420 protein-coding genes, 2 tRNA genes, 2 pseudogenes and 3 riboswitches (2 of these 427 only partly in view) are annotated in these 456608 nt (G+C 73.5%); of the genes and pseudogenes, 251 read left to right on the top strand and 173 right to left on the bottom strand.

The features are described from left to right. The 5 genes from HNR21_RS29295 to HNR21_RS29275 form a co-directional block, all read left to right on the top strand. Positions 1–535 carry the final stretch of a polyribonucleotide nucleotidyltransferase gene (locus HNR21_RS29295; protein ID WP_182708891.1) on the top strand. It extends 1784 nt beyond the left edge of the window, so the window shows 535 of its 2319 coding nt (coding positions 1785–2319); its start codon lies off the left edge, out of view; the stop codon is at positions 533–535. Positions 536–646: 111 nt separating this feature from the next. Beyond that, positions 647–1972, top strand: coding sequence for a M16 family metallopeptidase (locus HNR21_RS29290; RefSeq protein ID WP_182707716.1), 1326 nt, complete (start codon positions 647–649; stop codon positions 1970–1972). A gap of 261 nt (positions 1973–2233) precedes the next feature. Then, the gene (locus tag HNR21_RS29285) at positions 2234–2608 is read left to right on the top strand and encodes a phage holin family protein (protein WP_182707715.1); all 375 of its coding nucleotides are present in this window, start codon (positions 2234–2236) and stop codon (positions 2606–2608) included. A 78-nt stretch (positions 2609–2686) separates the two neighbouring features. Continuing rightward, the gene (dapB, locus tag HNR21_RS29280) at positions 2687–3427 is read left to right on the top strand and encodes a 4-hydroxy-tetrahydrodipicolinate reductase (protein WP_182707714.1); all 741 of its coding nucleotides are present in this window, start codon (positions 2687–2689) and stop codon (positions 3425–3427) included. After that, the gene (locus HNR21_RS29275) at positions 3424–4020 is read left to right on the top strand and encodes a transglutaminase-like domain-containing protein (RefSeq protein ID WP_312881397.1); all 597 of its coding nucleotides are present in this window, start codon (positions 3424–3426) and stop codon (positions 4018–4020) included. The genes dapB and HNR21_RS29275 overlap by 4 nt, the downstream gene beginning before the upstream one ends. A gap of 111 nt (positions 4021–4131) precedes the next feature. On the opposite strand, the gene modA is transcribed toward HNR21_RS29275, so the two are convergent. After that, a complete protein-coding gene (gene modA, locus HNR21_RS29270; RefSeq protein WP_182707713.1) occupies positions 4132–4887 on the bottom strand; it encodes a molybdate ABC transporter substrate-binding protein in 756 nt (251 codons plus the stop codon). A 100-nt stretch (positions 4888–4987) separates the two neighbouring features. Here modA and HNR21_RS29265 point away from each other — a divergent pair, with 100 nt between their 5' ends. Together HNR21_RS29265 and HNR21_RS29260 are read left to right on the top strand one after the other, a co-directional pair. Then, on the top strand, positions 4988–5668 hold the full coding sequence (locus tag HNR21_RS29265; RefSeq protein ID WP_182708889.1) for a uracil-DNA glycosylase: 681 nt from the start codon (positions 4988–4990) through the stop codon (positions 5666–5668). 297 nt (positions 5669–5965) lie between these two features. Further along, positions 5966–6988 (top strand): hypothetical protein, encoded by a 1023-nt coding sequence (locus tag HNR21_RS29260; protein WP_182707712.1) that lies wholly within the window; start codon positions 5966–5968, stop codon positions 6986–6988. On the opposite strand, the gene HNR21_RS29255 is transcribed toward HNR21_RS29260, so the two are convergent. Together HNR21_RS29255 and HNR21_RS29250 are read right to left on the bottom strand one after the other, a co-directional pair. Continuing rightward, on the bottom strand, positions 6952–7818 hold the full coding sequence (locus HNR21_RS29255) for a 1,4-dihydroxy-2-naphthoate polyprenyltransferase (RefSeq protein ID WP_182707711.1): 867 nt from the start codon (positions 7816–7818) through the stop codon (positions 6952–6954). The two genes, HNR21_RS29260 and HNR21_RS29255, sit on opposite strands and share 37 nt — an antisense overlap. A gap of 4 nt (positions 7819–7822) precedes the next feature. After that, on the bottom strand, positions 7823–9484 hold the full coding sequence (locus HNR21_RS29250) for an MFS transporter (protein ID WP_246442361.1): 1662 nt from the start codon (positions 9482–9484) through the stop codon (positions 7823–7825). Between the two features lie 254 nt (positions 9485–9738). Between HNR21_RS29250 and HNR21_RS29245 the strand changes: the two genes are divergently transcribed. Continuing rightward, positions 9739–10761 carry an RICIN domain-containing protein gene (locus tag HNR21_RS29245; protein ID WP_182707709.1) on the top strand — a complete coding sequence of 341 codons (1023 nt, stop codon included), beginning with the start codon at positions 9739–9741 and terminating at the stop codon, positions 10759–10761. 54 nt (positions 10762–10815) lie between these two features. On the opposite strand, the gene HNR21_RS29240 is transcribed toward HNR21_RS29245, so the two are convergent. The 3 genes from HNR21_RS29240 to HNR21_RS29230 all read right to left on the bottom strand — a co-directional run bounded on the left by HNR21_RS29240 (position 10816) and on the right by HNR21_RS29230 (position 13435). Beyond that, the gene (locus tag HNR21_RS29240) at positions 10816–11331 is read right to left on the bottom strand and encodes a hypothetical protein (protein ID WP_182707708.1); all 516 of its coding nucleotides are present in this window, start codon (positions 11329–11331) and stop codon (positions 10816–10818) included. Positions 11332–11461: 130 nt separating this feature from the next. After that, positions 11462–12016, bottom strand: a complete 555-nt coding sequence (locus tag HNR21_RS29235; protein ID WP_119729397.1) for a GNAT family N-acetyltransferase — start codon at positions 12014–12016, stop codon at positions 11462–11464. 18 nt (positions 12017–12034) lie between these two features. Then, positions 12035–13435, bottom strand: coding sequence for an aminotransferase-like domain-containing protein (locus HNR21_RS29230; RefSeq protein WP_312881588.1), 1401 nt, complete (start codon positions 13433–13435; stop codon positions 12035–12037). A gap of 16 nt (positions 13436–13451) precedes the next feature. On the opposite strand from HNR21_RS29230, the gene HNR21_RS29225 reads away from it, so the two are divergent. The 12 genes from HNR21_RS29225 (at position 13452) to HNR21_RS29170 (ending at position 27051) form a co-directional block, all read left to right on the top strand. After that, positions 13452–14402: a DMT family transporter gene (locus tag HNR21_RS29225; protein ID WP_182707706.1), complete on the top strand. Its 951-nt coding sequence runs from the start codon at positions 13452–13454 to the stop codon at positions 14400–14402. 60 nt (positions 14403–14462) lie between these two features. Then, on the top strand, positions 14463–15488 hold the full coding sequence (locus HNR21_RS29220; protein WP_182707705.1) for a glycoside hydrolase family 18 protein: 1026 nt from the start codon (positions 14463–14465) through the stop codon (positions 15486–15488). Positions 15489–15686: 198 nt separating this feature from the next. After that, on the top strand, positions 15687–15869 hold the full coding sequence (locus tag HNR21_RS29215) for a hypothetical protein (RefSeq protein ID WP_119729400.1): 183 nt from the start codon (positions 15687–15689) through the stop codon (positions 15867–15869). A 332-nt stretch (positions 15870–16201) separates the two neighbouring features. Further along, positions 16202–17122, top strand: a complete 921-nt coding sequence (gene dapA, locus HNR21_RS29210; RefSeq protein ID WP_182707704.1) for a 4-hydroxy-tetrahydrodipicolinate synthase — start codon at positions 16202–16204, stop codon at positions 17120–17122. 37 nt (positions 17123–17159) lie between these two features. After that, a complete protein-coding gene (locus HNR21_RS29205; RefSeq protein WP_119731947.1) occupies positions 17160–18845 on the top strand; it encodes a ribonuclease J in 1686 nt (561 codons plus the stop codon). 85 nt (positions 18846–18930) lie between these two features. Continuing rightward, positions 18931–21561 (top strand): DNA translocase FtsK 4TM domain-containing protein, encoded by a 2631-nt coding sequence (locus tag HNR21_RS29200; protein WP_182707703.1) that lies wholly within the window; start codon positions 18931–18933, stop codon positions 21559–21561. 216 nt (positions 21562–21777) lie between these two features. Further along, positions 21778–22542: a helix-turn-helix domain-containing protein gene (locus HNR21_RS29195; RefSeq protein WP_182707702.1), complete on the top strand. Its 765-nt coding sequence runs from the start codon at positions 21778–21780 to the stop codon at positions 22540–22542. Between the two features lie 51 nt (positions 22543–22593). Next, the gene (rimO, locus tag HNR21_RS29190) at positions 22594–24021 is read left to right on the top strand and encodes a 30S ribosomal protein S12 methylthiotransferase RimO (RefSeq protein ID WP_182707701.1); all 1428 of its coding nucleotides are present in this window, start codon (positions 22594–22596) and stop codon (positions 24019–24021) included. Next, positions 24018–24608, top strand: a complete 591-nt coding sequence (gene pgsA / locus HNR21_RS29185; RefSeq protein ID WP_182707700.1) for a CDP-diacylglycerol--glycerol-3-phosphate 3-phosphatidyltransferase — start codon at positions 24018–24020, stop codon at positions 24606–24608. The genes rimO and pgsA overlap by 4 nt, the downstream gene beginning before the upstream one ends. A gap of 68 nt (positions 24609–24676) precedes the next feature. Then, positions 24677–25972: a CinA family nicotinamide mononucleotide deamidase-related protein gene (locus tag HNR21_RS29180; protein WP_182707699.1), complete on the top strand. Its 1296-nt coding sequence runs from the start codon at positions 24677–24679 to the stop codon at positions 25970–25972. Positions 25973–26082: 110 nt separating this feature from the next. Next, the gene (locus HNR21_RS29175) at positions 26083–26466 is read left to right on the top strand and encodes a helix-turn-helix domain-containing protein (protein ID WP_119729407.1); all 384 of its coding nucleotides are present in this window, start codon (positions 26083–26085) and stop codon (positions 26464–26466) included. Positions 26467–26577: 111 nt separating this feature from the next. Continuing rightward, positions 26578–27051 carry a Dps family protein gene (locus HNR21_RS29170; protein WP_119729408.1) on the top strand — a complete coding sequence of 158 codons (474 nt, stop codon included), beginning with the start codon at positions 26578–26580 and terminating at the stop codon, positions 27049–27051. A 147-nt stretch (positions 27052–27198) separates the two neighbouring features. Here the strand turns inward: HNR21_RS29170 and HNR21_RS29165 are convergent, their stop codons facing one another. Genes HNR21_RS29165 through HNR21_RS29155 form a run of 3 tightly spaced genes read right to left on the bottom strand, consistent with a single transcriptional unit; the run spans position 27199 to position 29965 of the window. Next, a complete protein-coding gene (locus HNR21_RS29165; RefSeq protein ID WP_119729409.1) occupies positions 27199–27978 on the bottom strand; it encodes a DNA-formamidopyrimidine glycosylase family protein in 780 nt (259 codons plus the stop codon). Positions 27979–27988: 10 nt separating this feature from the next. Further along, positions 27989–28453: an RrF2 family transcriptional regulator gene (locus HNR21_RS29160; RefSeq protein ID WP_119729410.1), complete on the bottom strand. Its 465-nt coding sequence runs from the start codon at positions 28451–28453 to the stop codon at positions 27989–27991. Positions 28454–28492: 39 nt separating this feature from the next. After that, a complete protein-coding gene (locus tag HNR21_RS29155; RefSeq protein WP_182707698.1) occupies positions 28493–29965 on the bottom strand; it encodes a glycoside hydrolase family 3 protein in 1473 nt (490 codons plus the stop codon). 118 nt (positions 29966–30083) lie between these two features. Here HNR21_RS29155 and HNR21_RS29150 point away from each other — a divergent pair. After that, positions 30084–31297 (top strand): annotated as a pseudogene (locus HNR21_RS29150) (RNA-guided endonuclease InsQ/TnpB family protein). Positions 31298–31311: 14 nt separating this feature from the next. Here the strand turns inward: HNR21_RS29150 and HNR21_RS29145 are convergent. Genes HNR21_RS29145 through HNR21_RS29135 form a run of 3 tightly spaced genes read right to left on the bottom strand, consistent with a single transcriptional unit; the run spans position 31312 to position 34401 of the window. Then, positions 31312–32148, bottom strand: a complete 837-nt coding sequence (locus HNR21_RS29145) for a carbohydrate ABC transporter permease (RefSeq protein WP_182707697.1) — start codon at positions 32146–32148, stop codon at positions 31312–31314. Next, positions 32145–33122, bottom strand: coding sequence for a carbohydrate ABC transporter permease (locus HNR21_RS29140; protein WP_119729413.1), 978 nt, complete (start codon positions 33120–33122; stop codon positions 32145–32147). Before HNR21_RS29140 ends, HNR21_RS29145 begins: the two co-directional genes overlap by 4 nt. 16 nt (positions 33123–33138) lie before the next feature. After that, complete coding sequence (locus tag HNR21_RS29135; protein ID WP_182707696.1) at positions 33139–34401, bottom strand: extracellular solute-binding protein; 1263 nt, start codon at positions 34399–34401, stop codon at positions 33139–33141. Between the two features lie 203 nt (positions 34402–34604). Between HNR21_RS29135 and HNR21_RS29130 the strand changes: the two genes are divergently transcribed. After that, positions 34605–35795, top strand: a complete 1191-nt coding sequence (locus tag HNR21_RS29130; protein WP_119729415.1) for an ROK family transcriptional regulator — start codon at positions 34605–34607, stop codon at positions 35793–35795. Positions 35796–37693: 1898 nt separating this feature from the next. Here the strand turns inward: HNR21_RS29130 and HNR21_RS29125 are convergent. Then, positions 37694–42316, bottom strand: a complete 4623-nt coding sequence (locus HNR21_RS29125) for an ATP-dependent helicase (RefSeq protein ID WP_182707695.1) — start codon at positions 42314–42316, stop codon at positions 37694–37696. Positions 42317–42412: 96 nt separating this feature from the next. On the opposite strand from HNR21_RS29125, the gene HNR21_RS29120 reads away from it, so the two are divergent. Continuing rightward, entirely contained in the window at positions 42413–42607 is a 195-nt protein-coding gene (locus HNR21_RS29120) for a DUF3046 domain-containing protein (protein WP_119729417.1), read from the top strand. Between the two features lie 6 nt (positions 42608–42613). Here HNR21_RS29120 and HNR21_RS29115 read toward each other — a convergent pair whose 3' ends face one another. Continuing rightward, positions 42614–43471: an ATP-grasp domain-containing protein gene (locus HNR21_RS29115; protein WP_182707694.1), complete on the bottom strand. Its 858-nt coding sequence runs from the start codon at positions 43469–43471 to the stop codon at positions 42614–42616. Between the two features lie 260 nt (positions 43472–43731). Between HNR21_RS29115 and recA the strand changes: the two genes are divergently transcribed. The 3 genes from recA (at position 43732) to rny (ending at position 48993) form a co-directional block, all read left to right on the top strand. Next, entirely contained in the window at positions 43732–44847 is a 1116-nt protein-coding gene (gene recA / locus HNR21_RS29110) for a recombinase RecA (protein ID WP_119729419.1), read from the top strand. A 1262-nt stretch (positions 44848–46109) separates the two neighbouring features. Beyond that, positions 46110–46601 carry a regulatory protein RecX gene (locus HNR21_RS29105; RefSeq protein WP_182707693.1) on the top strand — a complete coding sequence of 164 codons (492 nt, stop codon included), beginning with the start codon at positions 46110–46112 and terminating at the stop codon, positions 46599–46601. A gap of 820 nt (positions 46602–47421) precedes the next feature. Beyond that, positions 47422–48993, top strand: a complete 1572-nt coding sequence (rny, locus tag HNR21_RS29100) for a ribonuclease Y (RefSeq protein WP_119729421.1) — start codon at positions 47422–47424, stop codon at positions 48991–48993. Between the two features lie 33 nt (positions 48994–49026). Here the strand turns inward: rny and HNR21_RS29095 are convergent, their stop codons facing one another. The 5 genes from HNR21_RS29095 to HNR21_RS29075 form a co-directional block, all read right to left on the bottom strand. Continuing rightward, positions 49027–51036 carry a S9 family peptidase gene (locus HNR21_RS29095; RefSeq protein WP_182707692.1) on the bottom strand — a complete coding sequence of 670 codons (2010 nt, stop codon included), beginning with the start codon at positions 51034–51036 and terminating at the stop codon, positions 49027–49029. Positions 51037–51218: 182 nt separating this feature from the next. Beyond that, positions 51219–52232 (bottom strand): amino acid ABC transporter permease, encoded by a 1014-nt coding sequence (locus HNR21_RS29090; RefSeq protein ID WP_182707691.1) that lies wholly within the window; start codon positions 52230–52232, stop codon positions 51219–51221. Continuing rightward, complete coding sequence (locus HNR21_RS29085) at positions 52229–52915, bottom strand: amino acid ABC transporter permease (protein ID WP_182707690.1); 687 nt, start codon at positions 52913–52915, stop codon at positions 52229–52231. Before HNR21_RS29085 ends, HNR21_RS29090 begins: the two co-directional genes overlap by 4 nt. A gap of 77 nt (positions 52916–52992) precedes the next feature. Further along, a complete protein-coding gene (locus tag HNR21_RS29080) occupies positions 52993–53862 on the bottom strand; it encodes a glutamate ABC transporter substrate-binding protein (protein WP_182707689.1) in 870 nt (289 codons plus the stop codon). Between the two features lie 49 nt (positions 53863–53911). Continuing rightward, positions 53912–54736, bottom strand: coding sequence for an amino acid ABC transporter ATP-binding protein (locus tag HNR21_RS29075; protein WP_119729426.1), 825 nt, complete (start codon positions 54734–54736; stop codon positions 53912–53914). Positions 54737–55004: 268 nt separating this feature from the next. Here HNR21_RS29075 and miaB point away from each other — a divergent pair, with 268 nt between their 5' ends. Both miaB and HNR21_RS29065 read left to right on the top strand, forming a co-directional pair. Further along, positions 55005–56510, top strand: coding sequence for a tRNA (N6-isopentenyl adenosine(37)-C2)-methylthiotransferase MiaB (gene miaB, locus HNR21_RS29070; protein ID WP_182707688.1), 1506 nt, complete (start codon positions 55005–55007; stop codon positions 56508–56510). Then, a complete protein-coding gene (locus tag HNR21_RS29065; protein WP_182707687.1) occupies positions 56504–57208 on the top strand; it encodes a class III extradiol ring-cleavage dioxygenase family protein in 705 nt (234 codons plus the stop codon). Before miaB ends, HNR21_RS29065 begins: the two co-directional genes overlap by 7 nt. Here HNR21_RS29065 and HNR21_RS29060 read toward each other — a convergent pair. Further along, positions 57205–57423, bottom strand: coding sequence for an antitoxin (locus HNR21_RS29060; RefSeq protein WP_182707686.1), 219 nt, complete (start codon positions 57421–57423; stop codon positions 57205–57207). The two genes, HNR21_RS29065 and HNR21_RS29060, sit on opposite strands and share 4 nt — an antisense overlap. 85 nt (positions 57424–57508) lie before the next feature. On the opposite strand from HNR21_RS29060, the gene miaA reads away from it, so the two are divergent. Next, complete coding sequence (gene miaA / locus HNR21_RS29055) at positions 57509–58420, top strand: tRNA (adenosine(37)-N6)-dimethylallyltransferase MiaA (RefSeq protein ID WP_119729430.1); 912 nt, start codon at positions 57509–57511, stop codon at positions 58418–58420. Between the two features lie 10 nt (positions 58421–58430). Further along, positions 58431–59249: a diaminopimelate epimerase gene (gene dapF, locus HNR21_RS29050; protein ID WP_182707685.1), complete on the top strand. Its 819-nt coding sequence runs from the start codon at positions 58431–58433 to the stop codon at positions 59247–59249. Between the two features lie 353 nt (positions 59250–59602). On the opposite strand, the gene HNR21_RS29045 is transcribed toward dapF, so the two are convergent. Continuing rightward, positions 59603–61624, bottom strand: coding sequence for a sensor histidine kinase (locus HNR21_RS29045; protein WP_182707684.1), 2022 nt, complete (start codon positions 61622–61624; stop codon positions 59603–59605). 176 nt (positions 61625–61800) lie between these two features. On the opposite strand from HNR21_RS29045, the gene HNR21_RS29040 reads away from it, so the two are divergent. Further along, positions 61801–63414 carry a trypsin-like peptidase domain-containing protein gene (locus HNR21_RS29040; protein WP_182707683.1) on the top strand — a complete coding sequence of 538 codons (1614 nt, stop codon included), beginning with the start codon at positions 61801–61803 and terminating at the stop codon, positions 63412–63414. Positions 63415–63532: 118 nt separating this feature from the next. Here HNR21_RS29040 and HNR21_RS29035 read toward each other — a convergent pair whose 3' ends face one another. Next, on the bottom strand, positions 63533–64141 hold the full coding sequence (locus HNR21_RS29035; protein WP_182707682.1) for a TetR/AcrR family transcriptional regulator: 609 nt from the start codon (positions 64139–64141) through the stop codon (positions 63533–63535). A gap of 98 nt (positions 64142–64239) precedes the next feature. On the opposite strand from HNR21_RS29035, the gene HNR21_RS29030 reads away from it, so the two are divergent. From HNR21_RS29030 to HNR21_RS29010, 5 genes are all read left to right on the top strand, one after another. Beyond that, a complete protein-coding gene (locus HNR21_RS29030; RefSeq protein WP_182707681.1) occupies positions 64240–65205 on the top strand; it encodes an ABC transporter permease in 966 nt (321 codons plus the stop codon). Positions 65206–65278: 73 nt separating this feature from the next. Further along, a complete protein-coding gene (locus tag HNR21_RS29025; protein ID WP_182707680.1) occupies positions 65279–66253 on the top strand; it encodes an ABC transporter permease in 975 nt (324 codons plus the stop codon). Positions 66254–66279: 26 nt separating this feature from the next. After that, complete coding sequence (locus HNR21_RS29020) at positions 66280–67131, top strand: ABC transporter permease (protein WP_182708888.1); 852 nt, start codon at positions 66280–66282, stop codon at positions 67129–67131. Then, positions 67128–69179 (top strand): dipeptide ABC transporter ATP-binding protein, encoded by a 2052-nt coding sequence (locus HNR21_RS29015; protein ID WP_182707679.1) that lies wholly within the window; start codon positions 67128–67130, stop codon positions 69177–69179. The genes HNR21_RS29020 and HNR21_RS29015 overlap by 4 nt, the downstream gene beginning before the upstream one ends. Then, positions 69176–70864, top strand: coding sequence for an ABC transporter family substrate-binding protein (locus tag HNR21_RS29010; protein ID WP_182707678.1), 1689 nt, complete (start codon positions 69176–69178; stop codon positions 70862–70864). The genes HNR21_RS29015 and HNR21_RS29010 overlap by 4 nt, the downstream gene beginning before the upstream one ends. A 22-nt stretch (positions 70865–70886) precedes the next feature. Here the strand turns inward: HNR21_RS29010 and HNR21_RS29005 are convergent, their stop codons facing one another. From HNR21_RS29005 to aceB, 5 genes are all read right to left on the bottom strand, one after another. Beyond that, a complete protein-coding gene (locus HNR21_RS29005) occupies positions 70887–71588 on the bottom strand; it encodes a hypothetical protein (protein WP_182707677.1) in 702 nt (233 codons plus the stop codon). 115 nt (positions 71589–71703) lie between these two features. Beyond that, the gene (locus HNR21_RS29000) at positions 71704–72978 is read right to left on the bottom strand and encodes a (Fe-S)-binding protein (protein WP_182707676.1); all 1275 of its coding nucleotides are present in this window, start codon (positions 72976–72978) and stop codon (positions 71704–71706) included. A 1-nt stretch (position 72979) separates the two neighbouring features. Further along, entirely contained in the window at positions 72980–74182 is a 1203-nt protein-coding gene (locus HNR21_RS28995) for an FAD-binding oxidoreductase (RefSeq protein WP_182707675.1), read from the bottom strand. Continuing rightward, positions 74182–75630, bottom strand: coding sequence for an FAD-linked oxidase C-terminal domain-containing protein (locus tag HNR21_RS28990; protein ID WP_119729442.1), 1449 nt, complete (start codon positions 75628–75630; stop codon positions 74182–74184). The genes HNR21_RS28995 and HNR21_RS28990 overlap by 1 nt, the downstream gene beginning before the upstream one ends. Positions 75631–75834: 204 nt before the next feature. After that, positions 75835–77442, bottom strand: coding sequence for a malate synthase A (gene aceB / locus HNR21_RS28985; RefSeq protein WP_182707674.1), 1608 nt, complete (start codon positions 77440–77442; stop codon positions 75835–75837). Between the two features lie 285 nt (positions 77443–77727). Between aceB and hflX the strand changes: the two genes are divergently transcribed. The 7 genes from hflX to HNR21_RS28950 all read left to right on the top strand — a co-directional run bounded on the left by hflX (position 77728) and on the right by HNR21_RS28950 (position 88412). Continuing rightward, positions 77728–79188 (top strand): GTPase HflX, encoded by a 1461-nt coding sequence (hflX, locus tag HNR21_RS28980; protein ID WP_119729444.1) that lies wholly within the window; start codon positions 77728–77730, stop codon positions 79186–79188. Between the two features lie 617 nt (positions 79189–79805). Then, positions 79806–81020 carry an imidazolonepropionase gene (gene hutI / locus HNR21_RS28975; protein WP_182707673.1) on the top strand — a complete coding sequence of 405 codons (1215 nt, stop codon included), beginning with the start codon at positions 79806–79808 and terminating at the stop codon, positions 81018–81020. 191 nt (positions 81021–81211) lie between these two features. After that, positions 81212–82060 (top strand): DegV family protein, encoded by an 849-nt coding sequence (locus HNR21_RS28970; RefSeq protein WP_182707672.1) that lies wholly within the window; start codon positions 81212–81214, stop codon positions 82058–82060. A gap of 473 nt (positions 82061–82533) precedes the next feature. Next, positions 82534–83490, top strand: a complete 957-nt coding sequence (locus tag HNR21_RS28965; protein WP_182707671.1) for a ComEA family DNA-binding protein — start codon at positions 82534–82536, stop codon at positions 83488–83490. Between the two features lie 632 nt (positions 83491–84122). Then, on the top strand, positions 84123–86285 hold the full coding sequence (locus HNR21_RS28960) for a ComEC/Rec2 family competence protein (RefSeq protein WP_312881394.1): 2163 nt from the start codon (positions 84123–84125) through the stop codon (positions 86283–86285). A 420-nt stretch (positions 86286–86705) separates the two neighbouring features. Then, positions 86706–87665: a DNA polymerase III subunit delta gene (gene holA / locus HNR21_RS28955; protein ID WP_119729448.1), complete on the top strand. Its 960-nt coding sequence runs from the start codon at positions 86706–86708 to the stop codon at positions 87663–87665. A gap of 270 nt (positions 87666–87935) precedes the next feature. Continuing rightward, positions 87936–88412 carry a hypothetical protein gene (locus tag HNR21_RS28950; RefSeq protein WP_312881393.1) on the top strand — a complete coding sequence of 159 codons (477 nt, stop codon included), beginning with the start codon at positions 87936–87938 and terminating at the stop codon, positions 88410–88412. 85 nt (positions 88413–88497) lie between these two features. Here HNR21_RS28950 and rpsT read toward each other — a convergent pair whose 3' ends face one another. Continuing rightward, positions 88498–88773: a 30S ribosomal protein S20 gene (gene rpsT / locus HNR21_RS28945; protein ID WP_119729450.1), complete on the bottom strand. Its 276-nt coding sequence runs from the start codon at positions 88771–88773 to the stop codon at positions 88498–88500. A 460-nt stretch (positions 88774–89233) separates the two neighbouring features. Here rpsT and lepA point away from each other — a divergent pair, with 460 nt between their 5' ends. The 3 genes from lepA (at position 89234) to HNR21_RS28930 (ending at position 93875) form a co-directional block, all read left to right on the top strand. Further along, positions 89234–91078 (top strand): translation elongation factor 4, encoded by a 1845-nt coding sequence (lepA, locus tag HNR21_RS28940; RefSeq protein ID WP_119729451.1) that lies wholly within the window; start codon positions 89234–89236, stop codon positions 91076–91078. 291 nt (positions 91079–91369) lie between these two features. Next, entirely contained in the window at positions 91370–93076 is a 1707-nt protein-coding gene (locus HNR21_RS28935) for a hypothetical protein (RefSeq protein ID WP_182707669.1), read from the top strand. A 67-nt stretch (positions 93077–93143) separates the two neighbouring features. Next, the gene (locus HNR21_RS28930; protein ID WP_182707668.1) at positions 93144–93875 is read left to right on the top strand and encodes a Uma2 family endonuclease; all 732 of its coding nucleotides are present in this window, start codon (positions 93144–93146) and stop codon (positions 93873–93875) included. A gap of 10 nt (positions 93876–93885) precedes the next feature. On the opposite strand, the gene HNR21_RS28925 is transcribed toward HNR21_RS28930, so the two are convergent. After that, positions 93886–94371 (bottom strand): DUF4870 domain-containing protein, encoded by a 486-nt coding sequence (locus tag HNR21_RS28925; protein WP_182707667.1) that lies wholly within the window; start codon positions 94369–94371, stop codon positions 93886–93888. A gap of 102 nt (positions 94372–94473) precedes the next feature. Continuing rightward, a complete protein-coding gene (locus tag HNR21_RS28920) occupies positions 94474–95304 on the bottom strand; it encodes a hypothetical protein (protein WP_312881391.1) in 831 nt (276 codons plus the stop codon). Positions 95305–95527: 223 nt separating this feature from the next. Here HNR21_RS28920 and HNR21_RS28915 point away from each other — a divergent pair, with 223 nt between their 5' ends. Continuing rightward, on the top strand, positions 95528–95983 hold the full coding sequence (locus tag HNR21_RS28915; RefSeq protein ID WP_182707665.1) for an antitoxin YezG family protein: 456 nt from the start codon (positions 95528–95530) through the stop codon (positions 95981–95983). Between the two features lie 35 nt (positions 95984–96018). Continuing rightward, positions 96019–97227 carry a radical SAM family heme chaperone HemW gene (gene hemW / locus HNR21_RS28910; protein WP_182707664.1) on the top strand — a complete coding sequence of 403 codons (1209 nt, stop codon included), beginning with the start codon at positions 96019–96021 and terminating at the stop codon, positions 97225–97227. 64 nt (positions 97228–97291) lie between these two features. Here the strand turns inward: hemW and HNR21_RS28905 are convergent, their stop codons facing one another. Next, the gene (locus HNR21_RS28905; protein ID WP_182707663.1) at positions 97292–98125 is read right to left on the bottom strand and encodes a DUF3097 domain-containing protein; all 834 of its coding nucleotides are present in this window, start codon (positions 98123–98125) and stop codon (positions 97292–97294) included. Positions 98126–98304: 179 nt separating this feature from the next. Between HNR21_RS28905 and hrcA the strand changes: the two genes are divergently transcribed. From hrcA to HNR21_RS28890, 3 genes are all read left to right on the top strand, one after another. Then, entirely contained in the window at positions 98305–99318 is a 1014-nt protein-coding gene (gene hrcA, locus HNR21_RS28900; RefSeq protein ID WP_119729459.1) for a heat-inducible transcriptional repressor HrcA, read from the top strand. Next, positions 99319–100455, top strand: coding sequence for a molecular chaperone DnaJ (gene dnaJ, locus HNR21_RS28895; protein ID WP_119729460.1), 1137 nt, complete (start codon positions 99319–99321; stop codon positions 100453–100455). Positions 100456–100606: 151 nt separating this feature from the next. After that, entirely contained in the window at positions 100607–101341 is a 735-nt protein-coding gene (locus HNR21_RS28890) for a 16S rRNA (uracil(1498)-N(3))-methyltransferase (RefSeq protein ID WP_119729461.1), read from the top strand. A gap of 44 nt (positions 101342–101385) precedes the next feature. Here the strand turns inward: HNR21_RS28890 and HNR21_RS36175 are convergent, their stop codons facing one another. Together HNR21_RS36175 and HNR21_RS28880 are read right to left on the bottom strand one after the other, a co-directional pair. Further along, entirely contained in the window at positions 101386–102054 is a 669-nt protein-coding gene (locus tag HNR21_RS36175; RefSeq protein ID WP_182707662.1) for a hypothetical protein, read from the bottom strand. Then, on the bottom strand, positions 102051–102638 hold the full coding sequence (locus tag HNR21_RS28880; protein WP_182707661.1) for a SigE family RNA polymerase sigma factor: 588 nt from the start codon (positions 102636–102638) through the stop codon (positions 102051–102053). The genes HNR21_RS36175 and HNR21_RS28880 overlap by 4 nt, the downstream gene beginning before the upstream one ends. A gap of 389 nt (positions 102639–103027) precedes the next feature. On the opposite strand from HNR21_RS28880, the gene HNR21_RS28875 reads away from it, so the two are divergent. The 6 genes from HNR21_RS28875 (at position 103028) to era (ending at position 107822) form a co-directional block, all read left to right on the top strand. After that, positions 103028–103378, top strand: a complete 351-nt coding sequence (locus HNR21_RS28875) for a histidine triad nucleotide-binding protein (protein ID WP_119729464.1) — start codon at positions 103028–103030, stop codon at positions 103376–103378. A 124-nt stretch (positions 103379–103502) separates the two neighbouring features. After that, positions 103503–104549 (top strand): PhoH family protein, encoded by a 1047-nt coding sequence (locus tag HNR21_RS28870; RefSeq protein WP_119729465.1) that lies wholly within the window; start codon positions 103503–103505, stop codon positions 104547–104549. Between the two features lie 4 nt (positions 104550–104553). After that, complete coding sequence (gene ybeY / locus HNR21_RS28865) at positions 104554–105030, top strand: rRNA maturation RNase YbeY (RefSeq protein ID WP_119729466.1); 477 nt, start codon at positions 104554–104556, stop codon at positions 105028–105030. Positions 105031–105115: 85 nt separating this feature from the next. Continuing rightward, positions 105116–106432, top strand: coding sequence for a hemolysin family protein (locus HNR21_RS28860; protein WP_182707660.1), 1317 nt, complete (start codon positions 105116–105118; stop codon positions 106430–106432). Between the two features lie 31 nt (positions 106433–106463). Then, positions 106464–106802: a cytidine deaminase-like protein gene (locus HNR21_RS28855; protein ID WP_119731950.1), complete on the top strand. Its 339-nt coding sequence runs from the start codon at positions 106464–106466 to the stop codon at positions 106800–106802. Positions 106803–106889: 87 nt separating this feature from the next. Further along, positions 106890–107822 (top strand): GTPase Era, encoded by a 933-nt coding sequence (gene era, locus HNR21_RS28850; RefSeq protein ID WP_182707659.1) that lies wholly within the window; start codon positions 106890–106892, stop codon positions 107820–107822. A gap of 39 nt (positions 107823–107861) precedes the next feature. Here the strand turns inward: era and HNR21_RS28845 are convergent, their stop codons facing one another. Continuing rightward, the gene (locus tag HNR21_RS28845; RefSeq protein ID WP_182707658.1) at positions 107862–108449 is read right to left on the bottom strand and encodes a hypothetical protein; all 588 of its coding nucleotides are present in this window, start codon (positions 108447–108449) and stop codon (positions 107862–107864) included. Between the two features lie 91 nt (positions 108450–108540). On the opposite strand from HNR21_RS28845, the gene ddaH reads away from it, so the two are divergent. The 7 genes from ddaH (at position 108541) to HNR21_RS28810 (ending at position 115593) form a co-directional block, all read left to right on the top strand. After that, positions 108541–109338 carry a dimethylargininase gene (gene ddaH / locus HNR21_RS28840; protein ID WP_182707657.1) on the top strand — a complete coding sequence of 266 codons (798 nt, stop codon included), beginning with the start codon at positions 108541–108543 and terminating at the stop codon, positions 109336–109338. A 209-nt stretch (positions 109339–109547) separates the two neighbouring features. Further along, positions 109548–111254 carry a 2-isopropylmalate synthase gene (leuA, locus tag HNR21_RS28835; RefSeq protein ID WP_182707656.1) on the top strand — a complete coding sequence of 569 codons (1707 nt, stop codon included), beginning with the start codon at positions 109548–109550 and terminating at the stop codon, positions 111252–111254. Positions 111255–111576: 322 nt separating this feature from the next. Further along, complete coding sequence (locus tag HNR21_RS28830) at positions 111577–112851, top strand: ATP-binding protein (RefSeq protein WP_182707655.1); 1275 nt, start codon at positions 111577–111579, stop codon at positions 112849–112851. After that, positions 112848–113282 carry a roadblock/LC7 domain-containing protein gene (locus HNR21_RS28825; protein WP_233358601.1) on the top strand — a complete coding sequence of 145 codons (435 nt, stop codon included), beginning with the start codon at positions 112848–112850 and terminating at the stop codon, positions 113280–113282. Before HNR21_RS28830 ends, HNR21_RS28825 begins: the two co-directional genes overlap by 4 nt. Next, complete coding sequence (locus tag HNR21_RS28820; RefSeq protein WP_182707654.1) at positions 113282–113644, top strand: DUF742 domain-containing protein; 363 nt, start codon at positions 113282–113284, stop codon at positions 113642–113644. The genes HNR21_RS28825 and HNR21_RS28820 overlap by 1 nt, the downstream gene beginning before the upstream one ends. Beyond that, on the top strand, positions 113622–114245 hold the full coding sequence (locus tag HNR21_RS28815; protein WP_119729474.1) for a GTP-binding protein: 624 nt from the start codon (positions 113622–113624) through the stop codon (positions 114243–114245). The genes HNR21_RS28820 and HNR21_RS28815 overlap by 23 nt, the downstream gene beginning before the upstream one ends. Continuing rightward, entirely contained in the window at positions 114235–115593 is a 1359-nt protein-coding gene (locus HNR21_RS28810) for a cytochrome P450 (RefSeq protein ID WP_182707653.1), read from the top strand. Before HNR21_RS28815 ends, HNR21_RS28810 begins: the two co-directional genes overlap by 11 nt. Before the next feature lie 82 nt (positions 115594–115675). On the opposite strand, the gene HNR21_RS28805 is transcribed toward HNR21_RS28810, so the two are convergent. Together HNR21_RS28805 and HNR21_RS28800 are read right to left on the bottom strand one after the other, a co-directional pair. Next, entirely contained in the window at positions 115676–115930 is a 255-nt protein-coding gene (locus HNR21_RS28805) for a protealysin inhibitor emfourin (RefSeq protein WP_246442357.1), read from the bottom strand. Further along, positions 115927–116955 carry a M4 family metallopeptidase gene (locus HNR21_RS28800; RefSeq protein WP_182707651.1) on the bottom strand — a complete coding sequence of 343 codons (1029 nt, stop codon included), beginning with the start codon at positions 116953–116955 and terminating at the stop codon, positions 115927–115929. Before HNR21_RS28800 ends, HNR21_RS28805 begins: the two co-directional genes overlap by 4 nt. Before the next feature lie 140 nt (positions 116956–117095). Between HNR21_RS28800 and recO the strand changes: the two genes are divergently transcribed. Together recO and HNR21_RS28790 are read left to right on the top strand one after the other, a co-directional pair. Beyond that, positions 117096–117872 carry a DNA repair protein RecO gene (gene recO, locus HNR21_RS28795; RefSeq protein WP_182707650.1) on the top strand — a complete coding sequence of 259 codons (777 nt, stop codon included), beginning with the start codon at positions 117096–117098 and terminating at the stop codon, positions 117870–117872. Beyond that, positions 117869–118672: an isoprenyl transferase gene (locus HNR21_RS28790; protein ID WP_182707649.1), complete on the top strand. Its 804-nt coding sequence runs from the start codon at positions 117869–117871 to the stop codon at positions 118670–118672. The genes recO and HNR21_RS28790 overlap by 4 nt, the downstream gene beginning before the upstream one ends. A 5-nt stretch (positions 118673–118677) precedes the next feature. On the opposite strand, the gene HNR21_RS28785 is transcribed toward HNR21_RS28790, so the two are convergent. From HNR21_RS28785 to HNR21_RS28765, 5 genes are all read right to left on the bottom strand, one after another. Beyond that, on the bottom strand, positions 118678–119052 hold the full coding sequence (locus HNR21_RS28785; RefSeq protein ID WP_119729479.1) for a Fur family transcriptional regulator: 375 nt from the start codon (positions 119050–119052) through the stop codon (positions 118678–118680). Next, positions 119049–119930 (bottom strand): metal ABC transporter permease, encoded by an 882-nt coding sequence (locus HNR21_RS28780; protein WP_182707648.1) that lies wholly within the window; start codon positions 119928–119930, stop codon positions 119049–119051. Before HNR21_RS28780 ends, HNR21_RS28785 begins: the two co-directional genes overlap by 4 nt. Further along, complete coding sequence (locus tag HNR21_RS28775; protein WP_182707647.1) at positions 119927–120709, bottom strand: metal ABC transporter ATP-binding protein; 783 nt, start codon at positions 120707–120709, stop codon at positions 119927–119929. The genes HNR21_RS28780 and HNR21_RS28775 overlap by 4 nt, the downstream gene beginning before the upstream one ends. Before the next feature lie 47 nt (positions 120710–120756). Next, positions 120757–121674, bottom strand: a complete 918-nt coding sequence (locus HNR21_RS28770; RefSeq protein ID WP_182708886.1) for a metal ABC transporter solute-binding protein, Zn/Mn family — start codon at positions 121672–121674, stop codon at positions 120757–120759. Positions 121675–121762: 88 nt separating this feature from the next. Next, entirely contained in the window at positions 121763–122068 is a 306-nt protein-coding gene (locus HNR21_RS28765; RefSeq protein WP_182707646.1) for a DUF6703 family protein, read from the bottom strand. Positions 122069–122103: 35 nt separating this feature from the next. Between HNR21_RS28765 and HNR21_RS28760 the strand changes: the two genes are divergently transcribed. The 4 genes from HNR21_RS28760 to secD all read left to right on the top strand — a co-directional run bounded on the left by HNR21_RS28760 (position 122104) and on the right by secD (position 126911). After that, positions 122104–122388 (top strand): antibiotic biosynthesis monooxygenase family protein, encoded by a 285-nt coding sequence (locus tag HNR21_RS28760; protein WP_119729483.1) that lies wholly within the window; start codon positions 122104–122106, stop codon positions 122386–122388. A 209-nt stretch (positions 122389–122597) separates the two neighbouring features. Continuing rightward, positions 122598–123986 carry a glycine--tRNA ligase gene (locus tag HNR21_RS28755; RefSeq protein WP_182707645.1) on the top strand — a complete coding sequence of 463 codons (1389 nt, stop codon included), beginning with the start codon at positions 122598–122600 and terminating at the stop codon, positions 123984–123986. Positions 123987–124096: 110 nt separating this feature from the next. Beyond that, positions 124097–124537 carry a hypothetical protein gene (locus HNR21_RS28750; RefSeq protein ID WP_182707644.1) on the top strand — a complete coding sequence of 147 codons (441 nt, stop codon included), beginning with the start codon at positions 124097–124099 and terminating at the stop codon, positions 124535–124537. Between the two features lie 94 nt (positions 124538–124631). Next, positions 124632–126911, top strand: coding sequence for a protein translocase subunit SecD (gene secD, locus HNR21_RS28745; RefSeq protein ID WP_220500339.1), 2280 nt, complete (start codon positions 124632–124634; stop codon positions 126909–126911). A 58-nt stretch (positions 126912–126969) separates the two neighbouring features. Here secD and HNR21_RS28740 read toward each other — a convergent pair whose 3' ends face one another. From HNR21_RS28740 to HNR21_RS28725, 4 genes are all read right to left on the bottom strand, one after another. Next, positions 126970–127290 carry a hypothetical protein gene (locus tag HNR21_RS28740; protein WP_182707643.1) on the bottom strand — a complete coding sequence of 107 codons (321 nt, stop codon included), beginning with the start codon at positions 127288–127290 and terminating at the stop codon, positions 126970–126972. Between the two features lie 222 nt (positions 127291–127512). Further along, positions 127513–128358: a septum formation family protein gene (locus tag HNR21_RS28735; protein ID WP_182707642.1), complete on the bottom strand. Its 846-nt coding sequence runs from the start codon at positions 128356–128358 to the stop codon at positions 127513–127515. Then, a complete protein-coding gene (locus tag HNR21_RS28730; RefSeq protein ID WP_182707641.1) occupies positions 128355–129449 on the bottom strand; it encodes a DUF4190 domain-containing protein in 1095 nt (364 codons plus the stop codon). Before HNR21_RS28730 ends, HNR21_RS28735 begins: the two co-directional genes overlap by 4 nt. A 153-nt stretch (positions 129450–129602) precedes the next feature. After that, complete coding sequence (locus HNR21_RS28725; RefSeq protein ID WP_119729490.1) at positions 129603–131483, bottom strand: glycoside hydrolase family 15 protein; 1881 nt, start codon at positions 131481–131483, stop codon at positions 129603–129605. Positions 131484–131719: 236 nt separating this feature from the next. On the opposite strand from HNR21_RS28725, the gene ppdK reads away from it, so the two are divergent. The 7 genes from ppdK (at position 131720) to sigJ (ending at position 140616) form a co-directional block, all read left to right on the top strand. Next, positions 131720–134422 (top strand): pyruvate, phosphate dikinase, encoded by a 2703-nt coding sequence (gene ppdK / locus HNR21_RS28720; RefSeq protein WP_182707640.1) that lies wholly within the window; start codon positions 131720–131722, stop codon positions 134420–134422. A gap of 213 nt (positions 134423–134635) precedes the next feature. Then, positions 134636–135373: a YdcF family protein gene (locus tag HNR21_RS28715; RefSeq protein WP_182707639.1), complete on the top strand. Its 738-nt coding sequence runs from the start codon at positions 134636–134638 to the stop codon at positions 135371–135373. 127 nt (positions 135374–135500) lie between these two features. Then, positions 135501–136748, top strand: coding sequence for a deoxyguanosinetriphosphate triphosphohydrolase (locus HNR21_RS28710; protein WP_182707638.1), 1248 nt, complete (start codon positions 135501–135503; stop codon positions 136746–136748). Positions 136749–136894: 146 nt separating this feature from the next. Beyond that, positions 136895–137953 carry an outer membrane protein assembly factor BamB family protein gene (locus HNR21_RS28705; RefSeq protein WP_182707637.1) on the top strand — a complete coding sequence of 353 codons (1059 nt, stop codon included), beginning with the start codon at positions 136895–136897 and terminating at the stop codon, positions 137951–137953. Between the two features lie 46 nt (positions 137954–137999). Next, on the top strand, positions 138000–139190 hold the full coding sequence (locus tag HNR21_RS28700) for an MFS transporter (RefSeq protein ID WP_182707636.1): 1191 nt from the start codon (positions 138000–138002) through the stop codon (positions 139188–139190). Between the two features lie 57 nt (positions 139191–139247). Continuing rightward, a complete protein-coding gene (locus HNR21_RS28695) occupies positions 139248–139697 on the top strand; it encodes a GtrA family protein (protein WP_182707635.1) in 450 nt (149 codons plus the stop codon). Next, entirely contained in the window at positions 139690–140616 is a 927-nt protein-coding gene (gene sigJ, locus HNR21_RS28690) for an RNA polymerase sigma factor SigJ (protein ID WP_182707634.1), read from the top strand. The genes HNR21_RS28695 and sigJ overlap by 8 nt, the downstream gene beginning before the upstream one ends. Positions 140617–140700: 84 nt before the next feature. On the opposite strand, the gene HNR21_RS28685 is transcribed toward sigJ, so the two are convergent. Both HNR21_RS28685 and HNR21_RS28680 read right to left on the bottom strand, forming a co-directional pair. After that, on the bottom strand, positions 140701–142137 hold the full coding sequence (locus tag HNR21_RS28685) for an LVIVD repeat-containing protein (RefSeq protein WP_312881376.1): 1437 nt from the start codon (positions 142135–142137) through the stop codon (positions 140701–140703). A gap of 188 nt (positions 142138–142325) precedes the next feature. Further along, positions 142326–143753: an LVIVD repeat-containing protein gene (locus HNR21_RS28680; RefSeq protein WP_312881375.1), complete on the bottom strand. Its 1428-nt coding sequence runs from the start codon at positions 143751–143753 to the stop codon at positions 142326–142328. Positions 143754–144151: 398 nt separating this feature from the next. On the opposite strand from HNR21_RS28680, the gene HNR21_RS28675 reads away from it, so the two are divergent. Next, positions 144152–144805: a DUF305 domain-containing protein gene (locus tag HNR21_RS28675; protein WP_312881374.1), complete on the top strand. Its 654-nt coding sequence runs from the start codon at positions 144152–144154 to the stop codon at positions 144803–144805. On the opposite strand, the gene HNR21_RS28670 is transcribed toward HNR21_RS28675, so the two are convergent. Beyond that, positions 144806–145648, bottom strand: a complete 843-nt coding sequence (locus HNR21_RS28670) for an LLM class F420-dependent oxidoreductase (RefSeq protein WP_182707632.1) — start codon at positions 145646–145648, stop codon at positions 144806–144808. A 331-nt stretch (positions 145649–145979) separates the two neighbouring features. Between HNR21_RS28670 and HNR21_RS28665 the strand changes: the two genes are divergently transcribed. Both HNR21_RS28665 and HNR21_RS36680 read left to right on the top strand, forming a co-directional pair. Further along, positions 145980–147194 (top strand): RNA-guided endonuclease InsQ/TnpB family protein, encoded by a 1215-nt coding sequence (locus HNR21_RS28665; protein WP_182707631.1) that lies wholly within the window; start codon positions 145980–145982, stop codon positions 147192–147194. Continuing rightward, on the top strand, positions 147148–147474 hold the full coding sequence (locus HNR21_RS36680; protein WP_376766607.1) for a MerR family DNA-binding protein: 327 nt from the start codon (positions 147148–147150) through the stop codon (positions 147472–147474). The genes HNR21_RS28665 and HNR21_RS36680 overlap by 47 nt, the downstream gene beginning before the upstream one ends. A 92-nt stretch (positions 147475–147566) precedes the next feature. Here the strand turns inward: HNR21_RS36680 and HNR21_RS28655 are convergent, their stop codons facing one another. Further along, on the bottom strand, positions 147567–148184 hold the full coding sequence (locus HNR21_RS28655; RefSeq protein WP_312881373.1) for a putative glycolipid-binding domain-containing protein: 618 nt from the start codon (positions 148182–148184) through the stop codon (positions 147567–147569). Positions 148185–148275: 91 nt separating this feature from the next. Between HNR21_RS28655 and dnaG the strand changes: the two genes are divergently transcribed. The 4 genes from dnaG to HNR21_RS28635 all read left to right on the top strand — a co-directional run bounded on the left by dnaG (position 148276) and on the right by HNR21_RS28635 (position 152352). Beyond that, a complete protein-coding gene (dnaG, locus tag HNR21_RS28650; RefSeq protein WP_119729506.1) occupies positions 148276–150171 on the top strand; it encodes a DNA primase in 1896 nt (631 codons plus the stop codon). 71 nt (positions 150172–150242) lie between these two features. After that, positions 150243–151388: an RNA polymerase sigma factor RpoD gene (gene rpoD / locus HNR21_RS28645; RefSeq protein WP_198679134.1), complete on the top strand. Its 1146-nt coding sequence runs from the start codon at positions 150243–150245 to the stop codon at positions 151386–151388. A 103-nt stretch (positions 151389–151491) separates the two neighbouring features. Further along, positions 151492–151842: an avidin-fold protein gene (locus HNR21_RS28640; RefSeq protein WP_182707629.1), complete on the top strand. Its 351-nt coding sequence runs from the start codon at positions 151492–151494 to the stop codon at positions 151840–151842. 27 nt (positions 151843–151869) lie between these two features. After that, complete coding sequence (locus HNR21_RS28635) at positions 151870–152352, top strand: YbjQ family protein (protein ID WP_119729509.1); 483 nt, start codon at positions 151870–151872, stop codon at positions 152350–152352. A 121-nt stretch (positions 152353–152473) separates the two neighbouring features. Here the strand turns inward: HNR21_RS28635 and HNR21_RS28630 are convergent, their stop codons facing one another. Continuing rightward, a complete protein-coding gene (locus tag HNR21_RS28630) occupies positions 152474–153739 on the bottom strand; it encodes a coiled-coil domain-containing protein (RefSeq protein ID WP_182707628.1) in 1266 nt (421 codons plus the stop codon). Between the two features lie 231 nt (positions 153740–153970). Here HNR21_RS28630 and HNR21_RS28625 point away from each other — a divergent pair, with 231 nt between their 5' ends. From HNR21_RS28625 to HNR21_RS28585, 9 genes are all read left to right on the top strand, one after another. Then, positions 153971–154546 carry a TerD family protein gene (locus HNR21_RS28625; protein WP_119729511.1) on the top strand — a complete coding sequence of 192 codons (576 nt, stop codon included), beginning with the start codon at positions 153971–153973 and terminating at the stop codon, positions 154544–154546. Positions 154547–154615: 69 nt separating this feature from the next. Continuing rightward, complete coding sequence (locus HNR21_RS28620; protein WP_119729512.1) at positions 154616–155194, top strand: TerD family protein; 579 nt, start codon at positions 154616–154618, stop codon at positions 155192–155194. A 36-nt stretch (positions 155195–155230) separates the two neighbouring features. Continuing rightward, positions 155231–156352 (top strand): DUF475 domain-containing protein, encoded by a 1122-nt coding sequence (locus HNR21_RS28615; protein ID WP_182707627.1) that lies wholly within the window; start codon positions 155231–155233, stop codon positions 156350–156352. A gap of 105 nt (positions 156353–156457) precedes the next feature. Then, positions 156458–157036 carry a TerD family protein gene (locus tag HNR21_RS28610; protein ID WP_182707626.1) on the top strand — a complete coding sequence of 193 codons (579 nt, stop codon included), beginning with the start codon at positions 156458–156460 and terminating at the stop codon, positions 157034–157036. Positions 157037–157219: 183 nt separating this feature from the next. After that, complete coding sequence (locus HNR21_RS28605) at positions 157220–158377, top strand: HpcH/HpaI aldolase/citrate lyase family protein (RefSeq protein ID WP_119729515.1); 1158 nt, start codon at positions 157220–157222, stop codon at positions 158375–158377. 73 nt (positions 158378–158450) lie between these two features. Next, complete coding sequence (locus HNR21_RS35620) at positions 158451–161075, top strand: phosphoribosyltransferase (protein ID WP_182707625.1); 2625 nt, start codon at positions 158451–158453, stop codon at positions 161073–161075. Beyond that, positions 161072–161920 (top strand): HAD family hydrolase, encoded by an 849-nt coding sequence (locus HNR21_RS28595; protein WP_182707624.1) that lies wholly within the window; start codon positions 161072–161074, stop codon positions 161918–161920. The genes HNR21_RS35620 and HNR21_RS28595 overlap by 4 nt, the downstream gene beginning before the upstream one ends. 51 nt (positions 161921–161971) lie before the next feature. After that, positions 161972–163294 carry an MGH1-like glycoside hydrolase domain-containing protein gene (locus tag HNR21_RS28590; protein ID WP_182707623.1) on the top strand — a complete coding sequence of 441 codons (1323 nt, stop codon included), beginning with the start codon at positions 161972–161974 and terminating at the stop codon, positions 163292–163294. Between the two features lie 17 nt (positions 163295–163311). Then, on the top strand, positions 163312–163809 hold the full coding sequence (locus tag HNR21_RS28585) for a hypothetical protein (RefSeq protein WP_182707622.1): 498 nt from the start codon (positions 163312–163314) through the stop codon (positions 163807–163809). Between the two features lie 7 nt (positions 163810–163816). Here HNR21_RS28585 and HNR21_RS28580 read toward each other — a convergent pair whose 3' ends face one another. After that, on the bottom strand, positions 163817–164224 hold the full coding sequence (locus tag HNR21_RS28580; RefSeq protein WP_182707621.1) for a YtxH domain-containing protein: 408 nt from the start codon (positions 164222–164224) through the stop codon (positions 163817–163819). Positions 164225–164378: 154 nt separating this feature from the next. Here HNR21_RS28580 and HNR21_RS28575 point away from each other — a divergent pair. From HNR21_RS28575 to HNR21_RS28560, 4 genes are all read left to right on the top strand, one after another. Further along, positions 164379–164451, top strand: a tRNA-Asn gene (locus HNR21_RS28575). A gap of 246 nt (positions 164452–164697) precedes the next feature. Further along, the gene (locus HNR21_RS28570; protein WP_182707620.1) at positions 164698–165381 is read left to right on the top strand and encodes an HAD family hydrolase; all 684 of its coding nucleotides are present in this window, start codon (positions 164698–164700) and stop codon (positions 165379–165381) included. Continuing rightward, entirely contained in the window at positions 165381–165818 is a 438-nt protein-coding gene (locus tag HNR21_RS28565) for an NUDIX domain-containing protein (RefSeq protein WP_182707619.1), read from the top strand. Before HNR21_RS28570 ends, HNR21_RS28565 begins: the two co-directional genes overlap by 1 nt. A gap of 228 nt (positions 165819–166046) precedes the next feature. Next, positions 166047–166616, top strand: coding sequence for a hypothetical protein (locus HNR21_RS28560; protein ID WP_182707618.1), 570 nt, complete (start codon positions 166047–166049; stop codon positions 166614–166616). 58 nt (positions 166617–166674) lie between these two features. Here HNR21_RS28560 and HNR21_RS28555 read toward each other — a convergent pair whose 3' ends face one another. Then, complete coding sequence (locus tag HNR21_RS28555; RefSeq protein ID WP_182707617.1) at positions 166675–167643, bottom strand: GlxA family transcriptional regulator; 969 nt, start codon at positions 167641–167643, stop codon at positions 166675–166677. Between the two features lie 97 nt (positions 167644–167740). On the opposite strand from HNR21_RS28555, the gene HNR21_RS28550 reads away from it, so the two are divergent. Next, positions 167741–168151: a hypothetical protein gene (locus HNR21_RS28550; RefSeq protein ID WP_182707616.1), complete on the top strand. Its 411-nt coding sequence runs from the start codon at positions 167741–167743 to the stop codon at positions 168149–168151. A 66-nt stretch (positions 168152–168217) separates the two neighbouring features. Next, positions 168218–171316, top strand: coding sequence for a DEAD/DEAH box helicase (locus tag HNR21_RS28545; protein WP_182707615.1), 3099 nt, complete (start codon positions 168218–168220; stop codon positions 171314–171316). A gap of 93 nt (positions 171317–171409) precedes the next feature. Here the strand turns inward: HNR21_RS28545 and HNR21_RS28540 are convergent, their stop codons facing one another. Further along, positions 171410–172156 (bottom strand): sporulation protein, encoded by a 747-nt coding sequence (locus HNR21_RS28540; RefSeq protein ID WP_182707614.1) that lies wholly within the window; start codon positions 172154–172156, stop codon positions 171410–171412. Between the two features lie 149 nt (positions 172157–172305). On the opposite strand from HNR21_RS28540, the gene HNR21_RS28535 reads away from it, so the two are divergent. The 3 genes from HNR21_RS28535 to HNR21_RS28525 all read left to right on the top strand — a co-directional run bounded on the left by HNR21_RS28535 (position 172306) and on the right by HNR21_RS28525 (position 174507). Further along, complete coding sequence (locus HNR21_RS28535) at positions 172306–173043, top strand: VOC family protein (RefSeq protein WP_182707613.1); 738 nt, start codon at positions 172306–172308, stop codon at positions 173041–173043. A gap of 87 nt (positions 173044–173130) precedes the next feature. Beyond that, positions 173131–173892 carry a VOC family protein gene (locus HNR21_RS28530; protein WP_220500335.1) on the top strand — a complete coding sequence of 254 codons (762 nt, stop codon included), beginning with the start codon at positions 173131–173133 and terminating at the stop codon, positions 173890–173892. A gap of 135 nt (positions 173893–174027) precedes the next feature. Then, positions 174028–174507 (top strand): cupin domain-containing protein, encoded by a 480-nt coding sequence (locus tag HNR21_RS28525; protein ID WP_182707612.1) that lies wholly within the window; start codon positions 174028–174030, stop codon positions 174505–174507. Here the strand turns inward: HNR21_RS28525 and HNR21_RS28520 are convergent, their stop codons facing one another. Further along, positions 174508–175350: an SMP-30/gluconolactonase/LRE family protein gene (locus tag HNR21_RS28520; RefSeq protein WP_182707611.1), complete on the bottom strand. Its 843-nt coding sequence runs from the start codon at positions 175348–175350 to the stop codon at positions 174508–174510. A gap of 25 nt (positions 175351–175375) precedes the next feature. Further along, positions 175376–176470, bottom strand: a complete 1095-nt coding sequence (locus HNR21_RS28515) for an aldose epimerase family protein (RefSeq protein ID WP_182707610.1) — start codon at positions 176468–176470, stop codon at positions 175376–175378. Positions 176471–176712: 242 nt separating this feature from the next. Between HNR21_RS28515 and HNR21_RS28510 the strand changes: the two genes are divergently transcribed. Continuing rightward, positions 176713–177327, top strand: a complete 615-nt coding sequence (locus tag HNR21_RS28510; protein ID WP_119729535.1) for a LysE family translocator — start codon at positions 176713–176715, stop codon at positions 177325–177327. A gap of 9 nt (positions 177328–177336) precedes the next feature. Further along, positions 177337–178032: a B3/B4 domain-containing protein gene (locus HNR21_RS28505; protein ID WP_182707609.1), complete on the top strand. Its 696-nt coding sequence runs from the start codon at positions 177337–177339 to the stop codon at positions 178030–178032. Here the strand turns inward: HNR21_RS28505 and HNR21_RS28500 are convergent. Continuing rightward, positions 177995–180559, bottom strand: coding sequence for an MXAN_6230/SCO0854 family RING domain-containing protein (locus HNR21_RS28500; RefSeq protein ID WP_312881369.1), 2565 nt, complete (start codon positions 180557–180559; stop codon positions 177995–177997). The two genes, HNR21_RS28505 and HNR21_RS28500, sit on opposite strands and share 38 nt — an antisense overlap. A gap of 226 nt (positions 180560–180785) precedes the next feature. Between HNR21_RS28500 and HNR21_RS28495 the strand changes: the two genes are divergently transcribed. The 6 genes from HNR21_RS28495 (at position 180786) to HNR21_RS28470 (ending at position 188364) form a co-directional block, all read left to right on the top strand. Next, positions 180786–181748: a zinc-binding dehydrogenase gene (locus HNR21_RS28495; protein ID WP_182707608.1), complete on the top strand. Its 963-nt coding sequence runs from the start codon at positions 180786–180788 to the stop codon at positions 181746–181748. Between the two features lie 127 nt (positions 181749–181875). Beyond that, on the top strand, positions 181876–184113 hold the full coding sequence (locus HNR21_RS28490; RefSeq protein WP_220500333.1) for an N-acetylmuramoyl-L-alanine amidase: 2238 nt from the start codon (positions 181876–181878) through the stop codon (positions 184111–184113). 30 nt (positions 184114–184143) lie between these two features. Further along, positions 184144–185346: a sensor histidine kinase gene (locus tag HNR21_RS28485; protein WP_182707607.1), complete on the top strand. Its 1203-nt coding sequence runs from the start codon at positions 184144–184146 to the stop codon at positions 185344–185346. Between the two features lie 70 nt (positions 185347–185416). Beyond that, positions 185417–186187 carry a LytR/AlgR family response regulator transcription factor gene (locus tag HNR21_RS28480; protein ID WP_182707606.1) on the top strand — a complete coding sequence of 257 codons (771 nt, stop codon included), beginning with the start codon at positions 185417–185419 and terminating at the stop codon, positions 186185–186187. After that, positions 186184–186558 carry a hypothetical protein gene (locus HNR21_RS28475; RefSeq protein ID WP_182707605.1) on the top strand — a complete coding sequence of 125 codons (375 nt, stop codon included), beginning with the start codon at positions 186184–186186 and terminating at the stop codon, positions 186556–186558. Before HNR21_RS28480 ends, HNR21_RS28475 begins: the two co-directional genes overlap by 4 nt. 78 nt (positions 186559–186636) lie before the next feature. Further along, on the top strand, positions 186637–188364 hold the full coding sequence (locus HNR21_RS28470) for a sodium/solute symporter (protein WP_182707604.1): 1728 nt from the start codon (positions 186637–186639) through the stop codon (positions 188362–188364). 73 nt (positions 188365–188437) lie between these two features. Here HNR21_RS28470 and HNR21_RS28465 read toward each other — a convergent pair whose 3' ends face one another. Next, the gene (locus tag HNR21_RS28465; protein WP_220500332.1) at positions 188438–189805 is read right to left on the bottom strand and encodes an NsdA family TPR-like regulatory protein; all 1368 of its coding nucleotides are present in this window, start codon (positions 189803–189805) and stop codon (positions 188438–188440) included. Between the two features lie 177 nt (positions 189806–189982). Between HNR21_RS28465 and HNR21_RS28460 the strand changes: the two genes are divergently transcribed. From HNR21_RS28460 to HNR21_RS28445, 4 genes are all read left to right on the top strand, one after another. Further along, a complete protein-coding gene (locus tag HNR21_RS28460) occupies positions 189983–190369 on the top strand; it encodes a hypothetical protein (protein ID WP_182707603.1) in 387 nt (128 codons plus the stop codon). A gap of 1 nt (position 190370) precedes the next feature. Further along, on the top strand, positions 190371–190520 hold the full coding sequence (locus HNR21_RS28455; RefSeq protein WP_182707602.1) for a hypothetical protein: 150 nt from the start codon (positions 190371–190373) through the stop codon (positions 190518–190520). A gap of 460 nt (positions 190521–190980) precedes the next feature. Then, complete coding sequence (locus HNR21_RS28450; protein WP_119729544.1) at positions 190981–191412, top strand: glycine-rich domain-containing protein; 432 nt, start codon at positions 190981–190983, stop codon at positions 191410–191412. Between the two features lie 104 nt (positions 191413–191516). Further along, the gene (locus HNR21_RS28445; protein WP_157995971.1) at positions 191517–191957 is read left to right on the top strand and encodes a hypothetical protein; all 441 of its coding nucleotides are present in this window, start codon (positions 191517–191519) and stop codon (positions 191955–191957) included. 83 nt (positions 191958–192040) lie between these two features. Here HNR21_RS28445 and HNR21_RS28440 read toward each other — a convergent pair whose 3' ends face one another. Then, entirely contained in the window at positions 192041–192967 is a 927-nt protein-coding gene (locus HNR21_RS28440; protein ID WP_182707601.1) for an RDD family protein, read from the bottom strand. A gap of 285 nt (positions 192968–193252) precedes the next feature. Here HNR21_RS28440 and HNR21_RS28435 point away from each other — a divergent pair, with 285 nt between their 5' ends. Beyond that, a complete protein-coding gene (locus tag HNR21_RS28435) occupies positions 193253–193591 on the top strand; it encodes a DUF485 domain-containing protein (protein ID WP_182707600.1) in 339 nt (112 codons plus the stop codon). Continuing rightward, positions 193588–195198, top strand: coding sequence for a monocarboxylic acid transporter (locus HNR21_RS28430; RefSeq protein WP_182707599.1), 1611 nt, complete (start codon positions 193588–193590; stop codon positions 195196–195198). Before HNR21_RS28435 ends, HNR21_RS28430 begins: the two co-directional genes overlap by 4 nt. A gap of 427 nt (positions 195199–195625) precedes the next feature. Here the strand turns inward: HNR21_RS28430 and HNR21_RS28425 are convergent, their stop codons facing one another. The 5 genes from HNR21_RS28425 to HNR21_RS28405 all read right to left on the bottom strand — a co-directional run bounded on the left by HNR21_RS28425 (position 195626) and on the right by HNR21_RS28405 (position 200605). Beyond that, entirely contained in the window at positions 195626–196897 is a 1272-nt protein-coding gene (locus tag HNR21_RS28425; protein WP_182707598.1) for an ABC transporter substrate-binding protein, read from the bottom strand. Further along, positions 196894–197943, bottom strand: coding sequence for a branched-chain amino acid ABC transporter permease (locus HNR21_RS28420; RefSeq protein WP_182708878.1), 1050 nt, complete (start codon positions 197941–197943; stop codon positions 196894–196896). Before HNR21_RS28420 ends, HNR21_RS28425 begins: the two co-directional genes overlap by 4 nt. Positions 197944–198007: 64 nt before the next feature. Continuing rightward, positions 198008–198898: a branched-chain amino acid ABC transporter permease gene (locus HNR21_RS28415; protein ID WP_182707597.1), complete on the bottom strand. Its 891-nt coding sequence runs from the start codon at positions 198896–198898 to the stop codon at positions 198008–198010. 118 nt (positions 198899–199016) lie between these two features. Continuing rightward, positions 199017–199811, bottom strand: a complete 795-nt coding sequence (locus HNR21_RS28410) for an ABC transporter ATP-binding protein (protein ID WP_119731965.1) — start codon at positions 199809–199811, stop codon at positions 199017–199019. Further along, entirely contained in the window at positions 199808–200605 is a 798-nt protein-coding gene (locus HNR21_RS28405; protein ID WP_198679138.1) for an ABC transporter ATP-binding protein, read from the bottom strand. The genes HNR21_RS28410 and HNR21_RS28405 overlap by 4 nt, the downstream gene beginning before the upstream one ends. A gap of 218 nt (positions 200606–200823) precedes the next feature. On the opposite strand from HNR21_RS28405, the gene HNR21_RS28400 reads away from it, so the two are divergent. Continuing rightward, complete coding sequence (locus HNR21_RS28400) at positions 200824–202038, top strand: PucR family transcriptional regulator (RefSeq protein WP_182707596.1); 1215 nt, start codon at positions 200824–200826, stop codon at positions 202036–202038. A gap of 15 nt (positions 202039–202053) precedes the next feature. On the opposite strand, the gene HNR21_RS28395 is transcribed toward HNR21_RS28400, so the two are convergent. Genes HNR21_RS28395 through HNR21_RS28385 form a run of 3 tightly spaced genes read right to left on the bottom strand, consistent with a single transcriptional unit; the run spans position 202054 to position 205018 of the window. Continuing rightward, entirely contained in the window at positions 202054–202650 is a 597-nt protein-coding gene (locus tag HNR21_RS28395; RefSeq protein WP_182707595.1) for an Rv1733c family protein, read from the bottom strand. Between the two features lie 55 nt (positions 202651–202705). Next, positions 202706–204310, bottom strand: a complete 1605-nt coding sequence (locus tag HNR21_RS28390; RefSeq protein ID WP_182707594.1) for an MFS transporter — start codon at positions 204308–204310, stop codon at positions 202706–202708. 3 nt (positions 204311–204313) lie between these two features. After that, positions 204314–205018, bottom strand: coding sequence for an LppX_LprAFG lipoprotein (locus HNR21_RS28385; RefSeq protein WP_182707593.1), 705 nt, complete (start codon positions 205016–205018; stop codon positions 204314–204316). Between the two features lie 161 nt (positions 205019–205179). Between HNR21_RS28385 and HNR21_RS28380 the strand changes: the two genes are divergently transcribed. From HNR21_RS28380 to HNR21_RS28345, 8 genes are all read left to right on the top strand, one after another. Further along, a tRNA-Ile gene (locus HNR21_RS28380) sits at positions 205180–205253 on the top strand. Between the two features lie 346 nt (positions 205254–205599). Further along, entirely contained in the window at positions 205600–206562 is a 963-nt protein-coding gene (locus HNR21_RS28375) for a fumarylacetoacetate hydrolase family protein (protein WP_182707592.1), read from the top strand. Further along, positions 206559–207554 carry a cyclase family protein gene (locus HNR21_RS28370; protein WP_182707591.1) on the top strand — a complete coding sequence of 332 codons (996 nt, stop codon included), beginning with the start codon at positions 206559–206561 and terminating at the stop codon, positions 207552–207554. The genes HNR21_RS28375 and HNR21_RS28370 overlap by 4 nt, the downstream gene beginning before the upstream one ends. A 14-nt stretch (positions 207555–207568) precedes the next feature. Beyond that, the gene (locus HNR21_RS28365) at positions 207569–208708 is read left to right on the top strand and encodes an FAD-dependent oxidoreductase (protein WP_182707590.1); all 1140 of its coding nucleotides are present in this window, start codon (positions 207569–207571) and stop codon (positions 208706–208708) included. Further along, the gene (locus tag HNR21_RS28360) at positions 208705–209721 is read left to right on the top strand and encodes an amidohydrolase family protein (RefSeq protein ID WP_182707589.1); all 1017 of its coding nucleotides are present in this window, start codon (positions 208705–208707) and stop codon (positions 209719–209721) included. The genes HNR21_RS28365 and HNR21_RS28360 overlap by 4 nt, the downstream gene beginning before the upstream one ends. Then, positions 209714–210652 (top strand): VOC family protein, encoded by a 939-nt coding sequence (locus HNR21_RS28355; protein ID WP_182707588.1) that lies wholly within the window; start codon positions 209714–209716, stop codon positions 210650–210652. The genes HNR21_RS28360 and HNR21_RS28355 overlap by 8 nt, the downstream gene beginning before the upstream one ends. Before the next feature lie 16 nt (positions 210653–210668). Further along, complete coding sequence (locus tag HNR21_RS28350; protein ID WP_182707587.1) at positions 210669–211604, top strand: fumarylacetoacetate hydrolase family protein; 936 nt, start codon at positions 210669–210671, stop codon at positions 211602–211604. Between the two features lie 114 nt (positions 211605–211718). Continuing rightward, positions 211719–213155 carry a S28 family serine protease gene (locus HNR21_RS28345; protein WP_246442353.1) on the top strand — a complete coding sequence of 479 codons (1437 nt, stop codon included), beginning with the start codon at positions 211719–211721 and terminating at the stop codon, positions 213153–213155. Between the two features lie 83 nt (positions 213156–213238). Here the strand turns inward: HNR21_RS28345 and HNR21_RS28340 are convergent, their stop codons facing one another. After that, positions 213239–214435 carry a L,D-transpeptidase gene (locus HNR21_RS28340; protein WP_182707586.1) on the bottom strand — a complete coding sequence of 399 codons (1197 nt, stop codon included), beginning with the start codon at positions 214433–214435 and terminating at the stop codon, positions 213239–213241. 195 nt (positions 214436–214630) lie between these two features. Here HNR21_RS28340 and HNR21_RS28335 point away from each other — a divergent pair, with 195 nt between their 5' ends. Genes HNR21_RS28335 through HNR21_RS28325 form a run of 3 tightly spaced genes read left to right on the top strand, consistent with a single transcriptional unit; the run spans position 214631 to position 217492 of the window. Beyond that, entirely contained in the window at positions 214631–215848 is a 1218-nt protein-coding gene (locus tag HNR21_RS28335) for a zinc-dependent alcohol dehydrogenase (RefSeq protein ID WP_119729557.1), read from the top strand. After that, positions 215845–216708, top strand: a complete 864-nt coding sequence (locus HNR21_RS28330) for a glycosyltransferase family 2 protein (protein ID WP_312881366.1) — start codon at positions 215845–215847, stop codon at positions 216706–216708. Before HNR21_RS28335 ends, HNR21_RS28330 begins: the two co-directional genes overlap by 4 nt. A gap of 16 nt (positions 216709–216724) precedes the next feature. Next, positions 216725–217492 (top strand): sulfotransferase family protein, encoded by a 768-nt coding sequence (locus tag HNR21_RS28325; protein ID WP_220500331.1) that lies wholly within the window; start codon positions 216725–216727, stop codon positions 217490–217492. Positions 217493–217664: 172 nt separating this feature from the next. Here the strand turns inward: HNR21_RS28325 and HNR21_RS28320 are convergent, their stop codons facing one another. Further along, positions 217665–218117, bottom strand: a complete 453-nt coding sequence (locus HNR21_RS28320; protein ID WP_119731968.1) for a YbhB/YbcL family Raf kinase inhibitor-like protein — start codon at positions 218115–218117, stop codon at positions 217665–217667. Between the two features lie 129 nt (positions 218118–218246). Between HNR21_RS28320 and HNR21_RS28315 the strand changes: the two genes are divergently transcribed. Together HNR21_RS28315 and HNR21_RS28310 are read left to right on the top strand one after the other, a co-directional pair. Continuing rightward, the gene (locus tag HNR21_RS28315) at positions 218247–218429 is read left to right on the top strand and encodes a hypothetical protein (protein WP_182707585.1); all 183 of its coding nucleotides are present in this window, start codon (positions 218247–218249) and stop codon (positions 218427–218429) included. A gap of 15 nt (positions 218430–218444) precedes the next feature. Continuing rightward, positions 218445–219752 carry an erythromycin esterase family protein gene (locus HNR21_RS28310; RefSeq protein ID WP_182707584.1) on the top strand — a complete coding sequence of 436 codons (1308 nt, stop codon included), beginning with the start codon at positions 218445–218447 and terminating at the stop codon, positions 219750–219752. A 24-nt stretch (positions 219753–219776) separates the two neighbouring features. Here the strand turns inward: HNR21_RS28310 and HNR21_RS28305 are convergent, their stop codons facing one another. From HNR21_RS28305 to HNR21_RS28255, 11 genes are all read right to left on the bottom strand, one after another. Next, on the bottom strand, positions 219777–222260 hold the full coding sequence (locus HNR21_RS28305) for an AAA family ATPase (RefSeq protein ID WP_182707583.1): 2484 nt from the start codon (positions 222258–222260) through the stop codon (positions 219777–219779). Between the two features lie 427 nt (positions 222261–222687). After that, the gene (locus HNR21_RS28300) at positions 222688–224397 is read right to left on the bottom strand and encodes an AMP-binding protein (protein ID WP_182707582.1); all 1710 of its coding nucleotides are present in this window, start codon (positions 224395–224397) and stop codon (positions 222688–222690) included. Between the two features lie 31 nt (positions 224398–224428). Continuing rightward, positions 224429–224998 carry a methyltransferase family protein gene (locus HNR21_RS28295; protein ID WP_119729561.1) on the bottom strand — a complete coding sequence of 190 codons (570 nt, stop codon included), beginning with the start codon at positions 224996–224998 and terminating at the stop codon, positions 224429–224431. A gap of 12 nt (positions 224999–225010) precedes the next feature. Continuing rightward, positions 225011–227293: an MMPL family transporter gene (locus HNR21_RS28290; protein ID WP_182707581.1), complete on the bottom strand. Its 2283-nt coding sequence runs from the start codon at positions 227291–227293 to the stop codon at positions 225011–225013. A gap of 39 nt (positions 227294–227332) precedes the next feature. After that, entirely contained in the window at positions 227333–228208 is an 876-nt protein-coding gene (locus HNR21_RS28285; RefSeq protein WP_182707580.1) for a 4'-phosphopantetheinyl transferase superfamily protein, read from the bottom strand. Beyond that, positions 228208–228804 carry a ferritin-like domain-containing protein gene (locus tag HNR21_RS28280; RefSeq protein ID WP_182707579.1) on the bottom strand — a complete coding sequence of 199 codons (597 nt, stop codon included), beginning with the start codon at positions 228802–228804 and terminating at the stop codon, positions 228208–228210. The genes HNR21_RS28285 and HNR21_RS28280 overlap by 1 nt, the downstream gene beginning before the upstream one ends. Continuing rightward, positions 228801–229904 carry an SDR family oxidoreductase gene (locus tag HNR21_RS28275; RefSeq protein ID WP_182707578.1) on the bottom strand — a complete coding sequence of 368 codons (1104 nt, stop codon included), beginning with the start codon at positions 229902–229904 and terminating at the stop codon, positions 228801–228803. The genes HNR21_RS28280 and HNR21_RS28275 overlap by 4 nt, the downstream gene beginning before the upstream one ends. After that, positions 229901–230821: an aminoacyl--tRNA ligase-related protein gene (locus tag HNR21_RS28270; RefSeq protein ID WP_182707577.1), complete on the bottom strand. Its 921-nt coding sequence runs from the start codon at positions 230819–230821 to the stop codon at positions 229901–229903. The genes HNR21_RS28275 and HNR21_RS28270 overlap by 4 nt, the downstream gene beginning before the upstream one ends. 11 nt (positions 230822–230832) lie before the next feature. Continuing rightward, complete coding sequence (locus tag HNR21_RS28265; RefSeq protein WP_182707576.1) at positions 230833–231090, bottom strand: acyl carrier protein; 258 nt, start codon at positions 231088–231090, stop codon at positions 230833–230835. Further along, a complete protein-coding gene (locus HNR21_RS28260; protein ID WP_182707575.1) occupies positions 231080–231985 on the bottom strand; it encodes a diiron oxygenase in 906 nt (301 codons plus the stop codon). Before HNR21_RS28260 ends, HNR21_RS28265 begins: the two co-directional genes overlap by 11 nt. Continuing rightward, positions 231982–232977, bottom strand: coding sequence for a 3-oxoacyl-ACP synthase III family protein (locus tag HNR21_RS28255; protein ID WP_182707574.1), 996 nt, complete (start codon positions 232975–232977; stop codon positions 231982–231984). The genes HNR21_RS28260 and HNR21_RS28255 overlap by 4 nt, the downstream gene beginning before the upstream one ends. Positions 232978–233242: 265 nt before the next feature. Between HNR21_RS28255 and HNR21_RS28250 the strand changes: the two genes are divergently transcribed. After that, a complete protein-coding gene (locus HNR21_RS28250) occupies positions 233243–233560 on the top strand; it encodes an MTH1187 family thiamine-binding protein (protein ID WP_182707573.1) in 318 nt (105 codons plus the stop codon). A gap of 68 nt (positions 233561–233628) precedes the next feature. Here the strand turns inward: HNR21_RS28250 and HNR21_RS28245 are convergent, their stop codons facing one another. The 3 genes from HNR21_RS28245 to HNR21_RS28235 form a co-directional block, all read right to left on the bottom strand. Then, positions 233629–234399, bottom strand: a complete 771-nt coding sequence (locus HNR21_RS28245; RefSeq protein WP_182707572.1) for a neutral zinc metallopeptidase — start codon at positions 234397–234399, stop codon at positions 233629–233631. A 183-nt stretch (positions 234400–234582) separates the two neighbouring features. Then, entirely contained in the window at positions 234583–234999 is a 417-nt protein-coding gene (locus tag HNR21_RS28240) for an STAS domain-containing protein (protein WP_119729572.1), read from the bottom strand. A gap of 89 nt (positions 235000–235088) precedes the next feature. Further along, positions 235089–235817: a 3-keto-5-aminohexanoate cleavage protein gene (locus tag HNR21_RS28235; RefSeq protein ID WP_182707571.1), complete on the bottom strand. Its 729-nt coding sequence runs from the start codon at positions 235815–235817 to the stop codon at positions 235089–235091. 151 nt (positions 235818–235968) lie between these two features. Here HNR21_RS28235 and HNR21_RS28230 point away from each other — a divergent pair, with 151 nt between their 5' ends. Next, positions 235969–236874: a polysaccharide pyruvyl transferase family protein gene (locus HNR21_RS28230; RefSeq protein ID WP_182707570.1), complete on the top strand. Its 906-nt coding sequence runs from the start codon at positions 235969–235971 to the stop codon at positions 236872–236874. On the opposite strand, the gene HNR21_RS28225 is transcribed toward HNR21_RS28230, so the two are convergent. The 5 genes from HNR21_RS28225 to HNR21_RS28205 form a co-directional block, all read right to left on the bottom strand. Then, positions 236822–238126 (bottom strand): adenylosuccinate synthetase, encoded by a 1305-nt coding sequence (locus HNR21_RS28225; protein WP_182707569.1) that lies wholly within the window; start codon positions 238124–238126, stop codon positions 236822–236824. The genes HNR21_RS28230 and HNR21_RS28225 overlap by 53 nt on opposite strands. Next, on the bottom strand, positions 238126–239097 hold the full coding sequence (locus HNR21_RS28220; protein WP_182707568.1) for a hypothetical protein: 972 nt from the start codon (positions 239095–239097) through the stop codon (positions 238126–238128). The genes HNR21_RS28225 and HNR21_RS28220 overlap by 1 nt, the downstream gene beginning before the upstream one ends. 17 nt (positions 239098–239114) lie before the next feature. Further along, positions 239115–240137, bottom strand: coding sequence for a lipopolysaccharide kinase InaA family protein (locus HNR21_RS28215; RefSeq protein WP_182707567.1), 1023 nt, complete (start codon positions 240135–240137; stop codon positions 239115–239117). After that, the gene (locus HNR21_RS28210) at positions 240134–240943 is read right to left on the bottom strand and encodes an NUDIX hydrolase (protein WP_119729578.1); all 810 of its coding nucleotides are present in this window, start codon (positions 240941–240943) and stop codon (positions 240134–240136) included. The genes HNR21_RS28215 and HNR21_RS28210 overlap by 4 nt, the downstream gene beginning before the upstream one ends. Positions 240944–241029: 86 nt before the next feature. Next, positions 241030–242640 carry an APC family permease gene (locus HNR21_RS28205; RefSeq protein ID WP_182707566.1) on the bottom strand — a complete coding sequence of 537 codons (1611 nt, stop codon included), beginning with the start codon at positions 242638–242640 and terminating at the stop codon, positions 241030–241032. 257 nt (positions 242641–242897) lie between these two features. Between HNR21_RS28205 and ggt the strand changes: the two genes are divergently transcribed. The 3 genes from ggt (at position 242898) to HNR21_RS28190 (ending at position 246203) form a co-directional block, all read left to right on the top strand. Further along, a complete protein-coding gene (ggt, locus tag HNR21_RS28200) occupies positions 242898–244754 on the top strand; it encodes a gamma-glutamyltransferase (RefSeq protein ID WP_312881364.1) in 1857 nt (618 codons plus the stop codon). 44 nt (positions 244755–244798) lie between these two features. Beyond that, a complete protein-coding gene (gene cutA, locus HNR21_RS28195) occupies positions 244799–245167 on the top strand; it encodes a divalent-cation tolerance protein CutA (RefSeq protein WP_119729581.1) in 369 nt (122 codons plus the stop codon). A gap of 130 nt (positions 245168–245297) precedes the next feature. Beyond that, positions 245298–246203, top strand: a complete 906-nt coding sequence (locus HNR21_RS28190; RefSeq protein WP_312881363.1) for an oxygenase MpaB family protein — start codon at positions 245298–245300, stop codon at positions 246201–246203. Between the two features lie 30 nt (positions 246204–246233). Here HNR21_RS28190 and HNR21_RS28185 read toward each other — a convergent pair whose 3' ends face one another. From HNR21_RS28185 to uraD, 9 genes are all read right to left on the bottom strand, one after another. Continuing rightward, entirely contained in the window at positions 246234–246551 is a 318-nt protein-coding gene (locus HNR21_RS28185; protein ID WP_376766606.1) for a metal-sensitive transcriptional regulator, read from the bottom strand. Positions 246552–246637: 86 nt separating this feature from the next. Continuing rightward, positions 246638–247225, bottom strand: coding sequence for a histidine phosphatase family protein (locus HNR21_RS28180; RefSeq protein WP_182707564.1), 588 nt, complete (start codon positions 247223–247225; stop codon positions 246638–246640). A gap of 140 nt (positions 247226–247365) precedes the next feature. Then, positions 247366–248481, bottom strand: a complete 1116-nt coding sequence (gene ald, locus HNR21_RS28175) for an alanine dehydrogenase (RefSeq protein WP_119729584.1) — start codon at positions 248479–248481, stop codon at positions 247366–247368. Positions 248482–248680: 199 nt separating this feature from the next. After that, complete coding sequence (gene allB, locus HNR21_RS28170; protein WP_182707563.1) at positions 248681–249997, bottom strand: allantoinase AllB; 1317 nt, start codon at positions 249995–249997, stop codon at positions 248681–248683. Next, on the bottom strand, positions 249994–251145 hold the full coding sequence (locus HNR21_RS28165; RefSeq protein WP_182707562.1) for a glycerate kinase: 1152 nt from the start codon (positions 251143–251145) through the stop codon (positions 249994–249996). The genes allB and HNR21_RS28165 overlap by 4 nt, the downstream gene beginning before the upstream one ends. 224 nt (positions 251146–251369) lie before the next feature. Then, a complete protein-coding gene (gene pucD, locus HNR21_RS28160; protein WP_182707561.1) occupies positions 251370–253685 on the bottom strand; it encodes a xanthine dehydrogenase subunit D in 2316 nt (771 codons plus the stop codon). Further along, positions 253682–254545 carry a factor-independent urate hydroxylase gene (pucL, locus tag HNR21_RS28155; RefSeq protein WP_182707560.1) on the bottom strand — a complete coding sequence of 288 codons (864 nt, stop codon included), beginning with the start codon at positions 254543–254545 and terminating at the stop codon, positions 253682–253684. The genes pucD and pucL overlap by 4 nt, the downstream gene beginning before the upstream one ends. Next, on the bottom strand, positions 254546–254884 hold the full coding sequence (gene uraH / locus HNR21_RS28150) for a hydroxyisourate hydrolase (RefSeq protein WP_182707559.1): 339 nt from the start codon (positions 254882–254884) through the stop codon (positions 254546–254548). Beyond that, positions 254881–255396 (bottom strand): 2-oxo-4-hydroxy-4-carboxy-5-ureidoimidazoline decarboxylase, encoded by a 516-nt coding sequence (gene uraD, locus HNR21_RS28145; RefSeq protein ID WP_182707558.1) that lies wholly within the window; start codon positions 255394–255396, stop codon positions 254881–254883. Before uraD ends, uraH begins: the two co-directional genes overlap by 4 nt. Positions 255397–255666: 270 nt before the next feature. On the opposite strand from uraD, the gene HNR21_RS28140 reads away from it, so the two are divergent. The 9 genes from HNR21_RS28140 to HNR21_RS28100 all read left to right on the top strand — a co-directional run bounded on the left by HNR21_RS28140 (position 255667) and on the right by HNR21_RS28100 (position 266861). After that, complete coding sequence (locus HNR21_RS28140) at positions 255667–256968, top strand: helix-turn-helix domain-containing protein (RefSeq protein ID WP_233358615.1); 1302 nt, start codon at positions 255667–255669, stop codon at positions 256966–256968. Positions 256969–257095: 127 nt separating this feature from the next. Next, positions 257096–258250, top strand: a complete 1155-nt coding sequence (locus HNR21_RS28135; protein ID WP_182707557.1) for a DUF5685 family protein — start codon at positions 257096–257098, stop codon at positions 258248–258250. A 36-nt stretch (positions 258251–258286) separates the two neighbouring features. Beyond that, positions 258287–259495, top strand: a complete 1209-nt coding sequence (locus tag HNR21_RS28130; protein WP_182707556.1) for a DUF5685 family protein — start codon at positions 258287–258289, stop codon at positions 259493–259495. Positions 259496–259583: 88 nt separating this feature from the next. After that, positions 259584–259883, top strand: coding sequence for a hypothetical protein (locus HNR21_RS28125; protein ID WP_182707555.1), 300 nt, complete (start codon positions 259584–259586; stop codon positions 259881–259883). Further along, on the top strand, positions 259876–261975 hold the full coding sequence (locus HNR21_RS28120; RefSeq protein WP_182707554.1) for a bifunctional copper resistance protein CopD/cytochrome c oxidase assembly protein: 2100 nt from the start codon (positions 259876–259878) through the stop codon (positions 261973–261975). The genes HNR21_RS28125 and HNR21_RS28120 overlap by 8 nt, the downstream gene beginning before the upstream one ends. Before the next feature lie 75 nt (positions 261976–262050). Beyond that, positions 262051–263298 carry a sensor histidine kinase gene (locus HNR21_RS28115; protein ID WP_312881361.1) on the top strand — a complete coding sequence of 416 codons (1248 nt, stop codon included), beginning with the start codon at positions 262051–262053 and terminating at the stop codon, positions 263296–263298. Further along, complete coding sequence (locus tag HNR21_RS28110) at positions 263295–263945, top strand: response regulator (RefSeq protein WP_182707553.1); 651 nt, start codon at positions 263295–263297, stop codon at positions 263943–263945. The genes HNR21_RS28115 and HNR21_RS28110 overlap by 4 nt, the downstream gene beginning before the upstream one ends. Positions 263946–264033: 88 nt before the next feature. Next, the gene (locus tag HNR21_RS28105) at positions 264034–264972 is read left to right on the top strand and encodes an LLM class F420-dependent oxidoreductase (protein ID WP_119729595.1); all 939 of its coding nucleotides are present in this window, start codon (positions 264034–264036) and stop codon (positions 264970–264972) included. Positions 264973–265139: 167 nt separating this feature from the next. Beyond that, complete coding sequence (locus HNR21_RS28100) at positions 265140–266861, top strand: class I adenylate-forming enzyme family protein (protein ID WP_182707552.1); 1722 nt, start codon at positions 265140–265142, stop codon at positions 266859–266861. On the opposite strand, the gene HNR21_RS28095 is transcribed toward HNR21_RS28100, so the two are convergent. Continuing rightward, positions 266833–267747: a LysR family transcriptional regulator gene (locus HNR21_RS28095; RefSeq protein WP_182707551.1), complete on the bottom strand. Its 915-nt coding sequence runs from the start codon at positions 267745–267747 to the stop codon at positions 266833–266835. The two genes, HNR21_RS28100 and HNR21_RS28095, sit on opposite strands and share 29 nt — an antisense overlap. A gap of 61 nt (positions 267748–267808) precedes the next feature. Between HNR21_RS28095 and HNR21_RS28090 the strand changes: the two genes are divergently transcribed. Both HNR21_RS28090 and HNR21_RS28085 read left to right on the top strand, forming a co-directional pair. Next, a complete protein-coding gene (locus HNR21_RS28090; protein WP_182707550.1) occupies positions 267809–268825 on the top strand; it encodes an aldo/keto reductase in 1017 nt (338 codons plus the stop codon). A 104-nt stretch (positions 268826–268929) separates the two neighbouring features. Then, a complete protein-coding gene (locus HNR21_RS28085; protein WP_182707549.1) occupies positions 268930–269376 on the top strand; it encodes a nuclear transport factor 2 family protein in 447 nt (148 codons plus the stop codon). A 48-nt stretch (positions 269377–269424) separates the two neighbouring features. Here the strand turns inward: HNR21_RS28085 and HNR21_RS28080 are convergent, their stop codons facing one another. Next, positions 269425–270498 carry a S1C family serine protease gene (locus HNR21_RS28080; RefSeq protein WP_182707548.1) on the bottom strand — a complete coding sequence of 358 codons (1074 nt, stop codon included), beginning with the start codon at positions 270496–270498 and terminating at the stop codon, positions 269425–269427. A 167-nt stretch (positions 270499–270665) separates the two neighbouring features. Between HNR21_RS28080 and HNR21_RS36170 the strand changes: the two genes are divergently transcribed. Next, positions 270666–271694, top strand: coding sequence for a baeRF3 domain-containing protein (locus HNR21_RS36170; protein WP_182707547.1), 1029 nt, complete (start codon positions 270666–270668; stop codon positions 271692–271694). A gap of 221 nt (positions 271695–271915) precedes the next feature. Here the strand turns inward: HNR21_RS36170 and HNR21_RS28070 are convergent, their stop codons facing one another. The 3 genes from HNR21_RS28070 to map form a co-directional block, all read right to left on the bottom strand. After that, on the bottom strand, positions 271916–272632 hold the full coding sequence (locus tag HNR21_RS28070; RefSeq protein WP_182707546.1) for a metal-dependent hydrolase: 717 nt from the start codon (positions 272630–272632) through the stop codon (positions 271916–271918). 157 nt (positions 272633–272789) lie between these two features. Continuing rightward, positions 272790–273482 carry a ComEA family DNA-binding protein gene (locus HNR21_RS28065; protein WP_119729601.1) on the bottom strand — a complete coding sequence of 231 codons (693 nt, stop codon included), beginning with the start codon at positions 273480–273482 and terminating at the stop codon, positions 272790–272792. A 57-nt stretch (positions 273483–273539) separates the two neighbouring features. After that, on the bottom strand, positions 273540–274388 hold the full coding sequence (gene map, locus HNR21_RS28060) for a type I methionyl aminopeptidase (protein ID WP_182707545.1): 849 nt from the start codon (positions 274386–274388) through the stop codon (positions 273540–273542). A 68-nt stretch (positions 274389–274456) separates the two neighbouring features. Between map and HNR21_RS28055 the strand changes: the two genes are divergently transcribed. Then, complete coding sequence (locus HNR21_RS28055) at positions 274457–274636, top strand: hypothetical protein (RefSeq protein ID WP_233358618.1); 180 nt, start codon at positions 274457–274459, stop codon at positions 274634–274636. A gap of 32 nt (positions 274637–274668) precedes the next feature. On the opposite strand, the gene HNR21_RS28050 is transcribed toward HNR21_RS28055, so the two are convergent. After that, positions 274669–275256 (bottom strand): hypothetical protein, encoded by a 588-nt coding sequence (locus tag HNR21_RS28050; RefSeq protein WP_182707544.1) that lies wholly within the window; start codon positions 275254–275256, stop codon positions 274669–274671. 91 nt (positions 275257–275347) lie between these two features. On the opposite strand from HNR21_RS28050, the gene npdG reads away from it, so the two are divergent. Then, positions 275348–276028 (top strand): NADPH-dependent F420 reductase, encoded by a 681-nt coding sequence (gene npdG, locus HNR21_RS28045; protein ID WP_182707543.1) that lies wholly within the window; start codon positions 275348–275350, stop codon positions 276026–276028. Between the two features lie 66 nt (positions 276029–276094). Here npdG and panB read toward each other — a convergent pair whose 3' ends face one another. Beyond that, positions 276095–276952, bottom strand: coding sequence for a 3-methyl-2-oxobutanoate hydroxymethyltransferase (gene panB / locus HNR21_RS28040; RefSeq protein ID WP_119729605.1), 858 nt, complete (start codon positions 276950–276952; stop codon positions 276095–276097). Positions 276953–277152: 200 nt separating this feature from the next. On the opposite strand from panB, the gene HNR21_RS28035 reads away from it, so the two are divergent. The 3 genes from HNR21_RS28035 (at position 277153) to HNR21_RS28025 (ending at position 281642) form a co-directional block, all read left to right on the top strand. Then, complete coding sequence (locus HNR21_RS28035) at positions 277153–278748, top strand: MFS transporter (RefSeq protein WP_182707542.1); 1596 nt, start codon at positions 277153–277155, stop codon at positions 278746–278748. A 7-nt stretch (positions 278749–278755) separates the two neighbouring features. Next, complete coding sequence (locus tag HNR21_RS28030) at positions 278756–279376, top strand: TetR/AcrR family transcriptional regulator (protein ID WP_182707541.1); 621 nt, start codon at positions 278756–278758, stop codon at positions 279374–279376. A 181-nt stretch (positions 279377–279557) separates the two neighbouring features. Beyond that, the gene (locus HNR21_RS28025; RefSeq protein WP_182707540.1) at positions 279558–281642 is read left to right on the top strand and encodes a SpoIIE family protein phosphatase; all 2085 of its coding nucleotides are present in this window, start codon (positions 279558–279560) and stop codon (positions 281640–281642) included. A 154-nt stretch (positions 281643–281796) separates the two neighbouring features. Here the strand turns inward: HNR21_RS28025 and HNR21_RS28020 are convergent, their stop codons facing one another. The 5 genes from HNR21_RS28020 to eccCa all read right to left on the bottom strand — a co-directional run bounded on the left by HNR21_RS28020 (position 281797) and on the right by eccCa (position 289501). Continuing rightward, positions 281797–283119 carry an SGNH/GDSL hydrolase family protein gene (locus HNR21_RS28020; protein ID WP_182707539.1) on the bottom strand — a complete coding sequence of 441 codons (1323 nt, stop codon included), beginning with the start codon at positions 283117–283119 and terminating at the stop codon, positions 281797–281799. Between the two features lie 10 nt (positions 283120–283129). Next, positions 283130–283861, bottom strand: a complete 732-nt coding sequence (locus HNR21_RS28015) for a polysaccharide deacetylase family protein (protein WP_220500327.1) — start codon at positions 283859–283861, stop codon at positions 283130–283132. Between the two features lie 221 nt (positions 283862–284082). Beyond that, positions 284083–285093: a DUF6177 family protein gene (locus HNR21_RS28010; protein ID WP_182707538.1), complete on the bottom strand. Its 1011-nt coding sequence runs from the start codon at positions 285091–285093 to the stop codon at positions 284083–284085. Beyond that, the gene (locus HNR21_RS28005) at positions 285090–285488 is read right to left on the bottom strand and encodes a hypothetical protein (RefSeq protein WP_119729611.1); all 399 of its coding nucleotides are present in this window, start codon (positions 285486–285488) and stop codon (positions 285090–285092) included. The genes HNR21_RS28010 and HNR21_RS28005 overlap by 4 nt, the downstream gene beginning before the upstream one ends. Then, positions 285485–289501: a type VII secretion protein EccCa gene (eccCa, locus tag HNR21_RS28000; RefSeq protein WP_182707537.1), complete on the bottom strand. Its 4017-nt coding sequence runs from the start codon at positions 289499–289501 to the stop codon at positions 285485–285487. Before eccCa ends, HNR21_RS28005 begins: the two co-directional genes overlap by 4 nt. Before the next feature lie 91 nt (positions 289502–289592). Between eccCa and HNR21_RS27995 the strand changes: the two genes are divergently transcribed. Next, entirely contained in the window at positions 289593–290447 is an 855-nt protein-coding gene (locus HNR21_RS27995) for a hypothetical protein (protein WP_182707536.1), read from the top strand. A gap of 7 nt (positions 290448–290454) precedes the next feature. Here the strand turns inward: HNR21_RS27995 and HNR21_RS36460 are convergent, their stop codons facing one another. From HNR21_RS36460 to HNR21_RS27970, 5 genes are all read right to left on the bottom strand, one after another. Further along, on the bottom strand, positions 290455–291468 hold the full coding sequence (locus HNR21_RS36460) for a CpaE/TadZ family protein (protein WP_182707535.1): 1014 nt from the start codon (positions 291466–291468) through the stop codon (positions 290455–290457). Positions 291469–292271: 803 nt separating this feature from the next. Continuing rightward, complete coding sequence (gene eccD, locus HNR21_RS27985) at positions 292272–293597, bottom strand: type VII secretion integral membrane protein EccD (RefSeq protein WP_182707534.1); 1326 nt, start codon at positions 293595–293597, stop codon at positions 292272–292274. Between the two features lie 51 nt (positions 293598–293648). Then, on the bottom strand, positions 293649–294632 hold the full coding sequence (locus HNR21_RS27980) for a TNT domain-containing protein (RefSeq protein WP_119729615.1): 984 nt from the start codon (positions 294630–294632) through the stop codon (positions 293649–293651). Between the two features lie 115 nt (positions 294633–294747). Beyond that, positions 294748–295050 carry a pore-forming ESAT-6 family protein gene (locus tag HNR21_RS27975; RefSeq protein WP_182707533.1) on the bottom strand — a complete coding sequence of 101 codons (303 nt, stop codon included), beginning with the start codon at positions 295048–295050 and terminating at the stop codon, positions 294748–294750. Positions 295051–295105: 55 nt separating this feature from the next. Further along, positions 295106–295438, bottom strand: coding sequence for a hypothetical protein (locus HNR21_RS27970; protein ID WP_119729617.1), 333 nt, complete (start codon positions 295436–295438; stop codon positions 295106–295108). A 674-nt stretch (positions 295439–296112) separates the two neighbouring features. On the opposite strand from HNR21_RS27970, the gene HNR21_RS27965 reads away from it, so the two are divergent. From HNR21_RS27965 to HNR21_RS27945, 5 genes are all read left to right on the top strand, one after another. After that, positions 296113–296436, top strand: coding sequence for a hypothetical protein (locus tag HNR21_RS27965; protein ID WP_182707532.1), 324 nt, complete (start codon positions 296113–296115; stop codon positions 296434–296436). An 18-nt stretch (positions 296437–296454) separates the two neighbouring features. After that, the gene (locus HNR21_RS27960; RefSeq protein WP_182707531.1) at positions 296455–296802 is read left to right on the top strand and encodes a DUF6507 family protein; all 348 of its coding nucleotides are present in this window, start codon (positions 296455–296457) and stop codon (positions 296800–296802) included. A 133-nt stretch (positions 296803–296935) separates the two neighbouring features. Next, positions 296936–299458, top strand: coding sequence for a hypothetical protein (locus HNR21_RS27955; RefSeq protein ID WP_182707530.1), 2523 nt, complete (start codon positions 296936–296938; stop codon positions 299456–299458). A 28-nt stretch (positions 299459–299486) separates the two neighbouring features. Beyond that, positions 299487–300086 carry a hypothetical protein gene (locus HNR21_RS27950; RefSeq protein WP_182707529.1) on the top strand — a complete coding sequence of 200 codons (600 nt, stop codon included), beginning with the start codon at positions 299487–299489 and terminating at the stop codon, positions 300084–300086. A gap of 44 nt (positions 300087–300130) precedes the next feature. Beyond that, entirely contained in the window at positions 300131–301063 is a 933-nt protein-coding gene (locus tag HNR21_RS27945) for an aldo-keto reductase family protein (protein WP_182707528.1), read from the top strand. Positions 301064–301100: 37 nt separating this feature from the next. Here HNR21_RS27945 and HNR21_RS27940 read toward each other — a convergent pair whose 3' ends face one another. Next, positions 301101–302864, bottom strand: coding sequence for an NAD+ synthase (locus HNR21_RS27940; RefSeq protein ID WP_182707527.1), 1764 nt, complete (start codon positions 302862–302864; stop codon positions 301101–301103). A 43-nt stretch (positions 302865–302907) separates the two neighbouring features. Further along, positions 302908–304137 (bottom strand): MDR family MFS transporter, encoded by a 1230-nt coding sequence (locus tag HNR21_RS27935; RefSeq protein WP_182707526.1) that lies wholly within the window; start codon positions 304135–304137, stop codon positions 302908–302910. A 55-nt stretch (positions 304138–304192) separates the two neighbouring features. Between HNR21_RS27935 and HNR21_RS27930 the strand changes: the two genes are divergently transcribed. Next, positions 304193–305197, top strand: a complete 1005-nt coding sequence (locus HNR21_RS27930; RefSeq protein WP_182707525.1) for an ArsR/SmtB family transcription factor — start codon at positions 304193–304195, stop codon at positions 305195–305197. A 10-nt stretch (positions 305198–305207) separates the two neighbouring features. Here HNR21_RS27930 and HNR21_RS27925 read toward each other — a convergent pair whose 3' ends face one another. Continuing rightward, a complete protein-coding gene (locus tag HNR21_RS27925) occupies positions 305208–306275 on the bottom strand; it encodes a terpene synthase family protein (RefSeq protein WP_182707524.1) in 1068 nt (355 codons plus the stop codon). Positions 306276–306604: 329 nt separating this feature from the next. Here HNR21_RS27925 and glnA2 point away from each other — a divergent pair, with 329 nt between their 5' ends. Further along, on the top strand, positions 306605–307966 hold the full coding sequence (glnA2, locus tag HNR21_RS27920; RefSeq protein ID WP_119729626.1) for a gamma-glutamylpolyamine synthetase GlnA2: 1362 nt from the start codon (positions 306605–306607) through the stop codon (positions 307964–307966). A 122-nt stretch (positions 307967–308088) separates the two neighbouring features. Continuing rightward, a complete protein-coding gene (locus HNR21_RS27915) occupies positions 308089–311121 on the top strand; it encodes a bifunctional [glutamine synthetase] adenylyltransferase/[glutamine synthetase]-adenylyl-L-tyrosine phosphorylase (protein ID WP_182707523.1) in 3033 nt (1010 codons plus the stop codon). Between the two features lie 5 nt (positions 311122–311126). Here HNR21_RS27915 and HNR21_RS27910 read toward each other — a convergent pair whose 3' ends face one another. The 4 genes from HNR21_RS27910 to glnA form a co-directional block, all read right to left on the bottom strand. Beyond that, complete coding sequence (locus HNR21_RS27910; RefSeq protein WP_182707522.1) at positions 311127–311939, bottom strand: phosphatase PAP2 family protein; 813 nt, start codon at positions 311937–311939, stop codon at positions 311127–311129. Positions 311940–311951: 12 nt separating this feature from the next. Continuing rightward, positions 311952–312890: a phosphatase PAP2 family protein gene (locus HNR21_RS27905; RefSeq protein WP_220500324.1), complete on the bottom strand. Its 939-nt coding sequence runs from the start codon at positions 312888–312890 to the stop codon at positions 311952–311954. A gap of 163 nt (positions 312891–313053) precedes the next feature. Continuing rightward, a complete protein-coding gene (locus HNR21_RS27900; RefSeq protein ID WP_182707521.1) occupies positions 313054–313869 on the bottom strand; it encodes a class I SAM-dependent methyltransferase in 816 nt (271 codons plus the stop codon). A 98-nt stretch (positions 313870–313967) separates the two neighbouring features. Beyond that, positions 313968–315392 carry a type I glutamate--ammonia ligase gene (gene glnA / locus HNR21_RS27895; RefSeq protein ID WP_119729630.1) on the bottom strand — a complete coding sequence of 475 codons (1425 nt, stop codon included), beginning with the start codon at positions 315390–315392 and terminating at the stop codon, positions 313968–313970. Positions 315393–315598: 206 nt separating this feature from the next. Between glnA and HNR21_RS27890 the strand changes: the two genes are divergently transcribed. Further along, positions 315599–316081, top strand: a complete 483-nt coding sequence (locus HNR21_RS27890) for an RDD family protein (RefSeq protein WP_119729631.1) — start codon at positions 315599–315601, stop codon at positions 316079–316081. 82 nt (positions 316082–316163) lie between these two features. Here the strand turns inward: HNR21_RS27890 and HNR21_RS27885 are convergent, their stop codons facing one another. Together HNR21_RS27885 and lipA are read right to left on the bottom strand one after the other, a co-directional pair. Continuing rightward, positions 316164–316856 (bottom strand): DUF4191 domain-containing protein, encoded by a 693-nt coding sequence (locus HNR21_RS27885; protein WP_119729632.1) that lies wholly within the window; start codon positions 316854–316856, stop codon positions 316164–316166. 52 nt (positions 316857–316908) lie between these two features. Then, positions 316909–317835 carry a lipoyl synthase gene (lipA, locus tag HNR21_RS27880; RefSeq protein ID WP_182707520.1) on the bottom strand — a complete coding sequence of 309 codons (927 nt, stop codon included), beginning with the start codon at positions 317833–317835 and terminating at the stop codon, positions 316909–316911. A gap of 211 nt (positions 317836–318046) precedes the next feature. Here lipA and HNR21_RS27875 point away from each other — a divergent pair, with 211 nt between their 5' ends. Beyond that, complete coding sequence (locus HNR21_RS27875) at positions 318047–318559, top strand: YfbM family protein (protein ID WP_182707519.1); 513 nt, start codon at positions 318047–318049, stop codon at positions 318557–318559. Positions 318560–318566: 7 nt separating this feature from the next. On the opposite strand, the gene lipB is transcribed toward HNR21_RS27875, so the two are convergent. The 8 genes from lipB to HNR21_RS27835 form a co-directional block, all read right to left on the bottom strand. Further along, entirely contained in the window at positions 318567–319280 is a 714-nt protein-coding gene (gene lipB / locus HNR21_RS27870) for a lipoyl(octanoyl) transferase LipB (RefSeq protein WP_233358620.1), read from the bottom strand. Between the two features lie 50 nt (positions 319281–319330). Next, complete coding sequence (locus HNR21_RS27865) at positions 319331–320068, bottom strand: Type 1 glutamine amidotransferase-like domain-containing protein (protein ID WP_182707518.1); 738 nt, start codon at positions 320066–320068, stop codon at positions 319331–319333. Positions 320069–320165: 97 nt separating this feature from the next. Beyond that, complete coding sequence (locus HNR21_RS27860; protein ID WP_182707517.1) at positions 320166–321062, bottom strand: TIGR01777 family oxidoreductase; 897 nt, start codon at positions 321060–321062, stop codon at positions 320166–320168. Positions 321063–321162: 100 nt separating this feature from the next. Then, complete coding sequence (gene sucB / locus HNR21_RS27855; RefSeq protein WP_182707516.1) at positions 321163–322629, bottom strand: 2-oxoglutarate dehydrogenase, E2 component, dihydrolipoamide succinyltransferase; 1467 nt, start codon at positions 322627–322629, stop codon at positions 321163–321165. A 36-nt stretch (positions 322630–322665) separates the two neighbouring features. Continuing rightward, positions 322666–324042 (bottom strand): dihydrolipoyl dehydrogenase, encoded by a 1377-nt coding sequence (gene lpdA / locus HNR21_RS27850; RefSeq protein WP_182707515.1) that lies wholly within the window; start codon positions 324040–324042, stop codon positions 322666–322668. Positions 324043–324149: 107 nt separating this feature from the next. Continuing rightward, on the bottom strand, positions 324150–325646 hold the full coding sequence (locus HNR21_RS27845) for a leucyl aminopeptidase (protein ID WP_182707514.1): 1497 nt from the start codon (positions 325644–325646) through the stop codon (positions 324150–324152). A gap of 85 nt (positions 325647–325731) precedes the next feature. Then, positions 325732–326487: an adenosylcobinamide-GDP ribazoletransferase gene (locus HNR21_RS27840; RefSeq protein ID WP_182707513.1), complete on the bottom strand. Its 756-nt coding sequence runs from the start codon at positions 326485–326487 to the stop codon at positions 325732–325734. Beyond that, on the bottom strand, positions 326484–327440 hold the full coding sequence (locus tag HNR21_RS27835) for a bifunctional adenosylcobinamide kinase/adenosylcobinamide-phosphate guanylyltransferase (protein ID WP_312881349.1): 957 nt from the start codon (positions 327438–327440) through the stop codon (positions 326484–326486). Before HNR21_RS27835 ends, HNR21_RS27840 begins: the two co-directional genes overlap by 4 nt. A 70-nt stretch (positions 327441–327510) precedes the next feature. Between HNR21_RS27835 and HNR21_RS27830 the strand changes: the two genes are divergently transcribed. Continuing rightward, on the top strand, positions 327511–327726 hold the full coding sequence (locus tag HNR21_RS27830) for a hypothetical protein (RefSeq protein ID WP_312881347.1): 216 nt from the start codon (positions 327511–327513) through the stop codon (positions 327724–327726). An 18-nt stretch (positions 327727–327744) separates the two neighbouring features. Here the strand turns inward: HNR21_RS27830 and HNR21_RS27825 are convergent, their stop codons facing one another. Together HNR21_RS27825 and HNR21_RS27820 are read right to left on the bottom strand one after the other, a co-directional pair. Next, positions 327745–328746, bottom strand: coding sequence for an aldo/keto reductase family protein (locus tag HNR21_RS27825; RefSeq protein WP_182707512.1), 1002 nt, complete (start codon positions 328744–328746; stop codon positions 327745–327747). 54 nt (positions 328747–328800) lie between these two features. Continuing rightward, positions 328801–329397 carry a DUF3043 domain-containing protein gene (locus HNR21_RS27820; protein WP_182707511.1) on the bottom strand — a complete coding sequence of 199 codons (597 nt, stop codon included), beginning with the start codon at positions 329395–329397 and terminating at the stop codon, positions 328801–328803. Positions 329398–329569: 172 nt separating this feature from the next. Here HNR21_RS27820 and HNR21_RS27815 point away from each other — a divergent pair, with 172 nt between their 5' ends. Further along, positions 329570–330403 (top strand): PspA/IM30 family protein, encoded by an 834-nt coding sequence (locus HNR21_RS27815; RefSeq protein ID WP_198679146.1) that lies wholly within the window; start codon positions 329570–329572, stop codon positions 330401–330403. Continuing rightward, positions 330400–330678 (top strand): PspA-associated protein PspAA, encoded by a 279-nt coding sequence (gene pspAA / locus HNR21_RS27810; RefSeq protein ID WP_119729643.1) that lies wholly within the window; start codon positions 330400–330402, stop codon positions 330676–330678. The genes HNR21_RS27815 and pspAA overlap by 4 nt, the downstream gene beginning before the upstream one ends. Before the next feature lie 78 nt (positions 330679–330756). On the opposite strand, the gene nadA is transcribed toward pspAA, so the two are convergent. After that, positions 330757–331938, bottom strand: a complete 1182-nt coding sequence (gene nadA, locus HNR21_RS27805; protein WP_182707510.1) for a quinolinate synthase NadA — start codon at positions 331936–331938, stop codon at positions 330757–330759. Positions 331939–332238: 300 nt separating this feature from the next. On the opposite strand from nadA, the gene HNR21_RS27800 reads away from it, so the two are divergent. Both HNR21_RS27800 and HNR21_RS27795 read left to right on the top strand, forming a co-directional pair. Beyond that, positions 332239–332601: a HesB/IscA family protein gene (locus tag HNR21_RS27800; protein WP_119729645.1), complete on the top strand. Its 363-nt coding sequence runs from the start codon at positions 332239–332241 to the stop codon at positions 332599–332601. 229 nt (positions 332602–332830) lie between these two features. Beyond that, the gene (locus tag HNR21_RS27795) at positions 332831–333805 is read left to right on the top strand and encodes a carbohydrate kinase family protein (RefSeq protein WP_182707509.1); all 975 of its coding nucleotides are present in this window, start codon (positions 332831–332833) and stop codon (positions 333803–333805) included. 69 nt (positions 333806–333874) lie between these two features. Here the strand turns inward: HNR21_RS27795 and HNR21_RS35605 are convergent, their stop codons facing one another. Together HNR21_RS35605 and HNR21_RS27785 are read right to left on the bottom strand one after the other, a co-directional pair. Beyond that, positions 333875–334093 carry a sulfurtransferase TusA family protein gene (locus HNR21_RS35605; RefSeq protein ID WP_246445702.1) on the bottom strand — a complete coding sequence of 73 codons (219 nt, stop codon included), beginning with the start codon at positions 334091–334093 and terminating at the stop codon, positions 333875–333877. A gap of 148 nt (positions 334094–334241) precedes the next feature. Beyond that, a complete protein-coding gene (locus HNR21_RS27785) occupies positions 334242–335393 on the bottom strand; it encodes a cysteine desulfurase family protein (RefSeq protein WP_182707507.1) in 1152 nt (383 codons plus the stop codon). 144 nt (positions 335394–335537) lie between these two features. Here HNR21_RS27785 and ctaC point away from each other — a divergent pair, with 144 nt between their 5' ends. From ctaC to HNR21_RS27765, 4 genes are all read left to right on the top strand, one after another. Further along, the gene (gene ctaC / locus HNR21_RS27780) at positions 335538–336359 is read left to right on the top strand and encodes an aa3-type cytochrome oxidase subunit II (protein WP_312881345.1); all 822 of its coding nucleotides are present in this window, start codon (positions 335538–335540) and stop codon (positions 336357–336359) included. After that, positions 336356–338038: an aa3-type cytochrome oxidase subunit I gene (gene ctaD / locus HNR21_RS27775; RefSeq protein WP_446697337.1), complete on the top strand. Its 1683-nt coding sequence runs from the start codon at positions 336356–336358 to the stop codon at positions 338036–338038. Before ctaC ends, ctaD begins: the two co-directional genes overlap by 4 nt. Before the next feature lie 3 nt (positions 338039–338041). Then, the gene (locus HNR21_RS27770; protein ID WP_119729651.1) at positions 338042–338452 is read left to right on the top strand and encodes a cytochrome c oxidase subunit 4; all 411 of its coding nucleotides are present in this window, start codon (positions 338042–338044) and stop codon (positions 338450–338452) included. A gap of 188 nt (positions 338453–338640) precedes the next feature. Further along, positions 338641–339957 (top strand): L,D-transpeptidase, encoded by a 1317-nt coding sequence (locus HNR21_RS27765; RefSeq protein WP_312881344.1) that lies wholly within the window; start codon positions 338641–338643, stop codon positions 339955–339957. Positions 339958–339966: 9 nt separating this feature from the next. Here the strand turns inward: HNR21_RS27765 and HNR21_RS27760 are convergent, their stop codons facing one another. The 5 genes from HNR21_RS27760 to HNR21_RS27740 all read right to left on the bottom strand — a co-directional run bounded on the left by HNR21_RS27760 (position 339967) and on the right by HNR21_RS27740 (position 347002). After that, complete coding sequence (locus HNR21_RS27760; RefSeq protein ID WP_182707506.1) at positions 339967–341271, bottom strand: M48 family metallopeptidase; 1305 nt, start codon at positions 341269–341271, stop codon at positions 339967–339969. Continuing rightward, on the bottom strand, positions 341268–342527 hold the full coding sequence (locus HNR21_RS27755; RefSeq protein ID WP_182707505.1) for a hypothetical protein: 1260 nt from the start codon (positions 342525–342527) through the stop codon (positions 341268–341270). The genes HNR21_RS27760 and HNR21_RS27755 overlap by 4 nt, the downstream gene beginning before the upstream one ends. A gap of 51 nt (positions 342528–342578) precedes the next feature. Further along, a complete protein-coding gene (locus HNR21_RS36160) occupies positions 342579–343343 on the bottom strand; it encodes a CHAP domain-containing protein (protein ID WP_119729655.1) in 765 nt (254 codons plus the stop codon). Positions 343344–343352: 9 nt separating this feature from the next. Then, a riboswitch (cyclic di-AMP (ydaO/yuaA leader) is annotated at positions 343353–343504 on the bottom strand. Positions 343505–343887: 383 nt separating this feature from the next. After that, positions 343888–344054, bottom strand: a riboswitch (cyclic di-AMP (ydaO/yuaA leader). 405 nt (positions 344055–344459) lie between these two features. Continuing rightward, positions 344460–345437 carry a C40 family peptidase gene (locus HNR21_RS36455; RefSeq protein ID WP_312881342.1) on the bottom strand — a complete coding sequence of 326 codons (978 nt, stop codon included), beginning with the start codon at positions 345435–345437 and terminating at the stop codon, positions 344460–344462. Positions 345438–345598: 161 nt separating this feature from the next. After that, the gene (locus tag HNR21_RS27740) at positions 345599–347002 is read right to left on the bottom strand and encodes an NYN domain-containing protein (protein ID WP_119729656.1); all 1404 of its coding nucleotides are present in this window, start codon (positions 347000–347002) and stop codon (positions 345599–345601) included. A gap of 126 nt (positions 347003–347128) precedes the next feature. Between HNR21_RS27740 and HNR21_RS27735 the strand changes: the two genes are divergently transcribed. The 3 genes from HNR21_RS27735 to HNR21_RS27725 all read left to right on the top strand — a co-directional run bounded on the left by HNR21_RS27735 (position 347129) and on the right by HNR21_RS27725 (position 350002). Further along, positions 347129–348904 (top strand): DEDD exonuclease domain-containing protein, encoded by a 1776-nt coding sequence (locus tag HNR21_RS27735; RefSeq protein WP_220500320.1) that lies wholly within the window; start codon positions 347129–347131, stop codon positions 348902–348904. A 4-nt stretch (positions 348905–348908) separates the two neighbouring features. Beyond that, complete coding sequence (locus HNR21_RS27730) at positions 348909–349655, top strand: rhomboid family intramembrane serine protease (protein WP_119729658.1); 747 nt, start codon at positions 348909–348911, stop codon at positions 349653–349655. A 62-nt stretch (positions 349656–349717) separates the two neighbouring features. Continuing rightward, positions 349718–350002, top strand: a complete 285-nt coding sequence (locus HNR21_RS27725; RefSeq protein ID WP_119729659.1) for an Lrp/AsnC family transcriptional regulator — start codon at positions 349718–349720, stop codon at positions 350000–350002. A gap of 19 nt (positions 350003–350021) precedes the next feature. Here HNR21_RS27725 and trpD read toward each other — a convergent pair whose 3' ends face one another. Together trpD and HNR21_RS27715 are read right to left on the bottom strand one after the other, a co-directional pair. Then, a complete protein-coding gene (gene trpD, locus HNR21_RS27720) occupies positions 350022–351083 on the bottom strand; it encodes an anthranilate phosphoribosyltransferase (RefSeq protein WP_119729660.1) in 1062 nt (353 codons plus the stop codon). 76 nt (positions 351084–351159) lie between these two features. Then, positions 351160–351606: a type 2 periplasmic-binding domain-containing protein gene (locus HNR21_RS27715; protein ID WP_246442348.1), complete on the bottom strand. Its 447-nt coding sequence runs from the start codon at positions 351604–351606 to the stop codon at positions 351160–351162. A gap of 82 nt (positions 351607–351688) precedes the next feature. Between HNR21_RS27715 and ctaE the strand changes: the two genes are divergently transcribed. The 5 genes from ctaE (at position 351689) to HNR21_RS27690 (ending at position 357256) form a co-directional block, all read left to right on the top strand. Beyond that, a complete protein-coding gene (ctaE, locus tag HNR21_RS27710) occupies positions 351689–352348 on the top strand; it encodes an aa3-type cytochrome oxidase subunit III (RefSeq protein ID WP_119729662.1) in 660 nt (219 codons plus the stop codon). 43 nt (positions 352349–352391) lie between these two features. Beyond that, positions 352392–353303, top strand: coding sequence for a cytochrome bc1 complex diheme cytochrome c subunit (gene qcrC, locus HNR21_RS27705; RefSeq protein ID WP_119729663.1), 912 nt, complete (start codon positions 352392–352394; stop codon positions 353301–353303). After that, positions 353300–354421: a cytochrome bc1 complex Rieske iron-sulfur subunit gene (gene qcrA / locus HNR21_RS27700; protein WP_119729664.1), complete on the top strand. Its 1122-nt coding sequence runs from the start codon at positions 353300–353302 to the stop codon at positions 354419–354421. The genes qcrC and qcrA overlap by 4 nt, the downstream gene beginning before the upstream one ends. Next, a complete protein-coding gene (gene qcrB / locus HNR21_RS27695) occupies positions 354418–356064 on the top strand; it encodes a cytochrome bc1 complex cytochrome b subunit (protein WP_119729665.1) in 1647 nt (548 codons plus the stop codon). The genes qcrA and qcrB overlap by 4 nt, the downstream gene beginning before the upstream one ends. A gap of 67 nt (positions 356065–356131) precedes the next feature. Then, entirely contained in the window at positions 356132–357256 is a 1125-nt protein-coding gene (locus HNR21_RS27690; RefSeq protein WP_182707503.1) for a glycosyltransferase family 4 protein, read from the top strand. Between the two features lie 40 nt (positions 357257–357296). Here HNR21_RS27690 and HNR21_RS27685 read toward each other — a convergent pair whose 3' ends face one another. Then, positions 357297–358232 (bottom strand): lytic polysaccharide monooxygenase auxiliary activity family 9 protein, encoded by a 936-nt coding sequence (locus HNR21_RS27685; protein WP_119729667.1) that lies wholly within the window; start codon positions 358230–358232, stop codon positions 357297–357299. A 104-nt stretch (positions 358233–358336) separates the two neighbouring features. Continuing rightward, positions 358337–358744, bottom strand: a complete 408-nt coding sequence (locus HNR21_RS27680; protein ID WP_157995975.1) for an ATP-binding protein — start codon at positions 358742–358744, stop codon at positions 358337–358339. 331 nt (positions 358745–359075) lie between these two features. On the opposite strand from HNR21_RS27680, the gene HNR21_RS27675 reads away from it, so the two are divergent. Continuing rightward, on the top strand, positions 359076–359582 hold the full coding sequence (locus tag HNR21_RS27675; RefSeq protein WP_119729669.1) for a DUF6624 domain-containing protein: 507 nt from the start codon (positions 359076–359078) through the stop codon (positions 359580–359582). 231 nt (positions 359583–359813) lie between these two features. Beyond that, a complete protein-coding gene (gene ybiA / locus HNR21_RS27670) occupies positions 359814–360377 on the top strand; it encodes a riboflavin biosynthesis intermediates N-glycosidase (protein ID WP_182707502.1) in 564 nt (187 codons plus the stop codon). Positions 360378–360755: 378 nt separating this feature from the next. Here the strand turns inward: ybiA and HNR21_RS27665 are convergent, their stop codons facing one another. Continuing rightward, positions 360756–361166 carry an ATP-binding protein gene (locus HNR21_RS27665; protein ID WP_119729670.1) on the bottom strand — a complete coding sequence of 137 codons (411 nt, stop codon included), beginning with the start codon at positions 361164–361166 and terminating at the stop codon, positions 360756–360758. A 340-nt stretch (positions 361167–361506) separates the two neighbouring features. Here HNR21_RS27665 and HNR21_RS27660 point away from each other — a divergent pair, with 340 nt between their 5' ends. From HNR21_RS27660 to HNR21_RS27640, 5 genes are all read left to right on the top strand, one after another. Next, on the top strand, positions 361507–362913 hold the full coding sequence (locus HNR21_RS27660; protein WP_182707501.1) for a M23 family metallopeptidase: 1407 nt from the start codon (positions 361507–361509) through the stop codon (positions 362911–362913). Then, positions 362900–363619, top strand: a complete 720-nt coding sequence (locus HNR21_RS27655) for a hypothetical protein (RefSeq protein ID WP_182707500.1) — start codon at positions 362900–362902, stop codon at positions 363617–363619. Before HNR21_RS27660 ends, HNR21_RS27655 begins: the two co-directional genes overlap by 14 nt. Positions 363620–363812: 193 nt before the next feature. Next, complete coding sequence (locus HNR21_RS27650; RefSeq protein ID WP_119729673.1) at positions 363813–364454, top strand: DUF4142 domain-containing protein; 642 nt, start codon at positions 363813–363815, stop codon at positions 364452–364454. Positions 364455–364475: 21 nt separating this feature from the next. After that, a complete protein-coding gene (locus HNR21_RS27645) occupies positions 364476–365690 on the top strand; it encodes a DUF1996 domain-containing protein (RefSeq protein WP_182707499.1) in 1215 nt (404 codons plus the stop codon). 136 nt (positions 365691–365826) lie between these two features. Further along, the gene (locus HNR21_RS27640) at positions 365827–366480 is read left to right on the top strand and encodes an NAD(P)H-binding protein (RefSeq protein ID WP_119729675.1); all 654 of its coding nucleotides are present in this window, start codon (positions 365827–365829) and stop codon (positions 366478–366480) included. Between the two features lie 21 nt (positions 366481–366501). Here HNR21_RS27640 and HNR21_RS27635 read toward each other — a convergent pair whose 3' ends face one another. Continuing rightward, the gene (locus HNR21_RS27635; RefSeq protein ID WP_182707498.1) at positions 366502–368292 is read right to left on the bottom strand and encodes an AMP-dependent synthetase/ligase; all 1791 of its coding nucleotides are present in this window, start codon (positions 368290–368292) and stop codon (positions 366502–366504) included. Positions 368293–368564: 272 nt separating this feature from the next. Between HNR21_RS27635 and HNR21_RS27630 the strand changes: the two genes are divergently transcribed. The 5 genes from HNR21_RS27630 to HNR21_RS27610 all read left to right on the top strand — a co-directional run bounded on the left by HNR21_RS27630 (position 368565) and on the right by HNR21_RS27610 (position 372404). Next, positions 368565–369263 carry a copper homeostasis protein CutC gene (locus HNR21_RS27630; RefSeq protein ID WP_119729677.1) on the top strand — a complete coding sequence of 233 codons (699 nt, stop codon included), beginning with the start codon at positions 368565–368567 and terminating at the stop codon, positions 369261–369263. A gap of 74 nt (positions 369264–369337) precedes the next feature. Continuing rightward, positions 369338–370105 carry a metallophosphoesterase family protein gene (locus tag HNR21_RS27625; protein WP_182707497.1) on the top strand — a complete coding sequence of 256 codons (768 nt, stop codon included), beginning with the start codon at positions 369338–369340 and terminating at the stop codon, positions 370103–370105. 62 nt (positions 370106–370167) lie between these two features. After that, on the top strand, positions 370168–370599 hold the full coding sequence (locus HNR21_RS27620) for an SRPBCC family protein (RefSeq protein ID WP_119729679.1): 432 nt from the start codon (positions 370168–370170) through the stop codon (positions 370597–370599). A 136-nt stretch (positions 370600–370735) separates the two neighbouring features. Continuing rightward, complete coding sequence (locus tag HNR21_RS27615) at positions 370736–371683, top strand: ROK family glucokinase (RefSeq protein ID WP_182707496.1); 948 nt, start codon at positions 370736–370738, stop codon at positions 371681–371683. A 19-nt stretch (positions 371684–371702) separates the two neighbouring features. Continuing rightward, a complete protein-coding gene (locus tag HNR21_RS27610) occupies positions 371703–372404 on the top strand; it encodes an endonuclease/exonuclease/phosphatase family protein (RefSeq protein WP_182707495.1) in 702 nt (233 codons plus the stop codon). 29 nt (positions 372405–372433) lie between these two features. On the opposite strand, the gene HNR21_RS27605 is transcribed toward HNR21_RS27610, so the two are convergent. After that, positions 372434–373225 carry a hypothetical protein gene (locus HNR21_RS27605; RefSeq protein ID WP_119729682.1) on the bottom strand — a complete coding sequence of 264 codons (792 nt, stop codon included), beginning with the start codon at positions 373223–373225 and terminating at the stop codon, positions 372434–372436. A gap of 370 nt (positions 373226–373595) precedes the next feature. Here HNR21_RS27605 and HNR21_RS27600 point away from each other — a divergent pair, with 370 nt between their 5' ends. The 10 genes from HNR21_RS27600 to thiI all read left to right on the top strand — a co-directional run bounded on the left by HNR21_RS27600 (position 373596) and on the right by thiI (position 382565). Next, complete coding sequence (locus HNR21_RS27600) at positions 373596–374312, top strand: lysophospholipid acyltransferase family protein (protein WP_182707494.1); 717 nt, start codon at positions 373596–373598, stop codon at positions 374310–374312. 5 nt (positions 374313–374317) lie between these two features. Next, positions 374318–375472 (top strand): MacS family sensor histidine kinase, encoded by a 1155-nt coding sequence (macS, locus tag HNR21_RS27595; RefSeq protein ID WP_182707493.1) that lies wholly within the window; start codon positions 374318–374320, stop codon positions 375470–375472. A 47-nt stretch (positions 375473–375519) separates the two neighbouring features. Continuing rightward, complete coding sequence (locus tag HNR21_RS27590) at positions 375520–375966, top strand: hypothetical protein (RefSeq protein ID WP_182707492.1); 447 nt, start codon at positions 375520–375522, stop codon at positions 375964–375966. A 49-nt stretch (positions 375967–376015) separates the two neighbouring features. After that, complete coding sequence (locus tag HNR21_RS27585) at positions 376016–376702, top strand: response regulator (protein ID WP_119731984.1); 687 nt, start codon at positions 376016–376018, stop codon at positions 376700–376702. A gap of 113 nt (positions 376703–376815) precedes the next feature. Then, a complete protein-coding gene (locus HNR21_RS27580) occupies positions 376816–377739 on the top strand; it encodes a TIGR04222 domain-containing membrane protein (RefSeq protein ID WP_182707491.1) in 924 nt (307 codons plus the stop codon). A gap of 94 nt (positions 377740–377833) precedes the next feature. Further along, on the top strand, positions 377834–378781 hold the full coding sequence (locus tag HNR21_RS27575; RefSeq protein WP_182707490.1) for a TIGR04222 domain-containing membrane protein: 948 nt from the start codon (positions 377834–377836) through the stop codon (positions 378779–378781). Further along, entirely contained in the window at positions 378778–379602 is an 825-nt protein-coding gene (locus tag HNR21_RS27570; RefSeq protein ID WP_182707489.1) for an MbnB/TglH/ChrH family RiPP precursor modification enzyme, read from the top strand. Before HNR21_RS27575 ends, HNR21_RS27570 begins: the two co-directional genes overlap by 4 nt. Continuing rightward, positions 379599–380045 carry an SCO6045 C-terminal-like domain-containing protein gene (locus HNR21_RS27565; protein WP_182707488.1) on the top strand — a complete coding sequence of 149 codons (447 nt, stop codon included), beginning with the start codon at positions 379599–379601 and terminating at the stop codon, positions 380043–380045. The genes HNR21_RS27570 and HNR21_RS27565 overlap by 4 nt, the downstream gene beginning before the upstream one ends. A 113-nt stretch (positions 380046–380158) precedes the next feature. Beyond that, positions 380159–381184, top strand: a complete 1026-nt coding sequence (locus tag HNR21_RS27560; RefSeq protein WP_182707487.1) for a 6-phosphofructokinase — start codon at positions 380159–380161, stop codon at positions 381182–381184. A 142-nt stretch (positions 381185–381326) separates the two neighbouring features. Beyond that, on the top strand, positions 381327–382565 hold the full coding sequence (gene thiI / locus HNR21_RS27555; protein WP_182707486.1) for a tRNA uracil 4-sulfurtransferase ThiI: 1239 nt from the start codon (positions 381327–381329) through the stop codon (positions 382563–382565). 22 nt (positions 382566–382587) lie between these two features. On the opposite strand, the gene HNR21_RS27550 is transcribed toward thiI, so the two are convergent. The 3 genes from HNR21_RS27550 to aroF all read right to left on the bottom strand — a co-directional run bounded on the left by HNR21_RS27550 (position 382588) and on the right by aroF (position 385929). Further along, positions 382588–383484, bottom strand: coding sequence for a DUF5954 family protein (locus HNR21_RS27550; protein ID WP_182707485.1), 897 nt, complete (start codon positions 383482–383484; stop codon positions 382588–382590). 115 nt (positions 383485–383599) lie between these two features. Beyond that, positions 383600–384526: a DMT family transporter gene (locus HNR21_RS27545; protein WP_182707484.1), complete on the bottom strand. Its 927-nt coding sequence runs from the start codon at positions 384524–384526 to the stop codon at positions 383600–383602. Between the two features lie 356 nt (positions 384527–384882). Then, positions 384883–385929, bottom strand: coding sequence for a 3-deoxy-7-phosphoheptulonate synthase (aroF, locus tag HNR21_RS27540; RefSeq protein WP_182707483.1), 1047 nt, complete (start codon positions 385927–385929; stop codon positions 384883–384885). Positions 385930–386186: 257 nt separating this feature from the next. Here aroF and HNR21_RS27535 point away from each other — a divergent pair, with 257 nt between their 5' ends. After that, positions 386187–386810 carry a sulfite oxidase-like oxidoreductase gene (locus HNR21_RS27535; RefSeq protein ID WP_182707482.1) on the top strand — a complete coding sequence of 208 codons (624 nt, stop codon included), beginning with the start codon at positions 386187–386189 and terminating at the stop codon, positions 386808–386810. 92 nt (positions 386811–386902) lie between these two features. Then, entirely contained in the window at positions 386903–387703 is an 801-nt protein-coding gene (locus HNR21_RS27530; protein ID WP_182707481.1) for a LytR/AlgR family response regulator transcription factor, read from the top strand. A gap of 578 nt (positions 387704–388281) precedes the next feature. Here the strand turns inward: HNR21_RS27530 and HNR21_RS27525 are convergent. The 5 genes from HNR21_RS27525 to thiO form a co-directional block, all read right to left on the bottom strand. Then, a complete protein-coding gene (locus HNR21_RS27525) occupies positions 388282–389142 on the bottom strand; it encodes a deoxyribonuclease IV (RefSeq protein WP_182707480.1) in 861 nt (286 codons plus the stop codon). A gap of 78 nt (positions 389143–389220) precedes the next feature. After that, the gene (gene pknB / locus HNR21_RS27520; protein WP_182707479.1) at positions 389221–391206 is read right to left on the bottom strand and encodes a Stk1 family PASTA domain-containing Ser/Thr kinase; all 1986 of its coding nucleotides are present in this window, start codon (positions 391204–391206) and stop codon (positions 389221–389223) included. An 85-nt stretch (positions 391207–391291) separates the two neighbouring features. Further along, positions 391292–392086: a thiazole synthase gene (locus HNR21_RS27515; RefSeq protein ID WP_312881338.1), complete on the bottom strand. Its 795-nt coding sequence runs from the start codon at positions 392084–392086 to the stop codon at positions 391292–391294. A gap of 2 nt (positions 392087–392088) precedes the next feature. Beyond that, positions 392089–392289 carry a sulfur carrier protein ThiS gene (gene thiS, locus HNR21_RS27510; protein ID WP_119729696.1) on the bottom strand — a complete coding sequence of 67 codons (201 nt, stop codon included), beginning with the start codon at positions 392287–392289 and terminating at the stop codon, positions 392089–392091. After that, the gene (thiO, locus tag HNR21_RS27505; RefSeq protein WP_182707477.1) at positions 392286–393446 is read right to left on the bottom strand and encodes a glycine oxidase ThiO; all 1161 of its coding nucleotides are present in this window, start codon (positions 393444–393446) and stop codon (positions 392286–392288) included. The genes thiS and thiO overlap by 4 nt, the downstream gene beginning before the upstream one ends. Before the next feature lie 194 nt (positions 393447–393640). Here thiO and HNR21_RS27500 point away from each other — a divergent pair, with 194 nt between their 5' ends. From HNR21_RS27500 to HNR21_RS27485, 4 genes are read left to right on the top strand one after another with little or no spacing between them, the layout of a single operon-like run. Then, positions 393641–394831 (top strand): NAD(P)/FAD-dependent oxidoreductase, encoded by a 1191-nt coding sequence (locus HNR21_RS27500; protein WP_119729697.1) that lies wholly within the window; start codon positions 393641–393643, stop codon positions 394829–394831. Positions 394832–394877: 46 nt separating this feature from the next. Beyond that, the gene (locus HNR21_RS27495; RefSeq protein ID WP_119731985.1) at positions 394878–395252 is read left to right on the top strand and encodes an Rv2175c family DNA-binding protein; all 375 of its coding nucleotides are present in this window, start codon (positions 394878–394880) and stop codon (positions 395250–395252) included. A gap of 47 nt (positions 395253–395299) precedes the next feature. After that, on the top strand, positions 395300–395980 hold the full coding sequence (thiE, locus tag HNR21_RS27490; RefSeq protein ID WP_182707476.1) for a thiamine phosphate synthase: 681 nt from the start codon (positions 395300–395302) through the stop codon (positions 395978–395980). Between the two features lie 45 nt (positions 395981–396025). Beyond that, positions 396026–396184, top strand: a complete 159-nt coding sequence (locus HNR21_RS27485) for a hypothetical protein (protein ID WP_182707475.1) — start codon at positions 396026–396028, stop codon at positions 396182–396184. Positions 396185–396202: 18 nt separating this feature from the next. Here HNR21_RS27485 and HNR21_RS27480 read toward each other — a convergent pair whose 3' ends face one another. Further along, positions 396203–397129: a serine/threonine-protein kinase gene (locus HNR21_RS27480; RefSeq protein ID WP_119729699.1), complete on the bottom strand. Its 927-nt coding sequence runs from the start codon at positions 397127–397129 to the stop codon at positions 396203–396205. A gap of 79 nt (positions 397130–397208) precedes the next feature. Further along, a complete protein-coding gene (locus HNR21_RS27475) occupies positions 397209–398270 on the bottom strand; it encodes a polyprenyl synthetase family protein (RefSeq protein ID WP_182707474.1) in 1062 nt (353 codons plus the stop codon). A gap of 101 nt (positions 398271–398371) precedes the next feature. Between HNR21_RS27475 and HNR21_RS27470 the strand changes: the two genes are divergently transcribed. Together HNR21_RS27470 and metF are read left to right on the top strand one after the other, a co-directional pair. Then, positions 398372–399757 carry an acyltransferase family protein gene (locus HNR21_RS27470; protein WP_182707473.1) on the top strand — a complete coding sequence of 462 codons (1386 nt, stop codon included), beginning with the start codon at positions 398372–398374 and terminating at the stop codon, positions 399755–399757. A gap of 9 nt (positions 399758–399766) precedes the next feature. Continuing rightward, complete coding sequence (metF, locus tag HNR21_RS27465; RefSeq protein ID WP_182707472.1) at positions 399767–400708, top strand: methylenetetrahydrofolate reductase [NAD(P)H]; 942 nt, start codon at positions 399767–399769, stop codon at positions 400706–400708. Here metF and HNR21_RS27460 read toward each other — a convergent pair. The 5 genes from HNR21_RS27460 to HNR21_RS27440 are packed head-to-tail and all read right to left on the bottom strand — an operon-like array spanning position 400694 to position 403376. Then, positions 400694–401290 (bottom strand): GNAT family N-acetyltransferase, encoded by a 597-nt coding sequence (locus tag HNR21_RS27460; protein WP_233358626.1) that lies wholly within the window; start codon positions 401288–401290, stop codon positions 400694–400696. The genes metF and HNR21_RS27460 overlap by 15 nt on opposite strands. A 9-nt stretch (positions 401291–401299) precedes the next feature. After that, the gene (locus HNR21_RS27455) at positions 401300–401629 is read right to left on the bottom strand and encodes a hypothetical protein (RefSeq protein ID WP_119729701.1); all 330 of its coding nucleotides are present in this window, start codon (positions 401627–401629) and stop codon (positions 401300–401302) included. Beyond that, complete coding sequence (locus HNR21_RS27450; protein ID WP_182707471.1) at positions 401626–402489, bottom strand: hypothetical protein; 864 nt, start codon at positions 402487–402489, stop codon at positions 401626–401628. Before HNR21_RS27450 ends, HNR21_RS27455 begins: the two co-directional genes overlap by 4 nt. Before the next feature lie 50 nt (positions 402490–402539). Next, a complete protein-coding gene (locus HNR21_RS27445; protein WP_119729703.1) occupies positions 402540–402890 on the bottom strand; it encodes an arsenate reductase family protein in 351 nt (116 codons plus the stop codon). A gap of 18 nt (positions 402891–402908) precedes the next feature. Next, on the bottom strand, positions 402909–403376 hold the full coding sequence (locus HNR21_RS27440) for a YbaK/EbsC family protein (RefSeq protein WP_182707470.1): 468 nt from the start codon (positions 403374–403376) through the stop codon (positions 402909–402911). A 77-nt stretch (positions 403377–403453) separates the two neighbouring features. Here HNR21_RS27440 and HNR21_RS27435 point away from each other — a divergent pair, with 77 nt between their 5' ends. The 3 genes from HNR21_RS27435 to HNR21_RS27425 all read left to right on the top strand — a co-directional run bounded on the left by HNR21_RS27435 (position 403454) and on the right by HNR21_RS27425 (position 407021). Next, positions 403454–404239, top strand: coding sequence for a L,D-transpeptidase family protein (locus HNR21_RS27435; protein WP_182707469.1), 786 nt, complete (start codon positions 403454–403456; stop codon positions 404237–404239). A gap of 294 nt (positions 404240–404533) precedes the next feature. Beyond that, on the top strand, positions 404534–405037 hold the full coding sequence (locus tag HNR21_RS27430; RefSeq protein WP_119729706.1) for an SAV_6107 family HEPN domain-containing protein: 504 nt from the start codon (positions 404534–404536) through the stop codon (positions 405035–405037). Between the two features lie 565 nt (positions 405038–405602). Next, positions 405603–407021, top strand: coding sequence for an MFS transporter (locus HNR21_RS27425; protein ID WP_182707468.1), 1419 nt, complete (start codon positions 405603–405605; stop codon positions 407019–407021). A 119-nt stretch (positions 407022–407140) separates the two neighbouring features. Here the strand turns inward: HNR21_RS27425 and bldD are convergent, their stop codons facing one another. Next, positions 407141–407635, bottom strand: a complete 495-nt coding sequence (gene bldD / locus HNR21_RS27420; RefSeq protein WP_119729708.1) for a transcriptional regulator BldD — start codon at positions 407633–407635, stop codon at positions 407141–407143. Positions 407636–408107: 472 nt separating this feature from the next. On the opposite strand from bldD, the gene pyrR reads away from it, so the two are divergent. The 22 genes from pyrR to HNR21_RS27310 all read left to right on the top strand — a co-directional run bounded on the left by pyrR (position 408108) and on the right by HNR21_RS27310 (position 432346). Beyond that, positions 408108–408728, top strand: a complete 621-nt coding sequence (gene pyrR / locus HNR21_RS27415; protein ID WP_233359187.1) for a bifunctional pyr operon transcriptional regulator/uracil phosphoribosyltransferase PyrR — start codon at positions 408108–408110, stop codon at positions 408726–408728. Between the two features lie 12 nt (positions 408729–408740). Beyond that, positions 408741–409691, top strand: a complete 951-nt coding sequence (locus HNR21_RS27410) for an aspartate carbamoyltransferase catalytic subunit (RefSeq protein ID WP_182707467.1) — start codon at positions 408741–408743, stop codon at positions 409689–409691. A gap of 79 nt (positions 409692–409770) precedes the next feature. Beyond that, positions 409771–411060: a dihydroorotase gene (locus HNR21_RS27405; RefSeq protein WP_182707466.1), complete on the top strand. Its 1290-nt coding sequence runs from the start codon at positions 409771–409773 to the stop codon at positions 411058–411060. Continuing rightward, positions 411057–412175 carry a glutamine-hydrolyzing carbamoyl-phosphate synthase small subunit gene (gene carA / locus HNR21_RS27400; RefSeq protein ID WP_119729712.1) on the top strand — a complete coding sequence of 373 codons (1119 nt, stop codon included), beginning with the start codon at positions 411057–411059 and terminating at the stop codon, positions 412173–412175. Before HNR21_RS27405 ends, carA begins: the two co-directional genes overlap by 4 nt. Positions 412176–412254: 79 nt before the next feature. Further along, positions 412255–415578, top strand: coding sequence for a carbamoyl-phosphate synthase large subunit (gene carB / locus HNR21_RS27395; RefSeq protein ID WP_182707465.1), 3324 nt, complete (start codon positions 412255–412257; stop codon positions 415576–415578). 21 nt (positions 415579–415599) lie between these two features. After that, positions 415600–416499, top strand: coding sequence for a dihydroorotate dehydrogenase electron transfer subunit (locus HNR21_RS27390; protein WP_182707464.1), 900 nt, complete (start codon positions 415600–415602; stop codon positions 416497–416499). Then, positions 416496–417503 carry a dihydroorotate dehydrogenase gene (locus HNR21_RS27385; RefSeq protein ID WP_119729715.1) on the top strand — a complete coding sequence of 336 codons (1008 nt, stop codon included), beginning with the start codon at positions 416496–416498 and terminating at the stop codon, positions 417501–417503. The genes HNR21_RS27390 and HNR21_RS27385 overlap by 4 nt, the downstream gene beginning before the upstream one ends. Then, entirely contained in the window at positions 417500–418195 is a 696-nt protein-coding gene (gene pyrF / locus HNR21_RS27380) for an orotidine-5'-phosphate decarboxylase (RefSeq protein WP_119729716.1), read from the top strand. The genes HNR21_RS27385 and pyrF overlap by 4 nt, the downstream gene beginning before the upstream one ends. Positions 418196–418492: 297 nt before the next feature. Beyond that, positions 418493–418819 carry an integration host factor, actinobacterial type gene (mihF, locus tag HNR21_RS27375; RefSeq protein WP_119729717.1) on the top strand — a complete coding sequence of 109 codons (327 nt, stop codon included), beginning with the start codon at positions 418493–418495 and terminating at the stop codon, positions 418817–418819. Between the two features lie 154 nt (positions 418820–418973). After that, positions 418974–419537, top strand: a complete 564-nt coding sequence (gmk, locus tag HNR21_RS27370; protein ID WP_119731988.1) for a guanylate kinase — start codon at positions 418974–418976, stop codon at positions 419535–419537. Continuing rightward, positions 419533–419808 (top strand): DNA-directed RNA polymerase subunit omega, encoded by a 276-nt coding sequence (gene rpoZ, locus HNR21_RS27365; protein WP_119729718.1) that lies wholly within the window; start codon positions 419533–419535, stop codon positions 419806–419808. Before gmk ends, rpoZ begins: the two co-directional genes overlap by 5 nt. Positions 419809–419818: 10 nt before the next feature. After that, positions 419819–421024, top strand: a complete 1206-nt coding sequence (gene coaBC / locus HNR21_RS27360) for a bifunctional phosphopantothenoylcysteine decarboxylase/phosphopantothenate--cysteine ligase CoaBC (protein ID WP_119729719.1) — start codon at positions 419819–419821, stop codon at positions 421022–421024. A 172-nt stretch (positions 421025–421196) separates the two neighbouring features. Next, positions 421197–422390 (top strand): methionine adenosyltransferase, encoded by a 1194-nt coding sequence (gene metK, locus HNR21_RS27355; RefSeq protein WP_119729720.1) that lies wholly within the window; start codon positions 421197–421199, stop codon positions 422388–422390. Between the two features lie 181 nt (positions 422391–422571). Next, entirely contained in the window at positions 422572–424605 is a 2034-nt protein-coding gene (locus tag HNR21_RS27350; RefSeq protein WP_182708866.1) for a primosomal protein N', read from the top strand. 16 nt (positions 424606–424621) lie between these two features. After that, entirely contained in the window at positions 424622–426394 is a 1773-nt protein-coding gene (locus HNR21_RS27345) for a hypothetical protein (protein ID WP_182707463.1), read from the top strand. Positions 426395–426455: 61 nt separating this feature from the next. Then, entirely contained in the window at positions 426456–427001 is a 546-nt protein-coding gene (gene def / locus HNR21_RS27340) for a peptide deformylase (protein WP_182707462.1), read from the top strand. Between the two features lie 53 nt (positions 427002–427054). Further along, the gene (gene fmt, locus HNR21_RS27335; RefSeq protein WP_182708865.1) at positions 427055–427981 is read left to right on the top strand and encodes a methionyl-tRNA formyltransferase; all 927 of its coding nucleotides are present in this window, start codon (positions 427055–427057) and stop codon (positions 427979–427981) included. Next, the gene (locus HNR21_RS27330; protein WP_182707461.1) at positions 427981–429390 is read left to right on the top strand and encodes an RsmB/NOP family class I SAM-dependent RNA methyltransferase; all 1410 of its coding nucleotides are present in this window, start codon (positions 427981–427983) and stop codon (positions 429388–429390) included. The genes fmt and HNR21_RS27330 overlap by 1 nt, the downstream gene beginning before the upstream one ends. 28 nt (positions 429391–429418) lie before the next feature. Then, on the top strand, positions 429419–430369 hold the full coding sequence (locus HNR21_RS27325) for a phosphatase PAP2 family protein (RefSeq protein ID WP_182707460.1): 951 nt from the start codon (positions 429419–429421) through the stop codon (positions 430367–430369). An 11-nt stretch (positions 430370–430380) separates the two neighbouring features. Then, positions 430381–431049, top strand: a complete 669-nt coding sequence (gene rpe, locus HNR21_RS27320; RefSeq protein ID WP_182707459.1) for a ribulose-phosphate 3-epimerase — start codon at positions 430381–430383, stop codon at positions 431047–431049. 56 nt (positions 431050–431105) lie between these two features. Continuing rightward, complete coding sequence (locus HNR21_RS27315) at positions 431106–431666, top strand: MFS transporter (RefSeq protein ID WP_182707458.1); 561 nt, start codon at positions 431106–431108, stop codon at positions 431664–431666. A gap of 32 nt (positions 431667–431698) precedes the next feature. After that, complete coding sequence (locus HNR21_RS27310) at positions 431699–432346, top strand: HAD-IA family hydrolase (protein ID WP_182707457.1); 648 nt, start codon at positions 431699–431701, stop codon at positions 432344–432346. On the opposite strand, the gene HNR21_RS27305 is transcribed toward HNR21_RS27310, so the two are convergent. Continuing rightward, positions 432343–432750 (bottom strand): DoxX family protein, encoded by a 408-nt coding sequence (locus HNR21_RS27305; protein WP_182707456.1) that lies wholly within the window; start codon positions 432748–432750, stop codon positions 432343–432345. The genes HNR21_RS27310 and HNR21_RS27305 overlap by 4 nt on opposite strands. 138 nt (positions 432751–432888) lie before the next feature. After that, positions 432889–433019, top strand: a riboswitch (FMN riboswitch). Positions 433020–433310: 291 nt separating this feature from the next. Between HNR21_RS27305 and HNR21_RS27300 the strand changes: the two genes are divergently transcribed. The 9 genes and pseudogenes from HNR21_RS27300 to HNR21_RS27260 all read left to right on the top strand — a co-directional run bounded on the left by HNR21_RS27300 (position 433311) and on the right by HNR21_RS27260 (position 441040). Next, positions 433311–433916, top strand: a complete 606-nt coding sequence (locus HNR21_RS27300; RefSeq protein ID WP_182708864.1) for a riboflavin synthase — start codon at positions 433311–433313, stop codon at positions 433914–433916. Next, positions 433913–434659, top strand: coding sequence for a nicotinamide mononucleotide transporter family protein (locus HNR21_RS27295; RefSeq protein WP_182707455.1), 747 nt, complete (start codon positions 433913–433915; stop codon positions 434657–434659). The genes HNR21_RS27300 and HNR21_RS27295 overlap by 4 nt, the downstream gene beginning before the upstream one ends. A gap of 65 nt (positions 434660–434724) precedes the next feature. Then, positions 434725–435945, top strand: coding sequence for a bifunctional 3,4-dihydroxy-2-butanone-4-phosphate synthase/GTP cyclohydrolase II (locus HNR21_RS27290; protein ID WP_119729731.1), 1221 nt, complete (start codon positions 434725–434727; stop codon positions 435943–435945). 34 nt (positions 435946–435979) lie between these two features. After that, complete coding sequence (ribH, locus tag HNR21_RS27285; RefSeq protein WP_119729732.1) at positions 435980–436492, top strand: 6,7-dimethyl-8-ribityllumazine synthase; 513 nt, start codon at positions 435980–435982, stop codon at positions 436490–436492. A 49-nt stretch (positions 436493–436541) separates the two neighbouring features. After that, entirely contained in the window at positions 436542–437417 is an 876-nt protein-coding gene (hisG, locus tag HNR21_RS27280; RefSeq protein ID WP_182707454.1) for an ATP phosphoribosyltransferase, read from the top strand. 56 nt (positions 437418–437473) lie between these two features. Further along, positions 437474–437920 (top strand): PH domain-containing protein, encoded by a 447-nt coding sequence (locus tag HNR21_RS27275; protein ID WP_246442344.1) that lies wholly within the window; start codon positions 437474–437476, stop codon positions 437918–437920. Between the two features lie 221 nt (positions 437921–438141). Continuing rightward, positions 438142–438276: pseudogene (locus HNR21_RS27270) on the top strand (Uma2 family endonuclease); the annotation flags it as partial. Positions 438277–438416: 140 nt separating this feature from the next. Then, positions 438417–440015: a SpoIIE family protein phosphatase gene (locus HNR21_RS27265; RefSeq protein ID WP_182707453.1), complete on the top strand. Its 1599-nt coding sequence runs from the start codon at positions 438417–438419 to the stop codon at positions 440013–440015. After that, the gene (locus HNR21_RS27260) at positions 440012–441040 is read left to right on the top strand and encodes a cobalamin-dependent protein (protein WP_220500318.1); all 1029 of its coding nucleotides are present in this window, start codon (positions 440012–440014) and stop codon (positions 441038–441040) included. The genes HNR21_RS27265 and HNR21_RS27260 overlap by 4 nt, the downstream gene beginning before the upstream one ends. 42 nt (positions 441041–441082) lie before the next feature. Here the strand turns inward: HNR21_RS27260 and HNR21_RS27255 are convergent, their stop codons facing one another. The 7 genes from HNR21_RS27255 to HNR21_RS27225 form a co-directional block, all read right to left on the bottom strand. Continuing rightward, positions 441083–442276: a Dyp-type peroxidase gene (locus HNR21_RS27255; RefSeq protein ID WP_182707452.1), complete on the bottom strand. Its 1194-nt coding sequence runs from the start codon at positions 442274–442276 to the stop codon at positions 441083–441085. After that, positions 442269–442799, bottom strand: a complete 531-nt coding sequence (locus HNR21_RS27250; RefSeq protein WP_182707451.1) for a copper chaperone PCu(A)C — start codon at positions 442797–442799, stop codon at positions 442269–442271. Before HNR21_RS27250 ends, HNR21_RS27255 begins: the two co-directional genes overlap by 8 nt. Positions 442800–442927: 128 nt before the next feature. Beyond that, positions 442928–443485, bottom strand: coding sequence for an MFS transporter (locus HNR21_RS27245; RefSeq protein ID WP_182707450.1), 558 nt, complete (start codon positions 443483–443485; stop codon positions 442928–442930). Between the two features lie 34 nt (positions 443486–443519). After that, positions 443520–444881, bottom strand: a complete 1362-nt coding sequence (locus HNR21_RS27240) for a CoA transferase (protein ID WP_312881335.1) — start codon at positions 444879–444881, stop codon at positions 443520–443522. A 101-nt stretch (positions 444882–444982) separates the two neighbouring features. Continuing rightward, positions 444983–445621, bottom strand: a complete 639-nt coding sequence (locus HNR21_RS27235; RefSeq protein WP_182707449.1) for a hypothetical protein — start codon at positions 445619–445621, stop codon at positions 444983–444985. Continuing rightward, on the bottom strand, positions 445618–447024 hold the full coding sequence (locus HNR21_RS27230; protein ID WP_182707448.1) for a selenium-binding protein SBP56-related protein: 1407 nt from the start codon (positions 447022–447024) through the stop codon (positions 445618–445620). The genes HNR21_RS27235 and HNR21_RS27230 overlap by 4 nt, the downstream gene beginning before the upstream one ends. A gap of 65 nt (positions 447025–447089) precedes the next feature. Further along, on the bottom strand, positions 447090–448343 hold the full coding sequence (locus HNR21_RS27225) for a sulfite oxidase (RefSeq protein WP_182707447.1): 1254 nt from the start codon (positions 448341–448343) through the stop codon (positions 447090–447092). A gap of 98 nt (positions 448344–448441) precedes the next feature. On the opposite strand from HNR21_RS27225, the gene HNR21_RS27220 reads away from it, so the two are divergent. Genes HNR21_RS27220 through HNR21_RS27210 form a run of 3 tightly spaced genes read left to right on the top strand, consistent with a single transcriptional unit; the run spans position 448442 to position 451560 of the window. Next, complete coding sequence (locus HNR21_RS27220) at positions 448442–449332, top strand: AAA family ATPase (RefSeq protein WP_119729743.1); 891 nt, start codon at positions 448442–448444, stop codon at positions 449330–449332. Between the two features lie 7 nt (positions 449333–449339). Next, a complete protein-coding gene (locus tag HNR21_RS27215) occupies positions 449340–450452 on the top strand; it encodes a vWA domain-containing protein (RefSeq protein ID WP_182707446.1) in 1113 nt (370 codons plus the stop codon). Then, on the top strand, positions 450445–451560 hold the full coding sequence (locus HNR21_RS27210; RefSeq protein WP_119729746.1) for an XdhC family protein: 1116 nt from the start codon (positions 450445–450447) through the stop codon (positions 451558–451560). The genes HNR21_RS27215 and HNR21_RS27210 overlap by 8 nt, the downstream gene beginning before the upstream one ends. Positions 451561–451604: 44 nt before the next feature. On the opposite strand, the gene HNR21_RS27205 is transcribed toward HNR21_RS27210, so the two are convergent. Continuing rightward, entirely contained in the window at positions 451605–452381 is a 777-nt protein-coding gene (locus HNR21_RS27205; RefSeq protein ID WP_182707445.1) for an ABC transporter permease, read from the bottom strand. Continuing rightward, a complete protein-coding gene (locus HNR21_RS27200; protein WP_182707444.1) occupies positions 452378–453292 on the bottom strand; it encodes an ABC transporter ATP-binding protein in 915 nt (304 codons plus the stop codon). Before HNR21_RS27200 ends, HNR21_RS27205 begins: the two co-directional genes overlap by 4 nt. Positions 453293–453390: 98 nt before the next feature. On the opposite strand from HNR21_RS27200, the gene HNR21_RS27195 reads away from it, so the two are divergent. The 4 genes in view from HNR21_RS27195 to HNR21_RS27180 are tightly spaced (at most 43 nt apart) and all read left to right on the top strand, a layout consistent with a single transcriptional unit that may run on beyond the window. Continuing rightward, entirely contained in the window at positions 453391–454947 is a 1557-nt protein-coding gene (locus tag HNR21_RS27195; RefSeq protein WP_182707443.1) for a sensor histidine kinase, read from the top strand. Continuing rightward, positions 454944–455594, top strand: a complete 651-nt coding sequence (locus tag HNR21_RS27190) for a response regulator transcription factor (RefSeq protein WP_182707442.1) — start codon at positions 454944–454946, stop codon at positions 455592–455594. The genes HNR21_RS27195 and HNR21_RS27190 overlap by 4 nt, the downstream gene beginning before the upstream one ends. After that, complete coding sequence (locus HNR21_RS27185; RefSeq protein ID WP_182707441.1) at positions 455591–456154, top strand: nucleotidyltransferase family protein; 564 nt, start codon at positions 455591–455593, stop codon at positions 456152–456154. The genes HNR21_RS27190 and HNR21_RS27185 overlap by 4 nt, the downstream gene beginning before the upstream one ends. Positions 456155–456197: 43 nt before the next feature. Next, positions 456198–456608, top strand: partial view of a nitroreductase family deazaflavin-dependent oxidoreductase gene (locus HNR21_RS27180; RefSeq protein ID WP_182707440.1) — the 5' portion only. The gene runs 132 nt beyond the window's last position; 411 of the gene's 543 nt are visible here — the first part of the coding sequence; the start codon lies at positions 456198–456200; the stop codon falls past the right edge of the window.

The raw sequence follows: 456608 nt of genomic DNA, 5'->3' as shown, positions 1-456608 counted from the left end.
CAAGATGATCAACTCGATCCAGGACGACACCGGCGCCGACATCACCATCGAGGACGACGGCACCATCTACGTCGGCGCGGTGGACGGCCCGTCGGCCGAGGCGGCCCGGCAGGCGATCAACCAGATCGCCAACCCGCACATGCCCGAGGTCGGCGAGCGGTACCTGGGCACCGTCGTCAAGACCACCACCTTCGGCGCGTTCGTGTCGCTGCTGCCCGGCAAGGACGGCCTGCTGCACGTCTCGCAGATCCGCAAGCTGCACGGCGGCGCCCGGATCGAGAACGTCGAGGACTACGTCAAGGTCGGCGACAAGATCCAGGTGGAGATCACCGAGATCGACCCGCGCGGCAAGCTGTCGCTGGTGCCGGTCGAGGTGATCGAGCGCGAGCAGGCCCAGCAGGCCGAGCGGGCGCCCGAGCCCGCGGGCGGCGGCGAGGACGCCGAGGAGCCCGCCGAGGGCGACGCCGGCGAGCGGGGCGACCGGCCGCGCCGCCGCCGCACCCGCAGCCGTTCGAGCGGCCAGCGCAACACCTGATCCGCATGACGCACCCGACGGCCGGCCGGCGTACCCGCGAGGGCACGCCGGTCGGCCGTCGCATGACCCCACCATCGAGCCCATCGAGACGACGACGAAGGTGAGCACGGCGTGACGCTGTCGGCGAGGGCACAGGAGCCCGGCACCACCCACACGGTCCACCCCGGCACGGACGGTGCGGGCACCGTCCGGCGCACCGTGCTGCCCGGAGGGCTGAGGATCATCACCGAGACCATGCCGACGGTCCGGTCGGCGGCGTTCGGGATCTGGGCGGGCGTCGGCTCCCGCGACGAGGAGGCCGCCGACGCCGGGGCCTCCCACTACCTGGAGCACACCCTGTTCAAGGGCACCCGGCGGCGTTCGGCGCTGGAGATCTCCGCGGCGCTGGACGCGGTCGGCGGCGACCTGAACGCCTTCACCGCCAAGGAGTACACCTGCTACTACGCGCGGGTGCTGGACAGCGACCTGCCGCTGGCGGTGGACGTGGTCTGCGACATGGTGATCGACTCGCTCAACCGGCCCGAGGACGTGGAGGCCGAGCGCGGGGTGATCCTCGAGGAGATCGCCATGCGCGACGACGACCCCGGCGACCTGGTGCACGACGAGTTCTCGCTGGCGCTGTACGGGGACGTGCCGCTGGGCCGGCCGATCCTGGGCACCGTCGAGACGATCAACGCGCTGTCCAGGGACGTCATCGACCGCTACTACCGCGAGCACTACCGCGTGCCCAACCTGGTGGTGTCGGTGGCCGGCAACATCGACCACGACGACGTGGTGCGCCGGGTGAGCGAGGCGTTCGCCGGGCGGCTGGACGGCGACCGGCCCCCCGCCCCGCCGCGGATCGGCGGCGAGGGCGCCCCGGGCCGGCCCGGCGTCCGGGTGATCGACAAGGACACCGAGCAGGCCAACCTGGTGCTCGGCGGGGTGGGGGTGTCCCGCACCGACGACCGCCGGTGGGCGCTCGGCGTGCTGAACGCGGCGCTCGGCGGGGGCATGTCGTCCCGGCTGTTCCAGGAGGTCCGGGAGAAGCGCGGCCTGGCCTACTCGGTCTACAGCTACACCGCCCAGTACGCCGACACCGGCACGTTCGGGGTGTACGCCGGATGCCAGCCCGGCAAGGTCGACGAGGTGCTGTCGATCTGCCGCGACGAGGTCGCCAAGCTCGCCGAGCACGGCCTGGACACCGAGGAGCTGGAGCGCGGCAAGGGCCAGTTGCGCGGGTCGATGGTGCTGGGCCTGGAGGACACCGGCTCCCGGATGAGCCGGATCGGCAAGAGCGAGCTGGTCTACGACTCGCTGCTGTCGGTCGACGAGGTCCTGGCGAAGATCGAGGCGGTCACCGTCGACGACGTGCGCGAGGTGGCCCGCGAGGTGCTCGGCCAGGTCGGCACCCTCACCGTGATCGGCCCCTTCGGCGACCGCGAGTTCACGCTCTAGTCATTGTGGGGGGGCGACCCCCCACGCCCCCCGCGGCGGTCCGGGCATCCTCGCCGACCCGCTTGCGCTCGCCCTGGGGGGCTCGCTCCAGCGGGTCGGCTGCGGTGCCCGGCCCGCCCAGGTGAACCGGAGCTCCGCTGGAGCTCCGCTCCGGTTCACCTGGGCTGCCGCGCTTCAGCTGCGGTGGAAGTTCTGGGGGCTCCGCCCCCAGACCCCCGCGGGGCTGGTTGGTCGGTCCGGGGGATCGGGTAGGGACCGCTCATGTACGTGCTGATTCGGGTGCTGAGCACCGCGGTGGCACTGTGGGTGGCGACCGCGCTGGTCGACGGGGTCGACGTGGAGACCGGCACCGGGCTGGAGAAGGCCGCCACGCTGCTGGCCGTCGCGGTGATCGTCGGCCTGGTCAACGTGCTGATCAAGCCGGTGGTCAAGGTGCTCGGCTGCGCGTTCTACGTGCTGACGCTGGGCCTGTTCGCGCTGGTGGTGAACGCGGCGCTGCTGGTGCTGGCCGGCTGGATCGCCGGGGAACTGGACCTGCCGTTCCACGTGGAGTGGTTCTGGCCGGCGTTCTGGGGCGCGCTCATCGTCGGGGTGGTGAGCTGGCTGCTGACCTGGCTCCTGGAAGGGGTGGACTGAGCGCGGGGACGGCTCCCGTTCCCCCCGCGCGGTGGCGATAGGCTCGTGCGACGCACCGACGAAGCGGAGGAGCGAAACGTGATCAAGGTTGGGGTGCTGGGCGCGCGCGGCCGGATGGGAGCCGAGGTGTGCCGGGCCGTGGAGGGCGCCGACGACCTGGAACTGGTCGCCGCCGTCGACCAGGGCGACGCGCGGGAGGCGCTGACCGCCGCCGACGTCGTCGTGGACTTCACCCACCCGGACGTGGTCATGGACAACCTGCGCTGGTGCGTCGAGCAGGGGCTGCACGCCGTCGTGGGCACCAGCGGGTTCGGGCCCGAGCGGATCGCGCAGGTCCGCCGGTGGCAGGCCGGGCAGCCGCGCGGCAACGTGCTGATCGGGCCGAACTTCGGGATCGGCGCGGTGCTGATGATGGACTTCGCCCGCCGGGCGGCCCCGTTCTTCGAGTCCGTCGAGATCGTCGAGCTGCACCACCCGAACAAGGCCGACGCCCCCAGCGGCACCGCGTACCGCACCGCCGAGCTGGTCGCCGAGGCCCGCGCCAAGGCCGGGACGGGCGCGTCGCCGGACGCCACCACCTCCGAGATCGCCGGGGCGCGCGGCGCCGACGTGGAGGGCGTGCGGGTGCACGCGGTCCGGCTGGCGGGCCTGATCGCCCACCAGGAGGTGCTGCTGGGCGGGCACGGCGAGGTCTTCACCATCCGGCACGACTCGATGAACCGGGAGTCGTTCATGCCGGGCGTGCTGCTGGCGGTGCGCCGGGTGGCGGACCTGCCGGACCGCCTCACCGTCGGCATCGAGTCCCTGCTGGGCCTGTGACGCCGCTGCGGCTGGCCGCCGAGCCGTGGGAGTACCTCGGCTCGGACGAGGCGATCGACGTCGAGCACGACCGGATCGTGGCGACCGCCGCGAGCATGCGGACCGGCGACGACGTGGCGTTCGCGCGGACGGCGTTCGAGTTCGTCCGCGACGAGGTGACGCACTCGCTGGACGCCCGCGACCGCCGGGTCACCTGGCGCGCCTCCGACGTGCTCCGCACCCGCACCGGCCTGTGCTTCGCCAAGTCCCACCTGCTGGTGGCGCTGCTGCGGGCCGGGGGCGTAGAGGCGGGCCTGTGCTACCAGCGGCTGTCCGATGACGCCGGGGGGTTCGTGCTGCACGGGCTGGCCGCCGTCCTGCTGGAGGACCACTGGGTACGGCTGGACCCGCGCGGCAACAAGCCCGGCATCGAGGTGGAGTTCTCCGCCACGGAGGACCGGCTGGCCTACCGGGTGCGACCGGAGCTGGGAGAGGCCGACTACCTGACCGTCTACCCGTCCCCCCACCCGGTGGTCCTGCGCGCCCTGCAGTCCCACGACGACTGCATCGCGATGTGCGAGCAGGGCGGCCTGCCCTCCTCCCTGGAGGACTGACCCGGTCGCCCGCCGCGCCCTCCGGCGCACCGGGCGACCTACGGTGATCACGACCGCTCCGGCCGGACGTTCGCCGAAGCGGGCTGCGGGGGCGTGTGCGGCGCTGAGCGGTCAGGGGAGGGCGAAACCGTGCCGGTGCAGGACGGAACGGGCCGGGGCGGAGGTCAGCCAGGCCACGAACGCCTCGGCGGCCTCCGGGTGGTCGCTTTCGCGGACGGGAGCGGCCGGGTACTCCACGGTGACGTTCTGGTCGGCGGGGATCGGGACGCTCCCGGCGGCGACGCCCGCCGCGCGCATGTCGGTGACGTAGACGATGCCCGCGTCGGCCTCACCGGTACGGACCTTGGTGAGCACCGCCCGCGAGCTGATCTCCTCCGACGCCGTGCGCACCGGCACCCTCTCCTTGGCCAGGACGCTCCGGGCGTACCGGCCCACCGGGACCAGGGACGCGCCGAGCACCACCCGCAGCCCCGGGCGGGCCAGGTCGGTGACGCCGCGGATGCCCTTGGGGTTGCCGGGCGCCACGGCGATCGTCAGCGAGGTGCGCGCGATCACCCGGGTGTCCCCGAGCAGTTCGGCCACGTCCTCCAGGGCCGTGCGGTCCCCGGCGATCAGGACGTCGGCCTCCGGGCGGTCCTCCAGGCGTTCCACCAGGTCCAGCGAGGAGCTGAACACCGGCCGTATCCGCACGCCGGCGTCGCGCTCGTAGTCGGCCGCCAGTTCGGTGAACGCCTCGGTCAGCGAGGACGGGACGAACACCGTCAGCCGCGGCGGCCCGGCCGGTTCCCCGCACGCCGCGACCGGGACGAGCAGGACGAGAAGGGCGGCGGACGCGGCGAGTCGGCGCAACAGCGGGCGAGCGGCCATATGTGGTGATCTTAGGGGCGCCCGCGCGTTCCCCCGGCGGTTTGTCGGTGCCGCCCACTAGGGTCCTGGGTGTTCGATGAATCCCCCGGAGGCCAAGACCATGTCCCTCGACCTGTTGGAACTGCTGCCCGGCGACTGGCATGAGCGGATGGAGCCGCGGCTGGATCCGCTGGCCACCGCCGCGCTCGGCGCGTTCGTGGCCGGGGAGTACGAGCGGGAGACGGTCTATCCGGTGCGGGAGGACCTGTTCAACGCGTTCCGGCTGTGCACCTACGACCGCGCCCGGGTGCTGATCCTGGGTCAGGACCCCTACCACGGGCCCGGGCAGGCCCACGGGCTGAGCTTCAGCGTCCGCGAGGGCGTCCGGCTGCCTCCGTCGCTCCGCAACATCTACAAGGAACTGGAGGCCGACCTGGGGGTCCCGCCGGCCAGGAGCGGCGACCTGACGCCGTGGGCCGCGCAGGGCGTGCTGCTGCTGAACGCGGTGCTGACCGTCCGGGCGGGCGAGGCGGGCTCCCACGCCGGCAAGGGCTGGGAGGAGTTCACCGACGCCGCCATCGCCGCGCTCAACGACAAGAACGAGCGGGTGGTGTTCGTGCTGTGGGGGGCCTACGCCCGCAAGAAGGCCCGGCTGGTGACCAACCCCGCCCACGTGGTGATCGAGTCGGCGCACCCCAGCCCGCTCAGCGCCAAGAAGTTCTTCGGCAGCCGCCCGTTCAGCGCCGTCAACAAGGCGCTCGCCGACGCCGGCCTCCCCGAGATCGACTGGCGACTGAGCTGACCGTCCGGGCGGCGGCGCACTCTCCTGGCACCCGGCTCGCGCGGCGAGCGGAGGCCGCCGACCGGATCCACCCCGCCGAGCACCCGGCGGTTCCGGTGGAGTCTCCTCCGTCCGGGGTCCGGCGGCCTCGTGACGGGAGGCCTCGTCCTGCGACCGCGGCTCGCGCGGTGAGCAGAGGGCGCCCAGGCGGTGTGAGGTGTGATCCGGCGGGTGTCCGGCGGCTTCTCCCCCGTCCGGGGGAGCGGACCGCCCCTGTGGCGGGAGGTTCCACACCGTCCGGGTGACCAGGCTGGGACCATGACCGCTACCGCGCTTTCCGCGCCGCCGTCCGCCATGCCTCGCCCGGGGCGGGTCCGGGCGCTGCGGCGGGCCGTCTGCTTCACGACCATCGCCGCCTGCGCGCCCTACCTGGCCCTCAAGATCGCCTGGCTGTGCGGCTCCACCGTCGGCTGGAAGGTCCCCGCGGACGCCGAGGGGTCCGCCCTGTACGTGGCCAACGCCATCACGCTGGGCCTGGACGCCGTGGCCGTCGTCGTGGCGTCGGCGTTCACCTACCGGTGGGGGCTGCGCCTGCCGGCCTGGCTGGTCCTGCCGCCCATCTGGATCGGGACCGGGCTGCTGGTCCCGATCGCCCTGGCCGCTCCGATCGCCCTGTCGGTCGAGGCGGCCTCCGGCCCGGCCGCCACGGACACCGGGTCGTCGCTGTACGGCTGGGTGTACCTGATGGTGTACGGCGGTTTCACCCTGCAGGCCGTCGGGCTGACGGCGGCGTTCGTGTTCTACGCCCGGGAGCGCTGGTCCGAGGTGTTCCGGATCCGGACCGCCGAGCTTCCCACCGGGCCGACCAGGCCGCTGCAGACCGCGCTGGCCGGCACCGGGACCGTCCTCGCCGTCGTGTACGCGGCCGCACAGCTGTACTGGGCGTTCGGTGGCACCCTGGGCCAGGACGGGGAACGGACGGGTCCTTCCGTGGCCGTGAGCGCCGTGTGGGCGGTCCTGGCGCTCGCCGGTGCCGGCGGGCTGCTGACGATGGTGCACCGCCTGGGCGGCGGGCCGTTGTGGAGGCCGCTGGGCATCGCCTGGGTCGGCGCCGGATCCCTGTTCGCCCAGTCGCTCTACCTGCTGCTGGTCGCCATCGGGCGGCCGGGCGGCATGGGGGAGGACGCCACCGCGGCGAGCGCCTGCGTGTTCCTGGCCGGAGTGCTCGGCGGCCTGCTGCTGGGGGTGACCGGGATGATGCGGCTCGCCGAGCGGGCCGCGCCGAACGGGCCCGCCCGGCGGCCTCAGAGCGCGAGCCCGACGGCCAGCAGCGCGCCGTAGGCGACCTGCAGGCGGCCGGTCTCGCCGAGCACCGGGATCAGCTCGGGCCCCTTGGCCCCCTGCATCACCTTCTGGACGGGCGGCAGCGACAGCGGCGCGGCCAGCAGGGTGAGCAGCGCCCACGGATGGGGGGCCGACACCGCCAGCGCGATCGGGAACGGCAGCGACGCGCAGGCCGCGTACAGGATCCGGGTGCGCGGCCCGCCGAGCAGCACCGCCAGGGTCCGCTTGCCGGACTCGGTGTCGGTCGGGATGTCCCGCAGGTTGTTGGCGACCAGCAGCGCGCAGGCCAGCAGCCCGACCGGCACCGCCGCCGCCCACGCCTCCCACGGCACGCCCTCGACCTGGACGTACACGGTGCCGACCACGGCCACCAGCCCGAAGAACACGAACACCGAGACCTCGCCCAGCGCCCGGTAGCCGTACGGGTTCGGGCCGCCGGTGTAGAACCAGGCCGCCACGATCGCCACGGCCCCCACCAGCAGCAGCCACCAGGTGGTCACGGCCGCCAGCACCAGCCCGGCGACGGCGGCGACGAGGAAGCAGCCCAGCGCGGCGGCCAGCACCTGCCTCGGCGGGGCCGCCCCCGAGCCGACCAGCCGCATCGGGCCGACCCGCTCGTCGTCGGTGCCGCGGACGCCGTCGCTGTAGTCGTTGGAGTAGTTCACCCCGATCTGCAGCGCCAGGGCCACCACACCGGCGAGGAGGGCGCGCCACCAGACGGCCTGGCCCTCGCCGACGGCCACGCCGGTGCCGACGATGACCGGGACGAGCGATGCGGGGAGGGTTCGGGGGCGGGATCCGGCGATCCACTGGGACGCTGTCGCCACCGGATCAGACCTCGATCTTCTGCGTCGTCATGGATGCTGATTGTTCCGGAACCGGCGGGCCGCCGGGCCGCAGCCGCATCCCGGCCGCCAGGCCGAGCGCCAGGATGGCCGCGGTGGCGAGCACGGCCTGCCGGGCGGCGGCGGCCAGGGCGTGGTCCGCCGCCTGCGCCGCGGCCCGCATGCCGGGGGCCCGGTCCAGGTCGCGGGCGTACGTGCCGGCGCTGTCGCGCATCTCGTGCACGACGGCGGCCTGCCGTTCGGGCGGCAGCGACGTGCCGGCCAGCCGGTGGGTCATCTCCCGGCCCAGGCCGGTGGCGAACACCGCGCCGACGATCGCGATGCCCAGCGCCGCGCCCACCTGCCGGGACGTGGACTGGATGCCGGAGGCCTGCCCGGCCCGCGCGGGCGGGACCTCGGCCAGGCACACGCCGGTGAGCTGCGCGGAGGTCAGGCCCAGCCCGACGCCGTAGAGCAGCATCCACGGGGCCAGCCCCCAGCCGCCGGTGGTCGCGCCGAGCGTCAGCCCCAGGCCCAGCACCGCGCCGACCTCCAGCGCCAGGCCCAGCCGCACGACCCGGTGCGGGCCCGCCCGCCCGGCCAGCCGCCCGGCGAAGGGGCCGGCCAGGAACGCGCCGACGGCCAGCGGCAGCACCGCCAGGCTGATCTGCAGCGGGTCGTCGCCGTGCACGCCCGCCAGGAACAGCGGCAGCACGAACAGCAGCCCCAGTTCGCCCACGCTGATCAGCGCGGCGACCGCGTTGCCCTGCCGGAAGCTCGGGATCCGCAGCAGCGCCGGGTCCAGCATCACCGGGCGCCCGGCCGCGCCGCGCGCCTTCTCCACCACCGCCAGGGCGACCAGCAGCGCCGCGGCCAGCGCCAGCAGCACCGGCACCGGCGACAGGCCCTGCGGCCAGTCGTAGGGGCCGAAGGAGAACGGCCGCAGCGGCGTCCACCAGCCGTAGTAGGGGCCCTCGATGAGCCCGCAGACCAGCGCGCCCAGGCCCAGCGTCGCCAGCACCGCGCCGGGCACGTCGACGCCGCGTTCGGCGGGCCGCCGGGTCTCCGGCATCAGGGCCAGCGCCCCGGCGATCAGCGCCAGGCCCAGCGGCAGGTTGATCCCGAACGCCCAGCGCCAGCCCAGCGAGGCCGCCAGCGCGCCGCCGAGCAGCGGGCCGAGCGCGGCCATCCCGCCGATCAGCGACCCCCAGATCCCGAACGCCACGGCCCGCTGGCGGCCGGTGAAGATCGCGTTCACGGTGGCCAGCGTGGCCGGCATGACCAGCGACGCCCCGACGCCCTGCAGGGCGCGGGCGGCGATCAGCACGCTGGCGTCGCCGGCCGCCGCGGCCAGCAGGCTCGCCGCCACGAACACCGCGGTGCCCAGCACGAACGTCCGGCGCCGCCCGGCCAGGTCGCCCGCCCGGCCGCAGGGGATCAGCAGCGCGGCGAAGACCATCGGGTAGATCGAGGTGATCCACTCGGCCTGGCCGGTGGTGGCGCCCAGTCCGTCGACGATCCGCGGGAGCATGACCCCGACGATGGTGGCGTCCACCACGATCAGGGAGACGCCCAGGCTCATCACGACCAGCGCCAGGTGACGCCGGCGTCTGGAGAGGGCGCCGTCCGCGGCGGGGGAGGAATCGGTGACGGTCGCGGCGGCGCTCAATCGATCATCCTGGCTCGGGTGGGGTCCTGACGTGCGCCTCAAACATAACCGCAGGGGTGGCAGGGTCCGTCCGGACCCCTCCCCCCGAAGACCCGGTCTGGGGATCTTCCTCGCAAAAGCGGATAACCGGGTCATGGCGCAAATTGTACCGGGCGGGCATGGGGAATGACCCGGACCGGCGACACCAGTGCCGGACCGTCGGAGGAGCGCCCCACAGGGTGCCCTTCGTTCCATCGAACTCGGGGGGCCCGGAAATGACCCAGTCACCGCCGAGTCCGCGGGACGCGCGGACCGCCGCCGAATACGTCGGCAGGGCACGCTGCCTCAAGGCCTGGTCCGGATTCTCCTACCGGGAACTGAGCCGCCGCGCCGCCGCCAACGGCGACCACCTCCCTCCGAGCACCCTGGCCACGGCCCTGCGCCGCACCTCTCTCCCGGCCGAGCCCCTGATCGCCGCGTTCGTCCGCGCCTGCGGCTGCGATCCCGCCACCGTCGCCGAATGGACCGCGGCCCGTCGCCGCATAGCCATGGCCGCAGAGAACGCCCTCACTCACCACCCGGCCGCCCAGCACGACGAGACGGCACGCACGGCCGCCCATCCGCCGCAGCCGGTCCGGCCCGGTGACGAGGACGCGGTGAACGTTCACCGGCGCCATGAGGCGGGCTGGAACGGGCTCGGAGGCCCGGCGTTACCGTCTGCGGCCCGGCGTCGGTCGTTCCGGGTCAGGGGACGGGCACGGTTGGTCGGGGCGGTGGCGGTCGGAGTCGTCACCGTGCTCGGGGCCACGGGGAGTTCGCCGGCGGACCGGGACGGCCGTTCGGGCGCCCGGATCGCGGGTGCGTCCGCCGCCGGCCCGCTGGCGGACGGGTGGTATCGCATCCACACGGCCGGGGACGGGCGTTGCCTGGGAGTCGCGGACGGGGACGGGGAGCCGCCGGTCGTGCGCCAGGACTGCCGGGCCGCCTCCGGCCAGCGGTTCCACTTCCGGCATGTCGGGCGGGCGGCGTACCGGATCCGGGGCCAGCGGCCACGGGGCGGGAGCGGCTGCCTCTCGGTGGACGGGGCACCGGATGCGGGCGGGCTGCGGCTGCGGGAGTGCTCGGCCGCCGATCCCGGGCAGTTGCTGACGGTCCGGGTGCTGCCGGGGGAGGACGCCGGTCGGCTGCGCGTGCGGGGCATGGCGGGCCTGGCCGTTCCGGTGCTCGTCCGGGCAGCCGAGGGCGATGGCCTGCGCTTCTACCTGTCCGCGCTGGACGGCGACGGCACCGTGCGCTAGCCGGGGCGGCGACGGTCCCTTCCCGTCTGATGCCCGGGAAGGGACCGCGGTGCCTCAGTGATGATGACGGTGGCACCGGTGGATGTAGACGGTGTCACTCCAGACGGTGATCGAGCGGTGCCGCGGGTGGAACCCGCGCGGGAAGGTCACGTGGGCGTGCACCCGGCCCTTGTAGTGCTCGCGGCCGTGGCACTTGCGGGCGACCGTCAGCGCGATGCCGCGCCGGTCGTGGTCGGACTTCCAGCCGCTCTCGTAGACCCGGCGGTCCTTGTAGAGCGTGACCCTGACGCGCAGCCGGTCGACCCGGTGGTTGCACCAGACCCGCCCGGTGACCTTGACCAGGCGACGGTGGTGGTGGCGGGTCCGCTCCGGGTCGCTGATCCGGACACGGCACCTGATCCTGGCCTTGGACTCGGCCTCGGGACCGCGGGCGGCCAGGGTGACCACCTGGTCGGCTCGTTGGCCACGGGGCGGGCTCTGGGCGGCCGACGCGGCGGGGACGACCGTCACGGCCGTCGCGGCGGCGGTCAGGCCCGCCAGCAGGCCCCGGCGAATGGTTTTCGGTGCCAAGGAATCCCTCCAGATGTCGAGGTTTCGATCCCGTTGTCGGGACCGGCGGGGTACGGCCCGTCCATTCCCGGATGGCACCGTTAGGGGAACGGATGACCCCGTTCGACATCGTTCGGAGGTGTTCGAGGGATTAGTTCCGGGCGTCCTCGGAGGAGATGTCGGTGTGCATGCGGATCATCGCCACCGGCTCGCCCATGTCCAGCACGCGCCGCGCCCCGTCCGGGGCCCAGCCCGCCGACTCCAGGAAGCGGCGCATCACCCGGTCGCCCTCGAACACCCAGCACACCACCGTGCCGAAGCCGTCCTCGCGGAGCAGGTCGACGCAGGCGGCCAGCAGCCGGCTGCCGTGCCCGGCCCGGCCGTGCAGCGGGTCGACCAGCAGCGTCACCAGCTCGGCGGCGGACGCCGGGTCCAGGTCGGGGTCCTCGGCGGGCGCGGTCGCGGCGAACCCCACCACCAGCTCCGACGACACCGCCACCAGCAGGCGGTGCCGGGCGCTCGGCGGGGCGACGGCCGCCTCGGTCCAGCGTTCCCGCCACACCGCCACGGCGTCCGGCTCGGTCACGCGGGCCAGCGCCTCGGCCGGCAGCAGGTCGCGGTAGCCCTCCCGCCACGCGCGGACCTGGATGTCGGTGACCGCGGCGGCATCCGCCCGCCGGGCGGGCCGTACGCCGACGTCAGCCATGGGCCGTCCCCTCCTTGATCACCGCCGTGCGCCCAGGCTATAGCCGTCCAGGGCCCGGGCGAGCCTGCGGACGCCCTCGGCCAGCTCGGCGACGGAGGCCGCCATCGCGTACCCGATCCGCAGGTACGCGCCGTCCGGTTCGGCGGGGAAGTACGGCCGCCCGGCGTTGACCACCACGCCCTCGCACAGCGCCGCGTCGGCCAGCGCGACGTCGTCCACCCCGTCCGGCAGCCGGGCCCACAGGTGCTGCCCTCCCCGAGGGGACTCGAACGCCAGGCCGGGCAGCTCCCGGGCCAGCGCGGCGGCCAGCGCGTCCCGGCGCTCGCGCAGCGCGGCGCGGACCGTCCGCCGGTGCCGCTCCCACGCCGGGGAGCTGACCAGGTCCAGCGCCGTCTCCTGCAGGTGCCGGGCCGGGAAGAACGAGTCCACCACCTGCAGGGCGCGCAGCCGTTCGGCGACCGGGCCGCGCGCGATCAGCGCCGCGATCCGCAGGCTCGGCGCAGCCGCCTTGGTCAGCGAGGAGATGTGCACCACCCGCCCGTCGGGGTCGTCGGCGGCCAGCGGCGGGGGAGCGGGCTCGATCGCCAGATGCCGCGCGAAGTCGTCCTCGATGACGAACGCCCCGGCGGCCCGCGCCACCGACAGCACCTGCTCGCGCCGGTCGGGGGACAGCACCGCGCCGGTCGGGTTGTGGAACGTCGGCTGGCAGTAGAACGCCCGCGCGCCCGTCATCGCGAACGCGTCCGCCAGCAGGTCCGGCCGCACTCCCGAGCCGTCCACCGGCACCGGGACCGTGTGCAGGCCCGCCGCCCGCGCCGCCGACAGCACCCCCTGGTAGGTCGGCGACTCCACCAGCAGCGGGGCGCCGGGCGCCAGCATGGCGCGCAGCGCGATGCCGATCGCCTGCTGCCCGCCGCCGGTGATCAGCACGTCGGCCGGGGTGATCTCGCCGCCGACCGCACGGGCGAACCACGCCCGCAATCCGCCGATCCCGGCGAGCGGCGGGCGTTCCCAGGCGTCCGGGCGGCGCGCGGCGCGGGCCGCGGCGGTCGCCAGCGCCTGCAGCGGCTGCAGGGACGCGGGCAGATATCCGCCGCCCATCGCGATCACGCCCTCCGGGGGAGGGGTGAGCAGCGCGGCGACCCCGCCGGGGTCCACCGCGCGGTCGCCCAGCGCGACCGCCTGCCAGCCGTGGTCGGCCGGCCGCCGGGCCCGCACCCCGCGGGGGCGCTCGGCCACGAACGTGCCGCTGCCCGGCCGGGTGACCACCAGGCCCTCGGCGGCCAGCCGCGCCAGCGCCCGCGACACGGTCACCGGGCTCACCCCCAGCCGGGCCACCAGCGCCCGGCTGGACGGCAGCCGGTCCCCGGGCCGCAGCCGGGCCGCCTCGGTGCGCAGCAGATCGGCCACGGAGGCGATACTGCTATCCTGTTGCATGAGAAACAACGATAGCGCTACTACTCCCCGGTCGATAGCGCTGGGCGGCGGCCTGGCCGGTCTCGGCGTGCTGGTCTTCTCGTTCTCGCTGCCCGCCACCGTGCTCGCGCTGGACGGCCTGGACCCGTACCTGATCGGCATCGGACGGGCCGCGGTGGCCGCCCTGCTCGCCGCCGCCGCGCTGGCCGCCGCGGTGGCGCGCCCACCGTCCCGGCGGGACGTCCCGGGGCTGCTGGCGGTCGGCCTCGGCGTGATCTTCGGCTTCCCCGTGCTGTCCACCCTGGCCCTCGACGCGGGCGCCTCCGCCGCGCACGGCGGGGTGGTGATCGGGCTGCTGCCCGCCGCCACCGCCGTCTTCGCCGCACTGCGGGTCAGCGAACGCCCCTCCCCGTCGTTCTGGCTCGGCAGCGCGACGGGAGCGCTGGCGATCACGGCGTTCACCGTGGCCGAGGGCGGCGGCACGGTCACCGCGGCCGACCTGCTGCTGGTCGGGGCGCTGATCGCCGGAGGGTACGGCTACGCCGAGGGCGGGCGGCTGGCCCGTCACATGCCCGGCTGGCAGATCATCTCCTGGGCGCTGGTGCTGATGGCGCCGATCACCGTCCCGGTGACGATCGCGCTGCTGGCCGCCACCCCGCCGGTGTGGACGGCCGAGGCGGCGATCGGCTTCGGCTACGTGACGGCGTTCTCGATGTACCTGGGCTTCTTCGCCTGGTACGCGGGCATGGGGCGGCTCGGTGTGGCCAAGGCCGGCCAGTTCCAGCTCGCCCAGCCGATCCTCACCCTGGTCTGGTCGGCGCTGCTGCTCGGCGAGCACCTCACCCCCGCCACCTGGGTCGCCGCGATCGCCGTCGTGGCCTGCGTCGCCTGGACCCAGCGGGCCCGCGTCCGCACCGCCCCGCCGGCCGCCGCGCTCCGCCGCCCGGGGGTGCACCAGCCGACCGCGTGAACGCGACCGCCTCCCCGTGCGTTCTAAGATCACGTGTCGATCTTTCGGAGGTGGCCGCGCATGCGGTGGATCCGCCGGGCGGGGCGGGCGCTGGCCTGGGCCGCGGGCTACGCGCTGGCCCTGCTCGGCCTCTTCCTGGCGCACGCGTGGGCGGGACTGCAGACCGAGCCGTGGTCCGGCGGCACCACGGTCAACGCCCTGTGGGCGAGGCACCAGTGGGTGGGCGAGCCGCACACCGAGCAGGAGTACCGGGCGCTGGCGGACCTGCTGCGCCGCAACCGCATCACCGACGTGTTCTTCCACGCCGGCCCGTTCGAGGCGGACGGCAGCGTCCCGCCCGCCAAGTACGTCAACGCCCGCAGGCTGGTCGAGGCGATGCGCGCGCACGCCCCGGGAGTCCGGGTGCAGGCGTACCTGGGCCAGATCCGCAAGGTGGACGGGCACGGCCTGGTCGACCTGGACGACCCGGCCGTCCGCGCCCGGGTGCTGGAGACCGACCGGATCTTCCTGGACCTGGGCTTCGAGGGGATCCACTACGACTTCGAGCCGATCTACCCCGACGACCAGGCGTTCCTGGACCTGCTCGGCCGCACCCGCGACCTGACCCGCTCCAGGGGCGCCGTGCTGTCGGTCGCCATCGAGCAGCTCACCCTCGTCGACCGGGCGCAGCCGATCTACCGGGCCTTCATCCCCCGCGGCTGGAACCAGAGCGTCCACTACCCGCCCCGCCCCACCCGGGACTACCTGCGCCGCGTCGCCGACCTGTCCGACCAGGTCGCGATCATGACCTACGACGTGAGCCTGCCGACGAAGGCCATGGTCAACTGGCACTTCGCCTGGCACACCGAGCAGACGCTGCGGCTCATCGGCGACCGCACCACGGTGTTCATGGGCGTCCCCACGTACCGTCCGCTGATGGACTGGGCGGAAGATCTACCTACGGCCCTGCGCGGCGTCCGTCGCGGCCTGGACGCCCTGGACCGCCCGCCCGCCATGCCCTTCGGCGTCGGCGTCTACGCCGAGTGGACCACCGACGCCGGCGACTGGGCCCGTTACAGGGCCGACTGGCTGACCGTCCGGGAATAAAAGCTTGGCCTGCTCGTTACCCCCTTTGTAACGTTCCCGAACGCCCGTCTTCGCAGGTAAAAGCAGTGTCATGAAGACGCCTGCACGGGGGTAGGCAACGGTGCGGACCAGCGGCCGGTGGGGGTCGGCGGCCGGTCGACAGGAGGGTGCAGTCGTCGACTGCTGGGAGTGAGGTCGATGAAGATGGAGGAGACCGCAATGGTGACCCACCGCCTCGGTGAGCTGGCGGCGGAGTTCTCCGGCTGGCGCTTCGGCCGCGGAGGCTCGGGGTACTGGTGGGCCGTCCGCGGCAACGAACTGGTGCGCACGCTCAGCCTCGACGAACTGCGCGCGCGCCTGAACGAGCTGTCGTCCACCACCGCGGCCAACGGCGCGAGCTGACTCCCGGCGGGCATCTCACCTCCACCCCGTGAGCCCGACCGTCCCGACCCGCACGGCCCGCCCGGCCCCCGGGCGGGCCGCGCCCGCCCGCGTTACTCAATCGAGGCCGGAAAACCTCCGCGAATCCTGCCGTAACGACTCTTTTCCGTGCCACGATGTCGGTGTAGACGCCGCGGCTGTACGTACCCCCGAGCGCACAGCCGCGGCGTCTCCCCATGCCGGTCCCGGGCCGGGCGCGGGCGTCGCCCCCCGGGGCGCCGCGGCGGTCCCCGCCCAGGTCGGATCGGCCCTGCAGGCGCATCTTGACCGGTTGGACCGGTACCGTTCGGGTCATGGCACCCAGCACTACTAGTGACGCCCCGTTCGGGCGGATGTTGACCGCGATGGTCACGCCGTTCGCCCCCGACGGCTCCGTGGACTACGACGGCGCCGCGCGGCTGGCCGCCCACCTGGTCGACGAGCAGCGCAACGACGGCCTGGTCGTCAGCGGCACCACCGGCGAGTCCCCGACCACCAGCGACGAGGAGAAGGACCGCCTGCTGCGGGCGGTGATCGAGGCGGTCGGCGACCGCGCGATGGTGGTGGCCGGGGTGGGCACCAACGACACCGCCCACACGCTGGAGCTGGCCCGGGCTGCGGAGCGGGCGGGTGCGCACGGCCTGCTGGTCGTCACCCCGTACTACAACAAGCCGCCGCAGGAGGGCCTGCTGGCGCACTTCCGGGCGGTGGCCGACGCCACCGGGCTGCCCAACATGCTGTACGACATCCCGGGCCGCACCGGCACGCCGATCCACTCCGAGACGCTGCTGAGGCTGGCCGAGCACCCGCGGATCACCGCGGTCAAGGACGCCAAGGGCGACCTGTTCGCCGCCTCGAAGGTGATGGCGGCCACCGACCTGGCGTTCTACTCCGGCGACGACAACCTCAACCTGCCGTGGCTGTCGGTGGGCGCCGCCGGGTTCGTCAGCGTCGTCGGCCATGTCGTCGGGGCCGACCTGCATGAGATGATCGAGGCGTACCGGGCCGGCGACGTCGGCCGGGCGCTGGCGATCCACCGCCGGCTGCTGCCGGTGGTCACCGCGATCATGACCCGCACGCAGGGCGCCATCGCCGTCAAGGCGGCGCTGGACCTGCTGGGCCGCCCCGGCGGCACGGTGCGCCCGCCGCTGGTTCCGGCCTCGCCCGAATTCATCGCGGGCCTGCGGGAAGACCTCGGACAAGGTGGAGTCAAGGTGCCGGAGGTGCATTCGTGAACGGCACGTACCGGACGTGCGGACGGGTGGGATGCCGGTGAGCCATCCGCATCCGGAGTTGTCCGCCCCGCCCGCCCTCGCGCCCGACGGGATGCGCATCGTCGCGCTCGGCGGCCTCGGCGAGATCGGCCGCAACATGACGGTGTTCGAGTTCGGCGGCCGGCTGCTGATCGTGGACTGCGGGGTGCTGTTCCCCGAGGAGGAGCAGCCGGGGATCGACCTGATCCTGCCGGACTTCGAGTACATCAGGGACCGGCTCGACGACGTGGAGGCGGTGGTCCTTACCCACGGGCACGAGGACCACATCGGCGGGGTGCCGTTCCTGCTGAAGGAACGGGCCGACATCCCGCTGGTCGGCTCCACGCTGACGCTGGCGCTGATCGAGGCCAAGCTGACCGAGCACCGCATCAGGCCGGTGACGGTGCGGGTGACGGAGAACGAGCGGCACCGGTTCGGCCCGTTCGAGTGCGAGTTCCTGGCGGTCAACCACTCGATCCCGGACGCGCTGGCGGTGGCGATCCGCACGCCAGCCGGGCTGGTGCTGCACACCGGCGACTTCAAGATGGACCAGCTCCCGCTGGACGGCCGGCTGACCGACCTCGGGGCGTTCGCCCGGCTCGGCGCCGAGGGCATCGACCTGCTGCTGTGCGACTCGACGAACGCCGAGGTGCCCGGGTTCGTCACCAGCGAGCGGGAGATCGGCCCGGTCATCGACGAGGTGTTCCGCACCGCGCAGGAGCGGATCATCGTGGCCTGCTTCGCCTCGCACATCCACCGGGTGCAGCAGGTGCTGGACGCCGCCGCCGCCAACGGGCGCAAGGTGTGCTTCGTGGGCCGTTCGATGGTCCGCAACATGGGCGTGGCGGGCGAGCTGGGCTACCTGCGGGTGCCGGACGGCATCCTGATCGAGCAGCGGCAGATCGAGGACGTCCCGCCGGACCGGCTGGTGCTGGTGTGCACCGGGTCGCAGGGCGAGCCGATGTCGGCGCTGTCGCGGATGGCCAACCGCGACCACCAGATCCGCATCACCGAGCGCGACACGGTGATGCTGGCCTCCTCGCTGATCCCCGGCAACGAGAACGCCGTCAACCGGGTCATCAACGGCCTGACCCGCTGGGGCGCCCGCGTCGTGCACAAGGGCAACGCGCTGGTGCACGTGTCCGGGCACGCCTCGGCCGGCGAGCTGCTGTACGTGCTCAACCTGACCAGGCCCGGCAACTTCATGCCGGTGCACGGCGAGTGGCGGCACCTGAAGGCCAACGCCCGGCTGGCCGAGCTGACCGGCGTGCCCAGGGAGAACATCGTCATCGCCGAGGACGGCGTGGTGGTGGACCTGGTCGGCGGGCAGGCGAAGATCGTCGGCGCGGTCCCGGCCGGCTACGTGTACGTCGACGGCCTGTCGGTGGGCGAGATCACCGAGACGTCGCTGAAGGACCGCCGGATCCTCGGCGAGGAGGGCTTCGTGTCGGTCGTGGTCGGCGTGGACTCCTCCTCCGGCAAGCTGGTGGCCGGCCCGGAGATCCACGCCCGCGGCGCGGGCATCGCCGACGAGGACTTCGACGAGGTCATCGAGCGGATCGAGGCGGTGCTGCGGGAGGCCGCCGCCGACGGCGTCAGCGACCTGCCCCAGCTCAGCCAGCTGATCCGCCGCACCGTGGGCCGCTGGGTGAACGAGAACTACCGCCGCCGCCCGATGATCGTCCCGGTGGTGGTGGAGGTCTGACCGGCGCCGCGGCCGGCGCCGCGGCCCGACACGCGGACCGGACATTGCCGGGGTTTCGGCCGGGCTCCTCGTTACCCTCGTCATCATGGCCACACGTGCGTCTGGAGGAGCCCGGGGCTCCTCGCGTACGCGCGCGAGCGCGGCGAAGAAGCCCGCGGGCAAGGCGGGTGCCGAGCCGCGCAGGCGCCCGGCCGGCGGCGGGCCGGCATCCCGCAGGGGCGGTACGCCGCCGAAGGGCTCCGGCCGCCGGCCGGCCAAGGGCAGGGCGCCGCAGCGCCGGCCCGACCCGCTCGGCGCGCTGATCCGCGGCTGCTTCCGGCTGGTGTTCCGGCTGTACCTGGTGCTGGCCGCCGGGGTGGGATCGATCTTCCGGGCGTACGGCCGGGGCGCCCGCGACCTGGACGCCGAGCACCGCCGCGACGGGCTGGGGCTGGCGCTGCTCGGCGCGGCGATCGTGCTGGCCTCGGTCACCTGGTTCCGTCCCGAGGGCGTCGTCACCCGGGCCCTGGAGCAGGTCGTCCGCGGCTCCCTCGGCAAGCTGGCGATGGCGCTGCCGATCATGGTGGCCGCGCTGGCCTGGCGGACGCTGCGCCACCCGGAGCGCAACGAGGACACCGGCCGTGTGGTCATCGGCGCCAGCGCCCTCGTGGTCGGGATCCTCGGCATCGTCCACATCGGCGCCGGCACCCCGTACCCGGGGAACGGCATGGGCCCGGTCCGCAAGGCCGGCGGTGTCGTGGGCTGGCTGGTGTCGGCCCCGCTGGAGACCGCGCTCAGCGCCTGGGTCGCCGTTCCGCTGCTGCTGCTGGTGACCGGCTTCGGGCTGCTGGTGGTCACCGCCACCCCGGTGCACCGGGTGCCCGAACGCCTCCGCGACCTGCGGGACATGGTGATGCTCCGCGAGCGCGGCACCGTCGAGGACTACCTGGAGGACGCCGAGCCGCCCGCGGAGGAGCCCCCCAAGCCCAAGCGGCGGCGCACGACCAAGGCCCGCAAGGGGGCCGACGAGCCCGCCGACGACGACCTGGAGATCGGCGAGCACTCCCGGCCGTACGACACCCCCGTGCTGGAGGAGGGCGACACCAAGCCGGAGCCGCTGCGCGACCTGGCCGACGATCTCTTCGAGCCGGAGGCCGCGCCCGAGCCCGAGCCCGCGCCGGAGCCCGCGCCGCCCGCCCCGGTCCGGGAGCTGCCCGAGCCGTCCCCGCCGCCCCGCCAGATCGAGCAGCTTCCGCTGTCGTCGTCCGGGGAGATCTACCAGCTCCCCGACCCGTCGGCGCTGCGGCCCGGCAGCGTCGCCAAGCCGCGCACCAAGGCCAACGACGTGGTGGTGGCGGCGCTGACCGGGGTGCTGGAGCAGTTCGACATCGACGCGCAGGTCACCGGGTTCACCCGGGGGCCGACGATCACCCGCTACGAGATCGAGCTGGGCCCGGCGGTGAAGGTGGAGAAGGTCACCGCCCTCACCAAGAACATCGCCTACGCGGTCAAGAGCCCCGACGTGCGGATCATCTCCCCGATCCCCGGCAAGTCCGCGATCGGCGTGGAGATCCCCAACGTCGACAAGGACATCGTCAGCCTCGGCGACGTGCTGCGCTCCCCGGCGGCCACCAACGAGCACCATCCGATGGTGGTGGGGCTCGGCAAGGACGTCGAGGGCCGCACCGTGGTGGCCAACCTGGCCAAGATGCCGCACATCCTGATCGCCGGCGCCACCGGCGCGGGCAAGTCGACCTGCATCAACGGGCTGATCACCTCGGTGCTGATGCGGGCCACGCCGGACGAGGTGCGGATGGTGCTGGTGGACCCCAAGCGGGTCGAGCTGACCATGTACCAGGGGATCCCGCACCTGATCACCCCGATCATCACCGACCCCAAGAAGGCCGCCGAGGCGCTGCAGTGGGTCGTGGGGGAGATGGACCGCCGCTACGACGACCTGGCTGCCTCGGGCTTCCGGCACATCGACGACTTCAACAAGGCGGTGCGGGCCGGGCACCTCAAGCCCCCGCCCGGCAGCGAGCGGGTCTACCAGCCGTACCCGTACCTGCTGGTGATCGTCGACGAGCTGGCCGACCTGATGATGGTCGCGCCGCGCGACGTGGAGGACTCGGTCGTGCGCATCACCCAGCTCGCCCGCGCCGCCGGCATCCACCTGGTGCTGGCCACCCAGCGGCCCAGCGTCGACGTGGTCACCGGCCTGATCAAGGCGAACGTGCCGTCCCGGCTGGCGTTCGCCACCTCCTCGCTGGCCGACAGCCGGGTCATCCTGGACCAGCCGGGCGCCGAGAAGCTGGTCGGCCAGGGCGACGCGCTGTTCCTGCCGATGGGCGCCAGCAAGCCGATGCGGATCCAGAACGCCTACGTGTCGGAAAAGGAGATCCAGGCGGTGGTGGCGCACTGCAAAGCGCAGATGCAGCCGGTCTACCGCGAGGACGTCACCGAATCCGCGGCGCCCAAGAAGGAGATCGACGAGGACATCGGCGACGACATGGATCTGCTGCTGCAGGCCATCGAACTCGTCGTCACCACGCAGTTCGGATCCACCTCGATGCTGCAGCGCAAACTGCGCGTCGGGTTCGCCAAGGCGGGCCGGTTGATGGATCTGATGGAAAGTCGCGACATCGTCGGGCCCAGCGAGGGCTCCAAGGCCAGGGACGTGCTGGTCAAGCCGGACGACCTGCCCGAAGTGCTGGACCGCGTGCGGAGCGGGCGGTAGCGGCCCGTACGGGGTGGGACGGGGGTTACCGGGCGATCGCCGGGATGTTCCCCGAATGATGCGAAATCTTGCCCTGTTTCGAACGCGTCGCGTATCGCCGAGCGGGCATGTGGCTTCCTAGACTGGACCGCGCGGGAGCGGTTCAGGCGAAGAAGCTCTCATGTTCGCCCTGGTCGGTCGTGGGAACGGCCGATCTGACAAATTCAGGAGGCTCGCGTGAGCATCGGTGAGACCCTGGCGGTGGCCCGTCGAGAAGCCGGTCTCACCGTTGATCAGGTGAGCGAGCGGACCCGGATCCGGGCCGCCGTGGTGCGCGCCATCGAGCACGACGACTTCGCCCCCTGCGGGGGCGACTTCTACGCCCGCGGCCATATCCGCAGCATCGCCAAGGTGGTCGGCGCCGACCCCGGCCCGCTGATCGAGGAGTACGACGCCGCGCACGGCTCGCCGCAGCCGGTGTCGGCGGTGGCGGCGTTCGAACCGGAGATGCCGGTCAAGATCAGGGAGCGCCGGTCGCCCAACTGGAGCGCCGCGATGGCCGCCGCCCTGGTGCTGGTGCTGCTGTACGGGGTGGTCCGGGCGATCAGCGGGGCGCAGGATCCGCAGACCGCCCGCCCCGTCGCCGTCCCCACCGAGGTGCGGCCCGGCACGGCCGCGCCGGCGACGCCCCGGCCGCCGGACCGGGACGCGGTGGCGGCGGTGCCCGAAAAGCCGCGCAGGGACGACACCGTCGAGGTGCTGGTCAGGGCCAAGCGGTCCAGCTGGCTGAACGTCCGCGACGACAAGGGCAAGCAGTTGTTCAGCGGGCTGCTGGCCAAGGGCGAGACCATGCAGTGGAGCGCCCGCAAGCAGATCCGGATCCTGATCGGCAACGGCGGCGGCGTCGAGCTCACCGTCAACGGCAAGAACCTGGGCGTCCCCGGCACCGACGGCCAGGTGCTGCGGCTCAGCTTCGGCCCGGACGATCCGGACGGCGCCTGAGCTCCCGCGTCCGAGTGTCGGGCGGTGCGCGGAGCCCACTACCTTTAGACCATGTCCACGCCCCGCACTGTCTCCCTGGTGACGCTCGGATGCGCGCGCAACGAGGTCGACTCCGAAGAGCTCGCCGCGCGCCTGGAGAACGCCGGCTGGAAGCTGGTCGACGACACCGGCGAGGCCGGCGTGGTGGTGGTCAACACCTGCGGCTTCATCGACGCCGCCAAGAAGGACTCCATCGACACCCTGCTGGCCGCGCACGACTCCGGCGCCAAGGTGGTCGCGGCCGGCTGCCTGGCCGAACGGTACGGCGCCGAGCTGGCCGAGTCGCTGCCCGAGGCGGACGCCGTGCTGGGGTTCGACGACTACGCCGAGATCGGCGACCGGCTCGAGGACGTGCTGGCCGGGGTGCGCCGCCCCGCGCACGCCCCCCGGGACCGCCGCACCCTGCTGCCGATCACCCCGGTGCGGCGCCGGGAGTCGGCCCGGCGGGTGGCGATCCCGGGGCACGGCGACGAGCTGCCGGAGGGCGTCGCGCCCGCGTCCGGCCCGCGGGTGCTGCGGCGGCGGCTGGGCGGCGGTCCGGTCGCCCCGCTCAAGCTGGCCTCCGGCTGCGACCGGCGCTGCACGTTCTGCGCCATCCCGGCGTTCCGCGGCGCCTACGTCTCCCGCGACCCGGCCGAGGTGCTGGAGGAGGCCGGCTGGCTGGCCGGGCACGGCGTCCGGGAGCTGGTGCTGGTCAGCGAGAACTCCACCTCCTACGGCAAGGACCTGGGGGACCTGCGGGCCCTGGAGGCGCTGCTGCCGAGGCTGGCGGCGGTGCAGGGCATCGAGCGGGTCCGCCTGAGCTACCTGCAACCGGCCGAGCTGCGGCCGGGGCTGATCGAGGTGCTGGCCGGCACGCCCGGTGTGGCGCCGTACTTCGACCTGTCGTTCCAGCACGCCAGCGGGCCGGTGCTGCGCCGGATGCGGCGGTTCGGGGACCGCGAGTCGTTCCTGGAGCTGCTGGCCCGCATCCGGGACCTGGCCCCCGAGGCGGGCGTGCGGTCCAACTTCATCGTGGGCTTCCCGGGGGAGACCGAGGACGACCTGGAGGAGCTGATCTCCTTCCTGTCCGAGGCCCGGCTGGATGCGATCGGCGTGTTCGGGTACTCCGACGAGGACGGCACGGAGGCGGCCTCGTTCGACGGGAAGCTGGACGAGGCGGAGATCGCACGGCGGGTGACGGAGGTGTCCGAACTGGCCGAGGAGCTGACCGCGCAGCGCGCCGAGGACCGGATCGGCACCGAGCTGTCGGTGCTGATCGAGGAGCAGGCGGCGCCGGACGAGTGGGAGGGCCGCGCCGCGCACCAGGCCCCCGAGGTGGACGGCATCGTCCTGGTCCGCGGCACGGACCTGGCGGTGGGCGACCTGGTCACCGCGACCGCGGTGGACAGCGACGGCGTCGACCTGATCGCGGAGGTCTCCGGGACGGACGTCCCATGAGCGCGGCCGCGCCGGATCCGGTGGCCGGGCGGGGGCCGGGGTCGGCCTCCGCCAGCGTCTACAACGTCGCCAACCTGCTGACGCTGATCCGGATCCTGCTGGTGCCGGTGTTCGCCTGGCTGCTGCTGCAGGACGGCACCGGCTGGCGGCTCGCGGCGTTCGCGGTGTTCGCGCTGGCCTCGGTGACCGACAAGATCGACGGGGATCTGGCCCGCAAGTACGACCTGGTCACCGACTTCGGCAAGATCGCCGACCCGATCGCCGACAAGGCGCTGACCGGCGCGGCGCTGGTCGGCCTGTCGGTCCTGGGGGAGCTGTGGTGGTGGGTCACCGCGGTGATCCTGGTCCGCGAGCTGGGCATCACGGTGCTGCGGTTCGTGGTGATCCGGCACGGGGTGATCCCGGCCAGCAAGGGCGGCAAGCTCAAGACGCTGCTGCAGATCGTGGCGATCGGGCTGTTCATCCTGCCCGGCCCGCTGGACCCGCTGCGCTGGGCCGCGATGGGCGGCGCGCTGGTGGTCACCGTGGTGACCGGGGTGGACTACGTCGTGCAGGCCTGGCGGCTGCGCCGTACCGCGGCGCCGTAGCCCGCGGCCGCCCGCCGGCCGTGAGATCATGACCGCCGTCCGGTCGGGCCTGCGGCGAGGGGGTACGGATGCGCGTCGAGCTGGTGACGGTGGGCGACGAACTGCTGCTCGGCGACACCGTGAACGGGAACGCGGCCTGGCTGGGGCGGCGGCTGGCCGAGGCCGGCGTGGAGGTCACCCGCAGCGTGGTGGTCGGCGACCTGCTGGCGGAGATCGTCGAGGCGGTCACCGCCGCGCTCGGCCGTGCCGACGCCGTGATCGTCACCGGCGGGCTCGGCCCCACCTACGACGACCTGACCCGGGACGCGCTGGCCGCGGCGGCGGGCGTGCCGCTGGTCCTGGACAAGGACCTGGAACGGCGGCTGCGCGACCGGGTGGCCGCCGCCGGGCGGACGCTGGTGCCGATGGCGCTGCGGATGGCCGAGGTGCCGGAGGGCGCCCGCGTCCTGCCCAACCCGGTGGGCAGCGCGCCGGGCCTGCGGGTGAAGCTGCCCGGCGGGGTGGCGTACGCGCTGCCCGGGGTGCCCCGCGAGATGCGCGCCATCATGACCGGGACGGTGCTGCCGGAGCTGCGCGCGGCCATCTCGGGGACGCCTGCGGTGCGGCGGATCCTGCGCACCGCCGGAGTGTGGGAGTCGGAGCTGGCCGACCGGCTGGCCCCCGTCGAGGCGCTGGAGGGGGTGCGGCTGGCGTACCTGCCCGACCCGGCCGAGGTCAGGGTGCGCATCACCGCGACCGGCCCGGACGCCGAGGCGCTGGCCGGCCGCGCCGAACGGATGGCCCGTGAGCTGCTGGGCCCGGCCGTGTACGGGGAGGACGCCGACACCCTCGACCGGGTGGTGCACCGGCTGCTGGCGGAACGGTCGGCGACCGTGGCCACCGCCGAGTCGCTGACCGGCGGACTGCTCGGCGCCGAGCTGACCGCCATGCCGGGCTCGTCGGCCACCTACGCCGGCGGCGTCGTGGCCTACGCCACCCGGCTCAAGCACGAGCTGCTGGGCGTTCCGCGGGAACTGCTGGACGCCGAGGGGGCCGTGCACCCCGACGTGGCCGCCGCCATGGCCGCCGGGGTGCGGGACCGGCTCGGCGCGACCTACGGCCTGGCGGTGACGGGGGTGGCCGGTCCGGAGCCGCAGGACGGGCGTCCGGTGGGCACGGTGTACATCGCGGTGGCCGGACCCGGCTGTGACCCGAGGGTGACAGCTCCGGACCTGCCGGTGCCCTCCGACGCCGCCGCGGCCCGCGCCCCGGTCCGCCGGATGACCGTGGTTCACGCTCTTGACCTGCTGCGACGTACCCTGCTCGGGGTGGCCGGGGAAACCGGCCGCGATGATCTACCCGCCCATCGGGAAGAGCGGGGCTGATTACAGCGTTACGTTCGGAGCGAACACGAAATCTGCGATCTGCCATGGTCGCCTGGTAGACAGGTACGGTGGAGACATTCGAGGGCCGAAACTCGGGGAGGGAGCGAGCGATGGTACTGCTTCGCCAGCTGCTCGGTGACGTACTGCGGCGGCTGCGGCTGCGCCAGGGTCGCACCCTTCGCGAGGTGTCCGCGGCGGCGAGAGTGTCCCTGGGTTACCTGTCGGAGGTCGAGCGAGGGCAGAAGGAGGCCTCCTCGGAGCTGCTCGCCTCGATCTGCAAGGCGCTGGGGGTGCCGCTGTCGCACGTGCTGCGCGAGGTCGCCGACCAGCTCGCGCTGGCCGAACTGCAGCAGGAGCCGGTGATGGCGGGGGCGCCGCCCGAGCACGAGCGGCTCGGGGAGGAGTTGGACCGCGAGTCCATCTCCGCGGACCAGATCCCGGCCACCCCGGAGGAGATCACCGGCGAGTTCCGCGCCGACATGGTCGCCGCCTGAGGCCGCGGGCGGGGCGTATTCCCCGTCCGGTGGTGAGCTAGTTCGCGATTGGGGCCGGTCATTGCGGGGATGCCGGGTCAGGTAAGGCAGCTGACTCGGAAGGAGCCGACGATGGCGACGGTCAATAGCCCCCTCAAGGACGAGACCGCCCTGCGCACCACCGCTGACGCGTTGCAGGGCGCGCTGGTGGACCTGATCGACCTCTCGCTGGTGGCCAAGCAGGCGCACTGGAACCTGACCGGCCGCAGCTTCCGGTCGGTGCACCTGCAGCTCGACGAGGTCGTGGCGCTGGCCCGCCAGTACACCGACACGGTGGCCGAACGTGCGGTGGCGCTCGGCATCAACCCCGACGGGCGGGTGCGCACGGTGGCCGACCACACCAAGATCCGCCAGCCGGACGGCGGCTACCAGTCCGACGACAAGGTCATCGCCTCGATGACCGACACGCTGGCCCAGGTCATCGCCCGTTTCCGGGAGCGGATCAAGGCCACCGAGGAGACCGACCTGGTCACCCAGGACATCTTCATCAACCTCACCGCCGGGCTGGAGAAGCAGCACTGGATGTTCGAGGTCCAGACCCAGTGACGCTCCCGGCCTCCGCCGCATCGGCGGACGACGGGAACGGGGCCCCGGTCCGATGTCGGACCGGGGCCCCGTGGCGTTCACGCGTCTCCCACCAGCCGGTCCCGCCGGACGGACCGGACCGGCGGTGTCACCGGCGCACGGACGGGGTCAGGGGCGGGGCTGGCAGCGGGGGCACCAGAAGGTGATCCGTTTGCGGTCGTCCGGGCCCTGGTAGGCGCGTTCGACGCGGGTGCCGCAGCGGCGGCAGGGACGGCCGGCGCGCCCGTACACCCAGTGCTCGTGGCCCGGCCGCAGGTCACCGGTGGTGATGTGGCCGTGCCGCCGCTTGTTGGCCTCCAGCAGCCGGTGCGCCAGGTCCACCAGGCCCGGCAGGTCCGCCACCTCGCCGACCGGACGCCACGGGTGCACGCCGCGCAGGAAGCACAGCTCGCTCTTGTAGACGTTGCCGATGCCCGCCAGCCTGCTCTGGTCCAGCAGGGCCTCGCCGATCGGGCGCCCGGGACGCTGGAGCAGCCGGCGGACGGCCTCGGCCGGATCCCAGTCCGGCCCGAGCAGGTCCGGCCCCAGATGGCCGACCGCGCGGTGCTCCTCGCCGGTGCGCAGCAGTTCCACGACGCCCAGCGAGTAGCCCAGCGCCAGCCACTCGGCGTTGCCCAGCGCCAGCCGGATCCGGGGGTCGCGGGGCGGCCGACCGGCGCGGCGGATCCGCCAGACGCCGTCCATCATCAGGTGGGTGTGCACGGTCACCGCCCCGTCCACCCTGATCAGCAGGTGCTTGCCGCGGGACCGGGCCTCGCGCACGGTACGGCCGCGCAGGTCGGCGGTGGCCAGCCGGGGCACCCGGAAGTCGCTGACGGTCAGCGGCCGCCCCGCCAGCGCCTCGTGCAGCCGGTCGGCGGCCAGCCAGACGGTGTCGCCCTCCGGCATCGCCGCGCCCTCAGATCAGCGAGGGGCTCTGCCAGGCCGCCGGGTCCTTGGTCAGCTCGGCCACGTCCGGGGGCAGCTCACCGGACGCGATGTGCTCCAGGGTGACCGACTCCAGGATGTGGCGTTCGCTGGCGCGCAGCGCGATCCACACCTCCTGCAGCGAGCGGGCCGCCCCCTGGTAGCCGACGTGCTCGGGGCGCTCCCCGCGCACGCCGAGCAGCGGCCCGTCGATGGCGCGGATGATGTCGGCCAGCGAGATCCCGCCGGGCGGCCTGGCCAGCCAGTAGCCGCCGTCCGGTCCGCGCTGGCTGCGCACCAGCCCGGACCGGCGGAGCTGGCCGAGGATGTTCTCCAGGAACTTGGGCGGGATCTGCTGGGCCTCGGCGAGCTGGACCGCGGTCACCGGGCTGCTCCCGGCCACCGCCAGCTCCGCGGCGGCACGCAGTGCGTAGTCGACCCGGGCGGACAATCGCATGTCTCCAGTATCCCTTGTCGATCACACTGGTTTGGTTGGTCATCCTCCGTGACCGCCGCCGGCCGCGTCCGCCGCGGCCAGGCCCAGCAGCTCGGCGGCGGCGCGGGCGTTGGCCAGGGTGGCGCCGTACGTGGCCAGATAGGCCAGCCGGCCCTCCGGCCGCCACACCGGCAGACCCATCTCCACCAGCACCGCGTCCGGACGCGCCGCCAGCAGGGCGTTGACGAGCCTGCGCTGGCCGGCGTGCCGGTGGGCGTCGCGCACCACGATCACCAGCCCGCGGCCGGCCGCCCGTTCCAGCAGGGGACCGGGCGCGGCGGCCTCCCCGTCCACCCGGACCATGTCGGACGCCCACGGCCCCAGGCCCCAGGGGGTCGGGCCGACCGCGATGTTGCCGGGCGCCTCCAGCTCCACCACCAGCGGGTCGGGCAGGTCGGGCAGCTCGCCGGAGAACGTCAGCGCCCGCCGCGCCGCCTCCAGGGCCGCCGGCCGGTCCGTCCCGGCCGACGGCGCCCCGGCCAGCCAGGCCCGCAGCGCCCGGCCGCGTTCGGCCGCGTCCTCCAGCCGTTCGGCGGCCAGCCGCCCGTCCCGGACGGCCGCCACGATCGCCGCGACCGTCGCCCGGGTGGTGTCCTCCTGCTCCCGCGGGCCCAGGCACAGCAGGTCCGCGCCCGCCGCCAGCGCCCGCACCGACGCCTCGGGGATGCCGATCGACCCGCTGGCGCCCTTCATGTCCAGGGCGTCGGTGACGACGACGCCGTCGAACCCGAGCCTTCCGCGCAGCAGCCCGGTGATCACCGCGTGCGACAGCGTGGCGGGCTCCCCGCCGGTGAGCGCCGGGACGTTCAGATGCCCGGTCATGACCGCCCGCACGTCGGCCTTGAGCGCCGCCCGGAACGGCACCAGCTCGCGTCGTTCCAGCAGGTCGACGTCGGCGTCCACCAGGGGCACGCCCAGGTGCGAGTCCTCCACGGTGGCCCCGTGGCCGGGGAAGTGCTTGGCGCAGGCGGCCACCCCGGCCTCCTGCGTCCCGGTCACCGCGGCGGCGGCGTGCCGGGCCACCAGCTCCGGATCCGCCCCGAACGCCCGGACCCCGATGATCGGGTTGTCGTCGGCGGCGTTCACGTCCACCGAGGGCGCGAAGTTGAGGTTCACCCCCACCTCGGCCAGCTCCGCCGCCAGCGACCGGTACACCCGCCGGGTCAGCTCCACGTCGTCGACGGCCCCGAGCGCGGCGTTCCCCGGATAGGGGCTGGCGGTGCGGTGCCCGCCCAGCCGGGTGACGTCGCCGCCCTCCTCGTCGATGGTCACGATCGGGTCGGCGACCCGGCGCAGGTCGGCGGTCAGCCGGGCCAGCTCCGCGGTGCCGGAGACGTTCCCGTTCAGCGCGAACAGCGTGACCCCGCCGAGCCCCCGTTCCAGTTCCTCCAGCAGCCACCGCGGCGCGGTGTCCCCGGCGAAGGCGGGCAGCAGCACCGCCCGGGCGAGGCGGGAGAGAGTGTCGTCGATCATCAATCCCCTTAGTGTGGAGACCCAGCCTTCAGGCGGGGTGGGAAACGCGGCGCGCGATCGCACGATGGATTGGAGCGAACGGGCCATCCGTAACCGCTGGTGCGGTGATAATGCGGGCATGGCGCAAACGGTGAAGCGGGCCTACAAGTACCGCTTCTATCCCACCCCCGAGCAGGCCGAGCAGCTTGCTCGGACGTTCGGGTGTGTGCGCCTGGTCTACAACAAGGCGCTGGAAGAGCGCACCCGTGCCTACCGGTTGCAGGGCCGCCGGATCTCCTATGGGGAGACCTCCGCATGGCTGACGGCGTGGAAACGCACCGAAGAGCTGGGTTTTCTGGCGGAGGTGTCCAGCGTTCCGTTGCAGCAGGCGCTGCGACACCTGCAGGCGGCGTTCAAGAATTTCTTCGCCAAGCGAGCCGGGTATCCGTCGTTCAAGTCCCGGAAGAAGTCGCGGTCCAGCGCGGAGTACACCCATTCGGCGTTCACCTTCCGCGACGGGCGTCTCACGCTGGCGAAAATGGACGCCCCGTTGGACATCGTGTGGTCGCGGCCGTTGCCCGAGGGAGTGCAGCCCTCCACGGTGACCGTGAGCAGGGATGCGGCCGGTCGGTGGTTCGTGTCCATCTTGGTCGAGGAGACGATCCGGCCCCTGGCCCCGGTCAGGGGAGCGGTGGGCGTCGACGCCGGGTTGACGTCCCTGGTCGCCCTGTCGAGCGGGGAGAAGATCCCCAACCCTCGGCATGAGCGTCGGGACCGGCGGCGCCTGGCCCGGGCGCAGCGGGCGCTGTCCCGCAAACAGAAGGGATCGGCGAATCGGGCCAAGGCCCGTCTCAAGGTCGCCCGCGTGCACGCCCGGATCACCGACCGGCGCCGGGATTTCCTGCACAAGCTGTCCACTCGACTCGTCCGTGAGAACCAAACGGTCGTGATCGAAGACCTCACCGCCTCCAACATGCTCGGCAACCACCGCCTGGCCCGCGCGATCTCGGATGCGGCCTGGCGGGAATTGCGGACGATGCTGGAGTACAAGGCGCAGTGGTACGGGCGCCACCTGGTCGCCGTGGACCGGTGGTTTCCCTCCAGCCGATTGTGCGGCGTGTGCGGCATGCTCGCCGAGCGGATGCCGTTGAACGTCCGGGCGTGGACGTGCCGATCCTGCGGCACTGGCCATGACCGGGATGTGAATGCCGCGCGCAACATCCTCGCCGCTGGGCTGGCGGAGAGGCGAAACGCCTGTGGAGCTGATGTAAGACCTCAACGGGAGACCTCCCGGGCGGGCAGTCGGCGATGAAGCAGGAAAACCGGTGGGCGACCGCTGGGCCCCCGCCGTGAGGCGGGGGAGGAGGTCAACCCTTGACGGCTCCGGTGGTCAGGCCGGAGACCATCCGGCGTTGGACGAGGAGGAAGAAGGCGATCACCGGCAGGGTCAGCAGGGTGGAGGCGGCCATGATCGGGCCCCATTCGTTGCTGGCGTTGCCGAAGAAGTACTGCATCATCACCGGGAGGGTGTATTTGTCCTGTTCGTCCAGGAACGTGAAGGCGAAGATGAACTCGTTCCAGGCGGTGATGAACGAGAAGATGCTGGTGGCGACCAGGCCCGGCGCGATCAGCGGGAGCAGCACGGTCCAGAACGTGCGGACCGGGCTGGCCCCGTCGATGGCGGCGGCCTCCTCCAGCTCGCGGGGGATCGCGGCGACGAAGCCGCGCAGCATCCAGATCGAGAACGGCAGCGCGAAGCCGACGTAGACCACCACCAGGCCGGCCAGGTTGTCGATCATGCCGAGCCGCTTGAGGTCCAGGAACAGCGGCAGCACCAGCGCCTCGCACGGCACCATCTGCACCACCAGCAGCATGACCAGGAAGGTGGTGCGGAACCGGAACCGGAAGCGGGCCACCGCGGTCGCCGCCAGCACCGCCAGCACCCCGGACACCAGCACGGTCACGATCGCCAGCAGCGCGCTGTTGCGCAGGTACGTCCAGAACGAGACCTCGGCGATCCCGCTGTTCAGCACGAAGTCGAAGTGCTCCAGGGTGGGGTCGCCCGGCAGCGGCCGCGGCGTGGTGCTGAAGATCTCCTCGTTCGGCTTGAACGCGGTGGAGACCATCCACACCACCGGGAAGATCGCCACCGCGAACACCGCCAGCCCGAGCGCGTTGAGCCCGAAGGCGCGCAGCCGTCTCATGAGGTCTCCCCCTGCCTGACCATGATCCGTACGTACACGGCGGTGACCGCCAGCAGCAGCAGGGTGAGGATCGCGGCGATCGCCGAGCCGAGGCCCAGCTTGGCGTTCATCCCGCCGAACGCCTCCGAGTAGGAGTACAGGAGCAGGTTGAAGGCGTCCCGGTTGGCCATCCCGGACATGATGAACAGCTGGGTGAAGACCTTGAAGTCCCAGATGATGCTGAGCACCAGCAGCACCAGGAAGATCGGCCGCAGGATCGGGAAGGTGATCGTCCAGAACGCCCGCCAGGCCGACGCCCCGTCCACCCGCGCGGCCTCCAGCAGCTCGCCCGGCAGGCTCTTGAGCCCGGCCAGCACGCTGACCGCCACGAACGGGAACGACTGCCACACCACGCACACGGTCAGCACGGTGTAGGTGCGCAGCGGGGTGGCGAACCAGTTGTGGTCCAGCCAGCCGCCGCCGACCAGCGCGTCGGGCAGCAGGTCCAGGAACCAGTTGACGACGCCGCCGGTGGTGCCGAACAGCCAGGTGAAGATGATCGCGGCGGTGATCGGCGGGGTGGCCCAGGCGACCATCACCCCGGCCGACACCAGCGCCGCCATGCGCCTGCCCAGCCGGTTCAGCAGCAGGCCGACCAGCGTTCCCAGCACCAGCGTCAGGGTGACCGCCACGACGGCGAACAGCACGGTGCTGCGCAGGCTCTGCCAGAACAGCTCGTCGGACAGGACGGTGCGGTAGTTCTCGGTGCCGACCGACTCGGCGGGCGCGCCGGCCAGCTGCCGGTTGCCGACCTTCTGGAACGACATGATCGCGATCTGGATCATCGGCCAGAACATCAGCAGCGCGATGACCACCAGGGTCGGCGCGATCAGCAGATAGGGCCACGGGCGGTGGCGGCGGGGCCGCGCCGGGCCGGAGGATCTCCGGCCCGGGCGGCCCCGCGCGGCCCGCACGGCGGGAGCGGTGTCCAGCATGAAGGGGTCCGTCCGCTCAGGGGTTGAGCAGCTCGTCGGCCTGCTCGTTGGCCTTCTTGAGCTCCTCGGCGCTGGATCCGCCCTGCATGATCGCCTTGACGGCGTTCGGGATGACCTTCTTGGTCTGCTCGAAGTCGCCCCAGCCGGCGCTGAGCGGGGCCATCTTGGTGTTGGCGGCGATGGTGGTGAACGGGGCCAGCTTGGGGTCGGTGAACTTCACGTCGGTGAACATCGACGAGAAGCCGCTGTAGTCGGCCCACTTGGCGGCGTTGGCCTTGTTGTTGAGCACGGTGATGTAGTCGAACGCGACGTCCTTGGCCTTGCTGTTCTCCCACACGGCCAGGTCGGAGCCGCCGGCCATCACGGGGGCGTTGCCGCCGTTCTTGGCCGGGATGGGGAAGACGCCCCACTTGTCGGCGTCCTTGTCGGAGACCTTCTTCATCTCCTTGAGCGCCCAGCTGCCGTCGATGTACATGCCGAGCTTGCCGAGCGCGAAGTCCTGCTGGGGGCCCTGCAGCTCGTTCTTGCCGATGTACTTCTCGGGGGCGACCTTCTCGGTGGTGACCAGGCCGGCGTAGAAGTCGATCGCCTCCTTGGCCTGCGGCTGGTCGAGCCTGCCGGCCCACTTGTCGCCCTCCTTGACGGCGACCTCGCCGCCGTTGCCCCAGATGAAGCTGAGGATGGCGTTGGTCTGGTCGCTGGGGGCGCCGATGCCGGGCACGCCCTTCTCGTCCTGGATCTTCTTGGCCGCCGCGACCAGTTCCGCCCAGGTCTTGGGCGGCGTGATGCCCAGCTCGGTGAACCAGTCGGTGCGGTACCAGACGCCGCGGACGCCGCCGTACCAGGGCACGGCGTAGGTCTTGCCGCCGGACTGGTCGTTGGCGAGCGCGGTCTTGTTGAGGGTCGCGGCCTCGCTCCAGCCCTTGACCTCGTCGGTGATGTCGGCGAGGTTGCCCTGCGAGATGTGGGACTGGACGTCGGTGTTGCCGATCTCGGTGACGTCCGGCCCCTCGCCGCCGGCGACGGCCTTCTGGAACGTGGTGGCGACCTGCGGCCACGGCACGTACTTGATGACCACGTCGGTGTTCGGGTGCTTCTTGCGGAACTCGGCCTCGACCCCGTCCAGGAACGCGGTCTGCTCCGGGGTCCCCTCGCCCATCATCCACACGTTGAGCTTGGCCGGAGCCTCACCGGCCGTGTCCTCACCGCCGTCTCCGCCACAGGCCGTGACGGCCAGGGCGACCGCGGCCGCCGTGGCCGCGAACTTGAAGAACTTCACCTGCGTTCCTTTCCGGCGAGCCCTCGCCTGGGTGCGTCGTTGGCGGGACGGGCCGGACCTGTGCCGGACCCCGTAGGGTTCGGCCATGCCCTGCTCGTCGTCGCACCGGCGCGCGCCGGCGCGTCGGTTGGCGGTAAACTAACAAGAAACTTTCCTAAAAAATACTGCTCGTTAGCGGATTGAGACGTGAGGGGACGCTTGGGATGGCCAACCGCCCGGGGACGCCGCGGCTGCTGCGTGAGCTCAACGACCGCGCGGCCCTGGAACTGCTGATCGCGCAGGGTCCGCTGACCCGCGCCCAGATCGGCGCGCTGACCGGCCTGTCCAGGGTCACGGCCTCCCAGTTGCTGGCCAGGCTGGAGGAGCGGGGCCTGGTCGAGGTGGTGGGGGAGCAGGCCGGCGGTCGCGGGCCCAACGCCGCCCTGTACGCCGTCGTCCCCACCAGCGCCTACGCCGCCGGGCTGGAGGTCGGCCCGCACGGCGTCACCGCCGGGATCACCGACATCACCGGACGGCAGGTCGCCCAGGTCACCGTGGATCCCGACGGCGCCGACGACCCCGTCCGGCTGGTGCACGGCGCGGTCGTCAAGGCATGCCGCACCGCGCGGGTGGCGCTGCGCCGGCTGAACGCGTTCGTCATCGGCAGCCCCGGCGTCGTCGACCCGCGCACCGGCGACGTGCGGTTCGCGTTCGACCTGCCGGCCTGGCACGAGGGCGTGCTGGCGGGCCTGCGCACCGACCTGCGCCGTCCGGTGGTCATCGAGAACGACGTGAACCTGGCCGCCGTCGCCGAACGCGCCTACGGGGCGGCCCGCGACACCGACGACTTCGCGCTCATGTGGCTGGACCGGGGCGTGGGCCTGTCGGTGATGCTCGGCGGCCGGCTGTACCGCGGGGTCTCCGGCGGCGCGGGCGAGATCGGCTACCTCCCCGTTCCCGGCGTGCCGCTCCCCGAGGGCGTCACCGAGTCCGCCACCTGGGGCAAGCCCGCCCTGGCCGGCGGTTTCGGCTCGCTGGTCGGCGCGGACGCCGTGCTGGGCCTGGCCCGGGAGCACGGGCTGACCGAACCCACCGCCGTCGACTGCGTCCGCGCCGCCGCGGCCGAGGCGGATCGCGGCGGTCCCTTCCTGGACGCCCTGGCCGCCCGCATCTCCTACGGCGCCGCCGCCGTCAACATCGTCCTGGACCCCGGCCTCATCGTCCTGTCCGGCCGGCTCGGCACCGCCGGCGGCGCCGCTCTGGCCGAACGCGTCGAACGGGCCGTGGCCCGCATCAGCCCCACCCGCCCCCGCGTCACGATCACCGAGGTGGACGGCAACCCCGTTCTGCGCGGCGCCCTCCACGCCGCCCTGGAACAGGCCCGCGAAGAGGTCTTCTCCACCACGACCGCCTGACCGCGCGATCGTGCGCGCCGGGTGCCGCACGGAGCCGTGCCCGGCGGCGGACACGGCGGTGAGGACGCGCGTGGCGCCAGAGCCCCGCCCCACGTGCCGGGGCTCTGGCATGCCACAGGCGCGAGCAAGGGGCCGGCCGTCCCGGGTCCGGTCGTCCGCCGATGCGGTGCGCGGCCGCTCCGTTGCGGTTTCCACGCTCTACCCGATCACCGGCCCGACGCCCCGTCCCGGACGGCGCCCGTGCTCGGCTGCCCTCATCGTGACCGCGCCGCGTTGACTGGTCGTCAAATCACGATGAACGCCTTGTTACCGAGCAAAAGAGCCCCCGCCGCCCCGCCGGAACCGCACGCACCAACTCGTCCGGCCGCCCATCCAAGGCATCTGCGACGGGGGCTCACCCTCCCGTACGCACTCCACCCCCACCCGGTTCAACCCCCAGCCGCTCCGGCGCCCGGTCTCCCCGCTCGGAGTACTGGACCGTCAGAGAACGCAGATCGCCCCGGCCGGTCCGGCGCCCTGCTTGCACCGCTCCAGAACACCGGATCGTCCCGGAGCACGGATTGCCCCCATGCGGTTCGGCCTTGGACGGACTGGTGCCCTGCCTCGCCGCTCCGGGACACCCGGCCGTCCGGGAACGCGGAACGCCCCGGGGTCGTCTCGCGGACCCCGGGGCGTTGCGGCGGGTGCGGCCTACTTCGTGGTGGTGACCTGCTTGGCTGTGGCGGGCTCCCGCCGGCGTGGATCGTGCATGGCCCGGTCACGGACCGTCCGGGTGATGACCTGGCGCTTGCGTCGCTGTGCGATGGTCCACCGTGCTGTCGGTGTCATGTTGCTCCCCGTTCTGCGGTGACCTTTCCCCCGATCACCGCTGACCCCGTAGTGAATCGATGTTCCCAGAACGGCCACCCTTTTGTATCCCCCGACAGGAGGATTCCTGTTCCCTACCAAGGTGCCGCTCCACCCTGGACGCTTCCTGTGCATCACCTGACATTCATCCCGACGTCACCCTCGTCCCTGCGGGTGTACGCACTGGTGCAGCGGATGGCCCGGCAACTCCTCGGGAGTTCGGGGCGCCAAGGCGGGAGTCGTCGGCCGCGGCGGCGAGGCGGGGACGGCCGGGCGACGCCCTCCGCACGGTTGACGGCTTCTGCATCTGGTGAACGGGGTGGTCATGGGCGTCCGCGTGGCCGGGATGGGATGTACGGCGGCTGAGCCGAGGAGACGTTGCGTGGGGCAACGGCGGCTTGAGCCGAGGAGACCTCGCGCGAGGCATCGGTCGTGGCTACGGCAGGTCTGGGCGATTGGCGGTGTTCTGCGCAGGCCGATGGCCAGGTGCTCGTACGGCCGAGGTATGGAGGCTCTCTGGGTTGGGGTGCGGTGCGGGCCGGGCGGAGTGGTGTAGGAGATCGGCGCGGGTGGCGGCTTCTGAGGTTGGGAGGCGGTGTGGCGCGGGTCGCTGGCCTGTGGCTATCGGTGGTGCGGGTGGCGGGCCGGCACACCGTCCCGGTGCCGGTGGACGGCTCGGGGTCGGGTGCCTGACTCGCCGGCGACCTCTGGGCGGATGCGGGTGGGACGGGCCGCCGGCGTATATCGGGATGGAGCGGGATTCGGGTGATTTAAGAGCGTGCTCGAAAAAGCGTTGAGATGTTCGGTGGTGGGTCGCCGTGGAGGTCTTTCTGGGCGGGCTGGTGTGTTGATGGTGGGCTTTTGCCGGAGGGGCCGCTCGGGACGATCCGGTGTTCCGGGCGAATGAGCGGGCGGCGGTCGGTGGCGTTTTATGCGGAACGACCCCCGCTCAGGGGATGGGCAGGGCGCTCATGGTGGATTTGTACAGGTTGTTGTGGGGTGTGGGCGGGTGGCGGAGGGGCTTTGGGCGGGACTCCTGCGGTCGGACGGGGTCAGGAGCGCAGGCGGAGACCTCGGGGAGTGGGGTGGAAACCGGCGGCTTCGAGGGCCTGGGCCAGGGGAGAGGAGGTGATGGCCTCGCCGTCGGCGCGTTCGACGGTGAGTTTGCCCAGGGCGCCCTCTCGTACGGCGAGGGCCAGGGCGTCAACGGCGGGCTGGAGGGCGCCGGGGTCGTCGGTCCACGACAGGAGGGTGCGGCCGCCTCGTTCGACGTACAGGACCAGGGCGCCGTCGACCAGGACGACCAGGGCGCCGGCCTTGCGGCCCGGTTTGTGGCCGCCGGCGGTCTCGCCCTCGCGTTCCGGCCAGGGGAGGGCGGCGCCGTAGGGGTTGGCGGGGTCGGCGGCGGCGAGCACCAGGGCCGGTGGGCGGTCCGGGGTGCTCCGGTGGGCCGGGGCGGGCGTCAGCCACAGCTCGTCCGGATCGTCCTTCGGGCGGGACGGCTCCCGCAGTGCGCGGAGACGATCCACGGCACCCGGGACGGCGAACTGGGCCGCTCCCAGGCCCTCCACGAAGTAGCCCCGCCGGCAGCGGCCGGTCTCCTCCAGGCCGCGCAGGACCGGGTACACGGCGGCGAACCCGCCGGGGGCGCGCTCGGCGGCCACCGCCCCGCGGATGACGACGCCGTGGCGTTCCAGCAGGACCTCCGCGAGCGCGTGCGAACGCCGGGTCGTGTCGGGTTCCCGCTCCGGCAGCAGCCACCAGCGTCCCGCCACGGTCGGCGGCCCGGTCCGCGACGGCAGCACCGGACGGCCGCGCCGCGACGTCCGGGGACGGTGCGCCGGGCGGCCGGATCCGAGCGTGGCGCGCAGCGGGGCGAGGGTGTCGTTGGTCAGCCGGCCCGCCCACACCAGATCCCACAGGACCGCCACCAGATCCTGGTCGGCGACCTGCAGGCCGGCGGCGTTCACCCGGTCCGACAGGTTCCGGAAGAACAGCGCGCCGCCGTCCGACAGCGTCTCCAGCACCGCCTCGTGCGCCGGGGTCGTGGTGATCTCGGCCGGCTCCGGCAACAGCAGCGGCGCGGTGTCGGCCAGGTACAGCGACACCCAGCCGTCACCGCCCGGCAGCCCGCCCTGCCCGGCCCACACCACCTCGCCCGCCGACGTCAGCTCGTCCAGCAGCGCCGGCGAGTAGCCCGGCACCCGTGCGGGCAGCACCAGCGACTCCAGCGCCGAGGCCGGCACCGCCGCGCCCTGCAACTGCTCGACGGCCTGCACCAGCGCGTCCATTCCGCGCAGCCGGCCCGCCGTGATGCCGTGCCAGGCGGGCAGGAAACGCCCCAGCGCCTCCGGCGGCGACGGCTCCACCTCGGCCCGCAGCCGGGCCAGGCACCGCCGCCGGAGCATCCGCAGCACCCCGGTCTCGCACCATTCGCTCGCGACGGGCCCGGACAGCGCCTCCACCGGCAGGAACTCGCCCTCCGTCACCCGGCCGGCGGCCGCCTGCCGGCGCAGCGCGTCCAGCACCACCGCCGGTCCCAGCCCGAACCGCGCCGCCACGTCGCCCGCCCGGAACGGCCCGTGCGTCCGCGCGTACCGCAGCACCAGGTCGCCCAGCGGATCGTCGACGATCTCCAGGAACGCCTCCGGCACCCCCACCGGCAACGGCACGCCCAGCGCGTCCCGCAACCGCCCGGCGTCCTCCACCGCGGCCCACCGCTCGGCGCCCGCGATCCGCACCCGGATGACCCGCCGCGTCCCCTCCAGCTCCGCCAGCCACTCCCCGGCCGTCCGCCGGGCCTCCGGCGAGACGCCCTCGCGTGCCCCCGGCGGGGTGATGCGGGCGGCGACCTCGCCGGTGGACAGGGGGCCGAGGACGCGCAGCAGGTCGGCCACGCCCTCGGCGTCCTTGGCGCGCCGGTCGGGGGTGAGCCGCTGGAGCTCGCGTTCGGTCTCGGCGACGATCTCCGGGTCGAGCAGCTCGCGCAGGTCCGCCTGGCCCAGCAGCTCGGCCAGCAGCGAGGAGTCCAGCGCCAGTGCCTGGGCGCGGCGTTCGGCCAGGGGCGCGTCGCCCTCGTACATGAACGCGCCCACGTAGTGGAACAGCAGCGACCGGGCGAACGGCGACGGCGCGGGGGTCTCCACCTCCACCATCCGGGTCCTGCGCCCGGCCAGGTCCCGCATCAGCCGCACCAGTCCCGGCACGTCGAACACGTCCTGCAGGCACTCCCGCATCGTCTCCAGCACGATCGGGAACGAGGAGTACCTGCTCGCCACCGACAGCAACTGGGCCGCCCGCTGACGCTGCTGCCACAGCGGCATCCGCCGGTCCGGACGGCGGCGCGGCAGCAGCAGCGAACGCGCCGCGCACTCCCGGAACCGGGCCGCGAACAGCGCCGAGGACCCCAGCTCGTCGACCACGATCCGTTCGATGTCGTCGGGGTCGAACAGCGCCAGGTCCATCCGCGGCGGCTCGTCGGAGTCCGGGATCCGCAGCACGATCCCGTCGTCGGCGTGCATCGCCTGCGCGTCCACCCCGTGCCGTTCGCGCAGCCTGCCCGCGATCGCCAGTGCCCACGGCGCGTGCACCCGGGCCCCGAACGGCGAGTGCACCACCAGCCGCCAGTCGCCCAGCTCGTCGCGGAACCGCTCCACCACCAGCGTCCGGTCGTCGGGCACGTACCCGGTGGACTCCCGCTGCTCCTCCAGGTAGGAGACCAGGTTGCCGGCCGCCCACTCGTCCAGCCCCGCCGCCCGCACCCGTTCGGCCGCCCGCTCGCGCGGCAGCCGCGACAGCTCCCGGGCGAACGTCCCCAGCGCCCGGCCCAGCTCGGCCGGCCGCCCGGGACTGTCCCCGTGCCAGAACGGCAGCTTGCCCGGCTGGCCCGGGGCCGGGGACACCAGCACCCGGTCCGGGGTGATGTCCTCGATCCGCCATGACGAGGCGCCCAGCACGAACACGTCGCCGACCCGCGACTCGTACACCATCTCCTCGTCCAGCTCGCCCACCCGCGAGGACCTCTCGCCGACGAGGAACACCCCGAACAGCCCGCGGTCGGGGATCGTGCCGCCGCTGGTCACCGCGAGCCGCTGCGCCCCCGGCCGGCCGCGCAGGACCCCCGCCACCCGGTCCCACACCAGCCGGGGCCGCAGCTCCCCGAACTCCTCGCTCGGATAGCGGCCCGCCAGCATGTCCAGCGTCGCCTCCAGCGCCGAACGCGGCAGCGAGGCGAACGGGGCGGCCCGCCGGACGACGGTCTCCAGGTCGTCGACCGTCCACTCGTCCATCGCCGCCATCGCGACGATCTGCTGCGCCAGCACGTCCAGCGGGTTGCGGGGGTAGCGCAGCTCCTCGATCTCCCCGCGGCCCATCCGTTCGGCCACCACCGCCGTCTGCAGCAGGTCACCGCGGTACTTGGGGAAGATCACGCCTTTGGACACCGCCCCCACCTGGTGCCCGGCCCGGCCCACCCGCTGCAGGCCGCCCGCCACCGACGGCGGGGCCCCCACCTGGACGACCAGGTCCACCGCCCCCATGTCGATGCCCAGCTCGAGGCTGGAGGTGGCCACGACCGCGGGCAGCCGCCCCTGCTTGAGGGAGTCCTCGATCCCGGCCCGCTCCTCCTTGGACACCGACCCGTGATGGGCGCGCGCCACCTCGGCCGGGGCGCCTTTCCCTGCCCCGGCCTGCGCCATCATCTCCGCCGGAACGGGGGCGTCCGGGAGGCTCGGGCCGTACCGGCGTTCGTAGGCGAGCTCGTTCAGCCGCCCGCACAGCCGCTCGGCCTGCCGCCGGGAGTTGGCGAACACGATCGTGGACCGGTGGGACTCGATCAGGTCCAGCACCCGTTCCTCGACGTGCGGCCAGATGGATCTGCGCGCGGGGTCGTCGGCCGGGCCGTCCGGCGTCACGCCCGGCTCGCCCATGTCCTCGACCGGGACGACGATCCGCAGGTCCAGCCGCGGATCGTCACCGTCGCCGAGGGCCGCCGCCTGCACGATCTCCGCTCGGCGCGACCCGGCGAGGAACGTGGCGACCTCCTCTGCGGGCCGCACCGTCGCCGACAGCCCGATCCGCTGGGCGGGCCGTTCCAGCAGCACGTCCAGGCGTTCCAGGGACAGCGCCAGATGCGCGCCGCGCTTGGTCCCGGCGACCGCGTGCACCTCGTCCACGATCACCGTCTCCACGCCCCGCAGCATCTGCCGCGCCTGCGAGGTCAGCATCAGGAACAGCGACTCGGGAGTGGTGATCAGGATGTCCGGCGGCCGGGTGACCAGACGGCGGCGGTCGTCGGCGGGGGTGTCGCCGGACCGCACCCCCACCCGCACGTCCGGCTCCGGCAGGCCCAGCCGGCGCGCCGCCTGGCGGATGCCGGTCAGCGGGGCCCGCAGGTTGCGCTCGACGTCGACGGCCAGGGCCTTCAGCGGCGAGACGTACAGCACCCGGCAGCGCCGCTCCCGGTCGTCCGGCGGCGGCGCGGCGGCCAGCCGGTCCAGCGACCACAGGAACGCCGCCAGCGTCTTGCCCGAACCGGTCGGGGCGACCACCAGCGTGTGGTCGCCGCGCGCGATCGACTCCCACGCCCCCGCCTGCGCGGGCGTGGGCGCGGCGAACGCCCCGCGGAACCAGGCGCGGGTCGCCGGGGAGAAGCGTTCGAGCACGTCGTCGGGCATGTTCTTCATACTGCCCCGCGCCTGTGACAAAACCGGCCGCGGTCCCGCCGCGTCCGCGCCGTCGTGGCCGCGGCGCCGCGGCGGTACGGTGGCGGAGTGCGGCTATCGGTGTTCTGGGATCGGATGAACCAGCAGTTCGGCGAGGTCTACGCGCAGAGCGTGGCCAAGGACTACGTGATCGCCGAACTCGGCGGCCGCACCATCGAGCAGGCCCTGGCGGACGGCGAGGACGCCAAGACGGTCTGGGAGGCGGTCTGCGCCACCTTCGACGTCCCGCAGCGCCTGCACTAGCCGGCGCTAGTCCGGAACGGGCAGGTGGGCGTACAGGTCCATCGGGTCCATCGAGGCCGGCAGGTCGCTGACCTGGCCGTCGCCGACCTCCACCACCCGCCACCGGCCGTCGGTCCGGCGCGCCAGGTCGGTGGTGATGAACCGGCAGCCCAGCGCCCGCACCGCGGTGGCCACCGTGTCCAGCTCCGGCTCGGGGTAGTGGTCGGGCTCGTCGGGGTGCGGGCCGATCAGCGCCGGCTCGCCGTCCACCCACCACACCCGCGCCTCGCCGGCGTCGTACGGCTCGTACTCGCGGACCACCAGCCCGCCGGTCAGGAACTCGTCCTGCAGCGCCACCATCTTGGCCACCACGCCGCGCAACTGGGTGGTGTTCTTGACGTCCGGGACGAAGCAGGCCTCCTCCCACTCGTGCTTGCGGGACTTCACGTAGTCCTTGACCACCGCGGGCCCGGGCGGCAGCGGCCGCACCAGCTCGGCCAGGTCGTCGGGAACGGTGCGGGGCGGCAGCGGGCGCCACACGCTGTGCGGGGTCAGCCCCGCGAACGTGTCGTGCCAGCCCGGCAGCTCGTGCGCCCGCCGGTAGTCCTCCGGGTGGGTGAGCAGGGGAGTGCCGCGTTCCTTGAGGGCGGCGGCCAGCGCGGTGTACTCGGCCGCGGTCAGCATCCAGCCGCGGTACCAGGCCGGGCCCAGGTCGCGGGGCACCCGGCGGATCGCGGTGAGCACGTCGCCCCGCCGCAGCGCGTCGTGGTCGATCAGCACGACGTTGCCATAGTGGTCGCGCACCGCAGCCGCCTCGCGCGCGAAGTGCGGCTCGACGCGCCGGGGGTTGAGTGGATCGGCGCAGAAGACGACGGTCAGCGTCATGGTGGCCCCCTCCGACGCGGCCAGCGTACGGGCACCGCCCGCCGCCGCGCACGGGGATCGCGCGGGGATTCGGGGACGGACCGCGGCGAGTCGGGCCATGATCGAACGGATGTTCGGTAGAGTGGGGAACGCACACGACGTTCGTCCACAGCGGCGGCAGGGACTCGAAAACTGTCGGTGGGCCGCCGTAACGTCGCTTCCGACCGAAAGCGAAGTCTCCAGGGCCGGTCGTACGGCCTGGGATTGAACAGGGGCATCTCATGGCAGCTAGCGACCGCGACAAGGCGCTCGAGACCGCGCTCGCCCAGATCGAGCGGCAGTTCGGCAAGGGCTCGGTGATGCGGCTGGGCGACGAGGCCCGCGCACCCGTCGAGGTGATCCCCACCGGATCCATCTCGCTGGACATCGCGCTGGGCATCGGCGGCCTGCCGCGCGGCCGGGTGATCGAGGTGTACGGCCCCGAGGGCAGCGGCAAGACCTCCATCGCCCTGCACGCCGTGGCCAACGTGCAGAAGAAGGGCGGCATCGCCGCGTTCGTCGACGCCGAGCACGCCCTCGACCCCGACTACGCCAAGAAGCTCGGCGTGGACACCGACGCGCTGCTGGTGTCCCAGCCCGACACCGGCGAGCAGGCCCTGGAGATCGCCGACATGCTGGTGCGCTCGGGGGCCATCGACATCATCGTCATCGACTCCGTCGCCGCCCTGGTGCCGCGCGCCGAGATCGAGGGCGAGATGGGCGACAGCCACGTCGGCCTGCAGGCCCGGCTGATGTCCCAGGCGCTGCGCAAGATGACCGGTGCGATCAACCAGACCAAGACCACCGCCATCTTCATCAACCAGCTCCGCGAGAAGATCGGCGTGATGTTCGGCAGCCCGGAGACCACGACCGGCGGCCGGGCGCTGAAGTTCTACGCCTCCGTGCGGCTGGACGTGCGGCGGATCGAGACCCTCAAGGACGGCACCGAGCCCGTCGGCAACCGGGTCCGGGTCAAGGTCGTCAAGAACAAGGTCTCCCCGCCGTTCAAGACCGCCGACTTCGACCTGCTGTACGGGCAGGGCATCAGCCGCGAGGGCGGCCTGATCGACCTCGGCGTCGAGCACGGCTTCGTCCGCAAGGCCGGCGCCTGGTACACCTACGAGGGCGACCAGCTCGGGCAGGGCAAGGAGAACGCCCGCAACTTCCTCAAGAACAACCCCGACATCGCCGACGAGATCGAGAAGAAGATCAAGGAGAAGCTCGGCGTGGGCCCGCGCCTGGACGCCGACGCCACCGCCGCGGCCCCGGCGGACCCCGCCGCCCCGGCGCCCGCCCCCGCGGCGGCCCCGGCCGGACGCAAGACCGGCGCCAAGGCGGCCAAGCCCGCAGATTCCTGACCGTGCATCCGCGGATCAGGGTGACTGTTGACGAACCGTGAGGAATGATCTTCCATGAAGGGCGGCGGCGTCCCGTCCCGCACCGGCCTGCCGGCAAGCGGGCCTTCCCCGAAGACGCCGCCGCTCACGTTCCTCGCCCTCGTCCGGTCGCCCTCCGCCGATAGCGCCCGCCTCCCGGTGCCCTCATGAACGACCGGCACACCGACCCCACCTGGCCCGTGGCGGACACCTGGCCTCTCCCGCCAAAGTCTCCGCCGCCACCCCAGGACACCCCCGTTCTCTGGAACACCCCCGAAGAACCCCGGGACGCCGTCACCTCCGAGAGCGCCGCCCAGGGGCCGGAGGACCCCGGCCCTTCCGGATCCACCGTCCCCTCCCAGGACCCCGCCGGCCTCGAGGAAGGCGAGCCCTCGGAGCAGCCCACCCCTGAGGAGGGTCCTGTTCCGCCCTGGGCCACGGCCTCCTCGGACGTCATCGTCAGCTGGGACGTCCCCGAGGACCCGGAACACGGCGTCCCCTCGGGGAACGACGTCGTGGCCGACGATGACCCGCGGCCGGAGAACACCCCCTCACCCGAGCCCGCCGCAGGCCGGGACGCCCAGCGAGACGCACAGGGCACCGTCTCGGCAGAGCACCCGACCCCGCCCGGCCGGGTTCCGCCCTGGGACACCACCTCATCGGACGCCGCCGTCGTATGGGACGTCGCGGACGAGCCAGAGGAGACCGTCCCCCCTGCGAAGGCCACCGAGGGCGACCCGCTCCCCGCCGAAAGCCCCGCCCCACCCGGGGACACCGTCACCCGCCCTTCCGCCGAGAACCCGGAGAACGTCCCCTCCGCAGGGACCGCCGGGCCCGGACGCTTTTCCTCCCAGGACGCTGTCTCACCCTGGGAGGTCGGCGAGGACTCAGACGATCCGGCCTCCCGCGAGGATGCCGATGAGTCCAGACGCTCTTCCTCCCGGGGCGATGTCCCGTTCGGGGACACCGGTGAAGGCTCGGAGGCCGCGGTTTCGGCCGAGGAGGCTCCAGAGCTCGGACGTGTTTCGCCCCGGGACGCCGCCTCGTCCGAGAGCACTGGGGAGGGCTCGGAGAGCGTCGTCACTCCCGAGGGAACTGCCGAGCCCCGGCGCGTTCCCTCCCGAAAGGATGTCTCGTCCGCGGGCGCCGGTGAGGGCTCTGACGATGTGCCCTCCTTTGAGGAGCCTGGGCGTGTTTCGTCTCGGGGGGATGACTCGTCCGGTGGGGCGGTCGAAGGGGAGGGGGTGGCACGGGAGATCTGTCTGCGGTTGCTGGCGGCGGCGCCGCGGACTCGGGCGCAACTGGCGGACGCGCTGCGGCGCAAGGGGGTTCCGGAGGAGGCGGCGGAGCGTGTGCTGGGGCGGTTCTCCGAGGTCGGGCTGATCGATGACGAGGCGTTCGCACGGGCCTGGGTGCAGTCCCGGCACGCCGGTCGGGGGCTGGCGCGCCGAGCGCTGGCCAGCGAGCTGCGGCGGCGCGGCGTCGCCGACGAGACGGTCAGCGAGGCGGTGGAGTCCCTGGATCCCGAGCGGGAGGAGCGCACCGCCCGGGAACTCGTCGCCCGCAGGCTGCCGGGCACCCGTACGCTGCCTCCCGACAAGCGCATGCGCCGGCTGGTCGGCATGCTCGCCCGCAAGGGCTATCCCCCCGGCCTGTGCTACCGCGTGGTCAAGGAGGCGCTCGAAGCAGAGGGCGACGAGCTCGACGCCCACGAGCCTCCCGACTTCGACGACTGATCGGCCCATCCTCCACAAAGCCCGCCTTCCCACCGAGGCATGCCCCGACGGGAGATGGCCGGAGTACGACGACGCCACCAAGATCCCCCGTCCCGCCCCGTCCCGATGACCGTGGACACCGGCTGAGCAGGGGCCTCGGCGGGGCGTACTCGCAACGGCCGCGGACACGGCTTCGGGTGGACGTGCGGTTCCGCCTCCTTCGAGTCGTTCGGGCCATGCGACGGGCGCACGGCGGCCTGTGCCGTTCCGTGCCCGGCACGGCGGCCGGAGATGAAGGATCCGGAGGCGGACGGACACCGCACCGTCCGGTCCGCGGTCTCCGTCCGCCCGCATGGTTACGGACGGTGCGCGACACGCCCGGGATTACTGGGATTTTCTCCGGGTTGTCGACTCCCGCGGCGGACGCGGAGAGGGGCGGTGAAGTCGGTATTCTCGGCGGGAACGGGTGGTAAGCAACTCCTCACGCCCACGTACGGTTAGTCCGGAATGCCCTGGGTTTGCTTGCTCATTACCTGATAGCCGCTTACCGTTACGGCAGTGAGGAGTTACTCCGCGCACTGCGGATTGCCATACGACCCTGCACGTTCGAACACCTGAGAGTGGACGGGCGCGTTGCGGGCCTGCCGTCGTTCGCGGCGGCGCCGGGATCCCCCCGGTCTGTCATGGTGACGGCCCGTGTTCGGCCTGGCGCCTGGGCGTCCGGCGGTCTCCGGGGTGCGGATAGGTCCTCGCACCGCAGGCTCTCCACACCGCGTGGAGCCCGCACCGAGACGAGCCGGCCCGGGGGGAGACCCCCGGCACCCCTGGAAGGGTCTGCGCCATGGTGAGCGTCCTGCTGGGTGCCGCATTGCTGGTGACCCTGGTCGCTCTGGTCATCGTGCTGCGCCGCCCCACCGGTCCGCCGCCCCCCACGGAGGACGAGCTCGCCGCGGTGCGCCGGGAGGCCGAGCAGATCCGCGCCCAGGCCCGTACGGACGCCCAGGAGCTCCTGCACAAGGCCGAGGCCCAGGCGCAGCATCTCGCCGAGACCGCGCGCGCCGACCTGGAGGGCGAGGCCAAGGCGCTCAAGCAGGAGCTGCGCACCCTCCGGGACGACCTGGAACGCCGCGAGGCCCGGCTGGCCGAACGCGAGCAGCGGCTGGACGCCGAGGCGCGCCGGCTGGAGGAACGCGGACGGCGGCTGTCGGAGGCCAAGCGGGCGCTCGAGGAACGGCAGGCCGAGCTGGACCGGCTCGACGAGGACCGGCGGCGGGTGCTGGAGCAGGCCGCCGGGCTGACCGCCGAGCAGGCCCGCGGCGAGCTGGTCGCCATGATCGAGAACCAGGCCAAGCGCGAGGCCGCCCTGATCACCCGGGAGATCGAGAGCGCCGCCCGGGCCGAGGGGGACAAGCGCGCCCGCAAGATCGTGACGCTGGCGATCCAGCGGGTGGCCAGCGAGCAGACCGCCGAGTCGGTGGTGTCGGTGCTGCACCTGCCCAGCGACGAGATGAAGGGCCGGATCATCGGCCGCGAGGGCCGCAACATCCGGGCGTTCGAGACCACCACCGGGGTCAACCTGATCATCGACGACACCCCCGAGGCGGTGCTGCTGAGCTGCTTCGACCCGGTGCGCCGCGAGGTCGGCCGGCTCACCCTCGAAAAGCTCGTGCTGGACGGGCGCATCCACCCCCAGCGCATCGAGGAGGTCTACGAGCGCAGCAAGGCCGACGTCGAGCAGCTGTGCGTGCGGGCGGGCGAGGACGCGCTGGTGGAGCTCGGCATCACCGACATGCACCCCGAGCTGATCGCCCTGCTCGGCCAGCTGCGCTACCGCACCTCCTACGGCCAGAACGTCCTCAAGCACCTCATCGAGTCCGCCCACATCGCCGGGATCATGGCCGCCGAGCTCCGCCTCCCGGTCGAACTGGCCAAGCGCTGCACCCTCCTGCACGACATCGGCAAGGCCCTGACCCACGAGGTCGAGGGCAGCCACGCCCTGATCGGCGCCGAGATCGCCCGCCGCTACGGCGAGCACGAGGACGTCGTCCACGCCATCGAGGCCCACCACAACGAGGTCGAGGTCCGCACCGTCGAGGCCGTCCTGACCCAGGCCGCCGACGCCATCAGCGGCAGCCGCCCCGGCGCCCGCCGCGAGTCCCTCGAGGCCTACGTCAAGCGCCTGGAACGCCTCGAGCAGATCGCCCGCGACAAGCACGAGGGCGTCGACAAGGTCTACGCCATGCAGGCCGGCCGCGAGATCCGCGTCATGGTCAAGCCCGACGCCGTCGACGACATCCAGGCCCAGGTCATCGCCCGCGACATCGCCAAGCAGGTGGAGGACGAGCTCACCTACCCCGGCCAGATCCGCGTCACCGTCGTCCGCGAGTCCCGCGCCACCGAGTTCGCCCGCTGACCCGCAGACGAACGCCCTCGGCCCGTTGCAGGGTCAGGGGTGGGCGGGAGGTTCGTCGGCGGGGGCCGGGGCGGGCGGCTCGCCCACGGTCAGGGCGATCTCGGGGATGTTGTGCGGGGTGAAGCCCAGGGTCTGGCCGTAGAAGGCGAGTTCGGACTCCAGGCAGGTGACGACGGTTTCGGCGCGGCGGAAGCCGTGGGACTCGCCCTGGAAGGCGAGGTAGGCGTACGGGGTCTGCTTGGCGGCCAGGGCGGCGGCGAACTTCTCCGACTGGGACGGGGGGACGACGGGGTCGTCGGTGCCCTGCAGGAGGAGGACGGGGCAGGCGGTCTGGTCGGCCCGGGTCAGCGGGGAGCGTTCGCGGTAGGCGCGTTCGAAGCCCGGCATGGGACCGATCAGGCCGAACAGGTAGCGGGACTCGAAGTCGTGGGTCTCGTCCAGGAGGGTCTGCAGGTCGCTGACGCCGTAGTAGGAGGCGGCGGCGCGGAACACGGCGCTCTGGGTGACGGTGGCCAGGGTGGTCCAGCCGCCGGCGCTGTGACCGCGGATGGCCAGCCGGTCCGGGTCGGCGATGCCGCGTTCGGCGAGGGCGCGTCCGGCGGCGATGGCGTCCTCCACGTCCACGACGCCCCACTGGCGGCGCAGCCGCTCACGGTAGGCGCGGCCGTAGCCCGAGGAGCCGCCGTAGTTGACCTCCACCACGCCGATCCCGCGGCTGGTGAAGTAGGCGCGTTCCAGGCTGAGCACGCTGGAGGCGCGCGACGTGGGGCCGCCGTGCACGAACACCACGTACGGGGGCAGCTCGTCCTCCGGCCCCTCGACGGTCGGGTTGGCGGGCGGGAACAGGTAGGCGTGCACCGGCCGCCCGAACGGCCCCTCCAGGCGCTCCTCGCGGGGCGTGGGCAGGTACGCGGGGTCCGGCACCTCGGCGGGCTCGCGGCGCAGGACCTCGTAGGCCCCGGTGGTGACGTCCAGCCGCACCACGGCGCTGGTCTCGGTGGCGCTGCCCGCGATGCCGACGACGGTGGAGCCGTCCGCCGACAGGGCCGCCTGCCAGTCGTCGTACGGCAGGTCCAGGTCGATCAGGTCCAGCGTCTCCGGGTCGTAGATCCCCAGCCGCTGGTCGCCCTCCCCGTGCAGCACCGCCAGCCGTCCGTCGCCCAGCGCCGCGTACGGCATGCCGCCGAGCTGCCACAGGGGCGTGGCGAACTCCTCCTCGGCCGGGTACAGCGCCTGCGGGGACTCCCCGTACAGGCCGACCTGGTAGATGTTCCACCAGCCGGGCCAGTCGGAGATCACGTACAGGCTGCCGGCGTCCCGCCACACCGGGGCCAGCGCCGACTCGGTCAGCCCGCCCTTGACGGTGCGCGGCGAGGTCGCCCTGCCGTCCTCCAGGGCTGCCACCCGCACCTCGGTGCCGTCCCACGGCATCCGGGGATGGCTCCACTGCACCCACGCCAGGTACTCCCCGTCCGGCGAGGGAACGGGGGAGGCGTAGAAGTCACTGCCGCTGACCAGCTCGCGGATGGCCGACGCGTCGCCGGCCGCACGACCGTCCAGGGGGACCGCCACGATCGCCCGCCGCACCCCGTCGGAGGTGTGCCCCTCGCAGACGCACCAGATCTCCTCGCCGTCCGGCGACAGCGTGAAGTCGGCGTACCGCAGGCCGCCCGGCAGCGCCGGCTCGGGGGTCAGCGGCCGGGGCTTGGGGTCGCCCGGGTCGAGCCGGTGCAGCCGCTGGTCCTCGAAGTTGGCGAAGACCAGCGCGTGCCCGTCGCCCGCCGGGACCGGCAGGTAGGACCGGCCGCCGTACTCGTGCACCCGGGTCCGCGCGTCCCACGGCGCCTGCAGCAGCTCGGTCCGGACGCCGCCGGAGTGCCGCACGACCGTGGTGCGCCCGCCCTCCTCGGGCCGGGATTCCTGCCACCACACATCGCCGCCGACGACGGTGGGGAAGCTGAGGCGCAGCCGGGCGCGGGCGACGTCGGCGGCGGATATCGGCGAGGGCCAGGAGCCGTAGGGGAGGGTCACACGAGCGGTCATAACGCCAATCGTTCCGCAAACGCGGACTCATTGGGGCCTGACTGGCCAGTTGAGTTCGGAAAGATATCGGCCCGGCGACCTCGTCGGATCGACGCATCGTGACCGGGTCGCTGCGCGTCGGCCCGCAACGCGAAGGGGCGCCGCCGGATCGCCCGGCGACGCCCCTCGGCAGGACGGCGGGATCAGTCCCCGCCGGTGGCCATCTCGCTCTTGCCCGCGCCGGCGGCCTGCCCCATGCCGGCGGCGGCCGGTGTCCCGGTGCCCGTGCCGAGCGTGGCCGCCGCGGTCTTGCGGCTGCGCCGGCTGCGTCCCTCCAGCCAGGTCGCGAAGCGGCTGAGGGCCATGTTCATCCCGATGTAGATGACCGAGACGATGATCGCCGCCGGGACCAGGTTGTGGTAGTTGGCCGGGACGATCCGGAACCCGGCGCTCAGCAGGTCCTGGAAGGCGATGATGAACCCCAGGGCGGTGTCCTTGAGCAGCACCACCAGCTGGCTGACCACCGCGGGCAGCATCGCGGTGACCGCCTGCGGCAGCAGCACCAGCCGCATCACGCCGCTCTTGCGCAGGCCGAGCGCGTAGGCCGCCTCCGACTGGCCGCGCGGCACCGCGAGCACGCCCGCCCGCACCACCTCGGCCAGCACCGACCCGTTGTACATGACCAGGCCGAACACCAGCGCGGCGAACGCCGGCACGGTCACGTTCCCGGCGTTGATCTCCACGCCGAACACGAACAGCACGTTCTCGACGATGATCCGCTGCGCGTTGCCGAACGGCCCGTCGGCGATGATCGGGCTGATCGCCGGCGGCACGAAGAACGCCAGGAAGATCAGGATCAGCAGCGGCATGGCCCGGAAGAACTCCACCACCGCGCCCGCCGGGACCCGGATCCACCAGTGGTCCGACAGCCGCGCCAGCCCGAACACCACGCCGAACAGCAGCGCCAGCACCGAGGCCACCGCCGCGGCGCCGAGGGTGTTCTTCAGGCCGGGCAGGATGAGGTTCTCCCAGACCTGGGGTTCCACGAACGGCTTCCACAGCTCGCCCGCGAACTGGCCGCGCTCGTCCAGCCTGGCGTACACGACGTAGGCGACGGCGAGCAGCACCACGACCGCGACGGCGGTCAGGATGTTGTGCCGCAGCCGCGCCCGGGGGCCGGGCGCGTCGAACAGAACGGACGCTTCCTGCCGGCTCATCGCGCCACCGCCATTCGCTTGGCCAGCCAGCCGAAGAAGAACCCGGTCGGCAGGGTCAGGACGAGGTACCCGGCCGCGATGCCGAGGAAGACCGGGATGGAGGCGCCCATGTCGTCGAACATTTCCTTCATCACCGCCGCGGCCTCATAGCCGTAGGCGACCGCGCCGACCACCGTGGTGTTCTTGATCATGGCGATCATCACGCTGCCCAGCGGGGCGATGACCGCCCGGAACGCCTGCGGCAGGATGATCATGCGCAGCGACTGCATGAAGGTCAGCCCGATGGAGCGGGCCGCCTCGGCCTGCCCGATCGGCACCGTGTTGATGCCGGACCGCAGCGCCTCGGAGACGAACGCGCCGGTGTAGATCGACAGCCCGAGCACGCCCCACCAGTACCGGTTGACCGTCTCGGTGTCGGACAGGGTGACCTTCAGCTCGTCGTTGATCGCCAGGATGCAGATCGCCAGCAGCAGCGTCAGCGGCGTGTTGCGCAGCAGGTTCACCACGAACGAGCCGGTGCGCGCCAGCACCGCGACCGGCGAGACGCGCAGCGCGGTCAGGAACGTGCCGAAGATCAGCGACAGGATCGCGGTCACCGCGGCGAGCCGCACCGTCGCCCAGAAGCCGGCGAGGATCAGGTCGAGGTTGTCGAAGACCGGGCTGAAGTCCAGAAGTTGGTCCATGAGGATCCACGAGGTCAGGGTCGTGCCGGTGCCCCGGCCGGGACACCGGCACGACCTGCAGGGTGAGGATCAGCGGATCAGGCGCAACCCTCGAACTGCGGGACGGTGTAGTTCAGCTTCAGCCCGGTGCCGGCGAAGTGCTTGTCCAGCAGCGTCTTGGCGGTGCCGTCGGAGTACATCTTGGTGATCGCCTTGTTGACGGCCTCGCAGGTCTCGATGTCGCCCTTCTTGATGCCGACGCCGTACTTCTCGTCGGTGAAGGGGTCGTTGATGACCTTGAACTTGCCCTTCTGCTGGTTGGCGAACCCGGCCAGGATCAGGTCGTCGGTGGTCACCGCGTCCAGCGCGCCGGAGGCCAGCTTGGCGGTGCAGTCGGCGTAACCGGTGGCGTCGACCAGGACGGCCGGGATGTTCAGCTTGCCGTCCGGCGGGCCCTCGGTGACCCGGCGCCAGGAGTTGGACCCGGCCGCCTTGCAGAGCTTCTTGTCCTTGAGGTCGGTGGCCTTCTTGATGTCGTTGTTGTCGGCCAGCACCATCGTGTCCTGGTGCGCCACGTAGTACGGGCCGCCGAACGTCACCTTGGGCTTGCGGGCCTCGGTGATGGAGTAGGTGGCCACCACGATGTCGACCTGGTTGCTGGCCAGGAACGACTCGCGGTTCTCCGAGCGGGTCTCCTTGAAGGTGATGCCGCTCTCGGGGACGCCGAGCTCCTTGGCGATGTACTTGGCCACGTCGACGTCGAAGCCCTCGAAGGTGCCGTCGGGCTTCTTGAGGCCGAGCGCCGGCTGGTCGTACTTGATGCCGACGACCAGCTTGCCGCTCTCCTTGGCCCGCTGCGCGACCGACTTGCTCTCGGCCTCCTGCTTCTCGGTGTCGCTGCCGCAGGCCGCGGTGCCCAGGGCCAGCGCCGCCGCCGCCGCGATCGCGGCGATCTGACGTACTCGCATTGTCTGTCTACCTTCGCTTCCTGCCGAATGCGCGGCTCGGTCGGGGGCTTCAGTGGGTGATGATCTTGGAGAGGAAGTCCTTGGCGCGCTCGGTGCGCGTGTTGTCGAAGAACTCGTCCGGGGTGTTCTCCTCGACGATCTCGCCGTCGGCCATGAAGACCACCTTGTCGGCGGCGCGCCGGGCGAAGCCCATCTCGTGGGTGACCACGATCATGGTCATCCCCTCGCGGGCCAGCTCGGTCATCACCTCGAGGACCTCGTTGACCATCTCCGGGTCCAGCGCCGAGGTGGGCTCGTCGAACAGCATGACCTTCGGCTTCATCGCCAGCGCCCGGGCGATGGCGGCGCGCTGCTGCTGGCCGCCGGACAGCTGGGCGGGGTACTTGGCGGCCTGGTGGCCGATGCCGACCCGCTCCAGCAGGGCCATGGCCTGCTCCTCGGCCTCGGCCTTGCCCATCTTGCGCACCTTGATCGGGCCCAGCGTGACGTTCTGCAGGATCGTCTTGTGCGCGAAGAGGTTGAACGACTGGAAGACCATCCCCACGTCGGCGCGCAGCCGGGCCAGCTCCTTGCCCTCCTCGGGCAGCCGCTGCCCGTCGATCTCGATGGTCCCGCTGTCGATCGGCTCCAGCCGGTTGATCGCGCGGCACAGCGTGGACTTGCCGCTTCCGGACGGCCCGATCACCACGACGACCTCGCCGCGGCGGATGTCCAGGTCGATGTCCCGCAGCACGTGCAGCTGGCCGAAGTGCTTGTTGACCTTCTCCAGGCGGACGAGTGGACGGCCGTCCCCCGTGCCCGCCGCCGACCCGGTGTCCCCGGGCAGGCCCTTGCGCAGGTCCGCCCCACCGGCCTCGATGCCGCTGTCCGTCATGGCTTGGGACTTTAAGGCATCTTGGACCCCCGGACACTCACCGTGCGGTACCGATAGGATCACAAGTTCGTACGTCTGCCCGCAAAACGCCCGCTCGGCGGCCGATTCAGGCCAACCGGGGCACGGCCCCTTCCGCCCCGCGGTCACTTGGGGTAATCGACTTGGCCCCCACCTGCGGGCAGCGCCTACCCTACAGAGAGATCCGAGCGGCACCGTGCCGCGTTCCTCCCCGCCCCGGCGCGGGGTCCGCACGCGTTGAGGGAGTCCGATGAGCGCGCCCACGATTCATCCCGGCGGCGAGCCCCGTACGTACGAGATCCGTACGTACGGCTGCCAGATGAACGTGCACGACTCCGAGCGCCTGGCCGGGCTGCTGGAGGCGGCCGGCTACGTGCGCGACGAGGCCGGCGAGCCGGACGTGGTCGTGTTCAACACCTGCGCGGTCCGGGAGAACGCCGACAACCGCCTGTACGGCAACCTGGGGCACCTGCGCCCCGTCAAGGACGGCCGGCCCGGCATGCAGATCGCGGTCGGCGGCTGCCTGGCGCAGAAGGACCGGGACGCCATCGTGCGCCGCGCCCCCTGGGTGGACGTGGTGTTCGGCACCCACAACATCGGCTCGCTGCCGGTGCTGCTGGAGCGCGCCCGCGTGCAGCGGGAGGCGCAGGTGGAGATCAAGGAGTCGCTGGAGACCTTCCCCTCCACGCTGCCGACCCGCCGCGAGTCCCCGTACGCCGCCTGGGTGTCGATCTCGGTGGGCTGCAACAACACCTGCACCTTCTGCATCGTCCCGGCGCTGCGCGGCAGGGAGAAGGACCGCCGTCCCGGCGAGATCCTGGCCGAGGTCGAGGCGCTGGTGGCCGAGGGCGTGCTGGAGGTGACGCTGCTCGGGCAGAACGTCAACGCCTACGGCAGCGAGTTCGGCGACCGGCAGGCGTTCGCCAAGCTGCTGCGGGCCTGCGGCGGGATCGAGGGGCTGGAGCGGGTCCGGTTCACCTCGCCGCATCCGCGCGACTTCACCGACGACGTGATCACCGCGATGGCCGAGACCCCGAACGTGATGCCGTCGCTGCACATGCCGCTGCAGTCCGGGTCGGACCGGATCCTGCGGGCGATGCGCCGCTCGTACCGGCAGGAGCGGTTCCTGGGGATCATCGAGCGGGTCCGCGCCGCGATGCCGGACGCCGCCATCACCACCGACATCATCGTGGGCTTCCCCGGCGAGACCGAGGCGGACTTCGAGCAGACCCTGCACGTGGTGCGCGAGGCCCGGTTCTCGGGCGCGTTCACCTTCCAGTACTCCAAGCGGCCCGGCACCCCCGCCGCCACCATGGACGGCCAGGTGCCCAAGGAGGTCGTGCAGGAGCGGTACGAGCGGCTGGTCGCCCTCCAGGAGGAGATCTCCTGGTCGGAGAACAAGAAGCAGCTCGGCCGGACCCTGGAGGTGCTGGTCGCCGAGGGCGAGGGCCGCAAGGACGACGCCACCCACCGGCTGTCCGGGCGCGCCCCCGACAACCGGCTGGTGCACTTCCGCAAGCCCGACGAGCCGGTGCGCCCCGGCGACATGGTCACCGTCGAGGTCACCTACGCCGCCCCGCACCACCTGGTCGCCGACGGGCCGGTCAAGGCGGTCCGCCGGACCCGGGCGGGCGACGCGTGGGAGGCCCGGCAGGCCGCGCCCAAGGGCGTGTCGCTGGGCATGCCCGGCATCGGCCGTCCCGCCGCACCGGCGGTGCCCGTCTCCGCCTGCTCGGCGGACCACGGCGGATGCTGATCGCCGCGGCGGTCTGCCCGCATCCGCCGCTGCTGGTCCCGGAGATGGCCGGAGCGGCCGCCGGCGAACTGGACGATCTGCGCGCCGCCTGCGACACGGCCGTCCGCCGGCTGGTCCGGGCGGAGCCGGAGCTGATCCTGGTCGTCGGCGGCGCGGACCGGGCGGCGGAGTACGGCCCCGACGGCCGCTGCGACCTGCGGCCGTACGGGCTGGACCTGGTGTGCGGCGGACGTCCGGGAGGGCCGTCGCTGCCGCTGTCGCTGTCGATCGGCGCGTGGCTGCTGTCCCGCCGCACCGCGGACCTCGACCCGGACCGCGTCCGCTACCGGGCGCTGGCGTTCGACGCCCCGGCCGGTGAGTGCGCCCGGCTCGGCGAGCGGGCGGCCGGTCGGGCCGGGCGGGTCGGGATGCTGGTCATGGGCGACGGGTCCGCCTGCCGGAGCGAGAAGGCCCCCGGCTATCTGGACGAGCGGGCCGAGCCGTACGACGCCGGGGTGGCGCGGGCCCTCGGGCGTGCCGACGCCGCGGCGCTGGCCGCCCTGGACCCCGGCCTGTCGGCCGAACTCGGGGCGGCCGGGCGCGCGGCGTGGCAGTTCCTCGCCGGAGCGGCCGGTGACGCCGCCTACGACGCCGAACTGCTGGCGCACCAGGCGCCCTACGGCGTCGGCTACTTCGTGGCGGGCTGGGCGCGGGCCTAGGCGTTCGGCGGTGTGGTCGGCGGGGTCTGCGGCGGCCGCTGCCCGCCGCCCTCACGGTCGATGTACTCGCCGGCCCGCTGCTGGCCCTTGTCGACGTGCTCGGCGTACTTGCCGCCGGTGCGCCGGTCGAACATGTCCCCGGCCTTCTCCACGCCCTTCTTGGCCTGGTCGGGGTGCTGGCCCAGCATCTGCTTGACCTTGCTGACGATCGACATGGTGACCCCCGATTCACGGTCGGCGGCGCCGGGCGGGCGCCCGGCGCCCGAACACTCCACCCATACCCCCCCGGATGGCAGAGTTATGCGCGTGACCTTCCCCGATGTGCTCGCGGTGGTCGGCCCGACTGCGGCCGGCAAGTCCGATCTGGCGGTGGAGCTGGCGCTGGCGCTGGACGGCGAGGCGGTCAACGCCGACTCGATGCAGCTCTACCGCGGCATGGACGTCGGCACCGCCAAGCTGACCCCCGGGCAGATGCGCGGCGTGCCGCACCACCTGCTGGACGTGTGGGAGGTGACCAAGACCGCCAGCGTCGCCGAGTACCAGGAGCTCAGCGACCGGGCGATCGCCGAGATCCGCGGGCGGGGACGGACGCCGATCCTGGTCGGCGGGTCCGGCCTGTACGTGCGGGCGGCGCTGGACGAGATGGAGTTCCCCGGCACCGATCCCGGGGTCCGCGCCCGGCTGGAGAAGGAGCTGGAGGCCGTGGGATCCGGCGTCCTCCACCGGCGGCTGCGGGAACGCGACCCGCGGGCCGCCGAGGCGATCCTGCCCAGCAACGGGCGGCGGATCGTGCGCGCCCTGGAGGTCATCGAGATCACCGGCCGCCCGTTCACCGCGACGCTGCCCGAGCACCGCTACCGTTACGACGCCGTGCAGATCGGGCTGAGCGTCCCCCGCCCGGAGCTGGACGAGCGGATCGCGCTGCGGGTCGAGCGGATGTGGGAGGCGGGGCTGGTCGACGAGGTGCGCCGGCTGGAGCGGGCGGGCCTGCGGGACGGGCTGACCGCCGGGCGCGCCCTCGGGTACGCCCAGGTGCTGCGGTTCCTGGCCGGGGAGTGGACCGAGGAGCAGGCCAAGCAGGAGACGATCCGGGCCACCCGCCGGTTCGCCCGCCGCCAGGAGTCGTGGTTCCGCCGCGACCCCCGGGTGCACTGGCTGCCCTACGATGCGCCGGACCTCGTGGAACGCGCGCTCGCCCTGGTCGCCGAATAGGATCGGGCGCATGCGTTTCGTGAAGGGGCACGGCACCGAGAACGACTTCGTGATCCTGCCGGACCCCGACGGCTCCCTCGACCTGCGGCCCGCGACCGTGGCCGCGCTGTGCGACCGCCGGGCCGGCGTCGGGGCGGACGGCGTGCTGCGGGTGGTGCGCGCCAAGGCGGCCGGTGACCCGGTGGCCGATGAGCTGGCCGGCGAGGCCGAGTGGTTCATGGACTACCGCAACGCCGACGGCAGCGTCGCGGAGATGTGCGGCAACGGGGTGCGGGTCTTCGCCCGCTACCTGGTGGACGCGGGCCTGGCCGAGCCGGGGGAGTGGGACGTGGCGACGCGGGCGGGCCTCAAGCGGGTGACGCTGGGGCCGTCCGGGGACGTCAGCGTGGACATGGGCCCGCCGGTCGTGCAGGGCGACGGCCGCGCGACCGTCGCCGGGACCGAGTACACGGGCCTGCGGGTCTCGATGGGCAACCCGCACCTGGCCTGCCCGGTCGACCGGCCGGTACGGGACCTGGACCTGACCCGCCCGCCGGTGGTGGATCCGGCCGTCTTCCCCGAGGGCGTCAACGTGGAACTGTTCCGCCCCCTCGGCGAGCGGCACGTGGAGATGCGCGTGCACGAGCGCGGCTCGGGCGAGACCCGCTCGTGCGGGACGGGCGCGGTGGCCACCGCGGTGGCGGCCGCGGGCCCCGGGCGGACCGGCGAATGGACGGTGGACGTGCCCGGCGGCCGGGTCACCGTGACCCTGGACGGCCGCACCAGCCACCTGCGCGGCCCCGCCGTCCTCGTCGCCGAGGGCCACATCCGCGACGACCTGCTGCGCTGACCCGTCCCTCCAAGGACGACCCCGGATCCTCGGACGTTCGTGTCGAGCGCCCTCGCTCCGCAGATCCGCGCCGCAGTCGCCTGACATGTCGGTCTGGGCGGCCCCGACCTTCGAAAGGGGCGGGGCAAGCGGTCCTCGTTCCGCAGGACCGCGCTGGGGACGCCCGGCCGGGGGCCTGGTCCGGGCGTCTGGAGCGTCCTGCTCGGATCGGGACGGCGGTCCCTCGGCGGCGGGACCCCCGGGCGCCTAGTTTCGAACGTGCACACCCTGTGGGAGTCGCACGGACAGGGATGGGAGCCCCGAGGTCCGTGCGGCGAGGCGGGGCCGGTGACATCCACCATGGCGGGGGGCGGTCACCGGCCCCGCACTGTGTTCTCCTCCGGATGCTCCAGGTCGTCCGGCATGAGCCCGCCGTGGATCGGCAGCCGGGCCTGGACCAGCGTCCCGCCTCCCGGGCCGGGCCCGATGGAACACGATCCGCCCAGCTCGGCGGCCCGTTCCCGCATCGAGGACATGCCCACCCCGGCACGGCCGTGCGGCGGCAGTCCCACCCCGTCGTCGGTGATGCTGACCTGCAGCTCGCTGGATCGCTCCAGGCGGACCAGGACCGTCCGGGCGCCGGAGTGCCGCCGCACGTTGGTCAGCGCCTCCTGCACGATCCGGTAGGCGGCGACCTCCACCGCGGCCGGGAGCCTTTCCAGGTCGCCGTCGATCCGCACGTGCACCCGCAGCGCCTGCTGGTCTCCGGCCGGGCCGGACGCCCCGTCGGCCAGCGCCTGCACCGCGCCCGCCAGGCCCAGGTCGTCCAGCGCGGGCGGGCGCAGCCCGTACACCAGCTCGCGGATGTCGCCGATGGTCTGGCTCATGGTGGTGCGCAGCTTCTCCAGCAGCGGGTCCACCGCCGCCGGGTCGCGGTGCAGGTTGATCCGGGCGGCGTCCACCGTCATCGCCAGGCTGGCCAGCGTCGGGCCGAGCCCGTCGTGCAGGTCGCGGCGCAGCCGCCGGCGCTCCTCCTCGCGGGTGGCCAGGATCCGTTCCCGGGACCGCTGCACGTCGGCGGTCAGCCGCACCGCGTTGGCCAGTTCGGCCAGGTTGCGGGCCATGATCGCGGCGACCCGCCGGTCGGCGTTCTCCGGGCGGCTGAACAGCAGCCGGCCCACCGGGCGGCCGTGCCAGATCAGCGGGATCGACTCCGGATCGGGGCCCAGGTCGCCGTCCTCGGCCATCGCGGTGCGGCCCTCCCGGCCGGTGACCTCGACCATCACCCCGGTGGCGCGCAGCGCCTCGCGGACCGCCGACGCCGCCACCGCCAGCGCCGCGGCCGGATCGGAGGCGGTCTGCAGCCGCTGGTTGAGCCGGTCGGCGATCCGGTACGGGTCCCGTTCGCCGTGCACCAGCCGGTCCACGGTGCGCTGCAGCCGCCGCCGGACCGGCTCGAACACCGCGCCCGCGGCGATCGCGCCGACCAGCCCGGCCATCGGCCCGCGCCCGGCGAACAGCACGCTGGCCGCGCCGACCAGGGCGAAGTACACCCCGGTGATCACCACCACCAGCCCGGCGTACACCAGGGTGCGGCTGATCACCAGATCGATGTCGTACAGCCGGTAGCGGGTGATGGCGATGGCGATGCAGATCGGCACGGTGGCGATGGTCAGGTTGCGCAGCGGGTCCCCGATCGGCCAGGACTCGCCCACGAAGATGACGGTCTGGGCGAACACCCCGGGGTAGATGACCCAGGCGATCTGCCGCCGCACGTCGGGCGTGGACCGCCAGAACCGCAGCACCACCGACACCAGCCCGCCCACCAGCGCCCCGAGGATGGTCACGCTGATCGGCCACGGGATCTCCTGGAACGGGTAGACCGACACCCCGTTGTGGAACCGGCGCGCGTCCGGGTCGAGGGTCAGGTGCACGCACACGATCAGCGGCACCGCCAGCGCCACCGCCAGCACCGGCCGGAACCACCGGGACACCAGCCGCCCGTCCGGGAAGATCAGCGGCAGCACCAGGGTCAGCGCGAAGGTGTCGACCGCCCAGAACCAGTAGCCGAGCCAGCGGAAGAGCCCGTCCAGCGGCCAGTCCCGGATCTGCAGCCAGGGGCCCAGGTTGAGGGACAGCACGTACACCGCGGCGCAGAACCCGGCCACCAGCATCAGCCAGCCCACCCGCAGCCCGGGCCGGTGCCGCACCAGCAGCACCGCCACGGGCGTCCAGGTCAGGGCCAGGACGATCTCCGGATGCCACCACACCATCCGGCGTTCGACCGGAACCCCCGGGCCCAGCAGCAGGGATGTGAACACCAGCGACACGGCGGCCAGCGAAAGCGCGAACGCCGCACGCACCGCCCGGCGATCCCGCTGCTCGGTCCTCACCATGTGGAGCTTTCTTTCCCGGAGGAATGGGTCAAGGCATCGTAAATCGTCCCGGGCGCTGTCCTGCAGAGAACCGGGGCGGACGTCTCATGACGCCGGGACAACGGGACTCCCACACTGAGCGGGCCGAAGCCGGACAGACCGGCCGGCCGGACGACAGGTGAGGGGATGCGGCGAAGATGCGCAGGCTGATCGGTGCGCTGGTCGCGGTGGGGCTGCTGGCGGTGGCCACACCGGGGACGGCGTGGGCGGAGGACGAGAAGGAGACGCCGCTGGCCACGCGGCTGGCGGCCAAGTCGCACCCGGCCGTCCAGCTGCTGGCGACCACGTACTCGGCGACACTGGCGGTGCCGACCATGGCGGCCAACGACAAGGAGGTCGAGAAGCTCGTCCAGGAGACCGTCCGCAAGGTGGTCAACGGGGAACTCCCGCAGGACGAGCAGAGCCTCTACAAGTACATCCTGGAGCAGTGGGCCGCCGACGTGGACCGGTTCCTGCGCCCGGTGGGGCCGGACCGGACGGTCGAGGCCAAGGTCACCGGGACCTGCACCGGCTGGTGGGTGACGCCCGACGGCTACATGGTGACCGGCGCGCACTGCGTCAAGCCGGACACCACCGAGCTCAGCCAGACGTTCGCCAAGCAGGCCCTGGACCAGATCAACAAGCAGGACGTGGCCGAGCTGATCGAGGCGATCGCGCAGGAGGGCCAGGCCAGCGACGACAACATCGAGAAGGCCACCGAGATCGTCGTCGAGTTCAACGCCAAGCACCTGAAGATCGGCCAGATCAGCCAGTCCACCACGGTGCTGCAGAGCGTGCAGGGCGGCGGGGTCGACAAGAACGCCAAGGAGCTGCCGGCCGAGATCGTCTCCGCGGGCGAGAGCTACCCGGGCAAGGACGTGGCCATCCTCAAGGTCAACGGCCAGCAGAACCTGCCCACCCTGGAGCTGGGCGCCGACGACGACGTGCAGGTCGGCGACACCTTCTACATCGACGGCTTCCCCGGCACGGTGACCAACAACGGGTCGCTGAGCCTGGAGAGCCGGCTGCAGCCGACGTTCACCCAGGGCCCCTACAACGCGCAGCGCAGCACCCAGACCGGGGTGCCGTACTTCCAGACCCAGGCGCCGGCCTACGGCGGCAACTCCGGCGGCCCGGTGTTCAGCGACTCCGGCAAGGTCGTGGGCATCCTGATCGCGGGCCTGAACGACTCCGACGGCCAGTCCGCGCAGAACCAGCAGCTGGTGCTGCCGGTCAGCGTGGTCAAGGAGAAGCTGAACGAGAAGAACGTCAAGCCGGTCACCTCGAACACGACCGTCGCCTACAACGCGGCCCTGGACTCGTACTTCAAGCGCCACTACAAGCGGGCGCTGCCGAAGTTCCGCGAGGTGCAGGCGCTGAACCCGGGCCACCCGTACGTCGCCAAGTACATCAGCGACTCGCAGTCGGCCATCAACGCCGGCAAGGACGAGACCCCGCCGGGCCTGGGCTTCTGGCTGGCGGTCGTCGGCGCCGCGGTGGTCGTGGCGATCATCGCGGTGGTGCTGATCATGGTGCTCCGGCGGCGCTCGCGGCGCGGCTCGGGCCCCGGCCAGGGCCTGCCGGGTCAGCTGCCCGGCCAGAACCTGCCCGGCCCCGGCATGGCTGGTGTCCCGTACGGCGCGGGACAGCCCGCCCCGCCGGTCGGACCCCCGCCGGTCCAGCCCACCTACCCGGGCGGCCCGGGCGCGCCGGTGCCGCCCGCCCAGCCCGGCGCGGGCGGCTACCAGCCCCCGTGGCCCGGCGCCCACTAGAGGAACGCACACCCGGCCCCGTGCGGGCGGACGACGACCGTCGTCCGCCCGCACGGGCTTTTCGCGGGTCAGGCGATCGCAGCGGAGCTCCGCAGAGCGGAGATCCCCTGTCCCGCGGTCAGGGCAGGCTCCCGGACAGGTCCCGCAGTCCCCGTCGCAGGGTGTCCGGGTCGACGTCACCGAGGATCAGGCGCTGCAGGACGAATCCGGGCATGATGCCGAACAGGGCCTTGCCGACCGCCTCGGTGTCGGCGTCGGCCGGCAGCCGGCCGGCGTCGCGCATGCGCTCGGCGTACTGGATCCACACGCCGCGGATGTGGGCCATCACCCGGCGCACCACGGGGGAGACCTGCGGGTCGTGCAGGGCCAGCGCCCATGCCTGGGGGGCGACGCGGAGCGGGTCGGCCTCGCCGTCCCCGGCGCTCTGGATCCCGACCAGCTCCTCGGCCATCCGCCCGGCGACCTCGTCGATGCCGGGCAGCGGGTCCTGCTCGACGATGCGGGCCAGCGGGTCGGCGATCCGCTCGACGGTGTCGGTGCAGATGGCCTCGACGATCTCGTTCTTGCTCTTGAAGTAACGGTAGACCGCGCCGGCCGACAGTCCGCTGGCGGCGAAGATGTCCTGCATCGACGTCTCGTGGAAGCCCTTGCGGACGAAGCAGAGGCGGGCGGCGTCGAGGATCTGGTTCCGGCGTCGCTGCAGGTGCTCCTCGCTGACCTTCGGCATGTCCTCAAACTAAAACGAATGCTCGTTCTTGACAACCGGGCGCCGCGGGAGGACGCTCGAATAAAGAGAACGATCATCCGATTTTTTGAGGAGTCGTCATGCAGGCATCCTCCGGCCGCCGGGCGCTCGGCATCGCCCTGGCGGTCGCCGCGCTCCAGATGGTCATGCTGGTCGCGTTCGCCTGGCCGGCCGCCCGCTCCGCCCCGCACGACCTGCCGATCGCGGTGACCGGGCCGCAGGCCGCCGCGGTGGCCGACCGGCTGGCCGGCCAGGGCGGATTCGCCGTCGAGACGCTGCCCGACGAGGCCGCCGCCCGGCAGGCGCTGCGGGACCGCGAGGTCTACGGCGCCATCGTGACCGCCCCGGCCGGACCGAAGGTCCTGGTCGCCTCGGGGGCGAGCCCCGCGGTCGCGCAGCAGATCGGCCAGTACGCCGCCACCCTGTCGGGCGCCCCGGCGCCGCCCGTGACCGACGTGGTGCCCGCCGGCGAGCACGGCGCGGCGTTCGCCAGCCTGGCCCTGCCGCTGGTGATGTCGGGCATCGCCGGCGGTGCGCTGCTCGCCCTGCTGGTCCGCGGGACGGGCCCGCGGCTGGCCGGGCTGGCCGGGGTCGCCGTGCTCGGCGGACTGGGGTCGGCCGCGCTCGCCCAGGGCTGGCTCGGCATCCTCGACGGCTCGTACCTGGCGGTCTCCGGGGCCATCGCGCTGGCCGTCGCGGCGATCAGCGGCACCGTCCTGGGCCTGGCCGCGCTCATCGGCCCGCCCGGCGTCGTGGTGGGCGCGCTGACCATGCTGCTGCTCGGCAACCCCCTGTCGGCCGCCGCGACCGCGCCGGAACTGCTGCCCGAGCCGTGGGGCGACCTCGGCCAGCTGCTGCCCCCGGGCGCGGCGGCGACGCTGCTGCGCTCGGCCGGCTACTTCGACGGCGCCGCCGCCGCGCGCCCGCTCACCGTCCTGGCGGTGTGGGCGCTGGCCGGAACGGCCCTGGTCGTCCTGGGCGGTCTGCGCCGGCCCGGCGGCCGGACCCGGGACAACGGCGCGCCCGCCGCGCCCGCAGGGGCCTGAACCACCGTTTTCCAGCGCGGCGCGTGATCAATCAGTAGCATTCCGTACTGCCGTGTTGACGGAGGGGGGTGGCATGGCGGGCTTCCTGATCCGCAGGCTGGTGAACCACGCCGTCCTCGTCATGCTGGCCGCCAGCCTGGCCTACCTGCTCGCCGCCGCCACCCTCGCCCCGCGCGCCGCCTTCGCCGGACAGCACCCCCCGCCCCCCGCCGCCGTGATCGACGCCGAGCTCACCCGGCTCAACCTCAACGACCGCACCCCGCTGCCGCAGCGGTACGCCACCTGGGCGGGCGGGGTGCTGCGCGGCGACCTCGGCCGCACCCTGAACGGCGAGCCGGTGGCCCCGGAACTGTGGAACCGCGCCCTGGTCAGCCTCCGGCTGCTGGCGGTGGGCACGGTGCTGGGGGCGGTGCTGGGGGTGCTGGCCGGCGCGTACGCGGCGGTCCGGCAGTACCGTCCCGCCGACCGGCTGATCACCGTGGGCTCGTTCGCGGTGCTGTCCACGCCGGTGTTCGTGCTGGCGGTGCTGCTGCAACTGGGCGCCGAGCGGATCAACGAGATCACCGGCGTGCGGATCTTCGAGTGGGTGGGGGAGTACACCCCCGGCGCCCGCGAGGGAATGACCGGGCGGCTGCAGCACCTGGTGCTGCCGACGCTGACCATCGTGCTGGTGCAGGCCGCCGTGTTCAGCCGCTACCAGCGCCACCTGATGCTCGACGTGCTGAACGCCGACTTCGTGCGCACCGCCATGGCCCGCGGGCTGACCCGCCGCCGGGCGCTGCTGCGGCACGGGCTGCGCACCGCGCTGGTCCCGGCCACCACCTACTTCGCCTACACGTTCGGCTTCGTGCTGCTCGGCGCCATGTTCACCGAGAAGATCTTCGGCTGGCACGGGATGGGCGAGTGGCTGATCGACTCCGTCCACCGCGGCGACGTCAACGCGGTCGCCGCGATCACCCTGCTGGCCGCGGTGCTGGTGCTGCTGGCCGGGCTGGCCGCCGACACCGCGCACGCGGTCCTGGATCCACGGGTCAGGACCGGCCGGTGAGCGCCCCGCCCGACCCGCTGGAGGCGATGCCCGCCCGGGGCTCCGCGCTGGCCCGCCGGCTGCTGGCGCAGCCCCGCGCGGTGCTCGGCCTGGCGCTGCTGGCCGCGCTGTTCCTGCTGGCGTTCGCCGGGCCGCAGCTGGCCCGGTGGGACTGGCAGCAGACCGACTTCACCGCGCTGCGCGAGCCGCCCTCGGCCGAGCACTGGTTCGGCACCACCGCCAGCGGCCGGGACGTCTTCGCGCTCACCCTGCGCGGCATGCAGAAGTCGCTGCTCATCGGGCTGTCCGTGGCGGTGCTGTCGACCGGGCTGGCCGCGCTGGTCGGCATGGTCGCCGGATACGCCGGGGGCTGGGCGGACCGGGTGCTGATGTGGGCGGCCGACCTGCTGCTGGTGCTGCCGGCGTTCCTGGTGCTGGCGGTGCTCGACCCGGCGCTGGGATCGGCCTGGCCGCTGCTGGTGCTGGTGCTGGCCGCGTTCATGTGGATGGTCACCGCGCGGATGGTGCGGCAGACGACGATCTCGCTGAAGGAGCGCGAGTTCGTGCTGGCCGCCCGGTGCATGGGCGTCTCCCCGGCGCGCGTGCTGGCCCGGCACGTGCTGCCCAACCTGGGCTCGCTGCTGATCATCGACGGGACCCTGCACGTCAGCGTGGCCGTCATCGCCGAGAGCGGGCTGTCGTACTTCGGGTTCGGGGTGCATCCGCCCGACAGCTCGCTGGGCACCGTGATCGCCGAGGGCGCCGCCGCGGCCACCACCTTCCCCTGGCTGTTCGGGTTCGCCGCGGGACTGCTGGTGCTGCTGGTGCTGGCGGTCAACCTGGTGGGCGACGGGCTGCGCGACGCCCTGGACCCGGCCGGAGGGGGCGGCGTGCGGTGACGGTGCTGCGGGTCGCCGACCTCCGGGTGACCTTCCGGAACGCCACGGCCCCCGCCGTGCGCGGGATGCGCCTGACCGTCGGCCGCGGCGAGGTGCACGCGGTCGTCGGCGAGTCCGGCTGCGGCAAGACCACCACTGCCCTGGCCCTGCTCGGCCTGCTGCCGCCCGGCACCGAGGTCACCGGCTCGGTCCGGCTGCACGGGCGGGAGCTGGTCGGCCGCTCCGACGCCGAACTGGCCCGGGTGCGCGGCCGGGACATCGCCATGGTGTTCGCCGACCCGATGTCGGCGCTGACCCCCGTGCGCACGGTGGGCGACCAGATCGCCGAGACGGTCCGCGTCCACCAGGGCGTCTCCCGGGCCGCCGCCCGCGCCCGCGCGGCGGAGCTGCTGGAGCTGGTGGGGATCCCCGACCCGGCCCGCCGCGCCCGCGCCTACCCGCACGAGCTGTCGGGCGGGATGCGGCAGCGCGTCATGATCGCCATGGCGGTCGCCAACGACCCGGCGGTGATCGTCGCCGACGAGCCCACCGCCGCCCTGGACGGCACCGTCCAGGCCCAGGTGATGCAGGTGTTACGGACCGCCGGGGAGGCGACCGGCGCGGCGATCGTGCTGATCACCCACGATCTGGGGGTGGCGGCCGAGATCGCCGACCGGGTCACCGTCGTGTACGCCGGCCGCCCCGTCGAGACCGGGCCGATCGACGAGGTGTACGCCCGGCCGCGGATGCCGTACACGATCGGGCTGCTGCAGTCGGTGCCCCGCCTGGACGGCCGGCGGCCGTTCGGCCCGCCGGTGCCCGCCGCCCGCAGGCCCGTGCTGGTGCCGATCGACGGCGTCCCGCCGCAGCGGCCCGGCCCCGGCTGCTCGTTCGCCCCGCGCTGCCCGATGGCCGGGCCGCGCTGCGCGAGCGAGGAACCGCAGCTGCGGCCGGTGCCGGGCGACGGCGGCCATGCCGTCGCCTGCCTGCAGGACGTCACCGACCCGGCGGCCGTCTACCCGCCGCCCGACCCCGGCCCGGAACCGGTCCGCGACCACGTCGAACGGCCGGTCGTGCTGGACGTCGCCGGGCTGGTCCGCCACCACGCGCGGCGGGGGGGAGGGCCGCTGCGCCGCCGCGACGGCACGGTGCGCGCGGTCGACGGCGTCGACTTCGACGTCCGCCGGGGCCAGACCCTGGCCCTGGTCGGCGAGTCCGGCAGCGGCAAGACCAGCACGCTGATGGAGATCCTGCGGCTGCGCGCCCCCCAGGCCGGGCGGATCACCGTGCTCGGGCGGGACACCGCGACCCTGGACCGGTCGGCCCGCCGGGCGCTGCGCCGCGACGTGCAGGTGGTGTTCCAGGATCCGCAGGCGTCGCTGGACCCCCGGATGCGGGTCGCCGAGATCGTCGCCGAGCCGCTCATCGCCCACGGTCACCGCCGCCGCGAGGTCGCCGGACCGGTCCGCGAGCTGCTGGCGATGGTCGGGCTCTCCCCGGAGCTGGCGTGGCGCCACCCCGGCGCCCTGTCGGGCGGGCAGCGGCAGCGGGTCGCCATCGCCCGGGCGCTGGCGCTGCGGCCCCGGCTGCTGCTGCTGGACGAGCCGGTCTCCGCCCTGGACGTCTCCGTGCAGGCCGGGATCTGCAACCTGCTGACCCGCCTGCAGGACCGGCTCGGCCTGGCGTACCTGCTGGTGACCCACGACCTGGCCGTCGCGCGGCACGTCGCCGACCGGATCGCGGTGATGTACCTGGGGCGGATCGTGGAGCTCGGCGACGTGCGGCGGGTCTACCAGGACCCCGCCCACCCCTACACCCGGGCGCTGCTGTCGGCGGTCCCGGTGCCCGACCCTCCGCGCGCACGGCGCCGCCCCCGGGTGGTGCTGCCCGGAGACCCGCCAGATCCGGCCGACCCGCCGCCCGGCTGCCGGTTCCGACCCCGCTGCCCCCGCTACCCGGTCCTGGAGCCCGGCCGGGCGCGGCGCTGCGAGGAGGAGGACCCCCGGCCGGTGGAGGTGGCCGCCGGCCGGTACGCGGCCTGCCACTATCCGGAGACGACCAGCCCATGAGATCACTGCTCGCGTCCCTGCTCCTGCTCGCCGTGCCGCTCGCCGCGGCCGGATGCACCGCGCACCGCCCGCAGGGGCCGGAGATTCCCGGCGACATGTCCGCGCTGCCCGCCTACGACATCAACCCGATGCCCCGCGAACGGCTGCGCGCCGGCGGGATCCTGCGCTGGCCGATGCCCGAGTTCCCGGTCCAGTGGAACTTCCATCACGTCCAGGGGTCCAAGGGCGTGGTGAACGAGGTGCTCCAGGGCGTCATGCCGTACCTGATGCGGTCCGACGAGAAGGGGATCTCCCGCCCCGTCCCCGAGTACCTCGACGAGGTGAAGGTCGTCACCAGGCCCCGCCAGGTGGTCACCTACACCATCGACCCGCGGGCCCGGTGGTCGGACGGCACCCCCATCACCTACCGGGACTTCGCCGCCCAGGCCCGCGCCCTGTCCGGCCGCGACCAGCGGTACCGGGTCGCCGCGGTCACCGGCTACGACCGGATCGCCAAGGTCGAACGGGGCCGCCACGACCGGCAGGCGGTGGTGACGTTCGCCCGGCCGTTCGCCGACTGGCGGTCGCTGTTCAACCCGCTGTACCCGGCGGACACCTGCGACGACCCCCGCACCTTCAACGAGGGCTGGCTGAACAGGCTGCCGGTCGGCGCCGGGCCGTTCCGGGTGGAGTCGGTCGACCGGACCGCCAAGACCGTCACCATCGCCCGCGACCCGCGCTGGTGGGGGCGGCCGGCCCTGCTGGACCGCATCGTGTTCCGGGTGATGGACCCCGGCGCCGCGCCCGGGGCGTTCGCCAACGGGGAGGTGGACGTGCTGGACGCCGGGGGCGACGCCAACGCCTACCGGCGGGCGCTGGCGGTGGAGGGGACGGTGATCCGCCGCGCGGCCGGACCGGACTGGCGGCATCTGACGTTCAACGCGGCGAGCCCGGCGCTGGCGGACGTGCGGGTCAGGCAGGCGATCATGGCGGGGATCGACCGGCGGGCGCTGGCCGAGGCCGACCTGAAGGACCTGGACTGGCCGATCCAGGTGCTCGGCAACCACTTCTTCATGCACACCCAGGCCGGGTACCGGGACAACTCCGGGCAGGTCGGCCGCTACGACCCGGCCCGGGCGCAGCGGCTGCTGGACGCGGCGGGCTGGCGGCGGTCGGGGCGGTACCGGGTCCGCGACGGCCGCACCCTGAGCCTGCGGTTCGTGGTCCCCGCCACCCAGCAGATCAGCAAGCGCGAGGGCGAGCTGGTGCAGGCCATGCTGGCGCGGATCGGGGTGCGGGTCGACATCGTGCCGGTGCCGACCGACGACCTGTTCGACGGGTACGTGCTGCCGGGGAACTTCGACGTCGTGCCGTTCTCCTGGCTGGGCACCCCGTTCCCGGTCTCCTCCAACCGGGCGGTGTTCGCCCGGCCGAGGGGCGGCAACATCCAGCAGAACTACTCGCGGACCGGGTCGGCCGAGCTGGACCGCGCGATGGACCGCGCCGCCGCCGAGCTCGACCCCGCCAGGGCCCGCGACCTGATCAACGAGGCCGACCGGCTGGCGTGGGAGCAGGCCGCGGTGCTGCCCCTCTACCAGCGTCCGCAACTGCTGGCGGTCCGCGCCGACCTGGCCAACTTCGGCGCTCGCGGCTTCTACGACCTGGCGTACGAGGACATCGGGTTCGTGGCGCGGACCGGCCGCTGACCGGGGTGCGGTCAGCCGGTGATCAGGGCAGCCGCACCTCGATGCCCTTGCGGTCGGCGGTGAAGCGGGCGTGCCACACGTACAGCCGGACCGTGCCGTCGGCGATCCCCGCCTCCAGCGGCGCCTCGGTGGCGATCCGCACCAGGTACGACGCCCCGGGCGGCATGAGCTTGTCGCCGTTCTCGTCGATCGGGGGCTCGGAGCCGTTCAGCCGCGCCACGACCTCGCTGTGGGTGGGCGGCGTGCACAGGTCGTCGGGGACGCCGGGCTGCGGCGCGCACCGGTCCTGCAGTTCGTCGGGGACGTACTCGCGGGACAGGTACAGGTCGGCCGGGAAGTCCAGGAGGATCGGCTGCTGCATGGTGTTGGTCAGCACGTACTCGCCGTAGGCGTAGGTCTGCCCGGACGGCGGGGGAGTGCTCCGCGACAGCGGCCGGTCCTCCGCGCCGGTCCGGACCGCGCCCAGCGAGTAGGTGTAGCCCTCGGGGGTGGTGACGCTCAGCGCCGGTCCGGTCGTGGGGGAGGGCGCGGCGGTGATGGACCCGTCCTGCACGGCCTTCTGCGGGCGGGCCTGGGCGTCCTCCCCGGGCTCCGGGCGCAGCGCCACGTAGCCGACCACGATGGCCCCGGCGCCCAGGACTCCGGTGAGCACCCCGGCCAGGCCGATCTTCCCGGCGTTGCTCTTCTTGCGGCGGCGGCGGTGCGAGCGGTGGCTTCGTGACATCGGAGGTTCCTGGTCCGTGGACGCGTCAGGTCGTGACGCCCGTGTTCTGGGGGATCCGCCCCGGCGGTGCACCGGAGGCGATAGATGATGGTGGTAGACGATATCGGACAGACCGTTATAGACGGAACGCGGACCGTCCCAGCCCGCGCAGCGAGGCGTCCAGCACCTCGGCGGTGTGCGCCACGGCGATCTCCTCGCCCCGGCGGCGCAGCGCGGTGGCGATCTGCATCGAGCAGCCCGGGTTGGCGGCGACCAGCAGCTCGGCCCTGGTGCCGGAGACGTTCGCCGCCTTGCGGTCGCCCAGCTCCGCGGCAGCCTCGGGCTGCAGCAGGTTGTAGGTGCCGGCCGACCCGCAGCAGATGTCGGGGTCGGCGATCTCCCTGACCGTCAGCTCGGGGATCTGGGCCAGCAGCGCGCGCGGCTGGGAACGGATGCCCTGGGCGTGGGACAGGTGGCAGGCGTCGTGGTAGGCGACCGTGACCGGCAGCGGATGCCGCTCGGCCCGCGGTCCCAGCTCCACCAGGAACTCGGCCAGGTCACGGGTCTTGGCGCCGACCGCCTCGGCCCGCCCGGACCACACCGGGTCGTCGGCCAGCAGCCTGCGGTACTCCTTCATCGCCGAGCCGCAGCCCGCCGCGTTCACCACCACCACGTCCACGCCCTCGAACGCGGCGATGGTGCGGCGCGCGAACTCCCGGCCCTCCTCCTCGCGGCCCGCGTGCACCGACAGGGCGCCGCAGCACCCCTGGTCGCGGGGGATCACCACATCGCAGCCCTCCAGCGCCAGCACCCGGGCGGTGGCGGCGTTCACGCCGGGGAAGAACTCCCGCTGCACGCAGCCGGTCAGCATGCCCACCGTGGCCCGGTGGCCGCCCCGCGCGGCGACCCGTTCCGGCAGCCGCCGGGCGGGGCCGAGGGGAGGGGCGAGCCGTTCCATCGCCGCCAGGGTGGGGGACAGGCGCTCCAGCACGCCGGTGCGCCGGACCAGCCGGTCCAGCCCGCTGCGCTGGTAGAGCCGCAGGGGTCCGCGCAGCGCGTGCAGCCTGCGCGGGTACGGGAACAGCCGGAAGATCAGCTCGCGGATCGCCCGGTCCTTGACCGTCCGCGGATGCTCCCGCTCCACCTCGGCGCGGGTGAGCTCGATCAGCCGGTCGTACTGCACCCCGGACGGGCACGCCGTCACGCACGCCATGCAGCCCAGGCACCGGTCGAAGTGCTCGACCATCGGCGGGCCCAGCGGCTCGCCCTCCACATGCTGGCCCATCAGGTGGATCCGGCCGCGCGGGGAGTCCATCTCCTCGCCCCACAGCACGTACGTCGGGCAGGTGGGCAGGCAGAACCCGCAGTGCACGCAGTCGTCGATCAGCGGACGCAGCTCTTCGGACGCCATCTCAGATGCCTCCCACGAAGCGGCCGGGGCTCAGGCGGTGCCCGGGGTCGAACTGGTCCTTGACCCGGCGCATCAGCGTCAGCGCCGGGACCGGCCCCCACAGGTCGACCTCGTCCCGGACCGCCTGCGGGGCGTACCGGACCACGGCGGTGCTCACCGCGCGCAGGGCGTCGAGCAGCGCCTTGACCGGGGCGGGATCGGTGGTGTCCAGGCCGACGTGCAGGCCGCCCAGGCCCGCCGAGCCGCGCAGCCGCGCCCCGGGGACCGCGCCGAGCGCGTCGGCGATCCGGGGGAGCGCGGCAGGCAGCGCGGTGACCTCGATCAGCGTGCTGCCGTCCGGGTACGCGCCCCACCACCCAGGTGCAGTGTCGGCGATCTCCGCGCCGGGGCCGATCAGCCCGGCCACGGCCTCGGCCCGTGCCGCGACGCCCTCCGGAACGCCCTCGACCAGGACTCCGACGGTGACGGGACCGCCGGCCGTCATGTCGATCTCGATCGCGGCGGCCACGTGGTGGGAGTGCAGGACGTTCCGCACCGCCTGCCCGGCCCGCTCCGCGTTCCCGACGCGGCCGGTGACGTACGCGCGGGCCTGCGGCAGCGGATGCAGCCGGAACGCCGCCTCCACGATCAGGCCCAGGGTGCCGAACGACCCGGTGAGCAGCTTGCCCAGGTCGTATCCGGCGACGTTCTTGACGACCTTGCCGCCCGCCTTGGCGATCTGGCCGTCCGCCCGGATCATCGTGACGCCGATCAGCAGGTCGCGGGCCGCCCCGTACAGCAGGCGCAGCGGGCCGCCCGCCGCCGTGGCGAGGGTGCCGCCCACCGTCGATCCGGGCAGCGGGCGGTCCAGCGCCAGCCGCTGCCCGCGGGCGGCCAGCACCTCGGCCAGCCGTTCCAGGGTCAGCCCGGCCTCCACCTTGACCACCAGGTCGCCGGCCGCGTACTCGATCACCCGGTCCAGCCGGGCGGTGTCCACCAGCAGGTCGCAGCGGGTCGGGGGCATGCCCCAGTCCAGCCGGGTCTCGTTGCCGCGCGGGACCACCGCCAGGTCCCGTTCGGCGGCCACCCGCATGACCGCGCTCGCCTCCTCGACCGTGCGGGGCGCGGCGACGACCGAGGGCACGACCCCGAGCACGCCCTCCTCGGGCAGTCCCTCCCGGACGTCGTCGCAGACCCGGCCGAGGGCCTCCAGCACGTCGCCCATCAGAACAGCTCCGCCTTTCCGTCCCGCACCAGCGGGTGGGGCTCCTTGCGGACCCCCGGGACCTCGCCGCACAGCCTGGGCGTGGGGAAGACCTTGCCGGGGTTGCACACCCCGGCCGGGTCGAACGCGCACCGCACCATCTGCATCGTGTCCAGGTCGGCCTCGGTGAACATCCGGGGCATGTGCTTGGTCTTGTCGACGCCCACCCCGTGCTCCCCGGTGATCGACCCGCCGTGCTCGATGCACAGGTCGAGGATCCGGCCGGAGACCTCCTCGGCGCGCTCGCCCGCCCCCGGCTCGGAGTCGTCGAACAGCACCAGCGGATGCAGGTTGCCGTCCCCGGCGTGGAAGACGTTGGCGACCCGCACCCCCGACTCGCGGGACAGGTCGTCGATGCGCGCCAGCACCTGCGGCAGCGCCGTCCGCGGGATCACCCCGTCCTGCACCAGATAGGCGGGGCTGATCCGGCCGACCGCGGCGAACGCCGACTTGCGCCCCCGCCAGATCAGGCCGCGTTCGGCGTCGTCGGCGGCGATCCGGATCTCGAACGCGCCCGCCTGGCGGCACATCCGCTGCACCTCGGCGAACTCCCGTTCCACCTCGGCCGCCGGCCCGTCCAGCTCCACGATCAGCACCGCCCCGGCGCCCGGCGGGTATCCGCAGGCCACCGCCGCCTCGGCGGCCTCGATCGACAACGCGTCCATCATCTCGATCGCGGCCGGCACCACCCCGGCGCCGATGATCGCCGACACCGCGGCCCCGCCCGCCTCGATCGTCTCGAACGCCGCCAGCAGCGTCTGCACGGTCTCGGGCACCCGGGTCAGCCGCACCGTGATCTTGGTGGTGATGCCGAGCGTGCCCTCCGACCCGACGAACGCGCCGAGCAGGTCATAGCCCCCGTCCCCGCGCGAGATCGTGGTGATCTCCCCGTCCGGGGTGACGATCTCGCAGGCCAGCACATGGTGCGCGGTGAACCCGTACTTCAGGCAGTGCGCCCCGCCGGAGTTCTCCGCCACGTTCCCGCCGATCGAGCAGATCTGCTGGCTGGAGGGGTCCGGCGCGAAGTAGTACCCGTACGGCCGGGCCGCCCGCGTCAGCTCCAGGTTGATCACTCCCGGCTCCACCACGGCCCGCTGGTTGTCGGGGTCGATCTCCAGGATCCGCCGCATCCGCGCCGTCACGATCAGCACCCCGTCCGTCCGCGGCAGCGCCCCTCCGGACAACCCCGTCCCGGACCCGCGCGCCACGTACGGCACCCCCGCCGCCGCGCACTCCCGCACCACCGCCGCGATCTGCTCGGCCGTGTCCGGCAGCACCACGACCCCCGGAGTCGCCCGGTGATGCGTCAGCCCGTCGCACTCGTACGTCCGCAACCGCACCGGATCGGTGATGACCCGCTCATCCCCGAGCACCTCGGCGAACCGCCGGGCCAACGCCGCCAACCCCATAGCTCCGCTCCCGTCGAACCCTGCCCACCAGGGGACAACCGCCGCTCGGTGCCCTTCGTCGCGCCGCCTACCCGCTAACGGTAACTCCGTCCCTCTTCGTCCCAAGCCCTGCCGACCCACCATCCCGCGTCCTTGCACCCGCCTCGCGGTGGCCCTGCACCCGAAGGCGCTCAGGGCCACCGCGAGCGGAGCGAGCGCAATGAATCAGGGCATGCGCTCGTAGGCGGGGGTGGTGAGGAACTCGGCGTACTCGTCGGCCAGGGTGACCTCCTTGAAGAGGGCGACGGCCTGGTTGTAGCGGGGCTCGTCGTAGGCCTGGCCCAGCTCGGCGCGGATCGTGGCGAGCTCCTCGTCCATGATCTGCCCGACGAGCTCCTTGGTGACCTGCTGGCCCTCCTTGAGGGTGACGCCGTTGTAGATCCACTGCCACACCTGGGAGCGGGAGATCTCGGCGGTGGCGGCGTCCTCCATCAGGTTGTGGATGGCGACCGCGCCGTTCCCGCCCAGCCAGGTGGCCAGGTAGCGGAGCGCCACGTCGATGTTGTTGCGCAGGCCGGCCTCGGTGATCTCGCCGGGGGTCTTGTCCACGGCGAGCAGGTCGGCGGCCGAGACCTGGACGTCCTCGCGGAGCCGGTCGCGCTGGTTGGGCTTGTCGCCGAGCACGCCGTCGAAGACCTCGCGGCACACCGGGACCAGGTCCGGGTGGGCGACCCAGGAGCCGTCGAACCCGTCGTTGGCCTCACGGGTCTTGTCGGCCCGCACCTTCTCCAGGGCGTTCTTGTTGACCTCGGGGTCCTTGCGGGACGGGATGAACGCGGCCATGCCGCCGATGGCGTGCGCGCCGCGCTTGTGGCAGGTGCGCACCAGCAGTTCGGTGTAGGCCCGCATGAACGGCGCGGTCATGGTGATCGCGTTCCGCTCGGGCAGCACGAACTCCGCGCCCCGGGAGCGGAACTTCTTGATCACCGAGAACAGGTAGTCCCAGCGGCCGGCGTTCAGCCCGGCGGAGTGGTCGCGCAGCTCGTAGAGGATCTCCTCCATCTCGAACGCGGCCGGGATGGTCTCGATCAGCACGGTGGCGCGGATGGTGCCGCGCGGGATCTCCAGGGTGTCCTGCGCCAGGTTGAAGGCGTCGTTCCAGAGGCGGGCCTCCAGGTGGCTCTCCATCTTGGGCAGGTAGAAGTACGGGCCCCTGCCCTTGGCGAGCTGCCGGCGCGCGCAGTGGAAGAAGTACAGCCCGAAGTCGAACAGCGAGCCGGACATCGGCTGCCCGTCGACCAGGACGTGCTTCTCCTCCATGTGCCAGCCGCGCGGGCGGACCACGATGGTGGCCAGCTCCTCGTCGGCCTTGAGCGCGTAGGACTTGCCGGTCTTGGGGTCGGTGAAGTCGATCGTGCGGTCGAGGGCGTCGCGCAGGTTGAGCTGGCCCCCGATCATGTTCTCCCACAGCGGGGTGTTGGCGTCCTCGAAGTCGGCCAGCCAGACCTTGGCGCCGGAGTTCAGGGCGTTGATCGTCATCTTCCGGTCGGTGGGGCCGGTGATCTCCACCCGCCGGTCCTCCAGCCCGGGCGCCGGCTCGGCCACCCGCCAGGAGTCGTCGGAACGGACCCCCGCGGTCTCCGGCAGGAAGTCCAGGGTGCCCCCGGCGGCCAGCTTCCTCTCCCGCTCGGCGCGGGCGGCCAGCAGCTCCTTGCGCCGCGCCCCGAACTCGCGCTGCAGGGTGGCCAGGAAGGACAGCGCCTCGGGCGTCAGGATCTCGTCGTACCGCTCGTGGAGGGGGCCGGTGACCTCCACGCCTTCGGGTGCAGCCATCTGCCTTCCCTTTCGTATCGTGAAAACCAACTTCTGTGTAGTGGAACGCTACTCGCCGGTTCTCATCCGGGTCAAAGCGGCCCCCCACCCTGTGCCCGCCGCCCTTCCGCCGGGTCCGCTGAGCCTCATACCGCGTCGCCACCTCCTCTAACTCGGCTGCGGCGGGATGCCGCGACGCCCGGGTGAGCCGGGCCGGAACGGGGAGAAAACACATGGCCACGGGGACCGCGGCGTGGCACGATCGTCGGGAAGAACCGGTCGCCGCACGGCGTTGCTAGAGGACGTATGACTTCTGCCTTCTTTGAAGACCCGCAGGTCCGCCGCGAGGACGCCGCCGACCTGACCGCCGAGGACCGGTTCGCCGAGGACGAGCCGCTCACCGGAGAGCTCGACCTGGCCGACCGCCAGGCGCTGCGCCGCGTCGCCGGGCTGTCCACCGAGCTGACCGACATCACCGAGGTCGAGTACCGGGCGCTGCGGCTGGAACGCGTGGTGCTGGTCGGGGTGTGGACCGAGGGCACCGCCGAGCAGGCCGAGGCGTCGCTGCGCGAGCTGGCCGCGCTCGCCGAGACCGCCGGCTCCCAGGTGCTGGAGGGACTGATCCAGCGCCGCGGCAGGCCCGACGTGGCCACCTACATCGGCTCCGGCAAGGCCGACGAGCTGGCCGAGATCGTCCGCGCCACCGGCGCCGACACCGTCATCTGCGACGGCGAGCTGTCGCCCAGCCAGCTGCGCCATCTGGAGGAGGTCGTCAAGGTCAAGGTCATCGACCGGACCGCGCTGATCCTGGACATCTTCGCCCAGCACGCCCGCAGCCGCGAGGGCAAGGCCCAGGTCGAGCTGGCCCAGCTGGACTACCTGCTGCCCCGCCTGCGCGGCTGGGGCGGCAACCTGTCCCGCCAGGTCGGCGGCCGGGCGGCCGGCGGCGTCGGGATCGGCGGCCGCGGCCCCGGTGAGACCAAGATCGAGCTGGACCGGCGCCGGATCCGCGCCCGGATGGCCAAGCTGCGCCGCCAGATCGCGGAGATGTCCAAGGCCCGCGACACCATGCGCAGCGCCCGCCGGCAGAACCGGATCCCGTCGGTGGCGATCGCCGGGTACACCAACGCCGGCAAGTCCTCGCTGCTCAACCGGCTGACCGGGGCGGGCGTCCTGGTCGAGGACGCGCTGTTCGCGACCCTGGACCCGACCGTGCGCAGGGCCGCCACGCCCGGCGGCCGCCCGTTCACCCTGGCCGACACGGTCGGGTTCGTCCGGCACCTGCCGCACCAGCTGGTCGAGGCGTTCCGCTCCACCCTGGAGGAGGTCGCCGACGCCGACCTGATCCTGCACGTGGTGGACGGCTCCGACGCCGACCCCGAGGCCCAGATCGACGCGGTCCGCGAGGTGCTGCGCGAGATCGGCGCCGACCGGGTGACCGAACTGGTGGTCATCAACAAGGCCGACGCCGCCGACCCGCTCACCCTCGCCCGGCTGCGGCGGCGGGAGAAGAACAGCGTCGTCGTCTCGGCCCGCACCGGCGCCGGCATCGACGACCTCCTCGCCGCCATCGAGGCCGACCTGCCCGGCCTGGACCGCGAGGTGCGCGTCCTCCTCCCGTACGACCGCGGCGACCTGGTGACCCGCGTCCACGATCTGGGCGAGGTGCTCTCCCAGGAGCACACCGGCGAGGGCACCCTGCTGCACGCCCGGGTCCCCGCTGCGCTGGCGGGCGAGCTGGAGGCGTACGCCACCGCCCAGGTCTGATCGCCGCCTCGAGCGGGGCCGTGCGGAGCGGCCCCGCCGAAATTGCCCGCCGACGGCCCCGGCATGGGGACTTCCAGGGTGAACGCAGTCGGTGTCAGGGGAAATACCGGTCGCCACATGGTTACACCTTGGGCATTCGCCTTGACGGATGCGGAGGAATCCGTACGGTCTGAATGACCGAGGGGTGGGAGGGCCGCGCACCGCTGTGTGTCCAGGTATTTTATGCGGTTTCCTGCGCTCTGTGGGAGAATTGTCGGGTTCTACGGGCGAGTCGGGTAAAATGTGCGGTACTGGCGGGCATGAGAACCGGTCGGCGGGTGTCCCGGCCCGGGCGCTCCCGGCGCGTTCGCCCCGCTCGCCGCGTTCCTTCCGGTCCCGCGCGGCGAGGGCGCGATACACCCGGAAAGGTTGTCGCCCGGGCATCGCGTGGACTACCGTGTCGAAACCGATATCTCCGGTCTCGTCGCTCCAGGTGATCACCAGATCACCGCACACCCAGGCGGTGATCCGCCGGCATCCAGTCGGCGGATCCGATCGAGAGCAGGTGACCCACTGCATGGCGTCCGGTTCAGCGCCTGGCGGCGCCGCGTTGCCGTACCCGGGTCGGCGGTGACCCCATGACGGTACGGCTGCTCACCAACATCGGCAGACTCTGGACGGGTACCGACGTCGCCGGCAACGCCGCCATCCTCATCCACGACGACCGCATCGTGTGGGCCGGTCCCGCGGCCGACCTGCCCTCCAGCGTGCCCGGCGTCATCGACGACATCGTCGACGTCGACCACGTGGAGAACCTCGGCGGCGGCCTGGTCACCCCCGGCCTGATCGACGCCCACGCGCACCCGGTGTACGCCGGCAACCGGTGGGCCGAGCTGGCCATGCGCACCAGCGGCTCGACGTACTCGGAGATCGCCGCCGCCGGCGGCGGGGTGAACTCCACCGTCACCGTCACCCGCGGCACCGACCCCTGGACGCTGTGCAACGGCGTGCGGGAACGGCTGCGCCGCTGGATCGAGAGCGGCACCACCACGGTGGAGGCCAAGACCGGCTACCACCTGACCCGCGACGGCGAGCTGGCCGACATCCGGATGCTGCGCTCCCTGGAGAGCGAGCCGGCCATGCCGCGCATCCACCCCACCTTCCTGGCCGCCCACATCCTGCCCCCGGAGTACTTCGGCCGCCGCCGCGACTACATCGAGGCGGTGCGGCAGTGGGCCGGCGACGCGGTCGCGGCGGGCGCCGACAGCATGGACGTCTACTGCGACGAGGGCCACTTCACGCCCGAGGAGGCCCGCGTCCTGCTGTACGCCGGCAAGCGCGCCGGGCTGAAGGCCCGCATGCACGCCTGCGCCAACGAGCGCACCGGCGCCGCCCAGGTCGCCGCCGAGCTCGGCTGCGCCTCCGCCGACATCCTCACCCACGCCAACGACGAGGACATCAAGGCCCTCGCGCACGCCGGCGTCACCGCCACGGTCTGCCCCGGCAGCGCCCTCAACAGCGACCGCCCGCTCGCCCCGGTCCGCAAGATGCTCGACCGCGGCGTCACCCTCGCCCTCGGCACCGACCACAACCCGGGCCAGTGCGGCATCACCTCGATGCCCCTGGTCATCGGGCTGGCGGTCGCCATGTTCGGCCTCAGCGTCACCGAGGCCCTGCGCGCCGCCACCCTCGGCGGGGCCGCCGCCCTCCGCGTCGGCGACCGCGGCACGCTGGCCCCGGGGATGCTCGCCGACATCGTCCTGTGGGACGCCGACCACGAGGGTGCCTTCGCCTGGGCCTTCGGCCTGCGCGCGCAGCGGGTCTGGCGCGGCGGCGTCCCCGTCAACCACTGACCCCTCGCCCCCGAGCGGTCCCGCGGCGCCCGCCCTCGGCCGGGACGCGCCGCGTACGCCGTCCGTTCCGCGCGGCCGTGCGATGCCTTGTCGGCACGGCGGGCGGGTCCGTAGCGGTGTGGTCATGATGCCGTTACACGGCGATACGTTGGTTTCACCTTTATCGGCGGGCCCGGGGGTAGTCTCCGTGCATGGGCAGTTCGGTCGCGGTCGTCACGGATTCGTCGGCATACCTTCCGGCGGAACTGTCGGCACGGCATGGGCTGATCACCGTTCCGCTGCAGATCGCGGTCGGCGGTGAAGTCCGGGACGAGACCGAGTTCACCGTCGCCCAGACCGCCCAGGCGCTGAAGGAATGGCGCCCGGTCACCACATCACGGCCCGCCCCCGAACGCTTCGCCCACGCCTACAAGGCGGCCGCCGGTGCGGGCGCCTCGGCCATCGTGTCGGTCCACCTGTCGGCCGCCATGTCCGGCACCGTGGAGGCCGCCCGCCTGGCCGCCGAGGACGCTCCGGTCCCCGTGCACGTCGTCGACACCGGCACCATCGGCATGGGCCTGGGATTCGCCGCCCTGTCGGCCGCCGCCGTGGCCCGCGACGGGGGAGACGCCGCCACGGCGGCGGCCGCGGCCCTGCGGCGCGCCGAACTGTCGCACTCGCTGTTCTACGTCGACACCCTCGAGCACCTCCGCCGCGGCGGCCGGATCGGCGGCGCCGCCACCCTGCTGGGCTCCGCCCTGATGGTCAAGCCGCTGCTCAACATCGTCGACGGCCGCATCGCCCCGCTGGACAAGGTCCGCACCGCCTCACGCGCCCTGGCCAGAATGGCGGAACTGGCGGCCGAGGCCGCCGGCGACCGCGAGGTGGACCTCGGCGTCCAGCACCTGGCCGCCGCCTCCCGAGCCGAATCCCTGGCCGCTCACCTGCGTGAACGCATCCCCCACGTCCGCGACGTCCACATCGGCGAGGTCGGCCCGGTCATCGGCGCCCATGTGGGCCCCGGCATGCTGGGCGTCGTCGTGGCCCCCAGGCTGCCCTGACCCCACTCTCCCGGCATCACCGCCGTCCCGAGCCGGTTATCCACAATCGCCGCGCCCCCTGCTCCCCGCGCGCCCCGGTGCCTATCGTCGCCCGCATGAGACGCATTCTCCGCCGCCCCCAGACCCCTGACCTGTCCCGCCTGGAGAATCTCCTCCCAAACCCCCGTCCGTCCTCGGCCTCTTTACGGCCCGCTCCGCATCCCTCCGGCCACCCCGCCAAGGCGAGACCATCCCCACCGGCAGAGCCATTCCGGGACCACCCGGCCCCGCCTCACCTCGAGGACCGGCTCACCACCGAGGCCACAGCCCGATTGATCGAGTGGCTGGACGATGCAGCGGACCCCCGGCCGCCCACCCCGGCACCAGGCGCTGCATTCTCTTCGGCAGACGCCGCAGAACGCCCCGAGCCCGCCCCCGCCCGGGAGATTCCCGGATCCGACCGGCCGGACGGCGGCCCCACGGATGCACGGAGCATGCCGTCGACGATCGAGGCGGCCCGTTCGGATATCGCACGGCGGTCGGAGGCCGAGGAGATCCCGCAGGCCGTGCATCGGACCGCCCGGGAGGTCGTCATTCCCTCTGGGAATGGACTCGCTGGAGATCTTGGGGGTGGCGCCACGGACGATCCGGCTCATGGGCGTTCTTTCAGGGGGCCGAGCGGGGGAGGCCGTGAAGAGACGCCATGGATCGAGGTGGAGGATTCCCTCCCAGAGGTGTCCGGGGTCGGGCGGAAAGGTGAGCAGGAAAAGGCGGCGGGTGGCGGCGAACGCTTCGCAGGGCGCCGCCGGATGGCGGACCTGCTGGGCGAACGGCTGGGACGGCTGAACCCCGGTCAGCCGGGTGCCAGAGCCCTTGCCGTGGTCGGCCTCGTCGCCGCCCTGATCGCGGGCGGCTACCTCTGGCAGTCACGGCCTCGACCGCAGCCGGTGGCCGATGTCATCGCCCCGACCCCCATGACCCCTGTGGCATCATCGACCGCCCTCGCCGGACCCACACCCGCCGGCGTCACCGTTCACGTCGCAGGCAAGGTGCGAAGACCCGGCGTGGTCACCCTCCCCGCCGGCGCTCGAGTCGCGGACGCCATCCGGGCCGCCGGAGGACTGCGCCCCGGAGCGGGAACGGGCTCCCTCAACCTCGCCCGTCGCGTGGTCGACGGCGAGCAGATCGCGGTGGGCGTCCCCGCCGCCCCCCAACCAGGAGCCGCACCACCCGGCACCTCCGGCGTCCCCGCGCCCGGTCAACCCCTCGACCTGAACACCGCCACCGTCGAGCAGTTCGACGCCCTCCCCGGCGTGGGCCCGGTCCTCGCCCAGCGCATCGTCGAATACCGCACCCGGAACGGCGGCTTCCGCTCGGTCGAGCAACTGCAGGAAGTGACCGGCATAGGCGAACGCCGATACGCCGAACTCAAAGACCTCGTACGCGTATGAACGAGACCCCAACGATTCGGCGGTTCGACGCTGTCGTGGGGTGACGCCGGTCAGGCGGTGCCATTGCCGGGGCGCATGGTCGCTCCGGATCCCGTGAGGTCGCGGCGTTGCCGCCTCGCGTTCTTCGGTCACGTCGAACGCTCGGGCCGCATGGATGCGAGGCGGACTTCGGGGCTGTGCGGCGGTGGGCCTGATGCGGAGGGCCGTATGGGTGTGGGCGGGTTTCGGGGTCATCTGGACGGCGGCTGTGAGGGGTGATGTGCAGTGGTGGCGATTCGGCTTGTTGCGTGTGGGAGTTGAGCGAGCGGTGTTGCTGATGTGGCGTATGGCCGCCCTTGGGGTTGCAAGAGGGCGGTCGTGTTGGGCGGTGCCTGGAAGGAGGGTCGGCGTTGGTCGGTACGGACGGGGCGCATGGTGGCCGAGGGCATGACCTGCGGCTGGTGGCTCCCGCGCTGGGGGCGTGGGGGTCGGCGTGGGTGCTGCTGGACACCGGGCCGGCGGTCGCGTACGCGGTGGCGCTTGTGGGTGCCTCGGTCGGAGTGCCGCTGGTCCTTGGCTTCTTACCCGGTCGCCGGAGGGGTGGCTTTTCGCGAGCGGGCCGAGGCGGCGTGTCCTGGGCGGCTGGAGGGCTCGTGGGTGCGGTGCTGGTGTGCGTGGCCGCTTCGGCGGCCGGGACGGGGCTGCGGCTGTCGGCGGTGAGTTCCGGACCGGTGCGGGACCTCGCCGAGGCGGACGCGCGCGTGTCGCTGGAGGCGGTCGTCACCGGGGATCCCCAGGTCAGGCAGTCGGAGGAGCGCACGATGGCGCTGGTGCGGGCGAGGGCCGAACGGGTGCGCGCCGCGGGCCGACCGATCACGGTGCGGGTGCCCGTTCTGCTGATCGGCATGGATCCCGCATGGCGGAGCCTGGTGCCGGGCCAGCGGGTGCGGGCGAACGCACGGCTGGCCCCGCCGCGGCACGCCGAGCTTCTCGCCGCGGTCGGGATCGTACGCGGTCCGCCGCAGCCGCTCGGCGAGCCGCCGGCCGTGCAGCGTGCCGCGGAGACGGTACGGGCCAGGTTGCGCGAGGCCGCCGCCGTTCTCCCGGCCGACCAGGGCGCGGTGCTGCCCGGCATGGTCGTCGGGGACACGTCACGGCTGCCTCCGGAACTCGCCGAGGACTTCGCCGCCGCGGGACTCACGCACCTGCTGGTCGTCTCGGGCGCGAACCTGGCCATCGTGGCCGGGGCCGTGCTGGCGATCTGCCGGTTCACCGGGCTCGGCCGCAGGCGCGCGCCCGTTCCGGCCGCCCTGGCGCTGCTGGCGTTCGTCGTCGTCGCCCGGCCGGAGCCCAGTGTGCTGCGTGCGACGGTGATGGCGCTGATCGGCCTGCTGGCGTTCATGTCCGGCCGGGAACGCCAGGGATTACCGGCGTTGAGCGCGGCGGTGCTGCTGCTCGTCCTCCTCGATCCCGGGCTGGCGCGTTCGTACGGGTTCGCGCTGTCCGTGCTGGCCACCGGAGGGCTGCTGGTCCTGGCCCCGCGCTGGCGGGAACGGCTGCGCCGCCGGCTGCCCGGTCCGGTGGCGGAGGGACTGGCCGTCACGGCCGCCGCCCAGCTGGCCTGCCTGCCGGTCCTGGTGATGCTCACCGGCGAGATCGCAGCGGCGTCCATCGCCGCCAACATGCTGGCCATGCCCGCGGTGCCGGTGGCCACCCTGCTCGGCGCCCTGACGGCGGCGATCGCCCCCGTGGCGATGCCCGTGGCACGGCTGACGGTGTGGCCCGCCGGGCTGGCGGTCGGCTGGATCATCGGCGTCGCACGCGTCACCGCCGGGATCCCGTACGCCACCCTGCCCTGGCGGGAGGGCACCGCCGGAGCGGCCGCCGTGCTGCTCGCCGGGGCGGTGGGCTACCTGCTCTGGCGTTGTCGCCCGCTGCTCGCCCTGGCGGCGGCGGTCCTGTCCGGGGTGATCGCGGCAGGCGTGCTCATGCGGGTCACCGCACCGGACTGGCCTCCGGCGGGCTGGCAGTACGTGGCCTGCGACGTGGGGCAGGGCGACGCCGGGGTGCTGGCCACAGGCCCGGGTCAGGCGGTCGTCGTGGACACCGGCCCGGACCCCGATCTCGTCGACTCCTGCCTGGACGGGCTCGGCGTCCGTTCGATCCCGCTGCTCGTCCTCACCCATCCGCATGCGGACCACATCGACGGCACACCGGGCGTTCGGCGCGGGCGCTCCGTCGGAACGGTCGTCACCAGCGCCCGTACCAACGGCAAGGAGGACCGCCACCTGGCCGAGCTGGCGGTCCGCCCGGCCACGGCCGGCCACCGATGGCGCATCGGCGATCTGACCCTGGAGATCCTCGCTCCGGCGACCACCGGACCCGCCCTGCTCTCCGACGCCGACGGCGAGGCCGTCAACAACACCAGCGTCGTACTGCTCGCGCGCCGGCCGGGCTTCAGCGCCCTGCTGACCGGCGACATAGAGATCGACGCCCAGCGCGCCCTCCTGCCACGCGTTCCGCACGTCCAGCTCCTCAAGGTCCCGCACCACGGCGCCAGGTACCAGGACCCCGCCTTCCTGGCCGCCACCCGGGCCACGATCTCCATAACCTCCGTGGGCGAGGGCAACGACTACGGTCACCCCGCCCCCAGCACCCTCGCCCTCCTGCAACGCCTCGGCATGCGCGTCTACCGCACCGACCTGCACGGCGACATCGCCGTCGTCCCCACCCGCCGCGGCCTCACCGTCATCACACGGCAGCCCCGTCCCGGCGGGAAGATCATGCGGGCTTGCTGCCGGACGGAAGGACGGTGAGCGCCCGGAGGACCGGCCCGCACAGGGCGACGGAACGTCCCGGAAAGCCCCCGGGGAACATCGGACATCCCGCCACCCCACCCGAAACCATTTCTCAGATTCCGAACATGTGCATTTTGAAACCATTTGCGTTCCCGGGTGGCCGGAATTAATGAATCGGCGCTCCAATACCGATCTTTGACCAACCAGCCCGGAGGAGTTGATGTCTAACCGTGACGGTGGGGTTGGCCACTCTCCCCTCCCTCCGTGGTCAACCCCACCCCGGCCCCCGCCATCACCCCGTCCTGCGCGGACCGCCCTGGAAGCGGTGGCCGATTGCGGCCGGGGCGGGCGACGGGGGCGGTGGTCGGTCGCTCTCGGGACTCGGCCGACTGATCACGGGCGGACGTGGGCGCGGGCGGGGCGTGGCATGCTGCTGGGGTGCCTGCGGATGCGTTGACGCTGATCGTCGGGGATGAGGAACTGCTCGCCGAGCGGGCGGTCGGTGAGGTGGTCGCCGCCGCGCGGGCGGAGGATCCGGAGACCGAGGTCATCGAGCTGGAGCCCGGGAGCCTGGAGCCGGGGCGGCTGGCCGAGCTGACCTCGCCGTCGTTGTTCGGCGGCGGGAAGGTGCTGGTGCTGCGTTCGGCGCAGGACCTGGGCAAGGAGCTGATCGCCGAGGTGGTCGCCTATGCCAAGCGGCCGGCCGACGATGTCGCGCTGGTGGCGCTGCATCCGGGGGGTGCCAAGGGCAAGGCGCTGGTCGACGGGCTGACCAAGGCGGGCGCGCGCAAGGTGGTCTGCTCCAAGATCACGAAAGTGGCGGAACGGGTCGCGTTCGTCCGGGCCGAGGTCCGGCGGTGCGGCGGGACGATCGGCGAGGACGCGGCGCGGAACCTGATCGAGGCGGTCGGGAGCGATCTGCGGGAGCTGGCCGGCGCCTGCAGCCAGCTCGTCGCCGACACCGGCGGGAAGATCGACGACGGCGCGGTGGCCCGGTACTACCGGGGACGCGCCGAGGTGAGCGGCTTCACCGTGGCCGACAAGGCCGTGGAGGGCAGGCTCGCCGAGGCGCTGGAACAGCTCCGGTGGGCGCTGGTGACCGGAACCCCTCCGGTGCTGATCGTCAGCGCGCTGGCACAGGGGGTCCGGGGCCTGGCGAAGGTCGGCGGCGCCCCGCGGGGCGCGCGCGGGGCCGGGCTGGCCAAGGAGCTCGGCATGCCGCCGTGGAAGATCGAACGTCTCCAGCGGCAGCTCCGCGGCTGGTCGGCGGACGGCGTGGCGCAGGCCCTCAGCGTGGTCGCCGAGGCCGACGCGCAGGTCAAGGGCGGCGCGACCGATCCCGCCTACGCGCTGGAGAAGGCGATCGCCCAGATCGTCGCCGCCCGCGGATCCCGCTGACCCGTCCGCCCGCGCACCGGGTGTCCCACGGCGCCTTCGGACCGACCGCCCAAGTAGTGCCGAGAGGCGGGGCTGCGGTGGAGTCTCTCGCGGACAAAGCGGAGCCGGTGGTTCGCGCCGCGATCGCCGGCCGGCATCCCTCCGGCTTCCGGCGTACGGAGGTCACTGTCGGCCGGTGCCCGAAAAAATCGGTTTTCCCGGGAAAGGCGCTCGGGCCACCCTGGGGGAATGAATGCAACAGAACCACGACTGGGGGTGGATTTCGGTCGTGTGATCCAGGGCGGAGGGCTTGCGGACGGCGCTCAGGACACCGTCTTCCTGGGCGGTGATCTCGAGCAGGCGCTGCGCACCCCGGCCACGGAAGGCGCCTTCGAGGTGCTCGGCCGGCTGTCGGAGCTGTTCGAGAGGCGCGTGTGGGTCATCTCGAAGTGCGGCCCGGTCACCGAGCGGAAGACGCGCCTGTGGCTCGACCGGCACGAGTTCTGGGAGCGCACCGGCACTCCGGCGGGCAACATCCGCTTCTGCCGCAAGCGGGCGGAGAAGGCCGTTCACTGCGCCGAACTCGGGATCACCCACATGATCGACGACCGCCTGGACGTCCACCGGGCGCTCCGCGACGTCGTCGGGCACCGGTACCTCTTCGGCCCCCAGCCCGAACCCCCGCCCGCATGGGTCACCCACACCCCCACCTGGGCGGACGTCGAGGCCGCCGTGACGGCCGACCTCGACCCCACGCCCATCGCCTGAGGTCGCCCGAGGACCGGCGGGCCGCATGGCAAAGCGAAGACGCCGCAGCCCTCGGGGGCGTGCGGCGTCCGGAGCCGTGCGGGTGTTACCGGCCGGCGGTCTGCAGGGCGGCGGCGCGCTTGGCGATGGCCGACTTGCGGTTGGCGGCCTGGTTCTTGTGGATGACGCCCTTGCTGGCGGCCTTGTCGAGCTTGCGGGCGGCGTGGCGCTGAGCGGCGATGGCCGCCTCGACGTCGCCGGCCTCCGCGGCCTCACGGAACTTGCGGATGGCCGTCTTCAGCTCGGACTTCACCGCCTTGTTGCGCAGCCGAGCCTTCTCGTTCTGCTTGTTCCGCTTGATCTGGGACTTGATGTTCGCCACGTCGTAGTGCCTCAGCTTGGTCGCAATCCACGCCCGCCTCGGGCGGCGGGCTCCAACGGGAAAAACGTGGCGGCGGTGCTCGCGGCACGGCGCTACGCCACACGCAGTCGCACAGCCTACCAACCTGCGGGCCCGTATCCCAAACCGGAGCGGGCGCCGCGGTCGTTCAACGATAGCGCTCGGGCGGTGGCGCCATCGAAGGCGCCACCGCCCGCGCCCCGCATCCCGGGCGGCGTTCCAGGACGCGGGGCATGAGGAAAAGGTAGGAGGCCGGCCATCCCGCCCGCATGGGACATGCGTCCCGTTCCGCATGGGATCCGCCCAGGGACACGCGGAACGACGTGCGGATCCGGCCGCGCACGGGCGCACGGGCGCGGGCGGGGACGGAGCACGGCGGGGGACATGGGACTATGGGAGACGGCAGGAATCCATCCCTTTGTGAGTTGTCGAACGGACCCCGGTGCCCAGGCCTGAGCCCAACAAGACCGATCCCGCGATCATCCGCAACTTCTGCATCATCGCGCACATCGACCATGGCAAGTCGACCCTGGCCGACCGGATGCTGCAGCTCACCGGAGTGGTCGAGGAGCGCCAGATGCGGGCGCAGTACCTCGACCGGATGGACATCGAGCGCGAGCGCGGCATCACCATCAAGAGCCAGGCGGTGCGGCTGCCGTGGCAGGGCCCCGACGGGCGCGACTACGTGCTCAACCTGATCGACACCCCGGGGCACGTGGACTTCTCCTACGAGGTGTCCCGTTCGCTGGCGGCCTGCGAGGGCGCGGTGCTGCTGGTGGACGCCGCGCAGGGGATCGAGGCGCAGACGCTGGCCAACCTGTACCTGGCGCTGGACGCCGACCTGCACCTGATCCCGGTGCTCAACAAGATCGACCTGCCCGCCGCCCAGCCCGACAAGTACGCCGAGGAGCTGGCCGGGATCATCGGCTGCGACCCGTCGGACGTGCTGCGGGTGTCCGGCAAGACCGGCGAGGGCGTGCCCGAGCTGCTCAACCGCATCGTGGAGACGGTCCCGCCGCCCAGCGGCGACCCCGACGGCCCGGCCCGGGCGCTGATCTTCGACTCGGTGTACGACACCTACCGCGGCGTGGTGACGTACGTGCGGATCGTGGACGGTCATCTGTCCAGCCGCGAGAAGAGCCTGATGATGTCCACCGGCGCCGCCCACGAGACCCTCGAGGTCGGGGTGATCTCGCCGGAGCCCAAGCCGGTCGACGGGCTCGGCGTGGGCGAGGTCGGCTACCTGATCACCGGGGTGAAGGACGTCCGGCAGGCCCGGGTCGGCGACACCGTCACCACCGCCTCCAAGCCGGCGCCCGAGCCGCTCGGCGGCTACCAGGATCCCAAGCCGATGGTGTTCTCCGGGCTCTACCCGGTGGACGGCGACCAGTACCCCGAGCTCCGCGACGCCCTGGACAAGCTGCGGCTGAACGACGCCGCGCTGGTGTACGAGCCGGAGACCTCGGCGGCGCTGGGCTTCGGCTTCCGCTGCGGCTTCCTGGGCCTGCTGCACATGGAGATCGTGCGGGAGCGGCTGGAGCGGGAGTTCGACCTGGCGCTGATCGCCACCGCCCCGAACGTGATCTACCGGGTGATCATGGAGGACGGCACCGAGCACGTCGTCACCAACCCCAGCGAGTTCCCGGCCGGCAAGATCGGCGCGGTGTACGAGCCGGTGGTCAAGGCCACCATCCTGACCCCCAGCGAGCACATCGGCGCGATCATGGAGCTGTGCCAGGGCCGCCGCGGCACCCTGCAGGGCATGGACTACCTGTCGGAGGACCGCGTCGAGATCCGCTACACCATGCCGCTCGGCGAGATCATCTTCGACTTCTTCGACCAGTTGAAGTCCCGCACCCGCGGCTACGCCTCGCTGGACTACGAGCCCAGCGGCGAGCAGGAGGCCGACCTGGTCAAGGTGGACATCCTGCTGCAGGGCGAGTCGGTGGACGCCTTCAGCCAGATCGTGCACAAGGACAAGGCCCGCGAGTACGGCCTGATGATGACGGCCAAGCTCAAGGAGCTGATCCCGCGGCAGCAGTTCGAGGTGCCCATCCAGGCGGCGATCGGCGCCCGCGTCATCGCCCGCGAGAACATCCGCGCCATCCGCAAGGACGTGCTCGCCAAGTGCTACGGCGGCGACATCTCCCGCAAGCGCAAGCTGCTGGAGAAGCAGAAGGAGGGCAAGAAGCGGATGAAGACCATCGGCCGGGTCGACGTCCCCCAGGAGGCCTTCGTCGCCGCCCTGTCCACCGGCGGCCCCGCCGCCGACAAGGCCAAGAAGTGACCCGCCCGGCCGCCCGCCGCCGGACGGCCCCCGAGCCCGTCCGGTAGGTCCCGGCGGCGGCCGGAACATCGCACGCGTGCGGGATCGGATTCATCCGGCAGGGAAGGGTCTGGGCGGATCCGTCCGCAAAGGTGACAAAAGGCTGTCTTCCGGCAACCGCCGTCCCCGCTCCGCGGTCAAAGAGCACACGAGTCTTTCCGGTGCTCCCGACGGCCGGGCCGGGGGATGCGTCCACCCGGCACCACGGCCGCGGAGCCCGGTGCGCGGGCCGGGACGGCGGGGTGATCGCGGATGGGCGGGCGCTGGGCGACGGCGGTCTTGCGGCTGCTGATGATCTGGCTGGCGGTGCCGGCCCTGTGCTGGCTGACCCTGCTGCTCCTGCGGTGGCTGACGCCGGGGTTCAGGTACAACCAGACCCTGCCCATGCTGATCCAGCGCCACCTCTTCCCGGACGGGGACCTCACCGCCCTCACCCCGCTGGGCTGGCTGCTGGTCGCGGTCGGCCTGTTCGTCTCGATCGCCGCGTTCTCCGACGGGTACGAGACCTTCGGAGGCTGGGCGGGCGGCGTCTGCGGGCTCCTCGGCCTGGCGGTGCTGTTGTGGGCGTTCCCGGTGGCGCTGTGGGACAACGACAAGGACGCCGGCCGCTACTACAGCTCGCAGACCGTGTTCCACGTGCCCGACCTCAACCGCCCGCCGGGCTCGATGACGGACGTGCTGGACGGCGCGCGGTCCGGCGACGGCCGCGCCTGCGACCGCGTCGGCGCCCACGACGTCCGCTCGTGCGTCGTCCAGGGCACCTCGATCCGGAACGTCCGCTGGGAGGCCCGTACGTCGTCGCTGGCGGCGGCGCGCACGGCCATGAACAACGCCGCCTCGACCGTCCAGCGGGTCGACATCATGGAGGAGACCCTCACCTACCTGTGGGGCGCGCAGCCCGACACCGGCCGCTGGTCGGCCGTCCTCGACGGGTCCGAGATCCGGCAGCCCATGTACGGGGTGGCCGAGTGGGACGGCACCACCAACACCGCCCGCGTGTGCCGCTTCGAGGGGACGTACCGGATGAACCGCGCGTTCGGCGGCGGGCGCAAGAACAACCTGCGCAACCTGCTGGCCGAACGCCACCGGCGGCTCGTGTACGACGACACCGACATCTGGGGGTACTGCGACGACGGCCGCCCCGTCATCGTCATCCCGGTGAAGCGGCAGATCGGCCACGGCTCCCGCACCGTCCACACCGCCGGGGGAGTGCTGGTCCTGCGCGGCTCGCCCACCGGCAGCCCGGTCACCTCCCACCGGGCCCAGGTCAGGCCCGGGGAGCTGCCCGGCCCCGTCTATCCCATCTCCCTGGTCCGGGCGCAGCGCGACGCCACCCAGTGGTCCGCGGGCCGGGAGCACCGTCAGCGCTCGTCGTTCGGTTTCGAGCCCAGCGACGACGACGCCCAGGAGGAGAACTCCGGCGAGTACCTGCTGCGCGGGCCGGACCGGCGCCTGTACTACGTCACGCCGCTGACCCCGCGCGACAGCGAGTCCGAGGCGCTGGTGGCCTACGGCGTCGCCCCCGCCGACCAGACCGCCGCCGGCCGGCTGAACCGCTACGACGTGCACGTGCTGGCGGACGGCGACCCGATGGTGACGGACGTCGCCAGGCTCAGGGCCCGGGCCGTGGCGCACATCTCCGGCCCGTCCAGCCCGTACCCCAACTTCGTCAACTCCGGCGGCGAGCTGCAGGAGTTCACCCCGCTGGGCGGCGAGTCCTGGCGGGTGTACGGGGTGCAGAACGGCCAGACCGCGTTCTACATCGACCTGAGCGCCAGCGGCCGGGTCACTCCGCGCACCGTCACCCCCGGCGGGAACGCGCCGCAACCGGTTCCGCCGGGGAACAAGGAGCAGGAGGACGACTGCGGCGGCCCGGTGCGGGAGATGACCGACCGGCGGCTCGCCGACTGCCTCGGGAGGTTCGCCGACGAGCTGCGCCGCCGTTCCGGCGGGGAGTGAGCCCGCTCCGTGCCAAGGATCGGTAAATCTCCGCCTACGCGCCGTTGTGGGCACGACACTGTGCGTCGTGGGTCATTCACTTCTGCATCAGATCCTCGTCTCCAACCTCGTCGTCCCCGTGGCCGTCGCCGAGACCGCCGGGATCCGGTCGCTGACCGGCTGCGGCGTCAGGCTGGCCGACGACACCTGGCTGCGCGCCGACCTGGCGGTCTGCCGCGGCGAGCAGTGCGACGGCGAGCGCTGGTGCGTGCAGGGGCCGCCACTGCTGGCGGTGGAGGTGGCCTCCCCCGCCTCGCGGGCCCGTGACCTGGGCGCCAAGAAGGACGCCTACCAGCGGTTCGGGGTCCCGCACTACTGGGTGGTCGACCCGGGCGGGGACGAGCCCACGGTGCGCGTCCACGAACTCCTCGACGGCGTCTACGCCGAACGCGTCCGGATCGGACCGGGCGGGCGCCACGAGGTGACCGCGCCGCTGCCGATCGAGCTGGCGCACGAGGCGATCTTCGACGAGTCGTCCCGCTGGGCGGGGCACTGGAGGGGGAACAGCATGGAGCACACCGGACCCGACCTGCCGTCGTGCGAGGAGCCGATCCTCGTCGACGCGTTCGGGCATCGCTGGCCGACCGGCGCGGAGAAGGTGGAACTGGAGGACGGCTGCCCGATCTTCTACGGGGAGTGGGACGAACGGGACGTGGCGATCGCCGAACGCACCTATCCCGGCCGGGTGGTGCGCCTGGACCAGCCCGCCGGCCGGCCCGGCACCATCACGATCCTGCCCGGCCCCGAGCCCGCCGCCTGATCGGGCGGGCCTACTTCAGCAGCGGCCAGGCCACGAACGCGGGCACCGTGACGTCCTGCCCGCGGTTCACCGCGATCGACGCGCGGACCAGGAAGAACATGACCACGCCGGTGTAGGCCAGCGGGATGAACGCCAGGACGTCCGCCGCCTGGATGAGCAGGATCCCCACGATCCACACCGCCAGGGCGCCGATCGCGATGTTCAGGGCCTGCCGGGCGTGCCTGCGCACGTACGGCGACCGGCCCTTCAGCAGCAGGATCAGCAGCGGGGCGACGGCCGAGGTCAGGAACTGCGCCAGGTAGGCCATCAGCGCCCAGTTCTGCTCGTCGGGCGTGGGCGGGCCGAGCGGCGCCCGCGGCGCCGGTCCGCCCACGGGCCCGGGAACGGGCGGCGGCGCGTACGGGCCGGGGGGCGGTGGCTGCTGCCACGGCGCCTGCTGCCCGTAGCCCGGCTGTGGGCCGGGACCCGGAGCCGGCGGGGGAGGGCCGTAGGCCATGGCGGACTCCTCTCACAGGGTCCACAAAGGAAGTTCTGTCGCAGTCTATGAGTGTCCGGACGGCTACGCGGTTCACCGATCCGGCCACTTCGTGCGGAAAAGTCAGCCCGCCGGCGGGGTCAGCGACGCCCCGGCGAACCGCCCGTCCGCCGCGTCCCGCGGGCGGCGTTCGTGCAGCACCAGCCCGAGCCCGGGGACCCGCCGGCGGCCGGGCAGCGCGACCACCTCGTGGCCGAGGCCGCGCAGCAGTTCCACCACGTCCCCGGCCGGTTCGTCCAGCAGGTCGATGCCGTCCAGCCGCAGCCGCAGCGGCGGGTTGCCGCCCCACCCGGGCGGGCGTTCGGCGAACACCTCGCCGATCCGCTCGCTGCCGTCCGGATGCCGTTCGGTGGAGACCGCCAGCCGGCCCCGCCCCACCCGCACCGAACGATGACCGGTCCACCCGCACAGGAACCGGTCCTGCGGCGGGGGAGTGCCGCAGGACCGCGCCACCGCCTCCAGGGTGCTCCAGGCGTCCGCCGCGACCGTGTCGAACAGCAGGGACGCCCGGGGCAGCAGCGCCCCGCGCCCGGGGACCAGCGTGACCACGAACGGGGCCACCCGGCCGGGGAACCGCGCCGGGTCCGGCTCCCGCAGGGTCACCAGCCCCTCCCAGCAGGTCGGCCCGTCGACCTCCAGCCAGACGATGTCGGCCTCCCCGCCGAACGTCTCGAAGCACCGGTCGGTCAGCAGCATCCCGACGCGCTCGCGCAGCGACTCGGCGATCTCGCCCAGCCTCCGCCGCCACCAGGCGGGCTCGCCGTCCCGGCGTCCCCCCGACTGCCAGTGCACCCCGCCGCCGCCCAGCGGGATGCGCTCCTCGACCCCGTCGCCGCTGACGACGACGCACCGCCAGCCCTCGTCGTCGCCCTGCAGCACGACCCGCACGGGCACGCGCGCGTCCCCACTCCACATGTCGCCCCCGCCTTCATCGCGCCGACCGGCACTCTACGCAGACCGGTCCTCGCCGAGCGCCCTACAGTTCACAAAAGGTACGCACACACCGCAGGGCCGGGGGAGCGCGGGAGCCCCGTCCGGGATCATCGAGTGCGGCTCCCACAACGCGGCGGTAAGGGGCGATAGCGTCGGACCCAAGCTCGCCGCCCAGGAGGTTCCAGTGACCCAGCCTGACCAGGTCTTGCGCTCGCCCAAGGAGCGGCGGACCGTGGAGAGCGCGGTGCGGGCGCTGTCCGCCGTCGCGCCCCCGGGATGGCGGCGGCTGAGCTTCGCCTTCTACGCCACGGTCGGGATCGACAGCGCCTGCCTGGAGGCGGTCTGCATGGACGGCACCGTCCGCCCGCTCGTACCGCCGGGCCGCGCCGTCAAGTACATGGACGAGCTGCGCGCCGACACCTACCGCCGGGACAAGGGCGCCTGGTTCACCGCCCGGCTCGACATCGAACGGTCGGGGCGCTACAGCGTGGAGTTCGACTACGACAGCGAGCCCGACTTCCGGCCCCGGCTGACCGCGTCCGCGTACGCCCTGGACCTGGACCGCTTCCCCCGTTCCCGCGAGCACACCCCCGACTGGCTGCGCGCCAAGCTCCGCGAGGCGGCCGGCGGGACCGGCTGACCGGGGCACTCCCGCGCAGCGGGCAGACTGGACGGGTGCCCGCGATCCTGCCCGATGGCGACCCCGTGCCCGCCGACGGCGCGCTGCCCGCAAGCGCCCTGGACGGGCTGGGCGAGCGCCCGTTCGCGTTCTACGTGCACGTGCCGTTCTGCGTGACCCGCTGCGGCTACTGCGACTTCAACACCTACACGGCCACCGAGCTGGGGCCGGGCGCCGGCCGCGAGTCCTACGCCGACACCGCCATCGCCGAGGTCCGGCTGGCCCGGCGGGTGCTGGGCGACGCCGAGCTGCCGGTGCGGACGGTGTTCTTCGGCGGGGGGACGCCCACCCTGCTGCCGCCCGACGACCTGGGGCGGATCCTGGGCGCGATCGACGCCGAGTTCGGCCTGGCCGCCGACGCCGAGGTCACCACGGAGGCCAACCCCGAGACCGTCGACGAGGGCTACCTGGGCAAGCTGCGCGCCGCCGGGTTCACCCGCATCTCGTACGGGATGCAGAGCGCCCGCGAGCACGTGCTGGCGGTGCTGGACCGCGTGCACACCCCCGGGCGCGTCCCCCAGGTCGTGCGGTGGGCGCGGCAGGCCGGGTTCGAGCACGTCAACCTGGACCTGATCTACGGAACGCCGGGGGAGAGCGACGACGACTGGCGGGCCTCGCTGGAGGCCGCGCTGGACGCCGGTCCCGACCACGTGTCCGCGTACGCGCTCATCGTGGAGGAGGGCACCCGGCTGGCCGCCCGGGTGCGGCGCGGGGAGCTGGCCACCCCGGACGACGACGCGATGGCCGACCGCTACCTGATGGCCGACGAACTGCTCGGCGCCCACGGCCTGCACTGGTACGAGATCTCCAACTGGGCGAGCGGCCCGCGGGCCGCCTGCCGCCACAACCTGCTGTACTGGACCGGCGCCGACTGGTGGGGCGTGGGCCCGGGCGCGCACAGCCACGTCGGCGGCACCCGCTGGTGGAACGTCAAGCATCCCGCCGCGTACGCCGCCCGCCTGGCCGAACGCCGCAGTCCCGCGCACGCCCGCGAGGTCCTCGACGCCGAGGACCGCCGCATCGAACGCATCATGCTGGAACTGCGGCTGGCCGAGGGCTGTCCGCTGGAACTGCTGGACGACGCGGCGGTACGGCGGGCCATCGCCGACGGCCTGCTCGAGCCCGCCGCCTACGAGCGGGGCCGGGCGGTCCTCACCCTGCGCGGCCGGCTGCTGGCCGACGCCGTCGTCCGCGACCTGACCTGACCCGCCGGTCCGGGCCGCCCGGGACGCGCGTCACTTCACGATCGGCCCGTGCGCCTTGCGAGCGTCAGGCGGGGGGCTCGGGAGCGGTGACGAAGTCGATGATCTCTTCGACACGCCCGAGCAGTTCCGGTTCCAGGTCCCGGAAACTGCGCACCGAATCGTGGATCCGCCGCCAGGCCGCCCCCACGTCCACGGGCCAGCCGATCGCCTCCAGCACCCCTTCCTTCCAGGGCACCCCGCGCGGCACGTCGGGCCACGCCGCCAAGCCCAGCACCGACGGCTTGACCCCCTGCCAGATGTCGACGAACGGGTGCCCGGTCACCAGCACGTACGGGGAGGTGACCCGGGCGGCGATGCGGCTCTCCTTGGACCCGGGGACCAGGTGGTCCACCAGCACGCCCAGCCTGCGGCCCGGTCCGGGGGCGAACTCCTCCACCACCGCCGGGAGGTCGTCCACCCCTTCCAGGTACTCCACCACCACGCCCTCGACGCGCAGGTCGTGGCCCCAGATCTTCTCCACCAGCTCCGCGTCGTGCAGGCCCTCGACGTAGATCCGGCTCTCCCTGGCCACCCGGGCGCGCAGGCCGCCGACCGCGATCGAGCCGGACGCCGACCGGACCGGGCGGCCGCTCTGCGGCGCGCGCTGCGGCCGGACCAGCGTCACCGGTTCGCCGTCCAGCAGGAACCCCGCCTTGGCCAGCGGGAACACCCGGCGTTCGCCGAACCTGTCCTCCAGCGTCACGCCATACTTGTCACAGCCGACCACCGCTCCGCAGAACCCGCTGTCGGGGTCCTCCACCACCAGGCCGCGTTCGGCCGGGACCTCGGGGATCCGCCCTTTGCGGGGCCTGCGCCAGTCCCCGGCCAGCACGTCGTCGCCATAATCCTTGCTGCGCACGGACCGGACTCTAACCACGCGGCCCGGCGTCCGGCCGGACCCGGCGCGTCGTCGCCGGTGGGGCGGCGTGGCGGGGGCGAAGGATACCGCGCCGGGCCCTCCGGCAGCAGCCGAATCGCCGTAGACTTGGCACTCGAGGGCAAGGAGTGCCAGTATGCGGGCCGCAAGGAGGTGACCACGTGCTCGACGACCGCAAACTCGCGGTGCTGCGCGCCATCGTCGAGGACTACGTCTCCACCAACGAGCCGGTGGGCTCGAAGGCGTTGGTGGAGCGGCACAGCCTGGGCGTCTCGCCGGCGACCATCCGCAATGACATGGCCGTGCTGGAGGAGCAGGGCTACATCACCCAGCCGCACACCAGCGCCGGCCGGGTCCCCACGGACAAGGGGTACCGGCTGTTCGTGGACCGGTTGTCGACGATCAAGCCCCTGTCGGCCGCCGAACGGCGGGCCATCGAGACGTTCCTGAACGGCGCCTACGACCTCGACGACGTGGTCGGCCGGACGGTGCGGCTGCTGGCGCAGCTGACCCGCCAGGTGGCGGTGGTGCAGTACCCGTCGCTGTCGCGTTCCTCGGTCCGGCACGTGGAACTGGTGCCGGTGGCCGAGCAGCGGCTGCTGCTGGTGCTGATCACCAACACCGGGCGGGTGGAGCAGCGGGTGATCGAGACCCCCGCCGAGGTCTCCGACGAGTCGGTGGCGCACCTGCGCGCCCTGCTCAACGCCTGCCTGGACGGCTGCCTGCTGGCCGACGCCCCGACCGCGGTGGCCGACCTGCCCGAGCAGGTCGCGCCCGACGACCGGCCGGTCGCCGCCACCGTGCTGTCGGTGCTGCTGGAGACCCTGGTCGACAAGCACGAGGAGAAGATCGTCTTCGCCGGCGCGGCCAACCTGGCGCACGTGGACTTCTCGCAGAGCCTGCGCGACGTGCTGGAGGCCCTGGAGGAGCAGGTGGTGCTGATGCGCCTGCTCGGGGAGGCCGGCGATTCGTCTAGTCTGACGGTACGGATCGGCACCGAGAATCCACACGAGCGTCTGCGGTCCACCTCCGTGGTGGCCGCCGGTTACGGCGTCGGCGACCAGGCACTGGCCCGGCTGGGCGTGCTGGGGCCGACGCGGATGGACTACCCCAGCACGATGGGAGCGGTACGGGCAGTGGCACGTTACGTCGGACAGATCCTCGCGGGGTCGTAAGTGGCACGCGACTACTACGCGATCCTGGGGGTGCGCCGCGACGCGAGCCCGGACGAGATCAAGAAGGCCTACCGGCGGCTCGCGCGCGAACTCCACCCGGACGTCAATCCGGACCCGGAGACCCAGGAGCGCTTCAAGGAGATCACCCAGGCCTACGAGGTGCTCTCCGATCCGAAGAAGCGGGAGATGTACGACCTGGGCGCGGACCCGTTCGCACCGGGCGGGGCCGCCGGGGCGGGCGCCGGCTTCGGCGCGGCCGGGTTCCCGTTCAGCGACATCATGGACGCCTTCTTCGGGACCGCGACCTCGCGGGGGCCGCGCAGCCGTGCCCGGCGCGGCCGCAACGCCACGCTGCGGGTGGAGCTGGACCTGGCCGAGACCGCGTTCGGCACCACCCGCGAGCTGGCCATCGACACCGCCGTGGTGTGCACCACCTGCTCCGGCGCCGGCACCGCGCCCGGCACCCACCCGGAGACCTGCGAGACCTGCCACGGCCGCGGTGAGGTGCAGCAGGTCACCCGGTCGTTCCTGGGCCAGGTGATGACCGCCCGGCCGTGCCCGCACTGCGGCGGCTACGGCAGCGTGATCCGGCACCCGTGCCCGGAGTGCTCCGGCGACGGCCGGGTCCGCACCCGCCGCACCATCAAGGTGCGGATCCCCGCCGGCGTGGAGAGCGGCACGCACATCCAGCTGGCCGGCGAGGGCGAGGTCGGCCCCGGCGGCGGCCCGGCCGGCGACCTGTTCCTGGAGATCGTCGAACGCCCGCACCCGATCTTCGAACGGGAGGGCGACGACCTGCACTGCACCGTGCAGATCCCGATGACGGCGGCGGCGCTGGGCACCCAGGTGATCATCGAGACCCTGGACGGCCCCGAGGAGGTCGACATCCGGCCCGGCACCCAGTCCGGGCAGGTGATCCCGCTGTACGGGCGGGGCGTGCGGCACCTCAACGAGTCCGGCCGCGGCGACCTGATGATCCATGTGAACGTCGAGACGCCCACCAAGCTGGACGAGGAGCAGGAGGAGCTGCTGCGCCGGCTGGCCAAGCTGCGCGGCGAGGAACGCCCGCCCGGCAAGTTCGCCCCCGGCCAGCAGGGCTTCTTCTCCCGCCTGCGGGACGTCTTCAACAGCCACTAGTGGACCTTCGTCGCTTCCGGCGCCGTCCCGGCCCGGCGTCCCCGCCGGTGAGCCGGGACGGCGCGCGCCCGCGCCCGGCCGGGCCCGTTCTCCACGGTGCGGTGAACGGGCTGCGCACGCCCGGCGGCGGTCCGCATGCGTGGAGGCGGATGTGAGCGCCCCCGTCTTCCTGATCGAGGCCGCCCGCCTGACCGCCGACCGGGTCGTCCTGGACGGCCCGGAGGGCAGGCACGCGGTCACCGTCCGCCGCCTGCGCCCCGGTGAGCGGGTGGACCTCACCGACGGCGCCGGCCTGCTCGCCGAGGGCGTCGTCGCCGCGGTCGAGGGCAAGGACCGCCTGGTGGTGGACGTGCTGGCGCGCCACCGTCACGACCCGCCCAGCCCCCGGCTGGTGGTCGTGCAGGCCCTGCCCAAGGGCGACCGCGGGGAACTGGCCGTGGAGACCATGACCGAGGTCGGGGTCGACGAGATCGTCCCCTGGCAGGCCGCCCGTTCCATCACCCGCTGGCGCGCCGACCGCAAGGACAAGGCCCTGGCCCGCTGGCGCTCGACCGCCCGCGAGGCGGCCAAGCAGTCCCGCCGCAGCCGCCTGCCCGAGGTCGCCGACCTGGCCGACACCGCCCGGGTCGCCGCCCGGCTGTCCGCCGCCGCCCGCGCCCTCGTCCTGCACGAGCAGGCGAGCGTTCCCCTGCGCGCCGTCGACCTGCCCGCCACGGGCGACATCGTCGTCGTGGTCGGCCCCGAGGGCGGCATCACCGACGAGGAACTCGACCTGTTCACCGAGTCCGGCGCCGTGCCCGTCCGCCTGGGACCCACCGTCCTGCGCACCTCCACCGCCGGCGTCGCCGCCGCGGCCGTCCTCCTCAGCGCCACCGGCCGCTGGTGACCCGCACGCCGTTCACGGCGTGCTCCAGCGCCCCGCCGTCCGGGTCAGGGGGCGCTGGTCTCGCCCGGGGCGGGGGTCTGCGGGACGCCGGTCGGGCTTTCGGGGGAGGACGTGGGGGAGTCCGGGTCGCCGGTGGGGGTGCCGGGGTCGTCGCCGCCGGGCTGCGGGTCGGTGGGACCGGAGCACGGGACCGCCGACGCGGTGGGAGCCGGGGTGGTGGGAGAGGGTGTGGCGGCGATGCCGGGGAGGTCCTCGGGGGCGCAGGCGACGTTCCCCGGTGCGCCGGGGGACGCGGTGGGCGCGGGGGAGGCGGGGGCTCCGGTGGGACGGTCGGGGTCCACCGGGGAGACGGGCGCGCCGGGGTACTGCCGGGATCCGGAGCCGGAGGCGGCGACCGCCGGGTCTTCCCGGCTCTCGGAGGGGCCGCGGTCGCCGACGGAGGCGATGCGGTCGATGGTCTGCGGCGCCGACACTCCCAGCGCCACGGCCAGCATGACGCCGGCCACGGCCAGCACCGGGCGGGCCCAGCCGCCGGACGGCCGCAGCCACTCGGGCAGCCACAGCGCCGGGTCCCACGTCCGGCCGCCCGAGCGCCGCTCGATACCGGCCCGGATGCGTTCCAGGCCGTCCGGAGCGGGCTCGACCTTCTCCGCCTCCGCGTGCAGCGCACGGCGCAGGATCTCGCCGTACTCGTCGTGGGGGTCGGTGGTCATGACAGTTGCTCCAGGACGTTGCGCAGGGCGGCCATGCCGCGGGCGGTGTGGCTCTTGACCGCGCCGCGGCTGATGCCCATCGCACGGGCGATCTCGGCTTCGGACAGGTCTGCGTAGTAGCGCAGGACGAGCGCCTCGCGCTGCCGGGTGGGCAGCTTGGCCAGGGCGTCGACCACCGCGCTGCGCTCCAGCTCGACGATGGCGCCGAGCTCGGCGCTGGGCGCGTCGGGGAGTCCCTTGGGGGCGTACTTCTCCACCACGGCCCGGTGCCGCAGCACCGAGCGCGAGCGGTTCACCACCGCCTGGCGCAGGTACGACAGCGCCTTGTCGGGATCGCGCAGCCGCCGCCACCCGCCGTGCATGGCGATGAACGCCTCCTGGACGACCTCCTCCGCGGTGGCGACGTCGCGCACCAGCATGGCGGCCAGCCGCACCAGCGGGCGGTAGTTGGACGCGTACAGCGCGGTCACGGCTTGGTCGGCGTCCCAGGCGACGGACATCGCCCCGGCCGTGCCCCTGGCCACGAGGGTCTCGGTCACATCCGTGGGACGCGTTCCCTCGTCGTCCGGTTTACGAAAGGGCATGTTCTGTAGTGCCTCGGTCATGTATCCGCCGCCTTTGCCGACCCCCGCGTCCATCGCTGGACACTCCGGTACGGCGTGGACAGGCGAACCCCGCCCTTTCGCGATGCGCGGATCGCCCGCGAGCCGGGGGGTTCGTCGCCCTGCAACCTTAGCCAGCCCGCGCCGTTCCCGCCGCCCGCAACGGGCATTCGCGTCGTTGTCCGCCGTTGTCCGACGTCCCGCCGGGACCGTGCGGGGCGGGCGGGACGCGGGAGTTGCGGCGGGCGCCGCGAGGGAAAGGCCGGTGCCGCCGCCCCGCGGCCGCCGGGCGGCTCGATAGGATGCCCACCGGCCGAACGGTCCAGCGGTGCGGCGTCACGCCGCCTCGGCGAGCCCCAAGGAGCCTGCCCGTGTCCACCTCGGACTGCCTGTTCTGCAAGATCGTCTCCGGTGAGGTGCCGGCCCAGATCGTCCGGGAGTCGGAGCGCGTCGTGGCGTTCCGCGACATCAACCCGCAGGCGCCCACCCACGTGCTGGTCATCCCGCGCGAGCACCACGTCAACGTGGCCGCGCTGGCCGGCGCCGACGCCGCCCTGCTCGGCGAGGTGCTGGCCGAGGCGCATCGGGTCGCCGTGGACGAGGGCGTCGCCGACTCCGGCTACCGGGTGGTGTTCAACACCGGCCCGGGGGCCGGGCAGACGGTCTTCCACGTGCACGCGCACGTGCTCGGCGGCCGCGGCCTGAACTGGCCGCCGGGCTGAGCGGCCCGCGGCCGGCCGGCCCGCGGAAATGACCGAGCGCGATGTCCTCGCCCGTCGGTACCATGGAGGCGAGCACCGGATCAATCGCGACAGAGAGCAGGTCAAAAGGCCACAAGGCCGGCTGATGGTGGAAATCACTCACGCGGGAGCCGCGGGCCGCGGTGGCGGCCGGGTCTCCCAGGTCAAGATCGTGGTGCCGGACGACCACTCCATGGTGAGCCTGCTGGGTTCCCGTGACGAGTTGCTGCACGTCATCGAGCGCGCCTTCCACAGCGACATCCATGTCCGGGGCAACGAGATCACCGTGACCGGCCCCGAGGACGAGGGCGAGCTGGTCTCCCGGCTGTTCACGGAGCTGATCGCGCTGCTCACCAGCGGCGCCCAGCTCACCCCCGACGCGGTGGAGCGGAGCCTGGCGATGCTGCGCGCCGAGACCGCCGAGTCGCCCGCCGAGGTCCTCACCCTGGACATCCTGTCCGGACGGGGCCGCACGATCCGCCCCAAGACGCTCAACCAGAAGCGCTACGTCGACGCCATCGACAGACACACGATCGTGTTCGGCATCGGCCCGGCCGGGACCGGCAAGACGTACCTGGCCATGGCCAAGGCGGTCAAGGCGCTGCAGGACAAGAAGGTCAACCGGATCATCCTCACCCGTCCCGCGGTGGAGGCGGGGGAGCGGCTGGGCTTCCTGCCCGGCACGCTGTACGAGAAGATCGACCCGTACCTGCGGCCGCTGTACGACGCGCTGCACGACATGGTCGACCCCGACTCGATCCCCCGGCTGATCAGCGCGGGCACCATCGAGGTGGCGCCGCTGGCCTACATGCGCGGGCGCACCCTGAACGACTCGTTCATCATCCTGGACGAGGCGCAGAACACCTCGCCCGAGCAGATGAAGATGTTCCTGACCCGGCTGGGCTTCGGCTCCAAGGTCGTGGTCACCGGCGACGTCACCCAGGTGGACCTGCCCAGCGGCCAGCACAGCGGCCTGCATGTGGTGCAGGAGATCCTCGAGGGCATCGACGACATCCACTTCTGCAGGCTGACCAGCAACGACGTGGTGCGCCACAAGCTGGTCACGCAGATCGTGGACGCCTACGACCGGTTCGACCGGCAGTCCCCCACCGAGGTCAAGCCGGCCCGCGGCGGCCCCCGCAAGCGGCGGTGAGCCGATGAGCATCGAGGTCCTCAACGAGTCCGGCGTCGAGGTCGACGAGGAGCGGCTGGCCCGGCTGGCCCGGCACGTGCTGGACGGGCTGCGGGTGCATCCGCTGGCGGAGCTGTCGGTGCTGCTGGTGGACGAGCCGGCGATGAGCGAGCTGCACGAGAAGTGGATGGGCGAGCCCGGCCCCACCGACGTGCTGGCGTTCCCCATGGACGAGCTGCGGCCCGGCCACCAGCCCGGCGGTTCCGACGACGACGCGGCCGACCCGGCGCTGCTCGGCGACGTGGTGCTGTGCCCGGCGGTGGCCGCCCGCCAGGGCGCCGAGGCCGGCCACGGCACCCTCGCCGAGCTGGAGCTGCTGTGCACCCACGGCATCCTCCACCTGCTGGGGTACGACCACGCCGAGCCCGAGGAGCACAAGGAGATGTTCGACCTGCAGGCGCGGCTGCTGCGCTCCTGGCGGGACGAACGCTCCCGGACATGAAACGCCCCGCCGCCCCGGCGGGCGGCCACGGCCCGGGGCCGGTCCCGTGCCCGGCGGGCCGCGGACGGGTGAACGGGGTGGAGCGATGAGCACGGCGCACGGCTGGCTGGTGACCATCGCGGCCGGGCTGGTCGTGGTGGCGGGGCTGCTGGCCAGCGTGGAGGCCGCGCTGACCACGGTGTCGCGGGTCCGGGTGGAGGAACTGGTCCGCCAGGGCCGGCGGGGCGCCGACCTGCTGGCCGAGGTGGTCGCGGACCCGGCCCGGTACCTCAACCTGGTGCTGCTGCTGCGGATCAGCTGCGAGCTGGCCGCCACCGTGATCGTGGCGGACCTGTGCATCTCCTGGCTGGCCGAGGGCTGGCGGGCGTACGCGGCCGCCGCCCTGGTCATGATCGTGGTGATCTACGTGGTGGTGGGGGTGGGGCCGCGCACCCTGGGCCGCCAGCACGCCGACCGGATCGCGCTGGCCGGGGCGGCGGCGATCCATCCGCTGACCCGGGTGCTGGGGCCGCTGCCGAGGCTGCTGATCCTGGTGGGCAACGCGCTGACCCCGGGCAAGGGGTTCCGGGAGGGGCCGTTCGCCACCGAGGCGGAGCTGCGCGACCTGGTCGACCTGGCCGAGCAGCGCAGCCTGATCGAGCCGGACGAGCGCGAGATGATCCACTCGGTGTTCGAGCTGGGCGACACGCTGGTCCGCGAGGTGATGGTGCCGCGCACCGACATCGTGTTCATCGAGCGCGGCAAGACCCTGCGGCAGGTGCTGTCGCTGGCGCTGCGCAGCGGGTTCTCCCGGATCCCGGTGGTGGGCGAGAACGAGGACGACGTGGTCGGCATCGCCTACCTCAAGGACGTCGTGCGGCGCGCCCACGAGCATCCCGGCGGCGAGTCGGTGGAACTGGTGGAGTCGGTGATGCGCCCGGCCACCTACGTGCCCGACAGCAAGCCCATCGACGAGCTGCTGCGCGAGATGCAGGCGCAGCAGACCCACGTGGCCATCGTGATCGACGAGTACGGCGGCACCGCCGGGCTGGTCACCATCGAGGACATCCTGGAGGAGATCGTCGGGGAGATCGCCGACGAGTACGACCGGGAGATCCCGCGGGTGGAGTGGCTGGAGGAGGGCGAGCGGGCGCGGGTCACCGCCCGGCTGCCGGCCGACGAGCTGGGGGAGCTGTTCGGCGTGGAGATCGACGTGGAGGAGGTGGACACGGTCGGCGGGCTGCTGGCGTACGCGCTGGGCCGGGTGCCGATCGAGGGGTCCACCGCCACCGTGGCGGGCCTGGAGCTGACCGCCGAGAGCATCGCCGGCCGCCGCAACCGGATCGGGACCGTGCTGGTGCGCCGGGCGCCCGGCGAGGAGCCCGCCGGCCGGGACGCCGGCTCGGCGCGGGCCCGCGGCTGAGCCGGGCGGCGCGGCCTCTAGGCTGGTGGCCGTGAGCGAGATCAGTGCCGAGGACGCGAAGATCATCACGCTGGCCCGTTCCTCCCGGGCCCGCAACGGCGCCGCCGAGGGCGCGGCCGTGCGTGACGAGACCGGCCGGACCTACGCGGCGACCAGCGTGGACCTGCCCTCGCTGAAGCTGTCGGCGCTGCAGGTGGCGGTGGCCATGGCGGTGTCCAGCGGCGCCGAGGACCTGGAGGCCGCCGCCGTCGTCACCGCCGCCGAGCAGGTCCCGGACGCCGATGTCGCGGCGGTCCGCGCGCTGGGCGGCAAGGCGCCGATCCTGCTCGCCGCCCCCGACGGGTCGCTGCGCGCCACGCTGGCGCCCTGACCGGCCCCGCGCCCGGGCCGTTCGCGCCGGGCGCGCCGGGCATGTTCGGCGGACCGGCCAGGCGGCCGGGTAGGCGACAATCGAGGGGTGACATCGCCGCAGACCACGACCGACACGACCGCCGGTGGCTTCAAGTCCGGGTTCGCCTGTTTCATCGGACGCCCCAACGTGGGCAAGTCGACCCTGATGAACGCCCTGGTCGGCACCAAGGTGGCGATCACCAGCAGCCGTCCGCAGACCACCCGGCGGGCCATCCGCGGCATCGTGCACCGGCCCGACGCCCAGCTGATCGTGGTGGACACCCCGGGTCTGCACAAGCCGCGCACCCTGCTGGGCGAGCGGCTGGACAGCCTGGTGCGCTCCACCCTCACCGAGGTGGACGTGATCGGGTTCTGCGTGCCGGCCGACGAGAAGGTGGGCCCCGGCGACCGGTTCATCGCCCGGGAGCTGGCCAACGTGCGCGGGACCCCGGTGGTGGCCATCGTCACCAAGACCGACCTGGCCGACCGCGGGCAGGTCGCCGAGCAGCTGCTGCGGGTGGAACGGCTCGGCGACTTCACCGACATCGTGCCGGTCTCCGCGGCCCGTGGCTTCCAGGTGGACCTGCTCGCCGACCTGCTGATCTCGCACCTGCCGGAGGGCATGGCGCTGTACCCGGAGGGCGACCTCACCGACGAGCCCGAGCACGTGCTGGTGGCCGAGCTGATCCGGGAGGCGGCGCTGGAGGGCGTCCGCGACGAGCTGCCGCACTCCATCGCCGTCGTGGTGGACGAGATGTCGCCCCGGGAGGGCCGCGACGACCTGGTCGACGTGTACGCCCACCTGTTCGTGGAGCGCCCCAGCCAGAAGGCCATCGTGATCGGCCGCAAGGGCTCCCGGCTCCGCGAGGTGGGCACCGCCGCCCGCAAGCAGATCGAGGCGCTGCTGGGCGTCCGGATCTATCTGGACCTGCGGATCAGCGTCGCCAAGGACTGGCAGCGCGACCCCAAGCAGCTGCGCCGTCTCGGCTTCGACGCGTGAGGCGCGCGACGCCGGCGCGGCGGCGCGGCGCGCGGGCGTTCAGCGGCGGGCCAGGGCCAGGCCGGTGAGCAGGAGCGCGGCGGCCAGGGACAGGTACCAGCCGTAGTCGGCGGTCAGTTCCAGGCCGGCCGACCACCGCCGGGTCAGGCCGTACTCGGTGCGGATCCGCTCCAGCCGCAGCACGAAGATCAGGCAGGCCAGCAGGGACAGCGCGGCCGGCACGGCGGCCAGCGCGCCGATCCGCGGATCCGCGGCCCAAAGGCCCCAGCCGAGCATGACGATCGCCACCACGGCGAGCACCGGGACGACCTGCCCGGTGCCGTCCAGGTTGACCCCCTCCACGGAGACCAGGTCATGGTCCAGCGCCGCGCCGAACCCCTCCAGGCGGATCCGCATCCTGGCCCACGGCAGGAACGGCGACACCAGCAGGATCACGGCGGTGAGCAGGCGGGCCGCCGCCCAGGCCGGCGCGGCGGAGGCCCGGGTCCGCGGGGCGGCCGCCCCGGGGGCCTCGACCGGCTCTACCGGCTCTACCGGCTCGGGCGGCTCGGGCGGCAGGAAGTCGGGCCGGGGCCGGGGCTCGCCCTGCGGTCGGCGGCCGCCGTCCTGGCCGTGGTCACCTGGCATGTGCTCAGCGTAGAAGGCGATCATCCGAGCGGCGTACGCGACGGGGCACGGGTACGTTGGGGCGGACACCGAGATCTCACCTGGAGCGGCCGTGCCCGAGAACGTCACCGCAGCCCCCGGCCGGCCGGGAGTCGCGCTGGTCCGCCCGCCGGGGCCGCGCCTGGCGGAGGGGCTGGTCACCCACATCGACCGGCGGCCGATCGACCTGGAGCTGGCCCGGCGGCAGCACGAGGGCTACACGGCGGCGCTGGCCGCGGCGGGCTGGCGGATCCGGCAGGTGCCGCCCGCCGACGACCTGCCCGACGCGGTGTTCGTGGAGGACACCGTGATCGTGGTGGACGGGCTGGCGGTGCTGGGCCGTTCCGGCGCCCCGGAGCGCCGCGCCGAGACCGCCGGGACGGAGCGGGCCGTACGGGAGCTCGGGCTGCGGGTCGCGCGGATCGAGGAGCCCGGCACGCTGGACGGCGGGGACGTCCTCCAGGTCGGCGACACGGTCTACGTGGGGCTGTCCGGCCGCACCGACGAGGAGGCGATCCGCCGGCTGTCGGCGATGCTGGGGGCGCTGGGCCGGCGGGTGGTGCCGGTACGGGTCGCCGGCGCCCTGCACCTGAAGTCCGCGATGACGGCGCTGCCGGACGGCACGCTGATCGGCATGCCGGACCTGGTGGACGTCTCGGTGCTGCCGGGCCTGCGGGTCGCGCCCGAGCCCGCGGGCTCGCACGTGGTGGTGCTGGGGGAGGACCACGTCCTGCTGGCCGCGTCCGCGCCCCGCACCGCCGAGATGCTGCGCGCCGACGGGCTGCGGGTCACCGTGGTGGACATCGGCGAGTTCGAGGCGCTGGAGGGCTGTGTGACCTGCCTGTCCGTGCTCGTTCACGATCACCGGTGACGCGGCCGGCGGGTGTGCTGTCTCACATCGCGAACGGGCGGCGCCCGTAACACGGGCGCCATCCGGTACCGTAGGCATCGTGTCGCGTGGCCTGCTCCTCCTTAGCGGCCGCAGCGGGGGCCTGTGAGATAAAGGTCGGCTCCCTCGCTGCGGGACTTTGACGTGACGTCGGCCGCGAGGAATCCGAGCAGAGGGAACTTCACCAGCCCATGTACCCGCAGCAGCAGCCCAGCGGCATGCCCTTCGAACGCTACCGCCCGTTCACCCCGATCCGGCTGACCGACCGCACCTGGCCCGACAAGGTCATCACCAGGGCCCCGCAGTGGTGCGCGGTGGACCTGCGCGACGGCAACCAGGCGCTGATCGACCCGATGGACCCGCACCGCAAGCTGAAGATGTTCGAGCTGCTGGTGCGGATGGGCTACAAGGAGATCGAGGTCGGCTTCCCGGCGGCCAGCCAGACCGACTACGACTTCGTCCGCAAGATCATCGAAGAGGACCGGATCCCCGACGACGTGGTGATCCAGGTGCTGACCCAGTCGCGGCCCGAGCTGATCGAGCGGACCTTCGAGTCGGTGCGCGGCGCCAGGCAGGCCATCGTCCACCTGTACAACTCCACCAGCACGCTGCAGCGGCGGGTGGTGTTCGAGCAGGACAGGGACGGCATCACGCAGATCGCGGTGCAGGGCGCCGAGCTGTGCGCCAAGCTGGCCGAGGACATGGGCGACACCCGGATCTTCTTCCAGTACTCGCCGGAGTCGTTCACCGGCACCGAGCTGGAGTACGCCGTCGAGGTCTGCAACGCCGTCAACGAGGTGTGGCAGCCCACCCCCGACCGCAAGGTCATCGTCAACCTGCCGGCCACCGTCGAGATGGCCACCCCGAACGTGTACGCCGACCAGATCGAGTGGATGCACCGCAACCTGGCGTTCCGCGACTCGATCGTGCTGTCGCTGCACCCGCACAACGACCGGGGCACCGCGGTGGCCGCCGCCGAGCTGGGCTACATGGCCGGGGCCGACCGGATCGAGGGCTGCCTGTTCGGCAACGGCGAGCGCACCGGCAACGTATGCCTGGTCACCCTGGGGATGAACCTGTTCTCCCAGGGCATCGACCCGATGATCGACTTCTCCGACATCGACGAGATCCGCCGCACCGTGGAGTACTGCAACCAGATCCCGGTGCACGAGCGGCACCCCTACGGCGGCGATCTGGTCTACACCGCCTTCTCCGGCTCCCACCAGGACGCCATCAAGAAGGGCTTCCACCACCTGGAGAAGGACGCGGCCGAGGCCGGCGTGCCGGTGGACGGGTTCCGCTGGGAGGTGCCGTACCTGCCGATCGACCCCAAGGACGTCGGCCGCACCTACGAGGCCGTGATCCGGGTCAACAGCCAGTCCGGCAAGGGCGGCGTGGCCTACATCATGAAGACCGAGCACTCGCTGGACCTGCCGCGCCGGCTGCAGATCGAGTTCTCCCGGGTGGTGCAGGAGCGCACCGACGCCGAGGGCGGCGAGGTCACCCCGGACGAGATGTGGCAGATCTTCGAGCGCGAGTACCTGTCCGGCGGGCCGCGCATCGGGCTGCTGGCGCACCGCGCCTCCTCCCGGGTGGACGAGAAGGACCAGCTCACCTGCGACGTGCGGGTGGACGGGGAGATCCGCGAGATCGAGGGCATCGGCAACGGCCCGATCTCGGCGTTCGTGGACGCCCTGGCCACGGTCGGCGTGCGCGTCCGGGTCCTGGACTACGTCGAGCACTCGCTGAGCGCGGGCACCGACGCCAGGGCCGCCGCCTACATCGAGTGCGAGGTGGACGGCGAGGTGCTGTGGGGCGTGGGCATCGACGCCAACACCGTCACCGCCGCGCTCAAGGGCGTGCTGTCGGCGGTCAACCGCGCGGCGCGGCGCGGCTGACGCCGCCGGGCCGCATTTTCGGGCTCGTCTCCCGGCCGTCGGCGGGGAGACGTCGGGGACCCGATCACACCGTGCGCACACACAGGTGATCAGTCCGTCAACGGGTCCCGGCCGGGACGATCTTCCGGTCGGGGCCCGTTGCGCATTTCTCGTCCGGTTTGTCGGTATTCCGGCATGGGGAATTCGTGGTGCGCTGACAGTCGGGTCGCGGTCGCACTGTCGTTTGGTCCATAATCTCCGGACTGCCGTCCGTAACCGATTCGTCGCGCGGATGTGTCGTCCGCCGACAGATCGGTTCCCCCGCCGAACATCCGAGGATGCGATGGAGCGAATCCTGCTGTCCCTGACGCTGGCGGGCCTGCTCGTCGGCCTGGTCGCCCTCGCCGTCCTGCTCGTGCGTCAGCGGCACGTCACCGACCGGCTGCGCCGGCGCAACCAGGAGCTCGCCCAGGAACTGCGCCACCACGAGGCCGAGGTGCGCCATCTGGCCGCCACCCGGCTGCCGCAGCTGCGCGAACGGCTCGCGGGCAGGCCGGTGGCCGTGGCCGGGCCGCTGGACCCGCAGCGGACGAACCGGTCCGCGCTGGGCCCCGCCCTGGCGGCCGTGCTGGAGACGTTCACCGACGCCGTCGAGCAGACCCGCGAGCAGGCCGACCGGTCGGCCAAGGGCGCGCTCAAGGCCATGATGCGCACCGTGCAGAGCCTGGCCAACGAGCAGCAGCTGGCCATCTCCGAGATGCAGGACCGGCACGACGACCCCGAGGTGCTGGCCGACCTGCTGCGCATCGACCACATGAACGCCCAGCTCGGCCGGCGCGCGCAGGCCACCGCCGTGCTGTTCGGCTCCTGGCCGGGCCAGCAGCGCTCGGCCGCGCCGCTGGTGGACGTGGTCCGCGGGGCCACCTCCCGGATCCGCGACTACCTGCGGGTGCGGATCACCTCGGAGGTGAACGTGGCGGTGACCGGCCGGGCGGTGGAGCCGGTGGTGCTGGCCCTGGCCGAGCTGCTGGACAACGCCGCCCGCCACTCCCAGCCCAACACCCCGGTCGAGGTCAACTTCCAGATGGCGCACAACGGTGTGGCCGTCATGATCGACGACGCCGGGGTGGCGATGAACGCCGAGGAGATCGCCCGGGCCACGGATCTGCTGTCCGGCCGGCACCAGGCCGACATCGGCGCGCTCGGCGACCCGCCGCAGATCGGGTTCGCCGCCGTCGGCGTGCTGGCCGCCCGGTACGGATTCACCGTCTCGGTGGACACCCGCTCGCCCTACGGCGGGGTCCGCGCGGTGGTGTTCCTGCCGAACACCCTGCTGACCTCCATCACCGAGGAATCGGAGGCGCCTGTGGGAGACCAGCCGGGCACCGTCACGCAGGCGGCCGCGCCCGCCCCGGTGGCCGGCGCGACCGCCAGCGGCCTGCCCAAGCGGCGCCGCGCCACCACCGCCGTCGCGGCCGCCGACGACGACACCGCGGTCGCCGCCCGGCCGCCCCGCCCCGCGCGGGAACGCGCCGCCGGACTGGGGGCCTGGCAACGAGGCACCCGTTCCGGCCGCGCCGCAGCCTCGTCCGACACCGAAGGGAACCCCCGGTCATGACCGATGTGCCGATGAACGCCGCGATGGCCGACCCCACCGAGAACCGGCTCGGCTGGATGCTCGACGAGGCGCTGCGGATGCCCGAGGCCCGGCACGCCATCCTGCTGTCGGCCGACGGGCTGCTGATGGCCCACTCGCAGCGGATCAGCCGGGACGAGGCCGAACGGCAGGCGGCCGGCATGTCCGGGCTGCAGTCCCTGGCCCGCGCCACCGCCGAGTTCTGCGGCGACGACCCCGACACCACCTGGCGGCAGACCGTCACCGAGTTCGACGACGGCTACGTGTTCCTGGTCGCCGCCGGTGAGGGCGCCTACCTGGCGGTCTCGGCCAGCCCCCAGGTCGACATGGAGGCGGTCTCGTTCCGGCTCCAGGAACTGGTGCAGCGGCTCGGCAAGGAGCTGTCCACCCCGCCGCGCCGCACGCTGGCATGATGCCGCCGCACAACAGGAAGGCGCTGGTCCGCCCGCACGTGGTGACCGGCGGCCGGGCGCATCCCACACGGAACATCTTCGACCTGGTCACCCTGGTGATCGCCGCCCCCGGCGACCCGGCCGCCCAGCTCACCCCCGAGCAGCGCCGGATCGTGCGGCTGTGCCAGGGCGGGGCGCTGTCGGTGGCCGAGGTCGCCGGGCATCTGTCCCTTCCGGTCAGCGTCGTCAAGGTGCTGCTGTCGGACCTGGTGGACAGCGGCCACATCACCACCCGGGCGGCCGGCCCGTCCGGCGGCATGGACGGCCTGGACCGCGAGCGGATTCTGCGGGAGGTGCTGGATGGACTCCGCGCCCGTCTTTGAACACACCGGCGCGACCGCCGGGCGCTACCTGGGCGAGTCGGTGCGCACCGCGGTCAAGCTGCTGGTCGTGGGTCACTTCGCGGTCGGCAAGACCACGTTCGTCAGCACCCTGTCGGAGATCCGCCCGCTGCACACCGAGGAGCGGATGACCCAGGCCGGGGCGCTGGTCGACGACCTGGCCGGGATCGAGGACAAGACGCACACCACGGTGGCGATGGACTTCGGCCGGCTGACGCTCAGCGACCGGCTGGTGCTGTACCTGTTCGGCACCCCCGGCCAGCACCGCTTCAAGCGGCTGTGGAGCGACCTGGCCCGCGGCGCGCTCGGCGCGCTGGTGCTGGTCGACCCGTCCCGCCTGCAGGAGTCGTTCGAGGTGATGGACACGGTCGAACGGCACGGCCTGACCTACGCGGTGGCGGTCAACCAGTTCGCGGGCGCCCCGGTCTTCCCGCTGGAGGAGATCCGCGAGGCTCTGGACCTGCTGCCCGACACCCCGCTGGTGACCTGCGACGCCAGGGATCCGGCGTCCTCGACCCGGGCGCTGATCGCCCTGGTCGACCATCTGCTCACCGCCTCCCGGGAGCCCGAGCATGAGCACTGAGAGCGCAGGCGGCGCGCGGCCGGGCGGCTGCCCGGCGCACGGCCGCATCAGGATGTACGACGAGCAGTTCGCCGTCGACCCGCACGGCGCGTACGCGCGGATGCGCCCGCACGGGGCGTTCGCGCCGGTCGAGATCGCCCCGGGCGTGCCCGCCACGCTGGCGATCGGCTACGACGCCGTGCTGGAGGTGATGCGCGACGACCGCACGTTCTCCCGCAACCCGAGCACCTGGCAGCAGACCGTCCCGCCGGACTGCCCGGTGCTGCCGATGATGGGCTACCGCCCCAACGTCCTGTTCACCGACGGGGCGGTGCACGCCCGGCTGCGCGGCACCATCACCGACGCGTTCGCCCGGCTGGACCCGGGCGTGCTGCGCGGCCAGGTCGAACGGCACGCCGACGCGCTGGTGCGGGCGCTCGGCCCGCTCGGCGAGGCCGACCTGATGTCCGGGTACGTCCAGCCGCTGCCGATGCTGGTCTACATGGACATGTTCGGCTGCCCGCCCGCCATCGCCGAGCGGCTGGTGTTCGGGATGGCCGGGATCTTCGAGGCGACCACGCCGGCGGAGGCGGAGAAGGCCAACAACGAGCTGAACGAGGGCATCTACGAGCTGATCGCCCTCAAGCGGAGCCACCCCGGCGAGGACGTCACCTCCTGGCTGCTGGCGCATCCGGCCGAGCTGACCGACGACGAGGTGCACAGCCAGCTGGTGCTGCTGATGGGCGCGGGCACCGAGCCGGAGCAGAACCTGATCGGCAACGCGCTGCGGCTGCTGCTGTCGGACGACCGGTTCGCCGGCGACCTGTCCGGCGGCAGCCTGCCGATCGAGGACGCCCTGGACGAGGTGCTGTGGACCGACCCGCCGCTGGCCAACTACGGGGCGCGGTTCCCGCTGCGGGACGTGGAGATGGCCGGGCACCGGCTCCCGGCGCACCAGCCGGTGGTGATGAGCTACGCCGCCGCCAACACCGACCCGGCCAAGACCAGCGACCAGCGCACGGGCAACCGCGCCCACCTGGCCTGGGGCGCCGGTCCGCACGCCTGCCCGGCGCGCAACCACGCCCGGCTGATCGCCTCCATCGCCATCGAACGGCTGCTGGACGGCCTGCCGGACATGACGCTGGCCGTTCCGGTGGAGGAGCTGCGCTGGCGGATCGGGATGTTCCACCGCGGCCTGGTGTCGCTGCCGGTCCGCTACCCGCCGGTCCACTTCCCCGCGCCGGCCACCGACACCGGCGCCCAGCGCCGCCCCGCGCCCGCCCTCACCGCCCCGGCGCCCCCGGCCGAGCGGCCCGCCGAGGGACGCGGGTTGATGGCCGCGCTACGGCGCTGGTGGAACGGCGAATGACCGATCGCCCCGCCGCCCGTCCGAACGCGGGCGGCGGGGCTCGCTTCTCCGGGGTCTCGGGGCCGTCCCCCGGGCGAACAGGTCAGCCGGGGTCGCCCAGCACGTGCCGTACCAGCGCGCGCAACGGCCCGGTCAGCTCCGCCTCGCCGACCGTGGTGACCCGCCCGTCGACGTCGATCTCGTAGACGAACCGGTCGGGAACGCGGCCCGGCGGCGGTATGCCGTCCAGGTCCACCCGGTCGAGCAGGTCCCGCAGCGCCGGATCCGAGGCGGTGTCGCACTCGCCGCGGCGTTCGACGCCGGCGAAGCCCCCGCTGCGGATCACGCTCACTCTCACGGTTCCACGCCTACCCCGCTCCACGCCTTCTGCACGGCCCGCACCTCGGCTCCGCCCGCGCCGTACAGGCGCCCGGCGGTGTCGATGGTGGCGGCGGCGAACGCGGCGAACTCGATCGCCGGTTTCATCGCGTCCCCGGTCAGCGTGTCGTACCAGATTCGCCCGGCCTTCTCCCAGGCGTGCCCGCCCAGCGCGGTGGCCGCCAGGTAGAAGGCGCGGTTGGGGATGCCGGAGTTGATGTGGACGCCGCCGTTGTCGCGGTAGGTCTCCACGTAGTCGTCCATGTGACCGGGCTGCGGGTCCCTGCCCAGCCGCGGGTCGTCGTAGGCGGTGCCCGGCTCCTTCATCGACCGCAGGCCGACCCCGTTCACGTCCGGGCCGAGCAGGCCGGCGCCGATGATCCAGTCGGCCTCGTCGGCGGTCTGGCGCAGATGCCACTGCCTGACCAGGGAGCCGAACACGTCGGAGACGGACTCGTTCAGCGCCCCGGACTGGCCGTAGTACTCCAGGGCGGCGGTGTGCTGGGTGACGCCGTGCACCAGTTCGTGCCCGGTGACCTCCAGCGGCCCGGTGAACGACAGGAACAGCTCGCCGTCGCCGTCCCCGTAGACCATCTGCCGGCCGTTCCAGAAGGCGTTGGCGTACTCGCGGCCGTAGTGCACGGTGGAGACCAGTTTCAGCCCGGCCCCGTCGATGGAGTTGCGCCGGTACGCCTGCTCGAAGAAGTCGAACGTCACCCCGAGCCATTCGTAGGCCTGGTCGACGGTCTCGTCCCCGGTGGAGTCCTGTCCCTCGGTGCGCACGGGGTCGCCGGGGAGCTGTTCGCGGTGGCGGGCGTCGTGGACGGCGCGGTTCGGGACGAAGTCCTCGCTGGGCGCGGCGGGGGCGACCGTGGTGACGCGCCGTTCCACACGCTGGGTCGCGCTCATCACCAGGGTGCGGCGGGCCATCTCGCGCAGCGCCCGGTCATCGGTCGCGTCGGCGAGGTGCTCCAGCATGTGCGGCGGGAGGATCGTGCATCTCATGGCGCCACGCTGACAGTCGAACCCGATTCGGGACGCGCCCTTTACCGTAACTTACGGTGACCACATGGTCATTCTCCGGTGGCGACGCGTGATCGCCGTCCGTTTTCGTCCCGCCCCGCCGGATGCGGGAGAATGTGCGGGTGACCCTCTACCGTGACGAAGGAATCGTGCTGCGCACCCAGAAGCTGGGTGAGGCGGACCGCATCGTCACGGTGCTGACCCGCCGCGGCGGCCGGATCCGGGCGGCGGCCAAGGGGGTGCGCCGGACCAAGTCCCGGTTCGGGGCCAGGCTGGAGCCGTTCACCCATGTGGACCTGCAGTTCTACGAGCGGCGCTCGCTGGACCTGATCACCCAGGCCGAGACGCTGCGGCCGTACGGCGAGCCGCTGGTGGCCGACTACCCGCGCTACACCGCCGGGACGGCGATGCTGGAGACCGCCGAGAAGCTCACCGCCGAGGAGAAGGAGCCCGCGCTGCGGCAGTTCCTGCTGCTCCTCGGCGGGCTGCGCACCCTGGTGGAGGGCTCGCACGACCCCCGGCTGGTGCTGGACGCGTTCCTGCTGCGGTCGCTGTCGGTGGCCGGCTGGGCCCCGGCGCTGGACGAGTGCGCCCGCTGCGGGGCGCGCGGCCGGCTGCGGGCGTTCGCCATCGCGGCGGGCGGGGCGATGTGCGCGGCCTGCCGGCCGCCCGGCGCGGCCTCCCCCGCGCCCGCCACCCTGGAGCTGATGCTGGCGCTGCTGCGCGGGGACTGGGCGCACGCCGACGCCAGCGAGGCGCGCCACCGGACCGAGTGCAGCGGGCTGGTGGCCGCCTACCTGCAGTGGCATCTGGAACACGGGATCAGGTCGCTGCGGCACGTGGAACGCGCGCCGCACGAGCCGACCACCACCGAGAACATCACCGAGGAGCCAGCGTGAAAAGGGCCGTCCAGCCGCCGTACCCCCACCCCAGCGGCGCCCGCCCCCCGGCCATCCCCAAGGAGTTCGTCCCCCGGCACGTGGCCATCGTGATGGACGGCAACGGGCGCTGGGCCAAGGAGCGCGGCCTGCCCCGCACCGAGGGGCACAAGATGGGGGAGCACTCCCTCTTCGACGTGATCATGGGCGCGATCGAGCTGGGCATCCCGTACCTGTCGGCGTACGCGTTCTCCACCGAGAACTGGAAGCGCTCCCCGGAGGAGGTGCGCTTCCTGATGGGCTTCAACCGGGACGTGATCCGCCGCCGCCGCGACCAGCTGCACTCCATGGGGGTGCGGGTCCGCTGGGCCGGGCGGCGGCCCAGGCTGTGGCGCAGCGTGATCAAGGAGCTGGAGGACGCCGAGCGGCTGACCCGCGACAACGACGTGCTCACCCTGCAGTTCTGCGTCAACTACGGCGGGCGGGCGGAGATCACCGACGCCGCCGCCGCGATCGCCCGGGACGTGGCGGCCGGCAGGCTCGACCCCGACAAGATCACCGAGAAGGTGTTCGCCCGCTACCTGTACCGGCCCGAGGTGCCCGACGTGGACCTGTTCCTGCGGCCGTCGGGGGAGCAGCGCACCTCCAACTTCCTGCTGTGGCAGTCGGCGTACGCCGAGTTCGTCTTCCAGGACGTGCTGTGGCCCGACTTCGACCGGCGGCACCTGTGGCACGCCTGCGAGGTCTACGCCACCCGGGACCGCCGGTACGGCGGCGCGGAGCCCAACCCGGTGCCCGCGAGCGGACCCGTGCGGAGCTAGGCGATTCAGCCCGCGCAGTCCGGACAGGTGCCGAAGACCTCGACGGTGTGGGTCACGTCGGTGAAGCCGTGCTCGGCGCCGATGGCCTCCGCCCAGCGCTCCACGGCCGGGCCCTCCACCTCGACCGTCCGGCCGCACTGGCGGCACACCAGGTGGTGGTGGTGCTCGTCGGTGCGGCAGGCCCGGTAGACGGCCTCGCCGTCGTCGGTGCGCAGCACGTCCACCTGGCCCGCCTCGCTCATCGCCTGCAGCGCCCGGTAGACGGTGGTCAGGCCGATCTTCGAGCCGCCGGCCCGCAGGGCAGCGTAGATGTCCTGCGCGCTGCGGAAGCCCTCGCTGCGTGCCAGCGCCTCCCGCACCGCGTCCCGGCGGGCCGTCATGTGTGCACCTCCGCCTCGGCTGTCGCCTCGTCCGCGCCGGAAGGCAGTGTACGACCGGGGCGCCTGCGCCGGGAGAGCGAACCTCCGATCGAGCGCACCAGCACCAGCGCCACGAACACCGCCAGCGCCAGCAGCACGATGGACGGTCCGGGCGGCAGGTCGGACTCGAACGAGGCCACCAGCCCCGCCACCGCCGACAGCACCCCGATCCCCATCGCCGCCAGCATGGTGTCCCTAAAACCCCTGGTGACCTGCTGGGCGGCCGCCACCGGCACCACCATCAGCGCGCTGACCAGCAGCAGCCCGATGGCCCGCATGGCGATCACCACGGTCACCGCGGCGGTGACCGCGATCAGCAGGGACAGCAGCCGGGTCGGCAGCCCGCTGGCCCGGGCCACCTCCTCGTCCTGGCACAGCAGGAACAGCTCCCGGCCGAACAGCACCACCACCGCCAGCACCGCGACCGACAGCGCCGCCACCACGTACAGGTCCTCGAGGGTGACGCTGACGATGGAGCCGAACAGGTAGGACTGCAGGTTCGCCCCGCCGCCCTGCATGTTGGTCAGCAGCACGCCCCCGGCCAGCCCGCCGTAGAACAGCAGCGCCAGCGCCACGTCGCCGCCGGTGCGGCTGCGGGCGCGCAGCACCTCGATGACCACCGCGCCCAGCACCGACACCACCAGCGCGCCCAGCACCGGGGAGGTGCTGGTGAGCAGCCCGAGGCCGATGCCGGTGAGGGCGATGTGGCCGATGCCGTCGCCGAGCAGCGCCAGCCGGCGCTGCACGATGAACGTGCCGACCGCCGGGGCGGTCAGGCCGATCAGCACCGCCAGCGCCAGGGCGATGCGCATGAAGTCGAACTGCAGCAGGTCGGTCACGCCGGATTCCAGTGGGTCAGCGAGCCGGAGGCGGTCTCGGCGGCATGCGGGTGCTGGTGCTGGTGGCCGGGCCGGGCGCAGTCGCCCTCGGGCGCCGGCGGGGCCCCGGTGTGCGCGATGCGGCCCTCCTCCAGCACCACCGCCCGGGTGATCAGCGGCTCCAGCGGGCCTAGCTCGTGCGCCACCAGCACGATGGTGCGGCCCTGGCGGACCAGGTCGTGCAGGGTGGCGGCGAGGGCGGCCTGGCTGGCGGCGTCCACCCCCGCGGTGGGCTCGTCCATGACGAACACGTCGGGCTCCCCGGCCAGCGCCCGGGCGATCAGCACCCGCTGCTGCTGCCCGCCGGACAGCCGCTGGGCGGGCTGCCCGGCCCGGTCGGCCAGCCCCATCTGCTCCAGCGCCCGCTGCACGGCGGCGCGGTCGGCGGCCGTGGCGAACGGGCGCAGCCGGGACCGGCGGGCGATCCGGCCGGAGGCCACCACCTCGCGGACCGTCGCGGGCACCCCGCCGCCCACGGTCAGGCGCTGCGGGACGTACCCGATCCGGTGCCAGGCGCGGAACCGGGCGGGCGGCGAGCCGTAGATCTCGGTCCGGCCGCCGGACAGCGGCACCAGCCCCAGCAGCGCCCGGACCAGGGTGGACTTGCCGGATCCGTTGGCGCCGAGCAGGGCCAGCACCTCACCGGCCTCGACCCGCAGGTCGATCCCGCGCAGCACTTCCCGCCCGTCCAGCCGGACCCGGCCCCCGGTCATCGCCAGCGGCGGAGCCCCGGCGCTCATGCGCGCCCCCCGCTCGCCTGCGGCGTCCCTTTGAGGCGTTGGCGCGCTCATGCGCAGTCCAGGGCGGTGCGCAGGGTCTGCAGGTTCTTGCGCATGATCGAAACGTAGTCGTCGCGGGAGCCGTCGGCCAAACCCTCCACCGGATCCAGGGTGGCCGTGCGCACCCCGGCCTCGCGGGCCAGCGCCTGGGCGACCTTCGGGCTCACCAGCGTCTCGGTGAACACGGTGGTGGCCCCGTTCTCCCGGATCTCATGGGTCAGCTCGGCCAGCCGCTGCGGCGACGGCTCGGCGGTGGGGTCGACGCCGGCGATGGGCACCTGCTCCAGGCCGTACCGGTCGGCGAGGTAGCCGAACGCGGCGTGCGCGGTGACCATCGTCCGCCGCTCGCAGTTCTTCAGCCCGGCCTGGAACTCCCCGTCGAGCGCGGTCAGCCGGCCGGCCACGGTCCTGGCGCCGGCCCGGTAGGCGGCGGCGTTCGCCGGGTCGGCCTTGGCCAGCCGTTCGCCGAGCGCGGTGGCGATGGTCGCCATCCGGCTGGGGTCCAGCCAGATGTGCGGGTCGTAGGAGCCCTCGTCGTGCCCGTGGCCGTGCTCGTCCTCATGTTCGTGGCCGTGCCCGTCCTCGGCGGGCGGCGGCAGGGTCCGCACGGCGGAGGCCGCGTCCAGGCCGCGGTCCTTGGCACGTTCCGACACCGCCTGGTCCACGGCGGGCTGCAGGCCCTTGACGTACACCACCAGGTCGGCCTCCCCGAGCTCGGCGATCTGCCGCGGGGACAGCTCCAGGTCGTGCGGCTCGGCGCCCGGACGGGCCAGCGTGTCGACCGACACCGCGGTCCCGCCGACCTGTTCGCTCAGCCAGGCCATCGGGTAGAACCCGGCGATCACCCGGGTGCCGGACCCGGATCCGGCCTCGGAGCCGCCGCCGCACGCGGTGGCGGCGAGCAGCGCGGCGGACAGCACGGTCATCGGCAGTGCGGACCGGGGCGAAATGCGGCGCAGGGCACGGAAGGTGAACACCCCTCCATACTGGGCAAAATGAAAACGGTTGTCAAAATCAGCCCAGCAGCCGGCCCGCCGCCGACACCACCAGCACCGTGATCGCGGCGACCCGCAGCGTCCGCCCGCCGATCCGCAGGGCGGGCCAGTTCAGGTAGGCGAACCAGGCCAGCAGCAGCGCCAGCACGCCCAGCGCGGCCGCGGCGACCCACCCGGTGCCCGCCATGCCCACCGCCAGCAGCGCGAAGACCGCCAGCAGCGGCACCCACACCGGCAGCCGGTGCAGGAACACCACCGGCACCGCGCTGCGCCGCTCGATCGCCCCCCGCAGCCCGGGGGCGTGGGGATCGGGTCGTGTGCTCACCCGCCCACGGTAGCGCCGCTCACTAGGATGGCCGGGTGATCGCGATTACCCGGTACCGGGTCCCCGAGGAGGAGACCGAACGGTTCGCCGCCGAGCTCGGCGCCGTCCTGGAGGCGCTGGCCGCCGCGCCCGGGTACCGCGGGGGCCGGATCGGCCGGACGGTCGACGACCCCACCCTGTGGGCGCTGGTCACCGAGTGGGACGGCGCCGGCCACTACCGGCGCGGGATCGGCCTGTACGACGTGCGGATGCGGCTGATCCCGCTGTCGGCGCTGGCGATCGACGAACCCGGCGCCTACGAGGTCGTCGCCGCCCGCTGAACGGCCCCGCCGAAAGGCCCGGCCCGCGCGCGGGTCGCGTCACGCCACCGGCGGCGTTGCCCTAAGCTGGAAGACCTTGAGGGGCACCGGAGCCTGGGGACCGCGGAGCGCGGAGGCCCGGCGTCCCCGCACCGGGGATGAAAATCGCTTCGGCGCGCTGCCGGGCGTACGAGACAATCCCACCGACCGCCAGCCGGATGGAGAATTCAATGGCCCGCCGACCCGACGTGATGGACACCATCGTCAGCCTCGCCAAGCGGCGGGGCCTGGTCTACCCGTCGAGCGAGATCTACGGCGGACTGCGCGCATCCTGGGACTACGGCCCGCTCGGCGTCGAGCTGAAGAACAACGTCAAGCGCCAGTGGTGGAAGGCCATGGTGCAGGGCCGCGAGGACGTCGTCGGCCTGGACTCGTGCGTCATCCTGGCCCGCGAGGTCTGGGAGGCCAGCGGCCACGTGCAGGCGTTCGTGGACCCGCTCACCGAGTGCCAGTCCTGTCACAAGCGCTTCCGCGCCGACCACCTGGAAGAGGCCTACGAGGCCAAGCACGGCCACCCGCCGGCCGGCGGCCTGGCCGAGGTCAACTGCCCCAACTGCGGCACCAAGGGCGCCTTCACCGAGCCGCGGATGTTCAACGGCCTGCTCAAGACCTTCCTCGGCCCGGTCGAGGACGAGTCCGGCCTGGCCTACCTGCGGCCGGAGACCGCGCAGGGCATCTTCATCAACTACATGAACGTCCAGCAGTCGGCGCGCCGCAAGATCCCGTTCGGCATCGGCCAGATCGGCAAGTCGTTCCGCAACGAGATCACCCCCGGCAACTTCATCTTCCGGACCCGCGAGTTCGAGCAGATGGAGATGGAGTTCTTCGTCGAGCCCGGCACCGACGAGGAATGGCACCAGTACTGGATCGACGAGCGGATGCAGTGGTACGTCGACCTGGGCATCCGCAAGGAGAACCTGCGGCTGTACGAGCACCCGGCCGAGAAGCTGTCGCACTACTCCAAGCGCACCGTCGACATCGAGTACCGGTTCAACTTCGCCGGCGGCGAGTGGGGCGAGCTGGAGGGCATCGCCAACCGCACCGACTACGACCTGTCCACCCACGCCAAGGCCAGCGGCCAGGACCTGTCGTTCTTCGACCAGGACAAGGGCGAGCGGTACGTGCCGTACGTCATCGAGCCCGCGGCCGGCGTGGACCGCTGCGTGCTGACCTTCATGCTGGACGCCTACGCCGAGGACGAGGCGCCCAACGCCAAGGGCCAGCTGGAGAAGCGCACGGTGATGCGGCTCGACCCCCGGCTCGCGCCGGTCAAGGCCGCGGTGCTGCCGCTGTCGCGCAACGCCGACCTGTCCCCGAAGGCCCGCGACCTGGCTGCCGCGCTGCGCAGGCACTGGAACGTCGAGTTCGACGACGCCGGCGCGATCGGCCGCCGCTACCGCCGCCAGGACGAGATCGGCACCCCGTACTGCATCACCGTCGACTTCGACACCCTGAACGACGACGCCGTCACCATCCGGGAGCGCGACTCCATGAAGCAGGATCGCGTGGCGATCTCCCAGGTGGAGTCCTACCTGGCGGCCCGGCTGCCGGGCTGCTGAGCCCGTTCGCCGCGGGTGTCCGCCCGGACGCCCGCGGCGGAACCTCTCCCCGGGGGCCCGCGTTCCGGTAGCGTGGCGGAGACCCATAGGCCACCGACGGAGGGACGCACATGAGCGACCACCGTCGCAGCCATGCCCCGGCCGACGGCGAGGCCGGCCGCCTCGCCCGCCTGCTGGTGCTGGCGCTGGGCCTGCTGGGCTTCGTGATGTTCCCCGGCGCCGGGCTCCCCTCCGCGGGGTCGGGCATCGGGATCCGCACCGGCGCCGCGCAGCAGCCGCCCGCGCACCAGGCGCCCGGCCGCGGCCGGGCCGGCGCCACCGTCCTGCAGAACGCCCCCACCGGGCAGCTCACCGAGACCGGGCCCGCCTCGGCGGCCCCGCCGCCGCACGCGGTCGCGCCCGCCGACCCGGCCCTGCCCGCACGCGACGTCCGCGCGCCCGCACCGGCCCCGCTCGGCGCCGCCGCGGCCGGTCACGGCCCGCTCGCCGCGGACGGCGTGCGGACGGCCCCGCCGCGCGGCCGTGCGCCGCCGGCCTCCACGGGTTCCTGAGGTCCCTGTCCGACCGGTGCCGCCGGGCCGTCGCGCCCGCCGCCGGTGTTCCGTGGCCCGCCGGCCGGCGGGCCGCCGTTCCCGTGGAGGTCTTTTGTCCAGCCCCTTGGCGTGGCGGGCGATAGTCGCGCTCGCCATCATCGCCGGATCGATATACGTCACGCTCACCCAGCCCGCCAAACTCGGGCTGGACCTGCGCGGCGGCACGCAGATCGTGCTGGAGACCAAGGACGGCCAGAACGTCAAGGCCAACCGAGAGTCCACCGACCGTGCCCTGGAGGTGCTGCGCAAGCGGGTCGACGCCCTGGGGGTGTCGGAGTCGTCCATCACCCGCTCGGGCGACCGGCGCATCATCGTCGAACTGCCCGACGTGCAGGATCCCAAGCAGGCCGCCGACGCCATCGGCCGCACCGCCCAGCTCACCGCGCACCCGGTGCGCACCAACGACGGCAAGCCCGGCAAGGGCGAGAAGATGCTGCCGGACGAGGACGGCAGGCCGATCATGCTGCGCCCGGCCGCGCTGTCCGGCGCCCAGATCGGCTCGGCCAACGCCTCCTTCGACCAGCAGAACGGCCTGGGCTGGTACCTGACCGTCGACTTCCGCGGCAACGGCGGCAAGATCTGGGAGAAGATCACCGCCGAGGCCGCCTGCAAGGTCGGCGACGACCGGCGGATCGCGTTCGTGCTGGACGGCGAGGTGATCTCCTCGCCGGCCGTGCAGGAGACGGTGCCCTGCAACGTGGGCATCGGCGGCGGCTCCACCCAGATCACCGGCCAGTTCACCGCCGAGGAGGCCAGGGACCTGGCGGCGCTGATCCAGGGCGGCGCGCTGCCGGTGCCGGTGGAGATCATCGAGCAGCGGGTGGTCGGCCCGACCCTGGGCGACGAGGCCATCGAGGCCAGCTGGAAGGCCGCCGTCATCGGCGTCATCCTCACCGGCCTGTTCATCGTCTGGATGTACCGCCTGGTCGGGTTCCTGGCCGCCGTCGCGCTGGTCTCCTACGGCGTGATCTCCTACGCCGCGCTGGTGGCGATGGGCGCCACGCTGACGCTGCCCGGCCTGGCCGGTTTCGTGCTGGCCATCGGCATGGCGGTGGACGCCAACGTGCTGGTGTTCGAACGGGCCCGCGAGGAGTACGCCCACGCGCCGCGGCGCGGGGCGCGGCCGGCGCTGGTCGTCGGGTTCCAGAAGGCCTGGACGGCGATCGCCGACTCCAACATCACCACCCTGCTGGCGGCGGGCCTGCTGTTCTTCCTGGCCGCCGGTCCGGTGCGCGGCTTCGGCGTCACGCTGACCATCGGTGTGCTGGCCTCGCTGATCTCCGCGCTGCTGGTCACCCGGGTGCTGGCCGAATGGGCCGTCTCCCGGCGGCCGATCGCCAAGCGCCCGGCCCTGACCGGTTTCGGCAGCACCGGCCGGATCCGCGACTGGCTGGACCGCAGGCAGCCCGACCTGATGTCGCGCCGGAAGATCTGGCTGGCGCTGTCCGGCGGGATGGTGGTGCTCGCCCTGGCCGGGATCTTCACCCAGGGCCTGAACTTCGGCGTCGAGTTCACCGGCGGCCGGCAGGTCGTCTACGACACCAGCCAGCGGATGGACATCGACGACGCCCGGCAGGCCGTCGCCGACGCCGGCTTCCCGCGCGCGGTGGTGCAGACCGCCGGCCGGGAGGGCGACGACGTCTCCGTCCGCACCGAGAAGCTCACCAACACCGAGGTCGACAAGCTGCAGAAGGCGCTGGCCGACGCCGGCGGCGGCACCGTCACCAAGGAGCGCGACGAGCTGATCGGGCCCAGCCTGGGCAGCGAGCTGCGGCAGAAGGCGCTGATCGCGCTCGGCGTGGCGCTGGCGGCGCAGCTGGCCTATCTGGCGTTCCGGTTCCGGTTCACCTTCGGCGCCGGCGCGGTGCTGGCGATGTTCCACGACGTGATCATCGTCACCGGCGTGTTCGCCTGGCTGGGCAAGCCCATCGACGGGGTGTTCCTGGCGGCGCTGCTGACCATCATCGGTTACTCGGTGAACGACTCGGTGGTGGTGTTCGACCGGATCCGGGAGCTGTGGCGGGCCGAGCCGGACAAGCCGTTCGCCGGAATCGCCAACCGGGGCGCCCTGCAGACCGTGCCGCGTACCGTCAACACCGGTATGGGGGCGCTCTTCATCCTGGCGGCGCTGGCGCTGCTGGGCGGCGACTCGCTGACCGACTTCGCCATCGCGCTGCTGCTGGGCATCACGGTCGGCACCTACTCCAGCGTGTTCACCGCGACCCCGATCACGGTCGTGCTGCAGGCGCGCAGCAAGACCCAGGCGCCCAAGCCCAAGCCCGTCAAGCGGCCGGCCCAGCGCCAGCCGGGAGACTCGGGCGCGGTCGTCTGACCCCTCGCCTCCGGAGCATCGACGAACGGGCGGGGTCCGCTTGGGCCCCGCCCGTTCGTCACTCCGCCTCGATCTGCAGGGCGGCCACCCGTGAGCGGGCCTGGGCCATCGCCTCGTGGTACCTGGTCTCCCAGTCCGGGTCGTCGTCGGGGATGGACGCGATCGACTGCCGCCCGTACTCCACCGGTCCCCGGGGAGTCCGGGCCACCTTCCGGACGACCACCGTGGTGACGCCGTCGGCGGAGGAGGTGTAGGTCTCCCAGCGGGCGTCGGCCTCCAGGGCCCGCCCGCGGCCGCCGTCCTGCCGGAACGCGTTCACCACGAGCATGACGGCCAGGACGATCAGCAGCACCACGGCGAGCAGTATCAGCAGTCTCATCGGTCCCTCCTGCCGGGCCGGTGCGTCAGTTCCGGGGGAGCAGAGCCCCACCGGGGTTGCCCGGTGCATAGACCGTGATGCCCTGCGGAAGCGCCTTCAGCTTCGCGATCTCGGCGCAGGCCGGTCACGTGTGGCGGCCGTTGTCGCCGATCACCGGACCAGACGCGCCACGGGCGTGCGGGAATCCCGCACGCCCGTGGTTTCCGGCGGTCCCGCCGGGGGTCAGTCCTTCGCGTCCACCAGCGAGCGCTTCAGCTCGCCGCCGTCGGCGGTGATGTAGCAGATCACGGTGCGTTCCCCGGCGTTCCACGACTCCTTGCTCGGAGGCTTTCGCCAGTGCATGAGCTCGGAGGACTCGCGGAGCCTCTTGGGCGTCGCGGCGTCACAGGCGTCGCCGGCCAGCCGCTCGACGACGTCGTCACCCGGGTACAGGCCGTTCTCCAGTTCGGGCAGGGCGGTCACCTGCCCGGTGTGCGGCTCGGAGCAGTCGGTGAGCACCGTTGTGATCGTCGCTTTCCGGTGGTCGGAGGAGAAGCAGTCGCCGACCTTGAGTTCCATCCATTCCCGGACGCCGATGTCCTTCTCCGGCAGGGGCCGGCTCAGTTGCCCGTCGCCCGCTCCGACGATCGCGCAGTGCGCCGTGCGGTCCCCGGTCAGCCATCCCTCCTCCCTCGGGGTGTAGGTCTCCAGCACGCCCTCCTCCACCGGCGTCAGGGTCCCGAACCGCTGCTGCAGGTACTTCTCGCACTCGGTCCTGGCGCGGGCGAAGATCTCCGCCTGCCCCGGCCACGTCCCGCCGTCCAGCTCGAACCTCTTGATGATCTCGCCGTAGTGCGGTCCATCACAGGACGTGATCTGGGGGATCATGTCCTGCTCGCTCAGACGCCCGTTGTAGCACTGGCCGACCTCGGGGATGTACCCGTGGACACTGCCGTCGCCCTGTTCGGCCGGGTCGTTGTGGAAGAACAGCCTGGGGACCAGGGCGAGGGCGGCGAGCAGGGCGGCGATGGCGGCCAGCAAGCCGATCACCGATCCGAGGTTGGCCGTCCGCTCGTCGCCGAACGTCATGAGGTCACCACCGATCGGGTCAGGTCACCGTACTCGCCGGTGACGTAGCAGAGCACGGTGCGTTCTCCGGAGTTCCACTGGTTCTTGCTCGGGGGCCACGGCCACAGCTGGATCGGCTCGCGCGATGTGCGGGCGGCCTTGGGCAGCTTGGCGTTGCAGAGGTCCCATGCCTGCCGCCGGACGGCGTCGTGGCCCGGGTAGAGGCCGTCCCCCAGCTCGAGGTAGGCGGTCACCTGCCCGGTGTGGGGCTTGGCGCAGTCGGTGAGCGTCACCGTACGGCTCGGCCGCGGGTGACCGGGGGCGGAGAAGCAGTCGCCGACCTTGAGCTCCCACCATTCCCTGACCCCGGTGTCCTTGGCGGGCAGCGGGCGGTCCAGCGTCAGGCCGGGGCGCGCGGTGATCGCGCAGTGCGCCGTCCGCCTCCCGAGCCGCCAGGCCATGGACCGGGGCGTGGTGATCTCCAGCTCTCCCTCCTCGACCGGCCGCACGGTGCCGAAGCGCTGCCGCAGGTGCCGCTCGCATTCGGCGATGACGCGGCGTTCGAGTTCCGCGTCGCCGGGCCACGGCCCGTCCGGGAGCTCGATCTGCTGGACCATCTCGCCGTCGTGCGGCAGGTCGCAGGGCGCGATCTCGGTCTCCACGCCGTACTCGTTCTGCTTGACATGGAAGCACTGGCCGACCTTGGGCATGGCTCCCAGGGCGGCGTCGCCCTCCGGCTCGGGGAGAGCGATCAGCACGATCGTGCCCAGCACGGTCCACACCACGGCGGCGGCGATGCCGCCGAGGGCGAATCCGCGGCCGCGTTCGCCGCGCCGGGCGATCTGCACCAGCGCGATGATCGCGACGATCAGCGCCGGCACGACCAGCCCGAGCAGCCCGATGACCAGCGCGACCACGGCGGGGCGGTTGGTCCGCGGGGCGGCGGGCCACGGCGCGGCGGCCGGTCCCGGCGGCGGGGGGAGGGGCGCGCCCGCCGCGCCGGGCGGCGGGGGCGGCCAGACGCCGGGCTCCGGCGGCCCGGCGGGTCCGGGCGGGGGGTCGCCGCCCGGGGCGACCCAGCCGTCCGGGTCGCCGTCACGAGGGGTCGTCATGGCGGCAGACTTTAGGGGGCGAGTGCGACAAATCCCCCGGTCGGGCCGCAGGTCGTTGCCAAAGGGTGATCATGTGGGCGGTGCCGGCCGGCCCACATGATCCGCGACGGGTCGCGTTCCCGTCCGGGGAGGGGGGCCCGGACGGGAGATGCGTCAGGCGAAGGCCCCCGGCGGGGCCTCGGGACGCTCGGCCTGGATCACCTGCATCACCGCGTTGATCAGCGCCAGATGGGTGAAGGCCTGCGGGAAGTTGCCCAGGTGACGGCCGGTGTGCGGGTCGATCTCCTCGGCGTACAGCTGCAGCGGGCTGGCGTACGACAGCAGCTTCTCGCACAGCCGCTTGGCACGGTCCAGCTCACCGATCATCACCAGCGAGCTCACCAGCCAGAACGAGCAGATCGTGAAGGTGCCCTCCTCGGAGGAGAACCCGTCGTCGGTCTGCTCCGGCCGGTACCGCAGCACCAGGTCGTCCTCGGTCAGCTCGTCGGCGATGGCCAGCACCGTCTCGCGCACCCGCTTGTCGTCGGCGGGCAGAAAGCCCAGCAGCGGGATCAGCAGCACCGAGGCGTCCAGCGAGGTGGCCCCGTAGTGGGCGACGAACACCCCGCGCTCGTCCAGCGCGTTGGCCAGCACGTCGGCGTGGATCTCGTCGGCCGCCCGCTGCCAGCGCTCGGCCAGCTCGAAGTTGCCGCGGATGCGGGCCAGCCGGGCGCCCCGGTCGGCGGCCACCCAGCAGAACACCTTGGAGGAGGTGAAGTGCTGCGGCTCGCCGCGCACCTCCCACATCCCGCAGTCCGGGTTGCGCCAGTTGGCCAGCGCCTCCTCGACCTGCTTGACGATGATCTTCCACAACCGGTCGTCGAGCCGGTCCCGGCGCCGCACGAACAGGTAGATGGAGCCGATGATGGCCCCCCACACGTCGTGCTGCGCCTGGGTGTAGGCGTCGTTGCCGATCCGCACCGGCCGCGCCCCGTCGTACCCGCTCAGATGGTCCAGCGTGGTCTCCGGCAGCTCCTCCCGGCCGTCCACCCCGTACATGATCTGCAACTGCCCGTCGGCCGCCTCGGCCACGTCGGTGATGAAGTAGAAGAAGTCGTTGGCCTCCCAGTCGAACCCGAGCGTGTAGAACGCCCACAGCGCCATCGTGGAGTCGCGGATCCACGTGTAGCGGTAGTCCCAGTTGCGTTCGCCCTGCGGGGTCTCCGGCAGCGAGGTGGTGGCCGCCGCCGCCACCGCCCCGGTGGGCGCGAACGTCAGGCCCTTGAGGGTGAGCGCGCTGCGCTGCAGATGGCTGCGCCACGGGTGGTCGGGGAACTTGCCGCGTTCCAGCCAGTGCTGCCAGTGGTGCACGGTCCAGACCAGCCGCTGGTGCGCCTCCTCGTAGGTCTGCGGCGGCCGGTGCTCGCTCCACGACAGCGCCACGAACCGGGACTCGCCCTGCTTGAGCAGGGTGCGACCGGTGGCCAGCGACCCCTCGAACCCGATGTTCATGTCGGTGGTCAGCCGCAGTTGCAGGCCGTTGCCCTGGCACATCGCCTCGTGGTAGCCCTCCCCGGTGTGCTCCCAGCGGGCCGGCTTGCGGCCGTAGTCGAACACCGGCATGCAGTCCAGCCGGACCTGCACCTGGCCGTTCACGCAGCGGACCATGCGCAGCAGCACGTGGTCGGCGTCGTAGTCGGTCGGCGCCCGGCGGTGGGTGTTGGAGCGCTCGTTCTCGTGGTGCCAGGGGCCCATGAGCAGCGCGTCGGTCACCACCAGCCAGCCGCCGTGGGTCCACCAGGTGGTCTCCATCACCATGGTCCCCGGGATGTAGCGCTGGGCCGCGGGAACCTCCACCCCCGCCGGGCCGACCCGGAAGTACCCGGCGTCACGGTCCAGGATCGACCCGAAGACGCTGGGCGAGTCCATCCGCGGCAGGCACATCCACTCCACGTTCCCGCTCGGGGCCACCAGCGCGGTGGTCTCGCAGTCCGAGAGGAAACCGTAGTCGGCGATGGGGGCGAACGGTTCTCCCGCCCTGCCTCCGGCGACCATCGGTCTCACAGCCTCACCTCCTGTTTCCATCATTGCCTCCCTTGCACGGTGCTCGGGATCACCTCGTGCACCGTTGACCGTGTGCGACGGATGTCTGGAATGTCCGATTGGAATAGACCACTAACACCGGGTTGACCTGCGGAAACGCTAAGTCGGCGCAGGGGTGCCGAACGATGTTCGACATGGCGGGTACAGTCCCCGCACAAGCGTGGAATCGGAGCGTGAAGGAGCTCCTCGTGCCGAAGTACGTATACGACTTCACCGAAGGCAACAAGGACCTCAAGGACCTGTTGGGGGGCAAAGGGGCCAATCTCGCCGAGATGACCAACCTCGGGCTTCCGGTGCCTCCCGGGTTCACCATCACGACGGAGGCCTGCCGCCACTACCTGGCGCACGGCACCGTCCCCGAGGGCCTGGCCGCCGAGATCGACGAGCACCTGGCCGCGCTCGAGAAGCAGATGGGCAAGCGCCTCGGGCAGCCCGACGACCCGCTGCTGGTCAGCGTGCGGTCGGGGGCCAAGTTCAGCATGCCCGGCATGATGGAGACCGTCCTCAACATCGGACTGAACGACGAGTCGGTCCGCGGACTGGCCGCGGTGGCCGGCGGGGACGCCGCCGGCGAGCGGTTCGCCTGGGACTCCTACCGGCGGCTCGTCCAGATGTTCGGCAAGACCGTGCTCGGCATCGACGGCGAACTGTTCGAGGACGCCCTGGAGGACCTCAAGCGCTCCAAGGGTACCGACAGTGACCTGGCACTTGACGCGTCGGACTTCCAGGAGCTGGTCGGCACCTACAAGCGGATCGTGCGCGAGCACGCCGGCCGGGAGTTCCCCACCGATCCACGCGAGCAGATGGACCTGGCCGTCAAGGCCGTGTTCGACTCCTGGAACGCCCCCCGGGCGATCCTGTACCGCCGGCAGGAGCGCATCCCCGCGGATCTCGGCACGGCCGTGAACGTGTGCTCCATGGTCTTCGGCAACCTCGGCATGGACTCCGGCACCGGGGTGGCCTTCACCCGGGACCCGGCCACCGGCCGCCAGGGCGTCTACGGCGACTACCTGCAGAACGCCCAGGGCGAGGACGTGGTCGCCGGCATCCGCAACACCGTCCCGCTGGCCGAGCTGGAGCGGATCGACAAGAAGTCCTACGACGAACTCCTGTCGATCATGGAGACCCTGGAGAACCACTACCGGGACCTGTGCGACATCGAGTTCACCATCGAGCGCGGCAAGCTGTGGATGCTGCAGACCCGGGTCGGCAAGCGCACCGCCGCCGCCGCGTTCTGCATCGCCACCCAGCTCGTCGACCAGGGCCTGATCACCCAGGACGAGGCGGTCACCCGGGTCACCGGCGCCCAGCTCGCCCAGCTGATGTTCCCGCGCTTCGACGACTCCCGCGCCGCCGACTCCACGCTGCTGACCAAGGGCATGAACGCCTCGCCCGGCGCCGCGGTCGGCAAGGCGGTGTTCACCTCCGAGCGGGCCGTCGAGCTGGCCGGCGAGGGCGAGGACGTCATCCTGGTGCGCCGCGAGACCAACCCCGACGACCTGGCCGGCATGGTCGCCGCCCGCGGCATCCTCACCTCCCGGGGCGGCAAGACCTCGCACGCCGCCGTGGTCGCCCGCGGCATGGGCAAGACCTGCGTGTGCGGCGCCGAGGAACTGGAGGTGGACGTCAAGGCCGGGAAGTTCACCGCGCCCGGCGGCGTGGTCGTCAGCGAGGGCGACGTGATCTCCATCGACGGCTCCACCGGGGCGGTCTACCTCGGCGAGGTGCCGGTGGTGAACTCCCCGGTGGTGGACTACTTCGAGGGGAACCTGGCCGCCGCCGACGGCGACGAGCTGGTCAGGGCCGTGGACCGGATCATGGCCTGCGCCGACGAGAAGCGGGCGCTGCGGGTGCGCGCCAACGCCGACAACCCCGAGGACGCCGCCCGGGCCCGCCGGTTCGGCGCCCAGGGCATCGGGCTGTGCCGCACCGAGCACATGTTCCTCGGCGACCGCCGCCGGCTGGTGGAGAACCTGGTGCTGGCCGAGACCGACGAGGAACGGCAGGCGGCGCTGGACGCCCTGGAGCCCCTGCAGCGGCAGGACTTCACCGGGATCCTCGAGGCCATGGACGGCCTGCCGGTGACCATCAGGCTGATCGACCCCCCGCTGCACGAGTTCCTTCCCGATCTGACCGAGCTGTCGGTCAAGGTCGCCACCGCCGGCCGGGACGCCGATCCCAAGGACGTCCGCCTGCTGGAGGCGGTGCGCCGGCTGCACGAGCAGAACCCTATGCTCGGGCTGCGCGGAGTGCGGCTCGGTTTGGTGATTCCGGGACTTTTCGCCATGCAGGTGCGGGCGATCGCCGAGGCCGCCGCCGAGCGCCGCAGGGCCGGCGGGGACCCCCGGCCGGAGATCATGATCCCGTTGGTCGGCGCGGTGCAGGAGCTGGAGGCCGTCCGCGAGGAGGCCCGCGGCATCCTGGCCGAGGTCGCCGCGGCCACCGGGGTGGACGTGCCCGCCATGATCGGCACCATGATCGAGCTGCCCCGGGCCGCGCTGACCGCCGGGCAGATCGCCGAGGCCGCGGAGTTCTTCTCCTTCGGCACCAACGACCTCACCCAGACCACCTGGGGCTTCTCCCGCGACGACGTGGAGGCGGCGTTCTTCGGCCGGTACCTGGAGCTGGGGATCTTCGGGGTGTCGCCGTTCGAGACGCTGGACCGCGACGGCGTGGGCCGGCTGATCCGCATCGCCGCCGAGGAGGGCCGCCGCACCCGCCCGGACATCAAGCTGGGCATCTGCGGCGAGCACGGCGGCGACCCCGACTCGGTGCACTTCTGCCACGAGGTCGGCCTGGACTACGTGTCCTGCTCGCCGTTCCGGATCCCGGTGGCCCGGCTGGAGGCCGGCCGCGCGGCGATCGCGGGGGAGGGCTCCGACAGCCGCTGACGACGGACGGGAGGGGGCGCACCAGATCGCGAGGAACGAGTGATCTTGTGCGCCCCTCGGGGGTGTAGGGGGTCGTCCCCCACAGGCAGATCGCGAGGAACGAGCGGTCTCGTGCGCCCCCTCCGCAAGCGGGCGGTCCCCGTTCCCCGAACGGCGGAAAACGGGCTGAACCAGGCACGTTGCGCCGACCATCCAACTAATGTGGTCAGCCCGATGACGTTGGAACGTGAACTGCCCGGCGCCGAGCCCGACGCCGACGAGCCGCAGGACGCCCCGGCCGAGGAGGCCCCCGCACGACGGCCGCGACGGCCCTGGCTGTTCTGGCCCACCGCGATCCTGGCCGGCCTGCTGGCGATCGCGGTGCTCACCCCCCTCGGCGTGGGCGCCCGGGTGTGGCACCAGGCCCGCCAGGACGAACGGCCCAGGTCGGACGCCATCCTGGTGCTGGGCGCCGCGCAGTACAACGGCGTTCCCTCACCCACCCTGCGCTGGCGGCTGGAGCACGCCGTCCGGCTCTACCGGGAGGGCGTCGCCCCGGCGATCGTCACCGTGGGCGGCAAGATGCCCGGCGACAACTACACCGAGGCCGAGGCCGGCCGCCGGTGGCTGATCAACGAACGCGGGGTCCCGGCGAACCGCGTCGTGGCCGTGCCCACCGGCGCCGACACGCTGGAGAGCATGCGCGCGGTGGGCCGGCGGTTCCGGCGGCTCGGCTGGGACTCGGTGGTGATCGTCACCGACCCGTGGCACAGCCTGCGGTCCAAGAAGATGGCCGCCGACCAGGGCCTGGCGGCCGCGGCCTCGCCGACCCGCAGCGGCCCCAGCGTGCAGACCCGCGACACCCAGATCAACTACATCGTCCGCGAGACCGGCGGCTACCTGTCGTACGTGCTGTTCGGCCGCAGCGTGCGGTCCCCGGCGGAACTGCGCCCCTCGAACACACCGGGCTGACACGCCGCGTTGACCGCGATGTCACAGGCCGGGCCTACCCTGGCCGGCCCCGCCGATTCCACGCAGATGAGGGTCGGCTCACCCCGTTCGGTGGGTATGAGTCGTTCCCCGGGATGGACAGGACCCTATGAGCGACTACACCGACTTCGACCGGGCGCGATGGGCGCCGGAACCGCCCAAGCGCCGTGACCGCACCGCCTTCGAGCGGGACAGGGCGCGGGTGCTGCACAGCGCCGCGCTGCGCCGGCTGGCCGCCAAGACCCAGGTGGCGGCCCCCGGCACCGACGACTTCCTGCGCACCCGGCTGACCCACTCGCTGGAGTGCGCCCAGGTCGGCCGGGAACTGGGCAAGTCGCTGGGCTGCGACCCCGACCTGGTGGAGACCGCCTGCCTGTCGCACGACATCGGCCACCCGCCGTTCGGGCACAACGGCGAGTCGGCGCTGGACGTCGTCGCCCGCCCCTGCGGCGGGTTCGAGGGCAACGCGCAGAGCCTGCGGATCCTCACCCGGCTGGAGCCCAAGTCGTTCGCGCCCGGCGGCCGCAGCGTCGGCCTCAACCTGACCCGCGCCTCGCTGGACGCGGTGATGAAGTACCCGTGGCGCAAGGCCGCCCAGCCGGTGGACCTGCCGCGCGGCGGGTCCGGCGGGCCGTACGGCATCTACGAGGAGGACGCCGACGTGGCCGCCTGGGTCCGCCAGGGCGCCCCCGAACGCCGGCTGTGCCTGGAGGCCCAGGTCATGGACTGGTCCGACGACGTCGCCTACTCGGTGCACGACCTGGAGGACGCGCTGGTGGCCGGGCACGTGGACTTCGCCCGGCTGGCCGACCCCACCGAGCGGCGCGCCGTCGCCCGGACCGCCCGGCGGCTGTACTGCCCCGACGCCGACCTGGCCGAGCTGGAGGAGGTGTTCGCCGAGCTGATGGCCGAGCCGTACTGGCCGGACCGCTACGACGGCACCCCGCGCACGCTGGCCGCGCTGAAGAACCTCACCAGCACCCTGATCGGCCGGTTCTGCCTGGCCGCCGAGCAGGCCACCCGCGCCCGGTACGGTCCGGGCCGGCTCACCCGCTACGCCGCCGACCTGATCGTCCCCCGGCGGCAGCGGCTGGAGTGCGCGCTGCTCAAGGGGGTCACCGCGCACTACGTGTGGATCAGCCACCGGGCCGTGCGGGCCCGCCAGCGGGAACTGATCATGGAGCTGGCCGAGCTGGTGGCCGCCGGCGCCCCCGCCACCCTGGAGGTCCCGTTCCGGGCGGCCTGGCGGGAGGCCGCGGGCGACGCCGCCCGGTGGCGGGTGATCGTCGACCAGATCGCCTCGCTGACCGACACCTCCGCGATCGCCCTGCACCACAGGCTGCGCGCCGCCGCCTGAGCCCGCCGGCCCGGGGCCCGCGGACCTGCGAGGCCGGACGGCCGGGTGCGGAATCCGCAGGTACCTACCCAAAAGGCGGGAGAGGGCTCTACCCTGTGGCGCACCCTGGTGCACGCTCTGTGGTTGCGAGGACTGCGAGGACTGAGGTGACGGATCCGGTGGCGTGGCGGGCCGAGGTCGACGGCACCGTCATCCGGTTGGCGGCGGCGGACGGGACGGTCTTCGCCGGGTGCGGACCCCAGATCTACGCGTTCGACGCGGCGACCGGCGCCGAGCTGTGGCGCATCGACACCGGCACCCCGGGGCCGTTCCGGGCCGCCGAGGGCGTCGTCTACGCCACCGGCGGCGGGCACGTGCGGGCGGTCGACGCGCGGACCGGCGAGGAGCACTGGCGGTTCCGCGGCGCGATCCCGGTGCGCCCGGCGGTCGGCGGCGGCCGGGTCTGCGTGATCGGCGACAGCCCCCGCTGGGGCCGCACCCTGCACGTGCTGAACGCCCGCAACGGGGCGGAGAAGTGGCGGATGGAGGCCGACCCGAAGCTGTCGGCGCCCGCCTGCGACGGCGACCTGATCTACGTGGGCTGCGCCGACGGGGCGCTGCTGGCGCTGCGCGCCCGCAACGGCCGGGAGCGCTGGCGGATCGAGCCGGACCAGTGGCACCCCGACTGGCCCGAACGCGGCGGCGGGATCGAGCCGCTCGGGCTGGCCGGCGGGACGCTGCTGGTGGCCGGGCTGCCGCACGACCCGCCGCCGCTGGGGTTCGTGGCCGCCGTCGACACCCGCACCGGCCGGGAGCTGTGGCAGCAGCCGGCCGGCTACGACCCGGGGGAGGGACGGCCCGACGAGGGCGACCCCCCGGCCGCCCTGGTGCCGGGCGGGGTCTGCGTCACCGAGCCGGGGCTGCTGACGTACCTGGCGGGCGAGTCCGGGCTGGCCACCCGGTTCCGGTGCACCGAGCAGACCCGCTGCTCGCCGCCCGTCATGATCGGCGGGCTGGTCTGCGCGGGCACCGCCGGGCAGCTGATCGAGGCGTTCGACGCGGTCACCGGCCGCCGCGAATGGGTCGTCAAGGACGTGCAGCGGCCCCCCGCCTCCGGCCCGCCCCCGCTGGTGGCGGTGCACGGGCGGCTGGTGGTCGGCGGTCACCGCCGCGTCTACCAGATCGACCCCCGCACCGGGGCGGCCTACCCCTCCTCGGCCCTGTGACCGGCGAAACGTTCATGACGGACAACCGGCCGGTAGATTCGGCCGGATGGTGAGCGACGCGATCGGTCGGCGGTGGACCGCCCGCGCCGCGGTCCGGACGACGTTCTGCGTGCACGGCCTGGTCAGCGCGGCCTGGGTGGCCCGGATCCCGCAGATCAAGGCGGAGCTGGGACTGACCGAGGGGGCGCTCGGGCTGGCGCTGCTGGGCAGCCCGGTCGGGGTGGTGATCGCGGTCCGCTTCACCGGCCGGATCGCGGCGCGCTGGGGGAGCGGGCCGGCCACCCGGGCGTCCGGGGTGGCGGCGGCGCTCGCGCTGGTGCCGCTGGGCCTGGCGGGGAACCTCGGCGCGCTGACCGCCGCCCTGGCGGTGCTGGGACTGGCGCTCGGCGTGCTGGACGTGGCGATGAACGCCCAGGCCGTGGCGGTGGAGCGGCGGGAGGGCCGCCCGCTGATGTCGGGGATGCACGGGGCCTGGAGCATCGGCGCGCTCTGCGGGGCGCTCACCGGATCCTGGGCGGCGCACCTGCACGTGCCGGTGCCGGTCCACCTCGGCGGGGCCGGAGCGGCGCTGGCCCTGGCCGCCCTGCTGTGCACCCGCGGGCTGCTGGACGGGGCCGCGGAGAGGCAGGCCTTCGCCGACGACGCGGACGAGGGCGAGGGCGGACGCGACGGCGGCGCGCTGCGGTCGGCCCGGTGGTCGCTGCTCCTGCTGGGCGTGATCGGGCTGTGCTCGTTCCTCGGCGAGGGCGCGATGGCCGACTGGACCGCCGTCTACCTGCGGGAGACGCTCGGCACCGGGGCGGGCTTCGCCGGGCTGGGCTATGCGGGCTGCGCGGTGGCGATGGCGGCGGCGCGGCTCGCCGGGGACCGGGTCATCGCCGCGGTCGGCCCGGTGCGGGTGCTGCGCACCGGGGGACTGCTCGCCGCGGCGGCGCTGGGCGCCGGGCTGCTCAGCGGCGATCCGGTGATGTCGGTGATCGGATTCACACTGTACGGGCTGGGCGTCGCGGTGGTGGCCCCGGTGACCTTCGGCGCGGCCGGCAACCTGCCCGGGGTCCCCGCCGCCACCGGCATCTCCTGGGTCACCTCGATCGGATACACCGGCTTCCTGGCCGGGCCTCCCCTCATCGGGTTCGTGGCCCAGGGCGTCGGCCTGACCTGGGCGCTGGCCGTCCCGGTGGCGCTGGCGCTGCTGATCACCGCGCTGGCCGGGGCCGCGCGGACCGCCCGGCGCTGATCACAGTTCGGTGGTAGGGGTCATGCCATATCGCCTGCTCCGGTATGGTCTGGCGGAGTGAGCACCTTGCAGCGGTCCCGGCCGGCGGTGGCTTCGCGCCCGCATCCCGTGCGCGAGCTGCTGCGGTTCGGCACCGTCGGCACCATCGGCACCGTGATCTCGATCGGCGGGGCCAACTTGATGCGCGTCCTGCTGTTCGTCGGCCCGGTCACCACCGTGCTCATCCCCACGATGCTGTCCACCCTGTTCTCCTACCTGGCCAACCGGCACTGGACGTTCCGGCACCGGCACACCGACGGCTCCGGGCGCGAGGTGGCGCTGTTCTTCGGCCTCAACGGGGTCGGGATCCTGATCCAGGCGCTGTGCACCGCGTTCACCCACTACACGCTGGGGCTGCACGACGCGCTGTCCTACAACGTCGCCCTGCTGACCGGCCTGGGCCTGGCCTCGGCCTGGCGCTACTGGTCGTACAAGAAGTGGGTCTTCCGGCGCACCGCCCGTGCCTGACCGGCTCGCCGAGGAGTGGGAGCGGCACCGTCCCGCGGTGTTCGGCGCGGCCTACCGGATCCTCGGCGGCGTCGCCGACGCCGAGGACGTGGTCCAGGACGTGTGGCTGCGCGCCGCGGACGCGGACCTGGACCGGGTGCGGGACCTGCGCGCCTGGCTGGTCACCGTGGCGGCGCGGCGGGCCTACGACATGGCGACCTCGGCCCGCGCCCGGCGGGAGGGCTACGTCGGCCCCTGGCTGCCCGAGCCGCTGCTGACCGGACCGGACGCCGCCGAGCCGGTGCTGCTGGACGACACCGTGAGCACCGCGATGCTGCTGGTGCTGGAGGAGCTGTCGACGCCGGAACGGGTGGCGTTCGTGCTGCACCACGCCTTCGAGGTGCCCTACGAGCGGATCGCCGAGGTCCTGGACCGTTCCCCGGCGGCCTGCCGGCAACTGGTGTCGCGGGCCCGCCGCCGCATCGCCGCCCGCCGCGACCAGGACGGCCCGCGCGCCACCAGGGCCGAGCGCGAACGGGTGATGGCGGCGTTCCGCGACGCCTACGTCAGGGGGGACACCGCGGCGCTGGCGGAACTGCTGGACCCGGACGCGGTCTATCTCACCGACGGCGGCGGGCAGGTGTTCGCCGCCCGCAGGCCGATCCGCGGCGGCCTGCGGATCGCCGAGGTGATGACGCGGGTGGGGCGGCGCACCCTGCGGGCGCGCCCCGTGCCGGCCGAGATCAACGGCGTCCCCGGCCTGCTGCTGTACCGGGACGGCGTGCTCGCCGCCGTCGACACCGCCGAGATCTCCGGCGGCCGGATCGTCGCCTACCACCGGGTCCTCAATCCGGCCAAGCTGCGGGGCGTACGCCGAGCGCCCCGGCCGCCGGGGGACGGCGGCCGGGGCGCGACGGGTCTCGGCCCGGGGAACGGGTGACCGTGTCAGACGACCGCGGCGAAGCGAGGACCGTCTGACACGGCTCCTCGCCGGTCCGGGGGACGCCCCCGGACCGGCCCGGGCTCAGTCGAAGTAGTCCGGCTGCATGTGGACGTTCAGCTCGTCCATCCGGATCTTCTCGGCCTTGTCGGTGCGCCTGTCCTCGATCTTGAGGACGTCCAGGCCCTTCTGGATGTCGTTGGAGTAGATGTAGCCGTTGTAGTAGTACGCCGACCACGATCCGCCGAGCGGGCTGAGCGTGTCGCCGAACGGGCCGCGCTCGAACCAGCCGATCTCCTTGGGGTTGCGGGAGTCGGTGAAGTCCCACACCGAGATGCCGCCCTGGTACCAGGCCTGGACCATGATGTCCTTGCCCTTGACGGGGATCAGCGAGCCGTTGTGGGCCACGCAGTTCTCGGTGTCGGCGTTCGCCCGCGGGATCTTGTAGTAGCTGCGGAAGACCAGCTTGGCCTTGCGGCCCTTGCCGACGATGTCGTAGATGGCGTCGGCGCCCTTGTTCGGGCCGATCGTGGCGTTGCAGGTGGCGGTGCCGCCGCCGCCCAGCTCGTCGGTGAACACGATCTTGTCGGCGTCGTTGTTGAAGGTGGCCGAGTGCCAGAACGAGAAGTTCTCGTCGTCGCGGACGATGTCCACGATCCTCGGCTCCTCGGGGTCCGACACGTCGAACAGCACGCCGTCGCCCATGCACGCCCCGGCCATCAGGTCCTTGTCCGGGTAGGTGGTCAGGTCGTGGCAGCCGCTGGTGGCCCGGGTGACCTCGGGGTAGGGCAGCCCGTCACCGGGGTTGCCGCCGTCGGGGAACAGCACCGGCTCGGCCACCACCGCGGCGGCCTGCGGCCGCTTCAGCGGGACCTTGATCACCGAGATCTTGTCGTGCGGCTCCCGGCAGTCCGGACCCGTGCCGGTGGAGGGGACGGCCGGCAGGTAGGAGGAGACGTAGACGTACATCTCGCCGCGCCTGCCGGGCAGCAGGGTGTGGGTGTGCGAGCCGCACTCGGTCTCGATCGACTTGACGTAGCGCGGGTTGCGCACGTCGCTGATGTCGAAGATCTTGATGCCCTCCCAGGCGGTCGGGTCGGTGACCGGCTTGGAGGTGCTCTGGCAGGAGTCGTCGCTGCGCGAGGAGTCGGTGGACAGGAACAGCAGGTTCCCCGCGACCGACACGTCGTTCTGCGAGCCGGGGCAGTGCACCTGGCTGACGATCTCCGGCTGCTCGGGCCTGCTGATGTCGTAGACGACGAAGCCCTCGTAGTTGCCGGCGAACGCGTACCGGCCCTGGAATGCGAGGTCGGAGTTGTAGGCGCTGGCGGCGGCGAACGGTCCCTGCTTGGGGACGTTCGTCACCAGGCGCATGTTCGGGCTCATCGCGATCTCGTCCTTGCCGGGGATGTCGGCCGAGGACGCGGCGGGGGCGCCGAGCCCCGACAGCGTCAGCACGAGGGCGGTGAGCGATCCGAACAGTGCGCCGCGCGCCGTTCTCTTGGTGAGGACAGACGCCACTGGCTGCTCCTTAGTGTGTCTCCCCGCGGGGGGCGGTGATCATGAGGAGTATCACTCGCGACATGGGGGTTGGAAAGGCCCGAATCGTTTCGTGAGCGCACCGAGACCCGGCCCCGACGCCACAGGGGCCCCCGCGTCCGCGGAGGCCCCTGCGCCGATCGGTCGATCAGGTGTCGCGTCGTGTCAGATCAGTCGAAGTAGTCCGGCTGGGTCTGCACGTTGAGGATGTCCAGCTCCACCCGCTCGGCCTTGTCGGTGCGCCTGTCGTCGATGCGCAGGACGTCCAGGCCCTTCTGGATGTCACTGGAGTAGATGTGGCCGTTGTAGTAGTAGGACGACCACGGGCCGCCGATGATCATGCGCTCGTTGGACAGCGGGCCGCGCTCGAACCAGCCGATCTCCTTGGGGTTGCGGGAGTCGGTGAAGTCCCACACCGAGATGCCGCCCTGGTACCAGGCCTGGACCATGATGTCCTTGCCCTTGACGGGGATCAGCGAGCCGTTGTGGGCCACGCAGTTCTCGGTGTCGGCGTTCGCCCGCGGGATCTTGTAGTAGCTGCGGAAGACCAGCTTGCGCTTGTCGCCCTTGCCGACGATGTCGTAGATCGCGTTCGCGCCCTTCTTCGGGCCGACGGTCGGGTTGCAGGTGGCCGCGCCGCCGCCGCCCAGCTCGTCGGTGAACACGACCTTGGTGGCCGAGTTGTTGAAGGTGGCCGAGTGCCAGAACGCGAAGTTCTCGATGTCGCGGACGACGTGGAGGACCTTCGGCGCCACCGGGTTGGAGATGTTCATCAGCACGCCGTCGCCCATGCAGGCGCCCGCGGCCAGGTCCTTCTCCGGGTACACGGTGATGTCGTGGCAGCCGGTGGTCGGGTAGGAGGTGTCACCGCCGCCCGGGTTGCCGCCGTCGGGGAACAGCACCGGCTCGGCCACGACCTTGGCCTCGGTCGGGGCCTTCAGCGGAACCTTGATGATGGAGATCTGGTCGAACTCGTACTGGCAGTCCGGACCCACCGAGCTCTGGCCCAGCAGGTAGGACGACACGTACACGTAGACCGAACCCCGGTCCCTGCCCTTGCCCGGCACCAGCGTGTGGGTGTGCGACCCGCAGTCGGTCTCCACCGACTTGACGTAGCGCGGGTTGCGCACGTCGCTGATGTCGAAGATCTTGATGCCCTCCCAGGCGGTCTTGTCGGTGACCGGCTTGGAGGTGCTCTGGCAGGAGTCGTCGCTGCGCGAGGAGTCGGTGGACAGGAACAGCAGGTTCCCCGCGATGGACACGTCGTTCTGGGCGCCGACGCAGCTGACCTGGCTGACGATCCTGGGCTGGGCGGGCTTGCTGATGTCGTAGACGACGAACCCGTTGTAGTTGCCCGCGATCGCGTAGTTGTCCTTGAACGCCAGGTCGGTGCCGAGGGCGGCCTCGGCGGCGAAGTCCCCCTGCTTGGGAACGTTCGCCAGGTGCTTCATGTTGGGAGTCTTGACGATCTCGTCGACCCCGGGCACGTCGGCCGAGGAGGCCGGGACGGCCGCCACGCCCGACAGGGCGAGCGCGAGGCCGCCCAGCGCGCCGAGGGCGATCCGTCGCGCGGATCCCCGTCTGTGAGCAGAAGCCACGTTGCGTGCTCCTTTGGTGAGATTCCCCCGATTCCAGTGACGCACGGAGTATCGCCCGACGTATACGCAGATTCCAGACCTTTGATGACTTGTGAGGATCTCGAGATCGGCCGGAAGAGGCCACGACCCGGCGATTTTCCGGCGCGGACCTCGATGAGGTGCCGGGCGGCGACACCATGATCGCCATCCGTGACGGGACCGGAAGGGGCGTTCACAGGTGCGGGGACTGGGGCGGTCGGCCGCGCCCGCGCCCCCGCCTCCCGGCCCCTACGGGCCGCCCCCGCCCCCGCCGCCGTACGGCTGACCGTTCTGTGAGCATCTCGAGATCGGGGACGCCTTCCGTGACGGTCCGCCCGGTGGGTACCGTCCCGTGCGTCGGCATGCGAAGGAGTGGCAAGGTGAGCGGAGTGCGATGGGCGGGCTGCGTCGCGGCGGCGGTCCTGGCCGCGGGGCTGGCGACCGGCTGCAGCGGTGACGAGCCGGAGCAGGCGGCGCCCAAGGCCACGGTGCTGGCACCGGGCAGGCCCGGCGAGCCCAACAAGACGATGACGGTCGGGCCCACCTCGCCCAAGCCGCCGACCGCGGCCGACATCGCGTTCGTGCAGATGATGATCCCGCACCACCAGCAGGCGCTGGAGATGTCGGTGCTGGCCCCGAAGCAGGCGTCCGACCCCAAGGTCAAGGCGCTGGCCGAACGGATCGACGTCTCCCAGGGCGCGGAGATCTCGGCCATGCAGTCCTGGCTGAAGCAGCACGGCCGGAGCGCGGGCGGCGGCCATGGCGGGCACGGCGGCCCGGCGGCGTCGCCGTCGCACGCCGGCATGCCCGGCATGGCCACCCCCCAGGAGATGGCCCGGCTCCAGGCGGCCCGGGGCGAGGAGTTCGACCGGCTCTACCTGAACCTGATGATCAAGCACCACGAGGGCGCCGTCACCATGGTCCGCGAGGTGCTGTCCAAGAGCACCAACGTGCAGATCCAGGAGATGGCCAAGGAGATCCTCACCGGCCAGAACGCCGAGATCGTCCGGATGCGCGACCTGCTGAACCAGTGATCACAGCCGCCGGTTGACCTCGGCGACCAGGTCGGTGACCCTGTGCGCCTCGCGGGCGGAGAAGATCACCTGGTCGATGCCCAGCGCGCCGAGCCGGCCGATCTCGTCCAGGGTCTCCTCCACCGACGCGCCCGCGTCCAGGGTCGCCAGCACGGTCTTCTCGATCTCCTCGTACGGGCGGCCCTCCCGGTCGCAGTGCTCCCGCAGCACCTCCAGCTTGCGCTCCAGGTCGGGCGCGCCCGCGAAGAGGTTGCAGGCGTCGGCGTACCTGGCCACGAACCGCAGCGTCTTCTTCTCACCGCCGCCGCCGACCAGGATCGGCGGACGGCGCAGCGGCTGCGGCGAGTTGAGCGGCCGCTCGAAGGTGAAGTGCCTGCCGTGGACGGGGCTTTCGTCGCCCTTCCACATCCGGTCGGCGAGCCGCAGCGTCTCCTCCAGCCACTCGAACCGCTCGCCCAGCGGAGGGAACGGCAGGCCCAGCCCCCGCGCCTCCTCCTCGAACCAGCCCGCGCCGATCCCCAGCCAGGCCCGCCCGCCCGACAGCACGTCCAGCGTGGTCACGGTCTTGATCAGCACTCCGGGGTGCCGGTAGTTCACCCCGGTGACCATGGTGCCCAGGGTGATCCGCTCGGTGACCGCCGCCGCGTAGGCGAGCGTGGTGTACGCCTCCAGCATCGGCTCCTCGGCCTCCCCGACGCTGGGGATCTGGAAGAAGTGGTCCATCACCCACAGGCTCGCCAGCCCGGCCTGGTCGGCCTCGCGGGCGATCCGGGCGAACTCGGGAGCGATCCGCTCCGTGCCGCCGGGGAAGTTGAACGCGGGAACCTGCAATCCGATGCGCATGCGATGTCCTCACCGTCGAAGTGCCGTGACGTTCTCGCCCGCCAGCCTGCTACCTGGAGCGCACTCCAGGTCAAATCCGCCGCCGCCCCCGTGGGGAGGCCCCCGCGCGGTGCGCGCCGGGGCCGGTGCGGTGCATGCTGGGGGCGTGGCAGCCTTCTATACCCCCGCAGAGGTCTCCGAACGTTCCGGCTTCAGCCTCGACACCTTGCGCTACCGGATGTCGGCCGGTGCTGCGACATAAAGGCCTGGGGAAGGCCGACGCGTGGGAACGCTCGCAGGACGCGAATGAGTTCTTGGGCGTTCTGTCGGAGGGTGGCGTTATGGTCGCGGTGTGCAGTTGCGGTACAACTTCCGTCTCTACCCGACCGCCGGTCAGCGTGCGGCGCTGGCCAGGGCGTTCGGGTGTGCGCGGGTGGTGTACAACGACGGGCTGCGCTTGAGGGCCGAGGCCCATGAGCGGGGGTTGCCGTACATCCCGGACGGCGAGTTGTCCCGGCGGGTCATCACGGAGGCGAAGAAGACCCCGCAGCGCGCGTGGCTGGGTGAGGTGTCGGCGGTGGTGCTGCAGCAGGCGCTGGCCGACCTGAACACCGCCTACCGCAACTTCTTCGCCTCGCTCACCGGCAGGCGCACGGGGCCGAAGATCGCCGAGCCCCGGTTCCGGTCCCGTAAGGACTCCCGGCAGTCGATCCGGTTCACCCGCAACGCCCGGTTCACGGTCACGGCGGGTGGGCGGTTGCGGCTGCCGAAGATCGGGGATGTGCCGGTGCGCTGGTCGCGGTCCCTGCCGTCGGAGCCGTCCAGCGTGACGGTGGTCAAGGACGCGGCCGGGCGGTACTTCGCCTCGTTCGTGGTCGAGGTCGACACTGAGCCGTTGCCGAAGGCGGCCGGTGAGGTGGGCATCGATCTGGGGTTGACGCATTTCGCGGTGCTGTCGGACGGACGGAAGATCACCAATCCGCGGTGGCTGCGCCGGGCCGAGCGGCGGCTGCGCAAGGCCCAGCGGGCCCTGTGCCGCACGGCGAAGGGATCGGCCAACCAGGCCAAGGCCCAGGTGAGGGTCGCCCGGGCGCACGCCCGGGTGGCCGACGCGCGCCGGGACTGGGCGCACAAGCTCTCCACACAGATCATTCGCGACAACCAAGCGGTGTACGTGGAGGACCTGTGCGTGAAGGGCCTGGCGCGGACCCGGCTGGCCAAGAGCGTGCACGACGCCGGCTGGGCGCAGTTCACCGCGATGCTGGCCTACAAGGCCGCTCGGCACGGGCGCACTTTCGCCAAGGTGGACCGCTGGTTGCCCTCATCGAGGACATGCTCGGCCTGCGGGGCGCTGGCCGACTCCATGCCGCTGCACGTCCGAACGTGGGCCTGCTCATGCGGCGCGGGCCATGACCGGGACGTCAACGCCGCCAAGAACATCCTGGCCGCCGGGCGGGCGGACAGGCTAAACGCCTGCGGAGGGACCGTAAGACCCACCGCCCAGCGGAGGGCAGGACCCGGTGAAACAGGAAGCCACCAGAGGTGCCGCACCCACGGCACGGACTGAATCCCGGCCTGAAGGCCGGGGAGCACGTCAATACGAGAAGATCGGGCTGCTGCGGTGCCTGCGCGACACCGGCATGCCGATCGCGGAGATGCTGCGGTACGCCGAACTGGTGCGGGAGGGCGAGCACACCGTCGCCGAACGGCGGGCCCTCCTGGAGGAGCACGACCGGCGGGTGAGCGAGCGCATCGACCTGTTGCGCCGCCAGCGTGAGCGGATCCAGCGCAAGATCGGCCTCTACCGGGACGCCGCCGACTTCGCCGGGGAGCCGGTGTCGGCCTGACGCTCCGCGTGCTCAAGGCGGCGCAGGCCCGCCGAGCCGTCCCCGAACGCGGTGATCAGCACCCCCGGACCGGCCGGCAGCGGACGGCCGGTTCAGGGGGCGCCGGCCCGGCGGGCGATCGCCGGGTAGTCCACCACCAGGCCGTCGCGGTCGAAGACGATGTCGTTCACGAAACCCGGCTCCGAGAACCTGACCACCGAGTGCTCCCCGTCCCGGCGGACGAAGGCGTACGTCTGCCGGGACGGGCGCACCGCCAGGTCGGGCACCGACACCCACGCCATCAGGAACTCGGCCGGCCCGCCGCCGTCCAGCAGCCCCGACCGCAGCACCGGCATCGTGTTGGTCAGCGGCGACAGGCCCAGATCACAGTCCAGCGCCCCGGTCAGCCCGGCGGCGTCACCGCCCGGCGGTGGCAGCGCCGCGTGCCCCTCCGCCTTGGCCCTGACCGACCAGACCTCACCCGGCCCGTTGACCAGCTCCAGCGAACGCCGCCACGGCCCGCCGTCCGGATCGACGCCCTCGGCCCGCACCAGCAGCCGCGCCGTCACGTACCGGTCGCCGGTGGACAGCTCGTATTCCAGCCGGTACGGCAGCGGGTCACCGCCGATCGCCCATCCGGAGGCGGTCAGCGTCCCCGCGCCGAGCCGGCCGAGCCGCACCTCGGCCAGCTCGGCGCCCTCCGGCTTCACCCACACCACGGATCTGGTCACGATGACCACCATGCCCCGCCGGCCGGTGCGCCACCATGAGGCCGGTGGTGAGAAGGCCCGAGATGTCGGAGGGCGGGACTAGACTCGCGGCGTGGCAGGCCGGATTCGCAACGAGGACATCGCGCTCGTCCGTGAGCGGTCGCCGATCGCCGACGTGGTGGGGGAGTACCTCCAGCTTCGCAACGCGGGCGGGGGCGACCTGAAGGGCCTGTGCCCCTTCCACGACGAGAAGTCGCCGTCGTTCAACGTGACCCCCTCACGGGGGCTGTACTGGTGCTTCGGCTGCGGTGAGGGCGGGGACGTCATCACCTTCGTGCAGAAGATGGAGCACCTGACGTTCGCCGAGGCGGTGCAGCGGCTCGCCGCCAAGGCCGGCGTCGAGCTGCGCTACGAGGAGGGCGGCTACGGCCCCCGCCGCCAGGACGGGCAGCGCGCCCGGCTGGTGGAGGCGCACCGGCTCGCCGCCGAGTTCTACGCCGAACGGCTGTCGTCCGACGAGGCGATGATCGGGCGGCGCTTCCTGGCCGAGCGGGGCTTCGAGGCCGCGCACGCCGAGCACTTCGGGGTGGGCTACGCCCCCCGCGAGTGGGAGGCGCTGGTCCGGCATCTGCGCGGGCGCGGGTTCAGCGACACCGAGCTGATCACGGCCGGGCTGGCGCGGGAGGGCCGCCGGGGGCCGGTGGACCGGTTCCGGGGGCGGCTGATGTGGCCGATCCGGGACATGACCGGGGACGTCATCGGGTTCGGGGCGCGCCGGCTCTACGACAACGACGACGGGCCGAAGTACCTCAACACCCCCGAGACGCCGCTGTTCAAGAAGGGCTCGGTGCTGTACGGGGCGGACCTGGCCAAGAAGGAGATGGCCCGGCGCCGCCAGGCGGTGATCGTCGAGGGCTACACCGACGTGATGGCCTGCCATCTGGCCGGGGTGCCGACCGCGGTGGCGACCTGCGGGACCTCGTTCGGCGAGGAGCACGCCAAGCTGCTGCGCCGGCTGCTGATGGACCAGCCGGACGCCCGCGCCGAGATCATCTTCACCTTCGACGGGGACGCCGCCGGGCAGCGCGCCGCGCTGCGCGCCTACGCCCAGGACCAGCGGTTCGCCTCGCAGACCTTCGTGGCGGTGCAGCCGGACGGCCTGGACCCGTGCGACCTGCGGCTCAAGCACGGCGACGCGGCGGTGCGCGATCTGATCGCCTCCCGCACCCAGCTGTTCGAGTTCGTCATCCGCGCCACCATCGAGCGCTACGACGTCAGCACCAACGAGGGCCGGCTGGCCGCGCTGGACGCCGCCGCCCCGGTGGTGGCGGAGATCAAGGACGCCGGGCTGCGCAAGATGTACGCCGCCAGCCTGGACCGCTGGCTGGGGATCATGGACGAGGAGCTGGTGCTGCGCCGGGTCCGCGAGCAGGGGGCGCGGGCCCGCTCCGCCGCCGACGGCCGCACGGCGCGGCCCGCCGGCGAGCGGCCGGGCGGCGGCCGGGCGGCCGCCGGTGAGCAGCCCGCCCACGACCCGAACGACCCGGACGTGCAGCGCGAGTGGGAGCTGCTGAAGTTCGCCGTGCAGCGTCCGGCGACCGTCGGCCCGGCGTTCGACGAGGTGCCGCCCGCCGCGTTCACCGCCCCGCCGCACGCCGCGGTGCGGGAGCTGATCGCGCAGGCCGGCGGGGTGGCCGCGGCCACCGGGGCGGACTGGGCGGTGCGGCTGCGCGAGGCCGCGCCCAACGAGCAGGTCGCCGGGCTGGTCACCCGGCTGGCGGTGGAACCGCTGCGGTTCACCGGTGAAACGGACGACCGATACGCGGCCGAGTTGCTCGCCCGGATCGCGGAACGCCAGCTCACGAGCGAGATCGCCGCCCTCAAGGTCAAACTGGAACGGCTGAATCCGGTCGAGCGCCCCGACGACTACGCCCGGCTGTTCGGTGACCTGGTGGCGCTTGAGCAGCGCAGACGCGTGATGCGGGAGCGTGCTCTCGGGGCCCTATAGCACATTTTCCGTGAAATTGGGTGCTGTGATCTAGGCCTCGGTTGACGCACACTGTCACTGTGGGCCCTTCGGTGCTGCCAAGCGAAGCGCCATCGGTTGACCAGGTGGCGGACCTTGTCGCGCGTGGGAGAGAACGCGGCGGTGTGACCGTCGACGACGTCGCCGCCGCGATCGATCGTTCGGAGTTGCCGGCAGACTCGCTTGACAGGGTCGTCTGGATGCTCGCCGAGCAGGGGGTGGAGGTCCTGGAGTCTCCCAGCGAGACCGAGGACCTCACGCGAGCGGACGAGACCGACCTCGGCAAGCGGGCGCCGACGAGCGACCTGGTCCGGATCTACCTGCGGGAGATCGGGCGCGTACCGCTGCTGACGGCAGAAGATGAAGTCGAACTCGCCAAATCGATAGAGGCGGGCCTGTTCGCCGAGGAGAAGCTGGCCCGGGCGGCCGTGCTCTCCCCGGTGGAGCGGCTCGACCTCGAACTGCTCGCGCGGGACGGGGTCCGTGCGAAGCAACGTCTCATCGAGGCCAACCTGCGCCTGGTGGTCTCGATCGCCAAACGCTACGTGGGCCGGGGAATGCTGTTCCTCGACCTCATCCAGGAGGGGAATCTCGGACTGATCCGCGCCGTCGAGAAATTCGACTACACCAAAGGTTTCAAGTTCTCCACCTACGCCACCTGGTGGATCCGGCAGGCGATCACGCGGGCGATCGCCGACCAGGCGCGCACCATCCGCATCCCGGTGCACATGGTGGAGACCATCAACAAGCTGGTGCGGGTGCAGCGGCAGCTGCACCAGGACCTGGGCCGGGAGCCGACCCCGGAGGAGATCGGCAAGGAGATGGGGCTGACCGCCGAACGGGTCACCGAGATCCAGCGGATCGCCCAGGAGCCGGTGTCGCTGCAGTCGCCGATCGGCGAGGAGGACTCCGACCTCGGCGACTTCATCGAGGACGCCGACGCGGTGGTCCCGATGGAGGCCGCGGCGTTCATCCTGCTGCAGGACCAGCTCGAGGACATCCTGTGCACGCTGTCGGAACGGGAGCAGCGCATCATCCAGCTGCGCTTCGGCCTGACCGACGGCCATCCCCGCACCCTCGAGGAGGTCGGCCGCGAGTTCGGGGTGACCCGGGAGCGGATCCGCCAGATCGAGTCCAAGACCCTGGCCAAGCTCCGCCACCCGTCCCGCGCGCAGATGCTCCGCGAGTACCTGGAGTAGGCGCCGTCCGCAGATTCAGGTCAGGCGACCGCGGGACGCCGCGGTCGCCTGACCTGTTCCCGCGGCCGGGTCCGGACGCCGCGCCCCGGTAGGATCGCCGCCCATGGCGGCACCCTCCCTGGACGGCCGGCGGTTTCGCGCGGTCGCCGACGTGACCGGCGGCGAGGTCGGCACCGAGACGACGTTCACCTACCACGAGCGCGACGGCGAGATCTGGGCGTCGTACGAGGGCGGTGCGATCCGCCGCGGCTTCCTGGTGGGCGTCCGCGACGGCGACCGCCTCGACTTCCGCTACAGCCAGCTGAACGTGCACGGCGAGACGGCCAACGGGCACTGCACCTCCCGGGTGCTGGTGCTGCCCGACGGCAGGCTGCGCCTGGAGGAGAGCTGGGAGTGGGAGTCGCGCTCCGGCACCGGCACCAGCGCGGTGGAAGAGGTCGTTACCGGGGCATAACCCCCGTTCGTCGTCTACGGTGGGGTCATGCTGATCGTCACGACTGATGGCCTGCCGGGGTACGAGATCCGCAGGGTGCTCGGCGAGGTGTTCGGGGTGGCCGTCCAGACCGATCAGGGCGCTGCGGCCCCGACGGGGGCCTCTCCCAGCAGCGGAACCTTCCGGGTGACCGGTGAACAGCCGGGCCTCGGCCTGTCCCAGGCCCGCCGGGAGGCCGTGCAGCGGCTCGCCGAGGAGGCCCGCCGGATGGGGGCCACCGCCGTGGTGGGCATGACGTTCGACAACGCCTTCGTCAGCAGCGGCTCCGGCCGCGGCGGCCACGAGGTGTGCGCCTACGGCACCGCCGTCGTCGCCGAACCCGCCGCCCCCCAGCCCCAGCACCCCTCCGGCGGCTACGCCAAGCCCGCCGCCCCCCAGCCCCCGGTCCCCCCGTACGTGGACCAGCCGGGCCGCCCGCCCATGGTGGCCCGCAACCTCACCATCGGCCTCCACGGCGAGAACCCGCGCTAGTTGCTTGTGGGGGGACGACCCCCCACGCCCCCCGCGGGCGGATCAGGTGAACCGCCGCTCCGCTGGAGCTCCGCGGCGGTTCACCTGTGGTGCCGCCGTAGGGCCGCTTTGAGGACACGCACTAGCCGCCGTGGTGGCGGGCGAGTTCGGAGCGGACCTGGTCCACGACGTCCCTGGCGGCGGTCTTGATGGACTCCAGTTCCTGGAGGTAGGACCAGTAGTCGGGGTGCGGGCCGGTGAGACGGTCCGGGGCGGCCTCCAGGCGTTCGGCCAGGGTGTCCAGGGTGCGGGCGTGGCGGGGGGAGATCTCCCGGGACGCGCCGACGACGAGTCTCTGGGCGTCGCGGACGACGAAGCGGGCGGCCTCGGCGGGGGCGCCGGGATCGGCGGCGGTCGCGTTCAGGTCCGCCAGGCGGTCGGTGACCTGGCGGGCGCGGCGGTCGGCGGCGGTGAGCTCGGTGCGGGCGGCGGTCACGGCGCGCCGGGCCTGGCGCCATTCGCCGCGGCCGGCGTGCGCCTCGGCCTCCGCGATCCGCTCCCGGGCGCGGGCGAGGCCCTCCTCGACGGCCTCGGGGGCGTTCTTGAGGTCCTGCCAGCAGGCCAGCGCGTAGCCGCGCAGCAGGTCGCGCATCGCGGCGCGGACCGGATCGAGGCGGCCGGCCACGACCTCGACCCGGGTGCGCACGGCGGTCAGCGAGTTGCGGACCTTCTCGGCCTCCCTGGGCAGCTCCTCGGCCCGCTCGCGGGCGGCGTCGGCGACGCGGCGGACCTCCTCGGCGGCCTCCAGCGCGCCGGACAGGCCCAGGCCGCCGAGCCCGGCGGCCGACAGGCGGTCCAGCGTCCGGCGGGCCTGCGCCAGCTCCGTCTCGGGGTCGGTGGCGTCCAGGCCGGCCGCGCGGGCCCGTTCGACGGCGGCCTCGGCGGCGGCGACGGCGTCGCGGGCGGCGGCCAGCCGGGGCGGCAACCGCTCCAGCGCGGCCTCCAGGCCGGCCATGCGGTCGGCCAGGCGGGCGGCGAAGCCGTTCAGCTCGGCGGTGACCCCGGCCAGGCCCCCGGCCGCCGACTCCAGGGCGCGGCGGGCGGCCTCGTACTCGGCGGCCGAGCGGTCCAGGTCGTCCAGGTCGTGAGCGTCCAGCACGGCGATGTAGGCGGCGGCGGTGGCGTTGGCGCGCTCGTTCAGCGCCGCCATCTCCCGCCGCGCGGAGGCCGCGGCGGCGGGATCCAGGTCGGCGAACAGGGTGACCCTCCCGCCGACGTACTTCTGCGCCTGGTCCATGTCGTAGAACGCGGTGGCGGCCTGTTCCCGCGCGGCGACCGCCGCGTTCCACGCCGCCTCGGCCGACCCGCCGCGGCGTCCGCGACGGCGCTGGTCACCCGCTCCCCGCAATGCGACTCCGCCGTTCCGCCGTGCTGACTCGACGCGAGCGCCCCGCCGTGCCCGCGCCCCCGATACGTCCCCCCAGTGTGACCTACTCCGGGCGTCGTGTTCACCGGCCGGAGCCCACCGGATCCCGCAGTTTGGGGGCCGACCGACGGAATGGGAACGGATAGCATCGCCCCGACGTCTTACGCAGTGACGTCGGTCGACGAGGACACGAAGAGCGATCATGGAGGCACTGTGGGTGTCAGTCTGAGCAAGGGTGGCAACGTCTCGCTCACCAAGCAGGCGCCGGGGCTGACCGCGGTCATCGTGGGACTCGGCTGGGACGTGCGGACCACGACGGGCACCGACTTCGACCTGGACGCCTCCGCGATCGTGCTGGACGCCGGCGGCAAGGTGCTGTCGGACCAGCACTTCGTGTTCTTCAACAACCTGCGCACCCCCGACGGGACGGTGGAGCACTCGGGGGACAACCTGACCGGCGCCGGCGAGGGCGACGACGAGCAGATCAGGGTGAACCTGGCGGGGATGCCCGCCGAGGCGCAGCGGGTGGCGTTCGCGGTCTCGATCTACGAGGCCGACCAGCGCGGGCAGAACTTCGGCCAGGTCCGCAACGCCTTCATCCGGGTGGTCAACCAGGCCGACGGCAACGAGCTGGCCCGCTACGACCTGTCCGAGGACGCCTCCACCGAGACCGCCATGGTGTTCGGTGAGCTGTATCGCAACGGCGCGGAATGGAAATTCCGGGCGGTCGGCCAGGGTTATGCCTCGGGGCTGGCCGGGATCGCGATGGACTTCGGGGTCAACGTCTGACGACCTGCGGTATCGGGGACATCTCAAGGCACTGCCGGCAACTCGAACGGAGTAGGAGCACACCCGACGATGGGAGTTTCCCTCGCCAAGGGCGGCAACGTCTCGCTGACCAAGGCCGCGCCCAACCTCACCGCCGTCGCCGTCGGCCTGGGCTGGGACGTGCGCGCGACCACCGGAGCCGACTTCGACCTGGACGCCTCGGCGCTGCTGCTGGGGGCCAACGGCAAGGTGCTGTCGGACCAGCACTTCGTGTTCTTCAACAACCTGCGCAGCCCCGACGGCTCGGTCGAGCACACCGGCGACAACCTGACCGGTGAGGGCGAGGGCGACGACGAGGTCATCAACGTGGACCTGACCCGGGTCCCGGCCGAGTGCGACCGGATCGTCTTCCCGGTGTCGATCTACGACGCCGACAAGCGCGGGCAGAGCTTCGGCCAGGTCCGCAACGCCTTCATCCGCATCGTCAACCGGGCCGACGGCAACGAGCTGGCCCGGTTCGACCTGACCGAGGACGCTTCGACGGAGACCGCGATGGTCTTCGGCGAGCTGTACCGCTACAACAACGAGTGGAAGTTCCGTGCGGTCGGCCAGGGGTACGCCTCGGGTCTGGCCGGGATCGCCATGGACTTCGGCGTCAACGTGGGCTGACGCGTTGACGTTCCCCCGCCTAGCAGAAACGCATCCATGATTCTTCGCACGTTCGGGTGGTCGTTCGCCATCACCGCCCTTGGCCTGGTCGCCGCGCTGCTGTACGGCGGCCCGGCGGTGTTCGCGCTGGTGGCCGTCCTCGCCGTTCTGGAGATCTCGCTGTCGTTCGACAACGCCGTGGTGAACGCCAAGGTGTTGGACCGGATGAGCCCGTTCTGGCAGAAGATCTTCCTGACCATCGGCATCGCGATCGCGGTGTTCGGCATGCGGCTGGTGTTCCCGCTCCTGATCGTGGGGATCACCGCCCAGCTCAACCCGATCGAGGCCATCGACCTGGCGTTCAACGACCACGACGCGTACGCCGACCGGATGCACGAGGCGTATCCGATGATCGCGGCGTTCGGCGGCATGTTCCTTCTGATGCTGTTCCTGGACTTCGTGTTCGAGGAACGCGCCGACAAGTGGCTGCCGTGGCTGGAGCGCCCGCTGGCCCGGATCGGCAAGCTGGACCAGCTGTCGGTGGTGGTGGCCGGCGCCGCGCTGGCGTTCGTGGCCGGCAACTACGCCGACGACCCCGGCCAGGTCATGATCGCCGGTGTGCTCGGCATGGTGACCTACATCCTGGTCAACGGGCTGGGCGAGCTGTTCGCCGAGAGCGGCGGGATCGACGAGGACGACGAGGACGGCGACGCCCCCACGCCGACCCGCACCGGCCCCAACGGGCTGGTGCTGGCCACCGGCAAGGCCGGCTTCTTCCTGTTCCTGTACCTGGAGGTGCTGGACGCCTCGTTCTCCTTCGACGGCGTCATCGGCGCCTTCGCGATCAGCACCGACCCGGTCGTCATCATGCTGGGCCTGGGCATCGGCGCCATGTACATCCGGTCGCTGACGGTGTTCCTGGTCCGCAAGGGCACCCTGCACGAGTACGTCTACCTCGAGCACGGGGCGCACTGGGCGATCGGCGCGCTGGCGGTCTGCATGCTGATCGGGATCGGCGCCCACGTGCCGGAGTGGATCACCGGCGGTCTGGGGGCCGCGTTGATCATCGCCGCGTTCCTGTCCTCGGTGCTGCGCAACCGGCGGGAGGACGGCGAGGAGAACGCCGCCGGCTCCGGCGAGAAGTCCGAACTGGAGTCCACGGGTGTGTCGGGCGGTTAGCTAGCCGGACCCCTTCGTCATGTGTCATGTGTCCGCCGGGGCGCCCGCCCCGGCGGACACATGCGTCGGGCAGGGGGTTCGCCGACGGAAGGGACGCATCCGACCATGTCCGTCTCACTGCAGAAGGGGCAGAAGGTCCCGCTGGCCAAGCCGGGCGGCGGCGCGCTCAGCCGGGTCAGGATGGGCCTGGGCTGGGACGCGGTCGTCAGGAAGGGCCTGCTGCGCCGGGCCAGGCCGCAGTCGATCGACCTGGACGCCTCGTGCCTGCTGTTCGACGTCTCCGGCAACCTGGTGGACGCGGTCTGGTTCCGCCAGCTGCGCAGCAAGGACGGCGCCGTCCGGCACACCGGGGACAACCTGACCGGCGCCGGCGAGGGCGACGACGAGTCGATCACCGTGGACCTGGTCGCGCTGCCGGTCAACGTCGCCCAGCTGGTGTTCACCGTCAACTCCTTCACCGGGCAGGACTTCTCGCAGATCGCGAACGCGTTCTGCCGGCTGGTGGACGAGACCACCGGACGGGAGCTGGCCCGCTACGACCTGTCCGGGTCGGGGCCGCACACCGCGCAGATCATGGCGAAGGTCAGCCGGGACGGACGGGGCTGGTCGATGACCGCGATCGGGGCGACCGCCACCGGGCGCACCTTCCAGCACCTGCTGCCGGCGGTGACGGCCCACCTGTGATCGCCGGTCACGGGGCCGGTGGGAGCCGACTCCCGCCGGCCCCTCGGCATGGGTGAGCAGCCGCACACCCGGCTTCGGACCTGCCATAGGGCACAAAAGGTCACAAGTCCGTATATCGTCGGCGGTGCGCCGCGCGGTGCCGTCGAGATGTGGCCCGTTCGACCATGGAAAGGAATCGCTTCCATGCGACACTTCGACCACGTCTCCGCGGCCCGGCGCAAGCGCCTGTTCTATCGGCACCCCAGGTCGTTCGGGCGGGACGCCGACCCGCAGGTGCTGGCGGTGGCGCTGGGCGCCACCCTCTACAGTCCCGCCACCCGTCCCACGCTGGTCGACGACATCGCCAAGGCGGCCCGGCGCGGCGTGATGAGCATGGTGGTGTGCCTGGAGGACGCCATCCCCGACGACGAGGTGCCCGTCGCCGAGGACAACCTGGTCGCGCAGGTGCACCGGGTGCACCGCACCGGGATCCCCGCCCCGCTGCTGTTCATCCGGGTGCGCAGGCCCGAGCAGATCGGCGACCTGACCCGGCGGCTGGGCGACGCGATCGAGCTGGTCAGCGGGTTCGTGCTGCCGAAGTTCACCGCCGTCGCCGGGGAGGCGTTCCTGGACGCGCTGCGGGAGGCGTCCGCGCAGGCGCCGCGCCCGCTGCTGGCCATGCCGGTGATCGAGAGCCGGGAGGCGGTGTACCGGGAGACCCGCACCGAGATGCTGCACGACGTGGCGCGGCTGCTGGCCAAGCACGCCGACCTGGTGCTGGCGGTCCGGCTGGGGGCCACCGACATGTGCGCCGCCTACGGCCTGCGCCGCCCGCCCGACCTGACCATCTACGACATCCACCCGGTGGCCAGCGTGATCGCCGACGTGGTGAACGTGCTGGGCCGCGCCGACGGCAGCGGCTTCGTGGTCACCGGCCCGGTCTGGGAGTACTTCTCGGCCGGGGAGCGGCTGTTCAAGCCCCAGCTCCGGCAGGCCCCGTTCGAACGCCGCCACGCCACGGGGCTGCGCCAGCACATCATCAGCGCCGAACTCGACGGGCTGATCCGCGAGGTCCATCTGGACAAGGCCAACGGGCTGATCGGCAAGACCGTGATCCATCCGTCCCACGTCCCGGCGGTGCACGCGCTGTCGGTGGTGACCCACGAGGAGTACTGCGACGCCGCCGACATCCTCGGGGTGACCGGCGGGGGCGCGATGGCCAGCAGCTACGCCAACAAGATGAACGAGGCCAAACCGCACCGCGCGTGGGCCGAACGGCTGATGCTGCGCGCCCAGGTGTTCGGGGTGGCCGCCGAGGACGTCACGTTCGTGGAACTGCTCGAAGCGGCGGGCACCGCGTGAGCGAGGAACGAGTGAGCACGCGACGAGGAAGGCCGGCGCCTTCGGGCGCGCCGCAGGCGAGCGGGGAGCAGGTGTGAGCGGCTGGACCGGGGCCTGGGTGACCGAACGCCTGGGGGTGCGGCTGGCCGACGCCGACCGTCCGTTCGGCGTCGGGCTGGCGGATCTGGTGGGCCTGGCGGTCCGCCGCAATCCCCGCCGCGCCCACCTGCTGGTGTCCACCGTTCTGGGCAAGCACGTGCCCACCGACCCGCGCCTGGTGTACGGCGCGGGCCTGCTGCTGGGCCGCCGGATCGCGGGCCTGCCCGCCGCCACGGAGACCACCGTCGGCGACGCCCTGCGCCACGCCCTGTCGCCCGCCCACCCCACACCGTCGGGTGCGGCGTCCGGCGGTGACGACACGGCCCGGACGGATGCGGCGGCTCGGCTGCGGGACGCGTTGACCGGTGCGCCGGGGGCGGAGGTGCCCGCGCTGGTGATCGGGTACGCGGAGACGGCGACGGCGCTGGGGCACGCGGTGGCCGACGCGCTGGGGGACGCCGTCTACCTGCATTCGACCCGTCGTCCGGTGGACGGGGTCGCGCCGTACGGGGGGTTCGAGGAGGAGCACAGCCACGCCACCAGTCATCTGCTGCTCCCCGCCGACCGGACGCTGGTGGAACGGGACGGCCCGGTGGTGCTGGTCGACGACGAGCTGTCCACGGGCAACACGGTGCTCAACACGATCCGGGCGCTGCACGCCGTCCGCCCGCGCGACCACTACGTGGTGGCGGCGCTGGTGGACGTACGGGGGCCTCGGGACCGGGCGCGGATGGCGGCGTTCGCCGACGGGCTGGGGGCGCGGATCGACGCGGTGGCGCTGGCGTCCGGCCGGGTGGAGCTGCCGCCGGACATCTTGGCCAGGGGACAGGCGCTGGTGGCCGGGATGACCGCAGCGCCGGAGCACGCGGCCGGGGACTTCCCGGTCGTGCGGGTGGATCCGGGGTGGCCGGAGGGGCTGCCCGAGGGCGGCCGGCACGGGTTCACGCCCGATCACCGGGAACGGCTGGACAAGGAGCTGCCGGCGATGGCCGCCCGGCTCGCCGACGCGCTGCCCGGTGGGGCGCGGCGGGTGCTGGTGCTGGGGTTCGAGGAGCTGATGTACGCGCCGCTGCGGCTGGCCGAGGCGCTGGCGGACCAGCTCCCCGGAGCGGACGTGCGGTACTCGACCACCACCCGGTCCCCGGTGCTGGCCGTGGACGATCCCGGCTACGCCATCCGGACGCGGATCGCGTTCCCCGCCCACGACGACCCGGCGGACGGGCCGGGGGAGCGGTACGCCTACAACGTGGCGGGCGGGGGCTTCGACGCGATCGTGCTGATCGTGGACGCGGCCGGGGACACGCCGGGGCTGGCGTCGGGACTGCTGACACGGCTGCGCGGCATCGCCCCGGTGGTGCTCGCGACACTGCCCGCCTGGGGGCCGGCGCTCGGCCCGCAGAAGGAGCAGGCCGGGCGACCGCGGCGGAGCTCTGCGGAGCGGGGGTCGTCCGGCCGGTCCGCGGACGGAACGGGCCCGGCGATGCCGAAGCCGCTGTACGGGCCGGACTTCGGCAGCTACCCCGCCGAGGACGTGGCCTGGCTGCTCAAGGACCTGTCGCACGCGAAGCTGGAGGCGCCCACCGAGGAACGGGAGGCGGCGATCCAGGCGGGCCGGGCGCACTACGCCGAGTCGCTGCCGGTCGAGTACCAGCCCGGCCCCGAGTACCAGCGGCTGTTCCACCAGGCGCTGGAGGTCTCGGCGTCCCGGCTGGCGTACGCGGTCGGCCTGATCACCGAGCTGATCCTGGCCGAACGGGGCCGGGGCGCGGTGCTGGTGTCGCTGGCGCGGGCGGGCACGCCGGTGGGGGTGCTGGTCCGCCGCTGGGCGCGGGCGATCCACGGACTGGACCTGCCGCACTACACGATGAGCATCGTGCGGGGCCGGGGCATCGACCGGGTGGCGCTGCGCTACCTGACCGAGCACCACGACCCGGCGTCGGTGATGTTCGTGGACGGCTGGACCGGCAAGGGCGCGATCACCAAGGAGCTGACCGCGGCGCTGGAGGAGCACTTCCGCGACACGGGGGTGCGGTTCCCCGGCGATCTGGCGGTGCTGGCGGACCCGGGGCGCTGCACGCACCTGTACGGGACCCGCGAGGACTTCCTGATCCCGTCGGCCTGCCTCAACTCGACGGTGTCCGGGCTGGTCAGCCGTACCGTGTTGAACGACGCGCTGATCGGGCCGGGCGACTTCCACGGCGCCAAGTTCTATGCCGAGCTGGCCTCCTCGGACGTGTCGGCGGTGTTCCTGGACGCGGTGTGCGCCCGCTTCGGCGAGGTCGCCGGGCGGGTCGCGCGGGACTGGCCGGCGCTGCGGGACGCCGACCGCACGCCGGACTGGTCGGGCTGGGCGGCGGTCCGCCGGATCGGCGAACGGCACGGCATCGACGATCTCAACCTGATCAAGCCGGGAGTGGGGGAGACGACCCGGGTGCTGCTGCGCCGCGTTCCCTGGAAGGTGCTGGCCCGTTCCGACGCCCTGGCCTCGGGCGACCTGGCGCACATCAGGCTGCTGGCGGCCGAACGCGGCGTCCCGGTGGTCGAGGTGGAGCCGGACGCGTTCCCGTACGCCTGTGCGGGGCTGATCCACCCGAGGTTCGGGCAGGGGGCCGCCCAGTGAAGGCCGTCGTGTGCAGCGACCTGGACCGTACGCTGATCTACTCGGCGGCCGCGCTGGACCTGGCGGGCCCGGACGAGACACTGCCCCGGCTGCTGTGCGTGGAGCACTACCAGGCCAAGCCGCTGTCCTACGTCACCGAGACCGCCGCCCGGCTGCTGGAACGCCTCGCCGACGCGGCGGTGCTCGTACCGACCACGACGCGGACCCCCGAGCAGTACCGCCGGGTGCGCCTGCTCGAGAAGCCCCCGCCGTACGCGATCTGCGCCAACGGGGGGCACATCCTGGTCGACGGGGTGGAGGACCCCGAATGGGCGGCGCGGGTCCGTTCCCGCCTCACCGGGGCGGCCGAGCTGGCGGAGGTCCACGAGCATCTGGGCCGTGTGGGCGGGGAGTTCGTGCTCAAGCTGCGGGTGGCGTCCGACCTGTTCGGCTACGCGGTGGTGGACCGGGCGGCGCTCCCGGACGGGTGGCTGGCCGACCTAACGGGGTGGTGCGCAGAACGCGGCTGGCGGACCTCGCTGCAGGGCCGCAAGGTCTACTGCATCCCGGACGGGCTGACCAAGGCCGCCGCCGCGGCCGAGGTGGCGCGCCGGGCCGGGGCCGACCGGATGCTGGCCGCCGGGGACTCGCTGCTGGACGTCGACCTGCTGGAGGCCGCCGACGCCGCGCTGCGGCCCGCGCACGGGGAACTGGCGGTCGCCGGCTGGACCGCTCCCAACACCGCCGTCACCGCGACCCGGGGCGTCGCGGCGGGGGAGGAGATCGCGGGAAGGCTGCTGGCGCTGGCCCTCGACCCGGGCGCGGTGCCCGCCGCCGGGACCTGGCGTGCCGTTTCCGGACGGTGACGATCCGCCATCACCCTAGGCAGAACGGGGCGGGCGGGTCACTCTGGGAGGATGAGCTCCCGGCTGACGGGCGACGAGACGGCGCTGTGGCAGGCCGCGGCGCGGGTGCTGGACGCCAACTGGACCGGCTGCGGGACCGTGCCCTCGCCCGGTCTGTACCCGCACCTGTGGAGCTGGGACTCGGCGTTCATCAGCATGGGGCTGGCCCGGCACCGCCGGTCCCGCGCCGAACGGGAACTGCTGTCGGTCTTCCGCGGGCAGTGGGAGCGCGGGCTGGTCCCGCACATCGTGTTCAACTCCGAACTGCCGCGCTTCGGCTACTTCCCGGGGCCGGACCTGTGGCGCAGCCGTTCCGTGCCCGGCACGCCGCGCGACCTGGACACCTCGGGGCTGACCGGGCCGCCGTTGCAGGCGCTGGCGGCGCTGCGGCTGCACCAGTGCGCGGACGCGGGCGAGGCCGAGCACAGCCGCGCGTTCCTCGCCCGGCTGTATCCGCTGCTGGTGGCGCAGCACCGCCATCTGGCCGAGGAACGCGACATCGGGGGAGAGGGGCTGGCGGCCATCTGCCACCCGTGGGAGTCGGGGATGGACGACAGCCCGTCCTGGGACCGGCCGCTGTCGGCCCTGGACCTGCCGCCGTCCCGGTACGCGCCGCTGCGCACGGCGGGCGGGGGCGCATCGGCCGGGGAGGACCACGACCGGTACGTACGGCTGGTGACGCTGCTGCGGGACGCCCGCTACGGGACGGGGCAGCTGCGGGACGAACATCCGTTCCTCGTCGAGGACCCGCTGTTCAACGCCGCGTACCTGGCCTCGACGCACGCCCTGGCGGAGATCGCCCGGCTCGTCGGGCGCGACCCCGCGCCGCATCTGGAGGACGCCGCCCGCATCCATCGGGCGCTGCTGGACCGGCTGTGGGACGGCGAGTGCTTCCGGGCGCTGGATCTGCGCGCCGGAGCCCTGATCCCCGTGGTCACGGTGGCCTCGTTCGGGCCTCTGCTGGATCCCGACCTGCCGCCGCCCGCGCTGCGGACGCTGGCGGAACTGCTGCTGTCGGCACGTTTCGGCGGCGCCGCGGGCTATCCGGTGCCCTCTTGCGACCTGCAGTCGACGAGCTTCGACCGCACCCGCTACTGGCGCGGCCCCACCTGGATCAACACCAACTGGCTGCTGTGGCTGGGGACGTCCGCGCACGGCCTGACGGTGATCGCCGACCTGCTGTACGGGGCCACGCTGCGGCTGGTGCGCCAGTCGGGATTCCGTGAGTACTTCGACCCGTTCGACGGGAGCGGGCGCGGCAGTCACGACTACAGCTGGTCCGCCGCCCTGGTGATGGACCTGCTCGCCGCCCGCCGCGCCTCCCACGCCGCGTGATCGGTACGGTGAGGCCCATGCTGCCGTCGTTCCAGCGCAACCGCCTCCCCCGGGACGTGCGGGACGCCCTCGACCTGGCCCGCGGCGAGCGCCCGCTGGCCCACGCCCCCACCCGCGGCGGCTCCCGCGTCGTCGCCACCGGTGTCGCGCTCCACCTGCCCACCGGCGACGGCGGGTTCCTCCGGCTGCCGTGGGAGCAGATCGACCGCGCCTCGTGGGACGGCCGCGTCCTGCACGTTCACCAGACCGGCGGGCAGGCCCACCGCATCGGGCTCACCGACCCGGGCTCGGTGCCCGAGATCATCCGCGAACGGGTCACCTCGACCATCGTGGTCAACCATCCGGCGACCCTGCCCGGCGGCGGGAAGGTCCGGATCACCGGCCGTCGCTCGCCCGCCACCGGCCGGGTGCGCTGGGCGCTGGTGTTCGAGGCCGGGCTCGACCCGGACGACCCGGGGCTGCGCGCCCAGGCCGAGCAGATCCTCGAGGACCTCCGCCGCCAGACGGGCCTGTGACCGCACCTCAGCGGGAGCCGCCCGAAGTGGGCCGAGTGGTCCCGGACGGCGCTCCGGCCGGCGACCCCGTGGAGGGCTTGCCGCTGGTGGTGGAGGTGCTCCCCGGCGTTCCGGCGCCGGCGGTCGTGCCGGAAAAGCGGCCCGAGGGCTCACCGCCCACCTCGGCCAGCGGCTCCCGCTCCGTCGTCTCCGCCTTCTGCCTGGCGCCGCCGGTCCGCTCGGCGATCCGGTTCTTGGCCGTGCCCGCCAGCGTCCCCGACTTGGCGCGCAGCGTCTCGGCCGTCTCCTGCACCTTGGGGTTCTCGGCCAGCCTGCGGGACTGCTGCACGATCTGCTCGTAGCGCTCGCGACCGGCCTTGGTCCCCAGCACGTAACCGACCGCGGCGCCGACGAGGAACGGAATCCTGATCTTCATGGCATACCTCCGTGCCGTTGGGTGCCACCCCCATACCCACGAAGGCCGCGGCCAGTCCCGCCCCCCGATATACGTGCGCGAGCACCCTCCCGGATGCGCTAATCTGGTTCCGCCGCGGTGCGGGGGAGCCCCCTCTCACCAGGCCGAGCACCGATCCCGCGTAGCTCAATTGGCAGAGCAGCCGGCTGTTAACCGGCAGGTTATTGGTTCGAGTCCAATCGCGGGAGCAGATCGTCTCCCAGCAGACACACAGGTCAGGCCCCACTCCGATCCGGAGCAGGGGCCTGAAATCGTTCAGGGGAGCCTTACCCCTCGTGCCGCCCCGGTGATCCTGCGGAAGCCCCGCAGGACACGCATGGCGTCGAGGTGCGAGCCGTCCTCCCGGCAGAAGACGAGCGGCATCAGCGTCCCCCATGATCACGTAGGCTGCCTGCCGCAACCTGTTCGCGGTGCGACGAGAGAGGCGACGGCCCATGGACTCGATGCTGGTGTTCGACGCCGACGACACGCTGTGGGAGAACAACGTCCGCTTCAACCGGGTGGTCGATGACTTCGTCGCCTGGCTCGCCCATCCCACGCTGGACGAGGCCGCGATCCGGTCGGTCCTGCGCGATGTCGAGGCGGCCAACACCGTGGCGTACGGCTACGGCAGCCGGGTGTTCCTGCGCACCCTGCGGGACTGCTTCGAACGGCTGCACGCCAGGCCGGCGAGCCGAGAGGAGCGTCGGCGGATCGACGAGCTGGCGGCGGCGCTGGTGGAGCACCGCGTCGAACTGGTCCCGCAGGTCGCCGAGACCCTGCAGCAGCTCGGCCGGCGGCACGAGCTGGCGCTGTTGACCAAAGGGGTGCCCGAAGAGCAGCAGGCCAAGCTCGACGTCTCCGGACTCGCCGGCCACTTCGGCAGCATCCACATCGTGGCCGAGAAGAACGTCGACACCTACCGGCGGCTGACCGCGGAGCTGGGGCTGAACCCCGAGACGACCTGGATGATCGGCAACTCCCCGAAGTCCGACATCATTCCGGCCCGGCAGGCGGGCTGGAACGCCGTGTTCATTCCCAACGAGCACACCTGGGAGCTGGAGCACGCCGAGTTCGACCTCGACGACGACAAGGTCCTGCACCTGCGGACCTTCACCGAACTGCTGGAGCACTTCTGATGACCGGGCACAACGGCGGGGACCGCGCTCCGGCGGTGTCGTGCGTGTTCGTCTGCCACGACGGCACGGGACGGGTGCTGCTCGCCCGGCGCGGCGCCGGCGCGCGCGACGAGCCCGGAACGTGGGACACCGGTGCCGGGGCGCTGGAGTTCGGCGAGACCTTCGAGGCCGCCGTCACCCGGGAAGTCCGCGAGGAGTACTCCGCGCAGCCGCTCGAGATCACCCTTCTCGGGATCCGCAACGTGCTGCGGGACGAACCTCCCTCGCACTGGGTCGCCGTGGTCTTCGCGGTACGCGTGGATCCGGCCGCGGTCGCCATCGGCGAACCGCACAAGTTCGACCGGCTCGGCTGGTTCAGCCCCGACGCCCTTCCCGAGCCGGCGCATTCCCAGCTACGACCCACACTGGCGTTGTTCAGCGAGCAGATGAAGGCATAGCGCGACGCAACCGCCTGCTCCCGACCAGCGAGCCCGAACTTCGGCCAGTTCTCCACGACCTGGGCGACGGTGCGGCGGGTGTCCTCGCGTCGCAGGGCCCGGACGGCGCCGTCCGCGCGGGAAGGTGGTCCCCGGGCGGGAGGCGGCCCCCTCCCGCGGGGGAGGAGTCCGGCCGCCGGATCCAGGAGGTTGGTCGGCAACCGACCAGAACACCTTCCGGGAGTCCACATGAACACTTCCACCGTCCGGAAAGCCGCCGCTTCGGCGCTGGCCGTCGCCGCGCTCGTCACCGTGGGCGCCTCAGCCGCGTCGGCCGAACCGGCGGAGGCCGCGAAGCCGCCGCGGGTCAGCCTGACGGGTTCGGCCCGCCTGCATTACGCCGCCGCCCCGCGGGACGACGTCCGCGTCTCCTTCGACACGCACGCCACGTACCCGGAGTGGGGGCAGAACCCCGTGCCCGGCGCGGTTCGCGGCACCATGCGGATCTCGCACGAGTTCGCCGGCCACGGCATCACCGGATGGGCGGAGGCCAGGGTGGACTGCGTCGTCGCGACCGGCGGCGTCGCGCTCGTGACGGGTGACGTGATCCGCCACTCGGACACCTTCGCGGGCTGGGAGGGTAAGCGGATCGGTTTCACCGTCGTCGACGCGGGCCCGCGCGACCAGGTGGGCTTCACCGGCCCCGTGGACGACCTCGGCGCCTGCTTCGGCGAGATGCCGAAGCAGAGCCCGGCTCCGGTCATGGTGGCCCAGCAGGGCGGGTTCAAGCTGAAGCACGACCTGCCACCCGTCTACTAGCCCCACGATCACCCCGACGTACGCGACCGGCCCGGCACCTGGCGGGCGTTCGGTGGGGTCAGGTGGCGGTGGTGGACTGGGTCGCCCGGTAGTGCGAGGGCGGGATGCCGTAGCGGGCCACGAACGCCTGGCGGAGTGTTTCGGCCGTTCCGAAGCCGCAGCGGGCGGCCACGGCGGTCATGGGCAGGGTGGTGGTGGCCAGCAGGTGCGCGGCGGCCTCGACACGGGCCTGGCGTATGAAACGGCCGGGCGTCTGGCCCAGGTGCTTGAGGAACAGGCGGGTCAGGTGGCGTTCGCTGACGCCCGCGCGGGCCGCGAGGGCGGCGGCGGACAGGTCGTCGTCCAGGTGGGCGGTGACGTGGTCGACCACCTGCCTGACCAGCTCGTCGGCCGGGGGCGGCGCGCTGGTGAACATGCTCATCTGCGCCTGGTTGCCCGGCCGCTGCAGGTAGGTCACCAGATAGCGGGCCACGCTCCGGGCCAGGGCGGCGCCGTGGTCCTCCTCGACGAAGGACAGGGTGAGGTCCAGGGCGCTGGTGACGCCGGCCGCCGTGCACAGCCGGCCGTCCCGGATGAAGATCGGGTCCGGGTCGACGATGACCTCGGGATAGCGGGAGGCCAGGTTCGACGCCCATCCCCAGTGGGTGGTCGCGCGCCGGCCGTCCAGCAGGCCGGCGGCGGCCAGGACGCTCGTCCCGGTGCACACCGAGGCGATCCGGCGGCTCTCGCGGGCCAGCCGGCGGACGTGGGCGACGATCGACCGGTCGGCGGCCGCCTTGCCGTGCCCGAGCCCTCCCGACACGATGAGGGTGTCGAGCGGTCCGGTGACCCGTTCGAGCGTCTCGTGGGCCATGAGCGTCAGGCCGGTGGCGCATGTGACGGGGCGTCCGCCGGGGCTGGCCAGCCGCACCTGGTAGGCGGGCGTGGCGCCGTGCAGGTTGGTGATCTCCAGGGTCGACGTGATGCACGCGATGTCGAGCAACTCCGCCGCGTCGTAGCCGACCACGAGCACACGTCGTTCGTCCATGAACCGACCCTATGTCCTGAGGACAGGCATCCCAAGTTTCCGGACCGGTGCACCGCCCTTCCTCGACCCCCGGCCGCCGCGGCGACACGGTGGATCCATGACTGAGACCGCATCGACCTCCCGCCGCAGTCCGTGGCTCCGGTTCACCTGGCACTACATCGAGATGATCATCGCGATGTTCGTGGGGATGGGCGTCCTGGGGCTGCTCCAGGCCGCCGTCGGGCTCGACCTCTCCTACGAGCGCGACCCCGAACTCGCCTACCTGCTGATGGCGTTCAACATGTCCGTGGGCATGGCCGCGATCATGCGCTACCGCGGCCACCGCTGGCCCGTCACCCTGGAGATGTGCGGCACCATGTTCGCCCCCGTGCTGCCGCTGTTCCCGCTGCTGTGGCTGGACGTCATCGACGGCGAGACCCTGATGATCATCGCCCACGTGGCGATGTTCCCCCTCATGCTCGCCGTGATGCTGTGGCGCCGCACCGAGTACACCCACCACGCGCACTGAACCACCCCGGCGCGTGTGGCGCCTGTTGCGGTGCGGTTCGTATGTGAATGCCATACAGTGCCGGCCATGACGGAGCCCGCCCCCGGGGTGTACGAGCACGTGGTGACGACCGAGCTGCGGCGGCGGCTGGAGGAGGTGGACGGCGAGCTCGTACAGCAGGGCGGGCTGGACGCCGTGGACGCCGAGGAGGTGCTGGTCCGGCATCTGGCGCGGATGACGCGCCGGGCGTTGCGGGCGGCCCGGCAGGGCGGCGGCGACGCCGCGGAGAAACTGGCCCGCCAGGTCGCGGCGGCCAACGCGATCGGCCGGGCGATCGCCGGGATCGTCCCGGACGCCGGGATCGACGGCGAGCTCGTCGCGGACGGCCATCGGATGCTGCTGGGCATCGCGGACGGGCGGCTGCCGGACGGGTCGGTGGCGTTCCCGCCCCGGCCCGACATCCCGCTGTCGATGAGCGCGCTGCTGGTGAACGGGCGGGACCAGCCGCAGATCGGCCGTGAGGTGATCAAGGAACTGGCCACCGCCGACCAGGTCGACCTGTTGTGCGCGTTCATCAAATGGCGCGGGCTGCGGCTGCTGGAGGACGCGCTGCGCGACTTCTTCCGGCGGGGCGGCAGGCTCCGGGTCATCACCACGACCTACATGGGGGCGACGGACCACGGGGCCGTCGAACGGCTGGCCGCCATGGGCGCCGAGGTCAAGGTCTCCTACGACACCCAGCGCACCCGGCTGCACGCCAAGGCCTGGCTGTTCCACCGCAGATCCCGGCTGGACACCGCGTACGTCGGCTCCTCCAACCTGTCCCACACCGCCCTGCTGGACGGCGTCGAATGGAACGTGCGGATCGCCCGGGCCGAGCAGCCGCACCTGATCGACACGTTCGCGGCGACCTTCGAGGACTACTGGAACGACCCGTCGTTCGAGCCCTACGAGGACTCCGGCCGGCTGGCCCGCGCGCTGACGGCGGAACGCGGCGGCCCGGCCGCCGATCCGCCGCCGATCACCCGGATCGACGTCCAGCCCTACCCGTACCAGCGGGAGATCCTCGAGGAACTGGACGCCGCACGCCTGGTGCACGGCCACTGGCGCAACCTCGTCGTCATGGCCACGGGGACGGGCAAGACCATCGTGGCGGCGCTGGACTACCGGCGGCTGCGCGAGCGGCGGATCGTCGACTCGCTGCTGTTCGTCGCGCACCGCAAGGAGATCCTGCAGCAGAGCCTCGGCACGTTCCGGCACGTGCTCCGGGACGGGGCGTTCGGCGAGCTGCTGGTCGACGGCCACCGGCCGGGCGAGTGGCGGCACGTGTTCGGTTCCATCCAGTCGCTGTCGCAGCTGCCGGAGCTGGAACCCGGACGGTTCGACATGGTCGTGGTGGACGAGTTCCACCACGCGGCGGCCGCCTCCTACGCCAGGCTGCTGGACCGGCTGCGGCCGAAGATCCTGCTGGGCCTGACCGCGACGCCGGAACGGGCCGACGGCGAGGACATCCTGCACTGGTTCGACGGTGGGCGGCCCACCGTCGAACTCCGGCTCTGGGAGGCGCTCGAACGGGGCCTGCTCGTTCCGTTCCACTACTTCGGCGTCCACGACGACACCGACCTGTCGCAGGTCGACTGGCGGCGCGGCGCCGGATACGACGTGGCCCAGCTGACCAACCTCTACACCGGCCTGGACGCCCGCGTCGCCATGATCGTCGAGGCGCTGGAGGACAAGCTCGGCGACCTCGGCGGCATGCGGGCGGTCGGGTTCTGCGTGAGCATCGACCACGCCGAGTACATGGAGCGGGAGTTCGAGCGCCGTGGCATCCGGGCGCGGGCGGTCACCTCGCGGACCTCGCGGCAGGACCGGGAGGCGGCGCTGCGCGGCCTGCGGGACGGGCGGATCAAGGCGATCTTCACCGTCGACCTGTTCAACGAGGGCGTGGACGTCCCCGAGATCGACACGGTGCTGTTCCTGCGGCCGACCGAGAGCGCCACCGTGTTCCTCCAGCAGCTCGGCCGGGGGCTGCGGCTCACCAGGGACAAGGCCGTGCTCACCGTGCTGGACTTCGTCGGCCGCCAGCGCAGGGAGTTCCGCTTCGACAAGCGGTTCAAGGCGCTGACCGGCATCGAGCGCGGCCGGCTCGAACGCGAGATCAAGGCCGGCTTCCCCACCCTGCCGCCGGGCTGCGCCATCGACCTCGACCGCGAGGTCAGCGGGATCGTTCTCGCCAACATCAGGCAGGCCCTCAACGTCCGCTGGCCCGACCTGGCCGCCGAACTCCGCGCGATGGGCGACGTGACGCTGCCGGAGTTCCTGGACGCGACCGGCCTGGAGCTGGAGGACCTGTACCGGAGCACGCGCGGCGGCTGGGCGAGGCTGCGGCGGGCGGCGGGCCTGGACACCCGCCCCGTGACCTCGGAGAAGGCGGACGAGGAGATCCGCAAGGCGATCGGCCGGCTGCTGCACGTGGACGATCCGGACCGGCTGACGTTCCTGCGGGATCTCCTCCGTCGACCCCGGGCGCCGCGCCTGGCCGACTTCGACCCCGCACAGCGCCGCCTGCTGGCGATGCTGAACTCGGCGTTCCACGCCGGCAAGCCGCTCAGCGCCCTGGAGACCCACCTCGCCCGGCTGTGGGACCTCCCGGGGCGGCGGGAGGAACTGCTCGCCGTCACCGACATCCTGTACGACCGCATCCACCGGGTGACGCCGGTCGTTCCCGAGGTGAGCCACCTGCCGCTGCGGCTGCACGCCCGGTACACCCGGGGCGAGGCGCTCGCCGCGTTCGGCCAGGAGGTGTCGGCCTACTTCCGGGAGGGCGTGAAGTGGTTCGCCGAGGAACGGGCCGACGTGTTCCTGGTGACCATCGACAAGAACGAGCGGGACTTCTCGCCCACCACCATGTACCAGGACCGCGCGATCACGCCGTGGCTCTTCCAGTGGGAGTCCCAGTCGCAGACGCGCGCCGAGTCACCGACCGGCCGGCGTTATGTCCACCATCGCGAGCGGGGGTCCACCGTTCACCTGTTCCTGCGGAAGACCAGCGACGAGGCGTACACCTACGCGGGACCGATGACCTACCAGGACCACGAGGGGGAGCGGCCCATGCGGATCCGCTGGCTGCTGTCCCACCCGTTGCCCGCCGACGTCTTCCACTTCGCCAAGGTGAACGCCGGCTGAGCGGCACAGGTCCGGCTCGCACCGGGTGGTCCGCCCGTTCGCTGTTCGCCGGTGTCTTCCGTCACGTCCCGACGGGCACCGGGTGGTCCGGGGTCACCTGTTCTGGTGCCACAGGGAGCGGCAGTGGCTGTCGAGCCACTTGGTGAGGTCGTTCAGGTTCATGTCCGCGTAGGCGAACGGGTAGGGGCCGTGCGGGCCGGTGATCAGGTCCAGGGAGTCGGCGCGGGCGATGGTCGCGACCTCCAGCTGGGTGCCGTGCGGGAGGCCGTAGTCGGCGGGGAAGTAGTACTCCAGCTCCTGCCAGAACGGGGAGGTCTGGTTCTTTCCGCCGATGACCTGGCCCTTCTTGACCTCGGCCTCCTCGAGGCGGAAGCCCAGGGCGCCGAACGCCTCGACGATCATGTCCTGGGCGGGCAGCGCGTGCACGGCGATCTCGTCGAAGTCGCCCCGGTCCACCGCCCTGTCGACGTCCAGGCAGGTGCGGACGGCGGCGCGCGCCCCGCGCAGCGGACGGCCGTGGACGTGCGTGATCGGCATCTCCCACGGCACGTCGACGTCCAGCCGGAACCGAAGGGTCTCACCGGCCGGGAGGTCGAAGGAATCGGTGGACTGGGAGGCGACCACGCCCGGATCGGTCCAGCCCGTCTCGGTCGACTCCTTGTCCTCGACGCGGGTGACCAGTTCGAGGGTGAGCCGTTCGATGTGGACGTCCACGCCGCCGCCCTGGACGGTCACGGTGGCCCCCAGCCGGGCTCCCGGCCTGACCGTCGTGGTGTCGAGCACGGTGTCGACGCGTGGTGCGTTGGAGCCGAGCGTTTTGAGGAACGTGCGGAACGCCATGAGCGGGACCTCTCCTGTCGGCGGATATCAGTTCACAGGGCACCTTATGGTGCGGAGATCATCTTCGGAGGGCGCGCCCCGTGAGGCGTGGCCGCCTGCGGAGGGCGGGCGGTAGCGTCGCCGAAACGATCTCGTGGGAAGGGGACGGCGTGTTCCGGTGGGTTGTGGCGTTCATTGATCGGCCGCTGGAGAGGTTCACCGAGGCCGCGGCGTTCTGGACGGCGGTGACGGGGACGGACCTGTCGGAACGGCGGGGTGAGCGGGGGGAGTTCGCGACGCTGCTGCCTGCGGAGGGGGATTCGTGCCTGCGGCTGCAGGGCGTTCTCGACGGCGGTGGGACGCATCTGGATTTCCATGTCGAGGATGTGGCGGGGGCCGTGCGGAAGGCCGTGGGGTCGGAGGCCTCGGTCGTCGCGGACATGGGGGAGTGGTCGGTGCTGCGGTCGCCCGCGGGACAGGCGTTCTGTGCGGTGCCCTGGGAGGGGGATTGGGAGCGGCCGCGTCCCGTGGCGGGGCCGGGAGGGGCGGAGAGCGTTCTCGACCAGGTCACCATCGACGTCGGGCCCCGGGATTACGAGCGTGAGGTGGAGTTCTGGGCCGCGGTGACGGGATGGGAACTGCGGCCGACCGGGCGGCCGGAGTTCAGGCGGCTTCGGTCTGTGGAGGGGATGCCGATCCAGATCGTGCTGCAACGCCTGGATGAGGAACGAGCCGCGTCCGCTCATGTCGATCTCGCCTGTGCGGACATCGAGGCGACGCGGATGTGGCACGAGGAGCACGGGGCCCAGGCGGTCGGCGGCATACCGGGCTGCACCGTGATGCGCGATCCGGTGGGCGGGGTCTACTGCCTCACGGGACGTGACCCGCGTACGGGGCTTCGGCCCTGAACCACCAGGCCGTTCGCACCCGGCCGGAGTGGACGGGCTCGATGCGGGAAGCCGTTCGGGAAAGTCGGCGACCGGACGGGAGGCGGCGTGCTGCGTTGGATGTGGGCGGTCATCGAGCGGCCGGTGGGGCACTTCGGGAAGAGCGCGGCGTTCTGGGCTGCGGTGACGGGGGCCTCGGCGGAGCAAGGGCAGGCGGACGCGGTGCTCCGGCCTCCGGAAGGGGACGCCTGCATGCGGCTCCGGCCCACCGATGACGGTGGTGTGATCCGGCTGGAGTTCGAGGTCGAGGACGTGTCCGAGGCCGTGCGCGGGGCGCGTGAGCTGGGGGCCGTTCCGGCCGGGGACGGGCTGCGGTCACCGGCGGGGCAGCCGTTCTCGCTGCGGCCCTGGAGCGGCGCGGCGGTCCGGCCGGGGCCGGTGATCGGGCCGAACGGGGCGGTCACGCTGCCGGATCAGGTGTGCATCGACATCGGCCCGGCGGACTACGACGCCGAGGTGGCGTTCTGGGCGGCGCTCACCGGGTGGGAACTGCGCGACACCGACTCCGCGGAGTTCAAGCGCCTGTGGCCGCCCCCGGAGCAGCCCGTCCAGTTCCTGCTGCAACGTCTGGAGGAGGAACGGCCCGCGTCCTCCCACCTGGACCTGGCGGCCGGCGCGGACGCCGAGACGGCCTGCGCATGGCATGAGCGATGCGGGGCCGAGCACGTGCGGACGACCGCGGGCTGGATCGTGATGCGGGATCCGACCGGGATGGTCTACTGCCTGACCCGCCGCGACCCGTACACCCGGCTGCCGTACGACGTGGCGGCGCACGAGATCCCCTCCTGGCGGGCCGACGAACGCCGCTGACCCGGGCAGGCGTTGCGGCACGCCGAGCACGTCCGGCGTCGGCTCGGCGACGCCCGCCTGTTCACCCTCCGGCCCCCCGGTTACCGGAACCCGTGAGTCCGCCCTACGGTGGCCTCTGGCAGAGGGGAGATCACGATGACCTATCCGGATCCGCAGTACTTCGGCGACGGCGGCGAGGTCAGCGCGGTGTACCGGCCGGACGGCAGTGTGGCCGAGCTGGTCTATCCGAACGGGACCAGGGTGCACTACCTGTCGACGGGGGCCTCGACCGGCGGGCTGTTCGGGCTCTATCGGTACGAGATGAGCGCGGCGCCCAGCGGCCCCGGCCCGCACTTCCACCGGACGCTGGCCGAGTCGTTCTACATCCTGTCCGGGTCGGTCCGCATCTACAACGGCGAACGCTGGATCGACACCGGGCCGGGCGACTACGTGCACGTCCCGATCGGCGGGATCCACGGGTTCCGCAACGAGTCGGGGGAGCCGGCGTCCATGCTGCTGCACTTCGCGCCCGGGGCGCCCCGCGAGGGCTACTTCGAGGGACTGATCGGGCTCGCGGACGCCAGTGAGGAGGAGCGTGCCGAGTTCTTCCTCAAGCACGACAACCACTGGATCTGATCAGCCCGCGAACGGAACGGCGGGAAGCCCTTCACCGGCGTTCGGGACGACCAGGACGGCCCCGTTCGGAGGAGGGGCCTCGGGCGGCAGGTCCACCGTCGCGGTGGTGACGTAGAGGTCGCGCAGGTCCGGACCGCCGAACGCGCAGGCGGTGGTCAGCGGGGTGGGGAGCTCGATGGTGCGGTCCAGCACGCCCGAAGGGGTGTAGCGGAGGACCCGGGCACCGCCCCACAGGGCGACCCACACGCAGCCGAGGGCGTCCACCGTCAGCCCGTCCGGCCACCCCGGAGTGGGGACGCGGGTGAACGTGCGGCGGTTGCGGACCGTGGGGCCGTCGCAGTCGAACACGTCGATGCGCTGGGTCGGGGTGTCGACGTAGTACATCAGGCGGCCGTCCGGGCTCCAGCCGATGCCGTTGCTGACCGTCACCCCCGTGACGGCGGTCACGGCCTCGCCGTCCGGGGCGACGCGGCGCAGGACCCCGTCGGGAGCGGACTCGTCCTCGCGCATCGTCCCGGCCCACAGCGCGCCGTCCGGGGCCACCGCCGCGTCGTTGCCCCGGATGCCCTCCTCGGCGAACGTCGCCAGCCAGCGGAACGTCCCGTCCGGGTCGTACAGGCCGACGCCGTCGCGCAGGTTGACCACCAGGCCGCCCCCGGCGCGGGGTTTGGCCGCGCCCACGGGCTGGGAGGTGCGCAGCACGGTGTCGGCGCCGGTGGCCGGGTCGTAGGTGTGGACCTCGCAGGCGGGGATGTCCACCCACAGCAGGCGGCCGGTGACCGGATCCCAGGTGGGGCCCTCGCCGAGGACGGCGGGTCCGGGCACGGCGATCTCGTACGGCATGGCCGCTCACAAGGGCTCGGGGGCGTCAGTCTGCCGAGAAAGCGTAGATCGTCGTGGTTTCGTACGTCTGCCCCGGGCGCAGCGTCGTCGACGGGAACTGCGGCTTGTTGGGGCTGTCGGGGAAGTGCTGGGTCTCCAGGCAGAACCCGTCGCCCTGCCGGTAGGCGCCGCCGCCGGTGCCGACCAGGGTGCCCGCCAGGAAGTTGCCGGTGTAGAACTGCACGCCGGGTTCGGTGGTGTGCACGTCCAGCACCCGGCCCGTCGTCGGCTCGGACACCCGCGCCGCGTGCACCAGGCCGGGACCGGAGCGGTCGAGCACGAAGTTGTGGTCGTATCCCTGGGCGAGGACCATCTGCGGATGCCCGTCGCGGATCCGCTCCCCGATCGGGTGCGCTTCGGTGAAGTCGAGCGGTGTCCCGTGCACGGGAGCCAGCTCCCCGGTCGGGACGAGCGTCGCGTCGACCGGCGTGTAGCGGGAGGCGAAGAGCCGCACCCGGTGCCCGTACACGTCACCGGAGCCCTCGCCCGCCAGGTTGAAGTACGTGTGGTCGGTCAGGTTGACCACCGTGGGCCTGTCGGTGGTCGCCCGGTAGTGGATGCGCAGCTCGCCGGCGGCGGTCAGCTCGTACGTCACGACCGTCCGCAGCGTCCCGGGGAAGCCGCCGTCACCGTCGGGGCTGGTCAGCGACAGCCGCAACGTCACCGCGTCCTCGGACCGCGCGCACGACGCCGACCAGACCCGCTTGTCGAAGCCTTGCCCGCCGCCGTGCAGGGTGTTGGGCCCGTTGTTGGCCTCCAGCCGGTGCTCGGTCCCGTCCAGCGTGAACCGGGCGCCGCCGATCCGGTTGCCGTACCGGCCGATGATCGCGCCGAAGAAGGGCGCCGCGGCGGTGTACTCGTCGCTGAGATAGCCGTCCAGCGTCGCGAACCCCAGCGCCACGTTGCCGGGCCTGCCGTCCCGGTCGGGCACCTCCAGGCTCTGCACGATGCCCCCGTACGTCAGGATCCGCACGCACATGCCCTGACCGTTGACCAGCTCGTACCGCTCGACCGGGGTGCCGTCCGGCAGGGCGCCGAACGGCTCGCCGGTGATGCCGAGGCCGGGTGTCGAGGCTCCCATCGAGGCTCCCTTCCTATGGGCGGAGCCGCCCGGTGGCGCGGGTCGGCCCGGCGGCGGCGCACCGCGCCGCGACCTGTTCTGGGCTCGTGTCGGTCATGATCGGCTCCACCCTACGCCAGCCGTGCTTCCGGTCGGCCGGGGTGCATTGGACCTCATGGCGGGACCGGTATTGGACCTGTCACCCGGACCAAGGCGACCGGCAGGGTGAAGGGGTCCGGCACGTCCGCGAGGGGAGTCCCGCAGTGAGCGTCGCGTTCCTGGTGACCACGTTGATCGTGGTGGCCACCCCCGGCACCGGGGTCGTCTACACACTGGCGGCGGGCCTGTCCCGGGGCCGCCGGGCCAGCGTCGTCGCCGCGCTCGGCTGCACCCTCGGCATCGTCCCGCACATGATCGCGACGATCACCGGGCTGGCCGCGGTGCTGCACGCCAGCGCCGCCGCCTTCCAGGTGCTGAAGCTGCTCGGGGTCGCCTACCTGCTGTTCATGGCGTGGGCGACGCTGCGCGACCGGGACGCCCTGGCGGTGGGGGAGGGCCGCGCCGAGCCCCGCCCGGCGGCCCGGGTGATCGCCTCGGGGGCCCTGACCAACCTGCTCAACCCCAAGCTGACGCTGTTCTTCTTCGCCTTCCTCCCGCAGTTCGTGCCGGCCGGGACGCCGAGCCCGGTGGCGCGGATGCTGATGCTCAGCGCGGTCTTCATGGCGGTCACCTTCGCGGTGTTCTCCGCGTACGGGATCCTCGCCGCCACCATGCGGGAACAGGTGATCTCCAGGCCGCGGGTGATGACCTGGATCCGCCGGGTCTTCGCCGGATCGTTCGCCGCGCTCGGCGCGCATCTCGCCACCGCCTCACGCTGAAAGGGACCGATGTACCTCCAGCACGCCAAGGACGTCTGGGCCGACCATCCCGGCCTCGTCGCGGGCGCCGTGCACGCCACCGGGATCACCGCCGCCTCGGTCGACGCGCGGGTCGAGCGGTACTGCGCGATCGCCGCCGAACGGCTGGCGGCCGGACCCGAGTCGGGGTTCCCGGAGATCCAGGCGTGGCGGCGCGCGTTCGCCGGGATGGGCCTCAAGCCGACCCAGTACCGGTGCGCCTCGGAGGCGTTGCTGCGCCGCTTCCGCAAGGAGGGGAGGCTGCCGCGCATCCACCCGCTGATCGACCTGTGCAACGCCGTCTCCCTCGCCTACGCGATCCCGGTCGCCGCCCTCGATGTCGCCAGGATCACCGGCTTCCTGGAAGTGCGCCCCGCCACCGGGACGGAGACCTATCTGACGTTCTCCGGCGACACCGAGAACCCCGACCCCGGAGAGATCGCCTTCATTGACGCGGCCGGGAACGCCCACGCCCGGCGGTGGACCAACCGCCAGAGCGGCCTGTCCGCCGTACGCGAGGACACCGCGTCCGTGCTCATCGTCGCCGAGGCCCTGCACGACTCGGCCGCCACTGACGTCCCCGCCCTCACCGACGCGCTCGTCACCGAGCTCGCCGCCGTCTGGGACTGCTCGCCGCGTTCGGCGATCCTCAGCGAGAACGCGCCGCGCTTCGAGTTCCCGGCGTGACCTCCTGCGCGGGGGCGAGGGCGCCGATGAGGCCGGCCGCGTCGAGGAGCCGCAGCCGCGTGGCGTCCAGCCGCCACGGATAGAGGGCGAACACGTCCGCTCCCGTGGCGGGCTCCAGATTCCCGCGCACCAGCGCGGCGAAGCCCGCCGACCCCGCACCGGCGTCGTCCACCCTGGCGTCGGCGCCCTCCGGGAAGCCCAGCCTGGCGGCGAACGCGCGGGCGTCCTCGCCGTCGCCGCGGCGGTACCGCAGGAACGCGCCGTCGCGGCGGCGGACGGTCACCTCCTCGGCGCGTGCGGCGGCGTGCCAGCGCGCGGCGTCCCACAGCGTCGGCCGGCCCGGCGCGTCGAACACCGCGTCCAGCGCCTGCGCCATCTCGGCCAGCCCCTTGTGGTAGGCGTGGGCGTAGTGGGTCTGCCACAACGCCGACAGGTTGAGATCCGCCCACCGCAGGGTGCCGGCCTCCAGGTCCATGGTGAACGGCACCAGCACCTTCGCCGGTCCCGTCAGGTCGAACCGCTGCGTGACCGCCGCCGGGTCGAACAGCCGCCCGCCCGGGTGGCGCATCACCCCGGCGAACCCCCGCTGCAGCTTCTCGAACGGCACGTCGTTGTAGCTGAAGACGGCCACCACGGCACGCCGGACGCCCGCCTCGCGCAGCCGCTTCGGACGCAGGTCCACGAACTCCGAGGCGCCCTGCGGAGGGGGAGCGGAGGTCAGGTCGCCGGAGTGCACCGCCGCGTCGCCGGCGAACCGCAGGTCGGTGTAGTCGCAGGTGCCCAGGTACCGCCCGTGCTCGTCGTAGAAGGCGACCGACAGGTCCAGGTCCACCCGGACGCCCTCCGGCTCCATCCAGTGCAGGAAGAGGCGGAACCGGCCCCCGCCGGGCAGCGGCTGGACGCTGCCGCGCGACATCCGCAGCAGGGCCGACGAGGCGCTGCGCTGGGCGACCGGGATCGCCAGATCCGCCAGCGCCTCGTCCAGCACCGCGTGCCCGACCGGAGGCAGGGACCCGGCGCGGCGCAGCAGTTCCCCCTCGATCACCTCGGCGGCCCGCTCCCGCACCGCGTCCGGCAGCGGATCGCGGCGATCGAGCTCGTACCAGATGAGGGACTGACCGCCGCGCGGCAGGAACAGCCGGGTGCCGCCCGCCGGAATCCGCAACTGGGTGAGCGCCGACACCAGCACGGCCGGGGAGACCCGTGGCGCCGCCCGCCGGAGCCGCGCACAGACCTCCTCGGCGCCGTCCGGTCCGGCGAACCGGAGCAGGTGCACCAGCCGCCGGGCCAGCTCCCCGGGCCGTTCGGCCGCCAGCCGCAGCGCGGACGCACGGTCGCCCGCCCGCAGCGCCTCCTCCAGACGGGTGCCGAACGTGACCCGCCGCAGCCGTTCGCCGTCCACCCGCACCACGTCCGGGTGCCGGGCGGCGGTCTGCCGCAGCGCCCGTCCCAGCGAGGTGCGCTCGTACACGGGGGTCCGCCGGATCAGCGCGAACGCCAGCGCGGCGTCCGGGTGCCGCCGGTGGTGCTCGAAGGGGTGCAGCACCTCCGCCATCCGCTTCCAGCGCTGCGGATGGCGCGCCATGTCCTCGGCCAGCGCGGGGAACGGCAGCGCGTCCAGGTGCGCCAGGACCGCGCGGCGGACGGGGCGGGGCAGCGAGCGGTGCCGGGGCGGGACCAGCCGCAGCCCCGCGTCGCCGCCCGCCAGGACCGACAGGGTCCGCAGCACGTCGGTGGCCGTGTCCGTGTACCGGGCCAGCAGGTCCCGCATCGCCTCGGCGGGCGCTGCGGGCAGCAGGCAGGCGAGCACGACGGCACGGTTCTCGCGGACCGGGATCTGGTCGGGGACCGCGTCCGGCCCCAGATGCCGCACCAGGACCTCCAGGTCCGCCAGATCGCCGGCGGGCAGCGGGATCTGCCGGGTCAGCATCGCGGTCAGCAGGTCCCGCGCGGTCTCGTCGGCGTCCCCGAGCGTCAGCAGGGCGGCCGGCCCCGAGGGGGTCGCGGCCTTCTCACCGGCCTTCAGGACGGACGGGCGGGACGGGCGCAGGAACGGGTCGTCCGGGTCGATGCGCCGGTGGCAGATCGGGCATCCGCTGTAGTCCGAGCCGTCCCAGCACGCCCGGCACACCAGGTGGGCGCACGGCGAGACCGGGTGGACGGTGCCGACCCGGGCGCACAGCACGCACGGCTGCTCCGGCTCCTGGAGCAGCAGGCTGAACACGCGCAGCACGTACAGCTCGGCCGTGTCGGCGGGGACACTGCCGGGGAACCCGCGGAACAGCGGCACGTGCGGCACGCCGCCGCCCAGCTCGGCGTCCACGGCCTCCAGCAGACCGGTTCCGGCCGCGGCCAGCGCCTGCGCGGGCATGGCCGCCAGCCGCCGGCGGAGCGGGGCGCTCAGCAGGAAACCGCGGGCCAGCAGGTCGCCTTCCAGCAGGGCCACGCCCGCCTCGGCGCCGTCCCCGCGACCGGTCGCGCCCGCGAACAGTTCCGGAACGACGACACGCCGGTGCCGCAGCAGCACCCGGGCCAGAGCGGAGATGGCGACCTCCTCAACAGAGATGACGGTGCGGGGGCGGAGAGCGGGCGCGCTAGGTAGGAGAAAAGGCGAGAAGGAAGCACGCCCATGGAGCCGCCCCCGCGACACCGGACCCTAGCGGCGGGCGTACCGGATTTCAGCCGGTTTTCCCGGCTTGACCTCAAGCAAAGTTGAGGTCGAAGACTGCTTCCCGAGTGAAGGGAGCATGCGGATGAAGATCGTCGAGGCCAAGGAGTTCGGTGGCCCGGAGGTGCTGGCGGTGAGCGAGGTCCCCGATCCGGCGCCCGGTCCGGGAGAGGCGGTGGTGGGGATGGTCGCCGTGGACACCCTGTTCGTCGACACGATGATCCGCTCCGGGGCGGCTCAGGACTTCTTCGCCGTCCGGCCCCCGTACGTGCCGGGCGGCGGCGGCGCCGGGCGGGTGCTGCGGGTCGGCAAGGGCACCGACCCGCAGTGGGTGGGGCGGCGCGTCCTCACCTACACCGGTGACCTGGGCGGCCACGGCGGCTACGCCGAGCGGGTCGCGGTGCCCGCGGAGGGGCTGATCCCCGTTCCGGACGGCGTGGACCTGCGGGTCGCCGCCGCGCTGCTGCACGACGGCGTCACCGCCATGGGCGTCCTCGAGGGCGTCGCGATCAGGCCGGGGGAACGGGTGCTCATCGTGGGCGCGACCGGGGGCATGGGCGTCCTGCTCGTCCAGCTCGCCCGCGCCGCCGGAGCGCACGTCATCGCCGCCGCACGCGGGGAGCGCAAGCTCGCCCTGGCCCGTGCGCTGGGCGCGGACGAGGTCGTGGACTGCTCGGGCGACGGCTGGACGGAGGGCCTGGGCGAGGTGGACGTGGTCCTCGACGGCGTCGGCGGCGATGTCGGCCGCGCCGCGTTCGAGGTCGTGGCGCGGGGCGGCCGGTTCTCCGCCCACGGCGCCCCCGCCGGCGGCTTCGCGGCCGTGGACCCGGAGGAGGCGCGGCGGCGCGGCGTCACGATGCGCGGCATCGCCGACCTGCAGTACGGGATGGCCGAGCGCGGACGGCTGGCCGCCGCCGCGCTCGCCGAGGCCGCCGCCGGGCGGCTCCGCCCGGTCATCGGGCAGACGTTCCCGCTGGAACAGGCGGCCGAGGCGCATGCGGCGATCGAGTCCCGCCGGGTCGTCGGCAAGACCCTGCTGCGCACATGATGAGCAAATCTCGCGTCCCGCTGCGGCGATGATCAATAACCGCTATGGTTCGTTCGTCCTTTTTCAGACGAGGCGATGCCGGGCGGGGGACACGACGGGCGCCGCGTGAGCCGGGGAGCGGGATCAAGTGAACAGGCGTGTGACCGTCGCGTTGGGGACCGCCGGGGCGCTCGTGGCCGGGGGCGCGGTGTACGTGCTCGCCGTGGACTCCCCGGCGGAGTCCTCCCCGGAGCCGCGGCCGGGCCGGGTGCACACCATGGCGCTGCGGCCGATGTCCGGGCAGGGCGGCATGGGGCTGCCCGCCCGGAAGACCGAACCGTTCAGCCTGCTCGGGGTGTCCTGGGACGACGTCAAGGCCAGGGTCGACGGGCCGGTGCGGGTGCGCACCCGCAGCGCCGTCACCGGCCGCTGGTCGCCGTGGCGGCTGGTCGAGACCGGCGAGGCCGACGCCCCCGACGCGGGAGCGCCGAACGAGCGCCCGTCGCGCGGCGCCACCGAGCCGCTGTGGGTGGGACCGTCCAACGGGGTCGAGGTCACCGTGAACGGCAAGGGCGGCCCCCTGCCCAAGGGACTGCGCGTCGACCTGGTCGACCCCGGCGACGGCCGGGCGCGCAAGCCCCGCCAGACGCCCCGCGCCGCCGGGCCCGCCCCGGGCGACATGGTCCTGGCGGCGGCGACCGGCACCCCCGACCCGACCGCCTCGCCCAGCGAGAGCACCACCGCCCCCGCGGAGCCGGAGCCCACCACGACCGCCCCGGCGGAGCCGGCCTCGCCCACGCCGACCACCTCGCCGAGCGGTGAGCCCTCGACCTCGCCGAGCGCCTCGCCCACCCCGCCCCCCGCCGCCGCGGCGACGAGCACGGCACCGCGCCCGGCGATCGTCGCCCGTGCGGGATGGGGCGCCGACGAGGGCCTGGTCCGCAACCCGCCGTCCTACGCCCCGCAGCTCAAGGTGGTCTTCACCCACCACACCGCGGGCACCAACGACTACACCTGCGCCGAGTCGCCCGCCATCATCCGGTCGATCATGCTGTACCACGTCCAGACCAACGGCTGGGACGACATCGGCTACAACTTCCTCGTCGACAAGTGCGGCACGATCTACGAGGGCCGCGGGGGCGGGGCCGACCGGCCCGTGATCGGAGCGCACACCTACGGCTTCAACACCGGCTCCACCGGCGTCGCGGTGCTCGGCGACCACACCACCACCGCCCCCGCGGACGCGGCGGTCGGCGCGATCGCCAAGGTCGCCGCCTGGAAGCTCGGCCTGCACGGCGGCGACCCGGCCGGCACGGCCCAGATGACCACCACCATCGACAACGGCAAGTTCCCGGCCGGGGTCACGGTCACCTTCAACACCATCGCCGCCCACCGGGACGGCTACCAGACCGAATGCCCCGGCGACCAGCTCTACGGCAGGCTCGGCGCGATCCGCACGCAGGCCAAGGCGTGGAGCACCCCGGCCACCTCCGTCACCCTCACCTCGGTCGGGGGCGCGACCAAGGTCGGCACCACCTACTACACCAAGGGCACGGTGACGCTCGGCTGGCCGTCCGCCGCCGTCTCCAGGTACGAGGTCCTCGTCGACGACAAGGTCGTGGCCACCGCGCCGGGTTCGGCGACCTCCGCGCGGGTGACCCTGGCCGCGGGCACCCGCAAGGTCCAGGTGCGGGCGGTCAACATCAACGGCACCACCGCCACCTCGCCCGTCCACACGATGGTCTCCGACGCCACCGCGCCGGTGTTCGGCACCGCCCCCGCGCTGACGGTGCGTTCGGGCGCCTCCGTCGGCACGAACAGCACGATCCCGGTCCGGCTCGGCTGGAAGGTCACCGACAACACCCTGCTGCACTCGCTCAAGGCCACCTCGCCCACCGCGTACACGTTCGCCACCAACGCGTCCGCCTGGTGGTCCACCGCCAAGAACAACACCGCCCAGGCCTGGACGCTGGCCGCCGCGGACGCCGCCGGCAACACCAGGACCGCCTCCATCACCCGGACCGCGGTGCTCGTCCACGACACGAGCGCGTCGCGCAGCGGCACCTGGCAGACGTGGAGCGGCACCTCCAACCTCGGCGGCAAGGCGTACGCGAGCAAGACCAAGGGCGCGAGCGCCTCGTACACCTTCACCGGCCGGTCGGTCGGCCTGATCTTCCAGCGCAGGACCACGACCGGGGCGGCGCACATCTACGTCGACGGCGTCAAGGTCGCCACCGTCGACACCAGGGCGTCGTCCAACACCTACCGCCACGTCCTGTGGACCCACAACTGGAGCACCAGCGGCAAGCACACCGTCAAGATCGTGGTCGCCGGCACCTCCGGCCGCCCGACCGTGGTCACCGACGGCGCCGCCTACGTCAAGTAGCACACGCTCGCCGGGGTTACCGTGGCGCACATGGAAGTGGCGCTGGCGGTGGCCGCCGCGGTCGCGGTGACCGGGCTGGTGGGCATGGTGCCGCCGTTGCGGCGGCGCCGGCGGCGGGAGCTGGGCAGCCCGGTGGACCGGGCGACGTTCCAGACCCTGCACACGGCGTCGCTGGCGGCGCCGCCGCTGCGGGCCGGGCTGACCGAGCAGGCCGCGCAGAAGGCGGGCCGGCACCTGCGGGAGCTGCTGGGGTCGGCGGCGATCGCCATCACCGACGGGGAACGTGTGCTGACCTGGGACGGGGAGGGCGAGCACCACAGGGACGCGGCACTGGAGCACGCCGCCGGGCCGATGGCCGCCGGGCGGACCGAGGTGCTCGGGCCGGACGTGGTGGAGTGCGGGCGGCTGGACTGCGAGATCCGGCACGCGGTGGTGGTGCCGCTGACCACCGACGAGCGGGTGGTGGGGACACTGGCCGCCTACGGGTCCGACGTGTCGGCGGGGCTGGTGCGGGCCGCCGAGGAGGTCGGCCACTGGGTGGACGCCCAGCTCCAGCTCGCCGAGCTGGACCGGTCCAGGACGCTGCTGATGGAGGCCGAGGTGCGGGCGCTGCGGGCGCAGATCTCCCCGCACTTCATCTACAACTCGCTGACCACCATCGCCTCGTTCGTGCGCACCGACCCCGAGCGGGCGCGCGAGCTGCTGCTGGAGTTCGCCGACTTCACCCGGTACTCGTTCCGCCGGCACGGGGACTTCACCACGCTGGCCGAGGAGCTGCACTCCATCGACCGGTACCTGTTGCTGCAGCGCGCCAGGTTCGGGGACCGGCTGCAGGTGACGCTGCGGATCGCGCCGGAGGTGCTGCCGGTGGCGGTGCCGTTCCTGTGCCTGCAGCCGCTGGTGGAGAACGCGGTCCGGCACGGCCTGCAGGACCGGGCCGAGCCCGGCCACATCACGATCATCGCCGAGGACGCCGGGGCCGACGCGGTGATCAGCGTGGAGGACGACGGCGTCGGGATGGACCCCGACCGGCTGCGCGTCATCCTGGCGCACGGCGCGCCCGACGGGGAGTCCGGTCCGGAGGCCGCCGGGATCGGGCTCGGCAACGTCGACGAACGGCTGCGGCAGGTGTACGGCGACGAGTACGGGTTGCAGATCGAGACCGCGCCCGGGGCCGGGACGAAGGTGACGTTGCGGGTGCCCAAGTACCGTCCCGGAGTGGTGGCCGGTTGACTTTTCAAGGGCGCATTCCGGACTCTTGGGGACGACTGCGAACGTGACCCGTCCCACATGAGGAGGCCCGGTGTCCGGTCTGCGCGTCCTGGCCGTCGACGACGAGGCGCCGGCGCTCGACGACCTGGCCTTCTGGCTGCGCGCCGATCCCCGCATCGAGGAGGTCGCGCTGGCCCGCGACGGCGCCGCCGCGCTCCGGCAGGTGGACCGGGCGCTGGCCGGGCGGCGGCCGATCGACGCGGTGTTCCTGGACATCCGGATGCCTGGGCTGGACGGGGTGGTGCTGGGCCGGCTGCTGGCCCAGTTCGCCCGGCCGCCGCGGATCGTGTACGTCACCGCCTACGAGGAGCACGCGGTCGACGCGTTCGAGATCAAGGCCGCCGACTACCTGCTCAAACCGGTCCGGCCGGAACGGCTGGCCGAGGCCGTCCGCCGGGTCGCCGAGGAGGCCGGCCGGCCCGCCGAGCCCGCGGCCGCCCCGCCCGCCGACCCCGCCCCGTCGCCGGAGCTGGTGCCGGTCGAGCTGGCCGGGGTGACCCGGTTCGTGGCCGCCGCCGACGTCTGGTACGTGGAGGCGCAGGGCGACTACGCCCGGCTGCACACCCCCTCCGGCGGCCATCTGGTCCGCATCCCGCTGGCCGCGCTGGAGGAGCGCTGGCGCGCCGCCGGGTTCGTGCGCATCCACCGCAGCCATCTGGTGGCGCTGCGGCACATCGAGGAACTGCGGCTGGAGTCGGGCCGCTGCACCGTCCTGGTCGGCGGCACCGAGCTGCCGGTCAGCCGCCGGCACACCCGCGAGCTGCGCGACCTGCTCGTCCGCAACGCCAGGAAGCCGCAGTGAGCGGCCGGCCGCAGCGGGTGCTGGTCACCAGCCCGCGCACCCGGGCGGCGCGGCGGCCCCGCCGCCCGGTGACCCGGGAGATCGACGAGCAGACCGGCCTCGGCGAGGTCTACATGCGCTCGCTGATCCGCTCCCAGCTGCGGCTGGGGCTGGGCGTGTGCGCCGTGCTGGGCATAGTGGCCGGCGGGCTGCCGCTGCTGTTCGGCCTGGTCCCCGAGCTGCGCGAGATCCGCGTCGGCGGCCTGCCGCTGCCCTGGCTGCTGCTGGCCGGGCTGGTCTACCCGGCGTTCGTGCTGTGCGGCCGGTGGTACGTCCGCCAGGCCGAGCGCAACGAACGCGACTTCGCCGACCTGGTCGACCGCGACACATGAGCGGCACATGAGCGCGAGCACGCGACGAGGGAGGCCGCCGCGCCGGAAGGGCTGCGAGCCGCCGAGCGGAGCGCGGCCATGAGCACCGCGTACGGGCTGGCGGCGGTGTCGCTGGTGGTGGCGGCGACCGTGCTGATCGGGACGTTCGGGCTGCGGATCTCGCGGACCACCTCGGACTTCTACGTGGCGTCGCGGACGGTCTCGCCGCTGCGCAACGCCTCGGCGATCGGCGGGGAGTACCTGTCGGCGGCCTCGTTCCTCGGGGTGGCCGGGCTGATCCTGGCGTACGGGGCGGACATGCTGTGGCTGCCGGTCGGGTGGACCGGCGGCTACCTGGTGCTGCTGGTGCTGGTCTCGGCGCCGCTGCGCCGCTCGGGCGCGTACACGCTGCCGGACTTCGCCGAGGCGCGGCTGGAGTCGATGGCGGTGCGGCGGGTCACCAGCGTGCTCGTCGTCCTCATCGGCTGGCTGTACCTGATGCCGCAGTTGCAGAGCGCGGGGCTGGTGCTGCGGACCGCTGCGGGCACCCCGGTGTGGGTGGGCGCGGTGCTCGTCGCCGTCGTCGTGACCATCAACGTGCTGTCCGGCGGCATGCGCAGCATCACGATGGTGCAGGCGTTCCAGTACTGGCTGAAGCTCACCGCGCTGGCCGTGCCGGTGCTGTTCCTGCTGATCGCCTGGCGGTACGACGCGGCCCCCGGGCTCGGCGGCGACACCCCGCCGGTGTTCGCCGAGCGCACCACCGTGTCGGTCGGCGCGGACATCACCGTGCGGGTGGCCGTCCCGGTCACCGTCGACGTCCGCGGCCGGGTGGACGGGGCCGGGCACGCCGGGCCGCTCACCCTGACGGCGGGGGAGCACGCCATCGCCCGCGACACCGCCGTCACGTTCCCGGCGGGCGCGGCGGTGCCGCACGTGTCGGAGCTGCCGGTGCGCACCGGCACCGAGTGGTCGCAGCCGCTGGCCGGACGCGAGTACCCGATGTACGCGACGTACTCGCTGATCCTGGCCACGTTCCTGGGCACCATGGGGCTGCCGCACGTGCTGGTGCGGTTCTACACCAACCCCGACGGCCGGGCCGCGCGCCGCACGACGGTGCTGGTGCTCATCCTGCTCGGCGCGTTCTACCTGCTGCCCGCGCTGTACGGGGCGCTCGGCCGGATCTACACCCCCGAGCTGCTGATGACCGGCCGGACCGACGCGGTGGTGCTGACGCTGCCGGGGCGGCTGGTCGGCGGGACGCTCGGCGACCTGCTGAGCGCGCTGGTCACGGCGGGGGCGGTGGCGGCGTTCCTGTCCACCTCGTCGGGGCTGACGGTGTCGGTGGCCGGGGTGATCGCGCAGGACATCCTGCACGGCGGGGTGCGGTCGTTCCGGGCGGCGACGCTGCTGGCGCTGTTCGTCCCGCTGGGGCTGGCGCTGGCGGCGCGGGCGCTGGCGGTGGCGGACGTGGTGGGGCTGGCGTTCGCGCTGGCCGCCTCCACCTTCTGCCCGCTGCTGGTGCTGGGCATCTGGTGGCGGCGGCTGACCGTGGCCGGGGCGCTGGCCGGACTGGTGGCGGGCGGCGGGCTGGCGGGCACGGCCGTGGTGTGGACGATCGTCGGCGGGCCGCCCGGCGGGCCGGCCGGGGCGCTGCTGGCCCAGCCCGCCGCCTGGACGGTGCCCGCCGCGTTCGCCGTGATGATCCTGGTCTCGCTGGCCACCCCGCGCAGCGTGCCCGCCGGGGTGGCGCGCACCATGGTCCGGCTGCACGCCCCCGAGACGCTGGCCGTCGACCGGGGCGCCTGGCGGCCCAAGGGGGTGTGACCGGCCGTCAGGGGTACGGGGTCGGGCCGGGCGGCGGCAGGGTGTGATCACCCATCATGATCAATGATGCGGGCTACGCAGCCTTCAGCACCCGGGCTCGGTCGAGGAACTCCTCGACCTCCTTCACCTTGGAGTATGGCTGTAGGCGATGCACGAGGTCGGTGACGGTCGCCCTGATACGGGTCGAGGCGACCTGCCCCGCCAGGTCGAGCACTACCGCGGCGTCCGCCGCCGCTTTCGCCGGATCGGCATCCGCGCGGTGCAGATGAGAGATCGCCCGCGTGGCGTAGGAAAGAGCTCCCCGGCGAGCCCGTCCTTGCCTGCCGGCGTCTGCGATCGACTCGTCGGCGAAACGCAAGGCGTCGTTGGCCGCCTTGGCGTCCCGGAAGCACATGGCGGCTTCACCGAACAGATAGGCGACGTCGATGAACCGTGCCCATTCCGGCTCCTCGTCCCGGTTGACGCGCTGGAAGATCCGTTCGGCGTTGGCGACCGCCCTGGCCGCCTCCCGCTTCATGCCGAGAGCCGCCAGAGCCCTTCCCTCCAGGACGTACAGGTCCGCCATGCAGGCCGCCGACATCTCCGGCTTGATGCCGCGCTGACCGGTGCGGGCGAGTTGAAGGGCCTCTCGGGGGTGGCCCAACAGGTTGGCCTGGTCCGACATCCCCGCGAGCACGTGCGCGCCGAGTGCGGCGTTTCCGGATGCCTGCGCCAACGAGAGCGACTGGATCAGGTACCTCTGGGCGAGCCCGTGCTGCCCATCGTCGTACGCCATCCATCCAACGAGGTAGCACTGCTCGCTCGCCGCCTCGTAAAGGGCACGCATGATCGTTTCAGGATGCCGCTCTCTCAGCAGGGGGAGCACGTAGTCGTTCATGTAGGACAGCAGGGCCATGCGAGCGTGACCGCCGCCATGCATGACGTCCATCTGCTGGAAGAGACGGAACATCTCGCGGATGCCCTCGACCTGTTTCATGCCGACCCGGCGCGGGCCGTGGCCGTCTGTGAGTTCACCGAGGGAGGCGACGAGCCAGTCTCGCGAAGGCGCGGCGAGAGCGGAGAGCACGAAGGGGGCCTTGATGATCATGGACCGGCGTTTCATGTCGGCCTTCCCCAGTTCAAGGACTTTCACGACGGTGTGGGACGCATCAGAGGCGTAGAGCAGGGTGCGGTCGACGAGAGTTCCCTCGTCGGTCATCCCGAAGTCGGCCGGCGCCACCCGACGTCCCAGACGCTCGGACAAGGCTTCGGCGATCAGAGAAGGAACCGGAGGGCGCGGCTTCTGCCCGAGGGTGACCCATCGGTACACCGCAGAGTAGTCGTAGCCGAGGCTGTGGCCGCGAGCAGCGCCGAGCGCGTTGACCCGATGCGCCAGGCCCGCCTCGCTGTACCCTGCCTCCCTGGTGAGGGTGGCCAGTTCTTCGTTCCGTTTCGAGGACATGGAGCTCCTCTTGCTGCCGGGCGGCCCAGTAACGGCACCCTAACCATTCTGCGCTTGGACTATCGCTCCCTACGTGGTGACGCTGCACTTCACATGGTCTCGCACATGGTGACTGCCTGATTTCGGACTGCTGTCCTTGCAGTACATCCGAGAGATAAGGCAGAAGGTGGAAGATCCATGAGCTTCGGCAGACCCACCGCAACCCGCGCCGGCAACCTGGCCGACCGGCGCGGCGACTCTTCCCTTCCGGACGCCCCGGAACGGCCTGCCCGTCACTTCCAGGTGGGCGGTGACGAGCGGCGTGAGCATCTGGAGGCGCTGCGCCGGGTGGTGTGCTTCGAGACCTCGTTCATCGCCCGCTTGGTGACGTGGCTGGACGCCGACTCCATGTACCTGCGCGTGGTGAACGCGGACGCGGCCCAGCTCGCCGAGGACATCGGCTGTCGGGCTGAGGAGGACGGCGGCTACTCGTTCACCTGGTCGTGGGGCGACCCGATCGGCCCAGCCGACGACCTGAACGGTGCGGTCAGGGCGATCAGGCGCGTCCTGGCCTCGGGCTGCTGAGATGTTCGGACTCGACCTGGGCGGTTTCCTCGCCTATTCGGCGTGGCTGCTGGCCGTGGGGATCATGATGGGCCTGCTCGGCGGATGGGTGCTGGGCGTGCTGGGCCGCTCGGGTCGGCACCGTTACCGCCGCCGTCAGCGGCGCCGCTGACGGCGGCGGCCGTTCCATGGGCGCATCCGGTGGTACGGAATGAGCAAGGCCCGCTGGCAAGGACTCGGCGGTGCCCGGCTACCTGACGACGTTCACCGCCGGTACCGGATGATCGACCGTCGGGCGACAGCAACCACGACGGCATCAGCGGCGAGACCGGAACCGGCGACATCGACCTGTCACTCGTCCGCGAGTTCGTGTGACGGGGCGGCGGGCCGAGGGCTCCACCCATAAAAGTCCGGAAAGTGCTAGCGCGAAAGCGTGGTGATGCCATGCCCTAAAAATCGGGCGAGAACTCATCACCTCCCGGCCTGTCGCAAGGGAGGACATTGGCATGCCTCGATTCGAATTGCATCACCATGCCGAAACAGATGGCTAACCCATGTCTGGCAACGGGTCAAAGATGGAAGTAATGTTGAGGTGCCCGGGCATTCGAGAAAAGCGGCTCAAGGAGAAGCCCATGACGACGATTCTCGCGCCGACCAAGAACCCGAGGGACTACGTCACACCTGAGATCTGGGACAGGGAGATCGCCCTGCTCACCCGCGACAACCCGTTCGACGTGGTGATGGCCGAGCGCATCCTGGGCCAGGCCATCGCCTACCTGATCACGGCCATGAACCACCAGGGCGAACCGCTCGGCGTCGGTCAGCTCGTGGACTACGGGGTCCACGCCCTGATCCTCGACACCCGGGTCTACCGGGAGTTCTGCCACCGGCACAACAACGGCAAGTTCCTCGACCACATCCCCGAGATCGAGCGCAAGTGCGACGGTACCGTCGAGCGCACCGCCCGCGTGATCGAGGCGGAGGGCTTCGAGGTGGACTGGCCGCTCTGGCAGCACGACTTCGCCAAGTGCAGCCCGTGCGCCCCGGGCACCAACCCGCACTAGCCGAACGACCGCCCCGATCAAGGGAGGCCCCGCCGAACGGCGGGGCCTTCTCGTTTTACTCGAGCCCCGAGTGAACCGGCAGCCGCAGCAGTAGCGTTGCCCCCATGAGTCGCAAGTACGAAGGCTGGGCGCAGCAGCATCCGACAAAGACCTTGATCGACCCGGACGAAGGTCCAGTGGAGATCGACGTCGAGATGGTTCCGCTGATGGAGGCCCTGTGGGCCAACGGCTACACGACGATCATGAGCTGTCAGGACATAGGCGAATCCATCCTGACCGGAGGGACCGCAATTCCCGAACACCTGTGGGAGAAGACGGCGGCCTTCTACAAGGGGGCGGCCTGGCTGAAGGTCCCCGCCGATGACGGGATCGAGCTGATGAAGCTCTTCGAGCCGATCTTCCGGCCCGGCGAGTGGCTGGCGCAGGTTCCGATCATGCCGGGCGGCCTGTGCTCGTGGGCCTCGATCCACTTTCCCCGGGAACAGATCGGCGAGGCGGTGGCGCTGCTGGAAGCACGGCTCGCATCTGGGACGACCGCCGTTTGAGGAGACAGCTCAGTCCCTCCCAGCCTGGAGCCTTTACCCTGGAGTTCTCATCTTCCCCATGAGGTGTTGAAACCTCTGAGCCGTCAGGGGTACGGGGTCGGGCCGGGCGGCGGCAGGGTGCCCGGGGGCGGTGGAGCGTACCCGGGCTGCGCGGGAGGCGGCGGCACCTGTCCGGGCGGCGCGGGCGGCTCCAGATGTGCGTAGCCCGGCTGGGCGAGGGGCTGCGGCTCAGGGGCGGCGGGCGCCTCCCCGCCGGAGACCCGCTCCTTGGCCCTGCGGCCCAGACGGCGTGCCGACTCGGCGGCCGCCTGCGCCGCCCCCGTCGCGGTGCGCAGGACGGCGGCGCGTTCCACCGTGGTGCCGCTCACCCGGTCGGCCAGCGTGCGGCGCCGGCCGCCCAGCATCGGCAGCGCGTTGAACAGGAACAGGACCACCGCCGCCGCCCACACCGCGAACGACAGCAGGAACTGGCCGAGCACCAGCAGGATGCAGGCCACCGAGTACAGGCCGCTCTCCGACGCCGTGGTGACGGTCGAGCGCAGCAGCGACCGCCCGACCCCGGGACGCGCCCCGTCCCCGCCGCGCACCCGCAGCCCCAGCAGGCCCTTGCCGAGGGTGCGCCCGGCGAACTGCAGGGCGGCGAACTGGTACAGCAGTTGCAGCGCGATCAGCGCCGCGAAGCCCTGGACGACGATGCCGACCGCGTCGTCCCACGCCTTCTGCCCGGCCGCGCGGGCGGCGCCGGCCACGTCGCCCTGCGAGCCGATCAGCTCGAAGACCCCGGCGGCGGCCACCGCCGTGCCCTGCGTGCTGACGTAGTCGACCAGCCGGGCGTAGGTGAGGGAGCCGATCCCCGCGACGATCGCCACCACGACCAGCGCGTCGATCAGCCAGGCGGCGAGCCTGCGCCCGACGGGCGCGGTGGACGCGACGGGCGGCGCCTGCGGGGGGACGGGGAACGGACCTGGGGCGCCCGGGAGAGGGCCGCCGGGAGGGGGAGCGCCGTACAAGAACGGACCTTCCTGACAGGCGGGCGGAATGGCTTGATCGAAGCCTACGGGGGAACGGGCGGGCGGACCGGGCGCACGGCGTCATCTGCCCGATATCGGCCGGACCCTTGACGGTGGGCGCACCGGTGTGCCGTTCGTCGCACGGATTCGACCGTTCGCCGATAGCGTCCGGCGGATCGGCGCAGCCGCCCAGCGGCTCGCCGAAGCCCTGCGGGAGCCCCCTCCACCCACGGGCGGAAGCTTCCTACCGTGACGTGACCCCCGTCACAGCCGAGGAGGGATCTCGTGACCGTCGATAAGGACGCCGGCGGCGTGCAGACGCCGTATGAACGGGTGCAGCGCACACCCGAGTTCCAGGAGCTGCGGCGCCGCTTCCGCGCCTTCGCGTTCCCGGCCACCGTGGCCTTCCTGGCCTGGTACCTGCTGTACGTGGTGCTGTCGGGCTGGGCCCGCGGCTTCATGGGCACCCAGGTGGTCGGGTTCATCAACGTGGCGCTGATCTTCGGCCTGCTGCAGTTCGTGTCCACGTTCCTGATCGCCTGGCTGTACTCCCGGCACGCCGAGCGCAAGCTCGACCCGATGGCCGCCGACCTGGCCGCCCAGGTGGAAGGAGGCCGCAAGTGAGCCACGAGACCCTGGCGATCCTGCTGTTCCTGGCGTTCGTCGGCGGCACGCTCGCCATCACCGTGTGGGCCGGCCGCAACACCAAGAGCGCCTCGGACTTCTACGCCGGCGGCCGGTCGTTCTCCGGCGTGCAGAACGGGCTGGCGATCGGCGGCGACTACATGTCGGCCGCCTCGTTCCTCGGCATCGCCGGGCTGATCGCGCTGTACGGCTACGACGGCTTCCTGTACTCGATCGGCTTCCTGGTGGCCTGGCTGGTGGCGCTGCTGCTGGTCGCCGAGCTGATGCGCAACAGCGGCAAGTACACGATGGCCGACGTGCTGGCGTTCCGGATGAGCCCCCGCCCGGTGCGCACCGCCGCCGGGGTGTCGACCATCACCGTGTCGATCTTCTACCTGCTGGCCCAGATGGTCGGCGCGGGCGCGCTGGTGGCCCTGCTGTTCGGGTTCACCTCCGACTTCGCCAAGGGCGCCACCATCGTGCTGGTCGGCGCGCTGATGATCGTGTACGTGGTGGTCGGCGGCATGAAGGGCACCACCTGGGTGCAGATCGTCAAGGCCGTGCTGCTGATGGGCGGCGCCACCCTGGTCACCCTGCTGGTGCTGACCAAGTTCGGGTTCAACCTGTCCACCCTGCTGCGCGACGCGGCCGAGCAGAGCGGCAAGGGCGAGGCGTTCCTGGAGCCCGGCCTGCGCTACGCCACCGAGGCCCAGGGCCTGGCCGGCAAGCTGGACCTGATCAGCCTGGGCCTGGCGCTGGTGCTGGGCACCGCCGGCCTGCCGCACATCCTGATCCGCTTCTACACCGTCCCCACCGCCCGCGACGCCCGCAAGTCGGTGCTGTGGGGCATCGGCATCATCGGCTCGTTCTACCTGCTCACCCTGGTGCTCGGCTTCGGCGCCGCCGCCCTGGTGGGCACCGCGGAGATCGCCAAGGCCAACCCGGCCGGCAACACGGCGGCGCCGCAGCTCGCCCAGGAGATCGGCGAGCAGATCTTCGGCGAGGTGGGCGGCACCGTCCTGCTGGCGGTGATCGCCGCGGTGGCGTTCGCGACCATCCTGGCGGTGGTGGCCGGGCTCACCCTCGCCTCGTCCTCCTCGTTCGCCCACGACCTGTACGCGCACGTGTTCCGGCGCGGCCAGGCCACCGAGCGGGAGGAGGTCCGGGTCGCCCGCGTCTCCGCGTTCGTGATCGGCGCGGTGGCGATCGTGCTCGGCATCTTCGCCCAGCGCCTGAACGTGGCGTTCCTGGTGGCGCTGGCGTTCGCGGTGGCCGCCTCCGGCAACCTGCCCGCGATCCTCTACAGCCTGTTCTGGAAGAGGTTCAACACCGCGGGCGCGGTCGCGGCCATCTACGGCGGCCTGGGCTCGGCCGTGCTGCTGGTGATCTTCTCCCCGGTGGTCTCCGGCTCCGAGAAGGCCCTGTTCACCGGCTCGGACTGGTCCGTCTTCCCGCTGGAGAACCCGGGCATCGTGTCGATCCCGATCGGCTTCCTGTGCGGCTGGCTGGGCACCGTCCTCAGCAAGGAGTTCAACGCGGCCAAGTACGCCGAGATCGAGGTCCGCTCCCTCACCGGCGCGGGCGCCGAACAGGCCGCCACCCACTAGAGACCTCCGGTCCCGACCCGACCCTGGTGGCGCTCGGCAGGGACGGGACCGGCGGACAACGGGGTCGTCCCCTCCTCGGAGGCGGGGACGACCCCTCACTTCACAGCGACCACGCAGTTCACAGCGACCACGCAGTTCACAGCGACCACGCAGTTCACAGCGACCACGGACAGACCCCCACAGGTGAACCGGAGCGGAGCACCAGCGGAGCTCCGGTTCACCTGAGCGGTCCGGGCACCGCAGCCGGCCCGTCCGGAGCGAGCCGCCAGGCGAGCGCAGGACGGGTCGGCGAGGATGCCCGGATCCGCCGGCGGGGGGTGTGGGGGGTCGCCCCCCACAAAGAGTCGTCCCCCCACAAAGAAACGCACCGGCGTTCGCACGCCGGTGCGTTTCCTGTGCCCGGGTTCCCCGAGTACCCGAGGCGGGATCAGAAGGTGCCGACCGGAGCCTGGTAGGTCTTGGCCAGCTCGGACTCGGTGGCCTGCTGGACGATCACCACGCCGCCCGGGGCCTCCTTGTTGGGCTGCGTGATGTAGGTCTTGCGGGTGGCGGGCTTGTCCCAGTAGGAGAAGTCCATCGGGGTGCCCAGGCCGTCGTCGAAGGCGTTGGTGCCCCGGTGCGCCTTGATCAGGCCCTCACGGGTGAGGTCCTTGGCCTCGCAGGCCTTCTTCAGCGCCTCGGTGACGATCTTGGCCCCGCCGTAGCCGTTCACCACACCGCTGTCCAGCGGCTGGCCGGGGTACTTCTTGGCGTAGTCGGCGGCCAGCTTCTTGATCGCCGGCAGGTCGGCGCTCATCGGGGCGCCGGCGGTGGCGATGAAGAAGCCCTGGGTCAGCGCCGGCGCGGCCGCGGTGGCCAGCAGCTGCGGCGAGAACGCCGAGTTGCTGCCCAGGATCGGCTGCTTCATCCCGCGGGAGCGGGCGATGCCGGCCAGCGAGGCCGCCTGCCGGGGGCCGGCGCTGATCAGGATCGCCTTGACCCCGGCCTGGTTGAGCGCGGCGACCTGCGAGCTCATGTCGTTGTCGGTCGCCTTGATCTTCTGCTCGACGATGGTGAGGTTGTTCTTCCCGGCGGCGTACTTGGCGCCGCGCAGCGCCGAGCCTCCGTAGTCGCCCTCGAAGTAGACGTGGCCGATCTTGTCACCGGACTTGATCATCTTCTTGTCCAGCATCCACTGGACGCCGTTGATCATGTCCACGTCGTAGGTGGTGCCGGTGACCTGGATGTACTGGTTGCCCAGCAGCGCGGTGGTCCAGGCGCTCGGGATGGTGAAGATCTTGTCGGACTCGATCCGCTGCTTGACCGCGCTGACCATCGGGGACCCGAGGAAGTGCGGCAGGGCCAGCACCGAGCCGCTCAGCTCGCTGTAGATCGACACGGCCTTCTGCGGGTCGTAGCCGTGGTCGCGGACCACCGCCTCGATGGTCCGCCCGCAGATGCCGCCGGCCTTGTTGATCTCCTCGAAGTGCAGCTGCTGGGCGTTGGTGATGCTCTTGCCCAGCGGGGCGTACACCCCGGTCAGGTCGGTGGCCAGACCGAGCTTGATGGTCTTGTCGGTCACGCCGGGGCCCTGCTTGACCCCGTCGGCGCCGGTGCCGCCGGAGCCGCCGGTGGCCTTGTCGCTGGCGCAGCCGGCCGCCGTGGCGGCCAGCACCAGCGCGGTGAGCGACACCGCCGTCTTGCGAAGGGTGGACTTCATGCTGCTTGCTCCTCGGGTTTCATTCGGGGAGAGGGGGTGGACTTCCGGCGGGAGGCGGTGGACGCGCGCAGGCGATGCCACAGCCCCATCAGCCCGCCGGGAAGGAACAGCACCACGGCGACGACGATGGCGCCGTAGAGGATGCGGGACGCCTCGGCGGGGGAGACGCCCCCCGAGCCGGGTGCCGCGATCAGCGGCAGGCCGTCGGCGTAGCGGGTGAACAGCGGGGGCAGCATCGACACGAACACCGCCCCGATCACCGCTCCGGCGACCGTGCCCAGCCCGCCGATCACGATCATGGCCAGGTACTCCAGGGACAGCAGGAGCCCGAAGTAGTCCGGCACGGTCCGGCGGAACGCCATGGCCAGCAGCACTCCCGCCAGCCCGGCGTACATCGACGACACCACGAACACCGCGGCCCGGTAGCGGGCCACCGGGACGCCCATCACCCCGGCGGCGATCTCGTGGTCGCGGATGGTGTTCATCGCCCGGCCGGGCCGGCCGTTCAGGATGCCGCGGGCGATCCAGGCCGCCAGCACCAGCAGCACCAGCGCCAGGAACCACAGCTTCTCCAGCGCCCGGAACGGCACCTGCAGCACCACCAGTTCGGGGGTGTCGCCGAAGCTGAACCCGGCGATCTCCAGCGGCGGCACGTCCCGTCCGTTGGCGCCGCCGGTCACCGCGTGCGCGTTGTGCAGGATGTGCTGGCCGATGAAGATCAGCGCCAGCGAGGCGATGCCCAGGTAGGTGCCGCGCAGCCGCCCGGCGATCGGGCTGAACAGCCCGCCGGCGATCCCGGCCAGCAGCACCGCCAGCACCGCGGCCACCGGGGTGGGCAGGCCCAGCCCGGTCAGCTCGTGCCCGGAGTCCCCGGCGAAGTACACGTACCCGTACGCGCCGACCGCCAGGAAGAACGCGTGGCCCATGGACAGCTGCCCGGTGGAGCCGGTCAGCAGGTTCAGCCCGATCGCCCCGATCGCCGCGGCCATCGCGAACAGCCCGGCCTGCAGCAGGAACGCCTCGGCGTAGAACGGGATCGCCGCCATGACCACCAGGCCGGCCGCCAGGGCGGCCAGCTTCGGCGCGGCGGCCGGAAGGGAGGAGGTGCGCTCAGACACGGGCCAGCTCCCTCGTCCCGAACAGCCCGGCCGGCCGGATCAGCAGGATCACGATCATCACCAGGTACGGGGCGATCTCGCCGATGCCGCGGCCCAGGAACGTCAGGTCGTTCTGGTAGCCGCTGGCCAGCGACTCGGTGAGCCCGATGATCAGCCCGCCGACCAGCGCGCCGGTGGTGGAGTCCAGCCCGCCGAGGATCGCCGCCGGGAACGCCTTGAGCGCCACCAGCGAGGTCGACCGGTCCAGCCCGGGGGTGGGGAAGACGGTCAGGAACAGCGCCGCCACCGCCGCCAGCGCCCCGGCGACCGCCCAGGCGCCCAGCGAGACCCGGTTCAGCCGCACGCCCATCAGCGCGGCGGTCTCCCGGTCCTCGGCGGCCACCCGCATCGCCACGCCCCAGTTGGTGAACCGGAACGCCAGCAGGAAGCAGGTGATCAGGGTGGCCGCGGTCACCAGGGCGGCCAGCCGGGTCTGCGGGACGCTGATCCCGGCGAACTCGATCACCGTGCTCTGCCAGGGGTCGCCCATGGACAGCACGTCGGTGCCGATCTGGCGGGTGAGCTCGGTGGTGATCAGGATGTCCACCCCGATCGTCACGATCGCCAGCACATGGTGGTCGCCGGCCCGGGACCGGCGCAGCACCAGCACCTCCACCAGCGCGGCGACCACCGCGGCGATCGCCACCCCGGCCAGCAGCGCCGGCCAGAAGCCCAGCGGGTCGACCAGCTTGGCCACCGCGAAGCCGCCGACCAGCAGCAGCGAGGCGTGGGCGAAGTTGACGACCTCGGTGGCCTTGAAAATGATCACGAAACCGAGGGCGATCAGCGCGTACACCGAGCCGACCGACACCCCGTTGACCAGTAGTTCCAGGAAGGTGGTCACGCGTGCTCCCCGTTCGCCTCCGGACCGCCGTGAGGCACGCCCCTCCGTCGTCGCGTGCTCACTCGTTCCTCGCTCCGCGCGCTCCTCCTGCGGGACGCGCCGCGCTCCTCCGGCTCACTCATGCGTTCTCCTGCTCCTTGGCCGCCTGCTCGCCCAGGTAGGCGCGGATCACCTCGGGATCGCTCTGCACCACCGCGGGCGGACCGGAGGCGATCTTGCGGCCGAAGTCCAGCACGGTCACCTCGTCGGCGAGCCGCATCACCATGCCCATGTCGTGCTCGACCAGCAGGATCGAGATGCCCAGGTCGGCGCGGGCGGCCACGATGACCTCGGCCATCTGGCGGCGCTCGCCCCCGTTCATCCCGGCCACCGGCTCGTCCAGCAGCAGCAGCCTGGGCTCCATCGCCAGCGCGCGGGCCAGCTCGACCCGCTTCTGCACGCCGTACGGCAGCATCCCGACCGGCGCGTCCAGGTACTGCGCGACGCCCACGTAGCGGGCGATCTCGCGGACCCGCTCGCGGTGCCGGCGGTCCTCCCGCCGGGCCGCCGGCAGCCGCAGCCCGGAGCCCAGGAAACCGGCCCGGGTCAGCCGGTGCCGGCCGAGCATGATGTTGTTCTCCACGCTCTGCAGCTTCGACAGCGCGATGTTCTGGAACGTGCGGGCCACGCCCAGCGCCGCGATCTGGTGCGGCGCCATCCTCGTCAGCTCGGCGTCGCCGAAGCGGACGCTGCCGGAGGTGGCCCTGTACACGCCCGACAGCACGTTGAAGCACGTGGACTTGCCGGCACCGTTCGGGCCGATGACGGCGTGGATGCTGCCGGGTTCGACGGTGAAACCGACATGGTCGAGTGCGGTGATCCCGGCGAACTTCACCGTCAGGTCGGTGACCTGCAGCGCGCTCGGCTCGCTCATCCGGCCCACCTCTCCAGCGCGGGCGGCCGCTTGAACTCCAGCGCGGCGTCCTCGTCGTCGCCCAGGCCCAGGTAGCGGCGGCGGACCTCGTCGGTCGCGGCCAGTTCGCCGGCCGGGCCGGACAGCGTCACCCGGCCCACCTCCAGCACGTAGGCGGTGGTGGCCAGGCGCAGCGCCAGCGCGGCGTTCTGCTCGATCAGCAGCACCGCGGTGCCCTGCCGGTTGATCTCGGCGATGCACTCGCCGATCCGCTCGGCCATCAGCGGGGCCAGCCCCAGCGTCGGCTCGTCCAGCAGCAGCACCCGGGGCCGCGCCATCAGCGCCCGGCCCATGGCGAGCATCTGCTGCTCGCCGCCGGACAGCAGCCCGGCCCGCTGCCTGGCGCGCTCGGCCAGCACCGGGAACAGCTCCAGCACCCGTTCCCTGGCCGCGGAGACCCCGGAGCGGTCCCGGGCGCCCAGCGCCCCGGCCCGCAGGTTCTCCTCCACGGTCAGCCGTCCGAAGATGCGCCGTCCCTCGGGCACCTGGACCACCCCGGCGGCGACCACCGCGTGCGGCTTGAGCCCGCTCAGTGTGCGGCCGCCCAGGGTGACCGTGCCCGCGTCGATCGCGCCACGGTGAAACGGCAGGGTCCCGGAGATGGCCCGCAGCAGCGTGCTCTTGCCCGCACCGTTGGCCCCCAGCACGGCGGTCACCGTGCCCTCGGGAACCTCCAGGGAGACCTCGCGCAGCGCCTGCACGGCCTTGCCGTAGCTCACCGAGAGTCCGCCGACCGCGAGTGTCCCACTCGCCATGGCACCTCCCATCGATTCGTGTGGGAGGCACACCAGCATGTGAGCTGTGACACCGTCCAGCGCCCGGGACAAGTCGGGTCAGGTGTCCAACTGAATCCGGTTCAGGTTGTGCGCGCTCACAGTCGGACCCCGTTTCGGGTCCCCCCGGTACGAAGCACCGGACGGCGCGTGGCAGGGTGATGCACGTCACCGAGGAGGAGGCGACCTTGCCTGCTGCCATGCCCGTTACGCCTGATCAGGATCTGGCCGCGGTGGCCGGCGCGGCGTCGCGGCGGCTGCTGGAACGGCTCGACGATCTCATCGAACGAGTGATCGCCGAGATCGTCGCCGACGACCCCGCCTACACCGACTTTGTGCCGCACGACGACCTGTGGCAGACGATCCACCGGATCCTGCGCGAGAGCATCGACCACATGGCGCGCCGCGCGCTGGGCGAGGAGCCGGTGGTCACCACCGCGGTGGTGATCGGCCGCCGGCGCGCCGAGCAGGGCCTGCCGCTGGAGTCGCTGCTGCGCGCGTTCCGGGTCGGCGGACGGATCTGCTGGGAGGCGATGATCGAGGTCGTCTCCGAGGCCGACCCCGGCTCGCTGCCGGTGCTGCTGCGGTTCGCCAGCATCGTCTGGCACACCAACGAGATGCAGTCCAACGCGGTCTCCGAGTCCTACCGGCGGACCGAGTCGGAGCTGCTGCGGCGCAGCGGCGAGCGGATGGCGGCGCTGCTGGACGCGCTGCTGGAGGGCCGCGGCGCCGACGGCGGGCTGGCCAAGGCCGCCGCCGCCGCGCTGGACCTGCCGATGAACGGCCGGTACGCGGTGGCGGTGCTGCGCTCGCCGCGCCGCGACGACGGCTTCGAGCGGCCCGAACGGGTCGGCGGGCTGCGGTTCGTGTGGCGGATGCGCGCCGACGCCGACGTGGCCGTGGTGGAGCTGGGCGGGCTGGAGCCGCAGGACGTGGCGGCGGCGCTGCGGCCGCTGTTCGCCGGGCAGGCCGGGATCAGCCCCGCGGTGGACGGGCTGGCGGCGCTGGGCCGGGCCCGCTGGCTGGCCGAGGTGGCGCTGCAGACCTGCCGGCCGCAGGACCACCGGATCGTCCGGCTGGACGAGCGGCTGCCGGCCGCGCTGGTGGTGTCCCAGCCGGAGCTGTCCGGCTATCTGGGCGACACGGTGCTCGGCCCGCTGGACGCCCTGGACCCGGCGGACCGGGAGGTGCTGCTGGAGACCCTGGCGACCTGGCTGGACTGCGAGGGCTCGGCGGCGCGGACCGCCGGCCGGCTGTACTGCCACCGCAACACCGTCTTCAACCGGCTGCGCCGGCTGGAGCAGCTCACCGCGCGCTCGCTGCACCGGCCGCGCGACGTGGTGGAGCTGGCGCTCGCCCTGGACGCGCTGGACCTGGTGGCGCCGGACAACCCGCGGGAGCCCCGCACGGCCTGACCGGCCGGCCGCCGCTCAGCTGATCCGGTGCGGGTCGATCCGGGCCCACTCGGCGTCCCACAGGGCGTACCGGATCCGGTCGCAGTGCCGCCGCACCAGCCAGTAGACGCCCAGCAGCGGCAGCCCCACGCCCAGCGCCCCGCCGCCGGCGGCGTACGCGGTGTCGACCAGGGTGCGCGAGTGCGGCCGGGGCCGGGCGACGGGGTCGCCGGAGCGGTCCACCCAGATCCGCCTGTGGGCGCCCGCCTCGGCGTTCTTCCACGCCGGGATCCGCCCGGCGCGGACCGAGCCGTCCGGGGCCCGCCAGGTCGCCTGCACGGTCTTGTGCAGGTACCGGTCGCCGGTCACGCCGCCGGGCCCGGTCACCGTGGCCGTCACCTCCCACCGGGTGGCGTGCTGGTGGCGCTCGGCCCGCATCCCCGAGTCGTACGCCCACGAGCCCGCCCACACCGCCAGCAGGGGAGCGGTGAGCAGGAACACCGCGGTGAGCACCACGCCCACCGCCCACTGGGCGCGATCGACCCGCCGGCGCATCCCGTTGCGGTCGAAGCCGAATCGCCGCCGCAGGCGCCCCAGCCGGGTGGGCGCCCTGCCGCCCTCTGGCCGGCGCATCGCTGTGCCACCTCCCGGGTAGGGGGTTCCCGTTGAGAGGTGTCGTACCCTCTGGTCAGACGGTATTCCCGCGCCGCGGGGCGGCCACACGACCGGCCTGTTCAGCGGCCGTCTCACCGGGCTCGGCGGGCTCGGCGGACTGGGCGGATTCGCCGGGCTCGGGGACTTCCGGTCCGGTCGGGCCGTGCCGGACCGCCAGTGCCAGCAGCGCGCCCAGCGCGCACAGTCCCGCGGTGATCAGGAAGATCTCCCGGTACTCGGTGCGCAGCGCCTCCTGGACCGCCGCCTGGTACTCCGCCAGCCGCCGCCGCGCCTCGTCGGCCGGCAGCCCGAACACCAGCGGCATCTGCAGGTCGGCGGTCAGCGAACGGAACCGGTGCAGGCCCCACGCGGTCAGCGCCGAGATGCCCAGCAGCATCCCCATCATCCGGGTCACCACCACCGCCGCCGAGGCCACGCCGTGCTGGGCGGCGGGCATCCCGCGCAGCCCCGCCGACGACACCGGCGCGATCACCAGCCCCAGCCCGAACCCGGTGACCACCAGGTCGACGTCCATCCGGGGCAGCGGCCCGTACGAGGCGGCGGCCAGATCGGCGGGCCAGCCCGCGATCAGCAGGTAGCCCACCGCCGACAGCGCCATCCCGGCGGCCATCGGCCACCGGTCGCCGATCCGGTGCGCCACCAGCCCGCCCAGCACCGCCGCGACCGGCAGCGCCGCCAGGAACCGCACCAGGATCAGCGCGCCGCCCACGTTGTCCTCGCCCAGCAGCGTCTGCGCGACGAGCTGCACGTCCACCAGTGTGACCATCAACGCCGCGCCCGACAGGAAGCTGACGCCCAGCGCCGCCAGGAACGGGCCCTTGCGCACCCCCGTCAGGTCCAGCAGCCGGGTCTTCGCGCGGACCTCCCACAGCACGAACGCGACCAGCACCGCCACGCCCAGCCCGATCACCGGCGGACCCCACGGCGGCAGCGGATCCTCGGTGGACTCGTTGTTGTACAGGCCCGCCACCAGCAGGCCCAGGCCCACCGCCAGCAGCACCCCGCCCAGCACGTCGATCCGCGGGCGGACGGCGGGCCGCGTCCCGGCCGGAACGGTGAACTGCACCGCCGCCATCGCGGCCAGCGCCACCGGCACGTTGATCCAGAAGATCGCCCGCCAGTCGCCCAGCCACGCCGCCACGCCCGCCCCGTACAGCGGGCCGAGCACGCTGCCGAGCTCCTGCGCCGCGCCGACCGCGCCCAGCACCACCGGGCGCCGCCGCTCCTCCCACAGGTCACCGGCCAGCGCCATGGTCACCGGCAGCAGCGCGCCCCCGGCCACCCCCTGCAGCACCCGTCCGGCCACCACCGTGACCAGATCGTCGGCGAACGCCGTCAACGCCGACCCGGCGGCGAAGAACAGCAGGCAGCCGTGCAGCAGCGGACGCCGCCCGTACCGGTCCGACAACCGGCCCAGCAGCGGCATCGCGGCCACATAGCCCAGCAGGAAGCCGGTCAGGATCGGAGTGGCCCGCTCCAGCCGGTTGATCGGGATGCCCAGATCGCCGATCACCTGGGTGAAGATGGTGGTGATCACATAGGCGTCCAGCGCCGCCAGCAGCACCACCGCGCCGCCGACGCCGATGGCGACGCCGCGCCCGCGAACCGGCCCGTCCATCGCCTACACCGGGGGCTTGAACGTGTAGGCGGAGTCGAACTCGGTGAAGGTGAGCACCACGGCGCCCTCCTGCCCGCCGCCCGCCGGCGGGACCACCCCGCGCATCTTCAGCAGCCGGTGGTCGGCGGCGGAGACCCACACATGCCCGGTCAGGTCCGTGGTCAGGCCCGGGATCAGCGCCGCCGCCGTCTCCCGGGGCACCGTCGCCCGCACCTTGTAGGCGTCCTTGCCGCCGACCTTCTCGCGCGCCTCCGTCTTCGGCGAACGCGCCACCGTCAGCAGCTTGGCCAGGCCCCGCTCGGGGTCCAGCACCGCCGACGGGTCGTACAGCGCGACGATCTGGCTCCTGGGCGCCTTCTGGTAGCCGGCACCGGTCAGGCCCTTGTAGTAGACGGTGTCGCCGACGAGCACGAAGTCGGTCTCCACCGTCAGGCCCGCCTGCTGGATCTGCAGGCTGCCCTGGGCGTCGCCGGACCTGAGCAGCTTCACGTCGCCGCCCCGCACGGCGATGTTCGGCTGCCCCTCGGTGGCGATGGTGAACGCGATGCTCCGCAGGGCGCGCATCGCGGCGGCCGACTGCTGCAGCGTCTGCTCGCCGGACGGCAGACCGGCCCCGTTCCCCGGCTCCGGGTCGGAGCCCCCCGAGCAGCCGGTGAGCGCGACCAGGCACGCGAGTACTGCGATGATCGGACCTCGGATCCAAGACATAGGCGGACCCTACCGACGGGCCGCCCGCTACGTCATCGCTCAGGAGTGATAACCGGTGATGTCCCCGATAGGTGTCGTACCGTGATTCTCGGTGGCCCGCCGTCACGCCCCGCGGCTATCATTGCCGCGGCGAGCACGGGTGGACCACGCGCCGCTCGTCGGGGGCGGTAGCTCAGCCGGTCAGAGCAGCGGACTCATAATCCGTAGGTCGTGGGTTCGAGCCCCACCCGCCCCACTCGGGCTTGGGGGGAGTGTGCTCAGGGGCCGTTCCGGCCTCCTTCGCCCGGGCGCCCTCGTCGTGTTTGCCCGGGGGGACGACCCCCCGGACCCCCCGTGTGGGGGCTCCGCCCCACGCCCCCGGGGGACCTGCAGGGTTCTTGGTTTCTGGTGCTGCAGGGTCTTTGTTCTTTGGGGTTGCGGGGGCTTCGTTCTTTCGCTTTTTGATCTTAGGGCTGGCCTTGCCTGGGGTTATTTGTGGGGTGGATCAGTCTCATGTGGATTATCTATTTCACAGATTCGGGTGACCGGGGCCACATTGTCCGGAGTCGGTTGTGTGCCGGGTCACTTCGGAAGGGTCGTGAGTGGTGCAGGTGTCGGGGTTCGGGGTCGGGACCTTCTCGGTGGAGGGGGTGGAGTTCCCGGGGCTCGTCGTGGGGGAGCGGGTGCTCGACCTGCGGGAGTTCGGTGGGTCGGTGCTCTCGCTGTTGGAGCGGTGGGACGAGGTCTGGGGCTTGCTGCTGGAGGTGGCGGAGGACGGTGAGGGGTTCGCGGGGGGCTCGTACTCGTTGGGGGAGGTGCGGGTTTGTGCGCCGTTGGCGCCTCGGCAGATCTTTCAGTCGGGGGCCAACTACCGGACCCATGTGATCGATCTGGCCGTGGCGCATCGGGTGCGGGAGGGGGACACCCGGCCGCTGGAGGAGCTGCGGGCCGAGGCCGCCGAGTTCATGGACGGGCGGGCTGCGGGGGAGCCCTATCTGTTCCTGGGGTTGCCTTCCGCGGTCACCGGGCCTTATGACGACGTGGTTCTTCCCGCCTGGTGCGAGCAGGGGGACTGGGAGCTGGAACTGGCCGCGGTGATCGGGCGGGTGGCGTTCCGGGTCTCCGTGGATGAGGCCCTGTCCTTCGTGGCGGGGTACACGATCGCCAATGACCTGACGGCTCGGGAGGCCGTTTTCCGTCAGGACGCGGGGGCGCTGGGGGCGGACTGGTTCAGGTCCAAGAACGCTCCGACGTTCCTGCCGTTGGGGCCTTACGTGGTGCCTTCGGCGTTCGTGGATCCGGGGGATCTGCGGGTGCGGCTCACCTTGAACGGCGAGGTGATGCAGGACGAGTCGACGGCGGACATGATCTTCGATGTGGCGCGGCTGGTGTCGGCGGCGTCGCAGGTCACCCCGTTGCTGCCGGGGGATCTGGTGATGACGGGGAGTCCGGCCGGCAACGGGTTGCACTGGGGGCGGCTGCTGCGGCCCGGGGACGTGATGGAGGGGTCCATCACGGGGCTGGGGGTTCAGCGGAACCGGTGCGTGGCCGAGGAGGTCCGGTGAATTCCTCTTCCTTCCCGTCTTCCTCCTCGTTCTCGTTCGATTCCGCGGATCCCGGGTCGTCCATCGCGGCGGCGGCCGCCGCCTTCTCCAACTGGGGTCGGTGGGGCGCCGATGACGTGCTGGGGACGGTCAACTTCATCGACGCCGAGGTGCGTCGGTCGGCCGCCTCGCTGGTGCGGCGGGGAGTGTCGTTCTCACTGTCGATGCGGTTCCAGAACGACGGGCCGCAGAAGGGGTGGCGGCGGCGCACCAACCCGGTGCACACGATGCTCGACACGGGGCTGGACGCCGTGTACGGGGACCAGGGGTTCCCGCACGGGTTCGGCGGGGCGGACGACATGGTCGTCATGCCCCTGCAGTGCGCCACGCAGTGGGACGGGCTCGGGCACATCTTCGACCACGGGAAGGCGTGGAACGGGCGGGACGCGCACCGGGTGGTGACCGGCGAGGGGGATCTGGTCACCGGGATCGAGAAGCTGGCCTCGCCCGTCGTCGGGCGCGGGGTGCTGCTGGACGTGGGGCGGGTGCTCGGCTCGGACGGGGAACTGCCGGACGGGTTCGCGATCACCGTCGAGCATCTTGCGGAGACCGCCGCGGCTCACGGGGTGGGCGTCCGGCGGGGCGACATCGTCTGCGTTCGTACGGGGCAGCTCGCCCGGGCCCGGCGTGAGGGGTGGGGGGATTACGCCGGCGGTCCTGCGCCCGGGTTGTCGTTCGGGACCGCAGGATGGCTGCACTCCACCCAGATCGCGGCCATCGCCACGGACACCTGGGGGTTCGAGGTCCGGCCGAACGAGTTCGAGGGGGCGTTCCAGCCCCTGCACCAGGTGGTGATCCCGCACATCGGGCTGCTGATCGGCGAGATGTGGGACCTGGACGCGCTGGCCGCCGACTGCGCCTCGGACGGCGTGTACGAGTTCTTCCTCACCGCCGCGCCGCTCCCGGTCACCGGGGCGGTCGGGGCGCCCGTCAATCCCATCGCCGTCAAGTGAGCGGAGGTCGAGACATGACCGCGGCGGGCCCCGCAGTGGGCAAGGTCCTCATCGTCGGCGGCGGCACCACCGGGTGCGCGCTGGCGATCCTGCTGGCCCGGGGCGGCGTGCAGGTGGAGATCGCCGAGATCCGGCCGGACTGGAACGTGCAGGGGTCCGGGATCACCCTGCAGGGCAACGCGCTGAAGGTGCTGCGCGAACTGGGCGTGTGGGAGGAGGTGCGGGCGTCCGGGTTCGGGTTCGACGGAGTGGGGATCCGCACGCCGGACGGCACGCTGGTGCACCAGGCCGAGGACATGAGGACCGGCGGGCCCGACCTGCCGGCCACGTTGGGGATGCCCCGGCCCCGGCTGCAGGAGATCCTCACCGCCGCCGTCACGGCGGCGGGGGTGCGGCCCCGGCTGGGCGTCACGGTCGCGGAGCTGTCGCCCGCCGGCGACGGCGTGGACGCGACGCTGACCGACGGGCACCGCGACCGGTACGACCTGGTCGTGGGGGCCGACGGGGTGCGGTCCCGGGTGCGCGGCATGATCGGCATCGACGTGGGGCCGGAGCCGGTCGGGATGGGGATCTGGCGGGTGCTCGCCAAGCGGCCCGCCGAGGTGACCCGCACCGACCTGATCTACGGCGGGCCCTGCCACATCGCCGGGTACTGCCCGATCAGCGACGAGCAGCTCTACGCCTACCTGGTCGAGGACGCCCGGCCGCGCGAGTCGGTGGACCCGGCCGCCAGGGCCGACGTCATGCGGGAGATGGCCGGGGCGTACGGCGGGCCGTGGGAGGAGATCGCCGCCGACATCAACGACCCGGCCCGGGTCAACCACACCTGGTTCGAGTCGCTGCTGGTGGACCGGCCCTGGCACCGGGGCCGCACCGTCGTGATCGGCGACGCCGCCCACGCCTGCCCGCCGACCCTGGCGCAGGGCGCGGCGATGTGCCTGGAGGACGCGTCGGTGCTCGCCGAGCTGCTGCTGGGCCGGGACCGGCTGGACGACGGGCTGTGGGAGGAGTTCATGGACCGCCGGTACGGGCGGGTCGCGATGGTGGTGCGCAACTCGCTGCAGCTCACCCGGTGGCTGCTGGAGCGCTCCCCGGACGCCGACGTTCCCGGGCTGATGCACGCCACCATGTCGGCGCTGGCGGAGCCGGCATGACCGCGGACGCGCCCACGATCGACGCGCACGCGCACGTCCTGCTCCCCGCCGTCGAGGAGGCGGTGGCCGGGCGGCCCGGCCTGCGCGCCCAGCGGGAACTGGACGCGCGCCGCAACGGCCCCGAGTCGGCCCGCGTCAGCGGCGCCATGGTGGCCGGGCGGATCGGGCGGCTCACCCGGGTGGAGGCGCGGCTGGCCGACATGGACGCCGCCGGGGTCGACGTGCAGATCGTCAGCCCCTCGCCGTCCCACTACCACTACTGGGCCGACCGCGACCTGGCCCGGACGCTGTACGAGCTGGCCAACGCGGGGGTGGCGGCGCACTGCGGGCAGGCCCCCGGACGGCTGTACGGGCTGGGGCTGGTCCCGCTGCAGCATCCGGACCTGGCGGTCGAGGCGCTCGACGACGCGCTGGCGCGGGGGCTGCGCGGCGTGGAGATCTCCTCGCACGCGCCCGGCCGTGAGCTGTCGGACCCCGGGCTGGAGCCGCTGTGGGCACGGGCCGCCGAACTCGGCGCGGTGATCTTCCTGCATCCGTTCGGCTGCACGCTGGACGAGCGGCTGGACCGGTTCTACCTGTCCAACATCGTCGGCCAGCCCGCCGAGAACGCCGTCGCGCTGTCCCACCTGATCTTCTCCGGGGTGCTGGACCGGCATCCCGGGCTCAAGGTGCTCGCCGCCCACGGCGGCGGCTACCTGCCGGCCTGCCTCGGCCGGTCCGACCACGGCTGGCGGGTGCGGCCCGAGGCCCGCACCTGCGCCGAGCCGCCCAGCTCCTACCTGCGGCGGCTGTGGTTCGACTCGCTGGTCTACGAGCCGGACGCGCTGCGCCGCCTGGTGGAGGCGGCCGACGCGGACCGGGTCGTGCTCGGCTCCGACCACCCGTTCGACATGGGCGTGGAGGACCCGGTCGCCCGGCTGGCCGCGGCCGGGCTGCCCGCCGACCAGCACCACGCCGTACGCGGCCGCAACGCCGCGGCCCTCTTCGACATCAAGGAGAACGGTCATGCCTGACCGGCTGATCACCCATCTGCGCCATGTGGACCTCGCCGTCCCCGACTTCGCCAGGCAGCGCGAGTTCTATGCCGGGGTGTGGGGGCTGACCGAGGTCGCCACCGACACCGGGCTGTCGTTCCTGGCGGCCGAGGGCTCGCCCGAGCAGTACGTCGTCCGGTTGCGCAAGGCCGAGGACAAGCGGCTCGACCTGATCGCGTTCGGCGCGGAGAGCACCGCCGACGTGGACGCGCTCGCCGAACGGCTGGCCGCCGCCGGGGTGAGGATCGTGCGCGAGCCGGGGCCGCTGGACACCCCCGGCGGCGGCTACGGGGTGCGCTTCTTCGACGTGGACGGCCGTACCGTCGAGGTCTCCGCCGACGTGGCGGTCCGCCGGCACCGCCGGATCGAGGAACGCGAGTCCATCCCGGTGCGGCTGTCGCACGTGGTGCTGAACGCCACCGACATCGAGGCCACCCGCCGCTGGTACGAGGAGCACCTGGACTTCGCGCTGTCGGACACGCTGATGCACCCGGCGATGGGCCACATGATGCACTTCATGCGGTGCAACCCCCAGCACCACAGCATGGCCATCGCACGGTGCCCGCACACCTCCCTGCACCACATCTCGTTCGAGATGCGCGGGATCGACGAGTACATGTACGCCACCGGGCGGGTGATCCGGTCGGGGGCGCGCAAGATCTGGGGACCGGGCCGCCACCTGGCCGGGAACAACACGTTCTCCTACTTCCTGGACCCGCACGGCAACACCGTCGAGTACACCACCGAGCTCGAACGGCTCGACGAGGACGCCTGGCACCCCCACGTCTACGACTTCACCCGGCCGGAGGTCTCCGACCAGTGGGGGACCGCCAACCCGATGAACGAACTCGTCGCCAGGGAGTCGTTCAACGACCCCGACCGCGGCGTCTTCGTCGCCCCGCCCGTCTGATCAGGAAGGTCCCGCAGTGCGCCTCGCCACCATCGAGCACGCCGGCCGCACCCAGGCCGCCGTCGTCGCCGGGGACGCCGTGCACCCGCTCGGCGTCCCCCTGCTGGACCTGATCAGGTCCGGCACGCTGCCCGACGTCCCGCCGGGCCCCGGCGTCCCGCTGGCCGAGGTGACGCTGCGGGCCCCGCTGGAGCCGCCGACCGTGCGGGACTTCGTCGCCTTCGAGGAGCACGTCGAGGGCGTCCGCAGGGCCGTGTCGGGGGAGGCGGGGGTCCCGGAGCAGTGGTACGCCGCGCCGACCTTCTACTTCACCAACCCGTACGCCGTGATCGGGACCGGCGAGGACGTGCCGGTCCCGCCCGGCTGCGCGGTGCTGGACTTCGAGCTGGAGGTCGCCGCGGTGATCGGGCGGGCCGGGCGCGACCTGACCCCCGAGGCCGCCCGGGAGCACATCCTCGGCTACACGATCTTCAACGACTGGTCGGCGCGGGACCTGCAGGGCGCCGAGATGCGGGTGGGCCTCGGCCCCGCCAAGGGCAAGGACTTCGCCACCACCCTCGGGCCGTGGCTGGTCACCGCCGACGAACTGGAGCCCTGCCGGGACGGCGAGGGATTCCTGCGGCTGGCGATGACGGTCGCGGTGAACGGCGTGGAGGTGGGCCGCGACCTGCTGTCCAACATGGGCTGGCCGTTCGAGGAACTGGTCGCCTACGCCTCCCGCGGCACCTGGGTGCGGCCCGGCGACGTGCTCGGCTCGGGCACCTGCGGCAACGGCGGCTGCCTGGCCGAGCTGTGGGGGCGGACCGGTGTGCGGGAGCCGCCGCCGCTGCGGCCCGGCGACGTGGTCACCATGACCGTCGAGGGCATCGGGACCATTTCCAACACGGTCGTCGCGGGCGGGGACCCGGTGGAGATCCCGCCGGCCCGCCCGCGGCCCCGGCACCGGCCCTGACGCCATTCCCGGAGAATTCCCCGGCGGGATGCACCGCGCTTGACTACGGGTGTGTAACGAAACGGAACGGGCAAATGGCACGGGTGGCCTGTTCGCCCCTAGGGTCACGGCGACATGACGCATTCCCTGGAGGTGCGGATGAGAGGCTGGGGCGGACGAGCGCTCACGGCTGTGACCCTCGCCGGAATGGTGGCCCTGGGCACGGCGATCCCGGCCGGGGCCGAGCCGGCGGACGACATCGTCGAACGGCTCGAGGCCATTCCCGGCATGACCGTGCTGTGGGAACGGCCCTCCGGCGCCGCCGACTACCGGTTCTTCATGCTGAGCTACCGGCAGCCCGCCGACCACCGGCGGCCGCAGGCGGGCACGTTCGAGCAGCGGTTCACCCTGCTGCACAAGGACACCGGCCGGCCGATGGTGCTGCACACCAGCGGCTACAACGTCAGCGAACGGGCCTCGCGGTCCGAGCCGACGCAGCTGGTGGACGGCAACCAGATCTCCGTCGAGCAGCGGTTCTTCACCCCGTCGCGGCCGCAGCCGGCGGACTGGTCGAAGCTGAACATCTGGCAGGCGGCCACCGACCATCACCGGCTGGTCAAGGCGCTCAAGCCGATCTACTCGGCCAAGTGGGTGTCCACCGGGGCCAGCAAGGGCGGCATGACCTCGGTCTACCACCGCCGCTTCTACCCCGGCGACGTGGACGCGACCGTCGCCTACGTCGCGCCCAACGACGTGGTCAACAGCGAGGACAGGGCCTACGACCGGTTCTTCGAGAAGGTCGGCTCGGACCCGAGCTGCCGCGAGCGGCTCAAGGACGTCCAGCACGAGGTCCTGGAGCGGCGCGAGGAGTTCGTGCAGCGCTACAAGGCCTACGCCGAGGAGAACGGCTACACCTTCGACAACCTCGGCAGTGTGGACCGGGCGCTGGAGGCCACCGTCCTCGACGTCGAGTGGGCGTTCTGGCAGTACTCGCTGGAGTCCGACTGCGGCCAGGTGCCGTCCGCCGACGCCTCCACCGACGACCTGTGGAAGTTCGTCGACGCCACCGCGAGCTTCTCCTTCTACACCGACCAGGGCCTGGAGCCGTACCTGCCGTACTACTTCCAGGCGGGCACCCAGCTCGGCTGGCCGGAGCCCGAGTTCCGGTACCTCAAGGACGTGCGGCGCTACCCGGAGATCTACCGGCCGCGCTGGTTCATGCCGGCCGACCTGCGCGAGCAGATGCGCTTCGACCCCAGGACGATGGCCGACATCGACCGGTGGGTGCGCTGGCAGGGCAGCCGCCTGATGTTCCTGTACGGCGGGAACGACCCGTGGGGCGCCGAGCCGTTCCGCCTGGGGCCGGGCACCCGTGACTCCCTGTGGTACGAGGTCGAGGGACTCAACCACAGCGCCCGCCTGATCGAGCGGCTGCCGCAGCAGCAGCGCGAGCAGGCCGTGGGCGCGCTGCGCCGCTGGCTCGGCGTCGGCGACGTCACCACCTTCCAGCTCAAGACCGTCAGCCCCCTCGACGGCCACGACGAGCTGCAGGACCGGCGTCCCCCGCTCTGACCGCCCCCGCATCGCGCACGCATCGCACACCGGGCCCGTCCGCCTTCGGACGGGCCCGGTGCCGTTGCCGGGACATCGGCGGGTCAGTCGAGGGCGCTGCCCTTCCTCCACTCCGGCCAGGACATCTGCCAGTAGCCCCAGCCGTTGTTCCACTCCAGCTCGCGGTCGGTGCCGGTGATCTTGTAGATGTCGCCGCGCCGGCTGAACCGGTAGAACCACCTGGCGTTCCTGGGGCTCATGTTCACGCAGCCGTGGCTGACGTTCTCGTTGCCCTGGGAGGCCACCGACCACGGGGCGCTGTGGGTGAACTCGCCGCTGTCGGAGATGCGGACCGCGTAGTACACGTCCAGCCGGTAGTACTCCGGGTGGCCCTTGGGGATCCCCACGGTCGCCGAGTCCATCACCACGTGGTAGGCCTTCTCCATCGTCAGGTGGACGCCGCTGGTGGTGGTGTAGGCGCGCTTGGTGGCCTTGCCCATGCTGACCGGGATCCGCCGCACCGTCCTGCCGTTCCTGGTGACGACCATCTGGTGGGTGCGGGCGCTGGCCACGCTCATCTGCGCGTCGCCGACCCGGAACCGCAGCGTCAGGTCGCGGGTGCCGTACACGTCCCTGGCCGCCCGCACCCCCGCCAGCCGGGCGTGCAGGGTCACGTCGGTGTGCGCCGGCCAGTACTTCCTGGTCCGGTAGACGACCTGTCGCCGGTCGATCCACCGCCACGCGCCCTCCACCGGCCGGGACGCCCGCACGTGCAGCGCCCGTTCGACCTCGGCCTTGTTGTAGACCGGCCGGTCGAACGTGAGGATGATCGGCATCCCGACCCCGACCGTCTCGTCGTCGAACGGGGCCGCGGCGGCGACCCCGATCGTCTGCTTCGGCTTCAGCGTGGAGAACGCGCTGGTGACCGTGGTGGTCCGGCCCTCGGGGGAGACGGCGGTGGCGGTCACCAGGTAGTCGGTGTCCGGCCGCAGCGTCCAGCGCGAGGTCCACCGGGTGCGGGTCGGGTCGAGCCCGCCCTCCACCGTGCGGCCCTCGCCGGTCACGGTGACCCGCTGGATGGTGCCGCCGGTCGCCTGGACCGTGATGGGCCGGTCCGGACGGGCGTCCTCGATGCCGTGCGCGGGGGTGACGGCCAGCCGCGCCGGGGGCGGGGTGGGCCGCTGCTCCGCCTGCCGCCGGGCGGTCCGGTCGCCGGAGCATCCGGCGAGCGCGAGCACCGCCGCCACGGCCAGCCCGGCCGCCACCGCACTGCTGTGACTGCTGTGACGCTTGATCACCATGGGTTCCCGTGCCGCTACCGAAAATGATTGCCTGCCCAGAGCGTACGCCGGACGACAACGTCCGAGCAGGCCCCGCGGGGATCGGCGGGTCTTCCGTTCCCGCCTGATCGGGACGCGCCGGGCCGCCGGACGCCGGGCGTAGATCGGGCGACCGTGGGCAGGGAAACGCGAACCACCACGGAAAGGGGAACGATCATGAAAGCGGTCGTCTGGCACGGGGTGGGCGACATCCGCCTCGAGGACGTCACCGAACCGAAGATCGAGCACCCGTCGGACGCCATCGTGCGGATCACCGGCAGCGCCATCTGCGGCACCGACCTGCACTTCGTCCGGGGGACCGTGCCGGGGATGCGGCCCGGCACCATCCTCGGCCACGAGGGCGTCGGGGTGATCGAGGAACTCGGCCCGCAGGTGCGCAACTTCGCGGTGGGCGACCGGGTGGTGATCCCGTCCACCATCGGCTGCGGCCGGTGCGTCTACTGCCGGGCCGGCTACTACGCCCAGTGCGACGTGGCCAACCCCAACGGCCGGGACGCCGGCACCGCGTTCTACGGCGGACCCGCCGAGACCGGGCCGTTCGACGGGCTGCAGGCCGAGTACGCGCGGATCCCGTACGCGCACACCAACCTGGTGCCGATCCCGCCGGGGGTGACCGACGAGCAGGCGCTCACGGTCAGCGACATCTTCCCCACCGGCTGGTTCGGCGCACGGCTGGCCCAGGTCGGCGAGGGCGACGTGGTGTGCGTGCTGGGCGCCGGGCCGGTCGGCCAGCTGGCCGCGCTGTCGGCGCGGATCCAGGGCGCCGGGCGGGTGCTGATCGTCGACGGGCACGCCGACCGGCTGGAGACCGCCCGCCTGCAGAACGCCGAGACCATCGACTTCAACACCGAGGACCCGGTCGAGGTGGTCAAGGAGCTGACCGGCGGCATCGGCGCCGACCGGGTGATCGAGGCGGTCGGCGTGGACGCCGAGCGGCCCGCCGGGGGACCGGCCGCCGAGCACATGGACGAGCGGGCCGCCGCCGAGTTCGAGCACGAGCTCGCCGAGGTCGCCCCGGAGACCAACGTCCAGGGCCGCCAGTGGAAGCCGGGGGACGCGCCCAGCCTGGCGCTGCGCTGGGCGGTGGAGATGGTCGCCAAGGCCGGCACCATCGGGATCGTCGGCGTCTACCCGCCGAACCACATGCACTTCCCGCTCGGCATGGCCATGCAGCGCAACCTCACCGTCCAGGCCGGCAACTGCAACCACCGCCGGTACATGCCGGGGCTGCTGAGCCGGATCGCCGCCGGGGGCGCCGACCCCACCACGGTGATCAGCCAGCAGGAGCAGGTCCCCTCGGTGATCGAGGCCTACCAGGCGTTCGACCGCCGCGAGCCGGGCTGGACCAAGGTCGTCCTGGAGATGTCCGGGTGAAGACCTCGGTCGTGATCGCGACCCGGGACCGGTGGGCGGAGCTGGCGCGGACCCTGCGCCGGCTCGCCGCCCTGCCGGAACGCCCGCCCGTCGTCGTGGTCGACAACGCCTCCCGCGACGGCACCCCGCGCCGGGTGCGGGAGGCGTTCCCCCAGGTGCGGGTGGTGATGCTGCCGCGCAACCTGGGGGCCTGCGCGCGCAACGTCGGGGTGGCCCACACCGCCACCCCGTACGTGGCGTTCAGCGACGACGACTCCTGGTGGGAGCCGGGCGCGCTGGCCGAGGCCGCCCGCCGGTTGGACGCCTGCCCCAGGCTCGGGGTGCTGGTGGGGCGGATCCACCTGGCGCCGGACGGCCGGATCGACCGGGCGTCGGCGAAGATGGCCGTCGCGCCGCTGGGCCGCGAGCCGGACCTGCCCGGCCCCTCCGTGCTGGGCTTCCCCGCGTGCGCGGCGGTGGTCCGGCGCGCGGCGTTCGAGGCCGCCGGCGGGTTCCACCGGCTGCTGTTCTTCGGCGGGGAGGAGACGCTGCTGGCCCTGGACCTGGCCGTGGCCGGATGGGGGCTGGCGTACGTGGGGGAGGTCCGGGCCTGGCACGCGCCGTCGCCGCACCGCGAGGCCGCCCCGCTGCGGTGGGCCCTGCACCGCCGCAACGACCTGCTGGTGTCGTGGATGCGGCGGCCGCTGTCCCGTGCGCTCGCCGGCACCGGCGGGCTCGCCTTACGGGCCGGGACCGGCGACGGGGCCGCCCTGACGGCCCTGCTCGGCCTGGCCCGCAGGCTGCCGGCCGCGCTGGCGCGGCGCCGCCGGCTGCCCCCGGTGATCGAGCACCGCCTCAGGGTGCTCCACGAGCTGGAATGACCGCTCGGAGGCCGTCATGCAGCGCTTGCTGAGCAGACCCGTGTTCCTGCTGTCGTCGGTGCGGTCGGGGTCCACGCTGCTGCGGGCCATGCTGAACCGCCACTCCCTGCTGTACGCGCCGCACGAACTGCACCTGCGGGACGTCCGGGTGACGCTGGAGCATCCGCTGGCCGGCCTGAGCATGGCCGAGCTGGGCCTGGACGAGACCCGGCTGGAGTACCTGCTGTGGGACCGGCTGATGCACGACCTGCTGCGCCGCAGCGGCAAGCGGGTGTTCGTCAACAAGACGCCCACCGACGTGTTCATCTGGGAGCGGATCGCCGAGTGCTGGCCGGACGCCCGGTTCGTGTTCCTGGTCCGCCATCCGGGGGCGATCGCCCGTTCCTGGGCCAGGGCGCAGGTGCACTGGACGTTCGACGAGGCGGTGACGGACGTGCACCGGTACGCCGCCGCGCTGCAGCGCGCCCGGCGGGCACTGCCGGGGCCGACCGTCGCCTACGAGGAGCTGACCGCCGACCCGGCCGCGGTGCTGCGGTGCGTCTGCGACCACCTGGAGGTGCCGTGGGAGCCGGAGATGCTGGCCTACCGGCGGGACGGCTACGTCCGCGGCCTCGGCGACTGGAGCGACAAGATCCGCTCCGGCCGCCCGCTGCCCGCGCCCCCGCCGCCCGCGGCGATCCCCGGACCGCTCCGGGCGATCGCCGAGGCCTGGGGATACGCGCCCGCGGCCCGGCCCGCAGGCGGGGGGAGCGGCGGGTCCTCCCCCCACGGGGAACGGGCCTAGACCGGTTCGGGATCCGGGTGCGGCGCCGGCGGACCCGGCGCCGGTTCGGGCACCGGGTTGGGCGGCGGCAGCGGACCGGGCGGCTGCGGCTCGGGTCTGGGCACCGGGTTCGGCTGCGGCGGCGGCTTGGGGACCGGTGACGGGTGCACTCCGTGACGCATGCCAGATCCTCCTATCTGCCGAAGGTGCCGACGAGGGTGCCGGTGCCGATCACCTTCTCCTCGATCGCCTCCCGGTAGTCCTCGGCGGTGAACCCGGGCTCGAGGCCGGACGGCTCCGACAGCGCCGCCAGCCGGAAGAAGTAGCGGTGCGGCCGGTCCCCGACCGGCGGGTGCGGACCGCCGTAGCCGGTGGCCCCGTAGTCGTTGCGGCCCTCCACCGCCTCGGTGGGGCTCTCGCCCGCGTCCAGGCCCTCGGTCTCCGGCGGGATCCCCGCCAGCAGCCAGTGCACGAAGGTCCCGGTGGGGGCGTCGGGGTCCTCGCACAGCAGGACCAGTTCGGCCGTCTCGTCGGGCACGTTCGACCACTCCAGCGGCGGCGAGGCGTCGCCGGCGGCGTGGGAGTACTCGTTCGGTATCAGCGCGTGATCGTTGAACGCGCTGCTGCGCAGTTCGATCTCATGCATGACCGGGTCGTGCCCGCTGAACCCGTGCCGATGCACCCGCCCCCGTCCGCATCGATCCCGGGAAACGGGGAACGCGCCCGATGACGGACGAGACGACGGACGAACCGGATGCGGAACGGGGGGATCGCGATGCCGCGCCCTGGAAGCCACAAGTACGACACCGAGCGGGCCCGGACGAGGAAGCGGCTGGAGGACGAGGGCGTCGCCTCCGACAAGGCGGCCGATGAGCGCGCCAAGGAGGAACTGCGCGAGCGGGGCATGCGGCCGGCCAAGGCCACCGAGCGGGCCGAGGGCCCCAAGGGCGAGCGGTGAGGCCGGAGGAGCGCCATGCTCGACAAGACTCCTGACGAGAACGATGTCCTGGGCGCCGCCCTGCCGCTGGAGGTCGACGACGACCTCGGTCCGCTGCTGGACCGCATCGGCGGCGCCCGCATCGTGCTGCTGGGCGAGGCCAGCCACGGCACCCACGAGTTCTACGCCTGGCGGGCCGCGCTGACCCGCCGGCTCATCCGCGAGCACGGCTTCTCCTTCGTCGCCGTCGAGGGGGACTGGCCGGACTGCTGGGAGGTCAACCGCAGCGTCACCGGCGCGCCGGGGGCCGTCCCGGACCCGCACGACGTGCTCGACGACTACCGCCGCTGGCCCACCTGGATGTGGGCCAACACCGAGACGGTGCGGTTCTGCCGCCGGCTGCGCGACCACAACCTCGACCTGCCTCCCGAACGCCGGGTCGGCTTCTACGGCCTGGACCTCTACAGCCTGTGGGACTCGCTGCGCTCGGTGCTGGACCATGTCGCCGACCATCGGCCCGACTACGTCGAGGAGGCGCTGGCCGCCTACCGCTGCTTCGAGCCGTACGGGGAGGATCCGCAGGAGTACGCCCGGCACCGCGCGCTGGCGCCCGAGGGCTGCGCGGACGAGATCATGGCGCTGCTGACCCGGCTGCGCCGCGCCGCCGCGCCGCCGCAGGACGGCGACCCGGCCCGGGAGCTGAACGCCTGGCAGAACGCCGAGGTCGCGGCCGGCGCCGAACGCTACTACCGGACGATGATCGGCGGCGGGGTCGAGTCGTGGAACGTGCGCGACGTCCACATGGCCGACACCCTCGACCGGCTGCTGGGCTTCCACGGCCCGGACTCCCGGGCGGTGGTGTGGGCGCACAACACCCATGTCGGCGACGCCCGCGCCACCCCGATGGCCGACCACGGGATGGTCAACCTGGGGCAGCTGGTCCGCGAACGGCACGGCCGGGACCGGGTCGTCGTGGTGGGCTTCGCCGGCGGCCACGGCCAGGTCATCGCCGCGCCGCGCTGGGGCGCCGCCATGGAGGCCATGCCGGTGCCGCGGCCGGTGCCCGGCTCGCTGGAGGCGCTGCTGGCCGGTGACGCCGAGCTGGACCACGCCCTGTTCGTGTTCTCCGACGGCCCGGACCAGGACTGGCTGAACGTCACCCGCGGCCACCGCGCGATCGGCGTGGTCTACGACCCCGACCGCGACCACCGGCAGTTCGTGCCGACCAGGCTCGCCGAGCGGTACGACGCGCTGTGCTGGTTCTCCCGGATGTCGGCGCTGGTGCCGCTGCACATGGAGGCCGCCCGGCGGGGCGAGCTGGAGACCGTGCCGAGCGGCGTGTGACCCGGTCCGGCGTCCCGGGGCGGGTCAGGCCGGGCCGCCGGCGCCCGGCAGCAGGAGCCGGGCCAGGTCGGCGCGGCTGCCGACCGACAGCTTGCGGTACACCCGGGTCAGGTGCTGCTCCACCGTGCTGACGGTGATGTGGAGCCGGCCGGAGATCTGGCGGTTGGTGAGCCCGCGGGCGGCGAGCTCGGCGACGCGCAGTTCGGCGTTGCTGAGCCTGCCGCGGGCGCGCATCCGGCGGGGGCCGGACAGCGACCTCTGCTCCTCGACCAGCTCCCGCGCCCGCCGGGGCTCGCCGAGCGCCGTGTACGCCTCGGCGGCGCCGCTCCGCCACGGGACGTAGGCGGGACGGTCGACGCCCCAGCGGGCCATCAGCCGCCCGCATGCCCGGAAGTCGTCGAGCGCGGCGTGCGGCCGTCCGGTCGCCAGGTGGTGACGGCCCCGGGCGTGCAGGTACGGCGGCCCGAAGACGGAACGGAACATCGCCTCCGGCACCGCCGTGCCGATGTGCGCGAGCGCCTCGTCGTGCCGCCCCATCGCCGTGTTCGCCAGCACCAGGGTGGCCAGCGGGCCTCCGACGCCCACCCCCCAGCTCCCCGGCGGGAGGGCGGTCAGCGCCGTGCGCGCGAGCAGCTCGGCGGCGGGAAGGTCGCCGCGCCGCAGACCGTCGGCGGCCCGTGCCGCCGCCGACAGCGCCCGCCAGGCCGGGCTGAGGCGCTCGCCCGGCGGACCGGGCCAGAAGTCCGGTCCACCGGGCCGGCCGGCGTGCACCAGGGACGAGCGCACCAGGGTGATCAGCGCCAGGGCGGTGTCGTCCAGACCGGCCGAGCCCGTCAGCCGCTGCTCGACGTCGGCGGCGGCGATGTCGGCGTCACCGGCCAGCAGGTCGTCCAGCGCCGCCGCCACCCGCAGCCGCGGGCCGGCGACCGGCGGCGTCCCGTGCCCGGCCACGTCCGGGACGCGCCGGGCGGTGTCCGGATACAGGTGGGACGCCCACAGCCAGGCGGCGCGCAGCTCGTCATCGAGTTCCTCGCCGGCACGGTCGCCGGTGAGCCGTTCCAGTGCCTCCACGGCCTCCCCGACCCGGCCGTACCAGAGCAGGTAGCTGACGGCGCCGGTGGTGCGGGCCGGCGGCAGCAGGCCCTCGCGCAGGGCGCGGCCGACCGCGGGCGCGTGCCGGACCGCCGCCGCCGGGTCGATCCGCCATTCGGCCTGGGCCAGCAGCGCGGTGATGCACGCCTGCCGCCCCTCGTCGGCGCACAGCCGCTCGGCCAGCCGCAGGCAGCGCAGCGCCGTGCCGGACTGCCCGGCGGCCAGATGCCGTTCGGCCGCCTCCTGGAGCACCGGCACTCCCCAGCCCGCCTCCGGGCCCGGATCGGCGGCCAGGAGCTGCTGCGCGACCTCGTCCGGGGCCGCGCCGCCGTCGTGCAGCAGCCGGGCCGCCCGCAGGTGCAGGGCGGCGCGGTCGCCGGGGGGCAGGTCGTCCAGGACGGCGTCGCGGGCGGCCGGGTGGCGGAAGCGGCCGTCGTCGACCAGCCCGGCGGCGTTCAGCTCGGCCGTCGCCTGGGCGGCGGCCTTCGCGCCGCGGTCCAGCAGCGCGCCGACCAGGTGCGCGGGGACGGGGCCGTCCGGCCGTCCGCCCAGAACGGCCAGGGCGCGGGCCACGTCGCGCACCGCCGGGTCGCACCGGTACAGCAGGCTCTGCACGGCCTGGCGGAACGCCTCGCCCGCCGCCGGCGTCCGGCCCCGCGGATCGGTCCGGTCGAGCGTCAGATGGTCCTCGATCAGCGCTCTGACCAGCAGCGGGCTGCCGCCGCTGACCCGGTGCACGTGGCCGGCCACATGGTCGGTCACGTGGTCGGCGCCGCACGGGTCGAGGTGGGCCGCCAGCAGGTCGGCCACCCCGGACGGCGACAGCGGCGGCACCCGCACGCGGTGGAAGCGGGGCAGGCGCTGCAACTCGGCGTGGAAGAGCGGATGCGCCCGCCGCGGCGGCGCGCCGTCGGTCAGCAGCAGCAGGACGGGGACGGACCGCAGCCGCCGGGCGAAGTACAGCAGGCACTCCAGCGAGGGCGTGTCCGCGTGGCGTACGTCGTCGACCGCGACGACCAGCGGGCGGTCGGCCAGCGCCAGCAGTTCCACGCACACCTCGTGCAGCACGCGCGACGGCACCCTCCGGGGGCCGGAGGGCCGCCGGGCCTCGGTCTCCAGCAGCCGCGCCACCCGTTCGGCCTGGCCGGGCCCCGGATCCGCCCAGGCGAACAACTGGCGGACGACCTCCAGCGGCAGGTTCTGCTCGGTGCGCGAGGCGGTGGCGGCGAGCACCCGGGCGCCGCTCCCGGCGGCCTCGGCGAGGAACGCCTCCAGCAGCGCGGTCTTGCCGCAGCCGGCGGGGCCGGTGATCACCGCGATCCGCCCGTCGTCCCCGCGGAGCAGTTTCCGGAGCTCCGCCAATTGCGTCCCGCGCTCTGGCAGGATCCGGGGCGCGTCGGCGGTAACGGCGGTCATCGGCTGCTCCCGGCGGCGTCGAATCACGATTCCCTGCGTCGGCGGCATCGCGCCCGGTCGGTCGTCCCGCTGCAGAATTCTGGAGACTTTTGTGGCGGGCAACAAGTTCGCGCATGGTGATCGCGTGACTGCCTGTCGTGTCTCATGCGCCGCTGAGCTGCGGCCATGCTCCGTAAACGGGAGAAAACATTCTTGTGGTCCGCTGGAAACCCGGGGCCCCGACGCGGGGCCCCGGATGGTTTCCCTCCCAATCCCGAGGCCCTCCGGAGTGGTGATCCCCGCTGGTCGGGAAGGTGCCGCAGGGATAGTTGAATTATGAAACTCGCGGCGCGGTGCGGCCGGGCGAATGAAATTGTGAGATGGGCCACGGAAATGAATTGTTCGCTTATCGGTCCGGCCGATAGCGGGGAATCGGGACGGCCGGCCGTCATCCGGGCCGGTCGGTGCGGGCGACGACCGCGGCGCCCTCCAACCGGCCCGCCCGCAGCCCCTGCCACATGAGGCGGCGGCGGATCTTGCCGCTGGAGGTCCGCCGGATCAGCCCGCGCGGCCCGGCCACCACCGTGATCACCGGCTCGGGCCCCAGCAGCTCGCGCAGCATCCGGTGCGCGTCCTCGGCCCAGCCGCCCGGGTCGGCCTCGGCGAACACCGCCACCCCGGCCCGGCCGCGCTCCGTCGTGCCGACCACCGCCACCCTGCCCCGGCCCAGTCCCGTCCCGGCGGCCACCTTGGCGTCCAGGTCCTCCACGTACACGGTGCGGCCCCGCAGTTTGATGCTGTCGCCCATCCGGCCGAGCACGTACAGCTCACCGTCGTGCACGAACCCGCCGTCGCCGGTGTGCAGCGCGCCGTCGGCGAACCTGGTCGAGGAGCCCTCCCGGCCGCCGTGGTAGCCCTCGGCCACAGAGGTCCCGGTGACCACCAGTTCGCCCAGGCACCCGTCCGGGAGCGGCTCGCCGTCCTCGCCGACGACACGGACGCCGAGCGGCTCCCCGCCGGCCGGCGGATGCGGGGGCAGCCCGTGGCCGACCAGCCAGCCCGAGCCCGGCGGGAGCGGCGCCTCGCCCAGGACGGCCGACTCCAGCACCCTCACCGGTTCCCCGAACCGCAGCGACTCCCAGTCGGGGCGGATGACGCGGGCCACCCGTCCCGGCGGCGGCGCCGTCACCGCCAGGGTGTTCTCCGCCAGGCCGTAGGCGGGCCGGAAGGCGGCGCGGGAGAACCCGGTGCCCTCGGCGAACCGGGCGAACCCCTCCAGCGCCGCCGCGTCCACCGCCTCCGCGCCGACCACCGCGATCCGCCACCGCGACAGGTCCAGCCCCTCCAGTTGCTCGGGCCGCAGCCTGCGGGTCAGGTAGCCGTACGCGAAGGAGGGGGAGGCGGTGATGGTGGCCCTGCCCGCGTCGAAGCAGCCCAGCCAGCGCCCCGGATCCCGGATGAACTGGTCGGGACGCATCAGCCACAGGTCGCCCTGGGTGGCCGCCATGAAGAACAGCCCGCCGATCAGGCCCATGTCGTGGTACAGCGGCAGCCACGAGGCGAACGCGTCGCCCTCCCGCCAGGTGGTGATGTGCTTGATCAGGGCGAGGTTGGCCGCCAGGTTGCGCCACGACACCCGCACCCCGCGCGGCTCCCCGGTGGAGCCGGAGGTGAACTGCAGCAGCGCGATCGGCCCGCCCGGGCGGACCTGCGGCAGGCCGTCCCCGCCCGGCGACCGCCAGTCGTCCGGCATGACCCAGGGACGGCCGGGACGGCCCGCCTCGGCCATGGCCTTGGCGACGATCGGCTCGAACTCGGCCGCGGTGACGACCAGGGCGGGCTCGGCCTGCCCCAGCACCGCCCCGATGTGCGCCAGGTACTCCCGTTCCGGCTGGAAGGAGGGCGGCACCAGCGGGGAGACGGTGGCCCCGGCCGCCCACGCCCCGAACACGGCGGCCAGGCACGGGTGCCCGCTCGGCATGACGACGCAGACCACGTCGCCGGGCCGCACCCCGGCCTCGGCCAGCCGGGCGCCCACCCGGCGGGCCGCCGCGGCCAGCTCGGACCAGGCCGCATGGCGCCAGCCCCCGGCGTCGTCGGCGACGTGCACGCCGCGGTCGGCCCGCGGCGCGTCGATCCACGAGATGAACGGTGACATGATCGATCCCCCAGTGCGTGCGTGCCGCCGGTCAGCGGTGGGCCACCGGCCGGGGCAGGAAACGGCCGGTCCGTGCCATGTACTGCGTGTACTCGGCGCCGAACTGCGAGGAGCTCAGCCGCCTCTCCTCGCGCGCCGCGGTGAGGTTCAGCGCGGCCGCCGCGTACACCAGCAGCGCCAGCGTCGCCCAGTGCGGGAAGGCGATCAGCGCGGCCAGGAACGCCAGGATGAACGAGGTGTAGAAGGGGTGCCGGATCCGGCTGTAGGCGCCGTAGGTGACGATGCTGTGCGGCTCGTCGTCGTCCTGGTGCCACAGCGCCAGCGGGATGCGGTGCGTGCCCAGCGTCATGAACAGCAGCGCGATGGAGGCCACGGCCGGCACCACGGCGGCCACCTCCAGCGCCTCCCGCCGGCCCTCGGGGCCGAGCGGGTCCAGGACGCCGGCCGCGCCCGCCACCAGCACCGCCGGATTCACGAAGAACGGCGTCGCGGTCGCCCACCAGCGCAGGTTGAAGGTGCCGTCCTGGCGGAAGAAGACCCGCGGCAGCAGCCCGATGAAGATGAAGTCCAGCAGCAGCAACGCGGTCACGGACCAGCTCATGATCGTCCTCTCTCAGACCTTGACCGACTCGGCCGGGGCGGCGGGGGCGCGGCCGGGCCGCGGCCGTCCGGGCAGCCACCAGTTCCAGCCGCCCATCAGCCGCATCGAGGCGGGCACCACCACCAGCCGGATCACGGTGGCGTCCAGCGCGATCGCCACCGCCAGCCCGAAGCCCAGCTGCTGGATCGGCACGATCCCGGTGAACGTGAACGCCCCGAACACCGCGATCATCAGCACCGCCGCCCCGGAGATCAGCGGCGCGGTGCGCGCCAGCCCGGCGGCCACCGACTCGGTGCCGGACGCGCCCGCCTCGTGCTCCTCCCGGACCCGGCTCAGCAGGAACACCTCGTAGTCGGTGCTCAGGCTGAACAGGATCGCCAGCAGCAGGATCGGCACGAAGTTCTGCACGTGGCCGGTCTCCTCGACGCCCAGCAGCGCCGCGCCGTACCCGTGCTGGAACACCAGCACCAGCGCCCCGTAGGTGGCGCCCACCGACAGCAGGTTCATCACGATGGCCTTCAGCGGCAGGAACACCGACCGGAACGTCACCAGCAGCACCAGGTAGATGACCGCCAGCATGAGGGCCAGCACCCCCGGCAGGGCGTCCTGGATGGTCCGGTCGGCGTCCACCCCCTCGGCCGTCTCGCCCCCGGCCGCCATCCGCACGTCCGGCGCCGCCGCCCGCCGGATGACCTCGCGCACGTCGGTGAGCAGGGCGCGGGCGCGTTCCCCGGCGGCGTCGTCGTCCGGGACCACCTCCAGCACCAGCTTGCGCCGGTCGGCGGACACGAAGTGGTCGACGGTCTCGCGGGCGTCCTCGGGCAGCCGGGCGAACGCCGCCGCCTCCAGCGCCCCGAACGGCCGGCCGGGGGAGGCGGCGCGCAGCGTCTCGACCGGGGAGTCGACCCGGACGACGTCCGGCAGCCCGGCCAGCCGGTCGCGCAGCGCCGGCATCCGGTCCGCCACGGCCGGGTCGGTCAGCGGGGCGCGCGACTCGACGACCACCTGGATCGGGGCGGCCGAGCCGGTGCCGAACTGCTCGCCGATCGAGTCGTAGCCGTACCGCACCGGGGACGACTCGGGGACGATCCGCACGTCCGGGGTGAACGTACGCATCCCCAGCGCCGGGACGGCCAGCGCGCCCAGCGCGATGACCGACAGGGTCAGGAACACCACGGGCCGGCGCATCACCTGCCGCGCCGCCGACGCCCACCGGCCCCCGCCGGCCGTGCCCGGCCCGCGCCGCCCCGGCAGCCGGCCGCGCAGCACCCGCTCGCCCAGCAGGTGCAGCACGGCCGGCAGGACCACCACGCTGCCCAGCACCGCGAACGCGACGGCGACGATGATGCCCAGCGCGATCGAGCGGATCACGTTCAGGTCCACCAGGAACAGCGCGGCGGTCGCCAGCACCACGATCACCCCGGAGAACAGCACCGTCTCCCCGCTGGTGCGCAGCGTCGCGGCCAGCGCGGCGGTGCGGTCGCGGCCCCGCGCCAGCTCCTCGGTGTACCGGGAGATCACGAACAGCGAGTAGTCGACGCTGACCCCCAGCCCGATCATCAGGGCGGCGTTCTGCACGAAGATCGACAGCTCCACGTGCCGGGCCAGCACCCCCAGCACCCCGAAGGCCGGCACGATCGCCGTCAGGCTCACCACGAACGACACCAGCGCGGCGACCACGCCCCGGTACAGCAGCAGCAGGATCAGCACGATCAGCGGGAAGGCGATCGTCTCGGCCCGCGCCAGGCCCTCCGCGCTGAGCGTGTTGACCTCGCCGAACAGCGTGGCCGCGCTGACCATCGAGACCTTCAGGCCGTCGCGCTCGTACCGGTCGGCCACGTCGGCCTGGACCCGCGGCAGGACGCGGCGGGCCGTCCCGTCGTCCAGCCGCAGCGCCAGGAACGTGACGGCGGTGCGCCGGTCCCTGCCGACGAACCGGTCCCGCGCGCCCTCCGACAGGCTCGCGTAGCCGTAGGAGCCGGAGACCCGCAGGCGCGGGTCGGCGCCGACCTCGCGGAAGACCCGGCCCACCCGCCGGGCGAACGGGGCGGTGCCCGCCGTGGCCCGCTCGTCGCGCACCACCAGGGTGAGGTTGGAGGCGCCCCGGTCGGCGAAACCCGTGCGCAGGGCCTCGGCGGCCTGCTCGGACTGTGAGCCCGGGGCGAACCAGCCGCCGCCGCTGAGGTGGTCGGCCAGCGGCATCGCGGCGATGCCGGCCGCCGCCAGCGCGACCAGCCACACCGCCAGCACCGGCCGGCCGAGTCTGCCCACGGCCCGGGCCAGGCGTTCCGACATCGCGTGCTCCGAAGGGGGATCGAAAGGGGTGGGGACGGCTCAGCGGGCCGAGCGCAGCAGTTCGACCAGCTCGCCGAGCGTGTCGATCTCCTTCAGCTCCGCCTGCGAGAACACCGCGTCGAACTCCTCCTGCAGGTCGACGATCACCTCGACCAGCACGAAGCTGTCCATGGTCAGGCTGCGCAGCGGGGTCTGCGGGGTCAGCTCGCCGGCCGGCACCGACAGCACTCCGGCGATCCGGTCGGCGACCTGCTCGAAGGCGATGGTCCGTGCGGGCATGTCCGTGGTTCTCCCAACTGGGGTCCGGGCCCCGTCGAACGACAGGGCGATCGACAGGTGGCCGCCGCGCAGGCGGCCGCTGACGTAGCCGAAGGTCAGGCCGGGACGGTGCGGCCGGCCGGCGGTGCCGTGCCGGGCGGCGGCGTCCCGGACGCGGTAGTCGCGCAGCGTCGCGTCCGCGTTGGCGGGGTCGGCCTTGAACAGCGCCTCCTTGAGCGTCCACAGCCGCACGTGCTCGGCGGCCCGCCGCGGCGGCGGCTGCCCGGCCAGCCACGCCCGCTCCCGGTCGTCCAGGAAGAAGCGCGCCGTGCGCGGGTCGGGCAGGCGGGGCGGTTCGAGGTCGACGCCGATCCCGGTCAGGGACGGCGGCACGGGGCCGACCACCCCGGCCGCGACGCTGCCGCCGCCGGTGTGGGTGAGCGACAGCCTGGGGTGCGGGAAGCGGCGGGCGACGTCGCCGGGCAGCCCGAGCAGGCCGGTCACCACCCGCTGTGCCCGCCGCGCCCGCAGCCAGCGCCGCCGCCGCTCACCCGCGCCGAACGCGTCGACGCGGGTGCGCTCGGCGGCCGACAGCGCGTGCGGCGGCAGTTCGCGGTCGGTCCACACCGCCAGCACGCGGACGGACGCCGCCGCCATCAGGCGGTCCGCCGGTCGGCGGGCGGGCCGTCGCCGCCGGTCAGAAAGTCCATCCGCTCGCCGTACTCGGCCAGGGTCTCGGCGTAGATCTCCTGGTCGGCGGCGGTGTAGCGGTCCAGGGTCCGCCTGATCTCCTCCTCGCCGTACCGGCCGGCCATCTCCTCCAGCGCCTGCTTGACGTACTGCACGTGCCAGCGCTCGTCCCGCATGATCTGCTCGATGGTCCGCCGGATCCGCGGATGGGTGCCCGGATGCCGCAGATGCCGCCGGTACTGGCCGATCACCCGCTTCTCGAAGACCTGGGTGATCGCCATGACCTCCATCAGGTTGGCCGGCAGCCCCACCGCGTCCAGATACCTGTCCTGGTAGGCGCGCGGCGGCCGGATCGGCGTCGCCCCCAGGTCGTCGATGCAGTGCGTCCAGTGGCTGGCGTGCGCGGCCTCGTCGGAGAAGTGGTGCGTCACGTCCACCTGCAGCGGACCGCGCACGATCCGGGCGACCCGGCCGAAGAACAGCGCGCCGTTGATCTCCGAGGAGCGGTAGAAGCTCAGCAGCCAGCGGTCGTTGTCGGAAAGTCCGTGCCGTGCGGAACTCATCGAGGTACCCCCTCCTCGCGGCCCCACCGGGAGGCGACGAGATATTCGCCGGTGGCCTGGAACAGGTCGACCGGGTCGGGTGCGGCGTAGCCCTCCCACACGCTCCGCAGCGCGTCGTTGCGGAACTGCTTGGGCAGGTAGAGCTGGTGCGCGAACGGCGACACCGAGCCGAGCGACTCGTGGATCGGGCCGCCCTTGAGGTGCTCGGCGACCTCGACCAGGTCGTCGAAGCTGGCGCGGGTGCAGTACACCGGCCGCAGCAGCCGGCGCCGCCGGAAACGCTCGTCCCGCTCGTAGACCTCGAAGATCGTGTCGATCAGCCGGCCGAGCGTGGCGTTGTGCGGCGGGTCGGGGCAGACGTGGTAGATCCCCTCGGGCGCCGCCGGATCCAGCAGCCGGGTGACGGCCGCCGTCGTGAAGCGCGCGGTGGCGAAGTGCAGCGGCGTCCCCTGGTCCCCGGGGACCAGCGACAGCAGCCCGTAGTAATAGAGCTTGAGGGTGTTGTGGTAGGCGTTGTACTGCGTGACACGGCCGCCGTCGTCGTCGGCGATGACCGTGGGCAGCCGCAGCACCGACAGCGGCAGGTCCGCGCAGGAGTCCAGGAGGTGCTCCTCGGCCGCCCACTTTGACCACTCGTAGTGGTTGACGAAGCCGGTGTCGTCGTGCCGTTCCTCCTTGACGGTCCCCGACCGCCGTCCCGCCGCGTACAGCGTGGACAGCAGCGCGAACCGCCGCAGGTTCCGGCACCGCCGGGCGAACTCCGCCACCCGGACGGTGCCCTCGACGTTGACCCGCCGGGCGGTGTCGCGGTCCACGTTGAAGCGGGTGACCGCCGCCGCGTGCACGATCCGGGTGACGGCCTCGGGGCTCACCGGGCCGAACGCGTCGTCGTCGCGCAGGTCGACCGGCACCACCGAGGTGCGGCCGGCGGCGGACGGCCCGAGTTCGGCGGCCAGCAGGTCCCGTTTGGCCGCCAGTTCGCCGGAGTCGGCGGCGCGCACGGCCAGCAGCAGCGCGTCGTCGCCGCCGTTCAGCAATTCGGCGGCGATGCGCCGCCCCAGGTAGCCGTCGGCCCCGGTGATCAGCGTGGTCCCCGTCACGGGCGTCCCCCCGCCGCGTCGGCCGCCTCGGCGGCGGCGTCGGGCAGCGCGGGCCAGCCCGCGGGGTCGGTCCCGTGCCGGTCGGTCAGCGCGAACAGCCACCGCTCGATGCCGAACGCCACGCAGGCGCTGTGCGCGGGCGCGCCGTCCCGATCGATGCCGAAGCCCTCGCCGAAGCGGTCGTGGTGGTCGTTGGTCGACCCGATCGCCAGGTCGCCGTACACGGCCTCGTGCTTGACCGGCGCGATCCGCTGGAGCAGCGCCTTGGGGTTGCGCTGCGGCCGGAAGAACGGGTCGGTCGCGTTCGCCCACTCCACCGGCAGGCCGACCAGCTCGCAGAACCGCTCCACCCGCTCCCGCAGGGCCGCCAGGAACGCGGCCGTCTCCGCCCGGGTGCCCAGGCACACCACCTCCCGCATGGAGAAGCTGCGCAGCCGGCGCAGCGGCACGTACTCGTGCTCGCGCCGGAAGCAGGTGTTGCGGGTGGTCAGGTGGAGCGGGCGGTCCAGGGACTCGCCCTCGTGCGCGCGGTACAGGTGGTAGCACGCCGCCGGGGTGAGCACGTCGCGGACGGGGGCGAGGGCGGCCGGCGCCACCGCGCCGGACCCGGTCAGGACCGGGCCGGACAGGAACGCCTCCAGGTTGGCCTCGTCGCCGTCCATGGCGACCGCGAACGTGGCCTGGTGGGGGAACGACCGCAGGTAGTCGACCCGCTGGAGCAGCTCGGCGGGCAGCGTCGCCGGATGCCGCTCCTCCTGCGCCTCCCAGCCGGACGCCAGCCGGACGAACGCCCGGTCGCAGTCGTCGGCCAGGCGCAGCAGCGGCCCGCGCAGCGCGGCCTCGCCCGTCGGATGCCACACCAGCCCGGCGCGGGCCAGCGCGTCCAGCCGCTCCCCGGTCATCAGGGGGCCCGTCACGCCCGGCCCCGTCATGCGCGCCCTCCGGCGTGGAAGCGCTCGATCATCGTGTCCAGGTCGCGGAAGTCGCCGGGGCGCAGGTTCTCCACGTCGATGGGAGCGCCGGTCAGCCGTTCCAGCAGCAGCAACAGCTCCGGCAGGTGCACCGAGCGCAGGTGGCGCTCCTCGAACAGGGCGGTGTCGCCGGTCAGGGACGTCTCGTCCAGGTCCCGGGCCTTGCCCAGGATCCAGCCGCGCAGCTCCCGCCGGACCTCTTCCTCAGAACGCATCAACGGGCTCCTTGTCCAGCAGGCCGATACCGGTGAGGTAGCCGAGGACCTTCGCCGAGACGCGGCGGCGGTGCTCGCGCTGCGCCGGCGCGGACCACGCCTGCTCGGCCACCTCCCAGGGGTCCGCCAGCCCGGCGTCGGCGTAGACGTCGGGGTTGTAGTACTCGCGCCAGGTGGCGACGAGGAACTGCGCCAGGTAGGCGCGGATGTCCGCGCGCACCGTCCCGTCCCAGTCGGGCGCGCACGCCTCCCACAGGGCGGCCACCAGGCGGCGGCCGAACACCAGGTGCCGGGACTCCTCGAGGTGGTGGTTGCGGTTGATGAACCGGGCGATGGGCTCCAGCCGGTCGTCGCGCGCCTGGACCCGGTTGTAGACGTCCACGATCTCCTCGAAGATCATCGTCTTGACGAAGAAGAGCAGGTCCTCCACGTCGCGGGCCCGGGACTCCTCGAACGGGAGCTGGCGGCTGCGGTAGACGCGCGCGTACCGGGTGCAGAAGCCGCCGAAGTAGATGCTGTGCTTGTTCTCCTCGTCCAGGAAGTGGTGCAGATAGTCGGCGACCTCCAGCAGGTCCCTGCGGTAGAGCCGGGCCGCCAGCCCTTCCATCAGGCCCTTTTCGCCGTGAATGTTGAGGCTGTAGAAATTGACGGCCTCGTGGAACGCCAGACGCCTGCGGGCGGGCTCGTCCAGCCGTTCCCACAGCGGCGTGCCGTACAGGCTCAGGTATTCGGGCGAGCTGAACCACTGGCGTTCCGGATCCACCGACGACGGCCATTCCACCGCCGTGTAGGGGTTCTGGTACGACCGCTGCGACAGCCTGCTGAGGCGTTCGGTCGTCTCGGCCATGGACGCGATGGCGTCCCGCAGCCGCGCCGTCCGCTCGGGCGGGGTCATGGCGTCGCTCCCGGGACCGGCGGCCGCAGGTCCGCGGCGGCCTCCAGCACGACGCACTGCCAGTTCAGCCCGAACCCGGCCATCACCAGCACGATCCGCTGGCCGGGCCGCACCCGCCCGGACTCCAGCAGCATCGACAGGTTGACGACGTTGTCGGCGGAGATGATGTGCCCGGTGTCGGGCAGCGAGGGGGACCAGACCCTGTCGTGGTCGATCCCCAGCAGCCGCGCCAGGATCCGCCACGCCTTGTCGTTGGTGTTCTGGGTGACGACCCAGTCGACGTCGCCGGGCGTCAGCCCGGCCCGGTCCAGGGTCTGCCTGACCAGCCGGTGCGTGTAGGCGAAGTAGGAGCCCACCGTCTCGTCGTCGCCGGCGGTGCCGAGCGCGCCGTTGGTGATCTGGTGGGCGGCGACCAGCCGCAGCCCGGCCGGACGCCGGCTCACCACGCAGGCGGCGGCCCCGTCGGAGATCAGGTTGTAGGCCTGCTCGTAGCGCGCGCCCTCGGGGAAGCGGTCGGCGGTGACGCACAGCACCCGCCGCCATCCGGGCTCGGCCCCGAGCATGGCGCCGGCCACCCGCAGCGAGCCCAGCATCGCCGTGCACGCCTGCTGGTTGAGCCCGATCACCACGGCCTCGTCCAGGTCGAGGTCGGCCTGCAGGCGGCTGGCCGGGAAGTCCATCAGGTGCTTGACGTCGCGGGTGCGTTCCCAGGCGGCGGCGTCGCCGGTGTTGGCGTTGGCGGGGATGCAGGTCGCGTAGACGATCGCGTCCACCTCGTCGAGTTCGCCGGCCTCCCGCAGCCGGACGGCCGCCGCCCTGGCCAGGTCGTAGGCGCCGGTTCCGGGCTCGCACACGTGGTGGTAGCGGAAGCCGGCCGACTCCAGGTCCGCCGGGTCCGACAGCAGCCGCCCGGCCGCCGCCGACTCGGCGACGTGCATTTTGCGTTCCCCCAGGGCGTAGACCCATGAATCGACGAAGACCCCCGCCGTCATGAGCCGATCCCCGGATCGGTGGAAATCAGAAAACGTTCCATCCCCTGCCCCCAGACGGTCGGACGATACGTTGCTGACGGAAAATGCGGCGGCCGGCCGAACGGGCCGGATCGTGCGCCGTCGCCATCGGACGTTACTCGGCGGTAATCAGGGGATGAACCCCTGAGCCACCCCTAACCGCGACCCCTAATGCGGACATCCGGGGTGATCGGGGGATAGTGGTGGGCCGGTACCCGAGGCCCGACCGGAAAGAGGTGGAGCAGACGTGCTGGTCGCTTTCTCCGTGACCCCGCTCGGTGTGGGGGAGGAGGTCGGTGAGCTGGTCGCCGAGGCTGTCCGGGTGGTGCGGGCCAGCGGCCTGCCCAACCGGACGGACGCCATGTTCACCACCGTCGAGGGGGAGTGGGACGAGGTGATGGCCGTGGTCAAGGCGGCGACGGACGCCGTCGCCGCCCGCGCCCCCCGGGTGAGCGTCGTCCTCAAGGCCGACATCCGTCCCGGCGTCACCGACGCCCTCACCGCCAAGGTCGAGTCGGTGGAACGCCATCTGGCCGCGGACCGGCCCGGCACGCGACCCGAATGAGAGAGCACCGGCCGGGACGGCGGTCCCGGCCGGTGCTCGTTCGGTCGTTCAGAGGGCGCCGCGCGAGGTCAGGCGCCCGCGGTCTCGGGGAGGCAGGCGCGGACGCCGCCGTCACGGCCCCGGCCGAAGGCGGTGATCCGCTCGATGGGGTCGCCGTGGTCCTGCGGGTTGGTCCACTCGGTGTCGTCGCCGACCGCGACCAGGCCGTTGGACAGCTCCTTGACGTCGCCGTCCTCGAACAGCAGGGTGCCGTCGGCCTTGGCGCCGTACAGGGTGGCGCCGGCCAGGCAGTCGGCCTGCAGCTCCTTCTGCTGGGCGACCAGGTCCATCTTCAGCCGGTTCTGGATGGCGTGGCCCCACTCGTGGGCGATGATCAGGTACACCCAGGCGTCGCCCTCGGCGTAGCCGGCGCGCATCAGGTTGATGTCCCAGGCGATGTAGTCCTCGGGGATGCAGTAGTAGGCGTTGAACTTGGTCGCCGGCTGGCCGCCGCAGGTCGGGGCGCCGGCCAGGTCGTTGCCGTCGTAGGCGCCGTGCACCCGGGGGGACCGGTAGACGCCGGTGAACAGCTCCGACCAGTGCTGCCGCCAGTAGCCGTCCACCACCTGCCGCGCCGAGGCGATGTCCTGCTGGAGCTCGCTCTCGTTGACCGGAGCGCCCTGGCCGGGACCGCCGGTGCCGCCGGGCTTCGGGCCGTCGGCGCTGTTGCGCGGCGCGGAGGCGGACGGGCGGGGGCTCTGGGCCGAGGAGGGGGTCTCGAACTCGATGGTGCAACCGCTGGCGGCCAGCAGGGCGCCGCCCAGGGCCAGGGCGGTCAGGGAACGCAGGGGGTTGAACATGGTCGGTCTCCGTGTCTTCCAAGCGCGAGCCGCGCGATCGAACCGGGGATCAGACGGGGGAGACCGGCATCGCGGTTGCACGTTCCAAATGTGAACAACACCATCGCCGTCCACCCGAACCGGACACCGGGAAACGGCGTCTCACCAGTGATGACGCCCGGGACGACGCGGCCCGGCGGGCCCTCAGGGCGTCCGGTCGAGCCAGGCGTGGATGTCCTCGTCGGTCGGCGGCAGCAGCCGCCACAGCGCCTCGTCGAGGGAGCGGCACAGCGGCAGCCGCTCGTCGAAGCCGACCGCGCGGAACAGGTTGGCCAGGAACGGGCGCAGCCCGACGACGGCCATGCGGACGCCCCGGCGGGCGCACTCGCGTTCGGCCTCGGCGATCATCCGCAGCGCGGTCCCGTCGCAGAACGACACGCCGCCCATGTCCAGCACCAGCGGCCGGTGCGCACTCGCCGCCAGGGCCAGCAGGCGGGACCGCAGCTCCGGGCCGGAGTGGCAGTCGATCTCCCCGCACAGCAGCACCACGGCGTGACGGTCGCGTTCCACCACGACCATGTCGGCGGCGATGTCCTCCACGACCACCTCGCTCGAGCTCACTCGAGATTTCGTGACACGTCAGCCTTGCGCGGATGCGGACCGTTGCCAATACCCGGATCGAAAGATCCTCCTACCGTCCGCGGGCGGGCTCAGCGGCCCACCTCGTGCGCGCGGCGGATCGCCACGGCGGCGCGGACCAGCTCGGCGTTGCCGGGGGCGGGCGAGCCGTCCGGCAGCAGCAGCGCGTCCTCCAGCCCGATCCGGGTGGGCAGGCCCAGCGCGCAGGCCAGCCGCAGCACCGGCCAGGCGCCGCCGTCCTCCCCGTGCAGCAGGATCGGCCGGGTCGCCGCGCGCAGCCGGTCCAGCAGGTCGCGGGCGGTCCCGGGGGCGGTCGCCGGGTCGGTGTCGGTGACCTCGGCCAGCACCCGCAGCACCCGCCCCGCCCGCGGCCAGGCCAGGAACCGCTCGGCCGCGTCGGTGCCGGAGAAGATCCCGGCCTCGATGCCCACGCCCCGTTCCAGCAGCGCGTCCGCCACCAGCTCGGCGCCCTCCTCGTGCCAGTTGACCGAGGCGTGGTCGGGCAGAACGTTCCAGGAACGGACGAGCGCGGCGCGGCGGCGGGGGTCGGGCTCGGCCCAGGCGGCGGTGGTGACGCCGACCGGGACGCCGGGGGCGGCGGCGCGCACCGCGGCGACCGCCGCCGCGACCGCCTCGGGCTCCAGCGTCTCCGCCCCGTCCGCGTCACGGGGATGCAGGTGGCCGTCGCGCGCCCCCGCCGCGACGGCCTCGCGGACCGACGCGGCCAGTTCGTCCGGCGTGATCGGGATGTGCGGGCCGTCGGCGCGGGTCCGCGCCCCGTTCGGGCAGACCTGGATCATGACGGGCATCCTCGCCGACCTGGCCGCATCCCGCCATCCCGGATCGGACCCGGGACACGTCATCGCAGGTGATATAGGGTGGCCGCGACCGGAAGACGGGAGCGGTGGACGGGGCGCCGTTTCACCTGTGCACGTGGGGTAACCGGGCGGTATGCGGGTTCTGGTGACCGGCTGGCCGAGCTTCGTGAACGGTGAGGCCACGGCGGGCGACGTACTGGCGATGGAGGCGGTGCGCCAGGCGTTGTCCGACGCCGGTGTGCCGTGCGATCTGGCCTGGAGCCCGGTGTTCCGGCCCGGCGGGATGAGCCTGGCCGAGGCCGATCCGCACCGCTACACCCACCTGGTGTTCGCCTGCGGCCCGGTGATGGGCGAGCCGGTCCGGCAGTTGCACCAGCGGTACGCGCACTGCCGGCGGGTCGCGGTGGGGGTCTCGGTGATCGACCCGCACGACCCGGCCGTGCTCGGCTTCGACGAGGTGCTGGCGCGCGACGGCGGCGGTCTGGAGCCGCGGCTCGACCTGGCCGCCGAGGTGCCGGTGCCCGACGTCCCGGTGGTCGGGGTGGTGCTCGCCCCCGGCCAGCCGGAGTACGGGTCGCGCCGCCGACACGAGCAGGTCGAGGAGGAGCTGACCGGCTGGCTCAACGCCCGCGACTGCGCGCGGGTGCCCATCGACACCCGCCTGGACCCCTACGGCTGGCGCAACGCCGGCACCGCCGCGCAGGTCGAGGCGCTGATCCGGCGGCTGGACCTGGTCGTCACCACCCGGCTGCACGGGCTGGTGCTGGCGCTCAAGAACGGGATCCCGGCGCTGGCCGTGGACCCGGTCGAGGGCGGCGCCAAGGTCGAGGCGCAGGCCCGCGCCTGGGGCTGGCCCGCGGTGGTGACCGCCCGTTCCGGCAAGCCCGTCCTGAACCCCGCCGAGCTGGAGCGCCAGTGGGAGTGGTGCCTGGCGGGCCGCGCGGCCGCCGCCGCGTGGGACCTGCGGCCCGACACCAAGCCGCTGCTCACCGACGACCTGCTGGACCTGCTCGACCTGCGCGAGGACCAGGCGGGCTGAGCACGCCGCCCGGCGTCTTGTCCGAGGTCGCCGGACCGTGGGACCGCAGCGCCACCGGCGCGCCCAGCTCGGACTCCAATGCCTGGACCGGATCGGCGGGCGGCTCGTACACCGGGCGGGCGGTCAGCAGCCGGCGGGTCAGCGCCTCCTGCCGGTCCAGGTCGCCCGCCGGGCCGACGGGCAGCCGGTCGACCCGTTCGCCGTCGATCTCGTAGGCCCGGCACACCAGCAGGTCGCCGCGGTCCCGGGCGACGTCGAGGTGGGTGACGGCCAGCGCGTCGATCCCGCCGGTCACCTCCAGCGCGTACCGCAGCGCCACCAGGTCCAGGTGCCCCACCCGGAACGCCCCCTGCCACGGGCCGAACCCGTTGTGCCGGTCCGGCAGGTCGGCGGTCAGCGCCGGGTCCTCGGTGACGAACGGGCCGGGGCCGTGCCGGGTCATGTACGCCCGCACCACCCCCAGCCGCTCGGCCTGCGCGCCCGCCTCGGCCAGCAGCGTCTCGGCGTTGGCGAACGTGGTCGTGGACCAGGTCGTGTACGGGTGGAACCCGTGCCACTCGTCCAGCAGGACGCCCTGCGCGCCCTCGAAGACCACCGGCCCCGCCCGCAGCAGCCCCGCCAGGTGCTCGCCGCCCACGACCGCGACCCGCTCGCCGAACGCCGTGAACGCCTCCACGCAGTCCTCGACCGGAGGCGTCCCCTCCGCGTCGGGGAACTCCTCCAGCACCCGGTCCCGCAGCCCGCCCAGCAGCCGCCGCAGCCGGAGCGGCGACCGGCAGTCGGCGACCCGGGGCGCGTCCTGCGGATGGGCCAGCGCGTACGCCATGGTCTCGCCGATGCCCATCCCGCAGGACCCGTGCCGGGCCGCGCCGCGCGCGATCTCCCGCGCGCGGCCGGCGGCCCGGTGGTAGGGCGTGGTGAGCGGCGCGTCCCCGTCCACGGTCAGCCGGTCGAACGCGTCGCGGACCCCGAGGGCGGCCAGGTGCCGTTCCTCGGCGACCAGCGCCAGGGGGTCGACCAGCATGAACCGTGACAGGTGGGTGCGCACGCCGGGAGTGAGGGTGCCCGAGCCGAACTGCGCGAACGTGTGGTGCCGCCCGTCGTCGGCCACCACGTTGTGCGCGGCCTGGGCGCCCCCGTTGAACCGGACCACCGCGTGCACCGGCTCCGGCCCCCGCGCACAGAGCCAGTCCACGACGGTGCCCTTCCCGGCGTCCCCGAACCCGAGGTCCACCACGATCCGGTGGGTCATCACAGCCGCCTGGTACGGCGCGGCCCGTCCCGGTCGAGGTCGGCCGGGGCGGAGGAGACGGCCACCGGGGAGCGGCCGGCGTCCAGCCGGGCCAGCGCCCGCGACACCGACGGCCCGGCGTCGCTGCCGAACTCGGCCAGGTGGTCCAGCCCCTCGGCGAGGTCGATGGCGTCCTCGTTCATCCCGATGGTCAGCGCGATGGTCTCGCACACCGCGTCCAGGTCGTCCAGGTACAGGACGTGCTCGCCGAGCAGCCCCTGCCAGAACTCCCGCAGCCGCGGGTCGCCGGAGTGGTAGCCGCCCTCGGGGATGATGAAGTACACCTCGTACATCCGGCGCAGCTCGGCCACGACGTCCTCGGTGCGGACGTCCTCGGCCAGGTCGTCGCCGATCACCTCGGCCACCAGCCGGCGGTCCACCTTCGGATAGGCCAGCTCGTCGCCGATCATGAACAGGTAGCCGCGGCGCCCGCGCTTTTCGAAGCAGTCGATCGAGGTGTGCCGGGCCATGAAGTACATGGCCAGCTCGTAGGACTCCATCATCTGGCCGCCGCCCCCGCCCTCCAGCAGGATCCTGCCGAGGTCGTCGTCCATCCGGTTGTCGGACTCGAACTGCCCGACCTGCAGCGGCGCCCGGTCGCAGGTGGCGTCGCCGACCGCGCCGAACATGATCTGCGGGTGCTCGACGTACCCCTTGCGCAGCAGCAGCCCGAGCAGGTCCGGCAGCTTGGTCTGCAGGATCCGGGGCACCCGGCCCATGGAGCCGGTCACGTCGAACAGCACGGCGACGGCCAGGGACTCGGGGTGCTCGTCGCTGTCGCGGCTCTCCCGGAAGGTCACGCCCTTGGGGTCCAGGCCGGGGTGGGTGGTGGTGGCGCCGCTGTCGTTGTAGGCGAACGCGCTGGCGCCGGTGCGCGCACGGTAGCTCTGCGCGGCGTCGTAGACGTCGGTGGACCAGATTCCGCTTCCCATGGGGGTCTGCCTTTCTGCTAGCGGACGGCCGGCATGTGGAACGGCCGGAAACGGCGCGGGCCGTAGAGGCGTTCGAGCACCTCGTCGAGTTCGGCCAGCAGCCGCCAGGCGTCGGAGGGGCGGCGGTTCTGCGCGGAGAGCGTGCAGCCCTTGGCGAACAGCCGCAGCGCCTTGGGCGCCTTGTCGGCCATGAGATGGGTCATGCAACGGGTGGCCATGAAGATGTCGGTGGCGGGACTCGCGGGCCGCCTCCCCGGCACCTCCTCCGGGTACCAGTCGGCGTACCGGTCGACCATCGCCGGCACCCGGCCGCTGGGGTCGGTGGCGGCGTAACAGCCGGGCACCGAGTAGCACCAGTCGACCAGCACCAGCCCGTGCAGCTCGGGATGGATCAGGACGTGGTCGGGCAGCACCGCGCCGTGCAGCACCCCGGCCCGGTGCGCGAACCCGAGGGCGACCAGCAGCCGGCGCCACATCCACGCCGCGTCGCGCGGGTCCAGCCCGTCCGGGTGGGCGGCGCGGACCTCGGCCAGGCTGTGGAACCCGTCGAGCCGTTCGAGCACGTTGGTCCGCCGCTGCGCGCCGTTCGCCGGGTCGCGGTGCCGGAACGTCTCCACCAGCCGCGGCACGTACGGCAGGAACCTGCGCTGTCCGTCCTTGGGGAGCTGCCGCAGCGCGACGGCCTCCCGTTCGATCAGGTCGCCGTCGGCGGGGTCGCGCGGCATCTTGACGACCACCTCGCGGTCGCCGTCGTACCTGGCCTCGTACAGGTTGGCCAGGTCGCCCTCGGCGAGCCTGCGGCCCAGGCGGTAGGAGTGCCGCCGGGTGGTGACGGTGGCCGTGTCAGCCCCGGTGTAGCCGCGCCACAGCGCGGTGAGCCGGGCGAAGTCGTGGGTCGTGCGGCCGCCGGTGGCGTCGGGATGCATCAGCCGGGCCATCCGCCGGTAGATGCGGGCGGCCTCGTCCGGGTCGCCGCCGAACAGGTCGTGGGGGGTGCGCGCCTTGTCGAGCAGGCCCAGCGCGCGGTCGAGTTCGTTCATCGGACGTCGTCCTCCCTGCTGGGCCGCAGCAGCGCGGGGTGCAGCAGCCGCGCGTCGCCGGCCCGGTAGAGGCGGGCGCGGGGGCCGCCGCGCCGCCCGCCGCGTTCGGTGGTCTCGCCGGTGCTCTCCACGAAGCCCGGCACCGACAGGACCTTGCGGTGGAAGTTGCCGGCGTGCAGTTCCTCGCCCCACACCGCCTCGTAGACGGCCCGCAGCTCGGGGATGGTGAACTCGGGGGCGCAGAACGCGGTGGCCAGCGGGGTGTACTCGAGCTTGCTGCGGGCCCGTTCCAGCCCGTCGGACAGGATCCGGGCGTGGTCGAAGGCCAGCCGGCGGGTGGTGCCGGGGAGCTGGTCGCCGGTCTCGGTCAGGCCCAGCGCGCCGATGGGCACCCAGGCCGCGTCGGCGGCGTCGCTGCCCGCCCGCGGGTCGGGCAGCTCGGGCGCGAACGCCAGGTAGGCCACCGAGATGACGCGCATCCGGGGGTCCCGGCCGGGGGCGCCGTAGGTGCCGAGCTGCTCCAGGTGCACCCGGGACAGCGCGCCCTCGGTGCTCAGGCCGGTCTCCTCGGCCAGCTCCCGGGCGGCGGCCTCCGGCAGGTCCTCGGCGTCCCTGACGCCGCGCACGAACCCGCCGGGCAGCGCCCACATCCCGGCGAACGGGGGCCGCCCGCGGCGCACCAGCAGCACGTGCAGCGCCTTGTCCCGGATGGTCAGCGCCACCACGTCGACCGTGACCGCCACCGGGTCGTAGTCGCGGGGGTCGTAGCCCTCCAGGAACCGCCGCTCGTCCTCCGGCACCTGCATCGCTGGTCCTTCTCAACTCGAGAACATCTCTAACTGAGAATAACCTAACCCACGGCGGACGGCGGCGTCCAGCCCTCATCGGGTGATCAGCGGCGGTGCCGGCCTCCGCCGCGGGTGGGCGGCGGTCCCATCGGGTGCTGCCGGGCACCGGGGGCGCCGGGAGGGGGCGGCGCGCCGTACGACCCGTACGGCGGCGGGGGAGGAGCCGACAGGGGCGGCCACGGCGGAGGCGGGAGATCGCGCAGGCCGCTGTTGCGCCGCCCGAACAGCAGGTACAGCCCCAGGCCCGCCAGCATCCACAGGGCGAAGTAGGCCCAGGTCCGCACCTGCACGTTCAGCATCAGCCAGCCCACGCCCGCGATGGCCAGCAGCGGCACCAGCAGGCCGCCTGGCACCCGGAACGGCCGCTCCAGATCCGGGCGGCCGCGGCGGAGCACCGGGACCGCAGCCGAGACCGCCAGGAACGCGAACAGGGTGCCGAGCACCACGAGCTGCTCCAGCGTCAGCACGTCCACGGTCTGCGACAGCACGATCGCCGCGCCGCCCGCCACCAGGGTCGCCCGGCTCGGCGTCCGGTACCGGCTGACGGCCGCCAGCGGCCGGGGCAGCAGCCCGTCGCGGGCCATCGAGAACACCACCCGGGTCATGCTGATCAGCACCACCAGGATCACCGTGGTCAGCCCGAGCAGCGCGCCGATGTCGATGACCCGGCCCATCGGCTCCGCGCCCACCTCGGCGAACGCCTGCGCCAGCGGCGGCCGGGCCGGGTCCAGCTCGCGGTAGGAGATCATGCCGACCATCGCGACCGCGACCCCCAGGTACAGCACGATCGCGATGAGCAGCCCGGCCAGCATCCCCCGGGGCACCTTGCGCGGGGCGTCCTCGGTCTCCTCGGCGGCGGTGGCGATCAGGTCGAACCCGATGTAGGCGAACGCGATCGCCGGGGCCGCGGCGACGATCCCCCACACCCCGAACACCTGCGGCGTGCCGCCCAGCAGCGCGTCCAGCACGGTCTGCCCGCTGCCGCCGCCGGCCGGCCGCCCCTCGGGGACGAACGGCCGCAGGTTGCCCGCGTCGAAGAAGCGCAGCCCGCCGACGATGACCAGGGCGATCACGATCAGCTTGGCCAGCACCATGAACCACAGCGTGCGCAGCCCCAGCCGGCCGCCGGTGGCCAGCAGGGCGACCAGCAGCACCAGGATGCCGAGCGCGAACACGTCGAAGCCGCGCTCCTGCCCGATCACCCCGGCCAGCGCGGGCGGCGGCGTCACCGAGAAGTCCGCCAGCGTCTGCGCGGCGATCAGCGACCAGGCCCGCGCCACCACCGAGGCGGCCAGCAGCAGTTCCAGGATCAGCGACCAGCCGATCAGCCAGGCGACCGGCTCGCCGAACGCCACGTACCCGAACGTGTAGGCGCTGCCCGCCGTCGGGACGACCGACGACAGCTCCGCGTAGCACAGCGCGGCCAGCAGGCACACCAGTCCCGCCAGCAGGAACGACACGATCACCGCCGGGCCCGCGGTGGTGGCGGCCTGGGTGCCGGAGATCCGGAAGATGCCCGCCCCGATCATCACCCCGAGCCCGAGGATCACCAGGTCGCGCGTCTGGTAGGTGACCGGCAGCCGGTGCCGCCCCCCGCCGTAGTCGCGGCGGGTCGCCTGTTCGACCGGAAGCCGGCGCAGCAGCGTGTCGCGCATGGACGTCTCCATGTGCCGGAGGGCAGATCCGCACGCCGGTCCGGGGGTGACGGGCCGGGGTGTCGTTCGGCGGGAGTGCCCAGGTTTGTCGGGCATCAAAGGATGTCCCAAATCTGGGTAAAACTTCAATGGAAAAGCCGTTTTTAAGTCGTAAATCCGGGATGGCGCTCCGATCGCCGCGGTGTGTATGGACGGGGCGCCGGTCGGGTAACGGGAACGGTGAGACGGTGGTGGTGATTCGTACCAATGGAGGTCCCGTGCCCGCCGTGCCGCATGACCGGTCGCCCGTCCGCCCGCCCCGCCGCCTGGCGCTGGCCGGGGCCCTGATCGTCGCGCTGCCGCTGCTGGCGCCCGGCCCGGCCACGGCGGCCGCCCCGCCGCGGACCGGAACGGACCCGCGGTGGACGGCCACCGGATACGGCGGCGCGGTCGCCACCGTGGACCCCGACGCCAGCCGCACCGCCATCGAGGTGCTCCGCAAGGGCGGCAACGCCGCCGACGCCGCGGTCGCCGCCGCGGCCACCCTGGGGGTGACCGAGCCCTACGTCGCCGCGCTGGGCGGCGGCGGGTTCTTCGCCTACTACGACGCCAGGACCCGCCGCGTGCACACGATCGACGGCCGGGAGACCGCGCCCGCCAGGATGAACGAGCGGTCGTTCGTCGACCCGGCCACCGGGCGGGCCATCCCGTTCGACCAGGCCGTCACCAGCGGCCTGTCGGTGGGCGTGCCCGGGACCGTCGCCCAGTGGGAGCAGGTCCTCGACCGGTTCGGCAGCAAGAAGCTGAGCACCCTGCTGCGGCCGGCGATCCGGATCGCCGAGCGGGGCTTTGTGGTGGACCAGGAGTTCCACGACCAGACCGCGGTGAACGCCGACCGGTTCGCCGACATCGCGCCGACCCGCGACCTGTTCCTGCCCGGCGGCAAGCCGCCCGAGGTCGGCACCACCTTCCGCAACCCCGACCTGGCGCGGACCTATCGCGAACTGGCCGAGCGCGGACCCGACTGGTTCTACCGGGGCTCCCTCGCGCGGGAGATCGTGCGCACGGTCAAGAACCCGCCGGTCGTGCCCGGCGCCTCCCGCAACGTGCGGCCCGGCCTGATGGAGACCGGCGACCTGGCCCGCTACACCGCGCCGATGCGCCGCCCCACCCGCGTGACCTACCGCGGCCTGGAGGTGTACGGGATGGCGCCGCCCTCCTCCGGCGGCTCCACGGTCGGCGAGGCCCTCAACATCCTGGAGAACTTCCGGCTGAGCGAGGACGACCCCGTCCAGGCCATGCACCACTACCTGGAGGCGTCCCGGCTCGCGTACGCCGACCGGGGCCGGTACGTCGGCGACCCCGACCACGTGGACGTCCCGCTGAGCGGGCTGCTGTCCAAGGGGTTCGCCCGCGAACGCGCCTGCCTCATCGACCCGGACCGGGCCGCCACCAGCCCGGTGCCGCCCGGGTCGCCCGACGGGGACTACCGCGCCTGCGAGCCCGCCGGCGGCGCCACCGGCGAGCTGACCCACGAGGGCCCGCAGACCACCCACCTGGTGGTCGCCGACAAGTGGGGCAACGTGGTCGCCTACAACATCACCATCGAGCAGTTCGGCGGCAGCGGGCTGACCGTGCCGGGACGCGGGTTCCTGCTCAACAACGAGCTGACCGACTTCACCCTGCAGCCGCCCGCGCCGGGCGCCGCGCCCGACCCCAACCTGCCCGGCCCGGGCAAGCGCCCGCGCAGCAGCATGGCCCCGACCCTGGTGCTGCGGGACGGGAAGCCCTGGCTGGCGGTGGGCACCCCCGGCGGCTCCACCATCATCACCACCGTGCTGCAGATCCTGGTCAACCGGATCGACCTGGACATGGACCTGCCCGCCGCGCTGGCCGCGCCGCGCGCCACCCAGCGCAACACCCCGCAGACCCTCGCCGAGCCGGCGTTCCTCGAGCGGTACGAGGCGGCGCTGGAGGCCATGGGGCACGATCTGGCGCCGTTCCCCGGGCCGCCGGCGGGCCAGATCGGCGCCGCCACCGGCCTGGAGTTCCTGCGTCCCGGCCTGGTCCAGGCGGTGGCCGAGCCGGTCCGCAGGCACGGTGGTAGCGCTCTGGTGGTGAGGCCCGTACGGTGAGCGGGCCCGCCGACTACCATCGGCGCAGGGGGAAGGAGCCCGTCATGGCCCAGGCGTACCTGCAGGTGACCACGACGACCGACTCGCGTCAGGAGGCCGCCGAGATCGCCAAGTCCGCCGTGGCCGAACGGCTGGCGGCGTGCGCCCAGCTGGTCGGCCCGATCGCCAGCACCTACTGGTGGGAGGGCGAGATCGAGCAGGCCGAGGAGTGGATGGTGGTCTTCAAGACCACCGCCGACAGCTTCGAGGACCTGGCCTCGCTGATCACCGAGGCGCACTCCTACGACACCCCGGAGATCATCGCCACCCCGGTGGTCGCCGGCAGCGCCGACTACCTGCGCTGGGTGAGCGAGCAGACCGCCGAGCAGGTCGCCGGGCAGCCGGAGGGGGAGCCCACCGGCGCGCCCGGCTGACCGGACACCGATCGGGCATCGCCCCTGGTCAACCGGACATCCACGGCATATGGTGTGGCATTGCCCATATTTGGGCAGTAAGTCATTGATTACGTTCCATGTGTCGGGGTATGGCGGCGAGGTGGTGTCCGTGGGCGAGGTTCGCGAACTGGAGGGCTCCCGGGAGGCGACGCCCGCCCGCGCGCCGGGCGCGCCGGACCACGGGCTGTTCGGGCCCGGCTCGGTGACCTGGCGGGTGATGAGCGAGCCGGTGATGATGGTCAGCGGCTTGCGCGCCCTGCTGCTGCAGGCCCTGCACCCGCGCTCGATGTGGGGCACCGCGCAGAACTCCGAGCTGATGGACCCGCAGGCCGCCTGGCACCGGCTGGCCCGCACCATCGAGTTCGTCCGCATCCGCACCTACGGGTCGCTGGAGGAGGTCGAACGGGTCGGCCGCCGGGTCCGCAAGCTGCACGCCAGGCTGGAGGGGCTGGACCTGCGCACCGGCGAGGTGTTCCGGATCGACGACCCGGAGAACCTGCTGTGGGTGCACATGGGCGAGGTCGACTCCTACCTGGACATCGCCCGGCGGGCGGGCATCGGACTCAGCGACGCCGACGCCGACCGGTTCGTCGACGAGCAGCGCCGGGCCGCCCAGGTGGTCGGGCTCGACCCGGCCGACGTGCCCGCCTCGGTCGCCGAGATGCGCGAGTACTACGCGATGATGCGGCCGAGGATCTGGGCCTGCCGGGACGCCAAGGAGGGGCTGCGGCGGATGTTCAACCCGCCGGTGCCGCGTCCGCTGACGCCGCTCAAGCTGGCCGCGCCCGGCCTGACCATGCTGGTGGTGGCCACGCTGCCGCGCTGGGCCCGCCGCATGTACGGGCTGCCCGGCCTGCCGACCTCCGACCTGGCCGCCACGCTGGCCCTGCAGGCCCTGCACCGGGGCAGCCAGGTGGTCCCGGCGTCGCTGCGCTACTCCCCGGACGCCCGGCGGGCGCAGCAGATCATGCGGGAGCACTCGCAGGGGCACGGCAGCCTGGGGATCGCCTCCTAGCGACCGGCGACGGGGAACGGGCGGGGCCGGTCAGCCGCGCCGCATCAGCCGGCCCACCGCCGCCATCAGCTCGGTGGACATCAGGTCGGCCTTGCCCTCCTCGGCGCCCTCGGCCACGCAGTGCCGGACGTGTCCGTCCAGCAGGCCCAGCGCCACCTTGTCCAGCGCCGCCTGCACGGCGCTGATCTGGGTGAGGATGTCGATGCAGTAACGGTCGTCCTCGACCATGCGCTCGATGCCGCGCACCTGACCCTCGATCCGCCGCAGCCGGGTCTGCAGCTGGTCCTTGGTCGCGGTGTAGCCGCGTGTCGGAGTCCCGTTCGCCGGCATCGCCTCGCCCCTCCCCATGTGGATCCTGCTCGCCACCCCAGGTTATCCAACCCCTGGGGGGTATGTGACCTCTCCGTGACCGTGCCCGGCCCCTCGGGCGCCCCTCAGGCGGGGACGTTCCAGGAGGTGATGACCGGGCGGCCGTGCTCGGTGCCCAGGGTGGACATGGTGCCGGTGTGCAGCGCGAACAGCCGGCCGGCCGCCGGTTCCAGGCCCAGCCAGCGGGCGGTGAGGACGCGCAGCACGTGACCGTGCGCCACCACCGCCACGTCGCCCCGCTCCAGCCACGGGCGGATGCGCTTCAGCGCGGCGTCGCACCGCTCGCCGACCCGCTCGACCGTCTCACCGGGATGCTCGGCGTCCCCGGGGATCACCCCGTCCGACCACAGGTACCAGCCCGGCCGGCCCTCGCGGATCTCGGCGCTGGTGATGCCCTCGTAGCCGCCGTAGTCCCACTCCCACAGGTCGGGGTCCAGCTCGTCGGCGGTCAGCCCGGCCAGCTCGGCGGTGCGCCGGGCGCGCAGCGCGGGGCTGGACACCGTCCGCACGATGTCGCGCCCCGCCAGCAGCGGCCCGAGCGCCCGGGCCTGCCGCTCGCCGCGTTCGGTCAGCGGCACGTCGGTCCGGCCGGTGTGCCTGCGGTCGCGGCTCCACTCGGTCTCCCCGTGCCGCAGAACGACGATCTCACCCATGGGGCCTCACTGTAGGAGATCGCCCCATGGGCGGCACCGGCGCGTCCGGGTCGGGCGACCGCGGCGAAGCGGGGGATCGTCTGACCCGGGTCGCGGGGTCTGGGCCGCCCCCGGAAGAGCAGGCCCTCGGAGGGAACGGGTCAGGCGAGGACCTTGGCGGTGTCGACGTGGTCGAGGCCGTGGGCCTCGGCGACCTCCGCGTAGGTGACCGCCCCGTCGTGGGTGTTCAGGCCGCGCGCCAGGGCGGGGTCGTCGCGGAGCGCCTGCCGCCAGCCCTTGTTCGCGATCGCCACCGCGTACGGCAGCGTCGCGTTCGTCAGGGCGTACGTGGAGGTGTTGGGAACCGACCCCGGCATGTTGGCCACGCAGTAGAACACCGACTCGTGCACCCGGAACGTCGGGTCGTCGTGCGTGGTCGGCCGCGAGTCCTCGAAGCAGCCGCCCTGGTCGATGGCGATGTCCACCAGCACCGAGCCCGGCTTCATGTGCGCCACCAGGTCGTTGGACACCAGCTTGGGCGCCTTGGCGCCGGGGATCAGCACCGCCCCGATCACCAGGTCCGCGGCGACGGCCTGCTGCTCGATGGTGTACGCGTTGGACACCAGGGTCCGCAGCCGGCCCTGGTAGATCGCGTCCACGTGGCGCAGCCGTTCCATGTCGATGTCCAGCACCGTCACGTCGGCGCCCATGCCCACCGCGATCTGCGCGGCGTTCAGCCCGGCCACCCCGGCGCCGATGATCAGCACCCGGGCGGGCGCGACCCCGGGGACGCCGCCCGGCAGCACCCCGCGCCCGCCGGCCGAGCGCATCAGGTTGACCGCGCCGACCTGCGGGGCCAGCCGCCCGGCCACCTCCGACATGGGCGCCAGCAGCGGCAGCGACCGGTCCGGGAGCTGCACGGTCTCGTAGGCGATGCCGGTCACCCCGGCGTCCAGCAGCGCCTTCGTGCAGGGCTGCGAGGCGGCCAGGTGCAGATAGGTGAACAGGGTCTGGCCGGCCTGCATCCGGTGGTACTCCTCGGCGACCGGCTCCTTGACCTTCAGCACCAGCTCCGCCTCGCCCCACACCTCGTCGGCCGAGTCGACGATCTTGGCGCCCGCGGCGGCGTACTCGGCGTCGGGGATCGACGAGCCCAGCCCCGCGCCGCGCTCGATCAGCACGTCATGGTGGTGGCGGGTCAGTTCGTGCACTCCCGCGGGGGTGATCGCCACCCGGTACTCGTGATTCTTGATCTCCCGCGGGATTCCGACCTTCACCGTGTCCTCCGTTGATCATGGCGTCGTTGCCCTGACCTGATCTTCTCTGGGGGCCGCCCCCCAGGTCCCCGGCGTCTCCGGGAGCGGGCGATCCCCGCTTGGCCGCGGTCGCCCGACTCCAGAGTGAGACCTGAGCGCCGGGCGGGCCATGTGCACCGTGTACGGCGATCCGGCCTGTTGCTGACAGCCTGTAAAAGGGTCAGGGGCGTGCCGCCAGCAACCGGCCACGTACCCCCTCACCGGCCGGGCTCACCTGCTCGCCGCGCAGCCAGGTCGCCCGCACCACGCCGGTCAGCTCGCGGCCCGCGTACGGGGTCAGCCGGTGCCGGTGGTGCAGCGCGGCCGGGTCGACCACCTGCCGCTCGTCGGCGGCGAACGCCACCAGGTCGGCGTCGTGGCCCACCGCGATCCGGCCCTTGCCCGGCAGGCCCACCAGGTCGGCCGGGCCGGCGGCCATCCAGCCCGCCACGTCGGCCAGCGAGTGGCCGCGGGCCCGCGCCGCGGTCCACACCGCGGGCAGGCCGAGCTGCACCGAGGAGATGCCGCCCCACGCGGTGGCGAAGTCGCCGCGCTTGAGCTCGGGAACGCAGGGGGAGTGGTCGGACACGATGGTGGAGATCACCCCCGCCGACAGCCCCTCCCACAGCCGTTCGCGGTTGTCGGCCGTGCGGATCGGCGGGCAGCACTTGAACTCCGTCGCGCCCTCCGGGACCTCCTCGGCGGTCAGCGTCAGGTAGTGCGGGCAGGTCTCGGCGGTCACCCGCACCCCCGACCGCCGCGCCTCGGCCAGCAGCGGCAGCGCGTCGGCCGCCGACAGGTGCACGATGTGCAGCCGGCAGCCGGTGCGCGCGGCCAGGTCCACCAGCCTGCCGATCGCGCCCAGCTCCGCCTCCGGCGGGCGGGAGGCCAGGAAGTCGGCGAACGCCCCGCCCGCGGGCTCGGCCAGCGCGTCCGGGTCCTCGGCGTGCACGATCAGCAGCCCGTCGAACGAGGCGATCTCCTCCATCGCCGCCCGCACCTCGTCCCACGCCAGGGCGGGGAACTCGTCCACCCCGGACGGCGAGGTGAAGCACTTGAACCCGTACACCCCGGCCTCGTGCAGCGGGCGCAGCGCCGGAACGTTCCCGGGCACCGCCCCGCCCCAGAACCCCACGTCCACGTGCACCCGCCCGCGCGCCGCCGTCCGCTTGACCTCCAGCTCGGCGACCCCCACGGTCGGGGGGATCGAGTTCAGCGGCATGTCGATCAGCGTGGTGACGCCGCCGGCCGCGGCCGCCCGCGTCGCGGTCCGGAAGCCCTCCCACTCGGTCCGGCCGGGCTCGTTGACGTGCACGTGGGTGTCGACCAGGCCCGGCAGCAGCGCCACCTCGCCCAGGTCCGTCTCGCGGGCGGCCTCGGCGGGGGCGTCGTAGGGCCGCAGCTCCGCGATCCGCCCGTCCCGCACGCAGACGGCGAGGGGGCGTTCCCCCTCGGGCGTCACGGTGCGGCGGGAGCGCACCACCAGATCGTGCGTCATCGCTCACCTCGCCGGACTCCCGGTCGACCGGTCCGCGCCTGGGGCAGCCACTCGTCGGCGATCGCCACGGTGAGCTGCTCCAGCAGGGGGCCCGCCCGCCGCATGCAGCGTTCCACGTCCGGCTCGATGTCGGTGAGCGCGTACACCGCCTGGATCCGGGCGCGGCGGAGCTGCTCGCCGGTCAGCCCGCGGCGTCCCACCACCGCGATCACCGGGGCGCCCGCCCGGGAGGCCGTCCGCGCCGCCCCGATCGGCGGCTTGCCGCGCAGTGTCTGCACGTCCAGCGCCCCCTCGCCGGTGATCGCCAGCCGCGCCCCCCGGGCCTTGTCGGCGAATCCCAGCAGTTCCATCAGGTACGCGCCGCCGGGCCGGACCCGTGCGCCCAGGAACGCCAGCGCCGCGAACCCCACCCCGCCCGCCGCCCCGGCCCCCGGCAGGTCGCGGACCGTCCGGCGGCAGGCGGCCTCGGCCAGGTCGGCCCACCGCCGCAGGCCCGCGTCCAGCGCCCGGACCTCGGCCCGCCCGGCGCCCTTGCGCGGTCCGTGCGCCATCGCCGCGCCGCCCCGGCCCAGCAGCGGGGAGTCGGCGTCGGTGGCGACGACCACCTCCACCCGGCTCAGGTCCGGCATGTTCCGCAGGTCCAGGGCGTGCAGGCCGCGCAACGCCGCCCCGCCCGGCGGCAGTTCCCGGCCCAGCGCGTCCAGCAGCCGCCCGCCCAGCCCCTGCACCAGCCCGGCCCCGCCGTCGGTGCAGGCGCTGTCGCCCAGCCCCAGCACGATCCGCCGGGCGCCCATCCGCAGCGCGTGCGCCACCATCTGCCCGGCGCCCAGGCTGGTCGCCGACAGCGGCCGCGGCCGGCCGCCGGGGAGCTGCCGCAGCCCGGACGCCTCGGCCAGTTCCACCACCGCGGTGCCGCCGCGGACCGCCAGCGCCGCGGTCACCGGCTGCCCGGTGGGACCGGCCACCTTGACCTCCACCCGCCGCCAGCCCGCCGCGATCGCCGCCGCCGCGGTGCCGTCCCCGCCGTCGGCCAGCGGGAACTCCACGATCGGCACGCCGGGCCGGGCCCGCCGCAGCCCCGCCGCCAGCCGCCGGGCGACCTCGGGCGCGCTGAGCGATCCCTTGAACCTGTCCGGAGCCACCAGCACGTGACCGCCCGGGCCGGGGGAGCCCGTCGGTCCCGAGGGGGATGCTGCGGAGACCACTGCCACGCCTTTCGCGCCCGGGTGAAACTTGCCTGCCGCTTACCTGGCTTCGGGACTATTTGACACCTCGGGACGGCCTCGCGTCGCCCGCTCGGCGGCACCGATCTGAAATTCTCTCTGCAACAGGTCGGTTTTGCTCGGAGTCGCGACGAATCTCCAGGTCCGCCCTATGCCGGGCCGGTGGAACGGGGCATGGTGATGTGCTCCGGGCGGACCGGAACCCGGCTCAGCGGCAGTCCGGTGGCGTCCCGGACCGCCGCCACCACCGCGGGGGTGGACGACAGCGTCGGCGGCTCGCCCGCGCCGCGCAGCCCGTACGGCGAGTGCGGGTCGGCGTGCTCCAGGATCTGCATCCGCATCGGCGGCATGTCCAGGATCGTCGGGATCAGGTAGTCGGTGAACGAGGGGTTGCGGATCCGCCCGCCCTCGACCTGGATCTCCTCCATCAGCGCCAGCCCGAGCCCCTGCGCGGTGCCGCCGTGGATCTGCCCCTCCAGCGCGACCGGGTTCAGGATCTTCCCCACGTCCTGCACGGCGGCCAGTTCCACGACCTTGACCAGGCCCAGCTCCACGTCCACGTCCACCACCGCGCGGTGCACGCAGAACGCGAACTGCACGTGCGAGTTGCCCTGCCCGGTCAGCGGGTCCAGCGGCGTGGTGCGGCGATGGTGGAACTCGCGGGTCTCCTCCACCGCCTCCCCGTCCAGCACGTCGGCCAGCGACGCCAGAGTCCCGCCGTCGGCCGCCACGATCCGCCCGTCCCGCAGCACGGCCCCGGCCGCGGGGATCCCCAGGCGTTCCTCGGCCAGCTTGAGGACCCGTTCCCGGACCGCCTCGCAGGCCGTCTTGACCGCGCCGCCGGTCATGTACGACTGGCGGGACGCGCTGGAGGAGCCCGCCGAGCCCACGTTCGTGTCGGCGGGCGCGACCGTCACCTGCGTCACGCCCAGCTCGGTGCGGGCGATCTGCGCCTGCAGGGTGACCAGGCCCTGGCCGACCTCGGCGGCGGCCGTGTGCACCAGCACGGCGGGCTCGCCGCCCACCACCTCGAGCCGGACCCGGGCGGTGGAGTAGTCGTCGAAGCCCTCCGAGTAGCAGATGTTCTTGATCCCGATGCCGTAGCCGACGCCGCGCCGCACGCCCTCGCCGTGGGTGGTGTTGGACACCCCGCCGGGCAGGTTCCGCAGGTCGGAGGTGTCGGCGGGCGGGGGAGGCGGGAACGCCCGCACCCGTTCCAGCAGCTCGGTCAGCGGGGCGGGCATGTCCACGACCTGGCCGGTGGCCAGCCGCGAGCCCTCGCCGATGGCGTTGCGGATCCGCACCTCGACCGGGTCCAGGCCGCAGGCGGCGGCGAGCCGGTCCATCTGCGACTCGTAGGCGAAGCACGCCTGCACCGCCCCGAAGCCCCGCATCGCCCCGCACGGCGGGTTGTTGGTGTAGACCCCGTAGGCGTCGATCCTGACGTTCGGGACCTCGTACGGGCCGATGCCCAGCGACGCCGCGTTCCCGGTGACCGCCGAGGTGGTGGAGGCGTACGCGCCGCCGTCCAGGATGATCTCGGCCTCCACGTAGACCAGCCGGCCGTCGCGGGTCGCCCCGTGCTCGTAGCGCAGCGTCGCCGGATGCCGGTGCACGTGCCCGAAGAACGACTCCTCCCGGCCATACACGATCTTGACGGGACGGCCGGTGCGCAGCGCCAGCATGCAGGCGTGGATCTGCATGGACAGGTCCTCGCGGGCGCCGAACGCCCCGCCCACCCCGGCCAGTGTCAGCCGCACCTTGTCGGCCGGCAGCCCCAGGCACGGGGCGATCTGGTCCTGGTCCACGTGCAGCCACTGGGTGGCGATGTACAGGTCCACGCCGCCGTCCTCGGCGGGCACCGCCAGGCCGGACTCGGGGCCGAGGAACGCCTGGTCCTGCATCCCGACCTCGTACTCGCCGCGGACCACGACCTCGGCCAGTTCCTTGGCGCGTTCCACGTCGCCGACCCGGATCGGCTGGTGCCGTACGACGTTGCCGCTCTGGTGGACCTTCGGGTACGACGGGTCCAGCGCCGCCCGCCGCGCGTCGGTCAGCGGCTCGGCCACCTCGTAGTCCACCCGGATCCGGTCCCGGGCGCGCCGCGCGGTCTCCGGATGGTCGGCCGCCACCAGCGCCACCGGCTCGCCCTGGTACCGCACCTGGTCGATCGCCAGCACCGGCTGGTCGTGGTGCTCCAGCCCGTAGAACTTGTCCCCGGGAACGTCCTCGTGGGTGAGGACCGCGTGCACCCCCGGCACCTTCAGCGCCTCGGAGACGTCGATCCCGCGGATCCGGGCGCGCGGATGGGGGCTGCGCAGCGTCACGCCCCACACCATGTCGTCCATCCACAGGTCCGAGGAGTAGGCGAACTCCCCGGTGACCTTCAGCACCCCGTCCGGGCGGGGCGCGCTGTCACCCACCCCGTGGGGAACGGTCTCCCTGCTGGTCTCGGTGCTGGTCATTGCCAAGCCTCCTCGGCGGCGGGCGCGTCGTCGCGCAGCACGGTGCCCTCGATCAGCCCGTACGGGCGGTCGGCGGCGAAGAAGACCTCGTTGGGGTTGTCCATCCCGAACGGCTCCAGGTCCACGACGAAGTGGTGCTTGTTGGGCATCGCCAGCCGGACCTCGCAGATCTCGGGGCGTTCCTCCAGCACCCGGCGGCCCATCGCGTAGAGGGTCTGCTGCAGCGACCGGCTGTAGGTGCCCGCGAACGTCTCCAGCAGGATCCGCCGCACCTCCGCGTGGGAGGCGTCCCAGTCGCCCTCGGGAGTCAGATGCCGCCACTCGGCGTGGACGTCGGTGGCCAGGATCCGGTCGGCCGCCTCGGGCAGGGTCGTGTACTCGTCCCTGATGTAGCCGCGGAACTCCGAGCCCGTGGAGTTCAGCACCGTCAGGTCCCGCACCCCCGACACCACGTGGGCGCCCTCCTCGGAGTGCACCACCCGCGCGGTGCGGACCTCCTGGCCGCGGCGGACGAACGAGTGACCGGTCACCGGGATGCGGTCCCAGGCGTACTCCTCGACCGACACCCGGGCCGTGCGGATCGTCGGCTGGGATCCGGTGAAGTGCCGCGCCAGCAGCAGCGCGAACTCCTCGGCGGAGGCGATCCCGTGCTTGCGGGCCAGCGCGAACACGGTGTTCTTCTGGGTGTCGGTGGGCAGCACCGCCGCGTTGTCCCCGCGCAGGTGGACCTCGGTCATGTCGCCGGACAGCGCGACGCTCACGTTCAGGTCCTTGACGCGGTGCACGTCCCCGTCCCGGGTCACCCGCACCACCCGGGTCTCCGCCTTGCCGTATCGGTTGGGTCCCAGCGCGATGCCCATCTAGCTCCCTCGATAGGTCGAGTACCCGAACGGGCTGACCAGCAGCGGCACGTGGTGGTGCTCGTCGGGGTCGGTGATCTCGAAGATCACCGTCACCTCGGGATAGAACGTCTCCACCCCCTGGCCGGCGAAGTACGGGCCGGTGCCGAACCGCAGCCGGTGGATGCCGGCGGACAGCGCGGCCCCGCCGCCGGGCAGCCCGCCGAGCCGGCCGTCGTCGTCGGTGACCGCCTCCGCCAGCGGCTGCCAGGTCCGTCCGTCGTAACGGTCCAACCGGACCGGCACCTTGGCCGCGGGCCGGCCGAGGCGGGTGTCCAGAACGTGGGTGCTCAGGCTCACGGGTGCTCCAGCAGCTTGTCCAGACGCAGACGGGCGATCTTCGCCAGCTCCTCGCGGACGATGCGTCGTTCGGTCGCGGTGTCGTTGCCGAGCCGTTCGGTCAGCGCCTCCAGCATCCGCCCCGCGTCCAGCCCCGTGGCGCAGATCAAGAACACGTGACCGAAGCGTTTCTCGTACTCCAGGTTGCCCTCGTGCAGCCGGCGCGTCACCTCCCGGTCGGCGCCGGCCACCCCCGACTGCTCGCCGCGCGACCAGGCGGACTCCCGGTCCGCCCCCGCGGGCCGGTCGCCGATGCGCGGGTGGCGGCTCAGCGCCTCCTCCACGTCTTCCCAGGTCAGCCGGGTGAACGCGGCGTCACAGGCGGCCTTCAGCGCGGCGGTGTCCGGATAGGGGCGTCCGTCCGCCACCGCCCGCGCCCACGTCCGGGACCCGCAGCAGGACAACAGCTCGCGCTCGGCGTCGTGGGGCGGCAGGGCGTTCAGCCGCCCCACCCCTCGCGGACCCCGGCTCATGGGACCCGCCTCCGCCCGCCTCGGGGCACCGGCTCGCTCATGAGCCAAGTACAACAGCCCGGGCCCCGCCGTCTCTACAGGTGGAACGCGCATCACGGTTCGGTATCACGGGGAGTGGTGCGCCCTCGCCAACCGGGGGGACGGTGAATACGCTGCGATATCTACGCGAAGAGCGATCGAGGATCGCGCTTCGGGCATTCGGGGACCTGGGAACAACCAGATCACCTGCGCGCCCCCGCACGCGCAGGTGATGACGTTAGGGGTTTCGTGGTGGCCGGTCAGGAGACTCTCGGGCAGCGCATCCGCGCGCTGCGCATCCGTCAGGGCGTCAGCCAGGCGCAGCTCGCCTTCCCCGAGCTGTCCGACAGCTACATCTCGCTGATCGAGAGCGACAAGCGGGTGCCCGCCCCCAGCGTGATCGAGCTGCTGGCGGCCAAGCTCAACTGCTCGGCGACCTACCTCGTCAGCGGGGTCAGCGAGGAGGTCGTCGACGACCTGCGGGTGACCCTGGACTACGCCGAGATCGCGCTGCAGAACGGCGCCGCCGCCGAGGCCCGCGCCCGGTTCGCCGACGTGCTGGCCAACACCGACGCCGTCGCGCTGCCGGAGCTGCTGGCGCAGGCCCGCTGGGGGCACGCGCTGGCGCTGGAGGCGGCCGGTGAGCTGGAGGACGCCATCGAGGAGCTGCGCCGCCTCACCCAGGAGACCTCCGCCGAGGCCGACCTGGAGCAGTGGGCCAGGGTGCACGTGGCGCTGAGCCGCTGCCTGCGCGAGCGCGGCGACATCAGCGCGGGCGTGGAGGTCGCCGAGGAGGCGCTGCGCAGGCTGCTGGCCTCCGGCGCCGAGTCCACCGATGGAGCGGTGCATCTGGGCGCGTCCCTGCTGGCCGCCTACATCGAACGCGGCGACCTGGTGCGCGCCCGGCAGCTCGCCGAGCAGCTCATCGAACGGGCCGAGCGGATCGGCAGCCCCAAGGCGCGGATGGCCGCCTACTGGGAGGCCGCCTACGTGGCCGAGGTGCGCGGCGACTACGAGGAGGGCATGGCGCTGGCCGAGCGGGCGCTGCCGCTGCTGGGCGCCCTCGACGACACCCGCAGCCTGTCCCGGCTGCGCATCGTGTACGCCGGGCTGCTCCTGCGGGCCCGTCCCGAGCAGGCCGAACGCGCCCGCGAGCTGCTGCTGCGCACCCGCGAGGAGATCAACTCCAGCGCCGCCGGGGAGATCGACGTGGCGCTGTGCCTGATCGAGCTGGCCCGGGCGGAGACCGCGCTGGGCCGCCCCGCCGAGGCGGTCACCCTCGCCCACGAGGCCCTGGACCTGCTCGGCGACGCCCCCCGGCGGGCCAGCGCGATGGCGCTGACCGTGCTGGGCGAGGCGTACGTCCGGCTGGGCCGCACCGGGGACGCGGTCGAGGTGCTGACCCGGGCCGCCACCCACATGGAGGAGATGGAGTCCTCCCGGGAGGCCGCGCAGGCCTGGTTCGACCTGGCCGAGCTGCTGGGGGAGACCGGCGCGGCCGACGGTCCCCGGCTGGGCGCCTACCGCCGCGCGCTGGCCTGCGCCGGGCTCTGACATTCCGCACGAACCACCGGGTCGTCCCTTGCGTCCCAATGGTGCGCTTCCGCGACAATCGTCGGGCTGATCGGGGGCCGGGCCCGGTCCGGCCGCTCGCGGGGGCGGGGCATGAGGGGAAGTGCGGATGTTCGGAGTGGTGCGGCCCTGCCGTCATGTGATGTGCCGGTCGCTGTTCGAGGGGTGGATGGCGCATCTGTGCGGGCTGTGCCTGACGTTGCGGGCCGAGCACGGTCAGGCGGCGCGTCTGGTGACCAACTACGACGGGCTGCTGGTGTCGGTGCTGGCCGAGGCGCAGAGTCCGGAACGTTCCCCGCACCGCAGGGCGGGCAGGTGCGCGCTGCGCGGGATGCGGACGGCCGACGTGGTGGACGCCAAGGCGGAGGGCGCGCGGCTGGCGGCGGCGGTCTCGCTGCTGCTCGCGGCGGGCAAGACCCGCGACCACATCGTGGACCGTGACAAGGCGTACCGCGGCAGGCTGGTGGCGGCGGGCGCCTCCCGGCTGGCCGACCGGTGGGACGCGGCGGGCGGGCGGACCGGATCCGATCTCGGCTTCGACGTCTCCGTGCTGCGGGACGCGGTGGACCGGCAGGCGGAGCTGGAGCGCACCGGCGGGCTGGGGTTGCTGGAGCTGACCGGGCCGACGGAGACGGCGGTGGCGGCGGCGTTCGCGCACACGGCGGTGCTGGCCGGTAAGCCGCACAATGCCGAGGCCCTCGCGGAGGCCGGCCGGTTCTTCGGGCGGCTCGCCCACCTGATCGACGCGGTGGAGGACCTCGCCGAGGACCGCGCGTCGGGCGCGTTCAACCCGTTGCTCGCGACCGGGACGAGCCTGGCCGAGGCCCGCCGGTACTGCGAGGACGCCCTGCACGGGCTGCGGCTGGCCGTCGCCGACGTCGACTTCGAGGACGACCGCCTGGTCAGGGTGCTGCTGGGGCGCGAGGTCGAACGCTCGGTACGGCGGGCGTTCGACGTGGCCTCGGGACACCCGCCGCGGCATCACCCCGGCGTGGACGACCCGCGGCAGACCCCCGGCGGCCGCCGCCCGCGCCCGGGCTGGCCGACCCCCTGCTTCACCGGGACGGGGGTGTGCCTCACCTGCGGGCTGTACCAGCCGGAATGGAGCGACGCGCACGGGGAGCCGTGCACCGACCGCTGCTGGTGCACCCGTCACGGCGACTGCTGCGAGGGGTGCGGCGACTGCTGTTCAGGCTGCTCGGACTGCTGTAGCTGCTGCGGCGGGGACGGCGGCTGCTGCGACGGGTGCGGTTGCGACTGCTGAGGGCTTCCAGGCCGAACGGAGAGAGAGGGTCACCGGGTGTTCGGAATCGTGCGGCCGTGCCGTCATGTGATGTGCCGGTCGCTGTTCGAGGGGTGGATGGCGCATCTGTGCGGGCTGTGCCTGACGTTGCGGGCCGAGCACGGTCAGGCGGCGCGTCTGGTGACCAACTACGACGGGCTGCTGGTGTCGGTGCTGGCCGAGGCGCAGAACGCGGAGCGCTCCCCGCACCGCAAGGCGGGGCCGTGCGCGCTGCGCGGGATGCGGTCCGCGGACGTGGTGGACGCCAAGGCGGAGGGCGCGCGGCTGGCGGCGGCGGTGTCGCTCATGCTGGCCGCCGCCAAGACCCGCGACCACGTTCTGGACCGGGACAGGGGCTATGCCCGCCCGCTCGTCGCCGCCGGGGCGTCCCGGCTGGCCGACCGGTGGGACGCGGCGGGGGCGCGCACCGGCTCGGCGCTCGGCTTCGACGTCTCCGTGCTGCGTGATGCGGTGGACCGGCAGGCGGAGCTGGAGCGCACCGGCGGCGTGGGGCTGCTGGAGCTGACCGAGCCGACGGAGACGGCGGTGGCGGCGGCGTTCGCGCACACGGCGGTGCTGGCCGGTAAGCCGCACAACGCCGAGGCCCTCGCGGAGGCCGGCCGGTTCTTCGGACGGCTCGCCCACCTGGTGGACGCCGTCGAGGATCTGGCGGAGGACCAGGCCACCGGTGCCTACAACCCGTTGCTCGCGACCGGGACGAGCCTGGCCGAGGCCCGCCGGTACTGCGACGACGCCCTGCACGGGCTGCGGCTGGCCGTCGCCGACCTCGACCTGGAGAACGACCGCCTGGTCAGGGCGCTGCTGGACCGGGAGATCGGGCGTTCGGTGGAGCAGGTCTTCGCCGCCTACCCGCCGCCCGGCGGTCCGCAGGGCCCGTACGGCCCGCCGCCCCAGGGCCCCTACGGCCCGCCTCCGCATCACCACCAGCAGGCCGGTCGCCCGCACCCCGCCCCCGGTGGTCCGGGCGTTCCGCCCGGCGGGGGAGGAGGCTGGTCCGGCGGCGGCGGTGGCGGCTGGGGTCACGGCGGCGGCTCGCAGCGTCCCGGCCTGCCGATCCCGTGCTTCACCTTCACCCTCACCACCTGCACCTGCGGGCTCTACCAGCCGAGGTGGAGCAAGTACCACAAGGCGAGCTGCGGCAAGCGCTGCTGGTGCACCCGCCACGACTGCTGCGACGGGTGCGACTGCTGCAGCTGCGACTGCTGAGCCGCCCGGCGGGGACCGCACGGGGGCACCGCGGAAGCCGAATAGGGTAGGTGACGCCCTGTCTCCCACACAGATCGCCGTCGCTGCCATGATCAACTCAGTCGGGCGTCTCGGCGCCCTCACCGCGGCCCTGCTGCTCCTCACGGCGGTCCTCGCCGGTCCCGCCGCGGCCCGCGAACGCACCGTCCCGGCCGTGCAGTCCGCGCAGCCCGTGCAGCCCGCCGTCGTGCGGCCCGTCGCCGACGACGAGCCGCGCGGCGAGGCCGAACGGGAGGAGGGCTCCGGCGGGGCGGCCCGGTTGCTGACGATCGGCAGCGGCCTGCTGCTCGGCATCGGCATCGGCTTCATGTTCGTGTTCATGCGCAGGGGGTCGTCGTCCGGTGAGTGAGGGCCTGGTCCGGGTGACCCGCGCCGCCGCGATCGCCGTCGCGGCGGCCGCGGCCGCGCTGGTGGCCGCGATGATCGTCGGCGGGGCCGCCGCCGAGCAGGTCGTGCCGGGGCTCGGCGACGCGGGCACGGCGACCCGCTGGGGGCTGCCGGCCGCCCGGGTGGTGATGGACGTCGCCGCCGCGCTGACCGTGGGAGCGCTGCTGGCCGCGATCTTCCTGCTGCCGCTGGAGGTCGCCGGCGGCAGGGGCCGGCTGTCGGCCGACGCGCTGACCTATCTGCGGGCCGCCTCCTGGCTGGCCGCCGCCTGGGCGGCCGCCGCCGCGGCGACCCTGGTGTTCACCGTCTCCGACGTGCTCGGCGAGCCGGTCGACCTGGTGCTGACCGGCAACCGGCTGAGCACCTACGTCGGGGACCTGCCGCAGGGCACCGCGCTGATGCTGGTGGTCCTGATGGCGGTGGTGGTGGCGCTGCTGGCGCGCACCACCGCCACCCCCGGCGGGGCGCTCGGGCTGCTGGCCCTGGCCATGGTGGCGCTGCTGCCGCCGCCGCTGACCGGCCACGCCGCCTCGGCCGCCAACCACTCGGTGGCGGTCACCGGCCTGGCCCTGCACGTCGCCGCCGTCGCCCCCTGGGTCGGCGGGCTGGCGATGCTCGGCCGGCACGCGCTGACCGGCGGCGGGCGGCTGGAGACCATGGCCGACCGCTACAGCCGGATGGCGCTGTGGTGCTACGTCGCGGTCGGGGTCAGCGGGATGGCCAACGTGATCGCCCGGCTGCCCGACCCGGCGCAGTTGCTGACCGGCGACTACGGGCGGCTGGCGCTGGCCAAGATCGTCGCGTTCGGGCTGCTGGGCTGGTTCGGCTGGTGGCACCGCCGCCGCACGCTGCCCGCCCTGGCCGACCGGCGGACCGGCGCGTTCGCCCGGCTGGCCACCGTCGAGGTCGCGGTGATGGCCGCGGCGATGGGACTGGCGGTGGCGCTGTCGCGGACCGCCCCGCCCGCCCCGGCCGCCGACGAGGACGCGGCGGCGGTGCTGCTCGGCTTCCCGGTGCCGCCGGAGATCACCCTGGGCCGGGTGGCCACGCTGTGGAAGTTCGACTTCTTCTTCGCGGCGCTGGCGGTGGTGCTCGGCGGCCTGTACGCGGCCGGGGTGCTCCGGCTGCGCCGGCGCGGCGACCGCTGGCCGGTGCTGCGCACCGTCGCCTGGGGCCTGGGCCTGCTGACCATGCTGCTGGTCACCCAGACCGGCCTGTCGCGGTACTCGCCGGTGCTGTTCAGCATGCACATGGTCCAGCACATGACGCTGGGCATGCTGACGCCGATCTTCCTGGTGCTGGGCGACCCGGTGACGCTGGCGCTGCGCGCCCTGCGGCCCGCCGCCACCCGCGGCGACCGGGGGCCCCGCGAGTGGCTGCTGGTCCTGCTGCACAGCCGGTACGTGAAGGTGATCGCGCATCCGGTGGTGGCCGCCGCGATCTTCGTGGTGACCACGTTCGCGCTGTACTTCACCCCGCTGTTCGAGAACGCGATGCGCAGCCATCTGGGGCACATCGCGATGGAGATCCACTTCCTGGCGGCCGGATCGCTGTTCTTCTGGGTGCTGATCGGCTCCGGCCCGCAGCCCCGGCGGGTCCCGCACGCCGCCAAGCTGGTGGTGCTGCTGGCCACCATGCCGTTCCACGCCTTCTTCGGGATCGCGCTGATGAGCCTGAGCCGGCCGATCGCCGAGGGCTGGTACCGGTCGGTGCATCCGGAGTGGGCCGGTTCGATCCTGGCCGACCAGCACTCGGGCGGCGCCATCGCCTGGGGGTTCGGCGAGATCCCCACGTTCATCGTGCTGCTGGCGCTGGTGGGGCAGTGGTTCCTGGACGACGAGCGGACCGCCCGCCGCAAGGACCGGCAGGCCGACCGGGCCGTCGCCCGCCAGGAGGAGGACGAGCTGGCCGCCTACAACGCCCGCCTGGCCGCCCTGGCCGAACGCGACCGCCCGGCGGCCGACGCACAGCCCGACCCGAAGACCGACCCGAAGGCCGCCCCGAAGGCCGGCGAGGCGGCCGGCGCCACGGGCGAGCCGGCCAAGGAGGGCTAGCCTCCCCCGTACGGGGGAGCGGACCCGTGCTCGCGCAGGAGGGCCCGGGCCGTCCCGGTCTGCCAGGATCGGAACGTGCTGTGGCGGTCGGTCCTCCAACCCCTCACCTGGCGGCGCTGGGCCTACCAGGTCATGGGCGGTGCGCTGCTCATGCCGTACTGGATCCTGAGCATGGTGGTGGTGCCGCTCGTCCCGCTGCCCGGCGACCCCACGACGCGCGGGCTGCTCACCGGCGGGCTGGCGCTGCTGCTGTCGGCGGCGGGCACGTTCGTCACCGGCCTGGTCCCCACGGTGCGGGTGCTGGAGTCGGCGGCGATCCGGGAGCTGGTGGGCGGGCGGCTGGGCGAGCGCCCGGCCGAGCCGTCCGCGGACTGGCCCACCCGGCTGCGCACCGCCTGCTGGTACGCCCTGCACCTGCACACCGGGGTGGTGATCAGCGGGATCAGCCTGGCCGTGCCGCCGATGGTCCTGGTGCTGCTGACGTTCCCGTTCGTGGACTACGGGACGGCGTTCCCCCTGATGACCCGGTACGACGACCTGGCCGGCCGGCTGCTGGCGCCGCTCGCCGGGCTGCTGCTGGCGGCGGCGCTGCTGGGCCTGATCGTGATCACCGGGCAGGTGATGGCCCGGATGGCGCCGGCCTTCCTCGGCCCCTCGCGGGCCGAGCGGCTGGCCGAGGCCGAGCGCCGCGCCGACCGGCTGGCCGAGCGCAACCGGCTGGCCCGCGAGCTGCACGACTCGGTCGGCCACGCGCTCAGCATCGTCACCCTGCAGGCCGCCGCGGCCGGGCGGGTGCTGGACACCGACCCGGCCTTCGCCCGCGAGGCGCTGGCCGCCATCGAGGAGTCGGCCCGCAGCGCCCTGGAGGACCTGGACCACGTGCTGGGGCTGCTGCGCGAGGACGCCTCCGCCAAGGCCCCGCAGGCCACCCTGGCCGACCTGGACGGGCTGCTGGAACGCACCCGGCTGGCGGGCGTGACGCTGCGGGCCGAGGTCGGCGAGGACCTGGACGGGGTCCCGGCGGTGGTGTCCCGGGAGGCGTACCGGATCGTCCAGGAGGGGCTGACCAACGTGCTGCGGCACGCGGGCAAGGTGCCGGTGCGGCTGCGGATCGGGACCGCGGGCGACCGGCTGGAGATCGAGATGAGCAACCCGCTGCCCGAGACGGCGCCGCCCCGCAGGCAGGGCGGCGGCCGGGGGCTGCACGGCATCCGGGAGCGGGTGACCGTGCTGCGCGGGCGGATGCTGGCCCGCCGGCACGACGGCGAGTGGCACCTGGAGGTGTCGCTGCCGCTGCGGGCGCGTGAAGGAGCGAGGACATGACCGTCGACGTGCTGCTGGTGGACGACGAGCGGCTGATCAGGGCCGGGCTGCGGGCCATCATCGACGCCGAGCCGGACCTGCGGGTGGTGGGGGAGGCCGCGGACGGGTCGCAGGTCCCCGGCCAGGTGGCCCGGCTGCGCCCGCACGTGGTGCTGATGGACGTGCGGATGCCCGAGCTGGACGGCATCCAGGCCACCCGCACCCTGCTGGCCTCCGCCGACCCGCCCAAGGTGCTGGTGGTCACCACGTTCGAGAACGACGAGTACGTCTACGACGCGCTGCGGGTCGGGGCCAGCGGGTTCCTGCTCAAGCGGGCCCGGCCGGAGGAGATCCTGCAGGCGATCCGGATCGTGGCGCACGGCGACACCCTGCTGTTCCCGGCGGCGATCCGGGCGCTGGCCGCCGAGCACGGCCAGGGCGGCGGCGGGGGGACGGCCGACTGGCACGGGCGGCTGACCGAACGCGAGGCCGACGTGCTGCGGCTGATGGCCAAGGGGCACTCCAACGCCGAGATCGCCCGGGAGCTGTTCGTCAGCCCCCAGACGGTCAAGACCCATGTCGGGAACGTGCTGGCCAAGCTGCACGCCCGGGACCGCACCCAGGCGGTGATCTTCGCGTACGAGACCGGTTTCATCGCGCCGCGCTGAGTCAAGGGGCGGGCGCTGCGCCCTGAGCGGATCCGCTGCGGGCGTACGGCCCCTGACAGCGCGGCGCGGGGCGGGAAGGCTGGCCGGTATGCGAGATTTCCGGTTCGGCTTCAACTTCCTCGACGTCCCCGAGCGCGACGAGTTCGTGGCGCGCTGCCGCAGGGCCGAGAGCCTCGGCTACGACACCGTCCTGCTGCCCGACCATCTGGGCGGTCCCGCGCCGTTTCCGGCGCTGGTGGCCGCCGCCGACGCGACCGAACGGCTGCGGGTCGGCACCCTGGTCCTCAACGTCTGCTTCTGGAACCCCCATCTGCTGGCCCGCGAGGTCGTCACCGCGGACCGGGTCACCGGCGGCCGGCTCGAGCTGGGCCTGGGCGCGGGGCACATGAAGTGGGAGTTCGACGCCGCCGGGCTGCCGTGGGAGCCGTTCGGCGCCCGGGTGGAACGGATGGAGCGGACCATCGAGGAGCTGGGACGGCTGTTCGCCGGTTCCGGCTACGAGCAGCGCAGGGCCGCGGCGGAGGAGTTCGGGCTGGCGGAGGCCAAGCCGGTGCAGCGGCACGGGTTCGACGGGTCGGGCCCGCCGCTGCTGGTCGGCGGCACCGGCGAGCGGGTGCTGCGGGTGGCGGCCCGGCACGCCGACATCGTCGCCTACGGCGGGGCCGTCCAGATCAAGGGCCGGCCGCCGGGCACGTTCCGGATCTGCACCGCCGAGGAGGCCGACGAGCGGGTGCGGTTCGTCCGCGGGCTGCTGGGGGAGCGGGCCGGCGAGGTGGAGTTCAGCGTGCTCGTCCAGGCGGTGCTGGTGACCGGCGACCGGCGCGCGACGGCCGAGCAGGTCGCGGCGGAGAGGCTGCCGATGATGACGGCCGAGGAGCTGCTGGAGTCCCCCTTCGTGCTGATCGGGACGCACGAGCAGATCGCCGGGCAGCTGGTGGAGCGGCGCGAGCGGTACGGGTTCTCCTACGTCACCGCGCACGGCCCGTACATGGAGGCGCTGGGCCCGGTGATCGAGCGCCTGCGCTGACCTCGTTCCCCCGGGGCCGGTCCCGGACCCCCGCAGAGCGATCCCACCTGCCGGAACGCCGGGGACCAGGGGATGATCGACTCTTGCGCCGCAGTGACCGAACGCGATTCTATTGGTCCTGCCGCTGTGAGCGGTGTCACGATCAGGCACCTGGTGAAAGGACGACGATGGGCGCGACGTCTGCGGTCAACCCCGCGCACTGGCCGGCCGGCCTCCCGCGGTCCCTGGACTACCCCGACGTTCCGGTGGGCGCGATCCTCGCCGGGGCCGCCCGCCGCTGGGGCGACCGGACGGCGTTCCACTACGCCGGGCGGGACCTGTCCTTCGCCGAACTGGCCCGGCAGGCGGCGCGGTTCGCGCACGGCCTGCGGGCCCGCGGTGTCGGCCGCGGCGACGTGGTGGCCCTGCACCTGCCGAACATCATCCAGTTCCCGGTCGCCTACTACGGGACGCTGCTGGCGGGGGCCACGTTCTCGCCGTGCAACCCGCTGCTGCCGCCCGACGACCTGGCGTTCCAGCTCGCCGACTGCGGCGCGGTCGCGGTGGTGACGCTGGACTTCGTGGCCGCCCCGGTCGCCCAGGCGCTGGACCGGACCAAGGTCCGCACCGTGATCATCGCCCCGCTGGGCGAGGGCCCGGCGGACGTGACCGGGCTGTGCGACGGCGCGTTCGCCGAGTGCGGGGTGGACTTCGCCGCGGTGGGGGAGGGGCAGCCGGACACGTTCCCCGAGGTCGAGATCGACACCGGCGCGGACCTGGCGCACATCGCCTACACCGGCGGCACCACCGGCCGTTCCAAGGGCGTCATGATCACCCACCGGAAGGTGGTCACCAACGCCCTGCAGTACGCCTGCTGGGGCAGCGGCTCGGTGCCGGCCCTCGACGGGGAGGGCGGCCTGACCCTCGACCAGGTCGGCTCCGAGGAGGAGTACCCGGTCCGGCTCGGCACCGGCGTCATCGTCAACGTCGCCCCCTGGTTCCACGCCATGGGCACCATCGGCTACCTCAACATGCCGGTGATGCAGGGCGCCACCGTGGTCGTCCACCCGCGCCTGGACGTGCCCGCGTTCCTGGCCGACATGGAGAAGTTCCGCGCCACCACCCTCGGCGGCGCGCCCGCGTTGTTCTCCGCGCTGATGGCCGACCCGTCGTTCGAGACCCGCGACCTGTCGTCGGTGCGCGCCGTCTCCTCCGGCGCCGCGCCCCTGGCCGTGGAGATGCTCCACAAGCTGAACGAGAAGTTCCCCGACGCCACCGTGGTCGAGGCGTACGGGCTGTCCGAGGTCACCATGGGCGCCACCGCCAACCCGCCGCACCGCTCGGGCGAGCGCAGGCTCGGCACGGTCGGCGTGCCCGTGTTCGACACGCAGGTCAAGGTGGTGGCCGCCGACGCCGAGCAGGTCGACGACTCCACCCCGGCCCTGCCCGCGGGCGCGGAGGGCGAGGTCTGCGTCAAGGGGCCGCAGGTGATGGTCGGCTACCTCAACCGGCCCGAGGAGACCGCCGCGGTGCTCGGCGAGGACGGCTGGCTGCGCACCGGCGACATCGGCGTGGTCGACGAGGACGGGTTCGTGTCCATCGTCGACCGCAAGAAGGACATGCTGATCTACAACGGCTACAACGTCTACCCGCGCGAGCTGGAGGAGATCCTCTTCACCCACCCCGCCGTCGCGCAGGCCGCCGTCGTCGGCCGCCCCGACCCCAGGGCCGGCGAGCTGCCCACCGCGTTCGTGGTCAAGTCCGGCGAGGTCACCGCCGAGGAGCTGATGGCCTACGTGAACGAGAAGGTCGTCCCCTACAAGAAGCTCCGCGAGATCGTCTTCACCGACGAGATCCCGGTGTCGGCCGCGGGCAAGGTGCTCAAGCGCGAGCTCCGCGAGCGTCTGTGACGCCCCGGCCCTCGGCGGCCTCCCGCAGGCAGGCGACGAACGCGCGCGGGGCCTGGCGCGGATCGTCGGCCCGCCAGGCGACCGCCAGCTCGGCCGGGGGCAGGCCGGTGACGGGCCGGCAGACCACCCCGGGGCGCCGGTAGAGGGCGGCGTTGCCCTCGGCGACCAGCGCGACGCCCAGGCCGGAGGCCACCGCCTCGAACACCTCGTCGGCTGCGGTGGCCTCCGCGCCGATCACCGGCGGGCGGCCGTCGCGGTGCCCGGCGGCCAGCCAGAAGTCGCGCAGCGGCCCCGCCTGCTCCGGGAGCGCGACGAACGGCTCGGCCAGCAGGTCGGCGAACGGCACCTCGGCGTGATCGGCCAGCGGGTGGCCCTCCGGGAGGGCCACCCAGCGGCGTTCGCGGGCCAGCACGTGCACGGCGATGCCCTCGGCGGGCACCGGCAGCCACACGAACGCCACGTCGCTGGTGGCGTCGGCCAGGCCCGCCGACGGGTCGTCCCAGCCCACCAGCCGCAGCGAGATCCGCCAGCCGGGCGCCCGTTCCCGGAACCGGGCCATCGCCCGCCGCTGCAGGTCGCGGCCCACCGCCGTCTGCATCCCCACCACCAGGGTCCGGGGCCGCCCGATCGCCCGGCACTCGGCGTACGCGCGGTCCCAGTCGGCCAGGATCCGCCGCGCCGCGGGCAGCAGCGCCGCCCCCTGCTCGGTGAGCGCCAGGGCGCGGGGCCGCCGTTCGAACAGCTCGAAGCCCAGCCTGCGCTCCAGCGCCCTGATCTGCTTGGACAGCGCGGGCTGCGACACGAACAGCCGCGCCGCCGCCCGGGTGAAGTTCAGCTCCTCGGCGACCGCGGCGAAGTAGCGCAGCTCCCGCAGATGGGCGTCCATAACCAACGGTTATATCAACAGGTCTTGGACGCCGCGGGAAGAACGCGACGATCGTGGGCGCATGACGAAGAAGCAGATCGACACCCTGCCCACGCGCCGGCTCGGCGAGCTGGAGGTCCCGGCCATCGGGTTCGGCGCGATGGTGCTGTCGCCCGGCATGTACGGCGAGATCGACGACGACCGGGCGCTGAACGCCCTGCGGCACGCCTTCGACCACGGCGCCGCGTTCGTCGACACCAGCGACGGCTACGGGGCCGACGGCCACAACGAACGGCTGGTCGGCCGGGCGCTGAAGGGCCGCCGCGAGCAGATCACGGTGGCGACCAAGTTCGGGTTCCGGATCCCCGAAGGAGCCGAGGCCCACACGTTCCCGGTCGGGTTCGCGTTCGGCGAGCTGGCCGTCAACGCCGAGCCCCGGTACGTCCGCGGCTACGCCGAGGCCAGCCTGCGCAACCTCGGCACCGACGTGATCGACCTGTACTACCCGCACTTCCCCGACCCGCAGGTGCCGATCGAGGACACCGTGGGCGCGGTGGCCGAACTGGTCGAGGACGGTCTCGTCCGCCATCTGGGCCTGTCCAACGTCACCGCCGACCAGCTCCGCCGCGCGCACGCCGTGCACCCGGTGCAGGCCGTGCAGGCCGAATGGTCGATGTGGCGGCCGGTGGACGCCGACCTGCTGGCCGTCGCGCGGGAACTGGGCGTCGGGGTGGTGGCCTGGAGCCCGCTCGGCGCCGGATTCCTGACCGGCACCGTCCGCTCGGTCCGGGACGGGGACTTCCGCCGCAACAACCCCAGGTTCGCCGACGCCAACCTGGCCGCCAACAACGACGCCTACACCGCGCTGCGCGCCATCGCCGCCGACCTCGGCATCACCCAGGGGCAGCTCGCCCTCGCCTGGCTGCTGCACCAGGCCCCGGACGTGGTCCCCATCCCCGGCAGCCGCACCCCCGCCCACATCGAGGAGAACCTCCAGGCCGCCCACATCGGCCTGCACCCCGACACCCTCGCCCGCATCGACGAGGTGCTCGCCCGCCTCGAGCCCGCCGGCGGAACCCTCCTCGGAGGCAACGCATGAGGCCGCGGCACGCCCTCCCGGCGGCGGCCCTGACGGCCTGCGCGAGCACTTCGCCTACGACTGCGCCGAGGAGAACGACCACTTCACCGACTGCGTGGGCCGCCATGTCCGAACGCCGCCGCCTCGCCCTGCCCGCACTGCTCCTGTCCGCCGCGTTGACCGGGACGGCGTGCTCGGAGCAGCCGTCCCCGCAGTCCTCGGCCTCTCCCACGCCACCTTCCACGGCGGTCGCCGGGGTCCACCCGGCCGCGCGGGCGTACGTCGACGCCGTCAACCGCCGTGACCTGAACGCCCTGGTCGACGCGTTCGCCCCGGACGGCAGGGTGGTGGACGTGTCGCGGACGATCGCCGGCCGCGACGCCATCCGCGCCTGGGCGGACGCCGAGGTCATCGGCGGCACCCTGCGCGTCCTGTCGATCGCCGGGAACCGGGCGGACGGCCAGCGGCTCCTGGTCCACTGGGCGCCGTCCGGATCGGGCGGATGGCGCGCCCACTACGACTTCACCGTCACCGGCGACCGCATCGCCGTCGCCGACCTGCAGTACGCCTGAGCACGCCTGAGCACGCCGAAGGCCGGCGCCTCAGGGCGCCGGGGCCGGTCAGTCGCCGGGGAGTTCGCCGAGGGTGACGTCCACGGTCCGTTCCTCGCCACTGCCGCCCGGGAGGAGGACGACCCTGGCGACGTTCCCGGGGTCGAGGCCCGCCAGGACCTGGGACAGCGCCGCCTGGGTCGGGGTGGGGACGTCGTTCACCCGCACGATCACGTCGCCCGGCCGGACGCCGGCCCGTTCGGCGCCGCCGCCCCGGCTCACGGAGACCACGCCCACCCCGACCGGCTCGCCGGTGCGCAGGTCCACGACGGTGCGGACGGTGACGCCGAGGGCGGCGCGGCCCGAGTCGGTGACCCGGCCCTGCCGGACGAGCTGCGGCACGATCCGCTTGACGGTGGCGCTGGGCGTGGCGAACCCGATGCCGGGGGCGGCGCCGCCCTGCGGGTTGCCGGCCGCGGCGGTCGGGATGCCGATCACCTGGCCGCTCAGCGTGACCAGCGCGCCGCCGCTGTTGCCGGGGTTGATCGCCGCGCTGGTCTGGATCGCGTCGGCGATCGTGGAGCCGGGGAAGTCGCCCTCCCGGCCGGTGGTGACGCTGCGGCCGGTCGCCGACACGATGCCCTGGGTCACGCTGCCCGACAGGCCCAGCGGATTGCCCATCGCCAGCACGATCTGCCCGACGCGCACCTTCGTGGAGTCGCCGAACGCGGCCGGGGGCAGGTTCCCGCCGTTCACCCTGACCACCGCCAGGTCGTCGGCGGCGAACGCGCCCACCACCGTGCCGGGGATCGGCCGCCCGCCGCTGGCCGGGACCACCCGGACCTGCTCGGCCCCCGCGACCACATGGGCGTTGGTGACGATGTGGCCGGCGGTGTCGTACACGACCCCGGAGCCCTCCCCGGTCCCGGTGTCGATCTGCACCACCGACGGCAGCACCGTCCGGATCACCCGCTCGTACTGCTGCTCCAGCTGCGCCGCCCCCTGCGCCGGGGCCAGGCTCGTGGTCGCCGCGCCGCCCGCCCGGGTCGCCGGCCTCTCCTCCCGCGTGCACCCGGCGGCCGCGCCGAGCCCCAGCAGCACCGTCAGGCCCGCGGCCGACGCGCGACGGAGTCCTCCGTTCATCGCACACCTCCCGGGGCACTCATCCCCGCCGGACGCGCTTCAACCGGCCGGCCCGGCGAAGCGCCCCGGGCCGTGCGGCGGCGATCCTCGACGGCGGCTTACACGTCGTTTACCTGCGAATTGTTAGAAAGGTGCCAGCAGAGCCGAACCGATCCGATCGGGGGATCATGGACGCCGTCACGCTCTCGGAGCTGCGCAAACCGCGCCCCTACCCGGCCGTCTCGGTGCTGCTGCCCGTGCACCGCCGGGGACCGTCCGGACACCCGGACCCCGACCGGCTGCGCGACCTGCTCGCCGAGGCCCGCCGCCGGCTCGAGGACGACCCCCGGGTGCCGCCCGCCACCGTCGACGACGTGATGGGCGGGCTGCGGCAGGCCGCCGACCGGATCGACCTCGGGCACGCCCGCGAGGGCGTGGCGCTGTACGCCGCCCCTGACGGGGAACGCCACGCGTTCACCCTCGACCAGCCGCCGGTGGAGGAACGCGTCGTCGTCGACCACACCTTCGCCACCCGCGACCTCGTCGCCGCCCACACCCGCACCACCCGCTACTGGCTGCTGGTGCTGGCCGACCGCACCCGGCTGTGGGACTGCCGGCCCGGCGGCCTCACCGAGGTCGTCGGCGGGCCGTTCCCGATGGCCCGCCGGCCGGACGCCGGGCGGGACTTCCACCGGGCGGTCACCGCCGCGCTGGGCCGGGTGAACGGCCGCGACCCGCGCCCGGTCATCGTCGCCGGCACCACCCGCGACCAGGCGTTCTTCGAGGAGGCCGCACACGGCTCGATCATCCTGGCCGGGCGCGTCGACGGCGACCACCACGACGCCGGCGCCGCCGAGCTCGCCGAGCTGGTCCACCCGGTGCTGGCCGCCTACGAGGACCTGCGCGAGGTCGCCGTGCTCACCGAACTGGAGGCCGCCCGCAGCCTGCGCCGGTACGCCTCCGGCCTGGCGGACGTCGCCCGTCTCGCCGAGGAGGGCCGCGGCGCCCACCTGGTGGTCGAACGCGGCTACTACGCGCCCGCCGTCCGTTCCGCCGAGGGCGCGCTGATCCCGGTGGACCGCCCGCACGGCGACGCCGTCGAGGACGCCGTGGACCGCGTCATCGAGACCGTCCTGGAGTACGGCGGCGAGGTCACCCTGGTCTCCGACGGCTTCCTGGTCGACCACGCCCGCATCGCCCTGGTGGTGCGTTACTGAACGAACCTGTCACCTGTGGGGGGACGACCCCCCACACCCCCCGCGCGCGGATCCGGGCATCCTCGCCGCCCCGCTTCCGCTCGCCTGGGGGCTCGCTCCGCCGGGGGCGGCTGCGGTGCCCGGACCGCGCTCAGTCGGCCGGAGCTCCGCCTGGAGGCTCCGCTCCGGCCGACTGAGGGGTGGGTCGTCCCTGGTTGCTGTGGGGTCGGCTTTCTGTGGGGTCAGCCGGTGTTGAGCCACTTGACGGCCACGTCGCCCAGGACCGAGCGGACGGCGAGGATGGCGGCGCCCAGGGTCAGGGCGGGGCCGACCACCCAGCGTTCGACCTTGCCGTCGGTGCGCGGGACCAGCGGGATGTCCAGGCGCCACCTGGCGGGCCAGAAGACCGGACAGCCCCGGGGCGTCAGGCAGTCGCCGGCTATGTGGGCCAGGCAGCCCAGCGTCACCGCGTATCCGGCGAAGCTCATGTCCAGGGTGCTCATCCACCAGACCGCCAGCGCCGCCACCGCGCAGTCGGCCACCGACGACCAGACCTCGTGCTTTTCGAAGTCCAGGCCGATGCCGCGCAGGCCGAAGCCCACGGTGACGAACAGCGCGACCCACCAGGCGTACTCGACGTGCGTCGCCAGCAGGTCCATCACCAGGCCCGCCGCCAGCGCGAACAGGATCGAGTGGGTGGCCTGGCGGTGGCCGCCGGCGGCCTTGCCGACCCACTTGCACAGGAACTTGGTGACCGGCCCGATCGTGTTGGCGATCCGGCCGTTGTGGTGGTCGACGTCGGGCAGCAGCGCCGCGCCCGCGCAGACCACCGTGCCCGCCGCCACCTGCGCGGGCGACAGCGACACCGCGAAGTCGCCGAGCCAGCGCTCCTGGGACAGCACCGGCACCGCGGCCAGCCACACCACCGCGCCGCTGAGGGCGTGCGTTCGGCCCATCATGGGGCATTCCCCCTAATGATCACCACGAGCCGGACTGTAACCGGCGCGGCGCCCCACGGGGGAGCGGCACGCCCGGCACCGGCCATCTCACCAGGATTGGACGCGGCGGAGCGGCGGCGGTTCCCGGTCCGGCGGGCGGATCCCCGGGGAGGGCCCGTCAGGGCAGGAAGATCCCGTACTCGGCGAGGTCGGCGGTCAGCGCGGGCGGCAGGCCCGCCAGGGTGGACAGCTCCTCGGCGGACATGAACCCGCCGGTCTGCGCGCGGACCTCGGCGATCCGGCGGGCCATCTCCTCGGTGACGCCCGGCAGCCGGGTCAGCACCTGCACCGGGGCGTGGTTGACGTCGATCAGCCCGCCGTCGTCGTAGCGGCGGGGCAGGTCCGGCCGCCCGACGCCCAGTTCCTTGGCCAGCCCGGGGTCCTGCGCCGCCAGCTCCCGGGCCTTGGCGCGCATCAGCCGCCGCCGGCGCACCAGCTCGATCGCCCGCTCGTTGCCCGCCAGCCCCGCCGTCCCCTCCGGGTCGAACACCCGCCGCCGCACCAGGAACGCGTGGAAGCAGCCCGCGATCATCTGGGTCAGCAGGCACGCCCCGTACAGCCGTTCGGCGCCCGGGTCGGTGTCGATCGCCGGCAGCAGCGTCACCTGCAGCATGAACAGCCCCAGGTAGAGCACCGTGGCGACCATCAGATGGCCGCTGCGCCGCCAGATCGCCGCGCCCGCGAACACGAACGGCGTCGCCCACCCCAGTGACAGGAACGGCAGCGAGGCCCACGTCACGCTGAGCGCCGCACGGCCCGGCGACATCGTGTCGGAGGGGACCCGCGGCTCGTACGGCGCTGGAGAGGTCATGCGTCACGGCTCCCGTGGCGAGGGGGGACTGGCGCTGATCTCCTACCCGCCCGGCGGTCAGGGAAGGGTGAGGATTTCGTGACCGTCCTCGGTCACCAGGATCGTGTGCTCGAACTGCGCGGTCCGCTTGCGGTCCTTGGTCACCACCGTCCAGCCGTCCGGCCAGATGTCGTAGTCGATGGTGCCCAGCGTCAGCATCGGCTCGATGGTGAACGTCATCCCCGGCTGCATGACCGTGGTGGCGGCGGGGTCGTCGTAGTGCGGCACGATCAGCCCGGAGTGGAAGGTGGTGCCGATGCCGTGCCCGGTGAAGTCGCGCACCACCCCGTACCCGAACCGGCGCGCGTACGACTCGATGACCCGCCCGATCACGTTGATGGCCCGGCCGGGGGCGACCGCCCGGATGCCGCGCATCATCGCCTCGTGGGTGCGCTCCACCAGCAGCCGCGACTCCTCGTCCACCTCGCCCACCAGGAAGGTGGCGTCGGTGTCGCCGTGCACCCCGTCGATGTAGGCGGTGATGTCGACGTTGACGATGTCGCCCTCGCGCAGCACCGTGTCGTCGGGGATGCCGTGGCAGATCACCTCGTTGATGGAGGTGCACAGCGACTTGGGGAAGCCGCGGTAGCCCAGCGTGGACGGGTAGGCGCCGTGGTCGAGCAGGAACTCGTGGCCGATCCGGTCCAGTTCGTCGGTGGTGACGCCGGGCCGCACGTGCCGCCCGACCTCCGCCAGCGCCTGCCCGGCGATCTTGCCGGCGACCCGCATCCGTTCGATGATCTCGGGGGACTTGACGTCCGGCTCACCGGTCTTCGGGCGCTTCTTCCCGACGTACTCCGGGCGGGCGATGTGCGGGGGTACCTTGCGCATCGGCGAGACGCGGCCGGGCCGGAGTTGGGTCGTCATGCCACTGGAGTGTAGTTGCCCCGATGCGGGCACCACTGTGGGCACCGGGCGAGGTTCGGGAGGTATCGGTGAAACTCTCCGCTGACGACTGGTGGTTCTGCCTCAAGCACCTGCGGGTGGAACACGGCGCGGGCTGCCCCAACAAGGACCGGATGGGCCCGTACGCCACCGAGGCCGAGGCCGCCGGCGCCCTGGACCGGGCCCGCGCGCGCAACAAGGCGTGGGACGCCCGGGACGAGGAGGACTGAGGGGCCCGGGGCCGTCCCCGGGGTGAACGGGGTCAGTCCGTCACGACCGGGCCGCTGATCCGCTCCAGCACGCGGGCCAGCCGGTCGCGCAGGCCGCGGCGCCGCTCCGGCGGCGCGCCCGCGGCGGCGCTGACCAGGTGCTGGGCGCCGTCGAACGACAGCAGCCGGTCCCGCGGCGGGATCGTCAGCGCCTCGTGGGCCAGCCCCTCCAGTTCGCGGTCGCCGCCGTCCAGGGTCAGGATCGTCGCCCCGCCGCGGCGCGCGTCGTCGACCCGTTCCAGCAGCGGGACGGGGGCCCGGTCCTCGGCGACCACGAACAGCGCCTCGCCGCGCCCGGCCGTCTCCAGCCGTTCCAGGCCGATCCGCAGGTGCGGCGGGGCCTGCGGCGGCGGGGACCAGCGCACCAGGGTGGGGGACAGCTCGGGGATGTGGTTGAGGCGGCTCTCGTCGTCCAGGTGCGCCGCCATGTGCCAGGGCTCGTCGGCGGGAGTGCCCACCAGCAGCAGGCTCCCGGGTCCGCGCGCCGATGTCCGCAGCGCCCGGGCGAACTCCCCGGTCCGTTCCAGCCAGCCGGTGGCGGCCAGCACCTCGCGCAGCATCGCGACCTGGTCGGCGTCCACGGCCCCATGGTGCCGCAGCGCGGGCGCACGGGAGGGCCGAACGGGCGAGCCCGCCCGTCCGCCGCCGGACGCGAACTGGGAGGATCGTCCCATGAGTGAGCAGAAGACGCCCTACGACCTCCCGGACGTCAGCGGTCTGTCCCTGGGCATCCTGGGCGGCACCGGCGACCAGGGCAAGGGTCTGGCCCGCCGTTTCGCGATGGCCGGCCACCAGGTGATCATCGGTTCCCGCAACGCCGAGCGGGCCCGGCAGGCCGCCGAGGAGCTGGGCCTGTCGGTCCGCGGCGCGGAGAACGCGGTGGCCGCCGCGGAGCCCGACGTGGTGATCGTGGCGGTGCCCTGGGAGGGGCACAGGGCCACGCTGGAGTCGCTGCGCGCCGAACTGGCCGGGAAGATCGTGGTCGACTGCGTGAACCCGCTGGGCTTCGACAAGCGCGGCGCGTTCGCGCTCCAGGTCGAGGAGGGCAGCGCGGCCGAGCAGGCCGCGGCGGTGCTCCCCGACAGCCGGGTGGTCGCCGCGTTCCACCACGTGTCGGCCAAACTGCTGCTGGACCCCGAGGTGGCCGAGATGGAACTGGACGTGCTCGTGCTCGGCGACGACCGGGAGGCCACCGACACGGTGCAGGCGCTGGCGGGCCGGATCGGGGGCATGCGCGGCATCTACGGCGGCCGGCTGCGCAACGCCCGCCAGGTGGAGGCGTTCACCGCCAACCTGATCTCCATCAACCGCCGCTACAAGGCCCACGCGGGCCTGCGCGTCACCGACGTGTGAGAAACGGAACGGACGGCCCGGTCTGGCCGGGCCGTCCGTCCGGGGGTGGGGTGGAGCGGAGCCGGATCAGCGGTAGGAGTGCTCGGGGCCGGGGAAGGCGCCGCTGACGACCTCCTCGGCGTAGGCGCGGGCGGCGTCGCCGAGCACGGTCGCCACGTCGGCGAACTTCTTGACGAACTTGGCGGTGCGCGGGGTCAGCCCGGCCATGTCCTGCCAGACCAGCACCTGCGCGTCGCAGGCGTCACCGGCGCCGATGCCGATCGTGGGGATGGACAGCGAGGCGGTGACGCGCGCGGCCAGCTCGGTGGGCACGCACTCCAGCACCACCGCGAACGCGCCGGCCGCCTCCAGCGCCTTGGCGTCGGCCATCAGCTCCTCGCCGGCCTCGCCGCGGCCCTGCACCCGGTAGCCGCCGAAGACGTTCACCGACTGCGGGGTGAGCCCGAGGTGGCCCATCACCGGGATGCCGGCCGCGACCATCGCCTCGACCTGGGGCAGCACCCGGCGGCCGCCCTCCAGCTTGACGGCGTGCGCGCCGGTCTCCTTCATGAACCGCACCGCGGTGGACAGGCCCTCGGCGACGCTGGTCTGGTACGAGCCGAACGGCAGGTCGGCCACCACCATCGCCCGCCGGGAGCCGCGCACGACCGCGGCGGTCAGCGGGATCAGGTCGTCCACGGTGACCGGGATGGTGGAGTCGTAGCCGTACACCACCATGGCGGCCGAGTCGCCGACCAGCAGGACGGGGATGCCGGCCTCGTCGAACACGCGGGCGGTCATCGCGTCGTAGGCGGTCAGCATGGGCCACTTCTCGCCGCGTCGCTTGGCGGCCGCGATGTCGCGCACGGTCACCCTGCGGTCGCCGGCCTTGCCGCCGTACAGGGCGTTGGCGTCGGGGGCGGTGCTGGGGGCAGCAGAAGACATGGATGCGAACCTCCGGTCTCGAGGCGCCACGGTGGCGTACCCGGACGGAATCGATGATCCCACGGACAAAACGGATTCGGTACCCCGGAACATTCCTCGGGCGGCCGTGCCGGCAGGCCCCCGGAATATCGAAACGGTTCCGTAGCGTATCGTGGTGACGACCCCCCCACCGGACCGTGCCGAAGCCAACGAGGAGCACCGTGACGACGCACCCGGCCACGGAGCACACCGGCCATCCCCGCCGCTGGGCGATCCTCGGCGTCCTGGTCTTCAGCCTGCTGGTGGTCGTGCTGGACAACACCATCCTCAACGTCGCCCTGCGCACCATCGCCGACCCGCGGCGCGGGCTGGGCGCCACGCAGAGCGAGCTGGAGTGGTCGATCAACTCCTACACGCTGGTGTTCGCCGGGCTGCTGTTCACCTTCGGCGTCGTCGGCGACCGGCTGGGCCGCAAACGGGTGCTGGTCGCCGGGATGGCGGTCTTCGGGCTGTCCTCGCTGGCCTCGGCGTACGCGCAGAATCCCGAGCAGCTCATCGCGGCGCGGGCGCTGATGGGCCTGGGCGGCGCGGCGATCATGCCGCAGACCCTGTCGATCATCACCAACGTGTTCGACCCCCGCGAGCGCGGCCGGGCCATCGGCGTCTGGTCCGGCGCGGTCGGGCTGGCCGTGGCGATCGGCCCGGTCACCGGCGGGCTGCTGCTGGACCACTTCTGGTGGGGCTCGGTGTTCCTGATCAACGTGCCGATCGTCGCCGTCGGCCTGGCCGGGATGCTGTGGCTGGTCCCCGAGTCGCGCAACCCCGCCCCCGGCCGGATCGACCCGCTCGGCGTGCTGCTGTCCATCGTCGGGCTGGTCGCCCTGTCGTACGGGATCATCGAGGGCGGCGAGCGCGGCCGCTGGCTGGAGCCGGTGGTGCTCGGCCCGATCGCCGCCGGGCTGGCGGTGATCGCGCTGTTCGCGTGGCACGAGGCCCGCACCGACCACCCCGCGTTCGACGTGCGGCTGTTCCGCGACCCGCGGCTGTCGGTGGCGGTCGGCTCCATCGCCTTCTGCTTCTTCGCCACCTCCGGGGTGTTCTTCTTCGGCTCGTTCTACCTGCAGTCGGTGCGCGGCCTGTCCCCGCTGCAGGCGGGCCTGATGATGCTGCCGTTCGCGGCGGCGCAGCTGATCTTCTCCCCGGGCAGCGCCGCCATGGTCCGCCGGTACGGGGCCCGCGCCGTGTGCACCACCGGGATGCTGCTGGTCACCGCGGCCATGCTCGGCTACCAGCTGTGCGACGGGAACTCCCCGCTGTGGATCTTCGGCGTGGTCGCGTTCGTGCAGGGCTCCGGCATGGCCAACGTGATGCCCCCGGCCACCGAGTCGGTGATGTCGGCGCTGCCGCGCGAGAAGGCCGGGGCCGGATCGGCGATCAACAACACCGCCCGGCAGGTCGCGGTCGCCATGGGCGTCGCGGTGCTCGGCTCACTGGTCGCCTCGGTCTACCGCGGCGAGATGCGCGGCCCGCTGGACCGGCTGCCCGCCGGCGTCCCCGAGGACGTCCGGCACGCCGCGGGCGAGTCCATCGAGGGCACCCTGGGCCTGGCGAACGGGCTCGGCCCGGCCGGGGACGCGCTGGTCGCCCCGGCGCGGGAGGCGTTCGTGCACGGCATGCACGTCGCCGTGCTCGGCTCGGCGATCGTGGCGTTCCTCGGCGCCCTGCTGGTCATGCGCTGGATGCCGGGCAGGAACGCCCCGCAGCCCGAGCCGTCGGGGCCCGAGCCGGGAGCCGCCCGTGTCGGTCAGCGGCTTTAATGAAGGCGTGACGGCGACGCCCCAGACGAGCCCGGTCCCGGCCCGGCCGGGCCGGCCGCGCAGTGCCCGCGCCGACAAGGCCATCCTGGAGGCCACCCTCGACCTGCTCGCCGAGGAGGCGGGCGTGGCCGGTGTCTCCATGGAGGCGGTCGCCGCGCGCGCCGGGGTCGGCAAGACCACCGTCTACCGGCGCTGGCCCAACAAGGAACGGCTCATCGTCGACGCGCTGGCCGCCCTCAAGCACCCCCTTCCCGAGCTGGCCGGCCGGTCGGTCCGCGAGGACCTGCTGACGCTGGCCCGGTCCATCGGCGCCGACCACACCGACAGGCGCAGCCGGTGCGTGTGGAACGTCCTCGGCGGCTTCGACAGGCATCCCGAACTGCTGGCCCGCTACCGGCAGGAGGTCATCGAGCCGCGCCGCGAGGTGGTGCGCGGGGTGCTGCGGCGCGGCGTCGCCACCGGCGAGCTGCGCCCCGACCTGGACATCGAGGTCGCCGTCACCATGCTGGTCGGCGCGATGACCCTGCAGGGACGCGTGCCCGCGCCGCCCCCCGCCGACCCGGCCGGCGCCGCCGAACGGCTGGCCGAAGGAGTGGTGGACGCCCTGCTGCGGGGCATCGCCGCCTGAACCGCTCCGCCCGGGGGAGACCCCGGCCCGCCGGGGCGCCCCGCCCATCGGTGTGATCTTCTCCCTCCACGGCGGGCTATGCCCCATACTGAGCGCTTGGAAGCCGTTGCACGATCGGTGGGCAGGAGCAGAGGTGACTAAGGTGCCGCCACCCCGCGCAGGGAGGGCCCGGACGGGACCAGTGCCGGCCGCCGACTCCGACTCCCGGACCCTGGTCCTGGGCATCGACCGGTCCGGCCGGGTGGTGCAGTGCGGCGGCAACGCCCCCGCGGTCCTCGGGCACCGGCCCGAGGAACTGCTCGGCCGCCTCACCGGGTCGCTGGTCGCCGACGACGCCAGGCGGGACCTGGAGGGCCTGCTGGAGGCGGTCGCCGCCGGCCAGGAGCGCACCGCCGTGCTGCCGGTGCGCCGCGCCGACGAGACCCGGACCGACGCCGTCGTCACCGCCCAGCCGCTGGTGGCCGCCGAGGCCGGGCCCGCCCCCACCGCGCTGCTGCACATCCGGGTGGCGCTGCCGGCCGGCGAGCGGTTCCAGGACCCGGCGCGGATGCGCCGCGCGCTGCTGGACGACCCGCTCACCCGGTTCGGCGCCTCGCTGGACCTGGACCAGACCGCCAAGGGCCTGGTCGACGTGATCGTGCCGCACTTCTGCACCACCGCGACGGTGCTGGTGCTGGAGAGCCTGGTCGCCGCCGACGAGGTGCACGCCGAGTCCGGCGACGCGGTGCTGCGCCGGCTGGCCGTCACCTCCGACGACGGCAACGCCATGTGGCCGGCGACCTTCCCGCAGGGCGAGGTTCTGGTGTATCCGGCGGGCACCCCGTACCGGGAGTGCCTGGACACCGGCCGGCCGGTGCACCTGCCGCAGGTCGACGCCGAGCTGGCGGCCGAGATCGCCCGGGTCTGGCGGCGTCCCCCGGTGGCCGAGCTGCTCTCCGGGACCTCGATGGTGCTGCTGCCGCTGATCACCCGCGGCACCCTGCTCGGCCTGCTGGTGTGCACCCGGGTGCCGGGCTACCGCCGGTTCGACCGCTACGACGTCGAGATCGGCATGGAGTTCGCCGCCCGCGCCGCCATCGTCATCGACAACGCCCGCCTGTTCAGCCGGGAACGTGCCACCGCCCTCACCCTGCAGCGCAGCCTGCTGCCCAACCGGCTGTCGGCGCCCTCCTCGGTGGAGGTCCGGCACCGCTACCTGCCCGGCAGCAAGCTGGTGGAGGTCGGCGGCGACTGGTACGAGTCCATCGCGCTGCCCGGCGCGCGGGTCGCCCTGATCGTCGGCGACGTGGCCGGGCACGGGGTGCGCGCCGCGGTCACCATGGGCCGGCTGCGCACCGCCCTGCACACGCTGGCCAACCTGGAGTTCGCCCCGGCGGACGCGCTGCACGTGCTGCACGAGCTGATGATCGAGCTCGGCGAGCAGGAGCCGCACTTCGCCACCTGCGTCTACGCGGTGTACGACGCCGGCACCGGCACCCTGGAGATCGCCTCGGCCGGGCATCTGCCGCCGCTGCTGGTCCGCCCCGACGGCACCAACGAGTACCTGGAGGTGCCGCCCGCCCCGCCGCTGGGGGTGTCCGGCGGCGCGATCACCAGCCGGGTCTTCGACGTCGAGGACGGCAGCGTCTTCGTCATCTACACCGACGGCCTGGTGGAGAACCGCGGCCGTGACATCGACGACGGCCTGGAGCGGCTGCGCGAGGTGTTCGGCCCCGACAGCGCCGACCGGCCGATGGAGGACCTGGCCAAGGCCACCCTCGGCGGCGTCTACGCCGACCACCACCGCGACGACATCGCCGTCCTCATCGCCCGGCTGCGCCGGCTGCCCGCCGACCGCCGCGTCTCCTGGACGCTGCCCGCCGACCCGGCCGCGGTCAAGCGCGCCCGCGGGCTGGTGCGCACCCAGCTGAACCGCTGGGATCTGGACGAGCTGTCCTACACCACCGAGCTGCTGGCCTCCGAGCTGATCACCAACGCGCTGCGGTACGCCCCGGGACCGATCCAGCTGCGGATGCTGCTGGAACGCACCCTGGTGCTGGAGGTCCTGGACCGGTCCGCGGCGCTGCCCAGGCTGCGGCACGCCCACGACGACGACGAGAACGGCCGTGGCCTGCTGGTGGTCAGCCAGCTCGCGCACCGCTGGGGGAGCCGCCGCACCGCCGCCGGCAAGGTGGTGTGGTGCGAGCAGACCGTCCCGGGCGTCGACCCGGACGCCTACGAGCCGGCCCAGGCATGGCCGGGGGAGAACCACCACCGGGAGTCCTGACCGCCCGCTCCCGGGGCGGAGCCGCGTCTCCCGCCGGAGAACCGGGACGCCCGGAGCCCGGCGAGACGGTCTCCGACATCGCCTGCGGCCGGGTCCGCCATGGCCGCACGCCCATGGAGACGCGGATCTCCATGGGCGTGCGGCGGTCGAGGGGTCAGCGGAACAGCCGGAGCGGAACGGCGGCGGCGAGGGCCTCCATGCCCGCGTCATTGGGGTGGAGGTGGTCGCCGCTGTCGAAGCGGGCGAGCAGCCGGCCGGGGTCGGCGGGGTCGCGGACGGCGGCGTCGAAGTCGATGACGCCGTCGTACGCGCCGCTCGTCCGGATCCACCGGTTGACGGCCTGCCGCCTGCGCTCCCGCCCGGGGCTGTGGAAGCCGAGGGTGTCGCCCTCGAACGGGGTGAGCGTGGCCCCGTAGATCCGCAGCCCGCGGCGGTGCGCGGCGGCGATCAGCCGCCGGTGCCCGTCGATGATCTGCGCGGCGGACACCTCCTCGGAGGCGGGCGCCACGTTCCCCGGCTGGCCGATGTCGTTGATCCCGAGCAGGACGATCACGTACCGGACGCCGGGCTGGGCGGCGACGTCGCGCCGGAAGCGGCGCAGCCCCGCCTCGCCGAAGTAGGCCGCGAACGCCTCGGCCTCCGATCCGGGCGGCGCCTTGGCGTCGTGCAGCAGCCGGTTGCCGCTGATCCCGGCGTTGAGGACGCCCAGATGCCCGAGCCCGGCCGCCCGCAGCCGCCGGGCCAGATGGTCGGGCCAGCGGTGGTCGGCGTTGACGGCGGTGATCGCGCCGTCGGTGATCGAGTCGCCGAGCGTCACGATCGAGCCGCGGGCGCCCGCCCGTCCCGGTCCGGGTTCCGGCCCGCGGACGCTCACGCCGGTCAGGAAGTACCACTGCTCGATCACCGAGGACGCCTCGACCTCGGCGGCCCCGGTGACGTTCCCGGCGGCCACGACGCTCTGCTGGAACGCCGAGGCGTGGATCGTCGTGCCCTCCGTGCGCCGCGGCAGGTAGATGCTGACCGCCAGGTCCGACAGCGCGGGCACCTGAAGCGCGACCGGGTCGCTGAGGATCCGTTCGCCCGGCGGGACGGTCACCGACGTCCGGCCGCCGAAGGTCAGCCGCCGGTCGCCGCCCGGGGCGATCCGCTCGGGAGCCTCGCCGTCGCCCCGGGCGACACGGGCCTCGCCGATCACCAGCGGCCGCTCGCCGAACTCGTTGGACAGCCGCACCCGCACCGCGCTTCCGCCGGTGCTGACATGGACGATCTGCCGGAGGGTCTGGTCCTGGAAGACCGCCGTGCCGGTCTCGGGCACGGTGGTGGGGGACGCGGCCCACGTCCCCACCCAGCCGCGGTCACCGTGCCCGGCCGCGCCGCCCGCCGCGGCCGGTGACCCCGCGGCCAGCAGCCCGGCCACGAGGGCGCCGGCGGTGAGGACCGGCCCGAGCGAACGGGAGAGCACCGAACGCGGAGTCATCCCGGCCGCCTCAGGGAGCCGTCGCCACGGCGTGGAACACCGTGTCGCCGAACGGGACGTCCTGCGGGGTGTAGACGATCCGGCCCGTGCACAGCCCGCGGGCGCGCAGCTCGCGCACGATCTGCGGGACGGCGTCGACCGATGCCTGGGACCAGTCGTGCATCAGCATGATGCCGCCCGGCCGGAGGGTGCGCGCCGCCGCGACGATCTCCGCGGTGGTGGCGCCGGCCCAGTCCCGGGAGTCGACCGTCCACAGCACCTCCAGCAGCCCCAGCCGGGCCTCGTGCCGCCTGATCTGCTCGTTGGTCTCCCCGTACGGCGGCCGGAACAGCGTCGGCCACTCCCCGGTGATCCGGTGCAGGATCTGCTGCGCGCCCAGGATCTCCTGGAACGCGGCCGGCTCGCCGATCTGCGTCAGGTGGGGGTGGGTGACGGTGTGGTTGCCGATCCACATCCCGGCGCTCCGCTGCGCGCGGACCAGGTCGGGACGGGCCTGGGAGCGGTCGCCCTGGTTGAAGAACGTCGCCCGGGCGCCCGCCTCCCGCAACCTGCTCAGCAGCGTCGGCAGCGTTGCGGGGGTCGGCCCGTCGTCGAAGGTGAGCGCGACGTACCCGTTGGGGCACTGGGAGCGCGCATGCCCCGGGGCGGCGGCGTGCCCGGACGGGGACGCGGCGACCAGGAGCGCGGCGGCGGCGGCCAGTGCGGTGGACGAGGACGCGAGGCGGTGCAGGGCTCTTCTCACATCGTGCTCCGGGGTGGGACGGGGAGGCGGAACCGGTCACGAGTCTCCGAAAATTTTCGATAAGTTTCGGAGTGTTTTCGGGTAACGTACTGCCGTCCCACCGGAGGGTCAACGGTGCTTTCAAAGCGGCCCGATCGACGGACCGCCTTCCGCGCAAGACGCCGAGCGGTCCCGGGCGCTCACCGAGCGCCCGGGACCGCCGCGACGACTGTCGGAAGGTTTCACCTCCCCGAGGTGCGCAACCGCCCCATCAGATCGCCCAGCCGGCCCCACGCGGCGGTGTCGGTCCCGTCGCCGAGCACGTACCACATGCCGGGCCGGGCATCGTCACCGATGACCCGGCCCTCGACCGGCGCCGCCGCCATGTGCTCGGCCCCCGTCTCGGCGACCCCCTCCGGCCCGACCGCCAGCGCGACCGGCACCGCGGCGCCCTGCCAGCGCGGCGGGTAGGTCAGGTCGGCGCGTCCCGGCACCCACTGCACCGTCATCGTCAGCAGCGTCCCCGCGCGGGCGTGCCCGTCGGCGACCGCCGCCAGCTCCTCCAGCGGCGGCGGCCGGCCCGGCTCGTAGGCGACCGCGAACGTGACGGTCTCCTTGACCCCCGAGGTCACCCGGGACACCCGTTCCGTCCCGCCGAACCTCGGGCCGTCCGCGGCGGCGTCGTGCGGCCCCATGAACGTCAGGAACGTGGCCTGCGGGGCGCGGCGGCGGGCCAGCGCGGTCAGCTCCGACGGCGACCACCGTGCCAGGGCCGGCTCGGCGGTGCCCCACGACCTCGGCGAGGTCCCCGCCAGCGTGCGCGCCAGCCCCTCGACCGCGCCGCCGAGCTCCAGGGCGGAGGTCGGCTCGTGCACCAGCCGCAGGTCGACGACCAGGTGATGGCCCAGGCCGGCGGGCGGCTCCACCAGATACGCGTCCGACGGCCGCGGGGTCTCCTGCCCGACCGGGGCGAACATGGCGCCGTCCCACTCCAGCGGCAGGCCGGAGAAGCCGTCGTAGTAGCCGTCGCCGGGCTCCTGCACCACCCACCGGGCCTTCGGGCCGCCCAGCGCCATCCGCAGCGGCAGCGTGATCCGCGCGTCGTGCGGGGTGAGCACCTGGACCGCCAGCCCGCTCGTCGCGCACCGCGCCATCACGTCGGTCAGCCACGACGACAGCGGCACCAGCGGCCGGTCCTGGACGACGACGGCGGACCTGCGGGTGAGGATGTCCACCGCCGGATGCGCGCTCATCGGCCGTCCTCCGCGCCCGGACCCGCGGCCTGCGGGGGCGGGCCGGGCGGCCAGACCCGGCCGCCGAGCCGTTCCACCATCGCCTCGGCGAACCGGTGCGCCAGCGCCGCCCCGGCGGGCTCCGAGCCCGTCGCCCGGGCCTCCACCCACCAGTACGGCACCGACAGGCCCGCGGCGGCCTCCGCGCCCAGCAGCCGTTCCACCTCGCCCTCCACGTCCACCCGCTGCGCCGCCTCGATGCTCAGCAGCGGCCGGCCCTCCTCGTCGCACAGCTGGATCAGCGCGCCGTCGCCCGCGCCGCGCACCCGCAGCGTCTCGCCCGCCTCCACCATGCTGTCGACGATCGCCCGCACGTCCGGGGCGCGCCGGGTCAGCACGACCAGGTCGTAGGTCACGGCGCCTCCCGGACCGGCTCGTCGGAGGGCACGGGGCCGGCGGGATCCGCCAGCGCGGTCTGGATCAGCCGCGGCCCCTCCCCGCGCCGGATCCACAGTCCCCGGCCGGGCGGCCGCGCGTCGGCGTAGATCCGCGGGAACAGCTGCCCCTCGGCCCGGTCCCCGCTCATCACCAGCACGCCGCTGCCGACCTCCCGCATCGCCTGGATCAGCGGGTCGTACAGGCCGCGGCTCGCGCCCGCCACCCGCCGCGTCACCACGAAGTGCAGCCCGATGTCCCGCCCGCTCGGCACGAACGGCACGAACGGCGCCAGCGGCTGCTGCCCGGCCGTGGTCAGCAGGTCGTAGTCGTCGACCAGCACCACGATCTGCGGGCCCGGCACCGGCCGGTCGTCGGCCGCCGTGCCGCCGGAGTCGTCGGGCATCCGGCCCTCCAGCTCCTTGGCCACCCCGGCGGCCAGCCCCGCGCACACCCGCGGGGTGTTGGCGTAGCCGCCCAGGTACGGCTCGGGCACCACGTCCCGCAGCGACCGCCGCGGGTCCATCACCGCGAACACCACCTCCTCGGGGGCGTACCGGTCGACCAGCCCGCGGGCGATCAGCCGCAGCAGGTTGGACTTGCCGCACCCGCCGTCGCCGAGGACCAGCAGGTTCTGGTCGGCGTCGAACAGGTCCAGCAGCACCGGCGCGAACGCCCGCTCGTCCACCCCGACCGGCACCAGGCGCGGCTCGGCGTCCGGGCCGGGCAGCCCGCCCGCCGGCAGCCGGTGCGGCAGCACCCGCACCGGCGGCGCGGTCTCGCCCGTCCAGGCGCCGCGCACCGCCCGCACCGTCCGCTCCACCACCGGCCCCAGCTCGGCCGGGTCGGGAACGCCGCCCAGCGCCGGCACCGCCACGTGCCCGAACAGCTTGGCGTCGGTCAGCGCCCGGCCCGGCAGCTCCGCGCCGATCGTCTCGGCCAGCTTGCGGTCCACCATCGACTCGGTCGGGTCGTTCAGCCGCAGCTCGATCCGCTGCCCGAAGGTGGACTGGTCGGCGATCCGCACGTCGTTCCACCGCAGCATCCCCGCCACCAGGTGGATCCCGTAGCCGCCGCCGCGCTTGAGCAGGTCGGAGACCATCTCGTCGATCTCCTCGAAGTCGCCCCGGATCGCCCCGAACCCGTCGATCACCAGCACCACGTCCGCGCACGGCAGCTCCGGCACCTGCCCGGCGGCGTGCAGCTGCCGCAGCCGCTGCACCGAGTCCAGGCCGCGCTCGCGGAACACCTGCTCGCGATGCTCCAGCATCCCGTGCACCTCCTCGACGGTGCGGCGGACGCGCTCCCGGTCGGTGCGCGCCGCGATCCCGCCGACGTTGGGCAGCCCGGCGAGCGCCTGCAGGCCGCCGCCGACCAGGTCCAGCCCGTACACCGCGACCTGCTGCGGGGTGTGGGTCAGCGCCAGCGACAGCACCAGCGTGCGCAGCAGGGTGGTCTTGCCGGTCTGCGGTCCGCCGATGACCGCCACATGGCCGCCGGCCGCCGTCAGGTCCAGGTTCCACACCCCCTGCCACTGCCGGCGGGCGTCGTCCAGCAGGCCGATCGGGACCTGCAGCGGCCGGTTGCGCACCGGCAGCCGCATGCCCTCCTCGGTGATCCGCACCGGCCCGGTGACCGCCTCCAGGGTGGTGACCGCGGGCAGCGGCGGCAGCCAGATGTTCTGGATCCGCTCGCCGTGCCGCGCCAGCTGTCCCACCATCACGTCCAGCAGCGTCGGGCCGGTGGTCCGCTCCGGCAGGTCCGGCTCGTCGTCCTCGCCCGCGGGCCGCTCGCCCGGCATCGCCAGGTTGTAGGCGGGATAGGGGCGCACCGGCAGCGGCCCGTCGCCGGCGTCGTCCACCTCGGTCGGCCCGCGGTACGGCCCGGACACGTACCCGCCCTTGAACCGCACGTAGACGCTGGTGTCGACCTTCAGGTAGCCGAACCCGGGCAGCGCCGGCAGGTGGAAGGCGTCCGGCGTGTCCAGCACCGTCCGCGACTCCTCCTCCGAGAACGTGCGCAGCCCCAGCCGGTACGACAGATAGGTCTCCAGCCCGCGCAGCTTGCCGCTCTCGATCCGCTGGCTGGACAGCAGCAGATGCACCCCGATGCTGCGGCCGATCCGGCCGATCGACAGGAACAGCTCGATGAAGTCCGGCCGCGCCGTCAGCAGCTCGCCGAACTCGTCGATGATCACCAGCAGGTGCGGCAGCGGCGGCAGCCCGGGCCGCTGGGCGCGCAGGTGGTTGTAGTCGCCGATGTTGGCGACGTTCCCGGCGTCCCGCAGCACCTGCTGGCGGCGCTGCACCTCGCCGGACAGGCTGGCGTACACCCGCTCGATCAGCCCGGCGTCGTCCTCCAGGTTGGTGATCACCCCGGCCACGTGCGGCAGCCCGGCGAACGGCGCGAACGTCGCCCCGCCCTTGTAGTCCACCAGCACCATCGACACCTGCTCGGGGGAGTGCGAGGCGGCCAGCGCCAGCACCAGGGTGCGCAGCATCTCGCTCTTGCCCGACCCGGTCGCCCCCACGCACAGCCCGTGCGGGCCCATGCCCAGGCTGGCGGCCTCCTTGAGGTCCAGGATCACCGGCTGGCCCACGTCGTCGAGCCCGATCGGCACCCGCAGGAACGCCCGCTCGCCGCGCGGCGCCCACAGCCGCGGCACGTCCAGGTCGGCCGGGTCGTCCACCCCCATCAGCGCGGTGAAGTCGACGCCGCCGCCCTGCCCGGCGGTCTCCTCCACCGACTCGCGCGACAGCCGCAGCGGGGCGATCATCCGGGCCAGCCCCTCGGCCATCCCCGGCGGCACGTCGTCCAGCGTGCCGGTCAGCGTCACCGGGGTCCGGCCGCGCAGGTCCTCCACCGTCACCCGGTCGCCGTCGACCCGGATCCGCACCGCCACGTCACCGGGCTCGTGGGTCTGCTCCGACACCAGATGCACCACGGTGGTCGCCAGGTCCGCCACCGGGACGCCCTCGTCCGGCCGCACCAGCTCCGCCGACACCTCGCCGTGCGTGTCGTGCACCACCACCAGCCGCCGCAGCAGCCGCAGCGAGTCCCGCCGGTTCAGCCCGCGCCGCACCTCGGCCGCGTGGTCGGTGCGTTCCCGCAGGTCGTCGGCGAGCAGCGCGGCCAGCCGCAGCGGGCTGGAGGCGATCAGCCGCACCGGCGCCCCGCCGTCCCGGCGCCGCTGGTCCAGCACGTGCGGCAGCCACTTGACCCACTCCCAGTCGGCCGTCCGCGTCCCCGGGAACGCCACCGCCAGCGCCGTGTCCTCGGGCGCGTGGAACGCCGTCAGCTGCACCAGCAGCGCCCGCACCAGCCGCAGCACGTCCGCCCGCCCGCCGACCACGCTGACGTTGCCCGCCAGGTCCAGCGGCACCGCCAGCGGCATGTCCGGCGCGGTGCGGAACCGCTCCATCAGCGCCCGCGCCTCCGACAGCATGAACGGGTCCGTCGGCGTCAGCGCGGTGCCCTGCTCGCCCAGCACCAGCGGACGTCCCGGCGTGAACCCGGTCCCCACCCGCACCTGCAGGAAGTCCGGGTGGGTGCGGCGCCGCTCCCACAGCCGCGTCGGGTCGCGGACCACGTCGTACAGCGCCTCCGGCGGCGGATGCAGCACCCGGGCCTGCCGGCGGACGGCGCGCTCCCGCTCGCCCAGCTCCTCGCGCAGCTCCTCCAGGTACTCCAGATAGCGCTCGCGCTGGCCGCGCCGCTGCCGCGACACCTGCCCGCGGCGCGACAGCAGCAGCGCCGCCCCGCCGACCACCGCCACCAGCAGCAGGACCACGCCCAGCATCATGAACGCCGGGGTGCGCAGCATCATCATGATGGTCAGCGACGCCATCATCCCGACCATCGGCAGGATCGTCAGCAGCTGGCCGCCGGTCCCCCCCTGCTCGGGGAGCGTCGGCGGCGCCTCGATCTCCCGGGGCTCCTCCTGCGGGGGAGGATGAACGGTGCGCGCGGGCCGATGCACTACCCGGGTCGTCACAGACACTCCTCGATGACGTGGTTCGCCCAAAACCTTAGTGTCGGAGACGGCGCCGGAAGTTGGGATCGGATCTCCGGGGAGGTGGGGCGCGGTGGACGTGTTCGACGTCTCGGCCGATGTGCACGCCCTGATCGTGGATCTGCTGCCCGTCGTGTGCCCGAGCGCCCGTTTCGACCCGGAGCTGTCGCGGGTGGTGGTGCCGGTGGGGCGGTTCGAGCCGGCCATGCCGACCCTGACGATCGTGGAGCGCTGCGCCCAGGCCGACCCCGCCCGCTGGCCCGGCCTGGTCGAGGAGTGGCTGCGCGACACCGCCGACCGGTTCGGGCTGGCCGTCGCCGACCTCGAGCTGTTCGGCGACATCCGCAAGCGGCTGCGGGTGCGCATCGAGCCCCGGCTCGGCGACGAACGCCGCCGCTGGATCGCCTGCAGGCCCGCCGGCCGGTACTTCGACGCCGTCGTGCACATCGACCATCCCGAGTACGGCGGGCCGCTCACCGTGCACCGCGCCAGGCTGCTCGGGCTGCGGAGGATCGGCGACTACGCGGTGCCCAACACCTACGAGGGGGAGCTGGCGGACGTGCAGGTCCGCGACCAGCCGATCACCGCGCGGGAGACGGTCCGGGTCGTCACCAAGCCGGGCTGCCGGTACGTGTCGGCGCTCTTCACCGAGCTGGAACGGTTCCTGCCCGACGCCGGGCGGGCGGGGGCGCTGGTGGCGATCCCCACGCACAGCACGATCCTGCTGTACCCGCTCGGGGCCGCCGGGCCCGGTGCGGTGCTGCCCGCGCTGGCCCAGGTCGCCGCGGACATGCACGCCGCGTCCGACGACCCCTGCTCGCCGGACGTGTTCCGGTACGGGCCGGACCGGTCACTGGTGCGGCTGGATCCGGCGACCCGCGCCGCGGCGGACGAGCCCCGGCCGCGCCGCCGCTTCTGGCGGCGGTGACCGCGGCTCAGCCGCCGGCCGCGCGGCGCAGCGCCTCGGCGGCGATCGCGATCGCGGTGACCCGGGTCGAGTAGGCCAGCAGCGCCGGGTCCAGGGTGCTGCCGACCGCGACGTGCCGGTCGTAGCCCAGCCTGACCACCCCGACGCCGACCTCGGCGAGGATCCGCGCGGCCTTGGCCAGGTCGATGACCTGCGCGGTGTGCGGGCTGTGCACGGTGAACACCACCACCGTGCGGGCCACCAGGCCCGCCAGCCCGTTGGCGGTCATCCAGTCCAGCGCCCGCCCCACGCTCGCCGCCCCGCCCGGCGTGGTCGGCGCCACCATCACCTGCGCGTGCGCCGCCTCCAGCACCGCCCGGTGCAGCTCGGTGAGGATCCCGGCCCCGCAGTCGGTGACCGTCACGCCGAAGAACCTGCTCAGCGGTATCCCCGCCGTCCGGTAGACCTCCGCGTCCGGCCCGTCGCCCGGCGTCCCGTGCGTGCCCGGCAGCCCCCACAGCCGTTCGCCCAGATGCGCCAGGTACGGCTCCACCTCGTCGAACGAGCACGTCCCCGGCTCGGCGGCCACCACGTCCGCCAGCGTGTGCCCGGCCCTGATCCCCAGCCGCAGCGGCAGCGACCCCAGCTCCGGATCCAGGTCCAGCGCCAGCACCCGGTCCTGCCGGTACCGCGCGTACGCCGACGCCACCAGCGCCGCCACCGTGCTCTTGCCCGCGCCCCCGCGCATGCTGGTCACCGCGATCCGCCGCCCGGTGGTCACCGGATGCTGGATCCACCGCCCGTGCTCGGCCAGCGCCTGCACGTCGTCGGCCGGAACGAACGGCCGCAGCGCCCCCCGCCCGATCCGCCGCAGCAGTGAGTCCCCGTGCACGGTCCGGCTGACCAGATCCTCCGGCCCGACCGGAGGCGGCGCCGAGATCCCCGGCCCGGCCCCGACCACGGCTCCCGGCACGGCCGCCTCGAGGGCCCCGCCCCCCAACGGGACCACCGGCTGCACCGACGAGACCCCCGCAGCCCCCACGGTGCCGCCTTCGCCCGCGGCTTGCGCTCCTGTCCCCGAACCCGGCCCGACAGGGAACACGCCACCCCGCACCGTCGGCTCGGCCCGAGTGCCGGACGCACCACCTGCAGCCGCTCCGGCCACCGCCCTGTCCTGCGGGTGCCCTGACGCAACCGGCTCCGATGCGCTCTGCGGCCTTGCCACGACATCCGGCCGGGTCACTGCCAACTCCTCCGGCGCAGGATCGGCCGCCGTGGCCGGAGGCGCCGTGTCGGGAGCAGGGGCGGGCCGCCGGGCGGCCGGTTGGGCGGCAGGTCGGGATACGGAGATGGCCGACCCTGCCGTTGGTGCGGCGGGTGCCGGAGGGACTGGCTGCGCTGCGGGTGGTGGCGTGGGGGTGGTCGCCGTTGGGGGGCGGTGAGGCGGTGCCGGGCTCTCCGTTCCCGGAGCGGGGGCGGGCTGCGGGGCTCCCAGGGCCGCGGCCACGGAGGTGGTGGGGCGCGGAGACTCGGCGTCCGGTGTGGTGGGGGAGCCGAAGGACGGTGGGGGAGTGCCGACCGGACGTGAGGCGGGGGACTCCTGCGTGGAGGCGGGAGGGGGCGTGGTCGGCTGCATGTCGCTGTACCAGCGGGCGATCTCCCAGGGAACCTCGCGCCGAGACTCCTGGGGCTCCCGGGCCTCGGCGGGGGACCGCTCCCCGGCCGGGGCGGGCTGCGCGCGTCGGCGCGGGCGGACCGTGGGCGGGTCGACGGCCGTGGTCTCCGGGTCGGGCCGGAGCTCGTCGCCCGGTTCGTCCCGGTGGAGTTCAGCCAACCCGCTCCCCTTCAGAAGGTGCCGAGCAGTCGTGCGAAGACGCCGAAGATCCCGATGGCGACCGGGACGAGCGCCACCACCGCCACCGCCTCGATCCGGTTCGTGATCCGGCGCAGCCGGGCGCGCAGATGTTCGGGCTGTTCCGCCGTGAGCACCACGACCGGGATCGCCAGGCCTGCCAGCAGCATACCCAGCGCGGGGACGACCCCCCAGGCCACGTGCGCGGTCCACCGCACCGCCAGCGCGGTCACCACGACCACGGCCGCCGCCAGCAGCGCGACCTTCTCCAGCACCAGCGGGAACATCCGGGCGCGGCTGGCCACGACCAGCGCCAGCAGGCCCGCCAGCGCCGCCGTCCACCAGTCGAACCGGGCGGTGGCGCCGAGCCCGGCGACGACGGCGGCCACCGCGACCGCCGCGGTCCCGATCGTCATGCTGCGGTGCGCGTCGTCCAGCGCGGCCAGCACGTCACGGCGGGCGACCTCGGAGCCCTCGCCGCGCCGGTCGTCCAGCGACGTCAGCCCGGACAGGGTGAGCGCCGCCCGCAGCAGCATGTGCAGCACGATCACGCAGGTCACCGCGAGGACCGCGGCGGTGCGGGCGGAGTCCAGGCCGAACGCCGCGCACAGCGTCCCCTCCACCGCCAGCAGCAGCGCCACCCCGCCGCCGATCAGCCCGCCGCGGCCCAGCGGCGACGCCGGCCCCAGCACCGCGACGACGACCGCGGCCAGGATCGCGATCCCGCCCCAGCGCGCCCAGCCGGCCCAGTCGTGGACGTCGGCGGCGGACCACACGGCCAGCGCGCCCATCGTTCCGCCGCCCAGCGTCAGCGCGGCGCCCAGGTCCCGGCGGCGGAACATGCCCAGCGCGACCCCGCCGGCCACCAGCGCCGCGGCCGGCCCGCCGAGGGCCGCGGGCGCCGCGGCGGCGGGCACCGCGCCGCCGAGCACCAGCCCGACCGCGAACGTCAAAGCCACGAACGCGCAGACGGCGCTCCACCGGGCGGCGGCCGGCCCCCAGCGCCACAGGTGCCCGCCGAGCGCGTCGCCCACCACCTCCGGCACCTCGTGCACCACCGGCGCGGGCAGCGGCTCGTCGGCGCGGACCAGCCGCAGCACCGCCCCGTCGGGGATCCGCCGGTCGGCGAGCGTGGCGCCGGGATCGAGCACCTCACCGGTGGAGGTGACCAGATGGCGCAGCCGGGGCGGGCTCTGCACCGGGTCGCCCAGCAACTGGAGCACGTCGGGCATCAGCGCCCCGATCGGCTCCTGCGCCGGCAGCACCATGTCGACCCTGCGGTGCTCGCCGACGAGAGTGACCCGGCTCCAAGCGGCCATGGCGCCCTTCCATCCGTTGCGTTCGTAGCGGGGGTCGCGGCACCCGGGGGATCACCGCGGAACGATCGTCCCCGAGACGCGTTCAAGGTAGCCGTTGCGCACCAGCCAGCGGATCGTCGGCAGCGCGGGCGGCCGGGGCAGCAGGTTCGCGTTCACGGTGAACCGCACCCCGCCGCCGGGGCTGCCCGGCGCGGGCTGCGAGATCGACGCCATCACCTGGAACGGCCTGACCACCCGGTAGCGGAAGTAGCTCGCCGGCACCCCCGGCACGGCGTCGGCGCGCGCCGCCGGCGGCAGTCCCCGCTGCGCCCACGCCGTCCCGAACGGGAACAGCACCGAACCGCTCTCCTGGCCGAACTGGTCGACCAGTTGCCCGGGCTGCAACTGGTAGGCCAGCGTCGGCGTGCCCGCCGCGGTGAGCTTGCCGCGGGCGTCGGCGGCCAGCGCGGCGCCCTGCCCGGCCGCCTGTCGCTCGGCCTGCGGGGTGAGCGGCCTGGGCCGCCCCTCCTTGATCACCAGCTCGCCGTACAGCCACCGGCAGGCCTCGTCCTCGGTGGGGAACTCCCCGGCGATCCGCCCCTGCTGGTACTCCACCACGCCGCCGGAGAACCCGTCCTTGTCACGTGCCACCACGTAGTAGCTGGTGGCCCGGCCGGCGGGCGGGCGGGGTTGGCCGGGCAGCACGTACAGGCTGCGGGGCACCCCCGCCCTGTCGAGGTCGGCGCGCAGCCGGGCGAAGGTGATCTGCGCCCCGACCCAGTCGGCCGGGACCGGCGCGGTGCCGTTCTCCGGCGCGACGGCCTGGGACTGGGCGATCTGCGCGCGTTCCCGCTCGCGGAAGACCGACTGCAGGTACGACCACCCCACCGTGCCGCCGCACAGCACCGCCGCCACGCACAACCCCGCGACGACCTTCATCACCACGCCGTCGTACGTGCGGCGGGTGCGCTGCGGGCCGAACAGCAGCGCGTCGCGGAGCCGGCGGCGCCGTACCGCCACCGACTCCAGCAGTTGGGTGTCGTAGTCGCGCGCCAACGGCACCTCCCCTCACGCCTGCGCGCGCGGGCCGGTGCCCACAGCGACGGAGGGACGCGCCGTCGCCCGGACGGCGACGCATCCCTCCCGGGTCACGGCGATCCGGCGTCCGCCGTCAGATCGCCTGCACGGCCGCGCTCGCCTTGCTCAGCGTGTTCTGCGCGATCTCGTCGTTCTTCTCCAGGGTGGCCTTCACCAGCCGGATGATCTCACGGGTCTCGTTGGCGGCGTTGTGCCACTTGATCTCCTTGGCGTGGTACTCGTCCGACACGCCGGTGGCCTCGAAGTCGGCCATCGCGGCCGCGACGTCGGTGTCCCGGGTGCCGATCAGCTGCTCCAGCCGGGAGACGATCGCCTGGATGTTGCCCTGCGCCTCCGCCGAGGCGCCGGTGTCATAGCTGCGCCGTCCGTTTCCCACGGTGCTCTGGTCCTTCCTGCGCTGGTGGTCGCGTCCGTCAGGGGCGTGGGCCCGGTCAGGTGCGGAACTTGGCCGCGTCGAAGTTGGCCGCGCTCATCGTCCGGCCCGCCTCGTCGGCCATGGACTGGTCACCGGTGAGGAACGCCCGGTCCATGCCCACCTGACCGATGTTGACGCGGTCCAGGCCGCCCTTGAGGTCCGCGATGATCTGGTCCGAACGGGCCTTGAAGCTGTCGAACGCCGCCTTGCCGGCGCCGTTGAACTTGCCGCTGAGCGGCTCGGCGGCCGCGATCAGCGCCCGCACCAGGCTCGCCAGTTCCTCACCGCGGTCGCCGGTGTTCCTGGCCAGGGTGCTGAGCGTCTCCGCCCCCTGATCCCATCGACCCATCGTCACCTCACCTGCCAGTCGGATCGTCCGCTTCGCACTACGGCGGCGGAAGTGTCCTCGACACTAATCGCCGCCGGGGCCCTCCCGCCACCGTTCACCGGGCCACAGGGGCATGGCGCGGCATCGGGCGGCCGATGAGTGTGACGCCTCCGGAGCGCGGCGGGTTCCGGATTTTCATGGCCGAATCCGGACTCGTTGTGAAGCGGACGCATAACGTCGGCGCTCCCCGGGATGGAGTGCGACGCCCCGACCGCCGTCCCGGTTCCGGGGTCTCCGCAGTGCTCGGGCCGGTGAGCCCTCGACGAACGGATCCGCCCGTCCCACAGGGCCTCCCGGACCTGCGACCGCCTGACGGGGTGGCCTGTGACCTGCGTGGCCGACCGGGACGGAAGGGCCTTACACCGCCGACGAGGGGTGATATGAGGGCGGGCGTATGGCGGTGGAGTGCCTCGCCAGGTTCGCCCGGCGGATCGGTGGCCCGCGCTTTTTCGGGAATGACCTGGTCGAAGGCCGGATGACGTTTCGTCGTTCCAGATCACTGCGAACCGATGTCGGCAATCGGGCGTCGGAACGGTGCGGGATTCAGGTGGACATGCGGCGGTTGTCCTCCGCATGATGGGAACGGTGTGCGATCGGCCGCCCCTGCCGGGGCGCCGACCCGAGATGTTGGAGCCATGAAGTTCGAGTTCGTGCAGCCCCCCGAGCACGAGTCCGCCGTCGTGCCCGGCGAGGAGGAACGGCCGGCCGGGGAGCCGCACGACGACGGGGGAGCGGACGCCGATCCGATCGCCGGCGCGGCGGTGGCCGCCAGACGGCTGGCCGACGAGGTCGCGGCCGAGTCCGAGGGGATCCGGTCGGCGATGGCCGAGATGGCGGCGGTCGTCGCGGCCGCGCCGCCGCGCACGCCGATGAACGCCAGGCCGCCGTCGAGTTTCCGGGCCGGCCGTTTCGGGCCCGCGCGGGGCGACGGCCGCCCGGACCGGAACGCGAGCGGTTGACGAAGAGGAACGGGGCGCATGTCGGCTTGGGACATTTCACCGTCCGAGGTGGGCGCGGTGGTGACCACGGTGGGCGGTTACGTCGGCGACGGTGAGGGCGGCGGCGGCCTGATCGGTCACATCGAGGACTTCGCCTCGCACGTGGAGGAGGCGGCGACGGCGGCGGCGAGCATGCCGATCGGCACGGCGTTGCAGGAGTACGTCGCGCACACCTCGCCGGGGTTGCGGGGGATGGTGTCCAAGACCGCCAGTTGCATCCGGGGCGCGGTGGAGGCCACCAGGGCCTACGTCAACGGCGACCTGGACATGGCCGCCGAGGCGCAGCGGGCCGCCGTCAACGCCCCCGCGCCCCGGATCGGCAGGTAGACCTTCCTGTGGCGGACGTCACAATGATCTCTTTCGTCCGGAACGCCGTCCGCGGCGTCGTAGTCGTCGACGACAGTCGGCCGTACCGGTGCGCCCCCGGGGGCTCCTGGCAGGTGGTGTGACGTTGAGCGGTGTGATCGATCCGAACGCGATCCCCATTCCCAAGGCGAACCCCGACGAGGTGGAGACCGCCGGGCGGGCGCTGAAGACCGACGGGACGGAGATCTCCGACGCCGGTCATGACATCCACTCGACCTGGCAGCGGCTGCGCGGGGCGTATATCGCGCCGGAGGCCGAGCAGTTGTTCGCCGCCACCCGGCCGGTCCAGGCCGCGGGGGATGCGTTCAAGGGCGAGGTCACCACGGTCGGTGACGCGCTGATCGCGTTCGCCGGCGAGGTGCGGCCGATCATCGGCCGGCTGCAGAGCCTCAAGTCGCGGGCGCAGAACTTCCGCAACGAGATCGCCGGTGACGACGACTGGCGCGAGGACGAGGACAAGGTCGACGAGCACAACCGGCTGAACGACGACGTGCTGGCGGCGGTGGCCCAGTACCAGGAGGCCGAGCGCCGCTGCGCCAACAAGATCACCGGCATCTTCGGCGGCACCCAGTTCGTGTCCGCCGACCAGCGGCCCGGCAACGGCCAGCGCGCCTACGGTCTCGGTGAGGCGCCCAAGGGGGTGCAGACGCCCTGGGCCACGCCGCAGGAGCACGACAAGCCCTGGTACCAGGACGCCTGGGACGGCGTGTGGGACTTCGGCAGCGACATCGTCGTCGGGGTGGCCGACCTGGTGGGCCTGCACGGTGAGAACGGCTGGGTCTGGGAGGACGACGCCACCTGGCTCGGCAACCTCGGCGGCAACTGGATGAACGCCCTGCGCAACACCGCCGGCCTCGTCGGCCTGCACGGCGAGAACGGCTGGGTCTGGGAGGAGGACTCCCACTTCTGGTCCAACCTGGGCAACAACTGGAAGGAGATGGCCCACTCGTTCGTGCCCTGGCGCGAGTGGGACGACCGCCCCGGCTACGTGATCACCCAGGGCGTCCTCAACGTCGGCTCCGTCGCGCTCGGCGGCGCCGGACTGGTCCGCGCCGGGTTCAAGCTGTTCCGGCGCGGTGACTCCGGCGGTGACACCGACGTCACCCGCGGCGACGCCAACGGCGACGGCCGGATCGACTCGGGCGAACTCGGGAACGTCGATCAGACGCCCACCACCCGCGACCTGCAGAACCAGCTCGACCAGCTCGACTTCGACACCGACGACCTGGCCGACCTGCAGCGTCAGCTCGACCAGGCCGAGGACCTGCGCGACCACCAGCCCGCCCCGGTCACCCCCGACGGCCAGGGCGACACCGACCCCGGTGGTTCTCGCGACGGCGGCCACCAGCCGGCCGACAACGGCCGCGACCCCCTCCCCGACACCGGCACCCCGGACGCGGACCGCCCCGGTGACGGTCGTCCGGACGGTTCGCTGCCGGACACGGATCGGCCGGATGCGACCGCTCCGGACGCGGACCGCCCCGGCGATGGCCGTCCCGACGATTCGTCGCCGGACGTGGACCGTCCTGGTGATGGCCGTCCGGATGGTTCGCTGCCGGACAGCGATGCTCCGGGTGCGGATCGGCCGGATGCGACTGCTCCGGACGTGGACCGTCCCGGTGATGGCCGTCCGGATGGTTCGCTGCCGGACGCCGACGCTCCGGGTGCGGATCGGCCGGACACCGATGCTCCCGGCACGGACGGTCCCGGTGACGGTCGTCCGGACGGTTCGCTGCCGGACGCCGACGCCCCTGGCGACGGGCAGGGCGACACCGCTCCGGACGCCGACGGCCAGAACGGGCAGGGTCAGAACGGGCAGAGTCCGTACAGTCCCGAGGAGTTGCAGCAGCGGCTGGAGAACGCCGGCAAGCTGGAGGACTCGCTGCGCCGGGCCGGTCTCAGCGATGAGGAGATCGAGGGGCTGCGCGGCGACGAGCCGCGCGAGGGGGACGCCTGGCAGCGCGCCTACTCGGCGATCCGGCAGCAGTTCCCCGGCTCGGTCCAGGACCGCATGCACGCCGACGCGGTGCGCTGGGCGGCGGACGGCGCCGAGGGCAACCCGCGGGAGTTCGCGCACCGGTACGAGTACTTCAAGGCGCGGTTCGACGAGGTCCGCCGGGAACTCGACGCGGCCAGGCTCGCCGGCGAGAACGAACTCACCAAGAAGCAGGTGCCGGTCGCGGCGGCCGACCGGATGGGCGACCTGAACCTGACCGACGAGATCAACGCCGACATGGCCGAGGTCCGCCGGGCCAGGCCGGACGGCGGCGTGCGGATCGATCCGGACGCGTCCGGCGACGCGCTGGAGCAGGCGGTCCGCGACAACGCCGGCCGGATCGACATGGGCTCGGAGAGCTCGGCCGCGTACCATGCCCACAAGCACTACAAGGAGCTGCCCGAGAGCGAGCGGACCGGCGACATGATCCGGGACTACCTGGACAGCGCCGAGCGCACGATCCGGGAGGGCGAGGTGTGGCGCCGCCAGACCATGGACAACGGCAGCGAGCAGCTCATCATCCGCCGCGACGTGGGCGGCACCGTGATGGAGGCCATCATCTACGTCAAGCCGGACGGCTCCACGGTCATGGCCAGCTACGGCTCGGCGAAGGTCAAGTGACCGGCCGTCCGTGCGCGAGGGGGCGGGCATGGGCATGACCGGCCGGATGGACGAGGTCGCCGACGCGCTGACGCGGGCGTCGGCCGGGCCGCCGAACGGGGCGGCGCTGCTGGCCGACGCGCTGTCCGGGCTGCTGGCGTGGGAGCTGGGGCCGCGGCCCCCGGACGCCGGGGACCGCGCGCGCATCGCGACGCTGCTCAAGGAGGGCGCCAACCGCCGCAACCTGGGCGCCTACGTCGCCGAGACCGCCGAGTACGCCGAACGCGGCCGCCTGGACGGCTACGTCCCCGCCTGCGAACGGCGCTCCGCCCTGCAGGTGCTGGTGGACGGCTTCGGCGAGCACGGGGTGCCGGGTCCGGCGGTGGTGGAGGAGCTCGAGGAGATCGACGAGGAACTGCGGGCCGCCGCCGAGGACGCGCCGCCCCCGCACCGCAACCAGATCCCGGACCGGATCCCCGGCTCCCACTGGTGGTGGCGGGCGCCGCGGCGGACCGACATGAGCATGAGGGAGTACCGGAGCCGGCTGTATGGTGGCGATCTGGAGGAGTTCGAGGGCGACGCGCCCGGATCGGCGGACTGGCTCCGCTGCGGGGACGCGGCCTGCTGGTGCCATGACGCCCCGCCCTGACCCCGCACCCATCGGCTGAGCACGGGAACGGATCTGTGACCACGATGAGCGACGACCGCGACTCCGCACGACTGGCCGCCGACCTGTTCTCGGCCGACCCCGGCGCGCTGAGCCGGCGGCTCGACGCCGACGTCGCCGAGGTCCGGTCGCTGGGACGCGAGGGCGCCCGCGTCGACCCGGCCGCATCGCCCGAGGAGACGGTGGCCGCGGTGCGGGCCCAGGCCGGGCGGATCGGGTTCCGTTCCCCGACCGAGGCGGCGGCGGCGTCGCTGCGCCGCCTCCACGAGCTCGCGGTCCGGGAACGCGCCGCGGGTCCCCCCATCACCGCCTACCACGCGGCGGCCACCGCCACGATCGCCCGGGGCCGTTTCCGGGGCGGGGCCGACGGCCGCCTGGTGTTCCACCACGACTTCGCCGAGCCCGCCGGCACCACCGTGACCCTCGAGGCCGCGGTCCGGGTCGACGGCGACGGCGCCCTGTGGCTGGAGTCGTTCGGCTGGCCGGCCCACGTCCCCGCGCCCGTCTACACGTTCGCCGGGACGGAGCGCGACCGGCTGGCCCAGGCGGTCGCGGACCTGCGCGGCGACGGGCCGTTCGACCGCGCGATGCTGATGGTCTTCGCGACCGCGCTGCCGGGCCCGCCCGCCGCGGACCCGGACCTGCGCGCCGAGCTGGTCGACCTCGTCGCCGGGCGGCGCAGGGACCTGGCCGGATACCTCGTCCAGACCGAGAACCAGGCGCTGGCGGCGCCGGCGCACGGCCGTTTCGGCGCCTGCCTGTACCGGTCGGCGCTGGAGACCCTGTTCGAGGGCTATCTGGGCGGCGCCGCCTTCCGCCTCGTCGACGTGGACGACGTCACCGAGCTGGACGACGAGCTGCGGCGCGTCCTGGCCGACAGCGATCCGCCGCCCAAGGAGACGATCCCCTCGGGAACGCCCCTCCACCACTGGTGGTGGACCTTCCCCGACCGGACCTGAGGCCCGCCCCGGGACGGGCCACCGCGGGGGCGGCGGGTCAGCCGGCGGAGGGTTCGCGCCAGCGGTTGGTGATGGGCAGGCGACGGTCGCGGCCGAAGTTCTTCGGGGTGATCTTCGGGCCGGGCGGGTACTGGCGGCGCTTGTACTCGGCCCGGTCGACCAGGCGGATGACCCGTTCCACCAGACCGGCGTCGTGGCCCGCGGCGATCAGGGCGTCGCGGCCCATGTCGCGCTCGACGTAGTCGTGCAGCAGCGCGTCCAGCACGTCGTACTCGGGCAGCGAGTCGGTGTCGAGCTGGCCGGGGCTCAGCTCGGCGGACGGCGGCTTGTCGATGATCTCCGCCGGGATCGGCGGGGTCTGCCCGGCCGCCTCGGCCTGCGCGTTGCGCCACCGCGACAGCGCCCAGACCATCGTCTTCATCACGTCCTTGATCGGCCCGAACCCGCCGGCCGAGTCGCCGTACAGGGTGGAGTAGCCGGTGGCCAGCTCGCTCTTGTTGCCGGTGGTCAGCACCAGGTGGTCCTCCTGGTTGGACAGCGCCATCCAGACCACCGCGCGCACCCGGGCCTGCAGGTTCTCCTCGGCCAGCCCGGTCAGCTCCAGCCGCCGCTCGAACGCCTCCACCATCTCGTTGATCGGCACGGTGCGGGCCTGCAGCCCCTGCCGCTTGACCAGTTCCTCGGCGTCGTTCACCGAGTGGTCGGAGGAGTAGCGGCTGGGCAGCAGCACCACGTGCACGTTCTCCGGGCCGATGGCGTCGGCGGCGATGGTGGCGACCAGCGCCGAGTCGATGCCGCCGGACAGCCCGCAGATCACCGAGCGGAACCCGTTCTTGCGGACGTAGTCGCGCACCCCCAGCACCAGCGCCCGGTACACCTCGGCCAGGTCGTCCAGCGGCTCGGCGACCGGCGGCGGCGCGGGCTCGTAGGCGGGCACCGGATCGGCGGAGATCACCGTGTGCTCGATCGTGATGGTGGCCCCGTCGGCGGCCTGCACCGGCTGCGTGCCCGGCGAGGCGGTGGCGGCCGGCAGCGTCAGATCCGCCACCAGCAGCCGCTCGGCGAACGGCTCGGCCCGCGCCAGCAGCTCCCCGTCCGGCCCCACGATCATCGAGTCGCCGTCGAAGACCAGTTCGTCCTGCCCGCCGACCATGTTGACGTAGGCCAGCGCGCAGCCCGCCTCCCGGGCCCGGCGGGCGGCCAGCTCCAGCCGGACGTCGTCCTTGCTGCGCTCGTACGGCGACCCGTTGATCACCAGCAGCAGCCCGGCGCCCGCCGCGCGGGTCACGCTCACCGGGCCGCCGTCCTGCCACAGGTCCTCGCAGATCACCGTGGCGACGTCGATGCCGGCCACCCGCACCACCGGCAGCCGGTCGCCGCGCACGAAGTAGCGGAACTCGTCGAACACCCCGTAGTTGGGCAGGTGGTGCTTGGCCGAACGGGCCGCCACCCGGCCCTCGTGCAGCCAGGCCAGCGCGTTGAGCGGCGCGCCCGCCGGCTGCCCGGGCCGGGAGGTGCCCAGCCGGTCCAGGTAGCCGGTCACCACGGGCAGCGCGCCCAGGCCCTCGTCGGCCAGCCGCCGCGCCGTGCGCTCCAGCGTCCGCTGGGAGGCCTCGATGAACGAGGTGCGCAGGGCCAGGTCCTCCACCGGGTATCCGGTGAGCATCATCTCGGGGAAGGCGACCAGGTGCGCGCCGGCCTCGGCGGCGCGCCGCGTCCACTCCACGATCAGGTCCGCGTTCCCGTCGAGGTCGCCGACCGTCGGATTCACCTGTGCGAGAGCCAAACGGAGCTGTGCCACGCCCCCAGGGTAGGCGGCGTGGATCGGCGGCGGGACCGCCGGGTCACGACCCGTGCAGCGCCCGCAGGTGGGCCCGGCGGATCGCGGGCGCCAGCGCCAGCAGCCCGGCCGCCGCCACGGCGCAGATCGCGGCGCAGGTCAGCCACAGCACGGGCGCGCCGACCTCCAGCAGCCGGGTGCCGCCCAGCGGGGCCAGCAGGAACCCGCCCGACCAGGCCACGCCCCACAGCGCGCTGTACCGCCCGCGCAGATGTTCCGGCGCCAGGTCGGCGACCACCGCCTGGCCCACCGCCGCGACGGCGATCTCGCCCAGCGTCCACACCGCCACCGCCGCCGCGTACGCCCACAGCGCGGAGGCCGCGGTGTAGAGCGCGGTCCCCGCCCCCACCACCAGCAGGCCGGTGACGATGACCCGGCTGTGGTCGCGGCGCGTCAGCCAGCCGTTCACCACCGGCTGCAGCAGGACGATCAGCACGCCGTTGACCGCCACCGCCAGCCCGTACGCCTGCGCCGACAGCCCGTCGGCCCGCATCGCCAGCGGCAGCGTGGTGAACGCCTGCATCAGCACGAACGTGTACGCCAGGGTCACCAGCGTGTAGCCGACCATGACGGGGTCGCGCAGCACATCGAGGAACCCGCCCGGTTCCCGTTCGGCCCTGGGCCGGCGCGCCCGCGTCTCCGGCACCGCCCGCCAGATCAGCACCCCGAACACCAGGCAGGTGATCGCGTCCGCCCAGAACAGCCACAGGTAGCCGGCCCGGGCCAGCGTGCCGCCCAGCACCATCGCCACCGCGAAGCCCAGGTTGATCGCCCAGAACAGCAGCCCGAACGCCCGGGGCCGCTCGGCCGGTGAGATCAGGTCGGCGACCATCGCCGCGGACGCCGGCCGGAACATGTCCAGCACCAGCCCAAGCAGCAGCGCCGAGGCCATGATCGCGGGCAGCCCCTGCGCGTAGCCGAGCGCCAGCAGGCCCGCCGCGTTCAGCGTCATCGCCAGCACCAGGGTGGCCCGCCGCCCGATCCGGTCGGCCAGCGCGCCCCCGATGATCTGCGCGAACACCGACCCGAGCCCGAGCAGCGACAGCACCAGCCCGGCCTGCCCGAGGGTGAGCCCGCGCGTCTCGGTCAGGTAGAGCCCCAGGAACGGTTCCACCATGGTGCCGAGCCGGTTGATCAGCGTGCCCGCCCACAGCACCCAGAACGGGCGCGGCATCCCGCCGACCCGGTCGTGCAGGAACGCCGGCAGGCGGGTCGCCTCGGTGGTGGTGGTCATGCGCCGAGTCTGGGAAGCGCCCCGGAGCGTGTGCGATTCTTTTAGCGGGGGCTAAATGATCGAGTACGTGCTCACCCCGGACGACGTGGCCCGGGTCCGGTTCGCGTTCTCCCCGCTGGGGGAGATGGTGGCGAGCCTGCGGGTGCTGGCCGACCCGGCCCGGCACGCGCTGCACCTGCCGTGGGTGCGCCGGGTCCGGCCGCGGCTGCGGGGCCTGCGGCTGGATCCGCTGCGGGCGCTGGTGGGCCCGACCGGCTACATCCCCGACTTCCTCACGCCGCCGCCGCGGACCCCGCTGCCGGACCTGGCCGACGAGCTGGCCGCCCTCCGCGCCACCGACCCCGCGCAGGTGGTGGAGGAGGTCGCGTGGATGGACACCGACCCGAGGGTGCCGCGGCACGAGCGCGACCGGACCGCCCCGCTGCGGCGCGAGCTGGCCGCCGATCCGCGGCGGGCGCTCGACCTGCTGACCGACCTGCTGGTCGCCTACTGGGAGGTGGCCCTGGCGCCGCACTGGCCGCGGGTGCGCGACCTGCTGGAGGCCGACGTGCTGCGCCGGACGCGGGCGCTGACCGAACGCGGCACCGAGGGCCTGTTCGCCGACCTGCACCAACGGGTGCGCTGGGACGGCGAACGGCTCCAGGTGAACGTCGCCTACACCGAACGGGCCGTCCTGGGCGGCCAGGGGATGCTGCTGGTGCCCAGCGCGTTCGCCTGGCCGGAGGTCCTGGCGATGCTCCCGCCCTACCAGCCGCAGCTGATCTACCCGCCGTACGCGGTGGCCACCCTGTGGGAGGCGGCCCCCGCCCCGCCGCCCGACGCGCTGGCGGCCCTGCTCGGCCGTGTCCGCGCCGCCGTGCTGACCGGCCTGCAGGCGCCCTCCTCGACCACCGAGCTGGCCCGGCGGCTCGACGTCACCCCGGGCGCGGTCAGCCAGCACCTGGCCGTGCTGCGCGCCTGCGGCCTGGTCACCGGTCACCGGGTGGGCCGCCGCGTCCTCTACTCCCGTACGACCACGGGGGACGCGCTCACGGGCCGGGCGGACGCCGCGGAACCCTAGGAGAAAGGCGTCAGCGCAGGCCGGTGACGGTGTCGTCGAGGTGGGAGCGGAGCCCGGCGGCCTGGCGGTGCACGGGAACGACGGGGGAGCCGGCGGCCGGCAGCGCGTAGCGGCCGGTCTCGGTCAGCCAGTCCAGGTGGGCGCGGGGGGCGGCGAGCAGGGTGCGGACGATCGCGGCGGCGTCCCGGCGGCCCTGCGGGGTGATCTGCAGGCGGTCCAGCTCGGCGGCCAGCGCGCGGGCGGCCCCCCGGACCCGCGGGGCGCGCCGCGCGATCAGGTCCACCACCCGGCGGGCGGCCTCCGCCGGCTCCAGCCGGTAGACCTCGCCGATCACCGCCACGTAGTTGCCCACCGGGGGCGGCGCGCCGGGCCGGGTCTCCTTGGGGTAGGAGATCACGTCGTTCACCCAGGTGATCATGTCGGCGGTGCTCTCGACCAGCGCCTTCCAGGACGGCGTGACCGCCAGCCCGGCGTCCAGCGCCACCCCCAGCACCGGCTCCGCCAGGTCGAACAGGAACGGCGCGGCGGCCCGGCGGCGCAGCCCCGGGAACTCCTCCAGGGTCGGCATCCGGCCGGTGCGGCGGTCGACGGCCTCCTCGGCGCAGCCCGCCCGGTGCTCCTCCATGTGCCGCAGGAAGCGCCGCCGCCACTGCGGATCGGTCCCCGGCACCGTCTCGCGCCACAGCTCGGCCAGCGCGACCTCCAGCGGGCGCGCCTCCGGCTTGGCGTGCCCGCGGCGCAGCGCCCCCAGCAGGTCGGCGTACAGCCCGTGCACGGCGGTGGCCGAGCCGCCCACCGAGGTGTCGTCGATCGCGTCGTCGAGGGCGTAGGCCCAGATCAGCCAGCGGGTGAACAGTTCCACCCGGTCGGCGGGCGCCTGCGGGAAGATCCGGCCCGCCAGCCGGTCGAACCGCGCCCGCCCCAGCGGCGAGGAGTCCGGGGCGCCGGTCACCAGGCCCCGGACGCGGGCCCACTCGTCGGCCCGCGCGCCGATCGTGCGGGCGGCGGGATGCATGCCGGACCGGGTGGCGAGCGCGGCCACCCGGTCGGCGAGCGAGAGAACAAGTGCGGCGTCCACGGCACGACCAGGCTAAAGATCACGCCCGGGGGAGTCCCCCATCGCCACGTCAAGAGTTCGGCAACGCCGATCGGCCGGATCCGGGTGCGACACGTTCCCCGTGTTTTCGGACGTGTCGAGAGGTTTGCTCCGGGCAGACCCCTTCTGGCGGGTCTGTAACGCCGCGGTAATGCCCGCAGGGCATACTGGCTAGACGGCGGACGTGTCGGCGCACGCCGGAGCACCGGGGACCGTTCCCGGAGGCGGGGGTACAGGGATGTGAGCCCCGCAGAGCCGCCGGCCGGGTAGTAGGACAGTCGGGCAGACAGAGGCAATCGAGGGAGAAGGCCTTGGACCGTCAGCAGGAGTTCGTGCTCCGCACACTGGAGGAGCGCGACATCCGCTTCATCCGGCTGTGGTTCACCGACGTGCTCGGGTTCCTGAAGTCGGTCGCGGTCGCGCCCGCCGAGCTCGAGGGCGCCTTCGCCGAGGGCATCGGGTTCGACGGCTCGGCCATCCAGGGCTTCGCCCGGGTCTACGAGGCGGACATGATCGCCAAGCCGGACCCGGCGACCTTCCAGGTGCTGCCCTGGCGCGCCGAGTCCCCGGGCACCGCCCGGATGTTCTGCGACATCCTGATGCCGGACGGCACGCCCAGCTTCGCCGACCCCCGGTACGTGCTCAAGCGCGCCCTGGGCAAGGCCGCCGACCTGGGCTTCACCTTCTACACCCACCCGGAGATCGAGTTCTTCCTGCTGAAGAACCTTCCCGAGGACGGCACCGAGCCCGAGCCGGTGGACGCCGGCGGCTACTTCGACCACACCCCGCACAGCGCCGCGCACGACTTCCGGCGCAACGCGATCATGATGCTGGAGGCGATGGGCATCTCGGTGGAGTTCAGCCACCACGAGGGCGCCCCCGGCCAGCAGGAGATCGACCTGCGCTACGCCGACGCGCTGACCACCGCCGACAACATCATGACGTTCCGGCTGGTGATGAAGGAGGTGGCCCTCGAGCAGGGGGTGTGGGCCTCCTTCATGCCCAAGCCGTTCACCGAGCACCCCGGCTCCGGCATGCACACCCACATGTCGCTGTTCGAGGGGGACCGCAACGCCTTCTACGAGCCGGGCGCCGAGTACCAGCTGTCGAAGGTGGCGCGGGCGTTCATCGCCGGCCTGCTGCGGCACGCCGCCGAGATCACCGCCGTCACCAACCAGTTCGTCAACTCCTACAAGCGGCTGTGGGGCGGCGTGGGCGCCTCCGCGGGCGCCGGCGGCGAGGCCCCCTCCTACATCTGCTGGGGCCACAACAACCGGTCCGCGCTGGTACGGGTCCCGATGTACAAGCCGCAGAAGGGCCACTCCACCCGGATCGAGTTCCGGTCGGTGGACACCGCCGCCAACCCCTACCTGGCGTTCGCGGCCATCCTCGGTGCCGGGCTCAAGGGCATCGAGGAGGGCTACGAGCTGCCGCCGGGCGCCGAGGACGACGTGTGGGCGCTGACCCCGGCCGAACGGCGGGCGCTGGGCATCAAGCCGCTGCCGCAGAGCCTGGACGAGGCCATCGCGGCGATGGAGCAGAGCGAGCTGATGGCCGACGTGCTCGGCGAGCACGTGTTCGACTTCTTCCTGCGCAACAAGCGCGCCGAATGGGAGGAGTACCGGCGGCACGTCACCGAGTACGAGCGCAAGCGCTACATCGCGGTGCTGTGAGACCGGACGGCCGGCCGCGACCGGGACGAAACGGGCCGGGGCCGGGCGATCTTGTCGGAACGGAAATCTTCCGCGGGCCCGGTTTTCCCGTCCCGGGCGGGCCGCGCGGTTACGGTTGACCCGTGAGCGAGCTGTGGACCCCTGACCGCCGCCCCTCCCTGGCCGGCCGGCTCGCCCGGCTCGGGTTCACCGACGCCGGCCGGGCCGAACGCCTGCTGGCCGAGGCCGCCGCCGACGGGACGCCGATCGCCGATCCCGTGCTGGAGTCCCTCGGCGCCGCCGCCGATCCCGATCTGGCGCTGCGCGGCCTGGTGACCCTGCTCGGCGGGCTGGACCAGCCCGCCCGCGCCGCGGTGCAGGCCGACGAGGGCGTGCGGCGGCGGCTGCCGGCGGTGCTCGGGGTCTCCTCCGCGCTCGCCGAGCACCTGGCCCGCCATCCCGGCGACTGGGAGGTGCTCAGCGGGGATGGAGCGATCCAACGTCCCGGTCCGCAGCGGCTCCGCGACAGCCTGCTGCACGCGGTCGGCGCCGATCCGGCGGACCCCGAGCCGTGCGCCCGCGACGGCTCCACCGACACCCTGGTGGCGCTGCGCGCCGCCTACCGCCGGCACCTGCTGCACCTGGCCGGACGGGACCTGACCGGGGTCGCCGACATCGGCGAGGTCGCCGCCGAGCTGGCCGACCTGGCCGCCGCCGCGCTGGAGGCGGGCCTGGCCGTGGCGCGCGCCGAGGTCCCCGATGCCGGCCTGTGCCGTCTGGCGGTCATCGGCATGGGCAAGTGCGGCGGGCGCGAGCTCAACTACGTCAGCGACGTCGACGTGATCTTCGTGGCCGAGCCCAAGGCGGGCCGGGCCGAGACCGAGGCGCTGCGCGCCGCGACCCGGCTGGCCTCCGCCCTCATGCGCGCCTGCTCGGCCACCACCCCCGAGGGCTCGCTGTGGGAGGTCGACGCCGCCCTGCGGCCCGAGGGCAAGGCCGGGCCGCTGGTGCGGACCCTGGCCAGCCACCGCGCCTACTACGAGCGATGGGCCAAGACCTGGGAGTTCCAGGCCCTGCTGAAGGCCCGCCCGGTCGCCGGGGACCTCGCCCTCGGCGAGGAGTACATGAACGCCATCGGCCCGATGGTGTGGAAGGCCGCGGCGGGGGAGAGCTTCGTCGAGGACGTGCAGGCCATGCGGCAGCGGGTGGAGAGCCACCTGCACAGGCAGACCGAGGAGGCCGAACGGCAGCTCAAGCTCGGCCCCGGCGGGCTGCGCGACGTGGAGTTCGCCGTCCAGCTGCTGCAACTGGTGCACGGCCGCGCCGACGAGACCCTGCGCAGCCCCAACACCCTGGACGCCCTGGCGGCGTTGTCGCAGGGCGGCTACGTCGGCCGGGACGACGCGGCGGGCCTGGCGTCGGCGTACCGGTTCCTGCGCCGTGTGGAGCACCTGCTGCAGCTCTACCGGCTGCGCCGCACCCACGTCGTCCCCGACGACCCGGCCGACCTGCGGCGGCTCGGCCGGGCGCTGGGGCTGCGCACCGACCCGGAGGGCGAGTTCACCGCGCTGTGGCGGCGGCACGCCCGCGGGGTGCGCACCATCCACGAGAAGCTGTTCTACCGGCCGCTGCTGCGCGCGGTCGCCCGGCTGCCCGAGGAGGAGGCCCGCCTCACCCCCGAGGCCGCCCGCACCCGGCTCACCGCGCTGGGCTTCAACGACCCGGCCGGGGCGCTGCGGCACATCCAGGCCCTCACCTCCGGGGTGTCCCGGCGGGCCGCGATCCAGCGCACCCTGCTGCCGGTGATGCTGGGCTGGTTCGCCGACGGTCCCGACCCCGACGCCGGGCTGCTGGGCTTCCGGCAGGTCAGCGACGCCCTCGGCACCACCCCCTGGTATCTGCGGCTGCTGCGCGACGAGGTCACCGTGGCCGAACGGATGGCGCGGGTGCTGTCGGCCAGCCGGTTCGCCACCGACCTGCTGCTGCGCGCCCCCGAGGCGGTGGCGATGCTGGCCACCGACGCGGACCTGGCGCCCCGTTCCCACGAGGCGCTGCTGTCGGAGGCGCTGGCCGCGGTGCGCCGCCGCGAGGACGCCGGCCGGGACGCCGAGGAGTCCGCCGAGGACGCCGTCGCGGTGGTCCGCGGGCTGCGTCGCCGCGAGCTGTTCCGGCTCAGCGTGGGCGACCTGCTCGGCATGACCGACGTGCGGACCGTGGGGGAGGCGCTCACCGACATCGCCTCGGTCACCATCGAGGCCGCCCTGCAGGCCGCGATCAACAAGATCGAGATGGAGCGGCGCGGGCCGCTGCCCACCCGCATCGCCGTGGTCGCCATGGGCCGGATGGGCGGCCACGAGCTCGGCTACGGCAGCGACGCCGACGTGATGTTCGTGCACGACCCGCTGCCCGGCGCCGACGAACGCGACGCCCAGGGCGCCGCGCACGCCGTCGCCGAGGAGCTGCGCCGGCTGCTGGCCCGGCCCGCCCCCGACCCGCCGCTGCAGATCGACCCCAACCTGCGCCCCGAGGGCCGGCAGGGACCGCTGGTGCGCACCCTGGCCTCGTACGCCGCCTACTACGCGCGCTGGTCGGCGCCCTGGGAGAGCCAGGCCCTGCTGCGCGCCGACCCGATCATCGGCGACGCGGAGCTGGGCCACCGGTTCCGCGCGCTGATCGACCCGATCCGCTGGCCCCGCGACGGCATCGACGAGGCGGCGCTGCGCGAGATCCGCCGGCTCAAGGCGCGGATGGAGTCCGAACGGCTGCCCCGCGGGGTGGAGCGCCGGCTGCACACCAAGCTGGGCCCCGGCGGACTGTCGGACGTGGAGTGGGTCGCCCAGCTGCTGCAGCTCCGGCACGCCCACGAGGTCGCCGGGCTGCGCACCACCCGCACCCTGGCCGCCCTCGACGCGGCGGTGGAGGCGGGCCTGCTGGACGAGGCCGACGGACGGGTGCTGTCGGCGGCCTGGCAGCTGGCCACCCGGATCCGCAACACGATGATGCTGGTCCGCGGCCGGGCCTCCGACCTGCTGCCCACCGACCACCACCGCGAACGCTCGGCCGTCACCGCCATCCTCGGCTACCCCGGCACCGGCGACCTGCTGGAGGACTACCGCCGGCACGCCCGCCGCGCCCGCCGGGTGGTGGAACGGGTCTTCTACGGCGAGGAGCAGTAGGGCGTTCAGGCGGTGCTGCGGCGCACCTGCAGCACCACGGCCATCGCCCGGACCGTCCCGGGGCTGACCGCGTACCCGATCGCGAGCACCACCGCCCCGCCGACCGCGTCCAGGATGAAGTGGTTGGCCGTGCCCATGATCACCAGCACGGTGGCGGTGGGGTAGAGCAGCGCCAGCGCCCGCACCCAGCGCCGCCCCGCCACGGCGAAGATCGCGATCCCGCACCACAGCGACCAGGCGGTGTGCAGCGAGGGCATCGCCGCGTACTGGTTGGAGATCGTCGCCACCGGCGAGGAGTCGTACAGCCCCCAGGTGTTGAACTCGATGACCGTGTCGATGTAGCCCGGCAGCATCCGGGGCGGAGCCAGCGGATAGGAGTAGAACCCGACCAGCGCGGTGAGCGTGGCCCCGAACAGGATCCACCGGTAGGTCGCGTACCGGCCCGGATGCCATGCGTACAGCCAGACCAGCACCCCGATCGTCACCGCGAAGTGCAGGGTGGCGTAGTAGTAGTTCGCCGCGACCCCCAGCCACGACTGCTCGGCGAACAGCCGGTTCAGGCCGTACTCGACGTCCAGCCGCAGCATGTCCTCCAGCTTGAGGATCTCGTGGGCGCGGGCCACCGCGGCGGCGTGGTCGGCCGGCACCAGGTTGCGCACCATCGAGTACGCCAGATAGCAGATCGCGATCAGCGCCAGCTCGGCCCACCAGCGCGGCCGGCCGGGGACCCGCTCGCCGATCCGCCGGGCCACCCCGTGCGGGCCGCCGTCCTGCTGCGGGGCCCCGGCCCCCGAGGCGGTCGCGGTCGTCCTGGCCATGGAAGAAGATTCTCAGACGAAGGTCACAGCGGCATCATCGGCAACGGCGGCATCGGCTCTCACATCCGGTGCGCCCGGCGTTCCCGCAGCCTCCGGAGCCGTCCGGGCCCGCGGGACCGGGAGGACCGGCGTGTCCGGGGCGTTCGGTGGCGTACGGGGCGAACGGCGCCGCCGGTGCAGCGTCCACGACAGTGCCAGCGCTCCCACGACCAGAGCGGTTCCCACGACCGCGTCGATGATGTAGTGGTTGGCGGTCGCCAGGATCACCAGCACCGTGACCAGCGGGTACAGCACGCCGATCGCCTTGGCCAGTGGGTGCGCTCCCAGCCGGGCCAGCACGAACCCGCACCAGACCGCCCAGCCGGCGTGCATCGACGGCATCGCCGCGTACTGGTTGGCCAGCGCGCCCGCGCTCTGCCCCGAGTACAGCCCCCACGAGCCGAGCGCCTGCACCGGGTCCACGAACCCCTCGTCCGGCAGGAAGCGCGGCGGCGCCAGCGGATAGAGCCAGTAGCCGATCAGCGCCACGGCGGTCGCCGCCATCAGCGCGGTGCGCAGCCACCGGTAGTCCTCCGGCCGGTACCGGTACAGCCAGACCACGATCGCCAGCGTCACCGCGAAGTGCGCGATGCCGTAGTAGTAGTTCGCCGCACGGGCCAGCCACGGCTCCTGCAGCAGCCACCGGTTGAGGCCGAGCTCCACGTCCAGCTCCAGCGCCCGCTCGAACGCCAGGATCCGGTCGGCGTTGCTGAACGCCGCCGCGGTGCCGCCGTTCAGCACCAGCCTGGTCAGCGTGTAGGCGGTGTAGAACAGCGCGATGAGCGCCAGCTCCCGCCACACGGGCGGGGCGGAGACCAGCCGGGCCGCCCACGTCGTCGCGGGCCGGGTGCGCCGGCCCGCGGCCGGCTCGGTGAGCGGCCCGCGACTCACTGGGGGGGCGGTGTGGACCATGCACACCATCGTCCTCAGCGGACCCGCGTTTGAGATCACCGCGCCGAACGGTCTTGACCTCAGCCTTGAGTAGTAGGTCCCCTACCGGCCAACCGGGACCTACGGGGGAGTAATCGGCCGCCGGTAACGACTCAGGTGGACATCCTGCCGTGCGAAGGAGAGCTCACCGATCCCACCAGATCGTGCACAGCGTCCGTCCCTCGGTGCCGGGGAACCGCGGCCGATCCGGATCGACGCCCAGGTCAAGGAGGGCCTCGGCCACCCGGGGCGTGTCCTGCGGCGGGAGGTGGAGCCGGCGCCGCACGCGGTCGGCCAGCGTCGCCAGATCAGGGTACGTCCCCCAGCCGCCCGCGTCGGTCCACCGTTCGATCTCGGGGTTCACCCCGGCACGGGTCAGGGCCGCCACGGCGTCGTCGGCGGTGGGGCCGTCCGGCCGGACCAGGCCGTGGAACCTCGCCCACAGCGGGTTGAGGGTGTGCAGGGGATGCCGTTCGGGGATCTCCACCACCACCCGCCGCCGGGCGTGCGCGGTGAGCGCCGCGGCGAACGGCCCCAGCTCCGCCACCCCGTACAGCACGTGATGGCAGACCACCACGTCCGCCGGGCCGACCCGGTCGGCGACGTCCGGCCAGCGGCCCTCCACCGTCTCCACGGCGACCCCCAGATGGCCCCCACCGGCCCGCAGCGCCTCCAGCAGGTGCCCCTCCGGGTCCACGCCCACGATGCGCCCCGCCCGTTCCGCCAGCGGCAGCGACGCGCCCCCGGCCCCGCAGCCCACGTCCAGGACCACGCCTCCGGCGGGCAGCGCCTCGGCCTCCCGCGCGAACGAGCGGCTGCCCGGCGGCACCTCGGCCTCGGCGATCTCCCGCACGACGGTCGCGGGCCTGCGCACCGCGCCGTCCGGTGACCGGAACCGTGCGGGGAGCCGCCACCCGTGCACGGCCTCCCGCCAGCGCTCCAGCGGATCGGTTGCGTCCATGCCCTGCATCATGCCCGGCCCGGAACGGCGGCGGCCCCGCCACCGGAATCCGGTGACGGGGCCGCGACGAATGGCCGGCTCCGGCAGGGGAGCGCCGATCACACGTCGTAGTACAGCTCGAACTCGTGCGGGTGCGGGCGCAGCCGGATCGGGTCCAGCTCGTTCTCGCGCTTGTAGGAGATCCAGGTCTGGATCAGGTCCTCGGTGAAGACCCCGCCCTCGAGCAGGAACTCGTGGTCGGCCTCCAGCGCGTTCAGCACCGCCTCCAGCGAACCGGGCACCTGCGGGATGGCGCGGGCCTCCTCCGGCGGCAGCTCGTAGAGGTCCTTGTCGACCGGCTCCGGCGGCTCGATCTTGTTCTTGATGCCGTCGATGCCGGCCATCAGCATCGCCGAGAACGCCAGGTACGGGTTGCAGGACGGGTCCGGCACCCGGAACTCGATCCGCTTGGCCTTGGGGTTGGAGCCGGTGATCGGCACCCGGATGCAGGCCGACCGGTTCCGCTGCGAGTACACCAGGTTGACCGGGGCCTCGTAGCCGGGCACCAGCCGGTGGTAGGAGTTCACGGTCGGGTTGGTGAACGCCAGCAGCGCCGGGGCGTGCTTGAGCAGACCGCCGATGTACCAGCGGGCGGTGTCCGACAGCCCGGCGTAGCCGACCTCGTCGTAGAACAGCGGCGAGCCGTCCTTCCACAGCGACTGGTGGCAGTGCATGCCCGAGCCGTTGTCACCGAAGATCGGCTTGGGCATGAAGGTCACCGTCTTGCCGGCCGCCCGCGCCGTGTTCTTGACGACGTACTTGTAGAGCATCAGGTTGTCGGCGGTGGTGAGCATCTCGCCGAACCGGAAGTCGATCTCCGCCTGGCCCGCGGTGCCGACCTCGTGGTGCTGCATCTCGACCTTGATGCCGACCTTGATCAGGTTGGCCACCATCTCCGAGCGCAGGTCGGTGTAGTGGTCCATCGGCGGGACCGGGAAGTAGCCGCCCTTGTACGGGGGCTTGGCGCCCAGGTTGCCGCCGGCCTCCTCGCGGCCGGTGTTCCAGGCGCCCTCGATCGAGTCGAGGTAGTAGTAGCCGGCGTTCTGCTTGGTCTCGAACCGGACGTCGTCGAAGATGTAGAACTCGGCCTCGGGCCCGAAGTAGGCGGTGTCGGCGATGCCGGTGCTCTTGAGGTAGTCCTGCGCCTTCTTGGCCACGTTGCGCGGGTCGCGGCTGTAGGGCTCCCCGGTCAGCGGGTCGTGCACGAAGAACGTGATGTTCAGCGTCTTGTGCTGGCGGAACGGGTCGACGACCGCGGTGGTCGGGTCCGGCAGCAGCAGCATGTCGGACTCGTGGATCTCCTGGAACCCGCGGATGGAGGACCCGTCGAACATCAGGCCCTCGGTGAAGACGCTCTCCCCGAAGTTGTCCGCCGGGAACGTGAAGTGCTGCACGGTGCCGGGCAGGTCGACGAACCGACAGTCGACGAACTCGATGCCTTCGGCCTCTATGTAGCTCAGGACCTCGCCTGCGCTGCTGAACATCCAACCTCCTTGGGGCGCTTTCGTGCTGATGGAACGCTATGAGCCGGCCGTTTCCCTGCCGTGTCCCAAATGTTTCGCGTGTGTTACGCCTCATGCCGGGCCGTGACACGCGGTACGTCCGCCTCCGGTCGTCCTACCCAGGCGGCCCGTCCGGACACCGCGGACCGGGCACGGGACCCGTCCCGGCAGCGGATACCGTTGGGTCCATGAGCAGTGGCAGGCAGACGGCGGGCGGGCCGCGGTGGACGCAGACCTGGCTGGGCGGGGCGCGCTCGGCCGGGGCGGATCTGGGATATCCGGGGGAACGGCTGGGGCTTCCGGAGCAGGGTTCGCGGGCGGTCGCCGGCTACGGGCGGCGGCTGGTCGCGCTGTTCGTCGACTGGGGCCTGTGCATGGTGATCTCGGCGTTCGCCGTCCGCGTCCTGGAGCTGCCCGGGCAGTACCGCAGCCTGCTCACGCTGGGGCTGTTCGCGCTGCAGGCGGTGGTGCTGACCGCCACGATCGGGATGACGCTCGGCAAGCGGCTGTGCGGCATCCGGGTGGTCCGGCTGGACGGCCGCCCGGTCGGGCCGGTGTGGGCGCTGGTCCGCACCGCGCTGATCCTGGCGGTGGTCCCGGCGCTGCTGTGGGACCGCGACCACCGGGGCCTGCACGACCGGGCCGCCAACACCGTCGTGATCAACATCTGATCCGTTCCCGGGGACGTCCCGGAGGGACGAAAGCACCGCGGGCGGCCGGGGATCCCGGCCGCCCGCGGTGCGTCGGTCGTCGTCAGCGCGTCTTGGGCTTGGGGCCCTTGGGCATCCGGACCCCGCGCGGGACCGGGCCCTTGGGCATCTGCATCTTCTGCGGCAGCGCGCGCAGCCGGTCGTTCAGCTCCGCGACCTGGCCCTTGGTGAGGTTGCGGGGCAGCTTCATCAGGTGCCGCTGCAGCTTGTCGACCGGGATCTGGCCGTCCTCCGTGCCGACCTGCACGTCGTAGATCGGCACCTGCTGGGCGGCCCGCGAGATGCGCCTCTTCTCCGCGCCGAGCAGCGGGCCCACCCGGCTCGACGGGCCCTCGGAGACCAGGACCACCCCGGGCCGGCCCACCACCCGGTGCACCATGTCCAGGTTGCGGTTGCCGTTCACCGCCTCGGTGACGGTCCAGTTGCCGCGCATCGACTTCAGCACCGCCGCGGCCGCCCCCGGCTGCCCGGCGATCATCTTGAACTGGGCGCGCTGGGCCAGCTGGCCGAACACCACCATGCCCACCAGCACCGCCAGCAGCAGGCCGAGCGGGATCCAGAACCACAGCCCGCCGAAGACCAGCCCCGCCGCCACGAACAGCGCCAGCGTGCCGAGCGCGGACGCGACGACGATCGGGAGGGCCTTCGGATCCGCCTGCCGCAGGATCTTGACGATCATGCGGAGCTGCTGGAACCGTCCCGGGGTCTTCCCGGCATCGGAGGCGTTGTTCGACATGCCCCCCAGGATAGTGGGGCCCCTCCGGTGACCGCGTCCGGTCGGCGTCCGGTCAGCCCCGGGCGTCGATGGCCTGCTGGTAGAGGCGGCCGGCGCGGTAGCTGGAGCGGACCAGCGGGCCGGACATCACCCCGGCGAAGCCGATCTCCTCGGCCTCGGCCTTCAGCTCGATGAACTCCTCCGGCTTGACCCAGCGTTCCACCGGGTGGTGGCGCGGGGACGGCCGCAGGTACTGGGTGATGGTGACCAGCTCGCAGCCCGCCGCGTGCAGGTCGCGCAGCGCCTGGGAGACCTCCTCGCGGGTCTCGCCCATGCCCAGGATCAGGTTGGACTTGGTGACCAGCCCGGCCTCGCGGGCGCGGGTCAGCACCTCCAGGGACCGCTCGTAGCGGAACGCCGGGCGGATCCGCTTGAAGATCCGCGGCACCGTCTCCACGTTGTGCGCCAGCACCTCCGGACGGGCCCCGAACACCTCGGCCAGCAGCTCCGGCACCGCGTTGAAGTCGGGGATCAGCAGCTCCACGCCGCAGCCGGGCACCGCCTGGTGGATCTGCCGCACCGTCTCGGCGTACAGCCAGGCGCCCTGGTCGGGCAGGTCGTCGCGGGCCACCCCGGTCACCGTGGCGTACCGCAGCCCCATCGCGGCCACCGACTCGGCCACCCGGCGCGGCTCGTCGGGGTCGTAGGCGGCGGGCCTGCCGGTGTCGATCTGGCAGAAGTCGCACCGGCGGGTGCACTGGTCGCCGCCGATGAGGAAGGTGGCCTCCCGGTCCTCCCAGCACTCGTAGATGTTGGGACAGCCGGCCTCCTGGCACACCGTGTGCAGGCCCTCGTCCTTGACCAGCCTGGTGAGCTCGCGGTACTGCGGGCCCATCTTCAGCCGCGTCTTGATCCACGGCGGCTTGCGCTCGATGGGGGTCTGGCTGTTACGGACTTCTATGCGCAGGAGCTTGCGCCCCTCTGGGGTCACCGCGGTCACCTCTCTAATGTACGTGCCGTCCGGGCGGGCCGATCCGGGCGGGGCGGGACGGCGTCCGGTGCGGAGTCGATAACGATTCGGCCGCCACCTGGCGCGGCAAGCGCCCATTCGGCTCGTTTCGGGCGCCCGTGGCCGCCGATCTCTCTAAGGTTGCTCCCTGTTGTCTTGTTGTCGTGTAGCCGTGTCGAGTCGCATGCGAAGGAGCCAAGTCGTGGGCCTGGCGATGTCGTACCTGAGGCTGCCTCCGTCGCTGGAGGGCGAGCAGGATCCCGCCCGGATCGCCCGGCTGGTGTTCGGCGCGCGGGACTGGCGGCGACGCCATCCGGCGGACCGGGTGCTGGACGTGGGCGGCGCCTGGCAGGCGCTGCACTACCTGATCACCGGCGATCCGTGGGACGGCCGCCCGCCGGAGTCCGACGTGGTGTGCGGCGGCCGGCTGCTCACCGAGGAGGAGGGCGTGCTCGGGGTGGACGTGATCTACCTCGCCCCCGCCCGGGTGGAGGCGGCCGCCGGGATGCTCGCCGAGACCCCGTTCGACGCCCTGGCCGAACGGTTCGATCCGGCCGCCATGGCCGCCGCCGAGGTGCAGGACGCCGACCGGATGGACGCCGGCGTCTGCGAACGGGTGCTGCGGCCCGCCTACGACGGGCTGACCCGGCTGTTCTCCTCGGCGGCGGCCGACGGCCAGGCCGTCTACAAGGTGATGGCCCCCGCCGGCGGCTGACGCGCGCTCAGCCGTCGATCTGGGCGATGGTGCGGTGGTAGGTCTCCCGTGCGCCCAGCACGTCCGCCAGGTGGCGCTCCACCAGGGGCAGCACCTCCTGGACGGGGACGCGGCGGCCCAGTTCCTCGCTCAGCGAGGTGCTGCCGACGTCCCGGATCCCGCACGGCACGATGCGGTCGAACCAGGACATGTCGCAGTCGCAGTTCAGCATGAAGCCGTGCATGGTCACGCCGCGGGAGACCCGCACCCCGATCGAGCCGATCTTGCGGTCCGGGCGGCCGGGCACCCACAGCCCCCGCCGGCCCTCCACGGTGACGGTCTCCAGGCCCAGGTCGGCGCACACCCGCATCATCATCGTCTCCAGCTTGTGGACGTAGGAGATCACGTCCACCGGATCCGGCAGCCGGACGATGGGGTAGCCGGTGAGCTGGCCCGGGCCGTGCCAGGTGATGTTGCCGCCCCGGTCCACGTCGATCACCGGGGCGCCCGGGTCGGTCACCGGGCGGTCCAGGGGGGTGGTGCGCTTGCCGGCGGTGTAGACGGGCTCGTGCTCCAGCAGCAGCACGGTGTCGGGGATCTCCCCGGCGATGCGGCGCTCCTGGGTGCGGCGCTGCAGTTCCCATCCGGTCAGGTAGGGGACCGCACGCTCGCCGAAGCCCACGTGCACGATGACCAGTTCACCGGTGTTGGCGGCGGTCCCGGTCTCAAGTACGTCAGTCACCCGACCAGCCTACGTCCGCCCGCGGGCCGACGTGGGCGTCCCCGCGGATCTCACGCCCCCGCCAGCATCCGCGGCTCGATCACCGTCTCCTTGACGTCCCCCGCCCCGTTCGGCTGGACGTGGTAGGCGCGGCCCTCCGCCCGGTACGACACCGCCTGCACCAGTTCGGTGCCCACGTAGTGCAGGCCGACGCCCTCGTCGGCGGCGTACCCGGCGGGCAGCGTCCCCTCGGCCACCAGCCGCTGCAGCAGCGGGCGCCGCTGCGGGTCGCTGTCGTAGTGCACCCCGCACGAGTACGGCAGGAACCCCAGCCCGTCGGTCAGCGGGCGCAGCTCGGGACCGAAGGAGTCGGTGTTGCCGCCCACGTGCCAGCACAGCGCCCCGGCGCTCTGCCCGGTCAGCACCACCCCCTGCTCCCACGCCTCGCGCAGGATCCGGTCCAGCCCGTGCAGCCGCCACAGCGCCAGCAGGTTGGCGACGCTGCCGCCGAACACGTAGATCAGGTCCTGGGCGAGCAGGTGCGAGCGCATGTCGGCGATGTTGGGCATCGGGAACAGCGCCAGATGGCTGGCCTCCACGTCCAGCCCGGACAGCGCCGCGTACCCGCGCGCGACGTGCTCGGCGCCGTCGCCCAGCGCGGTGGGCAGGAAGCACACCCGGGGCCGGTCCTGGCCGGTGAGGTCGAGCGCGTAGCGCAGCAGCGGGCTGGGGGACAGCCCGTACCGGTCGTTCGGAACGAAGGTGCCGCCGCCGATCGCGAGGATGTGCGGTTGCCCGTCGGTGCTCATGTCGTCCCTCCCGCCGTACGGTGATCTCGCCGATCACCGTACGGCCGGCCGGGCCCGCGGGTGGTGGCTTTGGGCAATGTTGAACTCGCCGGGTGAATCACCGGGAGATGAGCTCGGCGGCCAGCGCACCGGCCAGGTCCTCGTGGGCGAAGCGGAACCCGGCCTCGGTCAGCCGCCTGGGGAGGACCCGCTGGCTGAACAGGACCCCTTCCTCGGCGAAACCGCCGACCGCGATCCGCAGCGCGAACGCCGGCACCGCCCAGGGGGCGGGCCGCCGCACCGCCCTGCCGAGCGTCCTGGTGAACTCGGCGTTGGTGACCGGGCGGGGAGCGGTCAGGTTCACCGGCCCCGACAGGCCGGAGTCGATGAGGAACCGCAGCGCCGCGACCTGGTCGGTCAGCGAGATCCAGCTCATGTACTGCCGCCCCGAGCCCAGCCGCCCGCCCAGTCCCAGCCGGAACAGCGGCAGCAGCCGCCTGCCGAGGGCCCTGCCGTCACGGCCGAGCACCATCCCGGTGCGCGCCAGCACGACCCGGATCCCGGCGTCGGCGGCGGGACGCGCGGCGGCCTCCCAGTCGGCGACCACCTGCGCCAGGAAACCCCCGCCCTGCGGGGAGTCCTCGTCGGCCTCCCGGTCGCCGGTGTCGCCGTAGTAGCCGACTCCCGACCCGGACACCAGCACGGCCGGCCTGTCCGACAGCCCGGCCATCGCGGTGGCGATGGTGGCGGTGCCGTGGATCCGGCTGTCGCGGATCCGGCGCTTGTAGCCCTCGGTCCAGCGCCGGTCGCCGACCCCGGCCCCGGCCAGGTGGACGACCGCGTGCACGCCCTCCAGCGCGGCCGTGTCCACCCCGCCGCCCGGCTCCCACCTGGCCTCTGCCGGCCCCTTCGGCTCCCGCCGGACCAGCCGCAGCACCCGGTGCCCGTCGGCCTCCAGGCTGCGCGCCAGCGCCCCGCCGATGAACCCGGACGCACCGGTGATCGCGATCCGCATCACGCCACTGTACGCGGGGCCGCCGGAAAGCACGGACCCCGCCGCGGGCGTGCGGCGGGGTCCGTGCTCTCGAAGTCGCTCCTCCGGGCGGACGGCGGCGTCAGAGGCCGAGCTCGGCCTCGAAGTTGCCCTCCTCCAGGCGGTGCTTGATGGTGCCGAGGAAGCGGGCGGCGTCGGCGCCGTCGATCAGCCGGTGGTCGTAGGTCAGGGCCAGGTAGACCATCGACCGGACGGCGATGACCTCGCCCAGCTCGGGGTCGTCGATGACGGCCGGGCGCTTGACGACCGCGCCGGTGCCGAGCATGCCGACCTGCGGCTGGTTGAGGATCGGGGTGTCGAACAGCGCGCCCCGGCTGCCGGTGTTGGTCAGCGTGAACGTGCCGCCGGCCAGCTCGTCCGGGCTGACCTTGTTGGTGCGGGTGCGCTCGGCCAGGTCGGCGATCCGCTGCGCCAGCCCGCCCAGGTTGAGCTGGCCGGCGTTGTGGATCACCGGGACCATCAGGCCCCGCTCGGGCACGTCCACCGCGATCCCGAGGTTCTCCACGTCGTAGTAGGTGACCTCGTTGGTCTCGCTGTTGATGACCGCGTTGAGCTTGGGGTGGACCTTGAGGGCCTCGACCGCCGCCAGCGCGAAGAACGGCATGAACGACAGCTTCACGCCCTCGCGGGCCAGGAAGTCGGCCTTGGCCCGCTCGCGCAGCCGGGCGATCTTGGTGACGTCCACCTCGACCACGGTGGTGAGCTGGGCGGAGACCTGCAGCGACTCCACCATCCGGCGGGCGATGGTCTGCCGGATCCGGGTCATCTTCTCGGTCTTGCCGCGCAGCTGCAGCGCCTCGGGGGTGGGCGCGGCGTGCGCCGGGGCCGGGCGGGCCGGGGCCTGCGGGGCGGCCGGGGCGGGGGCCGGGGCGGCCTGCCGGGCGGCCTCCTTGGCCTTGGCGGCCTCCAGCACGTCCTGCTTGCGGATCCGGCCGCCGACGCCGGTGCCCTTGACCTCCGACAGGTCCACGCCGTGCTCGGCTGCCAGCTTGCGCACCAGCGGCGTGACATACGGGCCCTCACCCGAGGGGGCCTCGGCGGCGGGCGCGGCGGGCTGCTGCGGGGCCGGCTGCTGCGGCGCGGGCTGCGGGGCCGGGGCGGGCTGCGGGGCCGGAGCAGGGGCCGGGGCGGGCGGCTGCGGGGCGGCGGCCGGGGCGGGCGGCGGCCAGGACGCCGGCGGCGCCGACTGCGGCGGGGCGGCCTGCTGCTGCGGCTGCTGCGGCTCGGGCTCGGGCGCGGGCTCCTCGGCCGGCGGGGCCGCGGGGGCGCCCCCGCCGGCCGCCGCCTCCTCCTCGGACGAGATGATCGCCAGCTCGGCGCCGACCTCCACGGTCTCGTCCTCGGCGACGGTGATGCTGGTCAGGATGCCCGATGCCGGCGAGGGGATCTCGGTGTCGACCTTGTCGGTCGATACTTCGAGAAGCGGCTCGTCCGTCGCGACGTGCTCACCCTCCTTCTTCAGCCAGCGGGTGACGGTGCCCTCGGTGACGCTCTCGCCGAGCTGGGGCATGGTGACGGAGACCGGCATGGCTCTCAGCGACTCCTTCGACTATGTGCGGGCGGATCAGCCGTGCACGTGCAGTGGCTTGCCGGCGAGCGCCAGGTGTGCCTCGCCGACGGCCTCGGACTGGGTCGGGTGGGGGTGGATGAGCTGGGCGACCTCGGACGGCAGGGCCTCCCAGTTGTAGATGAGCTGGCCCTCGGTGATGAGCTCGCCGACCCGGGCGCCCACCATGTGGATGCCGAGCACCCGGCCGTCCTTCTCCGCGATCACCTTCACCTCGCCCTGCGTACCCAGGATCTTGCTCTTGGGATTGCCTGCCAGATCATAGGTGACCTGCGTGATCTCATATCCGCGCTGGATCGCCGCGGCGGAGGTCAGGCCCACCGAGGCGACCTCCGGGTCGCTGTAGGTGATGCGGGGCACGCCGTCGTAGTCGATCGGCGCCGGGGACAGCCCGCCGAGCCGTTCGGCCACCAGGATGCCCTCGGCGAAGCCGACGTGCGCCAGCTGCGGGGTGGCGATCAGGTCGCCGACCGCGCTGATCGTGGGAATGGCGGTGCGGCAGTACTCGTCGACCTTGACGAACCCGCGTTCCAGCTCGACGCCGGCCTCCTCGAAGCCCAGCCCCTCGGAGACCGGGCCGCGGCCGACCGCGACCAGCAGCAGCTCGGCCTCCAGGACCTTGCCGCCCTCCAGGGCGACCCGCACCCCGGAGCCGGTGGTCTGCACGCTCTCGAACCGGGCGCCGAGCTCGTACTTGATGCCGCGCTTGCGGAACGCCCGCTCCAGCCGCTTGGAGCTGGACTCCTCCTCCAGCGGCAGCAGGTGCGGCAGCGCCTCCACGATGGTGACCTCGGCGCCGAACGAACGCCAGATGCTGGCGAACTCCACCCCGATCACGCCGCCGCCGAGCACCACCACCGAGGCGGGCACCCGGTCCAGCTTCAGCGCGTGGTCGCTGGAGATCACCCGCTCGCCGTCGATGTCCAGCCCGGGCAGCGAACGCGGCCGCGAACCGGTGGCCAGCACGATGTGACGGCCCTCGTAGACCTCGTCGCCGACCCGCACCGCGGTGGGCCCGGCCAGCCGGCCCTCGCCCTGCACGATCGTGATGCCCTTGGACTTGATCAGCCCGGTCAGGCCCTTGACGGTGGTGGAGACCACCTTGTCCTTGTAGGCCTGCACCCCGGGCACGTCGACGCCCTCGTACGTGGCCTTGACGCCGAACGCCGCGGCCTCCCGCGCGGTGTCGGCGACCTCGGCCGCGTGCAGCAGCGCCTTGGTCGGGATGCAGCCGCGGTTCAGGCAGGTGCCGCCGAGGGTGTCCCGCTCGATCAGGGCCACGCTCATGCCGAGTTCGGCGGCCCGCAGAGCGCAGGCGTATCCGCCGCTGCCACCACCCAGGACGACGATGTCGAAGGGGCCGCTGCCTGCCACTGAACGCTCCTTGTCATGGGTCCGGTCCGCTCCGCGGCACCGTTGCCGCGAAGGGAATCCTTTCACTTGTCGGGTCGTGCCGCGCCCCGGTTACGGCGCGACGAGCCTCACAGCGACCCGGCGGCGACGTCCTCGGCGATCTGCACCAGCGTGCGCGTCGCGGCGCCGGTGCCGCCCTTGGGGACCTCCCCGTACGGCTCGCCCTTGTTGAACGCCGGGCCGGCGATGTCCAGGTGCGCCCACCGCACCCCGTCGGGCACGAACTCCTTCAGGAACACCCCGGCGACCAGCATGCCGCCCCAGCGCTCGTTGCTGATGTTGGCGATGTCGGCCACCGCCGAGTCCAGGCCCTTGCGCAGCTCCGGCGGCAGCGGCATCGGCCAGCTCGGCTCACCGGCGCGGCCCGCCGCGTCCACCACCTTCGCGCGCACCTCGTCGTCGTTGGCCATCACCCCGGTGGTCCGGGTGCCCAGCGCGACCAGCTGCGCGCCGGTCAGCGTGGCCACGTCCACCAGCAGGTCCGGGGAGTCCTCGCCGGAGCGGACCAGCGCGTCGGCCAGCACCAGCCGGCCCTCGGCGTCGGTGTTGAGCACCTCGACGGTCTTGCCGCCGTAGATGGTCAGCACGTCGGAGGGGCGCTGCGCGGTGCCGCTGGGCATGTTCTCGGCCAGCGGCAGGTAGCCCACCACGTTGACCTTCGGCTTGAGCAGCCCGATCGCGCGCAGCGCGCCGAGCACCGCGCCCGCGCCGCCCATGTCGGACTTCATCCAGTCCATCGACTCGGTCGGCTTGAGCGACAGGCCGCCGGTGTCGAACGTGATGCCCTTGCCGACGAACACCACCGTCCGGTCGGCCTCGGGGTGCGCGTAGGCCAGCCGCACCAGGCGGGGCGGGCGCGCCGAGCCCTGCCCGACGCCCACGATGCCGCCGTACCCGCCGTCGGCCAGCGCCCTCTCGTCCAGGATCTGCGCGTCCAGCCCGACCTCGTCGGCGACCTTGGCGGCGATCTGCGCCATGTCGTCCGGGCCGAGGTCCATCGGCGGGGTGTTGACCAGGTCGCGCACCAGCGCCACCGAGTCGGCCAGGATCCGCGCCCGCTCCAGCGCGCGGTCGGCGCCCTCGGCCCCGGTCAGCACGATCACCTCGGCGACCGGGTCCTTACGCTCGCCGGTGCGGTACCGGTCGAAGACGTACCCGCCCAGCAGCGCGCCCAGCGCCACCGCGCCGGCCTCGTCGGCCGAGCCCGCCGGCAGCGCCACCGCCACCCGCCGCGCCGAACCGGCCAGCGCGCGCACCGCGGCGCCGGCCGCGCGGCGCAGCGCGTCGGCGCCGGTCTCCTCGCCCAGCCCGGCGGCCACCAGGACCGGGGCGGGCAACGCGCCCAGCGTGGGCAGCTTGACGATCTCCCCGGCCTTGCCGGCGGCGCCCAGCGACCGCAGCGCGTCGCCCAGCCGGCCGTCGAAGGCCCGGTCGACGTCCTGGCCTCCGGCGGCGAGCCGGGGCGGGGCGGCGGGGTCGCCGGAGTCCCCGGGAAGGGTTCCGATCACGATCGCGTCGACCTCCAGGGCCGACGGGGCTGCGCTGTCGAGGCTGATGGTCGTCACATCGTCCGATGCTAGTCCTCCCACTGACCGCTTTCGCCCATTTGGATCAAGGCCCGCGCCCCGCGGGCGGGCCGATCGGGGCCGGTCAGCGCACCGCGAGCACCAGCAGCGCGGCCAGCGCGGCGATCTCGGCGAGCGCCCCGAGCACGTCGCCGGTCACCCCGCCCAGCCGCCGCACCGCGTGCCGCAGCAGCGCCAGCGCGGCGCCCACCCCGCAGACGACGGCCAGCGCGCTCGTCACGAGCCCGTGCAGCCCTCCCGCCAGCGCCCCGCAGCCCGTCGCGAGCACCAGCACGATCACCGTGACCGCCGCGGCGCCCCCGGCCGGGACCGTCCCGGCGACCAGCGCGCCCAGCCCCTCCGGCCGGGCCGCCGGAACGCCCGCACGGCAGGCCCAGGGGAAGGCCAGCCGCCCGGTCACCGCGGCGAGGACCACCGCGTACGCCCCCTCCGGGGCCTCGGCCAGCGCCGCCGCCTGGGCCATCACCACCAGCAGCAGCGTCACCACGCCGAACGGGCCGATGTCGGAGCGCTTCATGACCGCCAGCGCCTCCTCGGCCGGACGGCCGCTGCCCAGCCCGTCGGCCAGGTCGGCCAGTCCGTCCAGGTGCAGCGCACGGGTCAGCACCGCCGGCACCGCCACCGCCAGCACCGCCCGGGTCAGCCCGCCCAGCCCGAGCCGGTCGGCGGCCACCATGACCAGCGCCGCCGCGCCGCCCACCACCAGCCCCACGGCGGGGGCGGCCAGCATCGCCCGCCGCGCCGTGTCCCGGTCGACGCGGTCGTTCCGCACCGGCAGCACCGTCAGCAGCCCGAACGCCAGCCGGATCCCGTCGGTCATCGCCACGCCTCCATGATCCGCCCGGCCACCACCAGCGCGACCTCCTCGGACTCGGCCGCCAGCCGCCGGTTGACCTCGCCGAGCGCGTCCCGGAACAGCCGGCCCGCCCGCGTCGCCGGCACCACCGACAGCCCGACCTCGTCGCTGACCGCCACCACGCGGGCGGCGGTGGACCGCCACGCCGCCACCAGCTCGTCCACCTGCGGGCGCACGGCCGCGGGGTCCTCCCAGGCGCCCGCCCGGTCCATCACGGAGGTCAGCCAGGACCCGATGCTGTCCACCAGCAGCGCCCCCGTCCCGGCGCGCAGCACGGCGGCCAGGTCGGTGGTCTCGATCGTCCGCCACCAGTGCGGGCGGCGTTCCCGGTGCGCCTCGACCCGCGCCGCCCACTCGGCGTCGCCGGTCCCGAACGACGCGGTCGCCACGTACGTCACGTGCGGATGGGCCAGCAGCCGCAATTCGGCCTCGGCGGACTTGCCCGAACGCGCGCCGCCCAGCAGCAGCGTCCGGTGCGTGCCCTCCCGGGGCCGCGCCCACCACCCGAGACGACGGCGCAGCTCACCGGGGGAGGGAAGGCGATGGTCATTGTGAACGGCGAACACCCGCGTGGCAGAGGCGACCGCACCGCGATGCCGCAGCAGGCCCAGGTGCTCGGGGCATCCGGCCAGATCCAGCAGCACCGCGTCATAGATCACGTCGTCGGCGGGCTCGGGACGCTCCCCGGGGCCGGACGCGTACAGCAGCCGCCCCCCGCCCGGCGCGCGGACGTCGTATCCGCCGGGCACCTCACGGCGGGGCAGATCCTCCAGCGGAACGCCGTCGACCAGCACGCGGGTGGGCTCGAAGGCCACCCCCTCGGCCCGCAGCCCGTTGCAGGAGGCGCAGCGGCAGCCGGGTTCGGGCCAGCCGCGGGGCCCGGCGGTCCCGGGGAGTTCGATGTCCATGTCGTCCATGTCGCCGCGCCACTTTACGGCGGGCCGCCGGCGCCGGACCGGCTAGTCTCACCTCCGACAAGGGAGGTCGATGCTTTCCATGCCGTGGAGCTGGCGTTTGCAGAAGGGCGACGGGGAGACGGTGACCGTGCCCGGCGTGCCCGAGGAGACCTTCACCACCCAGGCCGACGCCGAGTCGTGGCTGGGGCTGAACTGGCGTGAGCTCCGGGACGCGGGGGTCGAGCAGGTGACCCTCGTGGAGGACGGCCGGACCGTCTACCCGATGAGCCTGCTCGACCCCGAATAGGCCCCCGAGGCCCCCGGGTCAGGGGCGCCTGGCCGGGCTGGCCGTCTTGGCCGGGTCCCGCACGACGACCGGCCCGAGCACGTCGTCGATGCGCTTGAGCACGTCGTCGTCCAGCTTCACCCCGGCGGCCTTGACGTTGTCGCGGACCTGCTCGGGCCGCGAGGCGCCGATGATCGCCGCCGAGACGTTCGGGTTCTGCAGCACCCAGGCGACCGCCAGCTGCGCCATCGACAGGCCCAGGTCCTGGGCGATCGGCCGCAGGTTCTGCACCCGGGTGAGGATGTCGTCGGTCAGCATCCCCTTGATGAAGTTGGCCCCGCCCGCCTCGTCGGTGGCGCGCGACCCGGCCGGCGGCGGCTGCCCCGGCAGGTACTTGCCGGTCAGCACGCCCTGGGCGATCGGGGACCAGACGAGCTGGCCGATGCCCTCCCGCTCGCACAGCGGGACGATCTCCTCCTCGATGACCCGCCACAGCATCGAGTACTGCGGCTGGTTGGAGACGATCCGGTCGAAGCCCATCTCGTCGGCGATCTTCAGGGCGCGCTCGATCTCCTCGGCCCGCCACTCCGAGACGCCCACGTACAGCACCTTGCCCTGCCGCACCAGGTCGTCGAACGCCCGCAGGGTCTCCTCCAGCGGGGTCTCGTGGTCGAACCGGTGCGCCTGGTACAGGTCGACGTAGTCGGTCTGCAGCCGGCGCAGCGAGCCCTCCACCGACTCCATGATGTGCTTGCGCGACAGCCCGCGGTCGTTCTTGCCGGGGCCGGTGGGCCAGTACACCTTGGTGAAGATCTCCAGGCCCTCGCGCCGCTGGCCCTTCAGTGCCCGGCCCAGCACCTCCTCGGCCCTGGTGCCGGCGTAGACGTCGGCGGTGTCGAACGTGGTGATCCCCTCGTCGAGGGCCGCGTGCACGCAGGCGACGGCGGCGTCCTCCTCGACCTGGGAGCCGTGGGTCAGCCAGTTGCCGTACGCGATCTCGCTGATCACGAGACCGCTACGGCCGAGGTGTCGGAATTCCATGCCCCCGACCCTAATCCCCAAGATCAGGTGTTCCGGACCGCCGGAATCCGGCGCTCAGCCGCGGTCGCGCGCCTCGACCCGCTCGCCCACCCTGACCTGCGGCTCGGGGACGCGGAACCGGCGGATCTGCATGGCCCGCACCGCCGCGTACAGGCCCACGCCCTTGCGGTCCTCGTCGGGGAACCGCTCGGCGGTCAGCCGCTTGACCCGCGAGCTGATCCAGAAGCCCTCCAGCAACACCACCAGCAGCAGCAGCGGCGGGCCGAACAGCATCAGCAGCGCGGTGATCGGGGTCCGGACGAAGCTGAGCAGCACGATGACGAACATCGCGTACATCAGATAGGACCCGAACGTGCGCCGGCCGTCGACGTAGTCGCGGGCGAACTTGCGGACCGGGCCCCGGTCGCGCTTGAGCAGGTACCGCTCGTCGCCCTTCTTCATGCCCTCGCGGACCTTCTCGCGGTTCTGCGCCTGGCGCTCGCGGAACCGCCGGTAGGCCTCCTTGCGGTCGCGGGGCGCGGTGATGTACTGGCGCCGCCGCTTCTGGGCCTCGCTGCGCTTGGGCGTGGGACGGCCCTTGCCCCCCGGCTTGACCGGCTGGGGAGGCCGCTCGGCGGGGGCGGTCTCGGTGCGACGTCGGAACACGGGCATCAGGGTACCGTCCGCCGCCCGCTGCGCCGTCCCGTGGAACTCCCCGCATGCCGGGTACGTCTCACCTGCACCAGGCAGGCGACATCATGGAGCCGCCGCTCGTTAACGCGTAGGGTGATAACAACCCCAGCAGTGGTCATTGAGTACATCACGAAGGGACCGGCGCCGCGCGATGAGCGTGATGAAGCGAATGTCGATGATCTTCAAGTCCAAGGCGAACAAGGCGCTGGACCGGATGGAGGATCCTCGCGAGACCCTGGACTATTCCTATCAGCGCCAGCTGGAGATGCTGCAGAAGGTGCGCCGCGGGGTGGCCGACGTCGCGACCTCGCGCAAGCGCCTGGAACTGCAGATCCAGCAGCTCGAGCGGCAGCACGACAAGCTGACCGAGCAGGGGCGCAAGGCGCTGCAGGTGGGGCGCGAGGACCTGGCCCGCGAGGCGCTGCAGCGCCGGGCGGGCCTGGACACCCAGCTGGCGGACCTGCGGACGCAGTACGAGAACCTGCAGAGCGAGGAGGAGAAGCTCACGCTCGCCTCCCAGCGGCTGCAGGCCAAGGTGGACGCCTTCCGCACCCGCAAGGAGACCATCAAGGCCACCTACACCGCGGCCGAGGCCCAGACGAAGATCAACGAGGCGTTCGCCGGGATCTCCGAGGAGATGGGCGACGTCGGCCTGGCCATCCAGCGGGCCGAGGAGAAGACCGAGAACATGAAGGCCCGCGCCGGGGCCATCGACGAGCTGCTGGCCTCCGGTGCGCTGGAGGACTTCTCCGGTCCGCGCGACGACATCCAGGCCGAGCTGGACCGGATGGGCGCCACCGCCGGGGTGGAGCTGGAGCTGGAGCGGATGAAGGCCGAGCTCGGCCAGGGCCCGGCGCCCAAGCAGCTCGACCCGGGCGCCCCGCAGGGCCAGGCCCAGGCCGAGCAGGCGCCGCAGCAGCAGGCCGCGCCGCAGCAGCCGCCGGCGCAGGGCCCGTGGCCGCAGCAGCCCGGGGGTGCGCAGTGATCGTCCGGATCATGGGGGAGGGACAGCTGGACGTCTCCTCCGCCGATCTGGCCTCCCTCCAGGAGCTCGACGGGGCGGTCGAGGCCGCCATCGAGGCCGGGGACGAGCCGGCGTTCCGCAGCGCGCTGCACGCGCTGCTGGACAACGTGCGGGCCGTCGGCAAGCCGCTGCCGGCCGACAGCCTGGAGCCCTCGGAGCTGATCCTGCCGCCGGCCGACTCCGACATGGACGAGGTCCGCAAGATGCTGGGCGACGAGGGGCTCATCCCCGACTGACGACGCACCGCGCGGTCCGCGCCCCGCGCGGTGCCGCCGTGGCCGCGCGGCCACGGCGGCGGACGCCGTCACGGCCCGTTACGGCAGGGCCAGCATCTGGTCCAGGGCGACCCGGGCGTAGTGCGCGGTCTCCTCGTCCACCCGGATCCGGTTGACGACCTCGCCGCGGGCCAGCGCCTCCAGCGACCACACCAGGTGGGGCAGGTCGATCCGGTTCATGGTCGAGCAGAAGCACACGGTGCGGTCCAGGAACATGATGTTCTTGTCCGGGTGCCGGTTGGCCAGCCGCCGCACCAGGTTCAGCTCGGTGCCGACCGCCCACGACGAGCCCGCCGGGGCCTCCGCCAGGGTCCTGATGATGTACTCGGTCGACCCGATGTAGTCGGCCTCCACCACCACCTCGTGCCGGCACTCGGGGTGCACCAGGATGTTCACGTCCGGCACCTGCTCCCGCATGTCGTCCACCGACTGCTTGGTGAACCGGCCGTGCACCGAGCAGTGCCCCCTCCACAGCAGCATCCGCGCGTCGCGGAACTGCTGCGGGGTCAGCCCGCCGTCCGGGCGGTGCGGGTTGTAGACCACGCAGTCCTCCAGCGCGAAGCCCATCTCCAGCACCGCGGTGTTGCGGCCCAGGTGCTGGTCGGGCAGGAACAGCACCTTCGACCCCTTGGAGTACGCCCAGTCCAGGGCGCGCCGGGCGTTGGAGGAGGTGCACACCACCCCGCCGTGCCGGCCGACGAACGCCTTGATGTCGGCCGAGGAGTTCATGTACGTGACCGGGACCACGTCGTCGGCCACCCCCATGTCCTCCAGGACCTCCCAGCACTCCTCGACCTGGTCGAACGTGGCCATGTCGGCCATCGAGCAGCCGGCCGCCAGGTCGGGCAGCACCACCTGCTGGTGGTCGGCGGTGAGGATGTCGGCGGACTCGGCCATGAAGTGCACGCCGCAGAACACCACGTAGGGGGCCTGCGGCCGGGCCGCGGCCTGCTGCGCCAGCTTGAAGGAGTCGCCGGTCACGTCCGCGAACTGGATCACCTCGTCGCGCTGGTAGTGGTGGCCCAGCACGAACACCTGCTCGCCCAGCGCGGCCTTGGCCGCCCTGGCACGCTCCACCAGTTCGGGATCGGAGGCCGGCGGCAGCTCGCCGGGGCAGTCCACACCGCGTTCGCTGTCCGGGTCGGTCCCGGCGCCCAGCAGCAACAGGGGCAGGCGCGGCTCGGTGAAGCCGGGGGCGCCGATCTCCGGGGTGGTGGTCACGGTGATCTCCCTTCGCGACGGGGACTTATCGTCGCACTGACGACTAATGGTCGCACATGTCCGGGGATGCGCGTTCCACCGGGTGGCCGCGGGGCGTCCGGGAACGCCCGGCCGCGAGGTGAGCACGGGATGAGATCCCCGACGCGCCCCGGGATGGACGGAATGCGGGCGGGCCGGGGTACGTTGGTGTTTGCCAGAAGGCGCAGCGACGTCTTCGGGGCCACGGCCCCAACCCCGAGAACGACATCTGGACGCGACGGTCGCCGGACGGCCGGCGGAGTGAGACCGGGAGCTGAACACATGACGGTAGAGAGCACGCAGGGGACCACCGAGCAGGTCACTGGCGTCATCCTCACCGACGCGGCGGCGAGCAAGGCCAAGGCTCTGCTGGAGCAGGAGGGCCGCGAGGACCTGGCGCTGCGTGTCGCCGTGCAGCCGGGCGGCTGCTCCGGGCTGATCTACCAGCTCTTCTTCGACGAGCGCGAGATGGACGGCGACCTGGTGCAGGACTTCGACGGCCTGGCCGTGCGGGTGGACCGGATGAGCGCCCCGTACCTGGCCGGCGCCACCATCGACTTCGTCGACACCATCGAGAAGCAGGGCTTCACCATCGACAACCCGAACGCCACGGGCTCGTGCGCGTGCGGCGACAGCTTCAACTGAGCCACCGCGAGATCCGTTCCGCGACGGCCCGGGTGCCCGGCACCCGGGCCGTCGGCATGCCGGGGACATGCCGGGGGGATGCGCATGCCGGGGAGATGCGCGCCGGGTGCCCTCCGTGGTGCGATGGACGTTAACCTTTGCAGGCCCGCGGGACGGGGGCCGCGCAGCCCCGCGGGGTTGACCACAGCCGGATACAGAGCCGGACGACCCAGACGAGGAGAGCGACGCCGTGCGCATCGCCGTGACCGGATCCATCGCGACCGACCATCTGATGACCTTCCCCGGCAAGTTCACCGACCAGCTCGTGCCGGACCAGCTCGACCGGGTCTCACTGTCGTTCCTGGTGGACGAGCTGGAGGTACGCCGGGGCGGCATCGCCGCCAACATCTGCTACGGGATGGGGTCGCTGGGGCACCGGCCGATCCTGGTCGGCGCGGTCGGCGACGACTTCGCCGACTACCGCTCCTGGCTGGAGCGGCACGGCGTCGACACCGCCTCGGTGCACGTGTCCGAGCTGCGGCACACCGCCCGCTTCCTGTGCACCACCGACGAGGACCACAACCAGATCGCCTCGTTCTACGCCGGCGCGATGAGCGAGGCCCGCGACATCGAGCTGCGGCCGGTCGCCGACCGGGTCGGCGGGCTGGACCTGGTGATGATCAGCCCGAACGACCCCGAGGCGATGATCCGGCACACCGAGGAGTGCCGCGAGCGCGGCTACGCCTTCGCCGCCGACATCTCCCAGCAGCTGGCCCGCATGGACGGCGCCGACATCCGCACCCTGGTCGAGGGCGCCTCGTACCTGTTCACCAACGAGTACGAGAAGGGCCTGTGCGAGCAGAAGACCGGCTGGAGCGACGCGGAGATCCTGGACCGGGTGCAGATCCGGATCACCACCCTCGGCGCCAAGGGCGTGGTGATCACCCGTAAGGGCCAGCCGGAGATCCACGTGCCCGCCGCCCCCGTCGAGAAGGCCGTCGAGCCCACCGGCGTGGGCGACGCCTTCCGCGCCGGGTTCCTGTCCGCGGTGGCCTGGGGCCTGTCCCTGGAGCGCGCCGCCCAGGTCGGCAACCTGCTGGCCGCGCACTGCCTGGAGAGCCCCGGCCCGCAGGAGTACCGCCTGACCGGCCGGACCTTCCTGGAGCGCTTCACCGACGCCTACGGCCAGGCCGCCGCCGACGAAGTCGCCCCCCATCTCTCCTGAGGCGTCCCCTGACACGTCACGCCGAACGCCCCGCCACCCCGGCGGGGCGTTCGGCGTTCGCGCGAAGGGTCAGTAGCAGCGGCGGATGTGGAAGGCCCAGCCGCGTTCGAGGGTCTCCTCGCGGACGAACTCCTGCGACTTCATCCGGCACCAGGCCGGCACGTCGGTGCGCGCCGCCACGTCGTCGGCCAGCACCGCCACCACCTCGCCGACCGGGACCTCCCGGATCCGCTCGGCCAGCCAGATGATGGGGATCGGGCACTTGCGGCCGAGCGCGTCGATCACCAGCGCCGGGGTCGGGTATGCGGGGTCGGCCTGCGGCTCGGCGGGCGCGGCGGCCGGCTGCTCGGGGGCGGCGGCCTGGTCGCGCCGGTGGCGGCCGGCGGGGGCTGCTCGGCGGGTGCCGCGGCTACGGAACCTCATCAGGGCGCTCCTGTCACGCGGTGGTCATGCCGGCACCGCGGCGCAGCCTGCTCACCGCGTCCGGGAGCACGGCCAGGAACCGGTCGACTTCGGTGGACTGCACGCCACGGGGCAGCGATACCCGGACGTTCCCGTGGGTGATCACTCGCATCGCCTCCAGCACGTGGCTGGGACGAAGCGTATCGGCCGTGCACGAGCTGCCGGACGAAACCGCGAATCCCAGCCGGTCGAGTTCGGTCAGCAGCGCCTCGCCCTCGACGTACAGGCAGGAGAAGGTGACGATGTGCGGCAGCCGCCGCACCGGGTCGCCCACCACCTGCACGTCCGGCACCGTCTCCGGGAGGGTCCGGCGGATCCGGTCCACCAGCGCCGACAGCCGGGGACCGTCGGCGGCCATCTCGGCGCGGAACGCGCGCAGCGCCGCCGCCGCGGCGGCCGCGGCCGGCACGTTCTCGAACCCGGGGACGCGGCGGCCCTCCCGCTCGTCGTCGGGCAGCGGCGACCGCCACCGGGTGTTCTTGCGGATCACCAGCACCCCGACCCCGGCCGGGCCGCCCCACTTGTGCGCGCTGGCGGCCAGCGTCGACCAGCCGCCGGGCACGTCCGTGCGGCCCACGGACTGCGCGGCGTCCACGAACAGCGGGATCCGCGCCGCCCGGCACGCCTCGGCGACCTCCGCCACCGGCTGCACCGTGCCCACCTCGTGGTTGGCCGACTGCAGGCAGGCCAGCGCGGTGTCCGGGCGCAGCGCGGCGGCGAACTCGGCCGGATCCACCCGGCCGTGCCCGTCCACGCCCACCCGGGTGACCTCGCCGCCGTCGCGTTCGTGCAGCTCGGCGGCGTGCAGCACGCTGGAGTGCTCCACCTGGGTCACCACCAGGTGACGGCCGGCGCGGCGGCGGGCGCGCAGGCCCCCGAGCACCGCCAGATGCACCGCCTGGGTGCCCGAGGAGGTGAAGAAGACCTCGTCCGGCCGGACGCCGAGCACGTCGGCGACCTCGGCCCGGGCGGCGTCCAGCAGCATCCGGGCGCGGCGGGCGGAACCGTACAGCCGCGCGGGGTCGGCCCAGCCGCCGTCGAGGGCCTCCAGCAGCGCCGTCCGCGCCGCCGGGTGCAGGGGTTCGGTGGAGGCGGCGTCGAAGTAGCCTCCGGGCGCACTGGTCACGTCCCGACACTAACCCGTCCCGGGCCCTAACCCGCCACCCGATCAGGGGGGTGGGGCACCCTCGCGCTAATGTGTCCTGCACACGTGTGAACTACCGACCTGACCGCCCGGGAGTCCGGGCTTCATCTGTGGGGAAGGCATTCCGTGAGTCCGACCCGCTCAAGGGAGCGGCGTACGCCGGTGCGCGGCCGCCGCGCATTGACCAGTGCCGGCGCGCTGGCCCTGCTGGCGCTGAGCGCCACCGCGTGCAGCGAAGAGGCGACCCGCCTTGGCATGCCCGAGCCGATCAGCGAGCAGGCCGAGCGCATGTTGACGCTCTGGCAGGGCTCCTGGATCGCCGCGTTCGCCGTGGGCGGCGTCGTCTGGGGTCTGATCATCTGGGCGGTGCTGTTCCACCGCAAGCGCTCCGACGACCTCCCGCCGCAGGTCCGCTACAACCTGCCGATCGAGATGCTCTACACCGCGGTGCCGTTCGTGATCATCGCGGTGCTGTTCTACTTCACCGCGCGTGACCAGAACTACGTCGAGAAGACCACCACGAACAACGTGGCCGCGGTGATCGACGTGCACGGCTTCCAGTGGAGCTGGCAGTTCGACTACAAGGAGAGCCTGGCCCCGAACGCCCCCGTGGTCGCCTCGGTGGTGGGCATCCCGGTGGAGCCGGACGCCGCCAACAAGCCGCAGGTCGTGATCCCGGCAGGGCAGAAGGTACGCTTCCGGCTGCACTCCAACGACGTGATCCACTCGTTCTGGGTGCCGGCCCTGCTGTACAAGAAGGACGTCGTCCCCGGCTACGTCAACGAGTTCGAGGTGACGGCCACCAAGACCGGCACCTACGAGGGCCGTTGCGCCGAGTTGTGCGGCGTCGACCACAGCCGGATGCTCTTCCAGCTCAAGGTGGTCACGCCGGCCGAGTACCAGAAGTTCATCGCCGATTCGAAGGCGGCCCGAGGAGCACAGCAGTGACAACGCTCAGCCACGCTCCGAGCGAACCGCTCGCCGCGTCGCGGACCAGCAAGGGACGTCTCATCGCGTCCTGGATGTCGACCACCGACCACAAGGTGATCGGTTACCTGTACCTGATCACCTCGTTCATGATGTTCCTGATCGGTGGCGTGCTGGCCATCGTGATGCGGGCCGAGCTGTTCAAGCCGGGCCTGCAGGTGGTGAGCAACGAGCAGTTCAACCAGCTGTTCACCATGCACGGCACGATCATGCTGCTGATGTTCGCCACGCCGCTGTTCGCCGGCTTCGCGAACGTGATCATGCCGCTCCAGATCGGGGCGCCCGACGTGGCGTTCCCGCGGCTGAACATGCTGGCCTACTGGCTGTTCCTGTTCGGCAGCCTGATCGTGATCGCCGGGTTCCTCACCCCCGGCGGCGCCGCCAGCTTCGGCTGGTTCGCCTACGCCCCGCTGTCGGACGCGGTCCGCTCCCCGGGGGTCGGCGGCGACATGTGGGTGATGGGCCTGGCCATGTCCGGCTTCGGCACCATCATGGGCGCGGTCAACTTCATCACCACGATCCTGTGCATGCGGGCCCCGGGCATGACCATGTTCCGGATGCCGATCTTCACCTGGAACATCCTGCTCACCTCGATCCTGGTGCTGCTGGCGTTCCCGGTGCTGGCCGCGGCGCTGCTGGCGCTGTTCGCCGACCGCAAGTTCGGCACCCACATCTTCGACTCCGCGCACGGCGGGGCGATCCTGTGGCAGCACCTGTTCTGGTTCTTCGGGCACCCCGAGGTCTACATCATCGCGCTGCCGTTCTTCGGGATCATCACCGAGATCCTGCCGGTGTTCAGCCGCAAGCCGATCTTCGGCTACATCGGCCTGGTGTTCGCCACCATCGCCATCGCCGGCCTGTCGGTCACCGTGTGGGCGCACCACATGTACGTGACCGGCCAGGTGCTGCTGCCGTTCTTCTCGTTCATGACGTTCCTGATCGCGGTGCCCACCGGGGTGAAGTTCTTCAACTGGGTCGGCACCATGTGGCGCGGGCAGCTGTCCTTCGAGTCGCCGATGCTGTGGTCGATCGGCTTCCTGGTGACCTTCCTGTTCGGCGGGCTGACCGGCGTCATCCTGGCCTCCCCGCCGCTGGACTTCCAGCTGTCGGACTCCTACTTCGTGGTGGCGCACTTCCACTACGTGGTGTTCGGCACGGTGGTGTTCGCGATGTTCGCCGGGTTCTACTTCTGGTGGCCCAAGTGGACCGGCAAGATGCTGAACGACACGCTCGGCAAGGTGCAGTTCTGGATGCTGTTCATCGGCTTCCACGGCACCTTCCTGGTGCAGCACTGGCTGGGCGCGGCCGGCATGCCGCGGCGGTACTCCGACTACGCCGAGGAGTTCACCGCGCTGAACCAGGTGTCGACGGTGTTCTCGATCCTGCTGTCGCTGTCGCTGCTGCCGTTCTTCTACAACGTGTACATCACCGCGAAGCGGGGCAAGAAGGTCGAGGTCGACGACCCCTGGGGCTACGGCAACTCGCTGGAGTGGGCGACCTCCTGCCCGCCGCCCCGGCACAACTTCACCTCGATCCCACGGATTCGCTCGGAGCGCCCGGCGTTCGACCTGCACCACCCGCACGTGGGGGTGCGCGGCGAACTGGCCGGCGCCGGGGCCGTCACCAAATCGGAGCACTGACCGATGCGCGTTCAGGCGTTCATGTTCTACGGGTGCGCCATCTTCTTCCTGGTCACCGACGTCGTCTACTGGCTGTGGTCCAAGGAGTGGACGGGCACCACCGCGCTGGCCCTGTCGGTCGGCCTGGCCGGGCTGATCGGGTTCTACATCCACTTCACCGTCCGGCGGCTGGAGAAGGCCAACGACGGCCCGCTGTACGAGGACGACCCCGACGGCGAGATCGTGCAGGCGGCCGGTGAGGTGGGCTTCTTCAGCCCGCACAGCTGGTGGCCGCTGTTCCTGGCGCTGTCGGCGGCGGCCGTGACGCTGGGCTTCGTGTTCGGCTGGTGGCTGGTGGCCTTCGGGGTCGCGGCGACCCTGATGAGCTGCGTCGGGCTGGTCTTCGAGTACTACCGGGGCCACTTCCAGCACTGACGGTTCGTTTTAGGCAAAAGGTCTCCTAAGGGGGCCGGTGTCCGCTTACCGCCGGACATCGGCCCCCTTCATAATTGACCCGTCCATCCAATCGGGTGAGCTGCGTGACATGACGGGGCGAATCGGATGGCCCGCCCCGGCGGGCATTCACCGAACGCGGCCGCCCGGCGAGGCACGGGGGTTGAGACGTGAACGGTGGCGTCCGGAATCCGGAAGGCAGGCGGCCCATCCGCACGGCCGGGGCGATGGCCGCGGCGGCGACGCTGGCGGTCGCGGCGGCCGGCTGCAGCGGGGACGACGCCGAACCGGTCCGGCCGTTACCGATCGGCCTCAGCGTGGTCCCGCACGGAGCCACCGGGGTGCCGCCCGAGAACCCCATCGTGGTGCGGGTGCACGACGGCACCCTGCAGAACGTCACCGTCCGGTCCGGAGGCGAGCAGGTCGAGGGCTCCCTCAGCGGCGACCGCGGCGAGTGGAGATCGCGCTGGGCGCTCACCCCGGGCGCCGGCTACGAGGTGGTGGCCACCGCCATGGGCCGCGACGGGCGGACCCGCACCGTCACCAGCCGGTTCACCACCCGCAGGGTCGCCCAGGGGATCGAGGCGTCGGTGGAGGCGCCGAACCCCGGCGAGACGGTGGGCATCGGGATGCCGATCATCCTGCGGTTCGACCGCCCGGTGACCGACAAGGCGGCCGTGGAACGGGCCCTGGAGGTGCGCTCCAGCCGCCGGGTCGAGGGGGCCTGGCACTGGTTCGCCGAGGACCAGAGCGTGGTGTTCCGGCCCCGCAGGTACTGGCCCGCCCACACGAACGTGCGGCTGATCGCCCATCTGAACGGCGTCCGCGCGGTCCGCGACGGCTACGCCACCCAGGACCTGGACCTGAGGTTCCGGATCGGGGAGGCGCACACCAGCGTGGCCAGCGCCAGGACGCACCGCATGGTCGTCTACCGCAACGGCAGGAAGATCAGGGACTTCCCGATCAGCATGGGCAAGGGCACGCTCCGCAAGTACACCACCACCAACGGCGTCCACCTGACGATGGACAAGGGCAACCCGGTGATCATGGACTCGTCCACCGTGGGCTGCCCGCCCGGCTGCCCCGACTACTACCGCCAGACCGTCTACTGGTCGGTCCGCATCTCCAACAGCGGCGAGTACGTCCACGCCGCGCCCTGGTCGGTCGGCTCGCAGGGACGCGCCAACGTCAGCCACGGCTGCGTCAACATGGCGCCCGAGGCGGCCCGCTGGTTCTACAACTTCAGCTACCGGGGCGACCCCTACACGGTCACCGGCACCGACCGTGAGCTCGAGCCGGACAACGGCTGGGGCTACTGGCAGCTCGGCTGGCGCAAGTGGGTGGCCGGCAGCGCCCTCGGGCAGTCCGTGATGGCCGGCCCCGAGGGCAGCACCCCCGTCCGGCCGAGGTGGCAGGCGCGGCGCCCGCCCGCGGCGCCGTCGCCGTCACCGTCGGCGGCGATCCCCTCGGCCACCCGGGGCGGCTGAACGGCCCGGTCACCGGCCCGGCGGCTCGGGCATCCCGTTCAGGCGGGCCCAGGTGCGGGCCATGGCGATCCGCTCGGGCCCGCTGGGATGGGTGAACCACAGCACGTACTCGACCGGGCCGGGGCGCAGGTCCGACAGGTTGCGGACCGACAGCTCGCGCTGCATCGACACGAACGTGGCCGGATCGCGGGTCAGGTTCAGGGCGTGGGCGTCGGCGCGGGCCTCGATGTGCCGGCTGACCAGGTTCTGCACGGGGCCGCCGAGCTGCGCCAGCACGGCCACGGCGGCCAGCAGCAGCGCCGCCTGCCGGGGGTCCGCCCCGCCCGCCCCGTCCGGGCCGTCCTCGTCCAGCCCGGCCCGGCGGCGCAGCCGCGGCGAGGTCAGCGCGAGGAACAGCAGGCAGACGCCGCCCGAGACGCCCAGCGCCCCCACCAGCGTGCCGTACAGCACGTCGCCCCGCTCGGCGTGCCCCAGCTCGTGCGCCACGATCGACTCGATCCGCTCCGGCGGCGACTTCAGCAGGGTGTCGTACACCACGATCCGGCGGGTGGAGCCGAACCCGGACACGTACGCGTTCAGCGCGGTCGTCCGCCGGGACGCGTCGGCGACCAGCACGTCCTCGACCGGCACCCCGTCGCGTTCGGCCATCCGCAGCAGGTCGGTGCGCAGCTGACCGGCCGGCAGCGAGGTGAACCGGTTGAACACCGGCTCCACCACCAGCGGGTAGGCGAACGACACCGCCACCACCAGGGCGAACCCGCCGGCGGCGGCCCCGGTCCACCAGTAGCGCGGGAACCGGCGGGCCAGCGCGAACAGCAGCAGCACCGCCACCGTCCAGATCACCCAGGTCAGCCCCAGCGACTTGAGCTGGTCCAGCAGCCAGGAGGGCCAGCTCTGGGTGGACAGCCCGTACCGCCGCAGCACGCCCTCCCGCCAGATCGAGAACGGCAGGGCCGCCAGCCGCAGCAGCGTGGTCAGCACGATCACCGCCACCGCGGGCCGCAGCGCCCGCCACCGCACCCACCCGGTGCACCGGCCCAGGAGCCGCGCCCCCAGCGGGGTCAGGCCCAGCAGCAGCGCCACCAGCAGCCCGGCGAGCAGCCCCGCGTAGGCGGGCGGGTTGATCGCCCGGTCGAACGCCGCCGACCGGGCCAGCTCGACGGGGGAGAAGTCGCGGGCGGGATCGGGGCGCACCGCGCCGCCCGGGACGTCGCCGGGCAGCGGATCCCACGGGGTGGTCGCCGCCAGCACCGCGGCCACGGCCGCCAGCAACACCACCGCCGTGATCAGCGCCGCCGTCCGGGCCCGCCTCATCCCAGCTCCTTCCGCAGGTAGTCACGCCACATCGCGGTGAAGCCGGCGGTGCCCACGCCCAGCGTCGAGCGCAGCGCCGCCTCCTGGGACCGGCGGCCCGCCGCCCGGTACAGCTCCACCAGCGCGTCCTCGCCGTACCGTTCGGCGACCATGCGGCAGGCCAGCCACGCCTCCGCGTACACCTGGGGGAGCCGGTCCGGCCCGTCGAAGTCGGCGGCCTCCGGCAGCGCCTCGGGCACCCGGCCGGCCGCCACCTCCCGGGCCAGCTCGCGCGCCGCCGAACGCACCGGCACCGTGGCCCCCTTGTAGCCGACGTAGTCGGCCAGGCCCTCGATCAGCCACAGCGGGGTGCGGCCGTCACGGGCGCCTCCGGTGGCGACATGGGTGAGCTCGTGGGTCAGCACGACCTCGCGGCCGAGGGCGTTCAGCCTGCCGAACGTGCCGGGGGCGATCACGATCCGGTCCTCCCCGGCGGGACCGGAGACGGCCAGCGCCGCGATGTTCGTCACGGGGTTGCCGGGGGCCAGCGCCGCGGCCCGCTGGTCGTCGGCGGGGACCAGCGCCACCACCCGGCGCGCCCAGCGGTCCCCCACGACCTCGGTGATCCGCGGCACCGCGGCGTCGAGCCGGCCGGCGATCTCCTCCAGCCCGCCGGTCGCGCCGATCACCAGGCTGTGCCTGCCGCGCACCGCGGCGATCCGGGCGCCGTCCCAGATGTCGGCGTCGTCGCTCAGGCCGTTGCGGACGCCGTCGCCGACGATCCGCCAGCCGGACCCCTCGCCGGGGGCGAACGTCAGGTAGCGGGTGCGGGTGACCTCGCGTTCGTCGAATCCTCGCAGCCGGTAGCGCAGCGTCAGCTTCAGGGTGGCGCCGCCGTCGCCGGTGGCGGCGGGGACGGGGGAGGCGGTCTCCTCCCGCCAGGACTCCAGCGGCAGCCGCATCAGGTTGTCGAACAGCAGGCGCTGCGACTCGCGGAACGCCTCGGAGGCCCCGATCACGGTGGCCAGGAAGGCGGCCCGGTCGCGTTCCCGGACGGCGCGCGCCCGGTTCCGCAGGATCGTCTCCACCGCCCGGACGTCGGGAGGGGGAACGGGCGCGCCCGTGGCGGTGGCGGCCGGCGCCGGGGACCCGCCGTCCCGGGCGACCGTCCACAGGCCCCCGGCGAGCAGGACGGCGACCAGGGGCACAACGACGAGCACCGGCCGGCGCGTCACGCGCCGGCCGGTGCTCAGAGGATGCGATGTGCCGTCGGCCATGCCGGTGATCCTATTGACCGGTCACGGGTGCGGCGTCGCCGCGGGGGATCGTCACCCGGCGTACTCGGGGTAGCCGTAGCCCACGATGGTGTCGGGGGTGCGGACCTTGGAGACGACCTGGTTGGAGATGTTGCCCTCGACGGTCTTGACCTTGCCGTTGTCCAGCACCTCGGTGACCAGGCCCACGTGGTCGATGCCGCCGATGCTCTTGCCGCCGTCCCAGTCGAAGAAGACGATGGCGCCCGGCTTGGCCTTGGTGCCCCAGCGGCCCTGGTCCTCGAACGAGCCCGCGTAGGTCACGGTGTACGGGTCGGCGCCCAGCACGTCCTTGTCACCGGTCTTGTCGGCGACCCAGGCCAGGAACATCGCGCACCAGGCGGCGTCCTCATAGACCTTGGGGTTGCTGCCGCCGTCGCGCTTGACGGTCTGCACGGCGCGGTCGGTGGTGGCGAACCACTCGCCGTACTTGCTCTTGCCGGCGCTGTCCTCGCCGATGCCCACCTGGCTCTTGGCGATCTTGATGACGTCCTCGGCCGTGGCCTTCTTCTCGGCGGTCACCTCGCCCTCGCCCCTGCCCTCGGAGCGGTCGCCCTCGTCGGCGAACACGTTGACCGGGGAGGCGGCCCGGACGGCGGACTCGGCCGGAGCCTGGGTCGCGATGGTCAGCCCGGTGGTGGCCACCGCGCCGGCGACCAGGGCGCCGGCGACCGCGCCCTGACGGGAGCGGAAGCCCTCGGCCAGGCGGGTCAGGCCCGGGATGGTGTTGACGGTGTCGGTGATGCGGGTGAGACGGTCGAAACGACGCTTGCCTGCCACGGCATGTGCTCCTCTGCTTCCATGCCGCCTACCGGGTTAGCTGACGGGTTCGGGCTTGGAAGTCGCCCTACGGCCGCGCACGGCCGATTCACCCCGGAAAAGGTGGGTCCCCGGCTCCGCAGCCCCTGCATGAGGGCATGCGGACTCGGCGGCGGACGCCCATGGACGGACGCCCGTCTGGGTGTGTGGGAAAAGATCGCCCTGCGGTTCAGGGCACGGCTCGGCCTGCGGCCGGGCCGGGGTTACGGGTCTGTGTGCGCCGGAACGGCGCGGGGCCTGTCAGGCCCGGGCGCTCGCGCGCCCTGTCAGGGGATGACGGTCCGTGCGCCGGAATGGCCCGCCGCGTCGGGCGCGACCTGGTGGTTCTGCACGGACGTCGTGTGCACGCGCTCGGCCAGGTTCGGCACTGTGCCGGTCGGCGCCTGTGCCGGGGTCGCGGTCGCCAGGACCAGGACCGGGGTCAGGGCGAGCGTGCCAGCGATGGCGCCGCCCGCGAGCTTGGCCTTGCGTGTGAGGCTGATGACAGCGTTGCTGGACAGGGGTGACTCCTTCTTCCAGACGCCTACCGGGTTAGCTGACGGGTTCGGGCTGGAAGTCGCCCTACGGTGCTCCTCGTCCCGGAGTCATCCGGGACAGGTGCGCCGATTCACCCCAGGTATAGGTGGGTCCCCGGCTCCGTCGTCCTCTGTGCGGGCCCGGCGACCGGTGTCGACCGGCGCGCCGCGTCCCTCGGGGAGAGGATCGGACGGACTCGGCGTGGCCGCGTACGCGGCCTCGTTGACGAGTTTCCTGATTGTGCGGACCGGACGGATCCGGTGGCGGCCGTGTGGATCACGGCGGGCCGAGGCCGGACCGGCCGGTGCAGGCACGGCGTCTGGGGGACACCGTCGCCGCTGCGACGCATGGAGGGGCGCCGCTGTCCGTCATAAGGTACCAAACACCCGGCTCAAGGCAAATCATCCGCAAACCGGACATGACGTGGGTCACGAGACCCTGCTGGATGTCCGTCCCAGGTTGTACAGAGGTAAACAGCAGGTCTGGGCGGATGCATTCCCCGGTCACGGGACCGCCCGCACGCGCGGGCGGTCCGAGCCTTCGCCGACCGGGTCGCGGGCGCTACGGACGCCCGGCGCCGTAGTAGTTGGAGGCGTAGTAGCCCGAGGTGATGTCGACGATCTCCACGTTCTTGCCGGTGCGCGGCGCGTGGATCATCTTGCCGTCGCCCACGTACATCCCCACGTGCCCCAGGCTGTTGAAGAACACCAGGTCGCCGGGCTGCAGGCTGGACCGGGAGACCCGGCGGGTGGCCGCGTACTGCGAGTTGGTGGTGCGCGGGATGCTGACCCCCGCGGCCCCCCAGGCGCGCATGGTCAGGCCGGAGCAGTCGAAGGAGTTCGGCCCCTCGGCCCCGTACTGGTACGGCTTGCCCAGCTGCGCGTAGGCGTAGTTGAGCGCGGTGCGCGCCGAGCCGCTGGCCGGACCGGTGTAGGTGCCGCCCACGCTGCCCGGCCGGTCCTGGGTGACGCCCATCCGGCGCAGCAGCGCCTTCTGCTGCGCGATGGCCTTCTCGACCTTCTGCTTCTGCTCGCGCAGCTCGTCGGTGCGGCGCTTGACGTCGTCATAGGCCTGCTGCGCCTGTCCCTGCTGGCGCTGCACCCGCTGCGCGGCGGCCAGGAAGGTGGCCAGCTCCGAGCTGCGGTTGCGGGACAGGTGGGCGAAGATCGCCGACTGGTCGAGAACGGCCTGCGGGTCGCCGGTGCCGACGAACCTGGCCACGTCCATGTCGCCGTTCTTGTAGGCCTCGGCGGCCATCTGGGCGATCTGGGTGCGGGCCTTCTCGAAGTCGGCCAGCTCGGCGGCGGCGGCCTTGCGGGCGGCCTTCAGCTTGGCCCTGGCGGCCTTGAGGTCCTCCTCGGCCTGGTTGTACTTCTCCACCAGCTGCTCGACCTCTTTGTTGAGCTTGTCGAGCTTCTTCTGCACCGATGCGGCCGAGGGGGTGGGGTCGGCGTGAACGGTGGCGACGGGAAGCGCCACCGTCGTCGCCACGGTGAGGCAGGCGGCTGCCCAGAATCGGCGGGTCCTGTCGCTGGCCACGGTCGTGTTTGCCCCTCTCTTCCACCCTTGTCGGCGGATCACGTTAGCGAGGGGCAACACCGGTCACAACCGATACGTGCGTTCTTTCAGGCTCAATTAAGACGATGTCACCATACGTCCCTGCATGATCACGGTTCGTCAGCAGTTCCAGGCCGACGGGCTCAGGCCCGGCCCAGCCGGCGCAGCAGCAGGGTGGACGGGGCCGGACGGGCCTCCGCCCGGCGGGCCGCGTCGGCCACCTCCCGGTCGGAGGAGACCACCACCACCGGCCGGCCCGGCGGCTCGGCCCGCACCAGCTCGCCGATCAGCTCGTCGGCGGTCTGTCCCGGCCGGCTGAACCGCACCCGCACCCCGCGCGGCGGGTTCACCGGCACCGGCGCCTCCAGCTCGGCGCCGTCGAACACGCAGGTCACCTCGGCGCCGGTCTGCGCGGCCAGCCCGCCCAGCGCGCGCACCAGCCGGTTGCGCTGGTCGGCCAGCGGCAGCTCGCCGTAGCCGGTCTTGGTGACGTTGTAGCCGTCGATGATCAGATGCACCTGGGGCAGCGTCAGCAGCCGGTCCAGCAGCCGCGGGTCCTGGTCCGACAGCGCCCGGCCGGGCACCGCCCGGTGCGCCGGCCCGTGCGGGTCCGCCGAGCCCACCGCGTCGGCCGGCCGGTCGATCATCGACGGCAGCGCCAGCTCCCGGCGCACCCCCTGCGCCGCGTCGACCAGGGTGTCCAGCAGCATCCGCAGCCGCACGTCGTCGACATTGCGGCCCTCCCGGGCGGCCCGCCGGGCCAGCTCGGCGGCCGCCTCGGCCTCGGCCAGCCGGGCGCGCAGCCGGCGCAGCTCCTTGTCGGCCGCGGCCGAGGCCTCCCGCGCCGCGGCGCGCTCCCGCTCGGCCTCGGCGGCCAGCTCGCCCGCCCGCTCCCGCGCCGCCTTGTGCCCCATCCGCTCCTCGTGCAGCCTGCGGCGCAGGTCGGAGATCTCCGCCTTGGCGTGCCGCAGCTCGGCGCGCAGCCGGTCCAGCTCCGCGGTCCGCGCCGCCCGCGCCGCGGCCAGCTCCTGCTGCAGCACGGCGATCCGGCGTTCCAGCGCCGCCCCCTCGGCCGCGTCCGCCGACCGCTCCAGCTCCGCCCGGGCCGCCTCGACCAGCCGGGGCCAGCCGGGCGGGCGCAGCAGGTAGGCGATGGCGGCCACCGTCACCGGGTCGGCGATCGGCGGCACCGTGCCCGCCTCCACCGCCGCGGCCAGCTCCGGCTCGGTCTCCCGCATCCGGTCGGCGACCTTGGCCCGGAACTCGGCGTCCTTCTCCAGCACCGGGGCGATGTGCCGGCCCGCGTGCCGGGCCCGCTTGCGGCGCTCCCACCGGGCGAACGGGCGCAGCGTGGGCGGGATCCGGTCCACCGGCAGCGTCCCGATCAGCTCCGCGGCCGCCTCCACCACCTGCTGGCGCACCGCTTCGGGGAGCGGGCCGCCGAGCCGCTCGGGCGGGTCCGCCCCCGGGGTCTCCGGGCCGCTGTCGATGATCGTGCTCCTCCCAGGCTCCCGACCGGCGATTCGGCGCGCGCGGCGGCGTCCCACGGGCCTTCCACGCGTGGAACGATCGCAAACGCACAAGCGTACGTATCCACCCTAGAGCCCCCGGTACGGCCGTGGAGCGGGGGTGACCGGACTGAAATGTCGTCGTCGTGGGCTACCGTGCCCGCCATGACATCCGACGGGGCGGAGCATGCCGTGCGGCAGGCCGTGCAGGGCACGCTGGACGACCTGGGCACCCCGCTGGCGGACGTCGTCTTCGTGGTGGTGGACCTGGAGACCACCGGGGGCTCGGCCGCCGAGTCGGCGATCACCGAGATCGGCGCGGTCAAGGTGCGCGGCGGAGAGGTGCTCGGCGAGTTCGCCACCCTGGTCGACCCGGGCGGGCCGATCCCGCCGTTCATCACCGCCCTCACCGGGATCACCCAGCAGATGGTGACCGCCGCGCCGCGGATCGAGGCGGTGCTGCCGGCGTTCCTGGAGTTCGCCCGCGGCTGCGTGCTGGTCGCCCACAACGCCCCGTTCGACGTCGGCTTCCTGCGGGCCGCCTGCGCCGCGCAGGGGTACGCCTGGCCGGCGTTCCCGGTCGTGGACACCGCCGACCTGGCCCGCCGGGTGCTCACCCGCGACGAGGTGCCCAACTGCCGGCTGGGCACGCTGGCCCGCCACTTCCGCTCGGCCACCGAGCCCTGCCACCGGGCCCTGGCCGACGCCCGGGCCACCGTCGACGTGCTGCACGGGCTGATCGAACGGCTCGGCTCGTTCGGCGTGCAGTCGCTGGAGGAGATGCGGGCGTTCGCCAAGACCCCCAGCCCCGAGCAGCAGCGCAAGCGGCACCTGGCCGACGGCATGCCCGCCGCCCCCGGCGTCTACCTGTTCGAGGACGCCCGCGGCGAGGTGCTCTACGTCGGCAAGAGCACCAACCTGCGCACCCGCGTCCGCTCCTACTTCACCGCCTCGGAGACCCGCCGCCGGATCCGCGAGATGGTCGGCCTGGCGGAACGGGTCCGGCCCATCGTGTGCGCCACCGGGCTCGAGGCCGAGGTCCGCGAACTGCGGCTGATCGCCGAGCACAAGCCCCGCTACAACCGGCGGTCCAAGTTCCCCGAACGGGCGCTGTGGCTCAAGCTGGCCCTGTCCGAGCCGTTCCCGCGGCTGTCGATCGTCCGGGAGTGCCGCGACGACGACGCGGTCTACCTGGGGCCCTTCGGCTCCGCCCGGGTCGCCGAGGAGGCCCGCGCCGCGCTGCACGAGGCGGTGCCGCTGCGGCAGTGCACCCAGCGGCTGACGCCCCGCCTCGTCGAACGGGGCAGGGCGCGCAGTTGCGTGCTGGGCGAGATCGGCCGCTGCGGCGCCCCCTGCGAGGGCCGCGAGCCGCCCGAGGCGTACGCCCGCCACGTCGAGGCCGCCCGCACGGTGATGGAGGGCGACGTCCGGCCCGTGGTCGCCGCCGCCCAGGTCCGCATCGACCGGCTGGCCGTGGAGATGCGCTACGAGGAGGCCGCCGCCCAGCGCGACCGGCTCGCCGCCTTCGTCCGCGCCGCCGCCCGCGGCCAGCGGCTGGCCGCCCTGTCGCGCTGCGCCCAGCTCGTCGCGGCGCGGCCGGCCTTCGGCGGCGGCTGGGAGCTGGCGGTCGTCCGGTACGGGCGGCTCGCCGGCACCGGGACCATCCCGCCCGGCGCGAACGTGTGGCCCTACGTCGACGCGGTGATCGCCACCTCCGAGACCGTCTTCCCCGGGCCCGGTCCCGCCGGCAGCGCGCTCCCCGAGGAGACCGAGTGCGTGCTGCGCTGGCTGGACCAGCCCGGCACCCGCCTGGTCGAGGTGGACGGCGACTGGATCTGCCCGGTGCACGGGGCCGAGAGCCTGCGGGAGTGGCTGGACCGCGCCTACGCCCCGGTCGAGCCCGAGGACCGCGTGCGCCGGGGCGGCCGGCCACTAAGGTGAGCGCGTGGCCCTGCCCCTGTACGACAGCCAGCCCGCCCGGCGCCCCCCGGTGGTCACCTACCTCCTGGTGGCGGTCAACGTGGTGATCTTCCTGTTCACGCCGATGGCCTCGGTCGTCGCCTCCTACGGCCAAGGCGACGCCCGCGACTGCGCCGCGGTCGAGTTCGTCCTGGAGCACGGGGCCGTCCCCAAGGAGCTGACCACCGGCGAGCAGCAGGCGCCGCCGGAGCGGGTCGGGCCGTGCCTGGTGCAGCCGTACGACAAGGTGCCCTGGGTGACCGCGTTCACCTCGATGTTCCTGCACAGCGACTGGCTGCACCTGACCGGGAACGTGGTCATGCTCTTCGTCATGGGCGCGGGGGTGGAGGACCGGCTGGGACGGTTGCGGTACCTGCTGGCCTACCTGCTGTTCGGGCTGGTGGCGGTGTACGGGTTCGCGCTCGCCTCACCGGACTCGACGGTCCCGCTGATCGGCGCGTCGGGGGCGATCGCCGGAGTGCTGGGCGCCTACATGGTCCTCAACCCGCGCGGCCGGATCGTCAGCTTCGTCGCCCCGCTGTTCGTGAGCCGGCTGCCCGCGTGGGTGATGCTCGGGCTGTGGTTCGTCATCCAGTGGTGGTCCCTGGAGGACGAGGACAGCAACGTCGCCTATGTCGCGCACATCTACGGCTTCGTGGCGGGCGTGCTGTTCGCGCTCCTGGCACGGCGGGCGGGCCCCACCCGCAAGGCCGTCGCGCTGGCCGCCGAGTGAGTTCCGGGGGCCCGCCGGCGCACCGATAGGCTTCCTGCGCAACCGAGGAAGCAGGAGGCGCAGTGATCACCGCGATCGTGCTGATCAAGACCGACGTCGCCCGGATCGACGAGGTGGCCAGGGAGATCGCCGCCCTCGACGGGGTCAGCGAGGTCTACTCCATCACCGGGGAGTACGACCTGGTCGCCATGGTCCGGGTGCGCGAGCACGAGCGGCTGGCCGAGGTGATCCCCGGACGGATCAACAAGGTCCCCGGCATCCGCGACACCGAGACCCACATCGCCTTCGAGACCTACTCCCAGCACGACCTGGAGGCCGCGTTCTCCCTGGGGCTGCCCGAGGAGTGAGCAGGCCCCGCCGCCCGGGTCAGCCCTTGAGCGACCGCGAGACCCGGACCCAGCGGTCCAGCAGCGCGGCGGCCCGGCCGGAGTCGACCGCCTCGGCCGCCCGCGCGTAGGCGTCGCGCAGCGCCTCGGTGAGCCCGGCGGCCGGCGGGGCGCCCTCGGCCGCCACCATCACCGCCGCCGCGTTCAGCAGCGTCATGTCCCGCACCGGGCCCGGCTCCCCGGCCAGCAGGTCCCGCGCCACCCGCGCGTTGTACGCGGCGTCCGCGCCGCGCAACTGGTCGGGCGTGGAGCGCGGCAGCCCCAGGTCCGCCGGGTCGAAGCGGACCTCCTCGGCGGTGCCCTCGCGCACCACCCACACCGACGAGGTGCCGGTGGTGGTCAGCTCGTCCAGCCCGTCGTCCCCGCGGAACACCAGCGACGAGGAGCCCCGCTCGGCGAACACCCCGGCGACGATCCCCGCCATCCGGGGGTGGAACACGCCCACCGCCGAGGCCTGCGGCTGCGCCGGGTTGGTCAGCGGGCCCAGGAAGTTGAACACCGTGGGGGCGCCCAGCTCGCGCCGGGTCCGGGCGGCGTGCCGCAGCGCCGGGTGGTACAGCGGCGCGAAGCAGAACGTGATGCCGACCTCCTCGGCCACCCGCACGGCGGCCTGCGGCGGCAGGTCGATCGCCACCCCCAGGGCCTCCAGCACGTCCGCCGACCCGCTGGAGGAGGTGGCGGCGCGGTTGCCGTGCTTGACGATCCGCACCCCCGCCGCGGCGGCCACGATCGAGGCCATGGTGGAGAAGTTGACGGTGTGCGCGCGGTCCCCGCCGGTGCCCACCAGGTCGGCGATCCGCGCCCCCTCGGGGGCGGGGACCCGGATCCGGGTGGCGTTGGCGAGCATCCCCTCGGCCAGCCCGGCGACCTCGGCGACCGTCTCCCCCTTGGCCCGCAGCGCCACGGCGAACCCGGCGATCTGCACGTCGGTGGCCTCGCCCGACATGATCTCGTTCATCGCCCACGCCGTCTCCTCCGCCGACAGCGACTCGCCGTCGAGCAGGGCGTTCAGCAGTGCGGGCCAGGTTCTGCGCGCGTCCATGGGTTCCCCCGAGGAGTAGGTGTCGGCAATGCGGAGGGCGGCCGCGGACGGCGCCGCCCGGGCTCGGCCGCTCGGGCTAGCGGACCGGCAGCCGGGCGGCCCGGCGCCGCCGCAGCTGGTCCGCCACCGCCTCGGCCAGCGCCATCGGGTCCAGCGGCTGGCTCACCACGGCGTCGGCCCGCGACCAGGTCGCCAGCCACCCGTCGTCGCGCCGGGCGATGATCGCCACGAACGGCGGGCAGTCGTAGACCTCGTCCTTGGCCTGCCGGCAGACCCCGAGCCCGCCGGCCGGCTGCGCCTCCGCGTCCACCACGGCCACGTCGATGTCGCCCTCGTCCAGCCGCGCCACCACGGCGGGCTGGGTGGCGACCTCCACGTACTCCACCCTCGGCAGGTCGGCCGCCGGCCGCCGGCCGATCGCCATCCGCACCTGCGCGCGGGTGTCGGCGTCGTCGCTGTAGACCAGGACCTTCATGGGGGCTTCGCCGTCGGCGGCGGCGGGCCCGGACGGGGAGATGCTCATGGCAGGCAAGGCTACCGGGTCCGGGCCGGGCGGACCCCCTAACGGGGGGTCCTGCGCGGGACCACCCCCGGGTGCCGCAATAATGTCGCCCGTGGCAACAGCATCCGCGATTCAAACAACTCCGCACGCTCGGACCAACCGTCCCAACCTGGTCAGCGTGGGGACGATCGTCTGGCTGTCGTCCGAGCTGATGTTCTTCGCGGCGTTGTTCGCGATGTTCTTCACCATCCGCTCGGTGACCATCGGCCAGGACGGCCAGCACGCGTGGCCCGGCGCCGAGCTGGACCTGCCGCTGTCGGCCTTCAACACCACCATCCTGGTGCTGTCCTCGGTGACCTGCCAGATGGGCGTGTTCAAGGCCGAGGCCGGCAAGGTCGGGCGTGACGGCAGCATCTTCAACGTCGCCAGGTGGGGACTGCGCGAGTGGTACGTGCTCACCTTCCTGATGGGCGCGTACTTCGTGGGCGGCCAGATCTTCGAGTACTACAACCTGGTCACCCACGACGGTCTGACGCTGTCGTCGTCGGCGTACGGCTCGGTCTTCTACATGACGACCGGCTTCCACGGCCTGCACGTGACCGGCGGGCTCATCGCCTTCCTGTTCGTCCTGGGCCGCACCTACGCCGCCAAGCGCTGGACCCACGAGCAGGCGACCAGCGCGATCGTCGTGTCCTACTACTGGCACTTCGTCGACGTGGTCTGGATCGGCCTGTTCGGCGTGATCTACCTGCTCGACCTGTAGCCTCTGCCCGACTTCCACCGACATGACCCGAACGGGGATATCCGTGAAAAGGTTCACCGCATGGCGACGGCGCCCGTGGGCGGGCTACGCCGTCGTGCTGGCGGCCCTGGCGGCGATCGGGGCGATCTACGCCGGATTCTCGCCGCGCACCGACCCTGCCGAGGCGGCCCACTCCGCGCAGGCCGCCGCCGACCTGGCCAACGGCCGGCAGCTCTACAACAAGAACTGCGCCAGCTGCCACGGACCCAACGCCGAGGGCACCCGGGACGCCCAGGGCCGCCCGCTGGCGCCCAGCCTGATCGGCGTCGGCGCGGCCTCGGTCGACTTCCAGGTCTCCACGGGCCGCATGCCCGCGATGAACCCCGGCGCGCAGATGCCGCGCAAGGAGCCGATCCCGGAGTTCAACACCAACATCCCGACCGACTTCCACGACCCCGAGCAGCGGGAGCGGGCCGAGAAGCAGAAGGCCCAGGCCGAGAAGAACCTGGCCGACCTGCGCAACTACATCCAGTCGCTGGGCGGCGGGCCCGAGGTGCCCAGCGCCGCGATGGTCGACCCCGAGGGCGGTGACGTCGCGCTCGGCGGCAAGCTGTTCCGCACCAACTGCGCCCAGTGCCACAACTTCGTCGGCTCCGGCGGCGCGCTGACCGGCGGCAAGTACGCCCCGCCGCTCAGCGACGACGACGTCACCCCGACGCAGATCTACGAGGCGATGCTGACCGGGCCGCAGGCCATGCCGGTGTTCAACGACACCACCCTGACCCCGGAGCAGAAGAAGGCGATCATCGCCTACGTGGTGCAGACCCGCGAGGAGCCCAACCCCGGCGGTAACGGCCTGGGCCGCATCGGCCCGGTGGCCGAGGGCCTGACCGGCTGGCTGGTCGGCATGTCGATGCTGGTCCTGGCGGCGATGTGGCTGACCGCCAAGAAGCCCAAGAAGCTGAAGAAGTCATGAGCGACAACAACACCGGCTCGAACGAGCCCATGGAGCCCGGCGACGCCGTCCACGAGGAACAGCAGTCGCCCAAGCGCAAGGTCGGCACCCCGACCCAGGGCGGCCGGCTGCTGGCCACCGACGAGTCCGAGCCCGCCCCGCAGGGCGCCGGCGCCGAGCTCGACGAGGCCGCCGCCAAGCGGGCCGAGCGCGTGGTCGCGGCGTTCTTCCTGCTCGCCGCGCTGGCCAGCGTCGGGTTCATCGCCGCGTACGTGTGGAGCGGGACCCAGGGCCCCAACGGCATGCACGGCCTGGACGACGCGCGCGCCTCCAACTACGCCCTGGGCGCCTGCATGACCGTGGCGATGCTGGCCATGGCCATCGGCGTGACCATCTGGGTGCGCCGGCTCATGACCAGCAAGCAGATCGTCCAGCAGCGCGGGAACCTGCACTCCGACGAGGCCACCCGGGCCGAGTTCGAGACCAACTTCATGGCCGGGGCCGCCGACAGCGCGGTCACCAGGCGGCCGCTGCTGCGCCGCACCCTGCTGCTGGCCGCCGCCCCGCTGGGCCTGGCCCCGCTGGTGCTGCTGCGCGACCTCGGCCCGCTGCCGGAGAAGCGGCTGCGCCACACGTTCTGGGGCGAGGCCGTCAAGGAGGCCAAGAAGCACGGCAGGCCGGGCGTCCGCCTGGTGGTGGACGGCACCGACCGGGCGCTGCGGGTCAGCGACTTCGCCACTCCCGGCTCCATGATCACGGTGCTGCCGGAGGGGGTCGAGAAGTCGCACCACGCGCTGAACGAGATCGCCAAGTCGGTCACCATCCTGATCAACGTCCCCGCCGACAAGTTCAAGCCGGTCAAGGGGCGGGAGAACTGGCACGTGGGCGGGATCGTCGCCTACTCCAAGATCTGCACGCACGTGGGCTGCCCGGCGGCCCTGTACGAGCAGACCACGCACCACATCCTGTGCCCGTGCCACCAGTCCACGTTCGACGCCACCGATGGCGCCAAGGTCATCTTCGGTCCGGCGGCCAGGCCCCTGCCGCAGCTTCCGCTGTCGGTCGACGACGAGGGGTACCTGATCGCCACCGATGACTTCCCCGAGCCGATCGGTCCGAGCTTCTGGGAGCGCGGATGAGCACGCAGAGCACGCCCCCCAAGGCGGTCTCCGGGCCGCTGAACTTCCTGGACGACCGGCTCGGATCCACCACCTTCTTCCGCCGGAACATGAAGAAGGTGTTTCCGGACCACTGGTCGTTCATGCTGGGCGAGATCGCCCTCTACTCGTTCGTCATCCTGCTGCTCACCGGGACCTTCCTGACCCTGTGGTTCCAGCCGAGCATGCACGAGGTGGTGTACGAGGGCTCCTACACCAAGCTCAACGGTGTGGAGATGTCGCAGGCGTACGCCTCCACCCTGCACATCAGCTTCGACGTGCGGGGCGGCCTGCTGATGCGGCAGATGCACCACTGGGCCGCGATCCTGTTCATGTGCGCGATCGCCGCGCACATGCTGCGGGTGTTCTTCACCGGCGCCTACCGCAAGCCGCGTGAGCTGAACTGGCTGATCGGCATCGGGCTGTTCACCCTGGGCATGGTGGAGGGCCTGTTTGGCTACTCGCTGCCGGACGACCTGCTGTCGGGCACCGGTCTGCGGATCACCCAGGGCGTCGCCGAGTCGATCCCGGTGGTCGGCACCTACATCTACATGTTCCTGTTCGGCGGCGAGTTCCCGCACGGCACCGACGGCGAGATCATCCCGCGCCTGTTCACCCTGCACGTGCTGCTGATCCCCGGCGTCATCCTGGCGCTGGTCACCGCCCACATGATGATCATGTGGCACCAGAAGCACACCCAGATGCCCGGCCCCGGCCGCACCAACGACAACGTGGTGGGCTACCCGTTCTACCCGGTGTTCATGGCCAAGACCGGCGCGTACTTCCTGTTCACCTTCGGGGTGGTGGCGCTGCTGGCCACGTTCGCCCAGATCAACCCGATCTGGCTGTTCGGGCCCTACGACCCGGGCGCCATCTCGGCCGGCTCCCAGCCGGACTGGTACATGGGCGTGCTGGAGGGCGCGCTGCGCATCATGCCGAACTGGGAGACCACCGCGTTCGGCCACACCATCAGCTGGAACGTGCTGATCCCGGCGACGGTGCCGCTCGGCATCATCTTCGGCGGCGCGGCGGCGTGGCCGTTCATCGAGCAGTGGGTCACCGGGGACCGGCGTTCGCACCACCTGGTGGAGCGTCCGCGCAACGCCCCGGTCCGCACCGGCGTGGGCATGGCCGCCGTCACCTTCTACGGCCTGCTGTGGCTGGCCGGCGGCAACGACGTGATCGCCGAGCGGTTCCACGTGTCGCTGTTCGCCACGACCTGGTTCTTCCGGGTGGCGGTCTTCGTGGGCCCGGTGCTGGCGTTCATCATCACCAAGCGGATCTGCCTGGGCCTGCAGCGCAAGGACGCCGCCGTCATGCACCACGGCGTCGAGGCGGGCATCATCCTGATGTCGCCGGAGGGCGCGTTCAGCGAGAAGCACGAGGCGCCGACGGAGGAGGAGCGGGCGGTCATCCTCAGCAAGGAGAACAAGTCCCCCGCCCTGCGGCCCGTCGACGACAGCGGCATCCCCGCGCCCGGCAGCAAGGGCCCGCTGGGCCACCTGCGGGGCCGGCTGCACCGCTACTGGACCTTCGACGACGTTCCCGTGGAGGAGCACGACCACCACGAGGAGCACCACGAGGTCGAGGAGGGCGCGGGCGTCCGCAAGGAACTGACCCGCTGACCGCCCGATTCCTGAACGAGCCCGTCACCGCCACCGGTGGCGGGCTCGTTCGTACGCTGGAGCCGACATGACCAAGACGCTCGTGGTGACGAACGACTTCCCGCCCCGGCCGGGAGGGATCCAGGCGTTCGTGCACAACCTGGCGGTGCGCCGGCCCCCCGGCTCGGTGGTGGTGTACGCGCCCGCGTGGAAGGGGGACGCCGCCTTCGACGCGGCACAGCCGTTCCCGGTGGTGCGCCACCCCACGTCACTGATGCTGCCGGAGCCGTCGGTGCTGCGGCGGGCCGGGCAGATCGCCCGGTCGGAGGGCTGCGACTCGGTGGTGTTCGGGGCGGCGGCCCCGCTCGGGCTGCTGGCCCCGGCGCTGCGGCGGCACGGGGTGCGGCGGTTCGTGGGGATCACCCACGGGCACGAGGCGGGCTGGGCGGCGCTGCCGGTGGCGCGGCGGGTGCTGCGCCGGATCGGGGACGGCGTGGACGTGCTCACCTACCTGGGGGAGTACACCCGGTCCCGGATGGCGGCGGCGCTGTCGCCGCAGGCGGTGGCCCGGATGGCGCGGCTGGCGCCGGGGGTGGACGAGAAGACCTTCTTCCGGGGCTGCGGGGGCGAGGAGATCCGGCGGCGGCACGGGCTGGGGGACCGGCCGGTGGCGGTGTGCGTGTCGCGGCTGGTGCCCCGCAAGGGACAGGACGCGCTGATCCACGCCTGGCCCGCGGTGCTGCGCCGGGTGCCGGACGCGGCGTTGCTGCTGGTCGGCGGCGGTCCGTACCGGCCGGCGCTGGAGCGGCTCGCCGCCGAACGCGGGGTTGTGGACTCGGTGTTCCTCACCGGGAGCGTGCCGTGGGAGGAACTGCCGGCCCACTACGACGCGGGCGACGTGTTCGCGATGCCGTGCCGGACACGGCGGCGCGGCCTGGACGTGGAGGGCCTCGGCATCGTGTACCTGGAGGCGTCGGCGACCGGGCTGCCGGTGGTGGCGGGGAACTCGGGGGGCGCGCCGGACGCGGTCCTCGACGGCGAGACCGGTCTGGTGGTCGACGGCCGTTCGGTGCGCGCGGTGGCCGAGGCGGTGGCGGGGCTGCTGGCCGACCCCGGGCGGGCGCGGGCGATGGGCGACCGGGGCCGGGCCTGGGTGGAGCGGGACTGGCGGTGGGACGTCCAGGCCGCGCGCCTGGACGCCCTCCTCGCCTGAGCCGTCCCCCTACGTCCCTACGGTCCGGCCCCGGTCCCGGTCACTCCTGGTGGTACCGGCGACGGTGCAGAGTCAGGGCGGTCGTGGCGGCCCCCAGCAGCAGGCCCCCGACGGCGGAGGCCATGAGCGCCGTCGGCGACGACCCGCCGGGCGGGACGGGGGAGTCGCCGGAGGCCGGGAGCGCGTCCACTTCGGCCACGGGGACGGTGCTCGTGCCCTGCCGCCGCTCGGCCGGGGCCGGGCAGTCCGGCGTGGGCCTGGCGGGGTTCTGCGGCGCCTCGGACGGCTTCTGCGGCCGCCCCGCCGGAGCCGTCGCACCGCCGCCGCCCGCCGCGGCACCGCCGGTGAAGTCGACGTCGGAGCAGGAGTAGAACGCCTCCGGGCTGTCGGAGCGCTGCCAGATCGCGTAGATCAGGTGCCGTCCGCTCTTGCCCCGCGGCAGCGTCCCGGTGAACGTGTAGGAGCCGCCCGCCAGCGCCGGGTCGGTCACCGTGAGGAACGGGCGGTCCTCCAGGTCGGCCCAGCGCAGCGGCTTGGTCGGGTCGTAGCCGTCCCGTGTCACGTACAGCTCGAACGAGCCCCGGTGCGGCGCGGTCGCCTTGTAGCGGAACTCGTGGCGGGCGCCGGCGGTCAGCCGGGTGGCGGGCCAGTCGGCGCGGGCCAGGTCCAGCCCCTTGTACTTGTCCCGCCCCGCGCTGCACAGCTTGCCGTCCGGGATGATCTGCCGGTGCCGGCCGGCGGCGTCGGCGATGTTGACCTCGTGCCAGTCGTAGATGGCCTGCGTGCCGCCGAGGGCGACGGCGGCCTTGCACGCGGCCGACGTCGGCGACTCGGGGTTCTCCTGCCGGCAGGTGAACGAACGGCTGGCCGGGTTCTGCATCGAGCCGTGCGCCAGGGCCGGGGCCGCGGTGAGGCCGAGCAGTCCCGTCGCGCCCAGGGCGGCGGCGAGGACGGTCGTTCCACGTCGTCGGGTCATCGGGTATCCCTCCGGTGATCGGGATGGGCGGCGGCGGGTCCGTTCGGAAACCTAGACCGCCGGAGGGGCGGGGCCGCGGGCGCTTAGCCGCGCTTAAGCCTGCGCTACGCCGATGTTGATCCGGCCGGGCAGCCGGGGTCGTGCAGTTCGAACCACACCAGCCGGCCGGTGGCGGTGCGGCGGCTGCCCCACTGCTTGGCGAGCAGGTCCACGATGAGCAGGCCGCGCCCGCTCTCCCCGTCGGCGGCGGTGTCGGGGCGGGGCGCCGGGACCGAGTCCGCGCCCACGTCGTGGACCTCGCCGCGGACGATCTGCCCGACGTGGTGCAGGGCGATCTCGACGGTGGCCGAGTCGGTGTGCACGATGGCGTTGGCGGCGACCTCGTCGAGCAGCAGCACGGCGTCGTCCTGGACGGAGCAGCCGCGCAGCACGGCGGACGCGAAGGCGCGCACCTCGGCCAGCTCGGCCGGGTCGCCCCTGAAGGCCCTCCGGTGAACCCCGTCGTGTGCCACACCCCGTCCTTCCCATGCCGTTCCGCGATCGGGCGTACGGCACGTTCCACACCCTGGGCGGCGCTCCCTCCGCCGCCGTGGTGCAACCGAACGTAACACTACGCTCTCGATCCGCTGCGGGCGGTGCTTTCGGCCGCCCCCGATGCGCTACGGTGCGCCGCCGCACCGCCGCGAGCGCGTGCCGCCGACGGGAAAGCCCGAATCCGTCCGGGTATGAATCCATTATCGTCGCGCGGCATGCGGCATGTCATCGGATCTCCGGATGATTTTCCGCGGTCCGTTCGCCGCTAACGTTGGCGCCGTTCCATTCCGGATCGGACGGGGGTGCCCGATGAACGAGAAACTGGCGCAGGAACTCGTCGCCATGGCCGAGGCCGACCACGCCGCGGTGCGCAAAGGGCTCAGCGACGACTTCGCCGAACAGCTCGAATGGCGCCGGCTGACCGCCGAGCACGGCGACCGGCTCATGCGGATCATGGACGAGCACGGCTGGCCGGTGGCCGACGAGGTCGGCGCGGAGGCCGCGCGCGCCGCCTGGCTGATCGCCCAGCACGCCGACCGGCAGCTGGAGGTGCAGCGGCGGGCCCTGCGGCTGATGGAGCGGGCGGTGGCCGAGGGCCGGGCCGGGGTCCGCGAGCTGGCGTTCCTGCGCGACCGGGTCCGGGTGAACGAGGGCCGCCCGCAGCTCTACGGCACCCAGATCGCCGGGGTGCGGGACGGCGCCCCCGTGCCCTGGCCCTGCGAGGACCCCGAGCGGATGGACGCCCGGCGCGCCGAGGTCGGCATCCTGCCGTTCGCCGAGCACGTCGCCCGGCACGCCCCGGAACGGAAATCGTGACGGCATTTCCGCGATCCCGTCATCGGGAATTCATTCCGCCCTGATATGATGGGCCGAAGAGAACGCGAATTAACGATTGGCATCGTCGGTCCACGCCCTCGGGGAAAGGACTCGAGGCGATGCGGGGACCCGATCGGACCGCACTGCCGGCGGCGGCCCGCGCGGCGCGTCCGGAGCCGTCCGGTGAATCGCGGTTGCGCGGCGGGCGGGCCGGGCGGCAGAGTGCCGGGCATGGATCCCGCAGAGCCGCGCAGCGTGGCGGACGTCCGCAGGCTCGAGGAGCTGGGGCGGCCGATGAGGTTCCTGTTCTTCTGGGGGCATCGGCCGTCGCGGTCGGGCGAGGCCGGCCGGGGCTGCCTCAGCCAGTGGTGGGAGTGCCCGTTCACCGTCGACGGCGTCACCTACCGCAGCGCCGAGCACTGGATGATGGCGCACAAGGCGCGGCTGTTCGGCGACGAGCGGGCGTTCGGGCGGATCATCGAGGCCGGGAGCCCGGCGGAGGCCAAGCGGCTCGGGCGCGAGGTGGCCGGGTTCGACGAGGAGACGTGGGCGGCGCACCGCTGGGAGATCGTGGTGTCCGGGAACGTCGCCAAGTTCGGGCAGAACCCCGGGCTCGGCGCCTATCTGCTCGGCACCGGCGGGCGGATCCTGGTGGAGGCGAGCCCGCTGGACCGCGTCTGGGGGATCGGGCTGGCCGCCGACGACGAGCGGGCGTCCTCGCCGGCCCGCTGGCAGGGCCTCAACCTGCTGGGGTTCGCCCTGATGGAGGCGCGCTCCCGGCTGCGCGCCTCCTGATCAGGCGGATCGATCACCGGTGTGGAGGAGGAGGCCGCGCCGGCACCCCCGGGCTTCGGATTCCACGCCGCCCGTTCCGTGCGGGGCGGGGATCCGGTCGTCGTCGGCGGCCTGGCGCCCAGGGTGGGGGAGTCTGGAGGTGGGCGCCGGTGGTGCTGTGGCCGCCTGGCCGGATCGGATGTGAGCGTGGACGGGGGTGCCGGACGCGGTCCGGTGGTACGGCCGGCCGTACCGAGGAGGGGGCGTGGGCCTGACCAGGATCGCCTCCATGGACTCCTCCTCGGTGATGCCGGTGACCGGCCGCACCAGCGACGTTAGGTGCGGGACCGGCCGTCCGCACGTCTCTTAGTCCTGTCTTAAGGATGAGCTGAGCTTGCCCTAAGCCGCGCGCAGGCCGTGGGCGCCGGCGAGCTCGAACCACACCACGCGGCCCCGCGGCAGGCGCCGGGTGCCCCAGTCGGTGGCGAGCATGCTGACCAGCAGCAGCCCGCGGCCCGCCTCGCGGGACCAGTCCGGCGGGGGCGGCGTCCCGGGCCGCCGCGGCGGGCCGGCGTCGCAGACCTCCGCCCGGAGCGCGCCGGGCCGGATCCGGATCACCACCTCGAACGCCCCGCCGGGCCGGCCGGAGTCGCTGTGCAGCACGGCGTTGGCGGCCACCTCGTCCAGCAGCAGCACGAAGTCGGCCGCCGCCGGGCGGCCCGGCGGCAGCGCCCGGCGGGCGAACCGGCGGACCTCCGCCAGCGCACCCGGCTCGCCCCGGAACGTCCTGCGGTGGACCTGCTCGTCCATCGGTCCCTCCTCATGGATCGCCGAGCGACCGCACCGGCACGATAAACCGGGACACTTCGTCGGAAAGGTGCCTTATGCGGCATTTAAGAGTGCCGACAGGAAGGGATAACCCCGGCGTCGCCGGGCCCGCGGCGACAGGTGAACGGCGCGCGGCATTCCTGTGAGGCGGACGCCTGGAACGGCCGGAAAGGGCGTATGCTCCGGAACCGTCAGGGCGTTGCCGGGGCGGAGCGGGCTCGGGTACCGTCCCCTCCGCGCCCTGGCGCGCACGCCTCACTGGAACGTCATCGCGGGACCTCACCGTCGTTCGCCGTCTCCGCCTCCTTGTCGAGGAGAGGGAATGGCACGACGCCCACCCCCGGATCCATCGGATCCCTTCCGGGAGTTCTGGGAACATCCGGGCCGTTCGTCCCGGCGTTCCGGGCGGCGTCCGGGCGCCCGCCGCACGGACTCCCGGCATGCGGGCGCACGGCACGGACGGCACGCCCGCCCGGACGCCGCGCCGCCCCGCGCCCGTGTGCGCACCGCCGCCCGCCCCGGGGACCCGCGCCGCCGTCCGGTGGACGGGCTGCGGGCCGGATCGCTCGTGGTGACCTTCGCGGTCGGCGTGGCGCTGCTGGCCGTGGTCGAGAATGCGCTGATCAACGGCGGTGTCACCGGCCTGTCCGGGACCGGTGCGACCGGAGCGCAGGCCACCGCCCCGCAGGGCCGCGCCCGGGAGGTCCGCCGCCCCCGGGACAGGACGTCCGAGCCCGAGCGGACCCTCGACGACCGGGTCCGGGAACTGACGCTCCGGCTGCGCGGCCCGATCGCCCGGCGCTCCTACGGCGGGGACCGCCCGCCGCTGCACGGCGCGATCCGGTTCAGCCGCGACCGCGCCTGGGCGTTCGGGACCACCGCGATCCCCGTGCCCGAGGACCGGGCGGCGATGCCCCAGGTCGCGCTGTACATCGCGGAGTGGACGGGGCAGACCTGGCGGATCGCGCTGTCGGGGACCGAGGAGTTCGACGCGCTGCTGACCCGGGTCCCCGCGGAGATGATGCCCGCCGACGAGCGGCGCACGCTGGCGCGGTTCAGCGCCGGAACGGCCCGCCCCGACCAGGCCCGGGGGCTGATGCTGCCCTGGCGGGCCGGGCAGAGCTGGTTCATGACGGCGGCCGCCGCCGACGGCCCGGCGGCCCGCCCGCTGGGCGCGCTGGCGTTCCGCGGCGGCGACGGCCGGGTGCTGGCGGCCGGGCCGGGGCGCCTGTACCGGTTCTGCGCCGACCGGCCGGGCCGCGGGATGGTGCTGGTGATCCATCCGGACGGGCTGGCCAGCACGTACTACCACCTGACGGACGTGACCGGCGTCCGCGACGGCGGCCTGGTGGAGCGCGGCGCCCCGCTGGGCCGGATCGGCACCGACCGGCCGTGCGGGGGCGCGCCGGTCGACCGCGCGCAGGTCCGGTTCGGGCTGCGCACCGGCAACGAGGACCTGCCGATCGACGGCCTGCCCATCGGCGGCTGGATCTTCCGCGAACGCGCCCGGCCGCTGATCGGCTGGGCCGAGCGCGGGCTGCTGCAGGTCCTGCCGGGCACGCCGCTGCGCAACTTCGGACCGGACGCACCGGACGACCCCGCCCCCGGGCGGAGCCCGCGGCCGGACGGCTCACCGGACCTGCCGGACCTGCCGGAGGTGCCGGGCCCGCCGGACCCGCCGGGACGGCCCGGCGACGACCAGGAGAGGAACCCCAATGCAGACCCGTGACAATGACCGGCCCCTGATGCCCCGGTGGGCCATGCGCCTGATGGCCGTGCTGGCGGTGGTGGTGCTCGTCGGCGCGGCCACCCCGCCCGGGGCCGCCGCCTCCGCCGCGGTCCAGCGGTTCCTGATCTTCTACGCCGGGGTGTTCGCCCTGCTGGGGATGTCGGCGGCGGTGGTCAGCGGGCTGATCGCCACCGAACGGCTGATCCTGCAGATCGGGCACCGGGTGCTCGCCCAGGCGGCGCACCGGGCCGCGTCGCTGGTCGCGTTCACCTTCCTGGTCGCGCACTTCACGGTGAAGACCCTGGACGGGCAGGTCGCCGCGGCGCAGATCGTGGTGCCCGGGGCCGGGCCGGTCGGCCTGGGCGCGGTGGCCTTCGACCTGACCCTGGTGGTGGTCGTGACCGGGGTGCTGCGGGCGCGGTTCGCCGCCTCCACCCGGCCCTGGCTGTGGCGGGTCTTCCACATCACCGCGTACGCGGCCTGGCCGGTGGCGATCGTGCACGGGCTCACCGCGGGCCGGCAGCCCGCCGACTGGGTGGTGCTGGGCTACGTGCTGTGCGCGCTCGCCGTGGCGATGGCCGCGTTCACCCGGCTGCTGGTGACGGTCCGGCCGCGCCAGGTGCCGCGGATGGTCGGCGACGCCTTCCCGCAGGATCCGGTCGCCGAACGGACCAGCGTCCGGCGCAGGCAGAACGCGATGCGCTGACCGTTCCGGCAACAGCCGAAGAATCGTCCTCCCGGTGCCGCCCCAGAGCGGCACCGCGCTTCGGCGTGCGCTCCGGAGAATGGTCGTGGAACGCCCCGTATTTCTTGGCGAATTTCTGGTTCTCCGGTGAACGGGAAGACGCCGCGGGCCGTACCAGAAGGCGACCGTGAAAAGCGGAAGGGAGGACGGTGTCATGAGAATGTGGGACCGCGGCGGCCGGCGGCGTTCCGGGCGGCGGCTCGGGCGGCGCGGCGAACTGCTCTTCCTGGCCGGCACCCTGGTGGCCTCCGGGGCGGCGCTGCTGGTGGTGCTGAGCCCGCCGCGCACGCCGGCCGACGGCGGCACCCTGACCGGGGGCTCGGGCACCGTCCAGACCCGGTGGGGACCGCTCACCGAGCAGGACCGGGAGCTGATCACCAAGGTCAGGCAGGCGGGCCTGTGGGAGGCGCCGTCGGGCCAGCAGGCCCAGCAGCGCGCCGCCAGCCCGCGGGTCAAGGAGATCGGCGCGAACATCGCCACCGAGCACCTGGCCCTCGACGAGGACGTGCGGCGGGTGGCCGCCCAGCTCGACGTGGTGCTGCCCAGCGAGCCCAGCCGCGAGCAGCAGCAGTGGATGAACGAGCTGTCGCAGCTGTCCGGGGCCGCCTACGACCGGCATTTCGTGTTCCGCCTGCGCGCGGCGCACGGCAAGGTCTTCGCCCTCATCGCGGCGGTGCGCGCGAACACCGCGAACGATGTCGTGCGCGATTTCTCGGTCCGCGCGAACGCCGCCGTCCTGCGGCACATGTCATATCTGGAGAGCACCGGACTGGTCGATTACTCGACCCTTTCCTGACCCCGACCGGAGGAGGAATCCATGCGACGCGAAAAGGGCATGGCCGCGCTGGTGGCGGCGCTGTCGGTGATCGCCGTGGGCGCCCAGGCGCCCGCCGGCGCGATGGCGGCGACCGCGTTCGCCCCGATCTCGGCCCCCAGCCCCGGCCAGAGCGGGGCGCCCGACCAGGACGAGTCACCGGACCAGGGGGACGGCACCGGCGACCAGAACACCGGTGATCAGAACACCGGCGACCAGAACGTCGGCGACCAGAACGGCGACGGCCAGGACGACGGTCAGAACGACGGCGACCAGAACGACGGCGGCGAGGACGCCGGCGGGGAGGACAACGCCGGGGACGGCGGTGAGGTGCTCGACAACGGGCCGGACGAGGACGACTTCGTGGACATCCGCAGCGTCCAGCCCAACGTGGACCGGCCCCGGTTCCGCCGCGGCGGATCCCGGGGCTCGTTCACCTCGCGCTGCGGCCGCAACGAGAACGGGCACTTCAACTCCGACAACTTCATCGTCGCGCCCGGCGTCGCCAACGGCGCCCACCACACCCACGACTACGTCGGCAACCTGTCCACCGACGGGTTCTCCACCGACGAGAGCCTGGCGGCGGCCGGCACCACCTGTGCCCGCGGCGACAGGTCCACCTACTTCTGGCCGGTGCTGCGGCTGCGCGGCCAGGAGGACACCACCCCCCAGGCCGAGCAGAGCGCCCGTGACGGCAACGTCGGCCGGATCCTCACCCCCGCCTCGGTGAGCCTGCGGTTCCAGGGCAACCCGCGCAGCAGGGTCACCGCCATGCCGCGGTTCCTGCGGGTCATCACCGGGGACGCCAAGTCCGTCACCAACGGCCCCGGCAACGCCCGGGCCCAGTGGACCTGCACCGGGTTCACCGATCGGGTGCTGACCGACAAGTACCCGCTGTGCCCGGACGGCAGCCGGGTGATGCGGATCCTGGACTTCCCCAGCTGCTGGGACGGCGAGAACGTGGACTCGGCCAACCACCGCACCCACATCGTCTTCCCCGAGGAGAACGGCGAGTGCCCGGACGGCACCAGGGCGGTCCCGCAGCTGCGGATGACCATCACCTACAACGTGCCGAACGAGCCGCTGGCGTTCGCGCTGGACAGCTTCCCCGAGGAGCGGCACGCGCCGATCACCGACCACGCCGACTTCGAGAACGTGATGCCCGACCGGCTGATGCGCTTCGCGGTGGACTGCATCAACCAGGGCCGCAACTGCTGACAGCCGCGGTGAACCCTTTTCGCCGAGCCCACCGAGATCGGCCCGGACGGACGGGCGGCGTCCCGGCGCACCGCCACGGGTGTCGAGGCCGGACACGGGCGATGGTGAAAAGGGTTCAGTGCGTAGGATCGTCGGCATGGACGTCGTGATCGCCGGGGGCCACGGGAAGATCGCGCTGCGGCTGGAGCGGATCCTGTCCGCCCGGGGCGACCGGGTGAAGGGCCTGATCCGCAATCCGGACCATGCCGGCGACCTGCGCGCCGCGGGCGCCGAACCGCTGGTGCTCGACCTGGAGCGGGCGTCCGCCGACGAGGTGGCCGCCGCCCTGGAGGGCGCCGACGCGGCGGTGTTCGCCGCCGGGGCCGGGCCCGGCAGCGGCGCCGCCCGCAAGGACACCGTCGACCGCGCCGCGTCGGTGCTGCTGGCGGACGCCGCGCAGCGCGCCGGCGTCCGCCGTTTCCTGCAGATCTCCTCGATGGGCGCGGGCAGACCGCCCCGGCCCGGAAGCGACGAGGTGTGGGCCGCCTACCTGCGCGCCAAGGGGGCGGCGGAGGACGACCTGCGCGCCCGCGACCTGGACTGGGTGATCCTGCGCCCGGGCCGGCTCACCGACGACCCGGGCACCGGCCTGGTCACGCTGGCCGAGCCGGAGGTGGGGCACTTCGACGTCCCCCGCGACGACGTGGCCGCGGTGCTCGCCGCCCTGCTGGACGCCCCGCACGTGCGGCGCCGCACCCTGGAACTGGTGGGCGGGACGACCCCGGTCGCCGAGGCCGTCGCCGCCCTGTGAACCGTCCGGGCCGGGCCCGGCTCAGGAGTACAGCGCCTCGATCTCGTCGGCGAAGTCCCTGATCACCACGTTCCGCTTCACCTTGAGCGACGGGGTCAGGTGACCGCTCTCCTCGGTGAAGTCCACGCTCAGGATCCGGTACTTCTTGATCGCCTCGGCCTTGCTGACGCTCTTGTTGGCCTCGGCCACCGCCGCGTCGATCGCCGCGATCACGTCCGGGTCCTCGCGCAACTGGTCGACCGTCAGGTCCTCGGGCTTGCCGTGGGCCTTCAGCCACGGCCCGGCCGCCTCGGCGTCCAGCGTGATCAGCGCGCTGATGAACTTGCGCCCGTCGCCGACCACCAGGCACTGGCTGACCAGCGGGTGCGCCCGCAGCCGGTCCTCCAGCGGGGCGGGCGCCACGTTCTTGCCGCCCGCGGTCACCAGGATCTCCTTCTTGCGCCCGGTGATCTTCAGGAAGCCGTCCTCGTCGAGGGCGCCGAGGTCGCCGGTGTGGAACCAGCCGTCCTCGATCGCCTCCTTGGTGGCGGTCTCGTTGTGCCAGTAGCCGCGCAGCACGTTCACGCCCTTGACCAGCACCTCGCCGTCGTCGGCGATCCGGATGCCGACGCCGGGCAGCGGCTTGCCGACGGTGCCGATGCGCAGCGCGCTGGGCCGGTTGACGGTGGCGGGGGCGGTGGTCTCGGTCAGGCCGTAGCCCTCCAGGATGGTGATGCCGACGCCGCGGAAGAAGTGGCCGAGCCGCTCACCGAGCGCCGCGCCGCCGGACACCGCGTAGGTGACCTGCCCGCCGACCGCGGCCCGCAGCTTGCGGTAGACCAGCGCGTCGAACACCCGGTGCTTGACCTTCAGGCCCAGGCCCGCCCCGCCGGGGGCGTCCAGCGCCTTGCTGTAGGCGATGGCGACCTCGGCGGCCTTGTGGAAGATCTTGCCCTTGCCCTCGGCGATGGCCTTCTGCTCGGCGCCGTTGTAGACCTTCTCGAACACCCGCGGCACCGCCAGCAGGAACGTCGGCCGGAAGCTCCCCAGGTCGGGCAGCAGGTTCGGGATGTCGCTGTGCCCGAGCACGATCCCGGCCTCGACGGTCAGCACCTGGATCAGCCGGGCGAACACGTGCGCCAGCGGCAGGAACAGCAGCGTCTGCGACCCCTCGATGGCGATCTCGTTCAGCGCGCCCTCGATGGCGTTGCGGCTGGTCTCCAGGAAGTTGGCGTGGGTCAGCTCGCAGCCCTTGGGCCGGCCGGTGGTGCCCGAGGTGTAGATGACGGTGGCCAGGTCGGCGGCCTTGCGGGAGGCGCGCCGCTCGGTGAGCGTCTCGTCGGAGACCTCGGCGCCCTGCCCGGTCAGCTCGGCGACCGCGCCGCCGTCGATGCTCCACACGTGCGCCAGCCCGGTGAGCCCGTCGCGGACCTGGGCGAGGGTCTCCAGGTGGGCGTCGTGCTCGACGATCAGCGCCTTGGCGCCGGAGTCGGAGACGATCCACTCGATCTGCTCGGCGGAGGAGGTCTCGTAGATCGGGACGGTGACCCCGCCGGCCGCCCAGACGGCGTAGTCCAGCAGCGTCCACTCGTACCGGGTGCGGGACATCAGCGCCACCCGGTCGCCGGGCTCCACGCCCGCCGCGATCAGGCCCTTGGCCACCGCGGAGATCTCGGCCGCGAACTCGGCCGCGGTCACCGCGCTCCACGTGTCGCCGGACTTGCGGCGCAGCACGACCCGGCCCGGTTCGGCCTCGGCGCGGGAGAACGGCGCGTCGGTCAAGGTGGTGGAGTCCGGTACCTCCACCATGGCGGGGACGCTGAACTCGCGCACGGTCACTCCTCCATTGAGCACGGCAAACGACCTGATGGGACGCTACCGCCTTCCGCTACCCGTTGGTAGCCTCGGGCGCAAGAACCCGTTCACAATCACGTCACATTCGCGCCGTCCCGCCGTTCCGGCGCACCCGGGACCGTTCCTGCCGATCCCGGCGCCTTATCCGCACCGCCCGTCCTAGGCTGGACGGCACATCGCAGGCGCGCCCGGGCAGGCCGCCCGGGCCGTCGGGCGGGCACGCCCGCCCGGCACGGCAATGCGGAGGGGCCATGGCGCTGCTCGAGGTGATCGCGCTCGATGACGCCGACGCCCGTGCGGCCGAGCGGGGCGGCGCCGACCGGATCGAGGTCGTCGCCGACATGGCCGCCGGCGGGCTGACGCCCGACCCGGAGGCCGTCGCCCGGATCCGCCGGGCGACCGCGCTGCCCATGCGGGCGATGCTGCGCGCCAACTCCGGGTTCCGCACCACCCCGCCCGAGCTGGACCGGCTGCGCCGCGCCGCCGGGGACCTGCGGCGGGCCGGGGTGGACGGGTTCGTGTTCGGCTTCCTGGACGCCTCGGGCGCGGTGGACCTGGCCGCCGCCGCCAAGCTGGCCGCGGTCGCCGACCCGCTGCCGTGGACGTTCCACCGGGCGATCGACCACGCCGCCGACCCCGGCGCGGTGTGGCGGGCGCTGCTGGAGTTCGGCGGCACCCTGGACACCGTGCTGACCGCCGGTTCCCCGCGCGGCCTGGACGCCGGGGTGGAGGCGCTGGTGCGGCGCGCCGCCGGGGACGCCGCGGCGGCCCGGATGATCATGGCGGGCGGCGGGCTGCGCCGCCGGCACGTGGCCCCGCTGGCGGCCGCCGGGATCGGCGCGTTCCACGTCGGCGGCGCGGTGCGGCCGGACGGCTCCTGGGCCGCCCCGGTGGACGCCGGGCTGGTCCGCGAGTGGCGGGCGCTGGTCTCGGCGGGCACCGCGGGCTGACCCGCCGTCGCGGGGACGCGTCCCGGACCCCGGGCGTACGGGCCATCCGGACAAACGGGCCTTATTGTCAGGGCATGCGGATCCATGTGGTGAGCGACGTCCACGGCAACGCGGAGGCCCTCGAACGCGCCGGCGACGGGGCCGACGTCTTCATCTGCCTGGGCGACCTCATCTTGTTCATCGACTACGCCGACCACGGACAGGGCATCTTCGCCGAGCTGTTCGGCCGCGAGAACGCCGACCGCCTCATCGCGCTGCGCACCGAGAAGCGGTTCGACGAGGCCCGCGAGTTCTCCCGGCGCATGTGGGACTCCCTGGAGGGCGGCGCCTGGCCGCACATCGAACGCTCGGTGCGCCGCCAGTACGCCGAGCTGTTCAAGGCCATGCCCGCTCCGGCGTACCTCACCTACGGCAACGTCGACATCCCCGCGATGTGGGGCGACTACCTGCGCGACGGGCACCGGGTGCTCGACGGGGAGGTCGCCGAGATCGGCGGGCTGCGGTTCGGGTTCGTCGGCGGCGGGCTGCGCAGCGTCTACCGCACCCCGTACGAGCTGGACGAGGAGGAGTACGCCGCCAAGGTCGCCGCGGTCGGCGAGGTGGACGTGCTGTGCTGCCACATCCCCCCGGCCGTCCCGGAGCTGCTGTACGACACCGTCGCCCGCCGGTTCGAACGGGGCAGCGAGGCGGTGCTGGACGCCATCCACCACACCCGGCCCCGGTACGTGCTGTTCGGGCATGTGCACCAGCCGCTGGCAAAGCGGATGCGGATCGGCCGTACCGAATGCGTCAACGTGGGCCACTTCCGGGCCTGCGGGGTGCCGTACGTGCTGGAGCTGTGACGATACTGGCCATTGATCATCGGGGCCCGGCGCGGCCCGGGGCACAGGGGAAGGGAAGGAAGATGGCGGACCGGACGAGCTCTTCCATCACCATCAAGGCGGGCCGGGACGAGATCATGGCGGTCATCGCCGATCTGGAGTCCTACCCGGAGTGGACCGACGGGATCCGCGACGTCGAGGTGCTCGGCACCGGGCCGGACGGGCGGCCGGCCAAGGCGCGGCTGACCATCGACGCCGGCCCGATCAAGGACACCTACGCGCTGGCCTACACCTGGGAGGACGACGGCGTCCGCTGGGAGCTGGTGGAGAAGGGCGCCATGGTCTCCGCCCTGCACGGCTCCTACCGGCTGGCCGAGGCCGAGGACGGCACCGAGGTCACCTACGAGCTCGCCGTGGACGTGCGGGTCCCGATGATCGGCATGGTCAAGCGCAAGGGCGAGAAGAGGATCATCGATTCGGCGCTCAAGGGACTGCGCCGCCGCCTGGAACGCTGAGCGGCACCGGCCCCGCAGGGGACGATACGGTTACTGGCCGGCGACGGGTGGATGATGTTCCCGTGGACGGGCACCGGCGCCCGTCGGGGTCCCATGGGCGTCAGCCGGTCAGGGGACCCGTGAGGAGGAGGGGTTCATGGCGCTGACCATCGGTGTGGACGTGGGCGGTACGAAGGTCGCCGGCGGGGTCGTCGACGACCAGGGCAGGATCCTGGAGAAGGTCCGCAGGCCCACCCCCTCCACCGACCCCCGCCAGACCGCGGTCGTCATCGCCGAGGTCGTGGACCTGCTCAAGGACAAGCACCCCGACGTCGAGGCGGTCGGGCTGGGCGCGGCCGGGTTCGTCGACGAGTCCCGCGCCGTGGTGCAGTTCGCCCCCAACCTGGCCTGGCGGGACGAGCCGATCAAGGAGAAGGTGGAGCGGCTGACCGGGCTGCCGGTGGTGGTGGAGAACGACGCCAACGCCACCGCCTGGGGCGAGTACCGGTTCGGCGCCGGCCGGGGCGAGCAGTTCCTGGTGCTGGTGGCGCTGGGCACCGGCATCGGCGGCGGCATCGTCGTCGACGGCGAGCTGTACCGCGGCCGGTTCGGGATCGGCGGGGAGATCGGCCACCTGCGGATGGTGCCGGACGGCCGCCGCTGCGGCTGCGGCAACCGGGGCTGCTGGGAGCAGTACGCCAGCGGCAACGCGCTGGTGCACGAGGCCCGCGAGCTGGCCCGGGTGGCGCCGCTGATGGCGGCCCGGCTGCTGGAGCTGGGCGAGGGCTCCCCGGAGGGGATCAGCGGGCCGGAGGTCACCCAGGCCGCCCGGGAGGGCGACCGGGCCGCGCTGGAGTGCTTCGGCGCCGTGGCCTCCTGGGTCGGGCAGGGGCTGGCCGACCTGGCGGCGATCCTGGACCCGGGGGCGTTCATCATCGGCGGCGGGCTGTCGGACGCCGGGGACCTGCTGCTGGAGCCGGTCCGCGCGGCGTTCGAGGCCGCGGTCACCGGACGCGGCTACCGGCGACTGGCCGACATCCGGATCGCCGAGCTCGGCTCGGCCGCCGGGCTGGTCGGCGCCGCCGACCTGGCACGTTCCCGTTGACGTTCCCGCTGGTCGCGCGATGACCGGCGTGCGGGTGCTCGGCTACAACATCCGGTCCATGCGCGACGACCGGGCCGCGCTGACCCGGGTGATCCGGGCCTGCGCCGCCGACCTGGTGTGCCTGCAGGAGGTCCCCCGGTTCTGGCGCTGGCGGGCCCGCCGCGACGCGCTGGCCGCCTCCTGCGGCCTCACCGTGGCGGCGGGCCGCCGCCCGGCGGGCCTGGCCGTGCTGGCCGGCCCCCGGTGCCGCGTCCTGCACGCCGAATACCACCTGCTGTCCCGGGTCCCGGGCATGCACCGGCGGGGCCTGGCGCTGGCCGTCCTCGACGTCGACGGCGCCCGGGTGGTCGCCGCCAGCACCCACCTGGACCTGCACCCCGGCCCCCGCCGCGCGCACACCGCCGAGATCCTCGCCGTCCTCGACCGGGTGAGCCGCGGGCACTCCGCCCCGGTGATCCTCGCCGGCGACATCAACGAGCAGCCCGGCGGCCCCTCCTGGTCCCTGCTGGCGGACGCGTTCACCGACGCCTACGCGGCGGCGCCGCGCGGGCCGGAGCACACCTACTCCTCCCGTGCCCCGCGCCTGCGCATCGACGGCGTCTTCGCCGACCGGCGCATCACCGTGCTCGGCTGCGGAGTCCCCGGCGACCCCGCCCTGGCCGCGGACCTGCCGCTGGCCACCGACCATCTGCCGCTGGTGGCCGACCTGCGGCTGCCGTAGGTCTTCCGGGGCCGCCCCGGGACGACGGGTCAGACGACGGCGCCGTCGTCGGTGTCGCGCGGGTCGTCGCCCATCCGCAGCACCAGGGTGACGAAGCCGCCGATGAACGCCGCGACCGACGCGAACGCCGCCCAGCCGGGGACCTCCCAGCCCAGCACCACCGAGATCAGCAGGTACAGCGGGCCGCCGACCAGGGCCAGCCAGGCGGCCTTGGTGACCGGGTCGGCGCTGGGCAGCGGGGGAGGCGGCGGCGGGACGTAGTGGCCCTCGTCGTCGGGCTCCAGCGGGTCGTCGGCGGACCTGACCACCCGGGCGGTCGGCAGCGCGCCGGTGCGGTCCTCGCCCTCCGCCGGGGCGGGCGGCTCGTCCAGGTCCTCCTGCTCGGGCCAGGGCGCGTCGCCCTCGGCCGGCGGGGCGTCGAACCCGGCGACGATCTCCGCCCAGATGGCGTCCTCGTCGCGTTCGGCGGTGGCGGCGCCGCCAGGACGGTCGGGGCCGCGCAGGTCGGCGGAGTCGCGGTCGCGGTCCCGGTCGGCCGGCTCGGGCAGGTCGGCGTCGGCCGCCCGCAGCCGGGTCAGCTGGGTGTGCAGGATGCCCTCGGCCGCCGACTGCATCGCGGTGTCGACGTACAACCGGTCCAGGGAGTCGCCGTCCGAACCCGTGGTGCGCGGCCCGTCCTCGCCCGGCTCGGGGGTCGGGATGACATAGGCCGCCACCCCCGCCTCCCGCAGCGCCTCCAGCATCGTGTCGGCCAGATGCGGCGCCAGGTCGATCAGCGGGGCGTACGAGTCGGCGTCCAGTCCATTGCCACGGCGCTTCACGGGGCCGGCTCCTTCGACGACTCCAGCGCGACCGACAGCACCGGCATGACGGCCTCCGCTCCCCAATTCACGTGCGTCCCCACGGTACCCGCCGCGTCGTCCGGCCGGACCCGGGACGCACACCCGCGTGGATTCCTACGGTATTCGTTCGGCGGCACCGGACAAGACGGGCGGAGAACATTCTGTGACGAGTCCGGCGGCCGGGTGCGGCCGCCCCCCGTCCGGGACGCCGCGCTGTGGTGTGGGCACACCCGCCGAGGGATGGGAGGATGACCCATCATCGTCCCCGTGTCACCCCTGTGACCGGGCGTGTTCGGTGCTCAGTATGGAAAGGTCGCGGGCGCCCCTGCGGACCGAGGAAGGTGTCGGCATGTTCTGGTTCTGGATGCTGCTGCGGATCGTCCTGTCACCGATCATGTACGTCGTGTGGCGGCCGCGGAACTCGGGCATGGAGAACGTCCCCAGGTCGGGCCCGGCGCTCCTGGTCAGCAACCACCAGTCGTTCGCCGACCACTTCTTCGGGCCGCTGCCGCTGCGCCGCCGGATCTTCTTCATCGGCAAGGCCGAGTACTTCACCGGCAAGGGCGTCAAGGGGCTGGTCAGCCGGGCGTTCTTCACCGGCGTCGGGGTCGTGCCGGTGGACCGCACCGGCGGCCGGGCCAGCGAGGCGGCGCTGGAGACGGGCCTGCGGATCCTGGCCGAGGGCAAGCTGCTGGGCATCTACCCCGAGGGCACCCGCGCCCCCGACAACCGGCTGTACCGGGGCAAGACCGGGGTGGCCCGGCTGGCGCTCAAGTCGAAGGTGCCGGTGATCCCGATGGCGATGATCAACACCTTCGAGCTGATGCCGGCCGGCCAGCCGTACCCCCGGCTCGGGGTGCGGCCGGGGGTGAAGTTCGGCAGGCCGATGGACTTCTCCCGCTACTACGGCATGGAGGACGACCCCAAGGTGCTGCGCAAGGTCACCGACGAGATCATGCAGGCCATCCAGGAACTGTCCGGGCAGGAGTACGTGGACCGGTACGCCGCGGAGGTCAAGGCCGAGATGGCGGGCAGGACCCCGCGCCCGGTCGAAGACGACGACTGACCCCGATGGGGTTCGAGGCGCCGCTGTGGCGGGCGCTGGCGGTCTTCCGGATCGCCGCCCTGCTGTACGCCGGCAGCCTGATCCTGCGCAACGTCGACGAGTACCGCAGCCAGGCCGGCGGCTGGACGGTGCTGGCGGTCATGGTGGCCTGGACGGCGTACACCGTCTACGGCTACGCCGACCCGGCCCGGCGGCGGTGGCCGCTGCTGGCCGCCGATCTGGCGGTGGCCGCCGGCTGCCTGTTGGCCACCGCCTGGGTGGAGCGTCCCGAACGGATCGCCGCCGGCGTCCCCACCCTGACCATGGCCTGGGTGGCGGCGCCGGTGCTGGCGTGGGCGGTGTCCGGCGGCAAGCGGCGCGGCTCGGCGGCGGCCGCGGCGATCGGGGCGGCGAGCATCGCGGTGCACGGCATCGCGGGCCGCGGGTTCATGCCGACCCAGGCCACGTTCAACGGCGTGGTGCTGGTGTTCCTGGCCGGATTCGTGGTCGGGCACGTCGCCGAGCTGGGCATCGAGGCCGAGGCCCGGCTGGCGCGGGCGATCGAGCTGGAGGCGGCGACCCGGGAGCGGGAACGGCTGGCCCGCCGCATCCACGACTCGGTGCTGCAGGTCCTCGCCCTGGTGCAGCGGCGCGGCGGCGAGCTCGGCGGGGAGGCCGCCGAGCTGGGCCGCCTGGCGGGGGAGCAGGAGGCGGCGCTGCGCACGCTGATCGGCAGCCGCCCGCGGCCCGGCGAGCGCGAACGCCCCGGGGCCGACGCGGACGCCGATCTGGGGGCGCTGCTGAACGCGCACGCCGGCGCGGCGGTCACCGTGTCCGCCCCGGCCGGTGCGGTGCCGGTCCCGGCGCGGGCGGCCTGGGAGATCGACGCGGCGGTCGCCGCCGCGCTGGACAACGTCCGCCGCCACTGCCCGCCCGGGACCCGGGCCTGGGTGCTGCTGGAGGACGATCCGCAGGCCGTCACGGTCAGCGTCCGCGACGACGGGCCCGGCATGCCCGCCGGGCGGGTCGCCGAGGCCGAGGCCGCCGGGCGGCTGGGGATCTCCCAGTCGATCAAGGGCCGGATCCGCGACCTGGGCGGCACGGTCGCCATCGTCTCGGCGCCGGGGGAGGGGACCGAGATCGAGATGACCGTCCCGCGCGCCCGGCTTACGGCCGCTTGACGGGCCGGCCCCCATGATGGGGGCACGATCCCCCCGAGGAGAACGCGATGGCCGACGAAGACGACAAGAAGGTCGCGGGCCCGCCGCCCGCCCAGACGCCGCCCGCCCAGACGCCGCCCGCCGCCGGGACCGGCGAGGCCCCGCCGCCTCCGCCGCCCGGCCAGGCGCCCCCCGGCCCTCCGCCGTTCCCGCCGCCCCCGCACCGGACCCACGCCGTCCGCCGGTGGGACGGCCGCGGCGCCGTTCCGCTGCTCGTGGCCGGGCTGGTCGGCGCGATCATCGGCGGCGGACTGGTGGGCCTGGCGGACCTGCTGGACGACCGCGGCGAGGAGCGCTACGTGCGGGTGGTCGACGTCGACGGCGACCGGCCGTGGCGGCGCTGGGACGACGACGGCTGGCGCGAGCGCGTGCCGCCCGAGTGGCGCGTCCCCCGCAGGTTCCAGACCCCCGAGGTCCCGCCCACCGACGTCCCGTCGCCCGCGCCGACGGGTTGAGCGCCCGCCGGGGCGGCCCGGCTGTCCTATGGTGACGTTCGTGACCGACATGAGCGACTCCGGGCAGGGCCCCCGCCCGGTGCGGGTGATGGTCGTCGACGACCATCCGATGTGGCGCGACGCCGTCGCCCGGGACCTGACCGAGGCCGGGCACGAGGTCGTCGCCACGGCCGGGGAGGGGCGGGCCGCCATCCGGATCGCCGCCGCGGCCCGCCCCGAGGTGGCCGTCGTGGACCTGCAGCTCCCCGACATCAGCGGCGTCGAGGTGGCGCGCGCCCTGGCCGCGCCCGGCGAGGACGGCGAACCGGCGGTGCGGGTGCTGGTGCTGTCGGCCAGCGGCGAGCAGCAGGACGTGCTGGACGCGGTCAAGGCGGGCGCCACCGGCTACCTGCTCAAGTCCGCCGCCCGTGAGGAGTTCCTCGACGCGGTGCGCCGCACCGCGGACGGCGACGCGGTGTTCACGCCGGGACTGGCCGGGCTGGTGCTGGGCGAGTACCGCAGGCTGGCCGCGGCGCCCCGGCGCGCCGACGACGACACCCCCCGGCTCACCGAACGGGAGACCGAGGTGCTGCGGCTGGTCGCCAAGGGCCTGACCTACAAGCAGATCGCCCAGCGGCTGGTGCTGTCGCACCGCACCGTGCAGAACCACGTCCAGAACACCCTGAACAAGCTGCACCTGCACAACCGCGTCGAGCTGGTCCGGTACGCCATCGAGAAGGGCCTGGACCAGGACTGACCGGACGCCGGACGGATGTCCGTCTTCTCCGGATCCGAGTGAACCGGGGGCCGGGACGGGCCGTCCAAGGGATCGAGGCCCGCGGTGCCGGGCCGGGACATCTGGAGGCGCCCGTGAACGGGTCCGCTGCGGACGTGCTCGCCGCCACCGGGGACACCTGGGGGATCCCCGGATCGCTGTTCCTGACCGTCTACGTGTTCGTCGCGCTGGCCCTGACCGCGCTCGCGGTGGCGATGCGGCGCACCGGCGCCGGCTCCACCCCCGTCCGTGACCTGCACGCCTTCGAGATCGCCTTCCTCGTGGGAGGACGGCACCGCGCGGTCGCCGCCGCGCTGGCCTCGTTGCGCGCCGAGGAGGCCGTGGAGTCCGCCGGCAGAGGCCGGCTGCGCGCGACCGGCGGCCCCGGCCGTTCCGGGGTGAGCACCCTGGACGGCGCGATCCTCGCCGCCATCCGGGGCGGCCGTGAGATCGCCACCGCCGAGCTGCCGGACAAGTACCAGGTCAAGCGGCTCCTGGACGACATGCAGGCCCGGCTGGAGCGGCGCGGCCTGCGCAACGGCGCCGACCGGCGCGCCCGGCTGCGGCTGCCCGCGCTGGGGCTGGCGCTGCTGGCGGCCGTCGGCGTCGTGCGGGTGATCGCGGGCGTCCGGAACGACCGGCCGGTGCTCCTGCTGATCCTGGCGATCATCGGGACCGTCGTCGCGGCCGCCGTGGTGGCGGCGACCGTTCCCCGTCTCAGTCCCGCCGGGCGCCGGGTGCTGAAGGAGGCCAGGCGGGAGTACGCGCACCTCGATCCCGTCAACACGCCGGCGTGGTCGACCTACGGGGCCTCCGGCCTGGCCTTCGCGGTGGCCGTGTACGGCCTCCCGGCGATGAGCGGCTTCGACCCCGAGTTCACCGACGAGACCGAGCTCCACCGCAACATGCAGGCCGGGGGATACACCGGCACCGGCGGCGGCTGCGGCGGCGGGGACGCCGGCGGCGGAGACGGGGGCGGTGGCGGTGGTGGTTGCGGAGGCGGCGGGTGCGGCGGCTGATCGCCCCGATCTGTGCCCCGTGCCGCAGACATCCCGCCGAAAAGGCCTCATGCATGGATCATCGGAACAGCGTCGAGAGCCGCCTGGAGGGCATGTGGAAGTCGTCGCCGGCGCGGGGGACACCTGGGGCGTCTCCGGCCCCGTGTTCCTCGTCGTCTACATCGCCGCCGGGCTCGCCGCGACCGGCCTCGCCCTGATCGCCCGCCGGTGGGCGAGCAGGGGCCGTCCTGCCGAGGGCGACCTGACCTCGTACGAACTGGCCTACCTGGCGGGCGGGCGGCGGCGGGTGGTCATCGCCTCGGTGGCCTCGCTGCGTCATGAGGAGGCCGTCCGCATCACCTCCGGAGGCTCCCTGGCGGCCGTCCGCCCGCCGCGCGCCGCGGTCACCCGGGTCGACGAGGCCGTCTACGCCGAGATCGACCGGATGCACCAGCCGGGCCTGCGCAGGGTCGGCGACCGCTCCCGGGTCCGGGAGGCGGTGGACGAGATCCGCGACGGGCTGGCCGCCAAGGGGCTGCTGCCCAGCGGGACCGAGCGCGTCCAGGCCCGGCTGGCCACGATCCCGCTGCTGCTCCTGCTGGTGATCGGCGGGATCCGGCTGGCGGCCGAGCCGCGGGACGACCGGCCGGTGCCGTTCCTGATCATCGCCATGGCCGCGGTCGCGGCCGTCACCGTCTGGATGTGGCTGTGGCGGCCGGACGGGCTGCGCTCCGGCGCCGCCGCCCTGGAGGCCGCCCGCGACCGCAACTCCCACCTGGACCCCAGGCTGAAGCCCGCCCTCACCACGTACGGCACCGAGGCGGTGGCGGTCAGCGTGGCGCTGTACGGCGTTCCGGCCTTGACGAACATCGACCCGGCCTTCGCCACGGACGAGGCGGTCTCCAAGGCGCTGTCATCGTCGTCCGGCTCCTCCTCTTCCTCCACCTGCGGCACCGCCTCGTACGTCGGGACCTGCGCGGGCAGTTGCAGCGGAGGCGGCGGCGACGGCGGCGGTGGTGGCGGCGGTTGCGGAGGCGGAGGCGGCTGCGGAGGCGGCATATGAACGATCCCCTTCCCGAGCCCGGCGTCGGGATCGGCTGGCGGCCGGAGATCGCCGGATTCGTCGCCGATCTGCCGGGGCTGCGTTTCACCGAGGTCATCGCCGAGTCCGTGCGTCCCGGGCACCCGCCGCGGCTGCTGACGGACCTGCGGGACCGCGGCGTGCGGGTCGTCCCGCACGGCGTCCGGCTGTCGCTCGGCGGGGCCGAGCCGGTGGCGGCCGAACGGGTCGCGCACCTGGCCGCCGCCGCCGAGGCGCTGGCCGCCCCGCTGGTCAGCGAGCATGTCGCGTTCGTGCGCGCGGGCGGGACGGAGGCCGGGCACCTGCTGCCGGTGCCGCGCACCCGCGCCGCGCTCGACGCGCTGGCCGACAACGTCCGGCGGACCTGCGCCGAGCTGCCCGTGCCGCTCGCGCTGGAGCCCATCGCCGCGCTGTTCGACTGGCCGGACGCCGAGTACACCGAGGTCGACTTCCTCACCGAGCTGCTCGAACGCACCGACGCGTACCTGCTGCTGGACATCGCCAACGTCCACGCCAACGCCCGCAACCGGGGGCAGGACCCGCTCGCCCTGCTGGACCGCCTGCCCCTGGAGCGGATCGCCTACTGCCACGTGGCGGGCGGCAGGCAGCACGAGGGCCTCTACCACGACACCCACACCGACCCCGTGCCGGCCGAGGTCCTCGACCTGATCAAGGAACTGGCCGCCCGCCGCCGTCCCCCGGGCCTGCTGCTGGAACGCGACGGCCGCTACCCGCCCGCCGCCGAGCTGCGCGCCGAGCTGGACGCCATCGCCGCCGCGGCCGGGCTGCCCCCGATCACATGACCGGCCGCGAGGAACTGGCGGCGGCCCAGGAGGCGCTGGTCGCCGCGCTCGTGGCGGGCGGTCCCGTCCCGCCGGGCTTCGACCCCGCCCTGGTCGGGGCCGCCTCCCGGGCGCTGCTGCGCAAGCGGGCCGGGGAGGTCGCACGGACCTGGCCCGCGCTGGCCGCCTCCTTCGGCCCGCGGTGGGCCGAACGGTTCGCACGCTGGGCGGAGGGTAGACCTCCCCGTGGTTCGTGGCGGGACGGCTGGGACTTCGCCCGCGCGCACCGCGACACGCTGGACCCGGCCGCGACCCGCGAACTCGCCCTCGCCGAGGCGCGCTGGTGCTATGACGGGACCGGCGAGCCGCGGCCGCGCCGGTTCGCCCTCCGCCGGATTCCCGGGGCAGGAGTGGCGGTGGTGGTCTCCGGCAGGCCGCAAACCGTTCTGCGCAGGCCCTCCTGACGATATGGTCTAGACCAATAGCGAGGCCGTGGCGCGCCGGCGCGGGACGCGGGTGCGCCGAGCCGTCATGCCTGCGCGGCTAGGCTGGCCAGGTGACTTCTGGGGAGGAATACATGCGCGTCGGAGTACTGACCGGGGGAGGCGACTGCCCTGGTCTGAACGCCGTGATCCGCGCTGTGGTGCGTAAGGGCGTTCAGGTCTACGGATACGAGTTCGTGGGCTTCCGGGCGGGCTGGCGCGGCCCGCTGGAGGGCGACACGATCGCGCTGGACGTCCAGGCCGTACGGGGGATCCTCCCGCGCGGCGGGACGATCCTGGGATCGTCGCGGACCAACCCGCTCAAGGTCGAGGGGGGCATCGAGCGGATCAAGGACAACCTGGCCGGGCTCGGCGTGGACGCCCTGATCGCCATCGGGGGCGAGGACACCCTGGGCGTGGCCAGGGAACTGCACGCCAACGGGGTCAACGTGGTCGGGGTGCCCAAGACCATCGACAACGACCTCAACGCCACCGACTACACCTTCGGCTTCGACACCGCGGTCAACATCGCGATGGAGGCCATCGACCGGCTGCACACCACCGCCGAGAGCCACCACCGCGCGCTGATCTGCGAGGTGATGGGGCGGCACGCGGGCTGGATCGCGCTGCACGCCGGAATGGCCGCCGGCGCCAACGTCATCCTGATCCCGGAGAAGCCGTTCGACATCGACAAGGTCGTCGAGTACGTCGAGAGCCGCTTCAAGACCCGGTACGCGCCGATCATCGTGGTCGCCGAGGGCGCCCACCCCGTCGAGGGGCAGATGGAGGTGCAGACCGGCGAACTGGACGCGTTCGGTCACGTCCGGCTCGGCGGCATCGGCCAGCGGCTGGCCGACGAGATCGAGAAGCGCACCGGCAAGGAGGCCCGCTGCACCGTGCTGGGCCACATCCAGCGCGGCGGCACGCCCAGCGCCTACGACCGGGTGCTGGCCACCCGGTTCGGCCTGAACGCCATCGACGCCGTGCACGACGGCGACTACGGCAAGATGGTCGCCCTGTCCGGCACCGACATCGTCCGGGTCGAGCTGAGCGCCGCCACCGAGACCCTCAAGACCGTTCCGATCGAGCGCTACGCCGAGGCCGAGATCTTCTTCGGCTGACCGGCGGCGGGCCGATCGCACGCCCGCGGGCCTCGGGGAATACACCCGGGGCCCGCGGGCCTTACCGTGTCGCGGTGGCGGCCCGGTTGGGCGACACTGGAGACACGTCCCTTTCCCGAATCCCCGTGCAGGAGGTCCCCGCATGACCGTGCTCGACGCCACGGCCCAGACCGCCGGCGGCATCCCGGTGGCCGGTGAGCCGTGCGTGCTGATCAAGCTGGGCGAGGTCGTGCTCAAGGGCAAGAACCGCGAGACGTTCGAACGGCGGCTGCAGGGCAACATCCGCTCGGCCGTCCGGGACGTCGCCCCGGTGGAGATCTGGCGCCGGCACGGCGTGATGGTGGCGCGCGTCGGCTCCGGCGGCACCGCCGACGTCGCCACGGTGGACGCGCTGGCCCGCCGGATCACCGACGTGATGGGCATCGTCTGGGTGCACCGGGCCTGGCGGGTCGGCAAGGACGAGGCCAGCGTGGTGCGCGCGGCGCTGGACCTGATGTCCGGCCGCACCGGCTCGTTCGCGGTCCGCTCCCGCCGCCGCGACAAGCGGTTCCCGCTGACCTCCACCGAACTCGACCGGCTGGTCGGGTCCAGGATCGTCGAGGCGTACGGGCTGCCGGTACGGCTGAAGAACCCCGACCACACCCTGTCGGTCGAGGTCGACCGCGACGAGGTGTTCGTCTACACCGACGGGCTGCCCGGCCAGGGCGGGCTGCCGGTCGGGATGAGCGGCCGGGCGCTGGTGCTGATGTCCGGCGGCATCGACTCCCCGGTGGCCGCCTACCGGATGATGCGCCGCGGGCTGCGGGTGGACTACCTGCACTTCTCCGGCATGCCGTTCACCGGCCCCGAATCCATCTACAAGGCGTACGCGCTGGTCCGCGAGCTGGACAAGTTCCAGGGCGGCTCGCGGCTGTTCGTGGTGCCGTTCGGCAAGGCCCAGCAGCAGATCAAGTCCTCGGGCGCGGACCGGCTGGCGGTGATCGCCCAGCGCCGGCTGATGCTGCGCACCGGAGAGCTGATGGCGCACCGGCTCGGCGGCGCCGCGCTGATCACCGGCGACTCCCTCGGCCAGGTCAGCAGCCAGACGCTGGCCAACATGACCGCCCTGGACGACGCGGTCGAGCTGCCGATCCTGCGCCCGCTGGTCGGCATGGACAAGGTGGAGATCATGGACCAGGCCCGCCGGATCGGCACCCTGGCCATCTCCGAGCTGCCCGACGAGGACTGCTGCACCCTGCTGGCGCCGCGCCGGGCCGAGACCCGCGCCAAGATCGAGGACCTGCGGCAGATCGACAAGCGGCTGGACGCCGACGAGCTGGCCGAACGGCTGGCCGACTCGGTGCAGGAGCACCGGCCGGTGTACGGCGAGGGCGCCGCCTGACGCCCGGGGGCGTGCGGGCGGGTCAGTCCCGCAGGTCGCAGGGCCGGGGGGTCTCCGGGCCGTCCGGCCCCACCAGCACCATCCGCTCGACCCGCACGACCCGGAAGCGCCGCCCGGCCACCGTGATGCCGTTGCGCCGCTGCCGGTCCTGCATCATGTCCGCCGCCGCGGCGTACTCGGCCAGATCCGTCTCCCCGGGCTGCTCCACCGCCGGCACCACGTGCCGGAAGTAGGCGGCCAGCGAGTCCCGCGCCTCCTGCGGCAGCCCGTACAGCCGGGCGCCGGGCCGCCACAGCTCCCCGGTCCGCTCGGCGACCGTGAACATCGGCGGCAGCTGCACCGGGGCCATGAACGGCTCCACCGGATCGGTGCCGGTGCGCGCCGCCTCGTCCAGGTACTGGCACAGCAGCTCGGCGGTGAGCAGGTCGGCCGTGTCGTGCCCGTCCAGCGGCGGGGCGGGGATGAAGTCCAGCGGCCGTCCGGGCACCGGCCGCCGCGGATCGTGGTCGGTGGGCCGGGGCGGCTCGGGGCCGTCCGGGCCGGTCCGCATCAGCTGCTCGATCCGCACGATCCGGAACCGGCGGGCCAGCACCGTCAGCTCGTCGCACTCCCCGGCGTCCAGCCGCAGCGCCGCCTCGTGGTACTCCCGGGCCGCCCGGCCGCCCGCCGGGGCCCGGCCGCGCAGCCGGGCCGCCAGCAGGTCCCGGGCCCCCTGGGGCAGCGGGTCGCACGGGCACACCGTCTGCCAGCCGCCGGGCACCTGCTCGGCCGCGGCGAACAACGGTCCCGCCACCACCAGGTCCGGGTAGGCGGTCAGCGACCGGCGCGCGTCGGCCCAGATCACCTCCGCCACCGGGTCCATGGCGTCCAGATCCCTCGGGAAGATCAGGCCGCCACCGTCGCCATCGCCGATAGTCATGCGCAGCATCTTCCTCGGCCCGCCCCGGACGCGCGAGCGGTTCAGGCCACTTTTCGTCGGCCAATTCGGGACGGGGGCGCCGCGGGCGGCCGGCCCGCGGCGCCCCCGGGACCGGTCAGCGCCGCCGTTCGCCCACGATGAGCAGCAGCAACCCGGCCGCCAGCGTCGCCAGGCCCGCCAGCGCGACGCCGCCGAGCCGTTCGTCCAGCACCAGCAGCCCCAGCAGCGCGGCGACCGCGGGCTCGGCCAGCGTCAGGGTGGTCGCCACCGTCACCGGGGTGGTGCGCAGCCCCCGGGCGTACAGCAGATAGCCCCCGGAGGTCGTGACGACCCCCAGGTAGACGGTGACCAGGGCGCCCGACGGGGTCAGCGCCCAGCCGGGCGAGGAGACCAGCAGCACCGGCAGCAGCACCGCCGCCGCCATGCCGAACAGCGCCCCCGTCACCGCCCGGTCGCTCTCGCCCCGGGTGATGAGCCGCGCGGCGACGGTCGCGTACGACGCGTACGCCAGCCCGGACAGCAGCGCCAGCGCCACGCCGAGGGGCTCGACGCCCGCCGACCGGCCGCCGCCGACCAGCGCGGCGCACCCGGCCACCGCGCAGGCGGTCGCCGCCCCCCACCGCACGGTGGGCCGCGCCCCTCCGGTGAGGGCGGCGATCAGCCCGGTGAACGCCGGGGAACTGCCGATCGTGACGATCGTGCCGGTGGCCACCCCGGTACGGGCCACCGCGGCGAAGAAGGCGGTCTGGTACACCGCGACGCACACCGCGCCGAACGCCAGCGCCCACAGGTTGCGGCGGCGGGACGCCAGCCGCCGCAGCCCGCCGGCGTTCCCGGCGAGCGCCGCCAGGGCCAGCAGGACGGTCCCGCCCAGCACGATGCGGGCGGCGCCCACGGAGACGGGGTCGGCCCCGGCGGGGGCCAGGGTCTGGACGGTGCCGGTCGTTCCCCACAGGGAGGCGGCCAGCAGGATGTGCGCGCTGCCGGCCGGACGCCGCCCGGGCATGGCCGGGTCGGCGGATTCGATGAGGCGTGTGGACACGCGAGACGCTCCTGAACTCGAATCGGAGGGAAGGATCCGGGTCCGGGGCGCGCCTGACCGCGGCCGGGCGCTCGCCGCGCCGGGCCGCCGGTGTCACCGGGCAGGGACCGCGCCCCGGTCAGGAGCGCGGAGGCCCGAGCTGAGCCGTCCAGTACGCCATGATCGTGACCATATCCGACGCCGCCGTGACCGCGCCACGCAGGCCGGACGACCGCAGCGAAGCGAGGATCGTCGGGCCTGCGCTCGCGGGGGTCTGGGGGTCGTCCCCCAGAAGAACAGGCCGGACGACCGCAGCGAAGCGAGGATCGTCGGGCCTGCGCTCGCGCGAAGCGGTCACGGCGTTGCGTCCGCGCCGTTCAGCCGGCGGTCGTCAGCGCGTCGGCGGGCTCGGTGAGGGTCCGGCCGAACACCGGCGGCAGTTCCCGGACCAGCCGGGCCAGCTCCCGCACGTCCCCGTCGACCAGCGCCTGCGGCCCGTCGCACAGCGCCGTCTCCGGGTGCGGGTGCACGTCGACGATCACGCCGTCCGCGCCCACCGCGATCGCCGCCCGGGTCAGCGGCAGCACCAGGTCGCGCCGGCCGCCCGAGTGCGACGGGTCCACGATCACCGGCAGGTGCGACAGCCGCTGCGCCACCGGCACCGCCGAGATGTCCAGGGTGTTGCGGGTGGCCTTCTCGAACGTGCGGATGCCGCGCTCGCACAGCACGATGTCCAGGTTGCCGCGCTGGGCGATGTACTCGGCGGCCATCAGCCACTCCTCGATGGTGCCGCTCATGCCGCGCTTGAGCAGCACCGGCCTGCCGGCCTCGCCGGCCGCCTGCAGCAGCGCGAAGTTCTGCGCGTTGCGGGTGCCGATCTGCAGCATGTCCGCGTACGAGGCGACCAGTTCCACGTCGTGGGCGTCCACCACCTCGGTGACGATCGGCATCCCGGTCTCGGCGCGCACGTCGGCCAGGATGCGCAGGCCCTGCTCGCCCAGCCCCTGGAAGGCGTACGGCGAGGTGCGGGGCTTGAACGCGCCGCCGCGCAGCAGGGTCGCGCCGGCCGCCTGGGCCATCTGGGCGGCCTGCAGGGTCTGCTCCGGGGTCTCCACCGCGCACGGGCCGGCGATCAGGGTCATGGTGTCCGGGCCGATCGGCACGCCGCCGACCCGCACCACCGAGCGCTCGGGGTGGTTCTCCCGGCTGACCAGCTTGTAGGGCACCGAGATGCGGATGACGTCGCGCACGCCGGGCATGCCGCGCAGGTTCAGCGAGCCGAACTGGTCCACGTCCCCGACCAGGCCGACGATTGTCCGGGCCACCCCGCGGCTGACGAAGGCCTCCCCGCCCGCCGTCTCGACGATGGAGACGACGGCGGCGATGTCCGCCTCGGTGGCCTCCGGACCCATCACCACGACCATGCTGCTCTCCTCGGTTGTCGTTCTGCTGTCGGATGTCCGCCCGCACGAAAAAGCCCCGGGCCGCTGGTGCCCGGGGCTTTTGGTGCGGTTCGTCAGCGCAACGCTGAATGGACCGTCACCCGTGTCCCGGGCCGGCCATAGATGCCACCAAAACGGAGAGCGTTGCGCATGGGAACAGCGTAGACCATCCGACCGCCGCGATGGGGGAAGGGGGCCCGGTATGGCTCACGTCACGGGGATGGCAGGATGAGCCCGTCATGTCCTCCCCATCGGAACAGACCCCACAGCACGGGGCCCTGCCGCCCGGACAGTACGTTCCTCGTGGCTGGCCCGTCCTGCACTACGGCCCGGTGCCCAGGTTCCGTCCCGAGAGCTGGGACTTCCGGGTGTTCGGGGCCACCGCGTCGGGCGAGCAGCACATCTGGACCTGGGAGGAGTTCGAGCGCCTCCCGCGCACCGAGGCGGTCGCCGACTTCCACTGCGTCACCAAGTTCACCATCCCCGACAACCACTGGGAGGGCGTCTCCGGGTCCACGATCGTGGAGCTGGCGCCGCCCCACCCGGACGCCACCCATGTGATGGTGTGGGCGGAGTACGGCTACAGCGCCAACATCCGCATGTCGGACTTCCTCGCCGAGGCGACCATGTTCGCCCTGTACCGCAACGGCGAGCGGCTCACCCCGGACCACGGTTTCCCCGTGCGCCTGGTGGTGCCGCACCTGTACGCCTGGAAGAGCGTCAAGTGGGCGCGTGGGGTGGAGTACCTCATCAAGGACCGGCGCGGGTTCTGGGAGGAACGCGGCTACCACAACATCGCCGACCCCTGGCGCGAGCAGCGCTACTCCTACCAGGAGGAGGAGGGCGAGGCCCCGCCCCTGTGACGGCCGCCCCGGGACGTCCTCACGCCCGCCGCACGATGATCGCATTGCGGAATCGATTGCGGACGGACAGTAATTGAGGGCATGGTCCTGTCATGCTACGAGTGCTCGCGGTCGACGACGACGTCACCGCGGTCGAGGAACTGGCGCGCCTGCTGCGGGCCGACCCCCGGATCGCGGAGGTCGCCGTCGCCGGCGACACCGCCGCCGCGCTGCGCGACCTGGGGCGCAGGGTGGCCGCCGGCCGCCGGCTCGACGCGGTGTTCTGCGACATCCGGATGTCCGGGCCGGACGGTCTGGACGGGCTGGACTTCACCCGGCTGCTGCGCGGCTTCGCCGAGCCCCCCGCGGTGGTCTTCGTGACCGCCCGGGAGGACGGCGCGGTCGCGGCCTACGAGGTGGGCGCCGTGGACTACGTGCTCAAGCCGGTGCGCCCGCACCGGCTCGCCGAGGCCGTGCGGCGGGTCGAGGAAGCGGTCCGCCGTACGCCCGCGCCGCACGCCGCCGCCGAGGAGGATCCGGCCGCGCCGCCTCCCGACGAGCTGATCCCCGTCGAGCTGGGCGGCCGCACCCGGATGGTCTCCCGCAACGCGGTGCGGTACGTCGAGGCGCACGGCGACTACGTCCGGCTGCACACCGCCGACGGCAGCTACCTGGTCCGCATGTCCCTGGTGTCGCTGGCCCGCCGCTGGGAGCCGGCCGGGTTCATCCGGATCCACCGCAGCACGCTGGTGTCGGCCGCGCACATCACCGAGCTGCGCTTCGACGACGGCCGGGTCGCCGTCAAGGTCGGCGACGACGTCCTGCAGGTCAGCCGCCGCCACTCGCGGCACGTCCGGGACCTGCTGGTGCGCCGCTTCCACCGGGCCGCCGCGCCGCCGCTGCGGACCCGCTGAACCGCTCGTCGCGCTCGACCGCCCGCCCGTCGATCGACTACTCTACGTAAGACGACGACTACGGACCGTTGGTCGAGGGCGTCCCCGCAGAACTCCCGCGGAGGGCCCCGGAGCACCTAGCGTTCTTCACGTCGCACCGGCTCACAAGACGACACCGGAGACCCGGACACGGCCGCGGCCCGCTCCGCCGCCCCGGGTCACGCCGCCGGATCCCGTACCGGGGGGGTGGGATCCGACGGCTGGAAGCTCGGGCGCTGCTGGACAGTCGGGGGGTTGTCCAGCAGCGCCCGAGCGCGTGCTTATGGCCGCGGCGGCTCGCGGGCGTGTTTGATTGCGCTCGCTCCGCTCGCGCGGCTCACGGGCCTGGGAACGCGCGGCCGTTCGTCGTCGCGGTTCGAGATCGCTCGTTTCTCGCGATCTTGAACCGCTCCTCCTCACGACCACGCGGGCCCGCTCGCGGTGGCCTCCAGCACCTTCGAGTGCAGGGTCCCCGGTTCCGGCCCGCGAGATCTGAAGGCGTTCTTTCGGAGACCTCTGGACGATGCCCTTCGGCGTGTTCCTCGTGTTCCCGGTGGGGCTCAGGACCCTGGCGGGGTGTCGCGGAGGCGCTTGAGGGTTTCTATGTCCCGGCGGTGGGGCTCGGGGGCGCGGCCGGGGGTCTCGATGATGAAGGGGACGCCCTCGGTGGCGGGGTGGTGGAAGAGGGCGGCGAAGGGGGACTCGCCGATCAGGCCGGCGCCGATGTTCTCGTGGCGGTCGCGGCCGGAGCCGCAGGGGTCCTTGGAGTCGTTGGCGTGGACGAGCTTGAGGCGGCCGGGGCCCACGGTCTCCAGGAGGAGGTTCAGGGTCTCGTGGACGCCCTTCTCGGCGGTCAGGTCGTGGCCGGCGGCCCAGGCGTGGCAGGTGTCGAGGCAGACGCCGAGCTTGGGGTGGTGCTCGAGGGCGTCGAAGTAGGGGCCGAGCTGGTCGACGGTGGCGCAGAGCATGTTCTGCTGGCCCGCCATCGGCTCGAGCAGGAGCGCGGGGCCGTCGTCGGGGATCTCCTCCAGGACGGGGAGCAGGCGCTCGTGGACCTGGCGGATGGCGTCGTCCCTGGACTGGGTGACGGAGGAGCCGGTGTGGATCACCACGCCGCCGGCGCCGACGGCGTGGCCGCGCCGCAGGGCGTGGCGGATGGAGGCCAGGGACTTCTCGAGGGTCTCCGGGGTGGGGGAGCCCACGTTGATCAGGTAGTTGGCGTGCACGAAGACGGGGACGCCGCCGGCGCGGAGCTTCTCGTCCTCGTCGGGCCTGCCGTCGGGCAGCGCCCAGCCCCGGGGGTTGGAGACGAAGATCTGGACGACCTCCGCCCCGATCTGGTCGGCGTACTTCAGTCCGCCGGTGGCCGGACCTCCGGCGACCGGAACATGGCCCCCGACGGGGCGATCCGCAGCGCTCATAGGGTCCTCAGAGTAGTGGGCCCCGTCACCGGCCGGTGCCGGTGACGGGGCCCGCCGTCGCAGTGCCGGGGCCTGCGGTCAGTGCCAGATCTTCACCTTGTGGCCGCGCGGGGCGGTGCCGTTCGGGCCGGGGTCCTGGCGGATCACCCGCCCGGTGCCGAGCTGCTGGTGCACCTCGACGTCGAACCCGGCGCCGCGCAGCGCCTGGACGGCCGCGTTGACGTCCTGGCCGAGCACGGTCGGCACCGGCAGGGCGTTCGGGTCGCCCTGGCCGTTGTTGCAGAACGGGTTGATGGGGGCGAGGAGGCAGTCCTTCTTGTTGACGATCAGCGTCACCTGGTCGCCGCGGGACACCCCGGTGCCGGGCGGCGGGTTCTGCTCCAGCACCACGTCGCGCGGCCGGTCCGGCAGGTCGCGTTCCTCGACCTTGACGTCCAGGCCCATCGACCGGAGCTGGTTGGCGGCCTGCTCGGCGTTCACGTTCACCAGGTTCGGCATCTCCATGCCGGCGCTGACCACGATGTCGACCGGCTGGTCGGGGGAGACCTTCTTGCCGGCCTTGGGCGCGGTGCGGATCACCTGGTCCTTGGGGATGGTCTGCGAGGACTCCCGGGTCACCTCGCCGGGGGTGAAGCCGGCGTCCCGGAGGATCTTCCGGGCGTCCTCCAGCGACTTGCCCGCGGTGTCGGGCACCGGGATCGGCTGCTTGCCCTTGGACAGCGTGAGCGTGACGACCCCGCCCGCCTCGACGCGCTGGCCGGGGCCGGGATTCGACGCCGCGACATGGCCCTTGGGCACCTTGTCGCTGTAGGTGGACGGGCCGGTCTGCACCACCAGGCCGTCCTGCGCCAGCAGCCGCTTGGCGTCCTCCAGCTTCATCCCGACGATCTGCTCGGGCACCCGCTCGTACTGGCCGGCCACCTGGTACCAGACCGCCCAGCCGAGGATCACCGCGGCCAGCGCGCCGATCGCGATCAGCACGTACCGGCCGGTGACCGCGCTGATCACCCGCTCCATCGGGCCGGCCGGCGGAAGCGGCGCGGCCGGGGGCGGCGGATGCTGCCCGGGAACGACCGGGGGCAGCGTCTCGGCGGCCAGCACCCGGGTGTGCGCCCCCGGCGCCGCGGCCGGGGCCGGCACCGGGGCCGGCATGGGCAGCACCGAGGTGGCGTCCTGCGGCGGCGGCACCGCCCCGGCGAGCCGCCGGTCGATGTCCGGCGGCAGCGCGGCGGCCACGTCGGCGACCACCGCCAGGAAGCTCCCCGCGTCCTGCGGCCGGCGCGCCGGATCGTGGCTGGTCGCCAGCGTGACCAGGGTGTCCAGCTGGGACGGCAGGCCGGGCACCAGGCTGGAGGGCGGCGGCACCACGTCGTTGACGTGCTTGTAGGCCACCGCCAGCGGGGTGTCGCCGGTGTGCGGCTGCCGGCCGGTGAGCAGCTCGAACAGCATGATCCCGGCCGCGTAGACGTCGGAGCGCACGTCGGCGTGCCCGGTCAGCACCTGCTCGGGCGCCAGGTACCCGACCGTCCCGATGATCAGGCCGGTCTTGGTCTGCTTGCCCGCCGTCTCGGCCCTGGCCAGCCCGAAGTCGGCGACCTTGACCTGGCCCTCCTCGGTGAGCAGCACGTTCTCGGGCTTGACGTCGCGGTGCACCAGGCCAGCCCGGTGCGCGGCGGCCAGCGCCGCCAGGATCGGCTGCATGAGCTCCAGCGCCTCGCGCGGGCCCAGCCGGCCCCGCTCGGTCAGCAGCGCGCGCAGCGTCCTGCCCTGCACGTACTCCATCGCCAGGAAGACGTGCTGGCCGTCGGTGCCCTGGTCGTAGACCGCCACCACGTTGGGGTGCGACAGGGCCGCGGCCGCCTTCGCCTCGCCGATGAAACGCCGCACGAAGTCCTCGTCCTGGGCGAGGTTGGCGTGCATCACCTTCAGCGCGATCCGCCGATCGAGCTTGACGTCGTGGGCCACGTACACCGTGGCCATGCCACCTCGGGCGATCCGGGACTCCACGCGGTAGCGCCCGTCGAGCACCTGCCCGACGAGTGGATCGGCAACCGTCGTGTCCATCAGAGGGAGTGTACGGGCGTTTTGGCCCGCGTCTCATCACACTGGCGAATGACGGTCCCCACCCTGTCGTACCGTGACCGGGCCATCACGATGTGCCGATCCCTTCCCACGGCGAGGACGCCTGCGCGTACCGGCGCTTGGGGATCCGCCCCGCCAGCCGCGCCAGCCGCCCCGCCTGCACCGCGTGCCGCATCGCCGCCGCCATCACGGCCGGGGCCTGCGCCCGGGTCACCGCGGTCGCCAGCAGCACCGCGTCGCAGCCCAGCTCCATCGCCAGCGCCGCGTCGCTGGCGGTGCCCACCCCGGCGTCCAGGATCACCGGAACGTTCGCCTGCTCGACGATCAGCTCGATGTTGTGCGGGTTGCGGATGCCCAGACCCGACCCGATGGGGGAGCCCAGCGGCATCACCGCGGCGCAGCCGACCTGCTCCAGCCGGCGTGCCAGCACCGGGTCGTCGTTGGTGTACGGCAGCACCGTGAACCCGGCGTCCACCAGCTGCTCGGCCGCGTCGAGCAGCTCGACCGGGTCCGGCAGCAGGGTGTGCTCGTCGGCGATCACCTCCAGCTTGACCCAGTCGGTGCCCAGCGCCTCGCGGGCCAGCTTGGCGGTCAGCACCGCCTCCCCGGCGGTGAAGCAGCCGGCCGTGTTGGGCAGCACCCGGATCCCGCAGCGGCGCAGCACGTCCAGCACCGAGCCGCGGGCCTTCGGGTCCACCCGCCGCATCGCCACCGTGGTCAGCTCGGTGCCGGAGGCGGTCAGCGCCTCCTCCAGCACCCGCATGCTGGGCGCCCCGCCGGTGCCCATGATCAGCCGGGAGCCGAACGTCTCCCCGGCGATGACCAGGGGGTCCGTCCCGCCGGTCGTGTCCGTCGCGGCCACCTTCATCCTCCCTGCACGGCGGTCAGCACCTCGACCCGGTCGCCGTCCCGCACCGTCGTCTCGTTCCACGCCCGGCGGCCGACCACCTCGTCGTTGACCGCGACCGCGACCCCGGCCGCGGCCGGGGTGACCGACGCCACCACGGCCGCCACGGTGGTGCCCTCCGGCAGCTCCCGCGGCTCCCCGTTGACGACCACCTTCACGCCCTGGCCTCCACTTCGGCCTCCACTTCGAACCGGTCGGGGGTGAACGGCGCGGCGACCTCCGGGACGGTGCCGTCCACCAGGATCTCCGTCATCACGTCCGCCGTCACGGGGGTCAGCAGCACCCCGTTGCGGAAGTGGCCGGTGGCCAGGAACAGCCCCGGCAGGGCACTGGGCCCCAGCACCGGCGCGTTGTCCGGCGACCCCGGCCGCAGTCCCGCCGACACCTCGGCGAACTCCAGCTCGGTGATGCCGGGCAGCAGCTCGCGGGCGTCGCGGAGCAGCTGCCACAGCCCCCCGGCGGTGACGGTGGTGTCGAAGCCCATCTCCTCCTGGGTGGCGCCCACCACGATCTCGCCGTCGTCACGGGGCACCAGGTAGATCGACGAGCCCTTCACCACGCCGCGGGTGCTGCGCCCCAGGAACGGCGCCCTGGTGCGCAGCCGGATCACCTGGCCCTTGACCGGCCGCACCTCGGGCACGACCCCCTCGGGCAGGCCGTCCAGCTCGTTGCTGCGCGCCCCGGCCGCCAGCAGGATCCCGTCCGCCCGCAGCACGGTCCCGTCGTCGAGCCGTACGCCGGCGGCGGTGTCGCGTTCCACGACCAGGCCCGCCGCGCGCCGCCGGACCAGCCGCACGCCCGCCCGCTCCGCCGCCGCCAGCAGCGCCGCGGTCAGCCGCCGCGGGTCGATCGAGCCGTCCTCGGGGGCCAGCAGCCCGCCGCGCACCGAGGGCGCCAGCATCGGCTCCAGCCGCCGGCACTCGCGGCCGGTCAGCGCCTCGGTCGGGATGCCCAGCGACTCCTGGAAGCGCCGCAGGTCGTTCAGGAACGCCAGGTCGTCGGAGTCGAACGCGACCTCCAGGATCCCGTCCCGGCGGTACCCGGTGCGGTGCCCGGAGGCCTCCTCCAGTTCCGCCACGAACGCCGGATAGCGGTCCCGTGAGGCGATCCCCAGGTGCAGCAGCGGCTCCTCGCCGTACGTCAGCTCGCTGACCGGGGTCAGCATCCCCGCGGCCACCCGCGAGGCGCCGCCGGCGGGGTCGGGGTCCAGCACCGTCACGGCGCGCCCGCGGCGGGCCACCCGCCAGGCGGTGGCCAGCCCGATCACCCCGGCCCCGACGACCAGCAGGTCGGGGGCGTCCCCGGAGGTCGGCATCGGCATGCTCCCTTCGCCGGCATGATCCGGATCAGGTGGTGGCGGTCGGCGGCCCGCTCAGCCGCCCTCTCAGCCCGGTCGCACCGGACTCCCGCGCTCGTCACCTCCTAGCCTAAGCCGCCCGGATCGGTCCCGTTCCGCACGGGTTCGCCCGCCCGTGGCCGGTAAGCGGCCCGGTATTAGGGTGTGCGTCCATGGATCGCGTCATCGTGGTGGGCGGCGGGCTGGCCGGGGTCCGCTCGGTCGAGGCCCTGCGCGCCAAGGGGTACGAGGGGGAGCTCACGCTGCTGTCGGCGGAGCCGCACCGGCCCTATGACCGGCCGCCGCTGTCCAAGGCCGTCCTGCTGGGCGACAGCGACGACACCACGGTCGACGCCGACTGGGCCGCGCTGCGCTGCGAACTGCTGCTCGGCGAACGCGCCACCGGCCTCGCGCCCGCGCCCGCGGGCGGCGGCACGCTGCGCACGACGGCCGGGGACCTGCCGTTCGACGGGCTGGTCATCGCCACCGGGGCGACGCCGGTCACGCTGCCCGGCGACGGCCCCCAGCACGTGCTGCGCACCATCGACGACGCCCGGCGGCTGCGGGAGCGCCTGCGCGAGGGCGCGCGGATCGTGATCGTCGGGGCGGGCTGGATCGGCGCCGAGGTCGCCACCGCCGCCGCGGCCAAGGGCTGCGCCGTCACCGTGGTCGAGGCCGCCGACGCCCCGCTGGCCAACGCGATCGGGACGCGGATCGGCGCGCACACCGTCCCCTGGTACGCCGAGGCCGGGGTGACGCTGCGGACCGGCGTCAAGGTCGCGGCCGTCGAGCACGGCGGCCTCGCCCTCGCCGACGGCGGGCGCGTCGACGCCGACGAGGTCGTCGTCGGCGTGGGGGTGCGGCCCGAGCTCGGCTGGCTGGAGGGCTCCGGCGTCGAGATCGACGGCGGGGTGGTGGTCGACGAGTCGCTGCGCACCAACCTGCCCGGCGTCGTCGCGGTCGGCGACTGCGCCGCCTGGTGGTCGCGCCGGTACGGCCGGCGGATGCTGGTCGAGCACTGGGACACCGCGCTCAACGCTCCCGAGGTCGCCGCGGCCGCCCTGCTCGGCCAGGACGCCGCGTACGACGCCGTCCCCTACTTCTGGTCCGAGCAGTTCGGCCGGATGGTGCAGTACGCCGGGCACCACCCGTCCGCCGAGCGCCTGATCTATCGCGGCGACCCCGGCGCCGACGCCCAGTGGGCCGCGTGCTGGTTCACCGGCGACCGGCTGGAGGCGATCCTGACCGTCGACCGGCCGCGCGATCTGGTGCAGGCCCGCAGGATCATCGCGGCCGGCACGCCGATGGACGCCGACGCGGTCGCCGACCCGGCCGTTCCGCTGCGCAAAGCGGTGATCAGCTGAGGGTTTCAGGAAGGTGTGGGTGTGGTAGGCAGGTGGCGTGACGCAGATGCAAGCCACAGTTGAAAGCAGTCTCGACGCGACGACCGACGCCCTCGTCGGGGAATGGCTCACACTGCAGGAGGCCGCCGACCGGCTCGGCCTCAACCTCAAGCGCACCAAGCAGCTCATCCGCGACCACAAACTGCTGGGGGTCCAGCGCAACGGGACCGTGATGGTGCCCGCGGCGTTCATCCGGGACGGGCAGGTGGTCAAGGGCCTTCCCGGCACCCTGACGCTGCTGTCGGACGCCGGCTATGACAGCGTGGAGACGCTTCGGTGGCTGTTCACCGCCGACGACACCCTCCCCGGCACCCCGGTGCAGGCCCTGCTGGAGAACCGGGGCACCGAGATCCGCCGCCGCGCCCAGGCGCTGGCGTTCTGACCGGCCGCGCGGAGCAGTCCACAGCGGCTTAGAAGGGCACCCCCTCGTTGTCAAGGCACCTGCTGTCCGAACGCGCGGTCGCGCTGCGGACCCGGCTGGACCGGGCGCGCCTGTACCTGTGCACCGACGCCCGGGAACGGCAGGGCGACCTGCCGGAGTTCCTCGACGCCGTGCTCGCGGCGGGCGTGGACATCGTCCAGCTCCGCCAGAAGGGCCTGGAGGCCCGCCAGGAGATGGAGTACCTGGAGGTCTTCCGGGACGCCTGCGACCGGCACGGGGCGCTGCTGGCGGTCAACGACCGCGCCGACGTGGCCTACGCGGTCGGAGCGGACGTGCTGCACCTCGGCCAGGACGACCTGCCGGTGCCGCACGCCCGCCGGATCGTGGGGGAGGACGTGCTGATCGGCCGGTCCACCCACTCCGACGAGCAGGCCGCGGCGGCCGCCGCCCAGCCCGGCGTGGACTACTTCTGCGCCGGGCCGGTGTGGCCCACCCCCACCAAGCCGGGGCGGCCCGCGCCGGGGCTGAAGCTGGTGGAGTACACCGCCGCGCTGCGGACCGGCCGGCCCTGGTTCGCGATCGGCGGCATCGACGCCGGCAACCTCGACCAGGTGCTGGCGGCCGGCGCCCGCCGGGTGGTGGTGGTCCGGGCGATCACCGAGGCCGCCGACCCCGGGGCCGCCGCCGCCGAGCTGGCGCGCCGGCTCCGCGCGGCGCCGCCGGTGTGACGGCCGGCGCAGCGCGCCCGCGCGCCGCGGTGGAACAATGGGCGCATGACGATCAGCCCTGACGAGGAACGCCCCGTCGACCTGGTCGACGACGAGATCGAGATCCTGCCCGACCAGACGGTCGACGACACCGACACGGGCTGGGGCGAGTGGCGCGGCGACGACGACTCGCGGCTGCTCTCCGAACGCCCCCCGCACTGGTGACGGCCCGCTGCCCGGCGGTCAGCCGCCGGGCAGCAGCACCCCGATCGTGAAGCCCGCCGCCACCACCACGGCCAGCGCCACCATCATCCGCCACCGGTAGCGCGGAATCCGGTCCGGCCGCGGCTTGGGCGCCGGCGGGCGGCCCTCCCGCAGCGCCCGCACCAGCTGCGGCGCGGTGGGCCGGGCGGCGGGGTTCTTGTCCAGGCAGGCCAGCACCAGCTCGCGCAGCGGCCCGCGCAGGTCGCCCAGGTCCGGCGGGCGGGAGGCGACCCGGCGCATCACCGCCGCGTTCGGCCCGGTGCCGAACGGCGGGCGCCCGGTCGCGGCGAACACCATGGTCGCGCCCCAGGCGAACACGTCGGCGGGCGGCCCCACCGGCTCGTCCTCGATCTGCTCGGGGGCCATGTAGGCGGGGGTGCCGACCGGCCCGGTGGTGATCGCGGTGCTGTCCAGGATCCGGGCGATGCCGAAGTCGATCACCTTGGCCCCGCCCTTGGCCAGCAGCACGTTCCCCGGCTTGAAGTCGCGGTGCACCACCCCCGCGCGGTGGATCGCCGCCAGCGCCCGCGCCGTCCGCAGCGCCACCCGCTGCAGCCGATCCTCCGGCAGCGGCCCGCGCTCGGTCACCACCTGCTGCAGCGACGGCCCCCGCACGTACTCGCTGACGATGTACGGCCGGTCCCCGGTCACCCGGGCGGCCAGCACCCGCGCCGTGTGCGGCCCGGCCACCTGCCGCGCCGCCTCCGCCTCCTTGGCGAACCGGCTGCGCGCCCGCGGTCCGGCCGCCCGCCCGCCGTGCAGCAGCTTCACCGTGACCAGCTCGCCGTCCCGGCCCCGCCCGAGGTAGGCGACCCCCTGCCCGCCCTCGCCCAGCCGTCCGAGCAGCGTGTAACCGCCCAGCCGACGCGGGTCGCCGGGACCCAGCGGAACCGTCTCCGGCAGCACGAGCGACCTCCGGGGGGAAGAGGGGCCGAGATCGCCTCTCTTTGTACCAGCCGGGTGTCCGGGCGGGCCCGGTCCGCGGTCAGACCTTCCGGGCGGTGGCGGCCACGGCGAGGTCGACCAGGGCGGAGCGGGCGTCGGGGGCGACGGGGGCGGCGTCCAGGGCGGCGCGGGCCTGGTCGGTGTACTGGTCGATCAGCTTCTCGCAGGCGGTCAGGGCGCCGGTCTCCTCGATGACGGCGCGCAGCTCGTCCACTCCGGCGGAGTCCAGCCCGGGGTCGCCCAGACGGCGTTCGATCAGGTCGGCCTGGGCGGGGGTGGCGCGTTCCAGGGCGAAGGCGATCAGCACGGTGCGCTTGCCCTCGCGCAGGTCGTCGCCGGCGGGCTTGCCGGTCTCGGCGGGGTCGCCGAACACCCCGAGCACGTCGTCGCGGAGCTGGAAGGCGATGCCCAGCGGCAGGCCGTAGGCGCGCAGGCCGGCCACCACCCGGGGGTCGCCGCCGGCCAGCTCGGCGCCCATGTGCAGCGGGCGTTCGATGGTGTACTTGGCGGACTTGTACTCCACCACCGTCAGCGCCGCCTCCACCCGGCCGGTGGCCCGCGCGCTCTCCAGCATGTCCAGGTACTGGCCGCAGATCACCTCGGTGCGCATCACGTCGAACACCCGGCGGCCGCGGCGCAGCGACTCGGCGTCCAGCCCGCTGGCGTCGAACATCTCCGCCGACCAGGCCAGGCACAGGTCGCCGAGCAGGATCGCGGCGCCCTCGCCGAACGACCCGGCGGCGCCCCGCCAGCCCTGCTCGCGGTGCGCCGCCTCGAACCGGCGGTGCACCGAGGGCTGGCCGCGGCGGGTGTCGCTGGCGTCCATCACGTCGTCGTGGATCAGCGCGCTGGCCTGCAGCAGCTCCAGGGACGCGGCGGCGGCGGCGATGCCCCGGGAGGCCTCGATGTCCTCGCCGCCGGCCGCCCGCCAGCCCCAGTAGCAGAACGCCGGCCGCAGCCGTTTGCCGCCGGCCAGCAGCGCGTCCAGCGCCGACAGCAGCGGGGCCAGGTCGCCGCTGATCTCCAGCACCCCCGGGCGCTGCCGGTCGACGAACGCCAGCAGGGCGTCGTCGATCTCCTTGCGTACACGGCCAGCGGACATGTCGATCACCCTAGTGAACCCCACTCGGGTACTCCTACCCAGGCCGGGCTGAGTACCCCAGCTCATGCCCAAGCGTCCCGGCGCCGCCGATCATGACCATTATGCGCGTCAAGTCCGAACAGTCGGCAACTTTCGGCGGTAACCGATTTACCGCGAGGGCGGCGGAACTGGCCGCCCGTACGCCCGCGGACCGCGATCGCCATGTCGATTTCCTCCGGGTCGGCTCGCTGGCCGTGGTGGTGCTCGGTCACTGGCTGATGGCGGTGCCGCTGACCGGTCCCGACGGGTCCGTGCGGGCCGGGAACGCGCTGGCGGTGATGCCGTCGCTGCAGCCCCTCACCTGGCTGCTGCAGGTGATGCCGGTGTTCTTTTTCGTGGGCGGCTTCTCGCACGCCAAGGCTTTGCGGCGCGGCCCGCGGTACGGCGAATTCGTCCGGGCGCGGGCGGCCCGGCTGCTGGTTCCGACCGCGGTGTTCGCCGCCGTCTGGCTGGCCGCCGCCCTGCTCGTCGAACTGGCCGGGCGCGACGAGGGGGTGCTCAGGCTGGCCACCCGGGTCGTCGCCCAGCCCCTGTGGTTCGTCGGCGTCTACCTGGCGATGGTGGCGTTCGCCCCGCCGATGTGGCGGCTGCACCGCTCGTACGGCGCGGCGGTGCCGGTGGCGCTCGGCGTGGGCGTGGTGGCCGTCGACCTGCTCAGGTTCGGGTACGGGGTCACCGCGGTCGCGCCGCTGAACCTGCTGCTGGTCTGGCTGGCGGTGCACCAGCTCGGGTTCTGCCACGCCGACGGGCGGCTCGGGCGGCGCGTCTCGGCGGCGCTGGCCGGATGTGGCCTCACCGCGATGCTCGCGCTGATCGCCTGGGGCCCGTACCCGCTGTCGATGGTGGGGATGCCGGGCGCGCCGGTCTCCAACATGTCCCCGCCGACCCTGGCGCTGTTCACCCACGCGCTGTGGCTGATCGGCCTGACCATGCTGCTGCACGGCCCGGCCGCCCGGATGCTCGCCAGGCCCCGCGTCTGGATCGGGGTGATCGCCGCGAACGGGCTGGCGATGACCGCGTTCCTGTGGCACCTGACCGCGCTGTTCCTGCTGTGCGCCGTGCAGTTCGGGCTGGGCCTGCCGCGGCCCGCGGTGGGGGAGCCGGCCTGGTGGCTGTCCCGGCCGCTGTGGCTGGCGCTGCTGGCCGCGGCGACCGCCGGGCTGGTGGCGCTCTTCCGCCGGGCCGACCGCCCGCGCCGGCCCGCTCCGCGCTCCCACGGGCCGCTGCGCGACGTCGCCGGGATCACGCTGTGCGTGCTGGGCGTGCTGGGATTCTCGGCGGTCGGGTTCGGCGGGACGCTCGCCGGGCGGACCGCGACGCTGGTGGTCCTGCCGGTCAGCCCGGCGCTGTGCCTGGGCCTGCTGGCCGCGGGCGCCGCGCTGCTGGGCCTGTTCGGCGGCCCGTCCGCCGGGGCGTTCGGCCGCGACCGCCGGGACGCGACCCACTAATCTAGGGGGATGTCTTCCGCGCTGCCTGGTCGCGCCCCCACGATCCGCGAGCTGCTCGCCGCCGGGGGCAAGTCGTTCTCGTTCGAGTTCTTCCCGCCCAAGACCGAGGCGGGGGTGCGGAACCTGTGGCGCACCATCCGGGAGCTGGAGGCGCTGCGGCCGACGTTCGTCTCGGTGACCTACGGCGCCGGCGGCGGCACCCGCGACAAGACCGTCGACATCGTCGAGCGGATCGCCACCGACACCACCCTCACCCCGGTGGCGCACTTCACCGCCGTCAACCACTCGGTCGCCGAGCTGCGCAACCTGATCGGCCGGTTCGCCTCCGTCGGGGTCCGCAACATCCTCGCGCTGCGCGGCGACCCGCCCGGCGACCCGATGGGGGAGTGGGTCAAGCACCCCGAGGGCGTGGAGTACGCCGAGGAGCTGGTGCGGATGATCCGCTCGTACGGCGACTTCTGCGTGGGCGTGGCGGCGTTCCCCTACAAGCACCCGCGCTCGCCCGACATCGACAGCGACACCCGGCACTTCGTGGCCAAGTGCCGGGCCGGCGCGGACTACGCCATCACCCAGATGTTCTTCCGCGCCGAGGACTACTTCCGGCTGCGCGACCGGGTCGCCGCGCACGGCTGCGACGTGCCGATCATCCCGGGCATCATGCCGGTCACCCAGCTGTCCACCATCGAGCGCTCCGAGCAGCTGTCGGGCGCGCCGTTCCCGCCGGAGCTGGCGGCCCGGTTCGAGGCGGTCGGCGACGACCCCGAGGCGGTCCGCAGGCTCGGCATCGAGCACGCCGCCGCGCTGTGCCAGGAACTGCTGGACCAGGGCGCGCCGGGCATCCACTTCATCACCTTCAACAAGTCCACCGCGACCCGCGAGGTGTACCGGATGCTGGACGTGAGCGCCCTCGGCGGCGTCGCCTCCGGCAGCCCGGCCTCACTCGCCGGCTGAGCCGCCCAGCGGGAGCCGCGCCCCCATCACCGCGTAGCGCGGCCCCCCGCCGGGGAACGCGAAGTCCGTCAGCAGGTCGACCATGCCCACCGACCGGTACAGCCGCCGGGCGGGCGTGTCCGGCCTGCGGTCCAGCGTGGACAGCACCACGGTCCGCTCCGGCCGGCCCGCGCACAGGGTGACGAGCAGCGCCCGGCCCGTCCCGTGCCCCTGGTACGCCGGATGCACGTGCAGCTCGGCGACCTCGAAGCTGTCGCCCAGCCACTCCTCGGCGTGCGCGGGCCCGCCCCGCTCGGTGAGCGCCTGGTGCACGATGTCGTGCCACCACTGGCCGGGCGCCCCGTGGAAGCCGTAGGCGAACCCCTGGATCGTTCCGCCGCGCCGGAACGGGCGGCGCGTCTCGGCCAGCAGCGCCCGGAACCGCGGATACCGGGCGTGCCGCTCCATGATGGCCCGCCGGCCGGGCAACTGGTCGGCGGGCGGGCTCATCGCCGCGGTGTAGATGTCCAGGATCGGGTCGAGCCGCCGGGTGAATCCCCGCCGGTCCACCTCGCGAAGCTTGGCGGGATCAGGGTCGTTCACCCGGCCAGACTAGACCCGCCGGATCGTCCGGGGCGTGGCCACCAGGGCGGCGTGCAGGTCGGTCAGGATCCGGTCCGCGGCCTGGTGCAGCATCCGCCGGTTGTCCTCCAGCCGGCCGCCCCACGCGCGGGCCTCCGGGCCCAGCCAGGCGTCGGTCCCGGCCAGCGTGCGGCTCGGCGGGTCCAGCGCCCGCCGCAGCCGGTCGATGCTGCCGTAGGCGTCCCGGTAGGCGTGGTACAGCCGCTCGTACTCGGGGTTGGGCAGCTCGCCGGGCGGGAGCTGGGCGGCGGCGACCGCGTCGATCGGGGCCTGCAGGGTGCCCGGGGGCGGCGGGGTCATGACGTCCCCCCGGCGGGCGCCAGGTGCCCGGCCTCGGGCCGTACGCCCAGGCGGGCCAGCGCCTCGTCGGTCCGCCGGCTCATGTCGGCGCGCAGCAGCACGGCCTCGGCGGTGTCCCGGACGCCGAGCCGCTGCGACTCGGTCAGCAGCGTCCGCAGCCAGACGGTGTTCATGCCCAGGTGGAAGCTGGCGGTGCCGAGCGACCCGCTCAGCGCCTCCAGCCGGGTCTCGTCGTCCCCGGCCTGGCGGATCAGGGCGGCCACCCCGGCGGGGCCGAGCCGTTCGTACAGCTCGGCGGTGTAGTCGGGGTCGCCGGCGTTCTGCCGCAGCCGCCGCCACACCTCGTCGGGGAACGGACCGCCGTCCCGGTCGGCGCGGGTGACGGCCAGGGCGTCGGTGCGGGCGGCCTTCTGCGCGGCCCGCTGGTCGGGGAACGCGCCGAGGTCCGGGCCCGCGCCGTTCGGGGTGAGGGGCGGGGTGCGCGGCGTCCCGGGCACGCCCACCGGCCGCGGCCCTTCCGTGCCGCCCGAGCCGCCCGCGCCGCCGCCCGCCCGCGGCACCGGCGGCCGGGACGGCGCCGCCGGGCCCGGGCGGACGCCGCCCGCCGGATCCGGGTGGGTGATCGCGTAGTTGTGCCGCCGGTGCAGCATGCTGAGCTGCTCGGCCACCCAGACGCTCACCTCCTGGGCCCGCCGGTGCCCCTCGGCGGACACCCCGGCCGGCGGCGGATGCGCGGCCAGCCAGCCCGTGATCGCCCTGTCCGCGTCGTGCATCTGCCTGATCAGATGGCCCAGCGCGGCCGGGTCGATGCCGCGGAACTGCGGGTCGCCCGCGGCGGGGCCGGTGCGCATGCTGCTCATCGCCGCTCCGATGCGGTGCCGAACGGTCGGTCCCAGGATCACACCGCCGGTCAGGAGCTGTCGAGGGCGCTGCGGACCGCGTCGTCGTCCCGCGCCACCACCGCCCGGCCGCCGGTGACGATGATCGGCCGCTGGATGAGCACCGGGTGCTCCGCCATCAGCTCGATCCACCGCCTGCGGTCGCGCTCCAGGTCCTTCAGGCCGAGCTCCTTGGCGACGGGCTCGTTCAGCCGGGCGACCTCCCAGGGCTCGGCGCCGATGGCGGTCAGCACCTCCTCCAGCTCCGCCGCGGTCGGCGGGTCGTCCAGGTAGCGGCGTTCGGTGTAGGTCACGCCCGCCTCGTCGAGGGCGGCCTTGGCGGCGCGGCTCTTGGAGCAGCGCGGGTTGTGCCAGATCTCCATGGCCCCGATTCTCCCCGTTCAGGCGCCCACGTCGGCGGACGTGCCGCCGGTGATGCGCAGCAGCTCCGCGTACGAGGTGGGGAAGACGGTGTGCGGGTGCCCGCCGGCCGCCCACACCGTCTCGTGCTCCTCCAGCCAGGTGTCCACCAGCGTGCGGATCGGGGCCGGGTGCCCGACCGGGGCGACGCCGCCGATGGGCTGGCCGGTGGCCTCGCGGACGAAGTCGGGGGTGGCCCGCCGTACCCGCCGCGCGCCCACCAGCCCGGCGACCTTGGCCGTGTCCACCCGGTGCGCCCCGCTGGTCAGCACCAGCAGCGGAGCGCCGTCGGCGTCGAAGACCAGGCTGTTGGCGATCGCCCCGACCGGGCAGCCGAGCTGGCGCGCGGCGGCCTCGGCGGTGGGGGCGGCCTCCGGCAGCTCGATGATCTCGCCGGTGGCGCCGCGTTCCCTGAGCGCGGCGGCCACCTTCTCGGTGTTGGGATGCATGCCAGGCACCTTACGGGGCCGAACCCGGCGGATGGATCGGCCGTCAAAAGGGAACTTCTGCCGGTAGGAGGTCGCATATGGGGACGAGGGCGCGCATCGGCGCGATCATGGCCGCGGGCGGGGTCCTGGTGTTGCCGGGATGCTCGCAGCCGGCCGCCACCACGGCGGCGGGGGAGGATCGGCCTCCCACATCCACCCGGCCTTCCGTGACGGCCACGCCCTCTCCCACCCGGACGCCCCGGCCCAAGCTCAAGCCGGGGGCCAAGGGCGAGGACGTCAAGGCCCTGCAGCGGCGTCTCAAGGAGCTCGGGTACGCGCCCGGCCCCGTCGACGGGCGGTACGGGATGACCACGCAGATGGCGGTGTGGGCGTTCCAGAAGGTCAACCGGATCAAGGTGTCCGGCACGGTGGGCCGCGAGATGTGGCAGGCCCTGGACCGCCCGGCCGCGCCCAGGCCGGTGGCCAAGAAGCGGGAGCCCGACCGGGTGGACGTGGACCTGCGCCGCCAGTACCTGGTCGTCTACAAGGGCGGCAGGCCGGTGCTGATCTCCCACATCTCCTCGGGGTCGGGGGAGCTGTTCTGCTCGCGGGACGTCCCCGGCGCCGCGCCGCGCTGCCGCTACGCGGTCACCTCGACGGGGGACTTCCGGACCGGGCGCCGGGCGTCGGGATGGGAGACCTCGCCGCTCGGGCGGCTGTACAACCCGATCTACTTCAACGGCGGCATCGCCTTCCACGGCGCGCTCAGCGTCCCGCGGTACCCGGCCTCGCACGGGTGCGTGCGGCTGCCGATGAACGTCGCCGAGGTGTTCCCGAGGCTGGTGGGGACGGGCGTGCCGGTCCACCTGCGGCGGCCCGGGTGACCTGACCGATTTTTGTCAGACCCCTTCGCTTTCCTGGTGGTGTGCCGTTGACCTGCGCCGCCGCCGGGCGGTGGGGCGGGGCCCGGTGTGCGTTCGAACGTATTGACGAATCGGCTCGGGGGCTGTTTACTGAGATGCGTCGAACTAATGTTCGAGGTGGCGCGGGGCTCGCGGCCCGCGCCGTGGGGCACACGTCCCGCCGGGGCAGCGCGAACCGTCCGGCGGAACGTGACGGCCGGGCGGAGTGAGGGGAAGCTCTCCGTCCGGCCGGCCCGAAGCCGGAAGGAGAGGCGAATGTCCGGATCGACGACCGCCCGACGCAGAGCCCATACCGACGCCCACGGCGAGGTCCGTCCCGTGCCCGCGCCCCGTCCCCGGCCCGCCCAGGCCCGGACCGGCCACACCGCCCGCGGCCAGCTCCACGCCGCCCGCATGTGCCTGGCCGAGGCCGCCGAGGCCACCTCACCGGCCGTCCGCTTCGTGTCCGCCCACCTGGCCGCGCTGCGCGCCGCCGCGGCCGTGCTGGCCACCCACGAGCCGCTGGAGACCCATCGCCGCGGCCGGCCCCGCAGCGTCTGGGTGCTGCTCCCCGAGGCCGACCCCGCCCTGCGCGAGTGGGCCGCCTTCTTCGCCGCCGGCGCCGACAAGCGCGCCGCCGCCGAGGCCGGCCTGCCCCGCGCCGTGACCCCCCGGGAGGCCGACGAGCTCCTGCACGACGCGGAGATCTTCGTCTCCCTGGTCGAGGACACCCTGGGCATCCCGGGCCAGCCCACCCTCCCCATCCCCGAGGCCAGCTGACCGGACCGCCCGCCCGCACGGCCCCGCCCGCCGCCCACCCAGGTCGGCCGGGCGCGAGAACCCCCATGGAGGCAGACCGGCGCGCGCCCACCCCCGGGCGCCCGCCAGCGCCCTTCGCCGGAGCGCATTCGCCTCCCCCGGGCCGCCACCGGACCACCCTCCCCGGCCCGGTGGCGGCAACCCCCGCCGCGCCGGCGGAGTCGCGAAGCCCCCCGACCGACTCCGCCGGCGCGGTTCACGTCGCCTGCCCGTCCGCGCGTTCCTCGTGTCCGGATCCTCTGTGTCCGGATCCTCTGCGTCTCCCGGGCTCCGTGTCTTTGCGTTCTGGGCCGTGTCTCCCGCCTTCTGGGCTCCGTGTCTCGGGGTTTGCGGCTTCCGCACCCGCGCGTTCTCCGGGTCTTCCGGGCCAAGCCCATGAGGGATCCGGGCGTTCGTCCGGTCGCCTGGTCTGAGCCGGACGTTGGAGCCGCGGGGTGTTCCCGCTGTGGAGATGGAGGGCGGTGAGGGTGCTTTGGCTGGTGGGGGTGGGGTTTGGGGGGATGTGTCGGAGTAACGTTGGGCCGCCATGGGTTTGGGTGGGGAGACAGGGCGGGAGCGGCTCGTCGTACCGCTGCTGGCGTTTCTCGGGGTGATGGCGTACGCGCTGTCGATGGCGGTGGTGACGCCGGCGTTGCCGTTGATCCAGGAGGGGCTGGGGACCACGGCCGGGGGAGCGGCGTGGACGTTGACGGCGATGACGTTGTCGGCGGCGGTGGGCACGCCGGTGATCGGGCGGCTGGGGGATCTGTTCGGGCCGCGGCCGGTGCTGCTGGTGGTGCTCGTGGTGACGGTCGTCGGGATGGTCGTCGCGGCGCTGGCGGCCTCACTGCCGGTGATGCTGGCGGGAAGGGCGCTGGCGGGCGTGGGCGGCGGGGTGTTCCCGCTGGCGTACACGATCATCCGGGAGGTGCATCCGCCGCACCGGACGGCGTCGGCGGTGGGGCTGATGTCGTCGATGCTGGGGCTGGGCGGGGCGCTGTCATGGGTGATCGCCGGGCCGGTGATCGACTGGTTCGGCTGGCGGTGGCTGCTGTGGGTGCCGGTGGCGGGACTGGTGCCGGGCGTGGCGCTGGCGTGGTGGATCGTTCCACGGACCGGTCGGCGGGAGACGGCCCGGATCGACTGGTGGGGGGCGCTGCTGTTCGCGGCCTGGCTGGTGTGCGGGCTGACGGCGCTGACGCAGGCCCCCGCGTGGGGGTGGGCGGATCCGCGGATCCTGGCGCTGGCCGCGGCGGCCGCCGGGCTGGCGGGGTGCTGGCTGGCGGTGGAGTCGCGGGTGGCCGAGCCGCTGGTGGACCTGCGGCTGATGCGGCGGCGCGGGGTGTGGACGGCGAACGTCGCCTCGATGCTGGCGGGGTACGCGCTCATGGCCGGGGGCATCCTCTTCCCCCTGCTGGTGCAGCTGCCCGTCGCGACCGGGTTCGGCTTCGGGGGGTCGGCGACACAGGCGGCCCTGCTGCAACTGCCGGCCAGCGTCGGGATGACCGTGGCCGGGTTCGCCGCCGGCGCGCTGGACATGCGGGTCGGCTCGCGGGCGGTGCTGCTGGCCGGGGCGGTGCTCACGCTCACCGGGTACGGCTACGTCGCGGTCGCGCACGACCACATGTGGCAGCTGTACACGGGCGGGATCGCGCGCGGCATCGGGCTCGGGCTGGCCTACGCGGCGGTCGCCAACCTGGTCGTCGCCGCCGTCCCGGCCGGTCAGACCGGCGTGGCCACCGGCGTCAACACCCTGATCCGCACCGTCGGCGCGTCCCTGGGCACCCAGGCCAGCGCCGCGATCGTCACCGCCTCCGCCCCGTTCCCCGGCGGCACCCCCACCGAGGGCGGTTTCACCCTGGGCTTCGCGGTGGCCGCCGCCACCATGGTCGCCGCGATCGGTCTCGCCCTCCTCGCCCCCAGGCAACCTCCGGGCCCGGGCGACCACCGCCCCGACATGCCCTGAGGCGCCGTCACCCCTGACACCGGGTCCGAGCGCCGAGCGCGGTGGCCGGTGGGGGCGCAAAGACGGCCGCCGCGTTCACCGGCGGGCGAACGCGGCGGCACAGGCAAGGAGAAAGGAGGTCAGAAGGCCTCGACGGCGCGGCGGGCCTCGGGGTCGAGGACGCCCCAGCCGATCAGTTCCTCGGTCAGCTCGTTCGGGGACTTGTCATAGATCACCGCCAGCGAGCGCAGGTCCTCCTGGCGGATCGACAGCACCTTGCCGTTGTAGTCGCCGCGCTGGCTCTGGATGGTGGCGGCGTAGCGGGCCAGGGGGCCGGCCTTGTCCTTGGGCAGCTGCTGCAGGCGCTCAAGGTCGATCACCAGCTTGGGCGTGGGGCCCAGCGGGCTCGGCGAGGCGCCGCCCGGCAGCAGCTCCGACACCGGAACGCCGTAGAAGTCGGCGAGCTCGGCCAGCTTCTGCACGGTCACCGCGCGGTCGCCGCGCTCGTAGGACCCCACCACGACGGCCTTCCACCGGCCGCGGGACTTCTCCTCCACGCCGTGCAGGGACAGGCCCTGCTGGGTGCGGATCGCGCGCAGTCGCGCGCCAAGAGCCTTTGCATATTCAGACGGCATCGTTGCGGCCCCCCAGGCTCACTTTCATCATCGTCGTCGGGCCCCGGGGAGCGGCGGTCGGGTCGCTCCCGCAGGGAGCGGGACCCGGGACCGAACGCCCCGGACCCGTCTCCAGGGATGGTTACGGACAGTGACGGTAAAACGGGGAGGCCCGAAGGTCAAGCCGATTGGAAAAAAGCGGTCGAACCGGCAGGTGTCTCTCGACCGTCGAGGGCGGGAGCGCTCCCACTGCGCTCCGCGGCCGGTTCCGCACCCTCGGGCACCGGTCCCGCGCCCTCGGGCACCAGGTCACGACCGTCCGGAACGGCCCGCCCGTGGGCTCGATGTGACCCCTCTCACCAGGCAAGACGCGGGCCGGGCCAAGGCGGGCGGGCCGCCGGGGCTGCTACCGTGAGGAGGACGAAAACGTCCTTTAACCCCGTCCCGTGAGGCGGGAAAGGAGGTTCCGGCGGTGAATGCTGCCTTCCGGCCGGTGGAACCGGCCGCGCCGCGCCCGGCCGAAGACGCCGAAGGTGATGTAGGCCACAAGGCCGTTCTGGAGGCCCCCGACATCCGGCGCGCCCTCACCCGCATCGCCCACGAGATCCTCGAGCGCACCAAGGGCGGCGAGAACGTCGTCCTGCTCGGCATCCAGACCCGCGGCGTCACCCTGGCCCGCCGGCTGGCCGCCCGGCTGGAGGAGGTCGAGGGCAGGCCGGTCCCCTGGGGCTCCCTCGACGTGACGATGTACCGCGACGACCTGCGGATGCGGCCGGCGCGCGCGCTGGGCCGCACCGACCTGCCCGCGGGCGGCATCGACGACCGCATCGTGGTCCTGGTCGACGACGTGCTGTTCTCCGGCCGGACCGTGCGCGCCGCCCTGGACGCCCTGAACGACCTGGGCCGCCCCCGCGCCGTGCAGCTGGCCATCCTGGTCGACCGCGGCCACCGCGAGCTGCCCATCCGCGCCGACTACGTGGGCAAGAACCTGCCCACCTCGATGCGCGAGACCGTCCGGGTGCTGCTGGCCGAGAACGACGGGCGGGACGTGGTCCTGCTCGGGCCCGCCGCACCCCGCACCACCCGGGGCGGCGCGCCGTCCCACGGCGAATAAGGGGGCCGCACAGTGAAGCGCCACCTCATCTCCGCGGCGGACCTGACCAGGGACGACGCGCTGCTGGTCCTGGACACCGCCGAGGAGCTCGCCCAGATCGCCGACCGCTCCATCAAGAAGCTGCCGACGCTGCGCGGCCGCACGGTGGTCAACCTGTTCTTCGAGGACTCCACCCGGACCCGGATCTCCTTCGAGGCCGCCGCCAAGCGGCTGTCGGCGGACGTGATCAACTTCTCCGCCAAGGGCTCCAGCGTGTCCAAGGGGGAGAGCCTCAAGGACACCGCGCTGACCCTGGAGGCCATGGGCGCCGACGCCGTGGTGATCCGGCACGGCGCCTCCGGCGCGCCGCACCGGCTGGCCGGCTGGGTGCGCGGCAGCGTCGTCAACGCCGGGGACGGCACCCACGAGCACCCCACCCAGGCGCTGCTGGACGCGTTCACCATGCGCCGCCGCCTCGGCGACCTGGAGGGCCGCAAGGTCACCATCGTCGGGGACGTGCTGCACAGCCGGGTGGCACGATCCAACGTGCTGCTGCTGCACACCCTCGGCGCCGACGTCACGCTGGTCGCCCCGCCCACCCTGCTGCCGGTGGCGGTGGACTCCTGGCCGTGCTCGGTGTCCTACGACCTGGACGCGGTGCTGCCCAAGAGCGACGTGGTGATGATGCTGCGCGTCCAGCGGGAGCGGATGAACGCCGCCTACTTCCCGACCGTCCGCGAGTACAGCCGCCGGTACGGCCTGGACGCCGAGCGCTTCGCCCGGCTGGCCGACCACGCCATCGTCATGCACCCCGGCCCGATGAACCGGGGCGTGGAGATCGCCGCCGAGGTGGCCGACTCCACCCGTTCCACCATCACCGAACAGGTCGCCAACGGCGTCAGCGCCCGCATGGCGGTCCTCTACCTGCTGCTGGGCGGCTCCGAACCCGCCATCGGCAAGGAGGTCTCCGGTTGGGCACGGTGAAGACGCAGCGGTCGTCTGGTGTCCGGTGCCTGCTGCCGGGCGACGTGTCGGAACCCGCCATCGGCAAGGAGGTCGTGCGTTGAGCCGTACGTTCGTGATCAAGGGGGCGCGGATCCTCGGCGAGGAGCCCGCCGACCTGCTGCTGCGCGACGGCGTGATCGCCGAGGTCGGCTCCGGGCTGGACGCCGCCGGGGCCGAGGTGGTCGACGCCGACGGGCTGATCGCCCTGCCCGGCCTGGTCGACCTGCACACCCACCTGCGCGAGCCGGGCCGCGAGGACGCCGAGACCGTGGAGACCGGCACCCGCGCCGCCGCCCGCGGCGGCTACACCGCCGTGCACGCCATGGCCAACACCCACCCGGTCGCCGACACCGCCGGCGTGGTGGAGCAGGTGTGGCGGCTGGGCCGCGAGGCCGGGTTCTGCGACGTGCACCCGGTGGGCGCGGTCACCCAGGGCATCGCCGGCAGGCAGCTGGCCGAGCTGGGCGCGATGGCCGACTCGGCCGCCCAGGTGCGGGTGTTCTCCGACGACGGGCACTGCGTGTCGGACGCGATGATCATGCGGCGGGCGCTGGAGTACGTGAAGGCGTTCGACGGCGTCATCGCCCAGCACGCCCAGGAGCCGCGGCTGACCGAGGGCGCCCAGATGAACGAGGGCGAGGTCTCGGCGCGGCTGGGGCTGCCCGGCTGGCCCGCGGTGGCCGAGGAGGCGATCATCGCCCGCGACTGCCTGCTGGCCGCGCACGTGGGCTCCCGGCTGCACGTGTGCCACGTGTCCACCGCGGGCTCGGTGGAGATCCTGCGCTGGGCCAAGAGCAAGGGCTGGCGGGTCACCGCCGAGGTCACCCCGCACCACCTGCTCCTCGACGACACCCTCGTGGAGGGCTACGACCCCATCTACAAGGTCAACCCGCCGCTGCGCACCGCCGAGGACGTGACCGCGCTGCGCGAGGCGCTGGCCGACGGCACCATCGACGCGGTCGCCACCGACCACGCCCCGCACCCGGTCGAGGCCAAGGAGACCGAGTGGGACTGCGCGGCCATGGGCATGATCGGCCTGGAGACCGCGCTGCCGGTGGTCCAGCAGGCCATGGTCGAGACCGGGCTGCTGGACTGGGTCGGGGTCGCCGACCGCATGTCCTTCCGCCCCGCGCGTATCGGCCGCCTCAGCGGGCAGGGACGACCGCTGGAGGCGGGCTCCCCGGCCAACGTGGTGCTGTACGACCCGGCGCCGCGCACGGTGGTCGACCCCTCGGGGTTCGCCTCCAAGAGCCGCAACAGCCCGTTCGCCGGGCTCGAACTGCCCGGCCGCGTCGTCGCGACGTTCCTGCGCGGCCGGCCGACCGTTCTGGAAGGGAAGCTGCAATGAACCGACCGCCGGCGATGCTCGTACTCGAGGACGGCAGGGTCTTCCACGGGGTCGGGTTCGGCGCGGAGGGCGAGACGTTCGGCGAGCTGGTCTTCAACACCGGCATGACCGGCTACCAGGAGACCCTCACCGATCCCTCCTACGCCGGGCAGATCGTGGCGATGACCGCCCCGCACATCGGCAACACCGGCGTCAACGACGAGGACCCCGAGTCCGACCGGATCCAGGTCGCCGGGTACGTGGTGCGCGAGCCGTCGCGGATCGCCTCCAGCTGGCGGCACCGCCGCACCCTGGAGGAGGAGCTGAGGGCGCAGGGCGTGGTGGGCATCGCCATGCCCGGCACCCGCGCCCTGACCCGCCACCTGCGCGACAAGGGCGCCATGCGCGGCGCCGTCTCCACCGTGGAGACCGACCCGGACGCCCTGCTGGAACGGGTGCTGGCCAGCCCCTCGATGGAGGGCGCCGACCTGGCCCGCAAGGTCACCACCCCCGAGCCGTACGTGGTGCCCGCCAAGGGCGACAAGCGCTACACGGTGGCCGCGGTGGACCTGGGCATCAAGTCGATGACCCCGTACCGGATGGCCGAGCGCGGCTGCGAGGTCCACGTCCTGCCCGCCACCTCGACCGCCGCCGAGATCCTGGCGCTGAACCCCGACGGGGTGTTCTTCAGCAACGGCCCCGGCGACCCGGCCGCCACCGAGTACGCGGTCACCGCGCTGCGCGGCGTGCTGGACGCCGGCGCCCCGTTCTTCGGGATCTGCCTGGGCAACCAGATCTTCGGCCGGGCGCTCGGCCTGGGCACCTACAAGCTGCGGTTCGGCCACCGGGGCGTCAACCAGCCCGTCCAGGACCGCGCCACCGGCCGGGTGGAGATCTCCGCCCACAACCACGGGTTCGCCGTGGACGCGCCGCTGGACGGCCCGTTCGACACCCCCTACGGCCCCGCCGAGGTCAGCCACGTCAACCTGAACGACGACTGCGTGGAGGGCCTGCGGCTGCTGGACGGGCGCGCCTTCAGCGTGCAGTTCCATCCCGAGGCCGCCGCCGGCCCGCACGACTCCACCGCCCTGTTCGACAGGTTCTGCGATCTGATGGACGGGAAGGTGCGCGGTTGATGCGCTTCGATTTCCCCCGCCGCGGGCCACGCACCGGCCCACTCGACCACTTCTGTGAACCCACGGAGGGTGCCCGGTAATGCCTCGCCGCCAAGATCTCACCTCAGTCCTGGTGATCGGCTCCGGGCCGATCGTCATCGGCCAGGCATGCGAGTTCGACTACTCCGGCACCCAGGCGTGCCGGGTGCTCAAGGCCGAGGGCCTGCGGGTCGTCCTGGTCAACAGCAACCCGGCGACGATCATGACCGACCCGGAGTTCGCCGACGCCACCTACGTCGAGCCGATCACCCCCGAGGTGGTCGAGAAGATCATCGCCAAGGAGCGCCCCGACGCGCTGCTGCCCACCCTGGGCGGCCAGACCGCGCTCAACACCGCGATCGCCCTGCACGAGGCCGGGGTGCTGGAGCGGTACGGCGTGGAGCTGATCGGCGCCGACATCGAGGCCATCCAGGCCGGGGAGAACCGCGAGCGGTTCAAGGAGATCGTCGCCCGGGTCGCCGACAAGTACGGCCTGAACGCCGAGTCGGCCCGCTCGGTGATCTGCCACACCCTCGACGAGTGCCTGGCCGCCGCCGGGGACCTGGGCTACCCGATGGTGGTGCGGCCCTCGTTCACCATGGGCGGGGCCGGCTCCGGCATGGCCTACGACGAGGAGGACCTGCGCCGCATCGCCGGCGCGGGCCTGGCCGCCAGCCCGACCAGCGAGGTGCTCCTGGAGGAGTCCATCCTCGGCTGGAAGGAGTACGAGCTGGAGGTCATGCGGGACCGCGCCGACAACGTGGTCATCGTGTGCTCCATCGAGAACCTCGACCCGATGGGCGTGCACACCGGCGACTCCATCACCGTCGCGCCCGCGATGACGCTGACCGACCGCGAGTACCAGAACATGCGGGACGTGGCCATCGCGGTGATCCGCGAGGTCGGGGTGGACACCGGCGGCTGCAACATCCAGTTCGCGGTGAACCCGAAGACCGGGCGGATGATCGTCATCGAGATGAACCCGCGGGTGTCGCGCTCGTCGGCGCTGGCTTCCAAGGCCACCGGCTTCCCGATCGCCAAGATCGCCGCCAGGCTGGCCGTCGGCTACACCCTCGACGAGATCCCCAACGACATCACCCGCCAGACCCCGGCGAGCTTCGAGCCGACCCTGGACTACGTGGTGGTCAAGGTGCCGCGGTTCGCGTTCGAGAAGTTCCCGGGCGCCGACGCCACCCTCACCACCCACATGAAGTCGGTGGGCGAGGCCATGGCGATCGGCCGGTCGTTCCCCGAGGCGCTGCAGAAGGCGCTGCGGTCGCTGGAGCAGAAGGGCGCCTCGTTCTCCTGGGAGGGCGAGCCGGGCGACCCGGCCGCGCTGCTGGAGAGCGCGAGCCGGCCGCACGACGGGCGGCTGCGGGACGTGCAGCGGGCGCTGTGGGCGGGCGCCACCATCGACCAGGCGCACCGGGCCACCGGCATCGACCCGTGGTTCCTGGAGGAGATCGCCGCGATCAACGAGGTCGCCGAGCGGGTCCGCACCGCCGAGGACGCGCTGACCCGCGAGAACCTGCTGCTGGCCAAGCGGCACGGGTTCTCCGACGCGCAGATCGGGCAGCTGCGGGGCCTGTCGGAGGAGGTCGTCCGGGAGCTGCGGCGGGCGCTGGGGGTGCGGCCGGTCTACCACACGGTCGACACCTGCGCCGCCGAGTTCGCCGCGCAGACCCCCTACCTGTACTCGACCTACGACGAGGAGACCGAGGTCCCGCCGGGCACCAGGCCCAAGGTGATCATCCTGGGCAGCGGGCCCAACCGGATCGGGCAGGGCGTGGAGTTCGACTACTCCTGCGTGCACGCCTCGTTCACGCTGGCCGAGGCCGGCTACGAGACCGTCATGGTCAACTGCAACCCCGAGACCGTCTCCACCGACTACGACACCTCCGGCCGGCTGTACTTCGAGCCGCTGACCCTGGAGGACGTGCTGGAGGTGGTGCACGCCGAGCAGCAGACCGGCGAGGTCGCCGGGGTGATCGTGCAGCTCGGCGGGCAGACCCCGCTGGGGCTGGCGCAGCGGCTCAAGGACGCCGGGGTGCCGATCGTGGGCACCTCCCCGGAGAGCATCCACCTGGCCGAGGAGCGCGGCGCGTTCGGGCGGGTGCTGGACCGGGCCGGGCTGCCGGCGCCCAAGCACGGCACCGCCACCTCGTTCGAGGAGGCCCGCGAGATCGCCGCCGAGATCGGCTACCCGGTGCTGGTGCGGCCCTCGTACGTGCTGGGCGGGCGCGGCATGGAGATCGTCTACGACGACGAGACCCTGCAGGCGTACATGGCCAAGGCGACCGAGGCCAGCCCCGAGCACCCGGTGCTGGTCGACCGGTTCCTCGACGAGGCCGTCGAGATCGACGTGGACGCCCTGTTCGACGGCGAGGAGCTGTACCTCGGCGGGATCATGGAGCACATCGAGGAGGCCGGGATCCACTCCGGCGACTCGGCGTGCGCGCTGCCGCCGATCACCCTCGGCCGCGACGACGTCCGCCGGATCCGCGAGTCCACCGAGAAGCTGGCCCGCGGCATCGGGGTGCGCGGCCTGATCAACGTGCAGTACGCGCTGTCGTCCGGCGTGCTGTACGTGCTGGAGGCCAACCCGCGCGCCTCCCGGACGGTCCCGTTCGTGTCCAAGGCGACCGCCGTGCCGCTGGCCAAGGCCGCCGCCCGGGTGATGATGGGCGCCACCATCGCCGAGCTGCGCGCCGAGGGCCTGCTGCCGCGCGAGGGCGACGGCGGCACGCTGCCGCTGGACGCCCCGATCGCGGTCAAGGAGGCGGTGCTGCCGTTCGACCGGTTCCGCAACGCCCAGGGCCAGAACGTCGACATCGTGCTCGGCCCGGAGATGCGCTCCACCGGCGAGGTGATGGGCATCGACGAGACCTTCGGCACCGCGTTCGCCAAGTCCCAGCAGGCCGCCTACGGGTCGCTGCCCACCAAGGGCCGGGCGTTCGTGTCGGTGGCCAACCGGGACAAGCGGTCGATGGTCTTCCCCGTCAAGCGGCTGGCCGACCTGGGCTTCGAGATCCTGGCGACCGAGGGCACCGCGGAGGTCCTGCGGCGCAACGGCGTGCATGCCAGGATCGTGCGCAAGCACAGCGAGGGCCCCGGCCCGGACGGCGAGCCCACCATCGTCCGGCGCGTCCTCGACGGGGAGGTGGACCTCATCGTCAATACTCCCTTCGGCAGCCCCGGCCAGTCCGGGCCCCGGCTGGACGGGTACGAGATCCGTACCGCGGCCGTGCTGCGCGGGATCCCGTGCGTGACCACCATCGCCGGGCTGGCCGCCGCGGTGCAGGGCATCGAGGCCATCGTGCGCGGCGACGTGGGCGTCCGCTCGCTGCAGGAGCACGCCGAGCACCTGCGGGAAGCGCGCAGGTGACAGCACGCCGATAGGGGAGGCATGACCGACACGCCCGGCCGGGCCGCCGGCCTGCAGACGTCGGCGACCGTGCTGACGGTCCGCCAGGTGCAGGACTACCACGCCATGACGCTGGTGGCCCCGGCGGTGGCCGAACGGTTCCGGCCGGGCCAGTTCGTGGCGCTGGCGGTGGGCGGCGCGGACACCGCCCGCCTGGTGCGCCGCTGCCTGCCGGTGTACGAGGTCAAACCCGACTACGGCGGCACCGTGGAGGTGGTGTTCGACCACCGCGGGTCCGCCGACCCGGGCACCGGCTGGCTGGCCTCCCGCCGGGCCCGGGACCGCATCGACCTGGTCGGGCCGCTGGGCCGGCCGTTCCGGCTGCCCCGCGATCCGGTGCGCTGCCTGCTGGTGGGCGGCGGGCCGGGCGCGGCGGCGCTGTTCTCGCTGGCCGACACGCTGCGCCGGCGCGAGTGCACGGTGCACTTCCTGCTCGGCGGGCCGACCGCCAGCGCGGTGTTCGGGGCGCGGTCGGCGCAGCGCATCGGCGACTCGGCGACCGTGGTCACCGAGGACGGCTCGCTGGGCGGCGCCGGGACGGTGCGCGAGGCGCTGCCCAAGGTCATCGAGGAGTCGGGCGCCGACGTGGTGTACGCCTGCGGCCCGACGCCGCTGCTGCGGGCGGTCAGCGCGGTGGCGACCGAGTTCGGGCTGCCGTCGCAGGTGTCGGTGGAGGAGTTCCTGCGGCAGACCGCGGCGTGCGGCACCGGGCTGTGCATGACCTGCGTGCTGCCGATGATCGGCGACGACGGGGTCACCCGCATGGTGCGGGCCTGCACCGACGGGCTGGTGCTGCGCGGCGACCGGGTCCGCTGGGGCGACCTGGGGACGATCCCGTTCGACGCGCTCGGCGCCCCCCGCGCCCTGGGGGGTGCGCTGTGACCGATCTCACCGTCCGGATCGGACCGCTGGAGCTGGCCAACCCGGTGGTCACCGCCGCCGGCTGCGGCGGCACCGGCCGGGAGCTGGCCCGGTTCTTCGAGCTGACCAGGCTGGGGGCGTTCACCACCACGTCGGTCATGCTGCAGCCGAGGGCGGGCCGGCCCACGCCGCGGGTGGCCGAGACGCCCAGCGGCATGCTGACCGCGATGGGGCTGCCCGGCCCCGGCGTCGACTCGTTCCTGGAACGGGACCTGCCGTGGCTGGCCGAGCAGGGCGTGCCGGCGATCGTGTCGGTGGCCGGCAACAGCCTGGAGGAGTACGCCGAGGTGGCGCGGCGGCTCAACGCCGCCCGCGCGGTCGCCGCCGTCGAGGTCAACCTGGCCGCCCCGAACGTGGAGGACCGCGGCCGGATGTTCGGCCGGCTGCCCGGCCCGGCCGCCGAGGTGGTGCGCGCGGTGCGGGCGGCCACCCGGCGCGGCGTCCCGGTGCTGGCCAAGCTCGCCCCCGACGTGGCCGACCTGGTGAACGTCGCGCTGGCCTGCGTGGACGCCGGCGCGGAGGGGCTGAGCCTGATCAACACGATGGCCGGGCTGGCGATCGATCCGGTCACCCTGCGCCCGGCGCTGGCCGGGGTGTCCGGCGGGCTGAGCGGCCCGGCGATCCGGCCGGTGGCGCTGCGCTGCGTGTACGAGGTGCACGCCGCGCTGCCCGGGGTGCCGATCATCGGCAGCGGCGGGATCGCCACCGGCCTGGACGCCCTGGAGTTCGTGCTGGCCGGCGCCAGCGCGGTCGCCGTGGGCACCGCCCTGTTCCACGATCCCACGGCCGCCCCGCGGATCCTGCGCGAGCTGGAGGAGGCGCTGTCGGCCCGCGGGATCGGCCGGCTCGCCGACGCGGTGGGGCTGGCCCACCGCCCGCCCGGCCACGTTCCCCCGCAGATCAGCCCGCGCCGCGGCGCCACGCGGCCCGGCCGGGCCAGCGAGCCCAAGGAGAAGCTTCCGTGACACCAGCGCCCATCGCCGTCGCCCTCGACGCCCCGGACCTGGAGACCGCCGCCCGCTGGGCGAGCATGGTGATCCCGCACGTCAGCACGGTCAAGGTGGGGCTGGAGCTCTACCTGCGGTACGGGCCGGACGTGGTCGCCAGCGTGCGCGGCGCCAGCGGCGTCCAGGTCTTCCTGGACCTGAAGCTGCACGACATCCCGGCCACGGTGGCCGGGGCGGCGCGGGCGGTGGCCCGGCTGCGGCCGGACTTCCTCACCGTGCACGCCACCGGCGGCGAGGCGATGATCCGGGCCGCCGTGGAGGCCGCCCCGGACACCGCCATCGCCGCGGTCACCGTGCTGACCTCGCTGGGCGACGCCGACCTCGGCCGGCTGGGCATGGCCGGACCCGCCTCAGACGCCGTACGGCGGCTCGCCGCCATGGCCGTGGGGGCGGGGGCCCGGGCGCTGGTCTGCTCGCCGCAGGAGGCCGCTGCGGTCCGCGCGGAGGTGGGTCCGTCCATCACCCTGATCACCCCGGGGGTGCGCCCGGCCGGGGCGGCCGTCCAGGACCAGGCGCGGGTGGCCACCCCGGAGGAGGCGCTGGCGGCCGGCGCCGACCTTCTGGTGATCGGCCGGCCGATCACCGGGGCCGCCGACCCGGGCGCGGCGGCCGCCGGGATCGCCGCGGCGTTGCGCCGGAGGGCGTCGTGACGACAACGGCGCGAGGGCCCTTCGGGTTGCCCGGGAAGTGGAATTCGAGAGCGGGATCACGTCGTCCCGGGGCGGCCGCCGGGCCCGTTCGGGGCGGCGGTGAAACCCCTGGCCCGCACGGGAATCGGGGTCCCACCCCGCCAGATTGTGTACACTGAGTATTCGGGACACTCCGAGGAGTGATTTTCGTGATTTTGTGGCGGGCCGAACAGCACTTCACGTTGCTTTATGGGGTGTGAACTCGCTAGTTTCCGAACCCGTCCGACTCCGTCGAGTGGAAACACGAGGTGACCCGGCGTGGCTCTTCCGCCCCTAACCCCCGAACAGCGCGCCGCAGCATTGGAGAAGGCGGCCAAGGCCCGTAAGGAGCGGGCCGAGGTCAAAAACCGGCTCAAGCATGGGGGTACCTCGCTCGCCGAGGTCCTCAAGGAGGGCCAGACCGACGACGTCATCGGAAAGATGAAGGTGTCGGCCCTCCTGGAGTCCCTTCCCGGTGTGGGCAAGGTCCGTGCGAAGCAGATCATGGAGCGCCTGGGCATCGCCGAGTCCCGCCGCGTGCGGGGCCTCGGCGCCAACCAGCGCGCCTCCCTTGAGCGTGAGTTCGGCGGCGGTGCGAACCGCTGACGGCGATCGCGCGGGCGGGCGCGGCGGCCTGGCCGCCGCGGCCGCGTCCGGCCTGCCCGCCTCGGCGGGCGGCCGGAACGGCTCCATCCCGCCCCGTCCGGACGCGGCGCACGGCGCTCCGGACGGCGAGGAAGGCTCTGCGGCAAGGCCTGATCTGCGCCGGCGCCGGCTGACGGTGCTGTCCGGCCCGTCCGGCGTCGGCAAGAGCACGGTGGTCGCCGAGATCCGGCGGGCGCACCCCGAGGTGTGGCTGTCGGTCTCGGTGACCACCCGGTCCCCCCGGCCGGGGGAAAAACACGGCGTGCAGTACTACTTCGTCGACGACGCCGGTTTCGACCGGCTCGTCGCCGAGGGCGAATTGCTCGAATGGGCGGAGTTCGCGGGCAACCGTTACGGGACCCCGCGGGCTCCGGTCGCCGAAAGGCTGGCCGCCGGCGTGCCGGTGCTGCTGGAAATCGACCTGCAGGGGGCCCGGCAGGTGCGCCGGGCGATGCCCGAGGCCCGGCTGGTGTTCCTGGCCCCGCCCTCCTGGGAGGAGCTGGTCCGGCGGCTGACCGGCCGTGGTACGGAACCCCCCGAGGTGATCGAGCGCCGGCTGGAGGCGGCCCGGATCGAGCTGGCCGCCGAGAAGGAGTTCGACGTCACGCTGGTCAACACGTCCGTCCAGGACGTGTGCCAGGAGCTGCTAGCCTTGATGGCCGACCCTGGATCGGATTAGCGGAAGGCCAAGCGTGGCAGCCAACAGCGAAGGCATCACCAACCCGTCGATCGACGAGCTGCTCGAGGTCGTCGACACCAAGTACGGCCTGGTGAGCATCGCGGCCAAGCGGGCGCGTCAGATCAACGCCTACTACGCCCAGCTCGGCGAGGGCCTGCTGGAGTACGTGGGTCCCCTGGTCGAGACGCACGTTCAGGAGAAGCCCCTGTCCATCGCGCTCCGCGAGGTGCGCGAGGGCCTGCTGAACGCCGAGCCCGTCGAGGCTCAGTGACCGGCGTTCGATGACCGAACGCAAGCCCCGGGTGGTGCTCGGGGTGTCCGGCGGCATCGCCGCCTACAAGGCGTGCGAGCTGTTGCGCCGGCTCACCGAGTCCGGCCACGACGTGCGCGTCGTGCCGACCCGGGACGCGCTGCGCTTCGTCGGCGAGCCCACCTGGGCGGCGCTGTCCGGGCATCCGGTGGCCACCGAGGTGTGGACCGGGGTCGACGAGGTCCCGCACGTGCGGCTGGGCCAGACCGCCGATCTGGTGTTCGTGGCGCCCGCCACCGCCGACCTGCTGGCCCGGGCGGCCTGCGGGCTGGCCGACGACCTGCTCACCAACACCCTGCTGACCGCCCGCTGCCCGGTGGTGTTCGCGCCCGCGATGCACACCGAGATGTGGGAGCACCCGGCCACCCGGGCCAACGTCGCCACCCTCCGCGCGCGGGGGGCGATCGTGCTGGAGCCCGCCGTCGGCCGGCTGACCGGCGCCGACACCGGCAAGGGCCGGCTGCCCGAGCCGGCCGAGCTGTTCGAGGCGGCCCGGCGGGTGCTGGCCCGCGGCGGGCTGGAGGCCGACCTGGCCGGGCGGCACGTGGTGGTGTCGGCCGGCGGCACCCGTGAGCCGCTGGACCCGGTCCGCTTCATCGGCAACCGCTCCTCCGGCCTGCAGGGGTACGCGCTGGCCCGTACCGCCGTCGCCCGGGGCGCCCGGGTGACGGTGGTGGCCGCCAACGTGGCGCTGCCGGACCCGGCGGGCGCCGACGTGGTGGCCGTGGGCACCGCCGAGGAGATGCGCAAGGCGGTGCTGGAGGCGGCCGGCTCGGCCGACGCGGTGGTGATGGCCGCGGCGGTGGCCGACTTCCGGCCCGCCGACTACCGCGAGTCCAAGATCAAGAAGTCGGAGACCGCGGGTCCCGCGCCGATCGAGCTGGTCCGCAACCCCGACATCCTGGCCGAGCTGGGCCGGATCCGGCGGCCCGGCCAGGTGATCGTCGGGTTCGCCGCCGAGACCGACGACGTGCTGGCCAACGGCCGCGACAAGCTCGCCCGCAAGGGCTGCGACCTGCTGGTGGTCAACCAGGTCGGGCCGGACCTGACGTTCGGCCGGCCGGACAACGCCGCGGTCGTGCTGGCCGCCGACGGCGCCTCGGTCCAGGTGCCGCGCGGCCCCAAGGAGGCGCTGGCCGACGTGGTCTGGGACCAGGTGGCCGCCCGGCTGGGCTGACCGGCGCCGAGATGACCGGGATCCGGTCCAGGGTGCAGGATGAAGAAGCCGCCGATAAACCGTTCCCGATACACTTCGGCGGACACCTCGGCGGCGTCCACCCGCGCCGCCCGCCGATGCACAGTCCGACCTGCGACGTCAGTCAGCAGCCGCTGCAAGGAGTTCACGTAACGTGTCTCGCCGCCTGTTCACCTCCGAGTCCGTCACCGAAGGACATCCCGACAAGATCGCCGACCAGATCAGCGACGCGATCCTGGACGCGATGCTCAAGGACGACCCCAAGAGCAGGGTCGCCGTGGAGACCATGATCACCACCGGCCAGGTGCACGTCGCCGGTGAGGTGACCACCGAGACCTACGTGGACATCCCCGGGGTCATCCGCGAGAAGATCCTGGAGATCGGCTACGACTCCTCCAAGAAGGGCTTCGACGGCCACTCCTGCGGCGTGTCGGTGTCCATCGGCGCCCAGTCGCCCGACATCGCCCAGGGCGTCGACGACGCCTACGAGGCCCGCGAGGGCGAGGCGTCCGACGAGCTGGACCGGCAGGGCGCCGGCGACCAGGGCCTGATGTTCGGCTACGCCACCAACGAGACGCCCGAGCTGATGCCGCTGCCGATCACCATCGCGCACCGGCTGGCCGAGCAGCTGGCCAAGGTCCGCAAGGACGGCACCGTCCCCTACCTGCGGCCGGACGGCAAGACCCAGGTGACCATCGAGTACGACGGCGACCGCGCGGTCCGCCTGGACACCGTGGTGGTCTCCAGCCAGCACGCTCCCGACATCGACCTGAAGGAGCTGCTGACCCCCGACATCAAGGAGCACGTGGTCGACCCGGTGCTGGCCTCCTTCGACCTGGAGACCGAGGGCTACCGGCTGCTGGTCAACCCGACCGGCCGGTTCGAGATCGGCGGCCCGATGGGCGACGCCGGGCTGACCGGCCGCAAGATCATCGTCGACACCTACGGCGGCATGGCCCGGCACGGCGGCGGCGCGTTCTCCGGCAAGGACCCCTCCAAGGTGGACCGCTCGGCCGCGTACGCGATGCGCTGGGTGGCCAAGAACATCGTGGCCGCCGAGCTGGCCGACCGCGCCGAGGTGCAGGTGGCCTACGCGATCGGCAAGGCCAAGCCGGTCGGCGTGTTCGTGGAGACCTTCGGCACCGAGAAGGTCCCGGTCGGCAAGATCCAGGAGGCCGTGCTGGAGGTCTTCGACCTGCGCCCGGCCGCCATCGTGCGCGACCTGGACCTGCTGCGGCCGATCTACTCGCAGACCGCCGCCTACGGCCACTTCGGCCGCCAGGAGCCGGACTTCTCCTGGGAGCGCACCGACCGCGCCGAGGCGCTGCGCACCGCCGCCGGTCTGTGACCCGCTGACCTGTCGGCCCGGGGGCGACCCCCGGGCCGCCGGAGCTCCGTCGCGGTCGCCCGACCCTCGCCGCCCGTCGCCGAGCGCGTTCCGCGCGCCCGGCGGCGGGCGGAACGGTGTCCGCCCCATCTGGTAGGACGGGACCGTGACGAACGGCGGCGTGGTGGAACCCATCTTCGGGATGGAGCAGATCCCCGGGACCGCGCCCAAGGCGACGCCGCGCCGCAGGCCCGCCGGGAAGGGCGCGCGGCGGCCCGCCGAGACCCTGCCGGTGGCGCGGGTGCTGGTGGACGTGTCGCTGTCGCACCTGGACCGGCCGTTCGACTACCTGGTGCCGGTCGAGATGGACGCCGCGGCGGTCCCCGGCTGCCGGGTGCGGGTGCGGTTCGCCGGGCAGCTGGTGGACGGCTTCCTGCTGGACCGCGTGGCCGACAGCGACCACGACGGGCGGCTGTCGTTCCTGGAACGGGTCGTCTCGCCCGAACCGGTGCTCACCCCCGAGATCGCCGCGCTGGGCCGCGAGATCGCCGACCGGTACGCCGGGACCCTCGCCGACGTGCTGCGGCTGGCCGTCCCGCCCCGCCACGCCCGGATCGAGGCCGAGCCGCCCCCCGAACCGGAGGAGTGGCGGCCCGATCCGCCCGCGCCCGGACCGTGGGCGCACTACCCGGCCGGGCCGTCGTTCCTCACCGCGCTGGCCGAGGGCCGCGCCCCCCGCGCCGTGTGGACCGCGCTGCCCGGCCCGCACTGGCCCGAGGCCGTGGCCCGGGCCGTGCAGGCCACCCTGGCGGGCGGGCGCGGCGCGCTCGTGGTGCTCGCCGACGGCCGCCAGGTCGCCCGCGTCGACGCCGCGCTGGCCGAGGCGCTGGAGGGATCGGCCCGGCACGTCGCCCTGACCGCCGAGCCGGGACCGGCCGAACGCTACCGCCGGTGGCTCGCCGTGCTGCGCGGGCGGGCCCGGGCGGTGGTCGGCACCCGCGCCGCCATGTTCGCCCCCGTACGGGACCTGGGACTGGTCGTGCTGTGGGACGACGGCGACGACGTCCACGCCGAGCCGCACGCCCCGTACCCGCATCCGCGCGAGGTGCTGGCGCTGCGCGCCCACCGGTCGGGGGCCGGGGCGCTGATCGGCGGGTTCACCCGCACCGCCGAGGCCACCGTGCTCGTGGAGACCGGATGGGCGCACGCCCTGGTCGCCGAACGGCAGCGGATCCGCACCGTGATGCCGCGGGTGCGGCCCGCCGGGGAGGACGAGGAACTGGCCAAGGACGAGGCCGCCCGCACCGCGCGCCTGCCGGTCCTGGCGCTGCGCACCGCCCGGCAGGCGCTGCGCGACGGGCCGGTGCTGGTCCAGGTGCCCCGGCGCGGCTACCTGCCGGGGCTGCGCTGCGGCCGCTGCCGCGAGCCGGCCCGCTGCGCCGCCTGCCAGGGACCGCTGGCGCTGCGGTCCTCGCACGCCGCCCCGTACTGCCGGTGGTGCGGCCGGATCGCGGGGGACTGGCGGTGCCCCGAGTGCGGCGGCGGGCGGGTGCGGGCCGCGGTGGTCGGGGCCCGGCGCACCGCCGAGGAGCTGGGCCGGGCGTTCCCGGGGGTGCCGGTGCGGACCTCCGGCCGCGACGGCGTGCTGGACCGGGTGGGCGCCGCGCCCGCCCTGGTGGTGTCCACCCCCGGGGCCGAGCCGGTCGCCGACGGGGGGTACGCGGCGGCGCTGCTGCTGGACGGCTGGGTGCTGCTGGGGCGGGCCGACCTGCGCGCCGCCGAGGAGGCGCTGCGCCGCTGGATGAACGCCGCCGCGCTGGTCCGCCCGGCCGGGCCGGTGATCGTGCTGGCCGACGGGTCGCTGCCGCCGGTGCAGGCATTGCTCCGCTGGGACCCGGTCACCCTGGCCGAACGGGAGCTGGCCGACCGGCGCGAGCTGGGCTTCCCGCCCGCCGTCCGGATGGCGTCGCTGACCGGGACCCCGGCGGCGATCCGCGAGCTGCTGGCCGAGACCCGCCTGCCGCCGGGCGCGCAGGTGCTCGGGCCCGTTCCGGTGCCCGGCGAGGGGATCGGCGAGCAGGCCGGCGAGCCGGAACGGCAGCGGGCGCTGGTCCGGGTGCCGCGCGCCGCCGGGCCCGCGCTGGGCCGGGCGCTGAAGCAGGCGCAGGGCGTGCGCAGCGCCCGCCGGGCGGCCGACCCGGTACGTGTGCAGATCGACCCCTTGGAGCTCATCTGAGCGCTAGGGTTTCCGGGTGGCTGACGACTGGGTGGACATCACCGCCGAGGACCTCGACCGCTGGGCCGGCGGGGCCGGGGACGGCGTCGACGTGTACGGGATCCGACTGCTGCTGGACCTGGCCGGCCGGGAGCCCGGCCTGAGCGGGCCGGCCGACCTCACACCGGAGCGGCTGCGCCGGCTGATGCTGCAGACGTTCCCCGAGGAGGTCGTGGCCGAGGCCGCCGACGTCCCGTCGATCGTGGACACCGCCCGGTCGATGGTGGACTTCCTGGCCGGCACCGGGCGGCTGGCCCCCGGCGCCGCCGGCGCGCTGCACGAGGAGCTGACCGCGCTGCAGCCGCGGCTGGCCGAGGTGATCGCGCAGATCGACGAGGCCGAGCGGGAGACCGCCGGCGAGGTGGTGCGCGGCATGATGCTCGCCGACGGCGTCCGCCTCGACGACGAGCAGGCGGTGCAGGCCTGGCTGGGCGACTTCGAACGGCTCAGCGAGGAGGAGCGGATCGACCGGGCCACCGCCTACCTGCGGGAGGCCGAGGAGATGACGGTGCCGGCGGTGCCGCTGGCGCCGCTGCCCGAGCTGGCCGCCGCCGCCCGCGCCTCCGGCCTGCTGCACCGGGTCCGCGCGCTGGCCGGGTGGGCCGGCGGGCGGGCCGTCACCGAGCACGGCGAGCCGGTCCCCGGCGACCTGCCGGGTGCCGCCGAGGCCGCCGGGCTGCCCGGCCCGGCCGCCGGACCGGCGGACCTGGCCGACCTGCCCGACCTGGAACGCCTGTGGTGGGCCGCGGTGGAGGCCGGCGCGCTGACCGTCGAGGGCGGCCGGGCCGCCCCCGGCCCGCTGCTGGACGACCTGCGCGACGGCGACGACGAGGCGGTGCTGGCCGCCTGGCTGCGGCTGTTCGACGAGGCCGTGGTCGGCGGGGCCGGCGCGGTCGCCGACGGCGACACCGCCCGGCTGGTGCGCGCCGAGCTCACCGGGGTGCTGATCCACCTGTACGAGCAGGAGGAGCCGGCCGACCGCGACGGCCTGGCGGCGGCGCTGGCCGGTCACCTGCTGGACACCCGGATGGACCACGGGCACGCCCCGGCGCCCGCCGAGGTCGCCGACCTGCTCGGCCGCGAGCTGGACGAGCTGGAGTCCTGGGGCGTGGTCGAGCCCGCCGCCGGCGGCCTGGAGCTGGCCCCGCTCGGCGTGTGGGGGGTGCGGGAGCTGCTGCGCTCGGAGGGCTTCGTCGCCCCGGTGGTGGGGGAGCTGGCCGACCGCCCGGCCGCCGAGCTGGTCGCCGGGCTGGCCTGGCACCGCGAGCGGACCGCCGGGCAGGAGATCGCCGGCTGGCTGGCGGCCCGGCCCGCCGAGCAGGCCGCCGCCGACCTGATCGAGGTGATGCGGACCGGCGGGCCCGGCGCCCGCAGCGTCGCCGCCGACGTGCTCGGCGAGGTCGGCCCGGACGCCGCCGCGGCGGTGCGGGCCGCGCTGGACGACCCGGCGACCGGTCCGTACGCCCGGCTGTGGCTGCACGAGCACGGCGACGCCGAGGCCGAGCCCCGGCACTCCGACCTGGCCTGGATGCTGGCCGACACGGTGGCGGCGATGCTGGAGTCGGCCGACCCGGCCGACGCGGTCGCCGCCGCGCTGGCCGACCTGCCCGACGGCGCCGGGCTGGACCTGCTGATCGAGGGCATGGGCGGGCTGGGGCACCCGCAGGCCGGCGCGGTGCTGGACGCGCTGGCCGCGCACGTCCCCGACCCGCAGCTGGCCGCGGCGGCCCGGGCGGCGCGCGCGGGATGAGCGGCCGGAAGTCTCCCTAGACTGGAACGACCGCCTTTCCCAGCCCTGACAGGAGCCATCGTTGGCCGTCAAACCCATCCGCCTGTTCGGCGACCCGGTGCTGCGCACCCCCGCCGAACCGGTCACCGACTTCGACAAGGAACTGCGCACCCTGGTCAAGGACCTCACCGACACGATGATCGACGCCCCGGGCGTCGGCCTGGCGGCGCCGCAGATCGGGGTGAGCCTGCGGGTGTTCACCTACTACGTCGACGACCGGCTCGGTCATGTGGTCAATCCCACCCTCGACCTGTCCGACGAGGAGCAGGACGGGGAGGAGGGCTGCCTGTCCCTGCCCGGCCTCAGCTTCCCCACCAAGCGGGCGTGGCGGGCGGTGGCCAAGGGGTTCAACATGTACGGCGAGCCGATCGTGCTGGAGGGCACCGACCTGCTGGCGCGCTGCGTGCAGCACGAGACCGACCACCTGGACGGCATCCTGTTCATCGACCGGATGGACCCCGAGCAGCGCAAGGCCGCGATGAAGGCGATCCGCCAGGCCGAGTGGTTCGGCGAGCCCGCCCCGGTGATCAAGGACTCGCCGCACCGCACCTTCGGCAGGGCCCTGTAGCCGCGTGCGGCCGGGCCGCTCGGGGGTAGTCCGCTGATGGAGGCATGGAGTCGATGAAGCTGGTCTTCGCCGGAACGCCGGAGACGGCGGTGCCCGCCCTGGAGGCGCTGCTGGAGTCCCGGCACGAGGTGGCCGCGGTGGTCACCCGGCCCGACGCGCCCGCCGGGCGGGGCCGCCGCCTGACCCCCAGCCCGGTGGCGCGCCGCGCGGCCGAGGCGGGCGTCGAGGTGCTCAAGCCGGCCAAGGCCAAGGACCCGCAGTTCCTGGACCGGCTGCGCCAGATCGCCCCGGACTGCTGCCCGGTCGTCGCCTACGGGGCGCTGCTGCCCCGCGTGGCGCTGGACATCCCCCGGCACGGCTGGGTCAACCTGCACTTCTCGCTGCTGCCGGCCTGGCGCGGCGCCGCCCCGGTGCAGCACGCCGTCCTGCACGGCGACGAGATCACCGGGGCCTGCACGTTCCAGATCGAGGAGGATCTGGACACCGGGCCGGTGTACGGGATGCTGACCGAGCCGGTCCGGCCCGACGACACCGCCGGCGCGCTGCTGGACCGGCTGGCCCGCGCGGGCGCCCGGCTGCTGGCCGACACCATGGACGGCATCGAGCAGGGCGTGCTGGAGCCCCGGCCGCAGCCCGCCGAGGGGGTCTCCTACGCCGCCAAGCTCACCACCGCCGACGCCCGCGTCGACTGGACCGCCCCCGCCCTGCGCGTCGACCGGCTGGTCCGGGCCTGCACCCCGGCCCCCGGCGCGTGGACCACGTTCCGCGACGAACGGCTCAAGCTCGGCCCGGTCCGGCTCGCCGCCGGCGCCGGCGACCTGCCCCCCGGCCGGATCCGGGCGTCCAAGCGGGAGGTGCTGGTCGGCACCGCCACCCACCCGGTCGCGCTCGGCGAGGTCCAGCCGCAGGGCAAGCGCCGGATGCCCGCCGCCGACTGGATGCGCGGCATCACCCTGACCGACGAGGACGTGCTGGTCTGATGGCACCCCGTACAGCCCGGGACCGCAGGGACCGCAACCGGCGCCCCGGCGGCCCGCGCCGCCCCGAGGACCTGGTCCGGCGCACCGCCTACGAGGTGGTGCGGGCGGTGCAGACCCGGGACGCCTACGCCAACCTGCTGCTGCCCGGCCGGCTCCGCGACCGCGGGCTGACCGGCCGGGACGCCGCGCTGGCCACCGAGCTGACCTACGGGACGCTGCGCGGGCGCGGCACCTACGACGCGATCCTGCAGGTGTGCAGCGACCGGCCGCTGCACCGCATCGACGGGCCGCTGCTGGACGTGCTGCGGCTGGGCGTCCACCAGCTGCTGGGCACCCGGATCCCGCCGCACGCCGCCGTCGGCACCGCCGTGGAGCTGGCCCGCTCGGTGGCCGGGCCGGGGCAGGCCAAGTTCGCCAACGCGGTGCTGCGCAAGGTCGCCACCCGCGACCTCGCGGCCTGGCTGGCGATCGTGGCGCCCGAGGGCGACGAGGTCGGCCGGCTGTCGGTCACCCACAGCCATCCCCGCTGGATCGTCACGGCGCTGCGGGACGCGCTGGGCGCCGACCGGGCGGAGATCGAGGCGCTGCTGGCCGCCGACAACGAGCGGCCCCGCGTCACCCTGGTCGCCCGGCCCGGCCGCGCCACCGCCGCCGAGCTGGTCGAGGCCGGCGCCGAGCCCGCCCCGTACTCGCCGCTGGCCGCGGTCCTGCCGGAGGGCGACCCGGCGGCGATCGACGCGGTCCGCGACGGCCGGGCCGCCGTGCAGGACGAGGCCAGCCAGCTGGTCGCGCTGGCGCTGGCGGACACGCCGCTGGACGGGCCGGACGCCCGCTGGCTGGACATGTGCGCCGGGCCCGGCGGCAAGGCGGGCCTGCTGGCGGGCCTGGCCGCGGGGCGCGACGCCCGGCTGCTGGCCTGCGACGTGCAGCCGCACCGGGCCGGTCTGGTGCGCCGCGCGGTCGACGGGCGCACCGGGGTCGCCGTGGTGGACGGCACGGCCCCCGCCTGGCGGCCGGGCTCGTTCGACCGGGTGCTGCTGGACGCGCCGTGCACCGGCCTGGGGGCGCTGCGCCGCCGCCCGGAGGCCCGCTGGCGGCGCGAGCCCTCCTCGCTGGCCGAGCTGGGGCCGCTGCAGCGCCGGCTGCTGGCCTCGGCGCTGGAGGCGGTGCGGCCCGGGGGAGTGGTCGCGTACGTGACCTGCTCGCCGCACCTGGCCGAGACCCGCGTGGTGGTCGACGACGTGCTCCGCGACCGGGCCGACGTGGAACGGCTGGACTCCCCGCAGGCCGTCCGCCGGGTCGCCGCGGGGGCACTGGACGGACTGGGCGACGGCCCGTACGCGCAGTTCTGGCCGCACCGGCACGGCACCGACGCGATGTTCCTGGCGCTGCTGCGCCGGACCGCATGACCCGCCTTTACCGGGGCAGCACGGTCAGATGACCGCCTTCATGCATGTGATGTCGTTCGTCGGCAGCGCCGGGTTCTACCTGCCGCTGCTGGTGCTGGCGTTCTGGTGCGTGAACCCGCGGGCGGCGGCCCGGGCGGCGGTGGCGCTCGCGCTGAGCGCGATGATCAACGTGCTGCTCAAGATGAGCTTCGCCGAGCCCCGGCCGTACTGGACCGACCCGGCGCTGCAGGAGCAGTCCACCGAGTCGTCGTTCGGGATGCCGTCCGGCCACGCCCAGGGCTCGCTGGTGGCGTACGGGTTCCTGGCGTACCACCTGGGGCGCCGCTGGGCGTGGGCGGCCGCCGCGGTGATCGTCGCGCTGGTCGGCGCGTCCCGCGTGTACCTGGGCGTGCACTCGTTCGGCCAGGTGCTGGCGGGATGGACGGTGGGGACGCTGGTGCTGGTCGCCGTGATCCGGCTGCGGCCCGTCGTCGCCCGCTGGTGGCTGCGCCGCCGCATGGCCGGGCAGCTGGTGCTGAGCGGCACGGTCGCGCTGGGCCTGCTGGGCTGCGCGGTGCTCCTCACCGAGCTGGTCCTGGAGGATCTGCGGCTGCCGGAGTCGTGGCGGCGCGCCATCGTCGCCGCCGGCGGCACGACCGGGGACCTGGGGCTGGAACGGGCCGCGATGTCGGCGGGCCTGCTGTGCGGGGTGCTGGCCGGGCTGTCGTGGCTGACCCGCGCCGGCTGGTTCGACCCGTCGGTGCGCTCGCCCGGGCGCAGCGCCGGGCGGGTGCTGGCGGGCCTGGCCGGGCTCGCGCCCATCGCCGCGCTGTGGGCCGTCCTGCCGGACCATCCGGCCGCCGACTTCGCCGTGCTGACGCTGATCGGGCTGTGGCTGAGCGCCGGGGCGCCGGAGGCGTTCGTCCGGCTCGGGCTGGCCGAGCGGACCACCCCCGAGCTCACCCGACCGGGTGAACCCGCGCTGACCGGCGGTCCCTAGACTCGGACATCATGGCCGCAAAGATCTCGCCCAGCATCCTGTCCGCCGACTTCGCCCGGCTCGCCGAGGAGGTCGCGCTGATCTCCGACACCGCCGACTGGGTGCACGTCGACGTGATGGACAACCACTTCGTGCCCAACCTCACCCTGGGGCTCCCGGTCGTCGAGGCGCTGCTCAAGCACAGCGCCCTGCCGCTGGACTGTCACCTGATGATCGAGGACCCCGACCGGTGGGCGCCCGCCTACGCCGAGGCCGGCGCGGGCAGCGTCACCATCCACGCCGAGGCGGCCAAGGCCCCGATCCGCACCCTGCGCGCCATCCGCGCCGCCGGGGCCCGCGCCGGGCTGGGCATCAACCCGGCCACCCCGGTGGAGCCGTACGAGGACCTGCTGGGCGAGATCGACATGCTGCTGATCATGACGGTGGAGCCCGGGTTCGGCGGCCAGAAGTTCCTGGACGTGGTGCTGCCCAAGGTCCGCCGCGCCCGGCAGATGATCGCCGGCCGGGACCTGCCGGTGTGGTTGCAGGTCGACGGCGGGGTCAGCGCCGAGACCATCGAACGCTGCGCGGAGGCCGGCGCGGACGTGTTCGTGGCGGGCAACGCCGTCTACGGCGCCGACGACCCCGCCGAGGCCGTCCGCAACCTGCGCGCCAAGGCGGAGGCCGCGGCCGGGGACTGACCCGCCGGGGATTATCCGGTTGCCCCGGACCGCCCCGGGCGCGAAGGATCGCCTGCATGCCCTTCTGGTTGCTCGGGCTGCTGTTCGCGGCGTTCGTGTTCTACACCGACGACCACGTGATCGCGGGGGTGCTGCCGGAGATCGCCGCCGGGCTGCACGTGAGCGAGGCGGCCGCGGGCCAGCTCGTCACCGCGTTCTCGCTGACCGTGGCGGTGGGCGCTCCGGTGGCCGCCGTCGTGGTCGCCCGGTGGCCGCGCCGGACGGTGTTCGCGGTGGCGCTGGCGGTGTTCACGGCGCTGTGGCCGCTGCGTCCCGTGCCGCTGTGGTCGATCGCGCCGCTGTCGGTGCTGTGGGGCGGCGCCGCGTTCTGGAACTCCCCGGCCATCCAGGCCCGGCTCTTCCGGCTCGCGGGGCCGGTCGCCCCGCAGGCCCTGGCCCTCAGCACCAGCACCGCCCACGTCGGCGTGGCCGTCGGCGGAGCCCTGGGCGGGGGCCTGTTGTCGCTGTGGCCGATCGCGTCGCTGCCTCCCGTCTCGGCCGTCCTCGGCGTGGCCGGCCTGGCGGTGTTCACCCTGGCCGTGGCGATGTCCCGGCGCCGTTCCCCGGCGGTGGCGTGATCGGCGGCGGTTCCCGGGGAAGATCATGGGACATGAGCCCCCGGAAGATCCCGGCCGCCGCCGTGCTGCTGGACGTGGACGGCACCCTGATCGACTCGACCGCCGTGGTGGAGCGCACCGCCCGCCGCTGGGCCGCCGAGTACGGCGTCGACGCCGACGAGTTCCTCGCCGACGCGCACGGCCGCCGCACCGCCGACCGGGTCGCCGAGTTCCTGCCCCCCGGGCGCGTCGCCGAGGGCGCCGCCCGCCTCGACGAGCTGGAGGCCGCCGACACCGAGGGCGTCGTCGCGCTGCCGGGCGTCGCGGACCTGCTGAAGACCCTGAACGGCCGGCCCTGGGCGCTGGTGACGTCGATGGACCGGCCGCTGCTGGACGTGCGCCGCCGGGCCGCCGGGCTTCCGCTGCCCGAGGTGGTGATCACCGCCGAGGACGTCCGGCACGGCAAGCCCGACCCCGAGGGCTACCTGCTGGCCGCCCGGCGGCTGGGCGTGGCCCCGCGGGACTGCGCGATCGTCGAGGACTCCCCGGCGGGCGTCCGTGCCGGGCGGGCCGCCGGGGGCCGGGTGCTGGCGGTGACCACCAGCCATCCCGCCGCGGCCCTGGCCGAGGCGGACGTCGTGGTGACCGATCTCACATCCGTGACGGTGACCCCGGACGGGCTGCTGGTCGCCGGGGACTAGAACAGGGGGCCGACCAGGTTCAGCCCCGGATGCGGGTCGCCGGCGTACATGGCGAAGATGGCCAGCGCGCCGCCGACCAGCGAGACGTCCTTGAGGAACTGGAGCTGCTCCTGCCGGCGGGTGCCCGGATCCCGCACGGTCCAGAAGTCGTGGAAGATGAACGCCGTCATCAGCAGGAACGGCACCAGCGCCAGCGCCGCCAGATCCGGCCAGATCCCCAGGATCAGCATCGCCGAGGCCACCAGGATGTAGATCCCGGACGCCCGCACGGCCAGCCGGGGCTGCGGCAGCTTCTTGGCCTGCGCGTACCCGGCCATCGCGTCGGTGGCCGTCAGATGCCCGACGGCCGAGCCGATGAAGATGGCCGTGAACACGATCCGGCCGATCAGTGCGATCACGTCCATGGTCACCTCCGGTCGTCCCGGGCCGACCGGACAGATACCCCCTGCGGAGATCGCCGAACGGAGCGGCGGGCGTCCCGGTGGGCGGGCTCGCGTGTGGCGCGGAATTTCCGACATGGCACACTGGTTCTGAGCCAGTGAACGCGTGCTCCGGGGTCGGTGAAATTCCGAACCGGCGGTGACAGTCCGCGACCCGGCCGAATCCATCGGCCGGTTGACCCGGTGGAACTCCGGGACCGACGGTGAAAGTCCGGATGGGAGGCAGCGCGCGAGGCGCCCCTGCGCGGGTGCGCCGTACCCGTACGTCACCCGTACGTTCCCCCGGAGCCAGGACCGTCTCGACGAGACGCGGGAGGCCCGGGGTGAGACCACCCGAGACCGGCGCGACCGGACCGGACGGCTTCGTGCCGCCCGGCGTCGCCGCCCGCTCCCTCGAGCCGGTGCCGCCGGCGGCCGCTCCCGCACCCCCGAGTCCGGACGGCTCCTCCCCGGCGGCGTTCACCACGGCCACCGCCCAGGCCCGGACCGTTCCAGGCCGGCACCTGCCCCGAGAGGAGCGCGAGATGTTCACCGGCATAGTCGAGGAGCTCGGCGAGGTCGTCGGAGTGGAGCCCTGCGGGGACTCGATCCGGCTGACCGTGCGCGGGCCGCTGGTCACCGAGGACGCCGTGCACGGCGCGTCCATCGCGGTCAACGGCGTCTGCCTGACCGTGGTCGAGACGGCCGACGGCGCGTTCACCGCCGACGTGATGAAGGAGACCCTCGACCGGTCCAGCCTCGGCGTGCTGGCGCCCGGCGCCAGGGTCAACCTGGAGCGTCCCGTCCGCCTGTCCGACCGGCTCGGCGGCCACCTGGTGCAGGGCCACGTCGACGGGGTCGGCCGGATCCTGTCCCGCGAGCCGGGGGAGCGGTGGGAGACCGTCACCGTCTCCGTCCCCGCCGGGCTGAGCCGCTACATCGTCGAGAAGGGCTCGATCGCCATCGACGGCGTCAGCCTCACCGTGGTCGAGGCCGGCGACGAGCACCTGTCGGTGTCGCTGATCCCCACCACCCTGGAGCTGACCACCCTCGGGCACAAGGCCCCCGGCGATCCGGTCAACCTGGAGGTCGACGTGGTGGCCAAGTACGTCGAGCGGCTCACCGCGGCCCGCCCGGAGGTGACCCGATGAGCTGGTGGGAGGCGGGCTTCGAGGTCCTGGGCCAGAAGGTGCTGTGGACCGACCTGGTCGGCAACGCCGCCGCGCTCGGCACCGTGGCGCTGGCCATCCGCAAGACCATCTGGACCTGGCCGGTGCAGCTCACCGGCTCGGTGCTGCTGTTCGTGGCCTCGATCGGCGCCGGGCTGTCGGGCAACGCGCTCAAGCAGGTGATGTTCGGCGTGCTGGCGGCGTGGGGCTGGTGGAGGTGGTCCCGGGGCCGGACCGGCGAGGACCTGCCGGTGCGCCCGGCCACCGGGCGGGAACGGCTCGCCCTGATCGGGGCGATGGCCGCCGGCACCGCGCTGGTCGCCGCGTTCTTCGAGGCCACCGGCTGGTCGTGGGCGCCGCTGCCGGACGCGTACATCTTCGTCGGCAGCGCCGTGGCCACCTACGCGCAGGGACGGGCGCTGACCGACTTCTGGCTGGTGTGGATCGCCGTCGACCTGGTCGGCGTGCCGCTGGCGTTCGCGTCCGGGCTGGTGGTGTCCGGCGCGGTGTACGGGGTGTTCCTGGTGATGGTGCTGGTCGGCTACCGCGACTGGCTGCGCCAGTACCGGGCCCACCGGCGGGAGGACGCGGGCCCGGCCCGTTCCGCGGCGGAGCGGGCGCCGGTGAACGGGCCGGAGACGCGCGGCGCCGGATCGGCGAGGAGCGCGCGACGAGGAGAGCCGGTGCCTCAGGGCGCGCCGCGGATGAGCGGGGAGCAGGCATGACCGGCGGGGCACGGAACGGAACGCCCGCGGGCGATCAGGCACACCTGGGAAATGAGGCGGACGGCATGGTGAACGACGGCATCTTCGACTCCATCGAGGACGCGCTGGCCGACCTGGCGGCGGGCAGGGCCGTCGTGGTGGTCGACGACGAGGACCGCGAGAACGAGGGCGACATCATCTTCGCCGCCGCCAAGGCCACCCCCGAGCTGCTGGCGTTCACCATCCGGCACACCAGCGGCGTGATCTGCATGCCGATGCTCGGCGAGGACCTGGACCGGCTGCACATCCCGCTGATGACCGCGCAGAACGCCGACCGGATGCGCACCGCGTTCACCGTCAGCGTGGACGCCCGCGAGGGCGTCAGCACCGGCATCTCCGCCGCCGACCGCGCGCACACCATCCGGCTGCTGTGCGATCCGGCCACCACCCCGCAGGACGTGGTGCGGCCCGGCCACATCTTCCCGCTGCGCTACCGCGAGGGCGGGGTGCTGGCCCGCCGCGGCCACACCGAGGCGGCCGTCGACCTGGCCCGGCTGGCCGGGCTGCCGCCCGCCGGGGTGCTGGCCGAGGTGGTCAACGACGACGGCACCATGGCCCGGCTGCCCGAGCTGCAGGTCTTCGCCAAGGAGCACGGCCTGAAGCTGATCTCCATCGAGCAGCTGGCGGAGTACCGCAGGCGCACCGAGTCGATGGTCAGCCGCGAGGTCGAGACCCGGCTGCCCAACCGGTACGGCATCTGGCGCGCCATCGGGTTCTCCAGCGCCATCGACGGCGGCGAGCACGTCGCCCTGGTCTACGGCGATCTCGCCGACGGCGAGGACCTGCTGGTGCGCGTCCACTCCGAGTGCCTCACCGGGGACGTGCTGCATTCGGAACGCTGCGACTGCGGCTTCCAGCTCGACGCCGCCATGGAGGCCATCGCCGCCGAGGGCCGCGGCGTGGTGCTGTACCTGCGCGGCCACGAGGGCCGCGGCATCGGGCTGCTGGCCAAGCTCAAGGCGTACGCGCTGCAGGACGCCGGGCACGACACCGTCGACGCCAACCTGGAGCTGGGGCTGCCCGCCGACGCCCGCGAGTACTCCAACGCCGCCCACATGCTGCTGGACCTGGGGGTGCGCTCCATCCGGGTGCTGACCAACAACCCGGCCAAGCTCGCCGGGCTCGAGGGTTTCGGCCTGGCGGTGCGCGGCCGGGTGCCGATGCCGGTCGTGGTCACCGAGCACAACCGTCGCTACCTGTCCGTCAAGCGGGACCGTCTCGGCCACCGGATCGAGGACCTGGTGTGACCGCCCGCCCCTACCTTCCGGAGGAGAACCGATCATGAGCGGCACCGGACGTCCCGAGCAGAGCGCCGTGCACGCCGCCGGGGTGACCCTCGGCATCGCCTGCACCCGCTGGCACGCCCAGATCACCGACCGGCTGCTGGAGCGGGCGGTGCTGGCGGCCAAGGAGTGCGGCGTCGACGACCCGGTGGTGGTCCGGGTGGCCGGCGCGCTGGAGCTGCCGGTGATCGCCCAGCAGCTGGCCCGCGACCTGGACGCGGTGGTCTGCCTGGGCGCGGTCATCCGGGGGGAGACCGCTCACTTCGACTACGTGTGCGACTCCGTCACCGCGGGTTTGACCAGAGTTGCCCTTGACGAGGCCACTCCGGTGGGCAACGGAGTCCTCACGTGTGACACCATTGAGCAGGCACTGGATCGCAGCGGGCTGCCGGGCAGCCGCGAAGACAAGGGATGGGAGGCGACTGTGGCCGCTCTCGACACGGCTCTGACCCTGCGAGGTCTGCGGCACCACGGTCCCGCCGGGCATCTGTCGGAGCATCTGGGCTCCTGAGACCGGTCCCGGACACCTCGACATCCCTTCGACCGAAAGGCCAACGACTGTGCTGTCCCTCGTCCTGCCCAAGGGGTCGCTGGAGAAGGCGACCATGGAGCTGTTCGACGCCGCGGACCTGACCGTCCGCCGTTCCTCGGACCGCGACTACCGGGCCTCCATCGACGACCCGCGCATCGACCGGGTGCGGGTGCTGCGCCCCCAGGAGATCCCCACCTACCTCGAACAGGGCCTGTTCGACCTGGGCATCACCGGTCGCGACTGGATCACCGAGACCGACGCCGACGTGGTCAGCCTCGGTGAGCTGAAGTACTCCAAGGCCACCTCCAACCCGGTGCGGGTCATCATGGCGGTGCCCAACGACGCACCCTGGCAGAAGGTCACCGACCTGCCCGAGGGCGTGCGGATCTCCACCGAGTTCCCCGCCCTGACCCAGCGTTACCTGGAGAGGCACGGCGTCAAGGCCACCGTCGTCCCCTCGTACGGCGCCACCGAGGCCAAGGTCCCCGACATCGTCGACGCGATCGTGGACCTCACCGAGACCGGCTCCTCGCTGCGCAAGAACGGCCTGCGCATCCTCGACACCCTGCTGACCAGCTACACCGAGCTGGTCGCCAACCGGCAGGCCTACGAGAACGACGACAAGCGCGCCGCCATGGAGGACATCGCCCTGCTGCTGCAGGGGGTCATCCGGGCCCGCGGCCAGGTCCTGCTCAAGCTGAACGTCTCCGCCGCCGACCTGCAGAAGGTGCTGGACATCATGCCCGCCATGTCCTCGCCCACGGTCACCTCCCTGGCCGGCGGCGAGGCGCACGCGGTCGAGTCGGTGGTCGCCAAGCGCGGCGTCAACACCCTCATCCCCGCCCTCAAGGCGGCCGGCGCCCGCGACATCCTCGAGCTTCCCATCTCCAAGATCGTTGACTGAACGCGGTTCCGAGTCCCAGATGCGCGTCGGGCGATCCGCACTGCGCCGGAGCTGCGTTGCGGTCGTCTGACGCGCGGCCAGCGGTCCGGGTGTGGCGTCCGCGCCGCACCCGGATCGTCGCCTACACGATGGCGGGTGTGATCGTGTTCGGCATGATCGTGCTCGCCGTCGTGGTGGCCCCCCAGTTCCAGCTCGCCGACCGCGTCCTGCTGGTCGTGTTCGGCCTGTTCCTGGGCTGGCTGCTGCACATGTTCGCGCGCTGCCGCGTCGAGGCCGACGAGCACGGCCTCACCGTCGTCAACGCCTTCCGCACCCGCCGCCTCACCTGGCCCGAGATCCTCCGCGTCACCATGGGCGAGGGCGACCCCTGGCCCACCCTCGACCTGTCCGACGGCACCTCCCTCAGCGCCATGGGCATCAACGGCGCCGAGAAGACCCGCGCCGCCCGCCACCTCGCCGAACTCCGCACCCTCCTGGCCCGCCACGAACCCCCCGACCACTGATCCGGGCACCTCCGGTGCTCTGGATGCCCGACGTGTCGGGCCCAACGCGTTAGGCTGGTCGCAGGCAGCCTGCACTGATTACCTGCCAATACTCGCTCGCCACACCTGGCTGCAGGAAGTGACCTCATGGGCATCGCCGCACTGCCAGAATGGGTGATACCGCCGCCGGGCGGCTTCATCGCTGACGACTTCCTCCACATGGAGGGTCTGCCCCGGCACACGTGGTGTACGTCTACGAGCTGGACCCGGCGACCGAGTGCTACGCGCTGACCGGGATCCACCACGACCGGCTGAAGGTCTCCGTGCCGTACGACATCGAGATCGACCTCACCCGAGTCGGCCGCCGCGGCATGTGACGAGCGGCCGCCACCGGGAATCGCGGGCGAGTCCTGGGGATATGGCCGGGTACGGTGATGGGGTCAGGGGACCGAGGTAAGACCCAGCGCACCATCGGGGGCCGGAGCGGCCGTCCGTTCATCACTCGAGGGGTTGGTTCTTGCGGGGCGCCGAGGCCGGTTCGTCCGGCCGGGGCATGGAGCAGGGGCCGCGGTCCGCCGCCGGGCAGGGGGTGGACGAGCGGGCGTTGCTGGATGCGCTCGATGAGGCGGTGGTCGTCCTGGGGCCCGACGGTACGGTGGTGCGTTCGAACGCGGCGGCGTGCCGGCTGCTCGGGGATCCGCCGGCGGGACGGGAGCCGGGAAGCGAAACGGTGTCCTTGCTGGCCGAGGCGGTGCGGCGGGGGCGCCGGTCGTTCGACGGGCCGCACGGCGGGCGGTGGCTGAACGGGCGGCGGGTGCCGCTGCCCGACGGGGCGGTCGCCTGGCTGGTGCGGGATGTGACCGAGCAGCGTGAGGTCGAGGCGGCGTTGCGCGAGGACCGGGAACGCTGGACGCGTCTGTCCAGTGCCGCCCGGGCGTTGTCGGGGACCCTCAACCTGCGCCGGACCTGGGGGCTTGCGGCGCGGCTGACCGTGGACGGGCTCGCCGACCACTGCGGGGTGACGCTTCGCACGGAGGGGGCGGCCACGGAAACGGCCGTTGCGGGGCCCGGCGGCGGGGTGGCCTTCTCCGCGGACGAGCCGTTGCGCCCGAGCGTCGCCAGGGTGCTGGCGGAGGGCCGGCGGGAGGTGCACGACGGCGTGCCCCCGGCACAGGCCCGGGAGCTGTGTCCGCCGGGGATCGAGCCGGACCGCGCCGTGACGGTGGTGTTGCTGCCGCTCATGGCGAAGGGGACGTGCTTCGGGGTGATGACCCTGGTGCGCGCCAGGCCCTACGGGGCGGCGGAGCTGTCGCTGATCGGCGACCACGCCGACCGGGTGGCGCTGGCGCTGGACGCGGCCCGGCTGCACGACCGGCAGGTGCGGATGTCGCAGCGGCTGCGGTCGGCCCTGCTGCCGCCCGCGCTGCCGGAGGAGGCGGGGCTGCGGCTGGGCGCGGCGTACCGGCCGGCGTCGGAGGACATGCTGATCGGCGGCGACTTCTACGAGATGCTGCCGGACCCCTCGGGCGGATGGGTGTTCGCCCTGGGCGACGTCTGCGGCAAGGGCGTCGACGCGGCCGTCTACACCGGCCGGGTGCGGCAGGCGCTGCGCACCGCCGCCGTGGTCGACAGCGCGCCGCTGGCCATGCTGGAGCTGCTCAACCGGACGCTGATGAGCCATGACCAGGGCGGCTTCGTCACGCTGCTGGTCGGCCGGCCCGAGGTGCTGCCCGACGGCGCGGTCCGGGTGCGGCTGGCCGGGGGCGGGCATCCGCCGCCGCTGGTGCTGCGCCGGGGCGGCGAGGTGGAGACGGTGAAGGTGACGGGGATGTTCGCGGGCGCGTTCGACGACGCGTCGTTCGAGGAGCGGGACGTGCTGCTGGCACCGGGCGACATGCTGCTGCTCTACACCGACGGTGTCACCGAGGCCCGTGACGACTCCGGCCGGATGTACGGAGAGCAGCGGCTCGTCCGTGACCTCGGCACCTGCGCCGGCGCGCCGCCGGGGGCGGCCGTGGAACGGCTCATGCAGCTGGTCCTGGAGTACCTGCGGCGCCGTGAGCACGACGACATCGCGCTGCTGGCGTTGCAGGCGTGGCCGGAGGGGGGACCGTGAGCGCGACGGTGGACGAGGCGGCGTCCGCGGGGTTCTTCGCGGCGATCGCCGCCGCCGACGAACCGGCGGCGATGCGGATCGCCGGCGGCCTGGTGGACGCGGGGGTCCCGGTCGCGCGGGTGCTGACGGACCTGGTCGCGCCGGCCCAGCGCAGGGTCGGCGAGCACTGGGCCGAGGCGAGCTGGAACGTGGCCCGCGAGCACGCCGCCACGCACATCTGCGACCGGGTGGTCACCGCGCTGGGCCTGCGCGCGGCGGCCGCCGGGCCGCCGCGCGGCCGGGTGGTGCTGGCCTGCGTGGACGGCGAGTGGCACGCCCTGGCCGCCCGGATCGTCGCCGAGACGCTGCGGGCCGAGGGCTGGCAGGTGACGTTCCTGGGCGCCAGCACGCCCGCCGACCACCTGGCGCGGTTCGTCTCCGAGAAGGGACCCGACGCGGTCGCGCTGTCCTGCGTGCTCGCCGCGTCGCTGCCCGGCGCCCGGTGGATGATCGAGGCGGTCCGGCACACCGGCGTGCCGGTGCTCGCCGGAGGTCCCGGGTTCGGGCCGGACGGACGCTGGGCGCGGCTGCTGGGCGCCGACGCCTGGGCCGCCGACGCCGCCGGGGCCGCCGCCCGGCTGGCGCACGACTGGCCGGCGTTCACCGATCCCGCCCCCGCCCTGGACCACCTGCCCGACCAGGAGCACCGCCTGCTGGCCGACCGGCGGTACGACCTGGTCGAGCAGGCGATGCACGCCTTCACCGCGAAGGTGCCGGACGCCGCCGGCTACTCGGCGTGGCAGCTGGAGAAGACCCGCGAGGACTTCGGCTACATCCTCGACTTCCTCGTGGCGGCCCTGCTGGTGGACGACGTCTCCCTGTTGGAGGACTTCACCGGCTGGCTGACCCGGATCATGGCGCCCCGGGGCGTCCCGGCCCCGGTGATCGGGGTCGGCTACGACATTCTCCTCGACGTTCTGGCCGGGCGTCCGCGGGCCGTCCGCATGCTGGCCGCGGCACGGGCGTCGCTGCCGCCGGCCCGGTGAGGCCCGGCCGCCGCCGGCTGCGGCGGCCGGGCCGTCCGGCGCTCAGCCCAGCAGGGTCCGGCCGATCCAGCCGTCCTCGTCACAGCCCGGGGGGATGGCGAAGACGGCCGAGCCGATCGGCGTCGTCCACAGGTTGAGCAGGTCGTTTCCCTCGTCCAGACGGCGCTGGACGGGGAGGAACTGGCGGGTGATGTCGGCCTGGTAGGAGGCGAACAACAGGCCCGAGTCCGACCGGCCCTCCGGGGTCAGGCCCTCGTCGTAGTTGTAGGAGCGGCGCAGGATGCGCAGCTCCGGGGCGGGGGCGCGGGCCAGGCGGATGTGGGCGTTCTCGGAGATGACCGGGAGGCCGCGGGAGTCCACGGCGGCGAGGTCGGGCTCGTCGCGTTCGGCGCGGCCGGTCAGCGGGGCGCCGGTGCCCAGGCGGCGGCCCACCGCGAACTCCTTGGCGACCGGGTCGGCCTCGTCCCACTTCTCCAGGTTCATGCGGATGCGGCGCAGGACCAGGGTGGTGCCGCCGCGCAGCCACGCCGGGCCGTCCGTGACCCACACGGCCCGCTCGAAGCCGGGCGTTCCCGGGGACGGGTTCACGGTGCCGTCGAGCTGGCCCATCAGGTTGCGCTGGGTGGTCCCGGCGGGCTGCACGCCGGGGCTGCGGCGGAAGCCGCGCTGCACCCAGCGGACCCGGGTGAACGCCCGGGCGTCCTTGACCACCATGCGCAGGGCGTGGGCGAGGACGACGCCGTCGTCGGCGCAGATCTGCACCAGCAGGTCGCCGTCGTTCCAGCGGTCCTCCAGCCGGTCGATCCCGAACGACGGGAGGGGCCGCACCGCCTCCGGCCGCCGGTCCTCCAGGCCCGCCGCCGTGAACAGGCCGGGCCCGAACCCGAACGTGAACGTCAGCCGGGCCGGCGGGGCGGCCAGTTCGGGTTCGGGGTCGGCCAGCGCCGGACGGCCCTGGGCGAGCCGCCGGGCGTCGTCGGTGAGCAGCCGCATCATGCGGGCGATGTCGCCGCGGCCGGTGCCCGGCAGCAGGTCCAGCCCGAGGAACACGGCGTGGGCCTGCGGGACGGTGGCGATGCCCGCCTGGTGGGGGCCGTGGAACGGCTCGATCGCCGATCCGGTCGCCGGCGGGCGCGCCGTCGCCACCGGCCGTTCGGCGCTGCACCCGGCCAGGGTCCCGGCCACGGCCGTCACCGCGCCGCCGGTCAGCAGGCCCCGCCGGGACAGGTCAGCCATGCCGCGTCCCGGGGTCGTAGCTCTCGCGCGCCCCGCTGAACTCCTTGGCGACGGCGGTGAACGCGAAGGTCGTCCCGTCGGAGAGCCGCAGCGTGAACGCGATCTCGGCGCCCGGCTCCACGGGTGCGGTGACGTCCATCAGCATGATGTGGTCGCCGCCGGGCGTCAGCCGGTGCGCGCCGCGCGCCGGGACGACGAAACCGCCCTGCTTGGGCCGCATCTTCGAGGCGCCGCCGGTGGCGACGACCTCGTGCAGTTCGATCCGCCGGGCGGCGGGCGTGGTGGCCGAGACCACGGTGATCGGCCTGTCGGTGTGGTTGACCAGCGTGCCGAACGCCGCGGTCATCCCGGACCCGGCGGCCTTCACCCACGGGTCGGTGATCGACAGTGCCGGACGCGGGGTCGACGTGGCCGGGGCCGGGGCGCCCTCGGCGGGCGACGATCCGGAGCCGCAGCCGGTGAGCAGCGCCGGGACCAGCAGGATGGCGGCGCACGTCGCCGGGAACGGACGGTTGACGTTCATGAAGGGGCCTCTCTGATACGTCCGGAGGACGCGCGGGCATGCCGCGGTCGCGTTCCGGGACAGTCGAAGGAGCCCGCGCGGGCGCGCGGGAGTGACGACCCCGCCCGGGGCCGTGGAGACGACGTGGATCAGAGAGGGCCGGGCGGTCCCCGGCGGTGCACCGTGTGCCGCAGCGGCGCCGACAGCGGCGGCCGGGGCTCGGTGAACGGGACGGCCGCGCACCGGACGGGTTCGGGGACGATCCAGGCGAGGACCACCCGGACGAAGCGCATGGCCAGGTGGCGCAGCACGTCCCACAGCAGCGCCTCGCCCCACGACAGCCACAGCGCGGTCAGCGCCACGGCGCACCCGTGCAGCACGACCATGCTCAGGCCGCCGGGCGGCGACCCCTGGTGGGCGTGCCCGTGGGGATGAACGGCGGGCGCGGCGACGGCCGCCGTGTGGGTCAGGGCGAACAGCAGGTGCAGCACGACCTGCAGCCCCGCCAGCAGCGGCAGCAGCACCCCCAGCGACCGCTCCCGCCCCAGCGCCGGCACGGCGGCCGCGAACGACAGCAGCAGGCCGAGCAGGATGCTGCGCGTGGGAGGCGTACCCGAGGCCAGGAGGTGCGCCCCGATGCCCAGCCCCGTGCAGACCGCGGCGAACGCGGCGGCCCGCAGCAGCCGGAAGGACAGGGGCGCAGTCATGGCGCCCTCATCTTCGCACGCGCCCCCGCGACCCTCAGCGGGGACGCCAGGCGGGGGAGTCCGAGCCCCAGGGGGTCGCCGGATCGGCCCAGGTGCGCGGCCCGCCGTCCAGATCGACCGGCGGCAGCGCGCGGACGATCCGCCCCTCCTCGACGAGGTACGGCGACGGGTCGAACGCGGCGGCCTCCGCCGTTCCGGCCGGGGTGCCGCCGAGCAGCCATGCGGCGGTCCGGGCCAGGGAGAGTTCGGCGTGCCAGCCGCCGCCCTCGACGGCACGCCGGGCGACCGCCCGCATGACCGCCGCCGCCAGCAGATAGCCCGTCCCGTGGTCGAGGGCCTGAACGGGCAGTGCCCCGGGTCCGTCGTCGCCCTCGGCCACCGCGATCCCCGAGGCCGCCTGCACCAGGCTGTCGAACCCGCGCCGCCCCGCCCACGGCCCGGTCGCCCCCCACGCCGACAGCGAGGCCACGATCAGGCCCGGATGCCCGGCGGCCAGGGCGTGGGGGGACAGGCCGTGCCGATCCAGCGCCCCGGGCCGATAGCCGGTGACCACCACGTCCGCATCCCGCAGCAGCTCCCCGAACCGGGCCCTGTCGTGGCGGTCGTCCAGGTCCAGCAGCGTGGACCGCTTGCCCGCCCCCGTCTCCAGGTGCTGCGCGGGGATCTCCGGCAGGCGCGGCGAGTCCACCCGCAGCACGTCCGCCCCGAGCAGCGCCAGCGTGCGGGTCCCCACCGGCCCCGCGATCATCCGGGTCAGATCCAGCACCCGTACCCCCGCCATCGGAAGCACCGTCCCGGCGGGCGGCGGCCCGAACGGACGCGCCGGTGCGTCCCCGTTCCGCGTCAGCCGCAGCAGCGGCAGTCCCGCCACGTGCGCCCCCTGCGGATGCGCCGCCCACTCCGCCGCCGAACGGACCGCCACCGCCAGCCCGCCCGCCGCGTAGACGGCCTCCTCGACCTCGGCGGCCGGCGCCCCGGCGATCGCCTCCCGCACCGCCGGGACCGGATCGTCCAGCGAGACGTCCAAGCCCAGCGCCCGCAGCAGCCGCTTCCGGTGATGCGGATAGTTGCCATGGGTGCGCACCCACCCGTCGGACGCCCGCCAGAACCGCGACAACGGCGCGAACGACGGTTCGGTCCGCCCGTCGATCCGCAGATGACGTTCCCCCGCGAACGCCACCGCCACCGCCCGCCCGTCCACCCGGACACCCGGCCGCGGCCACCCGCGCGTCTCGGCGAGCTCGGCCGCCGCCAGCCCCGCGGCCCCCACGGTCGCCTCCGCCATCGCGCTCACCGGCAGCCGCGCCGGAAGCGTCACCTCCGGCCCGCTCCGCGCCACCGCCGGATCGCCCGTGCCGCCCAGCGCCGCCCACGCCTCGCTCAGGAAACCGTCCACAAGCGGACGCTACCGGCCCGGACGATGACGGCGAACGGCCCGCCCCGCACCGAACGACCGGCATATCCTCCGCCCATGGCGGCGCAGGGCCGGTCCGCGGGTCAGGCGGTGAGGACGGTGGCGGCCCCCGCGCCGATGAGGGCCAGGGCCCAGACGCGGTCCAGGTCGAACCAGGCCCGGCGCAGCACCGTCAGCCCGACGACCTCGTACACCACCACGGCGATCATCCCGGCGACCAGGAACATCGCGAGGGTGTGCACGCCGGTGACGAAGATCCCCGACATCAGGGCGCTGCCCTGGGCCTCCCCGAGCCCGTGGGCGTGACCGCCGGCCGCCGGGCCGCCGGACGCGGTGATCACCGGCACCAGCATCAGGCCCGCCCCGTGCACCGACGACATCAGGAACGACCAGCCCGCCAGCTGTCCCAGCGACAGGCGCATCCCCACCCACTTGAAGTGCCGCCGGGACAGCAGCCGCCACAGGCCGAAGCCGACCAGGACCACGCCGCCGACGATCGCGACGATGCGGGTGGCCACCACCGACTGAGTCAGCGACACCAGGACGGCGACCACCCCCACCGAGGCGGCGTGACCGGCGGCGATCGCCGGCAGCGACTCCAGCACCCGGGCGCGGGCCCGCTCCTGCAGGCCCCGCGCGACCGCGAACAGCCAGCCCATCCCCGGGTTCAGCCCGTGGAACGCGCCCAGGGCGACCAGCGCCGCCAGCGACCCCTCGGTCATGGGTAGCAGTAGGAGTCCGAGGAGGCGTCCCCGCCCTGCAGGCGGGTCTGGTGCGGGCGCAGGCCCCGCCAGGCGTCGCCGTGCGGGAAGAACCGCTCGTCGAAGGTGAAGTCCGCGCCCGAGTCGAGCCTGGCCATCCACGCGCCGACCCCGTCGGGGTAGAACTGGTCGTCCCACGCCCCGTACAGCGAGTTGGTCACGTACACCCGCCTGCCGTCCCGGCTGACCTCCACCATCTGCGGTCCGCCCGCCAGCGGCAGGTCGGGCGCCGCCGGGTGCGGGGTGCGGCGGGTGATGCCGCCGATCCGCACCGACCCCGCCTCGACCGGGTGGAACGGGTCGGACACGTCGTAGCGCTTCAGCTCCCCGGTGCCCCAGCACGACACGTACAGCCACTTGTCGTCCACCGACAGGTCGATGTCGGTGACCAGCGGCGGCACCGCCCCGAACGGCTCGATCACCGGCGGCAGCCCGGCCCGGTCGTCCGGTCCCGGCGGCTCGGCGGGGATGGTGATGACCTTGGTGGCGGCGAACCGGTCGCCGTCGCGGTGCCACAGCCACACCGAGGCCGACAGGTCCTCCACGTTCACCACCACGCCGACGAACCCGTACTGCTTGGTCGGGTCGTGGGCGGGCCGCAGCTCCAGCACCATCTGGTGCTCGTCGCCCAGGTCCACGGTCTGCACGTGGCGGCGTTTGCGCAGGTCGAAGAAGTGCAGGGCGTGCCCGTACTTGCGGCCCAGCAGCAGCTCGCCGACCACCCCGTCCTCCACCATCGACGGGGTGCCCCACTCGGAGGTGACCAGCACGTCGTGGGCGATGTGCCACCAGGCGTCGTAGGCGAGGTACTGCGGCCCCCGGTCGACCTCCCAGCGGCCCAGCACGTCGAAGGAGCTGTGGTCCAGCAGCGCGATCCCGCCCGGGCCGTCCTCGCCGTTCGCGCCGCCGAGCGCGGTCAGGTACAGCCCTTCCGGCCCGCAGTGCACGGTGTGCGGGCGGGAGTAGCCGGCGCGCTTGGCTAGCTCGCCGGGCTCCAGCACCTTGACGATCTGCGGGCTGGTGGGCTGCTCCTTGGTGTCGATGACGTAGATCCGCGACGAGCGCAGCCCCGGCACGATCAGGTAGCGCCGTTCCACGTGCGGGTGCGGCGAGGAGGGGCACAGTGAGCTGGAGCAGGCGTTCCAGCCGAAGTGGTGCAGCTCGTCGCCGGTGTAGGGCAGTTCGGTCCAGCCCACCACCTGGCCGTAGGAGCCGGAGCCGGGGTCGACGTCCAGCACGGCGATGGCGTCGGGCCTGGCGGCGGAACGGTCGAAGGCGGCGACGTAGGCGAGCTTCTCGGGCGGGGCCGCCGCCGCGTCGCGGGGCGAGGGATAGAACGTCGGGTCGGGCTTCCACAGGGGCATGGGGATCCTCCCGTTGTCGGCTGCATCGTCACATCGGGTCACCGCACCGTGCTATGCCGGTGAGGTCAGACCACCGTGACGGGATGCCGCGCGACGGCGTCGAAGAGATAACCGAGGGTGTTGAACGGGGTGACGTCGGGCTGGGTCGCGCCGGTCTCGTCGGTGGCGCGCGCCAGCAGCTCGTAGGATCCGGGGCCCGGACATCGCCAGCGGTACTCCCACTGCAGCCAGCCGTGCTCGGGGCGCGGTCCGCGCGGGGTCGCCCGCCGCCAGGTCGCACCCCCGTCCGTGCTCACCTCCACCCGCCGGACGCGGCCGTTGCCGGACCAGGAACGGCCGGTCAGGCGGTGCTCCGGGCGGTAGGGCAGCCGGGCGTTCCAGGGCAGCTCGAACGCGCTCTTGAGGCTCATCCGGGTGAGCGGCGCGCTGCCCTCGGGCGGGTGCCCGGGGCCGAACAGCCGGTAGTAGCGGGTGTTCCACGGCGAGAACAGCGGCGTGTCCGACACCTGGATGTCGCCGACCCACTTGATGGACGCGATCCCCGCCCACGACGGCACCACGACGCGCACCGGGAAGCCGTGGTCGGGCGGCAGCGGCCGGCCGTTCATCTCGTACGCCAGCAGCACGTCGTCCAGCGCCTTGGCGACCGGGAGGGGGCGGCGCACCCGGCCGAGGTTCTCGCCCCGGTCGACGTAGTCGGCGTCCAGGCCGCGCGGCATCACGTCGACGGCCCGCTCGGTGATCCCGGCACGTTCCAGAACGTGCGCCAGCGGCACCCCGCGCCAGCGCGCCACCCCCGCCGCGCCCAGCAGCCAGGGCGTGCCGGACACCTGCTGTCCCTGCTGGCGGGCGAACAGGCCGCGGCCGTTGCCGGTGCACTCGATGAACGCGGTGCGGGTCACGGCGGGCATGGCCAGCAGGTCCTCGTAGCCGAACTCGACGGCGTTCTCCAGGCCGGGGGAGCCGTGCAGGCCGCCGCCCCAGACCTTGAGCCGCCAGGTGCGCACGTCGATCTCCGGGGTGGCGACGTGGTTGCGGACGAAGAACCAGTCCGCGGGGGTGAGGTAGCCCTGTCCCCGCATCGCCTCCCAGCGCATCTCGGCGTTCGTGCCGTGGGCGATGAACAGTTCGGGCGGCAGGGGCTTGACGATCGGCGCGGCGGCGTGGGCGGGACGGGCCAGGGCCGCTCCGGCGCCCATCGCCAGCCCGGCCCCGGCGGACGCCCGCAGCAGGCGCCGGCGGGTGAGCGGTGACGTGTTGAGCCGGTCTCGTGACCGTGCGTGCTCGTAGGTGGCCTCGTCGGTGAGGTCGTCGTCCATGGCACCCGATGCTGGGCCAGCAACCATGTATTGTCAATCGGCTTTATGGGAAATTCTGGCACGTTCCGCGGGCCGGGTCCGGTCAGTAGCCTGACCGTGTGACGTACGACGCCACGGGCATCGGCTCTCCACCCGAGCTGGCGCGGATCCTGGAGGAGTGCGGCTACCTGGCCGACGACGGCCTGGCCACCGCCGCGTTCCTGGCCCTGCGGATGCGCCGCCCGCTGTTCCTGGAGGGCGAGGCGGGCGTCGGCAAAACCGCGCTGGCCGCCGCGCTCGCCCGGGCGCTCGACGCGCCGCTGATCCGGCTGCAGTGCTACGAGGGCCTGGACGCCGCGCAGGCGCTGTACGACTGGGACTTCCCGCGCCAGCTGCTGCACCTGCGGGCGGCCGAGGCGGCGGGCGTCACCGACGTGGGCCGGCTGGAGTCCGAGCTGTACGACCGGCGGTTCCTGGTGGCCCGCCCGCTGCTGCGCGCCCTGGAGACCGCGCCGAGCGTGCTGCTCATCGACGAGGTGGACCGGGCCGACGACGAGTTCGAGGCGTTCCTGCTGGAGGTGCTGTCGGACTTCACCATCACCATCCCGGAGCTGGGCACCGTCCGCGCCGTCGAGCCCCCGCTGGTGGTGCTCACCTCCAACCGGACCCGCGAGGTCCACGACGCCCTCAAGCGCCGCTGCCTCTACCACTGGCTGGAGCACCCCTCCTACGAACGGGAGGTCGCCATCATCCGGCGGCGGCTGCCGCACGTCGCCGACCGGCTGGCCGGGCAGGTCGCCCGCGCCGCCCAGCGGCTGCGCGCCGAGGACCTGGTCAAGCCGCCCGGGGTGGCCGAGAGCCTGGACTGGGCCGAGGCCCTGGTCGCGCTCGGCGCCCGCGACCTGGACCCGGGCACCGCAGCCGTCACCCTCGGCGCGGTCCTGAAGTACCGCGAGGACCAGCAGCGGGTGACCGCGGGCGGCCTGGACGCCCTGCTCGGCGGGGGCTGAGCCGCCGATGCGGACCGCCACCGAGACCATCGTGGGCTTCGCCCGCACGGTGCGGGCCGCCGGGGTCGCCGCCGACCCCGAACGGGTGCAGACCCTGCTGCGCGCCCTGGACCACCTGGACGTCCTGGACCCCTCCGACGTGTACTGGGCGGGACGGCTGACGCTGTGCTCCGATCCCGCCGACCTGCCGCGCTACGACCGCTGCTTCGCCGCCTACTTCTCCGGGCGGACCGCCCGTTCCGTGCGCCGTCCGCCGCCGGTGGTGATCTCCCGGCCCGCCGCCGTCCCCGTCACCGACCCGCCGCCGGACGGCGAAGGCGAACGGGCCGACCCGCGCACCGCCACCGCCAGCCGCGCCGAGGTGCTGCGGCACCGTGACGTGGCCCGCCTCGACGAGGCCGAACGCATCGAGGTCAACCGGCTGATCGCGCTGCTGCAGGCCGATCCCGAACGCCGCCGGTCCCGCCGGTTCGCGAGCGCCCGCTCCGGCCGCCACGACCCGTACCGGACGGTCCGGGAGGTGCTGCGGCACGGCGGCGAGATCACCGCCGTCCGGTATCGCGCCCACCGCACCCGTCCGCGCCGGGTGGTGCTGCTGATCGACGTGAGCGGCTCCATGACCCCGTACGCCGACGCGCTGCTGCGGTTCGCGCACGCCGCCGTCCGCGCCGGGGGCCGCACCACCGAGGCGTTCAGCGTCGGCACCCGCCTGACCCGGCTGACCCGCGAGCTGCGGCACCGCGACCCGGACACGGCGATGACGGCGGTGTCGGAGGCGATCCCGGACTGGAGTGGCGGCACCCGGCTGGGCGAGGAGCTCAAGGAGTTCTGCGACCGGTTCGGGCAGCGCGGCATGGCCCGCGGCGCGGTGGTGGTGATCGCCTCCGACGGCTGGGAACGCGGCGACCCGTCCCTGCTGGGCGAGCAGATGGCCCGGCTGGGGCGGCTGGCGCACCGGGTGGTGTGGGCCAACCCGCACAAGGCCCGCCCCGGGTACGAGCCGCTGACCGGCGGGATGGCGGCGGCGCTGCCGCACGTGGACGACTTCGTGGCCGGGCACAGCCTGGCCGCGCTGCAACGGCTGGCCCACATCGTGAACGCGGGGAGGCGACGTGCGTGACGTCCTCGGCGACATCGCCCGGTGGTACGCGGAGGGGCGGACGTTCGGGCTGGCCACGGTGGTGGACACGTTCCGCAGCGCGCCCCGCCCGCCCGGCGCGGCGATGGCGGTGTCGGCGGACGGCGAGGCGGTCGGCAGCGTGTCCGGCGGCTGCGTCGAGGGCGCGGTGTACGAGCTGGCCCGCGAGGTGATGGACACCGGCCGGCCGGTGCTGCAGCGGTACGGGGTCAGCGACGACGACGCCTTTGAGGTGGGCCTGACCTGCGGCGGGATCATCGACATCTGGGTCGAGCCGGTGGGGCCGGACACGTTCGGCGAGTTCGGCGAGGTGGCCGCCGCCATCGAGGCCCGCGAGCCGGTGGCGGTGGCGACCGTGGTGGCGGGCCCCGGCGCGATCGGCGCCCGCCGCGTCGTCCGCCCGGACGGGGCGACCGGCTCGCTGGCGCCCGGCGAGCCGCACGCCGCACGGCTGGACGCGGCGGTGGACGACGACGCCCGCGGCATGCTCGCCCAGGGGCTGACCGGCCTCCGGCGCTACGGGCCGGAGGGGCAGCGCCGCCGCGACGAACTGGCGGTGTTCGTGCAGTCGTTCGCGCCCCCGCCGAGGCTGCTGGTGTTCGGCGCAATCGACTTCGCCGCCGCCGTCGCCCGGATCGGCAAGTTCCTCGGCTACCACGTCACGGTCTGCGACGCCCGCCCGGTGTTCGCCACCGCCAAGCGCTTCCCCGAGGCCGACGAGGTCGTGGTGAAGTGGCCGCACAAGTTCCTGCGGGAAACCCCGGTGGACGAACGCACCGCCATCTGCGTCCTCACCCACGACCCCAAGTTCGACGTCCCACTGCTGGAGGTCGCGCTCCGCACCCCCGCCGGCTACATCGGCGCGATGGGCTCCCGCCGCACCCACGACGACCGCACCGCCCGCCTGCGGGAGGCCGGCCTGACCGACGCCGAACTGGCCCGCCTGCGCTCACCGATCGGCCTGGACCTGGGCGCCCGCACCCCCGAGGAAACAGCGGTCTCGATCGCCGCCGAGCTGATCCAGCTCCGCTGGGGCGGCACCGGCCGCCCCCTCACCGAGACCACCGGCCGCATCCACGGCGACCCCTGACGCCACCGCGTCCCGCCGTATCCGCCGGCGGCCGGCGCGGGCCGTCAGGCGTCCCGTCGCCGCAGGACCAGGTAGCCGCCCGTGAGCGCGGCCGTTGTCCAGGCGAGCAGGACCGCCGCGCCGGCCGCCGGGGCCAGCGGGTCCTGGACCGTCAGTCCCCGCTCGCCGGTGACCAGCATCGCCAGGCCCGCCTGGTCCGGAAGGCAGCGGCCCACGGCGCGGATGCCGGGCACGTTCGCCAGTCCCTGCGAGCCCAGGAACAGCAGCGGCAGCAGCAGTCCCAGCGCCCGTGCCGAGCCGCGCAGCATCATCGCCACCCCGGTCGCGAACACGCAGATCAGCGTGAGATAGGCGGCCGCCCCCAGTGTCGCCCGCAGCGCTCCCGGCGCCCCCAGGCCGGTCCCGTACGGGCCGAGGGCCGACTGCGCGGCGATGAACGCCGCGAACGCGGTCGCCAGCGCCACCGGCAGCACGGCCGCCGCGACCGCCAGGACCTTCGCGCCGAAGAACACCCCGCGCCGGGGCATCGCCGCCAGCGACGCGCGGATCGTCCCGCTCCCGTACTCCGCGCCGACCGCCAGCACCCCGAACACCACCACCGCGAGCTGCCCGACGCCCACCCCGTACAGGCCGATCGCGGCGGCGTCGAACTGCTCCCGCTGGTCGGCGGGCAGCTCCGCCCACTGCGCCCGGAACGAGCCGCCCACCAGCGCGCCCAGCCCCACGCTCAGCGCGAACACCGCCGCCAGCGACCAGTGGGACGAACGCACGGTCCGCAGCTTGGTCCACTCGGCGGCCACCGCCGCGGCCAGCGCGCTCACCGGCCCTCCCGCCCGCTGGAGTGCTCCACGGCCGGGGCGGTGATCCGCATGAACGCCTCCTCCAGGCTCGCGGACGTCCGGCCGATCTCGTGCACCGCCAGCCCGTGCGCCGCCGCCAGCTCGCCGACCGCGGCGGTGTCCGCGCCGGTGACCTCCAGCGCCCCGTCCGGCCCCGTACGCGCCGCCACGCCCGCCCGGGCCAGCGCGTCCAGCATCCGTTCCGGCTCCGGGGTGCGGACCCGCACATAGGAGCGGCAGTGCCGCTCGACGAAGTCGTCCTTGGGCAGGTCGGCCAGCAGCCGGCCCCGCCCGATCACCACCAGGTGGTCGGCGGTCACCGCCATCTCGGCCATCAGATGGCTGGAGACCAGCACCGTGCGGCCCTCGGCGGCCAGCGACCGCAGCAGCCCCCGCATCCACCGCACCCCTTCCGGGTCCAGCCCGTTCACCGGCTCGTCGAACAGCAGCACCGGCGGGTCGCCCAGCAGCGCGGCGGCGATGCCCAGCCGCTGCGCCATCCCCAGCGAGAACCCGCCGGCCCGCCGCCCGGCCGCCGGTTCCAGCCCGGTCAGCTCGATCACCTCGCGGACCCGGGCGGCCGGGATGCGGTTGCTGCGCGCCAGCCACAGCAGGTGATGACGGGCGCGCCGGCCGCGGTGCGCCCCGCCCGCCTCGATCAACGCGCCCACCCGCCGCAGCGGCTCGGCGAGCTCCCGGTAGGGACGGCCGTCGATCAGCGCCGTTCCGGCGGTGGGCCGGTCCAGGCCCAGGATCATCCGCATCGTGGTGGACTTCCCGGCGCCGTTCGGGCCGAGGAAGCCGGTGACCCGCCCGGGACGGACCCGGAACGACAACCCGTCCACGGCGAGCCTGCGGCCGTATCGCTTGGTGAGGTCATGGACTTCGATCACGCGGTCACCGTAGGGACGCGCGTCCCCCGGCCGCCGTCCGCCAAAGTCGACCGTCCGGACTACGGAAGTGAACACCCCGGCGGTCTAACCTCCCAGTCATGGGAACGGTCGTGGCCGCCGCGCTGGTGATCGCCGTGGACGCGGTGTGGATGTTCCCCGACCGGCTGCCGGCCTGGGCGCTGCCGCTGTACGTCGTGGCGATCGGGCTGGTGTTCGGCCTGCGGGAACGCACCGGGACGGGCGCCCTGGCCGCCGCGCTGACCTTGTCGGCGGCGTCCGGCGGCTCGTACGCGCTGCTGGTGTGGGCGGGCTTCCACGCGGGTCATCGGGTCGCCTCCTCCCGTGCCGGCGCGGCGGTGGCGCTGGCCGGAGCGCTCGCCTACGGCACCGCACGGGTGGCCGAGTCGGGCGCGCCGCCGACGGCCGTCGCCGCCGAGTGCGTCGTGCTGCTGGCGCTGCCCATGGCGGTCGGCGCGTACCTGGCGCAGCACCGCAGGCTCGTGGCCACGCTGGACGACCGCAACCGCAGGCTCCGCCGCGAACGGGAGCTGCTGGCCGAACGCGAACGCCTCCACGAACGGCTCCGCATAGCCCGCGACGTCCACGACTCGCTCGGCCACCGCCTCGGCCTGGTGTCCATCCAGGCCGCCGCACTCGAGGCCGGTGGCCTGTCCGAGGCCCAGCACAAGGAGGCGCTGCGCCAGCTCGCCGACGCCTCCCGCCGCGCCGTCGACGAACTGCACGACCTGGTCGGCGCCCTGCGCAGCCCCGACGAACCCCTCACCCGAACCCGCGGCGTGACCGACATCCCCGCTCTCGTCGAGGACTTCCGCACCTCCGGAGTCGAGGTCACCCTCACCGAACGAGGAACCCCCGGCCAGGTCAGCGCCCCGGCCGGGGAGGCCGCCTACCGCGTCGTGGAGGAGGGGCTGACCAACGCGGCCAAACACGCCCCCGGTCACCCCGTCACCGTCACCCTGGAGTGGGAACCCGGCGCCCTCCTCCTGTCGGTCGGCAACCCCCGTCCCATCACAGCGGCGAACGCCCCCGGACACGACCTGGCCGACCCCACCGAGCGGATCGCTCTCGCCGGCACCCCCCACCCCGCCGAAGTGGCGAACGGCACCCGGCATGACCCGGCCGGGCGGGGTGATCTTGTCGGCGATGCTTCCCCTTCCGGGACTGCGGTGGCCGCCGACCACGCCCGGCCAGGGTGCCCTGAGCAGGGCGGTCCCACTCGCGGCACTGTGCCCGCCGAAGCCGCGGAGGGTGCCGGGGACGATGTGGCGGGGCGTGCCGAGCTTTCTGATCTTGCGGGCGATCCCCGTTCCCTCCGAATGGCGGAGAGCGCCGGACATGGCGGGACCGGGTGTGCGGAACAGGCTGATCCCGTCGGTGCCGCCCGAGCCGCCGGGGGTGGCGGGCATGGGCTGGCGGGGCTGGCCGAACGGGTGGGGCTTGTCGGGGGTGTGCTGAACGTGGAGGACTCCGAGGCCGGATTCCGGCTTCGCGCGTTGATCCCGGCGGAGCAGCCCGCCGAGCCCGAACCGGTGCCCGGCACGGGAGCCCTGCACAGGTACCGCTTCGCCGCCCTGGTCCTGGCCGCCGCTGCGCTCCTGGCGGCGATCGGGCCGGTGGGAGCGGGGCATTCGTGATCAGGGTGCTGGTCGCCGACGACGAGCCCCTCATCGTGGCGGGGATCGGGGCCGTGCTGGGGGCGGCCGACGACATCGAGGTCGCCGCCGTGGCCGCCGACGGGCGGGAGGCGGTCGAGCAGGTCGTCCTGCACCGGGTGGACGTCGCCGTGCTGGACATCGGCATGCCCCGCATGGACGGGCTCACCGCGCTCACCGAGTTGCGCCGCCGCGCGCCCGCCGTCCGGACCCTCATGCTGACCGCGTTCGGTGACGCCCCCAACGTGCGGGACGCCCTGGACCGGGGAGCCGCCGGGTTCGTGCTGAAGAACTGCGCGCCCGACGAACTGGTCCGCGCCGTCCGCGCGGTGCACGCCGGGGAGGCGTTCCTGTCCCCGGCGGTGACCCGGATGGTGCTGGGAATGCTCGGTCCGGAGCGCTCCGGCCGCCGCCGCGGCGCCGCCCGGCGGCTGGCCGCCCTGTCGGACCGGGAGTCGCAGGTGGCGTCGCTGGTGGCCGAGGGCCTGTCGAACGCCGAGATCGGAGCACGCCTGCACATGAGCGAGACCACCATCAAGACCTACATGAGCCGGATCATGACCAAGCTCGGCTGCGCCAACCGGGTGCAGGTCGCCCTGCTGGTCCGCGACGCGGAGGCACTGCCGTGAGCGTCGCCGGGCTGCTGCTGGCCGCCGGAGCCGGCGCCCGCCTGGGCCGCCCCAAGGCCCTGGTGGAGCTGAACGGGGAACGGCTGGTCGACCGGGGCGTACGGATGCTGCGCGCGGGCGGCTGCGCCCCGGTCCTGGTGGTGATCGGCGCGGCGGACGTCGAGGTCCTCGGGGCGGTGACGGTGCCCAACCCCGACTGGCGCGCCGGCATGGGCTCGTCACTGCGGGCCGGGCTGGCCGCCATCCCCCCGGACCGCACCGCCGCGGTCATCGCGCTGGTCGACCAGCCCGCGGTCACCCCACAGGCCGTCCGGCGCCTGATCCGCGCCTACGAGGAGGGCGCGTCGGTCGCCGTCGCCACCTACGGCGGGGCCCGCCGCAACCCGGTGCTCATCGCCCGGGAGCACTTCGCGGCGGTCGCCGAGGCCGCGGTCGGCGACGTCGGGGCCCGCCCGTTCCTGGCGGCCCACCCCGCCCTGGTGACCCCGGTCGCCTGCGACGACGTGGCCGCCCCCGACGACATAGACACTCCCGACGACCTCACCGCCTGGGGCGGGTGACCCCCATGCCAGAATAAGGGGTCACTTACGTCCGGGAGGTTCCATGCCCAAGGCGCGCCCCAGGGCCTACGACACGGCCTGGTTCCCGAAGTTCATGAGGATCGTCGGCCGTGTGCATGTGGCGGTCTACCGGGCCACCGGCGGCCTGGTCGGGCGTCGTTTCCACATCGGCTCCGCATGGCTGCGCGGCGTCCCGGTGTGCCTGTTCACCACCACCGGCCGCAAGACGGGCCGCAGGCGGACCATGCCCCTGCTGTACATGCGCGACGGTGACCGCGTCATCGTCGTCGCCTCACAGGCCGGCCTGCCCGGACACCCCCAGTGGTACCGCAACCTCCAGGCCGATCCCCATGTCGAGGTCCAGATCGGCCGCGAACGGCACGCCATGCGCGCCCGTACCGCCGACGACGCCGAACGCGCCGAACTGTGGCCGCGTCTCCTCGGCGTCTACCGC

Origin of the sequence: Thermomonospora cellulosilytica (assembly GCF_014138835.1) — a bacterium.
GTDB lineage: Bacteria > Actinomycetota > Actinomycetes > Streptosporangiales > Streptosporangiaceae > Thermomonospora > Thermomonospora amylolytica.
The sequence above is the reverse complement of the archived record's forward strand: the minus strand, read 5'-3'. Positions and strand labels throughout refer to the sequence as shown.

Excerpts from the sequence above, each read along its gene's own strand:
- HNR21_RS28080 (WP_182707548.1), bottom strand. The coding sequence starts at position 270,498 with ATGAACGGAGGACTCCGTCGCGCGTCGGCCGCGGGCCTGACGGTGCTG.
- HNR21_RS28300 (WP_182707582.1), bottom strand. The coding sequence starts at position 224,397 with ATGTCACCGTTCATCTCGTGGATCGACGCGCCGCGGGCCGACCGCGGC.
- HNR21_RS28775 (WP_182707647.1), bottom strand. The coding sequence starts at position 120,709 with ATGAGCGCCGGGGCTCCGCCGCTGGCGATGACCGGGGGCCGGGTCCGG.
- HNR21_RS28585 (WP_182707622.1), top strand. The coding sequence starts at position 163,312 with ATGCTGCCGTCGTTCCAGCGCAACCGCCTCCCCCGGGACGTGCGGGAC.
- HNR21_RS27715 (WP_246442348.1), bottom strand. The coding sequence starts at position 351,606 with ATGAGCATCTCCCCGTCCGGGCCCGCCGCCGCCGACGGCGAAGCCCCC.
- HNR21_RS28735 (WP_182707642.1), bottom strand. The coding sequence starts at position 128,358 with ATGACGTTCGGCGACGAGCGGACGGCCAACCTCGGATCGGTGATCGGC.
- HNR21_RS28615 (WP_182707627.1), top strand. The coding sequence starts at position 155,231 with ATGATTCTTCGCACGTTCGGGTGGTCGTTCGCCATCACCGCCCTTGGC.
- HNR21_RS28525 (WP_182707612.1), top strand. The coding sequence starts at position 174,028 with ATGACCTATCCGGATCCGCAGTACTTCGGCGACGGCGGCGAGGTCAGC.
- HNR21_RS28360 (WP_182707589.1), top strand. The coding sequence starts at position 208,705 with ATGACCGCGGACGCGCCCACGATCGACGCGCACGCGCACGTCCTGCTC.
- HNR21_RS29010 (WP_182707678.1), top strand. The coding sequence starts at position 69,176 with ATGAGATCACTGCTCGCGTCCCTGCTCCTGCTCGCCGTGCCGCTCGCC.
- HNR21_RS27830 (WP_312881347.1), top strand. The coding sequence starts at position 327,511 with ATGCTTTCCATGCCGTGGAGCTGGCGTTTGCAGAAGGGCGACGGGGAG.
- HNR21_RS29080 (WP_182707689.1), bottom strand. The coding sequence starts at position 53,862 with ATGCGAGTACGTCAGATCGCCGCGATCGCGGCGGCGGCGGCGCTGGCC.
- HNR21_RS28570 (WP_182707620.1), top strand. The coding sequence starts at position 164,698 with ATGGACTCGATGCTGGTGTTCGACGCCGACGACACGCTGTGGGAGAAC.
- HNR21_RS27530 (WP_182707481.1), top strand. The coding sequence starts at position 386,903 with ATGCTACGAGTGCTCGCGGTCGACGACGACGTCACCGCGGTCGAGGAA.
- HNR21_RS27890 (WP_119729631.1), top strand. The coding sequence starts at position 315,599 with ATGAGCAGTGGCAGGCAGACGGCGGGCGGGCCGCGGTGGACGCAGACC.
- HNR21_RS28970 (WP_182707672.1), top strand. The coding sequence starts at position 81,212 with ATGGGCAGTTCGGTCGCGGTCGTCACGGATTCGTCGGCATACCTTCCG.
- HNR21_RS27535 (WP_182707482.1), top strand. The coding sequence starts at position 386,187 with ATGTCCTCCCCATCGGAACAGACCCCACAGCACGGGGCCCTGCCGCCC.
- HNR21_RS29260 (WP_182707712.1), top strand. The coding sequence starts at position 5,966 with ATGACCGCTACCGCGCTTTCCGCGCCGCCGTCCGCCATGCCTCGCCCG.
- HNR21_RS28355 (WP_182707588.1), top strand. The coding sequence starts at position 209,714 with ATGCCTGACCGGCTGATCACCCATCTGCGCCATGTGGACCTCGCCGTC.
- HNR21_RS27560 (WP_182707487.1), top strand. The coding sequence starts at position 380,159 with ATGCGCGTCGGAGTACTGACCGGGGGAGGCGACTGCCCTGGTCTGAAC.
- HNR21_RS28205 (WP_182707566.1), bottom strand. The coding sequence starts at position 242,640 with ATGCGCGACACGCTGCTGCGCCGGCTTCCGGTCGAACAGGCGACCCGC.
- HNR21_RS27430 (WP_119729706.1), top strand. The coding sequence starts at position 404,534 with ATGTCCGGATCGACGACCGCCCGACGCAGAGCCCATACCGACGCCCAC.
- HNR21_RS28265 (WP_182707576.1), bottom strand. The coding sequence starts at position 231,090 with ATGCGTTCTGAGGAAGAGGTCCGGCGGGAGCTGCGCGGCTGGATCCTG.
- HNR21_RS28230 (WP_182707570.1), top strand. The coding sequence starts at position 235,969 with ATGCGGGTTCTGGTGACCGGCTGGCCGAGCTTCGTGAACGGTGAGGCC.
- HNR21_RS28700 (WP_182707636.1), top strand. The coding sequence starts at position 138,000 with ATGGTGAGCGACGCGATCGGTCGGCGGTGGACCGCCCGCGCCGCGGTC.
- HNR21_RS28220 (WP_182707568.1), bottom strand. The coding sequence starts at position 239,097 with ATGGGAAGCGGAATCTGGTCCACCGACGTCTACGACGCCGCGCAGAGC.
- HNR21_RS28770 (WP_182708886.1), bottom strand. The coding sequence starts at position 121,674 with ATGACCGTGCTGTCCGCCGCGCTGCTCGCCGCCACCGCGTGCGGCGGC.
- dapA (WP_182707704.1), top strand. The coding sequence starts at position 16,202 with ATGGCACCCAGCACTACTAGTGACGCCCCGTTCGGGCGGATGTTGACC.
- allB (WP_182707563.1), bottom strand. The coding sequence starts at position 249,997 with ATGACGCACGATCTGGTGGTGCGCTCCCGCCGCACCGTGACGCCCGAG.
- HNR21_RS28725 (WP_119729490.1), bottom strand. The coding sequence starts at position 131,483 with ATGGTCGCCGGAGGCAGGGCGGGAGAACCGTTCGCCCCCATCGCCGAC.
- HNR21_RS27300 (WP_182708864.1), top strand. The coding sequence starts at position 433,311 with ATGTTCACCGGCATAGTCGAGGAGCTCGGCGAGGTCGTCGGAGTGGAG.
- map (WP_182707545.1), bottom strand. The coding sequence starts at position 274,388 with ATGACGACCCAACTCCGGCCCGGCCGCGTCTCGCCGATGCGCAAGGTA.
- HNR21_RS28225 (WP_182707569.1), bottom strand. The coding sequence starts at position 238,126 with ATGACCCACCGGATCGTGGTGGACCTCGGGTTCGGGGACGCCGGGAAG.
- HNR21_RS27645 (WP_182707499.1), top strand. The coding sequence starts at position 364,476 with ATGCGACGCGAAAAGGGCATGGCCGCGCTGGTGGCGGCGCTGTCGGTG.
- HNR21_RS28715 (WP_182707639.1), top strand. The coding sequence starts at position 134,636 with ATGACGTTGGAACGTGAACTGCCCGGCGCCGAGCCCGACGCCGACGAG.
- HNR21_RS28070 (WP_182707546.1), bottom strand. The coding sequence starts at position 272,632 with ATGATGGGCCGAACGCACGCCCTCAGCGGCGCGGTGGTGTGGCTGGCC.
- HNR21_RS27245 (WP_182707450.1), bottom strand. The coding sequence starts at position 443,485 with ATGACTGCGCCCCTGTCCTTCCGGCTGCTGCGGGCCGCCGCGTTCGCC.
- HNR21_RS27630 (WP_119729677.1), top strand. The coding sequence starts at position 368,565 with ATGGCGCTGCTCGAGGTGATCGCGCTCGATGACGCCGACGCCCGTGCG.
- HNR21_RS28090 (WP_182707550.1), top strand. The coding sequence starts at position 267,809 with ATGACGAAGAAGCAGATCGACACCCTGCCCACGCGCCGGCTCGGCGAG.
- HNR21_RS29040 (WP_182707683.1), top strand. The coding sequence starts at position 61,801 with ATGCGCAGGCTGATCGGTGCGCTGGTCGCGGTGGGGCTGCTGGCGGTG.
- HNR21_RS27445 (WP_119729703.1), bottom strand. The coding sequence starts at position 402,890 with ATGGAGATCTGGCACAACCCGCGCTGCTCCAAGAGCCGCGCCGCCAAG.
- HNR21_RS28750 (WP_182707644.1), top strand. The coding sequence starts at position 124,097 with ATGAGCGACCACCGTCGCAGCCATGCCCCGGCCGACGGCGAGGCCGGC.
- HNR21_RS28260 (WP_182707575.1), bottom strand. The coding sequence starts at position 231,985 with ATGACCCCGCCCGAGCGGACGGCGCGGCTGCGGGACGCCATCGCGTCC.
- HNR21_RS28620 (WP_119729512.1), top strand. The coding sequence starts at position 154,616 with ATGGGAGTTTCCCTCGCCAAGGGCGGCAACGTCTCGCTGACCAAGGCC.
- HNR21_RS28215 (WP_182707567.1), bottom strand. The coding sequence starts at position 240,137 with ATGAACGAACTCGACCGCGCGCTGGGCCTGCTCGACAAGGCGCGCACC.
- HNR21_RS28755 (WP_182707645.1), top strand. The coding sequence starts at position 122,598 with ATGGCCCGCCGACCCGACGTGATGGACACCATCGTCAGCCTCGCCAAG.
- HNR21_RS29145 (WP_182707697.1), bottom strand. The coding sequence starts at position 32,148 with ATGAGACGGCTGCGCGCCTTCGGGCTCAACGCGCTCGGGCTGGCGGTG.
- HNR21_RS27390 (WP_182707464.1), top strand. The coding sequence starts at position 415,600 with ATGACCGACACGCCCGGCCGGGCCGCCGGCCTGCAGACGTCGGCGACC.
- HNR21_RS27495 (WP_119731985.1), top strand. The coding sequence starts at position 394,878 with ATGCAAGCCACAGTTGAAAGCAGTCTCGACGCGACGACCGACGCCCTC.
- rimO (WP_182707701.1), top strand. The coding sequence starts at position 22,594 with ATGTCCACGCCCCGCACTGTCTCCCTGGTGACGCTCGGATGCGCGCGC.
- HNR21_RS28335 (WP_119729557.1), top strand. The coding sequence starts at position 214,631 with ATGAAAGCGGTCGTCTGGCACGGGGTGGGCGACATCCGCCTCGAGGAC.
- HNR21_RS28515 (WP_182707610.1), bottom strand. The coding sequence starts at position 176,470 with ATGGGAGCCTCGACACCCGGCCTCGGCATCACCGGCGAGCCGTTCGGC.
- HNR21_RS29125 (WP_182707695.1), bottom strand. The coding sequence starts at position 42,316 with ATGCCCGACGACGTGCTCGAACGCTTCTCCCCGGCGACCCGCGCCTGG.
- HNR21_RS27310 (WP_182707457.1), top strand. The coding sequence starts at position 431,699 with ATGAGCCCCCGGAAGATCCCGGCCGCCGCCGTGCTGCTGGACGTGGAC.
- qcrB (WP_119729665.1), top strand. The coding sequence starts at position 354,418 with ATGAGCACGCAGAGCACGCCCCCCAAGGCGGTCTCCGGGCCGCTGAAC.
- HNR21_RS27485 (WP_182707475.1), top strand. The coding sequence starts at position 396,026 with ATGACGATCAGCCCTGACGAGGAACGCCCCGTCGACCTGGTCGACGAC.
- HNR21_RS27565 (WP_182707488.1), top strand. The coding sequence starts at position 379,599 with ATGACCGGCCGCGAGGAACTGGCGGCGGCCCAGGAGGCGCTGGTCGCC.
- HNR21_RS28325 (WP_220500331.1), top strand. The coding sequence starts at position 216,725 with ATGCAGCGCTTGCTGAGCAGACCCGTGTTCCTGCTGTCGTCGGTGCGG.
- HNR21_RS29020 (WP_182708888.1), top strand. The coding sequence starts at position 66,280 with ATGCCCGCCCGGGGCTCCGCGCTGGCCCGCCGGCTGCTGGCGCAGCCC.
- HNR21_RS28485 (WP_182707607.1), top strand. The coding sequence starts at position 184,144 with ATGGAAGTGGCGCTGGCGGTGGCCGCCGCGGTCGCGGTGACCGGGCTG.
- ybeY (WP_119729466.1), top strand. The coding sequence starts at position 104,554 with ATGAGCATCGAGGTCCTCAACGAGTCCGGCGTCGAGGTCGACGAGGAG.
- HNR21_RS28255 (WP_182707574.1), bottom strand. The coding sequence starts at position 232,977 with ATGACGGCGGGGGTCTTCGTCGATTCATGGGTCTACGCCCTGGGGGAA.
- qcrA (WP_119729664.1), top strand. The coding sequence starts at position 353,300 with ATGAGCGACAACAACACCGGCTCGAACGAGCCCATGGAGCCCGGCGAC.
- HNR21_RS28405 (WP_198679138.1), bottom strand. The coding sequence starts at position 200,605 with ATGGCGAGTGGGACACTCGCGGTCGGCGGACTCTCGGTGAGCTACGGC.
- HNR21_RS28800 (WP_182707651.1), bottom strand. The coding sequence starts at position 116,955 with ATGAGATGCACGATCCTCCCGCCGCACATGCTGGAGCACCTCGCCGAC.
- fmt (WP_182708865.1), top strand. The coding sequence starts at position 427,055 with ATGAAGCTGGTCTTCGCCGGAACGCCGGAGACGGCGGTGCCCGCCCTG.
- HNR21_RS27425 (WP_182707468.1), top strand. The coding sequence starts at position 405,603 with ATGGGTTTGGGTGGGGAGACAGGGCGGGAGCGGCTCGTCGTACCGCTG.
- HNR21_RS28465 (WP_220500332.1), bottom strand. The coding sequence starts at position 189,805 with ATGTCCTCGAAACGGAACGAAGAACTGGCCACCCTCACCAGGGAGGCA.
- HNR21_RS29155 (WP_182707698.1), bottom strand. The coding sequence starts at position 29,965 with ATGATCGACGACACTCTCTCCCGCCTCGCCCGGGCGGTGCTGCTGCCC.
- HNR21_RS27255 (WP_182707452.1), bottom strand. The coding sequence starts at position 442,276 with ATGGCTGACCTGTCCCGGCGGGGCCTGCTGACCGGCGGCGCGGTGACG.
- HNR21_RS27585 (WP_119731984.1), top strand. The coding sequence starts at position 376,016 with ATGAGCGACTCCGGGCAGGGCCCCCGCCCGGTGCGGGTGATGGTCGTC.
- HNR21_RS28640 (WP_182707629.1), top strand. The coding sequence starts at position 151,492 with ATGGCGGCACCCTCCCTGGACGGCCGGCGGTTTCGCGCGGTCGCCGAC.
- HNR21_RS27905 (WP_220500324.1), bottom strand. The coding sequence starts at position 312,890 with ATGGTCCACACCGCCCCCCCAGTGAGTCGCGGGCCGCTCACCGAGCCG.
- ybiA (WP_182707502.1), top strand. The coding sequence starts at position 359,814 with ATGGATCCCGCAGAGCCGCGCAGCGTGGCGGACGTCCGCAGGCTCGAG.
- HNR21_RS36175 (WP_182707662.1), bottom strand. The coding sequence starts at position 102,054 with ATGACCACCGACCCCCACGACGAGTACGGCGAGATCCTGCGCCGTGCG.
- HNR21_RS27910 (WP_182707522.1), bottom strand. The coding sequence starts at position 311,939 with ATGGCCAGGACGACCGCGACCGCCTCGGGGGCCGGGGCCCCGCAGCAG.
- HNR21_RS28420 (WP_182708878.1), bottom strand. The coding sequence starts at position 197,943 with ATGGCGGCGATCCCGTTCTACGCCGAGGCGTTCCTGCTGCAGGCCGGG.
- HNR21_RS28820 (WP_182707654.1), top strand. The coding sequence starts at position 113,282 with ATGCCGCCGCACAACAGGAAGGCGCTGGTCCGCCCGCACGTGGTGACC.
- HNR21_RS28135 (WP_182707557.1), top strand. The coding sequence starts at position 257,096 with ATGTTCGGAGTGGTGCGGCCCTGCCGTCATGTGATGTGCCGGTCGCTG.
- HNR21_RS28520 (WP_182707611.1), bottom strand. The coding sequence starts at position 175,350 with ATGCCGTACGAGATCGCCGTGCCCGGACCCGCCGTCCTCGGCGAGGGC.
- HNR21_RS28605 (WP_119729515.1), top strand. The coding sequence starts at position 157,220 with ATGCGACACTTCGACCACGTCTCCGCGGCCCGGCGCAAGCGCCTGTTC.
- HNR21_RS27450 (WP_182707471.1), bottom strand. The coding sequence starts at position 402,489 with ATGAGCAGCATGCGCACCGGCCCCGCCGCGGGCGACCCGCAGTTCCGC.
- HNR21_RS28365 (WP_182707590.1), top strand. The coding sequence starts at position 207,569 with ATGACCGCGGCGGGCCCCGCAGTGGGCAAGGTCCTCATCGTCGGCGGC.
- HNR21_RS28285 (WP_182707580.1), bottom strand. The coding sequence starts at position 228,208 with ATGGCGGCGGCGTCCGTCCGCGTGCTGGCGGTGTGGACCGACCGCGAA.
- HNR21_RS28095 (WP_182707551.1), bottom strand. The coding sequence starts at position 267,747 with ATGGACGCCCATCTGCGGGAGCTGCGCTACTTCGCCGCGGTCGCCGAG.
- HNR21_RS27935 (WP_182707526.1), bottom strand. The coding sequence starts at position 304,137 with ATGACCACCACCACCGAGGCGACCCGCCTGCCGGCGTTCCTGCACGAC.
- HNR21_RS29095 (WP_182707692.1), bottom strand. The coding sequence starts at position 51,036 with ATGACCGCTCGTGTGACCCTCCCCTACGGCTCCTGGCCCTCGCCGATA.
- HNR21_RS27970 (WP_119729617.1), bottom strand. The coding sequence starts at position 295,438 with ATGGGTCGATGGGATCAGGGGGCGGAGACGCTCAGCACCCTGGCCAGG.
- HNR21_RS27655 (WP_182707500.1), top strand. The coding sequence starts at position 362,900 with ATGCAGACCCGTGACAATGACCGGCCCCTGATGCCCCGGTGGGCCATG.
- HNR21_RS29165 (WP_119729409.1), bottom strand. The coding sequence starts at position 27,978 with ATGCCGGAGGGCGACACCGTCTGGCTGGCCGCCGACCGGCTGCACGAG.
- HNR21_RS28280 (WP_182707579.1), bottom strand. The coding sequence starts at position 228,804 with ATGAGTTCCGCACGGCACGGACTTTCCGACAACGACCGCTGGCTGCTG.
- HNR21_RS29170 (WP_119729408.1), top strand. The coding sequence starts at position 26,578 with ATGGCGACGGTCAATAGCCCCCTCAAGGACGAGACCGCCCTGCGCACC.
- HNR21_RS28860 (WP_182707660.1), top strand. The coding sequence starts at position 105,116 with ATGAGCACGGCGCACGGCTGGCTGGTGACCATCGCGGCCGGGCTGGTC.
- HNR21_RS27820 (WP_182707511.1), bottom strand. The coding sequence starts at position 329,397 with ATGCCCGTGTTCCGACGTCGCACCGAGACCGCCCCCGCCGAGCGGCCT.
- HNR21_RS29085 (WP_182707690.1), bottom strand. The coding sequence starts at position 52,915 with ATGGACCAACTTCTGGACTTCAGCCCGGTCTTCGACAACCTCGACCTG.
- HNR21_RS28505 (WP_182707609.1), top strand. The coding sequence starts at position 177,337 with ATGTACCTCCAGCACGCCAAGGACGTCTGGGCCGACCATCCCGGCCTC.
- panB (WP_119729605.1), bottom strand. The coding sequence starts at position 276,952 with ATGTCTTCTGCTGCCCCCAGCACCGCCCCCGACGCCAACGCCCTGTAC.
- glnA (WP_119729630.1), bottom strand. The coding sequence starts at position 315,392 with ATGTTCAGCAGCGCAGGCGAGGTCCTGAGCTACATAGAGGCCGAAGGC.
- thiI (WP_182707486.1), top strand. The coding sequence starts at position 381,327 with ATGACCGTGCTCGACGCCACGGCCCAGACCGCCGGCGGCATCCCGGTG.
- HNR21_RS28495 (WP_182707608.1), top strand. The coding sequence starts at position 180,786 with ATGAAGATCGTCGAGGCCAAGGAGTTCGGTGGCCCGGAGGTGCTGGCG.
- HNR21_RS28590 (WP_182707623.1), top strand. The coding sequence starts at position 161,972 with ATGAGCTCCCGGCTGACGGGCGACGAGACGGCGCTGTGGCAGGCCGCG.
- HNR21_RS29035 (WP_182707682.1), bottom strand. The coding sequence starts at position 64,141 with ATGCCGAAGGTCAGCGAGGAGCACCTGCAGCGACGCCGGAACCAGATC.
- HNR21_RS29005 (WP_182707677.1), bottom strand. The coding sequence starts at position 71,588 with ATGTCACGAAGCCACCGCTCGCACCGCCGCCGCCGCAAGAAGAGCAAC.
- HNR21_RS28310 (WP_182707584.1), top strand. The coding sequence starts at position 218,445 with ATGCTCGACAAGACTCCTGACGAGAACGATGTCCTGGGCGCCGCCCTG.
- HNR21_RS28180 (WP_182707564.1), bottom strand. The coding sequence starts at position 247,225 with ATGGGTGAGATCGTCGTTCTGCGGCACGGGGAGACCGAGTGGAGCCGC.
- carB (WP_182707465.1), top strand. The coding sequence starts at position 412,255 with ATGCCTCGCCGCCAAGATCTCACCTCAGTCCTGGTGATCGGCTCCGGG.
- pknB (WP_182707479.1), bottom strand. The coding sequence starts at position 391,206 with ATGGACACGACGGTTGCCGATCCACTCGTCGGGCAGGTGCTCGACGGG.
- rpe (WP_182707459.1), top strand. The coding sequence starts at position 430,381 with ATGGCCGCAAAGATCTCGCCCAGCATCCTGTCCGCCGACTTCGCCCGG.
- HNR21_RS28235 (WP_182707571.1), bottom strand. The coding sequence starts at position 235,817 with ATGATCCAGGTCTGCCCGAACGGGGCGCGGACCCGCGCCGACGGCCCG.
- HNR21_RS28185 (WP_376766606.1), bottom strand. The coding sequence starts at position 246,551 with ATGGGGAGGGGCGAGGCGATGCCGGCGAACGGGACTCCGACACGCGGC.
- HNR21_RS28935 (WP_182707669.1), top strand. The coding sequence starts at position 91,370 with ATGGGCGGGCGCTGGGCGACGGCGGTCTTGCGGCTGCTGATGATCTGG.
- HNR21_RS29000 (WP_182707676.1), bottom strand. The coding sequence starts at position 72,978 with ATGGCGTCCGAAGAGCTGCGTCCGCTGATCGACGACTGCGTGCACTGC.
- HNR21_RS28105 (WP_119729595.1), top strand. The coding sequence starts at position 264,034 with ATGCGAGATTTCCGGTTCGGCTTCAACTTCCTCGACGTCCCCGAGCGC.
- HNR21_RS28740 (WP_182707643.1), bottom strand. The coding sequence starts at position 127,290 with ATGAGACTGCTGATACTGCTCGCCGTGGTGCTGCTGATCGTCCTGGCC.
- HNR21_RS28545 (WP_182707615.1), top strand. The coding sequence starts at position 168,218 with ATGACGGAGCCCGCCCCCGGGGTGTACGAGCACGTGGTGACGACCGAG.
- HNR21_RS28560 (WP_182707618.1), top strand. The coding sequence starts at position 166,047 with ATGAACACTTCCACCGTCCGGAAAGCCGCCGCTTCGGCGCTGGCCGTC.
- HNR21_RS28555 (WP_182707617.1), bottom strand. The coding sequence starts at position 167,643 with ATGGACGAACGACGTGTGCTCGTGGTCGGCTACGACGCGGCGGAGTTG.
- HNR21_RS36170 (WP_182707547.1), top strand. The coding sequence starts at position 270,666 with ATGGACGCCGTCACGCTCTCGGAGCTGCGCAAACCGCGCCCCTACCCG.
- HNR21_RS27650 (WP_119729673.1), top strand. The coding sequence starts at position 363,813 with ATGAGAATGTGGGACCGCGGCGGCCGGCGGCGTTCCGGGCGGCGGCTC.
- ctaE (WP_119729662.1), top strand. The coding sequence starts at position 351,689 with ATGTCGCCCGTGGCAACAGCATCCGCGATTCAAACAACTCCGCACGCT.
- HNR21_RS27885 (WP_119729632.1), bottom strand. The coding sequence starts at position 316,856 with ATGTCGAACAACGCCTCCGATGCCGGGAAGACCCCGGGACGGTTCCAG.
- HNR21_RS27590 (WP_182707492.1), top strand. The coding sequence starts at position 375,520 with ATGGCCGACGAAGACGACAAGAAGGTCGCGGGCCCGCCGCCCGCCCAG.
- HNR21_RS28065 (WP_119729601.1), bottom strand. The coding sequence starts at position 273,482 with ATGACCTCTCCAGCGCCGTACGAGCCGCGGGTCCCCTCCGACACGATG.
- HNR21_RS28845 (WP_182707658.1), bottom strand. The coding sequence starts at position 108,449 with ATGCCAGGTGACCACGGCCAGGACGGCGGCCGCCGACCGCAGGGCGAG.
- HNR21_RS28445 (WP_157995971.1), top strand. The coding sequence starts at position 191,517 with ATGAGTCGCAAGTACGAAGGCTGGGCGCAGCAGCATCCGACAAAGACC.
- HNR21_RS27665 (WP_119729670.1), bottom strand. The coding sequence starts at position 361,166 with ATGGACGAGCAGGTCCACCGCAGGACGTTCCGGGGCGAGCCGGGTGCG.
- HNR21_RS27660 (WP_182707501.1), top strand. The coding sequence starts at position 361,507 with ATGGCACGACGCCCACCCCCGGATCCATCGGATCCCTTCCGGGAGTTC.
- HNR21_RS27825 (WP_182707512.1), bottom strand. The coding sequence starts at position 328,746 with ATGGAATTCCGACACCTCGGCCGTAGCGGTCTCGTGATCAGCGAGATC.
- HNR21_RS27215 (WP_182707446.1), top strand. The coding sequence starts at position 449,340 with ATGCGGACCGCCACCGAGACCATCGTGGGCTTCGCCCGCACGGTGCGG.
- HNR21_RS28610 (WP_182707626.1), top strand. The coding sequence starts at position 156,458 with ATGTCCGTCTCACTGCAGAAGGGGCAGAAGGTCCCGCTGGCCAAGCCG.
- HNR21_RS28815 (WP_119729474.1), top strand. The coding sequence starts at position 113,622 with ATGGACTCCGCGCCCGTCTTTGAACACACCGGCGCGACCGCCGGGCGC.
- HNR21_RS28210 (WP_119729578.1), bottom strand. The coding sequence starts at position 240,943 with ATGCAGGTGCCGGAGGACGAGCGGCGGTTCCTGGAGGGCTACGACCCC.
- cutA (WP_119729581.1), top strand. The coding sequence starts at position 244,799 with ATGGCCCAGGCGTACCTGCAGGTGACCACGACGACCGACTCGCGTCAG.
- aceB (WP_182707674.1), bottom strand. The coding sequence starts at position 77,442 with ATGGCTGCACCCGAAGGCGTGGAGGTCACCGGCCCCCTCCACGAGCGG.
- HNR21_RS29235 (WP_119729397.1), bottom strand. The coding sequence starts at position 12,016 with ATGGCTGACGTCGGCGTACGGCCCGCCCGGCGGGCGGATGCCGCCGCG.
- eccD (WP_182707534.1), bottom strand. The coding sequence starts at position 293,597 with ATGGCCGCTTGGAGCCGGGTCACTCTCGTCGGCGAGCACCGCAGGGTC.
- HNR21_RS28460 (WP_182707603.1), top strand. The coding sequence starts at position 189,983 with ATGAGCTTCGGCAGACCCACCGCAACCCGCGCCGGCAACCTGGCCGAC.
- HNR21_RS29175 (WP_119729407.1), top strand. The coding sequence starts at position 26,083 with ATGGTACTGCTTCGCCAGCTGCTCGGTGACGTACTGCGGCGGCTGCGG.
- HNR21_RS28295 (WP_119729561.1), bottom strand. The coding sequence starts at position 224,998 with ATGAGCTGGTCCGTGACCGCGTTGCTGCTGCTGGACTTCATCTTCATC.
- HNR21_RS27235 (WP_182707449.1), bottom strand. The coding sequence starts at position 445,621 with ATGACCGAGGGGTCGCTGGCGGCGCTGGTCGCCCTGGGCGCGTTCCAC.
- npdG (WP_182707543.1), top strand. The coding sequence starts at position 275,348 with ATGAGTGAGCAGAAGACGCCCTACGACCTCCCGGACGTCAGCGGTCTG.
- HNR21_RS28470 (WP_182707604.1), top strand. The coding sequence starts at position 186,637 with ATGAGCACCGCGTACGGGCTGGCGGCGGTGTCGCTGGTGGTGGCGGCG.
- carA (WP_119729712.1), top strand. The coding sequence starts at position 411,057 with ATGAACCGACCGCCGGCGATGCTCGTACTCGAGGACGGCAGGGTCTTC.
- HNR21_RS27525 (WP_182707480.1), bottom strand. The coding sequence starts at position 389,142 with ATGAGCGCTGCGGATCGCCCCGTCGGGGGCCATGTTCCGGTCGCCGGA.
- HNR21_RS28410 (WP_119731965.1), bottom strand. The coding sequence starts at position 199,811 with ATGAGCGAGCCGAGCGCGCTGCAGGTCACCGACCTGACGGTGAAGTTC.
- HNR21_RS28825 (WP_233358601.1), top strand. The coding sequence starts at position 112,848 with ATGACCGATGTGCCGATGAACGCCGCGATGGCCGACCCCACCGAGAAC.
- metF (WP_182707472.1), top strand. The coding sequence starts at position 399,767 with ATGTCTTCCGCGCTGCCTGGTCGCGCCCCCACGATCCGCGAGCTGCTC.
- HNR21_RS27600 (WP_182707494.1), top strand. The coding sequence starts at position 373,596 with ATGTTCTGGTTCTGGATGCTGCTGCGGATCGTCCTGTCACCGATCATG.
- coaBC (WP_119729719.1), top strand. The coding sequence starts at position 419,819 with ATGACCGAACGCAAGCCCCGGGTGGTGCTCGGGGTGTCCGGCGGCATC.
- aroF (WP_182707483.1), bottom strand. The coding sequence starts at position 385,929 with ATGGTCGTGGTGATGGGTCCGGAGGCCACCGAGGCGGACATCGCCGCC.
- HNR21_RS29265 (WP_182708889.1), top strand. The coding sequence starts at position 4,988 with ATGTCCCTCGACCTGTTGGAACTGCTGCCCGGCGACTGGCATGAGCGG.
- HNR21_RS28340 (WP_182707586.1), bottom strand. The coding sequence starts at position 214,435 with ATGGTGATCAAGCGTCACAGCAGTCACAGCAGTGCGGTGGCGGCCGGG.
- HNR21_RS28315 (WP_182707585.1), top strand. The coding sequence starts at position 218,247 with ATGCCGCGCCCTGGAAGCCACAAGTACGACACCGAGCGGGCCCGGACG.
- rny (WP_119729421.1), top strand. The coding sequence starts at position 47,422 with ATGGTGAGCGTCCTGCTGGGTGCCGCATTGCTGGTGACCCTGGTCGCT.
- HNR21_RS27690 (WP_182707503.1), top strand. The coding sequence starts at position 356,132 with ATGACCAAGACGCTCGTGGTGACGAACGACTTCCCGCCCCGGCCGGGA.
- HNR21_RS27735 (WP_220500320.1), top strand. The coding sequence starts at position 347,129 with ATGACATCCGACGGGGCGGAGCATGCCGTGCGGCAGGCCGTGCAGGGC.
- pucD (WP_182707561.1), bottom strand. The coding sequence starts at position 253,685 with ATGACCAGCACCGAGACCAGCAGGGAGACCGTTCCCCACGGGGTGGGT.
- HNR21_RS27570 (WP_182707489.1), top strand. The coding sequence starts at position 378,778 with ATGAACGATCCCCTTCCCGAGCCCGGCGTCGGGATCGGCTGGCGGCCG.
- bldD (WP_119729708.1), bottom strand. The coding sequence starts at position 407,635 with ATGCCGTCTGAATATGCAAAGGCTCTTGGCGCGCGACTGCGCGCGATC.
- dapF (WP_182707685.1), top strand. The coding sequence starts at position 58,431 with ATGCGTTTCGTGAAGGGGCACGGCACCGAGAACGACTTCGTGATCCTG.
- HNR21_RS27685 (WP_119729667.1), bottom strand. The coding sequence starts at position 358,232 with ATGACCCGACGACGTGGAACGACCGTCCTCGCCGCCGCCCTGGGCGCG.
- HNR21_RS29200 (WP_182707703.1), top strand. The coding sequence starts at position 18,931 with ATGGCCACACGTGCGTCTGGAGGAGCCCGGGGCTCCTCGCGTACGCGC.
- miaA (WP_119729430.1), top strand. The coding sequence starts at position 57,509 with ATGCGCGTGACCTTCCCCGATGTGCTCGCGGTGGTCGGCCCGACTGCG.
- HNR21_RS27305 (WP_182707456.1), bottom strand. The coding sequence starts at position 432,750 with ATGGACGTGATCGCACTGATCGGCCGGATCGTGTTCACGGCCATCTTC.
- HNR21_RS27900 (WP_182707521.1), bottom strand. The coding sequence starts at position 313,869 with ATGGACGCAACCGATCCGCTGGAGCGCTGGCGGGAGGCCGTGCACGGG.
- HNR21_RS27230 (WP_182707448.1), bottom strand. The coding sequence starts at position 447,024 with ATGCCCCTGTGGAAGCCCGACCCGACGTTCTATCCCTCGCCCCGCGAC.
- HNR21_RS29220 (WP_182707705.1), top strand. The coding sequence starts at position 14,463 with ATGCGGTGGATCCGCCGGGCGGGGCGGGCGCTGGCCTGGGCCGCGGGC.
- HNR21_RS27800 (WP_119729645.1), top strand. The coding sequence starts at position 332,239 with ATGACGGTAGAGAGCACGCAGGGGACCACCGAGCAGGTCACTGGCGTC.
- HNR21_RS27330 (WP_182707461.1), top strand. The coding sequence starts at position 427,981 with ATGGCACCCCGTACAGCCCGGGACCGCAGGGACCGCAACCGGCGCCCC.
- HNR21_RS27815 (WP_198679146.1), top strand. The coding sequence starts at position 329,570 with ATGAGCGTGATGAAGCGAATGTCGATGATCTTCAAGTCCAAGGCGAAC.
- HNR21_RS28995 (WP_182707675.1), bottom strand. The coding sequence starts at position 74,182 with ATGGGCGACGTGCTGGAGGCCCTCGGCCGGGTCTGCGACGACGTCCGG.
- HNR21_RS27250 (WP_182707451.1), bottom strand. The coding sequence starts at position 442,799 with ATGAACGTCAACCGTCCGTTCCCGGCGACGTGCGCCGCCATCCTGCTG.
- HNR21_RS28245 (WP_182707572.1), bottom strand. The coding sequence starts at position 234,399 with ATGTTCAACCCCCTGCGTTCCCTGACCGCCCTGGCCCTGGGCGGCGCC.
- HNR21_RS27295 (WP_182707455.1), top strand. The coding sequence starts at position 433,913 with ATGAGCTGGTGGGAGGCGGGCTTCGAGGTCCTGGGCCAGAAGGTGCTG.
- hutI (WP_182707673.1), top strand. The coding sequence starts at position 79,806 with ATGACGGTACGGCTGCTCACCAACATCGGCAGACTCTGGACGGGTACC.
- HNR21_RS28450 (WP_119729544.1), top strand. The coding sequence starts at position 190,981 with ATGACGACGATTCTCGCGCCGACCAAGAACCCGAGGGACTACGTCACA.
- miaB (WP_182707688.1), top strand. The coding sequence starts at position 55,005 with ATGAGCGCGCCCACGATTCATCCCGGCGGCGAGCCCCGTACGTACGAG.
- HNR21_RS27770 (WP_119729651.1), top strand. The coding sequence starts at position 338,042 with ATGCGCGTTCAGGCGTTCATGTTCTACGGGTGCGCCATCTTCTTCCTG.
- HNR21_RS28110 (WP_182707553.1), top strand. The coding sequence starts at position 263,295 with ATGACCGTCGACGTGCTGCTGGTGGACGACGAGCGGCTGATCAGGGCC.
- HNR21_RS28540 (WP_182707614.1), bottom strand. The coding sequence starts at position 172,156 with ATGGCGTTCCGCACGTTCCTCAAAACGCTCGGCTCCAACGCACCACGC.
- HNR21_RS28100 (WP_182707552.1), top strand. The coding sequence starts at position 265,140 with ATGGGCGCGACGTCTGCGGTCAACCCCGCGCACTGGCCGGCCGGCCTC.
- HNR21_RS27455 (WP_119729701.1), bottom strand. The coding sequence starts at position 401,629 with ATGACCCCGCCGCCCCCGGGCACCCTGCAGGCCCCGATCGACGCGGTC.
- HNR21_RS27640 (WP_119729675.1), top strand. The coding sequence starts at position 365,827 with ATGGACGTCGTGATCGCCGGGGGCCACGGGAAGATCGCGCTGCGGCTG.
- HNR21_RS28290 (WP_182707581.1), bottom strand. The coding sequence starts at position 227,293 with ATGTCGGAACGCCTGGCCCGGGCCGTGGGCAGACTCGGCCGGCCGGTG.
- HNR21_RS28010 (WP_182707538.1), bottom strand. The coding sequence starts at position 285,093 with ATGAGCGCGCATCCGGCGGTGGACATCCTCACCCGCAGGTCCGCCGTC.
- HNR21_RS28125 (WP_182707555.1), top strand. The coding sequence starts at position 259,584 with ATGATCAACTCAGTCGGGCGTCTCGGCGCCCTCACCGCGGCCCTGCTG.
- leuA (WP_182707656.1), top strand. The coding sequence starts at position 109,548 with ATGTACCCGCAGCAGCAGCCCAGCGGCATGCCCTTCGAACGCTACCGC.
- HNR21_RS29025 (WP_182707680.1), top strand. The coding sequence starts at position 65,279 with ATGGCGGGCTTCCTGATCCGCAGGCTGGTGAACCACGCCGTCCTCGTC.
- HNR21_RS28390 (WP_182707594.1), bottom strand. The coding sequence starts at position 204,310 with ATGGACGGGCCGGTTCGCGGGCGCGGCGTCGCCATCGGCGTCGGCGGC.
- HNR21_RS28670 (WP_182707632.1), bottom strand. The coding sequence starts at position 145,648 with ATGCGCATCGGATTGCAGGTTCCCGCGTTCAACTTCCCCGGCGGCACG.
- HNR21_RS28320 (WP_119731968.1), bottom strand. The coding sequence starts at position 218,117 with ATGCATGAGATCGAACTGCGCAGCAGCGCGTTCAACGATCACGCGCTG.
- HNR21_RS27225 (WP_182707447.1), bottom strand. The coding sequence starts at position 448,343 with ATGGACGACGACCTCACCGACGAGGCCACCTACGAGCACGCACGGTCA.
- thiO (WP_182707477.1), bottom strand. The coding sequence starts at position 393,446 with ATGCCGACCTCCGGGGACGCCCCCGACCTGCTGGTCGTCGGGGCCGGG.
- HNR21_RS28580 (WP_182707621.1), bottom strand. The coding sequence starts at position 164,224 with ATGAAGATCAGGATTCCGTTCCTCGTCGGCGCCGCGGTCGGTTACGTG.
- HNR21_RS28830 (WP_182707655.1), top strand. The coding sequence starts at position 111,577 with ATGGAGCGAATCCTGCTGTCCCTGACGCTGGCGGGCCTGCTCGTCGGC.
- HNR21_RS27435 (WP_182707469.1), top strand. The coding sequence starts at position 403,454 with ATGGGGACGAGGGCGCGCATCGGCGCGATCATGGCCGCGGGCGGGGTC.
- HNR21_RS28810 (WP_182707653.1), top strand. The coding sequence starts at position 114,235 with ATGAGCACTGAGAGCGCAGGCGGCGCGCGGCCGGGCGGCTGCCCGGCG.
- HNR21_RS29215 (WP_119729400.1), top strand. The coding sequence starts at position 15,687 with ATGGTGACCCACCGCCTCGGTGAGCTGGCGGCGGAGTTCTCCGGCTGG.
- HNR21_RS27865 (WP_182707518.1), bottom strand. The coding sequence starts at position 320,068 with ATGAGCACCGACGGGCAACCGCACATCCTCGCGATCGGCGGCGGCACC.
- HNR21_RS27675 (WP_119729669.1), top strand. The coding sequence starts at position 359,076 with ATGAACGAGAAACTGGCGCAGGAACTCGTCGCCATGGCCGAGGCCGAC.
- ribH (WP_119729732.1), top strand. The coding sequence starts at position 435,980 with ATGAGCGGCACCGGACGTCCCGAGCAGAGCGCCGTGCACGCCGCCGGG.
- HNR21_RS27350 (WP_182708866.1), top strand. The coding sequence starts at position 422,572 with ATGGAGCAGATCCCCGGGACCGCGCCCAAGGCGACGCCGCGCCGCAGG.
- HNR21_RS29075 (WP_119729426.1), bottom strand. The coding sequence starts at position 54,736 with ATGACGGACAGCGGCATCGAGGCCGGTGGGGCGGACCTGCGCAAGGGC.
- HNR21_RS29065 (WP_182707687.1), top strand. The coding sequence starts at position 56,504 with ATGCTGATCGCCGCGGCGGTCTGCCCGCATCCGCCGCTGCTGGTCCCG.
- HNR21_RS27290 (WP_119729731.1), top strand. The coding sequence starts at position 434,725 with ATGGTGAACGACGGCATCTTCGACTCCATCGAGGACGCGCTGGCCGAC.
- HNR21_RS29030 (WP_182707681.1), top strand. The coding sequence starts at position 64,240 with ATGCAGGCATCCTCCGGCCGCCGGGCGCTCGGCATCGCCCTGGCGGTC.
- HNR21_RS27835 (WP_312881349.1), bottom strand. The coding sequence starts at position 327,440 with ATGGACGACATGGACATCGAACTCCCCGGGACCGCCGGGCCCCGCGGC.
- HNR21_RS27315 (WP_182707458.1), top strand. The coding sequence starts at position 431,106 with ATGCCCTTCTGGTTGCTCGGGCTGCTGTTCGCGGCGTTCGTGTTCTAC.
- HNR21_RS27840 (WP_182707513.1), bottom strand. The coding sequence starts at position 326,487 with ATGACCGACGGGATCCGGCTGGCGTTCGGGCTGCTGACGGTGCTGCCG.
- trpD (WP_119729660.1), bottom strand. The coding sequence starts at position 351,083 with ATGGACGCGCGCAGAACCTGGCCCGCACTGCTGAACGCCCTGCTCGAC.
- HNR21_RS28020 (WP_182707539.1), bottom strand. The coding sequence starts at position 283,119 with ATGACTCCGCGTTCGGTGCTCTCCCGTTCGCTCGGGCCGGTCCTCACC.
- HNR21_RS28965 (WP_182707671.1), top strand. The coding sequence starts at position 82,534 with ATGCCGTCGACGATCGAGGCGGCCCGTTCGGATATCGCACGGCGGTCG.
- HNR21_RS27470 (WP_182707473.1), top strand. The coding sequence starts at position 398,372 with ATGCGCGTCAAGTCCGAACAGTCGGCAACTTTCGGCGGTAACCGATTT.
- HNR21_RS27615 (WP_182707496.1), top strand. The coding sequence starts at position 370,736 with ATGGCGCTGACCATCGGTGTGGACGTGGGCGGTACGAAGGTCGCCGGC.
- HNR21_RS29245 (WP_182707709.1), top strand. The coding sequence starts at position 9,739 with ATGACCCAGTCACCGCCGAGTCCGCGGGACGCGCGGACCGCCGCCGAA.
- HNR21_RS27960 (WP_182707531.1), top strand. The coding sequence starts at position 296,455 with ATGTCGGCTTGGGACATTTCACCGTCCGAGGTGGGCGCGGTGGTGACC.
- HNR21_RS27440 (WP_182707470.1), bottom strand. The coding sequence starts at position 403,376 with ATGCATCCCAACACCGAGAAGGTGGCCGCCGCGCTCAGGGAACGCGGC.
- HNR21_RS28345 (WP_246442353.1), top strand. The coding sequence starts at position 211,719 with ATGACGCATTCCCTGGAGGTGCGGATGAGAGGCTGGGGCGGACGAGCG.
- HNR21_RS27755 (WP_182707505.1), bottom strand. The coding sequence starts at position 342,527 with ATGGCCGACGGCACATCGCATCCTCTGAGCACCGGCCGGCGCGTGACG.
- HNR21_RS28455 (WP_182707602.1), top strand. The coding sequence starts at position 190,371 with ATGTTCGGACTCGACCTGGGCGGTTTCCTCGCCTATTCGGCGTGGCTG.
- HNR21_RS29160 (WP_119729410.1), bottom strand. The coding sequence starts at position 28,453 with ATGCGATTGTCCGCCCGGGTCGACTACGCACTGCGTGCCGCCGCGGAG.
- HNR21_RS27500 (WP_119729697.1), top strand. The coding sequence starts at position 393,641 with ATGGATCGCGTCATCGTGGTGGGCGGCGGGCTGGCCGGGGTCCGCTCG.
- HNR21_RS27610 (WP_182707495.1), top strand. The coding sequence starts at position 371,703 with ATGACCGGCGTGCGGGTGCTCGGCTACAACATCCGGTCCATGCGCGAC.
- pgsA (WP_182707700.1), top strand. The coding sequence starts at position 24,018 with ATGAGCGCGGCCGCGCCGGATCCGGTGGCCGGGCGGGGGCCGGGGTCG.
- HNR21_RS27945 (WP_182707528.1), top strand. The coding sequence starts at position 300,131 with ATGAGCGACGACCGCGACTCCGCACGACTGGCCGCCGACCTGTTCTCG.
- hflX (WP_119729444.1), top strand. The coding sequence starts at position 77,728 with ATGACTTCTGCCTTCTTTGAAGACCCGCAGGTCCGCCGCGAGGACGCC.
- HNR21_RS28085 (WP_182707549.1), top strand. The coding sequence starts at position 268,930 with ATGTCCGAACGCCGCCGCCTCGCCCTGCCCGCACTGCTCCTGTCCGCC.
- HNR21_RS28990 (WP_119729442.1), bottom strand. The coding sequence starts at position 75,630 with ATGGGGTTGGCGGCGTTGGCCCGGCGGTTCGCCGAGGTGCTCGGGGAT.
- HNR21_RS28400 (WP_182707596.1), top strand. The coding sequence starts at position 200,824 with ATGCCCGTTACGCCTGATCAGGATCTGGCCGCGGTGGCCGGCGCGGCG.
- macS (WP_182707493.1), top strand. The coding sequence starts at position 374,318 with ATGGGGTTCGAGGCGCCGCTGTGGCGGGCGCTGGCGGTCTTCCGGATC.
- HNR21_RS27860 (WP_182707517.1), bottom strand. The coding sequence starts at position 321,062 with ATGCGGATCGCGATCACCGGTGCGTCCGGGTTCATCGGCGGGGCGCTG.
- HNR21_RS28635 (WP_119729509.1), top strand. The coding sequence starts at position 151,870 with ATGCTGATCGTCACGACTGATGGCCTGCCGGGGTACGAGATCCGCAGG.
- HNR21_RS27760 (WP_182707506.1), bottom strand. The coding sequence starts at position 341,271 with ATGAGGCGGGCCCGGACGGCGGCGCTGATCACGGCGGTGGTGTTGCTG.
- sucB (WP_182707516.1), bottom strand. The coding sequence starts at position 322,629 with ATGCCGGTCTCCGTCACCATGCCCCAGCTCGGCGAGAGCGTCACCGAG.
- HNR21_RS29060 (WP_182707686.1), bottom strand. The coding sequence starts at position 57,423 with ATGTCGATCGTCAGCAAGGTCAAGCAGATGCTGGGCCAGCACCCCGAC.
- HNR21_RS29180 (WP_182707699.1), top strand. The coding sequence starts at position 24,677 with ATGCGCGTCGAGCTGGTGACGGTGGGCGACGAACTGCTGCTCGGCGAC.
- modA (WP_182707713.1), bottom strand. The coding sequence starts at position 4,887 with ATGGCCGCTCGCCCGCTGTTGCGCCGACTCGCCGCGTCCGCCGCCCTT.
- HNR21_RS27475 (WP_182707474.1), bottom strand. The coding sequence starts at position 398,270 with ATGTCCGCTGGCCGTGTACGCAAGGAGATCGACGACGCCCTGCTGGCG.
- HNR21_RS28730 (WP_182707641.1), bottom strand. The coding sequence starts at position 129,449 with ATGACGACCCCTCGTGACGGCGACCCGGACGGCTGGGTCGCCCCGGGC.
- HNR21_RS28925 (WP_182707667.1), bottom strand. The coding sequence starts at position 94,371 with ATGGCCTACGGCCCTCCCCCGCCGGCTCCGGGTCCCGGCCCACAGCCG.
- uraD (WP_182707558.1), bottom strand. The coding sequence starts at position 255,396 with ATGAGCCGGGGTCCGCGAGGGGTGGGGCGGCTGAACGCCCTGCCGCCC.
- HNR21_RS28870 (WP_119729465.1), top strand. The coding sequence starts at position 103,503 with ATGGTGGAAATCACTCACGCGGGAGCCGCGGGCCGCGGTGGCGGCCGG.
- HNR21_RS28550 (WP_182707616.1), top strand. The coding sequence starts at position 167,741 with ATGACTGAGACCGCATCGACCTCCCGCCGCAGTCCGTGGCTCCGGTTC.
- HNR21_RS27625 (WP_182707497.1), top strand. The coding sequence starts at position 369,338 with ATGCGGATCCATGTGGTGAGCGACGTCCACGGCAACGCGGAGGCCCTC.
- pucL (WP_182707560.1), bottom strand. The coding sequence starts at position 254,545 with ATGGGCATCGCGCTGGGACCCAACCGATACGGCAAGGCGGAGACCCGG.
- HNR21_RS27325 (WP_182707460.1), top strand. The coding sequence starts at position 429,419 with ATGACCGCCTTCATGCATGTGATGTCGTTCGTCGGCAGCGCCGGGTTC.
- HNR21_RS28395 (WP_182707595.1), bottom strand. The coding sequence starts at position 202,650 with ATGCGCCGGCCAGAGGGCGGCAGGGCGCCCACCCGGCTGGGGCGCCTG.
- HNR21_RS28880 (WP_182707661.1), bottom strand. The coding sequence starts at position 102,638 with ATGCCCTTTCGTAAACCGGACGACGAGGGAACGCGTCCCACGGATGTG.
- HNR21_RS28305 (WP_182707583.1), bottom strand. The coding sequence starts at position 222,260 with ATGACCGCCGTTACCGCCGACGCGCCCCGGATCCTGCCAGAGCGCGGG.
- HNR21_RS29090 (WP_182707691.1), bottom strand. The coding sequence starts at position 52,232 with ATGAGCCGGCAGGAAGCGTCCGTTCTGTTCGACGCGCCCGGCCCCCGG.
- HNR21_RS27550 (WP_182707485.1), bottom strand. The coding sequence starts at position 383,484 with ATGACTATCGGCGATGGCGACGGTGGCGGCCTGATCTTCCCGAGGGAT.
- HNR21_RS29045 (WP_182707684.1), bottom strand. The coding sequence starts at position 61,624 with ATGGTGAGGACCGAGCAGCGGGATCGCCGGGCGGTGCGTGCGGCGTTC.
- HNR21_RS29115 (WP_182707694.1), bottom strand. The coding sequence starts at position 43,471 with ATGACGCTGACCGTCGTCTTCTGCGCCGATCCACTCAACCCCCGGCGC.
- HNR21_RS28385 (WP_182707593.1), bottom strand. The coding sequence starts at position 205,018 with ATGTCTTGGATCCGAGGTCCGATCATCGCAGTACTCGCGTGCCTGGTC.
- HNR21_RS28425 (WP_182707598.1), bottom strand. The coding sequence starts at position 196,897 with ATGAAGTCCACCCTTCGCAAGACGGCGGTGTCGCTCACCGCGCTGGTG.
- HNR21_RS29225 (WP_182707706.1), top strand. The coding sequence starts at position 13,452 with ATGAGAAACAACGATAGCGCTACTACTCCCCGGTCGATAGCGCTGGGC.
- HNR21_RS27965 (WP_182707532.1), top strand. The coding sequence starts at position 296,113 with ATGAAGTTCGAGTTCGTGCAGCCCCCCGAGCACGAGTCCGCCGTCGTG.
- recA (WP_119729419.1), top strand. The coding sequence starts at position 43,732 with ATGGCAGCTAGCGACCGCGACAAGGCGCTCGAGACCGCGCTCGCCCAG.
- HNR21_RS29285 (WP_182707715.1), top strand. The coding sequence starts at position 2,234 with ATGTACGTGCTGATTCGGGTGCTGAGCACCGCGGTGGCACTGTGGGTG.
- HNR21_RS29140 (WP_119729413.1), bottom strand. The coding sequence starts at position 33,122 with ATGCTGGACACCGCTCCCGCCGTGCGGGCCGCGCGGGGCCGCCCGGGC.
- HNR21_RS28565 (WP_182707619.1), top strand. The coding sequence starts at position 165,381 with ATGACCGGGCACAACGGCGGGGACCGCGCTCCGGCGGTGTCGTGCGTG.
- HNR21_RS27620 (WP_119729679.1), top strand. The coding sequence starts at position 370,168 with ATGGCGGACCGGACGAGCTCTTCCATCACCATCAAGGCGGGCCGGGAC.
- HNR21_RS28785 (WP_119729479.1), bottom strand. The coding sequence starts at position 119,052 with ATGACGGCCCGCCGGGACGCGGTGCGGGAGGCGCTGGCACGCAGCGAG.
- HNR21_RS29130 (WP_119729415.1), top strand. The coding sequence starts at position 34,605 with ATGGCCAACCGCCCGGGGACGCCGCGGCTGCTGCGTGAGCTCAACGAC.
- HNR21_RS27950 (WP_182707529.1), top strand. The coding sequence starts at position 299,487 with ATGGGCATGACCGGCCGGATGGACGAGGTCGCCGACGCGCTGACGCGG.
- HNR21_RS27930 (WP_182707525.1), top strand. The coding sequence starts at position 304,193 with ATGATCGAGTACGTGCTCACCCCGGACGACGTGGCCCGGGTCCGGTTC.
- HNR21_RS28710 (WP_182707638.1), top strand. The coding sequence starts at position 135,501 with ATGAGCGACTACACCGACTTCGACCGGGCGCGATGGGCGCCGGAACCG.
- HNR21_RS27195 (WP_182707443.1), top strand. The coding sequence starts at position 453,391 with ATGGGAACGGTCGTGGCCGCCGCGCTGGTGATCGCCGTGGACGCGGTG.